General features: G+C 52.1%; 424 protein-coding genes, 4 tRNA genes, 1 other RNA gene, 10 pseudogenes and 3 other annotated features (2 of these 442 only partly in view). Of the genes and pseudogenes, 79 read left to right on the top strand and 360 right to left on the bottom strand.

What is annotated here, in order from left to right; translation table 11 throughout:
* From E6C60_RS08760 to lpdA, 4 genes are all read right to left on the bottom strand, one after another.
* Window positions 1-446, bottom strand: the beginning of a protein-coding gene (locus E6C60_RS08760; RefSeq protein ID WP_138225506.1) for a dihydrolipoamide acetyltransferase family protein. Its footprint begins 928 nt before the window's first position; 446 of the gene's 1,374 nt are visible here — the first part of the coding sequence; the start codon lies at window positions 444-446; its stop codon lies off the left edge, out of view.
* 20 nt (window positions 447-466) lie between these two features.
* Entirely contained in the window at window positions 467-1,453 is a 987-nt protein-coding gene (locus E6C60_RS08755) for an alpha-ketoacid dehydrogenase subunit beta (protein ID WP_138225505.1), read from the bottom strand.
* A 2-nt stretch (window positions 1,454-1,455) separates the two neighbouring features.
* Entirely contained in the window at window positions 1,456-2,478 is a 1,023-nt protein-coding gene (locus E6C60_RS08750; RefSeq protein ID WP_138225504.1) for a thiamine pyrophosphate-dependent dehydrogenase E1 component subunit alpha, read from the bottom strand.
* Between the two features lie 162 nt (window positions 2,479-2,640).
* Window positions 2,641-4,062, bottom strand: coding sequence for a dihydrolipoyl dehydrogenase (gene lpdA / locus E6C60_RS08745; protein ID WP_138225503.1), 1,422 nt, complete (start codon window positions 4,060-4,062; stop codon window positions 2,641-2,643).
* 146 nt (window positions 4,063-4,208) lie between these two features.
* Here lpdA and E6C60_RS08740 point away from each other — a divergent pair, with 146 nt between their 5' ends.
* Window positions 4,209-4,487 carry a DUF2627 domain-containing protein gene (locus E6C60_RS08740; protein WP_138225502.1) on the top strand — a complete coding sequence of 93 codons (279 nt, stop codon included), beginning with the start codon at window positions 4,209-4,211 and terminating at the stop codon, window positions 4,485-4,487.
* A gap of 109 nt (window positions 4,488-4,596) precedes the next feature.
* On the opposite strand, the gene E6C60_RS08735 is transcribed toward E6C60_RS08740, so the two are convergent.
* The 32 genes from E6C60_RS08735 to E6C60_RS08580 form a co-directional block, all read right to left on the bottom strand.
* Window positions 4,597-4,809: a hypothetical protein gene (locus tag E6C60_RS08735; protein ID WP_138225501.1), complete on the bottom strand. Its 213-nt coding sequence runs from the start codon at window positions 4,807-4,809 to the stop codon at window positions 4,597-4,599.
* 125 nt (window positions 4,810-4,934) lie between these two features.
* Complete coding sequence (spo0A, locus tag E6C60_RS08730; RefSeq protein WP_138225500.1) at window positions 4,935-5,744, bottom strand: sporulation transcription factor Spo0A; 810 nt, start codon at window positions 5,742-5,744, stop codon at window positions 4,935-4,937.
* 193 nt (window positions 5,745-5,937) lie between these two features.
* Complete coding sequence (gene spoIVB, locus E6C60_RS08725; protein WP_138225499.1) at window positions 5,938-7,272, bottom strand: SpoIVB peptidase; 1,335 nt, start codon at window positions 7,270-7,272, stop codon at window positions 5,938-5,940.
* A gap of 102 nt (window positions 7,273-7,374) precedes the next feature.
* On the bottom strand, window positions 7,375-9,117 hold the full coding sequence (gene recN / locus E6C60_RS08720) for a DNA repair protein RecN (protein WP_138225498.1): 1,743 nt from the start codon (window positions 9,115-9,117) through the stop codon (window positions 7,375-7,377).
* A 31-nt stretch (window positions 9,118-9,148) separates the two neighbouring features.
* Entirely contained in the window at window positions 9,149-9,598 is a 450-nt protein-coding gene (gene ahrC, locus E6C60_RS08715) for a transcriptional regulator AhrC/ArgR (RefSeq protein WP_138225497.1), read from the bottom strand.
* 27 nt (window positions 9,599-9,625) lie between these two features.
* The gene (locus tag E6C60_RS08710; protein ID WP_138225496.1) at window positions 9,626-10,108 is read right to left on the bottom strand and encodes a hypothetical protein; all 483 of its coding nucleotides are present in this window, start codon (window positions 10,106-10,108) and stop codon (window positions 9,626-9,628) included.
* A 73-nt stretch (window positions 10,109-10,181) separates the two neighbouring features.
* On the bottom strand, window positions 10,182-11,057 hold the full coding sequence (locus E6C60_RS08705) for a TlyA family RNA methyltransferase (protein WP_138225495.1): 876 nt from the start codon (window positions 11,055-11,057) through the stop codon (window positions 10,182-10,184).
* Between the two features lie 22 nt (window positions 11,058-11,079).
* Window positions 11,080-12,987 carry a 1-deoxy-D-xylulose-5-phosphate synthase gene (gene dxs, locus E6C60_RS08700; protein ID WP_138225494.1) on the bottom strand — a complete coding sequence of 636 codons (1,908 nt, stop codon included), beginning with the start codon at window positions 12,985-12,987 and terminating at the stop codon, window positions 11,080-11,082.
* Between the two features lie 83 nt (window positions 12,988-13,070).
* Complete coding sequence (locus E6C60_RS08695; RefSeq protein WP_407669155.1) at window positions 13,071-13,925, bottom strand: polyprenyl synthetase family protein; 855 nt, start codon at window positions 13,923-13,925, stop codon at window positions 13,071-13,073.
* A 43-nt stretch (window positions 13,926-13,968) separates the two neighbouring features.
* Window positions 13,969-14,223 carry an exodeoxyribonuclease VII small subunit gene (gene xseB / locus E6C60_RS08690; protein WP_138225492.1) on the bottom strand — a complete coding sequence of 85 codons (255 nt, stop codon included), beginning with the start codon at window positions 14,221-14,223 and terminating at the stop codon, window positions 13,969-13,971.
* On the bottom strand, window positions 14,213-15,583 hold the full coding sequence (xseA, locus tag E6C60_RS08685) for an exodeoxyribonuclease VII large subunit (RefSeq protein ID WP_138227698.1): 1,371 nt from the start codon (window positions 15,581-15,583) through the stop codon (window positions 14,213-14,215). Before xseA ends, xseB begins: the two co-directional genes overlap by 11 nt.
* A gap of 2 nt (window positions 15,584-15,585) precedes the next feature.
* A complete protein-coding gene (gene folD, locus E6C60_RS08680; RefSeq protein ID WP_138225491.1) occupies window positions 15,586-16,443 on the bottom strand; it encodes a bifunctional methylenetetrahydrofolate dehydrogenase/methenyltetrahydrofolate cyclohydrolase FolD in 858 nt (285 codons plus the stop codon).
* Between the two features lie 84 nt (window positions 16,444-16,527).
* Complete coding sequence (gene nusB, locus E6C60_RS08675; RefSeq protein ID WP_138225490.1) at window positions 16,528-16,995, bottom strand: transcription antitermination factor NusB; 468 nt, start codon at window positions 16,993-16,995, stop codon at window positions 16,528-16,530.
* 157 nt (window positions 16,996-17,152) lie between these two features.
* Entirely contained in the window at window positions 17,153-17,386 is a 234-nt protein-coding gene (locus tag E6C60_RS08670) for a DUF2273 domain-containing protein (RefSeq protein ID WP_138225489.1), read from the bottom strand.
* A 16-nt stretch (window positions 17,387-17,402) separates the two neighbouring features.
* Window positions 17,403-17,942, bottom strand: coding sequence for an alkaline shock response membrane anchor protein AmaP (gene amaP / locus E6C60_RS08665; protein WP_138225488.1), 540 nt, complete (start codon window positions 17,940-17,942; stop codon window positions 17,403-17,405).
* Window positions 17,943-18,007: 65 nt separating this feature from the next.
* Window positions 18,008-18,427, bottom strand: a complete 420-nt coding sequence (locus E6C60_RS08660; protein WP_138225487.1) for an Asp23/Gls24 family envelope stress response protein — start codon at window positions 18,425-18,427, stop codon at window positions 18,008-18,010.
* A 113-nt stretch (window positions 18,428-18,540) separates the two neighbouring features.
* Window positions 18,541-19,884: an acetyl-CoA carboxylase biotin carboxylase subunit gene (gene accC, locus E6C60_RS08655; protein WP_138225486.1), complete on the bottom strand. Its 1,344-nt coding sequence runs from the start codon at window positions 19,882-19,884 to the stop codon at window positions 18,541-18,543.
* 60 nt (window positions 19,885-19,944) lie between these two features.
* Window positions 19,945-20,436: an acetyl-CoA carboxylase biotin carboxyl carrier protein gene (gene accB / locus E6C60_RS08650; protein WP_138225485.1), complete on the bottom strand. Its 492-nt coding sequence runs from the start codon at window positions 20,434-20,436 to the stop codon at window positions 19,945-19,947.
* Between the two features lie 150 nt (window positions 20,437-20,586).
* Window positions 20,587-21,351, bottom strand: coding sequence for a SpoIIIAH-like family protein (locus E6C60_RS08645; RefSeq protein ID WP_138225484.1), 765 nt, complete (start codon window positions 21,349-21,351; stop codon window positions 20,587-20,589).
* A gap of 50 nt (window positions 21,352-21,401) precedes the next feature.
* Window positions 21,402-22,040, bottom strand: a complete 639-nt coding sequence (spoIIIAG, locus tag E6C60_RS08640; protein ID WP_175415253.1) for a stage III sporulation protein AG — start codon at window positions 22,038-22,040, stop codon at window positions 21,402-21,404.
* Window positions 21,997-22,770 carry a stage III sporulation protein AF gene (gene spoIIIAF, locus E6C60_RS08635; RefSeq protein ID WP_175415252.1) on the bottom strand — a complete coding sequence of 258 codons (774 nt, stop codon included), beginning with the start codon at window positions 22,768-22,770 and terminating at the stop codon, window positions 21,997-21,999. The genes spoIIIAG and spoIIIAF overlap by 44 nt, the downstream gene beginning before the upstream one ends.
* Before the next feature lie 27 nt (window positions 22,771-22,797).
* Window positions 22,798-24,015 (bottom strand): stage III sporulation protein AE, encoded by a 1,218-nt coding sequence (spoIIIAE, locus tag E6C60_RS08630; protein ID WP_138225482.1) that lies wholly within the window; start codon window positions 24,013-24,015, stop codon window positions 22,798-22,800.
* A gap of 10 nt (window positions 24,016-24,025) precedes the next feature.
* Entirely contained in the window at window positions 24,026-24,415 is a 390-nt protein-coding gene (spoIIIAD, locus tag E6C60_RS08625) for a stage III sporulation protein AD (RefSeq protein ID WP_138225481.1), read from the bottom strand.
* 13 nt (window positions 24,416-24,428) lie between these two features.
* The gene (gene spoIIIAC / locus E6C60_RS08620) at window positions 24,429-24,632 is read right to left on the bottom strand and encodes a stage III sporulation protein AC (protein WP_138225480.1); all 204 of its coding nucleotides are present in this window, start codon (window positions 24,630-24,632) and stop codon (window positions 24,429-24,431) included.
* Between the two features lie 14 nt (window positions 24,633-24,646).
* On the bottom strand, window positions 24,647-25,165 hold the full coding sequence (spoIIIAB, locus tag E6C60_RS08615) for a stage III sporulation protein SpoIIIAB (protein ID WP_138225479.1): 519 nt from the start codon (window positions 25,163-25,165) through the stop codon (window positions 24,647-24,649).
* Entirely contained in the window at window positions 25,166-26,152 is a 987-nt protein-coding gene (gene spoIIIAA / locus E6C60_RS08610; RefSeq protein ID WP_138225478.1) for a stage III sporulation protein AA, read from the bottom strand.
* A gap of 85 nt (window positions 26,153-26,237) precedes the next feature.
* Window positions 26,238-26,504 (bottom strand): YqhV family protein, encoded by a 267-nt coding sequence (locus E6C60_RS08605; protein ID WP_138225477.1) that lies wholly within the window; start codon window positions 26,502-26,504, stop codon window positions 26,238-26,240.
* A gap of 200 nt (window positions 26,505-26,704) precedes the next feature.
* Window positions 26,705-27,958 carry an aspartate kinase gene (locus tag E6C60_RS08600; RefSeq protein ID WP_138225476.1) on the bottom strand — a complete coding sequence of 418 codons (1,254 nt, stop codon included), beginning with the start codon at window positions 27,956-27,958 and terminating at the stop codon, window positions 26,705-26,707.
* Window positions 27,959-28,165: 207 nt separating this feature from the next.
* Window positions 28,166-28,723: an elongation factor P gene (efp, locus tag E6C60_RS08595; RefSeq protein ID WP_138225475.1), complete on the bottom strand. Its 558-nt coding sequence runs from the start codon at window positions 28,721-28,723 to the stop codon at window positions 28,166-28,168.
* Between the two features lie 73 nt (window positions 28,724-28,796).
* Window positions 28,797-29,867, bottom strand: coding sequence for a M24 family metallopeptidase (locus tag E6C60_RS08590; RefSeq protein WP_138225474.1), 1,071 nt, complete (start codon window positions 29,865-29,867; stop codon window positions 28,797-28,799).
* 35 nt (window positions 29,868-29,902) lie between these two features.
* Complete coding sequence (aroQ, locus tag E6C60_RS08585) at window positions 29,903-30,355, bottom strand: type II 3-dehydroquinate dehydratase (protein WP_138225473.1); 453 nt, start codon at window positions 30,353-30,355, stop codon at window positions 29,903-29,905.
* Window positions 30,356-30,427: 72 nt separating this feature from the next.
* On the bottom strand, window positions 30,428-30,931 hold the full coding sequence (locus tag E6C60_RS08580; protein ID WP_138225472.1) for a YqhR family membrane protein: 504 nt from the start codon (window positions 30,929-30,931) through the stop codon (window positions 30,428-30,430).
* Window positions 30,932-31,107: 176 nt separating this feature from the next.
* Between E6C60_RS08580 and E6C60_RS08575 the strand changes: the two genes are divergently transcribed.
* Together E6C60_RS08575 and E6C60_RS08570 are read left to right on the top strand one after the other, a co-directional pair.
* Window positions 31,108-32,100: a DUF1385 domain-containing protein gene (locus E6C60_RS08575; protein WP_138225471.1), complete on the top strand. Its 993-nt coding sequence runs from the start codon at window positions 31,108-31,110 to the stop codon at window positions 32,098-32,100.
* The gene (locus E6C60_RS08570) at window positions 32,081-32,431 is read left to right on the top strand and encodes a hypothetical protein (RefSeq protein WP_233281182.1); all 351 of its coding nucleotides are present in this window, start codon (window positions 32,081-32,083) and stop codon (window positions 32,429-32,431) included. The genes E6C60_RS08575 and E6C60_RS08570 overlap by 20 nt, the downstream gene beginning before the upstream one ends.
* A gap of 76 nt (window positions 32,432-32,507) precedes the next feature.
* On the opposite strand, the gene E6C60_RS08565 is transcribed toward E6C60_RS08570, so the two are convergent.
* The 3 genes from E6C60_RS08565 to mntR all read right to left on the bottom strand — a co-directional run bounded on the left by E6C60_RS08565 (window position 32,508) and on the right by mntR (window position 35,605).
* A complete protein-coding gene (locus E6C60_RS08565; protein WP_138225469.1) occupies window positions 32,508-33,434 on the bottom strand; it encodes a patatin-like phospholipase family protein in 927 nt (308 codons plus the stop codon).
* 77 nt (window positions 33,435-33,511) lie between these two features.
* Entirely contained in the window at window positions 33,512-35,098 is a 1,587-nt protein-coding gene (locus E6C60_RS08560) for a family 10 glycosylhydrolase (protein ID WP_138225468.1), read from the bottom strand.
* A gap of 81 nt (window positions 35,099-35,179) precedes the next feature.
* On the bottom strand, window positions 35,180-35,605 hold the full coding sequence (gene mntR / locus E6C60_RS08555) for a transcriptional regulator MntR (protein WP_138225467.1): 426 nt from the start codon (window positions 35,603-35,605) through the stop codon (window positions 35,180-35,182).
* Window positions 35,606-35,789: 184 nt separating this feature from the next.
* Here mntR and splB point away from each other — a divergent pair, with 184 nt between their 5' ends.
* Window positions 35,790-36,866 (top strand): spore photoproduct lyase, encoded by a 1,077-nt coding sequence (splB, locus tag E6C60_RS08550; protein WP_233281181.1) that lies wholly within the window; start codon window positions 35,790-35,792, stop codon window positions 36,864-36,866.
* 1 nt (window position 36,867) lies between these two features.
* Here splB and E6C60_RS08545 read toward each other — a convergent pair whose 3' ends face one another.
* The 8 genes from E6C60_RS08545 to E6C60_RS08510 all read right to left on the bottom strand — a co-directional run bounded on the left by E6C60_RS08545 (window position 36,868) and on the right by E6C60_RS08510 (window position 46,498).
* Complete coding sequence (locus tag E6C60_RS08545; protein WP_138225465.1) at window positions 36,868-37,581, bottom strand: cytochrome c biogenesis CcdA family protein; 714 nt, start codon at window positions 37,579-37,581, stop codon at window positions 36,868-36,870.
* Between the two features lie 12 nt (window positions 37,582-37,593).
* Complete coding sequence (locus E6C60_RS08540) at window positions 37,594-38,397, bottom strand: metal ABC transporter permease (RefSeq protein ID WP_175415408.1); 804 nt, start codon at window positions 38,395-38,397, stop codon at window positions 37,594-37,596.
* Window positions 38,398-38,416: 19 nt separating this feature from the next.
* Window positions 38,417-39,166 (bottom strand): metal ABC transporter ATP-binding protein, encoded by a 750-nt coding sequence (locus E6C60_RS08535; protein WP_138225463.1) that lies wholly within the window; start codon window positions 39,164-39,166, stop codon window positions 38,417-38,419.
* Between the two features lie 65 nt (window positions 39,167-39,231).
* Complete coding sequence (locus tag E6C60_RS08530; RefSeq protein ID WP_138225462.1) at window positions 39,232-40,428, bottom strand: metal ABC transporter solute-binding protein, Zn/Mn family; 1,197 nt, start codon at window positions 40,426-40,428, stop codon at window positions 39,232-39,234.
* Window positions 40,429-40,608: 180 nt separating this feature from the next.
* Window positions 40,609-42,591, bottom strand: coding sequence for a methionine--tRNA ligase (gene metG, locus E6C60_RS08525; protein WP_138225461.1), 1,983 nt, complete (start codon window positions 42,589-42,591; stop codon window positions 40,609-40,611).
* A gap of 441 nt (window positions 42,592-43,032) precedes the next feature.
* A complete protein-coding gene (yidD, locus tag E6C60_RS08520) occupies window positions 43,033-43,284 on the bottom strand; it encodes a membrane protein insertion efficiency factor YidD (RefSeq protein WP_138225460.1) in 252 nt (83 codons plus the stop codon).
* Window positions 43,281-43,703: a Fur family transcriptional regulator gene (locus tag E6C60_RS08515; protein WP_138225459.1), complete on the bottom strand. Its 423-nt coding sequence runs from the start codon at window positions 43,701-43,703 to the stop codon at window positions 43,281-43,283. The genes yidD and E6C60_RS08515 overlap by 4 nt, the downstream gene beginning before the upstream one ends.
* A gap of 98 nt (window positions 43,704-43,801) precedes the next feature.
* Window positions 43,802-46,498, bottom strand: a complete 2,697-nt coding sequence (locus E6C60_RS08510; protein ID WP_138225458.1) for a copper amine oxidase N-terminal domain-containing protein — start codon at window positions 46,496-46,498, stop codon at window positions 43,802-43,804.
* A gap of 256 nt (window positions 46,499-46,754) precedes the next feature.
* Between E6C60_RS08510 and E6C60_RS08505 the strand changes: the two genes are divergently transcribed.
* Window positions 46,755-47,474 (top strand): Crp/Fnr family transcriptional regulator, encoded by a 720-nt coding sequence (locus E6C60_RS08505; RefSeq protein WP_138225457.1) that lies wholly within the window; start codon window positions 46,755-46,757, stop codon window positions 47,472-47,474.
* Between the two features lie 53 nt (window positions 47,475-47,527).
* On the opposite strand, the gene E6C60_RS08500 is transcribed toward E6C60_RS08505, so the two are convergent.
* From E6C60_RS08500 to E6C60_RS08480, 5 genes are all read right to left on the bottom strand, one after another.
* The gene (locus E6C60_RS08500) at window positions 47,528-48,265 is read right to left on the bottom strand and encodes a hypothetical protein (RefSeq protein WP_233281180.1); all 738 of its coding nucleotides are present in this window, start codon (window positions 48,263-48,265) and stop codon (window positions 47,528-47,530) included.
* A 123-nt stretch (window positions 48,266-48,388) separates the two neighbouring features.
* Window positions 48,389-48,721, bottom strand: a complete 333-nt coding sequence (locus E6C60_RS08495; protein WP_138225456.1) for a winged helix-turn-helix transcriptional regulator — start codon at window positions 48,719-48,721, stop codon at window positions 48,389-48,391.
* 197 nt (window positions 48,722-48,918) lie between these two features.
* A complete protein-coding gene (locus E6C60_RS08490; RefSeq protein ID WP_138225455.1) occupies window positions 48,919-49,647 on the bottom strand; it encodes a ThuA domain-containing protein in 729 nt (242 codons plus the stop codon).
* Between the two features lie 41 nt (window positions 49,648-49,688).
* On the bottom strand, window positions 49,689-50,657 hold the full coding sequence (locus E6C60_RS08485) for a sugar phosphate isomerase/epimerase family protein (protein WP_138225454.1): 969 nt from the start codon (window positions 50,655-50,657) through the stop codon (window positions 49,689-49,691).
* Window positions 50,658-50,856: 199 nt separating this feature from the next.
* On the bottom strand, window positions 50,857-51,954 hold the full coding sequence (locus E6C60_RS08480) for a Gfo/Idh/MocA family protein (protein ID WP_138225453.1): 1,098 nt from the start codon (window positions 51,952-51,954) through the stop codon (window positions 50,857-50,859).
* Window positions 51,955-52,092: 138 nt separating this feature from the next.
* Between E6C60_RS08480 and E6C60_RS08475 the strand changes: the two genes are divergently transcribed.
* Entirely contained in the window at window positions 52,093-52,911 is an 819-nt protein-coding gene (locus E6C60_RS08475; protein ID WP_138225452.1) for an AraC family transcriptional regulator, read from the top strand.
* Window positions 52,912-52,994: 83 nt separating this feature from the next.
* Here the strand turns inward: E6C60_RS08475 and E6C60_RS08470 are convergent, their stop codons facing one another.
* From E6C60_RS08470 to E6C60_RS08460, 3 genes are all read right to left on the bottom strand, one after another.
* On the bottom strand, window positions 52,995-53,312 hold the full coding sequence (locus E6C60_RS08470; RefSeq protein ID WP_138225451.1) for a hypothetical protein: 318 nt from the start codon (window positions 53,310-53,312) through the stop codon (window positions 52,995-52,997).
* Window positions 53,313-53,357: 45 nt separating this feature from the next.
* Entirely contained in the window at window positions 53,358-54,059 is a 702-nt protein-coding gene (locus E6C60_RS08465) for a TerC family protein (protein WP_138225450.1), read from the bottom strand.
* A 305-nt stretch (window positions 54,060-54,364) separates the two neighbouring features.
* The gene (locus E6C60_RS08460; protein ID WP_138225449.1) at window positions 54,365-54,952 is read right to left on the bottom strand and encodes a SurA N-terminal domain-containing protein; all 588 of its coding nucleotides are present in this window, start codon (window positions 54,950-54,952) and stop codon (window positions 54,365-54,367) included.
* Between the two features lie 159 nt (window positions 54,953-55,111).
* Here E6C60_RS08460 and E6C60_RS08455 point away from each other — a divergent pair, with 159 nt between their 5' ends.
* From E6C60_RS08455 to E6C60_RS08440, 4 genes and pseudogenes are all read left to right on the top strand, one after another.
* A complete protein-coding gene (locus E6C60_RS08455) occupies window positions 55,112-55,741 on the top strand; it encodes a TVP38/TMEM64 family protein (protein ID WP_233281179.1) in 630 nt (209 codons plus the stop codon).
* Between the two features lie 96 nt (window positions 55,742-55,837).
* Window positions 55,838-56,806 (top strand): peptide-methionine (S)-S-oxide reductase MsrA, encoded by a 969-nt coding sequence (gene msrA / locus E6C60_RS08450; protein WP_138225448.1) that lies wholly within the window; start codon window positions 55,838-55,840, stop codon window positions 56,804-56,806.
* Between the two features lie 461 nt (window positions 56,807-57,267).
* Window positions 57,268-57,743: pseudogene (locus tag E6C60_RS08445) on the top strand (transposase); the annotation flags it as partial.
* Window positions 57,744-57,867: 124 nt separating this feature from the next.
* Window positions 57,868-58,050, top strand: a complete 183-nt coding sequence (locus E6C60_RS08440) for a DUF2188 domain-containing protein (RefSeq protein ID WP_138225447.1) — start codon at window positions 57,868-57,870, stop codon at window positions 58,048-58,050.
* A 98-nt stretch (window positions 58,051-58,148) separates the two neighbouring features.
* On the opposite strand, the gene E6C60_RS08435 is transcribed toward E6C60_RS08440, so the two are convergent.
* A complete protein-coding gene (locus tag E6C60_RS08435) occupies window positions 58,149-58,820 on the bottom strand; it encodes a YitT family protein (RefSeq protein ID WP_138225446.1) in 672 nt (223 codons plus the stop codon).
* Window positions 58,821-59,480: 660 nt separating this feature from the next.
* Here E6C60_RS08435 and E6C60_RS21135 point away from each other — a divergent pair.
* Window positions 59,481-59,726, top strand: a complete 246-nt coding sequence (locus E6C60_RS21135) for a YhjD family protein (protein WP_138225445.1) — start codon at window positions 59,481-59,483, stop codon at window positions 59,724-59,726.
* Window positions 59,727-59,836: 110 nt separating this feature from the next.
* Here the strand turns inward: E6C60_RS21135 and E6C60_RS08425 are convergent, their stop codons facing one another.
* The 7 genes from E6C60_RS08425 to E6C60_RS08395 form a co-directional block, all read right to left on the bottom strand.
* A complete protein-coding gene (locus E6C60_RS08425; protein ID WP_233281178.1) occupies window positions 59,837-60,754 on the bottom strand; it encodes a hypothetical protein in 918 nt (305 codons plus the stop codon).
* 14 nt (window positions 60,755-60,768) lie between these two features.
* Window positions 60,769-62,130 carry a nucleotide sugar dehydrogenase gene (locus tag E6C60_RS08420; RefSeq protein WP_138227693.1) on the bottom strand — a complete coding sequence of 454 codons (1,362 nt, stop codon included), beginning with the start codon at window positions 62,128-62,130 and terminating at the stop codon, window positions 60,769-60,771.
* Window positions 62,131-62,200: 70 nt separating this feature from the next.
* Window positions 62,201-62,998 carry a response regulator transcription factor gene (locus E6C60_RS08415; protein WP_325053197.1) on the bottom strand — a complete coding sequence of 266 codons (798 nt, stop codon included), beginning with the start codon at window positions 62,996-62,998 and terminating at the stop codon, window positions 62,201-62,203.
* A 54-nt stretch (window positions 62,999-63,052) separates the two neighbouring features.
* A complete protein-coding gene (locus E6C60_RS08410; protein WP_175415407.1) occupies window positions 63,053-64,420 on the bottom strand; it encodes a glycosyltransferase family 2 protein in 1,368 nt (455 codons plus the stop codon).
* Window positions 64,421-64,463: 43 nt separating this feature from the next.
* Entirely contained in the window at window positions 64,464-65,654 is a 1,191-nt protein-coding gene (locus E6C60_RS08405; RefSeq protein WP_138225444.1) for a HEAT repeat domain-containing protein, read from the bottom strand.
* 18 nt (window positions 65,655-65,672) lie between these two features.
* Window positions 65,673-67,928 carry a hypothetical protein gene (locus tag E6C60_RS08400; RefSeq protein WP_138225443.1) on the bottom strand — a complete coding sequence of 752 codons (2,256 nt, stop codon included), beginning with the start codon at window positions 67,926-67,928 and terminating at the stop codon, window positions 65,673-65,675.
* Window positions 67,929-68,722: 794 nt separating this feature from the next.
* The gene (locus E6C60_RS08395; protein ID WP_138225442.1) at window positions 68,723-69,742 is read right to left on the bottom strand and encodes a Gfo/Idh/MocA family protein; all 1,020 of its coding nucleotides are present in this window, start codon (window positions 69,740-69,742) and stop codon (window positions 68,723-68,725) included.
* Between the two features lie 261 nt (window positions 69,743-70,003).
* Between E6C60_RS08395 and E6C60_RS08390 the strand changes: the two genes are divergently transcribed.
* Window positions 70,004-70,489 carry a class I SAM-dependent methyltransferase gene (locus tag E6C60_RS08390; RefSeq protein ID WP_138225441.1) on the top strand — a complete coding sequence of 162 codons (486 nt, stop codon included), beginning with the start codon at window positions 70,004-70,006 and terminating at the stop codon, window positions 70,487-70,489.
* Window positions 70,490-70,567: 78 nt separating this feature from the next.
* On the top strand, window positions 70,568-70,720 hold the full coding sequence (locus E6C60_RS20900; RefSeq protein WP_175415250.1) for a hypothetical protein: 153 nt from the start codon (window positions 70,568-70,570) through the stop codon (window positions 70,718-70,720).
* 28 nt (window positions 70,721-70,748) lie between these two features.
* On the opposite strand, the pseudogene E6C60_RS08385 reads toward E6C60_RS20900, so the two are convergent.
* Window positions 70,749-71,949 (bottom strand): annotated as a pseudogene (locus E6C60_RS08385) (transposase).
* Between the two features lie 287 nt (window positions 71,950-72,236).
* Between E6C60_RS08385 and E6C60_RS08380 the strand changes: the two are divergent.
* The 3 genes from E6C60_RS08380 to E6C60_RS08370 all read left to right on the top strand — a co-directional run bounded on the left by E6C60_RS08380 (window position 72,237) and on the right by E6C60_RS08370 (window position 74,244).
* A complete protein-coding gene (locus tag E6C60_RS08380) occupies window positions 72,237-72,806 on the top strand; it encodes a hypothetical protein (RefSeq protein WP_138225440.1) in 570 nt (189 codons plus the stop codon).
* The gene (locus E6C60_RS08375) at window positions 72,757-73,224 is read left to right on the top strand and encodes a hypothetical protein (protein ID WP_138225439.1); all 468 of its coding nucleotides are present in this window, start codon (window positions 72,757-72,759) and stop codon (window positions 73,222-73,224) included. Before E6C60_RS08380 ends, E6C60_RS08375 begins: the two co-directional genes overlap by 50 nt.
* A 150-nt stretch (window positions 73,225-73,374) precedes the next feature.
* Window positions 73,375-74,244 carry a transposase gene (locus tag E6C60_RS08370; protein WP_138225438.1) on the top strand — a complete coding sequence of 290 codons (870 nt, stop codon included), beginning with the start codon at window positions 73,375-73,377 and terminating at the stop codon, window positions 74,242-74,244.
* 1,349 nt (window positions 74,245-75,593) lie between these two features.
* Here the strand turns inward: E6C60_RS08370 and E6C60_RS08365 are convergent.
* Window positions 75,594-76,482, bottom strand: a pseudogene (locus E6C60_RS08365) (transposase); the annotation flags it as partial.
* A gap of 22 nt (window positions 76,483-76,504) precedes the next feature.
* Between E6C60_RS08365 and E6C60_RS08360 the strand changes: the two are divergent.
* The gene (locus E6C60_RS08360; protein ID WP_233281177.1) at window positions 76,505-77,350 is read left to right on the top strand and encodes an IS3 family transposase; all 846 of its coding nucleotides are present in this window, start codon (window positions 76,505-76,507) and stop codon (window positions 77,348-77,350) included.
* Window positions 77,351-77,459: 109 nt separating this feature from the next.
* Here E6C60_RS08360 and E6C60_RS08355 read toward each other — a convergent pair whose 3' ends face one another.
* The 7 genes from E6C60_RS08355 to E6C60_RS08325 all read right to left on the bottom strand — a co-directional run bounded on the left by E6C60_RS08355 (window position 77,460) and on the right by E6C60_RS08325 (window position 85,546).
* Entirely contained in the window at window positions 77,460-78,548 is a 1,089-nt protein-coding gene (locus tag E6C60_RS08355; protein ID WP_138225437.1) for a Gfo/Idh/MocA family protein, read from the bottom strand.
* Between the two features lie 43 nt (window positions 78,549-78,591).
* On the bottom strand, window positions 78,592-79,680 hold the full coding sequence (locus E6C60_RS08350) for a Gfo/Idh/MocA family protein (RefSeq protein WP_138225436.1): 1,089 nt from the start codon (window positions 79,678-79,680) through the stop codon (window positions 78,592-78,594).
* A gap of 16 nt (window positions 79,681-79,696) precedes the next feature.
* Window positions 79,697-80,635 (bottom strand): helix-turn-helix domain-containing protein, encoded by a 939-nt coding sequence (locus tag E6C60_RS08345; protein ID WP_325053196.1) that lies wholly within the window; start codon window positions 80,633-80,635, stop codon window positions 79,697-79,699.
* A gap of 6 nt (window positions 80,636-80,641) precedes the next feature.
* Window positions 80,642-81,637, bottom strand: coding sequence for a Gfo/Idh/MocA family protein (locus E6C60_RS08340; protein WP_138227689.1), 996 nt, complete (start codon window positions 81,635-81,637; stop codon window positions 80,642-80,644).
* 255 nt (window positions 81,638-81,892) lie between these two features.
* Complete coding sequence (locus E6C60_RS08335; protein ID WP_138225435.1) at window positions 81,893-83,857, bottom strand: PTS fructose transporter subunit IIABC; 1,965 nt, start codon at window positions 83,855-83,857, stop codon at window positions 81,893-81,895.
* A 25-nt stretch (window positions 83,858-83,882) separates the two neighbouring features.
* A complete protein-coding gene (pfkB, locus tag E6C60_RS08330; RefSeq protein WP_138225434.1) occupies window positions 83,883-84,797 on the bottom strand; it encodes a 1-phosphofructokinase in 915 nt (304 codons plus the stop codon).
* Window positions 84,794-85,546: a DeoR/GlpR family DNA-binding transcription regulator gene (locus tag E6C60_RS08325; protein WP_138225433.1), complete on the bottom strand. Its 753-nt coding sequence runs from the start codon at window positions 85,544-85,546 to the stop codon at window positions 84,794-84,796. Before E6C60_RS08325 ends, pfkB begins: the two co-directional genes overlap by 4 nt.
* Window positions 85,547-85,760: 214 nt before the next feature.
* Here E6C60_RS08325 and E6C60_RS08320 point away from each other — a divergent pair, with 214 nt between their 5' ends.
* The 3 genes from E6C60_RS08320 (at window position 85,761) to E6C60_RS08310 (ending at window position 88,221) form a co-directional block, all read left to right on the top strand.
* Window positions 85,761-87,176, top strand: coding sequence for a PepSY-associated TM helix domain-containing protein (locus tag E6C60_RS08320; RefSeq protein WP_138227688.1), 1,416 nt, complete (start codon window positions 85,761-85,763; stop codon window positions 87,174-87,176).
* Window positions 87,177-87,202: 26 nt separating this feature from the next.
* Window positions 87,203-87,703 (top strand): FixH family protein, encoded by a 501-nt coding sequence (locus tag E6C60_RS08315; RefSeq protein ID WP_138225432.1) that lies wholly within the window; start codon window positions 87,203-87,205, stop codon window positions 87,701-87,703.
* 95 nt (window positions 87,704-87,798) lie between these two features.
* The gene (locus E6C60_RS08310; protein WP_175415248.1) at window positions 87,799-88,221 is read left to right on the top strand and encodes a YhjD family protein; all 423 of its coding nucleotides are present in this window, start codon (window positions 87,799-87,801) and stop codon (window positions 88,219-88,221) included.
* 32 nt (window positions 88,222-88,253) lie between these two features.
* Here E6C60_RS08310 and E6C60_RS08305 read toward each other — a convergent pair whose 3' ends face one another.
* From E6C60_RS08305 to E6C60_RS08290, 4 genes are all read right to left on the bottom strand, one after another.
* Window positions 88,254-89,222: a Gfo/Idh/MocA family protein gene (locus tag E6C60_RS08305; RefSeq protein WP_138225431.1), complete on the bottom strand. Its 969-nt coding sequence runs from the start codon at window positions 89,220-89,222 to the stop codon at window positions 88,254-88,256.
* Between the two features lie 88 nt (window positions 89,223-89,310).
* Window positions 89,311-89,613 (bottom strand): hypothetical protein, encoded by a 303-nt coding sequence (locus E6C60_RS08300; protein WP_138225430.1) that lies wholly within the window; start codon window positions 89,611-89,613, stop codon window positions 89,311-89,313.
* Between the two features lie 95 nt (window positions 89,614-89,708).
* A complete protein-coding gene (locus E6C60_RS08295; RefSeq protein WP_407669139.1) occupies window positions 89,709-89,996 on the bottom strand; it encodes a helix-turn-helix domain-containing protein in 288 nt (95 codons plus the stop codon).
* A 406-nt stretch (window positions 89,997-90,402) separates the two neighbouring features.
* Window positions 90,403-90,753, bottom strand: a complete 351-nt coding sequence (locus E6C60_RS08290; protein WP_138225429.1) for a hypothetical protein — start codon at window positions 90,751-90,753, stop codon at window positions 90,403-90,405.
* A gap of 248 nt (window positions 90,754-91,001) precedes the next feature.
* Between E6C60_RS08290 and E6C60_RS08285 the strand changes: the two genes are divergently transcribed.
* On the top strand, window positions 91,002-91,460 hold the full coding sequence (locus E6C60_RS08285) for a hypothetical protein (RefSeq protein WP_138225428.1): 459 nt from the start codon (window positions 91,002-91,004) through the stop codon (window positions 91,458-91,460).
* Window positions 91,461-91,478: 18 nt separating this feature from the next.
* Here the strand turns inward: E6C60_RS08285 and E6C60_RS08280 are convergent.
* A pseudogene (locus tag E6C60_RS08280) lies at window positions 91,479-92,837 on the bottom strand (transposase); the annotation flags it as partial.
* A 7-nt stretch (window positions 92,838-92,844) separates the two neighbouring features.
* Between E6C60_RS08280 and E6C60_RS08275 the strand changes: the two are divergent.
* A pseudogene (locus E6C60_RS08275) lies at window positions 92,845-93,525 on the top strand (IS256 family transposase); the annotation flags it as partial.
* 74 nt (window positions 93,526-93,599) lie between these two features.
* On the opposite strand, the gene E6C60_RS08270 reads toward E6C60_RS08275, so the two are convergent.
* The 3 genes from E6C60_RS08270 to E6C60_RS08260 form a co-directional block, all read right to left on the bottom strand.
* Window positions 93,600-94,304 (bottom strand): AAA family ATPase, encoded by a 705-nt coding sequence (locus tag E6C60_RS08270; RefSeq protein ID WP_138225427.1) that lies wholly within the window; start codon window positions 94,302-94,304, stop codon window positions 93,600-93,602.
* Between the two features lie 24 nt (window positions 94,305-94,328).
* Window positions 94,329-95,066 (bottom strand): hypothetical protein, encoded by a 738-nt coding sequence (locus E6C60_RS08265; RefSeq protein ID WP_138225426.1) that lies wholly within the window; start codon window positions 95,064-95,066, stop codon window positions 94,329-94,331.
* A 203-nt stretch (window positions 95,067-95,269) separates the two neighbouring features.
* A complete protein-coding gene (locus E6C60_RS08260; RefSeq protein WP_138225425.1) occupies window positions 95,270-96,103 on the bottom strand; it encodes a class I SAM-dependent methyltransferase in 834 nt (277 codons plus the stop codon).
* A gap of 347 nt (window positions 96,104-96,450) precedes the next feature.
* On the opposite strand from E6C60_RS08260, the gene E6C60_RS08255 reads away from it, so the two are divergent.
* Both E6C60_RS08255 and E6C60_RS08250 read left to right on the top strand, forming a co-directional pair.
* A complete protein-coding gene (locus E6C60_RS08255) occupies window positions 96,451-97,716 on the top strand; it encodes a DNA polymerase IV (RefSeq protein WP_138225424.1) in 1,266 nt (421 codons plus the stop codon).
* Complete coding sequence (locus E6C60_RS08250; RefSeq protein WP_138225423.1) at window positions 97,713-98,066, top strand: YolD-like family protein; 354 nt, start codon at window positions 97,713-97,715, stop codon at window positions 98,064-98,066. The genes E6C60_RS08255 and E6C60_RS08250 overlap by 4 nt, the downstream gene beginning before the upstream one ends.
* A 123-nt stretch (window positions 98,067-98,189) precedes the next feature.
* Here the strand turns inward: E6C60_RS08250 and E6C60_RS08245 are convergent, their stop codons facing one another.
* Window positions 98,190-99,488, bottom strand: a complete 1,299-nt coding sequence (locus E6C60_RS08245; protein ID WP_138225422.1) for an NCS2 family permease — start codon at window positions 99,486-99,488, stop codon at window positions 98,190-98,192.
* A 140-nt stretch (window positions 99,489-99,628) separates the two neighbouring features.
* On the opposite strand from E6C60_RS08245, the gene E6C60_RS08240 reads away from it, so the two are divergent.
* Window positions 99,629-100,306: an SOS response-associated peptidase gene (locus E6C60_RS08240; protein WP_138225421.1), complete on the top strand. Its 678-nt coding sequence runs from the start codon at window positions 99,629-99,631 to the stop codon at window positions 100,304-100,306.
* A 74-nt stretch (window positions 100,307-100,380) separates the two neighbouring features.
* Here the strand turns inward: E6C60_RS08240 and E6C60_RS08235 are convergent, their stop codons facing one another.
* The 4 genes from E6C60_RS08235 to E6C60_RS08220 all read right to left on the bottom strand — a co-directional run bounded on the left by E6C60_RS08235 (window position 100,381) and on the right by E6C60_RS08220 (window position 105,501).
* Window positions 100,381-100,668, bottom strand: a complete 288-nt coding sequence (locus tag E6C60_RS08235; RefSeq protein WP_138225420.1) for a stage VI sporulation protein F — start codon at window positions 100,666-100,668, stop codon at window positions 100,381-100,383.
* Between the two features lie 71 nt (window positions 100,669-100,739).
* Window positions 100,740-102,791, bottom strand: a complete 2,052-nt coding sequence (gene recG / locus E6C60_RS08230) for an ATP-dependent DNA helicase RecG (protein WP_138225419.1) — start codon at window positions 102,789-102,791, stop codon at window positions 100,740-100,742.
* Window positions 102,792-102,804: 13 nt separating this feature from the next.
* Entirely contained in the window at window positions 102,805-103,668 is an 864-nt protein-coding gene (locus tag E6C60_RS08225) for a DegV family protein (RefSeq protein ID WP_138225418.1), read from the bottom strand.
* Between the two features lie 51 nt (window positions 103,669-103,719).
* On the bottom strand, window positions 103,720-105,501 hold the full coding sequence (locus E6C60_RS08220) for a DAK2 domain-containing protein (RefSeq protein WP_138225417.1): 1,782 nt from the start codon (window positions 105,499-105,501) through the stop codon (window positions 103,720-103,722).
* Window positions 105,502-105,870: 369 nt separating this feature from the next.
* On the opposite strand from E6C60_RS08220, the gene rpmB reads away from it, so the two are divergent.
* Window positions 105,871-106,059 carry a 50S ribosomal protein L28 gene (rpmB, locus tag E6C60_RS08215; protein ID WP_046680294.1) on the top strand — a complete coding sequence of 63 codons (189 nt, stop codon included), beginning with the start codon at window positions 105,871-105,873 and terminating at the stop codon, window positions 106,057-106,059.
* 271 nt (window positions 106,060-106,330) lie between these two features.
* Here rpmB and spoVM read toward each other — a convergent pair whose 3' ends face one another.
* From spoVM to E6C60_RS08125, 18 genes and pseudogenes are all read right to left on the bottom strand, one after another.
* The gene (gene spoVM, locus E6C60_RS08210; RefSeq protein WP_095263314.1) at window positions 106,331-106,411 is read right to left on the bottom strand and encodes a stage V sporulation protein SpoVM; all 81 of its coding nucleotides are present in this window, start codon (window positions 106,409-106,411) and stop codon (window positions 106,331-106,333) included.
* Between the two features lie 162 nt (window positions 106,412-106,573).
* Window positions 106,574-107,230 (bottom strand): ribulose-phosphate 3-epimerase, encoded by a 657-nt coding sequence (gene rpe, locus E6C60_RS08205; protein WP_138225416.1) that lies wholly within the window; start codon window positions 107,228-107,230, stop codon window positions 106,574-106,576.
* Window positions 107,231-107,233: 3 nt separating this feature from the next.
* Window positions 107,234-108,139, bottom strand: coding sequence for a ribosome small subunit-dependent GTPase A (gene rsgA / locus E6C60_RS08200; RefSeq protein WP_138225415.1), 906 nt, complete (start codon window positions 108,137-108,139; stop codon window positions 107,234-107,236).
* 43 nt (window positions 108,140-108,182) lie between these two features.
* Window positions 108,183-110,420, bottom strand: a complete 2,238-nt coding sequence (gene pknB / locus E6C60_RS08195; protein ID WP_138225414.1) for a Stk1 family PASTA domain-containing Ser/Thr kinase — start codon at window positions 110,418-110,420, stop codon at window positions 108,183-108,185.
* Window positions 110,407-111,192 (bottom strand): Stp1/IreP family PP2C-type Ser/Thr phosphatase, encoded by a 786-nt coding sequence (locus tag E6C60_RS08190; protein WP_138225413.1) that lies wholly within the window; start codon window positions 111,190-111,192, stop codon window positions 110,407-110,409. The genes pknB and E6C60_RS08190 overlap by 14 nt, the downstream gene beginning before the upstream one ends.
* 7 nt (window positions 111,193-111,199) lie before the next feature.
* Complete coding sequence (gene rlmN / locus E6C60_RS08185) at window positions 111,200-112,240, bottom strand: dual-specificity RNA methyltransferase RlmN (RefSeq protein WP_138225412.1); 1,041 nt, start codon at window positions 112,238-112,240, stop codon at window positions 111,200-111,202.
* A gap of 138 nt (window positions 112,241-112,378) precedes the next feature.
* On the bottom strand, window positions 112,379-113,704 hold the full coding sequence (gene rsmB / locus E6C60_RS08180) for a 16S rRNA (cytosine(967)-C(5))-methyltransferase RsmB (protein WP_233281225.1): 1,326 nt from the start codon (window positions 113,702-113,704) through the stop codon (window positions 112,379-112,381).
* Window positions 113,705-113,742: 38 nt separating this feature from the next.
* On the bottom strand, window positions 113,743-114,681 hold the full coding sequence (gene fmt / locus E6C60_RS08175; RefSeq protein WP_138225410.1) for a methionyl-tRNA formyltransferase: 939 nt from the start codon (window positions 114,679-114,681) through the stop codon (window positions 113,743-113,745).
* Window positions 114,678-115,175 (bottom strand): peptide deformylase, encoded by a 498-nt coding sequence (def, locus tag E6C60_RS08170; RefSeq protein ID WP_138225409.1) that lies wholly within the window; start codon window positions 115,173-115,175, stop codon window positions 114,678-114,680. The genes fmt and def overlap by 4 nt, the downstream gene beginning before the upstream one ends.
* 63 nt (window positions 115,176-115,238) lie before the next feature.
* A complete protein-coding gene (gene priA / locus E6C60_RS08165) occupies window positions 115,239-117,776 on the bottom strand; it encodes a primosomal protein N' (protein ID WP_138225408.1) in 2,538 nt (845 codons plus the stop codon).
* Window positions 117,767-119,059 carry a bifunctional phosphopantothenoylcysteine decarboxylase/phosphopantothenate--cysteine ligase CoaBC gene (coaBC, locus tag E6C60_RS08160; protein WP_138225407.1) on the bottom strand — a complete coding sequence of 431 codons (1,293 nt, stop codon included), beginning with the start codon at window positions 119,057-119,059 and terminating at the stop codon, window positions 117,767-117,769. The genes priA and coaBC overlap by 10 nt, the downstream gene beginning before the upstream one ends.
* A gap of 136 nt (window positions 119,060-119,195) precedes the next feature.
* Window positions 119,196-119,396, bottom strand: a complete 201-nt coding sequence (gene rpoZ, locus E6C60_RS08155) for a DNA-directed RNA polymerase subunit omega (protein WP_138225406.1) — start codon at window positions 119,394-119,396, stop codon at window positions 119,196-119,198.
* A 48-nt stretch (window positions 119,397-119,444) separates the two neighbouring features.
* The gene (gmk, locus tag E6C60_RS08150; RefSeq protein WP_138225405.1) at window positions 119,445-120,020 is read right to left on the bottom strand and encodes a guanylate kinase; all 576 of its coding nucleotides are present in this window, start codon (window positions 120,018-120,020) and stop codon (window positions 119,445-119,447) included.
* A gap of 14 nt (window positions 120,021-120,034) precedes the next feature.
* Window positions 120,035-120,295, bottom strand: coding sequence for an extracellular matrix/biofilm regulator RemA (gene remA / locus E6C60_RS08145; RefSeq protein WP_006209218.1), 261 nt, complete (start codon window positions 120,293-120,295; stop codon window positions 120,035-120,037).
* A 54-nt stretch (window positions 120,296-120,349) separates the two neighbouring features.
* Window positions 120,350-121,234: pseudogene (locus E6C60_RS08140) on the bottom strand (YicC/YloC family endoribonuclease).
* A gap of 38 nt (window positions 121,235-121,272) precedes the next feature.
* On the bottom strand, window positions 121,273-123,141 hold the full coding sequence (locus E6C60_RS08135; RefSeq protein WP_138225404.1) for a bifunctional homocysteine S-methyltransferase/methylenetetrahydrofolate reductase: 1,869 nt from the start codon (window positions 123,139-123,141) through the stop codon (window positions 121,273-121,275).
* Between the two features lie 130 nt (window positions 123,142-123,271).
* The gene (gene dapF, locus E6C60_RS08130; RefSeq protein WP_138225403.1) at window positions 123,272-124,105 is read right to left on the bottom strand and encodes a diaminopimelate epimerase; all 834 of its coding nucleotides are present in this window, start codon (window positions 124,103-124,105) and stop codon (window positions 123,272-123,274) included.
* A 71-nt stretch (window positions 124,106-124,176) separates the two neighbouring features.
* On the bottom strand, window positions 124,177-126,981 hold the full coding sequence (locus tag E6C60_RS08125; RefSeq protein WP_138225402.1) for a calcium-translocating P-type ATPase, SERCA-type: 2,805 nt from the start codon (window positions 126,979-126,981) through the stop codon (window positions 124,177-124,179).
* 186 nt (window positions 126,982-127,167) lie between these two features.
* Between E6C60_RS08125 and E6C60_RS08120 the strand changes: the two genes are divergently transcribed.
* On the top strand, window positions 127,168-128,931 hold the full coding sequence (locus E6C60_RS08120) for an Rqc2 family fibronectin-binding protein (protein WP_138225401.1): 1,764 nt from the start codon (window positions 127,168-127,170) through the stop codon (window positions 128,929-128,931).
* Window positions 128,932-129,016: 85 nt separating this feature from the next.
* Here the strand turns inward: E6C60_RS08120 and E6C60_RS08115 are convergent, their stop codons facing one another.
* The 7 genes from E6C60_RS08115 to E6C60_RS08085 form a co-directional block, all read right to left on the bottom strand.
* A complete protein-coding gene (locus E6C60_RS08115; protein ID WP_138225400.1) occupies window positions 129,017-129,895 on the bottom strand; it encodes a PHP domain-containing protein in 879 nt (292 codons plus the stop codon).
* A gap of 126 nt (window positions 129,896-130,021) precedes the next feature.
* Window positions 130,022-130,459 (bottom strand): hypothetical protein, encoded by a 438-nt coding sequence (locus E6C60_RS08110; protein WP_138225399.1) that lies wholly within the window; start codon window positions 130,457-130,459, stop codon window positions 130,022-130,024.
* A gap of 170 nt (window positions 130,460-130,629) precedes the next feature.
* Window positions 130,630-130,893, bottom strand: coding sequence for a YlbG family protein (locus tag E6C60_RS08105; protein ID WP_138225398.1), 264 nt, complete (start codon window positions 130,891-130,893; stop codon window positions 130,630-130,632).
* A gap of 42 nt (window positions 130,894-130,935) precedes the next feature.
* Window positions 130,936-131,373, bottom strand: a complete 438-nt coding sequence (locus tag E6C60_RS08100; protein ID WP_138225397.1) for a YlbF/YmcA family competence regulator — start codon at window positions 131,371-131,373, stop codon at window positions 130,936-130,938.
* A 178-nt stretch (window positions 131,374-131,551) separates the two neighbouring features.
* Window positions 131,552-133,282, bottom strand: coding sequence for a helicase-associated domain-containing protein (locus tag E6C60_RS08095; protein ID WP_175415247.1), 1,731 nt, complete (start codon window positions 133,280-133,282; stop codon window positions 131,552-131,554).
* On the bottom strand, window positions 133,279-135,030 hold the full coding sequence (locus tag E6C60_RS08090; RefSeq protein ID WP_233281176.1) for a DNA repair helicase XPB: 1,752 nt from the start codon (window positions 135,028-135,030) through the stop codon (window positions 133,279-133,281). Before E6C60_RS08090 ends, E6C60_RS08095 begins: the two co-directional genes overlap by 4 nt.
* Before the next feature lie 105 nt (window positions 135,031-135,135).
* Complete coding sequence (locus tag E6C60_RS08085; RefSeq protein ID WP_138225395.1) at window positions 135,136-136,332, bottom strand: M20 family metallopeptidase; 1,197 nt, start codon at window positions 136,330-136,332, stop codon at window positions 135,136-135,138.
* A gap of 332 nt (window positions 136,333-136,664) precedes the next feature.
* Here E6C60_RS08085 and E6C60_RS08080 point away from each other — a divergent pair, with 332 nt between their 5' ends.
* Together E6C60_RS08080 and ftsW are read left to right on the top strand one after the other, a co-directional pair.
* A complete protein-coding gene (locus tag E6C60_RS08080) occupies window positions 136,665-137,012 on the top strand; it encodes a YugN family protein (protein ID WP_138225394.1) in 348 nt (115 codons plus the stop codon).
* A 12-nt stretch (window positions 137,013-137,024) separates the two neighbouring features.
* Window positions 137,025-138,245, top strand: coding sequence for a putative lipid II flippase FtsW (gene ftsW / locus E6C60_RS08075; RefSeq protein WP_138225393.1), 1,221 nt, complete (start codon window positions 137,025-137,027; stop codon window positions 138,243-138,245).
* Between the two features lie 43 nt (window positions 138,246-138,288).
* On the opposite strand, the gene E6C60_RS08070 is transcribed toward ftsW, so the two are convergent.
* From E6C60_RS08070 to E6C60_RS08045, 6 genes are all read right to left on the bottom strand, one after another.
* Window positions 138,289-138,675 carry an Asp23/Gls24 family envelope stress response protein gene (locus E6C60_RS08070; protein WP_138225392.1) on the bottom strand — a complete coding sequence of 129 codons (387 nt, stop codon included), beginning with the start codon at window positions 138,673-138,675 and terminating at the stop codon, window positions 138,289-138,291.
* 171 nt (window positions 138,676-138,846) lie between these two features.
* On the bottom strand, window positions 138,847-139,134 hold the full coding sequence (locus E6C60_RS08065) for an Fpa/YlaN family protein (protein WP_138225391.1): 288 nt from the start codon (window positions 139,132-139,134) through the stop codon (window positions 138,847-138,849).
* Between the two features lie 156 nt (window positions 139,135-139,290).
* Window positions 139,291-139,539, bottom strand: a complete 249-nt coding sequence (locus E6C60_RS08060) for an HPr family phosphocarrier protein (RefSeq protein WP_138225390.1) — start codon at window positions 139,537-139,539, stop codon at window positions 139,291-139,293.
* Window positions 139,540-139,631: 92 nt separating this feature from the next.
* On the bottom strand, window positions 139,632-140,747 hold the full coding sequence (locus E6C60_RS08055; protein ID WP_138225389.1) for an aminopeptidase: 1,116 nt from the start codon (window positions 140,745-140,747) through the stop codon (window positions 139,632-139,634).
* Window positions 140,748-140,873: 126 nt separating this feature from the next.
* A complete protein-coding gene (locus E6C60_RS08050) occupies window positions 140,874-141,716 on the bottom strand; it encodes a hypothetical protein (protein WP_138225388.1) in 843 nt (280 codons plus the stop codon).
* Window positions 141,717-141,977: 261 nt separating this feature from the next.
* Complete coding sequence (locus tag E6C60_RS08045) at window positions 141,978-143,972, bottom strand: sensor domain-containing diguanylate cyclase (protein ID WP_138225387.1); 1,995 nt, start codon at window positions 143,970-143,972, stop codon at window positions 141,978-141,980.
* Between the two features lie 514 nt (window positions 143,973-144,486).
* On the opposite strand from E6C60_RS08045, the gene rpsD reads away from it, so the two are divergent.
* Entirely contained in the window at window positions 144,487-145,086 is a 600-nt protein-coding gene (rpsD, locus tag E6C60_RS08040) for a 30S ribosomal protein S4 (protein ID WP_138225386.1), read from the top strand.
* A 140-nt stretch (window positions 145,087-145,226) separates the two neighbouring features.
* Here rpsD and tyrS read toward each other — a convergent pair whose 3' ends face one another.
* A complete protein-coding gene (gene tyrS, locus E6C60_RS08035) occupies window positions 145,227-146,480 on the bottom strand; it encodes a tyrosine--tRNA ligase (protein WP_138227686.1) in 1,254 nt (417 codons plus the stop codon).
* 55 nt (window positions 146,481-146,535) lie between these two features.
* Window positions 146,536-146,792, bottom strand: a binding site (T-box leader).
* A gap of 144 nt (window positions 146,793-146,936) precedes the next feature.
* Between tyrS and E6C60_RS08030 the strand changes: the two genes are divergently transcribed.
* Window positions 146,937-150,053 (top strand): transglycosylase domain-containing protein, encoded by a 3,117-nt coding sequence (locus E6C60_RS08030; protein ID WP_138225385.1) that lies wholly within the window; start codon window positions 146,937-146,939, stop codon window positions 150,051-150,053.
* Between the two features lie 188 nt (window positions 150,054-150,241).
* Here E6C60_RS08030 and acsA read toward each other — a convergent pair whose 3' ends face one another.
* Window positions 150,242-151,966 carry an acetate--CoA ligase gene (gene acsA / locus E6C60_RS08025; protein ID WP_138225384.1) on the bottom strand — a complete coding sequence of 575 codons (1,725 nt, stop codon included), beginning with the start codon at window positions 151,964-151,966 and terminating at the stop codon, window positions 150,242-150,244.
* Between the two features lie 278 nt (window positions 151,967-152,244).
* Between acsA and E6C60_RS08020 the strand changes: the two genes are divergently transcribed.
* Complete coding sequence (locus E6C60_RS08020; protein WP_138225383.1) at window positions 152,245-152,877, top strand: GNAT family N-acetyltransferase; 633 nt, start codon at window positions 152,245-152,247, stop codon at window positions 152,875-152,877.
* An 85-nt stretch (window positions 152,878-152,962) separates the two neighbouring features.
* On the opposite strand, the gene E6C60_RS08015 is transcribed toward E6C60_RS08020, so the two are convergent.
* The 4 genes from E6C60_RS08015 to E6C60_RS08000 all read right to left on the bottom strand — a co-directional run bounded on the left by E6C60_RS08015 (window position 152,963) and on the right by E6C60_RS08000 (window position 155,776).
* Window positions 152,963-153,676 carry a 5'-methylthioadenosine/adenosylhomocysteine nucleosidase gene (locus E6C60_RS08015; protein WP_138225382.1) on the bottom strand — a complete coding sequence of 238 codons (714 nt, stop codon included), beginning with the start codon at window positions 153,674-153,676 and terminating at the stop codon, window positions 152,963-152,965.
* A 97-nt stretch (window positions 153,677-153,773) separates the two neighbouring features.
* Window positions 153,774-154,784: a catabolite control protein A gene (gene ccpA, locus E6C60_RS08010; protein WP_138225381.1), complete on the bottom strand. Its 1,011-nt coding sequence runs from the start codon at window positions 154,782-154,784 to the stop codon at window positions 153,774-153,776.
* Between the two features lie 103 nt (window positions 154,785-154,887).
* Window positions 154,888-155,235, bottom strand: coding sequence for a bacillithiol system redox-active protein YtxJ (gene ytxJ, locus E6C60_RS08005; protein WP_138225380.1), 348 nt, complete (start codon window positions 155,233-155,235; stop codon window positions 154,888-154,890).
* 94 nt (window positions 155,236-155,329) lie between these two features.
* Window positions 155,330-155,776 (bottom strand): hypothetical protein, encoded by a 447-nt coding sequence (locus tag E6C60_RS08000; RefSeq protein ID WP_175415246.1) that lies wholly within the window; start codon window positions 155,774-155,776, stop codon window positions 155,330-155,332.
* A gap of 233 nt (window positions 155,777-156,009) precedes the next feature.
* Here E6C60_RS08000 and E6C60_RS07995 point away from each other — a divergent pair, with 233 nt between their 5' ends.
* Entirely contained in the window at window positions 156,010-156,534 is a 525-nt protein-coding gene (locus E6C60_RS07995; RefSeq protein ID WP_138225378.1) for a type 1 glutamine amidotransferase domain-containing protein, read from the top strand.
* Window positions 156,535-156,605: 71 nt separating this feature from the next.
* Here the strand turns inward: E6C60_RS07995 and ptsP (E6C60_RS07990) are convergent, their stop codons facing one another.
* From ptsP (E6C60_RS07990) to aroA, 4 genes are all read right to left on the bottom strand, one after another.
* A complete protein-coding gene (ptsP, locus tag E6C60_RS07990) occupies window positions 156,606-158,333 on the bottom strand; it encodes a phosphoenolpyruvate--protein phosphotransferase (protein ID WP_138225377.1) in 1,728 nt (575 codons plus the stop codon).
* Window positions 158,330-160,213 carry a glucose PTS transporter subunit IIA gene (locus E6C60_RS07985; RefSeq protein ID WP_138225376.1) on the bottom strand — a complete coding sequence of 628 codons (1,884 nt, stop codon included), beginning with the start codon at window positions 160,211-160,213 and terminating at the stop codon, window positions 158,330-158,332. Before E6C60_RS07985 ends, ptsP (E6C60_RS07990) begins: the two co-directional genes overlap by 4 nt.
* Before the next feature lie 129 nt (window positions 160,214-160,342).
* Window positions 160,343-160,765 carry a CoA-binding protein gene (locus tag E6C60_RS07980; protein WP_138225375.1) on the bottom strand — a complete coding sequence of 141 codons (423 nt, stop codon included), beginning with the start codon at window positions 160,763-160,765 and terminating at the stop codon, window positions 160,343-160,345.
* A 57-nt stretch (window positions 160,766-160,822) separates the two neighbouring features.
* Window positions 160,823-162,115: a 3-phosphoshikimate 1-carboxyvinyltransferase gene (gene aroA, locus E6C60_RS07975; RefSeq protein WP_138225374.1), complete on the bottom strand. Its 1,293-nt coding sequence runs from the start codon at window positions 162,113-162,115 to the stop codon at window positions 160,823-160,825.
* Between the two features lie 140 nt (window positions 162,116-162,255).
* Here aroA and E6C60_RS07970 point away from each other — a divergent pair, with 140 nt between their 5' ends.
* Window positions 162,256-162,567 (top strand): rhodanese-like domain-containing protein, encoded by a 312-nt coding sequence (locus E6C60_RS07970; RefSeq protein ID WP_138225373.1) that lies wholly within the window; start codon window positions 162,256-162,258, stop codon window positions 162,565-162,567.
* A 76-nt stretch (window positions 162,568-162,643) separates the two neighbouring features.
* Here E6C60_RS07970 and E6C60_RS07965 read toward each other — a convergent pair whose 3' ends face one another.
* On the bottom strand, window positions 162,644-163,159 hold the full coding sequence (locus tag E6C60_RS07965) for a shikimate kinase (RefSeq protein WP_138225372.1): 516 nt from the start codon (window positions 163,157-163,159) through the stop codon (window positions 162,644-162,646).
* 185 nt (window positions 163,160-163,344) lie between these two features.
* Here E6C60_RS07965 and E6C60_RS07960 point away from each other — a divergent pair, with 185 nt between their 5' ends.
* Entirely contained in the window at window positions 163,345-163,653 is a 309-nt protein-coding gene (locus E6C60_RS07960) for a hypothetical protein (RefSeq protein WP_138225371.1), read from the top strand.
* On the opposite strand, the gene gndA is transcribed toward E6C60_RS07960, so the two are convergent.
* Both gndA and E6C60_RS07950 read right to left on the bottom strand, forming a co-directional pair.
* Window positions 163,650-165,059, bottom strand: coding sequence for an NADP-dependent phosphogluconate dehydrogenase (gndA, locus tag E6C60_RS07955; protein ID WP_138225370.1), 1,410 nt, complete (start codon window positions 165,057-165,059; stop codon window positions 163,650-163,652). The genes E6C60_RS07960 and gndA overlap by 4 nt on opposite strands.
* A 212-nt stretch (window positions 165,060-165,271) precedes the next feature.
* Entirely contained in the window at window positions 165,272-165,868 is a 597-nt protein-coding gene (locus E6C60_RS07950) for a hypothetical protein (protein WP_138225369.1), read from the bottom strand.
* 198 nt (window positions 165,869-166,066) lie between these two features.
* On the opposite strand from E6C60_RS07950, the gene E6C60_RS07945 reads away from it, so the two are divergent.
* Both E6C60_RS07945 and E6C60_RS07940 read left to right on the top strand, forming a co-directional pair.
* Window positions 166,067-166,690: a DUF1054 domain-containing protein gene (locus E6C60_RS07945; protein WP_138225368.1), complete on the top strand. Its 624-nt coding sequence runs from the start codon at window positions 166,067-166,069 to the stop codon at window positions 166,688-166,690.
* A gap of 207 nt (window positions 166,691-166,897) precedes the next feature.
* The gene (locus tag E6C60_RS07940) at window positions 166,898-168,373 is read left to right on the top strand and encodes an aminotransferase class I/II-fold pyridoxal phosphate-dependent enzyme (RefSeq protein ID WP_138225367.1); all 1,476 of its coding nucleotides are present in this window, start codon (window positions 166,898-166,900) and stop codon (window positions 168,371-168,373) included.
* A 106-nt stretch (window positions 168,374-168,479) separates the two neighbouring features.
* On the opposite strand, the gene E6C60_RS07935 is transcribed toward E6C60_RS07940, so the two are convergent.
* Window positions 168,480-168,773, bottom strand: a complete 294-nt coding sequence (locus E6C60_RS07935; RefSeq protein ID WP_138225366.1) for a DUF1292 domain-containing protein — start codon at window positions 168,771-168,773, stop codon at window positions 168,480-168,482.
* 134 nt (window positions 168,774-168,907) lie between these two features.
* Window positions 168,908-169,462, bottom strand: coding sequence for a copper amine oxidase (locus E6C60_RS07930; RefSeq protein WP_138227685.1), 555 nt, complete (start codon window positions 169,460-169,462; stop codon window positions 168,908-168,910).
* A 193-nt stretch (window positions 169,463-169,655) separates the two neighbouring features.
* Here E6C60_RS07930 and E6C60_RS07925 point away from each other — a divergent pair, with 193 nt between their 5' ends.
* A complete protein-coding gene (locus tag E6C60_RS07925) occupies window positions 169,656-170,393 on the top strand; it encodes an MBL fold metallo-hydrolase (RefSeq protein WP_138225365.1) in 738 nt (245 codons plus the stop codon).
* 121 nt (window positions 170,394-170,514) lie between these two features.
* Here E6C60_RS07925 and E6C60_RS07920 read toward each other — a convergent pair whose 3' ends face one another.
* From E6C60_RS07920 to E6C60_RS07910, 3 genes are all read right to left on the bottom strand, one after another.
* Entirely contained in the window at window positions 170,515-170,958 is a 444-nt protein-coding gene (locus E6C60_RS07920) for a GNAT family N-acetyltransferase (RefSeq protein ID WP_138225364.1), read from the bottom strand.
* 297 nt (window positions 170,959-171,255) lie between these two features.
* Window positions 171,256-171,519 carry a hypothetical protein gene (locus E6C60_RS07915; protein WP_138225363.1) on the bottom strand — a complete coding sequence of 88 codons (264 nt, stop codon included), beginning with the start codon at window positions 171,517-171,519 and terminating at the stop codon, window positions 171,256-171,258.
* Between the two features lie 100 nt (window positions 171,520-171,619).
* A tRNA-Val gene (locus E6C60_RS07910) sits at window positions 171,620-171,691 on the bottom strand.
* Between the two features lie 109 nt (window positions 171,692-171,800).
* Here E6C60_RS07910 and E6C60_RS07905 point away from each other — a divergent pair.
* Entirely contained in the window at window positions 171,801-172,328 is a 528-nt protein-coding gene (locus E6C60_RS07905) for a L,D-transpeptidase (protein WP_138225362.1), read from the top strand.
* A gap of 128 nt (window positions 172,329-172,456) precedes the next feature.
* On the opposite strand, the gene E6C60_RS07900 is transcribed toward E6C60_RS07905, so the two are convergent.
* The 10 genes from E6C60_RS07900 to E6C60_RS07855 all read right to left on the bottom strand — a co-directional run bounded on the left by E6C60_RS07900 (window position 172,457) and on the right by E6C60_RS07855 (window position 187,890).
* Entirely contained in the window at window positions 172,457-172,840 is a 384-nt protein-coding gene (locus E6C60_RS07900) for a VOC family protein (RefSeq protein ID WP_138225361.1), read from the bottom strand.
* 154 nt (window positions 172,841-172,994) lie between these two features.
* Window positions 172,995-175,733 (bottom strand): alpha-mannosidase, encoded by a 2,739-nt coding sequence (locus E6C60_RS07895; protein WP_138225360.1) that lies wholly within the window; start codon window positions 175,731-175,733, stop codon window positions 172,995-172,997.
* A gap of 20 nt (window positions 175,734-175,753) precedes the next feature.
* Window positions 175,754-178,882: a beta-galactosidase gene (locus tag E6C60_RS07890; protein ID WP_138225359.1), complete on the bottom strand. Its 3,129-nt coding sequence runs from the start codon at window positions 178,880-178,882 to the stop codon at window positions 175,754-175,756.
* Window positions 178,879-180,198 (bottom strand): glycoside hydrolase family 125 protein, encoded by a 1,320-nt coding sequence (locus tag E6C60_RS07885; RefSeq protein WP_138225358.1) that lies wholly within the window; start codon window positions 180,196-180,198, stop codon window positions 178,879-178,881. Before E6C60_RS07885 ends, E6C60_RS07890 begins: the two co-directional genes overlap by 4 nt.
* Before the next feature lie 138 nt (window positions 180,199-180,336).
* Window positions 180,337-181,254, bottom strand: coding sequence for a carbohydrate ABC transporter permease (locus E6C60_RS07880; protein WP_138225357.1), 918 nt, complete (start codon window positions 181,252-181,254; stop codon window positions 180,337-180,339).
* Between the two features lie 47 nt (window positions 181,255-181,301).
* On the bottom strand, window positions 181,302-182,240 hold the full coding sequence (locus tag E6C60_RS07875; protein ID WP_138225356.1) for an ABC transporter permease: 939 nt from the start codon (window positions 182,238-182,240) through the stop codon (window positions 181,302-181,304).
* A gap of 84 nt (window positions 182,241-182,324) precedes the next feature.
* Entirely contained in the window at window positions 182,325-183,818 is a 1,494-nt protein-coding gene (locus E6C60_RS07870; RefSeq protein WP_138225355.1) for an ABC transporter substrate-binding protein, read from the bottom strand.
* A gap of 133 nt (window positions 183,819-183,951) precedes the next feature.
* Window positions 183,952-185,463, bottom strand: a complete 1,512-nt coding sequence (locus E6C60_RS07865) for a response regulator transcription factor (protein WP_138225354.1) — start codon at window positions 185,461-185,463, stop codon at window positions 183,952-183,954.
* Window positions 185,464-185,469: 6 nt separating this feature from the next.
* Window positions 185,470-187,278, bottom strand: a complete 1,809-nt coding sequence (locus tag E6C60_RS07860; RefSeq protein WP_138225353.1) for a cache domain-containing sensor histidine kinase — start codon at window positions 187,276-187,278, stop codon at window positions 185,470-185,472.
* Window positions 187,279-187,422: 144 nt separating this feature from the next.
* On the bottom strand, window positions 187,423-187,890 hold the full coding sequence (locus tag E6C60_RS07855; protein WP_138225352.1) for a general stress protein: 468 nt from the start codon (window positions 187,888-187,890) through the stop codon (window positions 187,423-187,425).
* A gap of 140 nt (window positions 187,891-188,030) precedes the next feature.
* Here E6C60_RS07855 and E6C60_RS07850 point away from each other — a divergent pair, with 140 nt between their 5' ends.
* On the top strand, window positions 188,031-188,369 hold the full coding sequence (locus tag E6C60_RS07850) for a L,D-transpeptidase (protein ID WP_138225351.1): 339 nt from the start codon (window positions 188,031-188,033) through the stop codon (window positions 188,367-188,369).
* Window positions 188,370-188,509: 140 nt separating this feature from the next.
* Complete coding sequence (locus tag E6C60_RS07845; RefSeq protein ID WP_138225350.1) at window positions 188,510-189,586, top strand: AI-2E family transporter; 1,077 nt, start codon at window positions 188,510-188,512, stop codon at window positions 189,584-189,586.
* Between the two features lie 96 nt (window positions 189,587-189,682).
* On the opposite strand, the gene E6C60_RS07840 is transcribed toward E6C60_RS07845, so the two are convergent.
* The 4 genes from E6C60_RS07840 to E6C60_RS07825 all read right to left on the bottom strand — a co-directional run bounded on the left by E6C60_RS07840 (window position 189,683) and on the right by E6C60_RS07825 (window position 191,875).
* Complete coding sequence (locus E6C60_RS07840; protein ID WP_138225349.1) at window positions 189,683-190,078, bottom strand: hypothetical protein; 396 nt, start codon at window positions 190,076-190,078, stop codon at window positions 189,683-189,685.
* 6 nt (window positions 190,079-190,084) lie between these two features.
* Complete coding sequence (gene ung, locus E6C60_RS07835; RefSeq protein ID WP_138225348.1) at window positions 190,085-190,777, bottom strand: uracil-DNA glycosylase; 693 nt, start codon at window positions 190,775-190,777, stop codon at window positions 190,085-190,087.
* Between the two features lie 110 nt (window positions 190,778-190,887).
* Window positions 190,888-191,406: a hypothetical protein gene (locus E6C60_RS07830; RefSeq protein WP_217496395.1), complete on the bottom strand. Its 519-nt coding sequence runs from the start codon at window positions 191,404-191,406 to the stop codon at window positions 190,888-190,890.
* Between the two features lie 91 nt (window positions 191,407-191,497).
* Entirely contained in the window at window positions 191,498-191,875 is a 378-nt protein-coding gene (locus tag E6C60_RS07825; protein ID WP_138225346.1) for a hypothetical protein, read from the bottom strand.
* 1,310 nt (window positions 191,876-193,185) lie between these two features.
* Here E6C60_RS07825 and E6C60_RS07815 point away from each other — a divergent pair.
* On the top strand, window positions 193,186-193,413 hold the full coding sequence (locus E6C60_RS07815; protein WP_138225344.1) for a DNA-binding protein: 228 nt from the start codon (window positions 193,186-193,188) through the stop codon (window positions 193,411-193,413).
* Window positions 193,414-193,851: 438 nt separating this feature from the next.
* Here the strand turns inward: E6C60_RS07815 and E6C60_RS07810 are convergent, their stop codons facing one another.
* Together E6C60_RS07810 and E6C60_RS07805 are read right to left on the bottom strand one after the other, a co-directional pair.
* Window positions 193,852-195,447: a hypothetical protein gene (locus tag E6C60_RS07810; protein WP_138225343.1), complete on the bottom strand. Its 1,596-nt coding sequence runs from the start codon at window positions 195,445-195,447 to the stop codon at window positions 193,852-193,854.
* Window positions 195,448-196,174: 727 nt separating this feature from the next.
* Window positions 196,175-197,260, bottom strand: a pseudogene (locus E6C60_RS07805) (transposase).
* A 434-nt stretch (window positions 197,261-197,694) separates the two neighbouring features.
* Between E6C60_RS07805 and E6C60_RS07800 the strand changes: the two are divergent.
* Window positions 197,695-198,003 (top strand): hypothetical protein, encoded by a 309-nt coding sequence (locus E6C60_RS07800; RefSeq protein ID WP_138225342.1) that lies wholly within the window; start codon window positions 197,695-197,697, stop codon window positions 198,001-198,003.
* Window positions 198,004-198,418: 415 nt separating this feature from the next.
* Window positions 198,419-199,225, top strand: a complete 807-nt coding sequence (locus E6C60_RS07795; RefSeq protein WP_138225341.1) for a hypothetical protein — start codon at window positions 198,419-198,421, stop codon at window positions 199,223-199,225.
* 439 nt (window positions 199,226-199,664) lie between these two features.
* On the opposite strand, the gene E6C60_RS07790 is transcribed toward E6C60_RS07795, so the two are convergent.
* Both E6C60_RS07790 and E6C60_RS07785 read right to left on the bottom strand, forming a co-directional pair.
* Window positions 199,665-200,348 carry a hypothetical protein gene (locus tag E6C60_RS07790; RefSeq protein ID WP_138225340.1) on the bottom strand — a complete coding sequence of 228 codons (684 nt, stop codon included), beginning with the start codon at window positions 200,346-200,348 and terminating at the stop codon, window positions 199,665-199,667.
* Entirely contained in the window at window positions 200,341-201,882 is a 1,542-nt protein-coding gene (locus E6C60_RS07785) for a site-specific integrase (protein ID WP_217496394.1), read from the bottom strand. The genes E6C60_RS07790 and E6C60_RS07785 overlap by 8 nt, the downstream gene beginning before the upstream one ends.
* Window positions 201,883-201,917: 35 nt before the next feature.
* Between E6C60_RS07785 and E6C60_RS07780 the strand changes: the two genes are divergently transcribed.
* Window positions 201,918-202,367 carry a hypothetical protein gene (locus tag E6C60_RS07780; protein WP_325053194.1) on the top strand — a complete coding sequence of 150 codons (450 nt, stop codon included), beginning with the start codon at window positions 201,918-201,920 and terminating at the stop codon, window positions 202,365-202,367.
* 6 nt (window positions 202,368-202,373) lie between these two features.
* Here the strand turns inward: E6C60_RS07780 and E6C60_RS07775 are convergent, their stop codons facing one another.
* The 3 genes from E6C60_RS07775 to E6C60_RS07760 form a co-directional block, all read right to left on the bottom strand.
* Complete coding sequence (locus E6C60_RS07775) at window positions 202,374-202,916, bottom strand: DUF4393 domain-containing protein (RefSeq protein ID WP_138225338.1); 543 nt, start codon at window positions 202,914-202,916, stop codon at window positions 202,374-202,376.
* Between the two features lie 16 nt (window positions 202,917-202,932).
* The gene (locus tag E6C60_RS07770) at window positions 202,933-203,184 is read right to left on the bottom strand and encodes a hypothetical protein (RefSeq protein WP_138225337.1); all 252 of its coding nucleotides are present in this window, start codon (window positions 203,182-203,184) and stop codon (window positions 202,933-202,935) included.
* Between the two features lie 395 nt (window positions 203,185-203,579).
* On the bottom strand, window positions 203,580-204,800 hold the full coding sequence (locus E6C60_RS07760) for an IS256 family transposase (protein ID WP_138224659.1): 1,221 nt from the start codon (window positions 204,798-204,800) through the stop codon (window positions 203,580-203,582).
* Window positions 204,801-205,278: 478 nt separating this feature from the next.
* Between E6C60_RS07760 and E6C60_RS07755 the strand changes: the two genes are divergently transcribed.
* Together E6C60_RS07755 and E6C60_RS21600 are read left to right on the top strand one after the other, a co-directional pair.
* Window positions 205,279-205,737, top strand: a complete 459-nt coding sequence (locus E6C60_RS07755) for a helix-turn-helix domain-containing protein (RefSeq protein WP_138225335.1) — start codon at window positions 205,279-205,281, stop codon at window positions 205,735-205,737.
* A 242-nt stretch (window positions 205,738-205,979) separates the two neighbouring features.
* Window positions 205,980-206,312, top strand: a complete 333-nt coding sequence (locus E6C60_RS21600; RefSeq protein ID WP_407669138.1) for a BRO-N domain-containing protein — start codon at window positions 205,980-205,982, stop codon at window positions 206,310-206,312.
* On the opposite strand, the gene E6C60_RS07745 is transcribed toward E6C60_RS21600, so the two are convergent.
* The 9 genes from E6C60_RS07745 to E6C60_RS07705 all read right to left on the bottom strand — a co-directional run bounded on the left by E6C60_RS07745 (window position 206,296) and on the right by E6C60_RS07705 (window position 212,359).
* Complete coding sequence (locus E6C60_RS07745) at window positions 206,296-206,493, bottom strand: type II toxin-antitoxin system HicB family antitoxin (protein ID WP_233281224.1); 198 nt, start codon at window positions 206,491-206,493, stop codon at window positions 206,296-206,298. The two genes, E6C60_RS21600 and E6C60_RS07745, sit on opposite strands and share 17 nt — an antisense overlap.
* A 253-nt stretch (window positions 206,494-206,746) precedes the next feature.
* Window positions 206,747-207,250 carry a DUF4352 domain-containing protein gene (locus tag E6C60_RS07740; protein ID WP_138225333.1) on the bottom strand — a complete coding sequence of 168 codons (504 nt, stop codon included), beginning with the start codon at window positions 207,248-207,250 and terminating at the stop codon, window positions 206,747-206,749.
* Between the two features lie 116 nt (window positions 207,251-207,366).
* A complete protein-coding gene (locus E6C60_RS07735; RefSeq protein WP_217496392.1) occupies window positions 207,367-207,906 on the bottom strand; it encodes a hypothetical protein in 540 nt (179 codons plus the stop codon).
* Window positions 207,907-208,081: 175 nt separating this feature from the next.
* Window positions 208,082-208,831 carry a helix-turn-helix domain-containing protein gene (locus E6C60_RS07730; RefSeq protein ID WP_138225331.1) on the bottom strand — a complete coding sequence of 250 codons (750 nt, stop codon included), beginning with the start codon at window positions 208,829-208,831 and terminating at the stop codon, window positions 208,082-208,084.
* On the bottom strand, window positions 208,828-209,772 hold the full coding sequence (locus E6C60_RS07725) for a tyrosine-type recombinase/integrase (RefSeq protein WP_138225330.1): 945 nt from the start codon (window positions 209,770-209,772) through the stop codon (window positions 208,828-208,830). Before E6C60_RS07725 ends, E6C60_RS07730 begins: the two co-directional genes overlap by 4 nt.
* A 146-nt stretch (window positions 209,773-209,918) precedes the next feature.
* A tRNA-Leu gene (locus E6C60_RS07720) sits at window positions 209,919-210,004 on the bottom strand.
* A gap of 75 nt (window positions 210,005-210,079) precedes the next feature.
* Window positions 210,080-210,916, bottom strand: a complete 837-nt coding sequence (locus E6C60_RS07715; RefSeq protein WP_138225329.1) for a YitT family protein — start codon at window positions 210,914-210,916, stop codon at window positions 210,080-210,082.
* Window positions 210,917-211,157: 241 nt separating this feature from the next.
* Window positions 211,158-212,018 carry a manganese catalase gene (locus E6C60_RS07710; RefSeq protein ID WP_138225328.1) on the bottom strand — a complete coding sequence of 287 codons (861 nt, stop codon included), beginning with the start codon at window positions 212,016-212,018 and terminating at the stop codon, window positions 211,158-211,160.
* A 131-nt stretch (window positions 212,019-212,149) separates the two neighbouring features.
* Complete coding sequence (locus tag E6C60_RS07705) at window positions 212,150-212,359, bottom strand: hypothetical protein (RefSeq protein WP_138225327.1); 210 nt, start codon at window positions 212,357-212,359, stop codon at window positions 212,150-212,152.
* Between the two features lie 171 nt (window positions 212,360-212,530).
* Here E6C60_RS07705 and E6C60_RS07700 point away from each other — a divergent pair, with 171 nt between their 5' ends.
* Complete coding sequence (locus E6C60_RS07700) at window positions 212,531-212,965, top strand: hypothetical protein (RefSeq protein WP_138225326.1); 435 nt, start codon at window positions 212,531-212,533, stop codon at window positions 212,963-212,965.
* A gap of 270 nt (window positions 212,966-213,235) precedes the next feature.
* On the opposite strand, the gene E6C60_RS07695 is transcribed toward E6C60_RS07700, so the two are convergent.
* Window positions 213,236-214,141, bottom strand: a complete 906-nt coding sequence (locus E6C60_RS07695; RefSeq protein WP_138225325.1) for a hypothetical protein — start codon at window positions 214,139-214,141, stop codon at window positions 213,236-213,238.
* A 170-nt stretch (window positions 214,142-214,311) separates the two neighbouring features.
* Here E6C60_RS07695 and E6C60_RS07690 point away from each other — a divergent pair, with 170 nt between their 5' ends.
* Complete coding sequence (locus E6C60_RS07690) at window positions 214,312-214,611, top strand: site-specific integrase (protein ID WP_233281175.1); 300 nt, start codon at window positions 214,312-214,314, stop codon at window positions 214,609-214,611.
* A 125-nt stretch (window positions 214,612-214,736) separates the two neighbouring features.
* Here the strand turns inward: E6C60_RS07690 and E6C60_RS07685 are convergent.
* From E6C60_RS07685 to lspA, 16 genes are all read right to left on the bottom strand, one after another.
* Window positions 214,737-214,810, bottom strand: a tRNA-Ile gene (locus E6C60_RS07685).
* A gap of 45 nt (window positions 214,811-214,855) precedes the next feature.
* A tRNA-Met gene (locus E6C60_RS07680) sits at window positions 214,856-214,932 on the bottom strand.
* A gap of 116 nt (window positions 214,933-215,048) precedes the next feature.
* Window positions 215,049-215,213: a hypothetical protein gene (locus tag E6C60_RS20895; RefSeq protein WP_175415243.1), complete on the bottom strand. Its 165-nt coding sequence runs from the start codon at window positions 215,211-215,213 to the stop codon at window positions 215,049-215,051.
* 81 nt (window positions 215,214-215,294) lie between these two features.
* On the bottom strand, window positions 215,295-216,008 hold the full coding sequence (locus E6C60_RS07675; protein WP_138225324.1) for a TetR/AcrR family transcriptional regulator: 714 nt from the start codon (window positions 216,006-216,008) through the stop codon (window positions 215,295-215,297).
* Window positions 216,009-216,809, bottom strand: a complete 801-nt coding sequence (locus E6C60_RS07670; RefSeq protein WP_138225323.1) for an ABC transporter permease subunit — start codon at window positions 216,807-216,809, stop codon at window positions 216,009-216,011.
* On the bottom strand, window positions 216,806-217,723 hold the full coding sequence (locus tag E6C60_RS07665; RefSeq protein ID WP_138225322.1) for an ABC transporter ATP-binding protein: 918 nt from the start codon (window positions 217,721-217,723) through the stop codon (window positions 216,806-216,808). The genes E6C60_RS07670 and E6C60_RS07665 overlap by 4 nt, the downstream gene beginning before the upstream one ends.
* A gap of 227 nt (window positions 217,724-217,950) precedes the next feature.
* Complete coding sequence (gene pyrE / locus E6C60_RS07660; protein ID WP_138225321.1) at window positions 217,951-218,598, bottom strand: orotate phosphoribosyltransferase; 648 nt, start codon at window positions 218,596-218,598, stop codon at window positions 217,951-217,953.
* The gene (gene pyrF, locus E6C60_RS07655) at window positions 218,595-219,332 is read right to left on the bottom strand and encodes an orotidine-5'-phosphate decarboxylase (RefSeq protein WP_138225320.1); all 738 of its coding nucleotides are present in this window, start codon (window positions 219,330-219,332) and stop codon (window positions 218,595-218,597) included. The genes pyrE and pyrF overlap by 4 nt, the downstream gene beginning before the upstream one ends.
* 17 nt (window positions 219,333-219,349) lie before the next feature.
* On the bottom strand, window positions 219,350-222,562 hold the full coding sequence (gene carB, locus E6C60_RS07650) for a carbamoyl-phosphate synthase large subunit (RefSeq protein ID WP_138225319.1): 3,213 nt from the start codon (window positions 222,560-222,562) through the stop codon (window positions 219,350-219,352).
* Between the two features lies 1 nt (window position 222,563).
* Entirely contained in the window at window positions 222,564-223,706 is a 1,143-nt protein-coding gene (gene carA / locus E6C60_RS07645) for a glutamine-hydrolyzing carbamoyl-phosphate synthase small subunit (protein ID WP_138225318.1), read from the bottom strand.
* 76 nt (window positions 223,707-223,782) lie between these two features.
* Window positions 223,783-225,066, bottom strand: a complete 1,284-nt coding sequence (locus E6C60_RS07640; protein WP_138225317.1) for a dihydroorotase — start codon at window positions 225,064-225,066, stop codon at window positions 223,783-223,785.
* Window positions 225,067-225,178: 112 nt separating this feature from the next.
* Window positions 225,179-226,090, bottom strand: a complete 912-nt coding sequence (locus E6C60_RS07635) for an aspartate carbamoyltransferase catalytic subunit (protein ID WP_407669154.1) — start codon at window positions 226,088-226,090, stop codon at window positions 225,179-225,181.
* 2 nt (window positions 226,091-226,092) lie between these two features.
* Window positions 226,093-226,653, bottom strand: a complete 561-nt coding sequence (gene pyrR / locus E6C60_RS07630; RefSeq protein ID WP_138225315.1) for a bifunctional pyr operon transcriptional regulator/uracil phosphoribosyltransferase PyrR — start codon at window positions 226,651-226,653, stop codon at window positions 226,093-226,095.
* Window positions 226,654-226,904: 251 nt separating this feature from the next.
* Entirely contained in the window at window positions 226,905-228,158 is a 1,254-nt protein-coding gene (locus E6C60_RS07625; RefSeq protein ID WP_138225314.1) for an LL-diaminopimelate aminotransferase, read from the bottom strand.
* Between the two features lie 141 nt (window positions 228,159-228,299).
* Window positions 228,300-229,274 (bottom strand): RluA family pseudouridine synthase, encoded by a 975-nt coding sequence (locus E6C60_RS07620; protein WP_138225313.1) that lies wholly within the window; start codon window positions 229,272-229,274, stop codon window positions 228,300-228,302.
* Entirely contained in the window at window positions 229,274-229,780 is a 507-nt protein-coding gene (gene lspA, locus E6C60_RS07615; protein ID WP_138225312.1) for a signal peptidase II, read from the bottom strand. Before lspA ends, E6C60_RS07620 begins: the two co-directional genes overlap by 1 nt.
* Before the next feature lie 201 nt (window positions 229,781-229,981).
* On the opposite strand from lspA, the gene E6C60_RS07610 reads away from it, so the two are divergent.
* A complete protein-coding gene (locus tag E6C60_RS07610; RefSeq protein WP_138225311.1) occupies window positions 229,982-230,716 on the top strand; it encodes a TraR/DksA C4-type zinc finger protein in 735 nt (244 codons plus the stop codon).
* A gap of 19 nt (window positions 230,717-230,735) precedes the next feature.
* On the opposite strand, the gene E6C60_RS07605 is transcribed toward E6C60_RS07610, so the two are convergent.
* From E6C60_RS07605 to E6C60_RS07420, 38 genes are all read right to left on the bottom strand, one after another.
* On the bottom strand, window positions 230,736-231,035 hold the full coding sequence (locus tag E6C60_RS07605) for a DUF5665 domain-containing protein (protein WP_243895882.1): 300 nt from the start codon (window positions 231,033-231,035) through the stop codon (window positions 230,736-230,738).
* Between the two features lie 218 nt (window positions 231,036-231,253).
* Window positions 231,254-234,340 carry an isoleucine--tRNA ligase gene (ileS, locus tag E6C60_RS07600; protein ID WP_138225309.1) on the bottom strand — a complete coding sequence of 1,029 codons (3,087 nt, stop codon included), beginning with the start codon at window positions 234,338-234,340 and terminating at the stop codon, window positions 231,254-231,256.
* An 83-nt stretch (window positions 234,341-234,423) separates the two neighbouring features.
* Window positions 234,424-234,691: a binding site (T-box leader), on the bottom strand.
* A 68-nt stretch (window positions 234,692-234,759) separates the two neighbouring features.
* On the bottom strand, window positions 234,760-235,254 hold the full coding sequence (locus tag E6C60_RS07595; protein WP_138225308.1) for a DivIVA domain-containing protein: 495 nt from the start codon (window positions 235,252-235,254) through the stop codon (window positions 234,760-234,762).
* 71 nt (window positions 235,255-235,325) lie between these two features.
* Complete coding sequence (locus tag E6C60_RS07590) at window positions 235,326-236,108, bottom strand: YlmH family RNA-binding protein (RefSeq protein WP_175415405.1); 783 nt, start codon at window positions 236,106-236,108, stop codon at window positions 235,326-235,328.
* Between the two features lie 37 nt (window positions 236,109-236,145).
* Window positions 236,146-236,394: a YggT family protein gene (locus tag E6C60_RS07585; protein ID WP_397332228.1), complete on the bottom strand. Its 249-nt coding sequence runs from the start codon at window positions 236,392-236,394 to the stop codon at window positions 236,146-236,148.
* A gap of 25 nt (window positions 236,395-236,419) precedes the next feature.
* The gene (locus tag E6C60_RS07580; RefSeq protein WP_138225305.1) at window positions 236,420-236,857 is read right to left on the bottom strand and encodes a cell division protein SepF; all 438 of its coding nucleotides are present in this window, start codon (window positions 236,855-236,857) and stop codon (window positions 236,420-236,422) included.
* Window positions 236,858-236,869: 12 nt separating this feature from the next.
* Window positions 236,870-237,550, bottom strand: coding sequence for a YggS family pyridoxal phosphate-dependent enzyme (locus E6C60_RS07575; protein WP_138225304.1), 681 nt, complete (start codon window positions 237,548-237,550; stop codon window positions 236,870-236,872).
* An 8-nt stretch (window positions 237,551-237,558) separates the two neighbouring features.
* On the bottom strand, window positions 237,559-238,407 hold the full coding sequence (gene pgeF, locus E6C60_RS07570; RefSeq protein WP_138225303.1) for a peptidoglycan editing factor PgeF: 849 nt from the start codon (window positions 238,405-238,407) through the stop codon (window positions 237,559-237,561).
* A 63-nt stretch (window positions 238,408-238,470) separates the two neighbouring features.
* Complete coding sequence (locus E6C60_RS07565) at window positions 238,471-238,785, bottom strand: YlmC/YmxH family sporulation protein (RefSeq protein WP_138225302.1); 315 nt, start codon at window positions 238,783-238,785, stop codon at window positions 238,471-238,473.
* Window positions 238,786-238,938: 153 nt separating this feature from the next.
* Window positions 238,939-239,721, bottom strand: a complete 783-nt coding sequence (gene sigG, locus E6C60_RS07560) for an RNA polymerase sporulation sigma factor SigG (RefSeq protein WP_138225301.1) — start codon at window positions 239,719-239,721, stop codon at window positions 238,939-238,941.
* Between the two features lie 78 nt (window positions 239,722-239,799).
* Window positions 239,800-240,522 (bottom strand): RNA polymerase sporulation sigma factor SigE, encoded by a 723-nt coding sequence (gene sigE, locus E6C60_RS07555; protein ID WP_138225300.1) that lies wholly within the window; start codon window positions 240,520-240,522, stop codon window positions 239,800-239,802.
* 127 nt (window positions 240,523-240,649) lie between these two features.
* Complete coding sequence (spoIIGA, locus tag E6C60_RS07550) at window positions 240,650-241,612, bottom strand: sigma-E processing peptidase SpoIIGA (protein WP_138225299.1); 963 nt, start codon at window positions 241,610-241,612, stop codon at window positions 240,650-240,652.
* A gap of 227 nt (window positions 241,613-241,839) precedes the next feature.
* The gene (gene ftsZ / locus E6C60_RS07545; protein WP_138225298.1) at window positions 241,840-242,958 is read right to left on the bottom strand and encodes a cell division protein FtsZ; all 1,119 of its coding nucleotides are present in this window, start codon (window positions 242,956-242,958) and stop codon (window positions 241,840-241,842) included.
* 57 nt (window positions 242,959-243,015) lie between these two features.
* Entirely contained in the window at window positions 243,016-244,302 is a 1,287-nt protein-coding gene (gene ftsA, locus E6C60_RS07540; protein ID WP_138225297.1) for a cell division protein FtsA, read from the bottom strand.
* 216 nt (window positions 244,303-244,518) lie between these two features.
* A complete protein-coding gene (locus tag E6C60_RS07535; protein ID WP_138225296.1) occupies window positions 244,519-245,289 on the bottom strand; it encodes a cell division protein FtsQ/DivIB in 771 nt (256 codons plus the stop codon).
* Between the two features lie 65 nt (window positions 245,290-245,354).
* A complete protein-coding gene (gene murA / locus E6C60_RS07530) occupies window positions 245,355-246,638 on the bottom strand; it encodes a UDP-N-acetylglucosamine 1-carboxyvinyltransferase (protein ID WP_138225295.1) in 1,284 nt (427 codons plus the stop codon).
* 16 nt (window positions 246,639-246,654) lie between these two features.
* Window positions 246,655-247,563, bottom strand: coding sequence for a UDP-N-acetylmuramate dehydrogenase (murB, locus tag E6C60_RS07525; RefSeq protein ID WP_138225294.1), 909 nt, complete (start codon window positions 247,561-247,563; stop codon window positions 246,655-246,657).
* Window positions 247,564-247,718: 155 nt separating this feature from the next.
* Window positions 247,719-248,828 carry an undecaprenyldiphospho-muramoylpentapeptide beta-N-acetylglucosaminyltransferase gene (gene murG / locus E6C60_RS07520; protein ID WP_138225293.1) on the bottom strand — a complete coding sequence of 370 codons (1,110 nt, stop codon included), beginning with the start codon at window positions 248,826-248,828 and terminating at the stop codon, window positions 247,719-247,721.
* A gap of 5 nt (window positions 248,829-248,833) precedes the next feature.
* Window positions 248,834-249,931, bottom strand: coding sequence for a stage V sporulation protein E (gene spoVE, locus E6C60_RS07515; RefSeq protein ID WP_138225292.1), 1,098 nt, complete (start codon window positions 249,929-249,931; stop codon window positions 248,834-248,836).
* Window positions 249,932-249,983: 52 nt separating this feature from the next.
* Window positions 249,984-251,405 (bottom strand): UDP-N-acetylmuramoyl-L-alanine--D-glutamate ligase, encoded by a 1,422-nt coding sequence (gene murD, locus E6C60_RS07510; protein ID WP_138225291.1) that lies wholly within the window; start codon window positions 251,403-251,405, stop codon window positions 249,984-249,986.
* 2 nt (window positions 251,406-251,407) lie between these two features.
* A complete protein-coding gene (gene mraY, locus E6C60_RS07505; protein WP_138225290.1) occupies window positions 251,408-252,373 on the bottom strand; it encodes a phospho-N-acetylmuramoyl-pentapeptide-transferase in 966 nt (321 codons plus the stop codon).
* A 4-nt stretch (window positions 252,374-252,377) separates the two neighbouring features.
* Complete coding sequence (locus E6C60_RS07500; protein WP_407669153.1) at window positions 252,378-253,793, bottom strand: UDP-N-acetylmuramoyl-tripeptide--D-alanyl-D-alanine ligase; 1,416 nt, start codon at window positions 253,791-253,793, stop codon at window positions 252,378-252,380.
* Window positions 253,793-255,280 (bottom strand): UDP-N-acetylmuramoyl-L-alanyl-D-glutamate--2,6-diaminopimelate ligase, encoded by a 1,488-nt coding sequence (locus E6C60_RS07495; protein ID WP_138225288.1) that lies wholly within the window; start codon window positions 255,278-255,280, stop codon window positions 253,793-253,795. The genes E6C60_RS07500 and E6C60_RS07495 overlap by 1 nt, the downstream gene beginning before the upstream one ends.
* A gap of 63 nt (window positions 255,281-255,343) precedes the next feature.
* On the bottom strand, window positions 255,344-257,290 hold the full coding sequence (locus tag E6C60_RS07490; protein WP_138225287.1) for a stage V sporulation protein D: 1,947 nt from the start codon (window positions 257,288-257,290) through the stop codon (window positions 255,344-255,346).
* A gap of 83 nt (window positions 257,291-257,373) precedes the next feature.
* Window positions 257,374-259,542 (bottom strand): penicillin-binding transpeptidase domain-containing protein, encoded by a 2,169-nt coding sequence (locus tag E6C60_RS07485; protein WP_233281174.1) that lies wholly within the window; start codon window positions 259,540-259,542, stop codon window positions 257,374-257,376.
* Between the two features lie 84 nt (window positions 259,543-259,626).
* Window positions 259,627-260,031, bottom strand: a complete 405-nt coding sequence (locus tag E6C60_RS07480) for a cell division protein FtsL (protein WP_138225285.1) — start codon at window positions 260,029-260,031, stop codon at window positions 259,627-259,629.
* Between the two features lie 33 nt (window positions 260,032-260,064).
* A complete protein-coding gene (gene rsmH, locus E6C60_RS07475; RefSeq protein WP_138225284.1) occupies window positions 260,065-261,018 on the bottom strand; it encodes a 16S rRNA (cytosine(1402)-N(4))-methyltransferase RsmH in 954 nt (317 codons plus the stop codon).
* A 63-nt stretch (window positions 261,019-261,081) separates the two neighbouring features.
* The gene (gene mraZ, locus E6C60_RS07470) at window positions 261,082-261,519 is read right to left on the bottom strand and encodes a division/cell wall cluster transcriptional repressor MraZ (RefSeq protein WP_138227683.1); all 438 of its coding nucleotides are present in this window, start codon (window positions 261,517-261,519) and stop codon (window positions 261,082-261,084) included.
* A 216-nt stretch (window positions 261,520-261,735) separates the two neighbouring features.
* The gene (locus tag E6C60_RS07465) at window positions 261,736-263,004 is read right to left on the bottom strand and encodes an adenosylhomocysteinase (protein WP_138225283.1); all 1,269 of its coding nucleotides are present in this window, start codon (window positions 263,002-263,004) and stop codon (window positions 261,736-261,738) included.
* A 28-nt stretch (window positions 263,005-263,032) separates the two neighbouring features.
* Complete coding sequence (gene bshC / locus E6C60_RS07460) at window positions 263,033-264,664, bottom strand: bacillithiol biosynthesis cysteine-adding enzyme BshC (RefSeq protein WP_138225282.1); 1,632 nt, start codon at window positions 264,662-264,664, stop codon at window positions 263,033-263,035.
* 203 nt (window positions 264,665-264,867) lie between these two features.
* Window positions 264,868-265,806, bottom strand: coding sequence for an ABC transporter ATP-binding protein (locus tag E6C60_RS07455; RefSeq protein ID WP_138225281.1), 939 nt, complete (start codon window positions 265,804-265,806; stop codon window positions 264,868-264,870).
* The gene (locus E6C60_RS07450) at window positions 265,803-266,798 is read right to left on the bottom strand and encodes an ABC transporter ATP-binding protein (protein ID WP_138225280.1); all 996 of its coding nucleotides are present in this window, start codon (window positions 266,796-266,798) and stop codon (window positions 265,803-265,805) included. Before E6C60_RS07450 ends, E6C60_RS07455 begins: the two co-directional genes overlap by 4 nt.
* A 13-nt stretch (window positions 266,799-266,811) precedes the next feature.
* Window positions 266,812-267,762, bottom strand: a complete 951-nt coding sequence (locus E6C60_RS07445; RefSeq protein WP_138225279.1) for an ABC transporter permease — start codon at window positions 267,760-267,762, stop codon at window positions 266,812-266,814.
* Window positions 267,762-268,694, bottom strand: coding sequence for an ABC transporter permease (locus E6C60_RS07440; protein WP_279591685.1), 933 nt, complete (start codon window positions 268,692-268,694; stop codon window positions 267,762-267,764). The genes E6C60_RS07445 and E6C60_RS07440 overlap by 1 nt, the downstream gene beginning before the upstream one ends.
* Window positions 268,695-268,719: 25 nt before the next feature.
* Entirely contained in the window at window positions 268,720-270,369 is a 1,650-nt protein-coding gene (locus E6C60_RS07435; RefSeq protein ID WP_138225278.1) for a peptide ABC transporter substrate-binding protein, read from the bottom strand.
* A gap of 130 nt (window positions 270,370-270,499) precedes the next feature.
* The gene (locus tag E6C60_RS07430) at window positions 270,500-270,874 is read right to left on the bottom strand and encodes a DUF3397 domain-containing protein (RefSeq protein ID WP_138225277.1); all 375 of its coding nucleotides are present in this window, start codon (window positions 270,872-270,874) and stop codon (window positions 270,500-270,502) included.
* Between the two features lie 14 nt (window positions 270,875-270,888).
* A complete protein-coding gene (locus E6C60_RS07425) occupies window positions 270,889-271,869 on the bottom strand; it encodes a ketopantoate reductase family protein (protein WP_138225276.1) in 981 nt (326 codons plus the stop codon).
* Window positions 271,870-272,042: 173 nt separating this feature from the next.
* The gene (locus E6C60_RS07420) at window positions 272,043-272,693 is read right to left on the bottom strand and encodes an RsfA family transcriptional regulator (RefSeq protein ID WP_138225275.1); all 651 of its coding nucleotides are present in this window, start codon (window positions 272,691-272,693) and stop codon (window positions 272,043-272,045) included.
* Between the two features lie 288 nt (window positions 272,694-272,981).
* On the opposite strand from E6C60_RS07420, the gene E6C60_RS07415 reads away from it, so the two are divergent.
* Together E6C60_RS07415 and E6C60_RS07410 are read left to right on the top strand one after the other, a co-directional pair.
* Window positions 272,982-273,218 (top strand): DUF2626 family protein, encoded by a 237-nt coding sequence (locus E6C60_RS07415; protein ID WP_138225274.1) that lies wholly within the window; start codon window positions 272,982-272,984, stop codon window positions 273,216-273,218.
* Window positions 273,219-273,514: 296 nt separating this feature from the next.
* Window positions 273,515-274,516: a hypothetical protein gene (locus E6C60_RS07410; protein WP_138225273.1), complete on the top strand. Its 1,002-nt coding sequence runs from the start codon at window positions 273,515-273,517 to the stop codon at window positions 274,514-274,516.
* A gap of 103 nt (window positions 274,517-274,619) precedes the next feature.
* On the opposite strand, the gene E6C60_RS07405 is transcribed toward E6C60_RS07410, so the two are convergent.
* The 14 genes from E6C60_RS07405 to E6C60_RS07345 form a co-directional block, all read right to left on the bottom strand.
* The gene (locus tag E6C60_RS07405) at window positions 274,620-275,777 is read right to left on the bottom strand and encodes a type 2 periplasmic-binding domain-containing protein (protein ID WP_138225272.1); all 1,158 of its coding nucleotides are present in this window, start codon (window positions 275,775-275,777) and stop codon (window positions 274,620-274,622) included.
* Between the two features lie 440 nt (window positions 275,778-276,217).
* Window positions 276,218-277,549: a PhoH family protein gene (locus tag E6C60_RS07400; RefSeq protein WP_138225271.1), complete on the bottom strand. Its 1,332-nt coding sequence runs from the start codon at window positions 277,547-277,549 to the stop codon at window positions 276,218-276,220.
* A 159-nt stretch (window positions 277,550-277,708) separates the two neighbouring features.
* Window positions 277,709-277,861 carry a hypothetical protein gene (locus tag E6C60_RS20890; protein ID WP_175415240.1) on the bottom strand — a complete coding sequence of 51 codons (153 nt, stop codon included), beginning with the start codon at window positions 277,859-277,861 and terminating at the stop codon, window positions 277,709-277,711.
* Between the two features lie 77 nt (window positions 277,862-277,938).
* Entirely contained in the window at window positions 277,939-279,027 is a 1,089-nt protein-coding gene (locus E6C60_RS07395; protein ID WP_138225270.1) for an LCP family protein, read from the bottom strand.
* A gap of 118 nt (window positions 279,028-279,145) precedes the next feature.
* Window positions 279,146-279,442: a YlaH-like family protein gene (locus E6C60_RS07390; protein ID WP_138227681.1), complete on the bottom strand. Its 297-nt coding sequence runs from the start codon at window positions 279,440-279,442 to the stop codon at window positions 279,146-279,148.
* 66 nt (window positions 279,443-279,508) lie between these two features.
* Window positions 279,509-281,350, bottom strand: coding sequence for a translational GTPase TypA (gene typA, locus E6C60_RS07385; protein WP_138225269.1), 1,842 nt, complete (start codon window positions 281,348-281,350; stop codon window positions 279,509-279,511).
* A 146-nt stretch (window positions 281,351-281,496) separates the two neighbouring features.
* On the bottom strand, window positions 281,497-282,006 hold the full coding sequence (locus tag E6C60_RS07380) for a LiaF transmembrane domain-containing protein (protein ID WP_138225268.1): 510 nt from the start codon (window positions 282,004-282,006) through the stop codon (window positions 281,497-281,499).
* 156 nt (window positions 282,007-282,162) lie between these two features.
* Complete coding sequence (locus E6C60_RS07375; protein WP_138225267.1) at window positions 282,163-282,825, bottom strand: TerC family protein; 663 nt, start codon at window positions 282,823-282,825, stop codon at window positions 282,163-282,165.
* A 41-nt stretch (window positions 282,826-282,866) separates the two neighbouring features.
* The gene (thiI, locus tag E6C60_RS07370; RefSeq protein ID WP_138225266.1) at window positions 282,867-284,114 is read right to left on the bottom strand and encodes a tRNA uracil 4-sulfurtransferase ThiI; all 1,248 of its coding nucleotides are present in this window, start codon (window positions 284,112-284,114) and stop codon (window positions 282,867-282,869) included.
* Window positions 284,115-285,266: a cysteine desulfurase family protein gene (locus E6C60_RS07365; protein ID WP_138225265.1), complete on the bottom strand. Its 1,152-nt coding sequence runs from the start codon at window positions 285,264-285,266 to the stop codon at window positions 284,115-284,117.
* 121 nt (window positions 285,267-285,387) lie between these two features.
* The gene (locus E6C60_RS21505) at window positions 285,388-286,182 is read right to left on the bottom strand and encodes a lytic transglycosylase domain-containing protein (protein WP_325053192.1); all 795 of its coding nucleotides are present in this window, start codon (window positions 286,180-286,182) and stop codon (window positions 285,388-285,390) included.
* Between the two features lie 141 nt (window positions 286,183-286,323).
* Window positions 286,324-286,722, bottom strand: coding sequence for a hypothetical protein (locus tag E6C60_RS07355; RefSeq protein ID WP_138225263.1), 399 nt, complete (start codon window positions 286,720-286,722; stop codon window positions 286,324-286,326).
* Between the two features lie 75 nt (window positions 286,723-286,797).
* Window positions 286,798-287,022, bottom strand: coding sequence for a DUF1540 domain-containing protein (locus E6C60_RS07350; protein ID WP_138225262.1), 225 nt, complete (start codon window positions 287,020-287,022; stop codon window positions 286,798-286,800).
* 128 nt (window positions 287,023-287,150) lie between these two features.
* On the bottom strand, window positions 287,151-287,657 hold the full coding sequence (locus tag E6C60_RS07345; RefSeq protein ID WP_138225261.1) for a YpuI family protein: 507 nt from the start codon (window positions 287,655-287,657) through the stop codon (window positions 287,151-287,153).
* 236 nt (window positions 287,658-287,893) lie between these two features.
* On the opposite strand from E6C60_RS07345, the gene E6C60_RS07340 reads away from it, so the two are divergent.
* Window positions 287,894-289,819: a S8 family peptidase gene (locus E6C60_RS07340; RefSeq protein ID WP_138225260.1), complete on the top strand. Its 1,926-nt coding sequence runs from the start codon at window positions 287,894-287,896 to the stop codon at window positions 289,817-289,819.
* A gap of 122 nt (window positions 289,820-289,941) precedes the next feature.
* On the opposite strand, the gene E6C60_RS07335 is transcribed toward E6C60_RS07340, so the two are convergent.
* The 31 genes and pseudogenes from E6C60_RS07335 to E6C60_RS07185 form a co-directional block, all read right to left on the bottom strand.
* Window positions 289,942-290,202: a hypothetical protein gene (locus tag E6C60_RS07335; RefSeq protein WP_138225259.1), complete on the bottom strand. Its 261-nt coding sequence runs from the start codon at window positions 290,200-290,202 to the stop codon at window positions 289,942-289,944.
* Between the two features lie 149 nt (window positions 290,203-290,351).
* Window positions 290,352-290,754, bottom strand: an RNA gene (gene rnpB, locus E6C60_RS07330) — RNase P RNA component class A.
* 92 nt (window positions 290,755-290,846) lie between these two features.
* A complete protein-coding gene (locus tag E6C60_RS07325; protein ID WP_138225258.1) occupies window positions 290,847-291,962 on the bottom strand; it encodes a Nif3-like dinuclear metal center hexameric protein in 1,116 nt (371 codons plus the stop codon).
* Window positions 291,938-292,696, bottom strand: a complete 759-nt coding sequence (locus E6C60_RS07320) for a tRNA (adenine(22)-N(1))-methyltransferase (RefSeq protein WP_138225257.1) — start codon at window positions 292,694-292,696, stop codon at window positions 291,938-291,940. The genes E6C60_RS07325 and E6C60_RS07320 overlap by 25 nt, the downstream gene beginning before the upstream one ends.
* 172 nt (window positions 292,697-292,868) lie before the next feature.
* Entirely contained in the window at window positions 292,869-293,999 is a 1,131-nt protein-coding gene (gene rpoD / locus E6C60_RS07315; RefSeq protein WP_138225256.1) for an RNA polymerase sigma factor RpoD, read from the bottom strand.
* 42 nt (window positions 294,000-294,041) lie between these two features.
* Window positions 294,042-295,865 carry a DNA primase gene (dnaG, locus tag E6C60_RS07310; RefSeq protein WP_138225255.1) on the bottom strand — a complete coding sequence of 608 codons (1,824 nt, stop codon included), beginning with the start codon at window positions 295,863-295,865 and terminating at the stop codon, window positions 294,042-294,044.
* Window positions 295,866-295,913: 48 nt separating this feature from the next.
* Window positions 295,914-296,381, bottom strand: coding sequence for a YaiI/YqxD family protein (locus E6C60_RS07305; protein ID WP_138225254.1), 468 nt, complete (start codon window positions 296,379-296,381; stop codon window positions 295,914-295,916).
* Window positions 296,382-296,586: 205 nt separating this feature from the next.
* Window positions 296,587-298,662 carry a glycine--tRNA ligase subunit beta gene (glyS, locus tag E6C60_RS07300; protein WP_138225253.1) on the bottom strand — a complete coding sequence of 692 codons (2,076 nt, stop codon included), beginning with the start codon at window positions 298,660-298,662 and terminating at the stop codon, window positions 296,587-296,589.
* Complete coding sequence (gene glyQ / locus E6C60_RS07295; protein ID WP_138225252.1) at window positions 298,655-299,542, bottom strand: glycine--tRNA ligase subunit alpha; 888 nt, start codon at window positions 299,540-299,542, stop codon at window positions 298,655-298,657. Before glyQ ends, glyS begins: the two co-directional genes overlap by 8 nt.
* A 326-nt stretch (window positions 299,543-299,868) precedes the next feature.
* Entirely contained in the window at window positions 299,869-300,624 is a 756-nt protein-coding gene (gene recO, locus E6C60_RS07290) for a DNA repair protein RecO (RefSeq protein WP_138225251.1), read from the bottom strand.
* A gap of 36 nt (window positions 300,625-300,660) precedes the next feature.
* Entirely contained in the window at window positions 300,661-300,801 is a 141-nt protein-coding gene (locus E6C60_RS07285; protein ID WP_138225250.1) for a YqzL family protein, read from the bottom strand.
* 139 nt (window positions 300,802-300,940) lie between these two features.
* Window positions 300,941-301,843, bottom strand: a complete 903-nt coding sequence (gene era, locus E6C60_RS07280) for a GTPase Era (protein ID WP_138225249.1) — start codon at window positions 301,841-301,843, stop codon at window positions 300,941-300,943.
* Between the two features lie 73 nt (window positions 301,844-301,916).
* Window positions 301,917-302,294: a diacylglycerol kinase gene (locus tag E6C60_RS07275; protein ID WP_138225248.1), complete on the bottom strand. Its 378-nt coding sequence runs from the start codon at window positions 302,292-302,294 to the stop codon at window positions 301,917-301,919.
* A complete protein-coding gene (ybeY, locus tag E6C60_RS07270; protein ID WP_138225247.1) occupies window positions 302,291-302,791 on the bottom strand; it encodes an rRNA maturation RNase YbeY in 501 nt (166 codons plus the stop codon). Before ybeY ends, E6C60_RS07275 begins: the two co-directional genes overlap by 4 nt.
* Before the next feature lie 28 nt (window positions 302,792-302,819).
* Window positions 302,820-305,090 carry an HD family phosphohydrolase gene (locus tag E6C60_RS07265; RefSeq protein WP_138225246.1) on the bottom strand — a complete coding sequence of 757 codons (2,271 nt, stop codon included), beginning with the start codon at window positions 305,088-305,090 and terminating at the stop codon, window positions 302,820-302,822.
* 14 nt (window positions 305,091-305,104) lie between these two features.
* On the bottom strand, window positions 305,105-306,076 hold the full coding sequence (locus E6C60_RS07260; RefSeq protein ID WP_138225245.1) for a PhoH family protein: 972 nt from the start codon (window positions 306,074-306,076) through the stop codon (window positions 305,105-305,107).
* 6 nt (window positions 306,077-306,082) lie between these two features.
* Window positions 306,083-307,276, bottom strand: a complete 1,194-nt coding sequence (gene yqfD, locus E6C60_RS07255; protein WP_138225244.1) for a sporulation protein YqfD — start codon at window positions 307,274-307,276, stop codon at window positions 306,083-306,085.
* A complete protein-coding gene (gene yqfC / locus E6C60_RS07250; protein ID WP_138225243.1) occupies window positions 307,273-307,566 on the bottom strand; it encodes a sporulation protein YqfC in 294 nt (97 codons plus the stop codon). Before yqfC ends, yqfD begins: the two co-directional genes overlap by 4 nt.
* Window positions 307,567-307,728: 162 nt before the next feature.
* Window positions 307,729-308,307, bottom strand: coding sequence for a hypothetical protein (locus E6C60_RS07245; protein ID WP_138225242.1), 579 nt, complete (start codon window positions 308,305-308,307; stop codon window positions 307,729-307,731).
* Between the two features lie 17 nt (window positions 308,308-308,324).
* Entirely contained in the window at window positions 308,325-309,335 is a 1,011-nt protein-coding gene (floA, locus tag E6C60_RS07240; protein WP_138225241.1) for a flotillin-like protein FloA, read from the bottom strand.
* Window positions 309,336-309,450: 115 nt separating this feature from the next.
* Window positions 309,451-310,812 (bottom strand): NfeD family protein, encoded by a 1,362-nt coding sequence (locus tag E6C60_RS07235; protein WP_138225240.1) that lies wholly within the window; start codon window positions 310,810-310,812, stop codon window positions 309,451-309,453.
* 216 nt (window positions 310,813-311,028) lie between these two features.
* On the bottom strand, window positions 311,029-311,472 hold the full coding sequence (locus tag E6C60_RS07230) for a GatB/YqeY domain-containing protein (protein WP_138225239.1): 444 nt from the start codon (window positions 311,470-311,472) through the stop codon (window positions 311,029-311,031).
* A 16-nt stretch (window positions 311,473-311,488) separates the two neighbouring features.
* Window positions 311,489-311,662 carry a 30S ribosomal protein S21 gene (gene rpsU, locus E6C60_RS07225; RefSeq protein WP_005547957.1) on the bottom strand — a complete coding sequence of 58 codons (174 nt, stop codon included), beginning with the start codon at window positions 311,660-311,662 and terminating at the stop codon, window positions 311,489-311,491.
* Window positions 311,663-311,819: 157 nt separating this feature from the next.
* Window positions 311,820-312,179 carry a histidine triad nucleotide-binding protein gene (locus tag E6C60_RS07220; protein WP_138225238.1) on the bottom strand — a complete coding sequence of 120 codons (360 nt, stop codon included), beginning with the start codon at window positions 312,177-312,179 and terminating at the stop codon, window positions 311,820-311,822.
* A gap of 93 nt (window positions 312,180-312,272) precedes the next feature.
* Entirely contained in the window at window positions 312,273-315,728 is a 3,456-nt protein-coding gene (locus E6C60_RS07215; protein ID WP_138225237.1) for an AAA family ATPase, read from the bottom strand.
* A complete protein-coding gene (locus E6C60_RS07210; protein ID WP_138225236.1) occupies window positions 315,725-316,903 on the bottom strand; it encodes an exonuclease SbcCD subunit D in 1,179 nt (392 codons plus the stop codon). The genes E6C60_RS07215 and E6C60_RS07210 overlap by 4 nt, the downstream gene beginning before the upstream one ends.
* A gap of 66 nt (window positions 316,904-316,969) precedes the next feature.
* On the bottom strand, window positions 316,970-319,864 hold the full coding sequence (locus tag E6C60_RS07205; protein WP_138225235.1) for a 3'-5' exonuclease: 2,895 nt from the start codon (window positions 319,862-319,864) through the stop codon (window positions 316,970-316,972).
* Window positions 319,865-319,894: 30 nt separating this feature from the next.
* Window positions 319,895-321,307, bottom strand: a complete 1,413-nt coding sequence (locus E6C60_RS07200; protein ID WP_175415239.1) for a reverse transcriptase/maturase family protein — start codon at window positions 321,305-321,307, stop codon at window positions 319,895-319,897.
* Window positions 321,308-321,897: 590 nt separating this feature from the next.
* Window positions 321,898-323,235: pseudogene (locus E6C60_RS07195) on the bottom strand (UvrD-helicase domain-containing protein); the annotation flags it as partial.
* An 8-nt stretch (window positions 323,236-323,243) separates the two neighbouring features.
* Window positions 323,244-326,735 (bottom strand): helicase-exonuclease AddAB subunit AddB, encoded by a 3,492-nt coding sequence (gene addB, locus E6C60_RS07190; RefSeq protein WP_138225233.1) that lies wholly within the window; start codon window positions 326,733-326,735, stop codon window positions 323,244-323,246.
* Between the two features lie 254 nt (window positions 326,736-326,989).
* The gene (locus tag E6C60_RS07185) at window positions 326,990-328,354 is read right to left on the bottom strand and encodes a class I SAM-dependent rRNA methyltransferase (protein WP_138225232.1); all 1,365 of its coding nucleotides are present in this window, start codon (window positions 328,352-328,354) and stop codon (window positions 326,990-326,992) included.
* Window positions 328,355-328,490: 136 nt separating this feature from the next.
* Between E6C60_RS07185 and E6C60_RS07180 the strand changes: the two genes are divergently transcribed.
* A complete protein-coding gene (locus tag E6C60_RS07180) occupies window positions 328,491-329,465 on the top strand; it encodes a Na/Pi cotransporter family protein (protein WP_138225231.1) in 975 nt (324 codons plus the stop codon).
* Window position 329,466: 1 nt separating this feature from the next.
* Here the strand turns inward: E6C60_RS07180 and E6C60_RS07175 are convergent, their stop codons facing one another.
* The 18 genes from E6C60_RS07175 to gpr all read right to left on the bottom strand — a co-directional run bounded on the left by E6C60_RS07175 (window position 329,467) and on the right by gpr (window position 348,217).
* Window positions 329,467-329,898, bottom strand: a complete 432-nt coding sequence (locus E6C60_RS07175) for an NUDIX hydrolase (RefSeq protein WP_138225230.1) — start codon at window positions 329,896-329,898, stop codon at window positions 329,467-329,469.
* 84 nt (window positions 329,899-329,982) lie between these two features.
* Window positions 329,983-331,320, bottom strand: coding sequence for a tRNA (N(6)-L-threonylcarbamoyladenosine(37)-C(2))-methylthiotransferase MtaB (gene mtaB / locus E6C60_RS07170; protein WP_138225229.1), 1,338 nt, complete (start codon window positions 331,318-331,320; stop codon window positions 329,983-329,985).
* A gap of 2 nt (window positions 331,321-331,322) precedes the next feature.
* On the bottom strand, window positions 331,323-332,090 hold the full coding sequence (locus E6C60_RS07165) for a 16S rRNA (uracil(1498)-N(3))-methyltransferase (protein ID WP_138225228.1): 768 nt from the start codon (window positions 332,088-332,090) through the stop codon (window positions 331,323-331,325).
* A gap of 109 nt (window positions 332,091-332,199) precedes the next feature.
* Window positions 332,200-332,883, bottom strand: a complete 684-nt coding sequence (locus E6C60_RS07160; RefSeq protein ID WP_138225227.1) for a site-2 protease family protein — start codon at window positions 332,881-332,883, stop codon at window positions 332,200-332,202.
* A gap of 2 nt (window positions 332,884-332,885) precedes the next feature.
* Window positions 332,886-333,860 carry a 50S ribosomal protein L11 methyltransferase gene (prmA, locus tag E6C60_RS07155; RefSeq protein WP_138225226.1) on the bottom strand — a complete coding sequence of 325 codons (975 nt, stop codon included), beginning with the start codon at window positions 333,858-333,860 and terminating at the stop codon, window positions 332,886-332,888.
* A 158-nt stretch (window positions 333,861-334,018) separates the two neighbouring features.
* Window positions 334,019-334,219 (bottom strand): YfhD family protein, encoded by a 201-nt coding sequence (locus tag E6C60_RS07150; protein ID WP_138225225.1) that lies wholly within the window; start codon window positions 334,217-334,219, stop codon window positions 334,019-334,021.
* Window positions 334,220-334,282: 63 nt separating this feature from the next.
* Entirely contained in the window at window positions 334,283-334,654 is a 372-nt protein-coding gene (locus E6C60_RS07145; RefSeq protein WP_138225224.1) for a hypothetical protein, read from the bottom strand.
* 198 nt (window positions 334,655-334,852) lie between these two features.
* The gene (gene dnaJ / locus E6C60_RS07140; protein WP_138225223.1) at window positions 334,853-335,971 is read right to left on the bottom strand and encodes a molecular chaperone DnaJ; all 1,119 of its coding nucleotides are present in this window, start codon (window positions 335,969-335,971) and stop codon (window positions 334,853-334,855) included.
* A gap of 98 nt (window positions 335,972-336,069) precedes the next feature.
* Window positions 336,070-337,914: a molecular chaperone DnaK gene (dnaK, locus tag E6C60_RS07135; RefSeq protein WP_138225222.1), complete on the bottom strand. Its 1,845-nt coding sequence runs from the start codon at window positions 337,912-337,914 to the stop codon at window positions 336,070-336,072.
* A 93-nt stretch (window positions 337,915-338,007) separates the two neighbouring features.
* Window positions 338,008-338,604, bottom strand: a complete 597-nt coding sequence (grpE, locus tag E6C60_RS07130; RefSeq protein ID WP_233281173.1) for a nucleotide exchange factor GrpE — start codon at window positions 338,602-338,604, stop codon at window positions 338,008-338,010.
* 33 nt (window positions 338,605-338,637) lie between these two features.
* Entirely contained in the window at window positions 338,638-340,146 is a 1,509-nt protein-coding gene (locus E6C60_RS07125) for a TCP-1/cpn60 chaperonin family protein (protein WP_138227678.1), read from the bottom strand.
* 69 nt (window positions 340,147-340,215) lie between these two features.
* On the bottom strand, window positions 340,216-341,250 hold the full coding sequence (hrcA, locus tag E6C60_RS07120; protein ID WP_138227677.1) for a heat-inducible transcriptional repressor HrcA: 1,035 nt from the start codon (window positions 341,248-341,250) through the stop codon (window positions 340,216-340,218).
* 246 nt (window positions 341,251-341,496) lie between these two features.
* A complete protein-coding gene (locus E6C60_RS07115; protein ID WP_138225221.1) occupies window positions 341,497-341,958 on the bottom strand; it encodes an N-acetyltransferase in 462 nt (153 codons plus the stop codon).
* Window positions 341,959-342,035: 77 nt separating this feature from the next.
* A complete protein-coding gene (gene hemW, locus E6C60_RS07110; RefSeq protein ID WP_138225220.1) occupies window positions 342,036-343,214 on the bottom strand; it encodes a radical SAM family heme chaperone HemW in 1,179 nt (392 codons plus the stop codon).
* Window positions 343,215-343,353: 139 nt separating this feature from the next.
* Window positions 343,354-345,171 (bottom strand): translation elongation factor 4, encoded by a 1,818-nt coding sequence (gene lepA, locus E6C60_RS07105; protein WP_138225219.1) that lies wholly within the window; start codon window positions 345,169-345,171, stop codon window positions 343,354-343,356.
* An 86-nt stretch (window positions 345,172-345,257) separates the two neighbouring features.
* On the bottom strand, window positions 345,258-345,644 hold the full coding sequence (locus E6C60_RS07100; protein WP_138225218.1) for a hypothetical protein: 387 nt from the start codon (window positions 345,642-345,644) through the stop codon (window positions 345,258-345,260).
* A 51-nt stretch (window positions 345,645-345,695) separates the two neighbouring features.
* Window positions 345,696-347,009, bottom strand: coding sequence for a stage II sporulation protein P (locus E6C60_RS07095; protein WP_138225217.1), 1,314 nt, complete (start codon window positions 347,007-347,009; stop codon window positions 345,696-345,698).
* Between the two features lie 206 nt (window positions 347,010-347,215).
* Window positions 347,216-348,217, bottom strand: a complete 1,002-nt coding sequence (gene gpr / locus E6C60_RS07090) for a GPR endopeptidase (RefSeq protein WP_138225216.1) — start codon at window positions 348,215-348,217, stop codon at window positions 347,216-347,218.
* A 192-nt stretch (window positions 348,218-348,409) separates the two neighbouring features.
* On the opposite strand from gpr, the gene rpsT reads away from it, so the two are divergent.
* Window positions 348,410-348,682 carry a 30S ribosomal protein S20 gene (rpsT, locus tag E6C60_RS07085; RefSeq protein ID WP_138225215.1) on the top strand — a complete coding sequence of 91 codons (273 nt, stop codon included), beginning with the start codon at window positions 348,410-348,412 and terminating at the stop codon, window positions 348,680-348,682.
* Window positions 348,683-348,793: 111 nt separating this feature from the next.
* Here the strand turns inward: rpsT and holA are convergent, their stop codons facing one another.
* From holA to E6C60_RS07055, 6 genes are all read right to left on the bottom strand, one after another.
* Window positions 348,794-349,813 (bottom strand): DNA polymerase III subunit delta, encoded by a 1,020-nt coding sequence (gene holA / locus E6C60_RS07080; protein ID WP_138227676.1) that lies wholly within the window; start codon window positions 349,811-349,813, stop codon window positions 348,794-348,796.
* A 268-nt stretch (window positions 349,814-350,081) separates the two neighbouring features.
* Window positions 350,082-351,389: a zf-HC2 domain-containing protein gene (locus E6C60_RS07075; RefSeq protein ID WP_138225214.1), complete on the bottom strand. Its 1,308-nt coding sequence runs from the start codon at window positions 351,387-351,389 to the stop codon at window positions 350,082-350,084.
* Complete coding sequence (locus tag E6C60_RS07070; RefSeq protein WP_138225213.1) at window positions 351,386-351,934, bottom strand: RNA polymerase sigma factor; 549 nt, start codon at window positions 351,932-351,934, stop codon at window positions 351,386-351,388. The genes E6C60_RS07075 and E6C60_RS07070 overlap by 4 nt, the downstream gene beginning before the upstream one ends.
* A gap of 118 nt (window positions 351,935-352,052) precedes the next feature.
* On the bottom strand, window positions 352,053-354,728 hold the full coding sequence (locus E6C60_RS07065; RefSeq protein WP_233281172.1) for a ComEC/Rec2 family competence protein: 2,676 nt from the start codon (window positions 354,726-354,728) through the stop codon (window positions 352,053-352,055).
* Between the two features lie 127 nt (window positions 354,729-354,855).
* On the bottom strand, window positions 354,856-355,374 hold the full coding sequence (locus E6C60_RS07060; RefSeq protein WP_138225211.1) for a deoxycytidylate deaminase: 519 nt from the start codon (window positions 355,372-355,374) through the stop codon (window positions 354,856-354,858).
* 53 nt (window positions 355,375-355,427) lie between these two features.
* Window positions 355,428-355,955: a ComEA family DNA-binding protein gene (locus tag E6C60_RS07055; protein ID WP_138225210.1), complete on the bottom strand. Its 528-nt coding sequence runs from the start codon at window positions 355,953-355,955 to the stop codon at window positions 355,428-355,430.
* Window positions 355,956-356,078: 123 nt separating this feature from the next.
* On the opposite strand from E6C60_RS07055, the gene comER reads away from it, so the two are divergent.
* Window positions 356,079-356,921 carry a late competence protein ComER gene (gene comER, locus E6C60_RS07050; protein ID WP_138227675.1) on the top strand — a complete coding sequence of 281 codons (843 nt, stop codon included), beginning with the start codon at window positions 356,079-356,081 and terminating at the stop codon, window positions 356,919-356,921.
* Here comER and leuS read toward each other — a convergent pair.
* The 20 genes from leuS to spoVAC all read right to left on the bottom strand — a co-directional run bounded on the left by leuS (window position 356,902) and on the right by spoVAC (window position 376,865).
* Entirely contained in the window at window positions 356,902-359,343 is a 2,442-nt protein-coding gene (gene leuS, locus E6C60_RS07045; protein WP_138225209.1) for a leucine--tRNA ligase, read from the bottom strand. The genes comER and leuS overlap by 20 nt on opposite strands.
* An 86-nt stretch (window positions 359,344-359,429) precedes the next feature.
* Window positions 359,430-359,665 (bottom strand) — a binding site (T-box leader).
* 42 nt (window positions 359,666-359,707) lie between these two features.
* Window positions 359,708-360,580: a helix-turn-helix transcriptional regulator gene (locus E6C60_RS07040; protein WP_138225208.1), complete on the bottom strand. Its 873-nt coding sequence runs from the start codon at window positions 360,578-360,580 to the stop codon at window positions 359,708-359,710.
* Between the two features lie 53 nt (window positions 360,581-360,633).
* The gene (locus E6C60_RS07035) at window positions 360,634-361,707 is read right to left on the bottom strand and encodes a Gfo/Idh/MocA family protein (protein WP_138225207.1); all 1,074 of its coding nucleotides are present in this window, start codon (window positions 361,705-361,707) and stop codon (window positions 360,634-360,636) included.
* 53 nt (window positions 361,708-361,760) lie between these two features.
* Window positions 361,761-362,927: a Gfo/Idh/MocA family protein gene (locus E6C60_RS07030; RefSeq protein WP_138225206.1), complete on the bottom strand. Its 1,167-nt coding sequence runs from the start codon at window positions 362,925-362,927 to the stop codon at window positions 361,761-361,763.
* Between the two features lie 23 nt (window positions 362,928-362,950).
* Window positions 362,951-363,799: a sugar phosphate isomerase/epimerase family protein gene (locus E6C60_RS07025; protein WP_138225205.1), complete on the bottom strand. Its 849-nt coding sequence runs from the start codon at window positions 363,797-363,799 to the stop codon at window positions 362,951-362,953.
* 282 nt (window positions 363,800-364,081) lie between these two features.
* Complete coding sequence (locus E6C60_RS07020; RefSeq protein WP_138225204.1) at window positions 364,082-364,852, bottom strand: class I SAM-dependent DNA methyltransferase; 771 nt, start codon at window positions 364,850-364,852, stop codon at window positions 364,082-364,084.
* Between the two features lie 15 nt (window positions 364,853-364,867).
* Entirely contained in the window at window positions 364,868-365,788 is a 921-nt protein-coding gene (locus E6C60_RS07015) for a CvfB family protein (RefSeq protein WP_138225203.1), read from the bottom strand.
* Complete coding sequence (gene rsfS, locus E6C60_RS07010; protein WP_138225202.1) at window positions 365,785-366,129, bottom strand: ribosome silencing factor; 345 nt, start codon at window positions 366,127-366,129, stop codon at window positions 365,785-365,787. Before rsfS ends, E6C60_RS07015 begins: the two co-directional genes overlap by 4 nt.
* The gene (gene yqeK, locus E6C60_RS07005) at window positions 366,126-366,713 is read right to left on the bottom strand and encodes a bis(5'-nucleosyl)-tetraphosphatase (symmetrical) YqeK (protein ID WP_138227674.1); all 588 of its coding nucleotides are present in this window, start codon (window positions 366,711-366,713) and stop codon (window positions 366,126-366,128) included. Before yqeK ends, rsfS begins: the two co-directional genes overlap by 4 nt.
* Window positions 366,703-367,287 (bottom strand): nicotinate-nucleotide adenylyltransferase, encoded by a 585-nt coding sequence (gene nadD, locus E6C60_RS07000; RefSeq protein ID WP_138225201.1) that lies wholly within the window; start codon window positions 367,285-367,287, stop codon window positions 366,703-366,705. Before nadD ends, yqeK begins: the two co-directional genes overlap by 11 nt.
* Before the next feature lie 26 nt (window positions 367,288-367,313).
* A complete protein-coding gene (gene yhbY, locus E6C60_RS06995; RefSeq protein ID WP_138225200.1) occupies window positions 367,314-367,604 on the bottom strand; it encodes a ribosome assembly RNA-binding protein YhbY in 291 nt (96 codons plus the stop codon).
* Window positions 367,605-367,665: 61 nt separating this feature from the next.
* On the bottom strand, window positions 367,666-368,526 hold the full coding sequence (gene aroE / locus E6C60_RS06990; protein ID WP_138225199.1) for a shikimate dehydrogenase: 861 nt from the start codon (window positions 368,524-368,526) through the stop codon (window positions 367,666-367,668).
* A gap of 48 nt (window positions 368,527-368,574) precedes the next feature.
* Complete coding sequence (yqeH, locus tag E6C60_RS06985; protein ID WP_138225198.1) at window positions 368,575-369,702, bottom strand: ribosome biogenesis GTPase YqeH; 1,128 nt, start codon at window positions 369,700-369,702, stop codon at window positions 368,575-368,577.
* Entirely contained in the window at window positions 369,699-370,226 is a 528-nt protein-coding gene (locus E6C60_RS06980) for a YqeG family HAD IIIA-type phosphatase (protein WP_138225197.1), read from the bottom strand. Before E6C60_RS06980 ends, yqeH begins: the two co-directional genes overlap by 4 nt.
* A 182-nt stretch (window positions 370,227-370,408) precedes the next feature.
* Complete coding sequence (locus tag E6C60_RS06975) at window positions 370,409-372,643, bottom strand: transglutaminase TgpA family protein (RefSeq protein ID WP_138225196.1); 2,235 nt, start codon at window positions 372,641-372,643, stop codon at window positions 370,409-370,411.
* Complete coding sequence (locus E6C60_RS06970) at window positions 372,640-373,887, bottom strand: DUF58 domain-containing protein (RefSeq protein WP_138225195.1); 1,248 nt, start codon at window positions 373,885-373,887, stop codon at window positions 372,640-372,642. The genes E6C60_RS06975 and E6C60_RS06970 overlap by 4 nt, the downstream gene beginning before the upstream one ends.
* 3 nt (window positions 373,888-373,890) lie before the next feature.
* Window positions 373,891-374,847, bottom strand: a complete 957-nt coding sequence (locus E6C60_RS06965; protein ID WP_138225194.1) for an AAA family ATPase — start codon at window positions 374,845-374,847, stop codon at window positions 373,891-373,893.
* Between the two features lie 195 nt (window positions 374,848-375,042).
* On the bottom strand, window positions 375,043-375,393 hold the full coding sequence (spoVAE, locus tag E6C60_RS06960; RefSeq protein ID WP_138225193.1) for a stage V sporulation protein AE: 351 nt from the start codon (window positions 375,391-375,393) through the stop codon (window positions 375,043-375,045).
* A 5-nt stretch (window positions 375,394-375,398) separates the two neighbouring features.
* Window positions 375,399-376,412: a stage V sporulation protein AD gene (gene spoVAD, locus E6C60_RS06955; RefSeq protein WP_138225192.1), complete on the bottom strand. Its 1,014-nt coding sequence runs from the start codon at window positions 376,410-376,412 to the stop codon at window positions 375,399-375,401.
* 3 nt (window positions 376,413-376,415) lie between these two features.
* Window positions 376,416-376,865: a stage V sporulation protein AC gene (gene spoVAC / locus E6C60_RS06950; RefSeq protein WP_138227673.1), complete on the bottom strand. Its 450-nt coding sequence runs from the start codon at window positions 376,863-376,865 to the stop codon at window positions 376,416-376,418.
* 477 nt (window positions 376,866-377,342) lie between these two features.
* Between spoVAC and E6C60_RS06945 the strand changes: the two genes are divergently transcribed.
* Complete coding sequence (locus tag E6C60_RS06945) at window positions 377,343-378,416, top strand: M42 family metallopeptidase (RefSeq protein WP_138225191.1); 1,074 nt, start codon at window positions 377,343-377,345, stop codon at window positions 378,414-378,416.
* A gap of 478 nt (window positions 378,417-378,894) precedes the next feature.
* Here the strand turns inward: E6C60_RS06945 and E6C60_RS06940 are convergent, their stop codons facing one another.
* Window positions 378,895-379,749 carry a phytanoyl-CoA dioxygenase family protein gene (locus tag E6C60_RS06940; protein ID WP_138225190.1) on the bottom strand — a complete coding sequence of 285 codons (855 nt, stop codon included), beginning with the start codon at window positions 379,747-379,749 and terminating at the stop codon, window positions 378,895-378,897.
* Window positions 379,750-379,883: 134 nt separating this feature from the next.
* On the opposite strand from E6C60_RS06940, the gene E6C60_RS21500 reads away from it, so the two are divergent.
* The 7 genes from E6C60_RS21500 to E6C60_RS06905 all read left to right on the top strand — a co-directional run bounded on the left by E6C60_RS21500 (window position 379,884) and on the right by E6C60_RS06905 (window position 388,702).
* Window positions 379,884-380,777 (top strand): AraC family transcriptional regulator, encoded by an 894-nt coding sequence (locus E6C60_RS21500; protein WP_138225189.1) that lies wholly within the window; start codon window positions 379,884-379,886, stop codon window positions 380,775-380,777.
* A 60-nt stretch (window positions 380,778-380,837) separates the two neighbouring features.
* Window positions 380,838-381,842, top strand: a complete 1,005-nt coding sequence (locus E6C60_RS06930) for a LacI family DNA-binding transcriptional regulator (protein WP_138225188.1) — start codon at window positions 380,838-380,840, stop codon at window positions 381,840-381,842.
* 166 nt (window positions 381,843-382,008) lie between these two features.
* On the top strand, window positions 382,009-383,859 hold the full coding sequence (locus tag E6C60_RS06925; RefSeq protein ID WP_175415238.1) for a cache domain-containing sensor histidine kinase: 1,851 nt from the start codon (window positions 382,009-382,011) through the stop codon (window positions 383,857-383,859).
* Window positions 383,825-385,492, top strand: a complete 1,668-nt coding sequence (locus tag E6C60_RS06920) for a response regulator (RefSeq protein ID WP_175415237.1) — start codon at window positions 383,825-383,827, stop codon at window positions 385,490-385,492. The genes E6C60_RS06925 and E6C60_RS06920 overlap by 35 nt, the downstream gene beginning before the upstream one ends.
* A 93-nt stretch (window positions 385,493-385,585) precedes the next feature.
* Window positions 385,586-386,878, top strand: coding sequence for an ABC transporter substrate-binding protein (locus E6C60_RS06915; protein ID WP_138225185.1), 1,293 nt, complete (start codon window positions 385,586-385,588; stop codon window positions 386,876-386,878).
* Window positions 386,879-386,971: 93 nt separating this feature from the next.
* On the top strand, window positions 386,972-387,853 hold the full coding sequence (locus E6C60_RS06910) for a carbohydrate ABC transporter permease (RefSeq protein ID WP_138225184.1): 882 nt from the start codon (window positions 386,972-386,974) through the stop codon (window positions 387,851-387,853).
* Between the two features lie 12 nt (window positions 387,854-387,865).
* Complete coding sequence (locus E6C60_RS06905) at window positions 387,866-388,702, top strand: carbohydrate ABC transporter permease (protein WP_217496391.1); 837 nt, start codon at window positions 387,866-387,868, stop codon at window positions 388,700-388,702.
* Window positions 388,703-388,822: 120 nt separating this feature from the next.
* Here E6C60_RS06905 and E6C60_RS06900 read toward each other — a convergent pair whose 3' ends face one another.
* The gene (locus tag E6C60_RS06900) at window positions 388,823-389,230 is read right to left on the bottom strand and encodes a rhodanese-like domain-containing protein (protein WP_175415236.1); all 408 of its coding nucleotides are present in this window, start codon (window positions 389,228-389,230) and stop codon (window positions 388,823-388,825) included.
* A 204-nt stretch (window positions 389,231-389,434) separates the two neighbouring features.
* Here E6C60_RS06900 and E6C60_RS06895 point away from each other — a divergent pair, with 204 nt between their 5' ends.
* Window positions 389,435-390,415, top strand: a complete 981-nt coding sequence (locus tag E6C60_RS06895; protein WP_138225182.1) for a zinc-binding dehydrogenase — start codon at window positions 389,435-389,437, stop codon at window positions 390,413-390,415.
* A gap of 76 nt (window positions 390,416-390,491) precedes the next feature.
* Here E6C60_RS06895 and E6C60_RS06890 read toward each other — a convergent pair whose 3' ends face one another.
* The 5 genes and pseudogenes from E6C60_RS06890 to E6C60_RS06870 form a co-directional block, all read right to left on the bottom strand.
* Window positions 390,492-391,034 carry a YdhK family protein gene (locus E6C60_RS06890; protein ID WP_138225181.1) on the bottom strand — a complete coding sequence of 181 codons (543 nt, stop codon included), beginning with the start codon at window positions 391,032-391,034 and terminating at the stop codon, window positions 390,492-390,494.
* 262 nt (window positions 391,035-391,296) lie between these two features.
* Window positions 391,297-392,268 carry a tRNA dihydrouridine synthase gene (locus tag E6C60_RS06885; protein WP_138225180.1) on the bottom strand — a complete coding sequence of 324 codons (972 nt, stop codon included), beginning with the start codon at window positions 392,266-392,268 and terminating at the stop codon, window positions 391,297-391,299.
* 121 nt (window positions 392,269-392,389) lie between these two features.
* Window positions 392,390-393,298 (bottom strand): hypothetical protein, encoded by a 909-nt coding sequence (locus E6C60_RS06880; protein WP_138225179.1) that lies wholly within the window; start codon window positions 393,296-393,298, stop codon window positions 392,390-392,392.
* 154 nt (window positions 393,299-393,452) lie between these two features.
* Window positions 393,453-393,827: pseudogene (locus tag E6C60_RS06875) on the bottom strand (sigma-70 family RNA polymerase sigma factor); the annotation flags it as partial.
* Between the two features lie 26 nt (window positions 393,828-393,853).
* A complete protein-coding gene (locus E6C60_RS06870) occupies window positions 393,854-394,258 on the bottom strand; it encodes a hypothetical protein (protein ID WP_138225178.1) in 405 nt (134 codons plus the stop codon).
* A 151-nt stretch (window positions 394,259-394,409) separates the two neighbouring features.
* On the opposite strand from E6C60_RS06870, the gene E6C60_RS06865 reads away from it, so the two are divergent.
* On the top strand, window positions 394,410-395,039 hold the full coding sequence (locus E6C60_RS06865) for a hypothetical protein (protein ID WP_138225177.1): 630 nt from the start codon (window positions 394,410-394,412) through the stop codon (window positions 395,037-395,039).
* 338 nt (window positions 395,040-395,377) lie between these two features.
* Window positions 395,378-396,133, top strand: a complete 756-nt coding sequence (locus E6C60_RS06860) for a hypothetical protein (RefSeq protein WP_138225176.1) — start codon at window positions 395,378-395,380, stop codon at window positions 396,131-396,133.
* Window positions 396,134-396,224: 91 nt separating this feature from the next.
* Here the strand turns inward: E6C60_RS06860 and E6C60_RS06855 are convergent, their stop codons facing one another.
* From E6C60_RS06855 to sigK, 3 genes are all read right to left on the bottom strand, one after another.
* Window positions 396,225-396,464 (bottom strand): hypothetical protein, encoded by a 240-nt coding sequence (locus tag E6C60_RS06855; RefSeq protein ID WP_217496390.1) that lies wholly within the window; start codon window positions 396,462-396,464, stop codon window positions 396,225-396,227.
* A 369-nt stretch (window positions 396,465-396,833) separates the two neighbouring features.
* On the bottom strand, window positions 396,834-397,055 hold the full coding sequence (locus tag E6C60_RS06850) for a hypothetical protein (protein WP_138225174.1): 222 nt from the start codon (window positions 397,053-397,055) through the stop codon (window positions 396,834-396,836).
* A 498-nt stretch (window positions 397,056-397,553) separates the two neighbouring features.
* A complete protein-coding gene (gene sigK, locus E6C60_RS06845) occupies window positions 397,554-398,255 on the bottom strand; it encodes an RNA polymerase sporulation sigma factor SigK (RefSeq protein ID WP_138225173.1) in 702 nt (233 codons plus the stop codon).
* A 279-nt stretch (window positions 398,256-398,534) separates the two neighbouring features.
* Here sigK and E6C60_RS06840 point away from each other — a divergent pair, with 279 nt between their 5' ends.
* Window positions 398,535-399,065 carry a type 1 glutamine amidotransferase domain-containing protein gene (locus E6C60_RS06840; RefSeq protein ID WP_138225172.1) on the top strand — a complete coding sequence of 177 codons (531 nt, stop codon included), beginning with the start codon at window positions 398,535-398,537 and terminating at the stop codon, window positions 399,063-399,065.
* A gap of 113 nt (window positions 399,066-399,178) precedes the next feature.
* On the opposite strand, the gene E6C60_RS06835 is transcribed toward E6C60_RS06840, so the two are convergent.
* A complete protein-coding gene (locus tag E6C60_RS06835; protein WP_138225171.1) occupies window positions 399,179-399,967 on the bottom strand; it encodes an alpha/beta hydrolase in 789 nt (262 codons plus the stop codon).
* A gap of 308 nt (window positions 399,968-400,275) precedes the next feature.
* On the opposite strand from E6C60_RS06835, the gene E6C60_RS06830 reads away from it, so the two are divergent.
* On the top strand, window positions 400,276-400,494 hold the full coding sequence (locus E6C60_RS06830) for a hypothetical protein (RefSeq protein WP_138225170.1): 219 nt from the start codon (window positions 400,276-400,278) through the stop codon (window positions 400,492-400,494).
* Window positions 400,495-400,547: 53 nt separating this feature from the next.
* Here E6C60_RS06830 and E6C60_RS06825 read toward each other — a convergent pair whose 3' ends face one another.
* From E6C60_RS06825 to araA, 5 genes are all read right to left on the bottom strand, one after another.
* Entirely contained in the window at window positions 400,548-402,251 is a 1,704-nt protein-coding gene (locus E6C60_RS06825; protein ID WP_138225169.1) for a glycoside hydrolase family 13 protein, read from the bottom strand.
* Between the two features lie 70 nt (window positions 402,252-402,321).
* Window positions 402,322-404,013: a ribulokinase gene (locus tag E6C60_RS06820; RefSeq protein WP_138225168.1), complete on the bottom strand. Its 1,692-nt coding sequence runs from the start codon at window positions 404,011-404,013 to the stop codon at window positions 402,322-402,324.
* 28 nt (window positions 404,014-404,041) lie between these two features.
* Complete coding sequence (gene araD / locus E6C60_RS06815) at window positions 404,042-404,734, bottom strand: L-ribulose-5-phosphate 4-epimerase (protein ID WP_138225167.1); 693 nt, start codon at window positions 404,732-404,734, stop codon at window positions 404,042-404,044.
* A 55-nt stretch (window positions 404,735-404,789) separates the two neighbouring features.
* Window positions 404,790-405,890: a GntR family transcriptional regulator gene (locus E6C60_RS06810; RefSeq protein WP_175415234.1), complete on the bottom strand. Its 1,101-nt coding sequence runs from the start codon at window positions 405,888-405,890 to the stop codon at window positions 404,790-404,792.
* A gap of 101 nt (window positions 405,891-405,991) precedes the next feature.
* On the bottom strand, window positions 405,992-407,479 hold the full coding sequence (gene araA, locus E6C60_RS06805; protein ID WP_138225166.1) for an L-arabinose isomerase: 1,488 nt from the start codon (window positions 407,477-407,479) through the stop codon (window positions 405,992-405,994).
* Between the two features lie 247 nt (window positions 407,480-407,726).
* Between araA and kduI the strand changes: the two genes are divergently transcribed.
* Genes kduI through kduD form a run of 3 tightly spaced genes read left to right on the top strand, consistent with a single transcriptional unit; the run spans window position 407,727 to window position 410,169 of the window.
* Window positions 407,727-408,560: a 5-dehydro-4-deoxy-D-glucuronate isomerase gene (kduI, locus tag E6C60_RS06800; protein ID WP_138225165.1), complete on the top strand. Its 834-nt coding sequence runs from the start codon at window positions 407,727-407,729 to the stop codon at window positions 408,558-408,560.
* Between the two features lie 40 nt (window positions 408,561-408,600).
* Window positions 408,601-409,362, top strand: a complete 762-nt coding sequence (locus tag E6C60_RS06795; RefSeq protein WP_138227670.1) for a DeoR/GlpR family DNA-binding transcription regulator — start codon at window positions 408,601-408,603, stop codon at window positions 409,360-409,362.
* 54 nt (window positions 409,363-409,416) lie between these two features.
* The gene (gene kduD / locus E6C60_RS06790) at window positions 409,417-410,169 is read left to right on the top strand and encodes a 2-dehydro-3-deoxy-D-gluconate 5-dehydrogenase KduD (protein ID WP_138225164.1); all 753 of its coding nucleotides are present in this window, start codon (window positions 409,417-409,419) and stop codon (window positions 410,167-410,169) included.
* 84 nt (window positions 410,170-410,253) lie between these two features.
* Here the strand turns inward: kduD and E6C60_RS06785 are convergent, their stop codons facing one another.
* The 14 genes from E6C60_RS06785 to E6C60_RS06725 all read right to left on the bottom strand — a co-directional run bounded on the left by E6C60_RS06785 (window position 410,254) and on the right by E6C60_RS06725 (window position 428,368).
* Window positions 410,254-410,898 (bottom strand): 50S ribosomal protein L25, encoded by a 645-nt coding sequence (locus E6C60_RS06785; RefSeq protein WP_138225163.1) that lies wholly within the window; start codon window positions 410,896-410,898, stop codon window positions 410,254-410,256.
* Between the two features lie 226 nt (window positions 410,899-411,124).
* Window positions 411,125-413,470: a type I pullulanase gene (gene pulA, locus E6C60_RS06780; protein WP_138225162.1), complete on the bottom strand. Its 2,346-nt coding sequence runs from the start codon at window positions 413,468-413,470 to the stop codon at window positions 411,125-411,127.
* Window positions 413,471-413,862: 392 nt separating this feature from the next.
* Window positions 413,863-415,578 (bottom strand): phosphoenolpyruvate--protein phosphotransferase, encoded by a 1,716-nt coding sequence (ptsP, locus tag E6C60_RS06775; protein WP_138225161.1) that lies wholly within the window; start codon window positions 415,576-415,578, stop codon window positions 413,863-413,865.
* A complete protein-coding gene (locus E6C60_RS06770; protein ID WP_138225160.1) occupies window positions 415,571-415,846 on the bottom strand; it encodes an HPr family phosphocarrier protein in 276 nt (91 codons plus the stop codon). The genes ptsP (E6C60_RS06775) and E6C60_RS06770 overlap by 8 nt, the downstream gene beginning before the upstream one ends.
* 57 nt (window positions 415,847-415,903) lie before the next feature.
* Entirely contained in the window at window positions 415,904-417,967 is a 2,064-nt protein-coding gene (ptsG, locus tag E6C60_RS06765) for a glucose-specific PTS transporter subunit IIBC (RefSeq protein WP_138225159.1), read from the bottom strand.
* A gap of 278 nt (window positions 417,968-418,245) precedes the next feature.
* Window positions 418,246-419,100, bottom strand: a complete 855-nt coding sequence (glcT, locus tag E6C60_RS06760; protein WP_175415232.1) for a glucose PTS transporter transcription antiterminator GlcT — start codon at window positions 419,098-419,100, stop codon at window positions 418,246-418,248.
* A gap of 36 nt (window positions 419,101-419,136) precedes the next feature.
* Entirely contained in the window at window positions 419,137-420,360 is a 1,224-nt protein-coding gene (locus E6C60_RS06755) for an aminotransferase class I/II-fold pyridoxal phosphate-dependent enzyme (RefSeq protein ID WP_138225158.1), read from the bottom strand.
* Between the two features lie 149 nt (window positions 420,361-420,509).
* Entirely contained in the window at window positions 420,510-422,051 is a 1,542-nt protein-coding gene (locus E6C60_RS06750) for a flotillin lipid rafts scaffold protein FloT (protein ID WP_138225157.1), read from the bottom strand.
* A 4-nt stretch (window positions 422,052-422,055) separates the two neighbouring features.
* Window positions 422,056-422,589 (bottom strand): NfeD family membrane protein, encoded by a 534-nt coding sequence (locus E6C60_RS06745; protein ID WP_138225156.1) that lies wholly within the window; start codon window positions 422,587-422,589, stop codon window positions 422,056-422,058.
* A 111-nt stretch (window positions 422,590-422,700) separates the two neighbouring features.
* A complete protein-coding gene (locus E6C60_RS20875) occupies window positions 422,701-423,075 on the bottom strand; it encodes a hypothetical protein (RefSeq protein ID WP_175415231.1) in 375 nt (124 codons plus the stop codon).
* Window positions 423,076-423,221: 146 nt separating this feature from the next.
* On the bottom strand, window positions 423,222-424,385 hold the full coding sequence (locus tag E6C60_RS06740) for an iron-containing alcohol dehydrogenase (RefSeq protein WP_138225155.1): 1,164 nt from the start codon (window positions 424,383-424,385) through the stop codon (window positions 423,222-423,224).
* Between the two features lie 209 nt (window positions 424,386-424,594).
* A complete protein-coding gene (locus E6C60_RS06735; RefSeq protein ID WP_138225154.1) occupies window positions 424,595-426,187 on the bottom strand; it encodes a UDP-glucose--hexose-1-phosphate uridylyltransferase in 1,593 nt (530 codons plus the stop codon).
* Between the two features lie 12 nt (window positions 426,188-426,199).
* Window positions 426,200-427,189: a UDP-glucose 4-epimerase GalE gene (gene galE, locus E6C60_RS06730; RefSeq protein ID WP_138225153.1), complete on the bottom strand. Its 990-nt coding sequence runs from the start codon at window positions 427,187-427,189 to the stop codon at window positions 426,200-426,202.
* Window positions 427,190-428,368: a galactokinase gene (locus tag E6C60_RS06725; protein ID WP_138227668.1), complete on the bottom strand. Its 1,179-nt coding sequence runs from the start codon at window positions 428,366-428,368 to the stop codon at window positions 427,190-427,192.
* Between the two features lie 181 nt (window positions 428,369-428,549).
* Here E6C60_RS06725 and E6C60_RS06720 point away from each other — a divergent pair, with 181 nt between their 5' ends.
* A complete protein-coding gene (locus E6C60_RS06720; RefSeq protein WP_138225152.1) occupies window positions 428,550-429,401 on the top strand; it encodes an AraC family transcriptional regulator in 852 nt (283 codons plus the stop codon).
* Between the two features lie 115 nt (window positions 429,402-429,516).
* Here E6C60_RS06720 and mgrA read toward each other — a convergent pair whose 3' ends face one another.
* From mgrA to E6C60_RS06705, 3 genes are all read right to left on the bottom strand, one after another.
* A complete protein-coding gene (gene mgrA, locus E6C60_RS06715) occupies window positions 429,517-430,521 on the bottom strand; it encodes an L-glyceraldehyde 3-phosphate reductase (RefSeq protein ID WP_138225151.1) in 1,005 nt (334 codons plus the stop codon).
* A gap of 108 nt (window positions 430,522-430,629) precedes the next feature.
* The gene (locus tag E6C60_RS06710; protein ID WP_138225150.1) at window positions 430,630-431,388 is read right to left on the bottom strand and encodes an NAD-dependent protein deacylase; all 759 of its coding nucleotides are present in this window, start codon (window positions 431,386-431,388) and stop codon (window positions 430,630-430,632) included.
* Between the two features lie 29 nt (window positions 431,389-431,417).
* Entirely contained in the window at window positions 431,418-432,194 is a 777-nt protein-coding gene (locus E6C60_RS06705) for an HAD family hydrolase (RefSeq protein ID WP_138225149.1), read from the bottom strand.
* A gap of 212 nt (window positions 432,195-432,406) precedes the next feature.
* On the opposite strand from E6C60_RS06705, the pseudogene E6C60_RS06700 reads away from it, so the two are divergent.
* Together E6C60_RS06700 and ilvD are read left to right on the top strand one after the other, a co-directional pair.
* Window positions 432,407-432,649: pseudogene (locus E6C60_RS06700) on the top strand (KGG domain-containing protein); the annotation flags it as partial.
* 247 nt (window positions 432,650-432,896) lie between these two features.
* Window positions 432,897-434,582: a dihydroxy-acid dehydratase gene (ilvD, locus tag E6C60_RS06695; protein WP_138225147.1), complete on the top strand. Its 1,686-nt coding sequence runs from the start codon at window positions 432,897-432,899 to the stop codon at window positions 434,580-434,582.
* Between the two features lie 255 nt (window positions 434,583-434,837).
* Here the strand turns inward: ilvD and E6C60_RS06690 are convergent, their stop codons facing one another.
* Window positions 434,838-436,208, bottom strand: a complete 1,371-nt coding sequence (locus tag E6C60_RS06690; protein WP_138225146.1) for a polysaccharide deacetylase family protein — start codon at window positions 436,206-436,208, stop codon at window positions 434,838-434,840.
* Window positions 436,209-436,344: 136 nt separating this feature from the next.
* Between E6C60_RS06690 and E6C60_RS06685 the strand changes: the two genes are divergently transcribed.
* Window positions 436,345-437,532, top strand: coding sequence for an AI-2E family transporter (locus E6C60_RS06685; protein WP_138225145.1), 1,188 nt, complete (start codon window positions 436,345-436,347; stop codon window positions 437,530-437,532).
* Window positions 437,533-437,560: 28 nt separating this feature from the next.
* Complete coding sequence (locus tag E6C60_RS06680) at window positions 437,561-438,193, top strand: HAD-IA family hydrolase (RefSeq protein ID WP_138225144.1); 633 nt, start codon at window positions 437,561-437,563, stop codon at window positions 438,191-438,193.
* 37 nt (window positions 438,194-438,230) lie between these two features.
* On the opposite strand, the gene E6C60_RS06675 is transcribed toward E6C60_RS06680, so the two are convergent.
* The 15 genes from E6C60_RS06675 to cymR form a co-directional block, all read right to left on the bottom strand.
* Entirely contained in the window at window positions 438,231-439,997 is a 1,767-nt protein-coding gene (locus E6C60_RS06675; protein WP_138225143.1) for a peptidoglycan D,D-transpeptidase FtsI family protein, read from the bottom strand.
* Window positions 439,998-440,153: 156 nt separating this feature from the next.
* Window positions 440,154-442,316 carry a methyl-accepting chemotaxis protein gene (locus E6C60_RS06670; protein ID WP_138227667.1) on the bottom strand — a complete coding sequence of 721 codons (2,163 nt, stop codon included), beginning with the start codon at window positions 442,314-442,316 and terminating at the stop codon, window positions 440,154-440,156.
* Between the two features lie 271 nt (window positions 442,317-442,587).
* Window positions 442,588-443,910 carry a peptidase U32 family protein gene (locus E6C60_RS06665; RefSeq protein WP_175415400.1) on the bottom strand — a complete coding sequence of 441 codons (1,323 nt, stop codon included), beginning with the start codon at window positions 443,908-443,910 and terminating at the stop codon, window positions 442,588-442,590.
* A gap of 58 nt (window positions 443,911-443,968) precedes the next feature.
* A complete protein-coding gene (locus E6C60_RS06660; protein ID WP_138225141.1) occupies window positions 443,969-444,901 on the bottom strand; it encodes a peptidase U32 family protein in 933 nt (310 codons plus the stop codon).
* Window positions 444,902-444,913: 12 nt separating this feature from the next.
* A complete protein-coding gene (gene mltG, locus E6C60_RS06655) occupies window positions 444,914-445,960 on the bottom strand; it encodes an endolytic transglycosylase MltG (protein WP_138225140.1) in 1,047 nt (348 codons plus the stop codon).
* A gap of 108 nt (window positions 445,961-446,068) precedes the next feature.
* Window positions 446,069-446,380, bottom strand: coding sequence for a DUF1292 domain-containing protein (locus E6C60_RS06650; protein ID WP_138225139.1), 312 nt, complete (start codon window positions 446,378-446,380; stop codon window positions 446,069-446,071).
* A complete protein-coding gene (locus tag E6C60_RS06645; protein WP_138225138.1) occupies window positions 446,373-446,681 on the bottom strand; it encodes a DUF1292 domain-containing protein in 309 nt (102 codons plus the stop codon). Before E6C60_RS06645 ends, E6C60_RS06650 begins: the two co-directional genes overlap by 8 nt.
* 17 nt (window positions 446,682-446,698) lie before the next feature.
* Window positions 446,699-447,109, bottom strand: coding sequence for a Holliday junction resolvase RuvX (ruvX, locus tag E6C60_RS06640; RefSeq protein ID WP_138225137.1), 411 nt, complete (start codon window positions 447,107-447,109; stop codon window positions 446,699-446,701).
* Between the two features lie 10 nt (window positions 447,110-447,119).
* Window positions 447,120-447,380, bottom strand: a complete 261-nt coding sequence (locus E6C60_RS06635) for an IreB family regulatory phosphoprotein (protein ID WP_138225136.1) — start codon at window positions 447,378-447,380, stop codon at window positions 447,120-447,122.
* Between the two features lie 164 nt (window positions 447,381-447,544).
* Window positions 447,545-450,169 carry an alanine--tRNA ligase gene (gene alaS, locus E6C60_RS06630; protein WP_138225135.1) on the bottom strand — a complete coding sequence of 875 codons (2,625 nt, stop codon included), beginning with the start codon at window positions 450,167-450,169 and terminating at the stop codon, window positions 447,545-447,547.
* A gap of 436 nt (window positions 450,170-450,605) precedes the next feature.
* Window positions 450,606-451,670, bottom strand: coding sequence for an AI-2E family transporter (locus E6C60_RS06625; protein WP_138225134.1), 1,065 nt, complete (start codon window positions 451,668-451,670; stop codon window positions 450,606-450,608).
* Window positions 451,671-451,820: 150 nt separating this feature from the next.
* The gene (locus E6C60_RS06620) at window positions 451,821-452,030 is read right to left on the bottom strand and encodes a hypothetical protein (protein ID WP_175415399.1); all 210 of its coding nucleotides are present in this window, start codon (window positions 452,028-452,030) and stop codon (window positions 451,821-451,823) included.
* Between the two features lie 14 nt (window positions 452,031-452,044).
* Window positions 452,045-452,566 (bottom strand): PRC-barrel domain-containing protein, encoded by a 522-nt coding sequence (locus E6C60_RS06615; protein ID WP_138225132.1) that lies wholly within the window; start codon window positions 452,564-452,566, stop codon window positions 452,045-452,047.
* A 125-nt stretch (window positions 452,567-452,691) separates the two neighbouring features.
* Window positions 452,692-453,837, bottom strand: coding sequence for a cysteine desulfurase family protein (locus tag E6C60_RS06610; protein ID WP_138225131.1), 1,146 nt, complete (start codon window positions 453,835-453,837; stop codon window positions 452,692-452,694).
* 11 nt (window positions 453,838-453,848) lie between these two features.
* Window positions 453,849-454,268: a cysteine metabolism transcriptional regulator CymR gene (gene cymR, locus E6C60_RS06605; protein WP_138225130.1), complete on the bottom strand. Its 420-nt coding sequence runs from the start codon at window positions 454,266-454,268 to the stop codon at window positions 453,849-453,851.
* Between the two features lie 278 nt (window positions 454,269-454,546).
* Between cymR and mnmA the strand changes: the two genes are divergently transcribed.
* On the top strand, window positions 454,547-455,656 hold the full coding sequence (mnmA, locus tag E6C60_RS06600) for a tRNA 2-thiouridine(34) synthase MnmA (protein ID WP_138225129.1): 1,110 nt from the start codon (window positions 454,547-454,549) through the stop codon (window positions 455,654-455,656).
* A 262-nt stretch (window positions 455,657-455,918) separates the two neighbouring features.
* Here the strand turns inward: mnmA and E6C60_RS06595 are convergent, their stop codons facing one another.
* The 3 genes from E6C60_RS06595 to E6C60_RS06585 all read right to left on the bottom strand — a co-directional run bounded on the left by E6C60_RS06595 (window position 455,919) and on the right by E6C60_RS06585 (window position 460,390).
* Window positions 455,919-456,917 (bottom strand): hypothetical protein, encoded by a 999-nt coding sequence (locus E6C60_RS06595; protein ID WP_138225128.1) that lies wholly within the window; start codon window positions 456,915-456,917, stop codon window positions 455,919-455,921.
* 93 nt (window positions 456,918-457,010) lie between these two features.
* Window positions 457,011-458,720 (bottom strand): sensor histidine kinase, encoded by a 1,710-nt coding sequence (locus E6C60_RS06590; protein ID WP_217496389.1) that lies wholly within the window; start codon window positions 458,718-458,720, stop codon window positions 457,011-457,013.
* A 92-nt stretch (window positions 458,721-458,812) separates the two neighbouring features.
* Window positions 458,813-460,390: a response regulator gene (locus E6C60_RS06585; RefSeq protein ID WP_138225126.1), complete on the bottom strand. Its 1,578-nt coding sequence runs from the start codon at window positions 460,388-460,390 to the stop codon at window positions 458,813-458,815.
* A gap of 272 nt (window positions 460,391-460,662) precedes the next feature.
* Between E6C60_RS06585 and E6C60_RS06580 the strand changes: the two genes are divergently transcribed.
* Window positions 460,663-461,373, top strand: partial view of a glycoside hydrolase family 27 protein gene (locus E6C60_RS06580; RefSeq protein WP_138225125.1) — the 5' portion only. It continues 561 nt past the right edge of the window; the window shows 711 of its 1,272 coding nt (coding positions 1-711); it begins with the start codon at window positions 460,663-460,665; its stop codon lies beyond the right edge, outside the window.

The raw sequence follows: 461,373 nt of genomic DNA, 5'->3' as shown, positions 1-461,373 counted from the left end.
CGGGTAATTCTTCCGCCCATCCCACTACCGTTTACACGGCTCAGGTCAATGCCATGCTCTGAAGCCAGGGCTTGCACGGCGGGAGAGTACCGGTTGCGCATGGAGGCATCTCCTGAAGACTTTGATGAGGCCGTAGCAGCAGGAACGCCTTCTCCTATGGCCTCAGACTGTGCCTGCGGCTGGGATGGAGCGTCTTGCGTTTGAATGAGACAGATAATTTCTCCTACACTAACCGTGCGTCCTTCCTCTGCGAGAATGTCCCCCATGACTCCGTCCAGTGTGGACGGGATCTCAGCATTCACCTTATCTGTCATCACTTCACAGATGGGCTCATATTGCTCAATGGGATCCCCCGGCTTCTTGAGCCATTTCCCGATGGTGGCAGACACTAGTGATTCGGCCAGCTGCGGCATCGCAACCTCCGTCATTTTCCCGTATTCTGACATGCTCACAACTCCCTGTAGCTTTAGTAAAGCGCCAGCTGGCGCATCGCTTCTTTAATTTTGTCTTTATTCAGCATATAAAACTTCTCCATTGGCGGGCTGATGGGCATCGCCGGAACATCCGGCGGGCATACTCGCGTGATAGGCGCATCCAGCTCATACAGGCATTCCTCTGCAATAATTGCAGCTACCTCAGCTCCAATCCCACCGGTCTTGTTATCCTCATGCACGATCATTACCTTGCCGGTCTCTTTCACAGCTTCAAGAATTCCTTCTTTATCGAGCGGCTGCAGCGTTCTTAAATCCAGCACATGTGCCGTGATGCCCTCTTCCCGTTCCAGCTCCTCCGCAGCCTGAAGCACGAAGTAGAGCGGCTGGCTGTATCCAATTACCGTAATATCCTTACCTTGGCGCAGCAGGTTCGCCTTCCCGATCGGAACGGTATAGTCATCCTCAGGCACGTCTCCGGTAATGAGCTTGTAGCATTTCTTGTTCTCAAAATAAAGCACGGGGTCCGGATCCCGAACTGCCGCCTTCAACAGCCCTTTGGCATCGTAAGCCGTAAACGGCGCTACAATCTTCAAGCCGGGCGTGCCAAAAAAGATCGACTCCGGACACTGGGAATGATACAATCCCCCGAAAATGCCGCCCCCGATCGGAGCGCGGACTACGATGGGACAGCTCCAGTCATTGTTCGAGCGGTAACGGATTTTGGCTGCTTCGCTGATAATCTGGTTCGTAGCGGGCAGCATGAAGTCAGAGTACTGCATTTCTGCAATGGGCTTCATCCCATACATGGCTGCTCCAATGGCGACGCCCGCAATGGCAGATTCAGCAAGAGGAGTGTCCATGACTCGCATTTCTCCGAACTGCTCCATTAATCCTTTCGTCGTCGTAAAAACGCCGCCTTTGACGCCGACATCCTCACCCAGCACGAATACAGCGTCATCCCGCTGCAGCTCTTCCTTCATCGCGAGCCGGATCGCATCGATATACTCCATAACAGGCATGCTTAGTTTCCTCCTTCATTCTCGGCGTAAACATGCCGCAGTGTATCTTCTGGCAGCGGAAACGGCGCCCGATCTGCAGATTCGGTAGCTTCTTTTATTTCCAGATTTAGCTGGGCAATGAGGTCCTCATCCTTCTGCTCATCCCAGATTCCGCAATCGACCAAATACTTCTTAAAGCCTGCCAGGCCATCCTTCTTCCAATGATCCTCTACCTCTTCCTTCGTCCGGTAGGCAAGATCATTATCCGAGGTGGAATGCGGTGAAAGCCGGTACATCATAGCTTCGATCAGGGTCGGTCCTTCGCCTCGAACCGCACGCTCCCGAGCCTCCTTCACCGCTGCATACACCTCCAGCGGATCATTCCCGTCTACGCGAATGCCCGGGAAGCCATATCCCAGAGCCCGATCGCTTACGCGCCCGGCAATTTGCTTGTGAAGCGGCACAGAGATGGCGTACTGATTGTTCTCGCACATGATAATGACGGGAAGCTTGTGAACCCCGGCAAAGTTACAGCCCTCATGGAAATCCCCCTGGTTGCTGGAGCCCTCACCAAAGGTGACAAAGGACACAAAATCCTTATTCTGCATCTTCGCGGCTAAAGCGAGTCCGACTGCATGCGGCACCTGCGTCGTCACCGGGCTCGAGCCGGTCACAATACGCAGCCGCTTGCTGCCAAAGTGCCCGGGCATCTGCCGTCCGCCGCTGTTCGGATCCTCAGCCTTGGCGAATGCGGAAAGCATCAGCTCTCGTGGAGTCATGCCTACAGCCATAACAAAGGCATAGTCGCGGTAATACGGGAGAAAATAATCCTTCTCGCGGTCTAGCGCAAAGGCAGCACCTACCTGGGCAGCCTCCTGGCCAATGCCGGAAACGTGAAAATTAATTTTGCCTGCCCGCTGCAGGAGCAAATTCCGCTCATCAAATTTCCTGGCCATCATCATATATCTGTACATGTCCAGCACTTGGCCATCGGATAAACCAAGCTGCTCATGTCTAGTCTTCGAAGAATTGCTTACTTCTTGCATGAAGATCCCTCCTTCATCATCCAGCCAAGTTAAAGAGATATATGGTGCCTGTACCGCGCACTATAACTTAGTATTAACACCTGGTACTAAGACTTGGCTTTAACTTATTATAATCCCTTTTTGTCTAAAAAGAAACGAAGGATTGCTCTGAGTCACCTCTAGTCAGATTCCAATGGCTCGTCCATCCAGATGCAGCATCGCCTCGCCTACGATTTCAGACAGCGTCGGATGGCTGTGGACGACATAGCCCACTTCTGTGGCTGCAGCATCGAGCACCTGTGCCAGGGCGGCTTCCCCAATGAACTCCGTAGCATGAGGTCCAATGATATGAACCCCTAGAATATCATCAGTCTCCGCATTCGCGATCACCTTGCAGAAGCCTTCGGCAGCCCCTTGAATGAGAGCCTTACCGTTGGCTGAGAACGGGATCTTACTGATCTTGAGCTTGTCATTCTGTGCCTTGGCTTCCTTCTCTGTGAGCCCGACGCTGGCTGTTTCAGGACGAGTGTACACGCATCTGGGAATCCATTCACTGCGATAAGGATGCAGCGGCTGACCAGCCAGATGCTGTACCGCCACCAGTCCTTCATGAGCCGCAGCATGGGCCAGCTGAAGCCCGCCAATGACATCGCCGATGGCATAAATATGCGGCTCTGTCGTCTGCATATGCTTGTTCACGGAAATCACGCCGTCCGTCACGGAAACATCCGTATTTTCCAGACCGATCTGATCCGCGTTTCCTTTTCTGCCAACGGATACTAGAATCGTGCTTGTCCGCATTTCGTGCTGTACTCCGTCCTTTACAATCTGGATGCAGACCTCTTCTCCCCGCACTTCGTATGTATCGGTCTGAACATATGCATCCGTCCAGATGTTCACTCCCCGCTCAGAAAGATGCTTTCTCAGCTCGCGGCTGATATCCTCATCCTCGGCTGGCAGCAGCCGGGGCGCGGCCTCCACCAGAGTAACCCGGACTCCGAAATCATTCAGCATAGAAGCCCACTCTACGCCGATCACTCCGCCTCCCACAATCAAGATAGATTCTGGCAAACGTTCCATCTGCAGGGCATGACTGCTGTCCATAATGCGCTGACCGTCCGGGACCAGACCCGGCAGCTCCCGCGGGCTGGAGCCTGTAGCGATAATGAGATGAGACGGCACGACCGTTTCCATCTCACCATCCGGCAGCTCCACCGCCACGGCTCCGCTGCGAGGCGAGAATATGGACGGTCCGATGACACGTCCCTTTCCATATATGACCTGAATTTTATTTTTGCTCATTAAATATTGAACGCCCTGATGCAGCTTCCCGACAATGTTGTCCTTGCGCTGCAGGACCTTGCTGAAGGACAGGCGAACGCCATCAGCTTCAATGCCGTAAGCTTCGCTTTGATTCATCTCTGCATACATTTCGGCACTTCTCAGAAGAGCCTTGCTCGGGATACATCCGCGATGCAGACAGGTTCCACCCAGCTTGTCCTGCTCAATCAGCACGACAGATTTCCCCAGCTGAGCCGCCCGGATCGCCGCTGTATAACCACCCGTTCCCCCGCCGAGTACAGCAACATCACATGTTATCGTCAATTGTAAGGCACCCCCGTTATGTACTTGATCCTCTTGTTATTTTACTCTCTTTTAGAATGATTACAAATGTCAGTCTCTTTCAAATAGACAGTGTGTCTGGAAACAGGTATGATAAGGAAGACTCTATGGACAAGGCAGGTAGTGATATGAAATTGCTGATCTCCCGATTTATTGCCATTCTTATTCTGGTCATTCCTGGGTTTATGGCTATGAAGGGCTTCCTCATGATGAAAGATGCTCTGTTTCTATATATCGCTGTGCACGGTGATGATACTGCGCTTCATAAGAGCTTTAATTGGCTGACCTTTGGCGGCGGACTGATCCTATTCATTCTCGGTATCGGATTTTTGGCCGGCTGGGTGCTGTTTCGCGACCGGAAGCGGAATTATGTCGGCCCCCGGTTCAAGGAGAAACGCAAGCATTAAGGTACATGGTTTTCATGCAGATCATGACCAGACTGAAGGAAACACCGGCAGCGTGAGCTTCCCGGTGTTTTTTGTGCTCTATCGACCTTATACCTTAGGATCGCTCACTTTACTCGTATAGCGCTTCTTTTAGCCTTGTGGACATCACGTCTTGCCGGGACGCCCTTAGCGCCGCTTTGCGCAGCTTATAGTTCTGCTCCTCCAATGCATCCAGCTCCTGGATCAATGTCAGTATCCATGCGGCAGCCTCCTCGGTCAGCTTTCCTTGAGTCAGCAGCTCCTGATAGCGGCCAAGCCGCGATTCATTCGTTTCCTTATTCATGTTTTCGTCCCCTCCGTTAGAATGAAATACGCCACCTCCTGTGCGGTAAGCTCCTCGCTCCCCATCTACAAGAAATGACGTATGATCCACACCTTAAGTGTGTCAGCTCACTGCCCCTAACCCTTTCAAGACACCTTATGCTCAATTCTCAGCTTGTCCGCCACCATGGCTATGAATTCGCTGTTGGTTGGCTTGGATTTGCTGATGTTAATCGTATAACCGAATAGATGGCTGATGCTGTCAATATTGCCGCGGGTCCAGGCTACTTCAATCGCGTGGCGGATAGCACGCTCGACGCGTGAAGGCGTGGTCTTGAATTTCTCTGCGATCGCTGGATACAGCGTCTTGGTGATGGCACCCAAAATTTCAATGTTGTTGTACACCATTGTAATGGCTTCACGCAAATATTGATAGCCTTTAATATGCGCTGGAACTCCGATTTCATGAATAATGGACGTAATGTTAGCATCCAGATTCTTGCCCTTGCCCATAGGAACCACATTGGCCTTGGATGTAGAGGCAGCAAAAGAAGAGGAGCCTGCCAGGCTTCCGGATACTCCAACCAGCTGGCGGATTCGACTGGCCAGTACTTCCATGTCAAAAGGCTTCAGAATATAATAAGATGCGCCCAGCTGGACAGCACGCTGCGTAATATTCTCTTGGCCGAATGCCGTCAGCATAATGACCTTCGGCTGCGGAGAAAGGTTCATCTCCCGAAGCCGCTCCAGCACGCCCAATCCGTCCAGATGAGGCATAATAATATCCAAAATAAGTACATCCGGCACCTTGCCGGTCTGCTGGATCATGCTTAGTACCTCGTCGCCGTTATACGCAATACCGCTGACCACCATATCTGGTTGTTCCGAAATATACTCCCCTAACAAATTTGTAAACTCGCGGTTATCATCAGCCAGTAACACTTCGATCTTTTGCAATTGATGCTCCTCCTTTATGATCACCTGGATTATTCATGTCCAAATTATCTTGATAAGGATTTCGACAACGGGGTTTAAATTCCTTCTGTCGAAAATTATTTTTCTTTATTTTTTTCAATTCCTGATTTATAATTAATATTTTATTTCAATTTACCCTCTAATTCGCCTGCAATCGACAAAAAATCTTAAGGCGTTAGCTCGCCTTAAGATTTTTGGGTCTGTCAGGTTTCGCCGGAAGCACTCCGGAGTCCTGAAGCATCCATTCGATAAAGCAGCCGTAGCCGGATTTCGGATCGTTGACGAATACATGCGTCACGGCACCGATGAGCTTGCCATTCTGGACAATCGGACTGCCGCTCATCCCCTGCACAATCCCGCCCGTTTTCTTAATCAGCCGCGGATCTGTAATCCGGAGCACCATCCCTTTGGTAGCCGGCGCGTCCTGCTTGGATACATGAATGATTTCTACGTTGAACCTTTCCACCTGCTGGCCCTCTACAACGGTAAGAATTTCGGCAGGTCCCACTTTCACCTCACCGGATAATCCCACCGGAATGGGTTCAGGATAAAGACTGTGTTCCGGCTTATCCTTCATCTTGCCAAAGATGCCAAACGGTGTATTTCTCTGTACATCACCCAGCACACGGCTGTCCTTCAAGAAATGCGCACGTTTCTCACCCGGCTCTCCCTCTTCGCTGCGCGAGATGGAAGTAACGTTGGACTGAAGAATCTCACCGCTTCCGACCTCAATCGGGGTCTGGGTATTCATATCGGTAATGACATGTCCCAAGGCTCCATACACCTTCTGATGAGGCGCGTAAAAGGTTAATGTCCCGACACCCGCTGCAGAATCCCGAATGTACAGGCCCAGGCGCCAGGTCTGATCCTGTTCGTCAAAAGCAGGAGACAGCTTCGTTCGCATTTCATGGCCGTCACGCTTAAAAATAATGTTCAGCGGCTTGTTGGCTTTTCCCGCCTGGTCCACAATGGCAGCCACTTTGGTGACATTATCCAGGGGCACACCGTTCATGGATGTCAGCAGATCACCCAGCTTCAAGCCGGCGCTTTCTCCCGGAGAAGCTTTCCCGCCACTGCCCCCATGAACCAGATGATGTCCGACAACGAGAATGCCGGCAGATTTGACCTTCACGCCAATCGTCTGTCCGCCGGGAACTACTTTAAGTTCGGGCATGACATCGACGTTCACGGTCTTGAGAGGAATGGTACCAAATAATTTCAGTTTAACCTGGGCGCTCCCGGCCTGCTGTGAGGTCAGCTGAATCGGATTGCGCAAAGAAACCTGCTGGGCATGATGAAAGGAGCCGTTAACCTGAACGACTTCCGGCCGATCCACAGAGGCCACCGCCTGTACAGGCATTGCCAGCTGCAGCTTTCCTTGCTGTCCGCTGAACATGGAAATATGATCCGGCAGCCTGGAGAAGGATTGAACAGGCTCAGCAGCGGCAACAAAGCAAAGAAAGAAGGCCATCAGCATTCCGAGCAGCTTTCTCTTGAGGTTGGGGTTCAATGGCTGTCACGCTCCCTTTTTCTTCTTTCGCTTGACGAAAAGGTTGGTCGCCAATTGCGTACCTTTAAGTTAACCTTGCCCCCACCCTTTTATAACTGTCAATCATTGACCCGCAGGCTGCCGGGAAGCTTTTTGCGCCTTCGCCAAATTCAGCATTTCCTGGGCATGATGAAGTGTTTTTTTAGTGATTTCCACGCCACCCAGCATCCGGGCGAGCTCTTCCACCCGTCCCTTCTCCTGCAGTGGCTCCACCTGCGTCATCGTTCTTCCTTCATCCAGTCTTTTCTCGATCAAGTATTGATGATCTGCCATGCACGCCACCTGCGGCAGATGGGTGATGGAGAATACCTGACAGCTTCTCGCCAGGATAAACAGCTTCTCGGCAATAGACTGGGCTGCGCGTCCGCTCACTCCCGTGTCTACCTCATCAAAGATCAGCACCGGAATCTGGTCATGTCTTGCAAAAATACTCTTCATAGCCAGCATGATCCGGGACATTTCGCCGCCGGAAGCAATTTTGGCCAACGGCCGCAGCGGCTCGCCGGGGTTTGGAGAGATGAGAAATTCCACGCTGTCTATTCCATGCCGGCTTAGGCGGATTTTTTGGCCACCATATTCGACGCCGCCGGAAGGATCCAGCTGCAGCTCGATCTTTACCTCCAGTGAAGTTCTCTCCATTTGAAGATCCTTTAGCTCATGCTCCACCTGAACGGCAAGGCTGGCTGCCATGTTACGGCGAGCCTTGGACAGCTCTTCTGCAGTCCCCAGCAGCTGTTGAAGCAAAATCTCCCGCTCTTCCCGCAGCTTCTCCAGATGCTCATCCTTGTTCTCCAGAAGATTACTTTCCTTCTCAATGTTCTTGTAGTATTCCAGAATCTGCTCTACATTATCCCCGTATTTCCGGCGAAGACTGGATATGGTGTTCAAGCGGTCATCAATCTCACTGAGACGATCGGGATTGAACTCAATCCCATCGCGGTAGTCACGTAGCTGGAATACTGCATCCTCCAGCTGATAGTAGGCGGATTGCAGCTGCTCCAGAATAGGCTTTAATTCCTTCTCATCGTAGCCCGCTACATCCTCCACCCGGTTCAAGGCCCGGCTAATGGACTCTAGACCGCTCGCGCCGAACAGAATATCGTAAGCACCGCTGACCGAGTCCATCATCTTCTCGCTATGTGACAGCTTCAAGCGCTCCTCACCGAGCTCTTCATCCTCACCGGTGCGAAGCTTGGCGGCAGCGATCTCTTCCAGCTGATAACGATACATATCCAGCATTTGATACGCCTTCTGGCTGGTCTCCAGCAGCTCGTTAAGCTCTTTATCCACTCGGAGATAAGAGCTGTATTGCTCCTGGTATCGCTGCTTCAGCGGACCAATGACAGAGCTTCCGTAGGTGTCCAGCAGGCTGAGATGACGATCCGGGCGCAGCAGGCTCTGATGCTCATGCTGCCCGTGAATGTTGATAAGCTGCTCTCCAACCTCCCGAAGCATGCTGAGATTCACCAGCTGGCCATTAATGCGGGATGTGCTTTTCCCTTGGGCGGTCAGCTCCCTGCGAATGAGCAAATGCTCCTCCGGATGCCCCTCAATCCCCAGCCTCTCCAAGGTTTCCCATACCGGATGCTGCGGCGTGAGGTCGAATAAGGCTTCAATTTCTGATTTGTCACAGCCGTAACGGACCAGATCTGCAGAACCCCGCCCGCCCGCCGCAAGTCCAAGCGCATCAATAATAATGGATTTTCCCGCTCCCGTTTCACCCGTCAGTACATGAAAGCCCGGAAAAAACTGTACATCCACCGATTCAACAACAGCCAAGTTGCGGATCGATAAGGTTGCTAGCATAATGAAGCACCTCCACGCTGGAATATGATAATCAGGAAATATACCCCATGATTTGCGTGACGACGGTCTCGCTGTCTTCTTCGGTCCGGCAGATCATGAGTATCGTGTCATCGCCGCATATCGTTCCCATAATATGTGACCATTCCATGTTGTCAAGCAGCACCGCGACGGAATTTGCCGTCCCTGGCAAGCATTTCATGACAACCAGGTTACCCGTTCTGTCAATATGCACAAAATTGTCTACCAAGGCCCGCTTTAGCTTCTGCACGGGATTATACCTTTGGTCCGTCGGCATGGAATATTTGTATCGTCCGTCATCCATCGGGACCTTGATCAGCAGCAGCTCCTTGATATCCCTTGATACCGTCGCCTGTGTGACCTGAAAGCCTGCGTCGCGCAGTGCTTCAACCAGCTCATCCTGCGTCTCGATCTCCTGATGAGTAATAATGTCCCGGATTTTGATATGGCGTTGTCCCTTCATGTTACCAGACCCTCCTGAGCTTGCCCCTTAATAATGATTCTTGCTCCACATTTCATCTGTCCACTCCATCGTTACTTTCCGAACCGTTCCCTGCTGATCATCGACATAGAGGAGTCCGGCACAGTCCGGGTACATCAGCAGCACCGGCATAAGCCGGTCCCTTACTGAAGCCCCGCTCCAGTCCATCGCCATTCGCTCGCGCGAGAGCTTGACCAGGTAAAGCTGCCCCTCCTCATCGGAGGCTACATAATCCACGAACAGGCGGCTATACACCTCCTGTGCCCCGATCTGAAAAGAAAGATTGATCTTTACCTTTCCGCCTATAACCTCATAACCCTCCTGCAGAAGCAGCTCAAGCGCCGGATGATCCTCAATCTGTTTGTGAATAGGCACCGTCGTAAAGACGGCCGTTTGCGGAGACGTCAGCCACCGATTCAACCGCCACAGCACGACTCCTGCTGCCATAACCGCCAAAACCACCATGAGCACCCTGTCGATGTTTTCATGCATTTTTGGTTTCACCTCAAGAGGTGTAATTCGTGAATGAAAAAGTGAACTCCTTTATTTCAACAAAAGAAACCCATCATTTCGATGAGTTTCCCGTGAATGTATGAGCCGCCTGTTTGACCGTATCCTCGATCAGCTTGCTCAGAGCCTCAGGAATATGTTCCTTCTCTTGCTCCGGTGCTTCCGTCAGCAGGCCCGGCTCATCGGCAGTCACTGCCCAATGCGCCAGAAATTCAATATTTCCTTCACCGCCGGTAATGGGCGAAAAAGTAAGTCCCTTGAGGCTGAAGCCAAGCTGTGCTGCAAATCCGAGCACCTCTTGAAGCACCTCCCGGTGAACCTTGGGATCCCGGACCACACCGGATTTGCCCACCTTCTCCCGTCCGGCCTCGAACTGGGGCTTGATCAGCGCAGCGACATCTCCCGGCTTACCAATTAACACCTTCAGGACGGGCAGGATGAGCTTAAGTGAGATAAACGATACATCAATGCTCGCAAAATCAGGACTCGGACCCTTCAGCTCTTCTGGCGTCATATAGCGAAAATTCGTCCGTTCCATCACCTGGACACGATCGTCATTGCGCAGCGACCAGTCCAGCTGATTGTACCCGACATCAATGGCATAGACGTACGAAGCTCCATGCTGAAGCGCGCAGTCTGTAAAGCCGCCGGTAGAAGATCCGATGTCCAGCATGCTTACTCCTTTTAGATCCAGTCCGAAGGTCCGAATAGCCTTCTCCAGCTTAAGTCCCCCACGGCTTACATAAGGGTGCAGTGCACCCTTTACCCGAATCTCGGCCGAGCGGGGAATTTTCATTCCCGCTTTCTCGATCCGTTCTGTTCCGGCATAGACGAGGCCGGCCATAATGGCGGCCTTCGCCTTCTCCCGGCTGTCATAAAACCCCTGCTCTACGAGCAAAAGATCAATGCGTTCTTTTTGTATGGAATCCATGCTATGCTCCTAAGCTCTGATACTAGGATGAGACACTGCGCTTGTTCCGCGCACCGACCGCAGGTGCAGTCAGTTCTCTTACCCGTGCGCATACTGCTTCGGCAGTTAAGCCTACCTCTGCCCTCTGCTGCTCGACACTGCCGTGCTCAATGAAGCGGTCCTCAATTCCCATCAGGGAAACGACAGCATCATAAGCCCCTTGCTCTGCAAAATACTCCAGCACGGCGCTGCCAAGACTGCCTGCTTGAGAAGCTTCCTCCAGCACGATCATCGCAGTGTGGGAAGTCGCCAGTTGATCCAGCATTCCCGTATCCAGCGGTTTCATAAACCGCGCGTTTACGATCTGTACCTGAACCCCTTCACGCTTCAGCATATCAGCGGCCGTCTCAGCCAGCTGCACCATAGGTCCTGCCGCCAGAATAGCACAGCCCTCTCCACTGCTCAGCTTCTCCCAAGAACCGATCGGGATCGTCCGCAGCTCTTCGTCCAGGCTTACACCCAATCCGCTCAGGCGCGGATAACGGTATGCAATCGGGCCATCATTGTATTCAAGCGCCGTATACATCATATGACGAAGCTCATTCTCATCCTTCGGCATCATCATGACAAGGTTGGGAATGTGACGCATAAATGCGATATCGTATACCCCTTGATGGGTTTCTCCGTCGGCACCGACAAAGCCGGCCCGGTCAATCGCGAACATCACATTGGCGTTATGCCGGCAAATATCATGCACAATCTGATCATACGCACGCTGCATAAAGGTAGAGTACACCGCAAACACCGGCTTCATCCCTTCCATAGCCAGGGCCGCGCACATCGTCGCTGCATGCTGCTCTGCGATACCGACATCAATCATTCGGTCCGGGAATTCCTTGCTGAAAGGAATGAGCCCCGACCCTCCCGGCATGGCCGGAGTTACAGCGACAATACGATCATCCTGCTTGCCCAGCTCCACCAGTGTCGCGCCGAACACATCCGTATATTGCGGATTACCCACGGATTTCAATACCTGTCCGGACTCAATCTTGTAAGGAGAGATCCCGTGCCATTTATGCGAATCGTTCTCTGCAGGATGGTATCCCTTGCCCTTTGTCGTAATTACATGAATGAACACCGGTCCGTCCACATTATCCGCCTGGCGCAGTGTATCCATCAGCTTGCCCAGATCATGCCCGTCTACGGGTCCCAGATAAGTAAAGCCCAGCTCTTCAAAAAGAATCCCCGGCACCATCATATACTTCAGGCTGTCCTTTACGTTCTGTGCCGTCTTGGCGAGACGATCTCCGATCGCCGGAATCCGCTTGAGCAGGCTCTCCACCTCATCCTTCGCTCGAAGGTAGTGGCGGTCTGAGCGAATCTTGCTCAAATAATTGTGCATCGCACCTACATTTGGGGCGATCGACATCTCATTATCATTCAGAATGACCATCAGCTTCTTCTTCTCATGGCCAATATGGTTCAATGCTTCAAACGCCATGCCGCCGGTTAAAGCTCCATCCCCGATTACGGCTACGACGCGGTTGCTGCCGCCCTTCAAATCACGAGCGAGCGCCATGCCCATCGCTGCAGACAGCGAGGTGCTGCTGTGGCCCGCTTCCCAAACGTCATGCTCACTCTCGGTGCGCTTGACGAAGCCGCACAGCCCCTTGTATTTACGGAGCGTGTCAAACTGGTCCTTGCGCCCAGTCAATATTTTATGAACATAAGCCTGATGGCCCACATCAAAGATCATTTTATCGGAAGGACTGTCAAAGCAATAATGCAAGGCCAGCGTGAGCTCCACCACTCCCAGATTCGATGCAAGATGTCCGCCGGTTACCGATAGCTTTTCGATTAGAAACTGGCGGATTTCGGCCGCCAGCTCGACCAGTTCCTCAACCGACAGTGTTTTTAAATGCTCCGGTTGCTGTATTGTTGGAAGCAGCACAATGAATCTCCCCGCTTTCCTTGGTTAAGTTTATAGACATTAGACATTATATCACAAAAAAACCGCTTGCATGTACATCGCGCTTAGTGGTCCCGGGACATCAGATAATCGGCAATTTCCAAAAGACGCTGAACATCCTTTAATCCCGCACCTTCAATAACTTCCTTCGCTTCCCGAGTTAGCTGCTCTACCTTCTGCTGTGAAGCCTCCAGGCCGATAAAGTACGGATACGTAACCTTCTGCTGCTTGACGTCGCTTTGTACCTTTTTGCCCAGTTTGGCTTCATCTCCGGTCAGATCCAGAATGTCATCTTGAATTTGAAAAGCCAGCCCCAGATGATGACCGAACGTTCGCAGTGCCTGCAGCGCATTCTCCTCCACACCAGCGATTCTGCCGCCAGCCAGCAGCGAGAACATGATCAGATCACTGGTCTTGTGGAGGTGAATATACTCCAGCTGCTCCAGATTCGTAAGGCCCTGCTCGCCTTCCATATCAGCCACCTGACCTCCGACCATGCCCCTCGGGCCGGCGTACTCCGAGAGCTCCTCGACAATAGCGAGCACTGCATCAGCAGGGACCCCGTGCTGCCTAGAGGCTTGAACGACACTGTAAAATGCATGGGTGAGCAGAGCGTCCCCGGCCAATATAGCCGCCGCCTCACCGAACACCTTATGATTCGTCGGCTTGCCGCGTCGAAAGTCATCATCGTCCATGGCCGGGAGATCATCATGAATTAAAGAGTATGTATGCACCATTTCAACTGCGCAGGCTACCGGAAGCGCAGCCTCCCGCTTCCCGCCGCCTGCCTCGCAGGCGGCGACCACAAGCAGCGGCCGCATCCGTTTGCCTCCCGCCATCAGGGAGTAGGACATGGATTCCTGCAAGCTTTGCGGCACACTCCACTGTGATGGCAGGAAGCTGCCCAGCTGATCATTCATCAGGCCCCCGATTTCTTGCATATACTGCTCCAGCGTCAACCGGTTATTCAAGCTCACCCGACTCCTCCATGGATGTGCCGAACGGACGGCGCTTAACCTCTCCGCCTTCCTCCACGACCATCTCGATTTTTTGTTCGACCTGCTCCAGCTTCTGGCTGCACAGCTGGGATAGCTTCATTCCCTTCTGGTACAGATCTATGGCTTTCTCCAAAGGCACGTCTCCATCCTCCAGCTGGCCGACAATCAGCTCCAGCTGCTCCATTGCTTCCTCAAAGCTCATCTCTGCTTCACTCGACATGTTCCTTCTCCTCCTTGATTCCCCAGATTTGACATTGCAAAGAGCCGTCACTGACCTTGACCTGAACCAGATCGCCGGGCTGAACCTCGCTCGTCTTCTTGATCAGCCGACTTTCGTGCTCATCATAGACCAGGCTGTAGCCGCGCGACATGACCTTCAGTGGACTGAGTGCATCCAGATGGCGGATTCTTGATAGAAGCTCCTGTCGTTTCGACCGCAAAATAAACTGCATCGCTTGCTTTAGCTGATCGCTGGCGTCATCCTTTCTCCTGCGTCCCGCCTCGGCCTGAACCTTCGGATTCAGCCGAACCAATCCCTGATTCAGAGAAGCCAAGCGCTCCCGGCTGTAGCGTGTATGTCCCTGCAGACTGCCCTGCAGCCGCACTTTGAGCAGATCCAGCCGCTCGGCATGCCGGAGCATGTAGCGGCGAGGATGCACCAGTGCCGGAGAGCGTTGCAGCGAGGACAGCTGTTCACGCCTTCTGCGAAGGGACTGCTGCAGGCTCTGCCGGAGCTGCTTCTCCCGTTCCCGCAGCCTTTCCTTCAGCTCCAGCTGATTGGGAACAGCCAGCTCGGCGGCCGCTGTCGGGGTCGCCGCCCGGAGGTCAGCCGTGAAATCCGCGATGGTGAAATCCGTCTCATGACCTACTGCAGAAATGACAGGTATTCCGGAAGCATAAATAGCTCTCGCCACCGGCTCCTCGTTAAAGGCCCACAGCTCTTCAAGCGAGCCGCCGCCCCGGCCTACGATGAGCAGCTCTGCTTCTTGCAGCCGATTCAGCACCGTAATACCCTTGACGATCGAGGCCGCAGCCCCCTTCCCCTGCACCAGCACGGGGTAAAGCACCACTTTAGCCTGTGGATAACGGCGTCGAAGTGTAATCATGATGTCCCTGACCGCAGCGCCGGTGGGCGAGGTAATAACCCCGATCGTCTGAGGGTAAGAGGGTATAGGGCGTTTGCGCTCCGCGGAGAACAGCCCTTCACTTTCAAGCTTCTTTTTTAGCTGCTCAAAGGCCAAATACAAGGATCCGATCCCGTCCGGCTGCATGTGAGTGGCGTAGAACTGATACTGTCCATCCCGTTCATACACCGTCACATTACCTCGAGCAATAACCCGGGCACCTTCCTTCGGAATAAAGGGAAGCTTCTGGTTGTGAGCCGAGAACATGATTGACTTGACACGGCTGCCCTCATCCTTGAGCGTGAAATACATGTGACCGCTGGAATGATGCGTAAAATTCGAAATCTCTCCCCGAATCCACACGTCCGAAAGCCGGGGATCTCCGTCCATTTTCATCCGGATATAGCGGTTCAAGTCCTTGACGGAAAGAACGCGCTGCGGCTCGGCCGGTTTCATCATTAGGCCAGCCCGTTCAGGCGCTTCGCCGCCAGCAGCGTGTTCTGCATCAGCATGGTGATTGTCATCGGGCCCACACCGCCGGGAACCGGAGTAATATAGCCGGCAGCCTCTTTAGCGGATTCATAATCCACATCGCCCGCCAGCTTGCCGCTGTCCAGACGGTTGATGCCTACATCAATGACAACGGCGCCCGGCTTGATGTAGGAAGCATCCACCTTGTTCGCAATACCAATGGCGACCACGAGAACGTCAGCCTGTCTTGCGATCTCCTGCATATTAGCCGTGCGGGAGTGACACATCGTTACGGTTGCATGCTCCCGCTGCAGCAGCAGGGATACGGGTTTGCCGACAATATTGGATCTCCCGATAACAACGGCGTGCTTGCCTTCAAGCGTTAAACCGGTGCGTTTGATCAATTCAATAACCCCTGCCGGCGTACAAGGAAGCAGGCTGTCCTCTCCGATGACCAGGTTACCCACGTTAACGGGATGGAAGCCATCTACGTCTTTTTCAACAGCAATCGCGTCAATCACCGCTTTCTCCTCAATATGCTTTGGCAGCGGCAGCTGCACGAGAATGCCGTGAATCTGCTTGTTCTGGTTCAGCTTGTCCACCAGCGCAAGCAGCTCCTCCTGACTGGTTGATGCCTCAAGACGGTGCACCTCGGAATAAAAGCCGAGCGTTTCGCAGGCCTTTGCTTTATTGCGGACATAAACCTGGGAAGCCTGGTCTTCGCCGACCAGTACAACAGCCAGACCGGGAGTGACACCCTTGCCTGCAAGCTCCTTGACTTCCTCCTTGATGGTCTCCCGAATTTCCTGCGACACCTGTGTTCCGCTAATTACGTTTGCACTCATTTCAAGCCTCTCCCTTGTCATTGAAATTGAAATCGTGGAATCGTAAACCTGGACTGCTGCTATTAGTTCGTTCTGGCTGCGCTGCTACTCGGCAGAGCCTTCCAGGCGTGCCGTTACCTGCTCCAGATCCTGAAGCATTTTCCCCAGTACGCCATTGACGAACTTGCCTGACTCCTCCGTGCCAAAATGCTTGGACAGCTCGATCGCTTCATTCACGGCCACCTTGCCAGGCACGTCATCACGGTAGACCATCTCATAGACAGCCAGACGCAAAATTTGACGGTCTACGCGAGACAGACGGCTAACCTGCCAGCCCTTCAAATAGTCTGTCAGCACACCATCCACGCTGTCTTTCACCTTCCAGCAGCCGTTAACAAGCTGAAGCAGGGTATCGCGGACGCTGTCTTCATCGCCGTCTATGCTGCGCTCGGTCTCATTCTCCTCGGCTGCTTCAGACAGCAGCATGGCAACGGCTTCCCCGCTCTGTACATCGTTCATTTCCATTTGATACAAGCTTTGAACTGCAATTTCCCTGATGACACGTCTTTTCATGTGTTTCCTCCTGCTTGGACCTTTTGAATCCCAGTTAATATAAAGCTTAGTATATCCCTATATGAAAAAAACCTGTGATGCACCTTTCTTTTTCGCTGTGCGAACGGACAGAGTGGTCTTCTCGCATTTGCCAAAAAGGAAGGCATATCACAGGGCTTCATTTAAACAGCCGCCACCGCTCCGTCAACCAGCGCCCCCATTCCTGCCAGCGATACAGGGGGCCTTGACGAAGATCACTTCGTTTACCGAAGGTGTAGCCGATAAATACCACAAATGCAAAGAACAGCATATCCCAAAATCCAAATGCTAAATAAATGAACCCACAGACCAGACCGCTGGCCACACCAAAGATTCGTCCTCCGTGACTCTCCCATATCGCTTTCCATGACATCCGAAGAAGCTCACCTCTATTCTACGCGGCTCTTGAAGCTGGGCGCCTGAACCACGTTTGCAATATACACGGCGACGCCGGAAACCGGTATTCCTGTTGTATCCTCCACGAAATCGTGGACCTGCTTCTGAACCTCGGTGGTCAGGGCCGGGATGGATTCCTCGCCATCTACCACAGCGCGAATCGTAATGTCCAGGCCTGCCTGGGATACCTTGATTCTTGCCTTTAGATCCCGAACTCCCCGAACACGGGAAGCAGCCTTCAGGCACAAATTCTCGATCGTTTCCACAGAAATCTGAATATCTCCATATTCAGTGCGCTGATCAATGGAATTTGTCGTTGTGCGATCACGGCGGATGGAGATATAGAAGAACCGGATACTCATCAGCAGAAGAACAGCCGCTGTAATGATACAGCTAAGAAACAGCACTTGTTCCTGGTCGAAGGTCAGATCATAGGGAATAACACCGCTCAGCAGGAGGATGGCAACGATGGATATAGCGCCGATGCTCAAGCTGTAAATAAAAAGCATAAAGCGGTCCAGGATTTTAGCCATGAACAGCACAGCCTCCTTAAAATTAGATGAAACCCTCGACAACCGTCAAGGGCTCAATAAGTAACTTATTTCACTCGCTGGATATGGTCCGGATCCTCATGCTTCTCGCTGGTTTTGGCAAAATGCACATCATGGATATGCACATTGACTTCCACCACATTCAGTCCAGTCATATTCTCAATGGAGCGCTTTACGTTGCGCTGAATTTCACTGGCTACCTCGGGCAGCCGGTGACCGTACTCTACGATCACGGATACATCAACAGCAGCTTCGCGCTGGCCCACTTCAACCGTAACTCCCTTGGAGAGGTTCTTGCGGCCGAGCAGTTCGACAATGCCGCCGGCAAAGCCGCCGCTCATTCCAGCCACGCCTTTAACCTCTACCGTAGCCAGTCCCGCAATAACCTCGATGACTTCCGGTGAGATCTGGATCTGACCGATATCCGTCCGTTCAAATTCGGTCGGCGTCTGCAATGAATCTGCCATAGTCACGACACACCTTTCAATTTCAAATTAATATCCGAGCAGATACAGCATGCACACATTAAACCTACTATATCATCTGCCACATTCCTTGACAAACCATACCCTTGGAAGACCTACACCTCGTGATCCTCCAGGAATTTGATGTCGAAGTCACCCTGAAGAAAAACCGGATGGTTCAACAGCTTCTGGTGAAAAGGAATCGTAGTATGAATACCCTCGATCTCAAACTCCACCAAAGCACGCTTCATCTTGGCGATGGCTTCTTCCCGGGTCGGAGCCCAGACAATCAGCTTGGCAATCATGGAATCGTAAAAAGGCGTAATCGTGTATCCCGGATAAGCCGCGCTGTCCACGCGAACGCCCGGGCCGCCAGGAGGAAGATAGAACTGGATTTTGCCCGGTGCCGGCATAAAGCCTTTGTCGGGATTCTCCGCATTGATCCGGCATTCCATAGACCAGCCGTTAATCACGACCTCTTCCTGCTTGAAGGACAGTGGATGCCCTTCGGACACGGAAATCATCTCTTTGATCAGGTCAACCCCGGTAATCATCTCGGTTACAGGATGCTCGACCTGAATCCTTGTATTCATCTCCATGAAATAAAACTGATCATCCGGTCCCAGCAGAAATTCCAGCGTACCGGCCCCAGAGTAATGAACAGCCTTTGCTGCACGGACCGCTGCCTTCCCCATGCGCTCCCGAACCTCTGGAGTCAGCACCGGACAAGGCGCTTCCTCTACGAGCTTCTGACGGCGGCGCTGAACGGAGCAGTCACGCTCTCCCAAATGCACGGCATTACCATGACGGTCCGCAATAATCTGAATTTCAACGTGCTTCATGCCGGTTAGAAACTTCTCCAGATAAACGCCAGCATTGCCGAATGCCTTCTGGGCTTCCTGCTGCGCAGTAGTAATCTGCTTGATCAGGGATTCCTCGTCATCCGCGATGCGGATGCCTTTGCCACCGCCGCCGGCCGTGGCCTTGATAATAACAGGGTAGCCGATATCCCGCGCGATCATAACTGCCTCGTTCAGATCCTCTACCAGGCCATCGGAGCCGGGAATAACAGGCACGCCGGCATCCTTCATTGTCTGCTTGGCCACCGCCTTGTCGCCCATTTTGGAAATGGCATCCGCCGAAGGGCCAATGAACGTAATATTGCAAGACTCGCAAATTTCAGCGAAGTCAGCGTTTTCAGCGAGAAAGCCGTAGCCGGGATGAATCGCGTCACACTCTGTCAGTGTGGCGACACTCATAATATTTGTAATGTTCAAGTAGCTGTCCTTGGACAGGGTGGGACCTATGCAGTAGGCTTCATCCGCCAGCTTGACATGAAGGGAATCATGATCCGGCTCGGAATATACAGCAACCGTGGAAATGCCCATTTCCCGGCACGCACGAATGATGCGCACCGCAATTTCGCCGCGGTTTGCAATCAGCACTTTTTGGAAAGTCATGCAGTTTACCTCCTTCGAACTTGTCGTTGTCGTGAAATGGTGTGATTCGGATGGAGGCGATTAATCCGGCTTCACCAGGAACAACGGCTGACCAAACTCGACCAGCTGACCGTTCTGAACGAGGACTTCAACGACTTCACCCTTGATCTCAGCTTCCAGCTCATTCATCAGCTTCATCGCTTCAATAATACATACGGTGGATTTAACGCCCACCTTATCGCCAGTGCTGACAAACGGCGGCGCTTCCGGAGACGGGGAGCTGTAGAACGTTCCAACCATAGGTGACACAATCTTATGTAGGGAGCTAGCTGCATCTGCGGCTGCAGACGGCTCAGCAGGAGCTGTCGCAGGAGCCTGGCTTGGAGCCTGCGAAGGTGGTTGGAAAGGCTGCGGTACTGCATAAGCCTGAGGTGCAGCCTGGTAGCTGACGACTTCAGGATTCCCCGGCTTCTTGATGGACAGGCGGGTGCCTTCATTTTCGATTTCGAGCTCTTGAATAGAAGTTTGATCCACAAGCTCGATCAATTCCTTAATCTCGCTTAACTTGAACATTCTCAACTCTCACTCCTTCACGATCTGTCAAACTCAGCTTATGACAGTGTCAATAACTTAACGTATTATATCATAAACCGAAGAAATGGAAAGAGTCCAAGTCTTTATCCCGGACTCTTTCCACAGCTTCATATCAGGAGCAAAGGAGTCTTAAGGCGTTACATATTGGACACTGATCTTATCCTGGGAAACATTCAGCTCCTTCATGACCATGCTGACAATGCCTGCAGCATTTTTGGCATCCAGCCCTTCGCTCAGAACGACAACGTTGTAACGATCGTTCTCCTCCTTCACTACAGCATTCTCAAATTGCTGCTGCAGCTTCTCCTCGATGGACCACAGAATGGATTCTTTTTCCTCCAGGCTGTTAAGGTCATTGGTCACTTTGGCGGTTTCTTCCGGCGTCGTGTTCTGATCCCCCAGCTTAGCCATCAGCTCCTCATGCAGCTGCATATTCTTGTTCGCCCGGTCCAGCTGATACGACTCCAGCTTGGCGGATGACGAGCCAGCCTGTACCTGGGCCACCTCTTCGAGAATTTCATCCTCGGATTTGGCCGTTTCCTTCCCGGTCTCATTCACAGCGGTATCCTCCTTCACAGCGGTATCCTCTGAGCCTGCTTCCGGCTGAGCGGGATTTCCGGTTTCATCGGCAGCCTCGCCATTGGCCTTGGAGGTATCTGTGTCACTGCCGACTGCCGCATCCTCAGACTTGCCGGCATCGCCGTCTACACCTTCCTCCACCACTTCATGGACGACAATTTCATCACCCTGGGCCTGCAGACCAAAATCCTGCGTCCGCTCTGCCACCGGCGGAGCCGCGGGTCCGGCGTCCTCCGTGAACAGATAATACGCTGAGAGCACAACCATCAGGCTTAACATGGATACGAGCCAAATCGTTTGTCTTTTGTTATTCATTTTGAACACTTCCTCCTTTAAAATAACACTTGGAATCACTCTGGTTTCACTTACTCCTGCTTGCGCGGCACGACTGAAATCTTATAGCTTGGTACACTGAGTCCTCTTTGAACAGCATCAACAATCAAGCTTTTGACAACCTCATTCTCAGCCCCCTTGGCCACGATCAGCACTCCGCGCACCTGCGGCTTGATCCGCTTGGTCACAATAGGGGTCTGTTCACCCGATGACTCATACGTTACAATCTCACCGTCCCGGGTATAGCTCGTTACATGCCGCTTGCCGCCTCCGGCATCGTTCTCCTCAGTCAGCTCCTGGGAATCCTTAACGTTGCGCTGTACAATAATCTCTTCTGTGGATTCCACCGTAATCATCACATCCACGGCGCCGACACCGACGATCTGCTCCAGCATGACCCGGGTCCTTGTTTCAAACTCCTGCTCAATATTCCCAAATGGACTGCCGCCTGGGTCCGGTGCAGGTGCCGCCAGCGTAGACGCGGGGTTATCTGGCGGCTCCCGCCCGATATTTTCGTGATCCAGCTTCTTGACGTTCACAAAGGAATTGAACAGCATCATGGCCACTCCCAGCAGCCCGAGAATAATAAGCCAGCGCAGGGTTTGCATTTTTTTCGCCCCGCCGTTCTCACCGCCCAGCCACTGCTCCAGCTTCTTGCTCCACTTTCCCAATACGGGCCCCCTCCTTCAGCTTATTTTCTGCCGTAACCGTGATGTTCTTCTCTTGAATGCTCCATGAAGCGCGAAGCAGCTTCTTCACCGCAGCTTCCTGCGCCTTCAGCCACGCTTCCTGTTCAGCGCCATAGGGCTGGGCAGAGACCTCTTGCTCGGAGTCATCTGGGCGCTGCTCCACTTCAATAACAACCGGGTCAATGCTAACCGGCTCTATATCTTTACGACCGCTCCCGGAAGGAGTCTGTACGTTGTTCATGTTCTCCCCGGGCGGCCTCAGCCTGACGACTACCGATGAAATCACAGGCTCAGGCTCAGATCCCCTACCGGCTTCTTGCAGCAGCAGCGACACCTCGACCGCCTCCGGCTCTTCTCCTGTCTCCGCTGCAATCTCCTTCTTCATCTCCAGGGCTGCCTGCTCGGCGGCCCATTGGAGGCTTTGCCGCTCTCGCGTCTCTTTGATGTCCTCTGCCTGTGCCAGGATCTGTGCGAGACCTGTCTGCGCCTGCTTTGAGCCCTGCTCAATCGACTCCAGCTGCTCTGCCAGCCTTACCTCGGGTGCCTCATGAAAGAGCTGGAGGATCGGCTGCAGCAGCGCCAGCAGAACCATAAGGCTCAGCACAAGACGCGCATAGCGCTGCATGGAATTTCCAGGCAGCAGCAGCTCTACCAGCGCTGCAAAGATCACAATCAGGATGACGTTTCTCAGCCATTCACTCAGCCAATCCATGACATCCCTCCCTTCCATTTCACACCGCTATCGCATCATGACCGTAATGTTGGCTGCTGATAAGAGAATCGTAATGGCCAGAAAGAACATCAGACTGACTGCGGCCAGCGCTGCAAACACATATAGCATGGTTTTGCCAATAGCCTGCAGGCATTTCACGATCGGCGTATCACCCAGTGGCTGCATGATGGCCGAGGCCAGGTTATAAATGAGTGCCAGCGCCAGGATCTTGATGCCGGGAAACGCACATAGAAACAAAATGATGATGACACCGGCGAGACCAATGGAATTCTTCACAAGCAGGGAAGCTGAAATAACGGTATCTGTCGCATCTGCAAACATTTTGCCTACGACGGGAACGAAGTTGCCTGTCACGTATTTGGCGGTTCGAATAGCGACACCGTCCGAAATCGATCCGGTCACCCCTTGTACAGAAATGACACCGAGAAAGACGGTGAGCAGGACGCCCAGAATTCCCATCCCAATCCCGCGAAGGAGATTGCCGAGCTGTGTCAGCTTGTACTTTTCTGATAGAGAGCTCACCAGATACAGCATGGCAGCGAAGAACAACAGCGGAAACACGACTGTACTGATCAAGGTGCCCACGGTATGAACCATAAAGATGATCAGGGGATGCGAGATCGACACGGTCACGACATTGCCCATAGAGGCCAGGAGCGCAAATAGCAGCGGCAGCATGGCCAGCATGAAATCGATCATCTGATCAATCGCATCCTTGGCATATCCGATGGCCACCCGGAAGCTGTTCACGGCGATGACGAGAACGACCATATAGCAGATGGTATAGGCTACCCGGCTCACTGTGCTTTTTTCAAAGGCCGTGTGCAGATTTTCCAAAATCATACTCAGAATGCTGATCATCATAATCGCGGCGAGCAGCCTGCCATTGTACAGCACCTCGTGCCAGATATATCCCATGAGGGTTGACAGCATCGTCGACAGCTCCAGCCCTTCGCCTCCGGGCAGCAGCAGATCCATCAGGGAAGGGGACTGGCCATCCGGAAAAAAACCGCCATACTCCTGCATAAGCTGGTCCCAATATTGCTCCACCGGCTCTACCGGCAGCTCCTCCGCCTGCTCCTGCACCCACTGGTCGGCTGGTGATGTCGAAGACGCTTCAGCGAAAGAAACACCCGGCAGAAAAGTCAGGAGAAGCAGAGGAATCAGCAGGATCACGAGCCGTGCCGGAAAGCCTGGCCTCGCCGGATATGACTTCAAGTTCATCCCCTCTTTCTCAAGCCGGCAGCAGCTTCAGTACCGTTTCAATAATGATGCCGATGATTGGCACCGCCAGAACCAGAATCAGCACCTTTCCGGCCATTTCAATCTTGGAGGCGATGGATTCCTGACCGGCATCCCGGACGACCTGAGCTCCCATTTCAGCAATGTAGGCAATACCGATAATTTTCAGGACTGTCTTCAGGTAGATGATCTGCACGCCGGATCTCTCTGCGAGATCCTCCAGCATGGTGATGACCGTCCCGATCTTGCCCGCCAGAAACAAAAAGATAACAACGCTTGTGGTTACTGTAAGCAGAAAAGCAAATAGCGGCTTCTGTTCTTTGATGATCAGGATCAGTATGGTGGAGATCAGTCCGATACCGACAATTTGTATCATATCCATGGCGGTCTAAGCCTTACTGAAACAAAAATATCGTTCGGATTTCCTGAAGCAGATCATCCAGCAGCCGAACCACCATAAACAAAACAACGACGAATCCAATCAATGTTACCCAGTGTGCCATATCCTCTTTTCCCATCTGCTTCAGGACGGTATGAATCATGGCAATAATAATGCCAATCCCGGCAATCTGGAAAATGGCGTTCACTTCTATGTTCATTTCCTGGCACCTCGCTAAAAGATCAAAATGACGATCAATGCACTGATGAGAAAGCCCAGGCTTTTGCTCATTTTTTCATATCTGGCCTGATCCTCTCGGGCCGCCGCCTCTTCATGCTTCAGCTGGCTGGCGGCAAGTGCAATATGCTTCATCTGGTCCTGCCGGTCGCTGGTGCCAAGCACAATGCTCAGCTGCCGGATCACTTCCCGTTCAGCCGGCTTCATGCTGGTCTGCCTCCAGTACAGCCGGAGCGAGGACTCCATGCTTTCCTGAACGGACAGACCCGCCTGCGGTCCCATTCCCCGAGCCGCCTCCAGAAATAAACCGGAGAGCGGCATCTTCATCGAGGCTCCGATTCGCTCCAGAGCCCGGGGCAGCGGGGTAAAGCCATAGCTGATTTCTGTCTCCAGCCTCTGGAGTGCCAGAATCAGCTCGCGGATCTGCCGGGGGCGGGCGGCGAATTGCCTGGCTTGATACAAGCCGGCCAGCCCGCCGGAGAGGATAACCAGAGCAGCGCCAAACCATTTAAGCACTCAGGTCACCACCCCGTGCGGCCACGATGACTTGATCTCGTTGACGCTGGCATCATACAGGCGAAAAAAGAAACCCCCTTGTGACCTGTCCAGCACGGCATAACGCTCAAACACCCGGGCCTTCATGAGAGAAGCAAGCGCCTGTCTGCCCGCTGCATCCTCCAGGGAGGAGCCGTGGGCCGTAGCGACCACGCTGATTCCGGCATGGAGTGCTTCCGAGACCGCCTCTGCATCCTCCGGCCTTCCGATCTCGTCCACCATCAGCACCTCCGGCGACATGGAGCGAATCATCATCATCATGCCTTCCGCCTTCGGGCACCCGTCCAGCACGTCAGTTCTGGGGCCCAGATCGAAGGAGGGCACCCCCTGAATACATCCGGCTATTTCAGAGCGTTCATCCACTACGCCAACTTTTTTTCCCTGACAGGCTGTGAAAGCTGAAGGTGAATAGCCGCTGCTGATTAGCCGGGCCAGATCGCGCAGGATCGTTGTCTTACCCTTCTGCGGAGACGATACCATTAGCGTATGCCTGATCCGGTTTCGATCCCGATCCAGCAAATAGGGCAGCAGCGGCTCGGCAGCGCCTCTCATTTCTTTGGCGAGCCGAAGATTGAAGCTGCTAATATCCCGGATATGCCTCACCTTCCCATCACTAAGCACAGTTCGTCCAGCCAGGCCGACACGGTGTCCGCCAGGTATGGTGATGAAGCCCTTGCGAAGCTCCTCCTCCAGCGTGTATAAAGAATGATTGCTCATCATATCCAGCAGCCTCAGCATATCCTCCCGGGTTGGCTTGTACGCCTCCTCCGGCTTGCGTGTAAAGGTTCCAGCGGGTGTTAGAAACTGAAACACTCCTTCATAGTTCAGCTCCAGCGGGCGGCCTTCCCGCAGCCGGATTTCTTCCAGCGGCTTCATGACGTCTTGAGGCATGCAACGCAGCAGAGCCTGAATATGATCCGGAAACAGATCCAGCCAGCTTGTATTCATAAGCATTTCCTCCAGTGTAATTCGTTGCTAAGTCATGTCCTATTTCATGTGTATGCCTGTACGCCCCGATTATGCACCGAATCTATCATTTTTTTAAAATCCCATATAACAGAAATGCTGCTCCGCACATGATCCAGCCGATTTTGCCCCAGGACAGCTTGTCCGCCATGCCAAACAGTCCGATCGTCGTCGTCAGGATCAGCACCAGGGGACCGACAAAGGCCAGCGCAGAATTCACAGCCAGCGCCTTATCTACCTGATTCAGGCGAAGCATCCAGATCGCTGCCAGAATTTCAACACTGCCGGAAAACAGCCGGAGGGAAGCCATACTCACCACAAACTTGTCCAGCATGTTCAACCTCCTCCATAATTTGATAACTTACCATATGCATCATAGCTTTCATTTATCTCTACTTTTTTGGAGGAGGCTATACGAAGCTGGTAGAATACAACATGAAGACAGCACAAAAAAAGCACGGATGTGCGGGGAATATATTCCGCGCACATCCGTGCTTCATATGGATCGAATTAGCTGCACTTTCTTTGAATCAATTACCGGCGAACCTGTGGCCCGCCTACAGAAGCCTGCTCTGTGGTATCCAGACCGTAAGCAGTATGCAATGCCCGAACGACACCTTCCAGATTACTGCTCTCAATGACGCAGGATACTTTAATCTCCGAGGTGCTGACCATCTTGATGCTGACATCCTGCTTGGAGATCACATCGAACATTTGAGCAGCAACACCCGGATGGCTGACCATGCCGGCGCCGACGATCGACACCTTCACGAGATTCACCTCAGAGGTCACTTCGCGGAACGGAAGCTCGCTGCGGATGCCTTCAATGACCGCAAGTGCGCGCTCCGACTCATCGCGGGAAATGGTAAAGGAGAAGTCAGCTTCTCCGTTCTGCACACCGCTCTGTACGATAATATCGACGTCAATGCCTTCCTGTGCCAGGGCACCGAACACCTTGGCAAGCACGCCGGGATAATCAGACACTCCCAAAATACTGATTCTGGCCACATTCTTATCAAAAGCGATTCCGCTGACTACTGCGCCTTGCTCCATGCTGGCTTCCTCCTTCACAACCGTACCTTCGTTATAATTAAAGCTGGATCTTACAACAAGCTTGACATCATTATGCTTCGCATATTCAACAGCCCGCGGATGAAGCACTGCCGCTCCCAGATTTGCAAGCTCCAGCATTTCATCGTATGAGATTTCCTGCAGCTTGCGCGCGCATTTCACGACACGCGGATCGGTGGAGTAGATGCCGTCAACATCTGTATAAATTTCACAAACGTCAGCATGGACAGCAGCAGCCAGTGCAACGGCGGTCGTATCGGAGCCGCCCCGGCCGAGTGTCGTAATTTCGCCTTCCTCAGTCATGCCCTGGAAGCCGGCGACAATAACGATCTTGCCCTGCTCCAGTGCCTTCTGAACGCGAATAGGGGTAATATCTGTAATGCGGGCCTTGCCGTGTACAGCTTCCGTGCGGAAGCCAGCCTGCCAGCCCGTATATGAGACCGCTTCACGCCCGAGTCTATGAATGCTCATGGCAAGAAGAGACATCGAGATCTGCTCTCCTGTCGTCATCAGCATATCCATTTCCCGTGCAGGCGGATGTTCATTTAATAACTTGGATTGGTCAATCAAATCGTCTGTCGTATCGCCCATTGCAGAAACGACGACAACCACTTGATGCCCTTCATCCTGCTTCTCAACAATTCTTCGGGCGACGCGCTGCATACGCTCCGTGTCCCCGACGGAGCTGCCCCCGAATTTCATAACATACAGTGACAACCTGCCTTCACTCCCTACTTTATCAGTATGTATCCATGGTTTCTCACTTTAAAACAGTATAATACGAAAGTGCTTGGTTCCGTCAAGCAATTTCATAGCTGTCACCAAAAGTTCGGCAGGCTGGGAAATCAGCCCATCTTCTTGCAGCTACAAAAAAAGCCGCCCTCCTGCATAACCTGCAGACAAGGGCGGCGGTGCTCACAACGATTAAGCGCGGGAAATATATTTGCCTTCACGAGTGTCTACGAGCAGGACATCATCTTCGTTAATGAAGAGAGGAACCTGTACGTTCAGGCCGGTTTCCAGCTTCGCATTCTTGGTTGCTCCAGTAGCCGTGTTCCCCTTGATGCCCGGCTCCGTCTCAACAACCTTCAGGTCCACACTGTTCGGCAGGTTAATCCCGAGAATTTCGCCCTGGTAGCTGACGATGTTCACGTTCATGTTCTCTTTCAGGAAGTTTAATTCCCATTCCAGCTGCTCGCTGGTCAGGCTGAACTGATCGTACGTTTCGTTGTCCATGAACACATGCTCTTGGCCGCTCGCATACAGGTACTGCACGCCGCGGTTCTCGATCATGGCACGGCCGATCGTCTCTCCTGCACGGAATGTTTTCTCGACCGTATTGCCATTGCGCAGGTTCTTCAGCTTGGAGCGAACGAACGCTGCCCCCTTGCCCGGTTTCACGTGCTGAAACTCAATAACGGTGAAAATATCGCCGTCAACCTCAACGGTCAGGCCTGTTTTGAAATCGTTAACTGAAATCACAAAAATCCCTCCTGGTTAAATAGGTCGTTAGCGACCTGGTTCTTCTTGATTCTGCTGCCCGGATGGACTGTGCTTAAAGCACGGTAAAATCTTTGGGCGAAGATGTTAAAATATGAATACCCGATTCCTGGATCACAATATCATCCTCGATCCGAACACCGCCGAGGCCCGGAATATAAATCCCTGGCTCTACAGTCACGACCATGCCTGGCATCAGCACATCATCACTCAGCTTGGAAAGGCGGGGCATCTCGTGAACCTCCATTCCGAGACCATGTCCCGTACTGTGTCCAAAGTACTCCCCGTATCCGTAACGCGTAATGATATCGCGGGCAAGCGCATCGGCTTCACGCCCTGTCATTCCCGCTTTGATGTGTTCGAGCGTATGCAGCTGGGCTTGTAGCACAATATCATAAATTTCCTTCAGCTTCGGATCCGGTTTGCCTACGGCAATCGTACGTGTTAAGTCCGAGCAGTAGCCGTTCAGCAGCGCCCCGAAATCAAAGGTGATCAATTCATTGGAGCCAATGATCTTGTCACTCGCAACGCCGTGAGGCAGCGCAGACCGGACTCCTGAAGCCACAATCGTGTCAAAGGAAGACGACGTCGCCCCTCTCTCCCGCATAAACATCTCCATCGAGAGATCAATTTCCGACTCCGACTTCCCGCTCTGAACGATGCCCAGCACGTACTGGAACGTCTCATCCGCCAAATCAGCAGCCTGCTGCATCACCTTCAGCTCGTCACTGTCCTTGATAATCCGAAGCTGTTCAACCATTCCGCTCACCGGAGTGAGCGTAACCGGCTTCAGCTGCTCCGCATAGGTCATGTACACGGAGTATGTAACGTGATCCTGCTCGAAGCCGAGCGAGGTCACGCTTTCTTGAGCCAGAAGCTCCTTGACCGTTTCCATCACCTTGGCACCGTGTTCAATGACTTCATACCCTGGTGCCTGCTGAGGCGCCTGGGTCATATAACGAAAATCGGTCAGCAGATAGGAGTGCTCTTTCGTGATGAGCACGTATCCGGCAGATCCGGTAAAGCCGGTCAAGTACCGGCGGTTCACCGCACTGGACACTAACAAGGCCTGCAAGCCCTTGCTGTCCATGATCTCCCGGAGCCGAGCTGCTCTGTGGTTAGCCATATTGCTTCAATCCCTTCCGAATCCTGTTCATCGTGTTAGCGCGTGCTGATGCCCCCATTCAGAATATCCAGCAGGGCGTGAAACCCAAGCTTGTAGCTGCCTGCACCAAAGCCGCAGATCTGTCCGGCACATACCGGAGCGATGACCGACGTATGGCGGAAGGCTTCCCGGGCGTGGACGTTCGATAGATGAACCTCAACCGTTGGAATGCTGACCGAGCTGATCGCATCCCGGATGGCATAGCTGTAATGGGTAAAGGCTCCCGGATTCAGCAGGATGCCGTCAGCCTGTCCCATTGCTTCATGAATACGGTCAATCAGCGCGCCCTCATGATTGGATTGAAAGAACGTTACGGAAACCGAGTTACGTTCTCCTTCCTCCACTAAAGCTTCTTCAATGCTCTGCAGTGACGTGCTGCCGTAGACGCCGGGCTCCCGTATGCCGAGCAGGTTCAAATTGGGTCCGTTCATGACCCAGATGGACTTCATAAGGCTTCCCACCTTTTCGTCAAATAACCAAAAGCTATTTTACCATAGGGGAAGTCAACTTGAGAAGTTTTTTTAGCTCCGGCTCAGTACCCCTTTGCCGTCTCGCAGCTTTTCATCCGTGTACTCGACCGCTGTCGTATAGCCGATAAACAGCCCCCACAGCAGAAACAGGCACATCTCTGAAATATTCGTATCCCAGGTCAAGAGCTTGACCGGCGCACTCCATTGCAGCAACCGATTCAGAACTATGAACAGAAGGACCCACCAGACAATCCCATAAGCAATGCCGGGCCAGGGTCCCTTTGCCTTCAGAAACAAGAGCACATACAGCAGGGAAGCTGCAACTGACAATACGATAAAGGAGAGCCACCCAGCCAGCTGACCCGCCGTGGATTCGAGAAAGCTGTGCTTAAAGAAGGGCTCCAGCAGAAAGCCCGGAAGGACGGACGTAAAGTTAAAGGCATAGAAGAACCAGCGGATGCCTCCCCAAATGAGTCCCGCGTAAAAGCCTAGCTCAAGCGCAAAGGTAAAGCGGTTCGTGTGAATAGAAGCAGATCTGCTCTGTAATGGATGCATGGAATAAAACACTCTCCTTGATCGTTATACGCCCTTACAAAAGCGGCAAAAGTTTGAATCCTAGTATGCTCCTGAACGTGCTGCCTTAATCAAACTAGAATTTAACTCCAACATTCGATACAATAAGGATATGTATTTAAGCATTTCAAGTATTTTGAGACAGGAAGGTGAATTGTTTGTCCCAAAAGCCCGCTCCGGTCAGCTATGGTGGCCAAGCCGTGATCGAAGGTGTTATGTTCGGCGGCAGGCACGTCAATGTAACTGCTGTACGGAGAAAAAACAACGAAATTAAGTTTCTCGAAGTGCCAAGGGAAGATAAATCCCTGATCCTCAGGCTGCGTAAAATTCCACTGCTTCGCGGAATTATTAGCCTCATAGATTCAAGCATCAAAGGCTCAAAGCATCTTAATTTCTCTGCAGATGCCTACGCCGATGACTCTCTGGATCCCGAAGAACGGGAGAAGCAGAAGGAGAAAGAGGATTCTGGCTGGAGCCTCAGCATGATTATTGGAGTAGCGGCGGTCAGCGTACTATCCTTTGTATTCGGCAAGCTCTTGTTCACGCTCGTCCCTGTGTTTGTAGAGGATTTTCTGTTCGGTGATATTATTGACAACTACATTATCCGCAATCTGATCGAAGGCGGCATCAAGCTCCTACTTCTTCTCATCTATCTCTGGGCGATCTCGCAAACCCCGGTCATTAAGCGGCTGTTTCAATATCATGGAGCAGAGCACAAGGTCATCAGTGCCTTTGAAGCCGGTGAAGAGCTGACGGTGAAGAATGTCCAGAAGTACACCCGTCTCCATTATCGCTGTGGCAGCAGCTTCATGATGCTGACAATTGTGCTTGGCGTCGTCGTATATTCCATCGTGCCATGGGATAACCTGACCGAAAGAGTCATTCAGCGCATTGTGCTGCTGCCCGTCGTCCTGGGCATTTCCTTCGAATTTTTGAAGCTTACCAACTCGCTCCGAGAGGTTCCGGTGCTTCGGTACTTGGGATATCCCGGCTTGTGGCTTCAATTGCTGACGACGAAAGAACCGACCGACGATCAGGTCGAGGTTTCCATCGCTTCATTTAACCGGATGCGGGAGCTGGATGCCCAATTCGAACGGGCCGCAACGGCGAAGCCGGCAGCGGGAAGTGTACTTGACCCTGCGAAAGGATGATGAATCCATGTACAGGCTGAGAACGCAGAAGATCATTCTGGGCATCTTTATTACACTGGCGGCGGTAGGTCTGCTTCTAAATCTGCAGCATTATTATATTCCGCTGATCATTGTCGCTGTCGTATTTCTGCTTTACAAGTTTCCGCCTGGTACCCGGCGCCGCCCCAAGGTCAAGCCTTCACGCAAAACTCAGGCCAAGATCAAGGCAGCAAGGACAGCCGGCATGAAGGCAGAGCCCTCTCAATCATCCCGAAAGAAGCGGTATCCGTTCCAAGTTATTGAAGGCAGCAAGGGAAAAAGTGATGACGAGGACATGCCAAAGTATCATTAATCTCGCATACACGCCAAAAGGGCTGCTTCGCAAAGGAAATCACCTTTGCGAAGCAGCCCTTTTAAATTCAAAGTCCTTATTGCGGGATCCATTCCTTAAAAAACTGCGTCCCTGCCATCAATCCTGATTGATATAACGCCTCGCTTTCAGCTTCCGACAAATCAAAATGGGTTGTGCCAATACCGAGGGTCGGGATCTTAATCGTCCGGTTTCGGTTCTCCTTCTCAATATACCGTTCATCATGCGCAGACAGCATCGTATCAAACATGGCACTCAGCATACTGAATGGTCCTGTGATTTTATGCGGCTCTTCTGCATGCTTGCCGACCATTTGAAAGCCCACGACAGGGGGAGGCTTTGAAAGTCCTGTTCCTTTTCGCTTGCGGTCAAAGAGCCATAACGGAAAATTGCTAAGCAGCCCGCCATCGACAATGTACACAAATTGCTCATTAAAGGCCTTTCCTCTAGCCGGCTCCCCAATAAGCCTCAGAATGACCGGATCAAAGAAGTAAGGAATGCTGCAGCTCATCCGTACGGCCTTCGCTACAGGAAACGTGGCCGGATTGATCCCGTAGTTTCGCAAGTCATCCGGAAGGACGAGCAGCTTTCCGTTCGTAATATCCGAAGCCACAATGTAGAGCTTGCCTGCAGGAATATCTGAAAAGGTGACGATGCCCTTGGCAAGCAGCAGACTGCGTACCCATTGCTCCAGTGCTTCTCCGGAGTATAACCCTTTTTTCAGCAAGACCCGAAGAGCAGGTCCAACGAAGGCCGTATCAAAGAACGGCGCCCGCACCAGGAGCCGTTCAAAAGGCATGTTCTTAATGATGTGTTTCATCTCATCAGCGGTATAGCCTGCTGCCAGCACGGACGCTACAATGGAGCCTGATGAGGTCCCAGCTACCCGTTTAAAGGTGATACCTTGCAGCTCCGCCGCCTTTACGGCTCCAGCCAGTGATATGCCTTTGACGCCGCCACCCTCAAATACGGCATTAATATCCATAATAAAACCCCCGCCTCACATGGTCTATTGACTATGTATGAGAACGGGGGAGTATTCATGTCTTACAACGTGCTGATTTAGGATTGATAATATAATTTCAATTGATCCAGCAGCCCGAGCGGATTGCCGAGCAAGTGCTTGGCTCTGAAGAACAGGCTCCCTTGGATATCCTTATATTTGTCATTGTAGCGAAGCTGGTTAATAATTTCAGTGGCTGTCTGCCAATTCTTATCCTGGGCCGGATCGCCGACCTTGTATGCCGCATGTCCGATCAGGAGATCGACTCCGGTTCCGGAAACCTCCTTCACCCACCAGTCCACCAGCTTATCGTAATCCGCAGCGGTATAATTCATGCTCCAGTAGATTTGCGGGGCGATATAATCGATCCAGCCATTCTGAATCCAGGTCCGTGTGTCGGCATACATGCTGTCATAGGCTGTAACCCCTGCTTTGGTCGGAGATCCTGTTCGGTCTGCGGTATCATTGCGCCACACGCCGAAAGGACTGACCCCGTAGTACACCTGTGGCTTCACCCGCTTGATGCTTTCTCCCAGCTCTTCAATAAAGGTATTCACATTGCCGCGCCGCCAATCTGCAACGGTACGATATGAGCCTGTATTGTACAGCGCATAGGAGCTGGAGTCAGGGATCGACGTATTAGACGGATAAAAATAATCATCCAGATGAATTCCATCTACATCATAACCGTCCACCACTTCGATAATCGTATCTATAATATGCTGTCTCGCTGCAGGGTTGCCGGGATCGATCATCAGCTGGCTGTTCACCTTCAGAATCCAGTCCGGATGAGCGACAGCAACATGATTGGCAGCGAGGCCGCTTGTGGATAGCTCGGTATGCGCTCGAAACGGGTTGAACCAGGCGTGAAATTCCATTCCCCGCTTCTGCGTCTCCTGAATCATAAATGCAGTAGGATCGTAGCCGGGATCCTTGCCCTGAGTTCCGGTCAGTGCCTTCGACCAAGGAACCAGTGCCGAGGAGTACAGTGCGTCACCTGCAGGCCGAAGCTGCACAAACACCGCATTGAATCCAGCCGCCTGCAGCTTGTCCAGCATTTGGATGAAGTCCTGCTGCTGCTGCGCTGCGGTCGTCTTCGTGGCAGGCCAGTCCAGATTATAAATACTGGACACCCAGGCTCCCCGAAGCTCCTTCTCTACCGGCTGCGGTACTACCGGCGGGATTCCCGGCTCCTCGGGAATGATCCAGCCGCTGGTCATATCAATGATCTTCTGCTGCTGATTCCACTTCACAGTCAGCCCCAGCTTCTCGCTGATGAACCTTAGCGGCACCATCACTCGGCCGTTCTGGATTTGAACCGATGCACTCAGTGCCTCCGGCACTCCATTAACAATGGCCGTTGGAGATCCCGATTTCAGGCTGATGCTTATGTTCTGCTGCGAAATCACAGCCGTTTTCGTGCTTTGGTTCCATGCAATGGATGCGCCCAGCCCTTCGCTGATGACGCGAGTCGGCACCATCGTCACATTTACTTTAGAAAGGATGTACGGCGGTACATCGCTGTACAGCCTCTGACCGTCAAGCAGAATCTGGATGTCGGGGCTTTGCGCCTTCGCAGCGGGAACCACCGACGGGAGACACAACAGGGTCAACAGCAGCACCAGCAGCCATCTTCGTAACTTCATTCTTTAGAACCTCCAGTTTCTAGGTTTCGCAGGCAACCTTTCATGAAAAAAGCATCTGTCAACTGCGGACAGATGCCCTTTCTACGATTCGCTAACCAATTCCTGATGAATATTCCGCAGCTCCTTGAGACGTTGTTCATCCCGATTAAAATATTCTACCAGGGTCTCTATACAAGTTATGGAGTCCCAGCTCAGATGATGCTCAATTCCTTCTACATCCGCGTAAATATTCTCTTCCTGTACGCCAATGATGCCCAGGAACTGCTCCAGCAGCTGATGGCGGGCCATCAAGCGCTTCCCCATCTTCTTGCCCTTGCTGGTCAAGACGAGGCCGCGATACTTCTCATAGATCAAATATTCATCCTTATCAAGCTTCTGAATCATCTTCGTGACGGATGAGGGGTGAACCTCCAAGCCTTCGGCAATATCCGAAACGCGCGCATAACCCTTCTCTTCAATCAGCTTGTAGATGCGCTCCAAATAATCCTCCATGCTGGGTGTAGGCATCTTCATTTCCCTCTTTTCTCATATCTTCCAAAACGTCCGGCAACGGTGTACCTGCACCGTTAATGATACATGTTCTCAATAGCACTTGGCAAGTCCTGCCGGGATCGCCTGTTTGTAATTGTCAGGTGTCAAGACGAGAGCCAAGGTCCATACTATGCTTAGCTTACAGAAAGAAGGTGCAGCCGTGGCCGAGACGACATTGACAGCTCCACCCGTCAAACGCATTCCCAAGCCGACCAAGCCGTTCATCCCCGACCTTGTTTATTTTGAACCGGATGCGCTGGAATATCCCAAGGGTCAGAAAATTATGGAGTTCGTCAAAGCACGCAACATTGAATACCGCATGACAACCTCTCACAACCGGATAACCAATCTTCCCGGGGAGACGGAGCAGGAAAAGTACCGGATGGCCAAAAGAACCCTCGTCGTCGGCCTGCGAAAAACGCTGAAGTTTGACCAGTCCAAGCCGTCGGCAGACTATGCGATTCCCATTTCCACCGGCTGCATGGGCCATTGCCATTATTGTTATTTACAGACGACGCTGGGCTCCAAGCCCTACATCCGAGTTTATGTTAACACAGAGGATATTCTGGGCGCTGCGAAAGGCTATATTGACGAAAAAACACCGGAAATCACAACCTTTGAAGCCGCCTGTACCTCTGATCCCGTCGGGATTGAGCATATTACCGGTACGCTGCAGGAACTGATCACATTTATGGCCGGACAGGAGCATGGGCGACTTCGGTTTGTAACAAAGTTTCACCATGTCGGTCCTTTGCTAAATCTGAATCACAACGGTCATACCCGAATCCGGTTCAGTGTCAATGCGGATTATGTGATTCGCCAGTTTGAGCCTGCCACCTCGCGCTTTGAGGAACGAATTGAGGCTGCATCCAAAATCGCCCATGCCGGCTATCCGTTAGGCTTCATCATCGCTCCCATCATTTGGTATGACGGCTGGGAGGAAGGCTATGCAGAGCTGCTAAAGCGCCTCTCGGATTCACTGCCGCCCGAAGCAACCAAGGACCTGAGCTTTGAGATGATTCAGCACCGTTTTACCAAGACGGCCAAAAACGTGATTCAGCAGCGTTACCCCAAAACCAAGCTGGAGATGGATATTGAAAAAAGAAAGCAGAAATGGGGACGCTGGGGCCAATACAAATATGTATACCCTGATGAACAGCAAACCGCCCTGCGACAATTTATCACAGAGCGGATCTTTGACCATTTTCCAGAGGCAAGGATTGATTACTTTACGTAATTTAGAAACGAAGCCATTCCGGCGTTATGCTTTGAAGCCAGATCGTAATTCTAAACATTTGATTGCTAAACAGCAAGATCCCCATAAGAATCATTAGCGCACCGCCGACCTTCATCAGCACACTGGAATATTTGAGAATCCAGCGCGTGGATCCGATGAAGAATGCCAGGATAAAGAAGGGAACTGCAAATCCGAGAGAGTATGACGTGATCAGCGGGAACCATGTGCCGGGATCGGTGGCCGCGAGGGCAATAATAGCCATCAGGATCGGGCCTACGCAAGGGGACCACCCTGCAGCAAACCCAATTCCGAACAAGAAGGTGCCTATGTATCCCGCCGGCTTGGATTTGAAATCGAACTTGCGGTCCTTCATGAGAAACCGGGGCTGAAACAAGCCAACCAGCATCAGACCCATCAAGATAATAAGCAGCGCCGAGAGCTGCCGGATCAAGTCCTGATACTCGATAAAGAATTCTCCAAACAGTCCCGCTCCCCAGCCGAGCGTATAATATACGGAGGAGAACCCAAGGATAAACGCCAGCGTGTGACTCATGGTGCGCATGCGAACGTCCTTGCGGTTCTGCTCCGTTTTTAATTCATTGACCGACATGCCGGTAATGATCGAAAGATAAGAAGGATACAGCGGGAGACAGCAGGGCGAAATAAACGATGCGAAGCCGGCTGCAAATGCGATTCCTATATTCATATCAGCCATAAGTACTCCCCCTTAAGATGAAAAGCCTTTTTTGCCAACCAGCGCCAGCGTCAGGAACGAAATCAGCAGCAGCACAATCGTGGCTCCGGGCGCCAGATTGAACACGCCGGCCAGCATGAGACCTCCGACCACCGCAATCTCCGACAGAATGACTGACAGTACAATGGCAGAGCGGAAGCTTCTGGCCAGCAGCAGGCTGGCCGCAACCGGGATTGTCAGCAGTGCAGATACGAGCAGCGCCCCCACAATCTTGATGGCCGTGCTCACCACGAGCGCCGTCAACACTGTAATGATCATATTGATCCATTTTACCGGCAGGCCGCTGACGCTGGCTGCATCCTCTTCAAAACTGAGCAGGAACAATTCCTTGAAAAAGAGCGATATCACCGTAATCACGACGACCGTTACGCCCCCCACCAGATACAGATCGTTGACATCCAGTGTATAAATACTGCCGAACAGATAGCTCATAACATCCGTATTGTAGCCCATGCCCAAAGTGAAGAACAGCGAGGCAAGCGCGACCCCCCCGGACATAATAATCGCAATAGACAGCTCTGCATAGCTCTTGTACGCTTTGCGGAGCTTCTCTATTGCGAAGGATGCAGCTACGGCGAACACAAGCCCTGCCGCCAGAGGATAGACCTCAATCAGAAATCCAAGTGCGACGCCCGCAATCGTTACATGCGAAAGCGTATCGCCAATCATGGACAATCGCCTCAGCACGAGGAAAATACCGATTAACGGCGCGGTAACGCCGATGAGCAGCCCGCCAAGCATGGCGCGCTGAAAGAAATCACTTGATAAAATATCCAGCAAGACGTAATTCTCCTTCCTAAACGAGCGAATGCGTCAGATCCTGCTCCACGCAGTCCTGGGCATCATGGGAGTGACGAACATAAAACTGAATTTTGCCGTTCTGAGACACCGGCTTTTCTCCCAGCTCATCGCGAACCATATCCAGATCATGCGTCACCATGAGAAAAGTCATATCGTGATGCTCATGCATATGGGTAATCAGCTCAAAAAAACTGGCCTGAGTCTCGGCGTCAATCCCGATCGTTGGCTCATCGAGAACGAGCAGATCCGGCCGATTGATCAAGGCCCGCGCCAGAAACACACGCTGCTGCTGTCCCCCGGAAAGCTCGCCAATGCGTTTGCCGGCAATGTCCTCAATACGCATCACTTCCATGGCATCACTGCACTGCTGATGCTGCTTCCGGGTAATCCGGCGGAACATATTCTTGCGGTTGTAGAGGCCCGAGAGGACCACTTCCCGAACCGTTGCCGGAAACAACGGGTTAAAGCTGTTCTTCTGCGGTACATAGCCGATCCGTTCCCAATCACGGAAGCGGCGGATCGGCTCTCCAAATAATTCAATACTTCCATGCGCTGACGGCAGTAAACCTACAATCAGGCGAAGCAGCGTCGTCTTCCCGGCTCCATTCGAGCCGACAATGCCGACGAAATCCCGTTCCTTAACGGTAAAATTAAGCCCCTCCAGCACCTGCTGCTGACGGTAAGAGAATGAAATATCTTTAAGCTGTATAATCGGCTGATGACAATCCAGCGCGTCCGGGAGCATACCTTGGCCGCCTTTCTGTAAAATATGAAGCCGGGTGATATGAATATATCCCCGGCCATCTCTTCTTATTGTAATGCCTTCTTCAAATTTTGCAAATTGTTTTCCATCAATGAAAAGTAATTCTCTCCACTGGCTTCCTGCTCCTTGGTTAAGCCCTCCACCGGATTCAGCACCAGCGTCTCAACCCCGGTCTCCGCAGCCAGCGTTTTGGCCAGCTGATCCGATACCAGCTCTTCAAAGAAAATGTAGCGAATATTGTTCTCCCGCACCGTATTGGCCAGCTTGACAATATCCTGCGCCCGCGGCTCGGCATCCGGAGACAGTCCCATAATTGCATGCTGCTCCAGGGAGTAGTCCCGCGTCAAATACCCGAACGCTTGATGAGATACCACAATCTGACGGTTCTCAAAGGCGGCAAGCTCCTGCTCAAACTTCTGATCCAGTGCAGCAAGCTGCTCCTTCAAGACTTCATATCGTTCCTTATAACCGTCAGCATGATCCGGATCTGCTTCTGCCAGGCTCTTGTAAATATTCTCGGCCATGATCTGTGCAGACTTCGGACTTACCCAAGTATGGGGGTCCACATATTTGGCATCCACAGCCGGCTGCTTCTCTTCCGCTGCAGCCTCGCCGCTATGGTCGTGATCATGTCCCTCTTCCGCTGCCGCCTCGCCGCTATGGTCGTGATCATGCTCCTCTTCCGCTGCCGCCTCGCCGCTATGGTCGTGATCATGTCCCTCTTCCGCTGCAGCCTCACCGCTGTGGTCGTGATCATGTCCCTCTTCCGCTGCGGCCTCACCGCTGTGGTCGTGATCACGTCCCTCTTCCGCTGCAGCCTCGCCGCCGTGGTCGTGGCCGTGCTGATGCCCGTCATCCTCGTTCGTATAGATTAGATCGATGCCTTGGCTAACCTCAACCGGCTTAACCTGGCTGTCTTGATCCAAGCCTTTGAGAAATCCCGGCACCCAGCCCTCCATGCCTGCTCCGTTGTACAGGAACAGCTGTGCTTTAGAGGTTTGAATAATATCCTGGCTCCGCGGCGTCCAATCATGAGCCTCTACACCGGTAGGAAGCAGATTGATGACATTCGCATCCTCTCCCCCGATGGTCCGTGCAAATTCATAAATAGGATAAAATGTCGTAATGACATTAATCTTCTCTTCCGAAATAGCTGCCTTCTGACTACCCGTGTCATTGCCGCAGCCCGTTACCACCATTACCAGTGACAATAACAAAGCCCCATATGCTGTCTTCCATTTCATGCTTCCGTCTCCACTCCAATCCCGTTGTTCAAATCGTAATAATTACTAGTTAGAGATTATAAGAGTAGTTGTTCCTCTTGTCAACCACATCGTTATCGTTACTAATAAACCTGAACAAAAAAAGTGTGAGGACGGCAGCCGACTCCGGCACGCCGTCCTCACTAGTAACCTCTGTAGCACTTATTTCACGATCGCACCGTTTGGCATGGAATCCGGCACCGCAGCCAGCGTCAGCTGATTCCCGTGGGAGGCTGCCAAGATCATGCCCTGAGACATTTCTCCACGAAGCTTGACTGGCTTCAGGTTTGTGACACAGATGACTTTTTTGCCGACCAGCTCCTCCGGGCTATAGTGCTTCGCAATGCCCGATACGACCTGACGCTGCTCGAAGCCCAGATCCAGCTGCAGCTTCAGCAGCTTATCCGCCTTTTTCACCGGCTCACAGGAGATCACCTGCGCCACTCTCAGCTCTACCTTCGCAAAATCCTCAATCCCGATCTCTTCCTTCAGCTCCACTTCTTCCTCAGCCTCTGCAGCTTTGCCCTCTGCTGGCTGCTCCGTGATCGCTGCAGGCTTGGCGCCGCCAGTCATCGCCTCAGCAATAAAGGCTACCTCCTGCTCGACGTCCAGACGCGGGAAGATCGGTTCCCCTTTCTGGAGCTTCGTGCCGCCAGGGATGCTGCCGATCTCACGTCCGCTGTCCCAATGCGTTAACGGTCCAGCCTCGATGCCCAGCTGTTCCCAAATCTTCTGCGGCGTACGAGTCATGAACGGCTGAAGCAGAATGGAAGCAATACGCAGTGACTCTACCAAGTGGCTCATCACGGAGGCAAGCTCCTGTCGTTTGCTCTCATCCTTCGCGAGGGTCCATGGCTGGGTCTCATCAATGTATTTGTTGCTGCGGCTGACGAACTGCCCGATGGCGCTGAGTGCTACTGAAAACTCCAGCTTCTCCATCGCTTCTTCTACCTTGCTGTAGACGCCTTCTGCCGCTTCCTCCATCGCCTCATCAAAAGCGGTCACACCGCGCTCGAAGGAAGGAACCTCTCCGTCAAAATATTTATCGACCATCGCCACCGTACGATTGAGCAAATTCCCCAGATCATTCGCCAAATCAGAGTTCACGCGCTCTACAAAGCTCTCTGGCGTAAACGTGCCGTCCGCTCCGAATGGAACCTCGCGCAGCAAATAGTACCGCAGTGCATCCAGGCCGTAGCGGTCGATCATCGTAACCGGGTCCACCACATTGCCCTTGGATTTGGACATTTTTCCGTCCTTCATCAGGAGCCAGCCATGTGCAAATACCTTTTTCGGCAGCGGCAGGTCCAGGGCCATCAGAATGATCGGCCAGTAAATCGTGTGAAACCGGACAATTTCCTTGCTCATGAGATGAACATCGGCAGGCCAGTATCTGTCATATAAGGAGGTATCCTCGGAGCCGTAGCCCAGAGCCGTCACATAGTTCAGGAGTGCATCGATCCAGACGTAAACGACATGCTTGGGATCACTCTTGACCTTTACCCCCCACTCGTAGGTTGTACGAGAGACGGCGAGATCTTCCAGGCCGGGCTTGATGAAATTGTTAATCATCTCATTTTTGCGGGAAACAGGCTGAATGAAATCCGGATGCTCCTCATAGTATTGCAGCAGCCGGTCTACGTACTTGCTCATCCGGAAGAAATAGCTCTCCTCCTTCACCAGCTCCACGGGACGGCCGCAGTCCGGACATTTTCCATCCACCAGCTGACGCTCCAGGAAGAACGATTCACAGGGTGTACAGTACCAGCCTTCATAATCACCTTTATAAATATCACCTTGAGCCAGCAGGCGTTCGAAAACGTCCTGAACGACCTTGGTGTGACGAGCCTCTGTCGTCCGAATAAAATCTTCATTGGAAATATCAAGCTTTTTCCACAGATCCTGAATGCCTGCCACGATATCATCGACAAATTGCTGCGGCGTTTTGCCGGCTTCCTGAGCCTTGCGCTCGATCTTTTGACCATGCTCATCCGTGCCTGTCAAATAACGCACATCATAGCCTCTCAAGCGTTTGTAGCGCGCAATCGCGTCACCTGCTACCGTCGTGTAGGCATGCCCGATGTGAAGCTTGTCACTGGGATAGTAAATTGGCGTTGTCAAATAGAAGGTTTTCTGTTCTGCCATTGAGATCTCCATCCTTTAATTGAAATATGTTATTTATGGTGCAGGCCGCAGCGGCGTGCCTTGACAAGGTTTAGGCAATAAGGACCGCCCTAAGGACACAAAAAACTCCCGTCCCCATGGGACGAGAGTCAGCTCACGTGTTACCACCCAAATTCCCCGGACTCCTTACAGAGTCAGGCTTATCCGCCTGCAGCAGGCCGCCATTAACGCTGGATCACGCTATTGTCTCACCCTGCCGGATGGAATAACCACCGGAAGAAGCTCGACAACAGTTCCTCCAAGACCATCTTCCGCCAGGACCCCGCTGACCGGTTCCCACCTATCCCGGCTCTCTGTGCAGCATGCACTGTCGTACTCATCTCTTCATAGGAAAAATATTCAACTCTGCTTACTTAATACACCCAATATAATCAACGATCAGACGTAATGTCAAGAATATACTCAAGGAGAGCTCTGGCTTTCCTTTCGAGGCGGCACCAGATCTACGCCACCGGGATGAAAGGGATGGCATCTTCCGATCCGCTTCGCCGCAAGGACAGAGCCCTTCAGCGCACCGTGTACCTCAATAGCTTCAAGTGCATACTGTGAGCAGGTTGGATAGAAGCGGCAGGTTGCAGGCTTCAGCGGGGAAATGACCTTCCGGTACAGATGGATCGGCGCTTGAACGACCCGGATCGGCCATCGTTTGCTCACGCTTCTCCCTCTCCGCAGTCCTTACAATAACCAAAGACTTCAAATTTATGCCTGACGACCTGGAAGTCATCCGGTGCATCAGTAAGCGGCATAGGACAAAAGGTGATCGGATACGTCTTCTGGCACTGAAGACAGATCAGATGATGGTGATGATGCTTCTCACTGCAGCGAGACCGAAACTTCACGCCTTCCTCAAAGGCAACCTGTTCCAGCGCACCCAGCTCCGACAGCACGCGCAGATTCCGATACACCGTATCAAAGCTCAGGCCACTGTACTTCTGGCCCATATAGTCATAGACATCCTTCGCGGTTAAATAACCGTTATGCTCTCCAAACAATTTGGCGAGCGTTCTGCGCTGATCGGTGATGCGTAGTCCATGTCCGGACATCGTGCCGATGATCTCTTCTGTCGTCAGCATACGCAACAGCCTCCTGTTGTTTGATTCAAATTCATCCTTTAATAATGCCTGAAAATTCAACCCGCGTCAACGAAGGAGCACTGCGCACGCTGAGGATATTAATTTCTCTTCTGTGGCATCGGCGTCACCAAAATATTAACCGGAAGGCTGCTTCCCGGCGCCGCCGTAAACCAGATTTCGACCGGCTGCTCGTACTCTCCGGTACGGAACAGCACACTGCTGTCATGCGGCGCTGATAGCCAGGACGTAGACGGCACATTGACCATGCTGCCATTAACCATGACCGAGCCCATATATTTGCCGCCGCGTGGATTAAATGAAATGAGCGTATTTGGCGCAACACGGTTCAGCTTAATGTGGTAGACCATCCCGAAATTGCCGGAATTGGAGATGGGATAGCCGGTAATACCGTCGTATCCGGTCAGGAATGGATCCAGATTCTTGTCGCCAATGGCAATGCGCGCTTCGCTCTGGCCGATCAGCTCACGGCTCTCCAGAATGCGTGTGGAATTCGCATAGGTGCCGCGGTTGTGAATACCGTCTGCTGCCAGCAGCGGAAGGAACGGGAACTTGCTCAGCGCATCTTCCTTCTCCTCAATCATAATGACATCATAACGAATCGGAGAATCGGTAAAAAGATCTGCAAACAAGGAGACGACCTGCTGATCCTTGATCGGCAGCGCGTTGATCTCGGTCAAGATCAGGCGGCTTTCTCCCGGCTGCAGAATCGACGTTTGATTGCTGCTTCCTGACTGCATGGATTGAAAATACCGCTCTACCGACAGCTTTCCTGTCGCATTCGGATATTCGCTCGGTCCGCCGAACCCGACATGCTGCGTATTGAGCGAAGCCGGGGTGCTGTTCAGGTTTGTTGCAACTACGTACATTTTCATTACTTTTCCGCTCGCATTTTTGTGGTGAATCATAAATCGGGTCGCTCCAACGCCGACTTCACGGTACACCACGCCTTCCCGGGTCACCGTCTCCGGGCTGTTGCTGCGGATCAAGGTCCGGGATTCAAAGCTGCTCTCCAGCGGAAGCACCGGCAAGGAAGGAACCCTTGCGCCGTCGATAAAGAACTTCTCCCCCACGGCCGCATATAGCTGATAGAACTCCTCGCGGGTATACAAGGTTTCTCCTGTAATGACGATGGTTTTCTCGTACGTATCAACAGCTCCGTGCCGATCGGTTACCTTCAGGCGAACCTTGACCGGACCCGGGGTAAAAAAGGCCTTGGCATTGTTATCCCACTCCCGGCTCACAATCGCGTTCTCTTCATCGGTGCTTTGATCTGTATACGTGATAAGCTCGCCCATGCGATATTCTTCTTTGTTCGTCGTAAATAGCGCAGCAGGCGGTTCGTTCGGCACGAGCACCTCAATATTTAACGTGTAGGGATCGCTCCATTCGCCGCTGGAGTCCTGAACGGAGTAAGATACAGTATGAATACCCGGCTCGTAAAAGACATCCTCTCTGCCATCCCAATACTCGCTGACGATGGGCAGTCCGGAAGGCGAATAGGCGCTGGTCTTGTAATTCACCACCGTTTGTCCGACATATACCTTCGGGTTCGTAACCGTAAACGAAGCGATGGGCTTCGTGCTGAGACTCAGAATGACTCGCTTGTTCTGTTGATCCACCTGATAAGGTATATTTAAAGCCTGGGTAATCGAGGTCAAAGGAACCATAAATGTTCCACTGTCCTGATAAGCGGGTCCCTTCATGGTCGTACGGACCCCATTGACGGTATATACACTGCTGTTGGTCTTAAAGCGAATTTCATCACTGCCCCGCATAATGACGGTTTCCTTCGTACTGCTGTCATACCTCAGGCTGAACCCCACCCGGTCTACCAAGGAGCGGACAGCAACATAAGAGACCCCCTGCTTGACGGCCATCGGCTTGGCAGCCGTATAGGATGTACCATTATGGTACATCTGGGCACTGTTCATCAAAAGAACCAGACCCGGTACCGTTTCTACCGGCGGTGTGGACGGATTGGCCGGCTCCCCTCCCGAAGCTCCCTCGCCCGGATTGACCGGCGCTGAGCCGGAAAGGCTGGATAGATCCAGGATCACCTTTTTTTCCGGCTGATTGACGACATAGCGGATTCCAAGAGCCTGGGTTATAGACGTGAGGGGAACCATAAAGGTGCCCTTATAGGTATACGCCGGACCCTTCATCGAACGGGCTTCGCCATTGACTTTGTATACCGTGCTGTTCATCGTAAAGCGCAGCTCATTTCCATCCTTGTAAATAATCGTTTCTTTTGTCGCATTATCATAGCGGAGCATCAGGCCCGCTCGCTCTACAATCGCCCGGATCGATATGTAAGAGACCCCGCTCTTGACCGCCATGGGCTGTGCCGCTGTATAGAGCTTGCTGTTATGGTACATTTCCGCACGATTCATAAGAAGCACCAGCTCATTGGTTTCCTTGTTTAAGGAAGCCGCTGGACCCGAAGAAGACGTTGGCGGCATATCATTGGCTGAATTTTCCTCTGGAACAACCTTAATCTCCGGTGTCTGTGATGGCTGCACTGCGTCTGCTTCAGGAGAAGACTCTAACGTTTCTGCCTGTTCCACGTTCGGCTCTGGCTGAGCAGAATTGGCAGCTTCCGGCGCTCCCTCGCCGATCCTCGGATTGTTGTTATCTGCTTCCTGTAAGGCAGCCGGCTGCTCAAGGACGGCGGAAGGCTGCTGCAGGGCAGCAGAAGACTGCGCACTGACAGGCACCACAGTAGATACCTGGGCAGCAGCCAATACGGTAATCATAGATATTTTTTTAAGGCTCATGCTTGCTTATTCACTCCTATATGATCTCTATTTATTTCATTCTGAAGGGGTAACGCACAGTCTATTAAACGCCAATCCGGGTTAAAAGTTTCTGCCTCCATTCTAAATATTCTTACATAAACCACCGAATGAGCCTAAAAATCGACATTTTCGCCCGTTCGTTCACCAGATTGTCAATACTTGCTATTGTTAATGCTCGTTTACGTGAATATTTTCACTTACAATGATTACATAGCTATAAACGGGAGGAATTCTTATGACCCAGATGCGTTTGAAGCATGCTGATCATGGAAATACGCACTGCTTGACAGAGGTAAATAAAAGCCGCCTGGAGGCAGCCATGAATCTCCGCAGCTTTCCGGCAGGCGCGGCGCTGTTTTGGGAGGGGGATAGAGCTGAGCAGCTGTTCTATGTTATGCAGGGCCGGATCAAGCTCACGAAATCAACCGATGAAGGCAAAGAGCTGGTGCTATACATGTATCAGGCCGGTGATCTTCTGGGTCACGCAGACCTGACAGCGCACTCCAGACATAGCTTCTCTGCTGAAACGCTGGAGAACAGCATCATTGGTGTCATCGACATATCAAGCGTGGAGACCTTAATTACGCAGCACGGTGATTTCGCGCTTCAATTTATGACATGGATGGGCGCAGAACACCGTATTACTCAAACTAAACTGAGAGACCTCATGCTGTACGGAAAGACGGGCGCCCTAAGCTCCACACTGATCCGGCTGGCCAACACCTGCGGAGAGGTGCAGGACAACGGCTGGATTACGATTTCTCGAACCATGACTCACTCGGATCTGGCCAGTCTGATCGGTGCTACCCGGGAAAGCGTGAACCGCATGCTCCGCGATTGGAAACGACAAGATATCCTGGATATGAATCATGGACATCTTGTCATCAAAGAGCTTTCCCGTTTGCAGCAGATCTGTCACTGTGAGCAATGTCCCATGGACATTTGCCGGCTTTAAGCTGCTTTCTAAGCAGCCGTGCCAGGAGTATCCCTCTAACAAAACATTGTAGGTTATGTAAAACTCGCATTCATATAGGTCCGTTCGCCCTGCGGGACCTTCAAATACGGCTTAATGCCTGCAAAGCCGCCGGCAGACAGGTGTACCCCTGTCATCCACAGCCCAGCCAGCCTGCGCCCGCCGGCATCCATCACCAAGGTCGGAGCAGGGATTTTCTCCTGATAGATCGGTACGCCAGCCGATAAGGATTTCACTTTGTATTCCTTCCCCACCTCTTGAAGCGGCTGCGGGCTCAGATAAGTCGGGGCCAGGTAAGCTGATACAGTATCCAGCTCCTCGGCCGTATAGAACGCCTCACCTCCCAGAAACGGATGCAGCAGCGCTATCTTTTCATACTGTGACCAGATTACCATCTGCAATAGCCGCCCGGTTGCCCGGCCCTCCAGTCCTCCGAAAGCAGTCTCTTGTTCCTGAGGGTCTGCTGAAGGCAATATGGACTCGGATTGCCCCTTCTCCCCTTCCAGCGGCTCCATACCGACACATTTCCAGCCTTTCGGGCTCTGAATCCATTTCTGTAAAATGACCTGATTGTTCAGCTGCTCAGAGAACACATCCTTCTCCGTCTTCCTCGTCAACCCCGTGGCAGCACACCATAGAGACTCTGGCAGGTATAGATGAAGCAGGTGCAGTGTCTTGTCAAAAATGCGTTGCAGCACGACTGCGGCCTGCTCCAGCTCGGCAGCTTCCTTCTTGCAGTAACGAATGTGCGGCAGATTTGCAAATGGATTCATCTTGACTCGCCTCCTTAGCTTCGATTCATTATATTAGCAGCCGCTTCCGAAGGTGAGTGAGCCTGGGTGTAAAGAAACAGCCCTGACATTACAGCAGATGTAATTCAGGGCCTTCTCTTGGCTTCATGTATTCATTTCGACACGGACCCATTGCTCAGCCCAGGCCCCTACCTCCGCCATAACCGGCTTCAGCGCTCTTCCTTTATCCGTCAGCTCGTATTCGATCCGCACCGGGGTTTCCGGATACACATGCCGGACCAGAATGCCTTCGCTCTCCAGATCCTTCATCCGTTCGGATAGCATTTTATCGCTCATGGCAGGAATTAAATTTGAAATATCCTTAAATCGTTTCGGTCCGCTCATGAGAGACTGAATAATCAGTCCGTTCCAGCGTTTACCCAGCAAGGCAAAGGCGCATTCAAAACGGGGACACAAACCGGTTGTTACATCATCCATGTTATTCCACCTCTTCACAGAGTCACAAACCTTGCAATCCTTGATAGCTTACGATAAGTTAGTGAATTATATTCTAGCACATTTTTAGGAAACTGAAAACCTTTCCCTGTATATTCTTATGAAAATTTGGCTGTGACCTTCATTCCCTGAAACAAATACGGCTGCCCCGAAGGCAGCCGTACCCTTAAATGCTATGACTAGACGAGAACTCCGAGCGGACGCATCGGCTGGCTGTTTCCGAAGACCGGCTTCAGCGCATAGCTGTTCATAGCCGACCAATAAATACCGTTTGTAATGACCTTTAAAATTTCAGGATTGTAGTAAGTCGGATACGTTTCATGCCCCGGACGGAAATAAAAAATATTCCCTTGGCCGCGCTTGAAGGTGCAGCCGCTGCGGAACACTTCTCCTCCGGCGAAATTGCTGACAAAGATCAGCTCCTCCGGCGCCGGAATATCGAAGAATTCCCCGTACATTTCTTCATGCTCCAGGATGATTTGGCTGTTCACGCCGGAACAAATGGGATGAGATGGATTCACAGTCCACAAAATCTCCTGCTCCCCCGCTTCACGCCATTTCAAATCGCAGCTGGTCCCCATCAGTGCCTTAAACGGCTTGGAAAAATGTCCAGAATGCAGCACGATCAGGCCCATCCCGTTCCGAACCCGCTCGACCACCTTGCTGACTACCGCATCATCGACACGGTCATGAGCCATATGGCCCCACCACAGCAGCACATCGGTCAGGTTCAGCACTTCATCACTTAAGCCGTGCTCCGGCTCATTTAGCGTCGCTGTCCGGATATGAAAATCCGGATTCTGGAGGCCGTCGGCAAGCGCTTTGTGAATGCCTTCAGGATATACCGCTTTGACTTCATCGTGAATATTCTCATGTACAAATTCGTTCCAGATCGTTACGTTTAGCATGCTGCCAAATCCCCCTATATTCCAAATCCGCTAGATCGCGGTTAGACCCACCACATCTCGCCCAGCGGTTCCTCAATCAGCACCTGCTGAAGATTAGATACCGCCTTGGAGAAGCCTTCTTCAATGGACATCAGGCCATCTTCATGCTCAATGCTGACCACATAATCATAGCCCACCAGACGCAGAGCGCTCATCATATCTGCCCAAACCTTGACATCATGACCGTAGCCAACACTGCGGAACTGCCATGCACGGTCCATCATATTGGCATAGGACTGCATGTCTGTCAGGCCATGCTTGTTCACATTCACCGGATCAATCGTCGTATCCTTCGCATGGAAGTGATGAATGGCGTTCTCGCGGCCCAGAATATGAATCGCCTGCACCGGATCAATGCCCTGCCACCACATATGGCTCGGATCCAGGTTAGCTCCAATGACTTCACCTGTCGCTTCGCGAAGGCGCAGCAGTGTACCTGGAGTGTGCACCGAGAAGCCGCCGTGCAGCTCCAAGCCGATCTTCACATTGCGGTCCGCTGCGAATTGGCCCCACTCTGTCCAGTACGGAATCACCTTATTCTCCCATTGCCATTTCAGAATCTCCTGATAATCATTCGGCCATGGAGCTACCGGCCAGTTCGGATATTTCGCGTCCTCATGGTCACCCGGACAACCAGAGAACGTGTTCACAACAGGTACCTCCAGCTTCTGAGCCAGCTCCACCGTTTTGACAAAATCGTCATGAAAGCCCTTAGCGATATCCTTCTGCGGATGCAGCGGATTGCCGTGGCAGCTCAGCGCACTGATCATCAGGCCACGGGACTCCACCGCTTGCTTGAATGCCTTGAGTGCGGCTTCATTCTCCAGCAGCTCTGCCGGATTGCAATGCGAATTGCCAGGATATCCTCCCGTTCCAATCTCTACGGCCTTCAAGCCCTTCGAAGCTACATAATCCAGGGCGTCCTCCAGCTTGCGCCCGCCCAGCAGCACCATAAATACTCCCAGCTTCATACTGAAACCTCCTGATTCGTAATTTAGTACGTACGTTGATTCATACACTAGTTCGTCATGTTCTAAAACATTTAGCCGTACTCCGCAAAATAACTTAGGTACAGTTTGACCACTTTGTGCAGCATCATTCCATGCTGCAGTCCGGATCTCACTTATTGTAGCATTCTTCCAGCACACAATAAACGAATCCTTCCTTGCCTCAGCCCTTTAGCTGTGCAGTGAAGGAAGGCAGCGGTTCCTTGCGGTAGGTGCTCTGCAGGACAATATGACGCGCTTCCAGAGAGGACTGCTGAAACGACTGCATAATTTCCAGGACGTGATAGGCCAGACGGGCACTGGCACGGTGATCCCGCTGCTCCCGAATGCTCTGAACCATATCATTCACGCCGAGCCCTCTTTCATTTCTCCCGCACTCAAAAGCAGGCGGAAGTGTCTCCCATGCCTCAGAGCCGTGACGGCGGATGCGTACATCGCCATCAAAAAAGTTCGGGTCCGACAGGCTAAGCGTTCCGCTCGTGCCATAAATTTCGATCCATGGCAGCTCAGAGCCAGCCGGGATGTCAAAGCTTGTAATCATACTGACGATGGCTCCGCTTTCGAAATCAATCGTCCCCGCCAGATGCGTCGGTGTATGAACCGGAATTGCCTGACCGCTGTTAGGCCCGGAGCCGACAAAGCGATCCGGAATTTGAATGCCCGTTGAGGCGCTGACCCTGCTTGCTGGTCCCAGCAGCTCTACAAGCGCTGTTAAATAGTAAGGACCCATATCCATCATCGGTCCACCGCCGGCGGCGTAGAAAAATTCCGGATTGTGATGCCAGGTCTCCGGTCCCGCACCCAGATTGAACGCACACGCTGCGACCGGCCTTCCGATCAAGCCCTGCTCCATGGCCGCCCTGGCGGTCTGTATCGCAGACCCCAGAAAAGTATCCGGTGCGCAGCCGGCACGGAGTCCTTTCTTGCCAGCTGTCTCCAGGACGAGTCGCCCTTCCTCCAGGGTGACCGCGAGAGGCTTTTCACTATATACATGCTTGCCTGCTTCCAGCGCAGCCACATCGACACTGGCGTGGCTTGCAGGAATGGTCAAATTAATGATGAGCTCAATGTCCGGGTGAGCCAGCATCTCCTCCACGGTGAACACATGTGGAATATTATACTCTTGAGCACGCTCTTTGGCCCTGTCCACCACAAGGTCGGCACAGGCTACAACCTCCACCCAGTCACTGTTCTTCAGATTCTGAAAATAAATGCCGCTGATATTACCGCAGCCGATAATGCCTGTTCTCATTCTAGCCACTCGTTGTCACCCCTCAAAGACCTTTGCTGAACCATCTAGAAACATGGTATTCGGAATTGTTTTCATTTAAAATGAATTATATGATTAAAACATGAACAATCTGGTCATTATTTTCAAATCCATAAAGGAGTTCTTTACATGCAGGAAGTTTTGTCGACCCGAGTGCTCTCCACGAACTTTTCATTTCATCGCAAGCCGTTTGTCATGACCATGCCGGACGGCTTTGAGCATTACTTACTTCGCCTTCAGACCGACGGCCGCTGCCGGGCGGTCATTGACGGCAAGCTGTCCCTGCTCCAGCCCGGCGACCTGCTGCTGTACAAGCCGGGGCAGCCTTACGAGCTGCGCATTGAGGACGAGCTGAACCCGCAGGGGGATTCCCTGGTGGAGAGCGGAGACTACAACATTTTTTTTAAAGGCGACTGGGTAGACGACTGGTATCAAGCCCGCAAACGGCCAACACGAATGCGGATCCCGCTGGACGATCGATACCTGGGCTTGTTCCGACAGCTCGTGCTGGAGCAGCGCCGGCTTTCAAATACATATCCGGAAATCTCCGTGTACATGCTTCGCATTCTCTGTCTGGAGATCGACCGCCTGCTGTCCGAGCAGCCGTCCACTACGCCTAAAGCTTACCTCGCTCACCGCATGAAAAATTACATTGAAGAGAACGCCTCCTCCATGTTCAAGCTGGAGGATGTCGCTTCCCATGTGGATATCAGCGTGTCCCGGGCGGTCCATTTATTCAAGGAAGCGTTTGGCACGACCATCATGCAATATACTCTGGAGGTTCGTCTGGATATGGCGCGGGAACGGATCATTTTCAGTCCCATGTCCCTGGAGGATGTAGCCGAAACGTCCGGCTTTGCCAGCTACACTTATTTTCACCGGGTTTTCCGTTCCCGATTCGGCGTTTCTCCAAAACAGTTCCGGCAAGATCACATGCCTTCCAGCTAAAGCACATACAAAGGGCCCGGCCGCAAGATATTGCTCTTGCAGCCGGGCCCTTTGACCTCATGGTATGAAATAAGAATGTCCAATCAGCTCTTGTCGAGCCGGTCCCTTAGCATGATTGCTTCCGCAACGACGGCAGCGAGATCATCATTGCCGAACAATGACAGCACGCCCATCACCGTGGAATCCGGAATTTCTCCCGCTTCCTCCTTCGGCACCGTCAGCGCCAGCCCGCGGCTCAAGCGCTCATTACCCGCCTGATCGGGGTACGCCTTTTCGTACAAACTGAGAGGATCCAGTCCCTGATTCACACACCACTGGGCAAATACGAGAATCATCATATCCTCGTCCTGCCTGTAGCTGTCCACGATGCGGTCCTCCATCGTTTTGTCTGCAGACGACATCGTCAGCCCTCCTTATTTAACCCGGTACAGCATGCTGCAGCGCAGCTATTCGCTCATATTAATATGAACAGGATTTTGCTTTGCCTTTTCTTCCATCTTCTTCTTCATCCATGTGCCGAAGCCAATCACAGCGACTACGACAATGGCTTCAAAAGCGTACTTGACGATAGAATTGGCGAACCAGTCGTGAATGATGGGCTCTTCCACCAGCATCTTGGTCGCGGTCCAAGCCAGAATCGCCGCACCGAACGTAATCACGAGCGGGAATCTGTCGGTCAGCTTGAGAATAATTGTACTTCCCCATACCATGATAGGAATCGAGATCGCAAGGCCGATAATAACCAGCGTGAAATCCTCACCTGCTGCACCGGCCACCGCCAGCACATTGTCCAGGCCCATCATGGCATCAGCAATAATAATGGTACGAATCGCTGCCCACATCTGACTGCCTGCTGAAATCTCGTGATCCTTGTTGTCTACCAGCAGCTTGTAAGCAATCCAGAGAAGAGCCAGGCCGCCGATCAGTCTCAAGCCCGGGATCATGAGGAGCTTCACTACGAGCAGCGTAGCGACCACACGAATAAGAATCGCGCCTACCGTACCCCATAAAATAACTTTCTTCTGGTCCTCTTTCTGTACATTACGGGCCGCAAGTCCGATCACGATTGCGTTATCGCCCGCCAGAACCAGGTCAATCACAATAATGGACAGCAGGGCCGCCCAAAATTCTGGTGACATAAACTCCATCTTGTTTCCGCCTTCCCCTTATAAATTTGTCCCCGATGTTCTCCTGATCACATAAAAAATCGCCGCACCTGAAAACAGGTAACGGCGTTTATTCCATGGGAACATAAACAGACCTTTACCTTGGATGACACAGGCAAAGGTCTCGCTAACAACATCTTCACGTTGCCAATAGAGCCGGGGACCGAAATAACGAATCCCGTAATGACGACTTTACTGCGCTGTAGCTACTCCCCTTTGGGAACTATTCGGTTGGTGACATTATATCACACGCTTTTCCGATTGCCTAACTTTTTTTACCCTCTTGCTCAGGGGTTTAAATCATAAGTGATCTTCTTTTTTATGTCCTGCAGCAGTCTATTCTTGTATTCTCCAAAGCTCAGCTCTTTACCCAATGCACCCTCGGCCTCCAGCTTCTCCATCCATTTGACCTGCAGCATCGTCGCGGAAACCTCCTCCTGCAACTCACTGCTGCTCCAAAACGCTTCGGGACTAAGCCCGGAATCTCGCTGACGCTGCACCAAAGCCATCCCGTACGGATCCTTTAAGAGGGCTTCTTCATCCCGTTCCTCCACCCTGCTTCTCAATGCTGTAATGGCAGCAAGCAGCTCCTCCTCGCTCACGACACAGCCCGCCGCTGCAGCTTCCAGGCTTACATGCTTATTCAGGATGAGTTCATTCAGAATTTCGCGGTCATCCGGCTGTCTCTCATGGATTCCATGTAATGTGTACGTGGTCTCAGCGAAAGTCTTGTAACGTTTCAGCTCTTCATGGGTGATGGTAATGTCACCTGCCCGGGCAGCGATATCCCCGTTCTCTTGGACACTGCCCCAAACCCATATCAGCAGCGGTACAATCAGCACAGCAAGCCCGGCATTCCGCCAATGCTTATTCAATGGATTAGCCTCCTTGCACGTTGATAAGATAAGTTCATTGGAAAATATGCCATAAAACAGTTATTCAACATGGCCCGCTGTATTCCTTTTTTTTGGGGGATTCGCAGCAGAGTAAGAAAGTTTAGCATAGCCCTGGTATAATGATCCTGTCTTGATTATATGCTGGCAGCGAAAGGAATGGATATGAAAAACTGGTGGACTCCGGCCGCTTACGTGTTGGCCCTGCTCGTTATGTACTACTACAGACAAGATCTTCTGGGCTGGCTGCAAGGCGAGACCTCGCTCGGCCCTGTTCTATTGCTCAGTACACTGCTTGCGGTGTTTCCGATTCTTCCTTATAAAGCAGTGATTGGCGTGCTCGGCTATGCCTTTGGAACGATTGGAGGGGCTGCGGTTGCCTGGTTTGGGACGACAGCGGCAGCGGTTCTCATCTACGCTGCAGCTTCACTTTATACAAGCATGGGAGAACGGCTGCTATCCCGCTATCCACAGCTGCAAACGTTAACAGATCTAACCCGCCGCAACCCTTTTAAAGTCATTCTGTTGTACCGCATGCTTCCGGTCGTGCCCCAGATGGCTGTGAATATATATGCCGGAGCGGCAGGCATTCCGTTCTGGACGTATCTAGCGGCATCGGCACTGGGCAAAATTCCCGTGTTGTTTCTGTATGCGTACCTGGGCAGCCTGTTTGTGGAACAGCCTTGGACGGCGGCAGCGGTGCTTGCTCTGTTTTTAATGATCGTTCTCCCCGCTGCCTGGTGGCTCTGGCGCCATAAGTTTAAACAGTAATCCCGGGCGAAGCAGCGCGTCCATTTTATATCAAGGTTCAAATGCTTTATAATAGAACCTGCAGTACCGAATTTACCCTGACTATGGAGGGATCCTATGAATCAATCACAATCAAAGAAGACAGAGCTTGCTACCTTCGCTGGAGGATGCTTCTGGTGCATGGTTTCTCCGTTTGATGAAATGCCCGGCATTGAAAAGGTAGTTTCCGGATATACCGGCGGACATAAAGCAAACCCGACTTACGAGGAAGTATGCTCAGAGACTACGGGTCACTACGAGGCTGTGCAGATTACGTTTCAGCCGGATATTTTTCCCTATGAGAAGCTGCTGACCCTGTTCTGGCAGCAAATCGACCCTACCGATCCTGGCGGCCAGTTTCATGACCGCGGGGAATCCTATCGGACCGCTGTGTTCTATCACACGGAGCAGCAGCGTGAGCTCGCTGAGCAATCAAAGCAGGAGCTTGCAGCAAGCGGAAGATTTGATAAGCCAATCGTGACAGAGGTGCTTCCTGCTGCTCCTTTTTATGAGGCCGAGGAATATCATCAAGGCTACTACAAGAAGAATCCCGGTCACTACAAACGGTACCGTAAAGGCTCGGGGCGGGAAGATTTCATCCAGGCCAACTGGAAGGCCAAGCCGGATCAGGAAGAGCTCAAGCGCCGATTGACCCCCATTCAATATGAGGTGACGCAGAATAATGCCACAGAGCGCCCTTTCCAGAATGAATTCTGGAACCACGAAGGAGAAGGCATTTATGTAGATATTGTTTCCGGCGAACCGCTGTTCAGCTCCCGAGACAAATACGATGCTGGCTGCGGCTGGCCCAGCTTTACTCGCCCGATCCGTGAGTATCATATTCAGGAGAAAACAGATCTCAGTCATATGATGATCCGCACGGAGGTCCGCAGCAAGGAAGGCGACTCCCATCTCGGCCATGTGTTTAATGACGGTCCGGGACCGGACGGCCTGCGTTACTGCATCAACTCGGCCGCGCTCCGTTTTATCCCGAAAGAAGATATGGAGCAGGAAGGCTACGGCGAGTTTTTACAGCTGTTTTCGTAAGCAGACGCTCTTTTAACCATGTAAGGAATCTGTGTCATAAAAAATGCCCCCCAACCACTGCGGCACGTGCTGCTGCAGTTGGTTTGAGGCCACTGAAGAAGTCCTGACTGAATCGAAGAAGGTACTGCACCCGAAATAATTAAGGGAGCAGTACCTTTTTTTGTTGTAAAATAAGGTTAACGCAAAAGATGGTGCATCCGCCAACGAAGGCGTGGTCGCTCCAGGAAGAGGGGGCTTCCGATCGCTGTTGTCCCCAGATTTCTTGTTCATACCGCTTGGCGGATGAAATCCGGGGACAAAGGCGAGCGCTCCGCTTCTCCAGCCTCCCTCTTCCCTCCGCTCCTTCGTCATCCACTGCAAAACCGTTAAGATAGAAGGGATGGAAGCCCTTTGTTCCAGAGTCAACCTTCGTTTTCATTCAGCCCGTACACGTCCTTGTATGACCTGATCGTGCCTAAAGACAAAAAAGCATCGCGGCTGGCGTAACTGTAAATACCGTGATTGGCGACACGGCGTATTCGGAGAAAGACAACCTGATCGCAAGGGGGACGCAAGAAGGAAGACGGGCAAGAACCAAGCCGACACCTACGACTTTGATGTAGAGCAGTGCAAGAGGTATCCCTTGAAAGAGTGATGTTACAAGGAGGGCGCCAAGAGCAAGATGTACTCCGTCACCATTAAATCCGGGGTGCACGCCGAACAAATGGCGTTTCAGGAAAGTGAGGCTTTCAAAGAAAAAGCCAAAAAGCGCTACAAAATTGAAGCGAAGAACAGCGAACTCAAGCACAGACACGGGTATGATGTGGCCACATCCTCGGGTCTATCCGGCATGCATATGCAAGGAGCAATGGCTATATTCGTGGTGAATCTGAAACGAATCTTTCATGGACGAGGTGTCGCACTTAGCTTGACAATCCGTCATATTAAATTCTGTTGAAACTTAATTATGGTAGTTCTTCAGTGGCCTCAGTTGGTTTGGGGGCTTTTTCAGATTAAAGACTTGGCAGCGGGGTTAAGAAGGAGGTAGTACGGCTAAATCAGATGACAGGAGGGATGGCTCTATGCCATGGTCCAAAGAGGATTACCCGCAATCCATGAAAAATCTAGAACCCCGGGTTCGAAACAAAGCCATCGAAATTGCTAACGCTCTGCTGGAGGAGCAGCATTATGAGGAAGGCCGTGCCATCGCGATTGCTACTGCGAAAGCTGAGGAATGGGCCGAGAACCATCCGGAGGAGAAGTAGTTTATTGCTAGGGCTAACGCACTGACATCTCTTTCACAGCAACCACAACCTAAATAGAAGCTCGCCCTGACACGGGCGAGCTTCTTGTATTTCAGCCATTATCCTTTAACGGCAGGCCGGGGACTGCGGGCCATATTGCCGACGGGTACCCGGACAGGCTTGACGGTCTTGCGGTAGCTGGTCGTAAACGTAATAATCTGTCCTGCAATCGACACGGCTAAAATCGTATACAGCGTCTCAGCCATTGGCAGATAGAACAATGACAGCAGCAGCACCACGGCATCCATCAGAAAGAATACCGTACCAATCTTCAGGCCGCTCCACTCACTGATAAGCACAGAAATGGCGTCGTCCCCTCCGGTTGCTCCACCAAAGCGAAGCACGATCCCAGCACCTAAACCGGTAGCCACTCCGGATAAAATAGCTGCAAGCAGTAAGTTATGGCTTAAATCAATCACAATCGGAGAATAGTTCTCCATCATCGCATAGAATAACGTGAACATGGCGACCGAAATGACGGTATTAATAATGAATTTGCGGCCTTTCATGAACCAGGCGAGAATCAATATTGGAATATCCAGCAGCAGCATGCTGACCGCCGGCGGCACATCCAGTATATATTTCCCCAGCAAAGCCAGCCCTACAAATCCACCCTCCGATAAATGATTCTGAAAATTAATGTGATAATACGCAAACGCAAGCAGTAACGTTCCTAGCAGCATTGCCGACATGGTGTAAAGCGTTGATAATCGTTCTTGTTTGTTCCTCATACAGGCTCCCTCTAGTCGTAGTGAATTGGTAAAACCAAGACCCATTCTCTACGTCAGGCAGCCTGGAGGAGTTCATCCTTCGCATCAGACTTCCATCCTTTCGCTAGAGACGGTCTATGTCTTCCGACATCATGACGTTTCAGCGAAAGGAGCTAAGTGTATGAGAGATCATAACGTTTCCAAATCGTCCTTTGGGGGTTCGTCCTTCGGGGACTCATGGTATCCTGATCCTTTCTGTCTAATTTATATTCTGCCTATATTATAACACACTTACCTTGTTAGCTAAACAGCAAATTGGAATTATATGTATTCCCCTCCTCCCGCTTCAAAAAAGAAGCCTCCCGTCCCCATCCAAGCGCCGTGCTTTTCACAAATATATATGATGAGATTTACAGAGTATTCCAGGCACTTCTTTCCGCCAGCCTGAATTTCCTGAAATTCTTGCTTGCCATATAGAATCCTTCTCTTTATGATTGGTAATTATAAGAACATGTGTTTCTATTTTATAAGGACGTGAAATCTATGAGCACACGGCGCCTGTCTTCCCCTCCCCCGCCCACTGAGAGGGACCAGCAGCTGATTACCCTTTGCACCATCTATATGGTGATTCAGCGAACTCTCCGGCGAAATATGTCAATCCTCCGTACCCTACCGTTAAAAATGTCAGAGCTGTACCTTCGCGATTTCGGCGCGCTGGATGATACTATGCGTGAGCAGCTGTTTAGCATCCGCGAGGAGCTCAGGCTGCGCGGCATCCGCATGCTGAAGCATCAGCGAACGGAAGGAGGCGTCAGAGTTCAATACCAATGCCGTGGTCACCAGGGCGAGCTCGTGGTGGCTTGGGACGATATGCAGCAGGAGCTGTCATCGCTGTTCTCCTTTTCTCCTGCACCACCACAGACCTGACCGCAAAAACATCCGCACAAGCTTCATCGCCATTGACGACAAAAGCCTTACGGATGCTTTAATACAGCGGCCTCCATAGGACCAAGGCGGGCAGATAGGGACTGTCCGTCTTATTCCAGGGGTCCTGTCCCCTTCCATTTATGATGCCAGGCTTCGAAATGGTGCACGGCCAGACCGGCATAAGAGCGGTGAGCCCTCCCCAGGAAAGAGGCTCGCTGCGCTTCCAGCTCCATCTGAGATAAGGTCTGGTCGTGGAACGTCAGATGATCGCCCTCATCGGTATCGGCCAGCTCCATGCCGATCCAGACCGAGGTTCCGAGCTGTTCTCCCTGCTCCAGCTCCTGGCGGGCCAGCTCGTACATCTGCTCGCCCTGATCCCGGTAGGACATCACCGCGATGGCGGCCGTCCGCTGCTGGAGCCAGAGACAGAAATTGTCCGTGTCATCCAGGGCCGGAATGTCGTCCAGCCAGAACGGCACGGCCACACTGAGCGGAATCCCCGAGGCTGCCGCATCGGCAGCCCAGGCCTCCATATTCCCCGCCCACTCCAGCACAACCTGATCTCGCTCCCGCTCCCACCGTTTTAGCACATAAGGCTCTATATCCAGCTGAATTCCCTGAAACCGTTCCTCCGGCTGGGATTGGGCATTATACTGTGCAAGCCAGGATAGCATCTGGCTTACTTCTCCCCGATGCTCTTCATACGCCCATTCCGGCTGACCATCCAGTGCATGGACGGCGATGCCTGCAGCGTACGCTCCTGCTGCAAAGCGGCGGTAATCCTCCTTTCGAACCTCCGACTGGATCTGTACAAAGATGACCTTCACTCCCTCCTGCGCACAGAAGGAAATGATCTCATCGCCCTTTTGCGCAATCCCTGCAGCGTCCCACAGCCAAGTGGCCTTGTCCTGCTGCACATGGTCCGAACGCTGCAGTAGAGACCACAGCAGCAACGCAGCCACGACCAGGAGCACCGCCGCAAGAGAGCCTGGCACGCCGCGCCGCCGCATCCACGCTAGTCTTTTCATAAAGGAGGCTGCAGCTACACCAGAAGCGCTTCGCCCGGCTCCTTCACATGCTGCACGGAGTGGCCCAGCTTATGGATATGCGGTCCGGCGTAAGCACGGAACGCATTGCGCGTATCCAGGATGGGCACATGCATCGCAGCCAGCAGACTGTAATCCAGGGAGCTATGATTCGTGATCAGCACCATGCAGTCATATTGGCTGAAGCGGTTCACATCATAGTCAACGCTGCTTACCGTAACCCCCTGCTTATCCTTGAAGCTGCGGGCGTGAGGATCGTAGTAATCTACGCGGGCGCCATTTTCCTTAAACAGCTCGTAGATTTCCAGTCCCGGTGATTCCCGAAGATCGCTGATGTCCGGCTTGTAGGACATGCCGAGAATGAGAATGCTAGAGCGTTTAATCGACTTGGCGTACTCGTTGAGAATCGCCGCTGTTTTGTTAATGACATAGTAAGGCATATTGTCATTCGTGGACTGGGCCAGCTCAATGAATTTGCTGTAGAAGCGGAAGCCCTTGGCTTTCCAGGACAGATACATGGGATCCAGCGGAATACAGTGACCCCCAATACCTGGTCCGGGATAAAAAGGCATAAACCCGAACGGCTTTGTAGCCGCAGCGTCGATCACCTCCCACACATCAATGCCCATCCGGTCACACATCATGGCCATCTCGTTCACGAAAGCAATGTTTACGCTGCGAAATGTATTTTCCAGCAGCTTTGACATTTCCGCCACCTTAGGCGAGCTCACCGGCACTACGGTATCTACATATTGACTATACAGCGCTTGCCCCAGGCTCAGGCAGGCTGCCGTCGTACCCCCAATCACCTTCGGTGTATTCCTTGTATTAAAGCGGATATTGGACGGGTCTACGCGCTCCGGTGAGAAGCATAGAAAGAAATCCTTACCAGCCGTATAGCCCAGCTTCTCAATCTCGGACTGGATCAGCTCCTCTGTCGTTCCCGGATAGGTCGTGCTCTCCAGGGTAATAAGAAGGCGCGGCTTCATAAACCGCTTCAGCTGATTGACAACCATCGTAATGTATGAGGTATCGGGGTCCTGATTCTCGCTAAGGGGAGTCGGGACGCAGATGCTGACTGCATCAATGACGGCCATCATACTGTAGTCTGTTGTCGGCTTGAAGCGGCCGGAGGACATAACCTCCGCCAGATCTGCATCCGCAATGTCCGAGATGTAAGACTCCCCGCGGTAAATAGCGTCGATTTTGGCGGGGTCCAGGTCGATGCCCACGACCGTAAAGCCCTGCTTCACCATTTCTACAGCCAAAGGCAGACCTACATACCCCAGTCCGACCACTCCCAATACCGCTTTTTTCTCTTGAATGGCCTGCAATAATGTTTCATAATCCTGGTTCATCGTCATCTACCTTTCGTTTTTGAATTTATCCTTCTATGACAGCGCGCCAGAAAGCGCATCCCGCTCCAGCTTAGTGCAAGCAACGCCGAATGCGCGCATCCAGCTCGATCGGAGAGAAGGGCTTGGTCACATAGTCGTCCACCCCATGCTGAAAGCATTGACTGATGGTCTGTTCAACACGTTTTTCAGTCAAAATGACGATCTTGGGCGGAGCATCCACCTCCAGCTGATGAATATGATGGATGAATGGCAGCCCATCAATGCCGGATAAATTCAGCTCCGTCAGCACCAGATCCGGCTTCCATTGGGGAATGAGCTCCAGCGCCTTCAGCCCGTCATGAGCCTCCAGCGTATGATAGCCCTGCAGCTCCAGGCGGATCTGCAGAAATTCCCTGACCGCATCATCATGATCGACGATCAGAATTTTACTGGCTCCGGATGGACTGTGCTCTGTAAAAATCTGAATGTCCGAGGTGATGCTCAGGCGCACTGACTCTGCCATGCTGTTCAGCATGTGAACAGCAGGAATATCTGTGAGGGCAGTCAGCGCCATGCGGGGATCTGCATCTGGCTTGATGCGCAGCAAGTGCTGCTTCAGCAGCAGTGCCTGATAGTGGGCAGCAGAAAGTGTAAGTCCAGGCAGCAGCAGCGCCACAATGCCGGATTCCCGATCCCTGTAGACGCGGCCTGCACCCGGAATGGACTGGATAAACGCCTCCACATATCCCGGCGTCCCGGACATTCCTCCGGCACAGTGCAGAAACAAGAGACCGCAGCTATGATTCGGCGCCTTCGGCACCTCCTCCTGGAGCAAATCAAGCAGGCTGCCTTGCTGTTCCTTCGTTAACGTTGCGGTATGCGACATCATTTCCTCCACCCTTCACCATTATTTTTTTATCCCCATCACGGCCTGGACACGGCATTACGCCGCTGTATTCTTGTCCTTCCAGCTCTGGCGGGTCATGGTTCCCCACGTATTATTATTTTGCAAGTACTGGATATGTCCTTGAATTCTCCATAAGCCGCCCAGCTGGTGATAGCCGAGGAACTTCAGAGCGGAGAACAGCAGCATTTTGGAAAGATCTGAAAGCTTGGGGTAACGGCGGAACGCCATTTCCTCCAGCAGCAAAGCGCCCACACTCAGCAAATATCCGCTCAGCACGTTAACCAGCCCGAACACCAACAGCACATGCCAGTGGGTCATATCCATCATGACGTAGCCGATCAGCGCGAGAAGCCCGGTAATTTTGAAATAGGGATTGAGCGCTTCGAAAATAACATTGTACGGCATGGTCAGCAGACCCATAATTTTATAGCGCGGATTGAACACCATATCCTTGTTTTCAATCATATTTTTCAGATTGCCGCGACCCCAGCGCTTGCGTTGATTGGACAAAATATGATAGCTGTCCGGCGCCTGGGTCCAGCACACCGCCTCCGGACAGAACGCAATCCGATATTTCAGCTTGTTCTCCAGCATATAGCGGTGAAGCTTGATAATGATGTTCATGTCCTCGCCGGGATAGCCGCCGCGATAGCCTCCTACCGCAATGACGTAATCTTTTCGGAACAAGCCGAAGGCTCCAGAGACGATAATCAGTCCGTTCATTCGGCTCCAGCCGATTCGGCCGCCAAGAAAGGCCTTCAGGTACTCGATGGATTGAAACATCGGCCACATTTGACGCGGCAGCGACACCTCTTTGACCGTCCCGTTCTCAATCGTGCAGCCGTTGGCAATCCGTACATCTCCGCCAATCGCGACGGTTTCCTCCGGATTTTCCATATACATTCTTGCCATCCGAATCAGCGCGTCCTTCTCCAACAGAGAATCTGCATCAATCGACGAAATGAGCGGGTATTGCGACAGGTTAATGCCCGCATTGAGAGAGTCGGCCTTGCCGCCGTTCTCCTTGTCGATCACCAGAAGGTGCGGGTATTTGTCGTTATGGTACACCCCGCGGATGGATTGGGTGGGAATGGTGCCCCGAAACTCCGGATTGACAAGCCGCACCAGCTCATACTCTTCGATGAGCACCTCCAGGGTACGGTCAGCAGACCCGTCATTAATGACAATGACTTCGTAGGACGGATAGTTCAGTGTCATGAGGCAGCGCACATTCTCGATAATCGTCAACTCCTCGTTATAGGAAGGGACGAGCAGCGAAACCGGCGGCACCAGCTCGGAGCCGGACAGCGTATTATATTGGGAAAATGCAGCCCGCCGGTAAATATTCCGAATGTGTCCGAAAGAGAACAGCATGATTGCAAAATACAGCGCATTGACCAGCATGACATAGTACACAGCCATCGTGCCATAGGTCAGCAGCATGTCTCTAAGCAGAATAATCGCCTCCTACGCCGGCCATCTGCACGGCTGCTTTTTTCGAAGATATGCCGAAGTAGCTTTCGTAAACGAGCTTGATCTTGTTAAAGGCAACAATCTGATCCACGGCCTGAGTCGACCGCTCTGATCCCATGACCTGCTCAATCCGGGACAGTGCAATCTCGCGGGCAGCACCCGCTCCCAGCGCCGCCTGACACAGCGCCTCAAACCCCTGCTCTCCGAGCAGAGACAGGCTCTCAGCGCTGTTATGCCGCACATGCCAGCTGTCGTCGGCCAGTGCGGCCTGGAGCAGCGGAATGCTGCCGGCGGCGTGGATGCGCCCGAGGGCTTTGGCGGTCACAGCTCGAACCTCCCATTCCTTATCGCTCATCAGCTGGGAAATGGTATCGTCCTTCAGGACCGGGTTGGAGGCCAGATACAGCTTGACTGCCTCCGCCCGCACGTCCTCTTGCCCGTTAAAGGCCAGACGTCCCAGCGCAGGAACTACGGCAGGCACAGCCTGTCCCCACATTGCAGCCAGCGCGGCCTTGAGTATTCCAAGCTCCTCCTCCTGCAGCAGCCTGCGAAGCAGCCCGGCAGATTCCAGCCGGGTCTCCAGCAACATATCTGCTGCCAGATGCTGCACCGGCTTCCCGGATGCCAGCAGCTGCTTCAGCATTGCCCGGATGAACTCATACTGGTCAGCGCTCTTCGCAATCGCCCTGGCCACAATGATGCTCTCCGGGCCGTACCTCATTGTCTGAAGCAGCTCCAGCATCTCCGGTACGGCTTCGGCGGCACGCATGCCGCCCAGGCGGTATGCTGCTTCCACTCTTTTTCCGGGAAACAGGCTGGACAGCATTCTTTTTTCTGCCTCTACAAAGCCGGCTTCCTGACACAGCGAAACCAGCTTGCTGCGGCTCTCTCCCTTAAGTCGTTCAATCCATTGTATCAATTTATCCTCGACAACTCTTCGTTCCAGCGGCTCCAGCCTTCCTTGCGGCAGCGCCAGCTGTACATCATCATGCAGGTGAGACTGGAGGTAGATGAAATAATCGCGGTGCTTCTCTTTGAAGGCCTCCATCTGCTTCTGCTCCGCCTGGTGCCGGAGCTTCATGGTGAACAGCAGGATGATCCCGGCTGCAATCAGACCGCTGCATACATAAATAAATCCATATGCCAGCTCCATATTGGAAAACATAGCTGACCTCTCCTCTCTTTATTCCGGATTGGCGTTCGGATAAATATCGGGCACACTCGTAAAGTAAGCCTGCATCGCAGCATAGCTCTGCTTCAGCCGCTCACTGTACTTTACGTCAACCCCTTCCCAGCCCTTCCACACATACGGTGACACGCTCTTCACATCCAGCACTTCGCCGCTGCTGTCCTTTGGCTTTGCTGCCTTTCCTGCTCCGCGATCCTGCAGCCACGGAATGAGCGTAATGCCCTCAACAGCTGACGTCCGAAAGGCTCTGCGGCTTTCCATTGGAGAATAATCAATAGCCTGGTGGGAGCTGGGATCGGCGAAGCCGAGCAGCATCCACGGAATGCGCAGCTCCAGCACCTGCTCCTTATACTGCCAGGCGGCCAGAGAGTCAAAGTCGGGATTGTCGGGATTGCTGCTACCGCGCTTTAAATCTCCAACGACTTCGTCTACGAAGGGATGCGCAAAGCGGGTATCCGGCGGTGACATCATCAGGCTGATACCGAGCTTCCAGGGGTCGAAGGAAAGCGGCTCTTTAGCCTTCACGTCTTCCTCCGGCAGCATCCAGTAGCCTTCTTTACCGTACAGCCGCTTGTGAAAGTTGTAGGACGGAGCAATCTTTACCTGGGAATCCTCGTCCCCGGCAAGCTGAATCAGCGTTTCCAGCTTGCCGCCGATCAGGCTTCTTCCGTCCAGCTCCTTCACGGGGATGTCACCGCCCGCCTGGGTATCAGCTCCGATCCACAGAGTATGCTGCAGAGGATCGAAGCTGCGATCAAGCTCTAGTCCAACGTACAGATACGCTTCATCATGCGTCACCTTCATTCGCTGGACGCCTGAGGAGGGACTCATCCATTCCACAGCCTCCCCCTCGCCCAGCTGATCCCAATCGTCCAGGCTGCCGTCAACGTGCAGCAGTGACGCTTTTCCCGGCTCCATGGCAAGCACACCGAACATTTTTTCATTCGTGAGCACATTCAGCCAGTAAGCCCGGCGATCAGCCGGCAGTTCAAGCGGCATCGTATTCCACGTCTTCTTGAACCATTCATCCTGCCACATGAACAGAATGGCGCCCGCATAGCCTTCCTCGTAAATATCCCGGGTTAACGAGACGTTAATCTCGCCCTGCTCCTGCTCGTTATGGCCGCCTTGGTCCCGTCCGCCGGGGCCGTGGTGAGACAGCCCCTTGGAGGATGGCACGCCATACTCCGTAATCATAACGGGCAGTTCCTTGATTTCCTGCTTCAGCCTTCTCAGATAAGCCCGGTACGTATTAAATCCGCCTTCTCCGTCCTCGATCGTTTGGAGCGTCTTGTCCGTGCGGAAGAAATCAGGATAGTAAGGGTACACATGAAAGGCTGCGAAATATCCGGCCTCCCAGTTCACCGGCTCGACATGCCGCGCGTCTACAGACACCATGTCCTCTTCAAAAAGAGGCTCGCCAGGATGCTCCAAAACGTCCGTCGTGACCCAATTCGTAAATGCCATCGGATGCTGCCAGCCATATTTGATCTCCTGGGCAGCGGTATGATCCACGATCCCCGCCAGCCAGCTCTCAAAAGGACTGGCCTCCTCGGTTGCTGCGAAGTAGTCCCCCTGGTACAGCGGAACGTCGCTATGCTTTTCGTTCGTGTTCTTGACCATGGCCGGATCCCATTCCGTTCCAATATGCCAGGCCATCAGATACGGTCCCGCGTTATCGGTGTATGTACCGCTGGCAGCGCCGGGGCTTGGCTCAATGGTAATGTCGCCATACACGGCTCCTACCGCCTTCCCAATTTCCTGCTTAAAGGCCTGATGGATATGCTCGGCATAGGCGTCCTGCTCCTCAATCAGCTGCTCCTCCGGGGACCAGATCCCCTGCATAAAGTACAGCGGATCCTCGGGCCGTTCCTCATTGTACTTCACCAGGGCAGAATAAAAGAGGGGCTGATGGATCGTGTAGACCCGGATCACATTGGCCCCCATCTCGTCGATTTGCTGAAACCACCTCAGATAGTCCTCCTCGGTCGCCGGAAGCTCTCCCGGAAAATAGCCGGGAACCGTCGCCCCCAGATTCACGCCCTTGACAAACATGTCATGCCAGCCCGGCTCCTCATTCTCCCGATATTGAACAAAGCGCGGCCCTGAGGCTTTGAATTTCATCGATATCCCGCTGCCGCTTTCATACACCGCCATCTCCGGCCGGGAGAAGCCGAGGATCGCGGCGGCCCCGCCAAACAGGGCCAGCAGGGCTGCACCCGCCAGAAGCCATCTTTTTTTTCGCTTCATCACGTTCTCCTTCTCACTCCTTGAGATTGTCGCCATTGTCGAAACAGGACCGATTTCCCGCCTCCTCTCCTTACACAGGTCATTCTAGCTTTGGAGTTCCTCCTGCGCCATGCACCATATTTACCAACTTTTAACATGGGTACATTGGTTGCTTCCCGCTCTATTCGAGACCATATACCCTTCCTTGGCAGGTCCACAGCTTGCACAGAACAGCATTCCTCCCCTCCAACCAGCAGACCGAATCCATGCAAGTCTGCGCAGCAATTAGCGATGAACGATCCTGAAGCAGCTTCGTTTCATTGTCATTCAACATAGGCAAGGATTCATGAAATTCAATATGTTTTCTGAAATCTTGCGGTAACTGAACGGTTAAACGCGTATAAAGAGCTAAAGTTTCTCTATTTTTTACATAGTTATCCATAGTTATTACAAAATTGAAACCAAAGTAGCAGAGGAAATGACCGGGAACCCAAGCAACTGCACGCTTTGTCAAAAAAAGTCATCGACCTAAAATAAGAAAAGAGTCCCGCAGCAGGACCCTCTCTGTTCTTTCATATTCTGTTTGCACTATTAATCAGGTGAAAATAACTATCTTTATGTTACTTTCCACCTGCCCGCCGCTTGCCGAAGTGAACCCGACATGCAACACTCCCCCGCTGATCTCCCGCACTTCAGCACGGCCCTGCAAGAAAAAGGAAGAAGGGACCACCCCAGGCGCTTGGCCATACAGAGTGATCCCTTCCTAATAACTTCTTTGTCATTCAAGAACAGCCTGGCTAGGGCAGGATGTCCGGTTACAGCTTCACGATCGAGCCGGTTTCCTGGGATTTGAATGCACCCAGAATCACGTTCAGGGAACGCAGACCCTCTTCACCAGAGATGCTCGGCGGCGTTTGAGTCACGATGCAGCGGACAAACTCATCAATGACACCGCTTGGCACTTGCTTCTCATTCGTTGCCATCTCTCCGACCTTGTAGGTTTCCACGGTACCATTCGTCAGCTCTACAATAACCTCGTCGCCTTGAACCGTACCAATCTTGATTACGCCATGCTCACACCAAAGCACCGTACCGTTGTCTCCGCCCTTGTAGTGCGTCCAGCTCGCCATCAGCGTGCCAATCGCTCCGCTCTTCATGCGGACAATGCAGGTGGCGTTATCGTCTACATCGGTATCCTTCTTGTCAATCGTGCTGATAAAGCCCGCCACTTCCACCACTTCGTCATTCAGCAGGTAGCGGATAAAGTCTGATTTATGCACGCCGAGGTCGCCCATGGCTCCCATCAGCGCTTCTTCCTTGCGGAAGAACCAGCTGTCGCGACCGTCCAGGCTCCATGACTCTGGCCCAGGATGTCCGAAGGATGTGCGGAACGTCAGCACTCTGCCCAATCGACCGGATTCCAGAATTTCTTTGGCTTTCACATGCGGAGGCATCAGGCGCTGGTTATGACCTACCATCAGATACACCTGGTTCTTCGCGGCCGCCTCGATCATCTGTTGGCCTTCCTCTGCATTGACAGCCATCGGCTTCTCAACAAGAACGTGCAGGCCAGCATTGGCAGCTGCAATGCTCATTGGAGCATGAAGATAGTTCGGCGAGCATACACTGACCGCGTCCAGCTTCTCATTCTTGAGCAGCTCTTCATAATCTGTGTATGCCGTTCCGCCATACTGTGCAGCCATTTCCTCGGCTCTTTCCTTCACAGGATCTGCAAAAGCCACCAGTTCTACGTCTCCATTCGCGGCGTACTCCGGAATATGTCTGCGCTGGGCAATCGCACCGCATCCAAATACTGCTACTTTAATTTTGCTCATCGTATTAGGATTCTCCTTTATCTGCTGTATTTAAAGTTCATGTCCTGCCTTATCGGATTCTATCATACACAAATAGCAAGGCTGAAGAACATATCCTAAATGCTTGAAACATGAACAATCTGCTTGAGTTTTGAAATCGCCCTATACCTCCATTTCTAAAGATTTATTTCAAATTACCCTAGAAGAGGCATAAAGCATTTGCTTTTACAATGGGTCTAGCTTGATCCATAGCTATCATTAACCGATATTGGAGGCTTGAACATGACATTTTCCGAACAATGGCTGCTGGCCAAAACCTTTTTGCAAACCCCGTTACAGATTGGAAGCATCACCCCCAGCTCAACCCATCTGGCTAAGGTGATGACCGCTGCCGCCCCTTGGCCGCAAATATCCAGCGTCGCTGAGCTGCGAGCACATCTTGAGCATCATTTCCCCCAGCTTCCCGTCTACGAGGATGCCCTTGAGCTTCAGCAAACGATCCGGCGGGAAGGCTTGCCGCATGTGGATTGTGTCATAAGCGGCCTGCCCTTCTTTAACTTTACCGAGTCCCTGAGAAGCTCGCTCCTTGATGGGATCCATAAATCCCTGGCGCCCGGAGGATATTTTATCGCCTTTCAATATTCCCTGCAGATGAAGAAGATATTAGAGTCCAAATTCGAGCTGATTTCGATTCGCCTGGCTCCCTTTAACGTCCCTCCAGCCTTTGTTTATGTTTGCAGAAAAAAGGAGTCTGTACATCTACAGTGAGGACCGCATGTTTAATTCAGCGGCAGGCATATACTATAATTCACATATACCTAAATAAAAAAAAGGCAGGAATCAAATATGAACCGCATCCCCGTCGTATTAATTGCCGATGACGATCCCGAGATCAGAGACGTGCTTCACATTTATTTGAGCATTTTGCATAATTTTATTTTCAACGCAAAGACAGCAGGCTTCACTCGGATCAAAGCGGATCCGGTGGCTTCATTCTAAAAATGGACAGACCTGCAGAGTTTGCTGTTCACATTTTTAAAGCTGCTGTTTTGTTCTTCTTACCTGCTACAGTAAGCGCAGAGACTAGCAGCACAATCGCATTGAGACACTGGTAAGTCGTCACTTTTGAATCCCCCGAACATGCAATCTGTCTGCGGTAAGGTGGGTTTTCATTCTGGAGTTACATTGTTCCACGATGGTCCGTTCGTTGTAAAGTTCCTTCCAACGCTTGGTATCTCGGTGTGGACTGCTGTACCGTCTCAGGTCGTCTTTTACATCGATCTTTACGACCATACCGTAATTGGAAGAGGAGCAAGCAGTCATCCCGAGCGGACAATCGACTTTACCGGTGGCATGTGGGCAGCGAAATTTTAAAACATCGCCACTAGCACCCCAATATGTCATTGCAAACCCCATGGAGCAGCATGGAGTTCCGTTTGTCGATATGCCAGCAGGGGGTTCTTTTTCTCCCCGTGGATTAAGAGGCACAATCGCTTGCGCCTTCACGTTCCGTGCAGCTTCGTACACCTTCTTTTGGTCGTAGCCCGCATCAAGCATAAAGAATTTCACGTCGTTTTCGGCCGTTACGGTATTGATTAATCTGGAGCCATCTCCCCGTCATTGACATCGGCAGGCGTGACTTCAAGAGCAAGCGGAAGTTCACTTTGCGTATCCACAGCCAAATGGAGCTTGTAACCGAACCAAGTGACCTTGTTGCCAAATGAGTCGAACTTCGCTCCCCAGTTGGCATGGCCCGTTTGCTCGCTCTTACTTTCAGGGTTCTTTTTCTCGTAAGCTTGAATCGCAGCGCTGTCGATCGCGACGTGACTGCCATCAATGACGCCTTCTTGCCTACAACGATTTACCAAGTCGTCGAACAGCTGTTTAGCCAGGTTTTTCTTCGTCAGATCTGCAAAAACTCGGCTAAGTGTGGCGATAGATGGTGCATCACGGTCGAGCGGAAGTCCGCATTGATAGCGAAACCGAAGATCGGTGCCCAGCCGATGATGCAGGCCGGTAAAGGTCTGAATACGTTCAAGAGGAGCAGCCAAAAGTGCACGTAAAATGCCTTCTCTGCAATGGCCACCAGAACATCGGGGTGAACGACTTCTCAGTTCTTTCGCGTACGGACGAAGATCTAAGACATTGAAAAAGATAGGCAATCGATCTTTCGAATGAATTTTTATCAGATCTTCAAAGGAAAACAGACTTTCTTGGAGAATATACAAAGTGACTTCCTCCATTCTTGGGGTTTTTGGTTTGGTCACCGAAAAACTTCGCCAAGTTGGGGTGAAGTCCCTTTTTTATGTCTGGAAATCCTTTTGGTTCAAGGGCTCAGATTAATGCAAAATGCTCGAATAAATCTAAGTGCTATATATAGATGATTTATGAAAATGATATTTTTACAATAAAAAACCAATTTTTCCGTAACTTTTAAAAGAACTCTGCGTCTAATATTTAAATGGGTATTTATGCCAAATAAATATCCATACAATTCTATTAGGAGGGGTTTTTTATGAAGTTCAAAGTTCTAAGTTCATTTTTATCGGCATCAATGTTTTTAAGTGTAATCCCTGTTTTTTCAGAGACAACAACATTTGCAGAAGAGACACCAGAGAAGGTTGAATCTGTAAACATTCAGGCCTTAGAGGCTTATCACGAATTTAAAGTCACGCCAGACAAAATGATATATAGTGAAGAAATGGCTGCAATCAAACCTGCATCAGAAGAAGAGATACAAGCCAGAATAGATAGGCTCGCGGAAGAATTCAATTCAAAACTTTCAGCAAAGGATCAACAAAAAGGCCAAGACTTATATAGATCTTATACTAAGATATATGGAAATTCGATCAAATCACAATCTGTAGTAGATTACGATAAGTTCTATAATGAATTGAGAAAGGCAAATTATATAGAAACCATATTAGATCTTAATGAAGGACTGACAGAGTTTCAAATTGCTAAGATTGGAATTACACATGCTAATAAAGCTAGAGACCTAGCATTAAATAAATATCCTGCTTCGAATTCATGTCATGCTAAGAGACGGCTATCGGCATTTTGGTTGGAACTACTTATCCACTAGAGATGTGGGTGCTATTCCTACCCGTATAGCTACGAATAATCACGAATGGGGATTAACCCTATTAAATCCTGTTTTGAATTACTATGATCAGAGAGTAGCTTATCACACAAACAAAGGTTCCTCAGCTATTGCATTCAATGCATTCAATGATACAACAATCTGGATTCCATTTTTAAAGCAAAATTTGATGTTTTTATGTGAGGATAGTTATAGTTTCTTTAAGGGATTTTTTTCTGTTGCAAATATAATGGATTTTCATAACAATGTATATGGTAGAGCCTATGCCTCCACCCACCCGACTAGCTTAGATTCAGCCTACAACGCTGCAAGAGTAAATCTAGATATTGTCTTAAGCGAAGCCTCAGTAAAAGACTTTAACTACCAACTGGTTTACAACAATAACTGGTACAATTATTAAGTAAATAGTAATCTTAAGAGTACCTTTGAGGGTACTCTTTCTTTACTGTACTTGCTCAAAATCAATTCCATGAAATGTAAACAGAGACATACTTAACTCTCAAGCGTAAAATAGAAGTACCACCAACTACCTACGCAGGAGAGAAAAGATATGTCTCATACGAATACGTTATCACAGCATGGCCATTGGAACAACTATTTTAAGCAGTGGAAGCTCCCCCTTTATTTCACTAAACCAGCGCTTCGTCACATTCATCATTTTGTGGATGGCATGCTTTCAGCGGGGTTCACTGGAACCTTGACCGACATTCATCGGGAAAGTTTACACGAACGAGACCGCAGAACGTTGAGCCATTTTTTGTCTCACGGCAAAGGGAACAGGTCTTTTCTCCAGCGTATTACTCAACGTGTTGCTTTTCAAGAAATCAACAAGACTGCTAGGCAAGACCAGAGTCCCATTTTTGTCATCCTGGACGATACCTTGTGTGAGAAAACGAAGCCTTCGTCACAGGCTGTGGACACCATACAAGGAGCTTCGTTCCAGTATTCTCATCTTAAAGGCGGAAATGTTTATGGCCATACGGTGGTTCAAGCGCTACTTCGTACAGGCGATAAGGTATATCCATTTGCTTTGGAACGTTACGATCCTGAAGGAAAGAGCAAAATTGATCTGGCCTGCGACATCATCCAATCTGTTCCGACGTCGAATCAGCCGACCTACGTGCTGATGGATTCTTGGTATCCGTCGTCTTCGGTGCTTCAATGCAGCGTAAAACAGGGCTTTCATGTCATTAGTGGTTTAAAAACCAATCGCATCTTCTATCCTCAAGGTATTCGGCAGTCGCTCAAAAATTTTGCTTCCTATATCTCGAAATCGGATACTGATCTAGTGACCATCGGCTCCTCCGCTTATCGTGTGTATCGTTATGAAGGGAAGTTAAACTTAATAGAGAATGCTGTGCTGCTACTATGTTGGGAAGAAAGTGATGAACTGGATCCTAAACGAATGAAGGCATTTTAAGCACGGATGTCGCACTGACAAACGAAGAAATTCTAGGCTATTACAGCAAGCGCTGGACCATTGAAACCTATTTCCGAACCGCAAAGTTCAACTGTCGATGGATCGCTACCAAGTTCGTTCCACCGAAGCGATGGATCGTTATCTGACGTTACTCATGTTCGCTTCGATGTGCTGCATCTATGCTGGGCAGACGAGTTTAATCCATGGCATACAACGCTATCGCTCACAAAAAAGGCAGAGCATAATAGAGTATATTTACTACCAAACTCAAGCCGGGGCTACCTTAGCTCAAATTAAAACGGAGCTCAGAGCTGCATAGGGATCCTGTCGGATCTTTAAACTTACAAATTATTGAAGTTGTTATTGGCAAGTACAGTTTCTTTATTGATTATGTATAATGGTTATATAAGGAGGTGTGAGATTGAAAAGTGTATTGAAAGTTTGGATTATTATTACTTTCTTGATCTCAATTTTTAGTATTGCAATTTTCTGGCCAAGATATGTGGACAATGAATTTCCTTTATTTTCTGATATTATGATGATATTGGTGTTTTTACCGAGTTTCTTTATTTTGTTTTTTTCAATTTTTTCGTTTATAATTAATCAGTGGTTCATAAAAAAAACAGGTTTAAAGTTATGCACAAGTGCAGTATTGTATTCTATGTCATATTACTCGTTATATGTCATTTTTGATGATATCTGGAGTGTTAATATGAGATTCATGCTAATTTCTCTAACTTCATTGGCTGGTCTCATTCATTACATGATCACATATGGATTGATGTTTAAAGGCATCAAAAATAGCTAATCAGATGTACCTCTTCCGTTAAGATAGAGGATTGGATTTGCTATATGGTATTGTGACAACTTTCTCTTGTAAAAACTATAATCATCTTGCCCAACTAAGAACAGATGGCCGAGACCTATGAAAAGACGATTAAAGTATTTACCAGTTTAAACTCCTATATAATAATCTCACCTGCTGCAGGACTAGCATCAATGCTAACGATATCACCTTGAACCAATTCAGTGATTACATCCATAGAAGCTCGTGTTGTTTTTCGAATAAGAATTCGACTCCACACCTCCATCAATAATAAAATATTGACCTATTAAGGCTAAAGCAATGTCATTAAGCTAAGTAGAACAAAAATAGAGATCTGAGACGGCATAGGAAAAATTCCTGTGCCGTTTGTTTTTTGTGATATCAAGAAAAAGTGTACAGCACAAAGCTAGTATGAGCATTTTGCATAATTTTATTTTCAACGCAAAGACAGCAGGCTTCACTCGGATCAAAGCGGATCCGGTGGCTTCATTCTAAAAATGGACAGACCTGCAGAGTTTGCTGTTCACATTTTTAAAGCTGCTGTTTTGTTCTTCTTACCTGCTACAGTAAGCGCAGAGACTAGCAGCACAATCGCATTGAGACACTGGTAAGTCGTCACTTTTGAATCCCCCGAACATGCAATCTGTCTGCGGTAAGGTGGGTTTTCATTCTGGAGTTACATTGTTCCACGATGGTCCGTTCGTTGTAAAGTTCCTTCCAACGCTTGGTATCTCGGTGTGGACTGCTGTACCGTCTCAGGTCGTCTTTTACATCGATCTTTACGACCATACCGTAATTGGAAGAGGAGCAAGCAGTCATCCCGAGCGGACAATCGACTTTACCGGTGGCATGTGGGCAGCGAAATTTTAAAACATCGCCACTAGCACCCCAATATGTCATTGCAAACCCCATGGAGCAGCATGGAGTTCCGTTTGTCGATATGCCAGCAGGGGGTTCTTTTTCTCCCCGTGGATTAAGAGGCACAATCGCTTGCGCCTTCACGTTCCGTGCAGCTTCGTACACCTTCTTTTGGTCGTAGCCCGCATCAAGCATAAAGAATTTCACGTCGTTTTCGGCCGTTACGGTATTGATTAATCTGGAGCCATCTCCCCGTCATTGACATCGGCAGGCGTGACTTCAAGAGCAAGCGGAAGTTCACTTTGCGTATCCACAGCCAAATGGAGCTTGTAACCGAACCAAGTGACCTTGTTGCCAAATGAGTCGAACTTCGCTCCCCAGTTGGCATGGCCCGTTTGCTCGCTCTTACTTTCAGGGTTCTTTTTCTCGTAAGCTTGAATCGCAGCGCTGTCGATCGCGACGTGACTGCCATCAATGACGCCTTCTTGCCTACAACGATTTACCAAGTCGTCGAACAGCTGTTTAGCCAGGTTTTTCTTCGTCAGATCTGCAAAACCATTTGGGGGCTAAATAGGTATGACGGGATACCTCTGCTCATTGCTTAACGTATCTCGTTCGGGGTATTACAGCTACTTACAAGCTGCAGATTCACGCTTAGAGCGGATTCGTTCGGATGCTGAGGCTGGGGAGCTGATTAAGAAGGCTTTCGAACGAAGGGGTTACAAAAAGGGCTCACGCTCCATTAAGATGATTCTTGAGCACGAGTTTGGTGTCATCTATAACCTAAAGAAAATCCGTAGACTGATGAAGAAATTTAACATCGTATGTACGCACAGAAAACCCAACCCTTATAAACGCATGACCAAAGCTACGCTGGAACACCGAACCTTACCGAATCCCCTACAGAGGGACTTCAAGAAGGGCATACCAGGTCTGGCCCTGCTTACGGATATCACGTACCTTCCATACGGCCGCTCCGAGATGGCCTATTTGTCGACCATACTGGATGCCTCAACGGGTGAGATCCTCTCTCACAACATATCCAATCGGCTGACATTAGACATCGCCACGGATACTGTTGACGTTCTCAAGAAACAGAAACGTCTAAAGCTTCAAAAGAATGCTTTCATCCACTCGGATCAAGGCAGCCATTATACCAGTCCCATCTATCAGGAGTTGCTAAAAAAGAATGGGTTAGGCCAGTCAATGTCCAGACGCGGGAACTGTTGGGACAATGTTCCCCAAGAATCGTTCTTCGGCCACATGAAGGACCATGTCGATCATCGTAGTTGCCGTTCCCTTCAAGAGCTAAAGCAAGAAATGAATCGTTACATCCGCTATTACAACAACCACAGATATCAATGGGGATTAAAAAAGATGACCCCTGTTCAATACAGGAATCATCTATTGTCCGCCTCGTAAATCTTCAATACCACTCTTTCTTTAAGTGTCCTTGGCATGGGGTCCAGATTACGCAGACCTGAGTCTTTGATCTTTTGGATTTCTTAGCTCAATCTATGCTGCCGTCGCCTTAGACCGTTGGGGCTGCCGGATACAGATCGAAGTCCTTGAGCGTTTCTCCTGTGCGTGCCGCCTGGAATATCGCGTCAATCAAATGAAGCACCCGAAGCACCTCTTCATTCTTGACAATCGGCTCGGCCTTGCCTTCAATCACCTCTGCAAAGTTATCGAAGAAGCTGCACGGCATATGAAACGCCTCCGGCAGTGTACCGGTAATGGTCGCCTCTTCCGATGGCGGCGCCATCGTCTTGGTCAGGCCCACCCCGGCCTGAATCGGCTTCGGCTCCACATGGGCCATGTCCGGATTACGCGTAACTGTCCGGCCCTGCAGAGACCAGTCCTCGATCACGCCAGTGCCCTCGGTGCCCTTGACATACCAGCGAGGGAGTGTAATAAAATTGGTCGTTCCCACTTCGACAACCGCGGAAATCCCATTCTCGAACTCCAGCATCGCTTCAAAACCATCGTCGACACCATTGCCAAGAATAAAGCTCAAACGGCTGCTCAAACGGAGAATCCGGCTGTCGATCATATATAGAAGCTGGTCTAGCAAATGGACGCCCCAGTCCAGCAGCATGCCACCGCCAAACTCCTCCAAATGCCTCCAGTCACCCGGGATACCGTTCGCACCGTGAACACGGGATTCAATACGGAACAGCTCTCCAATCGTGTTCTCGCGGTACATCTGCGTTACCACCCGAAAATCCTCGTCCCAGCGACGATTCTGATGCACCATAAGGGTCCGGCCTGCCTCTTTGGCGGCAGTCACCATAATGTGGAAATCTTCAACCGACAGCGTCACCGGCTTCTCACAGATGACATGCTTGCCGGCCTGGAAGGCTTGCACCGCCAGCTCCTTGTGCACATCATTCGGGGTTGCGATCAGTATGACCTCCACCGCCGCATCCTGCAGCACCGCTTCATAGGAATCGTAGGCTGGGTAGCCATCCTCCCGCGAAGCCTCGCGGCGTCCTTCCAGCAGATCGAAGGTGCCCGTCACTTCCAGCTTCGGGTGTCCCTGAATCAGCTTCGCATGATAGCTCCCCATGCCTCCGTATCCCACAATAACGACAGCGTGCTTGCTCGCAGTCATATACATACAGCTCCTTTAATTCATCTATGGTGCGCAGCGCGCAACCAAGTTAGTCTTGGTTCATATATACCGCTTTGCCCGTACGGGACGATTCGTAAATGGCCTCCAGAATTTCGGATACTACGCAGGCCTGCTCTGGTGTAACGACCGGCTCAAGATCCTGATCTACCGCCTCGATCCACTTTCTCATTTCCACATCGGCGTCACCTTCGGCAGTTCCGGCGTAGAATGCAACTCCGCCTGCCTTCAGGTCCACTTCATTCGTGTAGAGACGGCTATACTTCTCGCCATTAATACGCAGGCCGCCCTTCATGTCTGCACCCGCTTCCGTACCGCTCAGGCTGCATTTCGCTTCATCCACCTCGAGAGTATTCAGCGCCCAGCTCGCTTCCAGCGTAACGGTCGCGCCGTTCTCCATCACAATCATACCAAATGCGGAGTCCTCAACGTTAAACTTCTCCGGGTCCCATGGGCCCCAGGCATTGGCGGCATTTTCTTTTTTGCCCAGTTCATGATACTTCGTACCCAGAACCACCTTCGGCTTGTAGTTATCCATCATCCACAGCGTCAGGTCCAGTGCATGGGTGCCGATGTCAATCAACGGGCCTCCACCTTGCTTCTCCTCATCGAGGAACACACCCCAGGTTGGTACGGCGCGGCGGCGGACCGCATGAGCTTTGGCATAATAAATAAGACCCAGCTCGCCCTCTTCACACATCTTCTTCAGGTACAGGCTGTCCGGTCTGTAACGGTTGTTGTAGCCCACGGTCAGCTTCTTGCCGGTACGCTTGGCTGCTTCGACCATTCTGCGTGCATCCGCTGCGGTTTTGGCCATCGGCTTCTCGCACATCACATGCTTGCCGGCCTCCAGAGAAGCAATGGAAATTTCCGCATGGGAATCATTCGGCGTCAGCACATGAATAATGTCCAGGCTGGCATCCTTCAGCAGTTCCTGATAGTCGCTGTAAACCTTGGCTGAAGCAGTACCATACTTCGCAGCAGCTTCCTCGGCCCGGCTCTCCACGATGTCGCAAAAAGCAACCAGCTCGACTTGATCCAGCTTGCTAAGACTCGGCAGGTGCTTGCCGTTGGCGATTCCGCCGCATCCAATAATACCAATACGATATACTTTACTCATCTTAATCTACCTCGCTTTATAGGGATTGGGCTTGCTGACGCCGGTAAGCGCCGGGAGTCATCCCGAAGCGCTTCCGAAACACGGCATGCAAATACGTTGCGTTTGTGAACCCGGCCAGGACCGCAATTTGTTCGATCGGCATCTGGCCTTCTTGCAGCCGCTGGCATACTTCCTCCAGCCGAATCTCCTCCAGCACCTTGCTGAATGAGCGGCTTGGATCTATCTGCCTGAACACACGCTGCAGCTGCCGTGGACTGATGTTCAGCTTCTCGGCGACATTGTCCAGCGTCAGGCTGGCGGCATAATTAGCTTTCATGTAATGGACTGCATATTCATAACGATGGGACAGCATGTCCCTCACGGGAGCCTCCACCCGAATGCCCTCGGTATCATAAGCCCGCACAGTACGGAGCAGAATGCTGATTACCTGCTGCTTGATGGAGGTGTAATACCCGGTCGGCTTGCTGTCGCACACCCGGTAGGCCTCCAGGAAGCAGGGCATGGCAAAATCGGTATCATAAGCTGGCTTCAAGGGCAGCTCCTTCAGCTTCTGGATACACTCCTCCGCTTCTGCCGCTTCCCAGGGATCTTCATTCGGCGAGGGCCGGGCCGTAATCGCCACATGCAGGCAGAGCTCATTCATGCCTTCCCTTTCGTCCGACTCCTGGTAGTGCATTACGCCGGGACCTGTCAGGTACATCATGCCTTCGGATAACGGATACATCCGATCCTCCAGAATGACCTTTCCTTTGCCCCGCGGGACGTAGTGGAATTCGAATTCGGCATGGTTATGAAAATCAATGATTCTGCCCGGAGGAAAGGCTGTCAAATGAAACCGCAGCACATGGATTTCATATTGTCCCCACTGAATACGGATATCCAGCCTCTCCAGCATATCCTGCTTCTCAAACATCACGCCAAAGGGAAAGCCTCCTGCCGGCTTCTGCGTCTCCACGAAGCCCTAAGACTTCAGCTCGCCAGGCGCAACCGTGCGCCGTTCGCGGACCGATCGGTTGGAGGCTTCCATCAGCGCTGTCAGCTCTACCGCTGTTCTTACATTATCCGTCGCTTCTGTGTCGTTCTGCACATGTCCAACCCATTGGTGGAATGCACTTTCCCTATTGTCCGGAATAGCGACTTCCTTCCACTCCCTGTACTCGCTGTTCAGCTGGCTCCGCAGCAGCAGCCGGGCTTCCGGCGTACCGTACATCAGGGTGCCCTCTGTTCCATGCACTTCAATCGCGAACGGAGAATGGCTGTTTACAAAGCCGGCCTCTACGACTCCAACCGCTCCCGAAGCAGTCTGAAGGGTGACGACAGCATTATCCTCGACCTCCCGGCCGGTGACATAACCAAAGGACGCATTCACTCCCGTAATATCCTGGCCGAGAAACAGCCGGGTCAAATACATCGGGTGACAGCCCAGATCGATCAAAGCACCGCCGCCGCACTGCTCTGCGGAGTAGAAATGCTCCGGCAGCCATCCTGCCGTGGCTCCATTATGGGACAGGCGCGTTCTGACATACGTGATCTTGCCCAGCAGTCCCTGGTTCAAAATATCCTGCACCGCCAGTGTATACCCATCATTCAGGCGCGGAAGCGACACGGTCAGCTTCACACCCTGACGTTCACATTCAGAGACAATTTCATGAACCTCGGCGAGCGTCGGCGCGATGACCTTCTCTGTAAAAATATGCTTGCCCGCCCGGGCTGCCGCCAGCATCACCTCACGGTGCATATTCGTAGGCGCATCCACAATCACGCCTTCAATGTCTTCCAAAGCCAGCAGCTCTTCCAAATGCTCGTAAAAGGGAACGCCCAGCTGCTCTGCAGCTTGGCGGCCGCGACTCGGCTCTTCATCCCATACCGCTGCAATTTCAGTATCCGGGTGCTCCTGCGCCTGCTTGGTGTAATCCCAGGCATGCACGTGCCAATAGCTGATTTTTCCGATTTTCATCGTCAATGACGTAACCTCCATCACTATAATTTCCTGACAACCACTACCTAAAGGTATCACATCATTCACCGTTTTTTAAGTAGAACTATGCGACATCGACTATACAATATTACGACATGAATGAATGTTATACATGAAACGGAGCAAAAAAACAGTGAAAGCCTTTCACTCCTCATTTTTCTGAGCCTCAGTCCTTAATAGCAAGAAGGCCGCCCCAGCACCTCGTGCCGGAACAGCCTCTCTATAGTTATAGGATTACTTTGCCTCAATCGGCTTTTTCCACAGACTCAGCACCAATGCAGAGATTACCGAGCCGATGACAACCGCCAGCAGGAACAGCAGCGCATGGTTCGCGAGCGCAGCGACGAAAATGCCGCCATGTGGTGCCGGAACATTAATGCTCCACAGCTGGGTCAGGCCGCCGGCAACCGCCGAGCCGAGTATGCAGGAGGTGAGCACCCGCAGCGGATCTGCCGCCGCAAATGGGATAGCACCTTCGGTAATGAAGGATAAGCCCATCACGTAGTTGGTCACCCCGGACTTGCGCTCCTGCTCGGTATATTTCTTTTTGAAAAAAGTGGTTGACAGCGCGATCGCCAGAGGAGGGACCATGCCGCCCGCCATCACCGCCGCCATCCAGGCGCCGTCTGTATTGCCGCTCGAGGTAAAGACCCCGATCGCAAAGGTATATGCCGCTTTGTTAAATGGCCCACCCATGTCAATCGCCATCATGCCGCCCAGCACCAGACCCAGGATAATCGCGTTACCGGTGCCCAGATTGTTCAGAAAATCAATCAGTCCCGTGTTGATCCAGCTGAAGAACGGTCCAAATAGATAGTACATGATCGTGCCCGTAATCAGCAGTCCCAGCACAGGATACAGTAGGATCGGCTTCAAGCCCTCCAGCGCTTTTGGCAGCCCCTTCAGACCCCGGCGCAGGAAGAGCACGACATAACCGGCCAGAAAGCCTGCCGCCAAACCGCCGAGAAATCCGGAGTTGGCATTCAGGGCCAGGAAACCGCCGACCATACCCGGCATCAGAGCAGGACGATCACCAATACTGAGCGCGATAAATCCGGCGAGCACAGGAATGAGGAAGTGAAAGGCTCCTCCGCCGCCGCCGATGGTTTGCAGGAGCTGGACAATGGGATGCTCTGTGCCAGCCAGCTGCTCGAACAGGAAGGAAATGGCGAGCAGAATGCCCCCGCCAACCACGAAAGGAAGCATATGAGAGATGCCGTTCATCAGATCCTTATAGATCTTACTGCCGATGCCTCTGCCGCCGCCCTTCACGTTTTCCTGCTGCGCATCCGAGCCAGAACGGGAAGCCCCTGCAGCTACGCCTTCGCTGCGATAAATCGGTGCATCACCAGCGACAGCCTTGGTGATCAGCTCCTCGGATTTCCGGATGCCGTCACTGACAGGTCGCTGAAGCACAGGCTTGCCATTGAAGCGGGCCATATCTACATTCTTGTCAGCAGCGACAATAACCCCGGCCGCCCGGTGGATTTCCTCCTCCGTCAGAACCTGATTGGCCCCTTCCGAGCCGTTCGTTTCTACCCGAATGTCAACGCCCATTCTTTGAGCGGTCTTCTTCAGTGCATCCTCTGCCATAAAGGTATGAGCTATGCCGGTCGGACAGGCGGTAACCGCTACAACGAACGGCTTCTCCCCACTGCTGGACGCTGCAGCCGGTGAAGGGTCATGCTGCTGCGCCGCCTTCACCGGCTTGGCAGCTTCTTTTCTGCGCTTCTGCTCTTCTTCCTCGTCTTGTCTCACATCAAACAAGGCGGTGACCTTCTCCGGGGTTTCCGTATCCATCAGCTTCTGGATGAAATCGGCATCAATCAGCAGACGGGACAGCGCCGCAAGCGTCTTCATATGCATGCTGCCAGCGCCTTCAGGTGCCGCGATCATAAAGAACAGATACGCCGGCTCGCCATCCAGCGATTCAAAATCCACACCCTTGCGGCTCTTGGCAAACACGACGGTCGGCTCCTTGACGGCCGAGGTTTTGGCGTGCGGCATCCCGATACCTCCGCCAATGCCCGTGCTGGATTCACCCTCACGCTTCCAGATCATTTCCTTAAACAGCACGGGATCATGGATCCGGCCGCTAGCGGCAAGACTATTAATCATTTCATCTATAGCAGCGTCCTTGGTCACGGCCTGCAAATCCATGATCATCGTTTCCTTGATCATCAAATCTGTAATTCTCATTGTCGTCACTCCTTAAGGATTATGATTACAGCTCTTGAAGCTGTACTTTGGCATATAGTTGCTGAATGTGCTCCTGATCAGCCAGGTCATCTGCAAATGCCGTAGCACTGCCGCAGGCCGTACCCATCTTGAACGCTTCCACCGCATTTCCTGTTCGCGCATACGTGCCCACAAAGCCGCCGATCATGGAATCTCCGGCACCGACGGAATTTTTCACCTGTCCGGGAGGGACGCTGGCATGGTACACCTGCTCTTCACGAAGCAGCAGCGCTCCTTCTCCAGCCATAGATATCAACACATGCTGTGCGCCCAGGCCAAGCAGCCGTCTTCCATAGCTAATCAGCTCATCTCGGGTACGAATCTCGGTCTGAAACAGCTCTGCGAGCTCGTGATGGTTTGGCTTGATGACCAGCGGCCTGGAGGGCAGCGCCTCAAGCAGTGCCGCGCCCGTCGTATCGATGACGAATTCTGCGCCCTGCTCCTTGCAAATCTGGATGCATCGGTTGTAATACCCCTCGCCCAGCGAAGGAGGAACGCTGCCGGACAGAACTACAATGTCTCCCTGCCGGAGGCTGGCTGCCAGCCTTGTCAACAGCTCTTCTGCTTCAGCAGGCTCAATGACCGGCCCCTGACTGTTAATCTCTGTTTCTGCGCCGTGCTTCAGCTTGATGTTGATCCGGGTATCCTTACGAATATGAATGAAATTGGACTCCATACGATGCTCCTTCAGCCGTTCCTCTATAAATTGTCCGGTGAATCCGCCTACAAAGCCCATAGCGACATTGTCCGCTTCAAGCTCATTCAAAATTCGGGACACGTTAATCCCCTTGCCGCCGGGATATTTCATATCCCGCTTCATTCGGTTCAACCCGCCAAGTGCAAGCTCCTCCAGCTCTACCACATAGTCAATAGAAGGGTTTAGCGTGATTGTATATATCATTGTGATCCCTCGATTATTTTAGTTTTGTTGGCGAAGGACTCGCGCCAGGCCTCTGGCATCCGGTCCGTAATCAGTGCCGCCTCCTGCACCTCCAGCACCTTGGCAAAAGACACCTCTCCAAACTTGCTGGCATCGGCCAGCACATAGCTTGCACTCGACAGCTGATGTGCCCGGCGTTTAATCAGCGCCTCCTCCGGATCGGGCGTCGTGTATCCCATTTGAACATCGGCCCCGTTCGTGCCCAGAAAGCAGCGGTCAAAGCGAAAATGCTCCATGTTTTGAAGCGCAATGCTGCCAATGACTGCCCGGGTCCTTGTTTTCATTTTTCCCCCGAGTAAATAACTGTCGATCTGCTGGTCAGCCAAAGCCTCGATATGGGACAGACCGTTGGTAACCACCGTGACCCCGCGCGCGGAGATCAACGGAATCATCGCCAGCGTCGTCGTTCCGGCATCAATGTAAATATATTCCCCATCCTTCACTTGCATCGCCGCAAGGGAAGCAATCTTACTCTTCTCATGAATGTTTCTGGATGATTTCTCCTCCAGACCCTGCTCCGGAAGCTTATGTCCTGGAAGAGAAGCTCCACCATGAATCCGCTTCAGCAGCCCGCGCTCCTCCAGATCCACCAAATCGCGGCGAATCGTAGATTCCGAAGCCTCCAGCAAAGTGACAAGCTCTTGGAGCTTTACGACTCCGCTCTCTTGTAAGCGCTGTATTATTATTCGATATCGTTCTTCGGTCAGCATCTTTCATCGCCTCCACTGTTATTCTACCACAAATTCATTCAAAAACAATCACAAATATTCATTTTCATTCAAAAGCATCCGCTCATAACGCGGACATAAAATCCTGCACGATTAACTCTAAAGAGCTATAGCTTCCTTTCAAGAGCTCCCTTATCATGGATCATTGTAACTACGATGTGTACGAACTTATAAAGGAGCTAACCCCATGAAACGAATGGAATATAACAACCCGTCCTCCTCCTCTTCACCTGCTTCTAAAACCGTTGCCTCTTCCGCTGCCAAGCGGACGCCTTATTTGTACCAGGCGGTCTGGAGATGGCATTTTTACGCCGGCATTCTTATCGCTCCGTTTCTCGTCATTCTCGCATTTAGCGGAGCTGTATACTTGTTCAAGCCCCAGATTGAAGGCTATCTATACAGGGACCTGCTTCAGATTCAGCAGCCTGCGTCCCCAAGGCTTTCTGCGGATGAGCTGCTGGACTACGTGAAGCGGGAGTATCCCGGCACCGCCATAACCTCGTTCACCTTTTCTGATGACAGCAAAGCCGCTGTCAAGATGAGCGCAATCCGCAGCGGTACGATGTCCACGATGTATGCCAATCCATACACAGCCGAGATTACCGGCATTCTGGACAATGACAAGACCTTCACCAGCTACTTCAAAAAACTGCACAGCCAGCTTCTCATCGGCGGCACCTGGGCAAACCGGCTGGTCGAGCTCGCCGCCTGCTGGGCCGTAATCCTGGTCATTACCGGTTTGTATTTATGGTGGCCGCGAAGCAAATCAGCCGTGTGGGGCACCCTTCTTCCGAGACTGAGCAAGCCGGGAAGCCGCAGGTTTTGGCGTGATCTTCACGCTGTGCCCGCCTTTTGGCTCTCGATATGTATGCTGATCCTGATAGCAACCGGCCTTCCCTGGTCCGGCGTGCTGGGCGGTCAAATCAGCAAGCTTGCGAATGCGACTCATACCAGCTATCCTCCCTATGCCTTCAGCTTTATGGGGAAGCCGGAATCGGTCACAGTTACAAAAGAGATTGCCGAGCATGTTCCCTGGGCCACAGAGAACTTGCCCGTTCCTGCATCAGCGGCGGGCCGCTACCTTCCGCTGGCGTTACAGGAGGTGCGTGACATCGCAGACAAGCAGCGTATCGAGCTGCCGTATACGATTTCTCTCCCTCAAGGCGAGACTGGTGTCTATACGATATCCTCTGCCCACACCAGGCCCGTGCATAATGCCACCCTGCATATAGATCAATACAGTGGTGCGGTGCTGACGGATGTTCGGTTTGCGGATTACGGAATTCTGGGCAAGGCCATTACGCTCGGCATCGCCTTGCATGAGGGCCGGTTGTTCGGCTGGGTGAACCAGCTGCTCGGCCTTATAACCTGCATCGGAATTGTACTGATTGCTGTCAGCTCTTACGTCATGTGGCGTAAACGCAAGCCGCAGGGCAGGCTTGGGGCACCGGGCAGGCCGGAGGACCGCCGAACAACCCGGGTCCTGCTGCTGATCATGATGCTTCTGGGCCTCCTGATGCCGCTCGTCGGACTTTCTCTGATCATCGTCCTGCTTCTGGATCTGCTCATCATTCGGCGCATTCCTTCATTAAAGCACTGGTTCTCAGCTTAAACGAATAACTTAAAAAGGAGATTTCTATGAAATTGTCATTATTGCCTCATCCCTCGCTGTGGTTCAAGACCGCTGCGCTTCCCTTGCTGCTTATCCTGCTGCTAAGCGGATGCACCGTCAGCCCCTCTGCGGGTGCGGGCGGCCTGCTTCCACATCTCAATGCAGACCTGCAGCTGCCGGCGGAGCTGGTTCAGGGCCAGGACCATTCTTTTGAAGTAAAGGTTGAAGCCGGGGGCGCCCCCCTGCCAGGTGCTCTGGTCACCTTTGAGTTCTGGCTAGAGGACGAGCCGGACTCGATCCTTTCCATTCCAGCAGTTTCCGCCGATGCCGGACGATATACCGTTTCCTTTAATCCGGACCGTGATGGCTTGTATCAGGTACGCTCCCGAATATCCTCCGGTTCGCTGGAGTCTACCCTGACGCAGCGCTTTGCGATCGGGGAAGCCGCAGTCACCCGGCTGATTCAGCTGGAGCAGGATACTGCCGCCCCCGTAATAGAAAACTCTGCTGGCGGCCATCATCATTAGGCTGTGATTAGGCAGAATTCCCACTTGCATAGAGAACCTATGTTCGGTATATAATATGTACAAATCGTGCAGAACGGACAGGAGGGGATAAGGAGATGAAGCAGTCACCGCTGCAGACGCAGGAAGAGCTGCTGCTGGTCAAGGAATCTGCTGTCTTGCCTGTCTTGCTGGACGTTCTGGAACGGGATCTTGCCGGCATGGAGGGCTCTGGCCTGACCAAGCTGTACGTGCAGCGCGTGAAGGAGATTCAGAGCTCGATCATGACACGCTTGAGCCTGCTCAAGCACGAGAGCCGCTCCCGCAGCATTGCAATTATTCACACTCGACGGCGGGAGCACTCCCTTCACGTTTCTTATCTTTGCCGGGGATACCGTCATCAGATGGAGCTGCAGTGGGACTTCGTCAAGGCCGATCTCGAACGGCGCCTGGCAGGAGTGCTCCTCATCAATTTGGAGGAGGACTCCCGCGAACCTGTACACAACACACCTGCTGCTGAAAGGCTCAATAAACCAACATAGCGCAGCCTTCCCGAAGGAAGCTGCGCTGCAGGTTATAGCTTTATCGAATTGCCGGTGTGAGCCGAGCGTAGAGCCGCATCGGTGATGGCCATGGTTTTCAAGGCGTCTTCATACGAAGACAAGATCCGCGAAGCATCGCCTGTTCGTACGGCATGAATAAAGGCATCATTCTCACGTTCGTACGGATTGCCTGTGTTAGGATACTCCACCCACTCTCCCAGCTCTCGCACTCGAAGCTGATTGTGCTGCAGCTCCAGGCTGCCCTGCTCCGTATAGATCGTCAGGCCCACACGCTCTGTCTCCGGCAGGATACAGGTGTTGGAGATTGTCGCAACCGCGCCGCTGCGCAGCTTCATGGTTACAGTGCCTACATCATGCACCGTTACATCCTCATACTGCTCCTGTATCGCCCGCTGGGCAAACGCAGCATACACTTCGTCCACCTCTCCCATGAGGCAGCGCAGCAGATCCACAATATGTGTCGTCTGCTCTATGAACTGTCCTCCCGAGCCATCCTGCTTTCTCCACCAATATACCTGCGGCATATCGCCCATCCAGTAGCCCAGCGCCATGCCGGCTTTCCGGTGCCGAAGCAGCTCCGCTGCCCGTGCTGCTGCATCCGTGTACCGGAAATGATATCCCACAGAAGTGATTAATCCTGTCTGGCTTACCTCGTGCGCAATCTGGCGCGGCGTTTCCAGCTCTGCAGCGAGCGGCTTCTCAACCAGGAACGGAATACCACGGCGGATGAGCTGATGCTCAATGTCCCCATGGGCAAACGGCGGCACACAAATATATACGGCATCCGGCTTTACAGCATCGAGCATCTGCTCTACATGATCATAAGCTGCGGCGGATGCATATCGGCCGGCGGCTTTCTCCGCTTTCTCCATACTGGTGCCTACGAACGCCGCTACCTCCACCCCGTCCATCCGGGTCAAAATATCTCCGTGTGTTTTACTAAACCAGCCGGTACCAATGATTGCTGTTTTTAAAGTCATAGCTGCCTCCTTTAGCTGCTGTCGATGATTGCGTCACATTTAAACATTTCTCTCCCTCATTATATAGCCCCATCCATTTCATAGACTATTAAAAGTTGTATTTATCAGGATTCCACAAATAGTCCATATAATTATATCTTCCAATAGGCTCAAAGGACTTTAAATCCTCATCAAACTCAAAAACCATAATTTCGCCTTTTAAGCCGGAATTCAGGCTTGTATCCACCACAGCGATTCTGTTCTCAGCCAGCTGCACGACGGCCTCACTTCCCTCATGCCCCTGAACCGTATAATTCGAATGACTCGGAGCTGACGGGTACGGCTTAAATGCAATCACAATCAGACACAATAAAATCCCTTTTAAAACTCTCGAGCTGCTTTTGTGCTCCATCGTCCTGCCTCCCATTCCCCTTTTTCAAAGCTTATATATGTATAACACTGCTCCTCTAGGGAAGTTTGGTTTTTTGTGGCTGGATGGATTGAAGTTTACCAGGACGATCGCTGAAGCTGGTCAAAAAAATGAGCCGTCCGTCTCATCATTTCCGAAGGGAGCTGTTTGGAGTGACTCCACTGTTTAGGAGACTGGCCATACATGCGCTTGAATTCCCGGCTAAACTGCGAGGAACTGACATACCCTACCTCCATAGCAGCATCGTTGACATTCATCCCTCCAGCCATCTTCATAGCCGCATGGTTTAGACGCATAGACTTCACAAACTGGATGGGCGACCTCGTATGAGGTAGATTTATCTCTCCAGCTGCAGGGTTGAGCACACTTGTTGGATAACCTCCAGTTTTATCTGCATCAGGATCTCCACCTTGAGCCCCCCTTTACTCTCTTACATTAATTACAACGTATTTCAGAAAAAAAGTTATGTCTTTTTTGGAAATTATCATCTTCAACAGATGACCCTTTGCGGCAATCGGTACGAGATCTCGTCCATGGCTCGGGACAAGATCTTGTATGGGTAAAACAAAAAAAAGCCGCTAATAGCGACTTTCAAAGGGACCAAGTTCTTGTCCCCCGACAACAAGCCGCAATCGCGGCTTCATCTTCTCTACCTTCCTCTTCTTCTCTTCTCAATTCTCGAAATTGCGCCTGGTACATCATGTTCACTTTTACAATACATTTAATTTAACCGGAACATGTTCTTGTCGCTTGAATTATTATGTTTTGTTTTTACCTTAATTTGTAGAATTCGCTTAAGTTATCTTGTGTAAGATATACCTCTTTGCCGTTTTCATTAACAATATAAATCTTGTCAGGGGGATCATTAAGACTCTTTCCAGTAATAAATAACTGGTGGCCTCCTTCAATTTTATACTTTCTTATATATATGCCTGATCCGATATCCTCAAAAGAATATTTCTTTAAATCATCCCAATTCAATGCCACGCCCTTTTCCGATAAGCTACTCCATTCATCTAATGGAATAGTTCCATTTGTTTCTGCATCTTTCACATTCTGGCATGCTGAACAAATAATTAGAACAAAAAATAATGTGATTGAAAACTTAAAGTTTTTAAACATCAATACACCTCTTTTTCGAATTTTATATAAAAATCGGGGAAGTATATGATACCATAATTTAGTAATTAATACTAATATTAATTAATCATTAAATTCTATTATTATTTAATATATATTAGGATATTTATTAATTTATTGTGGTAATTTTGTAGAGATAATAGTAATATATGTATATAAAATTACAAAAAATAGAATTTAAGGAGGTAAAAGGGGATCTGGGTTTTTATAAATCATTAGGAGGATTCAGAATGAAAAAATTGTTGTCTTTTTTCACAATGGTAATAATGGTCTTTTTGCTTACAACACCTGTACTTGCAAGCAATGATACAAACGAAAGTAACACACAAAGTGTTTCAAGCAATCAATTAGAATTAACGAATGACCCTTTAGCATCTTTTAACCCCGATCCAAAAAAATGGCTAGAATGGTTTAACAGCTTGCCGGAGGAAGTACAGTTAACTGTAAATTATAGACCTCCAGGTTTTACAAATAAATCAACTACAGGAATCAATGAAATCCCAATTTCTGAAACACAATACAGTCAAAGTTCCACTGCAGCGAAAGAAGATTCGAAAAAGTCTACAGGGTTGCAATTAATGGAAACAATGGTCACTGGTGGATACGAACATCCTTACAATCCTAGTGCATGGGCATCATTAACTGACAAGGCCAATTGCTATGCCTACATGTTAAACATATCTACTTAGGGCTTGCTGAACGATTCTTTATCCAATCTTCAGAGCTAGGCGTCCACGAGACTGCATCGTGAAAATGAGGAAAAAAAGAACGCGGAGCCTACGCTCCAAGTTCATCACCGGAAGCTGTAGCGTAATCACCGATTCACTTGTCTTTGCAAGGCGTGCGCGAATACAGCCAAGCCCATACTTGCGCTTGCCTTCTCCAAACTTGCCTTCAATCGCGTTTCGTTCGCCGGTGTCCTGTTTGAGAACTTGCTTTTCTTCGCTTGTCGGTCCATTTTTCGGCTTGCGCCCCAATGCTGGTCCACGGAGTCGGATTCCATGTTGCTTGCAGAAGCTCCGGTTTTCGCGCGTGCGATAGATTTGATCGGCTTGGACGACAGCCGGATAGAATCCCATACGCTTGCGGTACTTCTCGATCACGTCAATAAGCGTCGTGCTCTCGTTGAAGTTATCCCAGGACAGCCGATCCAGGAACGCATAGCCTTTGGTCATGCTTACTGCGATCTTGGCTCCGAACTCGACGCGTGCCTTGGCTTTCCCTCGCACAATCGGCCGGATATGCGGCTGATGAATGCTGACGATCCGATCTTCCATCTGGTGAGAACGTGCATTGTACATGTGTAACTGCTGACAGTAAAGTTCATGAATGACCAGCAAGTCTCGGTAGGCTTTGCGGCTAAGCAGCGTGAGCTCCTGCACCTCGGCTTGTTCGGCGATGATGGCAAGGTTCCGTCCAACGTAACCGAGCTGAAGTCTGATGGCTTTGCGAATCACTTTCGGTCCCGGCCTGCGTTGCTTGGAGACGGCAAGAAATGGTTTGCGCGCCTTTTCCCGGTACGTACGTGGTTTCGCCGTTTGTCCGATGAACGGTTCATGCAACGTATCGATGATCGCTTCGAGCTTCTCCCGCGCTTCATTCAGCAGGTTCAGATCTGTGGGATATGCTACATCCGCTGACGCGCAAGTGGCATCTACCAGCATGGTCCCTTGATTTTGCAAAGCTGTCGCTTCTGATGCTGTCGATACCAGATGCGCTTCAGAAACAGACGTTGTCGCTTCAGGACTCTCTGGCATTGCGGCCGTCTGGGGTGGTCCTGCTTTTGACGATTCATCCGACGCCTCCACAAACATCGTTTGCTGTTCGGCTTGAACGGCAGGGACTTCCTTCTTCGAGCGCTTTACTTTTCCTTGACCACCGCCGCTTGCGTCATTGCTGTCATCATCGTCTTTTGTTTCCTTCGCGCCCGTGGAGGCGACGAGCTCGTTCAGTTCAGCCAGCACTTCCGTCAAGCGCTTTCGGAAATGCGTCATTATGGAATGATGGAACGGCTGCTTCATCGCGAATCCGGGCAGACCGATGAAGTATTGCATATAGGGATTTTCATGGGGCATTGTCAACAAGGCTGCTTACATGGTCATTGGCATTGATTTGGATGGAAACAAAGACGTCCTTGGCATGTGGATTGGTGAGAATGAGTCTGCAAAGTTCTGGCTCAGTGTGCTCAATGAATTGAAGAATCGCGGTGTTCAGGACATTCTCATTACTTGTGTAGATAACCTTACGGGCTTCTCACAAGCGATTTCAGCATGCTATCCCAGTACGGAAATCCAAAAATGTATCATCCACCCAATCCGCAACTCCAACCGTTATGTATCCTACAAAGATCTCAAGAAGGTGACCTCGGATTTAAAGCCCATCTACAAGGCCACAACAGAGGGGTTGGCTCTGCTAGAATTGGATCGGTTTGAGGAGATCTGGGGCGCCAAATATCCACTCATTGTCCGTTCCTGGCGCAACAATTGGGAAGAACTTGCCACGTTCTTTAAGTACCCGCCTGAGCTTCGCAAGCTTATTTATACGACCAATATGATTGAGAGCTACCACCGCCAACTCCGTAAAGTGACGAAAGGGAAAAGCATCTTCCCTACGGATGAATCTCTTCTCAAAATGCTCTATTTAGTGACGGTCGATGTTACTCGCAAGTGGACAGGTCGTGTCCAAAACTGGGGCCAGATCCTGCTTCAACGATCCGTGTTTTATCCTGAACGGATTGGCCAGCACTTGCCTTAAAGAGCCACCTTCTCTTAACAGGGGGTACTCTTGATTTGGAGTTTACACAAACATATTGACAGACCCTTGAAATCCTACATGTTTGAAATTAACATATTTTCAAAAGCTTCATCTGGATTATCTGTGTTATTTATATGTAACCACTCTTTGAAGTCTCCCTCATAAGTTATTCTTCCTTTGTTAAGGATGATTAGATGAGAATCCAAGTACATTAAATCTTGAAGCTGATGTGTAGATACAATACAAGTCTTCCCCTCTTTTATAAGGCTTCCAATTAATTCATATATCCTTTTTCTGGATGCGGGATCTACACCGCTTGTAGGCTCGTCAAAAATATACAATGAACGGTCTATCATTATTAAAATATGGATAAAAAACCACTTTCTCTCACCGATAGACATCTTTCCAATTCTTAACTCCCACAAATGCTCAAATAATTCCTTTTCACGTTGTGACATTTTTTTTGTGTAGTAACCCAATTCTTTTTCTATTGGTTTATCATCAATTCGCCTAACAAAATTCGCAAAATCTTTTCCTTTAATGACAGGCGAAAAAAAGAGACTCTGGGTCACATATAGAATATCTTGCATATGAGGTAGATTTATCTCTCCAGCTGCAGGGTTGAGCACACTTGTTATACAATCAAACATCGTAGTTTTACCCGAACCATTTACTCCAACGATTGCGTTTAATTTATTTGTATGCAATGAAAAAGACACACCCTGTAACACAAAATCTTTTGCTCTTGGATATTTAAATTTTAGATTTTTAATATTCATGACATCTCCTCCTTTCGATGGATTCTATCTTTGTAGAACGGATATTAAATTTAATTTTTTTGAAGATATGTAACCTACGATACCAAAAAATAAAAATGAGATAGATAGTGGGACATATAAAACTTCATGCTGGAACCATCCAAATAACACACCCATATTTAACGAGATTTCATAAATAAATGTGAATGGATTGAAAAACTCTAAAAACCCGATATGTTTCAGATCGACATTAATAGCAATTAAAAAAACTGGATACATGAGAATATTTAATAGGGTAGAAACGCTGGACACCTGAACAGGTAAAAGCGCTATACCAAACGCAGCAAATGCTAAAGGCATGGATATAAAGACTGTAATCAGCATTAATATCAATAATTTAAATGAGAAGATATCATAAATAAGGGTCAGGATCGTTGTGAAAATCACTAAACTTAAAATAGCAAAAGCCACTTGTGTCAGGACTATCCCGAAAATGATAGGGTATTTACTGCCTGCTATTAAAGTATACGTCTTCAATAAACCACTTTCTTTAAGCCTTGCTGATTGTAATCCAATTCCATTTAAAAACGTACTAATGATAATAAATGCCCAAAACCAAAACATATATTTCAACATATCCAAATTACTGCTTGTAGAATCCAATACTCCCCTTTGCATAACTAATGCTATAAAAAGAGGGAAAATCACCGTCCACACAAACGCCACCTTTTCAAAAAGCAACATTTTTAAATTCAGTAAAGAAAAGCCAAATGTTCTTCTCACACTATTCTACTCCCTCGCAAACAATTTTGATCTCTATATTGGATTTCATCCAAGACAGATTGAATTTATCAAGTCATCTAAGGAACCAATCCTTTGTTCAACTACCCGACAACATCTGCTGAATAATGAAGCTTTGTTTCCTCGTCCGCTCCTCCGTACGTTTAGAAAAACACGCCGCGAGCGTAAGGTGGTAAAAATGAAGATCAACCCTCTTCGATAGAAAGCCCTCCAACAGCTCTAACCCCTTCAACAGCGAGTAAATACATTTCATGCTCCATCGCCAGCTCGCGGACCCATTCCCGGTAATCTTGCTCCGCTGCCGAGCGTTCTGCCTCTGTTAAATATCGATCCTCTACTAGCTGATGCCCCCGGCTCGCAGCAACCTCCGCCCAAATTCCCGCTGCGGTTTCAAAACCTTCCCATCCTCTAACGCTTTTTTCCGATTGATTCGTTACGCTCACCTGAGTTAATGCATTTTGCTTAAAATAAACTTCCAGCTGATCTGCAATGGCATTGTCCATTCCAACATCGCTCCGCCAATCTAAAAACCTGCGATAGAAATGCACCATGGATGCAGGAAACTCCGGTTCTGTGCGGAGCTTTTCATGATTATAATCAAGCACCAACACCTTTCCTCCCAGCTTTACTGCCCGAATCATTCGCTGTAGCGCTAACTCGGGCTGATCCAGCCATTGAAGTACACGGGAGGCATTAACAACATCGAAGGCTGCCTCATAACCCATCTGATATATATCCCTCACCTCAAACGACAGCTGCGGAATATGCCGGTACCGTTCCTTTGCTTCTATAATTAATGCTTCGCTGCTGTCTATACCAACGACTTTGCCGCCAGGGCCAACCAGTTCTGCAATGCCGTAGGTTATCGCTCCGCTTCCGCAACCAACGTCCAGTATGTGCATGCCTGGCTTGACTAATTCGCTCAACCGTTTGTTTGAGTGGTGTATGGACCTGCTGTTCAAGATCCGGTTAGTACTTTGCGGCATCTTCGCTCTGTTTAATGCCTGTTGGTTCATCATGAGTCGCCTCCTTATGATCTTCTCTTAATTAATTTCAAATTATTTCCATAAACTCTCTCTCATATTTAGTTACAGGGTCAAAACTTTTGGTGCTGACACAAAATTGCAAAAGGTAATGTTTGCTAGCCATTTGAAGTCCTTACCAATTTTTTCATATAGCTTAACTTAAAATTCTTCCAAAGACAATGACAGACCTAACAGAACTATATTTACCACTTGAATAAAGAACGTATGTTCGGTGTATAATATATTAAACGATCCTCGAGCACACATACAAAGGCCGGCAGGATGCCGGCGAATCGCTGATCCTTTACATAAGAGTCTGAAGGAAGGGAAGGAATGAGAACATGCGTAAACGTCAGCAGCGTGTTATTTTTCTGGCCGACTGCCAATCCTTTTATGCTTCTGTGGAGAAGGCCTCCCATCCCGCTTACCGCACCAAGCCGCTGGTCGTCTCCGGCGATCCCTCCCGGCGCAGCGGCATCATTCTGGCCGCCTGCCCCCTTGCGAAGGCTTATGGCGTAACGACTGCCGAGCCGCTGTGGCAGGCTCAGCAGAAATGCCCGGAGGTCATTGTCACCCGGCCGCGCATGAGCGCCTATATCCGCGTGTCGCTCGCCATTATGAGCATCCTGGAATCCTACTCGGATCTGGTGGAGCCGTTCAGCATTGACGAGCAGTTTGTCGATGTGACAGCAAGCCTCTCACACTTTAACTGCACGCCTGCGGAGCTGGCACGCCATATCCAGATGCGCGTCCGGGAAGAAACCGGTATTTATACCCGCATTGGCATTGGACGCAACAAGATCCTGGCCAAGATGGCCTGCGACAACTTCGCGAAGAAGAATGAGTCCGGCATTTATGAGCTGGATGAGCAGCATCTGGATGCCCTCTGGGCTCGTCCCGTGAACAGTATGTTCGGCATCGGCTCCCGCACGATGCGCCATCTGGCCCGCCTTGGAATCCATACCATCGGGGAGCTGGCACAGACGCCTCTGGGTGAGCTCAAGCGGAAAATGAAGCGCCATATGAAAAAAAACTGCGATATCTGGTGTGAGGTGCTGTGGCGGACCGCAAACGGCATGGACGACTCCCCTGTCACCCCGGACGCTTTTGACGGACAAAAGGGTATCGGGCGGCAGACCACGCTTCCGGTGGATTACCATGCCCGGGAAGATATTGACGTGGTGCTGAACGAGCTGTCCATGCTGATTTGTGAACGCGCCCGGGCCAAGGGCTATATGGGAACCGTGGTGCATGCCGGCGCGCAGGGTGCGGATTTTGACCGCCCTGTCGGCTTTTCCCGGCAGCTGAAGCTGCCGGAGCCGAGCCAAATTTCCCGGGAGGTATATGACGCGGCCAAGAAGCTGTTCGATACCCACTGGGACGGCGGACCCGTTCGAAAAATCTGGATTTCCCTCGGAGAGCTCCAAAGCGATGAAGTATACCAGCCCTCCCTGTTCGGCAACCGCGACAGACTGAGGCATCTGGAGCTGACGATGGACGGGATCCGCCATTTGTTCGGGCCTGCCTCGGTGTACTTTGGGTCTTCCCTGAGAAACACCAGTCAGCTTAAATTTCTAAACGCCAAGATTGGAGGACATTACAAATGAAGAAGCTCGAAGGCAACGGATTGTGGCAATCCAGCCGGATGATGCTGTTCGAGCATCGGGATGCCATTTTATCCAAGCAGGAGCAGAAGCAGCGGCAGACCCGCCCGATCCTTGACGAACAGGAGACCGAGCGCATTGCGGAGAAGCTGAGTCAAGCCTACCACAGCGGTGCGACCGTACAGATCCAAGTATACGGAGAATATGGCAATCAACAGGTGGAGGGCAGCATCTCCCGTATTGATGCTCAGCTGCAGCGGCTGCGCATCCAGCATATGTGGATTACCCTGGCAGACATTGTCGAGGCAGCCATTGTCAGTCCTGCCGAAGACATTGAGGGGCTGGTCCCGTGACCGTTTCAGACTTTAGCCAGCCCCGGCAGCAGATGGAATAGCAGCTACTAGCACACAAGGGGCGGCTCTCCTGGATCTGAAGATCCGGGAAAGCGGCCCCTTGTGCCAGTGGAAGGCTTAGACTTAATGCGGCACGAACAGCAGCTGCAGCACGAATAATACAGCAAAAATATACAGCAGCGGATGAACCGCCTTCGCTTTGCCGCTCACAAGCTTCATTAGCGGATAGGAAATGAAGCCGAGCGCAATACCGGTCGCAATACTTGAGGTCAGCGGCATTGTCAGAATGACAATGAACGCAGGAAAAGCTTCATCGAATTCCTTCCAGTGAATACTGCTTACATTCCCCACCATCAGGCAGCCCACGATAATCAGGGAAGGGGCCGTGATCGCCGACAGACCGGACACCGCTCCGATTACCGGACCGAAGAATGCCGCAACTCCGAACAGCGCTGCCACCACGACAGCAGTCAGGCCGGTTCGTCCGCCAGCGCCTACTCCTGCGGCAGATTCAATGTAGGCCGTCGTCGGACTCGTACCTACCATGGAGCCGGCCACCGTGGCCACGGAATCTGCGAGCATAGCACGTTCTGCACGGGGCAGCTTGTTATCCTTCATCAGCCCGGCTTGCTGGGCTACACCGACAACCGTTCCGGTCGTATCAAACAGCGTTACCAGCAGGAACGAGAAGACCACAGCATACAGGCTGTGCGTGATCACATCCCCTGCCGCGGCGATCGGATTCCACACGAGCAGTCCTTCCGGAAGCGAAGGAACGGACAGGACACCGTCAAATTTCAGCATCCCGGCAAAATAGGCAATAACACCGGTCAGGATCATGCCGATGAACAGCGCCCCTTTCACGTTGCGGGCCAAGAGAATCAGCGTAATCGCGAGTCCGGTCAGCGCCAGGACAGCAGAAGGCTGATGAAGATCTCCGAGTGCCACCAGATTCTCCGGGTGGGCTGTAATTACGCCGCTCATCCGCAGGCCGATAAAAGCGATGAACAATCCGATGCCTGCCGTGATTGCATGCTTCAGATTGGGAGGAATAATGTGAATCAGGCGGCTGCGCAGGGGCGTCAACGACAAGAGCAGAAACAGAATGCCTGCAATAAACACTGCAGAGAACGCCTCACTGTACGTCAGGCTCCCGTGTCCCTGTACGACCGAATATGTAAAATAAGCGTTCAAGCCCATACCTGGTGCGACTGCAATCGGATATTTGGCGACCAGGCCCATCATCAGGGTTCCGATGATCGCCGAGATGACCGTGGCCGTGAAGCTCTGCTGAAATGGCACCCCCGCATCCGACAGGATGAGCGGATTCACCACCATAATATAAGCCATTGTAAAGAAGGTTGTTGCGCCAGCCACCACTTCGGTCTTGACCGAGGTGCCTTGGGCTTTTAAATCAAACACTGGATTGCCCCCGTTCTCTTGTTGTCATCATATCTGTAAAAAACACACCTAATCATTATAGGTGACATCCCTATTTTCGCCAAGACACAAATCCATGTATACTTCTCTATATATCGTATCCCGGAAAGGAGTGTACATGCATGTGCGGTCGATTTACACTTACGGCATCATGGGAAGAGCTTCTGGATTACTATATGATCGGCGAGCAAACACAGCCAGCCTTTCATATTCCGCAGTACAATATTGCCCCGACCCAAATGGTGGCAGCCGTCATCCATGACGGACAACGGCGCCGGATCGGCCAGCTGCGCTGGGGATTGGTTCCTTCCTGGGCCAAGGACAGCTCCGGTGCAGCCCGGATGATCAATGCGCGAAGCGAGACTGTGGACGTCAAACCGGCTTACAAGCTTCCCTTTCAGAGAAAGCGATGCCTGATTCCTGCGGACAGCTTTTACGAGTGGAAGCAACAGGATAAGCAGAAACTGCCCTACCGGATTGGCAAAAAAGACCACTCACTCTTCAGCATTGCCGGTCTGTATGACATCTGGACCGCTCCAGACGGCAGCAAGATCAGCTCCTGCACCGTGATCACGACCTCTCCCAATGCTCTGATGGAGTCCATTCATGACCGGATGCCTGTCATTCTTCAGCGTGAGCACGAGGAACGTTGGCTGGACCGCTCTGCTTCAGCCGAGGAGCTGAAGCTGCTGTGTACCCCTTACACCCATGAGGATCTGCAGGCCGTTCGTGTCAGCACAGCTGTGAATGCAGTACGCAACAATAGCCCGGCGTGCATTCAGCCTCTGGCGGAGGAATAACAAAGCTCTGGCATCCGCAAGGGAGCCAGAGCTTTGTTCAATGCCTGCCGTCTTTAGGCCCTCCCAAGACAAGCCTAGCGGAACATGCCCCACAGCTTAATCAAATGAAAGGTGTTCTTGGGGTCAATCCGCTGAGCCAGCACAAACTGTACAATCTGCTGCTCCTGAACTGACGTCAGATTCTCGCCGAGAATGGCCGAGCATTGACGGACAACCTGCTGAACCTTCGCACTGTTCTGCAAATCCTGCTTGGTCAGAGGGTTTACGATGCCCTTAACTCGTTCCTTGACGGGCGGGTTCTTCATCTTCTGCTTGACCCGTTCCACGAGCTGGGGATGAATACCGAATTGCTGGTAACTCACAGCTTGCACCTCCCGTATTTTCCCAATCAAGATGAGTATATGACAAGAGCTCGTCCATTGTGCGCACAACCTTAGTCGATCAGATCCCCTTGGAACACCTGCTCCTTCCGAAGATGCTCCCGAAGCAGTGAATACGAGGGGGATGTCCAGAAGGAAGCATCGCTGACCAGCGCAGCGGCATCCTCCCTGGCCTGTTCGACCACCTCATAGTCGGCTACCATATCGGCAAGCCGGAATTCCGGCAGGCCGCTCTGCTTCGTGCCGAAGAAATCGCCAGGACCCCGAAGGTCCAGATCCCGACGTGCGACCTCAAAGCCATCCTCCGTGTCGGTCATGACCTCCATTCGCTCCCGTCCGACCTCACTCTTGGGGTCTGCTACCAGGATACAGAACGATGCATGAGCACCCCGGCCCACCCGGCCGCGGAGCTGATGCAGCTGAGACAATCCGAAACGATCCGCATCCATGATGACCATTAACGTCGCATTGGGCACGTCGACGCCCACCTCGACAACGGTAGTCGAGATGAGCAGCTGCAGATCATTGCTGTAGAAATCCCGCATGACCTCATCCTTTTCTCCCGAGGTCATTCTTCCGTGCAGCAGCCCTACCTTAAACTGGGGAAAAGCTTGCTGCATCTGCACATGCAGATCAATAGCATTCTGCACATCCAGCTTGTCGGATTCCTCAATCAGCGGACAGATCAGATATGCCTGACGCCCCTGGTCCACTTCCCGGCGAATAAATCCAAGCACCCGGTCCATCATGTCATGCTTGACCCAGTGCGTCGTAATCGGAATTCTGCCCTTGGGCCGCTCTGACAGCGTAGAGACATCCATATCCCCGAAGGCAGTAATAGCCATCGTGCGCGGAATCGGCGTCGCGGTCATCGTCAGTACATCCGGATTGTAGCCTTTGCGGCGCAGCACACTTCTCTGGTTAACCCCGAAGCGATGCTGCTCGTCAGTAACGACCAGGCCCAGCTGCCGGAAGAATACCTCCTCCTGAATCAGTGCATGGGTGCCGACAACAATATCTGTGAGTCCCATCTGAAGGGATGCCAGTACATCCTTCCGCTTCTTGCCGGTCACACTGCCGGTTAACAGAGCCACCGTCACACCAAACGGCTGGAACATACGCTGAAGCGAGCGCATATGCTGTTCTGCCAATATTTCAGTCGGCACCATCAGTGCCCCCTGATTGCCGGAACGAACCGTGGTATAGAGAGCAATCGCCGCGACAACGGTTTTGCCAGAGCCGACATCCCCTTGCAGCAGACGATTCATGCAATAAGGCGAGCGCATGTCATGCAGAATTTCAAGCTCAACCTTCTTCTGCGCATCTGTCAATTCAAACGGCAGACTGCGAACGAATTCGCGAATCGTAGTATTATCGGCTGTGTGTACGACGCCATCCATTTTGCCATGATTGAGGGCACGGTAGGCCTGCATCTTCAGCTGAAACAAAAACAGCTCCTCATAGACCATTCGGCGCCGGGCCTGCTGCCCTTCGCCCGTATCCGAGGGCTGATGAATCCCGGCGATTGCCTGCTTGCGCGGCATCAGGCGGTATTTCTGAATCAGATGAGGCGGCAGGATTTCCGGGATCATCTCCCCGTACTGCTGCAGCGCTTGATTCATCGTTTTGCGGATCCAGGCTTGCGTAATTTTGCCGCCGATAGAATACACGGGCTGCAGCGTACCGCTGCGGCTGATGCCTTTGTCCGGGAAATCCGATTCCGACACCGTCAGCTGAAGCCGCCGCTGATCCCACTTGCCGGTCAATACAATTTCACGGCCTGCGGTCAGCTGCTCCTTCAGAAAATGCCGGTTAAACCACGTTGCGCTGAACATCCAGTTCTCTGCCAGCATTTTGCAGGTGAGACGCGATTTGCCGCCATACCTTTGAAGAACAGGAGCACCGGCAATTTTCGCCTGTATCGTTACCCGCTCTCCATCCTTGACCTCGCTCAGTGAACGAAGCCGGTAATCCTCATACCGGAATGGATAATATTCCAGCAATTCTTTGACCGTAGAGACGCCAAAGGCGTGAAGCTCCCCTTCCTTCAGGGCGCTCACGCCGTTGATCTTTCTCACGGATATTTGGTCCAGATCGAGACTCATCCTTTTCCCCCAATCAAGCCGGCCAGATATACGCGGCGATGGTTCCGGGACCGACATGCGTGCCGACAACCGCTCCAATATCAGAGAACAACGTCTCCTCAATCGTGAACACAGATGAGAGCTGCTCCAGAAAGTCCTGAACCGAAGCAGGATCTGCCGTGGTCCCCACCGCTACCTTAATCTTTGTAACACCGGATAAATCCTGCTGAAACAGCTGGATCATCCGCGCCGTTGCTTTTTTGCGTCCTCTTACCTTGTCAACAGAGTAAATAACACCCTCCGCATCAATAGATAGAATCGGCTTGATATTCAGCAAGGTCCCTACCACTGCCGAGGCTTTGCCGATCCGGCCGCCTTTTTGCAAATATTCCAGTGTATCCACCAGGAAGTACAATGCCCGCTTGCTCCGCAGCTCCTCCGTGGAAGCTACAATCTCCTCCAGAGACTTTCCTTCCGCGGCCAGCTTCGCGGCATGCACAACGAACATACCAAAGCCGTATGAAGCAGATTTCGAATCCCATACCTGAACTCGTTCCTCATGATCGCCTTCCATGAGATCTGTGGCAAGGCGGGCTGCCTGATAGGTACCGCTAAGCGCCGAGGACAGATGCATGGACAGGATATAGCAGCCAGGGTGCTGCTCAAAAATACGCTCATACGCCGCTACAAAATCCGCCGGTGACGGCTGTGACGTTGTCGGCAGCTGCGGGGATTCTACCAACCTCTTGTAGAACTGGGATGCCGTAATTTCTGTTCCGTCCGAATAGGATTCATTTCCAAACAATACCCTCAGCGGAACGACGACAATGCCATGCTGCTCAATCAGTGCTGCGGGTATATCCGAGGTGCTGTCCGTGACAATCACGGTTCTACTCATGTAAAACCCCTCCCGAAAATGATCCTCTGCTCTAGAACCGTAACGAAACCGTTACGCTTCCACAGAGAACAAATATGCATAAATGGGCTGTCCACCGTAGTGGATCTCAACCTCAGCATCCGGATACTCCTCTTCGAGCCAGCGGGCAATGCCTTCAGTAATCTCCTCTGTTGCGTCCTCACCAGTCAGCAGGGTAATGATCTCGTCTCCGGATTGAAGCATCTTGCCAAGCAGCTGCTGACAGGCCGTCTTCAGGTCTGCAGCGGCAGCAACAATCTTGGAGTTCTGGATGCCGATATATTCACCAGCCTTGATCTCCAGCTCGTCAATCGTTGTATCCCGCACCGCATAAGTAACTTGTCCGGATTGGACGCGCGATACCGCCTCCAGCATGCTCTCCGTATTACTTTCGGTGCTCTCTTCTTCCTGGAATTCAAAAGCAGCCGCAATCCCCTGCGGAATCGTCTTGCTCGGAATGACAGTGACGCTGCGCTCACCCTCCAGCAGCTCCCGTGCCTGCTGGGCAGCCAGCACAATGTTAGAATTGTTCGGCAGAATAAAGATATGCTGTGCCGAAATGGTGGCAATGGCATTGACGAAATCCTCTGTGCTCGGATTCATCGTCTGTCCGCCGGACAGCACGACATCCACACCAAGGCTCTTGAAAATGCTCGATATTCCTTCGCCTGAGGATACGGCGATAAATCCGAAAGGCGCAAGCTCGTCTGCCGGCGGGGCTGCCGGATCCTCTGGTGATTTCTTCTCGGCCGGAATATCCGCGAACAGCTCTGGCATCGGCGCAATATCCATGCCTGTAGTCAAGAGATCGCGGTGCTGCTCCCGCATATTCAGAATATGAATCTGTGTGATTTCTCCGTAACGCAGCGCAAGGTTCAGCACCTCACCGGGCGCTTTGGAGTGCACATGCACTTTAATCGTCTCGTCATCTGCAATGACAATAATCGAATCTCCGTTGACGGCCAGTGACTGCCGGAATCGGTCCTCATGGAATTCTGCAGCCGGAGCTCCGCCGAGCTGACGGTTAATGAAAAATTCCATATCGTACAGAAACTCAATGTCTTCGGTTGAAATTTTGGACTGCGCTGACGAAGGGGCAGGCGCAGGAGTTACAGCTGGCTGTGACGTCAGCGCCGGGCTGGCTGAAATTTTGGGCATAACCGGCTCTGAGCCTGGTGTCTTCGCCTCCGCCGACGCCCCTTCATTCAAGGCCTTCAAGAAGCCCTCGTAGATGTACACGAGGCCCTGACCGCCAGAGTCCACAACGCCAACCTGCTTCAATACGGGCAGCAGCTCCGGTGTCTGGGCGAGCGCTTCCTTCGCCTTGGCAAGCACCTGCTCCATCACCTCAATAATATCACTGCTGCGGCGTGAGAAATAAACGGCATGCTTGGCCGCTTCCTTCGCCACGGTGAGAATCGTGCCCTCTACCGGCTTGACAACAGCCTTGTAAGCAGCCTCTACACCGGTTTGCAGCGCAGCTGCAAACTGGGTGCTGTTCAGCTCATCAAACGGGGCGGCATAGCGGCTGAAGCCGCGGAACAGCTGGGACAGGATCACCCCGGAGTTGCCGCGTGCACCCATGAGCAGGCCCTTGGAAAGGACGCCTGCACTCTGACCAATCGACGCCGAATATTTCTGCTTCAGCTCATTGACGCCGGCCGTCATCGTTAAGTTCATATTGGTTCCCGTATCACCGTCTGGCACCGGAAACACGTTCAGGGCGTTAACATGCTCCGCATGCAGCTGGAGCTGTTCCGCTCCGGCGAGCACCATCGCGGTAAATTCTGTTCCATTCAAAGAACGCTTGCTCAATGAGAATTCCCCTTCCTGGCATCATACAAAAAACGCTTCAATTGTAAGTGTAATTTCATTATTATTTCGTGAGCGCCCTCTTCGCGCTGCCTGTGCTCCAGCCTTTGTCAGAGACAACGCTGTCAGAAAACTCCAAAGGCAGCAAGCCGCCAGACAAACGATGGCGGTTAAGGCTCATATCCATGCATAACCCTGCATGTAAAATCAATCCATAAGATACCATTCCAAACTATTATGGACTAAACAACATTGTACTATAAGAGCCATGATAAATAAATGTTTTTAGGATAGTTGACGCCGCATTTTTTACTGTGATATTATATTTAAGTATTGTTTTATACAGGGTTATGAAACAAGGAGGTGTAATCTATGTCTCGCAAATGCTATGTAACTGGTAAGAAACCAAGCAGCGGCAACCACGTTTCTCACGCCAACAACCACAACAAACGTTCTTGGGGTGTCAACGTTCAGAAGGTTCGTATTCTCGTAGACGGCAAGCCAAAACGCGTATACGTGAGCACTCGTGCTCTGAAATCCGGTAAAGTAACTCGCGTATAATTGTTTAAGGAAAACTTCTTTCACCTTTCGCTTGCAGATGCTGTGACGGGGCAAGGAAGTTTTTCTTGCGTTGTACATACAATTTCATCCGTAATCAAAAAGCACCCTTTCATGCAGCAGGTGCTTTTTTTGTGTCTGTATAATGATCTGACTCGGTCGTAACACGGGCCAGGCAGCCAAGGTCATACTTGGCCATCCGCTTCATTGCTATCCATGCTGCTTCCCCCGTGCTGCCGTCCCGTGCGGAGGTATGTCTCGCCGATCCAAGCTGTCAGCCCTTATGAAATGTGTTTAATATGGCCTTTACGAAACCTCCCAAAAACTTCGGCAGCTTGAACGTGTAGAATTTCATGTCTCACCCTCCCCATGATTCTCATATCCCATTGTTATGTTATGCTCCGCCGATGCGGATGTGAACCACAACAAAAAAGGCTACATGAGAACCCAGCTCATGTAACCATATTTATGCGGCCATCCAGTGACCTATGCATTTTCAGTTCAAAGTCAGGCCTGATCAGCCTTGTACACTTTCCCGAATTCTGCGAATAGCAGCAGCCCGGTCGCTGGCTCCATATACGGCACTGCCAGCTACCAGCACATCAGCGCCGGCAGAGGTCACAAGCGGCGCCGTTTCCGCTGTAATTCCGCCATCTACTTCAATGTGGATGGAAGGATTCGGCCCTTGGGAGATCCAGCTGCGCAGCTGCTCTATTTTGCGAACGGTCTGATGGATGAACTGTTGACCTCCAAATCCAGGATTCACGGTCATGACCAGCACCAGATCGAGATCGGCCAGCACCTCCTGTATTACGGCAGCCGGTGTCCCGGGATTGATGGCAACCCCTGCCTTCACACCATGCTCTTTAATCAGGTGGACGACCCGGTGCAGATGAGGACACGCTTCGGCGTGAACTGTAATGTAATCAGCTCCTGCCTTGGCGAAGTCCGCAATATAATTCTCGGGACGCTCAATCATAAGATGTACGTCCAGCGGCAGCTTAGTGTGGGGCCGTATGGCCTGCACAATCGGTGCGCCCAGTGTCAAATTGGGCACAAAATGCCCGTCCATGACATCGACATGGATCCAGTCCGCTCCGGCAGCGCCGACCTCTGCAATTTCCTCACCCAGCTTCGCAAAATCCGCAGACAAAATGGATGGTGCTATAATCATTGGCTAATACCTCCGCTTCTTGTCTTTCATCTCTTCCAGAAACTCCAGGTAGTGACGGTACCGGCTATCTGCAATGTCACCGCTTTCCTTGGCGACAAGCACCCGGCAGCCCGGCTCATGCGTATGGCTGCAGCCCCGGAACTTGCATTGTGACGCATAAGAAGCAAATTCCCGGAAGCACACGGACAGCTCTTCGACGCCCAGCTCCAGAAAGTCCAGCTGGCTGAAGCCCGGAGTGTCGGCAACAAAACCGCCGTTGTCCAGCTCTATCAGCTCCACATGCCGGGTGGTGTGCCGTCCTCTGCCCAGGCGCATACTGATTTCGCTCGTCTCAAGCGTTAATCCCGGCTTGATGGCATTCAGCAGTGAGGATTTCCCGACACCGGACTGACCGGAGAATACACTGATCTCTCCCGCCAGCCGCTCCTTGACCTTCTCCGTGCCGATGCCTTCTATGGAGCTGGTAATAAACACCTCATAGCCGACTGATTCATAAAGCTCCTGAACTCTGGCTGCCGTTGCATCTCCCTGACCCGCCAAGTCCTGCTTTGTGATCAGAATAATGGCATCCAGTCCCGCATGCTCAATATGTACAAGGAACTTGTCCAGAAGCAGCAGATTCATATCCGGCTCCTTGACGGAGAACAGCAGAACGGCAAGGCCTGCATTGGCTACCGGAGGACGGATTAATTGGGAAGACCGTGGAAGAATTTCATCCACGGTCCCCTCTCCATTCTCCGTGAGTGAGTACATGACACGATCCCCGACAAGGGGGGATTCGCCTCTCTTTTTGAAGATGCCGCGGGCTCGGCATTGAATCGCCGTCTCCTCACCGGACACCTTGCCGTCTCGAAGGGGCTTGACATAATAGTACCCGCTAAGCGCCTTGACAATCAGGCCTTCCTGCATGCACACGCCTCACTTTCTGGATAAAATAGTGAAATGGTCTCTTTTAATCGTCATCTTCATCTTCATCTTCATCTTTGGGATCTTTTTTCTTATCTTCGTTCTTATCTTTATCTTTACCCTTGGCTTCACCCGGCGTTTCTGTATTGCCGTTTCCTTCGGCACCTGTACCGCCGGTACCTTCAGCACTTCCATCGCCGTTCTCGGGCTCTGTAACGGCCGGAACCTCCGGCACGATCGGCAGCGGCGGCTCCACCTCAGGCTCAGGAACCGTGCCGTTCTTGGCGTCATTATAGGCTACGACATACGTATCCAGCGAGCGTCCGTCCCGGTAAATGGTTACCGTCCCATCCTTGCCGGGAGCAAGCACCAGCTCCACCGGAATAATCTCGGTCGCATTGACATCCCGCTCGATCGCTTCCGCACTATCTCCCCGGGCGTCTGAATATACGATCCGGATGCGGCTGGATTCTCCTAAAGCTGACGGCGCAACCGGCACCTTGAAGGTATAGTTCAGCGCATCGGAAGGATACCCAGAACTAACGACAATATTCTGCTCTGTACCCGGTGTAGCCATCGCCCCGGCGTCCCAAGGCCATTGAGACAGCACCGTTCCGCGTTCTGCCGTAAAGCTTGGCTCATCCTTTACGGTGCCCACCTTGAGCCCGAGCCGCTTGATCTCGTTCTCCGCTTCACTGCGGGTCATCGTCGTCAGATCCGTCATTTCCACTTCCGCTTTCCCCTTGCTGACAACAAGCATCACATTGGCTTCATCCGGATCAAATTCAACACCACTATCCGGTGACTGGGAAAGGATCTCACCTGCCGCTGCGCTGTCACTGTTCTCTTCGCGGACAGTGATTGCGTCCTTATCCACCTTCTGCTCTGCCAACAGCTCCATCGCTTCATCCAGCGTTCTTCCAGACAGGCTAGGCATCACACTGAGCGGCTTCTCTTCACCTACCGTGAGCTGGACGCTTGCGCCTTCCTTCACCACTGTACCTTCTGCCCGGCTCTGCTTCAACACGATTCCGGCTTCTACACCTTCTTTATACTCCCGAAGCACTTCCGGATTTACGACAAGTCCCGCCTCTTCCAGCGTCCGGACCGCCTCCGCCTCCGCCATCGTAATTACACCCGGAACGGTCACATCCTTGACCTCCAGCATTTGATTCACAAAGAGGACGAGCCCTGCAATAATAGCCAGGAACAAAAGACTTAATCCCACGATCAGGGCAGGCTTCTTCTTGCTCTGCTTGCCACTCTTACGCTCACTGACCATTTCCTTGCGCACTCCGTCATCCTCCACATCCCCTGACGATGCATTAGGCGCCGGGGGGCCGGTGTAATTCTCCGGTCCGGGATAAGCCTCGGCTGCCCCTGCCGGCTGCATGCTCTTCAGCGCAGGCATTACAATCGTCTGATCGGCATCATCATGAAATTGAATCTTTGGTTCATTGCGTCTTGCCGGAAGCAGGCATGTTTCCAGATCCTGCAGCATCTCTTCCGCAGACTGATAACGCTCCTGAGGGTTTTTTCGCATGGACTTGAGGATGACATTCTCCACGCTTTGCGGGATTAAAGCATTAACCTCTTTGGGCTCCTCAAATTCCTCTTGCAGATGCTTCAGCGCTACACTGATCGGACTCTCACCCAGAAACGGAAGACGGCCGGTCAGCATTTGGTATAAAACGATGCCCAGAGAGTACAAATCCGACTTCTCTCCTGTCGCAACCCCTTTCGCATGCTCGGGCGAGAAGTAATGCACCGAGCCGACTACCGAGCCGGTCTGCGTAATCGTCGTAGAGGTTACAGCCCGGGCAATCCCGAAATCCGTTACCTTCACCCGGCCGTTGCGGCCGATCAATATATTATGGGGCTTGATATCCCGATGAATGATCTGGTTCTGGTGCGCATGCTCTAGTGCGTCGCAGATCTGCGACGCAATGCGTACAGCCTCGTCCACTTGAAGCGGAGCCCGCTCTTTAATAATCTCATTTAAATTATTGCCGTCGATACATTCCATTACGATGTAATGCACATCGTCCTCTTGGCCCACATCATAAATGCTTACCACATTTGGATGTGACAATGACGCCGCAGACTGGGCCTCCCGCCGAAAACGGCGGATAAACTCCTCATCATGCACAAACTGCTGGCGCAGCACCTTGATCGCTACATGACGATTAAGCAGGATATCCTGGGCTTTGTAGACCAAAGCCATGCCACCCCCGCCAATCCGCTCAATCACCTTGTAACGACCAGCCAATTCATGTCCGATCATGAATTCCACCCCTTTGTTCGTTGCCGGCCGCTTCCTCCTGATGCTGAAGCAAAGCGACTGTAATATTGTCGTCGCCTCCGGCCAGAAGAGCCAGCTGAAGCAAACGGTCCGCCTTATCCTCCAAAGGAAGCTCCGCCGAGCCGATGACCTGGGCCATTCGCTCCCGGTTCACGAGATTACTCAGCCCGTCACTGCACAAAAGCAGCACGTCGCCGGCACCCAGCTCTACCGACCGCAGCTCCACCTCGACCTCAGAGTCGGTACCCAGCGCCCGAATGAGGACATTTTTGCGCGGATGCGAAGCCAGCTCTTCTTCAGTAATTTGACCATTCTTAAACAATTCATTGACCAGCGTATGATCCTCCGTCAGCAGGCTGACCTGATTGCCGGAAATCTTGTACGCCCTGCTGTCTCCGATGTGACCAATATAGCCCCGATGCTCCCGAAGAAGAACGGCCACGATGGTGGTTCCCATATTGTGCAGCCGTTCATTGCCGGAAGCTTCGCGGTAAATCACCTCATTGGCATGGAGAATAGCTTGTGTCAGCACTGCGCCTAATGCCTCTCCATCCAAATCAGCTGCCAGCTTCTTGAAATCCTCCGCCACGGTCTGTACCGCAAGCCTGCTGGCAGTGTCTCCTGCAAGGTGTCCCCCCATACCGTCGGCAACAATGCCGAGTGTATAGCCATGTCCGAGCTGCAGCACGAGGACCGAATCCTCATTGATCTGGCGCACCCGTCCGACATGACTCACATGAACCGTATTGATCAAATTTCGCTCACCCCAACTCCATATGCTTGGCTCGAAGCTGCCCGCAGGCCGCCGCAATATCATGGCCTTGCTCACGGCGAATTGTCACATTAACACCCTTGTCTGCCAGCGCCCGCTGAAATTTAAAAATATCATTCCGCGAGGTTCGCACATACTTGCGCTCCGGCACGTGATTGACAGGGATCAGATTGACGTGGCAGTTCATGTCCTTAATGACATCCGCCAGCTCCTCGGCGTGCTCAACCTGGTCATTCATGCCGCCAATCAGCGCATACTCGAACGTAATCCGGCGGCCTGTCTTGGCTTGATAATAACGCAGTGATTCAATGACATCCTCGAACGGGAAGCGCCGATTAACCGGCATCAGCTTGGAGCGGAGCTTGTCGTTAGGCGCATGGATCGAAATCGCCAGGTTGATCTGCGTGTTCTCCTCTGCAAACTGATAAATATTCGGAACAATACCGCTCGTAGACACCGTAATATGGCGCTGTCCGATATTCAGTCCCTTCTCGTGGATCATCGTGCGCAGAAATTTCATGGTTGCATCATAGTTCTCAAACGGCTCGCCGGAGCCCATGATGACGATGCTGCTCACCCGTTCCCCTTTAGGATCAAGCATCTTCTGGGCCTGAACCACCTGGGCCACGATCTCGCCGGCAGTCAGGTTCCGCTTCAGTCCGCCCAGCGTAGAGGCGCAGAAGGTGCAACCGATCCGGCAGCCTACCTGGGTCGTCACACAGATGCTGTTGCCGTAATTATGCTTCATAATTACAGTCTCAATAGCATGATCATCATGCAATCCGAACAGGAATTTAATCGTTCCGTCCTTCGATTCAAAGCGCGTAATCTCATTCAAGGTTACAAAGCTGAACTGCTCGGTCAGCTTGCGGCGCAGCTCCTTGGACAAATTGCTCATCTCATCAAAGGAATTGACCCGCTTCACATACAGCCACTCATAAATCTGGCCTCCGCGAAAAGCCGCCTCTCCATTCTCTACAGCCCACTGCTGTAGCTCCTCTAACGATAAATCATATATAAAAGGGTTCATTTCACCACACCTGTCTATTTCATTTATACTCAGTTCTTTATTCATTCTTACTATTTTACCATAAATAAAACAGCCCGTAAAAGAGAAAACCCGCCAGAAGCGGCGGGCCGAAACCAGAATTCCCTATAAAAAGAGGCGTTAGCGCACTCTTCTCAGCCTTGCAATATAGAAGCCGTCACTGTGAAAATGCTGCGGCAGAATCTGAACGCCGCCGCCTCGGGAAAGAGCCTGCTCCCGAACCCGTTCCTGAAAGCCGTCGGGATCCTTCTCTACCTCAAACTCCGGACGGGAGGCCAGAAAGCCTTCCACGACGCCTTCATTCTCCCGCTCCTCCATCGTACAGGTGCTGTAAACCAGCAGCCCGCCGGGCTTGACCAGCTTCGCCGCCGCCTGGATCAGCTCCTGCTGAAGCTCGGCAATCGCGCCTACGTCCTCAGCCGTCTTGGTCCACTTCAAATCCGGCTTGCGCCGAATGACACCCAGACCCGAGCAGGGAGCATCCAGCAGCACACGATCAAATGCAGCCTCTTCATGAGCCTTTGGCAGATCCAGTGCATTCCCGGTCACCGGAACAATACTCGCCAGACCCAGACGCTCCGCCTGGGCTGCGATCAGCTTCTGCTTATGGGCATGGAGGTCATTCGCAAGGATCTCCCCCTGATCCTTCATCAGCTCGCCCATATGGGTGGTTTTGCCTCCCGGAGCTGCACAGCAGTCCAGAACCGTCATCCCCGGCTGGGGCTCTACCATCTCCGCGACGAGCATTGAGCTTTCGTCTTGAATAGAGATCATGCCCTCCCGGTACCACTCCGTAAAGGCCATATTGCCGCCGCTGCGGACGATAATGCCGTAAGGGCTGAGACTCGACGGAACAGCGTCCAGGCCCGCAGCCTCCATCTCTGCCAGCAGCTGCTCCCGGCTCACCATGGTTGTATTCACTCTGACGCTGACGGAAGGCGGCTCGTTATTCACGCGGCAGATCGACTCCGCGGCTGCCTCTCCGTACTGCTCTATCCAGCGCTCAACCAGCCACAGCGGGTGGGAGTGCTGCAGGGAAATGCGCTGTGCAAAGGGCAACTGCTCTGGCACAACCAGCTCTTCTTTTTGCCGGAGCACACTACGCAGCACCCCGTTCACCATCCCGGAGATGCCCTGGTGTCCCCGCTTCTTGCTAATGTTCACCGCTTCGCTGACAACAGCATGCTCTGGAATCCGATCCAGATACATGATCTGATACAGACTAAGACGCAGCAGGCTGCGCACCCAGGGCTGCAGCTTGGCCGTCCCCTTCTTGACGAAGCGGTCCAGGAAATAATCCAGCGTGTTCAGGCGTGAGATCGTTCCATACACCAGCTCTGTCGCGAGACCGGTATCTCCTTTATCCAGGGAGGACTGCGTTAAGGCGCTGTTCAGCAGCAGATTACTGTACGCCTGCTCCTGCTCCACCTGGGTCAGGACATCCATCGCCAGCTCTCTTGCGCTGGTCTTTCTGCTATGCCGGGTCACCGCAGCACCGTGCCTGGCACAAGGCTTGTCCCACGGATGAACTGGGCTGCCTCCATTGCTTTTTTGCCGCTCGGCTGAACGGTTTCCAGACTAAGCACACCCCTGCCTGTCTGAACCTGGATGCCGCGGTCGTCAAGCTTCAGCACTGTGCCGGGCTCTACATCCCCAGCTCTGCCTTCTTCCGCTTCAACGCGGGCACTCCAGACCTTGAATACCGCTTCATCCCATAAAGTAAAAGCGCCCGAAAAGGGAACCAGACCCCGAATTTGATTAAAAATATCAAGCGCAGACCGGCTCCAGTCAATCTTCTCATCCTCGCGCTTCAGATTAGGAGCATAGGTCGCGTCTTCTTCGTTCTGCGGCTCTGCCTGAACCTTTCCGGCCGAAAGCGACGGAAGCTGTTCCTTCAACAGCTCTGCGCCAGCCTGGCTCAGCTTCTCAAACAGGGTGCCAGCAGTATCCTGCTCCAGTATTTGAACCTCTCTCTTGGCGATCATATCCCCGGTGTCCAGTCCTTCGGCCATGTACATCAGCGTAATGCCCGTCACCGTCTCCCCGTTGATAATACAGCGCTGAATCGGCGCGCCGCCCCGGTATTTCGGCAGCAAAGAGCCGTGCACGTTCAGACAGCCCAGACGCGGCAGCTCCAGCACCTCCTTGGGCAGGATCTGTCCATAGGCTGCTGTTATAATCATGTCCGGCTCGTACCGGGCTAATTCAGCTACGGCCTCCGGACTGCGCAGGCGCTGCGGCTGGAGCACGGGAATTCCGTGCGCCAGCGCCGCCTCCTTTACAGGGGTGGGCGTCAGCACCTTTTTCCTCCCCTGAGGTCGATCCGGCTGGGTGACGACCGCCACTACGGAATAGCCTTCCGCCAGCAGCATATTCAGGCTCGGAACAGCAAAGGCCGGGGTACCCATAAAAACAATCTTCATCGATTCTCCAGCTCCCTCCGGGGAGGCTGATTGGGATCGAATTCATAAACGCGCTCGGCAATATCCGTAAAGAGGACGCCATTCAAATGATCGATCTCATGCTGGAAAGCGCGGGAAAGCAAACCTGTTGCTGTCACGATCAGCTCCTTGCCTTCGCGGTCCAGTCCCTTAACCTTTACCTGCTCCGCCCGGCGAACATCTCCGTTCCAGCCGGGGATGCTGAGACAGCCTTCAGGTCCGAGCTGTTCTCCGTCACGCTCCAGAATTTCGGGATTGATCATCTTGATCAGCCCGTGCTCGTCACCGGCATCAACCACGATCAGCCGCTTCAAAATACCTACCTGCGGAGCAGCCAGGCCGACCCCGTCGGCATCATACATCGTATCTGCCATATCGTCCAGCAGCTTCTGAACGTTCGGGGTAATTTTGGTCACCTCTTTGGCGACCTTGTGCAGCACTTCATCCGGTTCTTTAACAATAATGCGAATGGCCATAACGACACCTTCCTCATGCTTTCTATAATTGTTGAATTCTTATATAGCAATGTATATGCAATATCACATTAACATTTGCGGATCCACATCAATACTGATCTGCAGGGTTTGATCGCGCGCAGCCTCCTGCAGCTCCTCCGCCACCTGGCGTACAAGCGATACGGCGTCCATGTTTCCACGCCATTTTATCATACATTGGAACCGGTATCTATTCTTGAGCCGGGGGATCGGGGATGCGACAGGCCCCAGCACATCCAGCGCTTCTGCTGAAAAGCGATCCAGGCTGCCAAACCAGCCGCGGCGGTCTGCCTTGTTCTTCAGATCACCGGCATAATTCTCCGCCGCCCGGACCAGCACCGTCAGCTGCTCATGGGATAAGGTGACGAGAATGAGCCGGCAGTATGGCGGATAGTGCAGCGCTTTGCGATGCTTCAGCTCATCTTTGACAAACGACAGGTAGTCATGGCCGCTGGCATGAATAATGGAATAATGGTCTGGCGTATAGGATTGAATAAACACCTCTCCCGGGAGGTGATGACGTCCCGCCCGGCCTGCTACCTGCGTCAGCAGCTGAAAGGTTTTTTCGGCCGCCCGGAAATCCGGAAGATTCAATGCCGAATCTGCCGTAATGACCCCGACCAGGGTGACATCCGGAAAATCCAGACCCTTCGCCACCATTTGGGTGCCTAGCAGCACATCCCCTTTTTTCTCCCGAAACTGCTTCAGCAGCTTCTCGTGAGAGCCCTTCTCGGTCGTGGTGTCCACGTCCATCCGAATGACGCGGATCCCGGGGAACAGCTTCGCAAGCTCTTCTTCTACCCGCTGGGTGCCTGTACCGAAATAACGGATATGCTCGCTGCCACAGTCAGGGCAGACCTCCGGCGCCGGGGCGGCATAGCCGCAATAGTGACAGCGGAGATTGTTGGCCTTCTGGTGATAGGTCAGTGAAATATCACACTCCCCGCACTGCGCAACATATCCGCAGCTGCGGCACATCACGAAGGTGGAGTAGCCGCGCCGGTTCAGCAGCAGCACACTCTGCTCCTGCCGTTCCAGCCGGGCGGCGAGCGCCTCATGCAGGGAGCGGCTGAACATGGAGCGGTTGCCATCCTTGAGCTCCTCCCGCATATCGACAATGCGGACCTCTGGCAGTCGGTTCCCCAGCGCGCGGGTGGGCATCTCCAGCAGCTCCGGCTCGAAATCCTCCTGGGACTTCGATCTCGCCGCGAAATAGCTTTCCAATGAAGGCGTAGCCGATCCCAGAATGACGGCAGCACCGGCCTGGGACGCCCGGCGAATCGCAACATCTCTGGCATGGTATTTGGGAGTTTCCTCCTGTTTATAAGAGGTTTCATGCTCTTCATCCATAATAATCAGTCCCAGGGATTGAAAAGGAGCAAAAACTGCCGAGCGGGCGCCAACGACGACCGAAGCGTGTCCTTCATTGATTTTGCGCCATTCATCATAACGTTCTCCCTGGGAGAGACGGCTGTGCATTACAGCCACCCGATCTCCGAACCGTCCCTTGAAGCGCTCCACCATTTGCGGGGTCAGTGAAATTTCAGGAACGAGCACGATTGCCTGCCGCTCCTGCTCTAGACAGCGCTGAATGGTCTGCAAATAGATTTCGGTCTTCCCGCTGCCTGTGACCCCGTGCAGCAGAAACACGCCATGATCTCTTGACTCCAGCTTCCTTACAATGCGGGAGTATACATGCTCCTGCTCAGCGGTCAGCGTAAGCGGCTCTGTAGGCTTGAAGCTTCTGCCTTTATAAGGGTCACGCTGCACTTCCATATCCTGTATGTTAATAAAGCCTTTGTCTGCCAGAGCCTTCACCGTTCCGGCGGTCACACCGACAGCTGTCAGCACCTCCTGCAGAGATAGAGGAAGAAAGGCCTCCATGTCCACAACATAGGAGAGGACCTCCTTCTGACGCTGCGCTTTGGAAGAAAAGCTCTCCAGAGCCTGCCTCGCTTCCGCAAGGCCGATGCTGAGAGAGACTGCCTTCATCGTTTTTTTCTGCAGCTTGTCCTTGATCTGCTGATATTCACGCAGCAGCCCCTGAGCCAGCAAGGCCTTGAGACTGGCCGAATCCTCGGGAAAAGCACGGTTCAGCTGCTCCAGCGACACCTCACCCCGCTGCTTGACGAAATCCAGCATACGCTGCTCCCCTTCCGTCTGCGGAGCCGCTGCGAATAGCACGCCATGCTGATGCTGCTCCTGCACCGAGCTCTCACCGGGATCGGCGAGAGCTACATACCGCTCCGCCTTTCCTTTCAGGGCCGTCGGCAGCATGGATTGCAGAACGGTAATCTGCCTGCAGGCATAGCGCTCCTTCATCCACACACTCAGCTCCACGAGCTCCCGGGACAATGGAGGGGAGAAGTCGAGCACCTCCCCAATCTCCTTGATCCGGGACGTCTCCACCTCCGATCTCAGATGCAGCGAGACCACGAACCCTTGAAGCGTCCGATTGCCAAACGGCACCCCGACCCGGCTGCCAACATCCACCCAAGGGCTCAGCCGCTTGGGGATCAAATAGTCAAAGGGCCGGTCTGTATCCTTGGACGGCACATCAACAATCACCTTGGCTACTTCCATGATTCCGCCTCCTTGACTGGAATCCTTTCCGCCGCAAGCAGAAGCAGCTGCACCGCAACCTCCTCCTTGGTCATGAATGGCAGGTCACGGACCAGTCCGTCCGCATTATAGATCTGCACCTTATTGCTATCGGCACCAAAGCCTGCCCCGGCTACGGTCACATCATTAGCAACGATAAGATCACACTGCTTGCGCCGCAGCTTGTCCAGTGCATGAGCTTCCACATGATCTGTTTCCGCCGCAAAGCCGATGAGCAGCTGGGAGGTCTTGCGTTGGCCCAGCGTTTCCAGAATATCGTCGGTCTTCACGAGTGTCAGGCTGAGCGTATCCCCATTCTTCTTAATCTTTACGGGGGCCTCCTGCTCCGGCCGGTAATCGGCCACGGCCGCAGCCTTGATGACAATGTCACTGTCCGTAAATTCCGACATGACCCTGTCGTACATGTCCTTCGCCGATTCCACGCGCTGCACGGTGACTCCCTCCGGCAGCGGCGCGTCAGTACGGGCAGCTATGAGTACAACCTCAGCCCCCATGTCACGAGCCGCTTTGGCGATAGCAAACCCCATTTTGCCGGAGGAGTCATTCGTAATATAGCGGACGGGATCGATCCGCTCTACCGTGCCGCCTGCCGTGACCAGCACTTTTTTGCCGGACAGGACGCCGCGGCCTGCTCTGACAGCCTCATGCCCCTGACCCTTGGCCACTCTTCTCTCAACAGCCCCGCTCTGTTGATCATCACGCTCCTCGAAAAAGCGCTCCACTACCTGTACGATGCTTTCGGGCTCCTCCATCCTGCCCTTCCCGACATAGCCGCAGGCCAGCAGCCCTTCGCCCGGCTCAATCATTCCCACGCCGCGGGATACCAGGGTATTCATGTTCGCGACGACCGCAGGGTGGGTGTACATATGCACGTTCATCGCGGGAGACACCATGATTGGCGCCGTCGTTGCCAGCAGAGTTGTTGTCAGCATATCATCACCTAGGCCAAGGGCCATTTTGGCGATGCTGTTAGCTGTGGCAGGCGCGATGAGCACCAGATCCGCTTTATCCGCAAGATCGATATGGGAGACGACCGAAGGATCTCTCTCATCAAACGTATCGCTGTAGACCGGGTTTTTGGAAAGCGACTGCAGGGTCAGCTCGGTAATGAACTGCTTGGCTGACTCTGTCATGATGACATGCACGTCCGCCCCCTTCTGAACCAGCTTGCTGCACAAGGCCGCCGCCTTGTACGCGGCAATGCCTCCCGTCACCCCAAGCACAATGACCTTACCTTTTAACATGCTGCACCCTCCCAGGCTTGTATTGAAACAACAAAGAAGCAACTGACATGCCGCCAAAGCTGCTTCTTCTCAAAAAAATAACAACCTTGCGGTTGTCACATTTTTGGATCATACCTATAAAGCTGTTGGGGAAGAATTAATCTTCGCCCTTCTCCACCCGAACCAGGTCTCCGTAAATTTCTTCAAGCGCCACACCAACATACTTGTGGGATTTCGGATTACTCAGCTCGGTAGTCTGTCCTTCACGAAGCTGGCGGGCACGGCGGGAAGCCGCGACAACGAGCGAGTATTTGCTGTCTACTTTGTTCATCATTTCATCAATGGAAGGATAAAGCATCGTTCCAACACCCCTGTTCTCTTGATTTCTATAAGCTGGCCGGACTGGCTAGGCTCTCACCTTACAATGCTCGGCAATAATGATAGATTCTATTCTCTTGCAGGCCTGATTGATCTCGTCATTCACTACGGCATAGTCATAGTGACGGATCAGGTCCAGCTCATCTACAGCGACAGACATGCGGTGATCGATGACGGCCTGGCTCTCGGTACCACGGCCGACAATCCGATCCTTCAGCTCATCCAGTGAAGGCGGAGTCAGGAAAATAAAGATGCCGTCAGGGAACTTCTCCTTCACCTTCAGCGCACCCTGAACCTCAATCTCAAGAATAATATCCTTGCCCTTCGCGAGGGTTTCTTCTACGAAATCACGCGGTGTACCGTAATAGTTGCCCACGTATTCCGCATATTCCAGAAGCTGGTCATGCTCAATCATAGAGAGAAACTGCTCCCGGTCCTTGAAAAAATAGTTCGTGCCATCCACCTCACCCAGCCTCGGCTGGCGTGTGGTGGCAGACACTGAATAGATCAATTCCGGCATGCGGGTGCGCAACGCGCTGCATACCGTACCCTTACCTACGCCGGACGGACCGGACAGTACAATTAACAATCCCTTTGTAGACATAATACTCCCCATCTTTATTCGTCGTTGTCATCATCTTTACTGGACAATCGGTGGGCCACCGTCTCCGGCTGTACGGCTGACAGGATGACATGATCGCTGTCCGTAATAATAACGGCTCTCGTACGGCGGCCGTATGTAGCATCAATCAGCATGTGGCGGTCTCTGGCTTCCTGAATAATTCTCTTGATCGGCGCGGACTCCGGACTCACGATAGAAATAATACGGTTGGCTGATACAATGTTTCCGAAGCCGATATTAATCAATTTGATGGCCATAATGCGATTGCTCCCCCTAACACTTGACTGCATTCTCCGGACAGGCCGGACTGGTTATTCTATATTGGCGGCTTGTTCGCGTATCTTCTCCAGCTCCGCCTTCAGTTCGACCACGTGCTGGGTCATAGCAAGGTGATTGGCCTTGGATCCGATCGTGTTCACTTCCCTGTTCATTTCCTGAATCAGAAAATCCAGCTTTCTGCCGATGGGACCGGCAGCTTGAAGAAGCTGCTCCGCCTGATCCAGGTGACTTCTCAGCCGGGTCAATTCCTCTTCTACGTTGGACTTCTCCGCAAACAGCGCCAATTCCATCCCGAAAGCAGCGGTTGGAAAAGCAGGCTCATCCTGTGTCAGGCTCTACAGGCGCTGCCGCAGACGGCCGCGATACTCCTCGGTTACCCGCGGAGCCAGAGCCTCCAGCTCGGAATGCAGGGCAGATATGCGATCCAGCCTGAGAAGGATATCCTCGGCGAGAAAGGCGCCTTCCTGACTTCTCATGGCGAGCAGCTCATCCAGCGCCAGGTTCAGGCCTTCACACAGCAGGTCGCGCCATTGCTCACGCTTCTCCTCGCTCGGCTGCTCAACGCCTGTCATCAGTACATCCGGCAGCGACAGCAGATCCTGCACAGTCAGCTTGCCTTCAGCGCCGTATGTACCCAGCTCTTCTGCCGCCTTCAGATAGGACTGCACCATGGCATGATTAAGCGCCGCCGTGGCCTGACCGGCGTCGCTCACTTTATTCATGTAAACATCAATCCGGCCGCGGTGTATACGGGACTGAATAACTCTCTTCAGCGCATCCTCGTGACAGGACCACTCCCGCGGCATCCGGTACAGCACCTCGCAGTACCGGTGATTGACAGATTTAACTTCGATCGTAATTCTGTATCCTTCAAACGCTACGGCCGACTGGCCGAATCCGGTCATGCTCAATGACATCGGAATCACATCCATTGATCTATTGTAATAGATAATCTTTAATGAGACAAGGGGGATAACGAACGCCCGGATAACTCCCAGACATATTGCGTAAGCTGCACGGTCATATCATAGAACATAAACGGGGTCATCAGATAAATGCCATTGAAATGCTCGACAGCCGTTGTCAGCAGCTCCATCGCAATCTGGACTCCCATCGCCCGGCCTTCCTCGCCCTCCAGGCCGGCCATCCGGCTCCGTACCTGCTCCGACAGCTGGATTCCCGGCACCTCATTGTGCAGGTACTCGGCATTCCGTCCGCTCGCAAGCGGCATCACTCCCACAAAAATCGGAATATCCAGATGCTTCGTCGCTTCCTTCATTCTTACAATTAATTCCGCATCATATACCGGCTGCGTCATAATGTAGTCTGCACCACTCGCAATTTTCTTCTCCAGACGCTGCACGGCCTTATCGAGATGCTTCACATTGGGATTGAAGGCCGCTCCGACAACAAAGCCGGCTTTCTGCTTCAACGGCTTGCCGGAGAAGGCAACCCCTTCATTGAGCTGCTTAATCATCCGGATGATCTCGAAGGAGGTCAGGTCATAGACAGAGCTTGCTCCTGGAAGATCGCCGAATTTGGCAGGATCTCCCGTCACGGCCAGCACATGATCAATGCCCAGTGCATCAAAGCCCATCATATGGGACTGGGTGCCGATCAGGTTGCGGTCCCGGCACGCGATATGAATCAGCGGTCGGAGTCCGACCTGCGACTGCACCAGGTGACCCAGCGCCATATTGCTCATCCGGGTCACAGCAAGCGAATTATCAGCCAGTGTCAGGGCATCCGCACCCGCACGCTTCAGCGCTTCCGCTCCCTTCATAAACTTGCTGATGTCCAGATCACGCGGCGGATCCAGCTCCACAATGACCGTATGACGTTCCCGAACCAGGTCAACAAGGGTCGGCTCGCCGCCCGGCTGCTTGGAAGCCGGCTCCTGCTTCTCTTGAATGACGATTCGCTCTTCCGCTTCCTCCAATACAGGCAGAGGCATCGGCTGATATCCTTGCAGCGCCGCTGATATTTGCGCAATATGCTCCGGTGTTGTACCGCAGCAGCCGCCAATCAGCCGGGCTCCCATGTCCGCAAACCGAAGCGCCATCTGCCCGAAATATTCAGGACTTGCGCCGTAGCGGTATTCCCCGTCCACATAATCCGCAATACCCGCGTTCGGATATACAGAGGCAGGCAGGCTTCGAACATGCTGCAGCGTTTCCAGTGCCCGGGCAAGACCGTTCGGTCCCGTCCGGCAGTTAAAGCCGAATACATCCGCACCGGCTTGCTTCACAATTCGAAAAGCGTCGGCCATCGTGTAGCCGTCCAGTGTCCGGGCAATGTCCTCGACCGCAAACTGGGCGATGACCGGCAGCTCGCTGTTTTTTCGGACCAGCGACAAGGCGATCAGCATTTCCTCTACATCATAAAAGGTTTCCAGCAGCAGGCCGTCTACTCCTTCCGTAAGCTGAGCATGAATCTGCTGCTCGAAATGCCGCTTCAGCTCCTCGGAAGAGATGTTGTTACGCTTGCCGCCGCGAATCGACCCTACAGCTCCGACAACATATCCCTGCGGTCCAGCCGCTTCCCGGGCAATGCGGACCCCGGCACGGTTAATCTCCTCGACCTTGCCCTCCAGCCCGTATTTGGACAGCTTGTCATAGTTGGCGGAGAACGTGTTGCTCTCCAGCACGTCCGATCCGGCCTTCATGTACTGCTTGTGCACATCCCTGATGACCTCCGGGGCTGTTAAATTCAGCTCCTCGTAGGAAATGCCGACCGGAAAGCCCTTTTGGTACAAAAAGGTTCCCATTGCCCCATCTCCGATCAGGACTTGATCGGCCATCGCTTTACGCAAATCCGGTTTCATTCCGTACGCTCCCCCCGCCAAACAATATTTTCAAATAAATGTATCATACTTGATATTCAAAGATAAAGAGACCAACATACGGTAAAGAGACAAAAAGAGGACCGTCGCCGGCCCTCTCCTGAATGTTAAACTAGTCGACATTCCCTTCAAATACAAACGCTGCAGGTCCTGTCATAAATACATGGTTGCTGTCCTCATCCCACTCAATGAACAGGTCGCCGCCCTTCAGGGATACCGTAGCTGCGCGGTCACTGGTCCCATTCAATACGGAGGAAACCAGTGTGGCGCAGGCTCCGGTCCCGCAGGCCAGTGTTGGACCGGCTCCGCGCTCCCAGACACGCATATCGATATAATCGCGGCGCTGAACGGTTGCAAACTCGACATTGATCTTCTTCGGGAACAGCGGGTGCGTCTCCAGCAGCGGCCCCCAGGTGCTCAGGTCGAAGCCGACCGCATCATCCACATAAATAACGCAATGCGGATTGCCCATGGATACCGCTGTAAAGCGGAACGCCTGACCGCCGACCTCGACCGGATGATGAATGACCGGATTGGCGTCTACTGTTGTCGGAACCTGAAGACCCTCCAGCACCGGCGCTCCCATATCGACGCGAACCGTCTTCACCTTGCCGTCTTCCAGCTGCAGCGTAAGCGGCTGCACACCGGCACCCAGCGTCTCGATCGTGATCTCTTCCTGCGAGATGTAGCCCTTGTCATACACATACTTGGCTACACAACGGATGGCATTGCCACACTGCTCGGCTTCGCTGCCGTCCGAGTTCATAATGCGCATCTTAAAATCTGCCACCTCGGAAGGCAGTATATATACAAGCCCGTCGGCTCCAATTCCAAAAAAACGGCTGCACAGCTCAATCGCACGCTCTGAAGCATCCGCAGGCAGTTCCTGTTCTCCATAAACTACAATAAAATCATTTCCAAGGCCATGCATCTTCGTAAATTCCATGTCTGTTATTTCTCCCTTCTACGGCTGCTTGTTCTCAGCATACCGCAGAAGGGACAGATGTGAAATTTACTTTATGCTGAAAGGTTTGCACTTTTCACCATGCTTCTGCGGCTCCGGTTCTTCCGGCCGCCCCAGACGCTGCCTGCTCCCATCAGGAAGGTCGGAATCCCTGCAGCCACAAGCGTGACCGCCCACTCCCGAAGGCCGAGAGGCACTGTCTTGAAGATCGGCTGCAGCATTTCAATATACATAACGCCGAGCAGCAGCAGGACGGAGGAGAGAACGGCAAGAACGAGATATTTGTTCTGCAGCGGGTTTCGGTGAAAGATGGAGCGCGAGCTCCGGCAATCAAATACATGAATGAGCTGCGCCATAACCAGGGTGGCGAAGGCCACCGACTGGGCTTTCGCCAGCTGTCCCGGAGAGTCAGGGGCATGGCTCAACGTGAGCCAGAAGGCGCCCAGTGTGCACAAGCCGATCAGAATACCTCGGCTGATAATCTTCCAGCCCAGCCGCCGGGCGAAGATGTTCTCCTTCGCGCCGCGCGGCTTGTGCTCCATCAGATCCTTCTCCGGCTGATCCACCCCGAGCGCCATGGCCGGCAGACCATCGGTCACGAGATTGACCCACAGAATCTGAATCGGCACCAGCGGCAGCGGCAGACCCATCATCATCGCAAAGAACATCGTCAGAATTTCGCCCACATTGGATGCCAGCAAGTATCTTATAAACTTACGGATGTTCTCATAGATGCTCCGCCCTTCCTCAATAGCGGCCACGATCGTCGAGAAGTTGTCGTCACTGAGCACCAGCGCCGACGCCTCCTTGGTCACATCCGTTCCGGTAATGCCCATGGAAATGCCAATGTCTGCCGCCTTGATCGCCGGAGCGTCGTTGACGCCGTCCCCGGTCATGGCTACCACATGTCCCTTGCGCTGCAGCGACTTAACAATCCGCAGCTTGTGCTCCGGCGAGACCCGCGCATAGACGTAGGTGTGGTCCACCTTCGCATCGAGCTCCTGATCGTCCATTCTTGACAGCTCTTGTCCCGTCATGGACAAGCCGCCGCGCGGGATGATCCCCAGCTGGGCAGCAATCGCTTCTGCTGTCGTCCGATGATCTCCCGTGATCATGACGGTCTTGATCCCGGCCCGGCGGCAGACAGCAATCGCATCTCGAACCTCTCGCCTTGGCGGATCGATCATGCCTGTCAGTCCGGCAAACACAAGCTGGCATTCCGCTTCCTTCTCGGTATCCGGCTTGTCATAAGACCGGAGATCCCGGTAAGCGAGGCCCAGCACGCGCAGCGCATCGCCAGCCATACCTTCGTTGGCTGCCAGCACCTTTTGCTTCAGGGTTCCGGTCAGCGGCACGACATTGCCATCCCACAATATATACGCACAGGCATCCAGCAGGACATCCGGCGCCCCCTTGGTGTAGATGAGCCTTCCGCCCTGATGACTGACCAGAACCGACATCAGCTTCCGCTCCGAATCGAAAGGAAATTCCCGTTCCCGCTGATACAGCCCGGAAAGAGTCGAGCTGCTCATGCCCATTTTGCTGGCGAGCGCCAGCAGCGCTCCCTCGGTTGGATCCCCCTTCAGCTCCCAGGTGGAATCGCTCTTTGCACCGCTGCCTCCGGCGTCTTTGGCTGCTTTCTTTTTCCCCCTGCTGTCTTCCGGCTTCACTTCCTGAATTTCAGCATTGTTGCACAATACGCTAATTTGAAGCAGCCGCCGCAGCGCCGGCTCCTTACTCAGCTCCACTGGCTTCGCGGCCTTCAGAATCTGTCCCTGCGGCTCATAGCCCTGGCCGGTGACCTCCATCATCCCGCCGCCGGTCCAGACACGGGTCACAGTCATTTTGTTCTGGGTGAGCGTGCCTGTCTTGTCAGAGCAGATGACGGAGGCGCAGCCGAGGGTTTCGACCGAAGGCAGCTTCCGCACGATCGCCTTGCGCTTGATCATCCGCTGGACCCCTAGCGCCAGCGCGATCGTTACAATGGCTGGCAGCCCTTCCGGGATGGCAGCTACCGCCAGGCTGACCCCTGCCAGGAACATGCCGGCAGCCGGCTGTCCGTGCAAAATACCGGCCACGACCACCATAACCGTCAATGCCAGTGAAACACCAATCAATATTTTCCCCAGCTGCTCCAGGCGATGCTGCAGCGGAGTTGCCTGGGACTCGGTGCTCTGAATAAGATCGGCAATCTTCCCCATTTCGGTGTTCATGCCCGTGCAGATGACGATTCCTTTGGCGGTTCCGCGCGTGACCATTGTGCCCATGTAGCCGGTGTTTTTGCGGTCACCTAAAGGAACATCCTCCCCTTCAATCGGCTCGGCATGCTTATTCACCGGCAGGGATTCCCCGGTCAGCGCCGACTCCTCGACACTGCAGCTGCTGCTTTCCAGCCACCGGACGTCTGCAGGAATGCGGTCGCCGCTCTCCACCAGGATCATATCCCCGGGCACCAGCAGCTTTGCCGCAATATGCACGACTTTTCCGTCTCGGATCACCTTCGCTCCCGGCGCGGACAGCTGCTTCAAGGCGCGCAGCGAACGCTCCGCCCGGAATTCCTGCACAAACCCAAGGACGGCATTGATCATAATGATTGCGACAATCGTTACCGCATCCAAGTACTCCCCGAGCATTCCCGACACGAGAGTGGCTCCTAGCAGCACCAGCACCATAAAATCCTTGAACTGGTTCAGAAACAGCGTGAACGGAGAGATTTTCACTCCCTCCGACAGCTCGTTAAAGCCGCTTTCCTTCCGCCGCTGCTCTACTTCCTCCTCGGTAAGGCCCTGCTGCGGATGAACCTGCATCATCTGCTGCAGCTCGCTCGTATCCATCTGGTGCCATTGCTTTTGTTCCATGCTTCCTTTCCCTCCCGGTTGTTACACATTTCCGGCGGACGACAGCTTTTCCACCTTTCTTCTGAAATGTATTCGGACAGGTCTGCAATTATCACCCGCCATTAGCTCTTAAGTTTTGGCCGGAAATTTTGTATCATAGAGAAGAACGCCGCCGGTGATGGCGACTTCAGAAGAGGAGAATACACTATGGCATTGGACGGTATCGTAACCCGGGCGATTGTGCAGGAGCTTCAAGGCTGCATCGGCGCCCGGATCAATAAAATATATCAGCCCGGGGAGAGAGACATCGTGCTGCACCTCCGGACACAACGCGGAAACGCCAAGCTTCTGCTGTCGGCGAACCCCACTTACCCGCGGGTGCATCTGACTCAGGAAACCTTTGTGAACCCGGTGGAGGCGCCCATGTTCTGCATGCTGATGCGCAAGCACTGTGAGAGCGGCACGATCGAGGAGATCAGTCAGATTGGCATGGAGCGCATCATCCACATCAAGATCAGGCAGCGCGATGAGCTGGGGGATGTGTCCAGCAAGGTCATTATCGTGGAGCTGATGGGAAGGCACAGCAATATTATATTGGCAGATCCGGCCTCGGGAAATATTCTGGACGGCATCCATCATGTAACCCCCGCGATCAGCAGCTACCGGATCATCATGCCCGGCTTCAGCTACACCGAGCCGCCGCAGCAGCATAAGCACCATCCCCTAGAGATCGGAGCAGACGCCTTTGCCTCTGCTTTCCGCGAGGCCCAGGAGGAGAATGTCACCTCCTGGATCGTTCAAGCCTTCAGTGGTTTCAGCCCGCTGGCCGCGCAGGAGGTTGTGCATCGTGCCGGCTTGCCGGCAGACGCCAAGCTGAATCGTGAGGACGGACAGGCTGAAGCGCTGTGGAACGCTTTTTCCGGGCTTGCAGCGTCCATTTCTCAGCACGACTACACCCCGGTTACCGGAGACAACGACAAGGGCAAGACGGTGTTCTCGGTCATTCCTCTAACCTTCCTGCCGGGAGCACTTCAGGAGTATGACAGCATCAGCAGCTGTCTGGAGGATTATTACGGGGAGAAAGCCCAGCGGGACGCGGTAAAGCAGAAGGTCAGCGACCTGCTGCGGTTTTTGCAGAATGAGCGGACGAAGAATATCAAGAAGCTGGATTATTTGAAAAAGGATCTGGAGGAAGCGCAGGATGCCGATCATTACCGGATTTCCGGAGAGCTTCTGTTTGCGAATCTGCATCAGCTGAGTAAGGGAGACAAGAAGGCTGAGCTGGTCAACTTCTACGATGAGGAGCAGAAGACAATCATGATTCCTCTGGACCCGCTGCTCTCTCCCTCAGACAATGCCCAGCGCTACTTCAAGAAATATAACAAGTACAAAAACAGCCTGGCGGTCATCGAGGAGCAAAGTGATAAAACCCATCAGGAAATCGCTTATCTTAACAGCCTGCTGCAGCAGCTGGCTCACGCCTCTCTCAACGACATTGACGAAATCCGGGAGGAGCTCATTCAGCAAGGTTATCTGAGAGACCGCGGACGCAAGGTCAAGAAGAAGAAAAAGAATGATAAGCCGACCCTGCACGTCTACACCTCCTCCGAGGGCATCGAGCTGTATGTCGGCAAAAACAATCTGCAGAACGAATATGTAACGAACCGGCTGGCGTCTTCCAACGACACCTGGCTGCACACAAAGGATATTCCGGGCTCGCATGTGGTCATCCGAAGCGACTCCTTCAGTGAGGACACACTGCAGGAAGCGGCTCAGCTGGCGGCTTACCACAGCCAGGCCAAAGAATCCAGCAGTGTTCCGGTCGATTATACTCTGATTCGGCACGTCCGCAAGCCCAATGGCTCCAAGCCGGGCTTCGTCATTTATGACCACCAGAAGACGCTGTTCGTAACGCCGGATGAGAAGCTGATCCGCAGCCTTCCGGTCACGATCAAGAATCAGCGAAGCTGAGCAGCCTTCCCACCAGTCTTGATACCAACCCTCAAAAAAAGCTGTGCCTGCACCGGGTATCCCCCGAAATCAGGCACAGCTTTTTTTACTGGAATGAGGCTCCGCCTCGACGGCACACAGCTTGAAGCTGATTAAGCACCGATACAGGAACCGTCTTAGAACCGAGGTCTCCGTGAAAGACAACCCCCTGGCGCTCCCCATGATAATCCGAGCCTCCCGTCAGAATGAGTCCTCTCTCCTCCCCCATCCGGCGGTACCGTTCTTCTTCCTGAGCACCATGGTCCGCATGATACACCTCGATCCCGTCAAACCCTCCTTCGGCAAGCAAAGCTTGAACAAGGGCGTCCTCCCCGTACAAGCCAGGATGCGCCAGCACGGCTGCTCCGCCTGCTTCCGTAATCCATGCACAGGCCTCTGCCGGTGTAATTCTAGGCTGGGGTGCATAGCCCGGCTTGCCCTGAGCCAGATAACGGTCAAAGGCGTCCCGCAGATCCTGTGCGTATCCTTTGGCCACTAATACATCCGCGATATGCGGCCGGCCAATGCTCTCATCAGGCTTCAGTTCACGGCCCAAGCCGGAAATGACCTCCTCCATCGTGATGCTCATGCCGAGGCTGTTCAGCCGGCGGATGATCATGTGGTTCCGCGCTTCGCGGGTATCCCTCAGCCGGCGAAGCCGCTCTCCCAGGAGCTCGTCGCGATGATTTATATAATAACCGAGCACGTGAATATCCTTGCCGCCGGCCTGGGTACTAATTTCTACGCCGGGAACGACAAGGATTCCGGTGGGCGCGGCCTCCAGCGCCTCCTGCACGCCTGCTACCGTATCGTGATCGGTAATGGCCACGGCGGCAAGACCCTTTTTCCTCGCGAGAGAAACTTGTTCTGACGGGCTGTTCATCCCATCCGAAGCGGTCGTGTGACTATGTAGATCACATGCTCCTTGGCGATCATGATGCTGCATCTCTCTTCACTCCCTTATGGTTCATTTATAGCATCAAATCGTGCGTTTTATCCAGCTTCATTGTACCGGACAAGCATCCCCAAGCACAAAAAAAGAGCATTCGCGCGGCTTCAGGCACGTCTGCTCTTATTTGCGTTTGCGGCTGTTCTTGACCAGGGTCATCCGGCGGGAATGACGCAGCCAGGAATAATACGACTTCAGATCCCGAAGCTCAATCGTTTCGGACATCCGGCCGAGAAAGGTAACGATAATCATCTGGTGCAGCGGATTTCCAATCAAATCCCGTTCATGCTCCAGCTCCGAGAATTCAGCCACCATGACAAGATCCTCATCGATCAAATAGACATCCTGCTCGTTCTTGTAATACGGCGTAATCCGGTTCTGCTTCAGGCATTCCCACATCCAGGCCCCGATCTCCTCCTGCTGTGCTCCTTCGGCCTTCAGCCGTTCCTCGTACCGCTGCCGTGCATGATGCGTGATGACAATATCCGCTATTTTCTTATCATTCAATGTGATATAGAAGGGCTCGTACGTACTCCAGCGCTCCGTGCCTTTATCTCTCATCCATGATCATCTCCCACCATATGGGTCTTTCTATCTATGTATATATACCCAACATATTACAACATTCCTCATATCCGCACAAGAAGATAAACTTTTTTAGATATGAATATATGTTTCAGGATTCAAAAAAAGCGGCCGTATCGGCCGCTTCACCCTGCTCACCTGCTTGCTTAGACCCCGTAAAACTGCGTTTTATCCGGTGTCTTGCTGCTATATTCCTTCTTGATCTCATTCCGGTACGAGCGCTCAATCTTGCGCACATAGGACAGCCGCCGAACGTTACGTGCCGTCTCCTCCGCACGGTCTGCATTGACGTACATGACGACATACTGCATGCGGCGGGAAATATAATGAACGCTCCCATACTTCTCCAGATTTCTAGCTGCTTTAATATCACTCACCCATATAATAAAGCCTGTTCGTTCCGCCAGCATGAATACCCATCGCCTCGCTCTCTTCAACTATTGTGCCGCTATTTATCCGCACTGACAGCCGCCACCGCTGCCACAGCCCTTCTTCGGCAGCGGATCGTTGCTCGGAACCTTGATGCTGTCTGATACGGAAAAGGCAATGGTCTCCGACATGCTGTGCAGCAGCTCATCCAGATTCTTCTCTGCCAGCTTAAATCGAGCAACCTCCTCAATTCCCTCCAGCTTCGCCTCCACCGCGCTGACCTGCTCCTTCGCTTCATGATAATTCGGATGGAAGTGCCCGAAGCGCTCCGTTTCCTCAAAAAGCTCCTTCTTCGCCTGAAGCTCCCTCACCAGTGCCTTCACATCCGGATGATTCTCCACAGCCTGCTTCCAATATAGATAGTCCGCCACTTCCACGGACGCATTAATCATATCACCCAATTGATAGGCGTAGGTGAGCACCTCGGCCATATCGACCGTGTTTAATTCCGATACGCTCATGAACTCATCCCACTTCTGTTATAGATTTACCGGCTTCAAGTAAAGCCGGCTCCTATTATCATAGCATATCAGGCGCTTCTTAAGAAGGGGAAATGCACCGCAGCCCAAAGATTCAAGCACCGCTGAAAAGCCGCTTGGCAGCCTGCTTCATCCTCAAGAGATGTATCGTTCTGCTGCATTACTCGCATGAGAGGGGCAGTAAAATACGCAATCTCGGCCAGTCCTCCGCCCCAAGCACGACACGCCGGGGCGCAGCCGATTCCTGTTCGTATAGCAGGCCCGTCATTTTCCACGGCGCAGGCTCGTGCTGCAGCGGTATGAACCGGACCACGCTTTCTGCTGCCCCTAGCTCCAGCGCCATACGCCAGCCCAGCGCCGTCTCCATAAGCTTCTCCGCCGTGGATCTATGGTATGACCGCAGCTCGCGGGTCCAGGAACGGGGGATGTCTTTGAGACCCGGAAAGAGGGCATCGGCATAAGGAACATTGAAATCCGGCTCCAATCTCTCCACAAGGTGGTCGTGGTGAATGAGGCCCTTCTGCAGAGCAAAACCGCGGGTATGTAAATTCTTCGTGATCCCAGCTTGCTCCGGCGCTGCACTCTGCCCTGCAGCTTCTGAACAGTGCAGCTTCTCTCGGTCTGCACTGGATTCAGGGGATGCCGCGACGTCTGATTGTCCCCATAGCTGCACAGCATCCGCCACTGACTCTGGAATGCCCGATAAGGAATAGCGCATAAGACCGTTCAGCATCTCCCCGGCAGAATAGCCTTGACGCGCTGCAGCCTGCAGAGATTCCCGGGTCAGCCGGTATGTGGTGATCCGGTCCTCCGACAGCCGTTCGGCGCAGCGCGCGACATCCCAATGCACAGACAACGGCGCATCGGGCAGCACAAGAATGTCCCCATCCGGCTGAACATACAGACATGGCTGGATGGAAAGCGAGCTTTCGTCGATCGGGCCTCGGGGCGGCGACAGTAAAGCGTGACCAGGCAGCCGCAAGGAAAGCCATGGTCTTCCCTGCTCGCATTGCCCTATATCCGCCCAGCCGGCTGCGGCCATAAAATTCATCCACGCCTGGGCTCCGGCTGTAACCGACTCCATGGCTGCAGGCTTAGCCTGGAAGCCCGCAATGGACGCCACCAGCACATCTCCCTTTATCCAGGCATGAGGTGAGAGCTTTCTACAACAAAGCAGCCTTCTGAAATGCTGAAGAGGCACGGATGGTGCACCGTACCGATTCAGCACCTGCTGAAAAATCAGGGCATGCATACTTTCCTCCGGCAAGGCGAGCCAGGCGCGAACGGCTTTAGAATCCAGTCTGAGGCTTCCCGCCTGTTCCCGCACAAGGCCGAGTGTGAGCAGCAAATCGAGCAGCACCGCGGCCACAGGCGGATACAAGTCTGGATGCTGATCAGACACGCCAAGGGCATAAACATGCTCCGGCTGCAAGCCCGTCTTCAGTCTGTTCAGCTTTTGCAGCTGCCTTTTGTGAATCGTACCCCTGGCGGTCAGCTCGAGACCTCCCTCCTGGTGCAGAAAGAGCAGCGCCTGCAGCACGTCCCGGGGGAGTCCCGGAGCAGCCTCCTGCTTCAAGGCAGGCTCTGCAGCCGCATAAATTTCAGGGGGCAGCTCATAGAACTGCTCCTGAAGCGCTGCAAGATGATTTTCGGGGATGTAGAACCAGCGCTCTCCCCATGCTTTTGGAGCCGATTGAAGCTCGCCGCTACGCACGAGCCCAGTTACAGCAGCCAGCACCTCCGCTCCGCTAAGCGGCGGCACGGACAAGGCCGACAGCTCGGCATCATCAAACGGCTGTCCGGCAAAGCACTGCCACACCCGGGTAAGCACCTGAGTCTCAGCTTCTTGCAGCACGGGTCTTGTTGTATGGGGAAGTTCATCTCGGTTCATATGAGCCCCCCCTCCTCTCGAGCGTTCCATTGCACATCCGCACCGCAGAGAGCATCCCCGTTCTGCGTTACGTATTCATATCCTTGTTCGATCAGAAACATTCGCCGGCGAATTGCAAACTCTTCTTCCCGGCTGTCCTTCGTCACCAGATGGTAGAAGGAGGCGCGGGCGCCGTTTTTTTTGGGACGCAAAATTCTCCCCAGTCGCTGCGCCTCCTCCTGCCGTGAGCCGTAGCTGCCAGACACCTCCAAAGCGACCGAGGCATCCGGCAGGTCCACCGCAAAATTCGCCACCTTGGATACGGCCAGTACCGGTATAGAGCCCTCTCGAAAGGCGTCATACAGCCGTTCTCGTTCCGCCCGATTCGTGCTCCCGGTGATCAAGGGAACGTTCAGCGCCTCTGCCATGCTCTGAAGCTGCTTCACATATTGACCGATAATTAACATCTGCTCCCCGGCATGACGGGATAGCAGTCTCTTCGCTGCAGCTGTCTTGGCCGGATTTTCGGAGGCCAGCCTGTACTGCTCTCTTTTTCCAGCCCTATAGTAGGCAGGCTTGAGAGAATCCGGCAGCGACACCTTCAGCTCTACGCAATCCGCCGAAGCAATCCAGCCCTTCTCCTCCAGCCTTTTCCAGGGCATTACATATCGCTTGGGGCCGATGAGCGAAAAGACATCCTGCTCTCTTCCATCCTCACGAATCAGCGTAGCAGTCAATCCAAGGCGGCGTGTAGCCTGAATGTCGGCAGCAGCGCGGAATACCGGAGCCGGAAGCAAATGCACCTCGTCATAAATAATCAATCCCCAGCTGCGCTCGCTGAACAGATTGACAGGCTGAGGCGCCTCTGCTCCCTTGCGGTGCGTCAGCATGTGATAAGTCGCCACCGTAACCGGCCCTACCTTTTTCCGCTGTCCGGTGTACTCGCCAATCTCCTCCTGCTGAAGCGTTGTCCGGGTCACCAGCTCGTTGATCCACTGGGCTACCGATGTAGAGCTGGAGGTCAGAATTAGCGTCTCGCACTGCAGCTCCATCATGGCACCAAGACCGATCACGGTCTTTCCGGCGCCGCAGGGCAGCACCAACACCCCGCTGCCCCCTGTACCGCCGCCGTTCATAAAGGCACTGACTGCAGCACGCTGATATTCCCGCAGCTGAAAGCCTTCTCCCGTGCAGGAGGGGGACCATTCCAGTCCGAGATGCTGTCCGTCCTCATACCCGGCAAGGTCCAGTACAGGATAGCCGGCGCGAGTCAGCTCCTGCTTCAGCATCCCGCGACGGTGCGATGGAATTTCCACACTCAGTCCGGCTGCGAACACAGCCCCTGCTTCTTTCAGGCATGGCAAGGCACTTATCGCCTCTTCCGTCTGGATATCCTCCAGCGACAGAAGCAGCCAGCTTGTCTTCTGTGGATGACAGGTCAGCCTCAGCTTGCCGAATCTCGACATCAGCTCCTGGATTTCCCCCTGTACGGCGGACGGCACTTCCCAGCGGGAAAGCGGGACCAGGCTCGAAATGACCGCAGCGGGACACCATCCGGCGGCGGCAGCATTCCACAGCGATAGCGGCGTGATCTGGTAGGTATGAAAAGAAGCCGGGCTCTTCACCAGCTCGCAATAGTGCGACAGTGTGGACTGCGCTTTCTCAAAATCCGGGTGGCCCACCTCCAGCAAAATAGTGCGGTTGCGCTGCACGATACAAGGTCCGGTCTGTGAGGCCGTTTTGTTCGTATTCATAGAATCGCTATGCATGGACGAAGTCTCCTTTCACAAAAAAAGAAGCTCAAGCTCAAATACTCACGAGCTTGAACTTCCCCTAAGCTTAGAATGACCTGATCTCCACGCTTTCATGCATGCTTAATTGGCGCTGCCTTCGGTTCCTTCATGTTCATCCTGATAGGCTTCTGTCATCTGGATGAGCAGCTTCAGGCCCAGAAGCATGGCATCCTCATCAAAATCAAACCTTGGATGATGATGCGGATAGACCGCTCCTTTCGCTTCATTGCCTGCACCGACAAACATAAAGCAGCCTGGAATCTGCTGCAAATAATAAGCGAAATCCTCCGCCGGCATAATCGGCGGTGTCAGCAGCACCTGCTCTCCCCCAAACACCTGAGGAGCGGTCTTAAAGAAGCGCTGGGTTTCCAGCTCATCATTAATAACTGCCGGGTACCCGATGAGGTAGTCAATAACTGCGGTTGTATCGCTGCTGTCAGCAACAGCATGGGCAATTCTCTCAATACGGCTTCGAATAAGCAGGCGAGTCTCCTCATCAAAGGTCCGCACTGTCCCCGTAATCCGGCAGCGGTCAGCGACAACATTTTGCGCCGAGCCGCCCTGGATGGTGCCTATCGTCACGACTGCAGGCTGCAAGGGGTCCACGGACCGGCTCACAATGCTCTGCAGCTGGGTGACGAGCGTTGCCCCGGCCAGCACGGCATCTGCAGTCACATGTGGCATCCCTCCGTGGCCGCCCCGGCCCACCATATCAATGAAGAATTCATCCGCAGCGGCCATAAGCGGACCTGCGGCGCTTGAGGCCATGCCGACCGGCAGCGGCGTCCACAAGTGCAGGCCATAAATCACATCGGCTCCCTTTAGTGCACCGGCCTCGATCATGCCCAGCGCACCGCCGGGGCATACTTCTTCTGCCGGCTGGAACAGAAACCGTATCTCTCCGCGAACCTGGTCCTCCATCGATTTAAAATAAGCTGCAGCCGCCAGCAGCATGGACGTATGCCCATCATGGCCGCAGGCATGCATAACCCCCTCCACAGCGGATTTATATTGACATTCCTTTTCATCCTGGATGGGAAGAGCGTCCATATCCGCGCGCAGCACGATGGTGCGGCCGGGCCTGCCACCCTTCAGCACAGCCATCACACCATGTCCGCCCATCCCGGTGCGGGGCTCATAGCCCAGCGCTTCCAGGACAGAAGCTACGAATTGTGCCGTTTTCTCCTCCTGATAGGATACCTCGGGAAACCTATGTAAATATCGGCGCCATTCCACCATCCGCGGAAACAGCGCTTCAGCCTGTTCAGTTCTGATCATTGACAACCACCCTTTCCCCAAGTGTGCTTTTTCGTCCGGCCATTCAGGCCTTCAACGCCTTGCTGTGCATAGAGGAATTGCCTAACGCTGCCGCCCTTAAGTTCATGAACCCTGGGGCCGCATCTTTCTTTGTTAACCATTGTAGCAGAAACCGGGAAGGCCATGCACTTTAAATTGAAGTCGATTCACGGCTCCCCTGGTGACTTTCAGACCTTCGTTTAAGCAGAAAGAAAGACATTTTCGCGCGGCTGGCAGGCTTGCACAAGTGCCGGAAACATACTATCATATTTAAAGACCTTTGTAGGGACTAATTAAGGGGGTTTACAGACGCCATGATTTTCAAAGATACGGGCCTCGACGGCTTGAAGAGTGATTTGGCCTACATGGATGAGAGCGCAGAGAAAGTCGGCTTTATCCGCTGGCAGTGGGAATACTACCGTGCTACATATGATTTCAAAATTGAGGACAGAAAGAACGAAACGGACTACTATCTCCGCATTAATACGCGCGCGATTGAAGGCAAGCTGGAGAAGCCGGATACCGTGCTTCAAATTGAAGCCGTTTACCTGGGCAAGGCTACCTTCCCGCACGGTCTGGAATATGATTCCGCACCTCCTTCAGCCGTGCTGAACATTGCGAACGGAAAGCTGCAGCAGCTCAAGACGCTTCTGGAAGCGTAACGCGATTATTGTATGACTACGCCCAAACCGCAGCCAAAGAGAGGGACGCCGGATTTTCAGCTGTTGATCCTTACCTTGCTGCTGGTGGGATTCGGTTTAATCATGGTGTTCAGCTCCAGCGCAAGCCTTGCTGTCGTTAGCGAAAGGTTCAGCTATGACGCCCTGTATTTTACAAAGCGCCAGCTTGTATTTGCAGCTCTGGGCACCTTCGTCATGCTGATTGCCATGAACATTTCTTACAAGAAATATCGGATATTATTTTTTCCTATGTTCTTTCTGACGCTGATTCTGCTTATACTGGTCATCGTGATCGGCCGCACGACGAACGGTGCATCCAGCTGGTTTAATCTCGGAAATTTAGGGATCCAGCCTACAGAGCTCGCCAAGATTGCCACAATCGGATATTTAGCTGCTCTCATTACCAAGAAGGGGGAGCGCATCCGGCAGTGGAAGGGCGGTTTTTTTCCCGTACTGATTATTGTCGGGGTTGTGGCCGGCTTGATTATGCTGCAGCCGGATCTGGGCTCCACTTTTATTCTGGTCGCCACCTGCGGACTTATTATTTATGCCGGAGGCGCGAGCCTGAAGCATATTACAGCCTGTATTTCGCTGGTTGCTCTGGGACTTGCGCTGACAATCGGGGTTGGCTCTTTGATCAATGCCATCTCGGGCGGACAATCCCAAGCGGACGGCAACTACAAGGTGGGCCGGATTGAAGCATTTCTGAATCCGTTTCAGGACCAATCCGGGGTCGGCTACAATCTGGTGCAGTCCCTGATTGCCATTGGCCAGGGCGGCGTAACGGGAGCCGGCTACGGCGAAGGCGTCCAGAAGCTGCACTACCTGCCTAACCCGTACAACGACTTTATTTTTTCAGTCATCGGGGAAGAGTTCGGCTTTATCGGAACGTCCTTGTTTCTCCTTCTGTACCTGTATTTCATCTGGAGAGGCATTATCGTCTCTCTTCGCTGTCCGGACCCGTTCGGGACATTGACGGGGATCGGTATTATGGGACTCATTGCGATTCAGGCCTTTGTCAATATTGGCGGAGTCACCAACACCATTCCTATTACGGGAGTCACGCTTCCGTTCGTCAGCTATGGCGGCTCTTCCCTGCTCGTGATGATGCTTTCTATCGGCATTGTACTCAGCATTTCCAGGGAAAGCACGCGTCCCGCGAAGGAAGAGCATGTCAAATCTGTACTCAAAAAAGACTACCGGTCTTCCCGGTAGTCTTTTCTTCGTTGCTTCGTTGCGGTATTTCTGCAGTAGTGATTTACTTGGTACGACCTGAATAATCCTCGATCTCATCGTCCTTGAAGGCAACGCCTTCCACCTTGACGTTCACTTCCACCACACGCAGACCCGTCATACTCTCAACTGCTTCCCGAACATTTTGCTGAAGCATCCGGCACACTTCATGGATCGGTGTCTCGTAGAGGACAATAATGCGCAGATCAATGGCCGCCTCAAGCTGGCCAACTTCTACCGTTACCCCCTTCTGCACGTTCTTGCCGCTCAGCCGTTTGGCCCAGCCCTCGGATAGGCCGCCCGACATGGCAGCAATCCCCGGTGTTTCCAAAGCCGCCATCCCGGCGATTTTAGAGACAACGTCATCTGATATCCGAATCAATCCATTATCCAGTTGAAGCTGTTCAGCCATGCCAAAATCCCCCTTCACCTCATTATTCGTTATTGTAAATCCTAACAGGCCTAAAAAGCAAATCTAACCTGGAAAATATATGATCAACGCCCAGTCATCAAGCGCAAAAAAACGCATGCCGGTCTCCTTCCCGAGCATGCGCTTCTATGTATCGCCTGTCACGAGGACAGGCTATTCAGCTTGATTCAAGGCTTCATAGAGAAGAGCCAGATTGCGCTCGAGCTTGCTGATCAGCTGCTTGCCTGTTACTTCCGGCAATAGGCCTGCTCTGACCGCAAAATCAACCTCTTTCGAGAATCCGTACATCTGGGTATCCAGCACTTCCTCATAGAGAGGGCAATAACGGGTTGCCAGATTCTCCATCTGCACTTCAATGAGCTTTTGAATTTTATCCGCATCTTCATGAAGAAGACTGATCGCTTTAAGATTCAGCTGTTCCTGTAAATCCGATGAAGTCATGATTTGTCCCCCCTATGTCAAAATCACAGCTCGGTACTATCCCTAATATTAGACGAAAAGTCTTGACAATACAAGGACCAGTTCCTTCAGAACAGGCACACTTCACAAAAAAAACATCCCTCCTGGAATCCAGGAAGGATGTCTTTTCGCCGGAGCTTAGTCAGCCACTACGGTAACATTCAGCCCATGCTTGGTAAACACATCAATCATTGCTTGCTTCGCTTCTTCGGCATCCGAGCCATGAACATGAAGCTCGTAGCTCTTGTGACTGACCAATGTCGTAAATAACCCCAAAATGCTCTTGACGTCAATGTACTTATTCTCGGTCTGCAGAACAATGGATGAAGAAAATTGACCTGCGGTTTGAGCAATTTCGACAACGCTTGCATTGTTGTTATTGGACATAGGAATCCCTCCATATCTATAGGGTGGAATCAATGGATTTATTGCTTCTTCATGATACATTGAATCCGTTTTCTTTTGCAACCCATTTTATGCTATTTTAGATTTTCGGGATTCAGGCTCTCCAGCTCCGGAATTACAAACAAGCCGTCTTTCCGGATCAAGACATCGTCGAAGTAAATTTCTCCGCCGCCATACTCCGGACGCTGGATCAGCACCAGATCCCAGTGGATGGACGAGCGGTTGCCGTTATCGGTCACCTCGTAGGCTTGACCTGGCGTGAAGTGCAGGCTGCCGGCAATTTTTTCATCAAACAAAATATCCTTCATCGGATGCAAAATATACGGGTTAAAGCCGATCGCGAATTCCCCGATGTAGCGTGCGCCTTCATCGCTGTCCAGAATCTCGTTCAAGCGCGCCGTATCGCTGCCGGTAGCCTCTACAATCTTCCCTTGCTCAAAACGGAAGGTGATATTCTCAAAGGTGACTCCGTTATACAGCGTTGGCGTATTGTATGCAATCGTTCCATTCACGGAATCACGAACCGGCGATGTGTACACCTCGCCGTCCGGAATGTTCTTCTGGCCGGAGCATTTCTCTGCACCGATATTTTTGATCGAGAAGGAAATATCTGTTCCCGGTCCGGTAATACGCACCTTGTCCGTCCGGCGCATAAGCTCAGCGAGCGGGTCCTGGGCACGGTCCATTTTGGAATAGTCCAGGTTGCACACATCAAAGTAAAAGTCCTCAAACGCTTCCGTACTTGTATTGGCAAGCTGAGCCATGCTCGCGTTCGGATAGCGCAGCACCACCCACTTCGTCCGCTTGACACGCTCTTCGCTATGTACGGGGTGGGAGTAAATGGAGTTATAGAGCTTCATATTCTGCTCAGGCACATCCGCAAGGTCGTTGACATTCTCGCCGGCACGGATCCCGATATAGCAGTCCATCTGCTTCATCCGGGCAAGGTCAAGCTCGGACCAGATCGACAGCTGCTCCTTGGTGGCATGCTTCAGCATAGCCCGCTGTACCGTTTTGTCTGTCAGCTGTACGAAAGGACGTCCTCCTTTGCGGCCTACCTCTTCGACAATCGCATTGAGCAGATCCCGCTCCGAGCCAATCATCTCAATCAGTACATTTTCCCCGGGCTGCATATCGACCGAATAGCCCACCAGATTTTCTGCTAGTTTCTGAATTCTTGGATCACGCATGCTTGATTCCTCCTAAGGTGTAAGTAGCTACGCATCGTCTTGTTCAAATTATATTGAACAATGTTCAATCATTTTGTTATTGTATCACGTTCCTTCTGCTCCGTCAGCCGCTTGCCTGAAATATATTTAGCGGACTGCTGTAAAAGAGAAGCTCACCTCAGACCTCAGCATTTCATCATGTTTCCGTCCTGCTTGATCCTGATAGGTCACTCGCCGCTCTGACAGGAGCTTGACGGGCAGTCCCGTCGAATTTCGCACCGTCACATAGTAAACCGAATTTACTGTGCTTTGGTCCAGCAGCGCCTCCAGCATCCGGCGCTCCTTCTCCCAGATGCCCAGCAGCTTCTTCCGGCCAGCCTCGTCCCCGGTATACAGCTCACCGGCCGGCTCTTCCAGCTCATTCTTCAACTGCTCCATCTGCTGCTGCAAGAGCTCTCGGCAGCGGGTATATGCTGCTTGGGGGTCCAACTCTACCCGCAGCACCCGCGTCCCTCGCGCCGCTCCCAGCTCCTCAGACACATGCTTGTCGGCGCTGCCGATCCAGCTCAGCTCCTGCAGCGGGTTGTAGCCACTCAGCCATGTGCTGTCAGCATATCCTTCCTGCAGCGCCTTCCACGTGCCGCTCTTGTACTCCAGCTTGGCCTGAAACCCGTCTGCGGGATCGCCTGACTGCGCAAAACGCCGAGGACGTTTCTTGTCGCGTCCCTTGTTTACTGTCATACTGAGCAGCGTATGGCTCCTCAGCTCTCCCGTATAATGAAGCTCAGCGCTGTACACGCCGGTATCCAGGCTCTGAACGGCGCTCCGGCCTTCAAAGTGAAGCTGCTCCAATCCCGCCAAGCCCGCCAGCGTCGTTTGCAGCAGCCCCTCCGGGTCAGAGCCTTGAGGGGTACAGCCATGCAGACTCAGGCTGCTGCCTAGAAACAGAAGCAGGCTAATCAAGAGGCCGATACGGTGAATCTTCATCATGAATCAGTCCTTTTTCAAGATGATGTATGATTCATAGGCTGTGTTGCCTCTTCCTTCTTTATGCAATTCATCGTGCAGCCGCTCCTTGCCCTAACCTGCCAGAGCAGGCGGCATGAAGTCAACAAAGAGAAATAACCAGCCAAGTGTAACCTCCTTGGCTGGTTATTTCTCTTTGTACACGTTCTTTTCATGTGATCGAGGCTATGCTTCAAATAGAATGATCTACTTGGGGACAGCCCCTCCCGATTAAGATTAGATTCATTAATCTCCGGACGATTCGGTCTCTTCGATCATAATCTGGTTCCGGCCGCTGTTCTTGGCTTGATAGAGCGCCATGTCAGCCCGGTAAAAGAGGGATTCTACGCTGATCCGCTCCTGTGTCCAGTTCCACTCCGAAATCCCGCAGGATACCGTTACCAAAGGATCCGTTTCCTGCTCCACGCGCTGGCGGATACGTTCCCCCACTTGAAACGCCTGGTCAATGCCCAGACCTGGGAGGTACACCGCCAGCTCTTCGCCGCCCCATCTGGCAGCTATATCGCTTTGGCGAATCGAGGATTTAATGACATTGCTGACCTGCTTGAGAATCTTATCGCCCTTCTGATGGCCGAAGGTGTCATTCACCCGCTTGAAATGGTCAATATCCACCAGAATCAGGGACCCGCAGAAATCGCGGCTTTGGCATTTCTGGATGGCTTCATCCAGATAATGGCGAGCATACAGCTCAGTCAGCATATCCCGGTTCGCCATCCTCCGTACCTCGGCATGCAGCGAGGCGTTTCCTACAGCCAGACCGATATGGCTGGAGAGCGTTTGGAGCAGCCGGTAGTTATCGTAAGAGAAATAGTGCTTCTTCCGGTGCGACATCAGGATAACCCCGCGGATCCCCCCGTTGACCATCAACGGGGTTGCGATCATGGAGCTGGACCCGGTCGTCTCCATCAGCTTCGACTCCGCCGGACGCTCCGCCGCATAATCCGCCAGAATGAACGGCTCCTTACTCTGGTAGACATGCCCGCCGATGCCGTATTCCTTCGGGAACACTTCCTTGGCCAGCCATGGGGCATTACAGGAGGCCACCTCCAGTGCGCCCAGTTCCTCATTCATCACGAGAATGCAGCAATAGTGCGCACCCAGAATCTTTCGCAGCTCCTGATTGGCAAACTGGTAAATATCGGCCAGGTGCAGGCTTTTGCTAAGCCGCTGGGTCAGCTCGTTAATCATCCGCAGCTCGTGTATCATAACGTTGGACTGCTCATACAGCTTGGCGTTCTCAAAAGCCGTGCCCGCGGCATCCGCCATCATTTCCAGCAGCTCTACATCCAGCTCCTCCATAAGCGGCCCCGTCGCCTTCAAATGAAGCACACCGTAAACCCCCTGCTTCCCGCCGACCGGAACACCGATCTCTACGCGGGCTTCTTCTCCTGAGCCCCGGTGCAGCGTTGTGACGGTGCCTTCCATAAAGGTCCTTACATAAATCTCTTCCTGCCAGTGATGCAGCAGCAGCGGCTTCACTAATGGATGGTTGCTCTCGTGGTCCTGAGACATAAACAGCTCCAGACCTACCTCCGGATAAAGACCGAGAATGCTCTCCATTACCTCTGTCAGCACCTTGTCCACATCGATGCGTGAATGCATCCTCTTGATATATTGAAACAAAATGGAGCGTTGGCGGGCCTCCTTAGCGGCCTGAACGTATACCTTCTCCAAATCGTTGACAAAGATGGATTGAAATCCCCGGTAAAAACAGGAACGCAAAAGGAGTCCAGCCGCCTCCGTGAGCACCAGAACGCGCTCATCCAGCTTGTCCTCCAGCGACACTCTCACCAGAGCTCCGAACAGCTCGCCCCGTGTCCTGGACTGAAGCGGAACAGCACATACCGTTCTGCCGCCCATCACGGCGTCACTAACCGCCGCCGCCGGCTGCCCGGTACGCAGCACTCTCTGCAGAGTCTCGTCATCGCCGGCCAGGAAATAGTCCTGCAAGGCAGAATCCCCCGCAAGCCAGACGCCCTCGGAATTCAGCACTGCCCATTCTCCACCGACTTGCGACAGCAGGCTGGAGGCTTCGCTCTTCCATTCCAGAAAGCTCTCCTCCATAATCGGTTGAAGATACGGCTGGTCATAGATCGTAATATCCAGATCGTGATGCCTGGTTCCGGCACTTCTGCTGATCAGCCCGCAGGATGCTGCCCCGTCTGGCAGAGCAGTCGTCCCGCAGGAGGCTGAAGATGCCTTCCGTTGTTCTTCTGACATATCGGGCGCTCCTTTGCACCATTATAAGGTCTGCCTAAAGACCCACATGTGCTTCATGAAATAAAACGTGCAATCACCCCTGCATGCCTATCCATTCATTTCCAGTTCGTAGCGATAAGCAAGCAATACAGGCGCCTTCTTATGTAATTTGATTATTTGAACAAAGTTCTCGTATAACAATATTATATTACTCTTTTTTACCTAGTATTGCATTACATTTTAGTTATTTCATACATGTTTTTTAGGTCTGTAGTCCTATCGACAAAATTAGACAAAGTTCCGGGTTACGTTATTCTTGACTTTACACCCCTATTTCATATAATATTTATTGTTGAAAAAGAATGCAATGCATTCATTTGAATTTGGGCGGATGATTGTGTCACCCTCACGAATTTGTTGCTGACGGGACAGCGGCTGAACTTTCCTGTCAGATCTGTCAATATAGACAGCGATGAACAAATACGGCGCAAATAGAGCCCTAAATGAAACCTAATTACAAAGGAGTCTATATTACATGGCACGTTACACCGGTCCTAAATTTAAATTGAGCCGTCGCGTGGGTATTTCCCTCAGCGGTACTGGCAAAGAATTGAAGCGTCCTTTCCCTCCGGGTCAGCATGGTCCTAACCAACGGAGAAAGATGAGCAACTACGGTATGCAGCTTCAAGAAAAGCAAAAGCTTCGTCACATGTACGGCTTGGGCGAGAAGCAATTCCGCACACTGTTTGACAAAGCACAGCACATGAAAGGTATTGCCGGTGAGAACTTCATGTTCCTGCTCGAGAGCCGTCTGGACAACCTCGTATACCGTTTGGGTCTGAGCAATTCCCGTGCAGGTGCTCGTCAGCTGGTTGCTCATGGTCATGTTACTGTAAACGGCAAGAAAGTGGACATCGCTTCCTACTCCGTTTCCACTGGCGACGTGATCGGCCTTCGTGAGAAAAGCCGCGGCTTGTCCGCAATCAAGGATGCAATGGCTAACCGTGTGCATCTGCCAGCTTACCTGGAGTTTGATGAGAACGCAATGGAAGGCAAGTACATCCGTCTGCCAGAGCGCTCCGAGCTGTCCCAGGACATCGATGAGAAGCAAATCGTCGAATTCTACAACCGCTAATATAAGAATCCCCAGGTGGAAACACCGGGGGATTTTTTTTATAACATATGCCTCGCTCTGTATGCAGAAAGGCCGGCAGGTTGAAGGTGATGTTCAGCTTCGTCTGCCGGCCTGCTGCTCTGTCTTTCTGTCTTTCTGTATTAAGAAAGCTTTAACTTCGCAAATTTGCGCTTACCCACTTGAAGAATATCTCCATCTGCCGGCTTGATGCTTCCGTTAAAGTCACTTTGCTTCTCTTCGTTCCATTTAACTGCGCCTTGCTGAATGCTGCGCTTGGCTTCTCCATTCGATGCTGCAAACCCTACTAAGGTCAGCAGCCGGATTAGCCGAATTTCTCCGTCCACGAGCTCCTCGGACGGAATCGCAAACTCCTCGATGTCCTCCGGCAGGGCGCGCTGCTGGAACACGGTCACGAAATGCTGCTGCGCAGCATCCGCCGCGTCCTGACCATGGTACATCCGTACAAAGGTATGACCAAGCTGCATCTTCCCATCTCTCGGATGCACAGTTCCCTTCTCCAATCCTTCAGTCAATGCGGTCAGCTCTTCATTGCTGATATCTGTCGCCAGACTATAGTATTTCAGCATCAGCTCATCCGGAATCGACATGGATTTGCCATACATTTCATTAGGCTCTTCATCAATACCGATGTAGTTGCCCAGGCTCTTGCTCATCTTCTGAACGCCGTCCAGCCCTTCAATCAGCGGAAGCGTCACAATCGCCTGCTGCTCCACGCCATACTCCTTCTGCAATGTTCTGCCCATCAACAGATTGAATTTCTGGTCCGTGCCGCCAAGCTCCACATCACTTTTCAGCTCTACCGAATCCATGCCCTGCATGAGCGGGTAGAAAAATTCATGAATGCTGATCGGCTGTCCACTATGATATCTTTTCTCAAAATCATCCCGCTCCAGCATGCGCGCAACCGTGACCTTGGAGGATAGCTCAACGACATCCCCGAACGACATGCGTCCCAGCCAGTGAGAGTTAAAGTATACCTTGGTAAGCTCCGGCAGCAGCACCTTGTAGATTTGCTTCTGATACGTCTCAGCATTCCGGATCACATCCTCCTCCGTCAGCTGCTTCCGGGTTTCCGATTTACCGGTAGGGTCACCGATCCGGCCGGTAAAATCACCGATGATCAGCTGCACCTCATGCCCCAGCTCCTGGAACTGGCGCAGCTTCTGCAGAACGACCGTATGTCCAAGATGCAGATCCGGCGCCGATGGATCCATACCCAGCTTGATCCGCAGCGGCTCGTTGCTGACGACGGATCTCATCACCTTTTGTCTCATGTCCTCCTCAGGGACAATTTCAACGGCTCCCCTTGCGATGACATCCAGCTGACGCTCTACCTCCTGCTGCTGAACCTCTGTTAGCTCTTCCCATTTCATAGCCACTTCGTGCACATCCTTCCTGTATTTAGACGCAAAAAAGCTCCTTCTCATCCCAAGGGACGAGAAGGAGCACTCGCGTTACCACCCTAATTAAAACCCGCGCCGCATGAGGCAGGGGCTTTCACTTCATTAACATAACGGAATACAATACCCGGTACCGGACTACTGGTGACACTCTGAAGTGGATCACGTTCCTCCGGACAGCTCTGGACAGTAATTCAAAGGGGACGATTCTTCCGGTTCGCACCAACCACCGGATCTCTGGGAGATCTCATTCGCCCTTCTACTGGGGTCCTTCGAAGCTTTTATTGATATGAACTTAGCCATATTTATAGCATAAGCCGTCAATGCAAGTCAAACTTTTCATGACCAAATCGACAGGTTCCAGCCTGCATGATTCAAATCCTGCAATTTATGCTATAATAGGTGCGTTAAAAGGAGGAGTAAACATTCATGGTTGAGGAGAAAAAACAGAAGCCTGAGAAAGATCGTCCTCCCAAACGATCCATTGGACGCAGAATCGGGAGCGTGATCGGCTGGCTTTTTGTCGTAGGTCTCATGGGCATGCTGTTTGCGGGAGGGGCTGTGTTCGGCTACGTAACCTCCATTGTCAAGGATGATCCTGTCAGATCCCGGGACCTGATTGAGCAGCAAATGGGACTCAACGCCATCACCGGCTTCGCCTATTTTGGAGACGGCTCACCCATTGGCCAGCTTCGGACTGAAGAAGACCGGCGGCCGGTGGAGTTTGAAGAAATACCGCAAATTGTGATTGATGCCGTAGTAGCTATAGAAGACAACCGCTTCTTCACCCATGAAGGTGTGGACCTGAAAGGTACGACCCGCGCGGTAAAGCAGCGCCTGCTGAATGAGCCGGTGCAGACCGGAGGCAGCACGCTCACGCAGCAGCTGGCCAGACAGGTATTCTTGAGCAGGGACCGCACCGCCAACCGGAAGGTTAAGGAAATTTTGCTTGCCTTGCGCCTGGAGCGGTATATGACCAAGAACGAAATTATTACGGCTTATTTGAACAAGGTTCCGTACGGCAACGGCTCGAACGGCTATAATGTGTTCGGAATCAAGGCAGCAGCAAAAGGGATTTTTAACATGAATGATCTCAGCAAGCTGAATATCGCTCAGGCTGCCTATTTGGCCGGTCTGCCCCAGCTCCCGTCCGCCTATTCCGCTTTCGATGGAACCGGGCAGTTTAATGAGGACGCCTTTAACCGCGCCCTGAAGCGTCAGGGGCTGGTGCTGGAGCGTATGCTGGAGGAGGGCGTCATTACAGCGCAGCAATACGAGGAAGCACAGCAGTTTGATATTAAAGCCTCGCTTGCTCCCCGGCTGCAGAAGGCTTATGTCACCTATCCTTATCTGATGATGGAGGTTGAGCGCAAGGCATCCGATGTCATCATGAGCATGAACTACCCCGATGTTGATCTCAGCCAGGTCAGCTCAGATCAGCTGAATCAGATGATGGACGAAGCCCGGGAGCAGCTCAGCACGGGCGGCTACCGTGTCTATACGACCATTGACCGCACCCTGTACGGAGCCCTGCGGAAGATCGCGGATAACGATGACAACTTCTATCCGGACGATGAGGAGAAGGGTCAGGAGTTGACTGCGGCTATGGTTATCGACAATGATACGGGCGCCATCCTCAGCATGATTGAAGGCCGTGATTTTCAAACGGAGCAGACGAATCTGGCCACACAAATGCGGCGGCAGCCCGGCTCCGCCATGAAGCCGATTGCGGCGTATTTGCCGGCTCTGGAATCCGGTCAAGTTCAGCCCGCTAGCATAGTGGATGACTCTCCGATTATCCTGAAGGATGGCAGCAAGGGCTTTCATATTCCGATGAACGTATATGATAAATATAAAGGACTGATGACTGCACGCGAAGCCCTCAATGACTCCACCAATACTGTGGCGCTGAAGCTTTTTAATGAAGCCATTGGAATTGATAAGGCATGGGACTTTGCGAAAAAGCTCGGTATTACGACACTGACTGACAAAGATAACGCCGCGGCTACCGGAGTACTCGGCGGGCTGCAGTATGGTGTAACGGTAGAAGAACTGACGAATGCCTACAGCTCGATCGGCAATCAGGGAAAATTCAACGATGCCTACATGATCAGCAAGATCCTGGATTCCCGCGGCAATATTGTATATCAGCACGAAGTGAAGCCCGTGAAGGTATATTCAGAGCAGACCGCCTATCTTATGACAGATATGATGCGAACGGTCATTACTGAAGGGTCTGGCAGTACGGTTCTTAAAAATTACAAGCATTTCAACAGTATTCCCATTGCCGGCAAAACGGGCTCTAGCCAAAACTATGCCGACAGCTGGTTCGTTGGCTTCTCGCCCGACATTACAGTCGGCGTATGGGTTGGCTATGATCTGCAGGTGAATACATTGGACCAACCGCAGCGGACTCATGCTCAAAATATCTGGTCCCAAATTATGAATGAGAGCATCAATCTTAAACCGAAGCTGTTTGAGAACAAGGAATTCAAGCAGCCGGAGGGCATTGTTACCCAGACCGTGTCTTTCTACAGCGGCAAGCTTCCTTCGGCTCTGACCGACCGCTATGTCACGGATCTGTTCAATGCCAAGTTTGTGCCGAAAGAGCAGGATGATGCTGTGGAGCAAGCTAAATTCATCACCTACCGGGGCGCCAATTATATCGCCAGAGAAGGAACACCTGACGATTTCCTTAGCACCCGTACCGTCATCCGGCGCGAGAAGCCGATCAGCGAGCTGGTTCAGGAGCTGGAGAACGCCTTGGAGGTCATGACTGGCGATCATCCGCCATTATCCTATTACATTCCGGAGGATGCAAGCAAGGATATGCCGACCAAGGTGGATCCTCGGGTAGATGACGGCAGCGCGCCAACTCCGGCGAAGAATGCTCGATATTCTACAAGCAACGGCCAGGCTGTGATTAGCTTTACACCAAGCGGATCACCGGACGTAGTCGGGTATCGGCTGTACCGTTCTTCTAACGGAGGTGCTTTTCTACAGACCGGTCAGGTTGTGTCTAGTGACGGACCGAATTATATCGTGTCCTCGTCCGGATCGAACGTTCAGTACTATGTTGTTGCAGTGGATGTAGCAGGCAGAACGTCGGTTCCAAGTGATGCCGTCGGTCCATCATACACACCACCGGCTCCGGAACCGGTCACTCCGGATCCGCCGCAGCAGCCTCAGAATCCAGACTATGATAACAGCGCTCCGGAGGATGGCGTGACCGAGGAGCCTGAGGGTCCTCAGGAGCCTCAGGGCCCTTCCTCGATACCTTCTGAGCCAAGAAAACTGTCCGTTCAAGCGACGTCTAACGGCTTCAGAGCCACCTGGGCGGCGAACCCGGCTGATGAACAGGTGCAGCGTTATCAGGTATATTTCAGCCCGAATAGCAATGGCGTCTTCCAGATGATTGGCTCAAGCCAAGGCACGGAATTTACACTGCGTGTCGATGAACCGATCAACGGTACCTTCCGGGTGACCGCCATCAATGAACAGGGAGAATCCTCAGCTTCTGCGACAGTTAAGTTCGAGAAGCCTTAATGAGGAAACTCCCTTGAGTGAGTGAAATTATGAAGCCATAACATAAAGACATGGTAGAGTCTGGGAGGTTAGCCCAGCACCGCCATGTCTTTATTTTGGTCTATTTGCGCTTTCTTCAGCACCGGGATCACCCTCCCGAGCACTGCCATGCCTGTTATAGTATTACTACTCTCTTGCTAGTCTGTACATTAATCTTCGATCGTGGACAGATCGCCGGTCGGGAGATCCAGCTCCCATGCCTTCAATACCCGCCGCATAATCTTGCCGGAACGGGTCTTCGGCAGCTTATCCTTGAATTCGATCTCTCTCGGTGCAGCATGTGCCGACAGCCCTTCCTTGACGAAGCGATAAATGTCATCCTTGAGCTCCTGGGATGGCTCATAGCCTTCACGCAGCGAGATGAACGCTTTAATAATCTCGCCCCGGGTCACATCCGGCTTCCCGATGACGCCGGCCTCGGCCACCGCCGGGTGCTCTACCAGCTTGCTCTCCACTTCAAAGGGACCAATGCGTTCTCCGGACGAGTTAATAACATCATCAATCCGGCCTTGAAACCAGAAGTAGCCCTCTTCATCCATATACGCCGAATCTCCGGAAATGTACCAACCCGGGATTCGGAAATACTCCTCATACTTCGCCGGATTGTTCCAGATCTGCCGCATCATAGATGGCCAAGGAGTCTGAATGGCCAGATTGCCCATCGTGTTCGGCGGAACCTCCCGGCCCTGATCATCCAGTATCGCAGCCTTGACACCTGGAATCGGACGTCCCATAGAGCCAGGCTTAATGGCCATCCCCGGATAATTGCAAATGAGCTGCCCACCGGTCTCGGTCATCCACCAGGTATCGTGAATCCGCTGTCCATACGCCTTATGTCCCCAGCGGACAACCTCCGGATTGAGCGGCTCTCCCACCGACAAGACATGGCGCAGATGACTCAGGTCATATTCGCTGATCATATCTGAGCCGGCTCCCATCAGCATTCGGAAGGCCGTCGGTGCACTGTACCATACCGTTACCTTGTTCTTAGCCAAGGTGTTGTACCAATCCTGGGGACTGAAGCGTCCGCCGCGGATCACATTGGTCACGCCATTTAACCAAGGTGCAAAAATCCCGTAAGAAGTGCCTGTAACCCATCCAGGGTCAGCGGTGCACCAGTACACATCATCCTCCCGCAGATCCAGAACAACCTTGCCGGTATAATAATGCTGAATCATAGCATTCTGTACGTGATATACTCCCTTCGGCTTGCCCGTTGAGCCGGAGGTATAATGCATAATCATGCCGTCTTCCCGATCCAGCCATTCAATCTGAAGGTCGGTTGAGGCCTGCTCCATCTCCTTCTGATAGTTTAGCAGCCCTTCACCCTCTGGAATGTCCTCTCCCACCAGAATCAGATGCTTGAGCAGCGGCAGCTCCTCCCGCTTGACTCGTGGCAGCAAGGCTGGTGTTGTGATCAACGCAACCGCTCCACTGTCCTCCAGGCGGTCCTTGACAGCGGTCTCCATAAAGGCCTCAAACAGCGGACCTACCACAGCCCCTACCTTCAGCGTGCCCAGCAGACTAACATAAAGCTCCGGACTGCGCGGCATAAAAATAAACACGCGGTCTCCCTTGCCAATACCGTATTTACGCAGCACATTGCCGAACTTGTCGGATTGCTCCTTCATCTGTGCGAAGGTGACGGCTTCTTCTCTGCTGCTATCGCTGTACAGGAGCGCAGTTTTGTCCCCAAGGCCTTCTGCTACATGGCGGTCTATGGCTTCATAAGCCATGTTCACCTTCCCGGTATCATACCAGGTGAAATGGCTCTCAATTTCTTTCCACGAAAATCGCTCTACAGCCTGTTCATAGTGACTCAGATTGGAATGGGTAACCTCACTAGCTAGTACTTCCTTGTGCGTGTGATTCATGTTGCATCCTCCTCATCGTTAAATCATAATAGCAATGACTTACTTTCAAGTGGACAGCGCTTACAAAACACCAAGCAAGCGCGGATTACACAAAGCATTGAACAGCATCATTTCCGTACCCATGGCTTGATTAGAACTGCCGTGGAAGTCAATATGTTTATTTGTGAAGGTTTTATGTCGAGGAAAATTATATCATACCTGTCGTTTTCGTGTCATTGCTTTTCATTTTTTTATTTTTTTGCTATAAGTAGGGTAGGTACCCGAAAGGAGCGTACTAGATGGAGCATCCCAAGCTGTTCAAGTCTCATCTCTTGTATCCGGAAGATCGCCGTATAAAGGTGGAGGGTCCGATTCCTGCACAGGCTCTGGCCGATTTGAGCATGCATCCTCACCTGGATGCCTTCCGCCGCCCTGCCGATCAGCATGAAGCGCTGATTGAGATCGCCGGACTTCCCGAAGGCCGGATTATTGCAGCTATTGATAACGATACCATTGTAGGATATGTAACCTTCCACTATCCGGACGAGCTGGAACGCTGGTCACAAGGCAATATGGAAGATCTGATAGAATTAGGAGCCATCGAGGTGGCGGATGATTACCGCAGCCTGGGTCTCGGCCAGCACCTGATCAAGACCGCCTTCGAGGACGGCCAGCTGGAAGCCTATATAGTGTTTACGACGGAATACTATTGGCACTGGGACCTGCAGGGCAGCGGACTGAACGTCTGGGATTACCGCAAAATGATGGAGCGCCTCATGAAGGTGGTTGATATGGAGTGGTATGCCACTGACGATCCCGAAATTTGCTCCCATCCGGCTAATTGTCTCATGGTTCGCATTGGCAGCAAGGTTCCACTCTCGTCGAAGGAGCAGTTTGACCGCATTCGTTTTCAGCAGCGCATTATGTATTGAAGCTTGATCCCCCACAAACATCATAAAGCCTCCTCGACCCGAATGTACCTGGGCGAAGGAGGCTTTTTCATAGCGTCTTGTATGTTTACTGCACCGTACCCAGCTGACTCAGCATGCGGCTCACAATCCTGTGAGAACGCCGGGAGGAAGCCACTGTAAATTCGGCAAAATTCACATGGGCCGAGCCATCTGCCTTATCCGACATGGAGCGAATCACAACAAACGGCACCCCGTTCATATAACAGGCCTGGGCCACAGCCGAGCCTTCCATCTCTGCGCAAGCGCCCTGAAGCTCGCCATAGAGCAGCTCAACCGTCTCTCGGCTTGCAATGAACTGATCCCCCGAGAGCACGCGGCCAATCTTGTAGCTGACATCCTCCAGCGTCTGGCACGCGGCCTCTGCCAAGGACACCAGCTCCTTGTCTGCTGGAAAATCAGAAACCTCCTGATACGGGATGACTCCTCTCTGGAAGCCTAGCGGTGTCACATCCATATCATGCTGCATGCAGGAGGAAGAAATAACGATATCGCCAATATTAAGCTCCGGGTCCAGGGCTCCGGCCACGCCTGTAAAGAGGATCTGAGAGACCCCGAAGCTGTCAATCAGCACCTGGGTCGTAATCGCAGCATTGACTTTACCGACGCCGGATTTGCAGACCACGACCTCTTTCCCCTGTAAAGCACCCTTCACATATGTAATTCCTGCCTTCACAACTCTCTGACTGCACTCCATCTCATTAAGCAGCAATTCAATCTCTTCATCCATCGCGCCAATCAGGCCGACTGTATGGCTCTTCATCTACTTACAGCTCCTTCACAACGAATTATAGTTATCCAATCGAAAAAGCCCCGGAAAGGGGCTCTCTCGCTATATTGATTGCACTTCATGCTTAGTCTTAGTCGTTCACGTGACTCACGGACAAACGCAGAATCGTCTCATGCGGCAAAATGACGCGCGGATTCTCTACATTCTCCTTCTTCATCAGCTTCGTCAGCAGCCGCATAGCTACCGCGCCCAGGTCGTACATCGGCTGAGCCACTGTGGTCAGCTGAGGACGAACCATGGAGGCCATTCGAATGTTGTCTACGCTCATAATCGAGAAGTCATCCGGTACCTTGAGCCCTTCATCCTGGATGCTGTGGATCGCACCAATGCCCATCTCGTCTGTAGCAGCGAAGATCGCAGTTGGCTTCTTCTTCAAGCCCAGGAAATACTTCATGGCTTCCACACCGGACTCATACCGGTAATTGCCGATTCGTACCAGGTCCTCCTGATACTCGATACCAGCTGCCTCAAGCGCCTTCTTATATCCCTGGAAGCGGGCATAGCCGTTCGCCGGATCCTGCAAGGTACCGCTGATCATTGCAACCTCGCGATGACCATGACGAATCAGTGTGCTGACCGCATCAAAGGCCGCCTGCTCATGATCGATATCAACCGAAGGATACGAGCCCTTCTCGTCACTGGTTGCGCAGAGCACGATGGGAACAGCAGAGGTCTGGAACGCCTGGATATGCTCATCTGTAACCGTTCCGCCCATGAAGAGCAGTCCATCCACCTGCTTCTCCAGCAGTGTATTAATAACACGGATTTCCTTCTCTTTCCGCTTGTCCGCATTACACAGAATAATATTATAGTGATACATATTGGCGATATCTTCAATCCCGCGGGCAATCTCGGCAAAGATCGAGTTCGAGATGTCCGGAATGACCACACCTACCGTGGTGGTCTTCTTGCTGGCAAGGCCTCTTGCCACCGCATTCGGACGATATCCCAATCTCTCTATTGCTTCATAAACCTTCTTCCGGGTCTGTGGCTTCACATTGGGGTTGTTGTTCACAACCCTCGACACTGTGGCCATGGATACGCCTGCTTCGCGCGCCACATCATAAATGGTTACCGTCAAATTCCTTCTCTCCATTGCCAATAAATTTTCAAAAAAACGTTCGCCTAATAATTACATTTATGATACGACAAAATACGGCTTTGTGCAATGTCAAGCCCTTACATTACAGGCTCTTCAGCTTGCTGTCCAGCTCGCCTGCCGTGATTTGATAGTGCGATGTATGCCATACCGGCTGGCCGTCTTGAACCACAATCACCTGCGGCGATTCATGTCTCACGCCCAGTCTCTCCGCCGCTTCATTCGACACCGCCCGGTCAGCAATCACATCAATCATCATGTATTCAAAGCCTTCCTGAGGCTCCCCTTTCAAATAGGCCAGAACCTGATCGTAAGCAGCTGCACTGATCGGGCAGCGGGTACTGTGCTTGAACAGAAGCAGCGCCCGGTCGGAGGTACGCTCTATCGCAGCCTGCAGTTGATCTCTTGAAGTCATTTTTGTCATCGTCGCCATCGGATATACCTTCCCTCCATATTTTGAAGTTCCTACTCTATATCCTAACAAAACGATCGTGAAAAATCCAACAAACTCGACACCATGCGACAAATCAGCTCGCGTAAATATCTGAAGACGGCTGAATCGACTTCAGAAAGACCGTCATAGCCTCCAGGCGTTCGTTGATGTCTGCCATCCAGTCACCATCGCCCTCGCTTTTGGCGAATCGGTATAGGTCCAGAAGCATATTAATATGTTCCCCGATCAGATCCTTGCATTTCTCGGGCAGCTGGAAGCTGTCTTCCAGAGGTCCTGAGAGAATCTCTTTCAGCAGGGCAGCCGGCTCATAAAGGTCCGTCAGCGAGATTTCACCGCCGCTTTGCCCTGCTTTCACTGAGGTCACGTAATTGACAACCTCCTGCTTGATGCACGGCAAGAGCTCATAGACTCCGCAATCCTCGCAAACATTCACGGGAACGTGAGTAATACTTTCTTTTTTGGAGAAAAACAGTGTTCTCAGGTTTAATTCCATCATTTGTCCACAAGTACATTTCTTCAACAATGGGGCCACCTCTGATTCCGTCATGAATGTCGTTACCGGGTCCTTATTCTCATAGTACTATTCTACTATCATAACAAAAATCCTTTCAGAATCCTTGAATAAATCAAATTATGCTTTATTTACCATCCCTGATTTTAAGGGTCCGATTTAGTTTGTTATACTTATAGAGTCTGTTAAAGAATGAGACGTTGAATCTAAAACCCTGAGATCTTGAAAGGAGACCTGCTGTAATGAGATTGACCGGTAAAAAAGTGATTGCACTGCTCGATGAAGAATTTGAAGATCTGGAGTTGTGGTATCCCGTGTACAGAGTTCGGGAGGAAGGTGCAGAGGTGCATCTTGCCGGATTGGAGAAAGGAAAGACCTATATCGGCAAATACGGTGTGCCGGCAACGGCAGAATACGCTTTTGACGAGCTCGACAGCAAGGATTATGACGGCATTCTGGTGCCAGGCGGATGGGCGCCGGACAAGCTTCGCCGCTATGATCAGGTGCTTCAGCTGGTACGCCAGATGGATACCGACCGCAAGCCGATCGGTCAGATCTGCCACGCTGGCTGGGTGCTGATCTCCGCCAAAATATTACAGGGGGTTACTGTAACGTCGACTCCCGGTATTCGCGATGATATGGAGAACGCCGGAGCAACGTGGGTGGATGAGCCGGTCATCACGGACGGACATATCGTTTCTGCGCGCCGGCCAGCCGACCTGCCTCCATACGGCCAAGCCTTCTGCGATGCGCTGGCCAAAGTCTGAGTGCACTTCAGCCGCAACAGGCCTGTCCCGAGAAATTCGGGACAGGCCTGTTGCTTGTATGCCTATGAAATTTATGAAGGCTGAGCCAGCGCAAACCGGCTGAGGCGATCCTCGATATCTGTACTGGAGCTCAGCGTAAAGCAGGCTTTGGCTTCCTGCTGAGCTGATGCGGCAGCCGTATTCAGGATGCGGTGCTTCACCCGAAGCAGGGACAGCGGAGACATACTGAGCTGATTGACACCCAGCTCCAGCCATAACGGAATGGCCCGTTCATCCCCAGCCAGCTCTCCGCAGACGCTGACCGGAATACCCGCTTCCTTCGCCGCGTCCACTGTTGTGCGCAGCATGCGCAGCACAGCCGGATGAAACGGCTGGTACATGGATGCAATCTGCTCATTCATCCGGTCCACAGCCAGTACGTACTGCACCAGATCATTGGTGCCAATGCTGAAGAAATCGCATTCCTTGGCCAGCATATCGGCAATCATGGCCGCCGCCGGCACCTCGATCATAATGCCCGCCTCAATATCCCGATCATACGGAATGCCTCTTCCGTCTAGCTCTTCCATGCACTGCTTCAGCACGGCATTGGCCTGCTTCAGCTCATCCACGGAGGAAATCATAGGATACAGAATTTTCATCTGGCCATGCTTGCTTGCCCGCAGGATGGCTCTTAATTGGGTGTGCAGCAGCTCTGTCCGGTCCAGCGTGATCCGGATTCCGCGGTAGCCCAGAACCGGGTTCTCTTCCTCTGCCAGTGGAAAATATTCCAGCTGCTTGTCTCCCCCAATATCGAGGGTCCGGATGACGACCGGTGCCCCTGCCATTCTCTCGGCGGCCTGGCGATAAATCTGAAACTGCTCCTCTTCGGTCGGAAAATCCTGCCGGTCCATATACAGAAACTCCGTCCGGAACAGACCTACGCCGTCCGCACCATGATGCAGGGCCGTGTCCAGCTCCTTCAGCGAGTTCATGTTGGCTGCCAGCCGGAAGCTGAAGCCATCCTTGGTGACCGCATCCACCGAGGAGAGCAGCTGAAGCTGCTCTTTCTTTTGCAGCTGCTGTTCACGCAGGCTTCGATAGTGCTCAATGACCTCGGTGTCCGGATTCACGTACAGGCATCCCTTTTCTCCATCCAGTGCAAGGTAGTCTCCGGTCTGAATCGGCTTCTCGAGCCGATTCTCCACACCCGAAACGAGCGGAATCCCGATGGCCCGCGCCATAATAGCGGAATGCGAGGTCTTCCCTCCTGCCATCGTTACGATTCCGAGCACGTGAGATGGATTCAAATGCGCCAGCTGCGATGGAGACAGCTCCTTCGCTACGAGAATATAGGGCTGGGTATCAGAGGGAAGCGTGACCTCTGGCGCCCCCAGCAAATGCTTGAGCAGACGATTGCCGACGTCCTTGATGTCCATGGCCCGCTCTTTCATATATTCATCATCCAGGAGATCAAACATCGTGACAAAGTGGTCAATGGCTTCCTTGACTGCGACTTCTGCCGCCTTGTACTGACGTTCGATCAAGCCCTGAATTTCATTCATAAATACCGGATCTTCCAGAATCGCCAGATGCGCATCAAAAATATGCGATTCCTCATCGCCGACCATTTCCTTAAACTCATTCTTGATATATTCGATTTCGTTCTTGGACGTCCGGATGCCCTCATACAGCCGTTCAAACTCTCTCGCCAAATCAACAGCGTCCTTCTGGGACTCCGGCAGATCGAGCTCCCAGTGCGGAAGCACAAAGGCCTTCCCGAACGCAACACCAGCTGCTGCGCCAATACCTTGAATCATTTCTCTCTACCCCCAGGATTGCTTTCATTTAACACCACCGATAGTACCGAGGTCTGCCCTTTCTTCACTGATTTGAAGGGTGCATAGCTCCAGGACTTGACCTTGTCGGGGTTCGTAATGACCATAGGTGTCGCCAGCGATGCGGCGTGCGTCTTGAGATAGCCCAGGTCAAACCTCACCAGCAGCTGGCCGGGCTCAACCTCGTCGCCCTCCTTCACTACAGCCTGGAACGGTCCCTTCAGCTGCGAAGTGTCAATGCCGATATGAATGAGCACCTCCAGCCCCTCCGGTGTGGCGATGCCCACTGCATGCATCGTTGGGTACACATGCATCACGGTTCCGAAGACGGGCGACACCAGCTCTCCCTTATCCGGGATAAACGCGACGCCGTTGCCCACGAGCTTGGCGGCAAATATATCGTCCGGAACGTCTTCAATCGGCAGCATCCGGCCCTGGACCGGCGCGCTGAACAGCACGCGCGGCAGATCCCGCTGCATCAGCTTGTTAATCTCTTCCCGAATCAGCTCGGAGTACGTACCGAAGACGACCTGCACATTGCCTCCGCCAAGCTTAATCAATCCGGCAGAGCCGAGCAGCTTCAGCGCATTGGCATCAATCTGGCGGTCATTGTACACCGTCAGCCGCAGGCGCGTCATGCAGGACTCCACCTGGACGATGTTGTCCTTGCCGCCCAGCGCCTCCAGAATAAGCGGAGCCTGATACGGAATGTTGCCGGCCCAGCCCTCCAGAGCGGACCCTTCCTCCCGGCCCGGCGTTGGAATGCCGAAGGTGCGGATCGCCCAACGGAACAGGAAGTAATACACCAGTCCATATGCCAGGCCGATCGGAATGAGCATCCAGGCATTTTGCGACAGGTGGAAGTTAATGACGAAATCAATAAAGCCTGCAGAGTAGGAGAAGCCGTGGTGGATGTTCAGCATATAGGTAAGCACCATGGCAAAGCCTGCCATCAGCGCATGCACGATATACAGATACGGTGAAGCAAAGAGAAAAGCGAATTCAATCTGCTCCGATACCCCGGTCAAAAAGCATACCAGTGCAGAGCGCATGAACGTCTTTTTCACCTTGGGCTTCAGATCCTCTCGCGCTTCCTGAATGATGGCAAAAGCTATTGCCGGCAGAGCAAACATCATAATCGGAAACAGCCCGGCCATAAAGTCACCCGCCGTCGGATCGCCGGCAAAAAACCGGGGCAAATCCCCTTGCACCACCGTCCCGTCCGGCGTCTCATACGTGCCTAACTGAAACCAGTACACATTGTTGAGGAGATGATGAAGCCCGAATGCGGCGAGCACCCGGTATAAAATACCGTACAGAAACAAGCCGAAGCCGCCCAGATGCACGGTCAGCTCATAAAATGACTCCATGCCTCCCTGTATCCTTGGCGCCAGCCCGACCATCCCCCAGGCAAACAGTGCCGAGAACAGTCCCATAATGAGAAGAACAAACCGCGACCCTCCAAAAAACTGAATCGCCTCCGGCAGCTTGATATGCTTAAACCGGTTATACACCAGGCTGGATACTAATCCAAAAATAATTCCGATCAGCGTCGAGGGCTGAATCTCCCCATCTCCTGCTGTGCCCGTCACCTGATCATAAATAAACATGCCTGCCAGCGCTGCCAGTCCTGCGGGACCGCCCTGATTGGACAATCCCCAAGCGACGCCAATAGCAAACAAATACGGCATGTAATAAAACACGCCATGGCCGGCCGCGGTAGCAATCGTGCCCAGGGATTCCGCACCCCAGGCTGCCCACGGCAGGCTTCCGAACGACAGCAGGAGAGCTGCCGCGGGCAGCGCCATGGTGGGAAGCATAACCGCCCGCCCCAGCTGCTGTAAAGAGCCCAACCAATTCAAGGCAAGCCCTCCTTTCTAACTTAGATGGTAAGCGCTGCTCCGGCTTTTGTCAAAAGGGTTTGCTGCAGGCAAAAAGAAGACAGGTCCTACGTCTGCATAGGACCTGTCTTCTCTCGCGCCAGGCAGCGCTTATGACCTTCCCCCGGTGATGGCATCCTCGACCTTGATGCAGCGGTCCATAATGACCGTCATCCCGTTCTCCTGCGCGATCCGGGCTGCTTCTTCGCTCCAGATGCCCTGCTGAAGCCACAGCACCTTGGCGCCGATCGCTGCCGCTTCCTGAGCCACTTCAGCGCAGTACTCACTTCTGCGAAACACGTTGACGATGTCTACGGGCTCCTTAATGTCTGCCAGAGAAGGATAGCAGGTTTCTCCGAGGATGTGCTCCGCGCCGGGATTCACCGGAATGATCCGGTACCCCCGGCTTTGCATGGCCATCGACACCAGATGCGAGGTTCGATCCGGCTTGTCAGACAAGCCAACAACAGCGATGCTGCCCGCATTAGCAAGTATATTGCCAATCTCTTCCCGGGCTGGATTCTGAAATGCCACGTGTCATCCCGCCTTTCTTGCGCTCAGGCTGAGGCCTTCGCGTCCGTCGTTACGTTATTATTCTACCCATTCTACATTTGCGCCAAGCGCCTTGAGATGGTCGAAATACTGGGGATACGATTTGGCCACATGATGTGCATCCTTGATTCTCAGCGGCTGGCTTGCACGGAGGCCGACCACGGTCAGTGCCATAATGACGCGATGATCATAATGCGCATTGATCTCCACTCCGCCTTCCACGCCCTCCGGCCGGCCATGGACGATGATTTCCGACTGCCGTTCTTCGACACGGGCACCGGCTTTGGTAAGCTCGGCCAAATAATCCGTGATGCGGTCACATTCTTTGTAGCGAAGATTCTCTACATTGTAGAAACGGGACGTCCCTTCAGCAAAAACAGCTGCCGCCACCATAGCCAGCACGGCATCCGTTGCGGTATCGCCGTCAAACTCCAAGCCTTGAAGCCGGCCATTGCCCTGTACGCGTACATCGTTATTCTCATGCGTCAGCGGAACCTGCATAGCCTTCAGCACATCAATAATGGCGCGCTCTCCCTGCTTGCTGTCCGGCGACAGATTGCGAATCGTCACATCCGACTGAGTGACCGCGGCGGCCGCCAGCACGGCGGCCGAACCCGGGTAGTCGCCCTGCACAGTATACGTCTTCGCCTGGTACGCTTGTCCGCCAGGTACACGGAACTTGCTGTAATCCTCACTCGCTTGAATCACAATTCCTGCCTGCTCCAGCACCTCCAGCGTCTGGCCGATGACTACCTTGGACTTCAGATCACCGGTCACGGTAATCTCGCTATCGCCCTCAAGCAGCGGAGTCAGGAACAGCAAGGAGCTTAAATACTGCGAGCTGACCTCGCCAGACACCGTAATCGAACCGCCCTGCGGCTTGCCGCCGCGGATGGTCATCGGCAGCCGGCCCCCGTGATGCTCAACCTCAACCCCCAGCTGACCTAAAGCGTCAATCAGGTCATCATGAGGACGCTTGCCCAAAGAATCCGGATACGTATTCACAAAATGTACTTCTTCGGTCAGTGCCGCAATTCCCATCAAGAAGCGAAGAACTGCTCCTGCGTTACCTACATTCAGCTCCTTCACGTTCTTGGGATGCTTGCCGAAGCCGGTAATGACCGCTTTCTCTTCATCCTCTTCAAGAACAGCCCCCAGATCCTGAATACAGCGTCTCATCGCGTCGCTGTCCTCACTGCGGGCCGGGTAATAAATGGTGCTTGTTCCTTCTGCCAGTGCGGCTACGAGCAGATAGCGGGTCGTATAGTTTTTGGAGGACAAGGCTCCAATAGAACCGCTCAATGCAGCGGTCGGTCTCACAATAACGTCCATGTTATGTAATCTCTCCTTTTGACAATAATAGTACAGGTTATAAAGGTGGCACAAGACAGGAAATTGACAGGCAAAACGCAGCTTCGGTATCATAGAACAAGCAAATAACAGACCCATTAGAGAAAAGAGGTTCTTTGAATATGAGTTCTATTCCCCAGATTACTCCCTCCGAGCTGCGCAGCCGCTTGGACAATGGAGAGAAGCTTTACATGATTGATGTCCGCGAGGACGATGAAGTAGCACAGGGCATGATTCCCGGTGCGAAGCATATTCCCATGGGTGAAATCCCGGACCGAATCCAGGAAATTCCGGCTGATCAGGAAGTGATCTTCATCTGCCGCAGCGGCGGCCGCAGCCAGCGCGTATGCGATTACCTGAGCCAGCAAGGACTGGACAAGCTGGTTAATATGCAGGGCGGCATGCTGGAGTGGAACGCCGACGACAACGAATAGGGCGCGGCTACCCCAATGAATTACGCAAGGCAGGAATCTCTGGATTCCTGTCTTTTGTTATACGCTCGTATGCATCTTAAACGCGGTAATGCATTAAAATCTGCCGGCCTGCCTCTTCAGCGGAAATCCCAGTCGTATCCACCGTCACATCCGCAAACCGGTAGCAGTCTTTCCGCTCTTCCAGGATCGTTCTAACCTTTAGCTCCAAGTCTCCTCCCGCCAGCAATGGCCTTCCCTGATCTTCCCGCACGCGTTCCACAATGCTCTCCGCCCCGGCGGTCAATGCTGCAACCCAGCCCTGGCGCTTCATCAATTCACAGTTGCTCTCTGAAAGCACAGCCCCGCCTCCGGTTGCAATGACCCGCTTGCTGCAGGACAGCACCTTCGCAAGGACGGCCGACTCCAGATCCCGAAATGCCGGCTCTCCATCCTCAGCGAATAGATCAGGAATACGCTTCCCGGCGGCCACTTCAATCTCATGATCCAGATCGACAAACTCATAACCCAGCTGTTCCGCGATCCAGCGGCCTGCGGTGCTTTTGCCAGTGCCCATCATCCCGATCAGGACGATGCTGATGTTACGCTGCTCCATAGGCTCCCCCCATCTGTTAGTCTAGCAGTTTCAAGTTTTTCATTATCATACCATAGGGCCAAAAGACTGGACAATGACCTCCGCATCTAGTTTTATACCGAGCAGGAAGTCTATCTTTCCTCGTATTGTCATATACCTAATAGCAGTAGCACTAGATTCGCTCAGAGTCAGGAGTGATTAAGAGTATGAATGAACCAGAATCTGCAGGTCCACTGGGACCGTCGAGGCGACTGAACCTTATTCAGAAGCCCACACATCCTCTATGCCGCGAAGACATCATGTGGGTGCTGCATTATGCGCATAAAAAAGTGACTTCGCTCGATCCTGCAGCGCAGGAGCTTACGAAGTCACAGTTACTGCAAAGCTATTCAGGCTATTGCCGGGCGGTCCTGCTGCTCATGGACAGCCGCGGAGCGATCCACACCTGCAGTGAGGAAATCCGCGCCTGTCTGGCTGACATCCTGAACGGCCTTAGCACTGAAAGCTGGTCTTAGTCCATCCAGTTGAAGTGGAATACGCCTTCCTTGTCCACACGCTTGAACGTGTGAGCGCCGAAGTAATCCCGCTGCGCCTGAAGCAGGTTCGCAGGCAGGTTCGCAGAGCGGTAGCTGTCGTAGTACGCCAGCGCACTGGAGAAGCCCGGCACCGGAATACCCATGGATACAGCAGATGCTACCACTTTACGCCAAGCGCTTTGGTAGTTCTCGATGATGTCCTTGAAGAACGGATCCAGCAGCAGGTTGTTCAGCTGTGGGTCGTTATTGTAGGCATCTGTGATGTTCTGAAGGAAACGGGAACGGATGATGCAGCCGCCGCGCCAGATTTTGGCCAGCTCGCCGTATTGCAGATCCCAGTTGTACTCGTCCGAAGCCGCACGCAGCTGGGCAAAGCCCTGTGCGTAGGATACGATCTTGGAGGCAAACAGAGCTTTGCGGACATTTTCCACAAATTCAGCTTTGTCTCCGGAGAACTTCTCGGCCTGAGGACCGCTCAGAATCTGGCTCGCCTGAACACGCTCTTCTTTCATCGCGGACAGGAAGCGGGAGAATACAGACTCCGTGATCATGGACAAAGGCACGCCCAGGTCCAGGGAGCTCTGGCTTGTCCATTTGCCGGTGCCCTTCTGTCCGGCCGTATCCAGAATGAGGTCAACCATCGGCTTGCCGGTTTCCTCATCATATTTGGAGAAAATGTCAGCGGTGATCTCGATCAGGTAGCTGTCGAGCTCGCCCTTGTTCCATTCCGTGAAGATTTCATGAAGCTCCGGAGCTTCCATGCCCAGTACATCCTTCAGCAGCTGGTAAGCTTCGCAGATCAGCTGCATATCGCCGTACTCGATGCCGTTGTGGACCATCTTCACATAATGTCCTGCGCCGTCCGGCCCGATATATGTACAGCAAGGCTCGTCGTTTACTTTTGCAGAAATAGCCGTAAGGATCGGCTCTACCAGCTCATAAGCGCTCTTCTGTCCGCCTGGCATGATGGAAGGCCCCTTCAGTGCTCCTTCTTCGCCGCCGGATACGCCGGCTCCGATATAACGGAAGCCCTTCGCTTCCAGCTCCTTGTTGCGGCGAACGGTATCCGGGAAGTAGGCGTTGCCGCCGTCGATAATAATATCGCCCTGATCCAGGTGAGGCAGCAGCTGCTCAATTGTAGCGTCAGTAGCTTGTCCTGCCTGTACCATAATAAGAATACGGCGCGGAGTTTCCAGCGACTCCACAAATTCCTCCACAGAGAAGGTCCCTGTCAGGTTCTTGCCTTCCGCTTCCTTCAGCAGGTCCTCCGTCTTTTGCGGGGAACGGTTATATACGGAAACCGTGAAGCCTCTGCTCTCAATATTAAGAGCCAAATTCTTGCCCATTACAGCAAGGCCAATGACACCAATCTGTTGCTTTGCCATTTGTTGGTTCTCCATCCTTTGCTCTAAATTTGTAGTCTCACAGTGCCGATTCATACACCGTTTTGTTTACAACACTCTTATATTAACGTTTTTCTGCGGAGAAGTGAACCCCTGCTGCCAAAGGCCGCGCGAAAACACCCCTGGTGACCGGAGGTGTTTTTCGTGTATTCATATTTGATGGATCATACGCATAGGCTTAACGCAGTTCAGAATTACCATTCCAGCCGGAACAGCTCCAAAGCAAGCTCCTCCAGCTTTTGCCTGCAGTCTGCCGCCGCTTTAGCATCCCCGGATTGAAGGGCATTATACAGCTTCTCAAGCTCGTCGTCCGTCTCCAGTCTGCAGAGCAGCAGCCGCTGCTCACCTTCCCTGGACTCGAACATCCGGATCATCTCCTGCTCCGTCATGGGAGTGCCTTTTTGATACAAGACTCGCTGGCGGTAGCCGGAGATCTCGACCAGGCGGATGACTTCTCCGAATAAAATATTCTCAATGAGGATTTGCCGATCCTTGAATCGCTTCACAACGGCGTGGCCGCGAGTGTTCTCAATCAGCTTCTCCATCCACTCCGACAGCTTGGGGTCCTTGATCATGTAATCCCCGACCAGCTTAAAGCCGCTTCCTGTCCGCTGGAATTTCAGCTTCACGAGCTTCCTTCCGGTGCGGATCGAAATGACAAACTGGGCTTCATTCTCACTCCAGTAAAGCGAATACCCCTCCTGAATCAAATCCTTGATCAGCTCCTGGATATGCCGGCGTTCAAACCGGAGCTCCAGATTGCAATACTCTACTTCCTCGCTCTTATTCACGGCACTCCCTCCTTGGTACTCCTGCGCTTTGTCCATTTGCGGGTGCGGCCCTTATCATGTCTTACGATTTTGACGAAAGTCTTATCTATATCTTATACTTCATCTTATGTAACGGTACCTTGGTTTATTGACTATTTTTGAGCCGTTCTTAGAGGACTTCAACGTTTCACCACTAATATACAGGAAGGCTGTTGACGTATGAGCTTTACCGGATTTGATGCAAAAGATTTTGATGTATTTACTGTTCCCGGCCTGGAGGCCCGGATGGATGCGCTAATTGAAAACGTGCGCCCGAAGCTTGAAGCCCTTGGCGCAGAGCTCGCGCCTTTCGTATCGGCAATCTGCGGGGAGGAAATGTTCGTTCATGTGGCGAAGCATGCCCGGCGCACTGTCAATCCCCCTGTGGACACCTGGGTGGCCTGGGCGGCAGGGAAGCGGGGATATAAGGCGCTGCCGCATTTTGAAGTGGGCATGTTCGAGTCCCACGTGTTTGTCATTTTCGCGATTATTTACGAGAGCCCGAACAAAACGGTGTTTGCCGGGCACCTGGAGCAGCAGCTGCCGGAGATCCGCAAGCAGCTGCCACAGAGCTTTTACTGGTCCACCGATCATATGAAGCCTGAAGGCACCCCGCATGAGCAAATGGACAGCGAGGCATTCGCCGAGCTCATCCGGAAGCTGAAGCAGGTGAAGAAGGCGGAGGTGATGTGCGGGCTGCGCATCCCTCGGGAGGAGGCCTCCCGAATGAACGGCGAGGAGCTGTCCGGTGTGATTCAGAACACCTTCGAAACGTTACTGCCGCTGTACAGGCTGTCTTTCTAAATGTAGACATGCCGGGCTTGCATCCTTGCGAGCCCGGCTTTTGATTGATATTCAAGGCAGACGCCAATACTGTTACTGGGGGACAAGGACTGCAGCGAGCTCGGTCGGGGCACCACGCCTCCAAAAGCTTTGCTTGCATTCCCCCCCTATTTTGCTATACTCAATTTTGTTTAAATCTCTAGATACAGAAAGGTTGTGACAGCTTCCATGGACCATAGCGTAACACCGCTCTTTACCGCACTGAAGGAGCATGCGGGAAACAATCCGGTTCAGTTTCACATTCCAGGACATAAGAAGGGCCTGGGAACCGATCAAGAATTTCGGGCGTTTATCGGCGATAATGCCCTTTCCATAGATTTAATTAATATCGCTCCCCTCGATGATCTTCATCAGCCGACAGGCGTCATCGAGCAGGCGCAGAAGCTTGCCGCCGATGCATTTGGCGCAGACTACACCTTTTTCAGTGTCCAGGGCACGAGCGGTGCCATCATGACGATGATTATGTCCGTCTGCTCTCCCGGGGACAAAATTATCGTGCCGCGCAATGTGCATAAATCGGTGCTGTCCGCGATCATTTTCAGCGGGGCCAAGCCGGTGTTTGTGTCTCCGGCACAGGATCATAATGTGGGCATTGACCACGGCATTACGATCAGCTCGGTCCGCAAGGCTCTGAAGCGTCATCCTGACGCCAAAGCGGTGCTCGTCATCAACCCGACGTATTTCGGTGTCAGCGCGGATCTCAAGGAGATTGTGGATCTGGCGCACAGCTATCATATTCCCGTGCTGGTTGATGAAGCCCACGGGGTGCTTATTCATTTTCACGAGGACCTGCCGATGTCTGCCATGCAGGCCGGCGCCGATATGGCGGCAACCAGTGTCCACAAGCTGGGCGGCTCCATGACGCAGAGCTCCGTGCTGAATGTAAATACCAAGAACGGGTACATTAATCCGTTCCGGGTTCAGACCATTATCAGTATGCTGACGACGACCTCAACCTCGTACATTCTGCTGGCTTCCCTGGATACCTCCAGACGCAACCTGGCGCTGCACGGACGAGAGATGGCTTCCAGAGCGATTGAGATGGCCCAGCATGCCCGCCGCTCCATCAATGAGATTGAAGGTCTTTACTGCTTCGGAGACGATATTCTGGGCGGAGAGGCCACCTACAGCCTTGATCCTACCAAGGTCACGATCCATGTCCGCCATCTGGGAATTACCGGCTATGAAACAGAGAACTGGCTCAGGGAGAAATACAACATTGAGGTGGAGCTCAGTGATATGTACAATATCCTGTGCCTGATTACGCCGGGTGACACGCCGAATACGGTAGAGACGCTCATTACGGCTTTGAAAGAGCTGTCTCAGGAGCATCACAATCGGAATGAAATTAACGAGCTGATCGTCAAGGTGCCGGAGATTCCCCAGCTCTCACTCATTCCGCGCGACGCCTTCTACGGGGATACCGAGGTCATTCCGTTTAAAGAATCTGCTGGCCGGATTATTGCCGAATTCATTTATGTGTATCCGCCGGGAATCCCGATCCTCCTCCCTGGAGAGGTCATTTCCCAGGACAACATCGATTACATCACAGATCACGTTGATGTCGGGCTGCCGGTAAAAGGTCCGGAGGATCGCAGCATTCAGAACGTCAAGGTCATTATTGAGGCCGATGCAATCTTCTAATTGACACTCATCTTTGCCGGATGCAGGCGCGACGCCTTGCACGTAATACAAACAAACAGCGGTGCTCAGGATCATCTCCCGAGCACCGCTGTTTAGTTTGCAAGCCCTATTCCTGAGCGGCAACGAGCTCGTTATAAGCCTCTTCTACCGCGTTCCATTCGTCTTCATCTTCAATGTTATAGAGAACCATTTCCTCGTCCTCTTCTTCCATACGCAGGATCACGCCGTCTGCTCCCGGATTGTTGCGCTCCAGCAGAAGAGCGTACAGCTTCTCGCCCACGTCGAACGTTTCCACCAGAACCATTTCCATTTCCTTGCCCTGTTCATCGGTCAAGGTCAGTACGAATTCCTCGGCGTCTTGGTCATGATCATGGTCATGTCCATGTGTGTGATCACTCATTGAATGTTAAACCTCACTTCAATTAAATTATCAATCCTTGGTATGGTAACACGGAAGCCGGGACCAGGTCAATTTCAGGCAGAGCCCCGCTTGATCACTGCGAGGTCCATCGGGTGAACCTACAATGATCGGGCTTATTTCAGCACAGTAATGATTTTTTCGGCAACCTTTTCATAGCCCGAGCTTCCCGTCAGCTTGACATAGAAGCCTACCGAATATTTGCCGACGGTATCGAAATCGTACGTAAAGTCATAGGTTCGAAACCAGAAATTATCCTTGCCCTGCAGGTTGCTCTGAGACTGAATATCCTTGATGCTGCCTGAAGGATCTTCAATCGCTACCTTGACGGACTCCACATCATCATGCACGGAATCCACCTGGCTGAACACGTTAAACTTTAATTTGCCCCGGTTCACGTTCCCGAATGCCGTATCTCCCTTGAACAGAAAGATATGTACATTCGGCTTCACGACCTGTACCTTGCCGGCACTTTTATCCCAGTCTGAGGCTGCATTCATATCCCGCAGCGGCACATAAATCTTATTATCAATCAGATAGGCACCATCTTTCAGCTCCCGACCGTTCATCAACACCCGGATCTTGTCCTGAATCGAATCTGCAAACAACAGCGTGCTTCCGCTCATTAACGTGATGACCAGAGCTGCGGCTGTGATTTTTTTCCAACCCAGCTTTACCCTCATGTCCATTAATCCCCTCCATTGATTCTCGCTGATACATGTGTATACTACACGACAAAAAGTAAAGTTGCGGAGAACCACATAATTTATGTGTATTTTCCCGGGAATGGTGCAGAAGACGCTGATTAGGTACAATATCAGTATGTCCAATCGCATGAAATGGATAAGAAGGAGGAGGATTCCATTGACCTTGAAATTGCAAATGCTAGGTACCGGCAGCGCTTTTTCCCGAAAGTATTTCAACAATAATGCATTGATCTTTGATGAGAACTTTACACTCATGGTCGACTGCGGCGTCACCGCACCTACGGCCCTCCATCAGCTGGGACGCTCCTGGGACTCTATTGATGCCGTGCTAATCACGCACACCCACGCCGATCATGTAGGAGGACTGGAGGAGCTCGCGTTCCAGATGAAAATGAGATACCAGCGTAAAATCCCGCTGTACCTTGCAGAGCCTCTGGCAGGCCCGCTGTGGGAACACACCCTGAAAGGCGGTCTGTACCAGGAAAAATATATTGAATCGCTGGAGGATGTGTTCACCGTCATTCCGCTGCCGGTAGGGACCCCTGCCGATCTCTCGCCCGGCATCACCGTGGAGCTGATTCATACCCGGCATATCCCCGGAAGGGACAGCTATTCCTTGTATCTCAATGGCCGCGTCTTTTACAGTGCCGATATGACCTTTGATCCCCAGCTGCTGCACCAGCTGGTCACGGAGCGCCGCTGCGATACGATTCTGCACGAGTGTCAGCTGGAGGGAGAAGGACAGGTGCATACCACGCTTTCCGAGCTGCTGAGCCTGCCGGAGGAGCTGCAGTCCAACATCCATCTCATGCATTATGCCGACAACATGGAGCAGTTCCGCAACTCCACCGGCCCGATGAAGTTTCTGGAGCAGCACCGCGTGTATGAGCTGTAGCGGCTGACTGGCTACAATCCACTAAGGCAAGAAAAGCCTGCCCTCCTCGTTAGGAGGGCAGGCTTTTCTTCGGTTTCACGTCAGGCTCCTGATGCAGCACGCATGCAGTCTTGACAAGACCCTATAGCTCCTTCACCATGCGTACATGCGGAATTCCGGCATCATCGAAAGGCTCGGTAGAGGTGGTAGTATAGCCCAGCTTGGCATAGAAGCCTTCCGCTTGACACTGGGCATCCAGTACGGAGGATTCCAGCTTCAGCTCCCGCGCTGCATTTTCCATAGCCAGCACGAGCACCCGGCCGAGCCCCTGGGTACGGAATTTCTGCCGTACAGCAATTCGCTGCATTTTGGCTGCATCCTTGTTGTAACGAATGACGCGTCCGGCTGCGGCAAACTCCCCGTCATATTTAATCAGGATATGCTGGGCTTCAGCCTCCAGGTTGTCGTATTCATCAATCTCCAGGTCCTCAGGAACCTTCTGCTCCTCCACGAACACTTCCTTGCGGATTGTGAGCGCAGCCCTGAGCTCTTCCTCTGTCGATACATTAATGATTTCTGCTGCCATGTTCTGCACCTCTTTCACGCCCTGCTTGTTCTATTAGCGGTCATTATAAATGTCTGTGTATACAGCTGAACCATTATACAAAACAATTGATTTTCTGTATAGTGAAAGGAACAGCTTCATTGAAGGAGGAGATATTTATGGGTCTTGGAGGCACGATTCTGGCTGCGGTTGTCATCGCCGTGATCCTGATTGTTCCGATGTTTTACACCATCAAAAAAGGCTACTCCCGGAAATGGGACGAAGAATAGCTTCACCATTCCTCGTCCTTTCTCATTCGTACAGAGTGCCTTCATATCATTATCGTCCCTGCAGCGCGCTTGACGGCTTCAGCGTCGGCTCCTGAATCAGCCGCTCCCCTCTCCCGCCGGACGGGTACACGTCCTCACGTACCGAACGCTCATACACATCCTTATGCACCGGTGACGACGGAGCCTCCAGCAGCGGCAGCGTGTCCGCCCTGCTTGGAATATTGCACCCGGCCAGAAGCAGCATGCAGCCCAGCGCTATGACTGTACCGGCTTTGCGAGCCGACAAGCTGTCGTCTTTATTCTTCAACATCATCCCTCCTGCTCACGCTACCTGCTAAGGCTAGCATTGACTAGTAAAGGGAATTTTATAAACAAAAAAAACCTTGATTTCTCAAGGTTTCCTTCTCTTCATATAGGACGGACGGGGATCGAACCCGTGACCCCTACCCTGTCAAGATAGTGCTCTCCCGCTGAGCTACCGTCCTTCAATAAAATATATAATAGCATGTTCGCTATCTATAAAGCAATATATTTTTTTGAGGGCACCATTCATTTCTTCACGCATATACTGGAGGGCGAAAGAGGTGAGTGCTCATGCTACGGCTATGGTATTACAGTCTGATCTGGGCTCTGCTCCTGGCTGCAGGAGTACCCGGTGTTTCCAGCGGCTTCGCTGCAGCAGAGGCTGCAGAAGCGTCTGCTGCTCCGAAGCTAAGCAGTACTTATGCGCTGCACGAGCAGTTCATCCTGATCGAGAAATCGACCAACACACTGACGTACTTCGAAAAGGGAAAGGCGGTGAAAAGCTTTAAGGTCGCCACTGGAAAGAAGCCATCCTTCACCCCAGAGGGCTTGTTCTTGATTCACGAGAAGGTGAAGAACCGCCCCTACTACAAAGAGAAGATCAAGGGTGGAGCCCCTGACAATCCGCTCGGTGCGCGCTGGCTCGGCCTGAATGTCAAAATAAACGGCAAGCTCAGCTACGCCTACGCCATCCACGGCACGAACAGTCCCTCCTCCATCGGCACATATTCATCCGCAGGCTGTATTCGAATGCATAATGAAGATGTCATCTGGCTGTATGACACGGTGAAGATGAATACTCCTGTACTTATAAGATAAATACTTTCCCATCTTCGGAAATCGGAAAAGACTGCAGCAGCGGAGCACGACATGATCGCCTTGTACTCCAGCTGCTGACCGTCCTGCTCCTATAGAAGCCGCAAAGAAACGCGTCGCTGGCGCGCTGCCTATGAGCCGTAAGGCGCACCAAACTCCAGAATGTTCCGATCGGGATCCAGCACATAAATCTGAGCAAAGCCGGCCACACTGTCCGGCCGAGCTTCATAAGGGATGCCCTGCTCCTCCAGCCATGCTTTTGTGTCAGAGTGACTCTTGACCCAGAATGCAAAATGGCCGTCTACCGTATCAATCCCCCGCTCCCTTAATGTATCTCCGCCTGGATGCTCCAGCAAATGCAGCTGCTGATCTCCGACCGCATACCAGACTCCAGTGGAATTAAAGGGAGGCCGGGGAATCTCCTGCAGCATCAGCTTCTCTGAATAAAAGGCCCTGGCGATGTCCAAGCTTCGGACGGCCAGGCTGACATGATGTAATCCGTTGAAATGAATCATTTCTTGTCCTCCATGGATCATTGTATTCCTTTTCATTATAGCGAATTACAGGGGCGCTGTCCTTGTCCAGTGAGGGTGCAGTTACGTCCCCTTCATCCCACATAAAGAGGGCCGCCTCTCGGAGAATGCATTCTCCTGAAAGGCAGCCCTGTTTTTACTTCGAAGAAGCCTGAACACCAACCGTCACAATCTCATACGGCTTAACCGTCAGCTGCAGCGGCTGTGTGCTGCTGAAGACCTGCTGCTCTTCCTGCTTCTGCTCCAAAATCGTCGTTTTGTACGCAGCAGCTTCTGCAAGCGCGGTGCCAAGCTCCAGCTCTGCGGCTTCGCCGCCCAGGTTGAACCAGCGAAGCATCCAATCCCCGGAATCCCGGTTCATCTTCAAGGAAGAGAACGCCAGCTGCGGATGCTCCCAGGTAAACATGGAATAGCTGGCTGGCAGCTTTCCTTCATGGACCCCGGTCTGAACCGCTGCCCATGGCACCTGGAACTGGTAAGCCTGCGCAAAAGCACCGTCCTGAATGCCGCTGCCCTGATGTGGAATGACCTCCAGATGGACGGTGGACTCCCCGATGCATTGAGCTTCCGGCGTCGGGAAGTAGCCCCAGTCGCCCAGCTCGCCTACGGCGCGAAGCAGCGTAACGGCAATCGTATTGCGGCCGTCCCGCAGCACTTCATATTCGTTAAGGCCCAGGTTCGCTACCGTCAGGCCGGCACTCTCACCGCTGACATCCACGAAGGCCTGCTGATGTGCTGTATTGCTTGGATTCTCCCACTCTGCTGCCGGCTCGTTGCTGCGCTCCGCCACCTCAAACATAGAGTCCGCCCGGTGAACCGCAGTCTGCAGATCTGTCGGGAACCACACACGCAAGCGATGATCCTTACTCTGATTATTGAAGGTAACCGACATTTGCACGCCTTTAGCGTCACGCTCCAGTGTAATCACCGTCTTCAGCTTCAGCGTAATGGTCTCACTTGCACGCTGTGCTTTCCGCTCCGGATAATAGATGAGCTCAATCTGCTCCTGCAGCAGCTTGTCATCCGCCGATACCGGTATATCCCACTCATGCATCACTTGAAGGGAAGCACGGAACGGACTATCCTCAACGACCGTAATTTGTGCTTCAAGCCCTTTTGTACTCAGAGCTTCTTCCCCTTCCGGCTGCTTGAACATATATTCGTTACCAATGTCGCCTGTGTTCTCAAATATCCCTTGATCACGGTATACCTGTCCACTCAGCTTATCGGTCAGGGTAAAGGAGCCGTCTGCATTCAGCTCGACCTTCAAGGCATCATTCTCCATGATCCGGTCGCTGCGGAATAGCGAGCTGTCATGAGACGAGGCGGCTGCGCCTTTGACCAGCGCCAGCGTTTGATAGCCCAGTGCCGGTACATTGGCGGCGTAAAGGGTAACCTTCACCCGGCGGCACATATACGGCTGACGGAAGCGGTCATCCGGCAGATCATAGCCGAATTGCAGCCCCAGATCCTCCAGCGTAAAGAGAACCGGCCGTCCTTGCTCGTCCACAACCGTCATCCCGGAAAGATCTACCTGCTTCATGCGCTCTGCGGTTTCCTTCAAAGAATAGCCATCGCGGAAATAGAGCCGCTCGGCATCCAGCGTTACCGTCACGGTACCGGTTCTCTTCCAGCCTGTGGTGTTAAAGACGACGAATGGCACCGCGCCCTCACCCCATTGGGAGAATGCCGAGGTATCAATGACGTTCGCGATCGCGGCCTTGCTGTCGTCCGCGATATTCTCCGCTACATGGCGGCTCTTCTCGAAGCGGGTCACCATCTCGCGGTGCACCTCATCGACACTGCAGCCGCAAATGCTGTCATGCGGATGATTCTGCATCAGTGTCTTCCACGCATAGGTAAACAGATGATGCGGATATTCTTGTCCTGCCAGGCTTGCCATAGAAGCGAGCGGCTCCGCTACCTTCTCCAGCATGCTCTGTCCGGTCTGGTTCATCTGCTTCAGATATACCCGGGCGGAGGCTGTATTTACCAAGGTCCCCCAGCCGTCGGTACGCTGGCTGCGCAGCTCGCCTTCTACGGTGGACAGCTCTTGGCCCAGATGCTGCCGCAGCTCATCCAGATACTGATCAAAGGTAGAGTGTACAAATTCCGTATCATGATACAGCTTGCCCGCCGTCTGGATCGCTTCCGGCAGATCGGTCTGGATCGGCTGATGGTCACAGCCGTTCATGTATAGCAGCTGACCCGTCGATGCATATTTCTCCGCATCTGCCAGCTTTCTTTCCCAGTAAGCCTTCGCTTCCTCTTCATCTGCCGGCACCTCATTACCGTTGCTGTACCAGTTGGCAAACAGAATTCCGAGTACCTTCGAGCCGTCCGGACCCTGCCAGGTCAGCTCGGAGAAGGAGGATTCATAGCCGCCGTCCGATACGGTATTATTGAATCCGGTAGGCTTGACGCCGCGCCCGAAGAACGCGTTGTCGATGCCGGACTGCACCATCAGCTGCGGCGTTTGGCCGGCTAAGCCGAAGGTATCTGGAAAGTATCCGATTTTGGACACTGTACCGTATTTAGCCGCATCCTCATGGCCAATCTGCATATTCCGCACGTTCGCTTCACTGCTTGTCAGAAATGCATCCTGCAAAATATACCATGGACCGATCTGAATGCGGCCGTCATGAATGAGCTGATCCAGCTGCTCTTTTTTCTCCGGCCGCACCTGCAGGTAGTCATCCAGAATAATCGTCTGGCCGTCCAGGAAAAAGTACCGGTATTCCGGTTCCTTTTCCATGGTCTCCAGCAGGGTATCCATCAGCTCGATCAGACGAACGTGATGCTTCTCATAAGGCAAGTACCACTCTCTGTCCCAGTGGGTATGCGAAATAATATGTGCTTTTCTGGACTGCGTCATTGTGAATTCATCCCCCTTGGTTAGCCTTTAACGACCGCAACATGAACTTCTGCCGGGCGGTACACGGATATCAGGCTTCCGTCCTGATCCACGGCAAACAATACGCTGCGATCGGTTTCCAGATTGAAGAAATAGGTGCAGCCTGTTCGGGGATCGCGAACCTCCACCGGAACATCAAACGACTGCTCTGAGCTGAACACATACAGCGAGCCCTCGGCAAAACGCAGCACGGTTCCATATACACCGGCCATCTGACCGCCATGAATCCACTCCAGCTCGGACTTGGCGCAAGCCTGCTTCAGCATATAGCTGTACAGAGCCGCCACCGGCTCTATGCGATCATTCAGCTCCACAGGCAGCGGACACCAGATCAGGCGACCGGTCCCCATCTGAACACTGTGCAGACCCGTAAGCCCCTGATCAAGCTTACCCCCACTGCGGACTTCCTTGCTGACCTGAGCGATTTTGCGGCTGCCGTAGGACACCGGGTAAACGGTGTTTCCAATTTCAAGAGCTTCCTCGCGGCGGACATTCACCATTTTAGCTTGGCCCAGCTCATTCTCAAGGCGACCGACCTGACGCCAGTAAGCATCGAGGCTAAGCGGTCCTGTCAGGAGAAGTACAGCTCCGGTCTCTTCCACGATCGACACCAGCTCTGCAAAGGCCTGGTCATCCAGGTTATGAGCGCTCGGCAGCAGGATCCATTTGACCGGCTGCTTCCGCAGCGAGCTGAGATCATATTCGCCCACGGCGCGGAAAGGCATGTTCAGCTCATAAGCCAGAACGCGCGTAGCCGTGGTGGTTGCCTCTATGGCCAGCTTCCGGTTGGAGAAATCATTGGAGTATGGGAAGACGACAGCGCCCTCCTCCAGCTCGCGACCCTTGAACAGATCCCGGATGCCATTCATAAAGACTCCGAAGTCATAGGATACATCGGCCTCCGGCTTCTCCGTTCCGTCCGCGCGAACCGCCCCAATGTGGGATTCATTCGCATTATCCATATAGAAATTCGTATTCCAGATCCATTGCACCGCTCCGGCACCGCCGGTTGAGAAGGCATAGGCATATTTACGCTCCAGTATGTTTCGCAGCTCTGCCTCACTGCGCTTTGCGCGGCCTTCCGGAGTCTCCACATACATGATGCCGGTTTCCTGAATGAGATTCGGCTTATCCGGCGTTTTGGCGAAGATCCCATCCCACACCAGATTATCGTTCAGCCACCAGGAATGCACGGTTGTATAGTCGGCGGCTTCGGCGTAGAAGAACGGAGATGGACGCTGGGCGCCCAGCGCCTCATCCTGTCCTACCGTGACCAGATGATCCGGACACTCGTCCTTGATCGCATCATACAGCTCCTTGGCCCAGCGGTTGTGCATGTCCATCGAAAAGAGTGCGTAATCCAGCCAGCGTGTTCCCTTCTTGGCCTGATGCATATCCTGAACGTCGAAATTAATCTCCTCCGCCTCCGGCGGAACCACATTGTCGAAATCCGGCAGCTGCACCGGAGTCATATTCCAGCGCTCCTGCAGCACCTCAATCTCACCATGACGCTCGCGCAGCCATTCAATGTAAGCCTGGCGCTCAAATTCATCTCTGGCCGAACGCGGACCATCCGAGAAGATGCGCGGCGGATCAAACATGGACGGCTCGTTGATCAGATCCCAGTCTACATGCTTGGTGTTCTTGTGACGCGATACAATCGAGCGGATAAAGCGCTTCTGAGCCTCAACGCTTCGGGGATCCAGGTAAGGATTCTTGCCCTCCCACGTTTCCGGGGTAAAGGAGAAGAACGTAAAGGTCACCTGCAGATCATGCTTTTTCGCAGTCAGGAAGAAGGCGTCAATGGAACGCATGACCTCCTCGGACGCGTGTCCATCCACCTGCATAACATTGCGGTAAGCCGTCCACAAGCCGGTACGGATCCAGTTGATGCCGGCTCGCTTCATCTGGGCCATATCGCGGTCCCACACATCCGTATTAGGCAGGAACAAATATTTACGCGCCACATCTGATGTCATGTAGGTCATCCCCACCACCGGCAGCGGCCGTCCGTCTTTGATAAAGTAGTCCCGGTCACAGGTGATCGGCGTGCCCTCTGACAGCAGCTCTGCATCCAAGCGCCAGAAGCCCTGACGGAGTGTCCGCGTTTCACCGTGAGGACCGGCGGCGCTGCAAATGACGCGGTAGGCGCCCGGTATCAGCTCCATCGGAACAGGAATACGGATAAAGTCCATCTGGCCGCTCACTTCGACGGTCAGCTCATGCTGCCATACTTGAGATGACTGCTCTGTATGCTGAACCGTGATCCGGAACGTCCAGGATTCCTTTTCACCTGCCGTCAGACGCTTGGACAGCCGCTGCGTTTGCAGCGTCAGCTGTGCCCGCTCTCCAGCTTCGAAGGAAGCGTAGTTCGGCTTGATCCACAGCTCGGTAATGCCTCGCGCTGCATAGTCACACCAGGAGCCCAGCGCCTTCAGACCTTCTTCTCCCCATAAACCGCGGCCCGCCGGCTGATTTACAAAAATCCAGCGGCTGCCGATAAAAGGACCGCCCGTATTCTCCCACAGCACGACCGGTGCCGATACCTCTCTGCCATTGTCCATGATTCCCTTAACTAGCGGGTAAATCCGGGTATCCATCGGTCCAGCCGAGCCCATCTGCTCCGGCAAATCACTGCATTTCGTGACATGCGGGACGAGATTCCAGGTCGGCTCTACCGGAAGCCACGCGTCACTGCCGCTAAAAACAGAAATATCCTGATGGCTGATCAAGCGCGAGACACGCGCACTGTCAACCGGCAGGGTTTCATGAATGTGAAGCTGCTGATGATAAGCGGTTTGCTCCGGCTCACAGACCCAGCTCTCACGCTCTTGCCGGACCGGAATTTTGAACGGTGCGCCGCCGATGGATAGCAGCCCGCCGCCATTTTTCAAATATGCAAGAATGGCAGGCCAGGCCTGCTTCGGGAAATAAGGCGCATGCAGATTGACGAAGCAGCTGCCTTCCCCGGCAGAGGCCAGGGCCTCTGACAGCGTGGAAGCGTCCTGCACCGAGCCCAGCGCCTGCAAGCCTTCCGCTGCAGCAGGAAGACTGCTGTCAGCGGCGGCAGGAAACGCGGGATCATACAAAAAGATCACGTTATTCTTCATAGAATCCCATCCTTCATCGCTTTGTACACGAGCTGGGAGAACAGGCTGTTCGACCAGGCAAACCATTTTCGTGTAAATACAGCCGGATCATCGACATGGAAGCCCTCATGCATGTACCCGGTATCTGCGTCTGTAGCCTCCAGCATGGAGATCATCTCCAGTCTTTCCTCGTCGGTCGATGCCGTTATGCCCTGCATGGAGAGTGCCATATGCCATACATAATCCGGCGGCGTGTGCGGACTTCCGATGCCTCTGGCCACTTTACCCTCGAAGTAGAACGGGTTCTCCTTGCTCAGCGCGAACCGTCTCGTGTTCTGGTAGATCGGATCATCAGCACTCACATAGCCCAGGTAAGGAATAGACATGAGACCTGGCGTCCCGGCATCATCCATCAGGGAGTAGTTGCCGAAGCCATCCGTTTCGTAAGCATAGATCGGACCGAATTCCGGATGACGATAAATGCCGTAGAGCTTGATGCCGTGGTCAATCTCCGCTTCCAGCTGCTTCAGATCTGCCAGCAGCGCCATATCGCGGAAGATCCATTCTGCAAATTCCTGCATATGGCGCAGCGCAACGACAGCAAACATATTGCCTGGAATGTTGTAATGGAAGTCGCAGGCATCATCACTGGAGCGGAAGCCGGACCAGACCATGCCCGTATAGTTCACCGGCATGCCGAGACCGCCATTGCGGATGGAATCCTCCGGAATGCCGTTGTTGCGCATAAAGCGGTACGGGGACTGCTCGAAATGATGCTGCTCTACCTTGAACAGCTCGATCACCTTTAGCATCGCCTGCTTGAAGCCGGCATCGAACACATCGGTCAGGCCCGTTTCCTTCCAGTACAGATATGCCAGACGAATCGAGAAGCATAAGGAGTCAATTTCAAATTTACGCTCCCAGACCCAAGGAGACATTTCTGTAACATCTGTCGTATTCCAGTGCCAGTCATTGGCTGATTCGTTAAAAGCATTCGCATAAGGATCAATCATAATGTAATTCATGTGCCGCTTGATCAGTCCGCTCAGAATGCGCTGAAGATCAGGGTCATTCTTCGCAAACGGAATGTAGTGCACGACCTGTTCTACCGAATCCCGCAGCCACATGGCCGGAATATCACCGGTAATCACGAAGGTTGTTCCGTCCTCCATCAGCTTTGTCGTCGTCTCCAGCGTATTAGGAAAAGTGTTCTTGAACAGCTGCAGCAGCTTCGGACGGTGAGAAAGCTTGTCCTCTGCTTCCTTTAGCACATCCTGGATGGACTGGGGAAGCTCCAGTGTCGGCATCGGTATTTTGGGAAGTCTGAATTGTTCCATGCTATAGATTCGCTCCTTTGACGGCTTGAAATTAGAATTAGGCAGCATCTGTTTCTTCATTCGTTTATTCGAAAGACCTTCGGTCAAGCATCGGCCTGATCGAAGGTTTATTGGCCTCCATTACTTATCCATATTGAATTATTCCTTTACAGCACCAATAGTCAGACCTTGAATGAAGTAACGCTGGAAGAACGGATAAGCCAGCACAATCGGTCCGGTTGCCAGCACGACCATTGCCATCCGGGACGTATCCTGCGGCAAGGACTGCAGGGCTGCCATGCTCAATGAAGAGTTCTGGGAATTTTGCAAAATAAACTGCATGCTTGTCTCAATCCGCATCAGCATGGATTGCAGTGGAACCAGATCCGGATCATCGATGTACAGCAAAGCGTTGAACCAGTCGTTCCAGTAGCCCAGGGTGCTGAACAGGCCGATTGTGGCAAGGCCCGGCAGCGACAGCGGGATCACCAGCTTGTAGAAAATTTTGAACTCACTCGCTCCGTCAATCTTGCCGGACTCAATAATAGCATCCGGGACACTAGTGCTGTAGAACGTCCTGAGGATCATAATGTAGAACGCATTGACCGCCAGCGGCCAGATGAGCGCCCAGATGGAATCCTTCAGGCCCAGCAGCTGCGTCGCTACGATGTAGGTCGGAACGAGACCACCGTTAAAGAGCATCGTGAAGAAGGCGAAGAAGGAGAAGAAGTTGCGGTATCTGAAGCTTTTTCTAGATACAGCGTAAGAGTACAGTGCGATCACGAACAAGCTGATCAATGTACCCACAACCGTTACAAAGATGGTGACACCGTAAGAGCGCAGCAGTGCGTCTCCGGTCTGAAATACATATTTATAGGCTTCCAGGCTCCATTGCTCCGGAATGATCTGATAGCCGTTGGTGGCAAGAGATTTCTCATCGGTAAATGAGATAATAAGAACGAACAGGAATGGGAACACACACAGAAAGGCAAAGATGCCGGCAATCAGGTTTGCTCCGATATTCCATCCCTTCGACAGCTGGTGAAAATCCTGTGGTTTAGCGTTGCTTTTAGACACGGCGCGAACCTCCCTTGAATTAAACTCGGAACATGCATGGGTAAAGCCTAGAACAAAGCGTTATCTTTATCGTACTTGCGGACAATATAGTTAGATGTAATGACCAGGACGAAGCCGACAACGGACTGATACAAGCCAGCAGCGGTCGTCATGCCGATTTCACCGGTTGTTTTAAGTCCGCGATATACGTAAGTGTCAATAACATTGGTAACGGAATACAATGTTCCGGAATCCCGCGGTACCTGGTAGAACAGACCGAAGTCAGCGTAGAAAATTCTGCCGATTGCAAGCAGTGTCAGAATGGTCATGAGCGGCTTCAGCATCGGAAGCGTAATCGCTTTGATCTGCTGCCACTTGTTAGCACCGTCAATCATAGCAGCCTCATACAGCGATTTATCAATGCCCATGATCGCCGCCAGATAAACGACACTGTTATAGCCGATCGCTTTCCAGAGACTGACGAGAGTTAGGATGATCGGCCAATATTTGGCTTCGGAGTACCACTGAATCGGCTCGGCTCCGAACCAGCCAAGAATTTGGTTCAGCATCCCTTTGTCATAGCTCAGGAAGCTGAATACGAAGTAGCCGACGATAACCCAGGACAAGAAGTAAGGCAGAAACATACCGGTCTGGTACACTTTCGCCAATCGCTTATTCACGATTTCAGAAAGTACGATCGCCAGGGCTACGGAGAGCACCAGGCCCAGCACAATAAAGACAAAATTGTACAACACCGTGTTTCTTGTGATGATATATGCATCATTCGTACTAAACAGGAACTTGAAATTATCAAACCCTACCCATTCGCTATTGAATATGCTGGCCAGAAACCCGTCCCGGCTAAAGCGATATTCCTTGAAGGCAATAATCGTTCCGAACATGGGCAGGTATGAGAAAAAGAGAAACCAGATCGCACCCGGCAGCACCATCAACAGCATTGCCTTGTTGGTCATAATATTTTTTAAAAAACGCCCAATCGCTCCCATGCTTGCGTCCTCCTCTGTATGAAAGAATAGGAGGGGCGGTTTATACAACCGCCGCCCCTCCTATACTAGTGTTGTCTTCAATAATTACTTGCTCGCTTTCCACTCGTCGATTTGCTTTTGAGCTTCAGCGATGACTTTGTCCATACCTGCGGACTTCAGTCTTTCGTTTGCTTTTGGAATGAATTCTTCCGGACTTACTGTACCCGTCATCAACGGGGACCAGAACTCTTCCTTCACGTTGTTCAGTGCAGCCAGCTCAGTGGACACATTCGAAGGATCGAAGTTGAAGCCGAGAAGCGGGCTTGCTGTACCAGCGTCATTGAACTTTTTAAACTCTTCCCACTTGTTCTCAGGGTCTGCAGGGTTCAGGTATGTCAGCATGATGTTACCCAGAGCAAAGGTAGGCATATCGTAGTTCTTGGATTCTGGCAGGTTCTCCATCACGTTCTCGCTCACTTTCTTGTAGTGAACGCCTTCGATGCCGGAGTCAACCATGTTACGCAGTGCTACGTCCGTGTTAAGCAGGTTCAGGAACTTCATGGCCTCTTCCGGATGCTCGGAGTTGGCAGAGATGGCCTGCAGAGATCCCATGACGGACCAGTTGTAGATGGTTGCTTCGCTCGCAGGGGTGGATACTACAGGGTATCCATAGCCTTGGCTCCACAGGTTGTCTGCAAATGGCTGGGAAGTTGCACGGTCCATGAACCAGTTGCCGGATGTGAACAGATCCTGGGTAGACGTTGTTGTTGCAGCTTCAGGCGAGATGTAACCAGCCTTGTAGTACTTGTTCATCGTTTGCAGATCTTCCATCAGGTCCGGCTGATCCAGCACGTTGATGACCTTCAGCTCTGGATCGTTCATGTCCACAGCCATTGGCAGATTCTGAATAATGTAGTCGTATGGCAGCGTGTTCAGCGGAGAGTAGTCCTTGCCTACCGCAAATGGAACAACATTAGGCTCGTTTTCCTTCACAGCTTTCAGCAGCGGCTCCATATCTTCCAGCTTTTCCAAGCCTTCAATGCTCAGGTTGTGCTTGTCAAGGAGCGTTTTGTTAAAGCGCCATACCTCTTGGGCAGGAAGCTCTTTGTTTGCAGGAATACCGTAGTTATGTCCATCGACCTTGGAGCCTTCCAGGAACGCTGGGTCCAGCACTTCCTTGATGCCTTGGCCATGGTCTTCAATGAGCTGATCCAGCTCCATGAATGCGCCTTTTCTTGCATTTTGAACGTAGTCAAATGCCCAAGAGCTTGTGAACAGGATGTCCATTGGCTCACCGGAAGCCGCCATAACCTGCATTTTTTGCGTATAGTCACCATAGTCGATCATCTTGATGTCAACGGTAACGCCAATTTTCTCGGCCGTGTACTTATTGATTTCCTCTTCCACCATATCAATGTCCTTCTGTGGAGCACCGATGGTGTACCAGATCAGTTCAGTCGCTTCAGCGGGCTTCTCGGACTCGTTGCCTGCGCTTTCATTTCCAGCTTCATTGTTGCTTCCTCCGCAAGCGGAAAGCAGCATGGATGCGGACAGCATTACTGTCAGTGGCAACAGCCATTTCTTTTTTGTTTTGCTCATGTTTTACGTCCTCCCTTTTATGTCTCTCATTGCTTGCTACACCTATAAGGTTACCGGATGAAAACATTTTCATATAGGCGAAAAATTAAAGGTATTATGGTGAAAATAAAGAAAAACTGCTCTGAACCTTACATCAGAGCAGTCCTCGAAAGTCACCGGGTGACATGCCAGCGAACTTTTTGAATTGTTTATAAAAATATCCTGTTTCCCAATATCCTACCTGTTTTGATATATCCTGCACCTTAAGAGGCGTCGTTCTAAGCAGCTCCTTGGCCTTCTCGATGCGATATCGGTTAATGTATTCAGCGAAGGTTTCACCGGTTTCTTTATGAAACAGATGCCCCAGATAGACGGGATGGATATGATACTGCGCACCCAGCAGCTTCAGGGAGAGGTCCTCGTGATACGCCTCATGGATATGCTGCAGAATCTGCTGGATGACAGGGCTTTTCACATCACTGTTCAGTGCGTCTACCAGATCGCTGACTGCAGCCTTGATGACCGAAATCAACTCATCGATCGCTCCCGCAGCTACAATCCCGTTTAACGTTCTTTTCAAAAAATCCGGGGCTGCGCTGTACTGAATATCACTCAGCTCCATTTTGAACCTGACGATCAGCTCCACCGCTGCACTATGCAGTATACCCGGAACGATCCCCGGCGTATTCCGCAGCGACGCAAAGTCATGATCGATCTGCCGGAACAGCTCCTCCTTGTTCCGGGCCGCAATCGCCTTCGCATAGTCAGGCCAGTGCAGCTGAAACGCCTTGGCGGTCTCTTCCTTCCGCTGCTGAATATCTACATAGTCCACATAAGAAGGCTGCTGCAGCACAAGAAAATATTCCTGCGCCTCCTTGGCGTGCAAATAGCTGTCCGTTCTGCCTTCACCTAAGTCCTCCACGCTTCCCAAAGAGATCGAGATCACTTCATCATAGCAGCGCTCCCTGATTTGCCGCAGCTGGCGGATCGCCCGCGGCTTCTCCAGCTCCGGGTCCTGCATCGTGAAGATGACAACAAAATCTCCATCATCATCGACAAAATAAAGCACCTGCTCCTGCTGCTCCGCCAGCTCTCTGAGCACCCGCTCCAGCCTGACGCTTTGTCCCCGTAGCACCGATACCAGCACATAAGGCTCATCAAGAGACAGCCCCAGCAGAGCGGCGCGTTCCGCCAGCTCTTCTTCACGGATTTTGCCGGTGAGCCAGCGATACAAAATATTGCTTTTGAGCACAGACATATCATATTCATCCAGCAAGTAGCTGGCCTTCACCGCATTTAGCTTGCTGATCGTAGCTGACAGCGTCTCCTCCAGCTCCTCCAGGTTGATCGGCTTCAAGAGATAATTCTCAATCCCCAGCCGCATTGCTTCCTTCAGGTAGTCGAAATCGTCAAAGCCGCTCAAGATAATCACCTTGAGGTTCGGATGAACGGCTCGGGCCTCCGCAATGAGCTGCAGTCCGGTCATGACCGGCATGGAAATGTCCGTAATGAGCAGATCCGCCGGCACCTCCTTCAGCTTCTCGAGCGCCTGCCTGCCGTTTCCGGCATGTCCCACGATCTCCAGGTTAAAGCCCTGCCAATCCACAGCATCATACAATCCCTCAATGATAAACGGCTCGTCATCCACAATGAACACTTTATACATGCAGCTTCACTCCTTTGCCGTGACCGGAAACATGAGCTTCACGGTGGTCCCTTCATCCTCAGTGCTGTCTATTTCCATTCTGCTCTGCGGGCCATAGGTCAGTCTCAGGCGCTCGCTGACGCTCCGCAGCCCGAACGACTCACCCGGCGCTTCCACCGTGGAAAGACGCAGCTGCAGCGATTCCAGCTCCTGAGGACTCATGCCCTTCCCGTTATCTCTTACCGTTACCTCGACCTGATCCTCGTGACATTCCGCCAATATTTCAATGCGGTTATCCTCCCGTTCCGGAAGAATGCCGTGGACGATATAATTCTCGATCAGCGGCTGAAGAGACATCTTGATCATCGGCATCTCTTTCAGCTCTTCATCCACATGTAATTTATAAATAAACTTGTCTTTATAGCGGATCCGAAACAGCTCCAGATACAGCCTGCAGGCTTCCAGCTCATCCTTGAGCGTGTAATTCTCTTTCTTCTGCACCATGTTCTTGAACAGGACCGACAAGCTGTAGATCATATCTCCGACATCTCTCGCTCCACGGGACAGCGCCCTCATCCGGATGACCTCCAGCGTATTGTAAAGAAAGTGAGGATTGATTCTGGCCTGCAGCGCCGACAGCTCGGCATTCTTCTCATTAATTTCGGCTTTATAAACCTTATCGATATATTGAACAAGCTCATCTAACATCTCATTAAAGCTATGGGCGATCTGCCCCAGCTGATCTTCCTTGGTATCCTGTATTCGGGCTACAAAATCTCCCGTCTCTACCTTGCGCATAAACCGGATTATGTTATTCGTTCTTTTGGAATAGTTCACAATCAGGAGAGCGGGCAGGCTGATTGCAATCAGGATCCCAATGGAGGCGACCAGCACAATCGTATCCCGAATCCCCTGATAGCCTTCGGCCATTTCAGCCACGGGGGCTACCCCAACGACGGTGAAGCCGCCCTGGTTGTTGGACAGAGTGACCGTATAGGACTCCTCTTCCAGCTGGACGGTTGCTTCTGAATTAACCAGCCGGTCCGCATAGGGATAGCGTTCCCCATTGTACCGGCCGGAGGAATCATACATTACCTTGCCGTCAGCCGACAGCATCATGACATATCCCTTAATCCCTGGCGCATAGCTCTCCAGCAAACGATCCAAATCCTCTGCCTGGTAATAGACAAGCAGCTGTCCCAGGTTCTTATAGGTTCTCATATCATTGATCGGCATGCGAATGGAATACACCGGCGTCTCCTGATCCTTGACCAGGTTCCTCACCCATTCATTCGGTACCGAGACACTCGGACTCTCCAGCGCCATCGCATCCGGAATGTAGGAGCGGCTCTGATTCGCCTGGTACAGCTTGGACATTCCGCCCTGGGTGTACACATACATATACTGCTTCTCTGCACTATAGAGCATTAAATTACGAATGCCGGGATCATCGTCCAGCGCCTGCCGGAAGTAGTGAAGCACGCTTTCGCTGTTCCCGATCGGAGACTGGGTCATCCGGTCAATCCGCTTGGCCATATATTCATCGAAATCATTAATTAAAAAGTAAGAGGTATCCTGTCCCAAGGATGCACTCCGATACAGATCATTCGTATAGGATTGCACATTTATGTACTTCTGGTGCACGTAACGCTCCACCCGCTCTACCGCTTCCCGCTGATTCCCCAGCTCGTTGCGAATGACGGACTCAGACATCAGATTAAACATCAGGTAGGACAAGGTGACAATCGTCGTTACCGCAATGACCACGAACAGCAGCAGCATCTTGGTAAACATATTATTTTTCACATACGTGCGATACACGCTGCCGGCAGACATCGGTCCGTCCTCCTTAGCATGAGTTTGTTACAATTCGTACCCCATATCATACCACGAATTTCCCCGCTGTCCCGCTGTTATTATCAGGAAAAAATAAAAGATGTCCTTCTCAGAAGGACATCTGCCAGAGCCAAGCGTCTAGTCTTAGCGATTTACTACACTGTTGCGGTTGAATATTTCGCTGACTCTTCGGCGATATGCGGGCTCACAGGCAAGCAGTACGAGAACCTGATCCTGCTCAATCTGCTTCTCATACCAGCTTGCTTCATCTTCCGGTATGCCCATTCCGGCCAAAGCCTTGGCGAGCGAGTCCTCACCGCCTCCGATGCCGGCCCCTGCAGCACGTTCGGCAGCAGGACCTGACACCGCCGCCGGCTCCGGCAGCACTTGAAAGCCTGCAGCAACCTCGCGGAGGATACCAATCACCATTTTTGATGAATCCCCGGTCTGAGGCGGCTGGGTGCCTGTAAGCTGGCTCAGCTTCTCCAGCATTTTGACACGCCTTGAAACGACCGAGATGTCTTCGGCCTGAATTCCCGCTTCCTTCAGCTGCCGAACCGTGTTGTACAGATCCGCCTCGGAGTCAAACACCCCTGCCATCAGTATATTCATGCCCCTATCATCTCCCTGAGTCTGAGTTAACAAGTATTAACCATAAGCGGCGGCACGCCAAACGCACAGCTGGGAATACCGGAGTGGCATTCTCCAGATTAAGTATTACTGCATAAGATGAAGTTAAGGGAGGGAGCAAAATGCCCAAATACCGCATCATTGTCGATCTATCCGACTTCGCGCTGTACCTGCTGGACGGAGACATCGTCATCCGGCAATTTCCGGTGGCGATCGGGAAGCTGGCAACGCAAACACCGCCCGGCGAGTATACCATCGTCAATAAGCAGCCCAATCCGGGAGGTCCTTACGGCTCGTATTGGCTTGGGCTTTCCAAGCCGCACTATGGCATTCACGGTACGGACGATCCAGGCTCGATCGGCAGAGCCGTGTCGGCAGGCTGCGTCCGGATGTATAACGAAGACGTTAACACCTTGGCTGCGCTTGTTCCTATCCACACCCAGGTTACAATTCGGCCGTAAGCTAGCGGTTGGCAAAGGCAAAGAATGGACCCGGGACAGATGTTGTCCAGGTCTGGCAATATGGTTAATGAGAACTGTCAAGTGAGACGAGCCGCTTGATGCGGCGGCTCCAGATTACATACCCGGGAGGGATTTTCGCAATGCTTCAGAACAAGTATTTCCGCACCTGTCTTGGCATTATCGCCTTTTTACTTATTGTATATCTGCTTACGAAGATCAGCTTCCTGTTTCGGCCCTTTGTCGATATCTTCAATCTTCTGCTTGTACCTATTGCACTGGCCGGCTTCTTCTATTATTTACTGCGGCCGGTCGTCGACTATTTAGAGAAGCGGAAGATCAAGCGGGCACTTGCCGTACTGATGATCTATTTCGTCTTCGCAGCCCTGTTCGCCCTCTTTATTGTCACCGTTTGGCCGACGCTGCGCGAGCAGATTGAGAATTTCATCTCCAATGCACCAAATCTCGTACAGGATGTCCAGAAGCAAATGGATGAGCTGAAGAAGAACTCCATCATCGGCCAGTACATTCCTTCCGAGTCGGAGCTGTACAATCGAGTGTCTGAGTATGCCAATCAGGCTGTGGACTGGGTTACCAACTCCATGAGCAATGTCATCTCCGCCGTGTCGAATTTCTTCATTATCGTTGCGACCGTGCCGATCATTCTCTACTATATGCTGAAGGAAAGCGGCAAGCTGCCTCCGAAAATCCTTGGCATGCTGCCCCGCCGCTACCGGCGTGAGGGCCATGAGGTGCTCGGCGAAATGGATAACGCCCTCAGCAGCTTTATTATCGGCAAGGTTATCCTGAACCTGGTGCTCAGTGTTCTAATTTATATCGGCTTTCTGATCATCGGCCTGCCGTACTCTTTGCTGCTGACACTGATCTCCTTCGTGCTGAACTTCATACCTTATGTGGGAGCGATCCTGGCAACGATCCCCGTCGTGATCGTCGGCTTCATTGAATCCCCCGGCACGGCGATCTGGTCTGTGGTTGTCATTATTGCCGCCCAGCAAATCCAGGATAACATCCTGACGCCAGTCATTTATGGCAAGCAGCTGGATATCCATCCCTTGACAACCGTCGTGCTCATTCTGGTGGGAGGAAACTTCTACGGTATGCTCGGCGTACTGCTGGCTATTCCTGCTTATATGGTGATCAAGATTCTAATTGTGCGTATTTACGAGCTATTCCTTGCCGAGAAAGTCGAAAACGCCTGACCTATCCCAAAAAACACCCTGATCTCAACGCCAAGCAGCGGCAGCGCTCTTGGCCTGAGAATCAGGGTGTTTCATTTTCAGTGGCTTACGCAAAGATTAAGCCTTGCCACGAAGAGACCGCACAACGAAGCAGTGTTCGTCCTTACGAAGGCGAAGCCCATTCGATAACGTGACCGTATCCCGGTCGTGGGCAGTCAGCGTCTCCTGGTAGGCTGTTAACGTATCTCCCTTCCACACCATAACACTGGAGCGGAAATATACGGCATTATCAAACTGGATGGAATGCTGGATGATATATCCGATTCCGTTCAAGGCAGGAGCATGATCGCTTGGCTCTACCTTGGCTACTAAATGAAAGGGAATGCTGACTTCCCCGGGAGAAAGAATCATCCGCTCCTGGACGGTATCCCAGGATTTCAGCACGCCTTCAGTCAAGGTCTTATCCTTATCCCGCTGCTGTACTGCAATGCGTCGGCCCACCCAATGCTTCAAAGACAATCACCCCCGATGATGTGTTTCGTCCGGAAGCTCCGGCAGCTTCCAGTCGATAATCTCCATGTCGTGCTCCTTCAAGAAAGCATTGGCTTTCGAGAACGGCCGGCTGCCCAAGAACCCTCTATGCGCTGCCAAGGGGCTTGGATGCGTCGATTCCAGCACCAAATGGCGCGTCCGGTCGATGAAGGAGCCTTTTTTCTGTGCGTAGCTGCCCCATAGCATAAATACCAGCGGCTCCTGCCGCTCATTCAGCTTGTGAAACACGGCATCCGTAAAGCTCTCCCATCCTAACCCTTTATGGGAATTCGGCTGTCCTTCCCTAACCGTCAATACCGCATTCAGCAGCACCACACCTTGCTTCGCCCAGTGCATCAGCGACCCATGATGAGGAGCAGGCACCCCCAGATCCTGATTCAGCTCTTTATAAATATTATGTAATGATGGCGGAATCCGGATGCCCGCACGAACCGAGAAGCTTAAGCCTTCAGCCTGCCCTGCTCCGTGATACGGATCCTGACCCAGAATGACTACCCGGGCATCCCGGCAGGCCGTCTCTTTCAGAGCTCGAAAAATATCTTCTTTCGGCGGATACACTGTGTGTTCCTTGTATTCTACAGCCAGCTTCATACGCAGCTCTTGAAAATATGGCTTGCTGATCTCGTCCTTTAGCTGCTCGTCCCAGTCGTTGTTAAACAAAGTCCAGCGTCCTCCCCGTCATTTGCTGCTGTCAAAGGTTTGTATACCGATACTACAACGTTTTGGCATAAAAATAAACCGGCTTTTTTCCTAATTTCAGGGAAAACCGGTTATTTCGATGCTTCGCTTCCACGCTCTATACGGCGAACTGTGGTCAAATCCGGATCATAAGAGTCGCCAGGCGCCCGGCTTTCGATCTCAGCTATAACATACTCTCCTACCATAAAGCGCTCATGCTCCCGGACTGGCAGCCAGAAGCCGTCTACAAGGATCTGCCCGGTCTCAGAAGAAATGTCTTCAATCTTTCCTTGTACGATAAAGTGACTGTCCCCTTTCGCACACCCTGCGAGCATCATAGCGACCGCCAGCACCATGAGGCTGGTTGAAAGCCTAGTCATAACATTGTTTTGTATTTCTTCCAGCTTGCTGTCGTTTTCTTGAAGTATAACAACTTCTTTCTGAAGCGCTTTATAGACAGAATATACGGATGTACCGATCAAGATCATAATAATGCCAGCAATCGGGAGAAGAAGACGCAAAATGGCTATGTTGTAATAATACATTTCGGGGGTGTCCGATCTCGTTGTTTGAGGAATAAAGAGCAGTAAGCCGCTGATTATTAGTATCATTCCAACTACAATAATGCTGGCACAAAACCGTTTCACATGGGGTTGAGTACAATCTCATCAACTCCTTATGTTATTAAGAAGATTTGCGCTTTCACTCACTCCGGATAAGCATCGAGCGCACGGGTGAGTTTCCAATCTTATTATCATTTGTTATCATGCGAAGGGAGTTCTCATTAATCCTATTCGGCAATGGTCCCATCAACGGCACTTTTTGTAGCTTTCTTCCTAATATTGCGTCTTTTATAAACGCAATGAAACCAAAATAGTTGCGCTGCATAACAATCCCATCAAGGTGCTCAAGCAGCCGCTGCGGCATGCCAAATCCTCTGAGCAGCCATGGCATTACTTCTGCGTCAGGGCGACGCGTCCGCCTTTCAGAAGATCTCCAACGGATGGAGAGGGAAGTAATTTGCTTGCCACGCAAACTAGAAAGCTGTTCATGGCAGCTAGGCGCTAACGAGAATGCCACCGGCCTCCTCCGTGAGTTTTTCCCGCAGGGACACGATTTCTCTTCTGACCTTTTTTTATTCGTTCCTATAACTTAATCTATTTCAAATGAGTCTTATAGTAATGAAAGTCAAAAGGTGAGTAGCATTGAATTTTACGGAAAGGTTGTGAAATTTTGAACATTGCGGGAAGCAAATTATTATACCTACTTGGACTTGCAAGTATAATCAGTTTGCTTTCGACCATTTTCTTTATGATTTTCCAAAGCGATTTTGAACTGTCGACTGAATACTTCAGTGATGTAATCCAATTCACGACGATCGGCTACACTTCGCTTATCTACATCTTAGTGCCCCTATTCTTTTATTTGTATAGGGATGCCAGAGTAATAAATCTAATCATCATCGCTGCTGCAGTATTAATTGTGCTCGCAGTTATCGAACAGATCATGGTAAGTCTAGATATCCATTCAGTCGGGTCGTACCGTATCTCTTCTGCATATTTATCGTATGGATTGTTTATAACGGGGATGATGATTTATAAGAAGCTCAATCCTTCTAAAAATGCTATGTCCGTCTTTGCAGCACTATATCCGATCAGCCTTATCGCTTTTTTGTTTATTATCTGATGCATATGACCCGTTTGACCATATTCCAGATATACCGACCTGTACTATCAAACCAACCAGTATTAGTATCTCGCTCCATGACTTGAGTCCTGTCTTCCTTCTTGCAGCGAATTTGTTCAGAACCAGAACCGTCCAAGAAGATTGCATTAAAGCAGCCCTCTGCAATAAACTGTAAGCGTACAACTTTTGTGCCACATAAGCACTTCCATTCTTCTTGATTGTACAAATTGATCCAAGCAGACTCGAAAAGATTGCTTTGATTTGAGCCCGCTGGCAGACTGAGGTAATGTCTAGCTGGATCAAGCAGCACCTTAACATTCCCACACGATTTGGCAAAAACACAACATTAACCGAAGTGTTCAGATACGTCACTCTGCGGACAAATCGTAGTCCGAGTTAATTACAAATATTGGTTAATCGACAGGCCTGATTTGATATAATAAATTTATAGTGGGAGGTGAACAAGATGCAATGAACGAGAAAAGAAGAAAGACGAGATGGATGAACCGGTCAGGAGCCTGCAACGGGCTTCCAGAAGGGCTCGTGCATATAAGGTGTCATTCTTCTTTACTCGACCATATCTCAGGGAGCTGATCAAATGAACGTCCACAAGATGAATAAAGCAACGATGATTCTCATCGTTGCTTCTATGATCATCAGCCTTACAACAATAGCCATACTCATTGTAAAATGGTGATATCAAAATGACTTACAATTTCGCATCCAAAGAAGAATTGGCTGACTGGATCTCTAATGAACTTGTCAGCACTGCCGAAGCCATCGAGATCCTTGAGAGCACACGCCAGAACCTTCACTCGTTTGTAAAACGCGGAAAGCTTACGCCAGTTAAAGAAACCAACCGTGAACGATTATTCTGGCGATCTGACGTCCTCGCTCGCAAAGAAGAAGCTGCCGTTTATAACCGGAAATAACCCGCCTCAATGGCGGGTTTTTTATCTCAGAGATATCTTTCATTCCGGATCGGGCAAACACTACTATCGCAAAAATCCGTTCCCAACGGCAAAAAGGCTGATGAAAAACCAATCCTGAATTAATGCAGTTGATTAGCTGTAATTCGGTTTCAATCAGAACGATTTCATACGCTTGTTGATAGTTCTCAAGCATGTGTTCTCCTAATCTTTCTACTATGTTTCATAGTGATAGTTTTGGGAGATTACATAATCTATTTTACAGACTCCGTCCAAACAAACTAAGCTTCGCAACGTGTGCAATACATCCCTTTCGGATGACCTCTTGATCGAATCCACAGCATGGACAGCATTGACTGTCGCTCAGTAGTAAAGCTTTTATATGTAGTTTATCTCGTCAAGCACTGATTTCGGTTTTGAACCCATTTTAATTTACAGATTTTAAATGAAATCAGGACCATGGTAAATGAAATCAATTAATCTGAGACCTTTTCTAACAGCGGTCTTAATTGATGAGTTTTGCTCATTTTTCAAAGCATATAGTAACCCAGGAATGTCACCTATTTCACGACAACACTCCGCAAGTGTCCGAATCCAATATATTCTCCTAGAAGGTTCTATTTCTCCCACGTTCATTATAGCTGTAATTGCGGTACTGATATCGATCTCCTCATTGACAGTCTGTTCAATAATAGTATTAGTTTCTGCGCTATCTCTTCCTTTGTTTTGTTCAAAGAATTCGTGTAATCTCGATTGTCTATCGTCAATCTTCTCCGCTAGTGCTAACATATCATCTAATAACACTGATCCCTCCATGAGTGGTTCATTATTGTTAATTGATACTACTCCCTCATAAAGTTCAACAATCTTTTTCCTGAAGTAACCATTGCTAAACTTCTCAACTCTTTTCAGATAAGCTATTAGCTCTTTTAAGTCCTCTGTTTTCTTTACCAAAAACCAATAAGGCAATGACGTCCCTTGAACACCAAGACTTGCAGAAATAAACGGCCAAGTCTGTTGGGCAGGTATCCCTAACTTATTTTCTCCAATATTTAATTTATCCAGACCCACCCCAAAGATGTCTAAAATAAAGTCTGGATGTGGAAGATCAACTACCTTATTCTTTAACCTACCATTAGCAATTCCCACATCTGCAAACCATTGGTCATTAATTTGGTTGAATTCTCTTCGCAAAAACTGTGGGGATACCGACAATGCGGCGGGATTTTGCTGATCTATCCTAACTGGAAATGCTTCACCACTGCCTGCAGCTCGAAGTAATGTTGTTGGAACTGCTCTGTTTAGCGCATCCAAAAGAAGCACTATATCACTTGCTGTGGGCGTTACGCTTACTCTTTCAAATGCATCAATCCACTCTGGTTTTACATCATTTAATTCCGGTAGAATAAGGAACGCTGAGCTGATAAGGACGCTCTTTTCTTGGGGTACATTCGAAGCATTTACTTGATTAGCCAACTCCTCAATTAACGTAGCTCTATCTTTGGTAATATCGTGTGGTTTCGGAATAAAACTCAGGTAAGGTTTGATTCTAGAAGACTTTGATAAAAGGAATAAAAATTCTGAAACATCATTAGCAAGTATTACTACAACTTCCCTTGAAGGGCCAAATCCTGCATGAAATCCTCCTGCTCGGGATTTCGCAAGAATTCGAAATTTTGAGGTCTTATCTATTAACTCCTTCAAATGCTTTTCTGGATCAAGGACACCCTTGACTAAAAAACTATTTTTCGCATTTTCTTTTTTTAGCAACGTGATAAACTCATCGAATATCTGAGAGGCTGACTTAAATTTACCATCACTAGTTAACAGTCCTTTAAAACCGTAATTCTGCGTCATACAGGCATTTATTGCCTGCTCAGCAGCTGCGCCTATTAATCCTACTTCAGACGCATACAATGCATTTGTTTCTCTAATGCCGCTTCTCAACGGTAAGGACAAGCCAATTAAGGCTAGATTTAGGCTACTTACACTAGCTTCTAGTAATCTTATGCTGTCTTTACATAAAAAAATAGGCATTTTGATACTCCTGACATTAACAGTATATGTAATCTGTGCATCCAATTACCTATAATATACCAGATAATAAACTGAGTAACTATGTTTTTTCCTCTACAAGGAACGTATTCTACAATCCGAATGAGATGTCATAACTTACCACCTGATCAGTATAACCTTGTACATTATAATTACATAGAGGTTTTTATATGTTTATTGATCCGATGTTACTCGCAACCGCGCAATCACCGTTCTCGGACTCGCGCTATATATTCGAACTTAAAGTATCTCTATAAATCAACGTGTACATTATTAAAAAAACAATCCCAATCCTTTTGTACCATGTATAATTAGCTAAACTTAAATTTGCACATAAATATCATACTGTACAAAATATCCGAATTGAGTAGCCTTGAATCCTTACTTCTACAACAGAAAAATGCTTTTATAACCCAATCAATCTCCAATCAAATTTCTGAAGCTTCAGGTTTCATAAATGGTGACTATTATGATAGCAGAACTAAGATAGAGACAATAGTGAAGGCCTTGTACGGCAAAAAGGCACTTGCTCATGGAGCAATAGTGAAATAAGTCTAGTGAATCGATATGAAGCGCTTATTTTAATTGAGCATTTTGCATAATTCCTTTTTTGACCTCAAGACAGTATGATCTAATAGCGCTCAACTTTGTTAGAGCACTCCGATTCTAAAAAAGGGCAGACCTGCAGAATTTTTGACTTTGCTCATTTTTAAGCTGCTGTTTGGTTCTTTTTACAAGCTGCAGAAAGTGCAGAGACAAGCAGTACAATCGCGTTTAGATACTGGTGAGTCGTCACTTTCTGAATCCTCCAGACATGCATCTCGTCTGCCGTACGTAAGATAGGTTTTCATTCTGGAGTTACATCGCTCTACGCTGGTGCGTTCGTTCCTTCCAGCGCTTTGTATCCCGATGCGGGCTGCAATATCACCGGAGGTCATCCTTTGCATCTACTTTAACTACCATGCCGTAGTTAGAAGATGAGCAGGCGGTCATACCCAGGGGACAATCCACCTTGCCGGTGGCGTGAGGGCATCGGAACTTCAAATAATCGCCATCGGCGCCCCAATACGTCATCGCAAATCCCATCGAACACCGAGGTGTTCCGTTGGTTGTCATCCCGACAGGAGGCTCTTTCTCGCCTCGGGGATTGAGAGGAATAATGGCTTGCGCCATCACGTTTCGGGCGGCTTCATAGACCTTCATTTGGTCGTACCACGCATCAAGGATGAAGAATTTCGTGCGTTTATCGACAGCGAATTTCTCGATCAGACCGGGAGCCATTTCCCCGTCGTTCACATGTGCGGGCGTGACTTCGAGAGCTAATGGAAGCTCGCTTTTCTTCTTAGGCTGTTTTTTTCGTAAGCATGGATAGCGGCGCTATCGATCGCAACGTGACTTCCGTCGATGATGCCGTCTTGCCTACAACGTTTGACCAAGTCTTCAGACAGCTGCTTAGCCAGATCTTCTTCGTCAGTTCGGCAAAAACTCGGCTTAATGTAGCGATAGACTGAGCTTCGCGATCAAGCGGAAGTCCACATCGACAACGAAATCGAAGATCGGTATCCAATCGATGATGCAAATCGGTAAATGTCTGAATGTGCTCGAGAGGAGCAGCGAGAAGTGCACGCAAAATGCCTTCTCTACAATGCCCATTAGCCCCTCGGGGTGAACGACTTATCAGCTCTTTAGCGTACGGACGAAGATCCAAAGTTCTAAAAAATATAGGCAATCGATCTTTTGAATGCATTTTTAACAGATCTTCAAAGGAAAATAGACTTTCTTGGAGAATATACAATTACAAGTGACTTCACTTCCTTGGCTCGTTTTCTGGTTTGGTCACTTGAAAACTTCTCCAAGTTGGGGTGAAGTCCTTTTTTTATGTTTGAAACTCCTTGTTTATCAAGGGCTCAGATTAATGCAAAATGCTCAATTAAATAAATTCCAAGTGGTTTTAAAAAACCGATAAGGAGCTCTATTGCAGCGAACGAACGGTAGTAGCAACGGCTCCAAGTAGGACAGGCAGGGCGACTAGTCTGGCTTGGGTCTGCAGATGGGCTGCCTAGTTTATTAAAAAATAGTTTTTTAAAAAAACGTAACCTTTTGTGTTTGGAATTGTTTATTAATATGAATATCCATCCTTAAAGAAGGAGAACACAATTAACTAGGGAAGGTGAGACTTTCGCAGACCAAATTTTCACGAAAAATTATGAAATGAGAGGATGTATCTTGATGTTTAATGCGAAAAGATTACTTTCGTTCTTGTTGGCATTTGCTCTAGTTTTTTCGGCTATGGGAGTCGTTTCAGCCGATGTTTCACCTGAGGAAAAACACTTACAGACAGCAATCACAGAAGGGCGATCTACCACCCCAATTTCAGAGCTAAGTGAAGAAGAAGCCAATCGAGTAATCGAGAAGCTCAATGAAACTGCTGAGGTAATCGAAGTTGAGGTTACTAGACCAAGTACGACACCTGGAGCAAGTCAACATACGGGTTTTACAAAGTTAATGGTGCAACCGGCCATGTTTCCGTACACTTAGAAGTATGGGTTGAAGGTGGTGACATAGCTACCTTAATCAACAGGGTCAGGGGCTATGCAGCTTTTGCGACAAATGTTGAAGGCGTACGAGAAGATATTAATTACGTTCCTTTCCCACCAAATAAGGTGGTGTATGTTACAGAAGAATCAGATATACGTATAGATTTTGATACTGATCTGGTATTGTGGGAGGGTTATGCGACTGTTTCTTTATTAGGTGGATGGTCTGACGCAGATATTTTCTTCGATAACGAAAGGTACTTATAACCCATTTTGTTACTACTTAAAGTAATGAGATCATGACGCGTGAACAAAAGTGTATTATTGGCGTGCAGCGCACAAGACTGCACGCCCATTTTTATTCGGCCATTCGTTGACCTGGTTTGATAAATCCTATTTAAGGGAGTTTTATTAAAATGAAGATTCTTTCTAAAATCGATAGGCAGGCATCTAACGATCAATATGATGTTGCTTCTTTGCATCAAGATACGATTAAACAGGAAGTGCATTCTGTCAGAGACAATAAAATAGTAACCCGAACAATTGTTGATGGTGATATAGAGTTCACGGAATCAGTATTCGACCCAAAGGTAATAGCAGATGTTATCGTTGAAAACATAAACATTCAATTATCATTATATCAATTTTATGTCTATTACAGTGGAGTTAAGAATAAAGAAGCGCATAAAAAGGAGAAATTAGTTTATGAGCTTCGTTATCCTAATGAGGGAAGCAAGGTAAGTAATGAGTTATTATCTAGTTTGCTTACTGTCTTTGATTCCTTGAATGTGGTTTACAAAAAAAATATGATGATTATTGCTGCGATGCTATCCGATATAGATACAAAAATAAAAATCTATGATCTATATAAAAAATTATATGAGAAATCTCTGTTGAATCCATTTATTGTAGCATTTACAAACGAAATGAAAGTAGGGGAAATGGAAATCATGGGGAGTGCTGTCTTTCAATATGAGCCTTTCCTCGACGATATAGAATCGATTATTTTGAATCAGAAAGAAATAATGTTCATTGATTATATTGAGCAACAATTGAACCTATCCGATTATTTCATGTTTTATTGCTATGGTTGGAATGAGGATGAAGTTGCGGCCAGTGTATTACTGAAAAAGCTAGCCAAATATTTTAAAAGAATATTTTTAACTTCAAAGCCTGATCCATTCTCTTCGGAGCTTCTCATGATATATGCGGAACGTAAGTGATACTTTAAGTGGTATGGAAGCGGTTATTATGTAGAGTAATAGGCTCCCAGCACCAGTTCAGAGGGATACAAAATGGTCAGTGATGCGATAGCTAAATTGAAACAGGCTCGACAAGCTCCAGAAGCTCGATAATAGGCGTGCCTCTTTTAGTAGGTAGATGCAAAGAGAGGGATATGGCCAGTCGTTCTCTTATCACCGGGATCCGGTGTAGAACGCGATATGTATCTAGGGATTATCTTCAAATCTTGTGCCCATGGAATATGTTATTGTCACTATTTGTGCCCCGTACGAATCCGTGTTTACCGTATATCCTGATGGTAGCTATACTAAGCAAGGCAAAGCAGGTAATCTCTTTCACCTCTAATTTTTCTAAGTCCACAAGAAAGAGAAACCCAGACGTCTTGGCACAAGACGCTGGGTTTCTCGACTATCTGAGGATCTAACGGTCCTTTTTGAATATATTACTGAACCTGGTTTCCATTTTAGATAGACTTGTATTTTTTTCGAAGGGATTAGATCCTTCCGTTTCAAAAAGGGTTTCTAAATTTTCCAAGCTCGCATGTTTCCTGTTGTTTTTATCAAACTGTAGTAGATTGTCTTTTACCTGGTTTTGTGACTGCAGGTGAGAAAAGGCACTTGAAACCATCTGCTGATTGTATAATTGTTCATAATGTTTCACCTGTGCTTGCAACAGCCGTATTTCATCGTTTTTCATTTTTAGCTCGGCACTGTGATCTACTCTTCGATTCAGTTCCTCTTTCAGATTCTTAACCGTATTATAAAGCTCGTAGAATGCCGTTTCGATGAAATAAAGCTCGCTGATTATTTTGTTCTTATCATTTTTATAAAGGTCAAAAATTTGTTCAATATTCGGAAAGTAAACATCATCACGTTCGGATATTCCAATTGACCTTGGAACAGGATTATTTAATTCTTCTATCGTTTCAGGAATACGTCTGCTCCACGTATTCCTTCCGATGCCGGTTTCCTTCTCCAATAAAAGGTAAGTTAGTTTTCGTCCTTTATATTTCTTTTTAATGTCCAACGCCATTTCCTTGAGTTGTTCGTCAGTATAATTGGAAGGTCTGCCTTTTCCAGCCTGTCCTTCTTGTTCTTTAGTCATACCTGTCTTCCTCCATCAAGATCGAATCAATAATTGCTTTCTGATTCATGTATTTTACCAGTTTCATTGAATTTGTCTTTGAAATTTCGGCAGAAGCAGGATGGTTCGATAGGAGTGACGAATTGCACTGTTCTTTCAATATTAAGTGTACTTCATTCATTCGCTGATTAAGGACACCGGAATAGTCCTGCAGCCATTCAATCCCGTGTTCGTAGTTATCAATATCCGGTTTAAAAACGTAGTTGCTGCACACCCTACAGTCTTCGACACACGAGGAGGGGAATATTTCTTTCTTTTCCTTACAATAACCGTAGTCTACTTTTAACATTTTCAATGTGTCCTGGTCATTGTAAATTTTTCCTCTATCATATGCATCCCGTTTCCATCCAATAAATCCTTCAGGCATAGTGTCTGAAACCTTACGTTCCAGCATCTTTTGAGCCAATATATAGACATACGATTGAGAAAAATGTTCGGCATGTGGATAATAATTATCCTGTGTGGCAATAACATCATGTCCTGCCATTCTTGCGATGGAAAGCATGTTAAAGCCTTGCAGAAACATATTGATAATTGCGAAGTGTCTGGTATCTCCAGGCTTAATTTTCTCAAGGTTTGTCTCTGAATACATACCCCCAACGACCTCGTTATAAAACTCCTGCAGTAACACACCAAAATTGTATAGTGTCATTCGATTGAATGCTTGACGTTTTGGTCTTTTCCGGAACAGCTGATAAAAATCTCTGGGAAAAAGGTAGTCATCCTCAATACCAAATTCGATTAGCTTCATTTTGTAGAAAGAAATTAATTGGTAGGTTTTAGTGTCTATCTGGATTGAATCATACTGAATAACTCTATCCGGAGAATCACTTTCATTTTTGATTCTGGGAACTTTAAGCCACATGGATCCTTCAGTTGTATGTTCAAGGCAGTCTATATTCATTAACAGTAGCTCTGTTGGTCTCTGAGGCAAGATATTCGTGATAAGCCACCAAAACATAATGGGCATAAATTTTAGGGTCTGTTCTATTGGCTTGGTCTGAAAAAAATCATTTACAATATCATTGAAAACCAGTACATCGTGGAAGTGCGGCAAATCCCTATTCCCATATGTTGCGAAAGGAACGGTATCGCAGATCCTTTGTAATTCCTCTCCTTGTTCGCAGGGAAAAAAGCTGATGAAGTTCTTCAAGACATTCGAAAGGGAATAGGCGCGTGGTTCTGACAAAGATACAAACTTGTCTTTCACCATATTCGTTTGTTTCAAACCATTGGATAATCTTATGGTTTTTTTAAGCAACTGGACTTCATCATAACACTTATGCGCGCTTACCCCGGATGATCTCCGTAAGGTGATGAAGGCTTTGACAGCTTCATTTAGGTCACGATATATGTCGAGATCGAATACAAGTTGAAAATCATTTGCCTTTATCTTGCACGGCATAATCCATATATGATCATTGAAAGAGTCTGCCACAATATACCCATTTTCTTTTAGGGCTGAAAAAGTGTTCAGATATAATTTGTTTTCCATTTTATCGTAATGTATTTGTTCGATCACGCATACCATTGAATTCCGCCCATTTCGGCGTTGTTCCGTACGTTGAAGGCGCCGGCGAAGCGCTATTTACGCAGATTCAAGCGCGCAAAATGGAGGGCGTCGTCGGTAAGCGGAAGGACAGCGCATATGAAACGGGTCGCCGATCCGACAAGTGGCGCAAGGTTATTAATTGGACGTATGCCGACGTCTTCATTACGGGATACCGCAAAGAGGAGTTCGGATGGTTGGCGGCTGTGCCGGCGCTTGATAACGCAAAAATGCGCCCAGCCGGTATAATCGAACTATGCACGAATCCTACGCATAAGAAGGCGTTCTATAACGTTGTGAAGCCGTTAGTAACCGGTGAAGACCGCAATTTTGTGTACGTTGTGCCGCGTATAAGAGTGCGTGTGAAGATACGTAATTGGACGCGGTCCGGGATGCTGCGGAGTCCGGTGTTTACGGAGTTTATTGTATAGAACAGATTAATCCTCGTGTGTAACACAAGCACTCATAAATTCTTTACCTGTTGTGGACAACTCATAGTATCCCGTCTGTATTTTTATATCAGAAAATTCACCTTGCATTGAGTCTACCATTTTTTGAAATTCTTCTTTCTCGTCCTTATAAGATTCTTTGAGTATTTCGATGACACTCTCATGTCTCGTAATATATTTATCGGGGTGGATTCGAAATAACCCTAACGTGACAAGGTTATCAAGATACAAATCTATTTTTTCCGGGTACAGAAGATCAGTTCTATATTCTAATGCAGTTAAGTGTTTTTCTGACTGAGTATACCGTGTATCATTGTCACGGTAGGCCCTGAAGTAAATGAAAGGAAAGTCAACCATCTTTTTCTGGAACAAAAGGTTAACTATTTTTGCTTCGTCCACTGACAAGCTAGTTATTATATGAATGAAGCTTGGATGCGCAGAATTACATGTATCTGTAGAAGATGCACTAGCTAAGAGATTTAAAAATAACTCAGAAATAGTTTCATTTGATGTATAAGTGAGAGCATCCATAATTGGAATTCCAATTTCAGGAGGTATAGTGGCTATTTTTTTCTTTGTCGATATTCTTTACCTTCTCTTTGTATCGTTCTAAATTATTCGTAAAAACGATTTTAGATTTTTCATTAAGTATCTTAGCCGGAAGGAGAATTGTGTTGCACAAGTCGAGTACGGTTTCTAATGCCAAACCCACTTGTTTAACACCAGGCTGGGCCAAGTCGGTGTATATCTCTTTAATCAAACCTGTTCCACTGACTTTGCTAAAAAAGTCCCCTAACACATAATCAACTCCTATTATCTCTTGTAATTAAAACGTACAACTTTCGCAAAAATATCGCTCGCCACCGACTCTTACACTATTCTCTGTTTTATCCTCAATACGCCCGCTACCGATCAGTTCGTCCGCAATGAAAACGACGATTGGCGCCTGGTCCATTTGCGCGGTATACAGATGGATATCGGAGGTTAGCGGCTTCATAAAACGACCCATTTCGATTCACCTCGCGTTCGTTACCGAGATCTTACCATATTGCGTTGAAGTTGTCCGCAACAAAAACCGCTAACCCGGATGATGGGAGAGCGGTTTTTTACTATATTTCACCGGACAGGGGTCTGTCAATAAGTTTGTGTAAACTCTAAATCAAGAGTTCCCCTGTTTAGAGAAGAAGATGCTCTTTAAGGCAGATGCTGGCCAATCCGTTCAGGATAAAAGACGGATAATTGAAGCAGGATCTGACCCCAGTTTTGGACTCGGCCTGTCCACTTGCGGGTGACATCGACCGTCACCAGATAGAGCATTTTGAGCAGCGATTCGTCCGTAGGAAAGATGCTTTTCCCTTTCGTTACTTTACGGAGTTGGCGGTGGTAGCTCTCAATCATATTGGTCGTATAAATAAGCTTGCGAAGCTCAGGCGGGTACTTAAAGAACGTGGCAAGTTCTTCCCAGTTGTTGCGCCAGGAACGGACAATGAGTGGATATTTGGCGCCCCAGATCTCCTCAAACCGATCCAATTCCAGCAGAGCCATCTCCTCTGTTGTGGCCTTGTAGATGGGCTTTAAATCCGAGGTCACCTTCTTGAGATCTTTGTAGGATACATAACGGGTGGAGTTGCGGATCTGGTGGATGATACATTTTTGGATTTCCGTGCTGGGATAGCATGCTGAAATCGCTTGTGAGAAGCCCGTAAGGTTATCTACACAAGTAATGAGAATGTCCTGAACACCGCGATTTTTCAATTCATTGAGCACACTGAGCCAGAACTTTGCAGACTCATTCTCACCAATCCACATGCCCAGGACGTCTTTGTTTCCATCCAAATCAATGCCAATGACCATGTAAGCAGCCTTGTTGACAATAGCCCCATCCTGTTTCACCTTGAAATGAATGGCGTCCAGAAACACCACAGCATACACGCTCTGTAGGGGGCGATTCTGCCACTCTTTCACGAGAGGGATAATCTTATTGGTCACGTTGGAGATGAAGGTCGGAGAGACATCGAGGCCGTACAGCTGCTGCAGATGGTCCTGAATCTCACGAGTGCTGATGCCTTTAGCATAGAGGGCGATAATTTGGTCCTCAATGCCTGTCACATTGGACTGATGTTTCTTGACCACTAACGGCTCAAACTCACCTTCACGGTCTCGAGGTACCAAAATTTGCTGCTCACCATATTCACTGGTGATCTTCTTTTTGCTCTTGCCGTTTCGGCTGTTTGTTGTCTGCTTGCTCTTCACGACATGCTTCTCGTAACCCAAATGCTGGTCCATTTCGGCCTCCAGCATTTCCTGAAGTGTTTCTGCAAACAGATCTTTCAAGGCGTTTTGTGCATCCTGCGCGGTCACCAGATTATTCTCCTTAATGAAGGCCCGCAGCTGTTGTTTATCCCAAAGTCTCATGTGTTCTCCCAACCTTTCTACTATGTTTCATTTTAATAGTTTTGGGAGTTTACACAATCTATTTTACAGACTCCCGGACAGGATTTTTCGACGTTTATTGAAATGTTCAGACACGATGTCATTCACTAACTTGGACTGATCGCCTCTTGGCTTACCTTTCGTTAACTCTCCTATTTCTTTGTATACATCTTTATGAAACCATATTGTCTTTCTTGCATGCGTATCCTCAAGTTTTTTACTCTCTGTGTATACGTCATTTGTTATCCCTGATTGAATGGGACCTCCTACTCTTATAGATTTTTCTAGAAGTATTTCTCTTAAACCCCTTTGTCTCATACCTAATCCGACATGTGTGCGTGACATCTAATTAATCACTCCCCCTACAATATGATCACGTTAAATTTTAGCACACGTCTATATTATTTCAAATATTTTTTATTGACCTCGTTTATACCATGTGTTATAATCGCTATTTTCGTTGACACTGCGTTTGTGTTTCGTTTCATTCGAGTACACGCTGAATCACCACCGCGAGATCAGCCGCAAGGAAAAGCAAGAAGCAGCGGTCAGGCTACGTAATAGCGGTAAGAGTTACCGGCAGATTGGCGAGATGATTGGCGTGGGTAAGACGACGGTTGAGCGGTGGGTAGCGGAGCATAATGCAACTGTCCCAAACGGGACACCTGCAGTAACCGCAGACACAGCGGACGGCAAGACGTATCCAGCCGAACAGTCACCGCAACACGCGTTAGACGACCGCGCACTCCGTATCCGGGCGCATGTGGAATCCGGATTGACTCACGAACAGGCAGCGCAGATCGAAGGCGTATCGTTGCGCACCGTCTACAATGACCTGGCGCGAGTTGACGAGATACTGGCGGATATGCCGGATTTAGGCGAAGCGCCTACGTTTTTAGAGTGCCGGAGATGGATGTAGCGGAATATGCGCAGGTTGAAGCGCAGCCGGAACGTCAGTTAGATCGTCAGAAAGCGAGTGGTGGGCGGTTTGATGTACGTTTTGGCACTTAATAGGTTTAATTATGTAGTGATGTTAGACAGCGCCCGATAAACCGGGAATATGCGTTGATCAGCACGTCTTTCGCTTTCTGCGCCTCCTTTAACTCGCGTCCCAACTCCGTGTATGCCTTGCCGACGATTTCGCGCATGTTGCGTTCCTTCGTGCGGAGGAAGTCGGCTGTGTTTACGTACGGAACAGCGCAAGTAAGAACGGTAACAATCGCAGGGGAGCCATGGTTTGTTGCGAGGGACGTATGCGCAGCTTTAAGCATGACTAACGCTTCACAATCAATATCAAGGTTAGATGCGGATGAAAAGAATACTATCATTTTAAATGAGGGAAATCGTGGCAATCCAAATTACGTTGCGGTAAACGAACCCGGTCTATACTCGTTAATCCTCGGCAGCCGCAAACCGGAGGCACGCGCATTCAAGCGCTGGATCACGCATGAAGTTATTCCGTCAATCCGGCGCAATCTCACAATTCGACCATAACGACGCTTTGATTTTCGCCGACAACAACATTCTTAACGTCAGATGGGCGCGGAATAGTATCTCCGTCCTCTTTCATACCGGTTATATTTAGCGCAAGACAATCTTTTGCCATGCGTAGCGCTTCGGCGTCATCGTCACTACAGGTATACGCGCCTGATAGATCTGGAAATTCTACTGAAATGCCGTCCTCTGCGTATGTAAATATTGCGGGTTACTTCATCCGCTGTCACCACTTTCCTATTTTGTAAGCTAATTTTAAACGTTAACATTCGGTTACTGCAAGCGTACACTTTAGCGAATTTCATCGTGGTAATAGCGCTCCTTTATCACAGAGGTATAATGCCCCTTTGGACGAGTTAGAAGCGCTAATTCAAGGGTAATATTCGTTATAGTGTACTGAATACGTATAGAGCCAGGCCCACCCCTAGCTATGTTTACAATCCGATATTTACTTTCGTATAGCCTGCGCCATCGCCGTACATCGCGCCAAGCACATCCGTATTCACCAGCGCCTGCAGTCCGCTCGCATCCTCCGGCACCTTAAACGTTATGCGCCCTTCCGCTTCGATTCCGGGATTGAGCGTACCTTCCGCCAGGTAATCCGTATCGTAATCATATGTGCGACCGCTGTCGTCGCGTAGCTTCATTGTGCCGGTATATAACGTCTTAGCTTCGTCGGACTCGTTTACCGCGCGCACATTCACCGTTACAAGTTGCCCGTCGCGTTCTGCGCCTGTTACCTTATATGAGAATGCGCCGTCGATAAGCGTTTCGTTAAGCGCGTACGTTTTCGGCAATGCCGGCGGGACGCTCGTCCGATCCGTATTGTTATTACTAATCCACGTCATAATTACCGTAACGATCGCGATACCAAGCAGAATATATCCGAGGACTGCGAAATCCTTCTTCGTAAATTTAACGTCATTATTCTCGTCCATAATACGCCTCCATCGCGTTAGTATAAAAAGAAAAAGCGCACACCAGCGAAGTTACATTATCCAATTAGTATATAGATTGAGCGCCCGACCACTACGAGCCGGGCGCTTAGATCTGCCTATTTATTTTCTCCAATAAGTTTAAATTCTCCGCTTTGCTTTGTTCCAATCTCATAGTTCTTAACTGTGACACTAACGTAAGTGTTATCGTCCCAAAGTGGTAAGTTTTCAGTGCTGGCATATCTCTCAATAACCGCGTCTATTATGGCATCAGATTTCGCTCTAACCTCACGATCAGTTAATTCATATGCGCCTTTACCTTCGTAAACATATGCCATATCCGGTTGGTTATCAACGTCAATTACTACGTTATTTAGATTTCCGTTTTCTCCTACATTGAAATATACTTTCTCAACTATAAAATCATCTGTCACTACTGCACCTTCAATAGAGTGAGATATAGTATTCATTAAGACCACGTTTCTAATTAATTCAAAAGCCTCTCTCATGCTCTCCTGGTCTTTTTTTAAGCTCGTATTTTCAGCCTTATATGTTTCATTCTGTTTAGTTAATGCAGCCAAATCTTCGTTTAAGGTTTCAATCTTGGCTGATACACCATACCAAACCACGACCAACCCTATAATAGATACTATAACCAAGACTAACGAGACTAGCGGTAACACTCGCTTATCGTTCTTTGGCTGCATAACCTGCTGTTGTTGACTTAGCGATTCTACCTCAACATTATCCAACATAATAACCACCCTTCATAAACAAAAATATGGTTATATTTTACTATGCAAAGGTACAATTTACCAAGCACTTTATTTTTCTTTATCCGGAGCATTTCCGCTTGAACTGTTCCGCGGTCCACTCCGCCACTGCCTCCGCATAGCAATCGTAGAAGACGCCCACCGGCGAATATACGCTTTCCTTCGGCAACCCTGTCCGCAGATCAACGGCCTTCTGGAAATAACGATCCGCGGCTAATCCTATAGCCTCCGGCTCTAATTGACCGCTAAACCTACGCGTCAGCATCGCGTATATATCGGCAAAGTATTGGTCGTATAGAGTCGCGGTATCGTTCAGCGGCAGTTTTCGTAATGCTTTCGATAGCGATTTAAGAATATCGGCAGTGGCGCTCTTATTCATTTTTTTCTTAGAGTCATTAATATTTAAATCATTAATTACTTGTGTCGAATTATCCGCGTCCGGCTTAGCCATGTCGGGAAAATCCGTAAGAGGAAAGTCAGGACCTGGCTCATCAATGATCGGCCGCTCATATACGATTGTTTCCATCCCTTCAATCTTCTTCGTATCTTCATTACGTTTCTGACTACGCTCGACATATCCGCATTCTTCAAGCTGCTTAAGTGCGGAATACACGGCGTCCCTTCCGTCTTTCGACCGTTTAACGAGATCCGTAACATATACCTGCCAGTTTGACGGCTTAGACAACAGATACGCAAGTAACCCTTTCGACTTCCACGTTAAACGCTCGTCCGATAAGAACCACGGATCTATGATTGCGTAGCCGCTATCACGCTTCTGGACGCGGACGATGCCGCCTGATGGCTTCGTCATGTTATCGCACCTCTCCGCTTAGTTTTAGCGGTCAGCTTCTGTACCGGACTCGCCTTCGAATGCTGCGCTTTGAGATCGTCGTTAACGAGCGCAATATACCGCCTTGTCATATCCATAGTCGCATGGCCGAGCGCTCGCTGTGTCGCAAAGGCATTCGCGCCATTCCGTAAGAACTCTAGCGCAAATACATGACGCAGATCATACGGACGGATATGCTTTCCGATTTGTTTACCGTATAACTCCAAGCGGTCGCCCCAGGTATGGCGATTTAATTTCCGTCCTTCATACGTACAGAATATCGGAACATCATCCGCCCATTCTTCCGCTCTGACCGATATAAGTTTGCGAATAGATTTGATTGTGATGTCGCAAATAGGTAAAGTACGCGCGATTCTACTCTTCGCTACCTTTGACGGAACGTAGATTTCTTGCGCGGAATAATTGAAGTCTTGCGGCAACAAGGACAATGCCTCCGACGGCCGTATGCCGGTGTCCAGCGTCAAAAGGATTAACGTGTAATCTCGCAAGCCTGCGAATGTCTTCTGGTCTGGCGCGTCCAGCAGCGACTTTAAAACGTCTGTTTCGACTGCTACCGCCCGATTCTCTATCTTGCGTTTCTTTAGATTGGCGAGTGGATTTGCGGAGATATACCCTTGTCCTACGCAGTATTTAAAGAATGCGCGAAGATAGGTTAAACGGCTGTTAAACGTGGCCGGCTTAATATCATCGGACATATGCGTAAATACAGCTTCCTTAAGCGCCTCCATCGAATCCCAGGCGTTAGGATACCGCTTGAATAGTAAATTGACGGTTCGATCGTAATCGTGCGCCGTCTGTTCGCTGATTCCGTCTAACTGCTTATGGCGCTGGAACTCCGATAGGACCTCGCGCCAATGCGGACAGGCGGATTCTTCCGGTTCTATAATCCGTAATCTGGACAAAACAAAAACGCCTCCTTATTCGGAGACGTCTTCGAGTACCTTGCGCGAGTCCTGCGTACCTGCGGAATGTTCCGTTACAGATACGAAGGACCTCACCGCTATTCCGCCCAATTTTCCGTTGATGTGAGCGCATTTTTCCGCTTGTATGCCGAGGACGGGGGTCGAACCCGTACGGTAGTCACCTACCGCAGGATTTTAAGTCCTGTGCGTCTGCCAATTCCGCCACCCCGGCATGATATATCGTCTTGGCGACAAGAACGATAATAACATGCTTGGCAGCTCATTGTCAACGACAAATGATTGGCAGCTATTTAGAAATATCAATAAAGCCTTCCCCGAACACATCCCGCACGTCATGAATACTGACGAAGGCATTCTTGTCCTCGGCGCGGACAATTTTTTTCAGCATGGCGATTTCCTGCTTGCTGATGACGATATACAGCACATCCTTGGGCTGGCCTGTATAATAGCCATATCCCCTCAGTACGGTCACTCCCCGATCCAGCAATTCCATCACCCGAACGGCAATCCGGTCATGATGGCTGGATATAATTGTGACCGCTTTTTTCGGATTCAAGCCCTCAATAATAAATTCCATAGCTTTCGTTCCGATGTACAAAAGGACCACGGTGAACATCACCTTTTCCACACCAATAACAAATACTGAAATTGCCGCCACAATCAGGTCAAAAAACAGCAACGCATAGCTCACATTCCAGTCCCAATACTTCGTCGCCAGCCGCGCCAAAATCGTCGTGCCGGCCGTCGTACCGCCTACCCGGATGATCAGCCCGATCCCGACACCTGCCAGCAGGCCCGCAAAAATAGCGTTAATAACCGGCTCACTTGAAGCTATCCGCCAATGCTCCGTCAAATGGAGAAACAGCGCATTAAAGCCCACCGCAATGATCGTGTACACGGTAGTTGTTTTATCCAGCAGCTTGTAACCGACCAGCAGCAAGATCCCATTCAACACGATGCTAACCACCGCAGGTGACCAGCCCAGCAAATAGTAAAGGATAATCGAGATCCCGGTCACTCCGCCCTCCCCAAAATCATTCGGGATGACGAATACATTCACAGCCAGCGCGAACAAAAATCCGCCGATGATCAGCATCAGCATATCGTATAGTCTTTTTTTCATCCTCTTTCATTCCTCCACCTGGCGATAAATCACCATAAAAAAAGCGATTAAAGGAATAAACATCCCTTTAATCGCTCAAAGTGCATCGCTGCAGTCTTTAGCTCTTTTAACAATCTCCATTATAGTAATCGTGCTCCAGTTTGTAAACAACAAAAAGACACTGCGATATCCGCAGCATCTATGGTATATGCTCTAAAGTAAAAACCATCAGGATCTCTATGTATGGCCGGGCACGAAATGTCTAAGCCATTGGGGGCTGATGGGGTCCCGGATTCTGATCCCTCAACACGTGAGGAGGCGTATCAAAAACATATGGCGGTGCTGGTGGAAGCTGTGGTGCAGGCGCAAGCGGCTCCGGATGTGCAACGTATTGGAATGTTCCTCCATCCGGTGCCGTACCCTGAGCCCATGGCCCGCAGGCGCTGGCGTCTCCCCGGGAGAAGTTATACAGCACATGGGACACCGCTTGAATCTCGCATTCCTTCGGGAAGGTAGACGGAACAATTACCCCTTCCTTCTCCTCCAGCTCCCGAATTGCAGCAATCCACTGATTCTGATGCATGGTGTCTCTCGCCAGAAGCCAAGACAGCATATCACGCACGCCACGGTCATTCGTCATCTGGTACAATCGGGATACCTGAAGACGCCCCTGGGACTCGGCCGTTAGATTCATGCGGAAATCAGCTAACAAATTCCCGCTCGCGGCAATGTATTTACCATTCCAGGGGTAACCGTTGCTGTCAGACGGCGCCGCACCCAGACCCGTAACGATCGCATGCTGTGGATTACTCCCCCCGATAATGGCAGCCACCACCGGATCTCCCATCGCCTGCTCCAGCGTTTCCATGGGTGCATTCTCCAGCAGCCGGGCGATCATGGTAGCAAGCATCTCAACATGAGCCAGCTCTTCCGTCGCGGTATCCATCAGCAAATCCTTATACTTGCCGTCCCCACGCACGTTCCAGCCCTGAAATAAATACTGCATCGCCACCGTGATTTCTCCAAATTGACCTCCCAATACCTCCTGCAGCCTTCTCGCAAATACCGGATCCGGGCAGTCTGGCTTAGCATGATATTGCAGCTCTTTAATATGAAAGAACAAGGATCGTCACCTCTTTGTAGAGTTATACCTGACTGTATGTGGCGAATGTCGTCGGTATGATACCTTTACTGCAAAATAACAATCCAAAACCATCAACTCCTTGTACCCGAAACAAGGTCCAAGCCTTACATTCAAGAAGCGCGGTTCGTGCCTTTCTTACGACGCATAGCCAAAATGTTCTCTGTTCGAAACACCCTTGGAGCACCTGACTTCAAGCAATCTGCCCGTACCAGATGGCCCCTAACGCCAAGCACTTCGATCTCCCGCTGCGTGATCGCTCCCAGCCGGTCTATATAAATAATTTCAACAATATCTCCAATGTACTTGCGTATATTATTCATGAACAGCCCCTCCTCATCCAATAAAAGAGAACACTTGTTTGTGTTATATACTTATTATACCCGAACACTAGTTCTCTAATCAATGGCTAAATATCGATGTGACGGTGCACTAAGGAAGTATATGGAACTTTATCAACGCGCCTACGTAGTCCTTTTTACGAGGTGATTGAGATGTTTTCCATGGTTCTGGGATTAACACTGTTGTATGTTGGAATTCAAATATTTCGCCATCCTGATGCTGATCTTCTTCGCTGGTTCTCCCAAATTCCGGAGGAAGTAGTTCGAAGCAAAGAAGAATTGCTAAAAGAACGAATCGGTGCTCTGCTCACCATTTTTTTAGGCATTGTGATGTCACTGTCAGGAGCGCTTTCTTTTTTCGATTCTTCCAGTCTCGGGCTATTTATCTTTAGTTTCATATTGGGCTTGATTACAGTAATATTTGGCATTTATGCGGTCAGAAATCCGGAATGGGGCTGGCTGCAAATGCTCGGATTGGATACAGAAAACGACGATTTGCATCGTTGGTTTATCCGAATCATTGCTAAAGGCGTTGTGATATTTGGGCTCCTGTGTATGCTGCTAAGCGCCCAGTTTCTTTTTGCATAAAATATGTTCACGCTGAATGTCATCCTTCATAGGAATCAAATCTTTTTCGAAATGAGGTGTAGCTGCTTGAAGAAGATCGAATATTTATTGCATTTGTGTATTGGAGGCACTGTACTTTTCGGAGGAATTTTTGTGTCAAGATATTTTATAAAGAAAGAATTTAGTGGAATTGAGCTAGGTCTAGCCAGTATCTTGCTTCTTGCTATCCTATTTATTAGATATTGGAAAAAGATGAGGAGATAAACAGCGGCGCCTACGGTCAGTAACGATTCAACAATCCGAATTAAACAAGATAGGTTCAAGCACCCAATCCTTTTCTCCCCATGTATATGTATTTCTAACTACATTAATTAGATAATTTTCATTCACAAAAAAATCTATAACACGTCTACTTACCAAAGTATTTCTATATACATAATCTGAGCTTTTGAATTCATAAGTAAAATTAAAATCCAATACTTCCTTAATATCATTAGGGTTATAGTAATATGGCGGAAAACGATGGCCACCAAGTTTGCATTCCGTGCAACGTCTATCTTGGTTCAAGATATAAGGATCTGATAAAAAATCATCTGGAATGCACTGTTTAGGCAGAACGTTCGTAGGCATTATTTGATAACCCCGTATTTTCGCCTCTTTTCTGCCTTTATGTAAAACTTGAATTAGGTTATAGCCTGTTAGATCAGACTCGCGCAATAAATTTGCTAAATTCTCTGATACGACAAAAAAATGATTAACAAACATTATAGGATTTTTCATCAACTTGTTTACATCTATAGTTATATTCTGATCTTCCATGTACTTCTTGCGATTGCATAAATCACAGAATTTTTCAAGTTTAATTTTAGGTGTTTGGAGATATAAGTCTGCTTTATTTCCAATAGACCGGATGCTGAAGATAGGGGACCTTTTGAATTCTTCTTCTTCATAAAAGATAGAAAAGCCAAAAGAGTCATTAGTGATATAGGGAACAACTCCATTTAGATCCTTAATAAATCCCCCAATTGTATGACTGTCATACGTCATTTTAATTAGATAAGAATAATGATGACTATCTCCAACAGTAAGATCCAAAAATTCCGTTACAGTTGCTCCATGATCCTTTATAACTTTTTCTACTTTGTGCTTGTCCTCAGTAGAATATACTATAGCACTCGTTACAGCGAAAAGATTCAAAATTATTAACCTCCTTTCAAATTGTTATGATACTATTGAGGTTGTACAACCTCATTAGTATCATATACGTATTCTTGGTTTAGGTACAACTTGCCGATGTCTTGCAAATTCAGCAAGGAACTCCCACACGGGATCACCAGTCTGCTCAAACAGAGTTCTGTAGCATTAATATGAGCATCTATTATTGTTATCCGACTGGCGGGCCGATAAAACCAAAACGTATTACTGAAGGAATGGATGTACTCGTTAGAAAGGCCGGTGTTAAAAAAATTCGCTTCCACGACCTCGGTCATACACACGCTTCATTTTTACTGAAAATAGGTATCAACCCTAAAGTAGCTGCCGAACGATTAGGAATGACTCCTGCAATGTTTAAAGAACGGTATTCGCATCTGCTGCCGACAATGCAGGATGAAGCAGTCGATCGAATCGAAGCTGAGCTCAATAAATTTGCCGGAACAAGCAATTAAAATGATCCCGTTAGCAAATCCGTTAGCAAATCAAAAATTCCGATCAAAAGCTACTCATCTACAACCAACCTAACAACCCCCATAAACAGCAAAAAACCCTTGCAGCGCAAGGGTTTTTCAATAAGTGGGCCCTGAGGGACTCGAACCCCCGACCAGTCGGTTATGAGCCGACCGCTCTAACCAACTGAGCTAAGGGCCCTGATCATATACCAAATCCTATAAGTACATTGTCAAGTAAGAACATTGGTTGCGGGGGCAGGATTTGAACCTGCGGCCTTCGGGTTATGAGCCCGACGAGCTACCGAGCTGCTCCACCCCGCGTCAATAAAAAATCAAACAGCGACAATAAATAATATACATGATCTCGCAGCAGCAAGTCAAGTCTGAAATTCTGGAATTCACAGTGTGGCCTCGGGTTATCTTTGCCAGTTATGAATTTAAGGAAGATATCGGACTCCATATTTGCCCTTTCGAGAGCGGTACACTTCAACGGCCCGAGGATCGCCATAGCCAAACAGCCAGGCATCCTGCTCCAACCGCTTGGCGAAGCAGCCTGCCTGGAATTTGGTGGTATACAGCTTGCCATAATAAACCCAGTTCATTGGTATCATCTCCCTTTGAGCATGTCTAACGCAGTGTCGTTAGTATGCCCAAAGAGCCCGATTACATGCTGCTCACCCTGATCATTCTTCAGCTTCACAAGCTTCCATAGATCGTAATTTATCATCCGGAGACTTTACCGCAGAAGCCTCTTTTCTGTCATCCCTATCGGGATCATCAGCGGTACCGGTAAGCTCCGGTTCAGCAGCAGAAGCTGCAGAACTCCGGGAGTCCGGCTCAAGAAAGCCGTAATAAAGAATGCGCATCATTTGCTCCCCCACAGCATTAGGGCTTCCCAATCCTTCATACCAGGGTACTCGTGCAGAGTATTCTTTGATGAAGCTAAGAAAGGCCACGAGAATATGGGGAGAAATATCCTTACGGATCTGCCCTTTTTGCTGACCTTTAAAAATCAGAAGCTGCAGCTCAGGAAGCACCTTTTGTTGATGAAAAGACAGCATTTTGTCCATCTGCTCCGGAAATTTTGTCAGATCCGATACGAATGGCTCACTGACGGCCGGAGAGAAGCGTTCCTGCTCTTGATACAGCCTCGTAAATGCTTCCAGAGGGTCCTTCGCCTCATCCAGCAGCTCCTGAAGCTGAGCCCAGGACTCTGCTATCATTAAATCCACAACCTGATCCAGGAGGCCTTCTTTACTCTGAAAATGATTATATACCGTCATCTTCGACACCGGTACAGCTTCAGCAATCTCCTCCATGCTTGTCTGCATGATGCCTTGGGATAGAAATAGAGACTTGCCGGCCTCCAGCATCGCTTTTCGTTTCGCAGTGGTCATCTACGGAATATCCTTTCTCTGCAGCAGCGCAACACCCACGACCAGCCCGGCAGCATACAGGCCTAACGGCACCAGCCACCCTGCCGCGCCCAGTCCCCCGCCGCTGACGATATCTGTTGCATCCACCAGCTGATACGGAGAGAGCAGTGCGATCAGCTCCATCCATTCGCTACTCCCGGACAGCATATCCAGGAAAAAAGCCAGTACAGCCACCCCGCACGCAATCCCCACAGCCGTCCGATCGGAAGCAAACCACGAGGTCAGCATATACCCAATCCCCATAAAGCACAGCACGAGCAAGTAGCCCGACCACAGCAGCAAAAGCACTTGGTCCCATGAAAGCTCCCCCGATGCCTTGCTGTAAAGAAGCGCCAGCAAAACGCCGCTGCCTGCAATATACACCAGGCTCATATAAATCCAGTGCGCTGCCGCTTTGGACCAGAATATACCCGAACGACGGTATGGAAGCGTGAACAGGTATTCACCTGTGCCGCGATCCTTCTCCTTGGCAATGCTCCCCGCAGCCCAGGCAGCAGCAAATGAAGATAAAATCACGATGAAATATGGAAACACCTGTGTCGCCAAATACCCCTGCAGCGTGCGGAAGCTTTCGACATCCAGACCAAAGGCCTGAACCAATCCCGGCGGCATGCTTCCCAGCAGTCGCTCCATTTCGGGATTATCCACGAATGCATCTGCCTTAGCCAGCAGCAGCAGAATGAAGACGACCGTTACCCCAAGACACGTAAAAAAAGCACGTCGATTCTGCCGCAGCTCATGAGAAACAATGTTCCAGCTCACGCTTCTTCCCCCTCTTCATTACGTGCCCTGTAATCGTCCATGAACAGCTCCTCCAGCGTCGGCCGGCGAATTTCCAGATCCTGCACCGGCAATCCCGACAACGCGGCAAGCAGCGAAGACAGCTTCGGTCCTGATGCCTCCAGCGTATGATATATGCCGTCAAACTGTATTTGAGCATCCAGCTCCTTTAGCGGCAAGGTCTCCCTCTGATCTCCCGGGGTATCAAATTGCACGGAGACTCGGTGTGTACGACCAGAAGACAGCTCTTCAAGCCGATTGACCCGCAGCAGCTGTCCTTCCTTAATAAAAGCAACCCGCTCACAAAGCTTCTCCACCTCAGATAACACATGCGTCGAGAAAAAAATAGTCATGCCCTCCTGACGGTTCAGCTCTGACAGCAATTGAAACAGCTCTCGCTGGATCAGCGGATCCAATCCAGAGGTTGGCTCATCCAGAATAAGCAGCTCGGGCTGATGCAGCAGGGATAGGATGATACCGAGCTTCTTCCGATTACCCAATGAGTAAGATTTCATTTTCAAATCCGGATTCCACTGCAGCCGTTCTGCGTAATTCATGGCTGGTGTATCCTTGAGCCTCCGCCCGTAAGCCCGGGCAGTGAGCTCCAGCGCCTGCTTTCCCGTCATTTGGGGATAGAGCATTACTTCAGACGGCAGATAGCCTATACGCTTGCGCAGCTCCGGCTTTTCTCGATCCTGAGCCTCTCCCAGCACCTGCAGGGATCCGGATGTCGGATGAATCAGCTGCATGAGCATACGGATGGTTGTAGACTTTCCAGCTCCGTTGGGGCCAATAAACCCGAAGATTTCCCCTTGCCGCACCTCCATATTCAGTCCCGTAACCCCGATCCGTTGTCCATATTGCTTGCTGAGGCCTACCGCTTCAATGGCGAGCATAACCACACCTCTTTTATACTTTTATTTCACTTATAGTCTAATTATATGTTAATACAAAGCTATAATTCAATATATTTTATACTTATGATCATAGTAATATAAAAATCACGAGTCATCATTGCCACTCCTCCACCTACATCCACGCAAAAAAAGACCGAAGCTCAAAGCCGCCCCTCAGGCAGCCGTCTTCGGTCTTTGTCATATAGCTCCAGTTAAGTAAAAATGCGCTACTGCTTCTGGCCGTAGGCAGCCGGATTGGCTCTAAAGGATTGCAGCAGCTCCAGATCTTCCTTCTGAATTACACCCTTTTCGAGAGCTACTTCGGTCAACGCCGTGTAGTTAGAAAGACTTTGCAGCGGCACACCCGCTTCCTCAAACGCCTTCTCGGCCTTGTCCAGCTGATAGCTGAAAATCGCCAGGACGCTTTGAACCTGTGCACCGGCCTCCTCTACAGCCTTCGCCGCTTTAATAGAGCTTCCCCCGGTGGAGATTAGATCCTCAATTACGATGGCCTTCTGACCCGGCTTGATCTGTCCTTCGATCAGATTCTCCTTGCCATGGCCCTTGGCCTTATCGCGGATATAGGCCATAGGCAGATTCAGCTTCTGGGCAACCCAGGCAGCATGAGGGATGCCAGCTGTTGCCGTGCCTGCAATGACGTCCGTGTCCGGGAACTGCTCCCGAATGATCGCCGCAAAGCTCTCCGCTATAAAGTCCCGAACTTGTGGATGAGACATGGTCAGCCGGTTATCGCAATAAATCGGAGATTGAATGCCGGATGTCCAGGTGAAGGGCTGATGCGGACGCAGGGCGACAGCTTCGATCTCCAGCAAATACGATGCGATTTGCTGAGGTACTCCGTTCAAGGTATTCATGTCAACATCATCTCCTCTATAATTTGCTCTGCAGCTTCCCTCGGATTCTGTGCAGCTGTAATCGGACGTCCCACCACCAGATAATGGCTGCCGCGGGCAATCGCTTGTCCAGGGGTAAGCACGCGGGACTGATCGCCAATACCGCTGCCGGCAGGACGGATACCTGGGGTCACGGTCTGAAACTGCGGACCGCACGCCGCTGCAATAGCTGTCACTTCGAGAGAAGAAGCTACCACACCGTGAAGGCCTGCCTGCTGCGCCATTTGAGCATAACGAACAACCGCATCCTCTACAGTTCCGGAAACGCCAATCTCCTCATTCATCATCTGCTGACTCGTGCTGGTGAGCTGAGTGACCGCTATGATGGAGGGCATGACAAGGCCCGGGGTTTCCGCAACGGCTGCTTCGGCCCCGTCCTTGGCTGCTTCCATCATCTGCACGCCCCCGGCTGCGTGCACATTAAACATGTCCACACCCAGACGCGTTACGCTATGCGAGCCGCCCTTTACAGTGTTGGGAATATCATGCATCTTCACGTCCAGAAAAACACGGTAACCCCTAGCTTTCAACGCCCGGACAAAATCAGGTCCCGCCGCATAAAAAAGCTGCATACCTACCTTCATATAGCACGGGATGCCTTCCAGCTGACGGATCAAATCAGATGCTTGGGAAGCATCCGGATAATCCAGGGCCACCATCAGGCGGCCCGCCATGGATTCATAACCGGTATTCATGAAATTCCTCCCTCTTTTTACTGTAGAACCGGCATCGCTTCCGAAGTGAAGTTAATTGTCTCCAGCATCGTCAGCAGCTCACGTACAGTATCCAGAGAGGTCATGCATACGACTCCGTTCTCAACCGCTTCACGGCGGATTCGGAATCCGTCACGCTCCGGAGTCTTGCCTTTGGTCAAGGTGTTGAAGACAAAGTTCGCTTCACCCGTTCGGATCATATCCAAAATGTTCGGGGCACCCTCAGACAGCTTGTTGATCGTCGTTACATCCAGCCCTGCTTCCTGCAGCGCCTTCGCAGTACCGCCTGTCGCGAGAATTTTGTAGCCCAGCTTGTGGAAGCCCTTCAGCAGTTCAGTCGCCTCCGCTTTATCCTTGTCGGCAATCGTCGCTACAATGGCTCCTGTGGAAGGAATCTTCATGCCTGCACCGATCAGACCTTTGTAAAGTGCTTTGGCATATTTCACGTCACGGCCCATAACCTCACCCGTGGATTTCATTTCCGGACCCAGGGTTGGCTCAACACGGCGCAGCTTCGCGAAGGAGAATACCGGTACCTTTACCGATACATACTCGCTCTCTGGCCACATGCCTTCCTGATAGCCCAGATCCTTCAGCTTGCTTCCCAGAATCGCCTGGGTTGCGAGATTCGCCATCGGGATTCCCGTCACCTTGCTCAGGAATGGAACCGTCCGGGAAGAACGAGGATTTACCTCAATCACGTACACCTCATCCTTGTAGATGACAAACTGGATGTTGACGAGTCCGTAGGTTTGCAGTTCCTTCGCAATCTTGATCGTAATCTCCGTAATCTTGTCCTTCAGCTGCTGGCTCAGATACTGCGGCGGGTATACAGCGATGGAGTCGCCGGAGTGAACCCCTGCCCGTTCCACATGCTCCATGATACCCGGAATCAGAACGGTCTCTCCGTCACAGATCGCATCCACTTCCACTTCTTTGCCCAGCATGTAGCGGTCAATCAATACCGGATGCTCCGGATTAATCTTCACAGCCTGCTCCATATATCCCAGCAGCTCGCTGTCGGAGTAGACGATTTCCATCGCGCGTCCGCCAAGAACGTAGGACGGTCTTACCAGTACCGGATAGCCCAGCGACTGCGCAGTGCCTACCGCTTCATCCACCGAGGTCACGGTGCTGCCCTGCGGCTGTGCAATGTTCAGACGGGAGAGCAGCGCTTCGAACTTCTTGCGGTTCTCCGCCTCATCAATGCTGGCAAGACTCGTACCCAGAATGTTAACGCCTGCTTTTGCGAGCGGCGCAGCCAGGTTGATCGCCGTTTGACCCCCGAACTGGACAATAACGCCGATTGGCTTCTCCTGCTCGATCACATTCATGACATCCTCGAAGAACAGCGGCTCAAAGTACAGTCTGTCAGATGTACTGAAGTCCGTCGATACGGTCTCCGGGTTGTTGTTAATAATCACCGCTTCATAGCCGGCTTTTTGAATAGCCCATACGGCATGGACGGTCGAGTAGTCGAACTCGATGCCCTGTCCGATACGGATCGGTCCTGATCCCAGCACGACAATCTTCTCTTTGGCAGAGCCGATCACTTCATTTTCGGTTTCATACGTAGAGTAGTAGTACGGCGTGGACGCTTCAAACTCGGCCGCACAGGTGTCTACCATTTTGTATACCGGACGAAGTCCGTGCTCATGACGCAGGAAGCGAATGGACTCTTCCGTTGTGTGGGAGGACGCCCCGCCTTCTGTGCGAAGCTCGGCGATTGCGCGGTCGGTAAAGCCCATGCGCTTGGCTTCGTACAGTGTTTCATAAGTCAGCGATGCTTCGCTGCGGATGTGCTCCTCATACTTGATAATGCCCTCCAGCTTGTCAAGGAACCACCAGTCGATATGGGTAAGGTCCTGAATTTGCTGCAGTCCGTAGCCGCGGCGGAACGCCTCGGCAACCAGGAACATCCGCTCATCATCCGGCTTGATCAGGCGCTGCTGCAGAACTTCCTCGCTCAGAGAAGCAGCCTCCTTCAGATGAATGCGGTGCACGCCGATTTCAAGGGAACGAACCGCTTTGTGCATCGACTCTTCAAACGTCCGGCCAATCGCCATAACCTCGCCGGTGGCCTTCATTTGCGTGCCCAGCTTACGGTTGGCCGAAGTGAACTTGTCGAACGGCCAGCGTGGAATTTTGCTGACGATGTAATCCAGGGTTGGCTCAAAGCAAGCGTAGGTTTGGCCTGTAACCGGATTGACAAGCTCATCCAGCGTGTAGCCCATCGCAATCTTCGCTGCCATTTTGGCAATCGGGTAGCCTGTTGCCTTGGATGCAAGCGCAGAAGAGCGGCTTACCCGCGGATTTACCTCGATAACATAGTATTGATAGCTGTTTGGATCCAGCGCAAACTGCACATTACATCCGCCTTCAATATTGAGGGCACGAATAATTTTCAGGGATGCCGATCTCAGCATCTGGTATTCACGGTCGGACAGCGTCTGGCTCGGTGCCACAACGATACTGTCCCCGGTGTGTACGCCTACAGGGTCAAAGTTCTCCATGTTACAAACGACGATACAGTTATCGTTCGCGTCCCGCATAACCTCGTACTCTACTTCTTTCATGCCGGCGATGCTCTTCTCGACGAGACACTGGTTGATCGGGCTGTAGCGGATGCCGGAGGATACAGTCTCACGCAGCTCCTCCTCATTCGCACAAATACCGCCGCCGGTGCCGCCCAGGGTGTATGCCGGACGCACAATCAGCGGGTAGCCGATTTCATCGGCGAAATCCAGCGCTTCCTGCAGAGTAGTTACGATCGTGCTCTCTGGAACCGGCTGCTCCAGCTCATGCATAAGTGCACGGAACAGATCACGGTCCTCCGCCTTCTCAATAGAGTTCAGCTGGGTTCCGAGCAGCTTCACGTTCTCCTGCTCCAGAATGCCGGCACGAGCAAGCTCTACCGCCATGTTCAGGCCCGTCTGGCCGCCAAGCGTCGGAAGCAGTCCATCCGGACGCTCCTGGCGGATAATCTGTGTTACAAAATCCAGCGTAATGGGCTCAATGTATACTTTGTCAGCCATATTGGTATCGGTCATGATGGTGGCCGGGTTGCTGTTAATCAGGACAACCTCGACGCCTTCTTCCTTCAAGGCCTCGCAAGCCTGGGTACCGGCATAGTCAAATTCTGCAGCCTGACCGATAACGATCGGGCCAGAGCCGATAACCAGAATTTTTTTGAGTTGTTCGTTTTTAGGCATATTAGCGAGCTCCTTTCACGGCTGCAGCGAGTTCCGCCTGGCGCGGCTTGCGAATTTCATTGGTTTTATGCTGACGAATCATTTCCAGGAAATCATCGAAGAGGTAGCTGCTGTCATGAGGACCTGGCGCAGCTTCCGGATGATACTGTACGGAGAATGCCGGATACTTCTTATGCTTCAGGCCTTCTACGGTTTTGTCATTGTTGTTGATATGAGTTACTTCAAGATCAGTGCTTGCCACAGAATCCTCTTTCACTGTGTAGCCATGGTTCTGCGAAGTGATGTAGCAGCGGTCTGTCGCCAGTTCTTTCACCGGATGGTTGCCGCCGCGATGGCCGAACTTCAGCTTCTCGGTGTCTGCACCGGAAGCCAGCGCGAATAGCTGGTGACCCAGGCAGATGCCGAAGATCGGGTATTCTCCGAGCAATTCCTTAATCATATCCACGGCATATGGAACATCTTTCGGGTCCCCAGGACCGTTGGACAGCTGGATGCCGTCCGGATGAAGGCGGCGGATTTCATCAGCCGTGGTATCATGCGGAACCACGATCACGTCACAGCCGCGGGCAGTCAGCTCACGCAGAATGCCGCTTTTTGCGCCGAAGTCAACCAGAACGATCCGTTCTTTTTGACCCGGGCTGGTGAACATTTGCGGAGTTGAAGTACGCGCAACCTGGTTGCGCAGCTGTGGAATCGACGTGTCTGCCATCATCTCCATCAGCTCTTCGACTGATTTGCTTGACGTGGTCAGAATTCCCTTCATCGTACCATGGTGGCGGATAATTCGGGTCAGCATACGGGTGTCAATGCCGCTGATGCCGGGGATACCATACTCTTTAAGCAGGCTGTCCACGCTGTATTCTGCACGCCAGTTGCTTGGAACAGGCTCATGCCGGCGGACGACAAAGCCGTGTACAAAAGGACGGATGCTTTCAAAGTCATCCCGTGTAATCCCGTAGTTGCCAATCAAAGGATACGTCATGGTCACGATCTGACCGCAGTAGGACGGGTCGGAAAGCACCTCCTGATATCCGGTAATCCCTGTGTTAAATACGACTTCGCCAGTCATTTCAGCATCTGCGCCGAAGGATTTGCCGTTGAACAGCGTTCCATCCTCCAGTAACAATCTAGCCTGTGCCTGCATTCCATTCACTCCTGTCATCTATATGTTAAATAATTTATAATGTCAAACGCCTAAATGTGACTGAGCTGGACTCTTTTTATGAGTATTTCAGCTCTCCATCCACCCAAGTCATTACCGGCCAGCCCTTGAGCTTCCAGCCTGTAAACGGGGTGTTGCGGCCCTTGGTTGCAAAGGCTGCAGGGTCAACCGCCTGCTCCAGATCCAGATCAATCATCGTGATGTCTGCAGGTGCCCCCGGCTTCAGCACTCCGCTGTTCAAGCCGAATACGCGTGCAGGATCACTGGTCATTCGCTGAATGAGAAACTCCAGGGTCCATTGACCGGTTTCGACGAACTTGGTGTACAGCAGCGGAAACGCGGTTTCAAACCCGACGATTCCAAATGGAGCCAGCTCCATCCCTTTCGCCTTCTCCTCTTCACTATGAGGAGCATGGTCGGTCACAATCATGTCAATGGTACCGTCCAGCAGGCCCTCAATGCATGCCTGTACATCCCGCGGCGATCTCAGCGGCGGGTTCATCTTCCAGTTGGCGTCCAGCCCGGGAATGTCCTCATCGGACAACACCAGATGATGCGGACATACCTCTGCGGTTACCTTGATTCCAATAGCCTTGGCCTGGCGGATCAGGCGAACCGACTGCTCTGTGCTGACATGGCACACATGGTAGTGTACTCCTGTCGCTTCTGCGAGCAAAATATCACGGCCGACATGAATCGCTTCCGATTCGTTCGGAATTCCTTTCAGTCCGTGGCGCTCTGCAAAAGCCCCTTCGGTCACACATGCACCCTTGACGAGCGAGTCGTCTTCGCAGTGTGCGATAACCGGCATGCCCAGAGACACCGCCTTTTTCATCGCGTTCTTCATCATCTGTGCGTTCTGCACACCCACGCCGTCATCCGTAAAGCCGATCGCTCCCGCTTCCTTCAACGCTTCAAAATCGGTAAGCTCCCGGCCCAGCTCGTTGACTGTAATGGCGGCGTAAGGCAGCACCTTGGCAAGCCCAGCTTGCTTCGCCTTCTCCAGAATGAGGGATACCGTCTCCGCCGTATCCGTAACCGGCTTGGTGTTCGGCATGCAGGCAATTGTCGTAAAGCCGCCTTTCACAGCGGAACGACTGCCGCTTTCAATCGTTTCCTTATGCTCAAAGCCCGGCTCTCTCAAGTGAACATGCATATCAATGAATCCCGGGGCTACCAGCCTTCCTGCTGCATCCACGATTTCAGCCTGCTCACCCTGCTGGGGAAGCTCTTGATCGCCGTTCATCATGGCTTGAATTTGTCCGTTCTCGATTACAATGTGCTGGAGCTGAAGCTGTCCCTCTTCGTTGATCACCTTGGCGTTCTTAATTATTTGTAGCACGTTTAGGTTCCCCTCCGCTGGAGAAGCGCGACCGCTTCTTGTATATTGTATAATAATAATTCAGTTTTGTGTATATTTATTAATTTTGTCCCTGAAAAAAATATTCCTGCTGCTAATCCCTCATCGCCCGTTCCATGACCGCCATGCGTACTGGCACGCCGTGTGCCATCTGTCTGAAGATGTAAGAGCGGTCACATTCAACAACGGCATCGTCGATTTCCACGTTCCGGTTAACTGGAGCCGGATGCATAATAATGGTATGTCCCAATAAGGAGGCTGCCCGTTCCTCGGTTAGACCGTATTGCTCGCGGTATTCCTCACTGGACTGAAACAATCCGCCGCTATGCCGCTCCAGCTGCACTCGCAGCATCATGACGACATCCGCCTTCAAGGCTTCTTCCATACTTACATAAGGAGCATGCTCGGCAAGCTCCGGAGCCGACATCACGGACGGGGCGCAGAACTGCACCTTCGCTCCGAGCTTCTGTAGTGCCCAGAGATTGGATCTGGCGACCCGGCTATGCTTAATATCTCCGATAATGGACACCGTCAAGCCCTGCAGCTCGCCAAACACTTTGCGCATCGTGTATAAATCCAGCAGCGCCTGCGTCGGATGCTCGTTGTTTCCGTCTCCCGCATTAATCAGTGGAATCCTCACTCGCTGCGCCAGCTCCTGCAGCACGCCGGACGGCTTCAGTCTGACCACACCTGCATCCACGCCCATGGACTCCAGCGTGCGTACTGTATCGTAAATGGATTCACCCTTCTCGACACTGGAGGCCGCTGCGGTGAAGTTCATCACCTGAACACCCAGCCTCTTCTGCGCCATTTCAAAAGAAAATCTCGTTCTTGTACTGTTCTCAAAAAACATGTTGACAGCAAACTTTTTGTTCAGAATCGGCACCAGCTTCTCGCTTTGCTGCTCCCAATATGAGGCCCGGTCAAGAATCGCCAGAATGTCCTCGCGGCTCAGATGCTTTAATCCCAGCAGGCTGCGCTCCTGGATCGCGGTTGCGGTACTCATCATTATCGTTCCTCTCTCTGTGAGATGGTGACCTCGTCCTTGCCGTCATACTCCTGAAGCGCTGCCGTAATTTCTTCGTGCTTGGAGGTCGGCACATTCTTGCCGATGTAGTCCGGCCGGATCGGCAGCTCGCGGTGACCGCGATCTGCAAGAACAGCCAATTGAATCATCCGCGGCCGCCCGCAGTCCATCAGCGCGTCCAGCGCGGCCCGGATCGTGCGGCCGGTATAGAGCACGTCATCGAACAGAATGACTTTTTTGTCGTGGACATTAATCTTCTCTTCCGATGATGACATCAGCACTTCCTCACACGGCTTCGGTGTCGTTCCGTCCCGGTCATCCCGATAAGAGGTTACATCAATCTCACCCCAAGGTATCGGCGTACCTTCAATCTCTTCAATTCGTTCTGCAATCCGCTTGGCCAAAAATACACCTCGGGTCCGAATACCGATCAGAACGCAGTCTTCAATGCCCTTGTTCTTCTCCAGGATCTCATGCGCAATTCTTGTCAGGGCGCGGCGGATTGCCGTTTCATCCATAATCACATGCTGCTCACTGCTCATGGGTTACCCTCCTTCTAGCTTGATTAGCGCCTGGTGTCAGTGTCCGCGGATACAAAAAACTCCTTGCCGCAAAGGCAAGGAGTATATGATATACACGTAGAGATTCCGATAAGTCTCTTGTTGTCCGCAGACAAATAGAGCTTACCCTGTAATGAACCTCGGTTCACGTTACCTTGCCAGCCTCACGGGACTGATTTAAAGGTGCTATTCGATTACTTGAAGTATGACAGGTCTCACAAGGAATGTCAATGTTAAAATTCAAACTCCACATCACTCAGACGCTTCTGGATTTCCTCAATGACCCGCTTCTCATCTTCAATGCCGTTCGCAATGAAGGTCACGGAGAAACGCACGAAGCTTCCAGCATCATCCCAAGGCACCGTGGAGATCAGCTTCTCGCGAATCAGGTACTGGGAGAAATCCTCACCGGAGGCAAAGCGGGCGCCGCCCTTGATGCCTTTCGGTGCTTCAACATACAGGAAGAAGGAGCCCTTCGGCTTCTCCGCCTTGAACCCAAGCCCATTCAAAGCATCTACCAGCATATTGTGGCGGCGGGAATATTTCTCGGCGATTTTCTCGGTAATCTCCGGATGGTCCAGCCCCCACGCTGCCGCCTTTTGAATGGCGATAAATTGCCCTGAATCGTTGTTATCCTTCACATCACCAAAAGCCTTCACAATAAGCGGGTTCCCAGCGACGAATCCGATCCGCCAGCCGGTCATGTTGTAGGATTTGGACAGGGAGTGAAGCTCGATCCCTACATCCTTCGCTCCCGGAACAGACAGAAAGCTCAGTGGCTTCAAGCCGTCATAGGTCAGTGCTGCGTAAGGTGCGTCATGAACGACAACGACATTGAACTTACGGGCCCACGCCACTACCTCTGTGAAGAACTCAACGGTAGCGCTGGCACCGGTTGGGTTATTGGGATAGTTCAGGTACAGCAGCTTCGCGCGCTTCGCAATCTCTTCAGGAATTGCAGTCAGGTCCGGAAGGAAGCCGTTCTCCTTCTTCAGCTCTACCGTGTAAACCTCTCCGCCCAAGTACTTCGTATGTGTTCCGAGTACCGGATAGCCCGGCACCGTCATAATTGTGACATCGCCCGGATTAATAAAAGCTGAAGGAAGCATCGCCAGAGCGGGCTTGGAGCCGATGGAGTGCAGCACCTCGGTCTCCGCATCCAATCCTTCCACATTAAACACTCGGCTCAGGTAACGAACGGCAGCTTCTTTGAATTCAGGAATCCCGTTGTCGGCATACCCCCGGTTCTCTGGCTTCGCCGCTTCTTCAGCCAGCTTGCTGATAATGCCGCGGTCTGCCATCTCATCCGGCTCACCAACGCCCATATCGATCAGTTCTACGTCCGGGAAAGCTTTTTTGGCGGCTGCCTTGGCACGCTTGATCTTCTCGAATTTATAGATGGATGTGTCTTTTCCGTAATTTGCTCCGCCAATGCGGTCAGCGAAGTTATTCTGGATATATGTTTCCTGATATTGTTCAATATTCATAATTTGCATTCATCTCCTAGATTATCATTTGTTCCATTCCTTCATATTGAAGCAAAACCGCAGAATGAGCCATGTATAAATCATCAAATGATTTGTACTTTTGCGGACAAGAAAATAAAGGCATTACGCAGAAAAAAACTGCTAGCGGCTCCGGAGTGCCGTTAACAGTTCTTCCATATCACGGGGCAGCGGAGCCGTAAACTCCATATATTGCCCTGATCGGGGATGCAGGAAGCCAAGCACCGCAGCATGCAGAGCCTGTCCGTTCATCTTAATGCCCTTGCTTCGCCCGTATACGGGATCACCGACCAATGGATGTCCGATATATTTCATATGCACACGAATCTGATGTGTCCGGCCCGTTTCGAGCTTGAGCTCCACCAGATTGTAGTCACCAAGCCGCTCCACCACAGAGAAGTGGGTTACAGCATGCTTGCTGTTCTTATCTGTAACTACATACAGCTTCCGGTCTTGCGAATCTCTGCCAATCGGAGCATCAATCGTGCCCTGATCATGGCTGATATTGCCGTGGACTACAGCAAGATAGCGCCGGGTCACACTGTGCTCCTTCAGCTGTGCAGCCAGTGAAGCATGTGCCTGATCATTCTTCGCCGCCATAATGAGGCCGGAGGTGTCCTTGTCAATACGGTGAACAATTCCGGGTCTCAGCTCTCCATTGATGCCTGATAAATCCTGACAGTGATACATCAGGGCATTGACCAATGTGCCCGACGGATGTCCCGCTGCCGGGTGCACAACCATGCCGCGCGGCTTGTTCACCACGATGACATCTGAATCCTCATAGCTGACCTCCAGCTTGATATTCTCCGGCACAATTTCAACCGGCTGCACCTCAGGCACCGTAAGCACCACATGATCGTCTGCTGCCAGCTTATAGTTGGATTTCACCGGCTTGCCGTTGACGAGTATATGGGCATCCGTAATCCACAGCTGAATTTGTGAACGAGATGCCGTGCCTGTCAGCTCCTCGGCAAGAAATTTATCTAATCGCAGCTTGGCCTGCTTCTCCGACATCTGCCACTCCTGCACGCGCTCCTCCAGCTCATCAGCGGGCTGTCTGCTCTCATCTGTAATATATTGGTTATGCTCCATCATTAGGATTGTCCTTCTTGATTTGTGCTCGAAGAAGACGATTGCTGGGCTTCCTGCTCCCGCTTGCCCTCCATAAATGTATCGAGGAGAATCAGCCCTACACCGATTACAATACAGGAGTCCGCAATGTTAAAGATTGGGAAGGTGTATGATCCGAAATTGAATTGAAGGAAATCAACAACCTCACCCATAACAAGCCGGTCGATAAAATTGCCAAGCGCACCGCCCAGCACCAAAGAAAGAGCTACGGGCAGCAGCCTGCGCCCTTCGGATTTCACTTTTTGCATATACCAGATAATTCCGATCACAACCAGCGAGGTAACCACGATAAAGAACCACAGCTGATTCTGCAAAATACCAAACGCAGCGCCGCGATTTCGGCTGGACGTAATTAAGAAAAAGTCGCCAATGACGGGAATTTGCTCTCCCAGCGCCAGACGGCTAGCGATCAAATATTTCGTTCCCTGATCGATAAGGAACACAATTAAGGCAATCAAATAATACATCACAGCAGCTTGTCACTCCGATCTTCTCTCGTCACTCTAAAACTCTGCCTTCACCGGGCAGAACTCGTCTTATTGTAGCACAGCGTATTTGAAACCGTCCATTCCTGCCCAAGTAAACGTACATTTTCCGCCTGTAAAAACCTCGCTCTCCGTGCAACCTATAAGCAAATACACCGCCTTAGGGCTTGAAGGGAGAGTGTAGCTATGCCGCATCTCAGCAATGCCCAGCTTCAGGAGCTTCGCAGCCAGCTTCTAGAACGCAAGCAAGAGCTGGAGCGATTGAACGCCAGCCATAATCATGGTCTTAGCATTTCGGAAAGGGATACTACCGGAGAGCTGTCCCATATCGATAACCATCCCGGGGATTTGGCTACAGAGCTCTATGAGCGTGAAAAGGACCTTGGCCTTCAAGATCGTGCCGAGCTGGAGCTCGAGCGCGTCATGACTTCCCTTGAGCACATGGAGGACGGCACATACGGGATCTGTGTCATTTGCAGGCAGCCGATTCCGTTTCAGCGTCTGCAGGCCGTTCCAGACACCCAGTATTGCAAAGAAGATTCTCCCCGCGATATGCCATCACAGCGCCGTCCAGTCGAAGAGCAGGTGCTTTATCCGCCTTTTGGAAGATCCAGTCTCGATGAGCACGAATACTCCGGATTTGACGGTGAGGATACACTGCAAACTCTCGAGAGTATGGGCAGCTCCAATACACCGGCGATGGCAGAAGATCGCGAGGTGCACAGCTATAACGATATGGATTATGAAGAAAATGATGATCTTGGCGGATTTGTCGAGCTCTACGAGAACTTTGTTGCGACCAATATAGACGGCACCGAAACCTTTGTGGTACGCGGACCTCATTACGACAGCTATATAGAACAAGGTGAAGGAAGCTACCTGCTGGATCCCGGCAGCCGGGAAGACGCTGACTATGAATGACAAGCCTGTCCTGCCTGCTCTATCGCAGCTCCAGCTGGCGCTGAACAATCTGTACAATATCTGCTATATAATCCCCGACAATTGGAAGATTTAAGGCACCCAGTGCCTGAAGCAGATAAATAATCGTCGCCGCAAAAAAAGTAAATCCAATCGCAATCCCGATTCCCCGGGCTGTACCGGCAAGCAGGTTTAAGCCTACCAGCTTCCAGGGGCGGTGCAGCAGCTGCGTATATTCCTGAATCCGGGATTTCTCCAGCTGCTGCGCCATGCTTACGGTCAGCTGGTACATCCGGCTGACCTTTTCTTCTTCCGTGTTCAGGGACGCCTCATGCGCCGGAGCTGCACCGGTTTCTGTCCTTTCCGCCACGACCTGTTCCCCCTTGTTGCTTTCATATCCTACCTATTATGTGACAGGAGCCGCATTGGCATTCTTCAAGGCTTCTTCCACCAAAAAAAGAGCTGTTCTGCAGCCGGAGATATCTCGTCTCCGGCTGTCAAGAACAGCTCCTTCATTAGGGTGATCACCTTCACCAGCAGTTAGGCCATGTGAATGCCTACGCTTTTACCGCCGAGCTCTACCCGCTCCATCTCGGCTTCAGTACCAAAGGACACGCCCGTAACAAGGACATTTTCCTGCAATACGTCCTGGAATGCCGTAATGGCAGCCTGCAGCACCGGATCGCATTCCAGCGTCAGCTTCACACGCTTCTCAATGGGCAGATCAAGCTTCTTGCGTGTATCCTGAATTGCACGCACAACCTCACGCACCCAGCCCTCCTGCTCCAGCTCTGGCGTAATATCGGTGTTGAGCGCTACCGTCAGGCCATAGCCGGAAGCAGATGCAAAGCCTTCCTTCGCCTGCTTCTCCACCAGCAGCTCCTCTGCAGTCAGATTCAGCTCCTGCCCATCCGGTGACGTCACGTTCACTCCGCCGTTCTGCACAACGGTCCGCGTTTCGTCCGGATTCATTCCTTTCAGGAAGCCCTGCAGAAAGCCGACATTCTTGCCATACTTCTTGCCGGCAGCCTTGAGGTTCAGCTTCAGCGTGAAATCAACAAAGCCGCTGTCGCTGTTTTCAACCACAATGCTCTTCACATTGATCTCGTCCTTAATGATGGCCTCGTAATCCGCCAGATGGAACTCGCGGTCCATGGAAATGATCAGCTCCGAGAGAGGCTGACGCGTCTTGATTGCCGTCTCGTTACGCACATTCCGGGCTAATTCTACGATTTGGCGAGCCGATTCCATATCCTGCTCCAGCGTCTTGTCAATCATAGACTCATCGGCTGCAGGGAAGTCGGCCAGATGGACACTTTCGCCGCCGCCCAGGTTCACGAAGATATCCTCGGCAAGCATTGGCGTAAACGGCGCCATGACTTTGGACAAGGTTACAAGAACATAAGTCAGGGTGCCGTAAGCAGCCAGCTTATCCTCACCCAGGCCGCTGCCCCAGAAACGATCGCGCGAACGACGGATATACCAGTTACTCAGCTCATCCACATAAGCCTCAATCGCTTTGGCAGCATTCAGGAAGTCATTGACCGCCAAGCCTTTATCCACGGTTTGGATCAGGCTGTTCAACCGGGACAGAATCCATCGGTCCAGCTTGTGGTCCGAGCCCTTGAACTCATGCTCTGCCGGGTTATATCCATCGATGCCTGCATACAAGGTCAGGAATGCATGTGTATTCACCAGTGTATCAATGACCTTGGACTTGGCTTCACCGACGATGCCTCTGGAGAACCGCTTGCTGTTCCAAGGTGCACTGTCGGCTAGCAGTGCCCAGCGGAAAGCGTCCGTACCGTATTCGTCAATGATCTCCCATGGGTCAATGACATTTCCTTTGGATTTGGACATTTTCTGTCCGTTCTCATCCAGGATATGCCCGGTCGCCATCACCGCCTTGTACGGGGCTTTGCCCGTGAACAGCGTGGATACCGCCAGCAGGCTGTAGAACCAGCCACGAGTCTGATCAATCCCTTCGCAGATCATGTCTGCCGGGTACTGATTCTGGAACAGGCTGTCTTCCTTGAACGGATAATGATATTGGGCAAACGGCATGGAGCCGGAATCAAACCAGACATCAATAACCTCTGACGTACGCTCCATCACTTCTTCACAGTGAGGACACTTTACCTTGACCGCATCCACGTAAGGCTTGTGCAGCTCCAGATCCTCCGGCACGTCTCCAACGGCTTGCTCTCGAAGCTCGGAGAGACTATGAGGAACGAACTGATGCTTGCCGGACGGGCAAACCCATACATTCAGCGGAGTTCCCCAGTAACGGTTCCGGCTGATGTTCCAGTCCACCAGATCCTCCAGAAATTTACCAAAGCGTCCGTCACGCACATGACCAGGGTACCAGGTTACTGAATTGTTGTTCTCAATCAGCTGATCCTTGACTGCGGTGGTCTCGATAAACCAGCTTTCCATCGCATAGTACAATAGCGGAGATTTACAGCGCCAGCAGAACGGATAGCTGTGCTCGTACTTTTCCTTGCTGTAGAGCAGGCCCTGCTCGGACAGAGCTTTTACAATGTCAAGATCGCAGTCCTTCACGAAACGGCCCGCGAAATCCGTCACCTCTTCGGTGTAACGGCCCTGCGCATTGACCACGTTAACAAAGCTGATACCATGCTCCCGACAAGTACGGTAATCATCCTCCCCGTGCGCCGGTGCCATATGCACAATACCGGTTCCGCTTGCATCCGTCACGAAGGAGGCGCCTACGATGATATTGCCTTTTTCCGGCTTGACGTACGTAAATGGAGGGGTATAGCTCTTGCCCACCAGCTCAGACCCTTTCACGGTCGAGAGCACCGTGTAATCGCCCTTCATCACTGCTTCCACCAAATTCTTCGCAACGATGTAAATACCGTCTTCCTGCTCGACACGGGCATAATCCATATCCGGGTTCACGGCCAGGGCAACGTGGGAAGGCAGTGTCCAAGGCGTCGTCGTCCAGGCCAGCACATATTCGCCGCTGTCCTGAAGCTTGAACTTCGCAGTCGCGCTGAGGTCCTTCACATCCTCGTATCCTTGTGCGACTTCGTGAGAGCTTAGAGTCGTCTGGCAGTCCGGACAATACGGGCTGACCCGGTGTCCCCGGTACAAGAGGCCCTTGTCATGAATGGTAGCCAGGATGTTCCATACACTCTCAATGTATTCATTCTGCAGGGTGATGTAAGGATCGTCGAGATCCGTCCAGTATCCGATCGCTTCGGTCAGCTCCCGCCATTTGTGCTCATATTCAAACACGCTTGCCTTACATTTCTTGATGAAATCCTCGACGCCGTAATTCTCGATTTCATGCTTGCCGGAAATTCCCAGCTGCTTCTGAACCCCTAGCTCCACCGGCAGGCCATGCGTATCCCAGCCCGCTTTGCGGATCACCTTGTAGCCCTTCATCGTTTGATAGCGGCCGACAAAATCCTTGATGACCCGGCCCAGCACATGCCCGATATGGGGGGCTCCGTTGGCCGTCGGAGGACCTTCATAGAAGACGTAATGCGGCTTGCCTTCACGGTTCGTGATGGATTTCTTGAAGATGTCTTCCTTATTCCATTTCTCCAGAATCCGGAGCTCCCGGCTCCTCGCTCTTTCCTTCACATCCACTTTGTTCATACGTGTCGTTCTTCCTTTCCTTGTGCAGGTTAAATTTCCATGTTTATTCCAGCAGAAATCCACAAAAAGAGGCCCCCGCCCCTGTAAGGGACGAGAACCTTTCGCTCGCGTGACCACCCTAATTCCGTAGCTGCATTGACTGCACAACGGCACCTTAAGTCCATGCTCAAGGGCATGGTACCGATGTAACGTTCGGTCATACGGCTGCTGCCTACCCACAAGCTCTTACACTGCTTCGGCACAGCTTCTCCGGGAGGATCTTCCTTTAAGGTCTGAACATTGGCTTTCAGCGCGCGGCCAACTCTCTGGAGATCAGATGTCCCAAAGTACTTATCCCATCAACGAATTCACACTATACATTCCTAGTTATGATAATAGTTATAGTCCCTTTACATCCAAATGTCAACTCTGGCGTATTCCTAGTAAGCTTCCCGGGTTTCCAGGCTTGGCTCACGCTTCTCCAGCGATTCCCACCCGTCATGCTTCAGAAGCTCCAGCTGAGCCTCCACCAACGAGCGGAAGCGTGTACGGTAGATGGACGCCTGCTTCTTGAGCTCCTCTACCTCCAGCGCGATCTTCCGTGACTTCCCGAGGGCGTCATTGATAATCCGGTCGGCATTCTTCTCCGATTCCTTCACGATGAGCTCCGCTTCCTTCTTAGCATTAATCTTGACCTCATCGGCCGCTTCCTGAGCAACAATGATCGTCTTGGACAGCGTCTCTTCGATATTCATAAAATGATCCAGCCGCTCCTGCATAGCCATCAGCTGGTTCTTCATTTCCTTGTTCTCGCGGATCACACTCTCGTAATCCTTAATGACCTGGTCCAGAAACTCATTGACCTCATCCTCGTCATAACCGCGGAGCCGGCGGGAAAACTCCTTATTATGTATATCCAGCGGCGTTAATGACATGATGTCCACCTCCTATAAATGTGAGCTTGCTCTTGGTTTTCGACAAAAAAACGGCAATTCCTTCAAACGGCTCAAGTATATTTGCCGACCTTGACGCGGTATCGCCCTTTTTTCGTCAGCCCACCGGTTTCAAGCACCTTAAACCTTCCCAATCCCTGGATCGAAACCATGTCGCCGTCACTAAGGATCGCAGAAGGGTCTTCCTCCACCTTCCAGTTGACCCGGCATCGTCCTGCCTTGATGGGGTCGAGAATCTTGGCGCGGCTCATGCGGTGAACGTCACTGCTAATGCCGTCTAGCCGAAGTGACGCCACTGTCAGGTCCATTTCCTGCAGCTTCGTCTCCTTCACGCGGAGCTTCTCCACAGACAGAATCTCTGTCATCACATGAACCCGGTGAACCTGGCTTAAATTCAGGTGCAGATAAGATGAAATATCAGCGCTTACGACAGCATGACAGCCATCTTCCAAGACATGAATATCTCCGATCTTGGACCGCTTGATGCCAAGCCCCAGAATAGAGCCCATGTAATCACCATGCTCCAGCGCCAGAAACTTCTGGTCCCCTGAGGTCACAGACAGCACCTGCAGCCCCCAATCCTCTCCGGCAGGATCCCGGTAATCCGGGGCCACCCAGCCGCGCGTTCTCTCCGCATCCGGATGCCCCCCCTCAAAAAAAACATGGACATCAGGATGGCGATGGGCCAGGCTCTCCAAAATATAGCGCTGGCGCGGATCCAGAAAATCCGTCAGCTTCACCTCGTGATATTGGCCGGCATGCTCTACCCATTCCCAGGCCTTGTCCACGAAATCACGCTCATCCCGGTGAAAATGGTTGTATATATCTGGCTGCATCATCTTATCCCGTGTCCCTTCTTAACCTTCATAACGTTTAGCTTAGATAGCCAATAATGGCGTATACACCGTTCTGGGCCAGCCGCAAGACGAACAGGGCCACAATCGGAGAAATATCCAGCATTCCGCCAATCGGCGGAATAAATCTGCGGAAAGGCGCCAGGTATGGCTCTACCAGCTTGCCCAGCAGCTCACCAATAAAGCTCTCCCTCACGTTCGGCAGCCATGACATAAGAACATAGACCAGAATCATATAGAAATAAATTTGAAATAACACATCTACCAAGCTTACAAGACCTGTCAAGCAACACTCACCTCATTCTGTTATATTCGTGCTCCTCACCAAGAATTTCCGAGATGGAGCCCTGAATTTCTACGGTGTCCGGGGTGCAGAGAAAAATATTACCACCAAGCTTGGAAATCCCGCCTCCCAGAGCATAAACCGTTCCGCTTAGAAAATCTATGATTCTCAAGGCCTGATCATTCCGTACGCGCTGGAGATTGACCACGACCGAGCGGTAGGATTTCAGCTGATCTGCAATTTCCTGCGCCTCCTCATAGGAGCGGGGCTCGATTAATACAACCTTCACATTTTTCTGAGAATGTATACTCACCACATTGCCGCCTTTAAGGTTTCTACGGTTGTCCACCGGAGGCTGCTCCTCCGGCTCGTCCAGCACTTCACGCTCCACAACCTCTTCTTCCTCCTGCAAGCCGAGGAAATTCATAAACCGGTTCATCACACCCATGAAGCATTCCTCCTACTTTCCCACTAAAATAGAGCCCAGACGCACCCAAGTCGCTCCTTCTTCAATGGCGACCTCGAAATCATTAGACATTCCCATCGAAAGCTCCGTCATTGGCTCCGGCGTCAGCGCCTGTCTGTTCAACTCGTCTCTTAGCTGTCTCAATCCGCGGAATACCGGTCTTGTATCCTCTGCAGACGATTCATAAGGAGCCATGGTCATTAAACCCTGAACCTGAATATGCTTCATGCCGCTCAATGCTTTAAGAAAGTCAGCGGCCTGTTCCGGCTTCAGTCCGTATTTGGTGGACTCGCCTGAAATATTGACCTGAACCAAAGCGGATACGGTCAGGTCCAGCTGCTCGGCCCGCCGGTCGAGCTCCTTGGCCAGGGAAAGCCTGTCCAGCGAATGAATATATGAAAACTTGCCGATGACATCCTTCACCTTATTGCTCTGAAGATGGCCGATAAAATGCCAAATCCCCCGCTCTCCCAAAGCACGCCATTTCTCCTCAGCAGTCTGCCAGCGGTTCTCGCCAATGTGAACGATGCCTTCTTGAAGCACCTCTTCGGTCATCGCTGTCGAGACATATTTCGTCACGGCGATCACCTTCACCTCATTCCGCGATCTTCCGCTTCGCCGGCAGGCCTCGCTGATCCGCTGCTCTACCAGGTCTACGCGCTCTTTCAAACCCAAGGGAAAGCTCACCTCTTTCTGATTCCCATCCAGCTAGCCATGCGTCCTGTAACGCCGCCGTCCTTCCGGTATGAGAAAAACAAGTCATTGCGGCAGCTCGTGCACCATGTAGTACATTCGATATGATCCGCCAATATTCCTGCTTTTATCATAATGTGTCTGTTTATTTCTTTCAAGTTTAGCATCGTCTTACCGCCGCCTTTTTCCTCAAAAAAAGGTTCCCTCGGGCGTTCCTGTCGCTCTCGCGAAAGCTGCAGCCCGGCAATCCGGTCCATGACCACCTGATCCACCTCGTAGCAGCACATCCCGATCGAGGGCCCAATGGCGCACCGGATGTCAGCCGAGCGGCTGCCGTAATGCTCATTCATCCGCTCAACCATGGCTTCAGCGATACCGGATACGGTCCCTTTCCAGCCGGCATGAGCCAGACCCACAACACCGCGTACCGGGTCCAGGAAATACAAGGGCACACAGTCGGCATAAAAAGAAGTCAGCAGCACCCCCGGAACGTCTGTCAGCAGGCCATCACTATCCTGAATGGCTGTATGGCGGCCGGTGCTGCCCGCTCCGCGATCCATCTCCCCAATGACGGCAATCCTGCGTCCATGCACCTGCTCGGCGCAGGTCCAGTCCTGCAGGGTAAAGCCGAGGTGTTCTGCCAGCATACGGCGGTTATGGATGACGGTATCATGATCATCCCCGACGTGAAACGCCAAATTCAATGTATCGTACGGAGCCGTTCCAAGACCACCCCTGCGGCCGGTAAAGCCGGCAGTTATGCCGCCTTCTTCTTGATCCCAGGAAGAAAGCGTAAAGTGCAGCGGCGTCTTTGGCTCCTGCTGTTTGAATGCATCCATTTCTCCACTCACCTCAACATCAGTGTACCAGAAAATGAGCTGCGCTACATCGCAGCTCAGCTCTCAATACATTTTTCGATCCCGGCGCTGTGTCTCCGGTGTCTCCAGATAGGTCTCTGCACTCGGCTCTTCCACGGTCTTGCGGACTTCTTCCATCTTGACCAGCACGACATCGGACCCGATCTTGACGATATTGCGCCAAGGTATAATAAGGTCGCTTCCCCCGCCAAACAGCCCCATAAATTTACCGTAGCTGGGGACGACAATGGCGTCAATGCGCCCCTGCCTTAAATCAAGCTCCAGATCGCTGACCTGACCAAGCCGCCTGCCATCCACAATATTGATAACGTCCTTTGTCTGAAAATCAGAAATCTTCATATCCTTTTCCCCACCATCTGGTTCTCGTATTGTCGTACTGCTACCACTATATGACGTCAGGGCAGGAAATAAGCTTCTTTCAGACATAAAAAACGATCCCGTTTACCGGGATCGCAGCTGTTATAGAGGACCTATTGCATGTCAAATGGGCTATTAAGTTTTAACGTGCTTTTGCATCTGCTTGATGGCGGACTTTTCAAGACGGGACACCTGGGCCTGTGAAATGCCGATTTCGTCGGCGACCTCCATTTGGGTTTTGCCTTCGTAGAAGCGCATTGACAGGATCATTTTCTCCCGTTGTCCCAGCTTGTGCATCGCCTCGCGCAGTGCAATCTCTTCAATCCAGGTAATATCCTTATTCTTGTCATCACTGATCTGATCCATCACGTAGATGGGGTCTCCGCCGTCATGATAAATGGGTTCGAACAGTGAAACCGGGTCCTGGATGGCGTCCAGCGCGAACACCACATCCTCCTTCGGAACATTAAGCGCCTCCGAGATTTCAAAAATCGTCGGTTCCCGTGAATTCACATTGGTCAGCTGATCCCGAATCTGCAGCGCCTTATACGCAATGTCGCGCAGTGAACGGGAGACGCGGATCGGATTATTGTCCCTCAGGTAGCGCCGGATTTCGCCAATGATCATCGGGACGGCATACGTTGAAAACTTGACATTTTGGGAAAGATCGAAATTATCAATGGCTTTCATCAGGCCGATACAGCCTACCTGGAACAGATCATCGACAAATTCACCGCGATTGTTAAAGCGCTGAATGACACTGAGCACGAGCCGCAGGTTGCCATTCACTAATTTCTCTCTGGCTGACCGGTCATGATTCTGCTGAAGCTCGTGGAACAGATGCCTCATTTCTGCATTGGTCAGAACCGGCAGTTTGGCCGTATCCACACCGCAAATCTCAACTTTGTTTCGAGTCATGCTGACTAAACCTCCCAAGGAGAAACATTACTGTACATTATCTCCTGAGGGGCTCATTTTATTCCTTTCCTTTTCCATCTAAACCATCTTGTTGAATTCCTTACGCAGCCGCTTAATGATCCTTTTCTCCAATCGAGATATGTATGACTGGGAAATGCCGAGCAGATCCGCGACGTCCTTCTGCGTCTTCTCTTCTCCATCCTGCAGGCCAAAGCGCAGCTCCATAATAAGCCGTTCCCGGTCGCTCAGCTTATCCAGCGCCTTCTGCAGCAGCTTGCGGTCTACCTGCTCCTCAATGTTGCGGTAAATGGTATCATTCTCCGTGCCGAGCACATCAGAGAGAAGCAGCTCATTGCCGTCCCAGTCGATGTTCAGCGGCTCGTCAAAAGATACCTCGCTTCGCGTTTTGTTATTGCGTCTGAGATACATCAGGATCTCGTTCTCAATACAGCGTGAGGCATAGGTCGCCAGCTTGATCTTCTTCTCCGGATCGAACGTATTCACCGCCTTGATCAAGCCGATCGCTCCGATTGACACCAGATCCTCAATGTTAATGCCGGTGTTCTCGAATTTACGCGCGATGTACACGACCAGCCGGAGGTTGCGTTCGATCAGCATCGCCCGGATGGCGGCGTCCCCGGTGGGCAGCTTCTTGAGGAGGTATTCCTCTTCCTCCCGGGTCAAAGGGGGCGGCAGGGCCTCACTGCCTCCAATGTAGTAGACCTCCTGGCTTTTGAGGCCGAGCAAGAACAGAACACGGTAATACTGCAGCTGCAGCGCTAATCTCCATTTGACGGGCATTTTTTTGTCCTCCTAAAAGCATTTCTTCGAAGAAGAAATGCTGACTTCGTAAGCATAAACCTGGCATTTCTTCGAAGGAGAAATGCTAACTTCGTAAGCATAAACCTGGCATTTCTTCGTTTTCTTTTTACATGGCGCTAGAAGTCGCGCTCTTGGGCTTCTCGCTCCGGATTTCCTCCACCGGGCTGGATGCCAGCTCCGGGTGAATAATCGCCCGGTACGCGCCGTCACTGGATAAGGCTCCGCCATCAAGCCCGATCAGCAGTCTCGTGCTTTCATGCACTTCGCCGTTCATTACAATCCGGGCGCGGTCCGGCTTCATCGCCAGCATAAAGGCCGCTCCGCGGTTAATTCCGCGATAAGGAACCAGCCGGAGGCGGTCCTGCAGCTCCCCTGCAGCCTCGCCCAGCTCCAGGATAAGTTTGTCCGGTTCAGACAGTCTCGCTCTCCAGGAGGACGGTATGCTTTCTTCCCACAGCGAAGCCTCCATGACCATGACGGGCATACGGGTAAGCGGATCACTCAGCTGATTGCCTGTATCCAGCAGCCCCGTGCAGGACACCGTAACGTCCCCCATGACTACGGTAACCTCTCCTAGCAGCGTTTCCCGCTGCTCCACCTGGCGCCTGCTTGTCTGAACCGCACGAAACAAGGTAATCGCCGCAAAAAAACCGATCGCAATAAACCAAAAGCTGATTTTTAACTCAAAGGTAAGCCCTCCCGAGGCCGTATACCATATTCCGCTGAACAATTCACCCGAGCTCTGCAGCAAATAATGAAAGCCCACGATTCCGCCCGCAGCAGCGAAGTTGACCATATAGAACGTGCCCAGATTGCGCAGGTAGCTTTGCAGGCTGACGAAGCCGAAAGCGATCCATAGCATGGCCAGAGAGAGCACGAACTTGATCACAAAGGTAAACAAAAAGCTGAACGGCGGCAGAAACATCATCAGAACATACATGGCGCCCGTGAATGCCGACAGCAGCAGTCGCCAGCGCTTGGGCTTGATTTTGCGCATCCAGGCAGTCAAAGCTAGCAGCAATCCATCAATAATCAGGTTCACTAGAAAGATCAGGTCAATATACACCATTTGGGGCCTTCACCCGCTTAGCCGGAATTTTCGGTCATCAAGGATGGGGTATGGGAGATATGAACAGTATAAAGAAGATGTCTCTTCAAAGTCTGTCTAAACATGGGGGCTGTGTTCCGACTTTTTTTGTCGAATGAAGGGTGTGACAGAAAAAAAAACCGGCCCGAGGGCCGGTCTTTATTCTATCCAGCAGGGTTCCGCAGCGCATAGATCTCTGCGTTCCTGTATTAGTCGTTGTTACGGGATCGATTCCGAAGGAAGGTTGGAATATCCAGCTGATCATTGCTTACCTGATTGCCAAAAGGCCGGAGATTCACATTCCCTTTGTCTGAGGACTGGGACTGCTGCTCACTTTGAGGAGCCGGACGGCGCATTTGAGGCGGAGTCGCAGGCTTCGTTTCAAAGCCAGTGGCAATAACGGTCACCTTGATTTCTTCCTTCATATTCTCATCAATGATGGCACCGAAGATCATATTGACCTCCGGGTCGGAGGCTGAGGTTACGATCTCGGCCGCTTCATTGACCTCATACAGGGATAGATTCGATCCCCCGGTAATATTCATGATCACGCCTCTGGCTCCTTCAATCGAGGTTTCCAGGAGCGGGCTCATAATGGCTTTACGTGCTGCCTCTGCTGCCCGATTCTCGCCTGTTGCCATTCCAATGCCCATCAATGCAGAGCCGCGCTCTGTCATAATGGTCTTGACGTCAGCAAAGTCAAGGTTGATCAATCCCGGAACCGCGATCAGGTCGGAAATGCCTTGTACCGCCTGGCGAAGCACGTTATCGGCTTCCCGGAATGCTTCCAGCATCGGCGTCTTTTTATCGACAATTTCCAATAGCCGGTCGTTCGGAATGACAATCAGGGTGTCTACCTTTTCCTTGAGAGACTCGATGCCTACCTCCGCATGGGAGGAACGCTTGCGGCCTTCAAAGGTAAACGGGCGAGTGACTACACCCACCGTCAATGCTCCGCACTCTTTGGCGATTTCAGCAATCACCGGGGCTGCGCCGGTACCGGTTCCGCCGCCCATGCCCGCTGTAACAAACACCATATCTGCGCCCTTGAGCGTGTTCATAATCAGATCGCGGGATTCTTCTGCCGCCTTCTTGCCGACATCCGGATTCGCGCCGGCGCCCAAGCCGCGTGTAAGCTTGTCCCCGATCTGCAGTTTATGTTCGGATTTTGCAAGGTGAAGGGCTTGAGCGTCTGTATTTACGGTAATAAATTCGACGCCCTGTACGCCGTTCTCAATCATGCGGTTCACAGCATTGCTGCCGCCGCCGCCTACCCCGATGACCTTGATCTGGGCCAGGCTTTCCATTTCGAAATCAAATTCCAACATCTATTCCATCTCCCCCTCAATGTGCGTGGATGGCACGTCCACTGCCAAATGAACCCGCTAAATAAATTCGCTGAACATATTTTTTATTCGTTCAATAAATCCCGGCTTCTGGCTGCTTTCTTCCTGAGCTGCTGCGGCAGGATTTTGCTTGGCGCGGTTCACCGGTTTTTTGCTGTTGCTGTTTCCTGCGGAGGTGCTGCCTCCTGTAGTGCGCACCCGCATGCTGCGGATTGCGCTGTGAAGGATGCCGACACCACTGCAGTATCCTGGATCGCGAACGCCGATATAATCCGGTGAGGATATACGGACGGACGCAGCCAGTTCGTTCTGTGCCACCTGCAGCACACCAGGCATAGACATAGTACCACCCGTAAGTATATAACCTCCGGGAAGCTCATTGTAACCCAGGCGCTTTACTTCCTGACGGATCATCTGGAAAATTTCCTGAACCCGCGGCTCCACAATGGCTGCCAAATCCTCCTGGGTAAACTCCTTGTCCACATTGCTGCCGATCCGGGTTACCTTAAAGGTTACGTCTGAAGCGGCGCTCTCGAGCCACGCACAGCCGTATTTCAGCTTGACCTTCTCCGCTTGGTCGGTCAAGGTACGCAGACCGTAAGCAATGTCATTCGTTACGAAATCGCCGCCAATGGGAAGCGTGGAGGTGGCTGCAATACTGCCGCCTTCAAACACTGCAATACTGGTAGAGCCTGCGCCGACATCAACAAGCACGGAGCCCATGGTCTTCTCATCCTTCGACAGCGCCAGCTGGCCTGATCCCAGGGGAACCAGAACGAGGTCCTTGACCTTCAGGTCGGATTTCTCCACACAACGCAAAAGATTATGTATGGCCGTCTTGGCACCCGTAATAATGATAGCTTCCACCTCTAGCCGGACGCCGATCATTCCGCGGGGATCTGAAATACCTTCTAAGCCGTCAACTACAAACTGCTTTGCTACCACATCGATAATTTCACGATCCGGAGGAAGAGCAACCACCTCGGCTGCCTTCAGCACCCGGTCGATATCCTCTTCTCCAATCTCGCGATCCTCGTTCGATACCGCCACGACGCCGTGACTCGATTGAAGCCCGATATGATTCCCGGAAATGCCGACGTACACTTCGGATATTTGAATGCCGACCATACGCTCCGCATGATCCACAGCTTCGCGGATCGAGTGTACGGTCTGATCGATATCTACAATTGCACCTTTTCGAATTCCCTCCGAGTCGGCAGATCCAACTCCAATAATATTAAAGGTTCCATTATTAATTTCCCCAATAATAGCACGAACTTTGGATGTACCGATGTCCAAACTAACAATGATGTCATTGTTGCTCAAGCCCCTGGCACCTCCTGTTTTTCATCTGGTTTCATAAATTCATCATTAAATAAATACTATTTCATAATAACACTTCTCTACTTATTCCACACGCTCAGTGCTATCCCTCTTTTTTCTACAATTTTTTTAATGCCAACATCTGCTAGAGCAGGGCCGAAAAGTCAGAGAAAAAAAAGGGAAAACGGCATGCGCTGTCTATGATTGTACCACTCTTTGCTACTCCTGAGTAGTGGGCTCTGCGGCCTCGTCCTGCTCGCCTTCAGGCTGAAACGGCTCGTACGAATCCGCCTCCAGCATGGTGATGTAGCCAGGCTGCTGCATTTCGATGACCTGGTTCAAATATTCCACCTTGTTTCCCAGCAATGAAACGGCTGTAATCACTTCGAATTTAGAGCGGGTATACAGCTTGATCCGGTCGGGGAACGAAGGCGTCGGGGACGGGGTGATTTCGGAAATATCAGCGGTCAGGCTGTTCGGGATCTTCGCCAGCACCTCACTGAGCTGAGCCTTCAAGGGATCCTCTGGATCCCAATGGGTTAGGATCGGCTTTTCGACTGCGATCCCGCTGGCCGATACCGGAACCGATGTCCCGGTCGCCAAAATAGCCTGGAGCGCCCCATCCTCTGCAATTTCAAACGCGACCGTCGGGTGCTCGGCGACCGTAATCTCGATGACACCCGGAAACCGCTTGTCCACCTTCGCAGCCTGAATGGTTCCGTCCGCTTCCAGGGCCTGCTGAACCTGGTCTGAATCCACTCCGAAGAACTGGATTCCTTCTTTCAGCCCCGCCTGCTCCAAGAGCAGCTTGTCCGGCTGAAAGGTATTTCCTTGAATGGATATGTCCGAAACCTTGCTCAGCGGAGACCGAAAAAAAAGCACGGCCAACAGCGCAGCAAACAGAAGCATCAGGACAAGAATGATTTTTTTCGCAGCCTTGGGTGCTTTGGGCCTAGCCTCTTTCAGCGCAGGAATGTGGTTGTTCTGCATATCCTCTCTCCCTGTAAAAGACCCGGTCATTCCCTTTGTTCCTGCGAAGAGAATGACCGAGCTGATCAATTTGCTAAATCCAGCGGCTTGGTCACGGGTGAGTGCCGCATCATTCTGGCTCCCAGCCCTTGAAACATCTTCTCGATCCTGTCATATCCCCGGTCAATATGATGCACCTGCTCCACAATGGTAGTGCCTTGAGCCGCCAGCCCTGCAATAACGAGGGCAGCTCCTGCACGAAGATCAGTGGCTTCTACAGTCGCACCGTAGATTCGCTGTACCCCCCGAATGAAAGCACAGTTCAGGTCGGTCGTGATGTCCGCTCCCATGCGGCACAGCTCCTCTACATGCTTGAACCTTCCTTCAAACACCGTTTCCTTCATGATGCTAAAGCCATCAGCCAAGGAAAGGAGCACCATGACCTGAGACTGCAGATCGGTTGGAAAAGAGGGATACGGAGAGGTTACGATCCGCTCCACCGCTTTGGGCCGGGCCATACAGCTTACGGTCATTATATCATTGCAGATGCTGGTTTGAACACCTGCGCGCTTGAGCACATGAATCAATGAGCTCAGGTGGGAAGGATTGCAGTGAGTCAGGGTAACCTGGCCCCGGGTGGCGGCCGCAGCGATCATCACCGTCCCTGCAACGATGCGGTCGGGAATGATTTCGTACTGACACGGCTGCAGCTTCTCGACGCCGTGAATCGTGATCGTATCGGTTCCTGCGCCGATAATATTTGCACCCATGCTGTTCAGGAAATTTTGCAGATCCTGAATCTCCGGCTCGCGGGCCGCATTGCTCAGCACGGTCGTTCCCGACGCCGTGGCGGCAGCCATCATGATGTTCTCCGTCGCGCCGACACTGGCGAAATCCAGATGAATGTCTGCGCCGACAAGCCGGGATGCCTTGCAATGAATCTTCTGGTCGCTTTCGTCAATCTCTGCTCCGAGCGCCTGCAGCCCCCGGAGATGAAGATCGATTTTGCGTTCTCCGATGGCACAGCCGCCGGGCTGGTAGATCGTTACTTCTCCGAACCTTGCCAGCAGAGGACCCATCAAGAAGATGGAGGATCTCATCTGCTTCATTAAATCTTCCGGCACATGAAACGAATTGGCGGATGCTGTATCCACAGTGACACTTTCCAGCTCATGCTTGCACTTGGACCCCAGTCGGCCGAGAATGTTGAGCATGACCTCGATGTCCAGCAGATGCGGGACATTGCTCAGCTTAAACTGTCCTTCTGCAAGAAGGCAGGCTGCGAGTATCGGTAAAGCGGCATTTTTTGCTCCATGGATACGTATAGTTCCTGATAGAGGACTTCCGCCCTCAATCACCAATTTGTCCAATGTATCACCTCCGAGTTTACCGCTCCCCCATGACGTAGACTTCGGGAACCAAGGTGACTCCGTTGTTCTCGGATATGGTGTCCTGAACCATCTTCATAAGGGCGAGCACGTCCTCTGCTGTCGCTTGGCCGGTATTCTCGATGAAATTGGCATGCTGCCTGGATATTTCCGCACCGCCGATCCGGTGTCCCTTTAAGCCGGCCGCCTCAATCAGTCGGGCTGCATGATCCCCCGGCGGGTTACGGAACACGCTGCCGGCGGTTGCAGACTGCAGGGGCTGTGTACGCCGGCGCCGGTCCTTGTAAGAGGCCATCGCTGCGGAAATCTCCTTTCTGTCTCCCCGGCACAGTTGAAATTCCGCGCGGGCGACGATACCTTTACGCTGATGCAGGATAGAGTGGCGATAACTGAACTCCATATCCTTTGCAGCGTACGTAACCAATTCCCCAGTTTCCAGCACAATGTCAGCGGACTTGAATATACGTGACACATCAGATCCGTGAGCGCCGGCATTCATGTATACGGCCCCTCCGACCGACCCCGGAATGCCTCCGGCGAATTCCAGTCCGGTCAAGCTTTCCTTCCCGGCCAGCACACTCAGCTTGACGAACGACAGGCCTCCGCCGGCGGTAACGATCTCTCCATCAAAGGATACCTCGTCAAACCCTTCCCCCAGCTTGATCACCGCACCGCGGATGCCCTTGTCGGACACGAGCATGTTAGAGCCTCGGCCCAGCTGAGTCCATGGAATCCGGGCCTCGTGCAGAGCCTGCAGCAGCTCGGAGAGCTGCTCCTTGGTTTCCGGAATAATGAGAGCATCAGCAGGTCCGCCGATCTTCCAGGTCGTGTACTTGGACAAAGGCTCGTTCCAGAGGACCGCTCCGACATGTTTTGTAGATAATAATGATTTTAATTGCTGCTGCATGCTGATTTCCTCCTTGATCAAACCGAAAAAGCCGTTTCCCTGCCGAAGTAGAGAGGGCCGTGTTCGGGTCATACCGGCCGCTGTTGGATGATTGTCACGATTTATAGAGTATCTTATGTAAGGCTCTACAGGTGTGTGACAGCCGCCCAGCCGTTTTACATTCTCGTCGTTAATCGATGTATTTCTTTCAGGATTACCGCCGCTGAATCCGGTTTTCCAAGACGTTTGGACTCTCTGGACATGGAGGCCTGAAGGGCCGGGTCCTGAACAATATCGGTAATGTCTTTCCACAGCCGTTCCTCAGTAAGCTCCTTCTCCAGAATCATCCGGCACGCCCCCGCCTCCTCCAGCTCCCTGGCATTGGCTTCCTGATGATTGTTCGTCACATTGGGCGATGGAATGAGAATGGACGGAATGCCCAGTGAAGTGATTTCCGCGAGAAAGGAAGCTCCGGCGCGGTTAACAATCAGCGACGCTGCGGCCAGCACCTCCGGCATGTTGTTGATATAAGGAACAATATGCAGCCGGTTTGGCATCGTCCCCAGCATCTGCAGGACGGCTTCGCGGGTTTTTTCGAAATAAATGTCTCCGGTGACGTACACAAAATGAACATCCTCAAGCTGCTCCAGCCTGCTGGCCATGCCAATCATCGCCTGGTTGATTACACTGGCTCCCCGGCTGCCTCCGGTAATCAGAACGACCTTGCTGTTCATCGGAATCCCGAGAGACGCGAAGCCGCGTTCCCGATTCGCCGATTGCACACTGGTTGCCCGGGGGTTGCCGGTATACACGACGCGCTTTCCTTTTCGGAACGCTCCTTCAGAGCCCTTGAAGCTGACGGCCACGGTATCAGCATATCGGCTGAGGAACTGGTTGGTCAGTCCTGGAATGGCATTCTGTTCATGAATCATCGTCGGTATACCGAGCTTCGCTGCCGCATAAACGACCGGTCCGCATACATACCCGCCGGTACCGATGACGACATCGGGCTTGAATTCAGTCAGCAGCTTCTTGCTCCGGGTTACTCCTTTAAAAAAACGCATAATCGTTTTGACATTATCCATAGACAGCTTTCTCCGAAAGCCTGTAATATCAATGCTTTCAAAGGGAAGTCCCTCCTGCGGGACGAGTCTGGCTTCCAGTCCTTTTTCACTGCCGATATATAAAAAAGCGTTGTTTGCGCTTTCCGCCTCACATTGTCTGGCAATGGCCACGGCGGGGTAAATATGCCCCCCTGTTCCGCCGCCGGTTAATACAACACGCATACCGTTCACCTCGCATAACGGGAAATATTTAATAAAATGCCGAGCGCAGTCAGCATCAGCGTCAGAGAGCTTCCTCCGTAGCTGATCAGCGGCAGCGTAATACCGGTAACCGGCATCAGCCCGATGACGACGCCGATGTTAATGATGACCTGGATCGCAACCATGCCGATGATCCCTGCAGCCAGCAGGCTACCAAAGCTGTTATTGACGGTCATCGCCGTCCGCATGCCTCTCCAGATCAGAATCATAAAGAGCAGAAGGACGATGACCCCGCCGATAAATCCCAGCTCTTCGGCCAGAATAGCAAAAATAAAGTCGGTCTGGGGCTCAGGAACATAGCTGTACTTCTGCCGGCTCATCCCCAGTCCCAGCCCGCCGAGCCCGCCGGGGCCTATGGCATACAGGGATTGAATAATCTGATAGCCCGTTCCCAAGGGGTCAGACCAAGGATCGAGAAAGCCGGTAATACGCTTCAGGCGATACGGCGCCGCCAGAATCAGGCCGACGAAGCCCGCTGCGCCGCCAAGCGCGAGAAAGCCCAAATGCTTCATCTGGGCACCTGCCGCAAATACAATCATCAGCGCGGCGGCCAGCATCACAGCGCCTGTACCCAGATCCGGCTGCAGCATAATAAGGCCAAAGGCCAGACCGATCAAGCCGAGCGGCGGCAGCAGCCCCTTGGTAAAGGAGCTGATCTGATAATCGTCCCGCGAGAGCCATTTGGACAGAAACAAAATCATGCCGAGCTTCATAAACTCCGAGGGCTGAATGCCGAAGGAGCTGATCCCGAGCCAGCTGCGCGCGCCGCCGCGGACAACACCGACCCCTGGAATCAGTACGATGACCAGCATCACGAAGCAGAGGAGCAGGCCGAGCTTCGCGTACTTTTTCCACACCTTAAAATCGGTATGGGCAGTTACATACATGGCACCCAGGCCCAGCACAGCGAACAATAGCTGCCGTTTCACGAAATAAAAGGAATCCCCGTAATCATGAAAAGCCAGGACAGAGCCTGCACTATACACCATGACCATTCCGATGGTCAGCAGGGCTAGAATACTGATCAGGAGCCATAAATCTGGCGCCGGGAGCTTTTTGTTCATGAAAGAGGCCACCTTTAGCAGGGTAAGTAGGGGCTTATCCACACCCCCCTACTTACAGATTATGCACCGCCTCTTTAAAAATGCGTCCGCGTGTCTCGAAGGAGTTAAACATGTCCCAGCTCGCACAAGCCGGCGACAAAAGAACAACATCTCCCGGCTCTGCCAGCTCGGCTGCCTGTTTCACCGCTGACGCCAGCACTGCGGCGGCATCCTCTCCATTATTCACCAGGACAATGTCCTTTAGTCCGGCCTGCTCTGCGGCATGGGCCAGCTTCTCTTTGGTCTCGCCAAGCAGCACGGCTGCCTTGACACCCCCTTCAAAGAACGGGACAAGCTCCAGATAATCTGATCCCCGGTCCAGACCGCCGGCAATCAGCACGATTGGCTGCTCAAAGGAGGTCAAGGCCATGGAGGTGGCCTTGGCATTGGTGGCCTTGGAATTATTGTAGTAGGCTACGCCATGATGCTCTTTTACAAATTCCAGTCGATGCTCTACCCCTTTAAAGTCTGTCAGCGGGCCGGCAAGCATGGATACAGGCACACCGGCAGCGATTGCAATTGCAGCCGCTGCCAGCGCATTCTCCACATTAAACCGGCCGGGCAGGCCGATTTGGTGGACGGGAAGAATGTCATGAGTGATGCCCTGCTCATCCGTATAGACAATACGGCGTTCCTGCTTGTCCTCAAGCTCTGGTAGATACGGAGGCATGACGTACACACCCGTTTGAAGCTGCTCCTGCATCGAGAACGGCAGAATTGAACTTTGGATATAAGGCACAAGACTCCGGCATACCGGATCATCCCAATTCAGGACTGCGGTATCGTCCGGAGTTTGATTGGCGAACAGCTTGGATTTGGAGGCAATGTAATCGTCCAGATCCCCATGGTAATCCAGATGGGTTTCAGTAATATTCAGCAGGCAAGCGACACGGGGATGAAAGTCTTCTGTCCCCTTGAGCTGGAAGCTGCTAAGCTCTACCACCATCCAGTGATCTTCTTGCGCCGCTTGCGCCGCTTCACAGAGCGGCGTGCCGATATTACCGGCTACAATCGGCTTCATCCCGGCTGCGGCAAGAAGCTTGCCCACCCAGGTGGTCGTCGTTGTCTTGCCATTGGAGCCGGTAATCCCGATCATCGGTGCCCGGCACAAATGCTGGGCCACCTCTACCTCAGTCACGACCGGAATCCCCAGCTCGCCCGCCTTCACGATCGGCGCGGCGCGATAGGGGATACCGGGATTCTTGACCAGCAGCTCCACACCGGGATGCACCAGATTGTCGGGGTGTCCGCCACAGATAACCTTGATGCCGGCGGCTTCCAGCTCTGCGGCTTCCGGGCATTCCTCCCGCGGCTTCTGATCATTCACCGTTACGGCTGCACCTGCGGCGTGCAGCACTTTGGCCACCTGCAGCCCGCTTTTGGCAAGCCCTAACACGATGACTTCCTTACCGCGGTACTCTTCCGGATGTTTCATCTCTACAACCCCTCGTTAATATAAAGTCCGATGCCTGCTAATACAATGCCGACAGCCCAGAAGGTGATCACAACGCGCCACTCCGACCAGCCGGACAGCTCGTAATGGTGATGGATCGGGCTCATCTTGAAGACACGCTTACCGCGGGTCTTGAAGGAGATTACCTGAATAACGACCGAGAGCATTTCAATGACGAACACACCGCCGATAATGAGAAATAACAGCTCGCTTTTGGTCACAATAGCAATGGAGCCGATAGCGCCGCCAATGCCCAATGAGCCTGTGTCGCCCATAAATACCTTGGCGGGATGGGCATTGAACACGAGAAATCCGAGCACCGCACCGATCATGGCTGCGGCACAGAACGCGGCGGCAAACGATGTAGATTGTATTGCCACCAAAGCGTAAGCCCCGAAGGCGATCGCACTCACGCCGGAAAGCAGACCATCCAGTCCATCCGTGAAATTGACCGCATTGCTGATCGCCAGCATCATCAGCACGATGAAGGGATAGTAGAACCAGGGTCCGAAATCAAACGACCACGCTGTCCCCGGTACCTCAATCGCCGTGCTATGACCGTTATTCAACAGCAGCCAGCACATGATTCCTGCGAACAGAAGCTGTCCGAACAGCTTCTGGCGTGCAGTCAGGCCCAGGGAGCGTTTGAAAACGATCTTGATATAGTCATCCAGAAACCCGATAAGGCCAAAGCCCAGCGTGCCGACCAGCAGCACGTAGAAGCTGTTATCCACAGGGGCGAATTTCAGAAAGGTCAGAGTGAACGCCAGCAGAATCACCACACCGCCCATCGTAGGCGTACCGGCTTTTTTCAAATGGCTTTGAGGACCATCATCCCGAACCTGCTGACCGAACTTCATGCGACGAAGCAGCGGAATCAGCAGCGGAGCGGAAATAACAGCGAGTATGAAGGATACACCCATTGTCAGCAATAAGAGTTGAAAGTCCACCGTATCACCCCCTCACATCATTTTCGTTCTGCGGAAGCTGCTTGAGCGCATCCACGACTTCTTCGAGCTTCATGCCCCGGGAGGCCTTGACCAGCACAATATCCTGTGAGCCTACAGACTCCGCGAGCGCTTCAATCAGAGCCGCTTTATCCGTAAAGGCGCTGATCTGTGCTTGGGATAACCGGGTTTGGGCCGCTTCCGCGATGTGCAGGGCAAGCGGTCCGTATGTATAAAGATGATCGATATGCTCTACCGCGATATAATGTCCGATCTCTGCATGGTACTCCTGCTCCTGATCCCCCAGCTCCAGCATGTCCCCGAGCACGGCAATCCGCCGTCTATAGCCATTCATGCCTGCCAATACATCCAGTGCTGCCTTGACAGACAGCGGACTGGCATTGTAAGCATCATTCAGCACGGTTACCCCGTGTGTGGTTTGAATGGCTTCAATGCGCATGCTTGTCAGCTTGAGGGAAGCAAAGCCTTCACGCATATCCTCTCTGCTGACGCCAAAATGAGACGCTACTGCCATGGCAGCCAGCGCATTAATGACATTGTGCTTGCCTAGCAGCGGAAGACTGAAGCTTTCGCCTTCATACAAGGTGGAGGTGAATATTACCCCCTTCTCATGGAACATCAGGCCAGCGGGTGAATTATCATTGCTTGGCTCTGTCCCAAACTTAAAGACCGAATATTGCTCTGGCTGCCGGGTTTCAGGCTCAGCAAGCACTTCATGCAGTAAAGGCTCATCCCCGTGAAAAACAAGGAGGCCGCCTTCTTGAAGGCCGCTTAATATTTCTGCCTTGGCGCGGGCTATCTCTTTTCTAGAGCCAAGCTGCAGCAAATGGGACTCCCCGATATTCGTAATGACCGCCACATCCGGGCGGGCAAGCTTCGAGAGCAGCTCAATTTCATGCCGCCCGCTCATGCCCATTTCCAGAACGACAATCTCTGTATCCGCCGGCATCCCCAGTACAGTCAGTGGAAGTCCGATCTGATTGTTGAAATTGCCTTGCGTTTTGTGCACGTTATAACGGGTCCCGAGCAAGGAGGTTACCATATCCTTAACGGTCGTTTTCCCGTTACTGCCTGTGATGCCCACGACCTTAACGCCGGTCTCTCTTAGGTATGCAGCCGCCAGAGACTGCAGCGCCAAAAGCGTGTCCTCCACTAGAACAACCGGCCCTTCAGGCGGGGTGCCGTGGTTTGTCTGCCACAGCACCGCCGAGGCTCCCTGCTGCAATGCCGCCTCTGCATAATCATGGCCGTCAAACCGTTCCCCGGCCAGCGGCACGTACAGACAGCCCTGCGGCAGGGTCCGGGAATCGGTAGACACCCCTTGAATGCTGATGGAATGATTCTCACTGTGTATAAGCACACCGCCGCACATGGCTGCGATGTGTTTCAAATTGGTATGGATCACAATTGTCTGCCCCTTATCGCTTCTTTTGCAACGATACGGTCATCAAAGTCCAGGACTTGATTCCGTATCAGTTGGTAGGTTTCATGGCCTTTCCCCGCAATCAATACTACATCTCCCGGGCTTGCCATTTCAATAGCCTTTTTAATCGCGTCCCGCCGATCCTCAATCAGCTCATACCTTTCCTGCGGAATGCCTTCTGCTTTCAGGCCGGCTTCGATATCTTGAAGGATCTGTGCGGGATTCTCCGACCTTGGATTATCCGATGTGATAATGATCTGGTCGCTCCACTGAGCGGCAATCCGTCCCATAACAGGACGCTTGCTGCGATCCCGGTCGCCGCCGCAGCCGAATACGGTCAGAATCCGCTGCTGCGCAATTTCCTTCATCGTTCTTAGCACATTGTCCAGGCCATCCGGGGTATGCGCATAGTCCACAATAACCGCGAATGGCTGCCCCTCCGTCACCGGCTCCACCCGGCCTTCAACGCCTTGCATCTTCATAAGACTGGCCGCGATGCTCTCAAGCGGCACTCCTTCCAGCAAGGCAGCCGCAATGGCAGCCAGTGCATTATACACATTGAATCGGCCGACCATCTTCAGCTGGACATCCACCTGTCCGCGAAACGTCTCGGCGCGGAAAAAGGTGCCTTGAGCGCTCACGGAAATATTAACGGCGCGAACATCAGCTTCCCGATCAATGCCATACGTGATGACCTCTGCTGACGTCAGCTTGGCATACACCTCCGACGATGGATCATCGACATTCATCACCGCATACTTGCGTCGTTTCGGGTCCTTGGAAAAAGCATTGCCCAGCCGGGAGAAAAACAATCCCTTCGCCGCTCGGTATTGCTCCAGAGAAGCATGATAATCGAGATGATCCTGCGTCAGGTTCGTGAATACCGCGGTGCGAAAATCAGTTCCTTTGACCCGGCCCTGCTCCAGTGCGTGCGAGGATACTTCCATCACACATAGCTGGACGCCGCTCTGCGCCATTTCACTCAAGGAGCGCTGCAGCTCCAGAGCACCCGGTGTCGTCCGGGATACCGGGTATGAGACTCCGCCAAAAGACATTCGAAGCGTACCGATCATTCCGGTCTCGACGCCGTGGTCATTCATAATCTGGTGAATGAGACAGGTCGTGGTCGTCTTTCCGTTCGTACCGGTGACTCCGATCAGGGTCATTCCGTGGCTTGGCTGCTGGTAGAAAGCATCTGCCAGCGCGGCCAGAGCAAATCGGCAGTCCTTGACGACAACCTGCGTAACCGGTATATCCAGCTGCCGGTTTACCAGCAGGGCGACAGCGCCCCGCTCCAACGCTTCCGCGGCATAATTGTGACCGTCCTTCTCGTAGCCCGGCAGACAGATAAATAGATCTCCCGCTTTCACCTGCCGCGAATCACAGGACAGGCCTGTAATTTCCGTATCCCCATCACCGGCAATCGCCGCCGCCGCAAGCACATCCATCAGCTCTTTCAGCTTCATCGTCATCCCCCTATACGCGGTGACTCTGGTTCCGCCATTCTAAATCCATGAAAAAGAGAGTCCCTAATGACTATGCTCCTCTTCGCCGGATGCATTCCCCATATATATTCGAATGGTTGAACCTCGCTCCACCCGGCTGCCCGCTTTGGGAGCCTGGTTGATGACGACGTTGCCTGTGCCTGACTTGGCCAGGTTGAAATTCATATTCAGATCCTCATACAGATCCTGAATGGTGGCTCCTACCAGATTCGGCACGGTAACTACCGGAGTTTCGCCGTATTTGTATTCCCTTGCCAGCTGATCACTACGCTTGGGCACCTTTAGGTAGTGCAGCGAATCCTCCAGAATATTCTGGACAATAGGTGCCGCGACGACGCCCCCGAACTGAATGCCCTTCGGATTGTCCACAGCAGCGTACACGACGATCTCCGGATCGTCAGCCGGCGCAAACCCGATAAAAGAAACAATATGCTCGGTAGTGGAGTAGCGGCCGTTAATGACCTTCTGGGCGGTTCCTGTCTTGCCTCCGACACGATAGCCGTCGATAAATGCCGGGCGGCCGGTCCCTTTCGCTACAACGCTCTCCAGCGCTTCGCGAATCTGCTTAGAGGTTTCTTCCGAAATGACCTGCCGGACGGGCGCAGATTCAATTTCATCCACAACCTCACCGGTTTCCGGATGAATCCAGGCCTTGGCGACATGCGGGGTATACAGCTTGCCCCCATTGATCGCAGCCGAGACGGCAGCCACCTGCTGGATGGGAGTTACAGACACCCCCTGTCCGAACGAGGTCGTTGCCAGCTCCACGGGACCAACCCGGTCCAGCTTGAACAGAATCCCGTTCTCTTCGCCGATCAGGTCAATGCCGGTTTTGGTACCGAAGCCAAAGTCGCGGATGTAATCGAACAACGTTTCTTTACCCAATTTTTGACCCAATGCGACAAAGCCGGGGTTGCAGGAGTTCTGGACGACCTCCATAAAGGTCTGGCTGCCATGGCCACCCCGCTTCCAGCAGCGCAGTCTGGCACCGCCAACCTCAACGAACCCCGGGTCAAAAAACATGTCGTTCTTCAGATCAACCTTTCCCTCTTCCAGCGCTGCAGCAAGCGTAATAATCTTAAAGGTAGAGCCCGGCTCATATGTCATCCAGATCGGCAGGTTCCGGTTATACACACTCGAATCCGCCTCACGGTAATGGGCCGGTGAATATCCCGGACGGCTGGCCATCGCAAGAATTTCGCCGTTTTTGGGATTCATGGCGATGGCCCAGCTGGCGTTTGCCTGGTATTTCACCATGGCCTGATCCAGCTCCCGTTCCATAATCGACTGCAGAGACTTATCCAGCGTTAATTCCAGATGAAGTCCGTCCTTCGGCTCGACATATTTCTCCGAGGAACCCGGCATCAGCCGTCCTCCCGCATCCGATAAATACGAGATGCTGCCGTTCAGGCCGCTCAGCTGGTCATCGAATTTTTTTTCGGTGCCGGTCAGGCCCTGATTGTCAATGCCGGTAAAGCCAAGAATATGTGCCGCCAGCCCTCCATAAGGATAGTAGCGCATATTATCCTCGGCTACGACGATGCCCGGCAGCTCCAGATCACGAATTTCCTGAGCCAGCTCCATCGTGATCTTTCGCCCGCCGGGCTTCAGCCGCTCGACCATTGAACCCTTTTTGGTAATCACTTTATACACCTGATCCTTGGTCATACCCAGCTTGGCTGCCAGCAGCTCTGCCGTCTTGTCCGGCTCTTTAATCTGGACCGGAATAGCCATAATGGTGGGTGTACTGATATTCGTAACGAGCGCCTCTCCGTTCCGATCGAGAATATTGCCCCGTTCGGCGGTATAGGGAATATTACGGCGCCACAGCTCCTCCGCCTTGGCCGACAGCTCTGCGCCTTCACCCAGCTGGACATAGGCAAGCCGGATGACCAGGGCAGCAAACATCATTACAAGAAATAACAGGCTCCAGAACAATCGCTTTCGTCTAGATACTGCAGAAAATTTCAAAGCTCATTCCCTCCCCGTTCACCTGTTTACTCATAGAAAGCTCTATCTGATGAGTATTCGGTACAAACGGGGGATAGAACAAGCTACTCCTCGTCCTTCTCTCCGGACTCCTGCCCGGCTTCAGCTTCGGGCTCCCCTTCAGGAGACTCTCCCTGCAACGATTCCGAGGACGATTTCAGCGTAAGGTAAACCACCCGGCCGTCCTTCTCCTTCGTGACCTTCTGATCGGCAATATAGCCTTCACCCTGCACATTGACCTTCACCTTCATCAGGTTCAGAATTTCCATAGCATCACGAAGTGACTCCCCCCGCATATCCGGGATTTCCATCTGGGCTGCATCCTCGGTCAGGAGGTAAATCCGCTGGCCGGCAGACAACGCCGTGCCCGGCGCGGGAACCTGCTTGACCAGGCTGCTTCCACTGCCGAGCACCTCATACACAAAGCCTTCAGCCAGCAGCTTGGTCTTGATATCCTTCATGCTCATGTCGGAAAGCTCCGGTGCAACCCGTGTATCCGGCTGCAGCGCCGCTGCTTTGGCGGCTGTCGTATCCTCGGCAGCCTCCTCCGTCTTGGGAACACCCCAGTATTTCAAAGTCTGGGATACAATCTTCTGAAACAGCGGCGCTGCTACTGCGCCGCCCCCGAGCTGATCATTCGGCTCATCCACAATGACGAGCACAGCGATTCGGGGATCATCGACAGGAGCATACCCCGTGAAGGAAGCCACCAGCCTTGTGTTATCACTGTAATCACCCTTAACGGCCGTTCCGGTCTTTCCTGCAACACGGTAGCCCTCGATAAAGGCGTTATAGCCTGTGCCCTGCTCCTGATCGGCAACAACTTGCTCCAGGTAACCTCCGGTCTTGCGTGCGGTTTCCGGTGTGATGACTTGACGCACCAGCTCCGGCTGAATAACCTGAACCTCACCGGTATTAGGGTCCTGAATTTCCTTGACGATTTGCGGCTTCAGCAGCTTGCCCCCGTTAGCCACAGCAGATATGGCTGCAATCTGCTGAATCGGGGTAACCGAGACGGCATAGCCATAAGGCACCGTGGATATGTCAATGTCCCGGCTCATGTTCAGAATGCCCAGACTTTCGCCCGGAAGCTCGATGCCCGTCTTGCCGCTAAACCCGAACAAATTAATGTAATTCGTCAGCCGTTCCTTGCCGAGCATTTCATAGCCCAGCTTGACGAAGGCAACGTTACTGGAGCGCTTGACGCCCTCCAAATAAGTGATCGTTCCCCAGCCGTTGCGCTGGATATCCCAGTGCGTCCGTCCTCCGGACCGAATCGATCCGGATTTATAATAGGCATTGGGGTCAAACAAATTCTCCTGAATGGCACTGGCCAGCGTCACAATCTTAAAGGTCGAGCCCGGCTCATAAGTGGAGCGGATCGCATGATTATAATAATTGCTGTAATCCGATGCTACTTCCCAGTAAGTATTGGGATCAAAGGTAGGCAGATTCGCCATCCCGAGAATTTCCATGGTGTTCGGATCTGCCGCGATGACGGTCATGCTGACGGGCTCATATTGTTCATAAACCTCCCGCATGGCTTCCTCGATATAATGCTGAATGGTATCGTCAATGGTCAGCTTTATATTGCTGCCATTCTTGGCCGGCTGATACACATCGTCCGCAGACGGCAGCTTGACGCCTTTCTTATCGCTTTTATATCTGGCAAATCCGTCCACGCCCTTGAGCTGCTCATCGAACATGAGCTCAAAGCCGTCCCGTGCCTGTCCCTGCCGATCGGTATAGCCCAGAATATGGGCTGCCAGTGAATGACGGGGATAAAAGCGCTTGTTCTCCGCAATCAGGTTAATTCCGGAATCCGGAACCTTTCCTTCCGACTGCAGCTGCAGCTCCAGCTCGTCCATCAGGCCCTGAATTTCTTCCCGCTTTTCTTCGCCAATCTTCCAGCCTTCATTTCGTACCTCGCGGTTGATCAGGTAATTCCCCTTATCGTCCTTGGCTGTGACCAGCTTGACCAGCTCATCCTTGTTCTTGCTAAGCAGCCGGTTCAGCCCATCAACCACCTCGTCCTGCAGCCCGTTGGCTTGAATTACCCTCGGATTGACCACTACGGTATAAGCCGGTGCATCCATAGCAAGGATATCGCCGTCCCGGTCCGAGATCGTGCCCCTTGAAGCTGTGAGCGTCTGCTCCCGTTCCCAGTTCTGCATCGCTCTTTCCCGCCAGGAGTCCGTATCGACGACCTGCAGCCAGAATACACGGACTATCAAAACAGCAAAAAAGAGGGTGATGAATCCCCCTATTAGCAGTGAACGCATTTTAATTTTTTTGATCATCGGTTCAACCTCACTATCCTAGTTTCCCGACGCCTTGCCTGCAGTACCTGCAGCATTGCTATGGCCCGGTAAGTGAATGGCCTCGCTCTGCTCAGCCTGGATATATCCAAGCTCCTTCGCCTTTTGAACAATTCCCATCTCCAGTGTCTGCTTCTTGACCTGCAGGACATCCATGCTCTTGCCTGCTTCATGGATCTGATAGTCCGACTTCTGGATCTGCCGGTTGAGCTCGTACATCTTGACGTGGCCCATTCCGATCCAGCCCATCACCGCGACTACAAACATGACAGACAGCAGATAGAGCAGTTTTTCTTTCTGGGGCAGCTGGGAACGGCGTCTGATTACCGTTGTTTTCTCAACATATCCATTGTGGCGTTCCTTCTGTCTCTCCTGAACGGCCAGGTTTCCGCGGGTATAGGCCATGGCTGAATTCTCCTTGTTTGTTATTGGGTCAATCTACAATTTCTCGGCTATGCGCAGCTTCGCGGAGCGGGAACGCGGATTCATGGCGATCTCCTCATCCCTTGGAATGATCGGCTTCCGATTCACCAGCTTCAGCTGTCCTTCTCCCCCGCCGCATACGCACATTGGAAAATCAGGGGGACAGGTGCATTTGGCAACATAGCTGTTAAAAATTTGCTTGCAAATCCGGTCCTCCAGCGAGTGGAAGGTAATGACCGAAACTCTGCCGCCTGGAGCAAGGCATTTCACGGCCTGATGCAGCGCATCCTCAAATGCCCCCAATTCGTCATTCACGGCAATGCGCAGTGCCTGAAAGCTTCGCTTCGCAGGGTGGCCTCCCGTACGTCTTGCAGCAGCAGGAATCCCTTCTTTGATGAGCTCCACCAGCTGCCCTGTCGTTTCAACACGCTGATTGGCTCTTTTCTCACAGATGACCTTGGCGATCCGCCTGGAAAACTTCTCTTCCCCATACTGATACAGAATTCTGGCAATTTCCTGCTCCGGCCATTCATTGATAATCTCCGCTGCCGTAAGGCCCGCTGACTGATCCATTCTCATATCCAGCGGTGCGTCATGGTTGTAGCTGAACCCCCGTTCTCCTTCGTCGAACTGAGGCGAAGAAACACCGAGATCGAACAATATTCCGTGAACGCGCGACACGCCGTCAGCATCCGGCTCCACCTGCTCTTGCAGCACCTGTTCAAGATCTCTGAAGTTGGTTTTGACAAGCGTCACTTTATGCTCTTCCTGGCCTAGAACCTCCTTGGCGTTATCTAGCGCCCAATCATCCTGATCCAGTGCAATCAGACGACCCTGATCACCAAGCTGGGAAGCAATTAAAGCACTGTGGCCGGCTCCTCCCAGCGTACAGTCCACGTAAATCCCTTCCTGCTGGATGCGCAGCCCCTCTGTCGCTTCTTCTTTTAGTACCGTGATGTGATGAAACAAGCTGCAGCCCTCCATAATGTGCAATTCATCCTGAACATTGTCTTATGTACGGATTGTCTTTCTCTATAAGTCAAAATTAAAATCAACCAGCTTCTCGGCAATATCATTAAACGCTTCTTCTGACTGCTGGTAGTATTCATTCCATTTGTCCTTGCTCCATACCTCGACCCGGCTGGATACGCCGATCACGACACACTCTTTATCCAGCTTGGCGAACTCGCGGAGATTGGTCGGTAAATTTACCCTTCCCTGTTTGTCCCATTCGCATTCCGCTGCACCGGAGAAAAAGAACCGTGAAAAGGCCCGGGCATCGGATTTCATCAGCGGCAGTGATTTGAGCTTCTGTTCCATGACAGCCCATTCTTCATGAGGATAGACAAAGAGGCATTGATCCAGCCCTCTGGTAACAACAAAAGAGCTGCCTAACAGTTCCCGGAATTTGGCAGGGATCGTTAATCTGCCTTTATCATCGATGTTATGCTGATACTCCCCCATAAACATCCGGTCACTCACCCCTTACCCCATTTCCCCCACTTTACACCACTTTCCACCACATTAGAATAATAGATTCTTCGTTTTTAATCAAATTCCTTCTGGTTTTTAACCATTTTTTCAGGATTACCGGAAATTCCCCAAATTGAAAAAAGCTCTGCCGCCCCTTTGCAGGAGAGACAGAGCTTCTCGAAGACTTGGCCAAACCCTTATAAATCTGTGATTTTAGTGCTCAGCCCAGCTGTCCAGGTATGATTTCTGAACCTCGCTAAGCTGATCAATTCCCATTCCAAGACTCTCCAGCTTATAGCGCGCTACCTGCTCGTCGAGCTCGTAAGGCACGTTCACGACCCGGCTTCCTATGCTGTTGTGCAGATCGTTGACATATTTCAGAGAAAGCGCCTGAAGCGCAAAGGTCATATCCATAATTTCTGCCGGGTGGCCGTCTCCCGCTGCCAGGTTGACAAGGCGTCCCTCGGCAAGCAGGTAAATCTTGCGTCCATCCTTCAGCTGATATTCCTCAATGTTGCGGCGTACCGTCCGTACAGATTGGGAGCGGGCTTGCAGCTCCGGCTTGTTAACCTCTACATCAAAGTGACCCGCATTGGACAAAATCGCGCCGTCCTTCATCACATCATAGTGCTCACCCGTGATGACATCCCGGTTGCCCGTGACCGTGACGAAGAAGTCACCCTCGCGTGCCGCTTCATGCATCGGCATAACCCGGAAGCCATCCATGTACGCTTCCACGGCCTTGATTGCATCGATTTCGGTGACAATGACATTCGCTCCAAGGCCCTTGGCCCGCATCGCCACGCCTTTACCGCACCAGCCGTAGCCCACGACGACCACAGTCTTGCCCGCTACAACCAGATTCGTTGTCCGGTTAATGCCATCCCACACGGACTGTCCTGTGCCGTAACGGTTATCGAACAAATATTTACAGTACGCATCATTAACGGCAACCATCGGGAACTTCAAGGCGCCTTCCTTCTCCAAGGCTTTCAGGCGCAGAATGCCTGTAGTCGTCTCCTCGGCACCGCCGCGCACAGTTTCCAGCAGCTCTGGACGCTCTGCATGCAGGATCGTTACCAGATCTCCGCCATCGTCGATAATCAGATCCGGCTTGGTTTCAAGTGCCCGGATCATCAGCTCTTTATATTCTTTCGGCTCCGGATTATATTTTGCAAACACGGTAACGCCGTCCTCTACCAGCGCTGCACATACATCGTCCTGTGTTGACAGCGGATTACTGCCCGTAATGGTTACGTCCGCGCCGCCAGCCTGAATAACCTTCGCAAGGTAAGCTGTTTTGGCTTCCAGATGAAGAGATATGGCCACCTTCAGTCCCTTAAAGGGCTGCTCTGCTTCAAACTGCTTACGAACCTTGTTCAGCACAGGCATATGCGCCTCAACCCAGTCAATCTTCAGATGTCCTTCCGGTGCCAGACCCAGATCCGTAATAATACTGTTCTCTACTGATTTGGAACTCAAATGTAACGCCTCCCATGAATCATATAATTTAAAGATAAACCGCCCGGTGCTGTCCGGTATCATCATAAGTCAAGCTCAGCAGCTGATCAATAAGCCCCATTCCGTAACGGTTCAAATAATAAAACACATTATATACGCGCTCCTGCGGACGTCCAAGCGGCATCAGCTCGGTTTCAAGGCAATCCCACTGTCTCAAGGCTGCACGATGCTGCTGCTCCAGCGCGAGCCTGGAGCGGTCCAGCAGGTAGTCCATTTGTTCCAGAATTTTGCCGTGGTTCACTTCACCCAGGCGCATCAGACCTGGCTGCAGCCGCCCCAAATCCTGAAGCAGCGGCTCATACAAAGCGGTAAAAGCCGCCTTCGTCTCCTGAAACCGATCACTCAGCCCGACCTCATCCTGCTCCTCCAGCCAGCGGCTTCGCTGCTCGCCCAGTCCCTGCACAATATCCTGGAAGCTCACGTTGTATTTATCCATCCATTTGGGCAGCGTCGGGCTGACAAGGCTGAATGACATTCGCGGCAGGATCAGCGGCATCTGAAGCTCCAGCTCCTGAAAAGCATGCCGCGTGATGGCCCAGTACGAGATCTCCCCTTGGCCCAGCACCGTACCAAGCACCGGGAGAACAGCATCCTGCATTAAGGGCCGTGTAAGAACATTATTGCTGAAGCGCTCCGGATATGCACGCAATTCATCCAGCAGCTCCTCCTCCGAGAAGGAGACCAGCCCCTTGCGGTCTGTAAACCGGCCTTCCTCCTTGAACAGCAGGAGCCGCTTGTCCTCATGCACATAAAACAGATTAGCTCCATCAGGGTGCACCTCGGCCTGAACCTCATACGAAAGGCTCTCGAGCTCTCCTGCTGCTCTCTTATACGCGTCAGTCAATGCATCACTGCGGGTAATCAGCTGTTCAAAGACCGGCTTCTCCAGAGCTCTCAGGCCCCGGTCTGCAGAATCCATCAGAACCAGCCCATGCTTCCCGAACAGCTCTCCCATCAGCTGGGCAAAGGCTCCGCTTAATTCTTCATGCTTCGACGCCCGCTGCAGCACATCCAGCACGTCCTTCTTAAACGGACTATCCTCCAGCAGCTGCTGAATCTCTTTTAATGCTTCATCCCATTGAGTCCGGCTCACCGGAGTGTAGCTTACAGAGGTGCGGGATGCCCCTTCGCTATCCATGCGGATTCTGGAAGGGCCCTGATCTCTAGCCGGCAGGTAGGTATGATTTACCTCATCCCAGTCATGGTCCTCCCCGGCAATCCAGAATACGGGAATTACCGGTCGGCCCAGCATAGCCTCTGCCTTCCTCGCTGCCTGAATGATAGTAATGGCCTTATAGATGACGAGCATGGGGCCTGTGAACAGACCGCTCTGCTGCCCCCCGGCAATGACCAGAGCATCCTCCTTCTCCAGCAGTTCCAGAGATTTATGTACCTCGACATGTGTATTATGGACATAATCATTGTAGCTGCGCAAACAGCCTGCCAGCGCCGAGCGGCTGATATATCTGCCGTAGCTCTGACTCAGCCAGTCTGCCCGCTGCTTCCATGCCGCAGGTTCCCAGGGACTGCCGCCGTAAAATGGACTCACCTGATCGTAATGATGTATATAGTCATACGAAAGCCGGGAGCCGCCGGACAAAGGCTCCGGAATGATATTCATGAAAGCTCCTCCTATTCTCGCGGGTGCTCAAGTTAACTTACTTTATTAAAGCCTTTCTTGATTGTACCGAATGTGAGGCTTCTCCGTCAAAGGAAAAGAAAACAGCAGGGCACAGCCCGGCACCGGATCAAAAAAAAACCGTTCCTTCTACAAATGGATCCTGCCGGCCACTTGCAAAAGAAACGGTTATGTTGTCACACAGCTCAAGCATACGGCTTGCTCACCCAGTGCCCCGGTGACACCTCAACCAGCTCCGTGTCCTGCTCTTCCAGCAGCACGGTTCCGTCCTCGCCCTTCACCGCCGAGATCGGTCCCTGACCGCTGTCCTCCATCGTCAAGCGCTGCTTGCTGCTTTCAATTTCCGGATCAGGGACCGGGATGGCAGACAGCAGGGTCTGCGTGTACGGATGAATGGGATTTCCATAAAGCTCCTCGCTTTCAGCCAGCTCAACCATTTTGCCCAAATACATGACAGCGACTCGGTCACTGATATGCTTGACCATAGACAGGTCATGGGCGATGAAGAGGTACGTCAGTCCCAGCCGCTCCTGAAGGTCCTTGAGCAAATTTACAACCTGTGCCTGGATGGATACATCCAGCGCAGATATGGGCTCGTCACAGATGATGAACTTCGGATTAACCGCCAGAGAGCGGGCAATGCCGATCCGCTGCCGCTGACCGCCTGAGAATTCATGGGGATACCGCGTGGCATGATCGCTGTTCAGTCCGACCATATCCAGCAGCTCCTCGACCCGCTTCTTCCGCTCTGCGCGGCTGCCGGCCATCCCGTGAATGTCCAGCGCTTCGCCGATAATATCCGTGACCGTGAATCTGGGATTCAAGGACGCATAGGGGTCTTGAAAGATCATCTGCATATCGCGCCGCATGACCTTCATCTTGCGGGGTGACAGCTTGTAAATATCGGTGCCCTGAAAAAACACACTCCCCGCTGTCGGCTCATACAGCCGCAGAATGGTGCGGCCTGCCGTCGATTTGCCGCAGCCTGACTCACCGACCATGCCAAGCGTCTCTCCCTCATGGATTGTAAAGTTAAGGTCATCTACAGCTTTCAGAACCTTGCCTCCGCCCACTTGAAAATACTTTTTCAGCCCTTGCACCTGGAGCAGGACGTTCTCCTTCATGACGGCTCCGCCTCCTGTGCCATCGGATGCAGATTCCAGCACCGGGCCATATGCGTATGACTGAACACGGTTGCACCCGGATCAATCCGGGCGCAGATTCTCATAGCCTCCTCACAACGGGCTGTAAAGGAGCAGCCCACCGGCGGCTTAATGAGATCCGGAGGTGTACCCATAATCGGAATCAGCGGCTCATCCTTTGGCTGATCCAGGCGGGGCATGGAACGCAGAAGACCCTTGGTGTACGGATGCTGAGGGTTTTTGAAAATTTCCCATTTGTTCCCCGTCTCCACAACCTCACCGGCATACATGACAATCACACGATCACACATCCCGGCCACGACGCCGAGATCATGAGTAATAAGGATGATCGACGTCCCCAAACGACGCTGCATGTCCTTCATCACATCCATAATCTGCGCCTGGATAGTAACATCCAGCGCGGTCGTGGGCTCATCAGCGATCAGCAAAGACGGGCTGCAGGCGAGTGCGATGGCAATCATGGCCCGCTGCCGCATACCGCCGGAGAACTCATGAGGATATTGATGAAAACGCTCCTCGGCATGCTTGATGCCGACCAGCTTCAGCATCTCCACGGCTCTGCTTTTGGCAGCGGAAGAGGACAGGCCCTGATGCTTCTCCAGCCCTTCTGTGATCTGGCGTCCGATCTTGAGCGTCGGATTCAAAGAAGTCATCGGGTCCTGAAATATCATGCCGATATCCTTGCCGCGGATGGCTTCCATCTGCTTGTTGCTTTTTTGCAGCAGGTTCTCGCCCTTGAACAGAATCTCCCCTCGCTTGATCCGCGACGGCGGTGAGGGAATCAGACGCATAATGCTTTGGGCGGTCACGCTTTTACCGCTGCCGGACTCCCCTACGATGGCGACAGTCTCGCCTTTATGGACCTCAAAACTCACGCCGCGGACCGCCTTCACCTCTCCGCCCCTGACCTCAAAAGAAACATTCAGGTCCTTGACCTGTAAAATCGGGTCCATTTTCATCACACTCCTACTTTTTCAGCTTCGGATCCAGCGCATCCCGCAGCCCGTCCCCGAAAATATTGAAGGCGAGCATCGTCAAGCTGATGAACAGCGCCGGAAACAGCATCCGCCAGGGATAATACATCCAGCCCGATAACGCATCATTGATCATCGAGCCCCAGGACGCAACGGGTGCCTGCACACCCAATCCAAGGAAGCTTAAAAACGATTCCGCAAAAATCGCATTCGGCACCGACAGGGTCAGCGTCACGATAATGGGACCCATGGCGTTCGGAATGAGATGGCGAAACAGCAGCCGTGACGTGCCGGCGCCCATGGACCGGGAGGCAAGGACATATTCGCGGCTCTTTAGCTGCATAATTTCCCCGCGCACGATCCAGGACATATTAATCCAGCCTGTAATGGTCAGTGCCAGAATGATCGTGCCCAAGCTCGGCTCGAAGACGACGAGCAGCAGAATCGTAACCAGCAAGTAAGGGATGGAGTATAAAATCTCGGCGAATTTGTTCATGATTTCATCTACACGGCCTCCGAAATACCCCATCAACCCGCCGTAGATCACGCCGATTACAAGATCGATCGCCGCCGCTGCCAGCCCTACCGTCAAGGAGATTCGCGCGCCCATCCAGGTGCGAACGAAGACGTCTCGTCCGAGATCATCTGTCCCGAACCAGTGCTCTGCGGAAGGGGGCAGATTCGTGCTCATCAGATCATTCGTTTCGTAATCATAGACCGAGATCATCGGTCCAATGACCGCCATGATCAGGATCAGCAGCATGATGAGCATACCTGCCATGGCGAGTCGGTTTTTTTTCAAGCGTTCCCAGGAATCCCGCCAGGCGGAAAGGCTCTCGCGCTGAATGACCTCCGATTGCTTCTCATCCGGACCGATCTTCTGAAAGTCCTCCGCCTTCAGGGCTTCGTCAAAGCTGTGTGTCGCATTACTATTGACTGCCATCAGGAGCCCCCTTTCCCGCTGCTCAGCTTAATCCGGGGATCAATCAGGCCATACGCGATATCCGTCATAAACCGGGCCAGCATAAGCAGAATGCCATAGAAAATGGTAATGCCCATAATGACCGTATAATCCCGGTTGGTAATGCTGTCGACGAATTGCTTGCCAATGCCGCCGATCCCGAAAATCTGCTCGATGACCACCGAGCCTGTAATCACGTTGGCCGTCATCGGTCCCACATACGTCACCACCGGCAGAATACCGTTCCGGATCACGTGACGAAGCATGATAGCCAGCCCGTTCAGCCCCTTGGCCCTGGCCGTCTTGATGTAATCCGAGTGCAGCACCTCCAGCATGCTGGAGCGCGTCAGGCGGGCGATAAAGGCCACGGGCTGGGCGGAAAGCGCAATGACCGGCAGCACGTAATCGAGAGGGCCGTCAAAGCCCATAACGTTAAACAGTCCAGCTTTTTCCGCGAGAACATATTGCAGCAGCGATGCCAGCACGAAGCTGGGAACGGCAATGCCCAGCACCGAGAGAATCATCGCCGTGTTATCAATAAGCCTCCGGTGATAGAGGGCAGCCAGCATGCCCAGCAGTACGCCGACGAGGACAGAGAGGACAATCGCAGCCAGCCCCAGCCGCAGGGATGGGCCAAACGTATCGACAATGATCTCTGTCACACTTTGGTTCTGCTGCTTCATGGACAAGCCGAAATCTCCGGCGGCGATGTTGCTTAAGTATTTTGTATATTGCTGAAAGACCGGCTTGTCCAGATCATACTGCTCCATCAGCCTTGCCAGGATTTCAGGGGAAGGCTTCTTCTCCCCCATAAACGGGTCTCCCGGTATAGCCTTCATCAGAAAAAAAGTGGCGGAGATCAGAATGAACAACGAAACCAGCATATACAAAAACTTGCTCCCTACGTATTTCAATTCTGTACCCTCCTTGACATCAGCATCACTCTACATAGGCGCGTGTAAAATCAATATCACCCTTGAAGTCAATGCCGATGCCCTTCATCCAGGGCTTGATCAAGGAGACGCTGGAGTAATAGTAGATTGGCATCACGATCTGCTGCTCCTGGACCAATATTTTTTCAGCCTGAGCCATCAAGTCCATACGCTGGGTATGATCATCCGTGGCATAAGCATCCTCTACCAGCTGATCATAGACTGCGTTCGAGAAGCCGGTATCATTGTTGCCGCTGCCTGTTTTCCAGATATCAATATAGGTCATGGGGTCATTGTAATCTGCGCCCCACCCTGCCCGGGCGATCTGGTAGTTGAGATCGGTCCGGTTCTTGAGAAACACACCCCACTCCTGATTCTGAACCGAGACGTTGACGCCGAGATTTTTCTTCCACATATCGACGATCGCAAGGGCGATTTTCTTGTGATTATCATCGGAGTTATAGATCAGGGTGACCGCGGGCAGCTCCGTATAGCCCTTCTCCTTCATGCCCTGCTCTAACAGCTGTTTGGCCTCTTCTATATTTTCTTCAAAATAGTTCTCCGAGACCTCTGTGCGGAACTCCTCCTCCTTCCCCTTGATCCCCGGCGGAACGAAGCCATAGGCCGGAAGCTGTCCGCCCTGCGTGATCTTGTCCACAATGGCCTGCCGGTCAATGGCCATGGAGAACGCTTTTCGGATATTCACATTATCAAAAGGCTCCTGAGTCGTATTGAACACATAAAAATAGGTGGACGAAATCCCCTTGATGTTCAGCTCGTCCGGCATCTGCTCCTTGACCGCCGCCAGCTGATCTGTCGGGATATTGCCTACGGGATGACCGGCATAATCCAGCTCATTGTTGCGGTAGCTGGACAGCTCGGTGGCCGAGCTGTTGACGATGCTCATCTGCACTTTTTCAAGCTTGATGTTATCCTGATCCCAATACTGGTCATTCTTTACCATCTCAATCTTCTGTCCCTTGGTCATGGAAGCCAGCTTGAACGGTCCGTTGCCAATCAGCGTCTCGGGCTGGGTAGCCCATTTCTCATTGTCCTTGACAGAGGCGTGAAGCGGGAAGTAGGTCTGAAACGACATCAGGCTTAGAAAATACGGCGTCGGGTTCTCCAGTGTAACCTCCAGCGTATAATCATCGGTCGCCTTGACGCCGACGTCTTCGGCTTGATCAAGCTCTCCCAGATTGTAGGCTTCGGCATTTTTGATATAGTACAGCTGGTAAGCATACGGAGGAGCAGGCGCAAAGGAAGGATCCAGCACCCGTTTCCAGGCATATTCGAAATCCTTCGCCGTGACAGGATCACCGTTGCTCCATTTGGCATCCTGTCGCAGGGAAAATACATACGTCAAGCCGTCCTCTGAGATCGTCCAAGACTCCGCAGTACCGGGAACTTCTTCACCGTCCGGCCCTTTGCGTGTCAGTCCCTCAAAAATGGCATTAATGATCGTATTAGAGTTATTGTCCTGCGCTTGTCCGGGGTCCAGCGTTGGCGGCTCGGATGCAATATTCATCCGGAATACCTGCTCCCGGGGCTTGTCGCCTGCAGCCTCCTCCTGATTGCCTGCTCCGCAGGCGCCAAGCAGGGATCCACAAGCAAGCAGGGCTGTCATGAGCAGCAGGTGATACGTGCGCTTTTTCATCTTATACGCTCCTTTTTCTAATTCCTGATCGTTCAAGCTGAAGCTGAAGTTCATCAAAAAAAGCCCTGCAGGATGCTCCCTGCAGGACTTGCTTGAGATGATGCCGGGATGACATAAGCCTATCTTCCCCTCACATCACCTGGAATATGTATTGAACCACGCCAATAAATATAAACAATATGTAGCTGATGCTCATCGTCACAAACGCCAGTCTCCAGACGACACGGAACAGGCGCCGGCCATCCACCCTGCCCTTCCAGCGGTTCTGCGCTCCGCCAATAATCCCGGCTGTAATAAGCAGCAGCAGCAGCGTCAGGTAGAATCCCCATCTGGATTCAAACAAAATGTTAAACAGCGCAGACACAGATATTAATAGGAATAGGGTCGTAACGTCCATAGAGACTCGAATCGCCTGCTTCTTATCCCGGGTTCGGTAGTAGGCGATTCCATAAGCAAGTCCGCCGGGTATAAACGGCACCGCACTCATTGCGATGAGAATGTTCATGACGCATGCCTCCTTTAATGGTGTAAGCCTTCGATCAGCCGCCAAATGAGACGATGGGCCGCAGCCTGTACCCCGCATCCCTCAGCCAGATGCACAATGCTTCCGTTAATAGCAGCAATTTCCGTTTCCTTCCCCTCCTCCACATCCCTCAGCATGGAGGAGGTGTTGCCCGAGGTGGCGCGGCAGACACCGAGAATGCGCTCCCATAAATCCTCGTCATAGGAGATTCCACAGGCGCGGTACACCGCCGTCCCCTCCTCATACAGCAATCTCATGAAGGCAATCCGTTCGTCTGAGGCCAGCAGCTCTCCATTTGTGACACGCCAAAGTGCAGTTAACGGATTAATGACGGCATTGATCAGCAGCTTCCGGTACATGAATTTATCCAATGAATTCGACAGAAAGGTCTTAAATCCTGCTTGATGCATCAGATTCTTCAGCTCCAGCTCCCCGTTACCGCTATGATTCCCAGGTGCCCCTTGTAATGCAGGCTCCTGTGGATGCAAAGCCTTCATCAGGCCCAGATGCGTTTCCCCAGAGCCCGCATGCACGACCTCTGCGAGCCCCGCTCTGCTAGCCCCTTCTGTCGTCACTGCCGTGTACACCTGCCAGGCAGGGAGAAGCTTGTTCAGCCGTTGAACATGTCCCGTACCATTCTGCAGACAGACCAGGCGGTGTCCTTGATAGGGCACAAAGAGCTGTTCCGCAGTCTCCTTAACAGCTCCCTGCTTCACAGTCAGCAGGGTAAAGTCTGCATCTTGCGGCCCTCCCCGCCCATGATACTCATCAATAGAGCTTACTGTAAGCCGCTCCTGATCTGCGGCCTGGATGGCTACCTGTCCCTCCAGATTCCGGATTACGATTCCGCTGTGCTGAATGACTTCCTTCTGCTCCCGAGTCCGGCACCACAGCGTCACCCGCGCTCCCGCATATGCCAGCCGGCCTGCGAACAGCAGGCCTAGCGAGCCTGCTCCGACAATATGTATACTCAGCATTACTGCACTCCGCCTATCTTTAGGTTTTTGCTGTATAGTATATATGAAATGGCACACCCCTGCCCATGCAGGCACGAAATTTTCTGTACAATAAAACAAGGAAACAACGGCTCAGGCTCAACTCCTGTGCCGCTATTTCCTTGCTGGCTGGATCTGCATATCACTGCGGGGCGCTATTCGATCCGCTCCAGATTGCCGTTGGCATCCATCTTGAATCGAGTCTTCAGCTCTTCCTCTTCCTCGCTCAAAAAAGCGAGTCTTCTGGCCCGGTCCATAATCTGAATTAATGCCTTGTAATCATCATTCACGACATGATAATCCGTCTTGACCAGGCTAACCTCCTGGGACAGACGCGCATTTTCACTCCGCAAGCGGGCAAGCTCCTCTTCCTTCTCCCGAAGTGTACGCTCCAGCGCGCGATGCTGCTTTCCGCTTTCCTGCAGCCCGCCCTTCCATTGCCGCAGAAAACGGATGACCGCATCAATGGACAGTGATTCCTCGCTGGCCGTTTCTCCTTTGTAGCCCTCTGGCGCAAAATCTGCCTCAGTCAGGCCTGCCACCTGAGCTCCGCCTGCCGCCGGCTGCTTCTTGTAATAGCTTCGCTTTTGCCGCTGGGATTTCGCGATGGCGATGGCTTCCTCATACTTTTTACGGACACAGCTATTCCACCGGAACCCGCAGGCTGCCGATGTCCGGCCAATCCGTTCGCCAACCTCCTCAAACGCTGCCAGCTGTGTGCTTCCTTCCCGAATATGCCGTAAAGTCACCTCGGCCAATATTAAATCGTCTTCCTCGCTCCATGCATCCTGTCTCACTGCCGACATATTATAAACCCTCCTAACAACATCCTAAAGTAACCGTCTTCACGTCCGCTTCCTGCGGCTGATGAATAGGGTATAAAAGCTGGTTTATTCATTCCTATGCTTCTCATAGAGTTCATAGAATCTATTTGATACTAAATTGTATTTCCACTTTGGGGACAGAACATACGCCAGCAGGCTTTTTTAAAAAAATGAACAAGCCGCTGCACTTAGGCGTTTACACGTTTTTGCCATGGCGGTATAATGTACATAGCAATAAGGGTCCTTACATATGAGAGGAGGATATGAATCGTGGCACGCATGTTCCGAGTGCTCGGCTTTTTTACGTTAACAATCGGTTTAATGGCATTTGCCGGCGAATTGGTTGAAATGGCTCTGCTCTTCTTCCTGCAGACGGCCTTCTTTGTAATTCTGGGATATCTTAAATTCACGGAGAGAACGTATATTACGCTCTTCTGGGCTTATATGCTCGTAACCTTCACGGGTTTCAGCTATTGGACGATCTTCCATATGGGTATGCCGCTTTAAGATCCCGGCGTAAACAAAGTAAGAAAGCGATCAGGCATTGCCGGTCGCTTTTTTTACTTTGTCATCGACTTAGGCTAATCGTGGATGAAGAAGCCGCTGTACAAGCATTTCTATTTGCGTCGAGATCATCATATGCTGGTTAAATAGTGGAGAACTTCCGAAATGGCGTTTATTCTCTCAAGGGGGTAATTGAGGTGTACATACGTTTCTTGAAGCCTTGCTTCCTAATATGCTGCTGCCTGGCCTTGATATTCTCCCCGGCTGGCTCTTCTCCCATCGCAGCATCCCCCCTTCCGATGACCGTGGACTCTGAAGAAGCGCGACAGCTGCTGCAGGACAGCCTGTCCATCGTTGAGATCGATAAAGAAATACAGCGTATCGAGCTCCGGCAGCAGGAGCTGCGGCAGGATCAGACATCACTGGAGAAGCAGATCCGTCAGCTGGAGCAGGATATCGACGTCAGGCGCGAGCAGGCCGGGCAAATCCTGAGAGAGTATTATATGGGTGAGCGCAGCAAGCTGTACACGCTGCTTTTGTCGGCCAGCAGCATTTCGGGATTTTTTAGAATTATGGAATTTTATGAGCTGGTGATCCAGAATGATCGTCAGGTGCTGGGGGATTATGAAAGGCAGTACAAGGCGCTGAGTCAGGCCCAGAGAGAGTCCAGTCTTAACGCCATACAGCTGGAAGAGGTGAAGGACAGCCTGATCCGGCAGCGCTCGCGCATTGTTTTGCTGGAGGAGCAGGTGAACAGCACCCTTGAAGGAAGCAGCAATCCGGAGGCCATGACCCGGCTTATGGAGGAGTTTACGATGTATTGGGAGAATGTCGGCTTGTACGAGGTCAAGCGGCATTTCCGGGCCCTTGCGGATGCCATGCAGCAGCTACCGGATTTCATCCAGAGCGGGGAGAGCATTCTAAAGACCAATGGCCGCACTTATACCATCGATTTGCACGAGGAGCAGCTGAACCGCTTCCTGCGCGCTCAGAACGAGGTGTTTGAGGCGTTTGCGTTTCAGTTTGATGGCGGAAAGGTCATCGCGGCAGGAGAAAGCGGCAGTCTGTCACTGCGGATTGAAGGGCAGTATTCCATCGTCAACGAACCGGAGAATGCAATTATGTTCGAGGTGGAGAAGCTTGTATTTAATGAGCTGGAGCTGCCGGATACGACCCGTCAAGAGCTTCAGAAGGAATTTGATATGAACTTCTATCCCAAGATGCTGGTCTCGTTCCTGAAGGCGACAGAGGTGACCAGCGATGACCAGCGGCTGCTGGTCAAGCTGCTGCTGGATCTCTAATTCAAAAAGAGGATGCCTCACCGGTTAAAGCCCCGGGGGTGCATCCTCTTGCTGTATCTGCTGTCTTTACCGAAAAAGCGCCGGGCACTCCTTCTTGCTAAGCTCATTCGGAAAGCAGCTGCTGGATACTGGATTCATAGACCGGGAAGCCTTCCGGCTCACCAAAGGTTAGCTGTGCGGATGCCCCCTGCTGCAAATAAGTGTCCAGGGACTCAAACGCGAGCGGCGCAGGCAGCGGAGTAATCGCGCTGTCATCCATCACAGTTCCGGAGGATAATAAGGAATAACGCCCGGTCACGCTCAGCCATTCATCACTTCGGGCAGCGGCTTGGGTCATTGCCCCAACCCACGTAAGAGCGGTGCTGGAGGTCTCCCGTCCTCCTGTTAATGCAAAGCTTCGCGACTGGATAACTGGTGCGAAGCCGGAGTTGTCCGGAGCAAGCAGCATAACCTCGTAGCCTTCTGGCCAATCCTGGTTCACGTCAGAGGCGGCGGCGATGCGCAAAGGGGCCAGCTCCGCTGAACCCTCAGCTATCCGCTTCTGATACTCTTCCGTGCTTTCCTGGAGCAGCAGCTTACTAAAGGACGGTATATCCAGCTTCGCTGTCTCCTCTTCTCCTGGCTGCTCGGGATTGCCTCCGGCCGCAAATACGGCGGCAGCAAAGGCGTAGGGATCCGCTGGGTCGATGGAGAACAGCGGGCTGCGCTGCTCCCGATACGCTGCAGGCTCCGGCGGCTCCTTCCCTGCTTCATATACCATAACGTAAGGATCAGCATCCAGTGGAATGCCCCACTGATAGCCGTTCCACTGTAGCAAGGGCAGCAGCCCGGCAGGAAGAGCGGATTCCGGGATTCCGGATGGCACCGCCTCCAGAGGAAACAGCAGGCCTTTGATGGCCAGCGGCTTAATATAATGACTGTCCAGCAGCAGTATATCCGGTCCTTCACCCAGCCGGAGACGCTCTGTCATGCTGCCTTCATCCCAGTCTTCCATATTCTCAATGTTGACCTCAATGGAGTTCAGCTCCATAAACTGCTCATTCCACTGGTTCAGCTGGGTCAGCTCCTTCTCCCCCATGCTGACACCGACCGTAATGGGCCCGGGATCGGGCTTTTCGAGCCCCGGCGACGGATCCGCCGGGAGTAGAGCTTCACCGGGAAGCTCCCGCACACCACTAGGAGTGATATCGAAGCTTGGTGATAAGCTGGTTAATGACAACAGCAGCACTGCGAACAAGAAACCGTATTTTCGGCGCCTCACGGCTTGAATCACTCCCTTTTTCAGATTTCTGCCCTTATATTACCAGACTTGCATCATGCTTGTCCTACCTTTTTCTGTTAATTGTCACTTCATCACGCCACCTTATCCAGAAAATAAAGAGGCTGTCCCTCAAGATCTAGGGCCTCCCTGACCAGCGATAAGCTTGAGAGTGCTGTGCGCAGAGAACAACCGAGGGTTTAGACGTTTTCTGCTTCGAGGCCTGTCTAAAGTGAGCCTTGAGGTCGGATGGCTTTCGCTTCCCCATAACCTGTTGAAGAAGGCGGCAATAGACCACAATAAAGACATGGCGGTGCTGGGATCACCTCCCTGACTCCACCATGTCTTTATGTTTTGCTTCTGATCTCACTCAAGTGAGCTGCCTCGTTAAACAAGAATCTACTTGGGGGACAGATTCTTTAATCATTTCCCGGAAAATATAGTTAGAGCAAATCTGCAGCAAGCTGAGCCAGCTTGGACCGTTCCCCTTTTGTCAGGGTAATATGGCCGCTAAGCCCTTCTTTCTTGAAGGTATCGACGACGTAGCTCAGGCCGTTGCTGACGGCATCCAGATACGGATGGTCAATCTGCTCCGGATCACCCATCAGAATGACCTTGCTGCCTTCACCCGCCCGTGAAATAATCGTCTTCACCTCATGACGGGTCAAATTCTGGGCTTCGTCGATAATAATGAACTGGGACGGGATCGAGCGTCCCCGGATATAGGTCAGGGCCTCTACCTGGATACTGCCCAGCCCCATTAAGATCTTATCGATGTCCCCAGACTTTTTGGTATCGAACAGAAACTCCAGGTTATCATAGATTGGCTGCATCCAGGGCCGAAGCTTCTCATCCTTCTCCCCGGGTAAATAGCCAATGTCCTTTCCCATCGGAACGACGGGACGGGCGATAAGCAGCTTCTTATACTTATGGTCATCCTCCACCTTGCACAGCCCAGCAGCCAGCGCGAGCAGCGTCTTGCCGGTGCCGGCTTTGCCGGTAATGGTCACGAGCGGGATGTCATCATGAAGCAGGAGCTCCAGCGCCATCCGCTGCTGAACATTTCGTGCAGATATGCCCCATACTGGGTCATTGCTCAAGTAGAGCGGCTCCAGGCGGGCTGCTTCCGCATCTACCTTCAGCAGGGCTGACTTGCCGCTTCCCATCTCATCCTTTAGAATGACAAATTCATGCGGATTTAAGCTGTAGCTCAGTCCCAGCTGGGAAATCGGCAGGTAACGGTAGCTGTAGAACTCATCAATCACAGATGGATGCACCTTTAATGTGCAATGCCCACCGTACAGCTCGCTGGGATCTGCGGTCCGGTCAGATAAATAATCCTCTGCGGTCAGGCCCAGGACATCGGCTTTGATGCGGACCAGCACATCTTTACTAACCAGCACCACCGAGCGTGGCGCGGCCTTCTCATCCTCTTCCAATTTATAATTCAAGGCAACGGCCAGAATGCGGTTATCATTCGTAGCCTCGCTGAACATCTCCTGAACCTTAACAAAGCTGCGATGATTCAGCTCTACCTTCAAACTTCCTCCATGTTGAAGCGGTACGCCGTCGTGAAGCTGTCCCTGCTGCCTAAGACTATCGAGAAGGCGGGATACAGAGCGTGCGTTACGGCCGAGCTCATCCGCATTTCGCTTTTTGGAATCGATCTCCTCCAGAACAACGGCCGGGATAATGACCTCATGCTCTTCAAAAGCGAAGATCGCTTTGGGATCGTGCAGTAGAACATTAGTATCCAGTACAAATATTTTCTTCATCGATATCCCCTCCACAGCTTCTTCATAACAAGATAGGAACCCTTTTGAATGCGGCTGAATTAAGCTGAATTAAAGCTGCTGAATCTAAAAAGCAATCACCTCCTCTCCATGACTATGAATCTCCCAATCCAACAAAAAAAGTCTGATGATCATAGATCATCAGACTTCAAGCTCATAGCAAAACAACATAGCGCACGGCTTCAGCAGAGCCTGCTGAAGTACACAGCCGCACACCGGTGAAAAGACAGGCTCTTCACAGGCCGACTGCCGGACCATCTCAATAACTGCTTTAGACATCACAGTGTGGGACATCCGCGTACGCCTCCTGTAGTTTGGATGTGGATATGCTTTATTGTATTATACAACCTCTGAAAACTTGACTGCAAATCTTAAGATCCGGAAGCGGAATTCTCTGCAGCTTCCTCCGATGCCTTGCTGTGCTTGCCGGCCAGCTCGTCCTGCAGAGCCTGCTTGGCAGCCTGCAGCTCATCCCCGTTAATGTACACGAACGGACTGCGCCACTGTCCCGTAATCGGCACAAACCGGACATCCTTCTTATTGATATCATAGTAGGTCTTCATGATGTTTTTCATCTGGTCGTTCTCCAGATCCGTCGTCATATTACCACCTACAGCATCCAGCACCTTATACGCCTTGACCGCACCCCCGAACGATTTCATCTGGTCAATCAGGGAATGCAGCACCTCGCTCTGACGGGCATTCCGGTCAAAGTCATTGGATTCCTTAGTCTTGACCTCACAGTTCATCGACTTGCGGTAGCGGACATAATCCAGCGCTTCCTTGCCATCCAGGCTTTGCGGGCCGGCTTTCAGATTGATATGGGTGCCATCCTGGGAGTCTTTGTGACACATATTGTACTGCACGTTAACATCCACGCCTCCAAGAGCGTCCACAACATCCCGGAAGCCCTGGAAATCCAGCACGGTTACATAGTCAATCGGAATATCAAAATATTGACCCAGCATGTCCTTCATTCTTTCTTCCGCCGGAGCCTCTCCCTGCTTCTCCAAATTTCTAAAGGTTGTATAAAATGAGTTCAGCTTCCGGTCCGAGCGGTAGCCTTTCAGCTGGAGTGAAGTGTCCCGCGGCAGTGATACAAGGGTGGCCGTGTTCGTCTCAGGATTCATCGCAGCGACCATGACAACGTCGGTCAAGTAGGTTTGATGCTCCGGCCTGTAATCTGTTCCCAGAATGAGCATCGTCAGCGGCTTGACACTCGCCGACTTCTCCGGTGGGACCGGATTATTATTGCCTGTACTCAGGATCGTGTCCTCTGCCTTCAGGTACAGCGACCCTACATAGGCTGCTCCGCCGAGAATGACCAGAATGCATACGATCAAGAACCATCTGGCCAACGTCGCAATGGGACTGCGCTTTTTCCTGGACGATGCTTTCTTCTTCTGCCCCGCTGCATTGGAACGGGCTCTTGGTGGAAGATTGGGTTGACCTGTACTCATAACTAAACACCTTTTCTTTCCATTAAGATCATTGAGGCGTATAACCATTCACCTTCTTAGTTATAAACGCCTCACAGGTAAAAAAGTTGCCGGCATATGCCGGCAAACGGTCGTGGAACTATGGAGTTTTGGGCTGACCTTCGTTCTTCTTTCTCTGACGATCCTCTACGAAATAACGGATGCGTACCATGAGCATCAAGCCGACGGCAACGAGCAGGCACTGAATAATCGGCAGCTTGTCAATTTGAAAAATCAACAGCATGCCGCAGCCTAATGCCATCAGCAGATACAGCAGCACCTCTTTCAGAAGAGGCATCTTCTGCTTGACGCGAAACACTTTATTATACACATAAGCGACAAGCGCAAAAATAATGATATAGGAAATCAGCGGATGCTCTGCAAACCAGACCTGCACGGTGATCATTCACTCCTTTATCCAGAGACCTGAAGCGGCCAAGCCGCAGAGAGCAGGCACGTGGTGCTACAGGTTGGCTTGAGCCATTTTGCGGTGCTTCTCAGCACGTTCCCGCTCACTCTTGTTCAGAATTTTCTTGCGGAGACGGACAGACTTTGGCGTAATTTCGCAATACTCGTCATCATTCAGGTATTCCAGCGCCTGCTCCAGCGAGAAGATCCGCGGCGTCTTCATCTTCACCGTGTCATCCTTCGTCGCCGAGCGTACATTCGTCAGCTGCTTCTCTTTACAGATGTTGACGACAATGTCGTTGTCACGAGTATGCTCACCAACGATCATGCCCTCATACACCTCGGTGCCCGGCTCCAGGAACAGAGTTCCGCGGTCTTCAACACCAATCATGCCGTAGAATGTCGTGTTGCCATTCTCTGTAGAGATCAGCACGCCCTGATGACGTCCGCCCACTTGGCCGCCATGCAGCGGTCCATAGCTGTCGAAAGCATGGTTCATCACGCCATAGCCACGGGTCAGAGTCAGGAAATGCGTCCGGTAGCCGATCAGGCCACGGGCCGGGATCAGGAATTCCAGGCGAACCTGGCCGCTGCCGCTGTTGATCATGTTCACCATTTCGGCTTTGCGAGTTCCCAGGCTTTCCATGACAGCACCCATGCTGTCCTCAGGTACATCAATAATCAGGCGTTCAATCGGCTCCATCTTCGCGCCGTCGATCTCTTTCACAATGACCTCTGGCTTGGATACCTGCAGCTCGTAGCCTTCACGGCGCATGTTCTCAATCAGAATGCCCAGATGAAGCTCACCGCGTCCGGATACGACATACGCGTCCGGGCTGTCGGTCTCCTCGACCCTCAAGCTGACATCGGTTTCCAGCTCTTTAAAGAGACGGTCACGCAGCTTACGGGAGGTTACCCACTTGCCTTCACGGCCTGCAAACGGGCTGTTGTTCACGAGGAACGTCATTTGCAAAGTCGGCTCGTCAATCTTCAAGACCGGCAGCGCTTCCGGGTGCTGTGGATCTGCAATCGTCTCTCCGATATTAATATCCTTAATGCCGGCGATGGCAACAATATCGCCTGCGCCGGCTTCTGCAACCTCCACCCGCTTCAGGCCCTGGAAGCCGAACAGCTTCTCGATTCTTGCCGTCTTGCTGGAGCCGTCACGCATAATGACCGTTACGGATTGTCCCTGCTTGATTACACCGCGGTTCACGCGACCTACGGCAATCCGTCCCAGGTATTCGTTATAGTCCATCAGGGTTACCAGGAACTGCAGCGGCTCTTCTACGCTTTCCGTCGGGGACGGAATATGGTCTACAATCGTTTCGTACAGTGCAAGCATGTTATCATCCTGCTGCGCTGCATCCAGGCTGGAGGTTCCGTTCAGCGCCGAAGCGTAAACGACCGGGAACTCCAGCTGATCGTCATTCGCGCCAAGCTCGATGAACAGATCCAGAACCTCGTCAATAACCTCAGCCGGACGGGCAGCCGGACGGTCAATCTTGTTCACCACGACGATCGGTGTCAGATTGTGCGCCAGCGCCTTGCCGAGAACGAATTTCGTCTGCGGCATGCAGCCTTCGTAAGCGTCTACCACGAGCAGGACGCCGTCAACCATTTTCATAATACGCTCTACTTCGCCGCCGAAATCCGCGTGGCCTGGAGTGTCTACGATATTAATGAGAAAGTCTTTATACGTAATAGCCGTATTCTTGGCCAGGATGGTAATACCGCGTTCCCGCTCCAGGTCATTGGAATCCATAGCTCGTTCCTGCAGAGTTTCGTGCTGCTGAAAAATACCGGACTGCTGCAGCAGCTGATCTACCAGGGTAGTTTTGCCATGGTCAACGTGGGCGATGATGGCAATATTGCGAATTTGGTCTCTCGATTGCATAAATTTATCTCAAATCCTCTCTTTTCGTATGGGCCACAAAGAAAGCGCCGGACATTAGATCCATCCCGACGCGCCTCAACAATACATCTTATTCTATCGTTTAAGTCCTTCAAAAATCAAGTCTTTTCAGAAAACTTCCACCGTGATTACCAGCCCCGGCTCCACCGGCTGTTCTTTTTGCGGCTGCGACCGTAGATCATCCACACCCCAGCTATAATCAAACCGAGAGCCACCACATAAATGACACTCGTGCCCCACCATGTAAATACGAGCAGCAGCAGGGATAAAGCAATCAGCCCGGAAGATACGAGAAAGGCTCCTCGGGATCGTGGAGATTCAAAAAAATCGTATTCGTAAATGCCGACGCCTACTCCCAGAATCAGAATCGGCCACAGGGCGTTCAGCAGATGCCAGCCCCCGAGGCTGCAGATCAGAAACAGCACGCCATACACCGTTAAAATGCCGGCAGGGATTAACAGCTCTGCAGACCTTCTTCTTGTAAAGTACCACAGATGCAGCAATACTCCGGGAACAAGCAGCAGCAGCGGCCACAGGTTACGGCCCAGGAATGCAAAGAAGCCCAGCTTTCCGAGGAGAATAAACAAGCCTGCTGCGATAATGAACAAGCCCAGTGCCAAATCCTTTTTGGAGGACATTCCATCACCCTCTCTTGTCTGATGTATCTTCTCATTGTGAAGCTCTAGTCAAAGCGAATGATGCCATGCTCTTAATATTATCGGAAAACGACAAAAAAAACCATAACCGCAACGATGCGGTCATGGTCTTCCTTCCTGGTATACCGGGTTCTTGAGCTAGGCTTTCTTGTGCCGCAGGCCGTGCATTCCTCCCGCGGCAATGACAGCACAGGCAAGCAGTAAGGGCACCAGAGCATGAATCGCGGGCAGCCAGTACAGGATCAGCACGCCGGTTTTGGAATCATTCAGCAGCATCTCCCCGGCTGTATAAGCGAGGACTCCGGCACCCAAGTACAGCAACAGTGGAAACCGGGCCAGCAGACTGGAGATGATGCCACTGCCCCACACGACAATGGGAATGCTGAGCACAATGCCAATGACCATCAGGGCCAGATCGCCCTTGGCTAGCCCCGCAATGGCAATAACATTGTCCAGGCTCATTACAAAGTCGGCCGCAAGTATCGTGTAGACGGCTCCCCACATGGAGGCCGGCTCGCGCAGGTCACCATGCTCCTGCTGCTGATCCTTGATCAGCTTGAACGCAATCCAGAGCAGCAGCAGCGCACCGGCAGCCTGCAAATACGGAATGTTAAGGAGCAGAACTGCCACAAAGGTGAGCAGGCATCGCAGAATGACAGCACCGGCTGTACCGATCCATATCGCCTGCCGCCGCTCCTGCTCCGGCAGATCCCGGCTGGCCATCGCAATGACCAGAGCATTATCTCCACTAAGCACCAGATTGATCATTAAGATTTGTCCGAGCAGCAGCATTGTATCCATGTTGCACCTCCCTCATAACTGATATGAGGGACTTGTCTCTTCTAGAACCACTCCTCCCGGATCACGGATTCCTTCCCTTGCGTATGCGTGGACGCCCATTGGTCCGGAGTGATGACCAGGGTTTCCGTCTGCTCTACGGCCTGCTCCAGCTTGTCAGACAGGCCCGGGAGCGTCGCTTCCACCTTCTGTACGATACGCAGGTTGGGATTGGTGGTCGGTGATTTCGGGATAAACAGCGTGCAGCAGTCCTCAAAGGGCTGAATGGACGTGTCATAGGTTCCGATTTCCTTGGACAGCGCTATAATCTCATGCTTGTCGGCCGTAATGAGCGGCCGCAGCAGCGGCAGCTCGGTCGCCCGGCCGATAACGTTCATACTGGGCAGTGTCTGACTGGCCACTTGACCCAGGCTCTCGCCTGTAACCAGGGCAAGTGCACCTTCCCGTTCCGCAAGCCTTGTGGCAATGCGCAGCATGGCCCGGCGCATAAACGTAATAATGAGGTTATCCTGTCCAATGCCGGTGAACGAGGTCTGCACCTCGGTGAACGGCACGAGATGCAGCTTCAACGTGCCAGAGTACTGAGATAGAATGCCTGCCAGCTCAATGACCTTTTCCTTGGCCTGCTGGCTTGTGAATGGATAGCTGTAGAAATGGACGCATTCCACCTCCAGCCCTCTTCGCATGGCGGAGTAGGCGGCCACCGGACTGTCGATGCCCCCTGACAGCAGCAGCATCGCCTTGCCGTTTGTGCCCAGTGGAAAGCCCCCTGCGCCCTGAATGGACTCATGGAACAAATAGGTGCGATCCTCTCTGATTTCGACCCGCAGCTCCAGCTCCGGCTCCTTCACATTGACGCTGAGCTGCGGAAAGGCACGAAGCAGCGGCGAGCCGACAAGATGATTCATGTCCTGGGAGGAATGCGGGAAGGCCTTCCATACCCGCCTGGCGTTTACCTTGAAGGTTGTTGAAGGCGCAAGGCTAGTCTCGCTCATAAATTGGAGCGCGCTGGACACGATGGACTCCAGCTCAGATGGACAAACCTTAACCGGACTGATGGAGACAATGCCGAACACTTTTTTCAGATCAGCCAGCACCGGCTCAAAGGGGTGACCGTTCAACCGGACATATAAACGTCCGTATTCCTTCAGGATATTCACGTCCGGATATGGCTTCAGCAAGGCCCGTACATGCTGCAGGATGCTTTTCTCAAACCGGTTCCGGTTCTTGCCCTTTAAGGTGAACTCTCCAAAGCGGAGGAGAAGCATATCATAGGTTGGTTTCACCGTCATTTACCCCTTTCTGCCCGTCATTGGGGCCAGCTGTGCTACAGCGCTCTTGAGCGCAGCTCCCAGCTCTCGAACCTCAGCCTCTGTATGCTCCCAGCCCAGACTGATCCGGATGCCGCTTGCCGCTTCATCCGCATTTCGTCCCATTTCTATCAGCGTCCGGCTCGGCTCGCTGCTCTTGGAGGAGCAGGCCGACTTGGTGGAAACTAAGAAGCCTCCCTCCTCCAAGGTATGGACCAGCACCTCTGGCTTGAGCCCCGGATAGGAAAAATGAATAATATGCGGAGCCCCATGCTCACTGCTGTTCAGCATCAGCTCCGGCATGTCCGCAATATGGTGCACCAGGATGTCTCTGAGCCGTCTCGCCCGTTCGTAGAACTCCGCTTGCCGCTCTGCCGAGAGTCTCATCGCTTTCGCGACTGCCGCTGCGGCAGCCACATTCTCCGTGCCCCCGCGATACCCGCCTTCCTGCGATCCTCCTGCGATAAGCGGATAAAGCTGGACGCCCTGCTTGACATACATAATTCCGGCTCCTTTGGGACCCTTGAATTTATGAGCAGACAGCGTGTACAGATCTGCCTGCCAGTTCTGTAGAGAGACAGGCAGCTTGCCAAAGCCCTGCACACCATCCACATGGAACAGTACGCGGCTGTTCTTCTCCTTGATCCGTCGTCCGATGTCTTCCAGCGGCTGCACCGCTCCGGTTTCATTGTTCACATGCATGATGCTGACGAGCACGGTATCCTTACGGACGTGCTCCGCCAGCGCTGCAGGATCGACAGTTCCGTCACCAGCGACAGGCATCCAGGTTACTTCCCATCCCAGCTCCTCCAATTGCCGAAACGCTTGATATACGGAGGGGTGCTCCGTTACAGCTGTGATCAGATGCCGGCCTCGGGACTGATAATGCATCGCAGCTCCCTTAATTGCCATATTGTTGCCCTCTGTGGCTCCGGAAGTGAAGACGATCTCGGACGGCAAGGCTGACAGGGCCGCGGCGCACACCTCTCTTGCTTTTTTCAGAAGCTTGGCTGCATCCTCTCCAGCCCGGTGCAGTGCAGATGGATTGCCATAATAAAGGCTCATGATGTCCGTCAAGGTCTGAATAACCTCCGGATAAGGCGGCGTAGTTGCCGCATGGTCGAAATAATGCACAGTGAATCCTCCTTTAACCTCACAAACGAAAAAAGATCAAACGAACGGCTGAGCGGCCTTTAAGCCTGCAACAACCTTCCCCGTTTGACCTGGTATGAATTTGTGGTATCTGTGTGATGGCTCACGAAACCTCATATTTGGTACGAGACTGCAAGACTTTATAAATATAGGACTGTGTTTCGGCAGGCAATAGCTCCAATCGGTTCAGCAGCTCCTCATCGGACGTAATTCCAAGCCTGGATACCCGTCCCGGGCCGGCATTATAAGCGGCCAGCGCCATGCCGGTTTCCCCGTTGAAACGGTCCAGCTGATACGCTAAATATTTGGTCCCACCGTCAATATTCTGTGCCGGATCAAAGGAATCCTGAACTCCCAGCCCGCGGGCAGTCGCATCCATTAGCTGCATCAGCCCCTTGGCGCCTGCAGAGGAAACGGCCTGAGGATTAAAGGATGATTCCGTATCAATCACGGCTTTGATCAGATCTGCCGGCACTCCATACCGCTGCGCAGCAGCCTGAATCAGCCCATCATAGGATGCGGATGTCCCGGTTGTATGCTCTTTAGCAGCTGTCACGCCGGAATTATATGGTAATGACGCCTGTTGAATTCCGCTAGCACTTTGCGCAATAGCAGACACCTCACTGTCAGTATTCAGCTGCTGCCACAATAGTCCATCCTTCCAGATGACTCCGGGAGCGAGCTGAACCGGCTGTTCCGGCATGGGCATACTGGAGGCATCCATGGATTGGCTCAGTACGGCAGCGAACTCCGCAGTCTGTCCACTCTGCCTCGGGAGCATGGTGTTCTGCGTCTGTAAGCTAGATTTGTCTGCATTATGGGCGCTGAAGGAATACACGACCGTCTTATCACTTTGAAGCGGGATCACGTGCATAGCTTGTATCACATCTTTCTTCAAGGTCTGGTTCCATTTTACATCCTTTTGTCACCGGGAACCAGAGGTCAATGACAAAAAATATAAAAAGTGTTGATTTCAGCACAACAGGCCGTTTTGCATGGACTGCAAAAGACGGCCTGTGGTTGACTTTTTTGCGATGAGTTACCGGGCGAACGGAATTAATACAAAGTAGCTTACCGTCGCGATCAGACCGAGGCCAATCCCCCAGGCGCCCAGTGTCCGGCTGCCTTGGGCAAAAGAATAATAGCCGGTTACCGCGGCAATGGGACCCAGAATAACGGACCACATAAACAGGGCGAAGATCCCGATGACGAGCCCCACATAGCCGACGGCTTTGCCGGTGTTCACATCCTTGGCTGCTGTGTAGCCACTTTGCTCACTGCGATCCTCTTGGGTAGTATTCATGCTGTACGGCGGCATAATTTCTGTGCCGTATTCTTCCTGATGCTCACGCCGCGGATAATCGGTGCGGCTGCGCTGCGATTCCACGACCTTAAACTGAGTTTCTTTGCGCCGACTGCGGCTGTCGTGCTTTTTCATGAATGAGACCTCCCTGAAGTCATGCTTGCTTCCATGGTCTGTTATCTCTGTACCTGAACGAGAGGGGCTCTTTGCTTACTCTTTTGGCCTGAAGGTTAAGCAGCAGGTGGACGACGAGGTGTCAGCAACAACCCGGTGGTTGTCCACAAACGCCTCACCGGCAAATTCATCATTTAGATGTACATCGGAATGCTTGTCAATTTCAATCATGATCATGTCGGCCTGACAGACATTTTGTTCTCCCCAATAATTGCAGTTACTCACACTGCATTTCACATATGGCTTGGCTCCATTGGCCATTTGTCATCACCTCATCAACATTTTCTCCTTTCCACGAAAGGCGTATACACCCTGCGGCATGTTAGATGGTGTTAAACCATACAAAAAAAGAGATGCCACTATCGGCATCCCCTGTTCACAGTATAAGGTTAAGCGTGTTTACGTTCAGATTGAAGACGGCGTTCTGTAAGGTAGTCGCTTTCGTAATAAGCCAGATCGTCACGCAGCTCTTCATAGGTTCGGGTAATGTTCAAAATGACATCTCTTACCGGACGAACCGGCTTCTTGCGGAAACGAATCGCGTCCTGACCTGTGTAAGCATAGCGTCCATCCTCGGAATAGCTCTCGTTCTTCGGGTAGAAGAAGACGTTTACACAGCGGTGGTACACGTTATACAACGCCTTGTGTGCGAAATCCTCATCGAAGTTCGAACGGCGCTGCACAACACCCAGCTTCTCGTAAGAAACCTCAGAGAACGCAAGCAGATGGCGGAGATCGGAAAGAAATCCCTTGTAAAATTGAACAGTCTCTTCATCCTGGTCTGCGGCTAGCTGAGACAGGGTGTGTTCATTTAGAAATGGCTCGATCATGCTTATGGCGGATTTCAGTTTTTCCCTTGTCTCCGCACACAGATTCTGAAGATTGTCAGCTGGCATTACGGTTGCTCCCCCTTAATGTTACTGGCCGGTTGAGAGTAGAATTCTGCGGCCAATGTCATGTACTATCCTATCATAAATATGTCCATTTTTAAAATGCTTTCACGCCTAAATGTTGTCACTTGCTCAGCATGCTTATCCTTGTAGTAACCGCCTTCCGCCGCTCTGACGCATAAAATTGCGTCTCAATCGTTACGCTAAAGGAAAAATGATGCCTGCGAGGTGACCTAAAGACCATGAAATCAAGCCGGATCTGGAGCTATGTAATGGCCGCTTCACTGCTGGGCCTGTCCCTCTTTTTTCTGCTTAGTCCTGATCCCGAACCTTCACAATCACAGCCGCACATGGAAAAAGCAGCGCAGCATGAGGAGGCCTCTCCTGCACAGGAAAAGACGATAAAGCTGTCTGCCCTGGATGGCGATCTGGAGGTGACCGACCGGCTTAGCCGGATGGATACGAAGCAGCACCTCCAGTCGATGCTGAGCCATACACAGCTGGAAACTCCCCGGGCTGTGCGCGCCTTCCTGTCGGAGCATCAGCGCTCTCACCGCCGCTACGAAAGCCTGATCTGGGTTAACCTGAACAGCGGCCATTCCGAGGAGGTGCTGCGTGACGGCTCCAGCCTCAAGCAAAGCAGCACCTCTTATCTCAAGTATATGAAGGAGGCCCGGCAGCAGCTGAAGCTGAACAAAGCCTATCAGTCCCCTTTATTTACTTCGGGACAAGACAGCTTTTACATTACAGCAGAGCCTTCTACAGATGGGTCCTTCGGAGCCATTGCCACGGTCAATCATATTGTCATGTCCCAGGTCAAGGATCATCAGCGTAAGAACCTGCGCCTGATTCCTTATCCGAAGGAGGGGATGTACAAAGTGGAATCCGTTCATAGTGATACCCTCCGGGACTTGACCGTAAAGACCGGTCATGACAACGAGAAGGCAAGCCATTATTACGAGAATGAAATTGTAGTTTCCTTCCGGGAGGACCTGGATCAGGGAGACATGCAGCAAATGATGAAGGATATTTCGGGGAAATCTCCTCGAAAGCTAGGATACGCTTATGTATTTCAGTCTGCAAATATGACCTATCCTCAGCTGAAATCCTATTTCACAGAGAAGTGGACTCCGCTTTATGCCGAGCCCCATTATCTGTACCTGACCAACACGACGTCCAGTGCAGCGCCGAGCCAGAGAACCGAGAACAGCAATCTCCCGAATGACCTTCTCTTCTCCCAGTACCAGTGGAATCTCCCGGCCATCCAAACCCAGCAGGGCTGGGAGCTGTCCAAGGGAAGCGAGGATGTTGTCATTGCTGTGATCGACACGGGCGTTGACCTCCAGCATACCGATTTGAACGGGCGTCTCGTGGACGGCTATAACGTCGTTAACCCGGATCAATCTCCGAATGATGATGTCGGTCATGGCACACATGTAGCCGGCATCATCGGCGCCTTGATCAACAATGGCGAAGGCGTCGCCGGCATGAGCTGGTATAACAAGATCATGCCGATCAAAGCGCTGGACAGCAGCGGCTCGGGTACGACCTACGCAGTGGCTGAGGGGATAATCTGGGCCGTCGACCATGGTGCGAAAGTGATTAATATGAGCCTCGGCAACTATGCCGATTCTCAGTTTCTGCATGACGCCATCAAGTATGCTTATGACCGTGACTGCCTGCTCGTCGCGGCATCCGGCAATGACAATACAGAGCGCCCCGGCTTCCCTGCGGCATATCCCGAGGTGCTCGCGGTAGCAGCAACCAATCCGGATATGACGAGGGCTGAATATTCCAATTACGGCGACTACATTGACGTGACCGCGCCGGGTACGAACATTGCAAGCACCTATCCCGATAACCAGTATGCCGCCCTCTCCGGCACCTCCATGGCCAGTCCGCATGTGGCAGCCATAGCGGGCCTGATCCGATCGCTAAATCCGGAGCTGACGAACCGGGAGGTCATGGACCTGATGATTTCCCAGGCTCATGATCTGGGCGATCCCGGCAAAGACATATATTTTGGAAATGGTCAGGTTGATGTATTTCGATCCCTTCAGGCTGCGGACAGCAGTGAAGTGCCGCTGCAGCTATGGCCGCATCATGTCCTGAACCGGATGCAGGAAGAGATCAAGCGGCTGAACGGCTCTGTCAAGCGAACGGAATAACCCGTGCACACAGCAGCAGATGCCGTGATAAGATGATATGGCAGGTAGCCGCAATCTCCATCTGGAAGCAGCCTGGACCCCGCTCCTGTTATGGAGGGTTCCAGGCTGCTTTGTGTACATCTTTATCTCTTGCTGCGGGACTTGGATTTGCGTGACTTCCGGGAAGCTTTACCGGACACTGCTGCAGCGGCAACAGCCTCTCCTTCTGTATACGTATAAATATGCTGTTCTACAGGGACACAGTGAACTTTGTCAATAACCTGGATCGGGTGAATGACCGGTACAATCTGCGGGACATAATGGTCTCTGACGATGACAATCGGTTCACACACAATGGGAGATACCGGAGGACATACCGGCGGGCATGGTCTTGCCAGTGACATGCGGTTCAACTCCTTTCGATTGATGATACCAGCATATGCACGCAGGACAAAAGGGTATGGACACCTGTCCTTTACCAGCACGAAAAAGCGCTTGATCCTCCATGCAAGGATCAAGCGCTTCGTACATACATCAATCAGGCCGTTGCAGTTAGAAAAGTTTGCCGTAAGCCGGGTTCTGTGCTCTTCGTGGTCATAACGGGAACTACCCTGCCACCATAAGCGACAATCATCTATCTAGGCCGGTCATTACTGAACGGCTCCAGCGACCAACCTGAACGCGCCTCGGGCTAAGGCTGCCTTCTCGAAGAAGGCTGCGCTCCATTAGGTCTTGCTCCAGGTGGGGTTTACCAGGAATGAAGTCACCAGCATTCCTCGGGGTCTCTTACACCTCGGTTCCATCCTTGCCTGTGCCGCTGACGCGGCCATCGGCGGTCCATTTCTGTGGCACTATCCTTCAGCTCGCGCTGACTGGACGTTATCCAGCACCCTGCCCTGTGGAGCCCGGACTTTCCTCTCGCGGTTCTCACCGCCAGCGATTGTCTGTCAAACTTTTCGGACAACACTACATAGTATACAGCCTGGATGTGAGGGTTACAACCCTTAAAATCTCCCAATGTTTGCGGGAGTCAAACGCCATATCCAGATTACATGAAGCGGAACGGCTCGGTATTGATCCTGGACGCAGTTACCTTCGTGGCGGCGCCCTGCTGCTTCAGCTTCTCACTCAGCCAGAGGGCGACCTTCTCCTTCATAATCTTCTCTGCATTATGTCCGGGGTCAATGAGGCACAGACCGGCCGCGAGCGCGTCCAGGGCTGTATGGTAGTCCACATCGCCGGTGACGAGCACATCGGCGCCCTTGAACATCGCCGCATGCATAAACTTGCCGCCGGACCCGCCAATTACAGCCGCCTTCCGGATCACCCTGCCCGGTTTCCCCACAACTCTGACATGAGGAACGTCTAACTGCTGCTTCACCACCTCGGCAAAATCCTCCAGGGTCATTTCCTGCCGCAGCTTTCCGGTACGGCCAAGGCCTAATGTGCGGCCCTTCAGCTCCAGCGGGTACAGATCATAAGCAACCTCCTCGTATGGGTGGTGCTTTAGCAAGGCCTGAACCACTTTTTTACGGATTCCGTCAGGAACAATGGTCTCCACTCTGACCTCGTCGACCCGCTCCAGCTTTCCCGGAGCTCCGATGAACGGAGAGCTGTCGGCTAAAGGCATAAAGGTACCAAAGCCCTCTGTATTGAAGCTGCAGTGGCTGTACTCACCAAGATGACCGGCGCCGGCGTTCAGGACAGCATCCAGCACCTCCTGATGATGGCTCTTGGGGACAAAGGTTACCAGCTTGTACAGCGTTTCCGTATGCACCTCATGAATACTGACCGGATTTTGGATACCGAGCGCCTCGGCCATCCAGTCGTTCATCCCGCCTTCGGTAATGTCCAGATTCGTGTGGCTGATGTACACGGCAATATCATGCTTGATCAGCTTTTCGTAGATCCGCCCCATAGGGGTATCTGTCTGCAGGCCCTTCAACGGTCTGTAAATGATGGCATGATGCGCAATGATCAGATCTACACCCGCTGCCACAGCCTCATCCACCACTTCCTCTGTCACATCCAGAGCGATGAGAACCTGAGAGATTTCCTTATTTAGACTTCCCAGCTGCAGCCCAATCCGGTCATCGGGCTCGGCTGCAGATTTCGGAGCCAGCTGCTCCATATGCTGAATTACGGTTTGTCCTTTCGCAAGCATGACAGCACCTCCTTGATCATGTGAATATGGTCCTTCAGCTCCTTAGCCTTGACCTCGGCTGTAGGTAACTGAGACTGCTCCACCATCGCCAGCACCCCTTCTGTCTTGCGCAGCTCCGAGCTCCATTTCTCAGCAAACACCGCGGTTGGTTGCTTGATCAAAATAGGCCCGAAGCGCAGCAGCCAATCGGCTGACAAGAGAATGCCGCAGTCCAGCGTATATTCCTGATACAGCATCCCGTTAGAGGACTCTGATCCTTCCTCAGGTACAGCCGTCAGCACTTCGTAAATTTTGCCATCTTCTTCAAGAATGCACTCATCCACCAGTACCCAGCCATGTGCCAGCAGCCATTTTCGCAAAATGTCCTCACCCACGTTCGGCTGCAGCACGAGACGGCTGACACCCGTCAGCTTGTCCCGGCCGTTGTTCAGAATGGCCGCAATCAGGCTTCCGCCCATACCTGCAATCGTGATGACATCGGCTTCGCCAGGCTCAAGAACCTGAAGCCCGTCTCCTTTTCGAACAGATATGGAGCCGGCAAGGCCTTCCTGACGCACCTGTCTTTGAGCCGCCTCATAGGGACCCTGATTAACCTCGCCCGCAATAGCGGAGAGGCACACACCTGCCTGAACGGCTGCCGATGGCAGCAGGGCATGATCCGAACCGATATCGGCCATTCTGGAGCCTGGCGGAATCCGGTTCAGTATAGCTTGTAAACGATTTGAAAGTTTCATCGTGGACTCCCTTTGCAATATGGTTTGCAATCATCCATGAAAAGAGCTAAAATTAATTCAAGTAAATCAAGGAATTAATTCCAAAAGAAGCAAGAAAAAACTTCTCATACAACTCACCCCAGGATGAAAAAAAGACCTGCTGCAACAATGCAGAAGGCCTCAAAGAACAGCGTTACTCGAGAAAATCCTTCAGACGCTTACTGCGGCTGGGATGACGAAGCTTGCGCAGTGCCTTCGCTTCAATCTGACGAATGCGCTCCCGCGTAACGCCAAACACCTTGCCCACTTCCTCCAGCGTCCGGGTACGGCCGTCATCCAGCCCGAAGCGAAGACGCAGCACGTTCTCTTCCCGCTCGGTCAACGTATCCAAGACATCCTCCAGCTGCTCCTTTAATAACTCATAAGCCGCCGCGTCGGCTGGTGCCAGCGCTTCCTGATCCTCGATGAAGTCTCCCAGGTGGGAATCGTCCTCTTCACCAATCGGCGTTTCCAAAGACACCGGCTCCTGCGCGATCTTCATAATCTCCCGAACCTTCTCGACGCTCAATTCCATCTCAGCCGCAATCTCCTCCGGAGACGGCTCACGGCCCAGCTCCTGCAGCAGCTGTCTCGAGACACGAATCAGCTTATTAATCGTTTCCACCATATGAACAGGAATACGAATGGTACGAGCCTGGTCGGCAATCGCCCGGGTAATCGCCTGACGAATCCACCAGGTTGCGTACGTACTGAATTTAAAGCCTTTTTCGTAATCGAATTTCTCAACGGCTTTAATCAAGCCCATATTGCCCTCCTGAATCAGATCCAGGAACAGCATGCCACGTCCTACATACCGCTTGGCGATACTGACTACGAGGCGAAGGTTAGCTTCGGCCAGACGGCGCTTGGCTTCCTCGTCTCCTTGATTAATGCGCTTCGCCAGCTCCACCTCATCATCTGCGGATAGCAGCGGTACCCGGCCGATCTCCTTGAGGTACATCCGCACGGGATCGTTGATTTTGATGCCAGGTGGCAGCGACAGATCCTCGTCAAACCCGAAATCCTCAGTATGGTTATCTTCCGCGTCATCAGACTGGCGGCGCTCCCGGTCATCGTCATTTTCATTAACCACTTCAATCCCCAGGTCGCCGAGCTGCTCGTAGAATTCCTCCATCTGTTCCGGGTCCTGATCAAATGGAGACAGCTTCTCCATAATATCTTTATAGCTAAGTACGGATCTCTTTTTACCCTGTTCAATCAATTGGTCCTTGACTTGATCCAGCGTAAATTCCGTTTCTAGTTCAGTATGCTGATCCTTCGCCATTCTTTCGACTCCCTCCTCCCTAGAAACAATCAAGCATAGCCGTCACTGTCTCTCTAGGGCAATAATCTCACTTGCTATTTGGGCGGCTCGCAAAAAATCACCGGACCGTTCCGCTTTCATCATTTCTTCTTTCTTCTCGGCGATCTGTTTCTGCTTCGGATATTTGAGAACCTCGCGGATGCAGTCATCCAGCACCTGAACATTCCACTCCTGCGGATTTTCCATCATCGAAATCGAGCTTACCGTTTTCTCTAATCGGTCGTCATGAAGTGAAGACATAAACCGGCTGGGATCCGGCGGCTTGTTCTGCGCGTAATAAGCATATAGATAAGCAGCAATCGCCGCATGATCTTCAATGTTAAAAGCTTCGCCGAGATGCTCGCCCACATACCTGGCCGCTTCCTCATCCTGCAGCATTAAGGAGAGCAGCCTCCGTTCCGCGGCATGATAGGCTGGCAGCAGCGCCGGTGCGGCGATCTGCCCTTTTTTATGCCTACCATTATTCCACCTTTTGTCCGGATTATCCCCATGCTCGTTCATTTTTTGCATGGATTGGCGCAGCAAATTGCAATCCTGCTTCAAGCTTTCATAAGACAGCTGAAGCTCGGTAGCCAATTCCCGCAAATATACCTCCCTCTCTGTTGAGGAGCTGAGCTCCGCAATGACCGGGAGCGCTTCACGGGTATAAGCGATTTTGCCCTGTTCTTCTAGCAGTATATGGTTTTTTTTCAGATATATAAGCTTGAATTTCGTGGAGGCCGCTGCGTTCTCCAGCACATGGCGGTAACGATCCCCGCCGTACTTCCGGTAATAATCATCCGGGTCCAGTCCATCACCCAGCAGAGCAATCCTGACCTTCAGCCCGGCGTTCTCCAGCATAGGCAGCACCTTCATCGCCGCATTGAGTCCTGCCCGGTCTCCGTCATACGAAACAATGACTTCTTCAGCCATCGATTTCATCACCGAAATCTGCTGCTCTGTCAGGGAAGTGCCCATTGTAGCGACGACGTTCTGAAACCCCGCTTCCCAGGTCGAGATGACATCTCCATATCCCTCGCACAGAATAATCTGACGCTGCTTGCGGACAGACGTCTTGGCCTGATGTAAATTGTACAGCGTACGGCTCTTGTTAAACAGCAGGCTCTCGGGAGAGTTCAGGTACTTCGGCTGACCCTCTCCAAGGATCCGCCCCGCAAAAGCAATCACCCGTCCGTTGCGGTCATGAATCGGAAACATAATCCGGTTGCGGAACTTGTCTACATAGCCGTCACGGTCCTGACGGGCAGAGAGCAGTCCGCCCTTCTCCATTTCCAGCAGGTCAAATTCCCGTTTCCCCAGAAACTGAACCAGCGTATCCCAGCGGTCAGGTGCAAAGCCGAGTCCGAATTGGTCAATCAGCTTGTCGTTAAAGCCCCGGGATCGAAGGTATGCCATGGCTTCTTGACCGTGCTGTGTATTCTTGAGCAAAAAATGATACAGCTTCGAGCACAGCTCGTACGCCTCATACAGCCTTTCCTTCTCCGGATTTACAGGTACCGCATGTGATGGAGAGCCCTGCCCCTCCGGCAGTGCAATATCGCTTTCCTCCGCCATAATCCGAACGGCTTCCGGAAAGGAATAGCCTTCTATCTCCATTCTGAACTTAATGGAATTCCCGCCCTTTCCGCAGCCATAGCAGTAAAAAATCTGCCGATCCGGCGTCACGGTAAAGGATGGCGTCTTCTCCGAATGAAAGGGACATAAGCCCTTCATGTATTTCCCTTGCTTGGACAACTGCACATATTTGCTTACCGTATCGACAATATCATTCCTGGCCAGTACCGACTCAATTACATCATCCGGAATACCGCCCTGTCCGGTAACCATTTGCAATCACCTTCATCTCTTTTAGCACGTAAATAATATTCGCTGTGCTTATACATTCTCCTGCAATGCCTTTAAAAGTTTTGTCAGTTTATGTTGAAAAATTTTTCGATCCTCTTCGGTCAGCCTGCGAGGCCCCTTGCCATAGTGTCCGGATTTTCTCGCTTTTGCCTTCTGATACCGCGTATCCAGCAGGAAATCAATATCCTGATCGCTGTATGTTCTCCCGCGAAAGGAGATCACATAACAGGACTTAGATAATGCCAGGGCGGCAAGCCCGTAATCCTGGGTCACGACCACATCACCGCGGCAGATATGATTGGCAATATAAAGATCGGCGCTCTGATCGCTGCGGTCTACCTGGATGACCGTGATGCCTTCTCCCGGCTCCTGCCGATGATCAAAGGAAGAGACCAGCAGCACGGGAAGTCCATGCTGCCGCGCGGTTTCGGCAATCTCCTTCTTTACGGGACAGGCGTCCCCGTCCACAACGATGCTTCTGGTTTCAGATATGCTCATTAGTCCTCACCAAGCCTCTATTCATCGTCCATGCTGCAATATATTATATACGTCTTGGCCAGATAAAAATCCTTCTTCCCGAGAGAGCCGACTGATTCTTCCAGAATCTATGGTCTCCCCTGAATAACGACAAGCGGCCGCCCCTTTAGCAGGACCCCGCTTATCGCCACGCATTATTGAAGATCTGTTCAAGATCGCCTGATGGCTACCAGACCAGCTTCGTAAAGTCTGCGAATTGCTTCACATCGCTGTCAATGCCGGAGAGCAGTGCCAGACGATTCGTTTTGACAGCCTCATCCTCTGCCATAACCATAACATGATCAAAAAATCCGGTGATCGGCTTTTCCAGCCCGCCCAGCAGCTTCAATGCAGCTTCACCGTCAGATTGCTGGATCGCATCCAGATACTGCTCTCTGACGCTCTGCCAGGCCTCGTACAGCTCGCTTTCCTGGGTCTCTGCGAACAGCTCTGGATTTACTGCAAATTTGCCTGCCTTGGCAGCCAGATTGCTGACCCGGTTGAAGGATTCCACTGTAGATTTGAAGCTGCTGTTCTCCTGTACCTCTGTCATCAGCGCCTGACCGCGGGAAACGGCGGAGACGACCCCATCAAAGCCTGCCGAAATGACCGCATCCACGACATCATAGCGCTGATCCTCAGACAGCAGCTTTTTGACACGAAGGCCGAAGAAGTCCGTTAGATCCTTGAGGATTTCCTTCTCGGAGCGCTTCAGATCATGACGCTCTGCGTGCACGGCCAGCGCAATATCGAACACCTCCGACAGGGAGAGTGAAAGCTTGTGCTCCAGCACGATCTGCACAATACCCTGGGCCTGGCGGCGAAGTGCGTAAGGGTCCTGCGAGCCTGTCGGGATAATGCCGATGGAGAAGCAGCCCGCAATGGTATCCATTTTGTCAGCGATGCTGACTACAGCTCCAATCATGCTGGCCGGTGCCTGATCGCCTGCAAAGCGAGGCTGATAATGCTGGAACACCGCTTTGGCTACAGCCTCCTGCTCCCCGGCCTTGCGGGCATAATCCTCGCCCATCACGCCCTGCAGCTCTGGAAACTCATACACCATTTGTGTCACGAGATCGAACTTGCAAATATCAGCAGCGCGGCTGACCTGGTCGCAGGAATCTGCTGTCAATGACAGCCTGGATGCCAGCTGATCAGCAATACGGCGAATCCGTCTGACCTTATCGCCAATCGTTCCCAGCTCCTCATGGAAGACGATGCTTTCCAGCTTGGAGAGCGCATCCTTGATGTTCAGCTTCTGATCTTCTTCGTAGAAAAACTTAGCATCGGACAGACGTGCACGCAGCACCTTCTCGTTCCCTTTGGCGATGACATCCAGCGAACGGCTGTCGCCGCTGCGAACGGTGACGAAATAAGGCAGCAGGCTGCCTTCCTGATCCAGCACCGGGAAATAGCGCTGATGCTCTCTCATGGAGGTAATCAGCACATCCTGCGGAATGTTCAGGAAGGAAGGGTCAAAGCTTCCGTACAGCACCGTCGGCGTTTCAACCAGAAACAGCACTTCCTCCAGCAAATCCTCCTTCACAGCAATGTTCCAGCCCTTTTCGTCCGCCAGTGCCTCAATTTGCTCGGTAATCATCTGCTTGCGCTCTTCTACATCGACAATGACATGCTCCGCCCGAAGGACGTCGATATATTGTGATGCCTCGCTGATGACCGCTTCCTTCCCAAGGAAACGATGACCGCGGGTCGTATTTCCTGCCTTCACTCCGGTTATTTCAAGCTCAATGATGTCTGAGCCGTACAGGGCAGCCATCCATTTGATAGGACGGACAAACTTGAATTCATGCGTGCCCCACTTCATATTTTTGGGGAAGGTCATGGAGGTTAGAATGCCGAGCAGGCCCTCTGGCAGCAGCTCCGCCGTCTCCACACCGATGCTGTTCTTGGTTACGTAAATGTATTCCACACCCCCAAGCTCTTTGAATGTGAAGCTGTCCGGATCCACGCCTTGGCTGCGGGCGAAGCCGAGTGCTGCCTTGCTCCACGCTCCCTGATCATCCAGGGCGATCTTCTTGGAAGGACCTTTGACCTCCTCGCTCATATCGCTCTGACGGTCCTGTGCCTCGTGAATAATCACAGCAAGACGCCTTGGTGTGGCATAGGCGGTGACTTCAGTGAAGCCGATGCGGGAAGCCTCCAGCCATTTCTGCGTCTTGTCCTTCAGTTGGTCCATAGCACTGCGCAGGAAGCGGGCAGGCACCTCTTCAAGCCCAATTTCAAACAGAATATTTCTAGGCATGGTCAGCCCCTCCTTTCTTGATTAACGGGAACCCGAGCTTCTCGCGCTCCTCGAGATACGTAGCCGCCACCTGACGGGCCAAGTTACGGACTCGCATAATATATCCGGTACGCTCCGTCACACTGATCGCCCCGCGTGCATCCAGCAGATTGAACGTATGGGAGCATTTCAGCACATAGTCATATGCAGGAAATACGAGCTGCTGACTCATCGCCTTGTTGGCCTCTTCCTCATACATGTTAAAGAGAGTGAACAGCATTTTTACGTCAGACACTTCAAAAGTATATTTGGAATGCTCGAATTCCGGCTGATGGAAGACATCGCCATACGTAATGCCATGAACCCATTCCAGCTCGAATACATTCTCTTTGTCCTGAATATAAGAGGCAAGGCGCTCCAGGCCATATGTAATCTCGACCGCTACCGGATTGGCATCAATGCCGCCTACCTGCTGGAAATAGGTAAACTGCGTAATTTCCATACCATCCAGCCATACCTCCCAGCCCAGTCCCCAGGCTCCCAGAGTTGGGGCTTCCCAGTTGTCTTCAACAAAGCGGATGTCGTGGTCCAGCGGATTGATGCCCAGCCGCTCCAGGCTCTCCAGGTACAGCTCTTGAATATTGTCCGGAGACGGCTTGATAATAACCTGAAACTGGTGATGCTGATACAGCCGGTTCGGATTCTCGCCATAGCGGCCATCGGCCGGGCGGCGTGAAGGCTCTACATAGGCAACATTCCAGGGCTCGGGTCCGATTGAGCGCAGGTATGTCATGGGATTCATCGTCCCTGCACCCTTTTCCGTGTCATACGGCTGTACGATAATGCAGTTCTGCTCTGCCCAAAATTGCTGCAGCGTCAAAATCATTTGCTGAAAATTCATTCTCCACACTCCTTGTCTCATTGGATACGTCTCACTCATTTCTAGCCTCTGCACAACAAAAAGCTCCCGCCCTACGTCTGTTGTACAGACATAGGGACGAGAGCATCAGCTTCCCGCGGTTCCACCCTACTTGGTTCCTGCATGAGGAACCCACTTTATCCCTTCAAGATGCTCCCGGAATGCCATTTCATGAAGACGATTCTGCCGGACTTTCACTGCCACCGGCTCGCTGAAGAGGATCGTGATCCACTACTTTTCCGATCAACGCATACACTACTGTGTGAAACTAAAAATATAACATATGATAACCAATTTTAATGATTTCGTCAAATATCATATTTGTCCATCTGGTCCAGAAAGCCTCTGGATTTCAATTTGAGCCCCAGCTGAATATCCATAAACGCGCGCATGGCCTCTTTGAGCTCAGCCTTAGTCTCCTCCTTGATGTCTATGCTGCCCAGCCTGCGAAGATCCAGCTGCGCAAACAGGCGAAGCACTCGGAGCGTTCTTGGCGCAATCGGCATGGCGGGAGGATCCAGATGCTTGCAATAGCGGCAGATGACTCCGCCAAGAGTAGGACTGAGCAGCAAATCCTCGTCCTTTCTTTCGTTCCCGCAGGATATGCACACCGAGAGCTCGGGGCCGTATCCTGCGGCCTGCAGTATTTTCATCTCATACAGATTCAATATGACCTGTGGATCCTTATCCTCCTCCAGCGCCGACAAGCAGGCCTTCAGCTGATGGAACCAGAACGCCCCGGTCTCATCATCCTGCAGCACCCGGTCAAGCAGCTCGCAGGCGTAGGAGGAGTATGCTGCCTTGATGAGATCGGCACGCAGCTTGTGATGGGACTCAATCAGCTCCCCGGCGTTCAAGGTCGCAAGGCCTGTACCATTTCGAAAATATACATATTCACCGTACGTAAACAGCTGGGTCAAGGCAGCATGGCGGCTCTTCACTTTTTTTGCGCCGCGGACTAAAACCCCTACCTTACCCGCGACTTCGGTGCAAAGCGTAATAATTTTGTTCCCCTCGCCGTAATCCATGCTGCGGATGACGATGCCTTCCGCCCTGTGTAGCATGCCTGATCACCTAACCATTCCTGACGCAGCCAGAAATTATTCATGCTCCTCAAGCCCATCTGCCTCTTCACCTGAAAGAGCGTCCTCCGGCTCTTCCGGTATGCCGGTCTCCTTATACAACAGATAAGCATCGACATCTCCTGTCATTGCAAAATACTTCCACGAAAAATCTCGCATTCGTATTCATCCTTTCCTCGGAAATGACGTCTCCCATCTACGAGGTTAGGATGTGCGCTGGACATCGTTTTATGATTAACAGTTGTTGGCAGGCTGCTCTATGATGAGTGAGGCTTCGGCAGAGGAGATGAACGCATCATTATTGTCCGCGGTGAAATCCGAGATCCCGGAGCACCCGATCCTGGTTGCGCCAATCTTTTTTAACCTTAACCCACAGCTCCAGGAATATCTTTGAGCCGAGCAGCTTTTGAATGTCCTGACGGGCCTGCTTGCCGACTTCCTTCAGCAGCGACCCCTGTTTACCGATAATAATCCCCTTCTGCGAATCCCTCTCCACAAAAATGACTGCCGAGATGTGAACGGTCCCATTGCTCTCTACCTTCATATCTTCGATTGTCACCGCAATAGAGTGCGGAACCTCTTCCCTTGTCATATGCAGAATTTTCTCGCGAATCAGCTCGGCACAGACGAACTGCTCCGGATGGTCGGTTATCTGATCCTCAGGATAATACTGCGGTCCCGGCGGAAGATATTTCTGAAGCTGATCCAGCAGCGTGTTCACGTTGTTTCCCTGCATGGCGGAGATCGGAATAATCTCGGCAAAATCATGCAGCTTGCGATACTCTTCGATAAGCGGCAAAAGCGCCTCCGGCTCAATCTTGTCGATCTTGTTCATAACCAGAATGACAGGCGTCTTTACCTTCTTCAGCTGCTCGGCGATAAACCTGTCACCGCCGCCAAAGCCCTCTGAGGCATCAATCAGAAACAGAACCGCCTCTACCTCTCCCAGCGTACCCAGCGCCGTCTGGTTCATGAAATCACCCAGCTTGGACTGACGCTTGTGAATACCCGGCGTGTCCAGAAAGACAATCTGAGAGCTGTTGGTTGTGTATACCCCGTGAATCTTGTTCCGGGTAGTCTGCGGCTTGTCGGACATAATGGCAATTTTCTGCCCAATAACCTGGTTCATCAAGGTCGATTTCCCCACATTGGGCCTGCCGATTATGGCCACGAAGCCGGATTTAAACTGACTTTTATTCATAACTTCCTCCAGTAAAAAAACATTGTTGTTCAGGTCATCCGCGCAAAGCCCGGGTCCGCCGCCGACTCCATCATTACCAGGATGAGAGCCAGTCTGTGACAGGAATATAGAAAATAATGCAACCTGTCACCACGGCGAAGCCTGCCGTGACCAGCACCGCACCCGCCGCTGCATCCTTGGCCCGCTTCGCCAAAGGATGTGCCTCTGGAGAGACCAGATCCACCACAGCTTCCACCGCCGTATTTAACAGCTCGGCGGCCATGACCAGGCTCACTGCCAGCACCAGAAACAGCCACTGCACGGTCCCTACATTCAGCAAGGCCGCAGCAAGAAATACAATCGCTGCGGCGGCCAAATGGATTTTCATATGGGTCTCTGTTCTGATGGTTTGAAGAATACCCTCCAATGCATAGCGAAAGCTGGCTTTCAGGGAATACCTCGCCGGCTTCACTGCCGCGCCAGGCCGACCTTCTCCAGCACGGCCTCCTGCTTCGACATCATTTCCGCCTCACTGGCCTCATCCTGATGGTCATAGCCCAGCAGATGAAGAAATCCGTGCACGAACAGGAATCCGAGCTCGCGCTCCAGCGAGTGGCCGTATTCTTCGCTCTGCAGCTTGGCCTGGGGGACAGAGATGATAATATCGCCGAGCGAATCAGGAATCATCTGCTGCTCGTTCTCTTCATCCAGCTCGTAGATGATATGCAGCTCCTCATCGGTTTCCTCGTGCATGGCGAAGGACAATACGTCAGTAGGACGGTCAATGCCGCGGTATTCCTTGTTCAGCGCATGGATCTGCTCATTGTCTACAAAGGTCAGATCAACCTCCCCATCACTCACGCCCTCAGACAGCCCCGCCTGCTCCAAAATGCTCTCTAGCAGCGCAATCAGCTCATCATTGATGTCAAACTCATCCTGCTCATTATTCCAAACCAGCTGCAAGCTCATTCTCTGCAACGCTCCTTCACCTTGATGATCATTCCTGCTCCGCAGCCGGCTTGCCGGACTGTGCCTCGGCCGATTCCGGCTTGCTCTTCTTCATTTCCTCAGGATACTCAATCCTGGAATGGAAAATTCCCATGACGGTGGCCTTCAGCGTCTTCGCAATCACATCCAGCTCTTTCATCGTCAGATCACATTCATTAAACTGATTGTCATCCACACGGCCCTTGATGATCTTCTCGATCATCGTCTCCACCTGCTCCACCGTAGGCTTCCGCAAAGAACGCACCGCAGCCTCGACGCTGTCGGCGATACCGACAATCGCGGCTTCCTTCGACTGCGCCTTCGGACCGGGATATCTGAAATCATCCTCAGTGAAATCCGGCTCGGTCCCCTGCTCCTGTGCCTGCTTCAACGCCTTGTGGTAGAAAAAATGCAGGAAGCTGGTTCCGTGATGCTGCTCTGCAATGTCGCGGATCGGCTTGGGCAGATTGTAATCCTTCTGCATTTCCACGCCATCCCGGGCATGGGCGACAATAATAGATTTGCTGAGCTTAGGCTCCAGCGAATCATGGGGATTCTCCATGTTGCTCTGATTCTCAATAAAATACATCGGGCGCTTTGTCTTGCCGACATCGTGGTAGTAAGACCCCACCCGGCACAGCAGCCCGTCTGCGCCAATGGCCTCTGCCGCAGCCTCGGACAAATTGCCCACCATTACGCTGTGGTGATAGGTTCCCGGCGTTTCGGTCAGAAGCTTGCGCAGCAGCGGATGATTCGGATTGGACAGCTCCACCAGCTTTAGAGCGGACAAGATTCCGAAAGTCACTTCAAAAAATGGCATGAGGCCAATCACCAGCACAGCCGTTAAAATTCCGCTCGCCACAGCAAATGCAAGGGCGTACATGCTCTCGCTCCGGCTCCAGTCCGAATCGTGGACAAGCAGCAGGATAAGCACGGACAGCGCACCGAACAGAGATACCATAATACCGCCCTTCAGAAGAGCTGAGCGCTGACTGGCGCGGTGGATTGCGAACAACGCCACACAGGATGTGATGACCGCAAAAAAGCCAAACCGAAAATCAAACATCTGACTCTTGTCCACATTCAAAATTACACTGGACAGAATGCTGAATATAATGACGCTGAAATACGCAAGTCTCATATCCATCAGTAGCGTAACCAGAATGACCCCGATCGCTACTGGGGCCAGATAGCCGACATATACCCGTTCCTCGCTTTGCAGAAATCCGGCCAGATGCATACATATCAACGTAATGACATAGATCAGAACAAGCATCAAAATTTGTGAGTTGTTGTATTTGAATATATTAACATCAGACTGGCGGATGAACATGAGCAGACCCAGTGATAACAGGATGCTGAATAGCAGCAGGCCTACCTCCGGCCAGTAGGTAACCTCGTCCTTGAGCAGCCCGTTCTTACCCAGCAGGTCATACAGCTCCGGCGTAATCAGCTGCCCCTTCTGTACGAGGATATCTCCTTGCTTGATATAGACAGGAGGCGTATTCTCACGAGCCTCGACCTTGGCCTCCTTCGTGGCGACCTCATTGTAGAACTTATTCGCCGTAATCACGAGGCGGGCAAGCTCCTGCACAACCTCTCTGGAGGTTCTGTCGCTGAGCGAGCTCGTGCTGACCAGCTCCGCTACTTTTGCTCTCGCTGTTTGCGCATCGACAATTTCATTCATCAGCCGGGACACAATGTCTCTGGCTACCGTCTTCATCTTCGATATTTCTTCAGGCTCCAGCCTCGGAATCTTGATGAACGTTTCCTCGGGCACCCGATAGGCCTGCTGCTCGATCACAGTCTTCATCTCATCCAGCAGCTCATCCGGGTACCCTTCCGAGCCCTGGTTGCTGGAAATAAAGCTGTCTACAAAATCATCCACCCGCTGCGGAATTTCCTCGCGGTAGATAGAAATTTTATCTTGAACCGAGACCTCGTCCTGATTCAGCCGATCAATCCGCTCGAACAGTTGCTGCACAAGAATATCGTTACGAAGCGGGATATACGTATAGATCGGCTGAACCCTCTCCGCCGCTTCCTCCTGTGCCTTCAGCGTGGCCTTGCTGTCTTCAATCTGAGCCGGCGCCGGGATGCTCTTCTCGCTTCGCGTCCCGACCTGGATATCATATCGCTCCGGCAGCAGCTTGAGTGACAGACTGATATAAATCAGGAGTGCCAGCAGCAAAAATAGAATATAGCGTGTTGCCACGCTATATTTCCAGCCGTTATGACGATTAGACATGGACTTGTCCGTCGATGGTTTATTAGGAGCCATAGCGACAATCCCCTTTAAACTTGGTTTTCTGCAGCTTGATCATAGGCAACGATAATTTTTTGAACTAAAGAGTGCCGTACCACGTCCTGCTCCGCAAAATACACAAAGCCGATATCCTCAATCTCCGAAAGGATGATCTTGGCTTCCACAAGTCCTGATTTCTTGCCCCGGGGCAGGTCAATCTGGGTAACGTCACCCGTAATGACCATCTTCGAGCCGAAGCCAAGCCGCGTCAGAAACATTTTCATCTGCTCCGGTGTTGTGTTCTGGGCTTCATCCAAAATAATAAAAGAATCGTCCAGCGTCCGGCCGCGCATGTAGGCAAGCGGTGCAATCTCAATCAGACCTCTCTCCAGCGCCTTCGCTGTCTGATCCGGTCCCATCACATCATACAGTGCGTCATAAAGCGGCCTTAGGTAAGGATCTACCTTCTCCTGCAGGTCTCCTGGCAGAAAGCCCAGGCTTTCACCTGCTTCAACGGCAGGGCGGGTCAGCACAATACGCTTTACTGTCCCCTCCTTCAGCGCGGAAACCGCAAGCACAACGGCAAGATAGGTCTTGCCTGTACCGGCAGGGCCTACACCGAAGACGATGTCCTTCTTCTTGATCGTGGTGACATAATGCTTCTGGCCGATCGTCTTGACGCGAATAGGCTTGCCGCGGAACGTCGTTGTGATCTCGCCTTTATAAAGATCCAGCAGCTGGTCCGCACGCAAATCCATGGCAAGCTCAACGGCATACAGGACATCTCTCTCTGTCAGAATGTATCCGTTGCGGACGAGCTGCAGCAATACCTCAAACAGCTGCTGCAGGCTTTCCACATGAGCAGGCTCACCGGAAATCGTAATAACAGCCTCCCGTGAAGCGATTCTGGCAGGAATCCTGGATTCAATCATTTTTAGAAATGCATCCTGCGGCCCGAACAACGAAAGTCCTTCAGACGCGCTGTGCAAATGAATCTGAGTGCTGGTCGTTTGCTGTGACAAATAGCCTCAATCTCCTTGGTTATATACTATGGGAAGTTCTTTCGCGATGACCTCTTCCACCTCGAAAAGCACTTTCATATAAACTTTACCATTCTCTTTCTGATCATGCAAAATTTTTTGGCTCACCAAGCGGCTATCCGGCCCATATTTTGCCAAAATATCCCGAAACGCGCTGGCCAGCCCTTCCTTCTTGGCCTCCTGCTCCGTCACAGTCTCCGTATTCTGAGAAACCTCCATCTCTTTCTCTGTCATCCAACCCAGCGGAAGCGGATGATTGCGCCAGGTCAACGGATCGTAAAGCGTCAATACCCTGCTGGCTTCAAAAGGCATCTCGCCGTAGCCCCATAGCTGCACCGCCCGGTTGCCCAGCACCAGATAGGATCTTTTTTTGAATTCCCCGGTCAGCACATGACTTTTCTTCTCAAGGGGAACTTCAATTTCATATTCATGCCATACCAGGCCCTTAACCTCTCCCTTGGCGACCACCTGCTGCTGATTCTCTTCATCGCCGAGCAGCCCGGAGATCAGAATATCTCCTTTCTTGACGCGGCTGTTGACCGCTACCTGAGGCAGTCCTTTTTCTGCATAAATTGACGTAACCACAGCATCGGCCGTGCTGACCAGATGACGGGGGCTTTGCAGCGGAGACTTCTTGGGTACCGAGGCCTCCACCACCTGAATTGTAATGCTCGTCCCGTCTCTTTCAACCCCGACCCAGGAGGTACCGGGCAGCTGAGCCGCCAGACTGGCTGAGAGCTTGTCCATGGACTTCAACCGGAAGATCCACTGATATGTGTACAGTCCCTCCTGCTTCGCAGCCTGCAGCACATCCTCTGTAGCCACCTTTTCATTCCCTTCCACCCGGATGCTCCAAACCATAGAAGACATAAGCAGCAAGAGCGCGAAGAACACCACGATGCCAGCCGCAAAAATTTTGCGCCGCAGCAGGCGAGCTGCCCGAAACGGCAGCCCATGGCGTTCCAGGATGCGTGTTCGACAGCCTGTCCCTTTCAAAATCGGACGCAGCTCTTTAAAGTCAGAAAGCAGCAGCTTGAACGATGCCGACGCTGAGCCGGTGGGCTTCATCTCCCAGACCGGAATGCCCGCTTCGGTAATGGCATTAATAAAGGCAGACAGCTGCTCCCCCCGCACACTTACTTTCAAATATCCGCGGATTTGTATCATAGTCGGAATATTCAAGGCTTTTCCCCTCTTTCTATGTACTGAATACGCTCTACCCTTCCTTGCAGGGTAACCTCTGTGCTTTGGATCGACCGAATGGACAGCTCCGTTCCTGTGATCTCTAAAGCACCCTGTGCCAAGGACAGGACAAGCTTATCGGATGAAAAGTGAATGACGCCTTTATGATTCTCGATATGAAGCTCATGATTGCCTATCAGGGTCAACCGCGGCAAGTCATACAGCAGATCCTGCGGCAAATCAAGAATTTCCTGGGTCCATCTCTGCAGCTTGCGGCTGATGCGGGACATAGGATGCCCTTCCCCCTTCCTGTACGTTACACCTTATGCCCGCTCAGCCCTGATTATGCTACCGGACGCGGTTCCGCTCCTATCACCACGAACAAAAGCCGCTTGAGAAGTAGCTTCTCAAGCGGCTTGTTCATAACCTGTCGATATGTTTAGACTTATGGATTACCGGCGGCGGCCCAAGGGCCTCTTGGCCCGCGGAGGACCGAGAATTTCGGACCAGATCACGCCCTGCGTGGCGCGCTCTTGCAGCTGAGACTTGCTCAGACCACGTTCCTCCTGCATGCTGTCTTCCTCTTTCAAGGGCGACGGCCGCCGTGAAGCCGTTTGATCCAGCTCGGCGAATACGCCCTCAAGATCTCTCTGCATTTGGCGTTTTCTGTCGTCCAAGCCTTCGCTGACCTTCTGCGGGGACAGCTCCCTTGCAGCAGATTCCATTCTGGAAGCGGAATCCTCATACGGATTACGGTACTCCTGCTGCTCATGGTATGGAGATACATACTCCTCTTCCCGGGTCTCCCGCCGAGATCTGCTGTCGTTCGTACTCTCGGCAACCTTCCCCGGCCCGGCATGCTGATCCGCTGGCTCCGCCCTCTTGGAAGGCTGACGCTCATTGCGGCGTTCATTGCCAAAGGTTGGCATGCGGGTCGGCTTGTCATCACTCTTGCCAGACCTGCCGAGAAAGCTGAAGAGGAAATACCCTGCAATGGCAACGAGGTATAATTTATCCAGGATCCATTCCATCAGGGCTCGCCTTCTTCCTACTTGTTATTGTTGGGGTCATTCTGAGAGTCAGAGCTTTCGCCGGTCTTACCGAGCTGGCTCCGCATTTGCGTGTCGGCTTCAATGTTCTTCAGGTTCATGTAATCCATCACGCCCAGCTGTCCGCTGCGAAGCGCTTCAGACATAGCCAGCGGCACCTCGGACTCGGATTCGACCACGCGGGCTCTCATTTCGACAACCTTCGCCTTCATCTCCTGCTCCTGTGCAACCGCCATCGCCCGGCGTTCCTCAGCCTTGGCCTGGGCAATCCGCTTGTCGGCCTCTGCCTGCTCTGTCTGCAGGAAAGCACCAATATTCTTGCCTACATCCACGTCTGCAATATCAATAGAAAGAATCTCGAATGCCGTACCGGCATCCAGGCCCTTCGACAGAACCGTACGGGAGATCAGATCCGGATTCTCCAGAACGTCCTTATGGGTCGAAGAAGAACCGACAGTCGTTACGATACCTTCACCGACACGGGCAATGATGGTTTCTTCGCCCGCACCACCGACGAGGCGGTCGATATTGGCGCGCACCGTTACCCGAGCTTTTACCTTCACTTCAATACCATCTTTTGCGACTGCCGCGACAATCGGAGTCTCAATGACTCGCGGATTAACGCTCATTTGCACGGCCTGCAGTACATCGCGGCCGGCCAAGTCAATGGCAGCTGCCCGTTCAAACTCCAGCGGAATGTTCGCGCGCTGGGCTGCGATCAAGGCATTAACCACCCGGTCCACATTACCGCCGGCAAGATAATGACTCTCCAGCTGATTGATATTAAGGCCAAGTCCCGCCTTGGTTGCTTTAATCTGAGGGTTCACAATTCGGCTCGGTGTTACCCGGCGAAGCCGCATAGCCACGAGGGTAATGATGCTGATCCGCACACCGGATGCAATCGCCGAGATCCAAAGCATGAGCGGGAAGAAGCTGAAGAACACGCTCAGTAAAATAATCGCGACCACGCCGATAAAGATAACAGGGATGAAAGAATCGCTCCAATTCAAAGTGCATCTGCCTCCATACGTTATATTTGTTTGTTGATGGTTACCATTTTACCAAATTACAGCAGGTTATCAACCGCACCTCGTCAGGTTCCCCATAAACCTGGCACTAGATCGATTACTCTGGAACCTGCTCCACGACAATCCGGGTACCGTCTGTTTTTAGAACACGGATGCTGCTGCCGGAAGGAATAAAGCCGCCGGCCGTAACTACGTCCATCCGTTGTCCGCCGATATCCGCGGTTCCGGAAGGGCGAAGCGGGGTGAGCGTAATCCCTGTCAGCCCTATCAATATATCCCGTTCCTGAACGGGAATATACCCGTTCTCCCGGGACAGGCTGTCGCTCAAAATAAACTTGTTCCAGATGCCGCGCTCCTTGAACACGAGTGCAACCACCACAATAGCAATCAGCGCACATACCGCTGCAATGCCTAAAGACCATGCGACATGAGTCGTTGTGTAGGCAGCCTGCACCACCCCGAATATAAGGCTGATCGAGCCAATGACGCCCAGTATGCCGAAGCTTGGCACGAACAGCTCCATGGCCAGCAGCGCAATTCCGATGACGAAGAGCAGCCACGTCTCCATCCCGGCAAAGCCGGCAACCGAATTTCCGAAGAAATAGAGCACGAAGCCGGTAATGCCCAGAACGCCCGGGATTCCAAAGCCAGGCACGATCAGTTCAATCAAAACGCCTGCAATGCCCATAAATAAGAGCAGCGTCATGACGAAGGGGTTCGTCAGAAAGCTCGCCAGCTTCTCGGAAAAGGTCAGCTCCATTTCGAACACTTCATTGCCGGAGAACCCCATGAACTCTATAACCTCATTCACAGTTCCGGCCATGGTATCGGAGTAGCCCACCTTCAATGCTTCCTCTGCCGACAGCGCAACAATGTCTCCAGCCTCCACAGTTCTTCCCAGCTCGGTTAATTCAACCGCCACCTTGGGATCCGCCATACCGGCAGCGATCTGCTCATTTCTCCCGCTGGATTCGGCAGCACTGACCATCTGGGCCTTCCACCAGGATACAAGCTTGGCATCTTCTACAGGATTCCCCATACCGTCTACCATGGATGCCGAGCCGATCATGCTGCCAGGAGCCATGGCTATTTTATCCGCGTTGAGCGCAATATAGCTGCCGGCAGAAGCCGCATCTCCCCGGATAAATGCAACCGTGGGAATATCCGTCTCTTGAAGCAGCGTACCGATCTCGCCCGCCGTGTCCACCCTGCCTCCCGGTGTGTCAATCTCCAGAACAATCAAGCCAGCATTCATCTCTTTAGCTTCTTGAAATGCCCGCTCCAGAAAGCTGCCGAGCCCCTGCTCGATCTGCTGCTTCACCGGAATGACATAAACAGCGCCGCTCTGGGCTGCAGCTTTGGTAGTCGCTGGACTCAGAAGCATGACACCGAAGACCAGGCTCCATAGCAATGACATTGCCAGCAGGCCTAAGCGCCGTTTTAGCACAGTCATTCTCATTAACTCCCCCTCCTCGTCAAATTTGCTTGCCTCTTCCTTATTAACCTATATTGTGAACGGACACTTATGTTTATGTATAAGTCTCCAGGCACATTATACCTTACATACGTATGAACGCTCTTGAGGGTTTCACAAAATGCCCGATCAGGTCTCCGGGCTTACCTCTCTCAAAAAGAAAAAACATCCCTTGAATATTCAAGGGATGTTTACCTTATGTTATGACAGAAATTGCTGAACCACTTGATTCACTAGTTTTCCATCCGCGCGCCCTTTTACTTTAGGCATCAGGGCGCTCATCACTTTACCCATCTCGGCTTTTGAAGAAGCACCGGTTTCCTGGATGGTCTGCTGTACAATGACTTTAATTTCTTCTTCAGTAAGCTGATCCGGAAGGTAGGCGGTGAGGAGTTCAATTTCTGCTTTAGCATCGGCTGCAAGATCGTCACGACCCGCTTGTTCAAATTCCTGGAGGGCATCTTTGCGCTGTTTGATTTCACGACTTAAAATATCAAGCACTTCGTTGTCATCCAAACTTCTTTTCAAATCTATTTCAAGATTTTTAATCGTTGAACGAACCATTCGAATAGTGGAGAGCTTGAACTTGTCCTTGCTCTTCATCGCTTGCTTCATATCTTCGTTCAATCGTTCGCTAAGATTCATGCTAAGTTATATCCTCCTAAAACTTTCTCTTACGAGCAGCCTCGGACTTTTTCTTGCGCTTTACGCTTGGCTTTTCATAATGCTTGCGTTTCTTCACTTCAGCCAAGACGCCATCTTTCGCGATGGAACGCTTGAAGCGACGAAGTGCAGCATCAATTGTCTCGTTTTTGCGAACTTTCGTTTCAGACACCAGTTTTCCCTCCCTCCGACCAGACCGTCCAAGAGCAATAACACGGTTCATCATTCTTCATTATAAAGTAAACTTAAATATGGTGTCAACCTCATTGCCCTTTTTTTAAGCAAAATCTGCAGACGGTTCATTTTCTCTAACCGGACTGCAGGAAAAGCTAGGCGTGAGAGGAAGAGCCTGCTACTAATGCACCCAGCCGGGTGCCTCCCAGCAGATGGTAGTGAAGATGGTGCACGGTCTGCTCTCCATCCCGGCCGCAATTGTTAATAAGACGGTAGCCGGAAGCATCCACACCCAGCTCCTTCGCAGCCTGCTGCGCCGCCTGGTGAATATCGGCGATCAGCGGCAGATCCTCCTCCAGCACCTCGTTCATGGACGAAATATGCTTTTTAGGGATGATGAGCACATGCACCGGCGCTGCTGGCTGAATATCATGAAACACCAGCACCCGGTCGTTCTCCAGCACTTTTTTGGAAGGAATGTCACCGTTCACTATTTTACAAAACAGGCAGTCCATACAACCCTTGCCTCCTCCAAAGAATATGATCTATTCATCATACAAAAATCGAGGGAGCTCGTCCACTGATGACACGGATCGCTTTGCACGCTGCTACATCGTTTCAAGCATAATCTGAGAGCCGCCGCCGACATGTCCTGCCGGGCGAATGACCAGCTTGCGGGGAAGCCTCGCCCTCAGCTCAGGCACATGGCTGATGATTCCGACCGTCAGCTTGTCACTATGCAGCCGTTCCAGCGAGGTAATGACCGTATCCAGCAGCTCCGGGTCCAGGGTGCCGAACCCTTCATCCAGGAAGAAAAACTGCAGCGGATACTGCCCTCTGAGCTGAATTTGGGCGGACAGCGCAAGCGCGAGCGACAATGAGGTCAGGAAGGTTTCCCCGCCGGAGAGTGTGGATACCGGTCTGCGGATTCCACCGTTGGCATCATCTCGAATGACGAATCCTCCGCCGGAATCCACCTCAAGGGCATACCGCTGATTCGTCAGGCTGCGCAGCCGCTGTGAAGCAGACTGGCTGACCTGCATAAGCTGCTCTTCAGCAATATACTCTACAAATGCATTCCCTCTCAGCGAGGCTTGCAGCTTGGCAAGCCTTTCTCCCTCCTCCTGATGAAGGACCCGGCTCTCCTCCAGCTCCATAAAGCGGCTGTGGCGCCTCTTTAAATCCTCCAGGTCACGCTCGGCACGGGCATGCTGCTGCAGCGCTGCTTCATCACCCTGCCGGCTCTCCTGAAGATCACGGCAGCACTGCTCCCAATCTTCTTCCTGGAACCTCGTGCCGCCGAGCTTCAATGTCACATCACTCAGCCGCAGATTCCATTCCTTCTGGGCATCCCGGTGCTGCTGCAGCGCCTCACGAGAGCGCTCCATGTCCTCGGCAGGCATACCGGCTGCAGCCAGATCTTCCTCTGTTTCAAAGGGTGATTCCGACAGCGCCTGCTTCCAGCGCTCCTGTGCACCCCCGGCATGCTCTCCGGCAGATTCCGCAGCCTGTCCGGCGACAGCCGCCTGCTTGGCGGCATGTCCCTTCACCTCCGCAGCTTGTTTACTTTGATCAGCCGTGCGGGCAGCCGACTCTCTCAAGCTGCTCAGCCGCTGCTTGCAGCCTTGAAGCAGCTCCTCAGCGGAGTGGTCACCGACCCAGCTTGCCAAGCGCTCCTCCTTCTCCTTCAGGAGCTCCTGCTTGCCCTGCCGCTGAGCTTCCCACTGGATCAGCTGCTTTTCTAATTCCCGAAGCTTTCCTTCCAGATCCTGGATAACCTTCTGCTTCTCCTCAAGGAACGGAACACTTCGCTCCAACCCTTCCCGCACAGCTTCAGCCTGAGCGTCCTTCTCCCGCAGAGCAGCCAGCTCGGCTTCCACGGTATCGAAGTTGACCCTGGAAACACCCGTAGACCAGGCTTCTCTTAAAGCTATTAGACTGTCCTTGGCGAAGGCTAGACGCGCCTCCACCTGCTGCAGCTGTGATGCACTGTGCTCCAATGCAGTTTCTTTGCGGGCCAGCTCCTGAGATAAAGACTGCAGCTGGTTCTGGAGATCAACACTCTTTAAGCGGCAAAGCTGCAGCTGCTCTTCCAGCTGTAATGTCAGCTTGTGAAGATGTGCCGCGGATTTCTGCAACTGGGACAGCTGCGGTGCGTCGGGATGGATATCTGATCCTGCGGCCGCCTCTGCCAGAGCAGCTTGAATTTCCGCAGCCTGGTAGAGGGCTGTTTCCCCCTCCGGGCTGGAATGGGCAAGCTGCCCATGGCGAACCTCTTCACTAAGATCAGGAAGAGCGACTCCCTCATGCTGAAGCTGTCGCAGCTTGAGCCGCAGCTCCTGCAGTTCCTCCTGCAAGGCCGCAAGCTGCAGTGCCTGCTCTGTCCCCTCATGCTTATCTAACTCCTCCAGGGCTGGCTGCGGGTGCTCCAGGCTGCCGCATACCGGGCATGGCTTGCCGTCCGACAGCGCAGCTGCCAGAGACCGTGACAGGTCATGCAGCTCCTGAAGCCTGACATTCTCCTGAAGCTGACGGTACAGAGCAGATACCTGATTGGAGGTTCTCTCTACGAGCTCAATGACGTCAGTGCCTGAGCTTCGCAGCGCCTGAGCCTGAGCAGCCAGCACCTGTATGTCCTGTTGAGCCAAAGAGGCCGCTTTCTGGGTATCATTAACGGCTTGCTCTGCCTGGCGGCAGCGCTCAGCCTGCGCTGCGGCTTCAGCTTCCTGCTGCTTCAGCTGCTCTTCCGCCGCAAGGATGGCCTGCTTCCGGTTCATCGCCCCGGACAGCGCCTCGCGGTCCGACAGACGAACCTCCAGCAGCTTCAGCTTCTCCTGCAGCTCTTCTCTCCGTTTCAGACCCTTATCCAGCAGCTGCCGCTCTTTGTCCAGCTGCTCACTGCCTGCAGTGTAGGAGCGCTGAGCCCCCTCTGCCTGAGAGCTCAGCCGGGTAAGCTCTGCCGAAAGCAGTCGCCGCTCTTGCTGCAGCGCTACGGCCTGCTCCAGCTGCTCCAGCCTGGATATCAGCCCCGGTTCCTCAGCCGACAGCTCCTGCTTGGCGTTATGCTCAGCTTCCTGCAGCCGGTTCGCTTCTTGATCTGCTGCTTCCGCGGCCGCCTTCAGCTTCTGAGCTGTCAGTAACAGCTCCTCATAGCGTTGTACAGCAGCCCGCATATCTCTCAAAGAGGGAAGCAGCTGCCTAGCGGATGCAGACAGCGTAAGCCGCTGCTCCAAGCTGTTCATTTCCTGCTCCCGCTCGGACAGCTCATTCAGCCGGGCTTGAAGCCGGCGGCGCTCGGTATCAAGCTCCCGAGCCCTGGACAGCTCTTCGTACTTCTTCTCGACTGCTGTTAGCACAGCGCGGCTTTCCTTGGCTGCAGACACGGCCTCCTTCAGGCTGCGCTCCGCCTTGGCAACGTCGTCCTTTCCCGCGCTTCCCAGACCTTGCTGTTCAGCTTCCACGGCACGCAGCGACCCGGCATTCTCCTTCACCCTGCGGCTCAGCTTCTGCGCCAGAACATCACCGTAGCGCTCCAAATGAAATAGGCGCTGCAGCATTTGCCTGCGCTCACTGCCCTTCAGTGACAGAAACTCAGCAAATTTACCTTGAGGGAGCACAACTGCTCGGGTGAAATCGTCCATTTTCAGTCCGATTTTCTCTTCCACACATCGCGTGACATCTGCCAGCTTGTCTGCGATTACACACTCCTCATCCTGCTGCACCTCAACAAATCGGCTGAGTGTATTGCTTACAGACAGCTCGTTCATCCGCTTGAAACGGCGCTCCACCCGATAACGCTCCGGGCCGCTTGATGAGGACAGCTCGAAGGTAAAGGATACGTAGAGCGTATCCTCCGAATGGTTCATAATGCCCTGGGTCCCGTTCTGCGCCCGCTCAACCTTGCCATACATAGCCAGGGTAATGGCATCCAGCAGCGTGGACTTCCCGCTGCCCGTAGGACCAAAAATACCGAACAGACCGGTTTCGCACAGCTGTGTAAAATCAATTTCCTGCGGCTCCCGGTAGCTCTGCAGACCTGAGACCTTTAACGATACCGGCTTCATTCCGTCACCTCCGTCACGGGGGCTTCTTCCTCATCGACCAGCTCCAGAAACAGCTGAACCAAGCTGTCATCAGGCTCGGCACCACCGGTCTGCCTTTGATAAAATTTACGGAACAGCTCCGGCAGCGGCAGGCTGGTCCGTGCAGCCTCCAGTTCCAGCGCCGCCATTTCCGGGTACACAGGCCGAATATGCACAATGCCCTCCCGGCTCTTGCGGAGCCGTTGAATGTCGGAGAGTCCCATCGCTTCCGTCAGGTGGACCTCCAGATCGATAAATGCGGACGGATCCCGTTCTTCATCCAGCCAGCGGTACACCTCCTCCAGCCCGCCCCGGGCTTTCCAGCGGACCAGCGGCCGGCCACAGCTCAGAAACAGCTCTTCTACGACCGGAACCCCTCCGGGAGACGCCTCGATCAGCGTTACCGATTTGGCCTGCCCGGCTTCCGAAAAGCTATAGGCGAGCGGAGAACCGCTATATCGGATGATGCCATCTCCTTTGACCGCCTGCGGACGATGAAGGTGACCCAGTGCCGTATAACAGGCACCCGTGCTCAAAGCGGAAGGATCAACCGTATAAGCGCCGCCCACCTGAATAGGGCGCTCCGAGTCCGTCTCCAGCCCCCCCAGCACGTAGATATGGCTCATCGCCAAATTCACCGTCTGAGGCGAGAAATGACTACCCATTCTCCTCATGAGGCTGCCGACCCTTTCACTATAGGCTCGGCGCAGCTCATCCTCTTCCCCGCCGATCGCCAGCAGCTCGTTCAGCCGGGACTCCGAAGGATAAGGCAGGGCGGCGATGACCGCCGTTTCGCCGGTACGAGCAGCCTGAACCTGAACCGGTTCAGCACTTGGCAGCCCTACTAAAGTAATCCCTCTCCGCTGCACCAGAGGCGTTACCGAAGCTACCCGCTCCGGCTGATCGTGGTTCCCTGCAACCGCAACCAGCTGCCGTCCTCCCTCACTCAGCCGGGCCGCTGCTTCGTAGAACAGCTGCTCGGCTGCAGCCGGAGGGTTCACGGAATCGTAGACGTCACCCGCCATCAGAATCAGGTCCGCCTGCTGGTCCTTTGCGAGCTGCACCAGCTCGTCAATGAACTGCTCCTGCTCTGCGAGCCGGCTTCTTCCCTCCAGCGACCGGCCCAAATGCCAGTCGCCGGTATGCAGTATCCGCATATCTAGCACTCCTCCCCCATTAAACACTTTACATCTATCGCACAGAACTGAATGCATTCCTCTCGGCTAGAGCTGAACCGCCTGTCCTGCATCAAAAAAGTACAGCCATTTCTCCTGAATCGGTTCGCCCAGAATTTCCTCCAGCGCCTTGGCGTACAGCTCCAGCTGGAATCTGTACTGCTCCTTCAGAGCTTCGATCCCGCCCCGCTGCTCAAGGACCTTGTCTGTTTTGTAATCCAGCAGGATAAGACGCTCATCCTGCCGGAACAGGCAGTCCACAACCCCTTGAATCAGGACACATTCTTCCTGAAGCAGCTCCTGTACGTGAAGAGCATCCTTGACAGGCCCTGATGCCGGATCCGGGAGCAGATACGCCTCCGTCGCGGGGAGCGCATAAGAAAACGGCATCTCCCGCCACACCTGGCTGGCCTGAAGCAGCATTTCTCCTGCCGAAGAGGCAAGCATGTCCACAATATCCTGCGGTTGAACTGCCTCCGCCTGCTCCCGGGTAATCAGCTCCTTGTCTGTGAGCTGATTCAGCAGCTCTTCCACGGCAGCTGAATCCAGTCCGGCTACCAGCGGGACATGCTGCATGACAGTATGGTACACCGTCCCCCGCTCGGTAGGCGTCAATTTGTAATCCTCCATGAATTTAGGACGTCTCAAGCTTAAGGTAAAGCTTCCGGCCTGATTTCCGTTAGAGCCTTCCTGCTGCAGCGCTTCCTCCGCCCATTCCCGCGGTGGATGCTCCTGCATCGCCAGCTGCTTCTTCATTTCGGTTACTGACGTTTTGGCGGCAATGCCGGACGCCGCCAGATATGGATACTTCCAGCTAATCCGGCGATACAGCTCCTCTCTCATCTCTTGAGGACTCTGGCCGCTCTCCCATGGAATGTCCTGTACCGGCTCCAGTCTGTTCAGAGCCGCCTCAATCCCTTCCCGGCGCTCCTGCTCTGCACTGCCCGGACCCTCTGCTGCATGACTCTGGTGCCGGGGTGCGCCGGTCATAAGATACTCATCCGATTTCACGGTGATCATCCAGGAGTCAGCACCTGGAAACAGGTCGGCATGCCCCGTTTCCGGCAGCTCCGCCGCCTCCCTCAGTATAGCTGCCGACGGATGCCGAAGAATTGCAGGTCCAATCCAATCCATGTAGCTGCGGCCTCTGGCCAGCATATAATCCGGCAGAAGCATGCCATGGACGCTGTCCACCTGAGACCAGTCCTTGATTTTGTTCAGCAGCTTCTTCACGGTACCGATCAGTATGAGCTTCTCTTTCGGGCGCGTCAGCGCCACATAGAGCACGCGCATCTCTTCAGCCAGCAGCTCTAAATGCGATCGGCGCCGGATGGCCAGATTAGGCAGCGTAGGATATGAAACCCGAAGCTTGCCATCCACATACTTCGGCCCGAAGCCCAGCTCCTTGTGCATCAGGAAGGCGGCATTCAAATCCTGCTGATTAAAGTTCTTGGAAAGCCCGGCCACGAAAACGACCGGAAACTCCAGCCCTTTGCTTTTATGAATGGTCATGAATCGAACTGCGTTACCCTGGCCTTCATCCTTGCTGCCAGCCCCTAAATCTCCGCCGTTATCGCGCATCCGAGAAATAAAGGTCAGAAAGCGGAACAGCCCTCTGGAGGAGGTATCCTGCTCATACTGCACCGCCCGGTCATAGAGCGCCGTCAGGTTACTCTGGCGCTGGCTTCCTCCCGGGAGTCCTCCCAGCCAGTCAAGATACCCGGTTTCACTGTAAATTCTCCAGATTAAATCACTCAAGCTGCCATGCCGCGCATCCAGCCTCCAGCTTTCCAGCCGATCCCGGAAAGAGATCAGCTTGGCAGCGAGTCCGGCCGACAGCTCCGGCTGCGGTGCCGGTTGTCCCGGACCTGGCTTCACGCCTTCCGCCGGCTGCGCACCGGACAAGCTCTGGCCAGCCGCCGCTTCAGCCGTACCGGACAGCTCCAGCCCAAGATTCCAGCGCCCTGCCGCAAGCCCTGCTGTGCCTCCCGGCGCTGCCTCCATCGTCGCCTGCTCTAAGGCTGCGCTCAACGCATCATAATAAGAGCCGGCTGCAAAGAGTCGCACCTGGGCCAGCTCTTCCTCTGTCAAGCCTACGATGGGTGAGCGAAGCACCGAAGCCAGCGGTATATCCTGCCGGGGATTGTCGATCACCCGCAGCAGCGACAGCATAATTTCGACCTCGACGGCCTGAAAATACCCCCGATTCTGCTCTCCTGAAGCCGGGATGCCCTCCTGAACCAGCTCCTCCATCATGAGCGGCGCCCACACGCTTGCAGAACGGAGCAGAATGACGATATCCCCGTACTCTACAGGTCTCATCGCTTTTTTCACTTTGTCAAATACTAGCAGCGGCTTTCCGGTGTCTCCCATCATCTCCCGGATGCGCACAGCGATGGCTCGCGCTTCCAGCTGCGCGGTTTCCATCTCCTGACGCTCACTTTCTTCCGCAGGCATGCCTTCACCGGCATCACTCCCCGCAGCATCCTCTAATCCTATAGAGGAGCCCGAAGAGTCCGCATTCTCCCTGTCAATCAGGAGCAGCTCAGGCGTATGCATCCCAAAGGGAGACGCGGCATTCTCTGCTTCTTTTTCCACTGCGGGAAAAGCAGCGCCACAGACGAGCTCGGCACGGGAATCATATTGAATCTCCGCCACCGATTCGTTCATAATCTGCCTGAACAGCATATTGACTGCATCCACAACCTCCATCCGGCTGCGGAAATTTCGAGCCAGATCAATGCGGGCTCCCTGTCTTAATTCAGCTTCATCCGCCTCGTTTACCGAAGCATAGGTTTTGTATTTATCCAGAAATAGTCCCGGCTCTGCAAGCCGGAATCGATAGTAGGTAAGCCCCTCGCGCCTGATTTCATCTCGGAAACAGGTTTCAAAGAACTCCCCTCCGAACCGCACGTACTTGTCTCCAAGTATACGGCTCTCCACTTGTCATGTTGACCAGATATCCAGTGACGTTTAACGCGCAGCATCAGACCAGCCGGGGTCCAGATCCGGGTCAGCAGCAAGATATGGTGAATGAGTCCGGGGAAATCCTCCCCTATGAAAATACAAGACTCTTCTCTCCCCATTCCTGCTCTGAACCGGGACCCCCCAGGATCTTCCTTCTTTAAGCTTCTCCTTCACCCGGGAGGTGCTGGACTGATATTTATGAGCCAATGTCGCCAAGCAGCTATACTCCATTACATAGCTCAGCTGCTGCAGGTACGTGCTCACGTTGACCGCCATTTGGTAAAAATGGTACAGCCCGAGCAATCGCACATTGTACCATGCCACAATCTGAGCGTCCGGACGATGAAGAAGTGCTGGAGCATGAAGCATCCTCCAGGATTTATCGTCTATATTCTTTACCAGCTTGTGTTTGGAGACAAAGCGCCGGACGGTATCCTGCGGCATATAAAGCTCTATGGTTCCACGGTCTGTGCTGTATGCATTTTTGAAGCCTGTTTGAGAGTTCCAGCCATTCTTCAGCCTTAGAATATGCCCTAGAAAACAAACGCCGTCCGAGGCATGAGCCACCTGCGTTACTCCGCCTGGAAGCTTCAGCTCTCGGGAGATGAACGCCTTCATCTCTGCTGCAAGCGCTGTGCAGGACTCCTTGCTGCCCCACACAGCAGTGACGAAGGTATCCCCGTACCGGATGCAGTGGATGCGGCCCGGACCCGGGCTTGGATTGGAGCTGATCCATTGGTCAAACGGATGCCAATAAATATTGGCAAGCACGGAGCTGAGCGCACCGCCCAGCGGGGTACCGCTATAGGTCCTGCCATGCTTCCAATCCTCCAGGTACCCGGCTCTCAATAGCTTCCAGATTAGCCGGATGAACTTCGCATCGTCGATTTTGTCCTGCAGCAGCGAGATCAGCTTGTGGCGGGAGAAGTCTGTGCAGTAACCCCGGATCTCCCCTTGAATGAGCCACGGTGCATCCTTAAAATGCAGCTTCGCTTCCTGCAGTGCCGTATGGCAGCTGCGGTTCGGTCTGAAGCCATGGCTGGAATCCTCAAATAGAGGCTCATATATTGCGGTCAGCAGCAGCCTGCAAATTTCCACAATCAGCCGGTCCGCATAGGAAGAGGTGACTAGAAACTCCGGTTTGCTGTTCTTGTTGGCACCCCCAGCTCGATTTACCGGCTGCGGCTGATACGATTCATCTCTCATTCTTTCGATGATCCCGTTAATGTCTTCTATGCGGGGCGGGACAGCTCCGTTACCCCCGCGGCCTGCGACCTGGTCCTCCTTCGCATGAAGGAGATCATAGGCTCGCACATAGAAATCGGGATTATAGAAATGACGATACAATCGTTTATATACATAGTCAGGCTTTTCACTGGATATTTTGGTCAATAGGTATAAAGCTTCGCCAGAATTCATGGAGCCTTGCGCTCCTTTCCGCAAAATGTTATACCGACAAGCTGCCTTCCTTCGCCATGTAACAGGCTTTCCCTGTCGCGGACTACTACGAAGGCTCCGTTGCCTTATGGGATATTCCATCCTCTGCAGGATATAGCCGTCTCTGGCATTCCCACTTAGGCAATCCCCATTTAGTCACATCGGTCCAAGCTTGATAAGTTGCCGGATGATCCTTTCGTCCGTTCCACCTGTTCAGGTGTGCGCCAGCGCTTGAGTAGCTCTCGGGTATTTCCTCGAATTATAGCATTTATGAATTCGAAGTGCAGGGCAGCGGCTTGGTTTTTCGCTGTCCATAGCGCTGGGGCAGGCAGCTAACATTCCTTCCGGGAAGCATGGCCCCGCTGAGACTAGACTTGAAGCAGTATAGCTTTCATCCTCATACTTATCTTAATGTCTCGCCGCTCAGTCGTGACGGGTTAGCTCGTCAACTTGCGACTTTCCCAACATGCTACACTCCCCTTCCGGTTTCCCTTCCGGATGAGTTGGGTGACATGGCCTTCATACCCTCGAAGACCCCCCGGCTTAACGGGGAAAACCGATGCCCCTTATGGGCGCACAATGCTCTGCTTTACATCACCGACCATAAATCGGTTGCCAGGCCCCTCTCTTGAAATCAGGCGAACGATTTCCTCCTGAACGCTGTTCGTATCCTGATATTCATCCAGCAGCACCTCGTCGAACTGGCTCTGATATTCCAGCGCCGCGTCGGAGGGCTGGGTATGCCCGGGTGTGGAAGCCTCGTGTCTGAGAATTTGCAGACAATAATGCTCCAAATCGTTGAAATCCACCGTGCTCTTGGACGCCTTGGCGTGCCTGTACCGCTCCGCAAAAGCAATGACGGTATCCACGAGCTCCTCCATCACTGGCGCCGAAGCATGCAGCTCCTCCAGAAACTGCTCTGCCGTGCGGCCGAACAAGGAGGTTTTGAGCTCTGTCACGATCTTTTTAACAAGGTCTCTCAGATTCTTGACCCGCTCCTGCAGCTCCGGCAGCACCTCGCTCTTCTTGACCGCCTTCAGCTTCCCGAACACTCCCTGCTGAAACACCGCATACAGCTCTTCCCACGGAGTGCTGTGCAGCGCATCGGACAAAGCATGAACCAGCTGCAGATCATCTTCCAGCGTACTCATATACGCTGCCGGACCACCGGGCGCTGATGCCGCCTCCTTGGCTTGTTCCAGCAAGCTCGCCGCTCCGGCGAGGGCCAGCCTGGCATCCGCCAGGATGCTTTTCACCCAAGGCGTCGCTCCCAGCGCCGCTGTGTCCTTCAGGGAGAACGCTGCAGCTGTATCCCGCAGCCACTCATCCGGCCACGGATGGCTCCGCGAGAAATCATACAGACGCTGAACCAGCTGATAGAGGGCGTCATCGCTTCGCTCTCCACTGAACCAGTCAGCCAGCCGGAGAAACTCTCCCCCGTGCTCGGCATCGCCGTATTTCTCCTCAAACAGCTCCTCCAGTACGTCCTGACGGAGTAAATCCGCCTCATGCTCGTTCAGAATCCGAAAGCCCGGATCTAGCGGTATGAGCTGATAATAACGGCGGATCACCTCCATACAGAAGGAATGCAGCGTAGTAATGGACGCCCGCCCCAGCATGGCCAGCTGGCGGCGAAGATGCTCACGATCCGGAGCCTTCTCCAGCTCCCGCTCCAGCGCCTCGCGGATCCGCTGCCGCATTTCGGCCGCAGCGGCCTTCGTAAACGTTGCTACGAGAAGACGATCTACGCTGAAGCCGGCCTCCTCGTTGATGACTTTTTTAATAATGCGTTCAACCAGTACTGCCGTCTTGCCGGAGCCTGCTGCAGCGGCAACCAGAATGTCATTCCCGCTCCTCATAATCGCCTGCCACTGATCATCGCTCCACATGCTGCCTTCCGGCTTGCTCATCACTGCATTCACTGTGCATCTGCTCCCTTCTCATGGCCCAGCCATTCCCAGATTTGATCCTTGCCCGGCTTCTTCAGCAGCTGATATTGATTGCCTTCCATGCTTTCATCAAACTGACAAACCGGCCGGTAAGAGCAGTACGTGCAAGCCGTTTCCTGCTGAATCCGGTAAGGCTCAATCTTCACTTCGCCGCCTGTAATCCTTGAGCCAATGCTGACGATATTTTGCCGGACTGTCCTCAGCAGGCTTTGCCATTGCTCTGGATCCGCGACAGCAGCGCTGCTATAGAAGCTTCCATCGGCTTTGACGGCGACCGGGATGATGGAGGAGTGACCCTTCTCCAGTCCTGCATCCATGAGCGAGACCGCCTCCCGGTCAGCCAGCAGCAGCCCCTTCATCTTGAAACGCTTCAAAAGCTCCTCGGCCGCCTGATCTGCAGTCAGCCCGTTGGGAGACTGCAGAACCGGATCATGGACGTGGAAATACAGTGTCCCGGCGGGCAGTGCGCTCTCACCCAGCCAATCCTCGGCAAAAGTAAGAAGAACATCGAGGTAGGTGAGCATCTGCAGAGAAAGGCCGTAATACACCTCGTGCAGCTTCAGGTCCTTCTGGCTGGATTTATAGTCAATCACCCGCAGCAGCAGTCCGTTCTCACTGCGCGCCATATCGACACGGTCAATTCGGCCAATAATTTCCATTTCGACGCCTCCCGGCAGCTCAAAACGAAGCGGAGGAATGTCCTTGCCCGGTCCGAAATCCAGCTCCAGCCCGACCGGTTCAAAGCTCCCCCGTCTGGATTGCTCGCCCAGAATGATGGAGGCCCGCCCCACAATGCTCTTCAGCTTTCGGGAAATATAGCCGTAGCGCTTGGAGCTGAGCAGAATTTCGCCCTGCAGCTTCGGTGCCAGACGGTCAACGGTCGCTTCTGCTTCCCGCAGACATTCCTCCGGACTCAGATCGCCCCAGCTTCGCTTCTGCTCCCGAAACCGGGAAGCCATATCGCTGAGCGCCGCATGAAAGAGCTGGCCAATATCAGGCGCCTGAAGTCGGTATGTCTGCCTCTCGGCAAGCTTCAAGCCGTGAGAAGCAAAGTGGGAAAATGGACAAGCCACAAACCGCTCCATGCGGGAGACGCTTGAACGAATACGGCTGCCATACAGTCTGCGGCTCGTTTCGGCCTCTAGCTGGGCGGTCTCATTCCTGTAGGAGAGCGAGGAGAGCTGCTGGTCCAGCTGGCTGCGCCAGGCCGGACTTCTCGCATACCAGTTATATACCTCCCACCAGAGCGGCGGGAGCGGCTCCCCGTGTTTCCAGTCCCGCAGCCGTGCGGTCAGGAAGGCAAGAGATCGCATCTCTCCTGCTACGAAGTCGGACTGCTCCTGCGATGACATTCCGCCATGCGGTCTTAACGGCAGCACGGCCTCCTTCAATGGGAACATGCCCTTGATATGCCGGATCAGCTCGGATGGCAGCAGGGTCTTTCCTTCCTGATCAGCAGATGGATAGCTGATCCACAGCTGCCGGCTGGCCGTTGTCAGCGCCGAGTAAATAACAAATCGCTCATCCAGCAGCCGGCGTGAAATATTGGGTGCAAGCTCCATCCCGGATGCCTCCAGCGTCACCCGCTCCTGCTCGGACAAAATGCCGTCATCCTGGAACTGCGCCGGGATCACACCATCGTTCACACCCAGCAGAAACACATATTTGACATCTCCGGTCCGCGTCCGGTCCATCGTGCCCACGAGCACTTGATCTAAAGCCGGCGGCACGAGGGCCAGCTCCAGCTCCGACAGACCGGTATCCAGGATGCCGGCAAAGGCCTCGGCGCTAAATCTTTCGCCCCCCATCATCTCCACAATCTGATCCAGCACCTCCAGCACTGCGCTCCATACCTGGCGATGCTCCCGGGCAGCTTCCGGCCTTCCCTCATTCAGTGCGGCGCGGCTCATCAGCTCCAGCTTCTCGGGAATCATGGCCTCCTCCAGCAGGCGGAATACCGCTGTACATTTGTCCTTCGCGGTGGCGCCCTGCTTCAGCCTCTTGTCAAAAGCTTGCAGAGGAACGGTAACGGCCAATCGGCACTGCTCAATGAGCTGCAGACCTTCCTCCCGGTGCGACCGTCCTTCATCCTCCAACGAAAGGCTCGGCATGCCTCGCCACGGCTTTCCGTCCGTCCACCGCGTGCCATGAATACCGCTGGCCAGAACGTGATTCTCCAGCCGGTCCATATCCTCGCGTGACAGGCTGCCATCCAAAGGCAGCAGCAAATCCGTCTTTATGCAGCGGAACACATCCTCGTACCGCCATCGCCGCACCGCAACCTCCAGCGCGGAACGGATAAACTCTACGAGCGGATGATGCAGCTCATTTCGCTTCTGATCCAGGAAATAAGGAATGCCGTAATCACGGAACAAGGGACCGATGAGAAATTGATAATCTCCCGGATTGCGGGTCAGAACAGCCATTTCCCGATAGCGGGCACCTTGCCGTGCAAGCCGGAGCATTTCCCGGAGCGCCCCTTCCACTTCGGCCCGGCGGTTCCCCGCAGCATAGAGCTTGATGCCCTCTGGCGGGCTGCTTCCGCTCCACTTTAGCCTGCGGTCAAAGCCCCGTTCCAGATGCGCCAGCGCGGGGCTGTCCTTGAAGCGGGGGAGTTGCTCTGCGTCCAGCACCGTATGCTCCACGTCCAGCCCTGCCTCGCCCGCCGCTCCCCGCAGCTTGCTGTACGTTACCGCCGTCGGATGAAACAGATCCAGCTCATGAGGAGTCATTCCTTCCGGGTAAGGCTTGTCCAGCGTCAAGGCGATGGTCACCGAGCGGGCATGGTTCATCAGCTCCCGCAGTACAATATATTCCTGGGGAGTAAATCCGTTAAAGCCGTCAATCCACAGGTCAGCGTCCCGGATATAGGAGGATTCCCGGACACAGTCTGCAAGTGCAGCCAGCGTATCCTCATCGTCCTTGTACAGCGGAGCCATCTCTTGCTCGAAATCCCGATACACCGCCAAAATATCCTCCAGCTTGCGCCTTAGCAGCGGCGGGCTGGTACTTGTGGACGCCATCTGCTCCAGCTGCTCCTGCACACAGGAGGCATCTACGCAGTAGCGCTTCATCTCGGTATACAGCTGGCTGAGCTTGCCAACAAAGCCGAGCTGCTCCCCGGAGGCGCCGAACAGGTTGAGCTCATCCTTGCGCCTTTGGATAATTTTGTACAAGAGCATGCGTTTGCCCTCTTCACCGATCACCACTTTCGCCGCTCCGCCAGTTTCCTGCATGACCCGATACGCCAGGCGGCGGAAGCTAAGCACCTGCGCCCGAAGCGAGCCCCGAACGCCCGGAGCAGTCACGAGCGCATGCTCTGCATCAAATGAGCCCTGCTCGGGCACGAGCAGAATCAAGGGGTTGCCCTGCGGAGCTTCAGCAAGGCGGCTGGCTATTTCCTTTCTCATCCGGGTGCTCTTGCCGCTCCCGGAACGGCCGATCAAAAAACGAACTGACACAGGCAAGCCTCCCATTCTATACTGTCTGTTTTCCTCGTAAAATACTGTCTATCATTATAGCATACATGCCTCTATCAAGAACATGTGTTTGGATAACACTGGCAGCTTTGAAATGATAGGAAGTCTTGGGGGACCGTATGCATAACAGTATCGCAAGGAAGCCCAAAAAGCCGAAAGGGACTGCTCCCTACCGGCCTGAACGCAGGTCTTATCTATGCATTGAAATTGCTGAGCAATTATACGTGACAGCGAGACTACTTGCTGCGAACCTCAAAGACGGCAAATTTCAGGTAATGCCCTTCCTCCACGCCGAGAATTTGCGGGTGGTCCTTGCCGGCGGCGCGCCATTCCACCAGACGCAGCTGCTTGCCCGCATCCTGCGCGGCTTCGTGGATCGTCTCCAGAAACAGCTCCGGCTTCATATGATAGGAGCAGCTTGCCGTCACCAGATAGCCTCCCTCGTTCACCAGCTTCATCCCGTGAAGATTGATATCCTTATAGCCGCGGCAGGCCCCTTTAACCGCTCCGCGCGTCTTGGCGAATGCAGGCGGGTCCAGAATGACCACATCCCACGTTCGTCCTCCCCCGGCCGTCAGCGGCTTCGAGGTATCCACCTTGCTTCCTTTTGCAGCCCGCTCATGGCGTTCTTCGGTCCCCTTTACCTGATTCCGCAAGTATTGAAAGGCATCATCCACGACGAATTCCACGCGGTCCTCAAAGCCGTTCAACTCTACATTTTCACGGGCGCTCTGGATGGCATGCTCGGAAATATCAAGGCAGGTCACCTTCTTGGCCCCGTACTGACAAGCATTCAGCGTGAAGCTCCCGGTATGTGAGAAGCACTCCAGCACCGTTGCTCCGTCCCAATACGGAAACGTCACTTCTTTTCCACTTCTGTTTACGGGCACTAGCGTCTCTTGTCCATCTATGTCTCGACTCTGAAGCTGAATGCCGCTCCGCTCTCCCCAGCCTGTCATCAGCGGTGCGATCGAAGCCCGGTTCTCACGCTGATCAAAGAAATATCCCGTCTTCTGACCTTCCTCAATGTCGACCTTGATCTGAAGTCCGTTCTCCAGGACGGTGACATAACGCGGACATTCCCCGTACAATGCGCCCTTACGCTGCTCCAGCCCCTCCAGCTCCCGCACGGATACATCGCTGCGCTCATAGATACCCTTTGGCTGCATAACCTCGATCAGTGCCTCTGTAATGGCTTCCCGGCAGCGATCCATTCCGAGTGTCAGCAGCTGTACCACCAGCACCTGATCAAAACGGTCCACAATAAGACCCGGCAGATAATCCGCTTCTCCATACACCAAGCGGTACGCATGATCTCCCTTCAGGAAGCGCTCCCGATGCTTCAGACAGTCCTGAAAGCGGGAAATGAAAAACTGCTTGTCCATAGCCTCCAGCGGCTGGTACGACAAGAGGCGTACGGTAATTTGCGAGCTCGGGTTGTAATACCCGCTACCCAGGAATCGTCCCTGGTGGTTCAGCACCTGTACGACGTCACCGGCGGACGGAGACCCTTCTACCGAGGCAATTTCACTTTTAAATATCCACGGATGTCCCTGCTCCAGCCTTTTTTTTCGATTACGATCCAAGATCACGCTTGGCATGCTTGACTCACTCCCTGATTTCCTGAATTCATAGTCATTCCTTGAGCTAGAAGACCGCACCGGACAAACCCTGCATGTCTCCCCGCCATTGTTCATATATTCTCAGTACTTACTCTAAAAAAAGGAGAGCTCTCTGTTGCTTCATTCCCTGTGGTTCCCCATGCTGTATGGGCTCGCGCTGTTCTTGTTCGGCATGAAGGTGATGGAGGCCGCCTTGCAGCGCTGGGCCGGCCCGCGCCTTCACCAGTGGCTCCATTATGCCGCAGCCACGCCGCTCAAAGGCATGCTGACCAGCGCCGGGCTGACGGCTTTGCTGCAGAGCAGCACCGCTGTCACCGTGATTACGATTGGCTTCGCCAATGCCGGCCTGCTTGGTCAGGCCGGCATTCTCGGCATCATTCTCGGCACGAACATCGGCACAACGCTGACCACAGAGCTGATCAGCCTGAACATTGGTGCGGCTGCCTTCCCCCTGCTCCTGCTCTCCCTGCTCATTTGGGCAGGAAGCATCATCTGGAACGAGATGGTTCTATCACGCAGCTCTTCTCCCTGGCTCGGTCGCCTGGAGCAGCTGCAATTTCTGTGCCTGGCCGTTGCCGGCTTCGCCATGGTACTGCTTGGCATTACGGTTATGCAGTCCATCGGCAAGCCGCTTCAGGAGATGGGCGTCTTCGCCTGGTTTCTGGAGCAGGCAGAGCGAAGCAGCGGCTGGGGGATTCTGGCCGGCGCCATGCTGACTGCACTGATGCATAGCAGCGCCGCCGTTGTGGCTATGACCATGAGCCTTTGCCTCAGTGGGGCATTGCCGCCTGAGATTGGTGTTGCCATGGTGCTCGGCTCCAATGTCGGCACCTGCGTGACCGCGATCCTAGCTGCAGCAGGAAGCACTCCGGCCGGCAGGTTCGTTGCCGGCTCCCATCTTGCCTTAAATATCGGGGGCGTTATATTGTTCGCTCCCTTGCTGCCGCTGCTGACACAGGTCTCCGGTCAGCTTGCAGGCGACCCGGCGGGGCAGATTGCCCATGCCCAGACGATCTTCAACGTGGTCTGCTCCCTGCTCGCTCTGCCGCTTTGCTATCTTCCGGTCTGGAAGAAAGCAGCAGCCTCTTGACCTATACCTCGATGTTCAGAAGGGACAAGGCTCTCCGCAGAATAGGATCATTGTTCCTGTAGCCGTTGCTCTGCTGCCTGCTCCAGGCCTGCAGCGGCTCGTACCATTCCACACCGTTGATCTCTTCCAGCTGGGGCTTCAGCGCCCCTCCCGAAGCCTCTACCAGATAATAGTGGACTTCTTTATCCACCCGGCCATACTGGGGATGATTATACGTATAAGCAATAATATCGACCGGCGACACGATTCTCCCCGAAATTCCGGTTTCCTCCAAAATTTCGCGCAAAGCCGTCTCCTCTACGGTTTCTCCTGCTTCCATTTTGCCCTTGGGCAAAGATATTTTGCTGTAGCGGTCCTGAATAAGCTGAATTTGCAGATAGCCGTCTACTTGGCGATACACCACGCCTCCCGCAGAAATTTCCTTCCGGTTCATGTCTGATTCCTCCTTCATGTGCAACAAGGATTCCACTTCCTATTCGGAAATGAAATCCTTGTGATCAGGCTGTTGCTTACTAGGCTACAAGGCTGCTGCCAGTCCGTTCTCGTGGACGCTGATCAGCTCACCCTGGCACTCATTAACACCGGCTTGAGTAATTTGAACCCGGCACAGTTTCCCTTCCAGCTCTGGTCCACCGTCGAACACGAGCTGCAGGTAATTGTCGCTGTAGCCCTGCATCTTGCCGCCCGGTCCGCCCTTGTATTCACGCTCTGGAATCACCTCAACAATGCGGCCGACAAACTGCTCGGCATAGGCCAGCTGCAGCTGCTCGGACAGATCAATGAGCTCGTGGACTCGGGCGTTCTTCACCTCGTCCTCCACCTGATCCTCCATCCGCGCCGCCGGCGTACCGGTACGCTTGGAATACGGGAAGACGTGCATTTCCGAGAATCCGATCTCCTTCATGAGATTGTAGCCGTTGCGGAACATCTCATCTGTCTCGCCAGGGAAGCCGACAATCACATCAGTCGTAATAGCCAGCTCTGGCATCGCTTCGCGAATGAGCTTCATTTTGGTCAGGAACTCTTCGGTCGTGTACTTTCTCCGCATCCGTTTCAAGACGGTATCGTCTCCGGCCTGCAGCGGAATGTGCAGATGGCGGCACATTTTGGTGGAACGCTTCAGCACGTCCAGCACCGCATCGTCAATCTGGCTCGCTTCAATGGAGCTGATCCGGATGCGTTCCAGCCCCTCCACCTTGTCGAGATCCCACAGCAGGTCAGACAGGCGGTAGTTGTCGAGATCATCACCGTAGCCGCCCGTATGAATGCCGGTCAATACAATCTCTTTATAGCCGGCATTCACCAGCTGCTTCGCCTGCTTAATAATGCTGTCCGCATCACGGCTGCGCGACAAGCCGCGGGACCATGGAATAATGCAGAACGTACAGAAGTTGTTGCACCCATCCTGGATTTTGAGGAACGCACGGGTCCGGTCAGCGAAGTCCGGCACATCCATCTCCTCAAACACCCGGGTCTTCATAATATTGCGCACGGCGTTGATCGGCTGGCGGGTCTGCTCGATTTCATGCACAAACTGCATGATCTTGTCGCGATCCTGGTTGCCGATGACAAGGTCTACACCAGGAATGTCGAGAATTTCAGCCGGCGAGGTCTGGGCATAGCAGCCCGTAACCGCGACAATGGCATCCGGATTGCGACGGACCGCACGCCGGATCATTTGCCGGCTTTTCTTATCACCGGTATTCGTAACATGGCAAGTATTGATCAAATAAACATCAGCGGTTTGTTCGAAGTCCACTTGCTCGTAGCCTTCATTTTTGAAAAGCTGCCAGATGGCTTCGGTATCGTAAAAATTGACTTTGCAACCCAACGTATAAAACGCTACGGATGGCATATTCAAACTCCCCCCATTTCACCAAATTCATACAGCGCACAGGCCAGTGCGGTCATCCCCGCGGTCTCCGTGCGTAAAATCCGCCGGCCAAGGCCAACGGTCGACGCTCCCGCCCCCTCGGCCTCCCGGCATTCCTCTTCCGTAAAGCCGCCCTCGGGACCGACCACGATCAGCAGGCTGACAGGCTCATCCCCGATCAGCCTCTGCTCTGCAAAAGGCCGGAGCACGTCCCGCAGCTGCAGGCCCTCCTCCTTCTCATAGCAGAAGCAGACCAGGCTGTAGCTGGAGAACGCTTGAAGCAGCTTCTTCCAGCCCACAGGCTGCTCTACTCCGGGAACCCTGTTCCGATGAGCCTGCTCCGCAGCCTCCTTCGCAATCTTGCCCCAGCGCTCCAGGCGCTTCTGCTCTTTCTTGGCATCGTACTGAACGATGGTCCGGCTGGACAGAAAAGGCAGAAATGACACGGCCCCGAGCTCGGTGCATTTCTGGATCACCAGCTCCATTTTGTCGCCTTTAGGCAGGCTCTGGGCAATGGTCACCTTCAGTCGAGGCTCGCGGGTCATCGCCAGCTCCTCTACTACCCTTGCTCTTACACCGTCCTGCTCCAGGCTCTCGATGGCAACGCGCGCTTCACGGGAAATCCCGTCACTGACAATCAGGACATCCCCCGGCTTGCCTCTCATCACTTTTGAAATATGTCTCGCATCCTCACCCGTAATCCATACCTGCTCTTGCTGGAACTGCGCGGGTGAAATGAAATATCGCTGCATCGTAAACCTACCTTTATGGATTCATATTCAGGTCCATTGCTTCAGGCCAAAACGCCAAACTTCATCATACCTCTTTTGCCCCGTCATGACCAGTGAAATCTATGAGATTTTAGCCGCCGAACAACGCTGTAAACAGATTCAGGAAGAACACAGACAAGCTGTACGCTGTCTCATACATCGGGCGGATCGTGTAGTTTTGAAACCCGGGAATCAGAATAATTAATAAAAAGACCAGAATCGACCATTGCTCCACGCTTTGCAGCTTTGCCCCCACCCGCCGCGGAACAAGCTCTACCAGGATCCGGTATCCATCCAGCGGAGGAAGCGGAATCAGGTTAAACAGAAACAGAAAGAAATTCAGCACAATAAAGGTGTCAAAAAAGATATGCACCGCATCCACTGCCCGTTCATTGCTCATTGCATCAATGGCACCAAGCTGATACAGTGCTCCGTAGATCAAGCAGCCGGCGATGGCGAGCAGCAGATTACTGAGCGGCCCTGCCGCCGATACGATGACGCTATCCCGGCGCGGGTTCGAGAAGTTCGCCCGGTTTACCGGAACCGGTCTGGCCCAGCCGAAGCCGGCAATCAGCAGCAGGAAGATGCCAAGAAAGTCGAAATGCACCGCCGGGTTCAGTGTCACCCTCCCCAACAGCTTGGCGGTAGGGTCACCCAGTTTATTAGCGAAGTAAGCGTGAGAAAATTCATGCACCGTAAATGCAATGATCAGGGCAATCAGGAAAAAGGGCAGCCTTTCCAGCGGATAAAACAGCAGTTGATCGAGAAATTCCATCGCTACCTCTTCCTCGCTACGAACGCAACCCAGTCATCCTCGCGGTTCATATCCGCAATGTCAAACCCGGCCTGAATCAGCGCTTTCTCTACAATTTCAACCTTGTTCTTGTAAATTCCGGAGGCGATGTAGATCCCGCCCGGCTTCAGTGCTGCGTAGACATCGTCCACGAATAACAGAATCACCTCTGCCAAAATGTTCGCAACCACAACCTCCACCGGAGGCTTTACCGCAAAGCCCTCTGCCATTTCGCTGCGCTGAAGTACAGAGAGCAGATCGCTTTCCACGACCGTAATCTGGTCGTGCATTTTGTTCAGCTGCGAATTCTCCTTCGCGCTGGATACCGCAACAGGATCCAGATCCAGGGCCAGGACGTTCCTGGCGCCCAAATGCACAGCACCGATTGCCAGAATTCCGGAGCCAGTGCCCACGTCGATGACGGATTCTCCGCCTTGAATGACCTGCTCCAGTGTACGCAGGCACAGTGCGGTGGTCGGATGCGCTCCCGTTCCAAAGGCCATGCCGGGATCCAGCTCAATAATGCGCTCCTGCAGGGCTGGCGTATACTCTTCCCAAGTGGGCTTGATCACCAGGCGCTCTGACACAGCGATGGGCTTGAAATACTGCTTCCAGGCTGTAGCCCATTCATCCTCATGGACGCTCCGGTGTTCAAAGGCCGCCGGCCCGGCATCAATACCGAACTGCGCCAGCTCATGGATCCGCGGCTCCAGCTCCTGCTGAACCGTTTCCAGACTGACGTCCTGTGAGAAATACCCTTTAATCACAGCTTGTCCTTCCGGGATATTATTAAACGGAATGACCTCATCATACCATTGCCCAAAGGTGGTATCCCGCTTGCGTTTGGTAACGGCAGACTCTTCAATCGAGACCCCTCCCGCTCCCGCTTCATGCATAAAATTCGAAATCATCTCCACGGCCTGCTCCGTGGTATGTATAGTCAATTCGTGCCACAGCATATTTAACAGAGTCCTCCTCATATTTACATAAATTATATTGTACTATATGAAGGACCCTGTGCACAAAGGCAGCTTTACCCGCATGAATCCATAAGCAGCAACAGCAAAAGGCTGCTCCGCCAGGAACAGCCTCTTGCTGTCGAAGACAATGTGTTGCTTTACTTCAAGCCGTGCTCGTGATGATCAAACATTTCTTTAACCTGGCGTTTGTCTGCTGCCTCACTTCGACGAATCGCTTCCACATCATCCCGGTCCGCTTCCAGCGCCGAAAACTCTACATCCTCATATTTTGCCGATTGCAATGCAATTCTCTTCTGTGTCTGGTCTGCGATTCTTCCCAGCTTGACCCTTCTCATCATGCCATGCCTCCTGTGCCTGGAATATAAGTGTGATTCTTGGTGATCCACAGCAGCTTTCCGCAGCTATACGTAGCCGCCGGCATCCTCAACGATTTTGAGTGCCTGATGATGGACGCCCTCATCGACCACAACTGTAAGTAAAATATCCCGGCCGCGAAGCCCATCCTGCTCGCCGGCGCTCATGCCGCTCTCGGAAGGTCCTGCTGCACCCAGGATGCCGGCAGACAAATTGCTCAGTGCCGCATCCGGGGTATACGCGTTCAGGCCGGACAGCCCGCCGCCGATCGCATTCGTCATGCCGCCCATCTCTTCACCGGGCTCTGTGCTGAACCGGTCGATTGACAGATCAGCGACACGCAGAGCGTGCAGCTTCGCCGCGGCTCCTTGGGCCTGTTCCGGGGTATTAAAGTACGCCAGAATGTTTTTTTCAGCCATGAGTATTCACCTGCTTGTTCTATGATTGTTCCTTTCTAGATTGTGTAAACGGGTCTTCAATTATTCGATGAGGAAGAGCATTTCTCTCCCTTGTTCAGCACCAAAAGAGCCGTTCCCTGCAGCCAGGCTGCCTTGGAAACGGCTCTTCTCAAGAATCAATGATAGGACTTTGACTTCCATCCCGGCCACTAAATGGCCTTAGTCCCCTCTAAACGCTCTCTTCACACGGTCAAAAAAAGACTGCTCATGCTCATGGGTCTGCTCCCCGTCAAGCGAAGCAAATTGACGCAGCAGCTCCTTCTGGTCGTCACTGAGCTTGCTTGGCGTTACGACCACGACCTTGACATGCTGATCGCCCTGGCCCATGCCGCGCAAACGCGGAACTCCCTTGCCCTTCAGGCGGAAATACGTGCCGGTCTGGGTTCCGGCTGGAATTTTCAGCTTGACCTTTTCCGTTAAGGTAGGAATTTCCATCTCGTCTCCCAGTGCCGCCTGCGCAAAGGTGAGCGGAATCTCGCAGTAGATGTCGTCGCCCTCACGCTCGAAGAAATCATGCGGCTTGACGCGGATTACGATGTACAGGTCTCCGGCAGGTCCGCCGCGCAAACCGCCCTCCCCTTCACCGCTCATCCGCAGCTGAGCGCCATCATCTACACCGGCCGGAATACGCACGTGAATCTTGCGCTGCTTCTTCAGCTTGCCGCTGCCGCTGCAGGTGCTGCATTTTTCCTTGATGATCTGGCCGCTGCCGCTACAGTTCGAGCAGGCACGGCGGTTCACCATCCGCCCGAACGGCGTATTCTGAACCACCTCCTGCTGACCCGAGCCATGACACACGCCGCAGGTCTGCGGCTTCGTACCCGGCTTCGCGCCGGAGCCATGACAGGTATCACAGGACTCGGTACGCGGAATGGTAATGTCGCTTTCTTTACCAAACACCGCTTCCTTGAATTCAACCGTCATCGTATATTGAAGATCATTCCCCCGCTGCGGAGCATTGGGATCACGACGGCCGTTACCGCCGAAGAACATATCGAATATATCTCCGAAGCCGCCAAAGTCGCCGGAGAAGCCGCCCCCGCCCATTCCCTGGTTCGGATCGATATGGCCGTATTGGTCATAGCGTGCGCGATGCTGATCATTGCTCAGCACGTCATACGCTTCTTTAACTTCCTTGAATTTGGTCTCGGCGTCATCTGCCTTGTTCACGTCCGGATGGTACTGGCGCGCCAGCTTCCGGTACGCTTTCTTGATTTCATCCTCCGAGGCATCCTTCCCAACGCCAAGCACCTCGTAATAATCTCGCTTTTCAGCCACGGTTCCACCCCCACTCACGGTTTGTACTGCTGGACATAAGGAAAGTCAAAGTGCGGGACTCGCGCTTTGACTTTCCCAATAGACTCAATTGATCCAGCTTACCCTTTGTTCTTGTCTTCGTCAACAACCTCGTAGTCGGCATCAACAACATGATCCTTCTTCGCAGATCCGGCTCCTTCTTCACCTGGTGCCGCATTGCCCTGCTCCTGAGCTGCCTGCTCATACAGCTTCACGGACAGCTGCTGTACAATTTGAGTCAACTCCTCGGAAGCAGCATTAATTTCTTCCAGATTGTCGGATTCCAGTGCCTTCTTCACTTTCTCCTTCGCCTCATTGGCTTTGTCAATCTCGGAAGCATCGACCTTGTCTCCAAGATCCTTCAGTGTCTTCTCGGTAGTATATACGAGCTGATCCGCACTATTGCGGGCTTCAACAAGCTCTTTACGCTTCTTGTCTTCCTCCGCATGGAGCTCAGCGTCCTTCATCATTTTCTCCACTTCCTCATCGCTCAGGCCACTGGAGGAAGTAATCGTGATCTTCTGGCTCTTGCCGGTGCCTTTGTCAGTGGCAGACACGTTTACAATCCCGTTGGCATCAATATCGAAGCTAACCTCGATTTGCGGTACGCCGCGCGGAGCCGGAGGAATGTCACCCAGCATGAAGCGTCCCAGCGTCTTGTTGCCCGCTGCCATTTCCCGCTCACCCTGCAGGACGTGAATCTCAACGCTAGGCTGATTGTCAGCATAGGTGGAGAACACTTGGGATTTGCTTGTTGGGATGGTCGTGTTGCGCTCGATCATTTTGGTAAATACGCCGCCGGCTGTTTCGATGCCAAGGGACAATGGCGTTACGTCGAGCAGAACCACGTCTTTCACGTCGCCAGTCAGTACGCCAGCCTGTACGGCAGCACCCAGGGCTACAACCTCGTCCGGATTCACGCCTTTGTGAGGCTCTTGACCCGTCAGCTTCTTGATCGCTTCCTGCACAGCCGGGATCCGTGTAGATCCGCCGACAAGCACGACCTTATTGATGTCACTTGCGCTCAATCCGGCATCGCTCAGCGCCTGGCGTGTAGGTCCCAGGGTACGCTCTACGAGAGAAGCGGACAGCTCTTCAAATTTGGCACGAGTCAGGTTGATCTCCAAGTGCTGCGGTACCCCGTCAGCTACTGTAATGAACGGAAGGGAGATTGTCGTAGTCAGGACACCGGACAGCTCTTTCTTCGCCTTCTCGGCCGCATCCTTAAGACGCTGCACAGCCGCTTTGTCCTTGCTCAGATCAATGCCTTGCTCTTTCTTGAATTCAGCTACGAGGTAGTCAATGATCACCTGGTCGAAATCGTCACCGCCGAGCTGGTTGTCCCCGCTGGTCGCTTTAACTTCGAAGAAGCCGTCGCCAAGCTCCAGGATCGAGACGTCAAAAGTACCGCCGCCCAGGTCATAGACGAGAATCGTCTGGTCTTCTGATTTCTCCATACCGTAAGCCAAAGCTGCTGCTGTCGGCTCGTTGACAATACGCAGCACTTCCAGGCCTGCGATCTTGCCGGCATCCTTCGTAGCCTGACGCTGGCTGTCATTAAAGTATGCAGGAACTGTAATAACGGCTTGAGTCACCGTTTGACCCAGGTAGGCTTCTGCATCGGACTTCAGCTTCTGCAGGATAATTGCAGAGATCTCCTGAGGCGTAAATTCCTTGCCGTCAATGCTTTCCTTGTGGTTTGTACCCATATGGCGCTTGATCGAAATGATCGTGCGATCCGGATTCGTGATTGCCTGGCGCTTCGCAGTGTCTCCGACGATGCGCTCTCCGTCTTTTTTGAAGCCTACAACGGAAGGTGTTGTACGCGCACCCTCAGGGTTAGGAATAACAACGGCTTCGCCGCCCTCCATTACTGCTACGCAGGAGTTAGTGGTACCCAGGTCAATTCCGATAACTTTACTCATGTAAAAAATCCTCCTTATCATTTGGCGCACATTGGTGTGCGGATGTTCTATGTGTTTTGTATGGATACAACCGGCGGGTCTGGCAAGCCTGATCTAGCCGCTGACCTTAACCATCGCCGGGCGGAGCACCTTGTCTTTCAGCATGTAACCCTTTTGAATCTCTTCGACAACGACACCCTCTTCATGCTCCTCGCTCTCCACCTGCATAATCGCTTGATGGAATTCAGGATTAAATGGCTGTCCGACACTGTTCATCGGCTGCAGTCCTTCTGCATTCAGAATGCCCTCCAGCTGGCGGAAAATCATATTGACGCCCTTAACCAGAGAATCCGATTCCGGATCGACCGTGGAAGCCGCCATCGCCCGCTCGAAGTTGTCAATGACCGGCAGCAGCTCTGTAATCAGCTTGGAGGAAGCATATTTGGCCAGCTCCTCCTTCTCCTTCTGGGTTCTTCTGCGGAAGTTGTCAAAATCCGCTTGGGTACGAAGCACCCGCTGCTGCTGCTCTGACAGCTCGGCCTTCAGCTGCTCGATTTCCTGCTGCCGAGGGTCCTTCGCCTCTTCTGCCCCAGCCTGTTCTACCTGCGGCTCTGCGCCCTCTTGAGCTTCCGCATGTAATGTGTCTCCCTGCTGGGCAGGCTCTTCCTGCATGGTTTCTTCTTGAACGTTTATTTCCTGATCCTTATTCAAGATGAACTCCACCTCCTTATTATATTCACATTGCTAATATGGTTCGTTATCACTGCCTGCTGCATCCCGCATCTTAATCACATGGTGAATACGCAGCACGGCGGCCGCCACTTCTCCAGCAGCGCGCAGGCCATGGAGCTTTACCGGGGCAGGATCGAGAATACCGAGCTCTTCATAATGAATGACCGCTCCGGTATCACAATCCATTCCCATGGCATCACATCCGCTGTTGATCTGGGCGGCCCTTACCTCCTCCATCTTCTCCAGCGGATTATAACCTGCATTGAGGAGAATCTGGGACATCGGCTTTCGCAAAGCCGCAGAGACCGCCTCAATGCCGAATGCCTCCATCCCCTTCTGAGTTTCGCGGCAGCGCTCCAGCTCATAAGAGACCGCGAGCTCGCTTGTCCCTCCGCCCGGCAGAACACCGCCGCGCACAGCAGCCTGCAGTGCGGAAGCCGCATCACCGGCGATGCGCGCAGCTTCGCCGACGACCTCGGAGGTGCTGGCACCGACAATCACTGTCACCGCCTTGCTTCCGTTCTGCCCGGCATTGGCATGAATGCGGACACGCGCCAGAGATTCGTCATAAGAGACGAGAGGCGTGCTGCCCAGCACCGGCATCAGCATCTGCGCTTCCTTGTGCAGTGCAGCCCTGCGGATCGGAACTGCACCGGTCATGCTGCATACCTGCTTCAGGTCAGCGCGGGATACTCTCGGCACGACCATGATTCCATAGTCCAGGCAGAACTGCTCTGCGTCGGGATGAATGCCCTTCTCCAGCACAATCAGCTTGACAGACATATCACGTAAACGCTCCAGATCGGAGGCAAATACCTGTTTCAGATCCATGTACCGGGCAAAGCCGGCTTCGGTCGTCATCACCTCTTCATCCAGCTGGTCCGGCTCCAGTGCATCCATCAGCACCAGCACCTTCGCATCCTTATAGGAGAGGTGATCCCTTGTCATCAGGGGCTTCTGCCGGAGCAGCATCCCTTCAAACACCTCATGCTCGGCATTCTCGAGCGCTGTGATGTCGTCTGCAAGATGATAGGAAGGATCGCGGAGACGCTCCATTCCAGATTTACGGGCAGCTTCCATAATGAGCCGAACAATATCTTGCCGCTCTCGGCCAGCTACATAGACGGTCCGGGCAAGCAGCGGATCTTCCAGGCCTTCAATGCTGCGGATCCGTTCAGACAGCAGCTTCAGCGCCATCTCAATGCCCTGCCGGATGCCTTCTACCACTTTGGAGGCAGGAACGCCCTTTATAATTCGGGCGACCCCCTCCTGCACCAGCGCGCCGGCCAGGACGGTAGCCGTTGTGGTTCCGTCGCCAATCTTCTCCTGCTGGGCTCTTGCAACCTGGATCAGCAGCCGGGCTGCCGGATGGCTCACATCCATCTTATCCAGTATAGTCACGCCATCGTTCGTTATAACGACTTCGCCGCGCGGCCCGACCAGCATCACATCAAGCCCCTTGGGGCCCAGGGTCCCCTCCACCGCGGAGGTGACAGCCCTGATTGCATTACTGTTGTTCATCAGCGTCGAATGCCGGTCATCACCGTCTCCGGGAGACTGATTAGCTTGGCTCACAGCGTTACACTCCCCTTACTTGTACCAATGGGTTAACAGCCGGGTCATATCCCCGGACAACACATTCAAGATGCCCATCACGCGGGCGTATTCCATTCGGGTCGGACCCAAAATCCCGATCGTGCCAATGGCCTTGCCGTCAGCGGAATAGGTTGCTGTAATCAGGCTGCAGCTTTCGAACGCTGCATGATTGTTCTCTGTGCCAATCCGAACCTGGAGGCCCGTCTCGCCGGAGGCCGGCGCCATCATCTTCATGAGCGTCGGTGTCTGCTCCAGCAGCTCAAAAATGGTTCTCACCTTGTCTACATCCCGGAATTCCGGCTGGCTCAGCATGTTCGTCGTTCCGCTGAGATATACCTTGTGCTCCTGCTCTCCGTTGCTCAGCGCAATGTCCAGCATCTTCATGAGCTCTTCGTAATGATCGATATGCCGCTGCATCTCCTGACCAATTTCTGTATACAGCCGGGACTTGAGCTTGTAGAGCGGAACGTGAGACAGCTTGCTGTTCAAGAGATTCACCACCTGCTCCATATCCGAGAGGGACACGCCAGGCGGAATACTAACCGTCTTGTTCTCCACATGGCCCGTGCTGGTCACAATAATCGCGACAGCGGTATCCTCATTCAGCGGCAGCAGCTGGAAATGGCGCAGAGACGTATGAAAAACTTCCGGTCCCAGCAGGATGGAAGTGTAGTTCGTCATTTGGGACAAAATCCCCGCTGCATGCTGGATCATTTGCTCCATAGCATTCAGCTTCTCAGCGAAAAAGGCTTTCATTACCTTCAGCTCGGAAGGCTGGAGTGAAAACGACGATGTCAAATGATCCACATAATAGCGGTAGCCCTTATGCGAAGGAATGCGGCCTGCTGAGGTATGGGGCTGCTCCAGAAAGCCAAGCTCCTCCAGATCAGCCATTTCATTGCGGATGGTCGCCGGGCTGTAGCCCACGTCACCGCGCTTGGAAATGCTTCGGGAGCCAACCGGCTCGGCCGAGCGGATATAGTCATCGACGATCGCGCTTAATATCATTCGCTGCCGATCTGTTAACATCATGTTCCCTCCTTGCTGACTGAGACTTGATCTTGTCGTTAGCACTCATCAGCTTCGAGTGCTAACCGATATAACAAAAATACCAAACCAACCGGAGCATTGTCAAGTCAGATCCTCAATCCAAAATGCTTATTTTATCCCCCTGCCGGAGGCGTTCTGGAACGAGATAAGGGGCTGCCTGGAGACCTTGTCTCCAAACAGCCCCTCACCGCATTCTTGCTCTGAAGCCTTACATGACTTGCTGCATTAATTCAGTACTTTCAAGACTGCAATTTCGTCACAGGCATGCTGCTTGCTGCAATGGATGCAGTCCGTCCATACCTTTTCAGGAAAAATTTCTTTATCAACAATGGAAAATCCATTCTTCAGGAAAAAAGATACCTCATAGGTTAACGCCATCACCTTGGGAAGCTCGCGTTCCCGAGCCTCTTCAATCAGCCGGTCCACAAGCATGGATCCGATCCCCTGACCTTTGTGGCCCTCGGAAATGCCTAGCGAACGAATCTCGACCAGATCGCTGCCCAGCTGGCATAATGAACCGCAGCCGATCACATGGCCCTGTGACTCAGCGACTACAAATTCATGAATTTGTCGTTCCAGCACTTTTCTCGACCGGGGAAGCATGATGCCTCTCTCGGCGTAACCCTGAATCATCTGATACAGCGGCTCCACATCTTCTAATGTGGCTTTTCTGCATACGGCTGACATTCTACCGTCTCTCCTTTACGCGCTCCGTCATATATGTATGAATAAATATACAACAGGACGTATACAAGTTCAATAGATTAATTCCCGGTTATACTGCCGATAAATTCGCCAAAAACATCGTTTCCGAATAAAATCCCCTTGTGACTCAGCTTATAGCCTTCATGACTCTTATCCAGCAAGCCTGCATGAACCAGCTTGTTCAGCGGACGCGCAAACACCTCTTCAAGGGTCATACCGAACTGCTCCTGGAACCGGCTTGCAGAAATTCCATCCAGTACACGCAGGCCTACCATCAGAAAGTCCTCCATCGCCTCCTCCTGGGGAATATCCAGCGTGCTCAGATACGGCAGCCCTTGCTGCACCGCCTCAATATAAGGGTTTACCCCCTTTACATTAATGTGACGCCGGCGCCCGATGTAACCGTGGGCTCCAGCACCCAGGCCGTAGTAATCCTCATTTCGCCAATACGCCATATTATGCCGGCTTTCAAAGCCCGGTTTCGAAAAATTACTAATTTCGTATTGCTTGTATCCGGCTTCAGCCATCCGGTTCATGAGCAGCAGGTACATGTTCAGCTCATCCTCCTCGTCCGGAAGCGGCAGCTGATTTTTTTGGTACATGGTATGAAAGAGCGTATTCTCCTCCACCTTCAGACTGTAAATGGAGTAATGCGGCAGGCCTAGAGCAAGCGCCTTGCTCACGCTTTCCGAGAGCATCTCTACTGTTTGATTCGGCAGGCCGAACATCAGGTCAATGGACATATTGTGAAAGCCCGCTGCCCGTGCATTTTCGAGGCTTCGATAGACGTCGTCTGTATTATGGATCCGGCCGATGCCGCTCAGCAGCTCATTTTGAAACGCCTGCACTCCGAAGCTTACCCGGTTCACGCCGCCCTCCCGCATCACCGACAGCTTCTCAAGATCTGTTGTGCCGGGATTGGCTTCCATGGAAAATTCAATATGCTCGTCCCACTCCGGAAAATGCTTCTTCACCGATTTCAAAAAAAAGTCCATTTCATCCGGCTTCAGCACGGTCGGTGTGCCTCCCCCTACAAAAATACTTTTGATGACGCCGGGCGGATGAGCCTTCACCGTCATTTCCATTTCTCTGTCCAATGCCCGTAAATAATCCATCACCGGCTGGTCCTTTAGAACGTAAGAATTAAAGTCACAGTAAAAGCATTTATTCGTGCAAAACGGAATGTGAATATACACGACCTCAGTGAGAGGCCCCTGTTTCCGTTGAATGTTACTCATCGTAGTTATTACCTCCCTGGCGGCACGCAGTCCGCGGCTGTGCTTGCTTATCTCCAGCGTGAGTCACGCAGTTCTATTCATAGAACGAAAAAGAAAGCCGTATACTATCGGCTTTCCCTCTCGCTCTTGCATCATCGGTTTAGTTATCGTCAATCTTCAGCACCGCCATAAAGGCCTCCTGAGGCACCTCGACGCTGCCGACCTGCTTCATGCGCTTCTTGCCTTCCTTCTGCTTCTCCAGCAGCTTTCTCTTCCGGGAAATATCACCGCCATAGCACTTGGCAAGGACGTTCTTGCGCATCGCCTTTACGGTCTCCCGGGCTACAACCTTCGTCCCGACAGAAGCCTGAATCGGCACCTCGAACATCTGGCGCGGAATCAGCTCCCGCAGCTTCTCACAGATCAACCGGCCGCGGTGGTAGGCGCGGTCGCGGTGTACGATGAAGGACAACGCATCCACCTGCTCGCCATTCAGCAAAATATCCATTTTGACAAGGTTGGAGGTGCGGTAGCCTGACAATTCATAATCAAAGGACGCATAGCCCTTCGTGCTGGATTTCAGCTGGTCAAAGAAATCATACACAATTTCAGACAGCGGAATTTGGTACGTAATGGTTACCCGGGTCGTATCCAGATATTCCATGTTCACGAATTCACCGCGCTTGCCCTGACACAGCTCCATAATGGCGCCTACATAATCATTGGGCACAATAATCGCCGCTTTGACATAAGGCTCCTCTACAAAATCAATCTTGCCAATCTCCGGATAGTGAGACGGGTTATCAATCTGCATCTGCTCACCGTTAGTCAGTGTAATACGGTAAATTACGCTCGGTGCAGTGGTAATGAGCGGAATATTGAATTCCCGCTCGATCCGCTCCTGGATGATCTCCATATGGAGCAGACCCAGGAAGCCGCAGCGGAAGCCGAAGCCCAGTGCGCTCGACGTCTCCGGCTCAAAGCTCAGTGATGCATCATTCAGCTGCAGCTTCTCCAGCGCCTCACGCAGATCGTTATAATCGGAGGTCTCGATCGGATACAGTCCGCAGAATACCATCGGATTGATCTTCCGGTAGCCGGGAAGCGCCTGAACGGTCGGTCGTTTGGCGTCGGTGACCGTGTCGCCGACACGGGTGTCGCCCACAGACTTAATGCCCGCCACGATAAATCCAACGTCTCCGACATTCAGCTCGTCCACAATGGACATGCGGGGCTTGAACGCGCCTACCTCAATAACCTCAAATGTCTTCCCGGTCGCCATCATCTTGATCTTGGAGCCGGATTTAATGCTGCCGTCAATGACACGCACATACACAATGACCCCCTTGTAAGGATCATAGTGCGAGTCAAAGATTAACGCTTTCAAGGGCTCGCTGGCATCGCCCGACGGTGCCGGAACCTTCTGGACCACCTGCTCCAGAATTTCCTTGATGCCGATGCCTGCCTTCGCAGAAGCCAATACGGCGTCGCTGGCGTCGAGGCCGATGACGTCCTCCACTTCCTGCTTCACCCGCTCCGGGTCCGCGCTGGGCAGGTCGATCTTGTTGATCACCGGCAAAATTTCGAGATTGTTATCCAGCGCCAGGTATACGTTCGCCAGCGTCTGTGCCTCGATGCCTTGAGCCGCGTCCACCACCAGCAGTGCTCCCTCGCAAGCCGCGAGGCTTCGGGAGACTTCATAGGTGAAGTCGACGTGTCCCGGGGTGTCGATAAGATTCAAGATATATTCCTCACCGTCATCACCCCGGTAATTCAGGCGTACGGCCTGCAGCTTGATCGTAATGCCGCGCTCGCGCTCCAGATCCATCTGATCCAGAACCTGCTCCTGCATTTCCCGGGAGGAAAGTGCGCCGGTAAATTCCAAAATCCGGTCGGCCAGCGTTGATTTTCCATGGTCTATATGTGCAATGATACAAAAATTACGAATTTTTCGTTGTCTTGCTACTACGTCTGTCATGCCTTACCCCCAACAACCACAGATGTTTGAATCAACTTATTATAACAGTTGAAGGGGTGCTCAGCAATGCTGTGTCATCTTCATTTTCAATCCGTGATGGATCCGAACAAAGAGACGACCCACCGAATGCTCTGATTGGAGAGCCGCTGCAGAAGTCCTCCAGTTTTGTCGGCCAGCACATCTGCAGGCGGACTGGAAGCTTCCGGAAGCAGGATGTCCCGCGGCACCGGCTCAAATTTCGGCCTCGCCGGCTCGGGTGCTTTGCCGTAGCCGGCCTCTTGTTCCGGCCCAGCGATGTTTCCCTGCAGGCTTGGTGCCGGCTGCTCGACCGCCGGATATCCCTGCATCTGCGCCGGCAGACCCGCCGCCGTATCCTGCACGGCTCTGCCCTCACCTCCAAGCTGCAGTCCGATCAATATGCCGACTCCCGCCCAGAGCAGGAACGCAGCCAGCTTTTTTCCTGATTTCGACAATGCTGCTCAGCTCCTTCCTCATGGTATACATCTGCTTGGCCACGATCTTCCTTATGGCTGCTTGGCGCTGCCATCCTTTGAGGCGTTTACCTTCTCAGCCTGCTGCTCTTCCCAAATGACCTCGGCCAGCATATCAGCCAGCACCTCGGACGTGCGCTGCAGCTCTTCTTTCGTATTATCAATCCCGCCGATCTCTACCAGAATGCTGTTCGGTGAGAGAGACTGGTTGTACTCCCCGTTGCCCTGATCTGCGGATTTTCCCCAGATGCCTCGTGAAATTCCCGGATAGCTTTTCTCCAGCTTTTGATTGATCCGGTTCGCGAGCTCTTCATTTTTGCGCCAGTTTTGATTGCCATGACCGATGATAAAATAAACCTGTGCGTAGCTGACACCATTAATTTTTGTCGTCGTTTTGCCGTGACGCTGGGAGTCGCGGTGAATATCTATCAGATACGTAAGCTCCTCATTCTCCGCCATAGCTGTCTTGACCGTCTGCCTGGAGTATTTATAGGAATAATTCCAGTTATAATCCGGCACCGTGCTCTGATAATCGCTTTGATCGTGCACCGTCCCGATGCCTTTGGATTCCAGCCGCTTGGCTACCATACTGCCTACCAGCATGATGTTTTTGGACGGAGAGGTCGAGCCAGGATTGCTGCTCTGCTTGGATAATAGCGGGTTGAACGCCTCCTGGGGGTGGGAATGGTAGATCAGCACCGTTTTCTTCAGCTCCTGGGAAGGCGCTTTGGGATCCTGCGGTGATGGAGATGGCGAGGAGCCTCCGCTGTTTTGGCCTTCCCCTGCAGAGCCGCTGCCTTCGGCAGGCTTGTCCGGGGTTTCGTTGGCGTCAGGGTCGCCGGGATTCCCAGGGCTGCTGCCTGGGCTTTCTTCAGGAGGCTCCTCCGAATCCAGCACCTCGGGCCGGTAATCAGCCGGGGCCTCGCCCTGTTCATTGCCAGAGCCGCTTCGCAGCGGTACCGGCTGGTTGCTCTTCATCCCCGGAATCTCACTCGCGATCAGGCTCTTGGGATCCCGCGGATTCACATTCGTCAGAAATTCAAATACGAACGGCGCCACCTTCTCGCTGGAGAGCGCCGAAGCTTCCTGCTCCGGTGCAAGCTGCGGCATCTCCATCCCGATCATATCCATGAAGAAACGGCTGGAGAGGGAAGCGGCAAGTCCCTTCATCGTCGATACCGGTGAAGTATTCAGGCCCTTCTCAGCCATCCCTCCGAGACCTAGCAGCAGGAAAAATAGCAGCGAGCCCAGCATTAGCAGCGCCAGCGTCCGGCCCATGCTCAAGCCTTCCATCAATTTTCTCTTTAATCGGGCCATATTCCAGATTCGGAATTTACGGTTGTTCATCCTATTGCCTCCTCTGTCATCCGCGGAAGAGCCGGTCCCGCCAGCCTGTCCGCCCTTCTCTTATACTCCCAATCTATGAGAGCCGCGGATTCGATAGAACCGGAAGACAATCATATTCTTCTATGTTTTAATAGAACACCAAAAAACCGCCTTCACCCTGCCTGTTCGGCAGCATAAAGGCGGTCTCTATATAAATTAAGAACAGCTTAGTGGGTATACGCCCCGGCGTTGCCCGGATCTACCGCTTCATGCAGCGCCGCATTGAGACCCGTTGCTACAATATTGGCAATATCCTCAATGAATTCATCAATTTCCTTCGGCGTTACAATCAGATCATGACCCAGCGGCTCCAGCACCTCTTTCACGAGTGCCAGCCGCTCCTGCTCCGGAATGTCATGCAGCATTCCCATAATATGACCGCTTTGCTTCGTTTCCTGGGCAAAATGGGATTTCATCATCTCAATCGCATTATTAACGATGGTAGAGGCATAGCACACCGTTGGTACGCCGATCGCGATGCAGGGCACCCCCAGAATTTCCTTCGTGAGCCCGCGCCGCTTGTTACCGATGCCCGAGCCGGGATGAATGCCGATGTCCGCAATCTGTATCGTGGTGTTGACTCTCTCCAGCGAACGGGAGGCCAGCGCGTCTATGGCAACAATCGCATCTGGACGCGTCCGCTCCACGATGCCCTGAACAATTTCGCTGGATTCAATGCCAGTCAAGCCGAGCACGCCCGGTGCGACCGCACTGATCTGGCGGTAGCCCGGTGCGACCCGATCTGGCATCAGCTCGAAATAATGTCGCGTGACCATTACATTTTCCACAACGAGAGGACCTAGAGAGTCCGGGGTTACATTCCAGTTCCCCAAGCCCACAATGAGCACCGAGGATTTGGGGCCAAGGCCAATATGCTGCATAAACTGCTCAAACTCTCTGGCGAACACAGCCGCCACCTGCTCCTGCAGCCCGGTATCTCCCTTGCGGAGCTCCGGTACCTCCAGCGTAATATAATGTCCCTTCACACGTCCGATGCGCTCTGCTCCTGCTTCATTCTGGACATCCAGCCGGGTGATGCGAATGCCATCCTCCTGCTGGATATTCTCTACGACTCCCGGTATTTGCACAGGCTCCTGACCTGCTAGCATTTCCCTTGATTCTACGGCAAGATCGGTCCTGACTGAATACCGCTGCAGATCAAGCTCCATGTCTGAATCACTCTCCTCTTTTTATTGAGGCTAGTGTGCGGGAGTTCCGTCCAGATTATGCGTGACTCCCTGTTTTTGAAAGTCATAACTTCTGCTCGTACATCCTATTGCTTTTTGTCCCCCCCCGTGCTAAACTATTTTAAGTTGTGAACCATTTCGCGCTATTGAAATGCCTTACAGGAGGTGAATGTAATGCCAAACATTAAATCCGCGGTTAAACGCGTTAAGACAACTGAGAAACGCAACGCTCTCAACGTATCCCAGAAATCCGCTCTGCGCACAGCTGTTAAGAATGCTGACGTGGCGCTGGCCGGTACGGAGGTTGAAGCTGCGAAAGCTGCTTTCCAAGCCGCTTCCCAGAAGCTGGATAAAGCTGTTACTAAGGGTCTGATTCACAAAAATGCGGCGAACCGCAAAAAGTCCCGTCTGGCTAAAAGACTGAACGCACTTTCTTCCCAAGCGTAAGAATGCGATTCATTTATACGTAAATGAAAAACCCTGACAAGCCCTCGGCTGATCAGGGTTTTTAGTATGCTTGCATTCCGGCGTGACTCGCCTCTGGTGTCCACTGTGGACTCAGGCACCCAGCCGCAGCAGAAACAGCTCCAGCCCCAGCACCTTATCCATAGCCCCGGATTTCATCTTATAGTCCAGCTCTCCCAGCTCGTTTAGAATACTCTCCAGCCTGGCGGCCTGAAACTTGCGGGCCTGCTCACCGGCAATCTTGACGGCATAGGGATGCAGACCGAGCTGGGATGCGATTTGCTGCTGGGAATAGCTTTGCCTCGACAAGGTCTTGACCTGCAGAATAATCCGAAACTGTCTCGTAATGAGTGCCGCAATCTTGATGGGCTCCTCCCGCTGCTTCAACAGCTCGTAAAAGATCGAAAGCGCCTGATTCAGCCGCAGATTCGCAATATCCTCCACAAGAGCAAATACACTTTGCTCTGTGCTGCGGGCCACCAGCTGATGAACGACAGCGCCGGTGATAACACCTCCCCGGCCGGCAAACAGACACAGCTTGTCCACTTCACCAGCAAGTGTCTGAAGACCGGTGCCTGCATTTCGGACCAGCATCTCCGCAGCGCCGGACTCAAAGCGGCATTCCTCCTTGGCCGCCTGCTTCTCAATCCATTTCAGCAGATCCTCACCGCCAAGCGGCGTAAAGGCGAGCGCCGTGCCTGACTTTTTTACCGCCTTGACAATTTTCTTGCGTTCATCCAGCTTTTCCTGCGGCACCAGAAACACAATAACACTGTACTCCGCTGGAGCATCCAGATACGTCAGCAGCGTTTCCGGACGATGCTCGACCTTGGCGCTTTCTTTCCCCGCGGTAAACAGCGACGCATCCCTCACGATGATCAGCTTCCGCGGCACCATAAACGGCACCGTCTCCGCTTCCTCGACTACCGCCTGAATCGGGGATTCTCCCAGATCCATATGAATAAGCGCAAAATCCCGGTCCTCTTTACTCACCAGCTGCGCTTCCAGAAATGATAGAAACTCATTCATTTGATATTTCTCACTGCCATACAGCAGATAGACGGGAGAAACCTCCCCCTGCTTGACGGCTTTAGCCGCCGCTTTGGCATCCACCTTGCAATCCACCCCTTTTTGTTCTTTGTACACTATACCAGAAAAGACAGAGACCGCAAAGGAGCCCTGCGCCTTCATGGCACAGAGCTCCTTTGTCCCAGACACATCTATATAAACGAACAGCGAGGCGTGCTCTAGAAACCGCCCGCTGTCGGTCATACGACGAGGTGAGATTGTACATTTGCTTTAATATCATTCTATTCCGAGTCTCGTAAAATGTGCATACTTTTGAAAAAAAAGCTTCCGTGATACGGAGTAATACGGATTGTTACGGCGTTCCCTTCTGTCCCTCACGCTGAGAAGGCTTCTCTGCCGGCGCCTTGGTTTCCGGTGCCGTTTCGGATTCAGGCCTCGGCTCTTTAACAGCCGGGAGACTGTCGAGCGAGAACACTCGCTTCTTCTCGGTCCCCTCCGCCGTAATATAGTACACAAAGGATTTTCCGTCCTCAGACCATTGTCCGCTAATCCATTCCCCCGGCACAATCAGCTCCTGCACCTTGACCGGAGCCGACTCGGCACCCGCTGCCGGAACACTGTATATAACCAAACGGTCGCCTTCCAGCAGCACCCGGTACCTTCCATCTGGTGACAGCCATTGCACCGGCATCATACTAATGCCGTATTTGGGGTTCGCGGGCGGGACCATCTCCTCCGCGATCATATCCTCTTCTACCGGAGGCAGCGGCTCCTCATCCATGGTTCCCAGCATTTCGCGCTCCTGTGGCGGGGCCGTTTCGGATAAGGACTGATCTGAAAGTCCCTGCGATAAAGCGGGGTCCTCTGGCATGTCTTGCTCCTCTGGATTGCTAAGCGGACTGCTCTCTGCAGAGCCGGAGCTGCCGGTTCCCTCAGGGCTGGACGCTTGGGAGTCTGCTGCCGGCGGCTGGCTATTAGCCCCGGCTCCGTTGCCTGCGGAGCCCGTACGCTCTGCATCCATCGGCGGCTGGCTCTGCGGCGCACGCTGCGATTCACTCTGCTGCGGAAGCTCTTCCTGAGCAGGGCTCTCGTCAGGCTCCTCATCAGACTTCAGCTTCTGAGAGAACATCTCAGCTTCCATCGCAGAAGCCTCCGTCCCGCCCTCTTCGGGGCTGTTCTGATTCTCAGCCGGCATACTTCCGGAGCTCTCACTAACCGCCTCCGGCACGCTTGAAGCGTAAGGAATGTCTGCATCTGAAAGCTGCTTCGGCTCGTAGCTCAGCACCGACGCCGTAAGTACGAGCAGAGCTGCTGCCGCTCCGACAGCGGTACGGCCTGCCATGGAGCTCCACCAGGAGCTCCGAGCTGCACGGCGAGGCGGCTGAAGCACCTCTGCCGGCTTTCCGGCCGCTTCGGCGAGCGTGTGACCTCTTGCTTGATCTATTGCATCCAGCTGAGGCAGTATGGAATCCACCAGACTGAACGGAGGCGTGACCGCAGGCAAATCCTCAAGCTCGCGGGATAGCAGCTTCAGCATCTGAAACTCCTCCGCGCAGCCGGGACAGACCGCGATATGACGGTATAGTGCTGCCGTCTCCTCCGGTGTCAGATCCTGGTCGAGATGGCGCTGCATGTCTTCCCTCACCTGCTGGCAATTCATCCTGATACACCACCTTTCTGATGCTCCTGAAGCATGTTCTGCAGCTGCTGTCTCGCCCTGAACAGATACGATTTCACCGTGTTTAGCGGCAGATTCAGACAGTCTGCGATTTCACTATAAGATAAGTCCTGTAAATAACGAAGGACGATGACCGTTCGATGGTGATCGGGAAGCTGGTTGATGGCCTCCTGAATGTCCTGGGCCAAATATCCCGACATTACTTCCCGCTCCACATTGTGGCGGTCCTCGAACACCAGATCATGCTCATCCATCGACACCGTAGGCTTGGCGCGGCGGAACTTGTCAATACAAATATTCGTAACAATCCGCTGTACCCAGGTCTTGAACTGAGCCTTCTCTTCATAGGAATTGATCTTGGTGTATACCCGAATGAGCGCTTCCTGGGAAGCATCCAGTGCATCCTGCTCGTTCTTCAAAATATAGTAAGCTGTGCGGTACACATGTTGTTCTATTTCTCGCAATAGGGTGATTAGAGCGTCGCGATCGCCCGATTGAGCGGCTCTGATGAGTCCCTGCTCCACCACAGTGGATCCCCCTCTCCCTGCATAAATACAGACGTATCCTCTCTACAAATTGTTGCAGCATATTGTGCGTTTTTTTTGAGGAAACATCATCTAACTATACCAAAAATAATAAGGTCCGTCACCAGACACTTGAATCCTCTGGCGCCAGGCGTGTCCTTACATGAATGGCTCCGTCCCGCTTGATCCTCATCTGGATTTCTCCCTGCTGATCCGTCCGGTAGAGCGCGGCCTGAAACTGCGCCAGCCGGCTGACAACGTCTGGATGCGGATGGTTGTACCGGTTGTTCACACCGGCAGAAACGACAGCAGCACGCGGCATCCAGGCACTCAGCCAGGCTGACGAGGTTGACGTCTTGCTGCCATGATGCCCGGCTTTCAGCACATCCACCTTCACAGGCTTATTGCTGTCATCCTGCAGCCATCCCTCTCGATCCAGCATCGCCAGCTCCGCTGCCTCATCCGCATCACCGGTAAACAAAAAGCGCGCCCCGTTCATGTCCATGACAAATACCACTGAATGGTGGTTTTGATCCTTGACCTGCTTCAGCTTCTCCTCCATCCCGTCTGCTGCAGGATTCAGAAACTGGATCCTCGTATCACGATCCAGCTGCACTTCGGTATCCCGAACCTTTAATATCGGAATGCCGCGGGCTACCGCTGTTCCTAGCAGCGCAGCTTCATTGGGTGAATGCGAGAAGGTCCCGTTGAACCAGAAGGATTTGACCGGAATGTTCTCCAGCACCGCCTGCAGACCGCCGGCATGATCCTGATCATTGTGAGTAAGAATGACCATATCCAGCGCCTGAACCCCTTCCTTCTTGAGCAGCGGCACAACAACCTTGCTCCCGACCTCAAAGGGGTCCTTGCGAATTTTCCAGGTCTCCTTCTGTCCGAAGCTGATCGTGCCGCCGCCGTCTACCAAAATGTATTTTCCCTGCGGCGTACGAATAAGCATGCAGTCTCCCTGTCCGACGTCCAGAAAGCGCACCATCCCCACACCTTGCTGCGACGGCCCCTGATACCCGCAGTATAGCAGCACGAGCCAGGCCGCGCTGACTGAGAGTAGCGCCGGAACAGCCGCGGCCTCCAGTGTCAGCGCCAGCCTATACCACCCCCGCCTCCGCAGGACCATCGCCACAGATTGGATGATAGGATGCACAGCCCAAGAGCTGGACCCCGATGCTTTCGCTTCAACAGCTTCATAACGAGGAGAAATTCCCGCCAGCGGCACGGTTTCATCCTGTTGAAGCAGGGAGCGGGGATTTTTTTTGAGCTTATTGGCAAGCTGAAGCAGCAGAAACAGCAGTACATAATAAGCCATGATCCAGCCTAGCGTCGGAGATGGCCAGATCGTCTGAAAGAGCAGAGACTCGTTCAATGCTTCAACGATCTTGAAGGTGATGCCATTCAGCAGCTTGATCCAGGAAGCCAGCCATTCCCCACCGCGGCTCCACAGCAGCCCCAGCAGCACGCATATCATCCCGGCAGGAAGTACAACAAGACTGATCACAGGGACCAGAAGCAAATTGGCCGGCAGGGACAGCAGGGAAAACTGATTGAAATAGTAAATCGTCAGCGGAAAAGAAATGAGCTGCGCCGCGGTTGTGACCGCAGCTGCGCCTGCCAGCCATTTGGGCAGCCAGGACAGGAGCGGCATGAGCCGGGGCACGAATAGTATCAAGCCGGCCGTGACCAGAAAGGACAGCTGAAAGCTGATGTTCATCAGGAAGTACGGATTGTACCACAGCATGATCAGCGCGGCAGCACTGAGAATGTGCAGGCCGTCCTTCAGTATTTTTTTTCGCGCGGCATAAAAGCCAATCATCCCCATCATCCCTGCCCGCACTACGGAGGGACTTGCTCCCGTGAGCAGGACGTAGAGCGGCAGTGCTAGAATGATAGCATTCAGGGAAGCCTCCCTCGTCATGGAAAGCCTGGAGAACAGGAACAGCAGACAGCCTGCAAATACCGCCACGTGCATTCCCGAGATCGCCAGGATATGGGTCAGGCCCAGCCGGGAAAATTCCGCGAATGTATCCGGATCCAGATCGCCCCGCTCCCCAATGATGAGCCCCTTCATATAACCGCCGTGAAAAGATCCGAAAAGGGAATCGATATGCTGCCCGAGATAAGCTCTGATCTCGTTATTCCCCCGCAGCACCCAGTCGAGAGACCAGCCGCTCAGCAGCTGGACATCGAAAGCCGCCGCTCCTTCCGCTTTAACGATCCAGTGGATTTCCTGATAGTACAGATACTGCCGGTAATCAAAGCCTCCAAAGTTCCGGGCTGCTCCCGGCTTCTCCAGACTCCCGGTAAAGCTCAAGGAATCACCGCGCCGCCAGGACGCAGCAATGTCCTGCTCCTCCTCCGAGACCAGCTTCACCTGCACACTCACCTTCTCTTGCAGTGAGGTATGCGTATCCAGCCGTTCTAGCCGCAGCGTAAACCGGGCCCGGTCCCCGTCAATCTCCACTGGAGTGAGCACTTTACCGCTTAAAGAAGCAGACGCCGGAATGAGTGCACCGTCTTCCTCAGAAGCGCTGTATGTAAGCAAGGGATCCAGCCCGCTTATGTTGCGGCTGTCATTCCACTCCCAGCTCGCGGCAGACAGCACTATACTCAGCAGCAGAATGCCGCTCAAGATCACAGAGGATTGACCGAACAGCACGGGAATGACAAGCAGCATGGCCAGACCCCCGAGAATCATGACCTGCTGCATACCTGCAGACATCGCAGCACAGCTGCTGCCGGCTACCCAGCAAATGGCAAACCACAGCAAAGGGCGCTGCAGCATAAGCGCACCTCCTTTCAGCGTCATTAAAAAAGAACCCTTGGCAGCTTGAGCCAAAGGTTCTTCCTTTGCAGAGATTGTATGTCAGCGCCAGGCGCAGTTCATCTGCTCCCGAAGCGCTTTATAGATGTTAATTCTGAATCGTCATCAGCGTCTCCTGCGGCGGCTGGTAATCCTCCAGCAGACGGAACTGAATGCCTTTTTGTGCCATCATAACACTGACCTTTAGGCTGTCCTTCGGATAAGCCCGGTGAAAGACCACTTCGGTAATTCCGCTGTTTGCCAGCATATTGGCACACGTCCAGCACGGCTCGTCCGTCACATACACCGTGCTGCCCTCGCGGTCAATCCGGTCTGTAAACAGCAGCAGATTCTGTTCAGCATGGATGGTGCGGATACATCGCTGCTTCTTCACCATCTCCTCTTTACCGGCAGCAGTAACCAGCTCATAATCCTCTACAATCATGCAGCCCGCCTCCGAGCAGTCCGGCACGCCCATCGGGGCGCCGTTATAGGCGGTTCCCAGCAGCTTCTTCCCCTGGACCAGCACCGCTCCGACATGCCTTCGATGGCACTGAGAGCGGGTGGAGACCATAAATGCAATATCCATAAAATACGTATCCCAGTCTTTACGACGATCCTGGCTCATCTGTATGCTCACCTGTCTCTATATATTAAAGTTGATTTTATTGTAGCACAGGGTTAAAGCGTGATGTAAGACTGCATTTTCTCCAGCATTTTGGGCCCGATGCCCTTGACCTCCATCAACTCGGCTGCACTTTTGAAGGGTCCATTTGAGCTGCGATAATCGATGATCGCCTGCCCCTTCGCCTCCCCGATGCCCGGAAGCTCCATTAAGGCGTTCAGATCCGCCGTGTTAATGTTGATTTTGCCGGCTGCAGCATCTCCTGAACGGGCTGCTTCCGGCTCCTGAGATGGCTTCACCTCTATGCTGGCCTCAACATTTCCCGCAGTCGGCTGCGCCTTCCCGCCTGACACCTCTGCCGGGGAGCTGTTCCCAGCGGATTCCTGCTTGAGTGTAAGGGCAGCCGGTTCCTCATGCTTCTCAGCGCCGGATGGAGCGGGGGCAGAAGCCTCCAGGACCTCCTGCACCTGATCATTCAGCGGCTTCCAGCCTTCCGGTACCGCATCCCCTTCCCCGCCGTACAGAATCAAACCGCAGCCCAGGAGCGTAAGGATGACACTTGCAGCCATGTGGCTCTTTCTCATTTCTTCATTCCTTTCTGAACTTCATCAATTTATCGGCATGGTCCAACCCTGGCTCTGCATACGTTATCTGTAATACACAGCACTTCTGTGCTGTAATGACGTGAAAGGAGGGAAATCCATATGTTGAAAGTCGGTTTTATCGGGGCAGGAAGCATGGGCAGTCTATTAATTACCTCCCTCATCCGCTATGGAGCCCTTCAGCCGGAGCAGGTCTACATCAGCACTCGTACACCGGAGAGAGCCAAGCAGCTGCTGCTGCAATATCCGGAAATCCGGCTGTGTGAACGAAATAGTGACCTCGCCTCGCAGGTTCAGCTTCTGTTTCTGTGTGTAAAGCCGGGGGAGTTCAAGACGGTGATTGATGACATCGCGGACGCCCTGGCCTCCGAGCACATGATCGTTTCCATTACAAGTCCGGTCCAAATTTCTCATCTGGAGTCTGCACTGCCCTGCAAAATCGCCAAAATCATTCCCAGCCTGACGAATCAGACCGGCGGCGGTGCCACACTGTGCATGTATGGCTCCAGAATCAAAGAAAAAGACAGGCTGCTTTTGGAAAGCCTCCTGTCTTGTATTAGCAGGCCCATCCAGGTACTGGAATCGCACACAAGGATTACATCCGATTTTTCCAGCTGCGGGCCTGCTTTTTTAGGTTATTTTCTGGAAAAATGGATTACCGCCGCCATCGAGCTGACCGGAGCCGACCGTCCCTCTCTTAACCGCCTTGCCGGTGAGATGCTGCTAGGCACCGGCAAGCTGCTGACCGAGGAAGGCTTTACCCCGGAGCAGCTTCAAAAGCGGATCGCTGTCCCGGGAGGCATTACCGCCCAGGCGCTGTCCCTGTTCGAGGAGCGGCTGGATGGCCTCTTCCATGAGCTCATCACCACGACGCATGACAAGTATGAGGAAGAGCTGGAGAAGCTGGGTACGGTATTCGGCACCGCGCTTAACCGGCCACGATATTGACCAGCTTGCCCGGTACGGCAATCACCTTGCGTACACTCTTTCCTTCCAGCGCCTGCTTGACATTTGGAAGGGAGAGGCTATGTTCTTTCATGGCGTCCTGATCCAAATCCTTGGATATTCTGGCACGATCCACGATTTTGCCATTCACTTGCACTACAATTTCTACTTCCGCATCTACCGTAAAGGCCTCATCATACTCCGGCCAAGGCTCGTAAGTGATCGTGCCGGCATATCCCAGACGGCTCCACAGCTCCTCTGCCAAATGCGGCGCCAGCGGAGACAGCAGCTTCACGAAGCCTTCCATCGCTTTACGGGGCAGCTCTTCCGTCTTGTAGCCTTCATTGATGAAGATCATCAGCTGGCTGACCGCGGTATTAAAGCGAAGGTGCTCAAAGTCCTCGGTCACCTTCTTGACCGTCTTGTGCCAGCTCCGCTTGAACTCATCCGACCCTTCACCGTCCACCAGCTTGGTGCTCAGCTCGCCATTCTCTCCGACAAACAAGCGCCAGACACGGGAGAGGAAACGATGAATGCCTTCGGCGCCGTTCGTATTCCAAGGCTTCGTAGCCTCCAAGGGTCCCATGAACATCTCATATACACGCAGCGTGTCCGCTCCGTACTCGTTGACAATGTCATCAGGGTTGATGACGTTGCCGCGTGATTTGCTCATCTTCTCGTTGTTCGTGCCAAGAATCATACCTTGATTGACCAGCTTCTGGAAAGGCTCCTTCGTGTCTACAACACCCAGATCATACAGCACCTTGTGCCAGAAACGGGCATACAGCAGGTGAAGCACCGCATGCTCTACCCCGCCGATGTACAAATCGACCGGCAGCCAGGCCTTCTGCTTCTCCTTGGAGCAAATTTCATCGTCGTTGTTCGGATCAATGTAGCGCAGGTAATACCAGCTGCTGCCTGCCCATTGCGGCATCGTATTGGTCTCCCGGCGGGCCTTCATGCCGCTCTCCGGGTCTACCGTCTCTACCCACTCCGTTACGTTAGCAAGCGGGGATTCTCCAGTGCCTGACGGCTTGATCTGATCGACGTCCGGCAGCAGCAGGGGCAGCTGGTCCTCCGGCACCGTCTTCATTGATCCGTCCTCCAGATGAAGAATCGGAATCGGCTCTCCCCAATACCGCTGACGGCTGAACAGCCAGTCGCGAAGACGATAAGTAATCTTCTTGCGTCCCTTTCCGTTCTCCTCCAGCCAGGCGGACATTTTCTCAATAGCCTCTTCGTTCTGGAGCCCATTCAGGAACTCGGAATTGGTATGCTCGCCCGCTCCGGTGTAAGCTTCCTCCTCCACGTTACCGCCCTTTACAACCTCGATAATATCCAGGCCAAATTTCTTCGCAAATTCCCAGTCACGGCTGTCATGTCCCGGAACGGCCATAATGGCACCGGTGCCATAGCCTGCCAGCACATAATCTGCAATCCAGATCGGCAGGCGCGCCCCGTTTGCGGGATTCACCGCATAAGCGCCTGTAAACACACCGCTCTTGTCTTTGGCAAGGTCTGTACGCTCCAGGTCGCTCTTGTGAGCCGCCTGCTCCTGATATTGCCGGACCGCTTCCTTCTGCGCTGCCGTTGTAATGTCCTCCACCATCTCATGCTCCGGAGCAACGACGCAGTAGCTGGCTCCAAACAAGGTGTCGGGACGGGTGGTGAATACAGTCAGCTGCCGGTCATGACCTTCGATATCAAACACGACCTCAGCACCTGTGGACTTACCGATCCAGTTACGCTGCATATCCTTAATGCTCTCGGACCAGTCCAGTTCCTCCAGATCCTCCAGCAGCCGCTCGGCGTAATCCGTAATCTTCAGAATCCACTGCCGCATCGGCTTGCGGATGACCGGATGTCCTCCCCGCTCAGACTTGCCATCAATGACCTCTTCGTTCGCCAATACTGTGCCGAGTGCAGGACACCAGTTCACAGGTACCTCGGCTACATAAGCAAGGCCTCTCTTGTACAGCTGAATAAAGATCCACTGGGTCCATTTATAGTATTCCGGATCGGTGGTGCTAATCTCGCGGTCCCAATCGTAGGAGAAGCCGAGAGATTTGATCTGTCTGCGGAAATTGTTAATATTCGCAATTGTAAAATCACGCGGGTGCTTGCCTGTATCCATCGCATACTGCTCTGCAGGGAGGCCAAAAGCGTCCCAGCCCATGGGATGAAGCACATTATAGCCGCGCATCCGCTTGAAGCGGGAAACGATGTCTGTTGCCGTGTATCCTTCCGGATGGCCTACGTGAAGCCCGGCGCCGGAAGGATAAGGGAACATATCCAGCGCATAAAACTTCGGCTTGCTGTCATCCTCTTCCGTCTTGAATGTCTTGTTCTGATCCCAGAACTCCTGCCATTTCGGCTCGATCGCCTGGGGCTGATAGCCATGGCCCGTCTGTTGATTGTCACTCATCTTTGCCAGCTCCTTCTCTACGTTCACACTAACCTGTGAGATCAAGGGATTGTAGCCAAAAAAACCTCCCGTCTCCAGCGTATAACGCTAGGGACGAGAGGTTGTTTCCCGTGGTACCACCCTAGTTAGTGTAAGGCATGCTTTGCCTTAGACTCACTTTGCACCTCTAACGCAGGTGAGACGACGATAATTATCGGCTAGCTTACGCCGAATAGTCACCGTTACTCCGAGGTGAGTTCACTTCTGCTGTCAACCGGCTTGCACCTGACGCCGGCTCTCTGAGTGACAGGGATGAAATGATAGTCCTCATCATCGCATTGCTTTTTTTAAATTGAATGTCGATATTATAACCGAATATTCCCTGCTAAGTCAATGTAGAAATGCGGCTGCTGCGATACTCTTCCGGGCTGGCGCCTACCATTTCCTTGAACATGCGGCTGAAATGGGCCAGATGGTTAAAGCCTGCCGCCCGTCCCGCCTCCGTGACGGTCATGTCCGGATGCAGCCACAGCAGGATCTTGGCCTGGTTAATGCGCCGGCTGTACACATATTTCAGTACCGTTGTCCCCGTCACCTCTTTAAAGATGGCAGACAGATACGGCTTGGAAAGGTGAACTGCCCTGGCGATCTCGTCCAAGGTAAGCGGTTCATCATAATGCTGCTCTACAAACGTGATCACATGCTGGACATGCCGCTCCTTCTCGGAGTGAGAAGCCTGCTCCACCACCGTTTCCGTACAGAGCTCGGCCACGAACAGAAGCAGCTCCGCAAGGCGCAGTCCCTTCCGATCTGCAGCCCACGCTCCTTCCAGACAGGAAAGACGCTGCATTTCCTTCAGCAGAACCTCGAATTCCTCCCGCTCTGCCCCTGCAAGTCTCAGCCGATAATTACTGAGCTGCTGAAACGGCCGCAATGCAGCAGAGGACAGCTCCTTGCTCAGCCACTGATCCAGAATGTCCGGTTCAAAATGAATGATGCTACGGACATATTGATCACCCTTCTCAAGGTGAGGACAATGCAGCGTCAGACCGTTCATGAGCAGCAGGTCACCTGGCTTCAGCGCATAGAACCGGTCCCCGATCAGATACGTGCAGGCTCCCTCATGAAAATAAAACATTTCATATTTAGTGTGAGAGTGGAATATACCGCTTGGAATGCGGCGATCGTTCATGTATGTAAATTCATAGGGCTGCCCCTGCCGGGCAGGCTCACCGTGAATCTGGAATCCCGCTTTCATAAAGCTTCTGCCCCTTTACGCACCATGGATTCCTTACATTATAAACGAAAGCGCTAAGGAATACGAACCGCCTGCTGCTGGGCGATAACACAGAGCTCCCCGGCTTTAAGTGCATGCTCCTGCGTCATCGCCTTCTCCGTGCGCTCCAGGCAATCCAGAATCAGCTCCCCGAAAAAAGGATACCCGACCTTGCCACTCAGCTCCAGATGATGCTCTCCGGTTCCATTGACAAGATAGAGATGATCGCCTTGGGAACTGCGGGCAATGTCAATATATTTACGAAGCTCAATATACCCTTCGGTCCCGAGAATGATCGTTCTGCCATCTCCCCAGGTACCCAGCCCGTTCGGCGTAAACCAGTCTACCCGGAAATAGTTCGTTGCCCCGTTGTCTCCGATGAGGGTTGCATCCCCGAAATCCTCCAGCTCCGGATATTCCGGGTGTCCATAATTCGCCACCTTGCTGCTGACAACCTCTGCATTCTTGCAGCCGGCAAAGAACAGAAACTGCTCGATCTGATGGGAGCCAATATCGCATAAAATGCCGCCATACTGTGCCCGCTTGAAAAACCAGTCCGGACGGTTTCCTGCATCCAGCCGGTGCGGTCCTGTCCCCATGACTTGAATGACCCGCCCGATGGCGCCGTCCTGAATGAGATGGCCTGCATGAATTGCACTTTCTACATGCAGCCGCTCACTGTAGTAGACCATATATTTTCGTCCGGTCTCCGCCGCCTTGATTCTTGCCGCTTCCACCTGCTCCAGGGAGGTGAACGGCGTTTTGTCCGTAAAGTAGTCCTTTCCGTGGGACATCACCTGCAGGCCAAGCTCACAGCGAAGGGATGGAATCGCTGCCGCTGCAACCAGCTGCACCTCCTTGTCCTGCAGGATTTCCATCGCAGAGGACGCCACCGACACCTGAGGATACGCCTTGCAAAAGGCCTCTACCTTGGCAGGATCGGGATCATACACCCATTTCAGTACAGCGCCGGCCTCGACAAGACCGTTACACATCCCATAAATATGCCCGTGATCCAGCGACATAGCTCCAAATACGAATTCACCCGGCTTTACCACCGGCTTGGGCTTGCCCGAAGGGGCATAGTTCATCCCATTGCTCCGATCCATATTTCATCCTCCTTTATTTGCTCTATCCATCATCAGGATCTAAAGCTTCTGAACTAGATGAAAGAGTTGGACATATCTACCTCTGGTCCGGTGTCCCGCACCGTCTTCTCGTAGGTGGAGTGCTGAATACGCTCCTGCAGCTTCTCTAAATAAAGCTCCTCGTCCAGCGGCAGCTCCACCCAATCATCCAGCCAGGTAGACAAATGCATCGCATTCGAGAGCGTCAAGCCCTTAATTCCTTCTTCTCCCGGTGCAATTAATGGTGCATTGCTGTTAATAGCGTCGCTGAAATTTTGCAAAATCCCTTCATGCTGAGCGTTGCTGCCCGTAATCGGCACCTCACACTTCCAGCTTTCCGGCTGACCGAATTTGCCTTTAAAGTCCCGGTTAAACTCCGGCTCACTAACCCGCAGCCTCCAGAAACTCAGCTTCTCATCCTCAATGACGATTTTGCCGCGCGTTCCGGTCACCTCCAGCCGGTTCGTTCCCGGCGCTTCCCCCGTCGTTGTGATGAACACCGCTGTGGCACCATTCTCATATTCAGCATATGCCGTCACATCATCCTCCACCTCGATGTTACGGTATTTACCGAATGAGCAAAAAGCCCGGACTCGTACAGGCATCATCCCCGTAACCCATTGCCACAGGTCCAGCTGATGCGGAGACTGGTTCACCAGCACACCGCCGCCTTCCCCTGCCCAGGTTGCGCGCCAGCCTCCGGAATCATAATAGCTTTGAGAGCGATACCATGAGGTAACAATATAATTGATGCGCCGAACCTCTCCAAGCTCGCCGGATTGAATCATCTCCCGCAGCTTTTGATACAGTGGATTACAGCGCTGATTGTACATAATGGAGAATACTTTCCCGCTCTTGGCCGCCGCTTCATTCATTTCCCGCACCTGCTTCGTATACACACCAGCCGGCTTTTCAATCAGCACATGCAGGCCATGCTTGAACGCTGTCATCGCTTCCTGCGGATGACCGTAATGCGGGGTTGCAATGACCACGGCATCCACTTCGCCGGAGGACATCATAGCCTCGGCATCACTCCAGATCGTAACCTCTGGCGGCAGCTCCGCCCGCGCCATCTCTTGCTTAGCCGGCTGAAGATCACAGATCGCTGCCAGGCAAGCTCCTTTGATCTTTCCTTGTGCCAGGGACTGGGCATGGCTGTATCCCATACCCAGTCCAATTACGCCTACTCTTACCTTTTCCATATGCTTTCCCTCCATATTTAATTTTAGCGCGCCCATTCTTTCATGAGTCTAACAAATGATTGCAGCATATCCTTCGAGCCGAGCACACCGCTAAAGTCTTCTACGCCAAAATATCCCTCATAGCCGACCGCCTTCAGATCTGCAAGCACCTGCGGCCAGGACGCAACGCCCTCCGCCAGCGGCGCCCATTCCGGTCTCCATTCTGTACGGCCATCCGCTGCTTGCTCACTCACAAGCCATGCATTCTTGACATGGACATGTGCAAGATAAGGGCCGAGCAGCTCCAGGCCCATTCGGTAGTTCTCATATCCCTCGTGCACCATGTTGCCAGGATCGTACAGCACGCCGATATGCTTGGAGTCAAACCGGGAAACCAGACGATGTGCCAGCGATGCGCTCGGAGCAATCGTCTTCTGGTGCGTCTCTACGAGGGCCTTCACCCCGTATTCTGCAGCCAGCTCCTCGACCTGAGCCAAATACGCTACGCCTTGTTCAAAAAGTGTGTTGTAATTGGTGCTTCGGTCATATCCCGGCACCCCGGCGCGGATGAAGGAAGCGCCAAGCAGCTTTGCTGCCTGCATGACCTTGCGTGTGCTTTCTATGTCACCACATTTTAAATAGGGAACGACGGCAAGGGATTGGATCTGCTGCTCCTCGGCGGCCCGCTTGAATCTGAGCCAGTCCTCCTGCCCCCCCTCCGGGTCCATGGAGCACCGGTTATGCTTCCAGAAAGAGGGCTGCTCATGCTTCGCCTCTGGTGGAATGCCCTTGAATCTCCATTCTATACCGTGGATTCCAGCTTCCTTCGCCGCAGCGGCCAGCTCCTCCGGCGTCAGATCTGGAACGGATACTGTAAATACTGAAAACTTCATATTGATAACTCCTCCCGGGAATAAATTCTTAGGTTGTGTTTGTGTCCTGGACTGTAATCGCTTACGATACCTTACGGCTACAGTCTACCACAGCACCTGAGACGCTTCCTACGGATTACAGAGAGTACCTTAATCTCAGTCAAACAGAGCAGGCAATTCGGGATTTACAGGCAAACGGGAAGGGTCTCTTTGTCCGGAAAGCCGCCGTGGTCTGACAAGATGAGAGAATGCAAAAAAAAGCTGTTCCCCTCAGGATTTCACAATCCGCAGGAAACAGCTCCTTTATTTTACAGCGACATAAAATAATCTTCGGGCGTCTTCTGTCGCTTCCACCCATTCAAAATCCGCGTAGCATTTCACGTCGCGGAAGCCGGCCTTCGTCAGCTCCACCTTCATCCATTCGGGGTCGTACCCCCGCTGAATGTGGGTTTCCTCAAAGCGCCGGTATATGGTGACGTCATTCTCATCTCTTGCAAAAATCGATAGATGATGCTCAATCTCACACCGGGGTGCGTCGAGCTCACAGGTCCAGATGTAGGATACGTCTGGCTCATCCAGCACAAAGGGCTGCTCTTCATCGTACCGGATCAAGGTCAGCGGGTGGTGAACATCAAATAGAAATGTTCCGCCCTCCTTTAATCCGCTGTATGTACGGGCAAACGCAGCCTGAATATCCTCTTTCTCCAGCAGGTAGTTCAAGCAATCGCAAAAGGAGATGACGGAATCCACCGGCTCCGGCAGCTCCCACTCCCGCATATCCTGCTGAACCCAGCGGACACTGCCGTCCCGGTAAAGCCGGCTTCCGTTCGGTGTTTCCTCCAGCTTCCGCCGGGCGATCGAGAGCATGTCTGCTGACAGATCAATCCCGGTCACCTCAAAGCCGGATTTCACAAGCGGGATCGTAATGGTGCCCGTTCCGCAGCCCAGCTCTGCCACGCTCTTCGGCATGCCATGCTTCTCCCAGGCTGTCCTGGCGAATCGCAGCCACTGCGGATAGGGCATATCCTCCATCAATTGATCATAGACATAGGCAAACTTGCGGTATGACAACATGCTGACACCACTTTCCTAACGCTTATCGTGATTATGGTCATCTCCGGCCGGGGCGTCTTCCCGCGTTGCAAGATAGGTCCAGCTTTCCTTCTGCGTAATCAGGCCGTCCTTCATCAGCTTGCCCAGGGCACGCTTGAAGGCGGATTTACTGATGCCGAAGCGCTGCTTGATAATGTCCGGTGGAGTAGCATCCGAGTAAGGCATTGCGCCGCCCGGGCGCTCCTTCAGGAAAGCGAGAAGGCGATCCGCATCATCGGTTCGTCCCACTTCCTTACGCGGCACCATCGACAGGTTGACCCGTCCGTCCTCGCGGATATGGCTTACACGGACCTTGACCTCTTCTCCGAGACGCAGCAATCGCGTACGCTCCGAGGAATGAACCATGCCAATCGCCCCGAAGCCAAGCACGCCTCCGTCGATGATGACGAAGGTGCCCATTTGCAGCGGCTTGTACACACGGGCATTGAACCACTCGTTCAGCCAGGAGTCAGGCGCATGGAACGCCAGCGGGGCCAGCTCCTGTTCTCCGGCAAGCCTTGCTCTGAGACGCCCCTGCTTGTCGTGCTCCATCATGACATACACATGGTCCCCGATCTGCGGATGCAGCTCCTTCAGCTCAGGCAGCTCACGGATGGGCAGCAGCAGCTGTCTTCCGAGCCCCATTTCGAGGAAGCAGCCCAGACGTGGATGCACGTCTGCCACCATCAGCAGCGCGGTTTCACCGAGCGTCAGATAAGGCTTTTTCATCGTAGCTGCAATCCGGTCCTCGGTATCGAAGAAAATAAACACTTCCACCGTGTCGCCCGGCTTGATTTCAGACGTCAGCTCCGAATAATGAAGCAGCACATCCCGGTCGCCGCCATCCAGAAAAAATCCGTACGGTGACACCTCCCGGGATACTTCGAGCTTAGTCATTGTTCCGGCAATCAAACTCATACGTTCTCCACCACTTTAGCGTCTGACCAAAGGCGCTCAATGTTGTAATATTCGCGCTCGTCCCGGTGGAAGATGTGAACCACAACATCCCCCAGGTCCATCAGGACCCAGCGTGCTGCATCCATGCCCTCCAGCTTGACAGAAACGCCGGCATCATGGACTCTTTTGCGGATTTCGGTCGCAATGGCCTGCACCTGGGTGTCCGAGTTCCCGTGGCAGATCACAAAATAATCAGCAACCAGCGAGATGCCCTTCAAATCCAGCGCGACAAGATTCATCGCTTTTTTATCCTCTGCGGCCGCAACGGCCATATTTAACAATTCATTCGGTGTTATGGTCATGAATTCCCCTCCATTATTGGCATTTGCTTCATTAAATCATTTCGGGCCTGTACGGTCAGCACGTAAATGGCTTTATTCTTCTCTACCAAGTGGCTGATCGTCGTTCCCAGCCCGGCGGCAAGCGCCTCTTCCAGGCTATGGTTGGCCAGTTTGCGTAATTTATTCACTCCCGGAAAATCCCTTCCGGGCTCAATATAGTCAGCCAGACAAACCACTTTCTCCAGCAGGCTCATGCCCTCACGCCCGGAGGTGTGATAGCGGATCGCATCCAGAATGTCCAGATCCTCAATTCCATATTCCTGCTGCGCTACAAACGCACCGACCTCGGCGTGCCATAGCTGCTTATCCTCCTGCAGCAGGCCGGGATTCAGATGATTCTCTCTCAGCACCTGCTCCAGCCGATCTGTGGGCCAATATTTGGCAACATCATGCAAAATGGAGGCGAGCTCGGCTTTCACCGGGTCTGCGCCGTACTGCTCTGCCAGCTTCACCGCTGTTTCCATGACGCCGAGGGTGTGCTGCCAGCGCTTTGCAGGCATTTGAGACGACACCGCTTCCATTAGCTGCTCCCGGTTATACACGATAGATCCCGCTCCTTGTAATATAATCATAGACCGGTTCAGGCACCATATAACGTATGGATTTCCCGGCCGCCATTCTTTCACGAATGACCGTGGACGATATGTCCATCATGGGCATGTCGCAGAGATGGACACGCTGGCTAAGGAATTCAGGAAGCAGCTCCAGCTCCAGCCTGGATCCGGGACGGTTGACACCAATAAAGCTCAGCAGGCCGGACAGCTCTTCAATACGATGCCATTTCGGGAGATAGTTAACCATATCGGCTCCGATAATGAAATACAGCTCACTGTTCGGCTGCTGCTGCTTGAGCGCGGAGATCGTATCGATGGTGTAGGACACTCCTTCACGCCGGATTTCAAGATCCAGGGCCTTGAAATCCGGATGAGAGGAAATGGCCAGACAGGTCATTTCATATCTCATCTCTGCCGTCACTCCGGCCAGCACCTTATGCGGCGGCGTATGGCTCGGCATAAACCACACCTCGTCCAGTCCATAGGCCTCTCTGGCGGACTCTGCCGCCATCAGATGACCCATGTGAATGGGATCAAATGTCCCTCCCATGATCCCTGCCTTCATCAGCTTCGCCTCCTCTTATTGTAGGGTCAAGGAAGCTCGATGGTCTTATGGTCCTTGGATTCCTTGTACAGCACAATCGTTTTGCCGATAACCTGTACGATGTCTGCATCGGTTCCTTCGGCAAGCTCCGCTGCGATATCACGCGGCTCCTCCATGCAGTTATTCAGCACCGACACCTTTAGCAGCTCTCTCTTCTCGATCGCTTCGTTGATGTGACGGATCAAGTGCTCATTGCTGCCTCCCTTGCCTACCTGAAATACCGGATCCAAATGGTGGGCGAGTGCCCGTAAATGTCTTTTTTGCTTTCCAGTCAACATGCTATCTCATTACTCCCTTATCCATTTCAAATGTGATGCTATTCTTGGCTGCTGCCAGCTCTCAGAAGCTGCCCAGTACAGCCTGCCTCATAACTTCTACCGGTGCGGGCAACCCCGTCCAGTACTCCAGAGCATACGCCCCCTGATAAACAAACATCCCGAGCCCGCTGTGGACCTTACAGCCCTTGGCTTCACTGACTTCCAGCAGCTTCGTCTTCAGCGGATTGTAGATGAGGTCGCTGACCACGATTCCTTCTGGAATCCAGTCGGCACGAATCGGCAGCTCATCTACATGCGGATGCATTCCGACAGAGGTCGTGTTGATGATGACTTCTGCAGAAGCCATCACTGTCTCCGACTCTGCCTCTCCGTACCCTTGGGCCGCGCTGCCAAGCCCGGCATCCTCAGCCAGCTGCACCGCTCTTGAAGCCGTACGGTTGATGATAGATATCCGGGCCGGTGATTCCAGAGAGAGCGCATGGACGATACCCCGCGCAGCTCCGCCCGCCCCCAATACGACGACATGCTTGCCGCTGAGGTGTGGAACAGCCTCCTCCTTCAGAGATCTCACATACCCGATACCATCGGTATTGTAGCCCTTCAGGCGGCCCTGATCATTCACGATGGTGTTGACCGCCCCGATCATTCTTGCGCTCTCATCAATCTCATCCAAGTACTTCATGACCTCAACCTTGTGCGGAATCGTCACATTCACTCCGCGAAAGCCGAGCGTCCGGATCGCCTCCATGGTCTGCTGCAGCTGCTCCGGCTTCACATGAAGCGGCACATAGTGACCCGCTGTCCCCAATGCCGCTAATGCCGCATTATGCATCGCCGGCGATTTGGAATGGGCGATCGGGTCCCCCAATACCCCCAGCAGTAAAGCCCCGCTGTATTGTTCCAGCTGTTCGCTCCCCGTCATTTCCCTTCTCCCCATTTCGTTAGCTTGAGCTTGTCCGTAAAGCCCTGCTTAAATCATAGACGGGCGTGTCAGTACTCTCACGCCTTTCGGCGCATGCACAGCAGTTAAAGCACCTTGATCCCCATTCACTTTGATCCAGCCCAGGCCCGAGATAAAGATATCCCAATTGGAGCCCTTCGGTATTCTCAGCTCATGACGCGTCCAGTCTGGCATGTGCTCCAGAGATTTCTTGGAGGGTGGTGAGAGCAGCTCGCCCGCATGATCTGCGTAAAGTGCATCTGCCCGCTCCAGCTTCGTACGGTGAATCTTCAAGCTTCCGCTGATAAAGGCAGTAAACGACTGGTGTGCTCCCTGAATGAAATCAAACCGGCACATTCCGCCGAAGAACAAGGTCTGTCCTTCATCCAGCTGATAGACCAGCGGCTTGAGCGGATTCTCTGGCATCACCACGCCCAAGTCCTCCCGAACCACCAACTCACTGAATCTCCATGGGTAAACGATTCCCGGAGTATCAATAATCGCACGTCCGTCATCCAGCGGAATATGAACCATATCCAGGGTCGTACCGGGATAACGGGAGGTGGTGAGCTCTTCATCGAGATCACTGTAATCGCGGATCAAACGATTGATCAGGGTCGATTTGCCGACATTGGTCGCGCCAACTACATATACGTCCCGGTCTCCCCGCGTTTCAGCGATCGTTTCCAGAAGCCGGTCAAAGCCCTGGTTCTTCTTGGCACTGCAGAGTACAATCTCGCTTGTCCGCAGCCCATGCTCCTTGCACTGTCGTTGCACCCAGTTGCGCAGCTTGTTCCAATTCGTCACTTTGGGCAGCAGGTCAATCTTGTTCACAGCCAGAATAACAGGGTTGTTGCCTACAAAGCGCTGCAAGCCCGATATCAGGCTGCCTTCAAAATCAAAAATATCCACGATATGAATGACAAGCGCCTCTTGATTACCGATTTGTCCCAGAAGCCGCAGAAATTCATCCTGGTCCACAGCGACCGCGGCCGCTTCGTTGTAGTTCTTAATTCGGAAGCAGCGCTGGCAAATGACCGGCTCCCGGCCGGCTGCCTTCTCTGGCAAATACCCCGGCTTGTCCTGTGATTCATGCTGAAGTGCAGCACCGCACCCCCTGCATTTCTTGATGTCTTGTCCGCCTGCCGGCTCAATCATTCCTTGTCCTCCTCTTTCCATAATCCCAGTCTGCGCAAACGGGTTAGCGCAATGCGCTCTACACGGCGATTGAAATAACGCGTAACCCATCCCTCATCATGCAGCGCAATCGGCAGCACCAAAATGGTGAATAAGCCCAGCCGGTTTCCGCCGTACACGTCTGTCAGCATCTGATCTCCGACCACGATCGTTTGATCCGCTGTCAGATTCATCATCTTCATCGCTTTACGGAAGGGCAGATTACTCGGCTTGCGGGCTTCATGCACATATTGAATATCCAGCGGAGTGGCAAATTTCGATACGCGCTCCAGCTGGTTATTGGATACGATAATTAATTGAAATCCGATTTCCTTCACCTTTTTGAACCATTCCAGCAGCTCCGGTGTCGCGAGAGGCGCCTTGGCTCCCACCAGGGTATTATCCAAATCCGTAATAATTCCTCGGTAGCCCTGCTCGTATAGCCCCTCCAGATCAATATCGAATACGGTACTGACTCTTTCCTTGGGAATAAGCATCTTAAACAATGGATTCACCTCAATTTCATAGGAAAAACTATACCATATTCCAGAAGCTTAGTCTAAATAAACAGCTCCTGGATTTAGGATAGCCCCATTCATGAATTTGCATCAGTTTTTTTGGGTTAAAGGCCCCGTCCTTCATGAAAAAGCCGCCCGCCGTTCCGTAAAAGGAAGGCGAACGGCAGCAATCATACGGTCTTTGCCTTTTTTATACCCTTTTTCAGCCGAACTGCATCTTCCTGAACAGCCCGCCACGCCTCCGGCTCCACCTGAACCGGGCTGTACCTCGCATGCTCAAAGCGGCGAAGCAGCGGCTCAAGCAGCGGCGTCAGCGCCGGCTGCTGCTCCCTCCACCGGAGCACGGATTCCCGGAGCGTTTCATTATGTCCCTGCTGCAGGCCCTTCCTGCGGACAGACCGGAGCCAGCGCTCCGTCTCTGCCACTACCTTATCCGCTGGAGTGAGCGGCTTGCCAGTCGACAGCCGGGCTCTCAGGAAACGGAAGCTCCAGCGTCTTCTCCAAATAACATAACCGAGCCACAGCAGCAGAACGATGCCAGCGGCAGTTCCAAGCAGCGCAGTCAAGCTGCCAGAGTCCTCTGAAGCCGAGGCTGCAGGAGCAGCAGCCTGCTCCTCTTCCTCCTCTTCTTCTGCAGGCGTCTCCTCTTCCGGCTCCTCTTCAGCAACAGGCTCTTGGGGCTCTGCCCCTGCCAGAATCGGCATCGTGAAGCCTGGCGTCGCTTCGACCGGAATCCAGCCGTATTCCCCGAAATAAATCTCCGCCCAGGAGTGGGCATCGGCATTGGTTACCGTATAGCTGCCCGAGGCTGTTCTGGTGCCATCCGGCGACATATACTGCTCATTCGGGACGTTGCCGGGAGCGTAGCCCTTCACCCATCGGGCGGGAATATCCAGAGAACGGGCCATCATGACCATCGAGGTGGAGAAATAATCACAATAGCCTTCCTGGATCTCAAACAAGAAGCTGTCTACAAAATCATCGCTGCGTTTGTTAGACAGATCCGGAGCATTCGTATAGGAGAATTCACTGCTTTGCAAATATTGCTGCAGCAGCAATACCTTCTCATACGGGGTGTCTCCGTTCTGTGTCACTTCCTCGGCCAGCCCGCGGACCCGGTCCGGGAAATCGGAAGGGATCTGGTAATAGCTCACATCCATCGGAGCATTAGCATACAGCTCATCTGCGGATTTCTCCTTCAGCTCCTCCCACGAAATCATCGGAATCTCCGAGGTAACGGTATACTGCTTCGGATAGGCGGGCTGTCTGGACTCGGATGTGAAATGAAGCTCAGCGCCCTCCCTCTTCCAGCGGAGCTCACTGTCTTGTGGCAGCTCCACCTCATCGACGCGGGACATGGAGTACGCTCCGAACAGAACCGGATAAACCTCATCATTCAGCATCGTTACGCTCTGCTCCACCGTTGTGGACGGCACGCTGCCCTGTCCTTCTGATGGAAGCTGCTGACCGGGATCAATCGACTGGCTCCCGCGAGTTCTCTGTCTGTTAGTCCAGCCTGTACCGGAGTAGGTAGAGCGGGTCTCGCCGCGCCAATAGCTTCGCTCCTCCGAGGCAATCGACATAACCGGAGAATAGTCGAAGTTAAAGCCGCCTCCCAGGTTGTTATCCTCCCGCCCATAGCCGGAGGTGCTCTCTCCCCCCGGATTCAGCAGGGTTCCAAGGCCCCCGAGGCCGCCAGAACCGCTGGAAAGAGGCATACCTCTCCATTCTCTCCAGGCCGTATAAGGGTCTGTTAACGAGGGCTGAACCGTCGGCATATTAACGCCGGCAAATATAATCAGCGAGAAGATGACCAGAATGTTACCCAATATTTTCAGCGGATTTCTTCGCAGAAGTGCCCAGCCCTGCGGAAAACGGCGGCGAAACCGGTTGAAATGCTCGGTCACCAGCCAAGCCATCCCGATACCGGCAACCCAAGCCGTTTCCTTCCACAGCTCCGTGGCGGTGAAGGAATCCAGAATACCAAAGGCCACAATATTCAGGCCGACGACCAGTAAAACCTTGCGCTTGCTGTTCACCCATACCGCTATAAAGTTAAAGATCGCCCAGGCCGCAAGCGCAAACCATATATAAGGAAGCACATGCTGGTACTGATCATCTCGGAAGATCTCACCCAGTCGGTCAGGGACCGGAATACTGTAGCTGGACAGCGTCTGGAAGACGGCATACACAATAAGTGCCAGCTGCAGCGGTACCCGAATGATTCGCTTGAGGAATACCATCGCCTCAATGACGGCTGTAATAGCTAACGCTGTCATGATGCCAGCGGTAGTCTCTTCAAACAGCAGCGGCTCCGTGAAAGACACCCATTGCTGCAGCAGCAGCCAAATCCATAAGAGCTTGAGGATATGGAGCAGCCAGGAGGAATGATGCTTATGTGTCATGATGCCCTCCCTCCTAACGCAAGCGGCAGCTCTTCCAGAGAAGAGACTGTGTATAGCAGCAGTCCTCGGGATTGCAGATAAGAAGTGTAATCTCCGGGCTCTGCAGACTTCTCTGCAGCTGCAATCTTCAACAAACACGGATTCATGCCACGGTTCTCCGCCCATCGGATACATGACACCGCTTCTTCTCCTACTTCCGGAGTAATGATCAGCAGCAGGCAGCCTTTGGGAAGCTCACGCCCTGACCTTTCCAGCGAGGACAGCAGGCTCTCCTTCCGGTCAGCATCTACATCGACCAGATGCTGCAGCATGGACATCCGCTCCCCTTGGGACGTGCTGGGCATAAACAGCTTGTTCTCCTTGCCTGCGGTAAACAATCCGATGCCGGCCTGCTCCCGAGCGCCGGATTCCAGCAAAGATGCTGCCGCAGACACCGCCGTTTCAAACTGTGCGGTGCTGCGGTACCCCTGGGCTTTGCAGTCCAGGAGGATCAGGGTCTGCGGAAAAGATTCATGCTCAAACTCCTTCGATTTCCAGGAGCCGGTCTTCGCTGTAGCGTTCCAGTGAATCCGGGAAATCCGGTCACCGTACACATAATCACGAACTCCATTAATTTGTGTTGTTTCCCGCCGGGAGGCTGCGGTGGTTGTCTGAGCCCCGCCGCCGCGAACATTGCGAAGCTGACGCTGCCATCCCAATAGCGGAATCGTTCTCGGGAGTACGCGGAAGGAGGTGTTCAGCTCGAAGCCTCCGCGATGCTCCATCAGTCCGAAGATATCCTCACTAACGCACTCTGTACGCTGAAAGGTATAGTGGCCACGCTCCAGAGCAGGTGTCTGGAACAGCAGTTCTCCCGTGCCGCGCAGGTTCGGGATTACACTTTCCTCAAAGGACCAGGAATCCCCGTTATGCCGCTTTAGTACCTCCCGCACAATCAAATACGGCATGGGCAGCAGGCCCGGAACGGTAACCTGAATGCTGACCTGAACCTGCTCCCCGGCATGAAGCACACCCTCCTGCTGGTCTGACGCCGTTACCGTTCGAGCCGCTTTGACCCGGTTGACTCCCCCCATGCCAAAGCCGATCAGATAGATGGCCAGCAGGCTGACCATGGAGAAGAGCATAAGCGAGGTTTTGCCGCCTTGAAAAAGAACATATAGCAGCACCATGCACCAAACAGTAAGGATCGCTGCGAGATTTCCCGGCTTGATGCCTTTCATGGACATGGATCGTTGATGGCGCATGGCCTATCTCCCCATCTGAACCGGCACTTTGACCTGCCGCAGAATAAATTCCAGTACGGACAGCGTCGTCGTCTTATCCAGCCGGGCTTCCGGACGCAGCATGATCCGGTGGGACAGCACATATGGCGCAAGAATTTTCACATCATCGGGTAGCACATAATCTCTCTCCTGCAAAAAAGCGTAGGCCTTCACGGCATTCATGAAGGAGATCGTCGCCCGAGGGCTCGCCCCCAGCAGAACTGCCGGATGCTCCCGCGTCGATCTGGTAATGCCGAGCAGGTAGTCCGCAACCGGCTCTCCAAGAAACACATCCTGGATTTCGCGCTGTATGGAAGCGATGGTCTCCATGGAGGTGACCGGCTGCAGCTTGTCCGTCATCTGACCGTGACGGGAGCGGAAGAGCAGCTCCTTCTCGGTATTGGCATCGGGATACCCCAGGCTAAGCTTCAGCATGAAGCGGTCCAGCTGGGCCTCCGGCAGCATGTAGGTGCCTTCGAAGTCAATCGGATTCTGTGTCGCACAAAGCATAAAGGGATGCGGCAGCTCATGCGTCTCGCCATCCACCGTTACACTTCGCTCCTCCATGACCTCCAGCAGCGCAGACTGCGTCTTCGTGGTCGCCCGGTTGATTTCGTCAGCCAGCAAAATATGAGTCATGACAGGACCCGGACGGAAGTAAAACTGCTCGTCCCGGGGATGAAACACAGAAACTCCGGTAATATCACTCGGCAAAATGTCGGGGTTACATTGAATCCGGCGGTAATCCCCCTGCATCGTTCGGGCAAGAGCCTTGATCAGCTGGGTTTTCCCGGTTCCCGGTACATCCTCTATCAATACGTGTCCGCCGGCAAGCATGGCGGTAAGCAGCAGCTGAATTTCAAACTCCTTACCGAGCAGGCACGATTCCAGGTTGGATCGCACGGATGAGATGATGCGGATCGATTCTTGGCTTACGGGCATGTATGATAAACCTCCTGTTAGGGAATAAATAGTTGATTTACAACTATTGTACATGATCCCGGGCGCAGAGTACATTCGCCCCCTTGGACCCGCCCTTTTTTTCTGCCGTAGCCCCTCCTACAAACAACAAGAAGCACGGCAGTGACCGGAGAATGCCTCCGATTCCGCCATGCTTCTATTGGAATAGTTATGGACTTAGCCCTTTGGCCGGACAAACAGCGCCGCCAGAAACGAGAATATAATGGCTGACGAAATACCGGCACTCGTCACCTCGAAAATACCCGTGACAACACCAATCCAGCCATCCCGCTCCAGCTCGGTGAGCGCCCCATGAACCAGAGCGTTTCCGAAGCTTGTAATAGGAACTGAGGCTCCCGCCCCCGCGAATTTAACCAAAGGATCGTACAGTCCAAAGGCTTCAACAACCGCACCCGACACCACCAGGGTACTCATCGTATGGGCGGGGGTCAGCTTGGCTCCGTCCATGAGCAGCTGTCCAATGACACAAATCAGGCCCCCGATCAGAAATGCCCAGAGAAACTGCATGGTCTTTAACCTCCCATCTCCAGTGATACGGCATGTGCAATGCAGGGGATGCTTTCTCCCTGCTGATATGAAATCGGCGACAGCAGTGCTCCCGTGGCGACAACCAGCACCTTCTGCAGCTTCCCGCTGTTCATTTGCTTCAAAATATGACCGTAGGTCACAACAGCAGAGCAACCGCAGCCACTTCCGCCCGCCAGGGCGTATTTCTGCTTGTCGCGGTCGTAAATCATGAGGCCGCAGTCCATGAAGTTCGTTTGATCCATGGCGATGCCCTCCTGCAGCAGCAGCTCCCGGGTAATAGGATGCCCGACGGAAGCCAGGTCTCCTGTGACGATCAAATCGTAATAATCCGGGGTGCGCCCGGTGTCCTTCAGGTGCGCCGAGATCGTGTCGGCCGCTGCCGGGGCCATGGCCGTGCCCATGTTAAAAGGGTCCTTGACACCCAGGTCCATGACCTTGCCAATGGTGGCATGTGTAACGCGCGGTCCCTTCCCTTGGTTCGTGACGACAGAGCACCCTGCACCTGTTACGGTGTACTGGGCGTACGGCGGCTTCTGCGAGCCGTATTCCGTCGGATACCGGAACTGCTTCTCTACGGTACAGTTATGGCTGGCGGTCCCTGCCATCGCATACCGGGCTGCGCCGGAATCCACCAGAAGCGAGGCCACCGCCAGACTCTCCATGGAGGTTGAGCAGGCCCCGAACACGCCGAGATAAGGAACGCCCATCTGGCGGGCAGCAAAGGAGCTGCTAATAATCTGATTCATCAGATCTCCCCCGACATAGAACTGCAGCTGCTCCTCCTGAATCCCCGCAAGCTCCAGTGCTTTTCGGGCCGCATCCTCCAGAAGGCGGCGTTCGCCCTTCTCCCAGGTTTTTTCATTAATTTCAAGGTTGTCGTAGATGAAGTCAAAATCCTCGGCAAGCGGTCCCTCGCCCTCTTCCGGGCCGACAATGGAGGAGGACCCAATAATGACAGGCCGATGCTCATACTCCCAGGTTTGTCCGTTAACCTTCATACGTCACTGGCCTCCTCCGGCACCCAGCAGGGCATATATAATTCCGATCACAAAAGCAGCCACCGTACCGAACACAATGACCGAGCCCGCGAGCTTGAACATGCTGGCTCCTACCCCCAGCACCAGCCCCTCTGCTCGATGCTCAAGCGCGGCAGAGCACATGGAGTTGGCAAAGCCGGTGACCGGAACAGCCGTCCCCGCCCCTGCCCATTGAGCAATCTTGTCGTACACCCCGAAGGAGGTCAAAATGACAGAGATCAGGATCATGACCGCTACGGTCGGGTTAGAGGCTTCTTTCGTGCTCATATCAAAAAACGTCATAAAAAACTGCTGAATGGCTTGTCCGATAATGCAGATGAAGCCGCCGACAACAAAGGCCTTCAGGCAGTTTTTCATAATCTGACCCGGCGGCTGATGCTTCTGAGCGACCGCTTTGTATTCCTCTGCACTCATGGAGCTGACCTTGGAGCCGGTATTAGAGCTGGACTTGGAGTCTGGCAATGTAAAAGCACCTCCGCTGTGAATTCAAACCTAAATCTGTGCCGGTTATATTCCGGCGCTGTTAATAACATTATGGATTGTAAAGACTTGCTTTATGTTTGGGTAAATCATCCATGCCGCGGCGGCATCGCTGCAGCCGCCGCGGATAAGGACATTATAAGAGAAGCACGATGACCAGCAGCACAAACAGCAGCAGGATCATAAGCCTGCTCTGCCAAAGCCGCCGGCATGGATCACGCTCCCAAGGCCGGCATCTCATTGCTCTCCCTCCCTGTGCCCTAGAGGATATGAAATTAAGATATGGTATTCAGTGCTGCATGGATATGTACCTGACTGCAAGGAGAGCTATGTGCGTGGACTTTTGTGCCGGAACAGCGCATACTAAAGAGTGCAATATTAAAATTTACAGCGAACAAAGGAGTTTATAGCATGAAACAATCAACCCTGGATCTGCTCCGCACCTTAACAGAATTTCCGGCTGCTCCCGGCTTTGAGCGTGACCTCCGTGCCTTGGTCAAGGAGAAGCTGTCCCCGTACACTGACGAATTTGTCCAGGACCGGCTTGGCAGCATCTTTGGCGTGCTGCGCGGCAAGAAGAAGGGTCCAAAGGTCATGGTTGCCGGACATATGGATGAGGTCGGGTTTATGGTTACTGGCATTACAGAAGCGGGTATGGTGAAATTCCAGCCGCTGGGCGGCTGGTGGAGCCAGACTGTACTGGCCCAGCGCCTGCAGATTATAACCAAGCAGGGGCCGGTCGTCGGGGTTGTCGGCTCTGTACCGACTCATCTGCTGGATGATGCCCAGCGCAGCAAGCCTGTGGACATGAAGAGTATGTATATTGATATTGGCGCTGATAACAAGAGTGAGGCGGAAGCCTTCGGAATTACACCGGGACAGCAGATTCTTCCGATCTGTGATTTCACACCACTGGCCAACCCTAAAAAAATCATGGCCAAGGCCTGGGACAACCGGTACGGCGTTGGGCTTGCCATTGAGCTGGTTGAGGCTCTTCATGGCGAAGAGCTTCCAAATACACTGTATGCCGGAGCCACTGTTCAGGAAGAGCTGGGCCTGCGGGGTGCACGGACCTCAGCGAACCTGATTCAGCCTGACGTCTTCTTTGGGCTGGATGCCAGCGCGGCCAATGATATGACCGGTGACAAGAGCCAGTTTGGTCAACTGGGCCAGGGTGCCCTGCTGCGTATTTTTGATCCTACCATGCTGACACATCGCGGGATGGTAGAGTATGTACAGGACACAGCAGACACTCACCGGATCAAGTACCAGTACTTCGTATCTCCCGGCGGAACGGATGCGGGCCAGGTCCATCTCAGCGGCATCGGTGTTCCTTCTACCATTATTGGCATCTGCTCCCGCTACATTCACACCTCCTCCTCCATCATCCATACCGATGACTACGAGGCGGCCAAGGAACTGCTGATCAAGCTCGTTAAAGGATTAGACGAGACGACGCTGAACACCATTCTCGAACGCTCCTGACCATATAAAAGGCTGGGCACCTGATTCATCGGCGCCCAGCCTTTTGATTTATATTTTGGCATAAAAAAAGAGCCTCCTGACGGTCTGAGAGGGGGTGTTTCTCACCGACAGGCAGGCCAGGACGAAAATCAACAATAGAAAGCTGCAGAGCAGACACGCCTGAGACTGGGGAATTGCGGGTTTAGCCCTGCAACAAATGAGTCCCACCATTTAACCGCTGAATAAACCAGCAATTCACCATTGACTGTCGGCAGCCTGCTCCAGCATCTTCTGTGTTAGTATCATTAACACAGATTCGGGTAGATGGGAGTGGCCCTCACTTATCTTTCGTCCTTGATGATCATTATATGCAGAGATCCAGCAAATATCAACGCATTCATGTTATTTAATTTAACATAATACTTTTAAAAGTCAGATTATTTGACACATACATAACACAAACCTAGCGAAAGAAGACCGCAGCTGAAGGATTGGATCATCAATTTCCCTTTGAAGCATCGAACATGACCGGCCATGCGTCACCCTCAAACCGCTCGCCTTCTCGGCCCTGCATCATCTGGGCGTTAAAATGGTGATCCCCTTTCGGGCTGTAACGGTAGGTGGTGTCTCCGGTCATCATATGCACCGCCATGGATTTACGCGGCGAGGAGGAATTATTGGCTCCGCTCCCGTGAATCGTGAGCGCGTGATGGAAGCTGACCTGACCCGCTTTCATGATCATCGGCACCGGAGCAAACCTCTCGTTCTCCGGAATCTCCATCTCCTCTTCCTGCTTCTCCATATTCTGCTCAAAAAAATCATTAATGTTCAGCATGCCCCACTTGTGGCTGCGAGGAACCATCTGCAGGCTTCCATTCGATAAGTCTGTATCTTGAAACGCAACCCAGGCCGTGATAAGCGTCGGCTCACTGCAGCACTGCCAGTATACATAATCCTGATGCCAGCCTACATTCACGGACTCTTTTCCCGTTCCCCGGCCCGGCTTGTACAGCAGCTGATCATGGAACAGCCGGATCTGATCCGCCTTCATCAACCGACCGGCGATGGACCCGATGACAGGATCGGTAGCGAGCTTGCGCAGCGTCAGGTCAGCCCAATGGCTGTTGTCTGTCTTGCGCAGTGCCCCGGGACGGTCACGCCCCTCAATCCAATTCGACGCCGGCTCCCTTCCGGTTTCATATTCCCCACGATACAAACGGTCCTGGTGCTCCATCATTTCTTTCAATTCTTCATCCGAGAAAATAACCGGTGACAGCCAGTACCCGTTCTCTTCAAAAAAAGAAATATCCTGTTCCTTTGGCAGTACATCCTCCAGCACGTTCCGTGTGTTCATAAGATCACGCTCCTGTCGTTACTTGGTTTGTTTTTTAAATCTAGGTCTATCATATTGAACAATGACCGACTTGTATTTAGAATAGAGACGTGTAAATTTAAACTTGCTGATCATGTGATGAAGGAGAAGGGGGAATGAATGTGAAGGGGCCTACCTTACAGCATCCCAAGCCGGCGGTCCGCCAGATGCTGCAGAGTGATACAGAATACCGTCTGGAGCTGCCGTACGGCACTGAAAGCCTCATTTACTATATTGGCATCAATCACAAGCAGAACTGGCATACGGCTGTGCATTCTCATGATCATTACGAGCTGTGCTATGTAGTCCGTGGAAGCAGCTCTTACATTATCGACAACACGCTGTATCGGATGGACCACGGTGAGTTTTTGATCACCAAGCCGGGAGAAGCACACTATGGTCTTGCCGAAGAGCAGTCGCCCTTTACTCTTTATTATTTAGGATTTAAGCCGTCCCTGCTCCCCGCGCTCCAGCGCGAGCTGATTCATCTTGGGCCTGGCCGGGTCGCAAAGGATGCCACCGGCAGCATGAGAGCTCTCTTTGAGCAATTGTTTACGGAAATGAAAGAGCCGCAGCTGCTCGATCGAGAAATGGCCGGCGCCCTGCTGCAGCAGCTGCTAATTATCCTGCTGCGTTTATGCCGGAATCCGGACCCGGCGACCGGCATTTCTCAGCCGGGTCCCCTGCACCCTGCAGTCATTCAAACGCTTGACTACCTGCATGCGGAAATACGCTATGACCACTCCCCTGAGGAGCTTGCTACACAGTTTAATATTAGCCGCTCCCACTTATCCCGGGAGTTCCGGCAGGCAGCCGGTATGCCGCTGGCCTCTTATATCCGGCTGCTCTGCCTGGACAAAGCAAGGCATGAGCTGCTGCACTCTACCAAGCCGGTGACGGAAATTGCGGAGGAGCTGTGTTTTTCGTCCATTCATACGTTCAGTATTTTTTTCAAGCGGTTTACCGGTTTGTCCCCTTCAGAGTTTCGAAGAAAACAGGGGTCTACGTAGTGCCGCTGCTATATCGCCATGACATGAAAGCATCATCATTAAAGCTTGACGGAGGTTGTTATGCGCAGCAAAATCACAATTCAAAACATTGCAGACCATTTAGGCCTGTCCAAATATGCAGTGTCCCGGGCGCTTTCCGGCAAATCGGGGGTCAGCCCCCAGACTCGGGATCTTATTATTCAGACCGCAGAGCACATGGGCTACCGGACGGCTTCGATGCGGACGCCGGTTCCCGCCAGGCCTGCCACAGATCAGGCTCTGCCTGCTGGCGGAACCGTACTGGTGCTGTTTCCGAACCTGAGGCACCAGAACGATGAATCACCGTACTGGGGTCCGCTGTTTGAAGGGCTGTCTGCAGCTCTGCAGGCGAAATCAATCCGGGTGTTGACCTTGACCGATGTAAGCGGTGATTCTCTGGACTCCCTGCTCCACCCGAAAGCGATCACGGGAGTCATCACGATTGGCAACATCTCCACCTCCGCGCTGCGGGAGGTTCAGCGCTTTCACCTTCCTCTGGTTATGGTAGATCATGTGGATCCGCACATTTCGTGTGATCATATCTTTACAGACAATTGGTCCGCGATGGAGACCCTCGTGAGAGGCATGACAGAAAGAGGCTACACCTCATTTCAATTCATCGGCTTCTCCTCTGAAGCGCAGAGCTACCGGGAACGCTGGCTAAGCTTTCGCACGACAGTGGAGGAGCTGGGGCTGAAGCAGGAACAGATCCCGGAGCTGCTCTCCGCAGATTTGTCATCATTCCCTCAGCTGCTGGAGGAGGTATTCCGTCAGCACGAACTGCCCGAGGTGCTCGTATGCGTGAATGATTTCTACGCTGCTTATACCCTGGATGCACTGCGCAGCCTCTCCATGGAGGGACTGGAGGAATGCGTCTTTACCGGCTTTGATCAAACTCACGCTTTTCCGGCTTTGAAGGCAACCGTCCGGGTGGATCAGGAAACCCTCGGCCAGAGAGCCGTTGACCAGCTGCTATGGCGTATCCAGCATCCGGCGGCACAGCCGGAGAAGCGCCTGATTCAAGGACAGGTCATCTTCAGATCCTGATCCGCTGGCAGAAAGGGAGCACAGACCTCATGACGACGCAGCTGCCTGCTGGTATAGAGCAGCTGCGAATGACTTTGGCCTGTTATTCCGCTTATCCTTGATTACGCTTACAATTAAGTGGATGCTGTCTTCATCAGGCTGCTTGAAGAAAGTGAGGCTCTCCCTAATGAGATTATATAAAAAAGCCCTGCAGCTCCGGCAATGGTTTAGCAATCGGAAAATACGGACCAAAATTATGCTGGTCTATCTTCCCCTGCTGCTGCTCCCGCTCCTGATCGTCGGTTATACTGCCAATACGATCTACTCCAGTGCCATCATCAGCAAGTCAACCCAGAGCTTTACGCAAAATTCAGCATTGACGATCAGTCGAATTGACGGCATGCTTCGCAATACCGCCAGCGCCGCCAACATGCTGGCCTTAAACCTGAACCGGGTGCTGGAGGAGGGGCGGAAATCGGGCCAGAATGAGCTGGGACGTTACAACGCGATTAACACGCAGCTAAGCCTCGCGCTGCTCGTATTTCCAGATGTAGACTCCATCGTATTTATTGATGCCGGAGGCAAGGTGTATGGGACCCATCCGGAGCTGGAGCATCGCAGCCTCAGCATCCAGAGCCAGGATGCATACCGCAGCGTCATGAAGACGAACGGCGTTAACTTCTGGCTGCCCATGCAGCGCCGGGAATATTTGACGACCGATCCGGATGCCGCCCTGCTTACCCTGGGCAAGAAAATTATTAACATTCAGACCGGCGATTCTCTCGGTCTGCTCTTTCTTCTCATTCGCGAGGAGCAGCTGTCCGAGGTGCTGCAGAAGCTGAACGCCGAGCCGTCTGGACGCTATTTCATCTCGGATGGACAGGGCAAGGTAATTTCTGCTTCAGATCCGCAGCTTCTGCTCACCGTAATCCCGGAGGACGAAATCCGCTCCTGGGTAAGCTCAACTCCCCAGGGGGCCAGCACACGAATGATAGAGGGTGAGCGCTCTCTGCTCGCCGCCAGCAGCTTTCCGGAGCTGGGATGGAAGCTGGTCAGCATCACGCCCCTGCAAGCTCTGACCAATGGACTGGAGCAGCTGCAATGGACACTGCTGGCGGTCGCGGCACTCTGCAGCCTCTTCGCCCTCCTCGGAGCTGGCTTCCTGTCCAAAATCATTGCCAGGCCGATCGTGGAGCTGGCCCGCAGCATGAAAGGATTTCAGGAGGGGCATCTGGATGTCCAGCTGGAGGTCAAGTCACGCGATGAGCTTGGCTACTTTGTCCTCGGCTTTAATCAAATGCGGCGCCGGATCAAGGAGCTTCTGCGCAATGTGATGCAGGAGCAGAAGAAAAAGCGTGAAGTGGAGCTGGCACTGATTCAGGCCCAGATCAAGCCGCATTTTTTGTACAATACTCTGGATGTGATTTATGCCCTTTCCCAGATGAACCGGATGAGAGAGGTGCAGTATACAACCAAGGCGCTGGCGGACTTCTACCGTGCTGCGCTGAGTCAGGGCCGGGAGGTCATTACGCTGGAGGAGGAAATCCGCATTGTTCGGGATTACCTGGCTATTCAGCATGTGCGCTACCGGGACGTATTCACTTATGAGATCGAGATCAGTCCGGAATGCTATCAGGTTCCGATTCTGAAGCTGACTATCCAGCCGCTGGTTGAGAATGCCATATATCATGGACTTAAAGAAAAGGAAGGCGGCGGACACCTTCATATCCGGTGTGATCTGAATGGAGACGTCATCCAGATCGACGTAGAGGATAATGGCAAAGGCATGCCGGCAGACCAAGCAGAGCGGCTTCTGTATCCTGCCGCCGCCGCTTCTCCTCCCGCTGCAGGCAAGGGGTCCTCCTACGGACTGAGAAATGTCAATGATCGCATTCGGCTGTTCTTCGGACCGGCGTACGGCCTGCAAATTCAAAGCCAGCCAGACTCGGGAACCACGGTCCGCATCTCACTGCCCCAAGCATGGAATCCTGTCACAGAAGGGAATGAACCGTTTGATCAAGCTGATGGTCGTGGATGATGAACAGATTTTTCGAGATTATTTGTGCACCTTGCTGCCCTGGGAGGACTATGGGATGACGATTGCCGCGGTTGCCAAGAACGGCCAGGACGCCTTGACCCAGGCGGAGTCCTCCATGCCGGACATTGCTCTGATCGATATCAGCATGCCGTTTATGGATGGCCTGCAGCTCAGCGAGGCACTGAAGCAGCGCAGTCCCCACGTCGCTATTGTCCTCGTAACAGGGCATAATGAATTCGAATATGCGAGAAGAGCACTGAAGCTGGGCGTGCAGGATTATATCCTGAAGCCCTTTTCCAAAGAAGAGCTGCTGCTGACACTCCTGCACATTCAAGAGGATATTCTCAAGGTCCAGGAGGATAAAGAGACGCATCAGTCCAGCCGGCGCATGCGGCGCGAGGTGGATCTGAACCGGCTCGTTAGCGGTGAGCTCGCAGACCCTGAGGCCCGGCTGAGTGAGATCCTGCGGGAGCAGGGTGCCGTCCCTGAGAGCGGCCGCTTCCTGACGGCCTGCATCGAGATTGACAATATGAACGCCCGATGGCGCCAGATCAGTGACCGGGAGCTGTGGAAGTTCGCGGTGATGAATATTTTGAGCGAGACGATGGCGTTCTCCGGCAATCATATCGTCTTTAACGGACCGGAAGGGCGAATCGTATGTATCTTTGAAGTCGGCAGCGGTGACGGAGGACTAGGCTCTCTTGGTCTCTCCTTCCCTGCCCCGCCGCCGGCAGACTATGTCGAGGGCTGTGAGAAGCTGAAGTTTCTCATCCGCAAGTATTTGAAATTTACAGTTACGATCGGCGTGGGCAGGCTGCACCAAGGACCTGCCGAGATTTCCCTTTCCTACAAAGAGGCGCTGCTCGCGCTGCAGCATAAATTTGTGCTGGGGTATGACCAGGTTATCAATTACAGCACCCATGCCGCGGTCGCCGGCAAGTCCCCGGTCGGCTTGCTGACGCCGAGCATGCACGAGGCGCTGCTGGTCAGTATGCGTGCGGGAAACTGGGAGGAGGTTCAGGATCAGCTGGAGGGGATTTTTGAGAAGCTGGAGTCGGCGCAGATGACGATCGATTACGTGTTTGTCATTTGCATGAGCCTGGTCTCCTTGTGCCTGTCCTGCGTCTCCGAGAATGGACATCCCATTGAGGACTGCTTCGGTGAAGATTTTTACCCATACAGCGACATCGTAACGAAGCCCAATATGGAAGAAGCCAAGCTATGGATCATCGGCCTGTTTCACAAGGCGAACCAGTATATGCAGCTGCACCGCAAGACCAAATCGGGCAAAATTGCCGAAGCCGCCAAGCTTTTTATTGATCAGCATTACACCGACCCGGACCTGAAGGTAGAGCATATTGCAGCCAGTGTGTACATTAACTCCAGCTATCTGCGGGCACTGTTTAAGAAAACGCATGGTATGACGGTGACGGATTATATTTTGCAAAAACGAATGCAGCATGCCGCCTCTCTCCTGACAAGCGACCGGGCACTCCGGCTGTCTGACATTGCAGAGGAAATCGGATACCATGATCCCGCTTATTTCAGCAGAACCTTTAAGAAATACTTCGGCTATTCACCGAGCGAATATGAAAATCTGCCGCATTCGAAATCCTCCTACATGCGCGAATAATCCAAATTGCAAGCGTTTAGTGCATTAATTCAGCGGCCGGGGCCCGGTATACTAAAGGCATAAACAGATCACAGTCTATGGGAGGTCTTGGTCATGAAAAAAAGCTTGGCCGTACTTTTAAGCTCCGTTCTCGTATTCGGATTAACTGCCTGCGGCAGTGACTCCAAGGAAAGCGCCGGTACGCCGGAGGCGGGCGGACAGGAGCAGACAACCACACTTCGCATCTACGCCCAATACTCGGATGAAGACACCAAGGGATATTACGATTATGCTGCTGCCGAGCTGGCCAAGGAGATGCCTAACGTCAAGCTGGAGCTGGAGGTTCAGGCCCAGGACGATGGACAGAAGCTGAAGTCCTATGCAGCCACAGGCAATCTTCCGGACATTTTCAATGCCGGTCAGGATCAGATCAATCTGTTCCGCAAATCCAACAATATCCTTCAGCTTGATGACTATGCGGAGAAGATGAAATTCAAGGACAACATGCAGCCGAGCGCCATGAACACGCTGTACGCGGATGACGAGCATATTTATGCCTTCCCTTATGCGGGCAACGAGTTCGTGCTCATTTATTACAACAAGGAGCTGTTTGAGCAAAACGGCGTGGCGATCCCGACTACAAAAGCGGAGCTGCTGACAGCCATCGAGGCCTTCCAGGCTAAAGGCATTACGCCGATGTCGATTTTTGCCAAGGAGAAGTGGATCACTACGGCACTGTATGATATTTTTGCAACTCGCTATGATCCAAGAGGGATTAAAGGTCTTGACAGCGGGGAGACGAAGCCAAGCGACGAAGCCTATGGAAAGGCAGCCCAGGATGTGATCGACCTCGTCGCTGCAGGACTGCTGCCGAAGGGCGCAACGAACCTGAATTATGATCAGGCCGCAGCACTGTTTCATGAGGGTAAGGCAGCCATGTTCGTCAACGGACAATGGGAGATTGAGGCTTCCACCAAGGCTCTTGGCGACAAGGCCGGCTACCTGTACTACCCGGCGCCGGATCAGGCCATGTATGAGCAGAACAAGCTGGCCTTCAGCGGCGGCGGAAGCCCGGGCGGCTTCGCTGTCTCGGCCAACACGAAGCATAAGGATCTTGCCGCCGAGGTTGCGAGCTTTATGGCACTGAAATATGCGGAGTTCAAGTACACCCAGAAGGGCAGCCCGATTGTAGCCACCAAGGTTGACATGGAGCCGGCCAAGGCGTTTGACCCGATGATGGTTACGCTGTCCGAGGACATTCCCAACATTACAAGCACAACCGCGTTTGCCTGGGGCCTCTCCAATGCCAAGTTCAAGGCAGCGATTGAGGATGCCAGCCAGAGCCTGCTGATGGATGGTTATTCGGCACAGCAATTTGTGTCTGACCTCGAAAGCGCTCTGAAATAATTACAGTCGACCTGAAGCATGTACACACCGGTCAGGTGAGAAGGCCGGTGTGTATTTTTTTCGCCAGATTGAACGCCAGAGGAGTGAGCCTGCATGAATAAATTTCTCGGAAACAAGACCGCCATCCTGCTCTTCATCTCTCCCGCCCTGCTACTGTTTACGGTGCTCGTCTTTTGGCCGATCCTGCAGGTGTTTTACCGGAGCCTGTTTGAATGGGATGGCCTCACGGAAGGAACCTTCATCTTTCTGGACAACTACAAGCGGATGTTTGAGGACAGCCTCTTCTATACCTCGCTGTACAACGGCCTGATCTTTGCACTTATTCTAACCGTGCTGCAGATCAGCATCGGCACCGTGCTGGCGCTGACCATCTCGGATGGCCTGATCAAGGGCCGCAAGCTGCTGCGGATCAGCTTTTTTATTCCGGTTGTTCTGTCGATCACGGTCGTCTGTCAGCTTTGGCTCGCTATTTACAACGGAGAGTATGGACTGATAAACAAAATATTTGAAGCCCTCGGTCTGTCCTACCGCCAGGACTGGCTTAGCAACAGCAAAACGGCCATTTTTGCCATCGCCATGGTGAACGCCTGGCAGTATATGGGCTATCATTTCGCCCTGCTGCTGGCCGCCGCACGCTCCATTCCAGAGCAATATATGGAGGCAGCCAAGATTGACGGTGCCGAACGCTGGACCGCACACTGGAAAATTACGATTCCGCTGATGGCGGAGACGTATAAATTTTGTCTGGTCCTCGCGATTACCGGTGGTTTGAATGCGTTTGCAAATATGTACATTATGACCGGGGGAGGCCCTGGCACCAGTACCTATACCTTGACCTATATGATGTACCGTTCAGCATTCCGCGTTGGCGAGTTCGGCTACGGCAGCGCGTCGGCTGCGTTTCTCGTCATTGAATGCCTGATTGTGACCTTTGCTATCAACCGGCTCGTTGCCCGGGAACGGATTGTGTACTAGGAGGATGAACATATGTGGATGAACTTCAGGCGTAAACAACCGTTACTGCAAATTTTTCTCTGGCTGTATGCCCTCATTTCACTGTATCCCTTGATCTGGATGGTGTTTTATTCCTTCAAGGACAACAATGAGATCTTTGTGACGAATCCGTTCGGCTTCCCCCGGACGCTGCGGTTTGAAAATTACGTGTCTGCCATGACCGAGTTCAATGTTCCGCGCTATTTCCTGAACAGTGTGTGGGTATCTGTCATCACCGTCATCGGAACCATTGCTGTCGCCCTGCTGTTTGCTTATGCCGTCGCCCGAATGCGATTTCGCGGCAAAACGCTGGCTCAAATGTATATCGTGATCGGCATGTTTGTGCCGGTTCAGGTCATTATGATCCCACTCGCGATCCTCGTGCGTGATTTTCATCTGACCAATACGTATGGATCGATTATTCTGCCTTATATTGCGTTTAATGTTTCCTTCTCTACTCTCGTATTTTATGGTTTCTTCCGCAGTATTCCCTTTGATCTGGAAGAGGCGGCATGCATTGACGGCGCAAATATATACCAGACCTTTTCCCGGATTATGATACCCGTTGTCAAGCCGGCGATTGCCACGATGGTGATCTTTGTCTTTCTGGCAGCATGGAACGAGTTCCCGATTGCACTGATGCTCATTTCCGATGAGGATCTTAAGACGCTCCCGCTCGGCTTGCTATTCTTTCAAGGACAGTTCACTACCGACTGGGGCGCGATGGGAGCAGCCATGACCGTCGCTTCTCTTCCAACGGTGCTGGTCTACATTCTGTTTAGCGAACAGGTCGAGAAAGCCATGACGGTCGGCTCTGCTGTCAAGGGTTAAACAACGGCTGAAGCCAGGACAGGATGCGTATATCAGGCATAGACACCCATAAACCGTAGACCTGTCGCTTCACTGCGGCTGTGTCTACGGTTTATTCGTGGATGCCTGCTTCCGGCTGATTTATGAGATGCATGCGCCCATGCCAGCTCGGCGCTGCTCCTGACTCCGACCGGCAGCATGCTCCCTGCATACAAAGGCTGCCAGCTCGGTATAGCCCGACTTCTTCAATATTCTTGCTGCTTTCCTGATATGATAAGCTGAAGAAGAGACGATCACAAGCTGCTCTCCTGGCACCAGCTCATTCATGCTGACGTAAGGGAGCCTGCCGATGTAAATGTTAATCGCCCCTGGTAGATGTCCCTTCTCGAAGTCGGTTGCGTCTCGAATATCTAAGATCTGTATTTGCCGACTTTCCTTGATGTGAAGCAGCTGCTCCTCGCCCAGAAATCTCAGCCCTTTCACAGGCCCCAAGCGATGCTGGAGCAGGAAAAGCACGAGGCCGAGCAGTAAAAATGCTTGCCAGAACACTAGATCTCCTCCCTTCGTCTGTATTCGTATTTTGTGTATGCTATGGATCACGCCCTATTTTATACCCTGCAGGGTATAAAATCAACTATACGAGGATGGGCACTTCCAAGTGCCTTCTTCCGGGAAGCTTTCATCTTCTTTATAATAAGTGTGCTTCGTTATATCTTCATTCTAATCTTATTTTTTGCCGAAGGAGGACATGCAATGAAAGCTTTGCTGCTACAAGGACCCGGAGAGGTCAGTCAGATGAGAGTTGGAGAAGCGGTTAAACCATCTCCCCAGCCAGGTGAAGTACTGGTTCGTATTATGGCTACCGCGCTAAATCCCGTCGATTATAAAACAGGAAATCAAGGCAATCCGCACTGGAGCTATCCGCATATTCTTGGACTGGATTCTGCCGGCATCGTGGAGGAGATCGGGGCCGGCGTGAACCATATTTCGGTTGGCGATCGGGTCGTTTGTCACCTTGATCTAACTCAAAAGGGCGGATATGCTGAATACGGCGTTACCTCAGCACATACGGTTTCTGTCATTCCGGAAGGCATTTCATTTCAGGATGCGGCCGCACTTCCTTGTGCCGGCTATACCGCTTACCAGGCGTTGTTCCACAAAATGCATGTGTCTTCAGGACAGAATATCCTGATCCATGCCGGAGCCGGCGGTGTCGGCGGCTTTGCTATTCAGCTGGCTAAAGCAGCCGGGCTAACCGTGCTAACGACCGCTTCTGCGCCCAAGCATGAGTATGTACAGTCGCTCGGAGCCGATTACGCCATCGACTATCAGCAGGAGGATTTCGTTCAGCGGACGCTGGAAATTACAGACGGCCTTGGCGTTCATTATGTCCTTGATACGGTCGGCCGTGACAATGCCACCCGCTCCTTAAAGGCGCTCGCCTTCAATGGACAGATATCCTTTATTGCCGGACCGCCTTCAATCAATGAGGCGATCTCGTTTGCTCATCCCTTATCCTTCCATTCTATTGCGCTCGGCAGCGTTCATGCTTCCGGCAATCTCGCCGAGCAGCGCAAGCTTGCCCAGATGGGAGATCATATGCTTTCCATGCTGCAAGAGGGCAAGATCACCTCTACCCTCTCCAGCACCATTACCCTGGACGAGGTCCCTGCTGCTCTAACCGACATCGCGACAAGGCATGTCACAGGCAAGATCGTAGCGATGCTGGGGTAACGGCGAAGCTGACAAGAGTCCTGCCATGTAAGCAGGGCTCTTTCTCAGCTTGACCGAATAGTTGATGAGCTGTCTTTTATAATGGAGATAGTTCATTTTCTGTGACCCATTGATGGTTCTTAACCATGGCCCCACCTGTAGTCGGCAGGAAATCAATCATATACACCGTCGTCGAGTGAGCAGAATCCACCGTTGCTTTGGCACCCTTCATTCCAGGCATATGGTCGGCCGTTAAAACTACCGTTGTTCCCGCCTTCAAAGGATCTGAACCTGCATCTTGAATCTCTTCATGAATCACCCATTTGTGGTTCGTTACCTCGTCTCCTCCTGCCACAGGAGTGTAAGACACAGTATAAACAACCGTCTCATATGCACCTGCCACCGTCGCTTTGGCCCCCTTCATCCCGGGCATATGCTCGTCCCGGATCATCACTTGACTGCCTGCTTGAAACATTGGATTTGCTGCTTCTTTTAACCCTTCAGGAACTTCGCCAGTCGTTGAATGACTAGCATGATCTTCGTGCTGCGTGGACCCTGCCGGGTGCGAAGTCTCTTCCCCACATCCGACTAGAGCCACCATCAGCACCGAAGTAAAGAAGCATGTCTTGAGCCATTTCATCTTTATTATCCTCACTCCTTTTTTCTGTATAGCATACCCCCTTATGGTATATCATATGGAGTGAGAATATACCAGCAGGAATGTAAGGTTGGATTACGATTATCTCTTAAGATCGGGTCGTTTGATATTCGACGAGGATATAAAAAATGCCCTTCCAATGTTACATTGGACAGAGCATTCATATCGTTTGTTCATCTCCTATCTTCCTTGTCGCTACGTACAACGGGCTCGTCGTCAACCGGCAAGGTGTGCACCCTTGCAATTATTCAACATAATCATTTGTAAAGCTGCGTAACACTTGACGCACTTCATCTGTTGACTTCGTTTGCATGAGCTCATCTTTCAACGCATCTGCCTTATCAAATCCATGAATATATATTTTGAAGAAACGAAGTAAATGAACAAATGGTCTCGGCTCTAGTTCTGTTGCATATTGATCATATAAATCAATGTGGTATTTTAATAGCTCTATTTTTTCGTCCCTGCTATGCTCTCTAGGCGTCTTCTCAAAAGCAAATGGATCTTTAAATATACCTCTACCGATCATAACTCCATCAAATCCGTATTGTTCTGCCAGCATCAAGCCTGTTTTTCGATCAGCTATGTCTCCATTAATCGTTAATAATGTATGGGGTGCAATCTGATCACGAAGCTGTTTAATTTCAGGAATCAGCTCCCAATGAGCAGGCACCTTGCTCATTTCTTTCTTGGTTCGTAGATGAATAGAAAGATTTGCAATATCTTGTCGCAAAATATGGGATAACCACTCACGCCACTCCTCCACATGAGTATAGCCAAGTCTAGTTTTTACACTTACAGGTAATCCACCTGCTTTAGTAGCTTGTATAATATCTGCTGCAAGCTCAGGCTGTAAGATCAGCCCGCTGCCCTTAGCTTTAGCTGCGACGTTATGAGCAGGACAACCCATATTAATATCAATGCCTTTAAATCCGAGCTTCGCTAAACCTATACTCATTTCCCTAAAATGATCAGGGTTATTTCCCCAAATATGTGCTACCATAGGCTGTTCTTCTTCTGTGAAATATAATCTCCCACGCTCACTATATATAGCATCTGGATTACAGTAGCCTTCAGTACTTGTAAACTCAGTGAAAAAAACATCAGGTCTACCCGCTCGACTCACAACCTGACGAAACACCACATTCGTGACATCTTCCATAGGAGCAAGTACAAAAAACGGTTTAGGTAACTCTTTCCAAAAATTTTCAATCAACGCTCATTCCATTCCTCTCATCTGCATACGATCACCGCTAGAACAAACAACATTATAACATATTTCATCATGCCATTATTAAGTTTGCCGGCAACTTATGACCTGGGTCTGGTACTATCCATCAGCTAACCTGAACAAGATTTCGTTCATCAAACTGATTCAGGACTGACTTCGCGTTTCGAGTTGTTCCTTCCGTGATGTTGTGGTTGTCGTCGTAGGTATATGTTTCGGTACCCAGCACCGAGTCCTGCTTGGACAATCGGCGGCCCAGTTCATCATAGCTATAGGCTATATTGGAGAGGTCCGGAAACACCTTGGATGTCAGGCTGCCCAGCTTGTTATATTGATATGTGGTCTGAAGCTGCTGCTCATCAACGGATTGGGTCACATTTTGCAGACGGTGCAGTCCGTTTGCAGTAAAGCTGGTTACGCTTCCGTTTCCATCGGTGGTTTGGGTAGCAAACGGATCGCCGTTCACTTCATACGCTGTATCATGGCTAATGGTACTTCCGGTAATGCCATCCTCCCGCTTCGTTTCTGTTACCCGTCCGATGGCGTCGGTTGTCGTCGTGATTTTCTCACCGTAGTCTGTGGTGGTAGTTGCTTGTCCCATCATAGCATTATAAGCAAACCCCAGTACTCTTCCTTCGGCTGACGTCTCGGATTTCAGGTCTCCATTGGCATGATATTCATAATAGGTTTTGTGTCCTTCGCCATCCTGGGTGTAATCCAGCTCGCCAAGGTCATTGTAATGATTGGTTTCTATAGGATAGAAGCCGTCTTCTTGCTGAAGCTGAATCTGATACGGCCTGCCTATTGCGTCATAGATCTGCTTCGTCTGACGTCCTTCCTCATCACTATGCTGCATAATCATCTGATCAATCGTATCGTACGTATAGCTGTAAGTACTGGAGCTTGAAGCTGCTTCATTCTGTAATCTTGGATGTGTAATTTTAGTCAAACGGCCTACAGGATCATACTCATAGCTTTGACCCGCATCTTCTGGTGCTCCCTCCGCATTTTTTTCCAATGCTCGGGAATAACCCTGTCCCTAGAGTTTTTTCAAAGCATCTATTGATCCATTCTAAACGGCCCCCCCACCCCCGTTAAATGCCTGAACACAAAAAAGCAGAGGTTTCCCTCTGCTTCACGTTGGCACAGCCGACTCTAAATTCCATACTCCATCATCGCTTCGCCTTATAAAACTCATGATACAGCTTCATGAGCGCCCGCTTCTCAATCCGCGAAACATAGCTCCGCGAGATCCCCAGCTCCTTCGCAATCTCCCGCTGAGTGCGCTCCTCTCCGCCATGCTCCAATCCAAATCGCCCAATGACCACTTCCTTCTCCCGGTCGTCCAGGATATCGAGGTTGCGGTAAATTTTGCTTTTCTCGATCTTTAACTGCACTTTATCCACGATATCGTCCGCTTCGGTTCCTAGAATATCGATCAACGTGATTTCATTGCCTTCTTTATCTGTGCCGATCGGATCGTGCAGGGATACGTCCTTACGCGTTTTTTTCAAGCTACGAAGATGCATAAGTATTTCAATTCTAATGTCAAAAGGGGTGCTGGTCAAGAGGCTTATCCACGCTGGATAAGCGCCCTTTCGAGTTCTACAAATTCGCCTTCCGATAACGAAAAGAAGCTCAATCCTTCATATGTCGTAAAGCGCGGTATTATCTTTTGTACTTCTTTCTTGGACAGTCCAACTTTAGACCTGAAAGTTTCTTTAATTGGAAGGCATATCGGAAAACGTCCCCGTGGATTATACAATCGTTTACCTTCGTCCCAGGTTCCGGTCACTTGGTTTACTGCAACGATAGCTTGGTATTCTGTTACATAGATAAACATTTTTGCGTTCAATGGGATGTCGTATTTCGTATCGTAATCAGCGGGAAATCCAACGCGACGGTCAGCAAGATCGTCTTCCATATAACCCGGCCACACCAACTTAATTCCAAACATACCGTCTTGTTTTTTCACCATACAAGCACCCCTTATATTAGATTTACCACCCATTTAATACTAAATCATTTTTACCGTTTTTTCAACAGTATTTTCACTGATAAATTTCCTTGATTTAATTTTTACAGGATAGTAAAATGAATTTATCAAATTAACCGGAGGGTGATTTCAGTTGAATAATTACGAATCTGTACTCTTGGAAGTGCTTGGTCGCGTTCAAAAGCTCGAAAGTCGCGTTGAATTTTTAGAACGGAACCAAGCCATCCAAGTACCCGTTGCTCCTTCAAACGCAACTAATGCAGAGGAACAAGAGGACGAGCAGGACGAAGAAAACCGTATTACACGCTCGGCAGCTCGGCAATTTGTAATGGATAAAGTGAACAAGACTTACGGGTTCCTTGAAGCGATCAAAGGAAATCGAGCGGCTGGCGCAGACATTATCATTAAAGGTAAATCTGGAAATGTTCAAGACAAGAACCTGAAAGCAAAGTTTTATTACAGTAAGAGCCACTTGGACTTCCCTTCGGGTTGGCACACCGTAAAGGACGGCGATTTGAAACGTGACGACATTGACCTGCATATCTTCGTAGTCATGTTCAACACCGAATATCACACGTTCATGTTCACGCAAGACCACCTTCGCCAATTCGTGGAGCATAAGCGTCTCGGCAGCCACAACCAATATTACTTCTACTTCCATGTACTGCCCAATAAGATTACCGAAGAACGCGACGGTGAACGTGACGTTTCCGCAAACTATGAGCAATGGATCATCTTCGGTGAAATTATCAAAAATAAGTAATTACAGAAGCTATGGATTAACTACTGCGGTTTTCATCGTAATTGGGGAGTCAACAACAGACACTAGTCGCAATTCGTTTCCACTTGCTATAATTTCATTGGTTAAAAGAAGAAAGCGGTAACTTCCTTCCCCATTTTACCTAACGTTTCTGGCGTCCCTTTTAGGGGGATGGCGTCCTAGTGATGAGGCGTATTTTTTATAGGCTTAATACCATTGAACTAACTTGCAGGATAGTTTTTCAACATCGATGAAGAATATGTGGGGTCGACTGACTAATTCATACACTGAGAGAGTCATGAACTACTGGTGGATTACAAAATTAACGATGGAGGAAACATATGCGATTAAACAAGTTGGAAGTAATGCAGGATAAGCAGGTTTACTATTTCGTTAAGTTTACTAAACCAGAGTTCGTTCAAGACCTATTAGACGGTAATCTATATATGCAACCGTTGAAAAACTTCATCGAACAAGAGGAACGCGAACAGGTACGTGGACAAGGTGATAGACTAGAAGGGGCAGCAGTGGGTCAAGTGGAAAACCTAAGTATTGTTGATAACCGTACTGGTGAAGTTGTAGCGGAGTTAGGCAAGAAAGATATTATTCTTCGCCATCCTGATGCTGGGTACATTCCGGTGTTCTGCTTTACAGCTTTCACGAAAGATGATTTTGAAATTGTCCAAGCGGACGAGGAATATGCTTACGTAAAACTAAGCCTTCCCGAAGAAGACAAGCAGAAGATTATCGAAAATTTCGGGAAAAGCGCCGTCATCCTGCCGAACGATTTTCCTCATCTTGTGGCTGCAACAATTCAAGATGAACATTATGGTCAAATAACAGCCGTTCGATACGTTGATTATTCTGCCGGGATTATGTACCAAGAACAACTTGAACAATTTATAGATGGCCACATTGGTTTGGCATTTTGGAAGGATGTATTTTTTAAGTTTCAAAGGGAGTTTCGACTTGCCTTTTCCACTATGCCGACCGATAAAGCGAAAAAGTATGCAATTGGAGATGTTCTGAAAGACAGTCAAGTTCTTGATATAAACAATTTTTTTGACGAAGCTATTCACCGAATGCCACTGAAATAGAAAGCGCAGTTTGGTTCATTCCGCTAAAGTGAAACGATAGTTCGATTGCCGCTTTTTCAAGAGACGGGTTATAGTGACCTAATATCATCATTTAACACAACACAGCCTTTCCATAATTAGAATACGACCCGCCAATCATCGGCGGGTTAGTTGCGTTCTTTCTGCTATTGTGGAATTTCACGACGTTGCCGCCCATAACTTCATTCTTTAACGATTCCAGTTCCGCATCAAGTTCAGCGTCAAACAGCTTTTCAAGCGGTTCGGAAACATTGTGAACCTTCTGAACAACTTCTGATTTATTGACGTTGATTCCCTGCATAACAAGATACATTTCAATGGCTTTATGGTCGCCGCGCTTGGCCTTCTTCGCAAGTGCGCCTAGAACATCGGGTAAGTTTTCGGATTGGATTTCAAGCGCCCGTTCCCGTACTGCAAATTAAACTTGTCGCTTGTCGCGGATTCTTCGCAAGTGTCTTTCCGAGATTCCCCGCTTATTAGCGATTTCGCGGTAAGATTGTTGCGGTGACTTACGTGCAAGCAGCTCGACCACCCTGATTTCCGTTACATGTAGACCTTTCATATATGGGCGCGGGTCGATTTATTCGGCTGCTAGTTGGTTGTTCTTTCTCACATCTTTATTCATCTTTTATCTCCCCTGACTCGTTGCATTTGACGATGCGTATTTACTTTCTCGAGCGCGTTACCCGTTCTTATAACGCCTTTCAAACGCTTCGATTTCTCGGTTTACCTTTTCCAGTTCAAGTTCTAATAAACGAATTTCCTTGGCAGTTCGTTCGCGTTCTTTGGGCGTCATTGCTTCCAGCTTCACAACGGATTCACGACGTAGTTTTTCCTGACGGATTGCTCGCATTTTAGCTGCTTCTTCTGACGATTCGAAAGCGTTTCTTTCCACGTAATTCATAGCCAAGTATATTTCGAATCCATAAAGAGCAACGCTGATTTCACTTAAAAGAGGGTCGATGTCTTCACTTCAATACGAATCCGTCGAGATTTTCTTTTCTCCAATTCAAATACTGCTGCTTCTCGTCTTCCTTCTCAAAACTAATAATCGCCATAAATAGCGCCCCTTCCGTAACTAGGCTGTTTATTTAGCGCAGGATTTCAGTTTGTTCTCGTTAATGACCTTCCAAACGTAATTCGTGTACGTTTTCAACTCTCGGGCTATTTCCACCTGTTTCATACCCATACTATGTAAGCGTAAAATCTGTTCCTTCTTCGTCATCTTCTCGTAAAGCATCTTAATCCCTCCACTTGAACGTCCTATCATGATTATAATACGAATTGGAATATTGCGTAAGTAAACGCCCCCCCCCCCCCCCCGTTAAATGCCTGAACACAAAAAAGCAGAGGTTTCCCTCTGCTTCACGTTGGCACAGCCGACTCTAAATTCCATACTCCATCATCGCTTCGCCTTATAAAACTCATGATACAGCTTCATGAGCGCCCGCTTCTCAATCCGCGAAACATAGCTCCGCGAAATCCCCAACTCCTTCGCAATCTCTCGCTGGGTGCGCTCCTCTCCGCCATGCTCCAATCCAAATCGCCCAATGACCACTTCCTTCTCCCGGTCGTCCAGGATATCGAGGTTGCGGTAAATTTTGCTTTTCTCGATCTTTAACTGCACTTTATCCACGATATCGTCCGCTTCGGTTCCTAGAATATCGATCAACGTGATTTCATTGCCTTCTTTATCTGTGCCGATCGGATCATGCAGGGATACGTCCTTACGCGTTTTTTTCAAGCTACGAAGATGCATAAGTATTTCATTCTCAATACAACGAGCGGCGAATGTTGCAAGCTTCGTTCCCTTGCCCGTTCGGAAGCTTTCGATCGCTTTGATTAGGCCGATGGTGCCGATGGAGATCAGGTCTTCCAGGTCTTCGCCGGTGTTGTCAAATTTCTTCACAATATGAGCCACCAACCGAAGGTTGTGCTCAATCAGCTTATTACGCGAAGCTGCGTCACCTTCAGCCATTAGCTGTAGATGCTTCGCTTCCTCTTCTTCGGTCAGGGGCTGGGGAAACGCGTTGTTTTTCACATACGACACTAACAGGCTTAGCTCTTTGATGAACAGTGCAATAGCGGTAAACAGTCCAGGCACAGGGGACACCTCCTGAAGAATACAATGCAACCGGCCTCTTGCCGCGCTCGGTTTCCAGTCTGTTCATTGTATGTGGGCAGGAGCCCAGTCGTGCCTGTACGTGAAAAAGTTCCTATTCTTACGGCACTGCATCACGCCTGCTGAGCCGTGCAGCAACGGTTTTTCCTCAGCGGATGGGCCGCTCTTGCTTGAATCTCCTTCCCAGCGGGTAAAAAAAGCATGTACGCGCCTTTCTTGGTGCACACTGTACAGTATGATTTCAGGAAGGAGTGACCGATCATGACTGAAGCAAAGAAGATTGCATTTTTGCTGGCTAACGATTTTGAAGACTCGGAAATGAAAAACCCATATGAGGCTATGATCAAAAATGGCCACGATAACGTAATTATCAGCTTGAAGGAAAATGAGGAGCTAACAGGCAAGCAGGGCTCGGTATCCTACCAATCCCACCTGGCTGTTAAAGACGCGCAGGCATCCGATTATGCTGCGGTCATTATTCCGGGCGGTAAATCTCCATCCCATCTGATGGACGACAAGGATATTCAAGCCTTTGTTCAGGAGGCGGATCAGAAAGGGCTGACGATCTCGGCCATCTGCCATGGTCCGCAGATCCTGGCGGCAGCCGGCCTGCTGAAAGGCCGTACGCTGACGTCCTATCCCGGTATTCAGGACGAAGTTCGCGAAGCCGGCGGTCAATTCGTGGATCAAGAAGTGGTAACGGACGGTAATTTGATTACGTCCCGTACTCCGGAGGACGAGCCAGCCTTTATTCAAGCTACCCTGGATGCTTTGGGCTCAAACGCTTGGTAAAGTCTGCCACAGTACGTAATATTGTAATCACAAACGCCGGAGGACGAGGTTCATCGTCTATCCGGCGTTTGTGATGTTTCTTCATCCTTACAGGTGAAATTCAGCTCACAAGTCTAAAGAACCTCAATTCTTCGCAGCCACTCCGCACATAAGCCGGTCCACTGCGCAACCTGCGGGTCCTCCTCGGACAGTCCGAGTCCATGACGACCATGAGGAAACACATGGAGCTCAAACGGAATCTGCTGAGCAGAGAGAGCGCTTGCATACATGAGACTATTTTCCACCGGAACAGCAGCGTCATCAGCAGTATGCCACAAAAAGGTTGGAGGTACGTTTGAAGTTACCTGCAGCTCGCCCGACATTTTACGAATCATCTCTTCCGATGGCTGCTCCCCGAGCAGATTGGTGACCGAGCCTTCATGCCGATGCTGTGTGAAGGAGATCACGGGATAGCACAGCACGGCGAAGTCCGGTCGAGCGCTCACGCGGTCAACCGGGTCTTCTGCATCCGGCTGTCCTTCTTCTGCCTGAATACATACGGTAGCAGCCAGATGCCCGCCTGCCGAAAAGCCTAGTACGCCAATCCGGGCCGGATCAATGTTCCATTCTGCAGCGCGGTGCCGGATCTGCTTGACGGCATGCATACCGTCCATCTGCGGATACGGATATCTGGTCGGCTTCACGCGGTAGTGAACCACAAAAGCAGATAAGCCCAGGCTGTTCAGCCACTCCGCGATGGGGTCCCCCTCATGCTCGGCCCGGCGGAAGTAACCGCCTCCAGGAAACACCACGACAGCAGCATGGGGTGAAGCGGACTCCACGACATGTGGAACAATATATGGCTCGAATGAACCCTCTTCCTCCAGCTCAATCCCCGGAATATTTTTTTCCCACAATTTCATTCTTGATTCCCTTCCTTCTCTCTTGATGTATAGCATGAACGAACAGGCGCTATGGCAAGCCTTTGACATGATCTTCGCTGATTATAGATCATTCGTCAACCCGCAATTGTGCAAAATACAGCGGATCGGCTGCTCTTGGCACCTCTCCTTGTTCGGATGCTGATTCAGGAATCCCGTTACGGTTTATTCGTTACTTATACCACAAAAAGCACAGCCCCATCTGATATTAGGCATCTCCAAAGCCCACTATACATGCTTGACGTTTCAACGGGCAATCCTAGATAGGCCAAGAAGAAAGGATGAGTGACATGGCTAACAAAAATCCCGATTATGACGGCCGCTTTCCTGGAGTAGATCCCATTCCGGAGCCGGACCGCCCTGACCACGGAGCTACAGATATGATTGACGATGTCATCGGCGGCATTCTCGAGAATAAAGACAAGGAAGAGATGAAGCGAGAGAACAGTCACGGCAATGAAACAGTGGATCGCAGACCGGGACATTTACCGGACGAGGACGAAGCCTAAAGAAGGATGACCGAGATGGTTTAGCCACTCTCGGTCATCCTTTTTCACATGTTCTAGCGGAACGCGCGAGTCTCCCCCTCAACAATTACAGCCTCAAACGGCTTCAGCTTGAGGAGCCCTCGTTCCTCCACTGCCGGCAGTCCTTCATAGTTTCCCAGCACCGCCACAGCTTGACCGGAATCTCTCTTCCACCCTTCAGGCCAACGTGTCGTAACCTCGTGATCTGCAAAGTTCAGCAGCACCAGCCATGTTTTTTCCTTATACGTTCGCGTGTAGCACATGATATGCTCCTCATCTTCCAGCAGCATATTGAAATTTCCGTAGGCCAGCACGGGCTGCTCCTTGCGCAAGGCAATTAGCCGGCGATAGTAATGGAACAGAGAATCCGGGCGTTTCATGCTCTCCTCACTGTTAATATCTTTGTAATTGTCATTCACCGGGATCCAGGGCGTACCGCTCGTAAACCCGGCCTGCGCTTCAGCACTCCACTGCATCGGCGTACGGGCGCTGTCCCGGCTGCGGGCCTGAATCATGTCCAGGACCTCTTGCTCTGAAGCCCCCTCCTCCTCCACCATCCTCTTGTAGAAGCCAAGGGTATTCTTATCCCGATAATCCTGAATGGAGGAGAATTTCACATTGGTCATGCCCAGCTCTTCCCCTTGATACATAAAGGGAGTTCCGGGTATAGTATGCAAAAAAGTCGCCAGCATCTTGCCCGACAGCTCCCGCAGCTCCCCATCTGCGCCATAGCGCGGAAGCATCCGCGGGTGATCGTGGTTGCTCAGATACGTGCCATACCACCCTTTTCCAAACACCTCTTTGGACCACCGGTTGACAATATCCTTCAGCTCCTGAAGCCTCCAGCTCCGCACCTTCCACGGGTTTCCGCGCTCCACATCCATGCCGATCATCTCCATCAGCAGCACCATGCTAAGCTCTTTCCGTTCTGGAGCGGAGTAGCGCACCGCTTCCTCCATAGAAATGCTCGGCGCCTCACCCACGGTTACGATGTTCTCATAGCGGGAGAATACCTCTGTATGCAGCTCCTGCAAATAATCGTGGACCTTTGGTCCATTCTTGAAATAGCGCTGACCTCGCGGATGGGGATCCTCCGCCGGAGCATCGGGAAATCCAGGTTCTTTAGACAAAATATTGATCGCATCCAGCCGGAAGCCGTCAATTCCCTTGTCCAGCCAATACCTGATCATTTCATACATCTCATGCCGCATGGGAGCATGCTCCCAGTTCAGATCCGGCTGAGTCACATCGAAAATTCGCAAATAATACTGGCCGGTCTGCTCATCCAGCTTCCATGCTGACTCCTCGGAAAATGACATCCAGTTATTCGGCTCGGCCCCGGCCACTCCATCTTTCCAGATGTAATAGCTGCGTCGCGGATGCTCCCGGCTGGAAGAGGCCTGCTGAAACCAGGCATGCTGATCCGAGGTATGATTTATAACGAGGTCCATAAACAGCTTCATCCCCCGGGCATGCACCTCTCGCAGCAGCTCCTCGAAATCCTCCATTGTACCAAACGGCTCATTGATTTCATAATAATCACTGACGTCGTAGCCGTAATCCTCCATCGGCGACTTGCAGACAGGACCCAGCCACAGCATCGTAACGCCGAGACCCTGTAAATAATCCAGCTTTTCCAGAATACCGCGCAGATCGCCGTGCCCATCCCCGTCCGAATCCTTGAAGCTGATGGGATAAATCTGATAGACCACTCCTTCTTTCCAAAAAGCCCGCTCCATCAAAGACGCACCTCCGAATAGATTGTGTTATCTATCCTTAACCATTTCTCGGCTGCGTCAGACGTGCATTCTACATGGAAAGGGCGCTTCTTGCCGAAGCCTCTGCTTTCAGCTTTTTCAATGTTTTCATCACGGGGTTGCCGCCGCGGCCAAAGTAGTCGTGGAGTTTGCTGTATTCCTGATACAGCTGCTCATAAGCGGCCGCATGCTCCGGAATCGGCCTGTAGGTTTCTTCCTTCACTCGCGCCATGCTGACAGCAGCTTCTGTGATGGTAGCATACCCGCCGTTTGCAGCTCCTGCAGCCACAGCGGCGAACATCGCCGCGCCCAGCGCCGGTGTTTGCTTAGAGTCCGCAATGAAAATTTCACGCTGCGTCACGTCCGCATAAATCTGCATCAGCAGGCGGTTCTTCTGAGGAAGCCCGCCGCAGGCATACAGGGCATCCACGGGTACCCCGCCATGGTTAAAAGCATCGACGATCTTTCGCGTGCCAAAGGCGGTTGCCTCCAGCAAAGCCCGGTATATTTCCTCTGGCTTGGTCTGCAGCGTCAAGCCGAGCAGGAGGCCGGTAAGGTCTGTATCCACGAGCACGGATCGGTTACCGTTCCACCAATCCAGTGCCAGCAGTCCACTTTGACCCGGAGACAATCTGGAGGCTTCACGCTCCAGCCACGCATGCACGCTTAGGCCTTCTTCAGCAGCTGCAGCCTTCACCTCACCCGAAAGACACTCCTCCACAAACCATTCAAAAATATCTCCAACAGCCGACTGCCCTGCCTCATATCCGTACAATCCGGGTATGATGCCATCTTCAACGACTCCGCACATGCCCTCAATATGCTTTTCGTCACGGCCCAGCAGCATATGGCAGATCGAGGTTCCCATCGCCATAACCAGCTTGCCCGGCGTGACGACACCGACCGCCGGAACCGCAGCATGTGCATCCACGTTGCCGGAAGCGACGGCAATGCCTTCGTGCAGCCCCATCATGTCTGCCATCTCTTGAGACAGCCCTCCGGTCCTTGCTCCGAGCGGTACTACTTCTCCACGAAGCTTCGTATCCATCAGGTTCTCAAGGCGCGGATCCAGCGCTCTGAAGAAGGCTTTGTCCGGGTACCCCTCCTGCTTGTGCCAGATGGCTTTGTACCCGGCGGTACAGCTGTTGCGGACCATGTTCCCCGTCATTCGGGCAACCACCCAGTCCGTCGCCTCTAAGAATAAGTCCGCTGATTCATAAATGTCCGGCGCTTCATTCAGAATTTGCCATGCCTTGGCAATCATCCATTCCGACGATATTTTTCCGCCATATCGAGGAAGGAAATCCTCCGTGCGCTCCATGGCTATCCGGTTAATTGCGTCTGCCTCCGGCTGTGCCGCATGATGCTTCCACAGCTTGACCCAGCTGTGCGGCTGGTGGGCATATTCATTTTTGAAGCACAGCGGCGTTAAGTCTGCATCGACGGGCAGCATAGTGCACGCCGTAAAATCAATTCCGATCCCGATCACGAGCTCTGGATCAACACCAGACTCCTGCATGACAGCCGGTACGGAGCGCCGAAGCACCTCCAGGTAATCATCCGGGTGCTGTAATGCCCAGTCATGCTCTAATGCAACCTTGGAGCCGGGCAGTGACTCGTCAATGACATGGTGAGGGTATGGCGTAACATGGTCACACACCTCTCTCCCGCTCGACAGCTCCACCAGAACGGCACGGCCGGACTGGGTTCCGTAATCTACGCCAATCGTATATTTTGTACTCATAGATGTCCCTCCCGCTATAATAGAATGTTTAACTCCCCTGTCCATAGTACGCGTTAATCCCGTGTTTACGGAGATAATGGCGATCCAGCAGCTGCTGTGCCATCGGTGCAGCCCCCGGATTCAGCTGAAGCATAGCCGCTGCCATCTTGGCACATTCCTCCAGCACCACCGCATGATGCACCGCATCCAGCGCATCCTTTCCCCATACAAAGGGCGCATGGGCATGCACCAGAACCCCAGGAACAACGGCAGGATCCAGCTGCTGAAAGGTTTCCACGATGACATTTCCGGTTTCCAGCTCATAGTCTCCATCAATTTCTGCCTGCGTCATGGGACGAGTTACCGGAATTTCGCCGTAAAAATAATCCGCATGGGTCGTACCATATGCCGGCAGGGGACGTCCTGCCTGGGCCCAGCTGGTCGCCCCTGGTGAATGCGTATGCACGACTCCGCCAATGTCTGTAAACTCACGGTACAGCACCCTATGGGTAGGTGTATCCGAGGAAGGCTTCAGCTCTCCCTCCACAACCTGTCCCTCCAGGTTTACCACGACCATGTCCGACGCCTTCAGCTGATCATAAGGCACGCCGCTGGGCTTGATTACAAACAGGCCGCTGTCCCGGTCGATTCCGCTGACATTCCCCCATGTAAATGTAACCAGTCCATGCCGAGGCAGCTCCAGATTCGCCTGGAGCACCTGCTCCTTTAGAGCTTCGAGCATGCTCATTCCACCTCTCTGACGTTTATATATCGCTTTCACGTTTATCCTGTAACTATCAGGTGCTCTCGACTGCTTGAACTGACGATCTCTCCACCAGCTGCGGCTCAAACACCATATCTTCACCTGCTGCGCCTTCTTCAATCATTGCAATGATCTGCCGCGCTGCCAGATCTCCCATTTCGCTCTTGGGATGAGTCAGTGTCGTCAGCTTCACACCGGTCGCCTCTGCAAGCGACGAATCATCAAAGCCGATCATGGAAATATCCTCAGGAACTCGGAGTCCACATGCCGCAACAGCCTGAATTAAACGCACAGCAAGCTCGTCGTTGTAGCATACGAACGCACTGGGCCGCCGGCTCTCATCAAGTGTCGTCAGCAGCCTGATTGCTTCCATATAGGGCTGCTGCTCCTTCTGCTCCGTACTGTAGGTGATGACCAGCTCCGGTGTAGCATGTACTCCCGCTTCACGGTGTGCCTTCAAGAAGCCCTTCAATCGGTTCACGCCCTGTCGGTCGTCTGTCTTGAAGAAGCCGGCCAGGCGGCGATGCCCCCGTTCCAGTAAATGACGGGCCGCCTTGTAGCCGCCCCGCTCATCATCCACTCTCAGGCATGGGCACTCCAGCTCCGGGTATTTCTCATTGATCATAAGAAACGGAATGCCCCTCTCCTGCAGCGACAAGAAATAGGCCAAATTGAGATTCCCTTCTGCACTCTTGGTCGGCTCAATAATGAGGCCGCTGAGCGGCTCCCCCGTCATCAGCGCCAGGCTCTCCATTTCCTTCGCTTTGTTGTTATCCGTGCTGGATAACAAGAGACGATACCCGTGATCCCGAAGCCGGGCTTCAGCCCCTCTTACAATATGCGGAAAAATATAATCCGAGATGTATGTCGTCACAATGCCTACGGCTTTGACCCGTTCTGAATACGCCCGATGAGGGTGGCGGGCAAAGGTTCCCTTGCCCTGGATTCTTTCCAGCCAGCCCTCCTTCTCCAGCTCACTGAAAGCCTGCCTGACGGTCTGCCGACTCATTTGAAATTGCTGTGATATTTCATGCTCTGACGGAAACTGGGTTCCCGGAAGCAGCTTTCCACTTTCGAGCCAGGATAAAAGCTCCTGCTTCAGCTGCATATATTTAGGTAATTTACGTTCGTTCAATGAATTCACCTCAGGGCTGCTTGATCTCTTTATCTATTGCTTTGGTCATTGTATCACAGCCCGGGGAACCAAAGGGATATGCGGATTCAAGCAAGCGTGTGTTAACGCAGACGATACGCGGCTTCACTGAAGCGAAGCTCGTTCTTGAACCGCGGAATCGAGGTGTGCTGATCAATCAAGACGGCTTCAATGCCAGCCATCTCAGCCCAGTCGGACAAATTTTCTGCCGTTACAGCATAGGACAAGACCGTGTGATGGGCTCCACCAGCCAGAATCCATGCTTCTGCGGATTCACGCAGAGACGGCTGCGGCTTCCAGAGTACACGGGCAACAGGAAGGCTCGGCATCTCCTGCTCCACCTTGACGCCGTCAACCTGGTTTACCAGCAGACGGAAGCGATGTCCCAAATCTACAAGGGATGCGTTGACCGCGCTTCCACTGCAGCCGTTAAAGACGAGACGAGCGGGCGCCTCCTTGCCGCCGATTCCCAGCGGATGCACTTGAATGGAAGGCTGTTCTGCAGCGATACTGGGGCAGACCTCCAGCATGTGTGCGCCCAGCACCAGATGATTGCCCGGTTCAAAATGGTACGTGTAATCCTCCATAAAGGAGGTCTGCTTGTTCCCCGCAAGCACCTTTAGTACCCGGGTCAGCGCCGCTGTCTTCCAATCCCCTTCGCCGCCAAAGCCGTAGCCGGCCTCCATCAGGCGCTGAACAGCCAATCCCGGCAGCTGCTTCAGCCCATGCAGATCCTCAAAGGTCGTTGTAAACGCCCCAAAGCCGCCCTCCTCCAAAAACTGCTTCAAGGCAATCTCGATGCGCGCCTGATAAGCGATGGAATCCCGGACAGGCCCCTGATTCAAGCCTGCAGCAGCAATGGAATACTGATCTTCATAGAGCTCCAGCAGCTCCTTGACCTCGGCATCGCTGACCTGGTTCATGATCTGGGCCAGATCTCCGATTCCATAGCCGTTAACCGACCAGCCCAGCTGAATCTGTGCCTGAACCTTGTCGCCGTCCGTAACCGCAACCTCCCGCATGTTGTCTCCAAAGCGGGCAACCTTCAGGCGGCGGCTTTCGCTATAGGCAGCAGCTGTTCTCATCCAGCCGGCAATGCTGCTTCGCACATCGGCATCTTCCCAATGACCGACCACGATCTTGCGCGCAATGCCGAGGCGGGCTCCGATATGACCATATTCACGGTCGCCATGAGCGGACTGATTCAGGTTCATGAAGTCCATGTCGATAGTATCCCACGGAATGTCGCGGTTAAATTGGGTGTGAAAGTGAAGCAGCGGCTTGTGCAGCTGGGACAAGCCTGCAATCCACATCTTTGCCGGTGAGAAGGTGTGCATCCACGTAATAATTCCGGCACAGCTGTCATCACTGTTGGCATCCAGCATCAAATTGTAAATCTCATCCGGGGTCTTAACGACCGGCTTGAATACCACGGGATACGTAAAGGACGGATCCCGATCCAGCTCTGCTGCAATGATGCGTGAGTGCTCTGCCGCCTGCTCCAGCGTTTCTGGCCCGTATAAATGCTGGCTTCCGGTTACGAACCAGAAGGAACGCGATTGTAATTTCATCCGTAACGCCTCCAATATCATTAGCGTAATTTTGAAGTTAACTTGTACATACATTTATGCAATATTGATGTTTTAATATAACTTGTACGTACAAGTTGTACCTTTATTCTAGCTACATTCATCCTCTCTGACAAGGAGTAAAATATATTACTTGGTGTAGACTTGCAATATGAACTCAAATGGAGTAATTTGTACATATATGAACCTGTTTGTTCATCATTAATTGATCATAAAGGAGAAATGAATCATGGAGAGACGTTTTGCTTCGCACCCGAATGAGGTTAAGCAATTTGATACTGACCGACTGCGCAAGGAGTTTCACATCCCTACCCTGTTTACACCCGATCAGCTAGAGCTTGTGCTGACCCATGAGGATCGCCTGATTATCGGCGGCGCTCACCCTGTACAAGGTGAAGTGAAGCTGGATACAGACATGAAGGAGCTGGGCGTGGAATACTTCCTGGAGCGCCGCGAGATTGGTATTATTAACGTAGGCGGCACCGGTACCGTTACGGCGGACGGAGAAGAATTCACACTGAACCACAAAGAATGCCTGTATATCGGTATGGGCACTAAAGACGTTATTTTTAAGAGCAGCGATGCTTCTCAGCCGGCCAAATTCTATCTGAACTCTGCTCCGGCGCATAAGGCATTCCCGGCAGCCAAGGCTACGCTGGAAGAAGCAGACTCCAGTGCACTGGGTGACATTAAGAACTCGAACGACCGCGTCATCTACCGCTTTATTCACCAGAAGGGCATCGACAGCGCTCAGCTCGTCATGGGCATGACCCTGCTGAAGGAAGGCAATATGTGGAACACAATGCCAGCCCATACTCACCCGCGCCGGATGGAAGCTTACATGTACTTCGACCTTCCAGAGGATGCAGCTGTTATCCACCTGATGGGACAGCCTTCCGAAACCCGTCACATCGTGATGCGCAACGAGCAGGCCGTTATTTCCCCGAGCTGGTCTATCCACAGCGGCGTAGGTACAAGCAACTATACATTTGTATGGGGAATGGCAGGAGACAACAAGCGTTATGACGATATGGACCCTGTATCCATGAAGGAATTAAGATAAGACCCCGGCGCAATTCATTAAGGAAGAGTGGATTATGTACATGAACCCGATTAGACGATATGAAAAAATTATGGAGCTGCTGCTCACCCGCAAGGAAATTACCGTCTCCGAGCTGAGCGATCAGCTGGAGGTTTCCGGGAAAACCGTTCGGGAGGACCTGACCCGTCTGGAAGAACAGGGCCTGCTGCTTCGCGTACATGGCGGAGCGGTCCTGGCCCAGAGCGACCAATTCGGCATCCTCCCGGCCAAAGAGCCGCTGACCAAGCATGGCGAGGAAAAGGCAGCCATTGCCGAGATGGCGCTGGCCCGGATTCAACAAGGCGACATTATCGCGCTGGACGGGGGAAGCACTACGCTGGCGATTGCCAAGCGGCTGCCCAATGAGCCGCTGACGGTCGTGACCAATGATGTTTACATTATCAGCGAGCTTGCCGCCAAGGATGCGATCCGCCTGGTCGTCCCTGGAGGCTACCGGGTGCGCAATATGCTGGCAGGCCCGGACTCTGCTGCATATATCAGCCAGCTTAATATCCAGAAGGCTTTCATATCGGCAACAGGTGTTCATCCCGAGCATGGCCTTACGATTTATACCGGCGATTTGATCGATTTCAAGCAAGCGCTGGTCAGTACGGCACAGGAGGTGTACGCGGTGGTGCATCACCAAAAGTTTGGACAGACGGCTCTGCGTACCTTTGCCCGCCTGAACGAAATTACCGCTGTGCTAACCGACCGGGAATTGCCTTCCGACATCGGACAGGTGTATGAGCAGGCTGGAGTCACGATTCTCAAGCCGAACGAATGAATAAGCACGTATTCCTGATTTCTACAGAATTATAACGAAGGAGAGCTGAAGCACGTGAGTGTATTTGATTTGAGCGGCAAAACCGCAATTGTTACCGGAGCAGCCCGCGGATTAGGCCAAGGGATCGCTGTTGCATTGGCAGAAGCGGGAGCAGATGTAGTCTGCGTATCCTACAATAGCAGCGAGAACACAATGAGCAGTATTCGCTCTTTAGGAAGAAGCACCTCCGGCATTGAAGTGGACCTCAGCGACCGCGACAAGCTGCAGGGAGCCTTCGATCAGGCGCTGGAGCTGACAGGACATGTAGATATTCTTGTGAACAACGCTGGTGTAATCCGCCGGACTCCGGCTAAGGATCACAGCATGCAGGACTTCCTGGATGTCATTGACCTGAACCTGAACTCTGCCTTTTTCCTGTCCCAGATTGCGGGACGCCATATGATTGAACGCGGCAGCGGCAAAATCATCAACATCTGCTCCATGCTCTCTTATCAGGGCGGCATCAATGTTCCTGGCTATACAGCGAGCAAGCATGGCATTGCTGGTATTACCAAGGCATTGGCGAACGAGTGGGCCTCCAGCGGCATCCAGGTTAACGGAATCGCTCCTGGTTATATCGAAACCGATAATACGGAGCAAATCCGCAATGATCCTGACCGTCTGCGCTCCATTACAGATCGCATTCCAGCGGGACGCTGGGGAACTCCGAAGGATATCGGGGCTCCAGCGGTCTTCCTGGCCTCTGCAGCAGCAGATTATGTCAACGGACATGTGCTGTGCGTTGACGGCGGATGGATGGCACGCTAGACGAAATCAATGACAAAGAGCAGCCCGGCCCTTGGAACTTTAATTCCAGGCCGGGCTGCTCTTTTATGATTGTATCTGGCGGAGCTACTCCTGTGGTTCTTCCTCCGCGCTGTCGCTGCCAGCTTCCGCGTCCTCTTCGCCGGTCTCTTCCTGCGGCTCAGTGTCCTCAACCAGACGAGGAACGATCACGGAGGCCAGAACCTCCTCATCCTCGGCATGGAGTGTGATCTTCTCCGGAATCTGAAGATCTCCCACCGTCAGCTTATCTCCGACATCCAGTGCAGAAATGTCTGCCTCAATGGAGCTGGGAAGATCGCCCGGCAAGCCTTCTACCTCAAGCTCGGTCACCTGCGTTTGCAAGGTCCCGCCATTCTTGGTACCTACTGCTTCACCCTGATAGCTGACCGGGATCGTGACCCGAACCGGCTTATTCATGGAAATATGGAGAAAGTCTACATGAACCACCTTGCCGGCGCGCTGCTGTACATCCTTGATCAGCACGGGCAGAGATTCAGAGCCCTGAATATTTAGCTTGAAGGATTCTGAACGACCTTTATAAAACAGCTTGGCCGCCTCTTTCAAATCGACGGTTACAGGAATACTTTCTATGCCTGCTCCATATACAACTGCCGGAACACCGCCGTTCTCCCGAATGGTACGCCGGGAGGCGCGTGTAAATTCATTTCGAACCTCAGCTTCCAGTTGAACACTGCTTCTTTTTGACGTCATCTTTAACATCCTCCTTATACGAAACAAGCTTATGTATCCATTACCCCTTCTCCTTGGTAGGTAATCATTTTTGAGGTAAGCGTTTCATCTCAGAGATGCAGGGTAATGATATGTACCCCTCTCTTAAATATATAAAAATGCCGCTTTGCAGGTGCAGCTGCAAAGCGGCATTTTTATGTCCGAATTCTCTGGTAAACGTTGAAGATACATGAATATGGAAGGGCTTCTAGGATGCCCTGCCGCCGAGATTATGGGGGCGAATATCAACACCATCGCTGTGAATGTGAATACGGATGGTCTTCTCCCCCTCCGGAACGGTAATAAAGCGGTCCTGCTCCCATTCCCGGGCTTCCCATTCGTTCAGTCTGAGGATACAGCCAATCTTCTTCACGTCAGCCGCAGTATAGAACACGGCTCCTGCATCCCCGTCTTCCCGAGGAGTCAGTGAAACCTCGCCGTCCTGAACTCCCGTGCCCCAGACCCACAAATTCCAGCCGGCGTAATCCCCATCCTCCCGGTCGTATTTCACGTGAACCTCGGTCAGATCCGACTTCAGCCGCTCCGGATCCTCATACAACACCATACAAGACAGACCTTGTACGGTCACTTCAGCACCGTCTGCCGTGGAGAGCACTTCTGTACCGGCCTCCCGCTCATTAACGACAACATTCCAGCCATATAGAGTCGGCGGCAGCTCCACACTGACAGCCTCCACGCCGCCATTGAACACAGCTACGATCTGCTTCCATTCGTCATTTCCGGCGTGGCTGTGGAGACGGTAGGCTACGACGCGGTCACTGCAGCGGATGATTTCCATATGCTTCTCAATCTCTTCTCTGCGATTCAGCCGAAAAGCCGGATGCTGGCGCCGCAGCCTAATGAGTCCCTGATAATATCGAAAGACCTCTGTAAACCGCTCTTTATGACTCCATGAAATTGCGTTAATGGCATCCCCGCTGCGATAGCTGTTATGATCGCCATATTTCGTGCGAAGCAGCTCATCTCCCGCATGGATCAACGGAATTCCCTGCGAGAGCAGCACCATGCTGTTGGCAAGCAGGCTGCGCTTCACCGCCTCGGATGCAAGAGCCTCTCCCTCTACCACGTCTGCATAAGGTGTGGCAGCAGCAATCTTTGGCATGAGCGGACTTCCGTCGTGCGGCCGGCCGTCTTGCAGCGGGATAAACCCGGCTTCATCCCATTTCCCCATCGTTACCAGCACCTTATCCCACAGGTTGAGGTTATCATGCACGGTTACATAGTTGACGGTTTCTGACGCCTCCAGCGCGAAATCATGGATAGAGCCCATAAGACCCTCCGCGACGGCGCCTTCATACCAGGCTTCACCGGTAGCAAAGCCTTTGCCGCCGCCGTCATTATCCCCCTTGATCGCATGCCGGAAATCGTCATTAAACACGGCAAACCCTTTGCCTCGTTGTGTTCCTTTGACCGTCTGGTTCGCCAGCGGGCTGCCGCCTCCAGTCCATGGCTCGCCATAGATCAGGAGATCGGGAGCCACCTCCCGGCGGAGCTCCTCTACAATCTGAACCATGGTCTCGGTATCTATCAACGCCATCAGATCAAAGCGGAAACCGTCCAGATGATATTCCTCGGCCCAGTAGCGGAGAGAATCCTTGATGAATTTCCGAACCATCGGCCGCTCTGTAGCCAGCTCGTTGCCGACGCCGGAGCCGTTAGAAAGCGTCCCGTCATGATTCTGGCGGTAGAAGTACCCCGGTGCAACAGGCTCAAAGGGACCTTCCTCGACAGAATACGTATGATTGTAGACCACATCCATAATAACCCGGATACCATGCTGGTGAAGAGCCTGAATCATTTCCTTGCATTCCACGATCCGGGTCTCTGGCCTTCGCGGATCCGTGGCGTAAGAGCCTTCGGGCACATTATAATGCTGGGGGTCATATCCCCAGTTATATTCGCCTTCCGGGTCCCAATTGGAGGAGATCAGCTCGTCAACGGTCTTGAAGTCAAAAATCGGCAGCAAATGCACATGGGTCACACCCAGCTCCACCAGATGATCAATGCCCAGCTTGTTCCCGGCCTCATCGCGCAGGCCTGTTTCTGTAAATGCCTTGAACTTTCCTTTATAGGTCATGCCGGAATCCGGCGAAATTGAAAAATCTCTCACATGAAGCTCGTAGAGCACAGCGTCCGTAGGTGAGGCCAGCGGCGGTCTGGTATCGCTCTCCCAGCCATCCGGGCTGCACTGCGCAGGGTCCACGATGGCTCCGCGGCGACCGTTCGCACTGACAGCTCTGGCGTAGGGATCCACAGCCTCATGAAGCTGCCCGTCCTGCTGCCGGATCCGGTACATATAATACCAGCCGGCCCAATCGCCGCTCACGTTGGTTTCCCAAACACCGTTACCCTTTATGAGCATCGGATGCTCGCTGCCCCCGGACTGCGATAGGAGTGACTCTCCCCCCTCGACGCCGTCATTTTTATACAGCATCAACGATACTTGAGCAGCCGATGGAGCCCACAATCTGAATGTGCTGGATGCAGCACTGTAGATGAGGCCAAACCTCTGATCAGTAATCTCTTGGATCATGTCCCTATTCATCATCATCACCGTCACTTTAAATGTAGATTCTAAGCTCTAGTATGGGCGCCTGATTGATAAGACAGACCTGCGGACTCAAAAAATAGGATATATATTTATGCTATGCCGTAGGCGCTAGGCAAGTTCGGGCCTATGTCTTTTATCGGAAAATTCCGCATCATCCATAAGACTTCTGCATAGCCTGCCAACAGCTCAGTCCTATTTAGACAGCTTGCAGATTACTCTCATTTTAGCATAAAAGCCCCCTTCATATTTTTATATTTTTGAAAAAGTATGTAAAAAAGAGGTATCCCTCGCTCTATGAAAGAGCAAAGAATACCTTAAATGTAGTTTGTAGAAGTCAACCTTGAAAAATTGAAAAAGGAAAATGCGCCTATGCCTTATTGGGAAACGGTGCTCTCTACCAGCTCTACGACCTCTTCTGCCGTACGCAGCTCCAGCGCTTTAGACGCCAGCTCCTGCATCTGGGCCTCAGACAGCCGTGAAATCTGACTGCGGGCCGGCAAAATCGAGGTTGCGCTCATGCTGAACTCATCGAGCCCCAGACCGAGCAGCAGCGGAATGGCTACCGGATCTCCGGCCATCTCCCCGCACATGCCCGCCCAGCGGCCTTCTTTGTGTGCAGCGTCAATGACCATCTTCACCAGACGCAGAATCGCCGGGTTATACGGCTGATACAGGTAAGAGACCCGCTCATTCATCCGGTCTGCCGCCATCGTATACTGAATCAGGTCATTGGTGCCTATGCTGAAGAAGTCCACCTCTTTGGCGAACTGATCCGCCATAACAGCCGTTGATGGAATTTCCACCATAATGCCCAGCTGGATGCGATCTGACACCGCAATGCCCTCTGCAGCAAGCTTGGCCTTCTCGTCCTCCAGCAGTCCCTTCGCTTCCCGGAATTCACCTAACGTCGCAATCATCGGAAACATAATCCGCAAATCCCCGTGGACGCTGGCACGAAGCAAAGCACGCAGCTGGGTTCGGAACAGATCCTGACGATCCAGGCACAAGCGAACGGCCCGGAAGCCCAGGAATGGATTCATTTCCTTGGGAAGATCCAGATATGGCAGCTCCTTGTCGCCGCCAATGTCCAAGGTCCGGACGACAACCGGCTTGCCCTGCATTTTTTCCAGAACAGATTTGTAGGCATTGTACTGCACTTCTTCAGAAGGCAGCTTATCCCGTCCCATATACAGAAATTCTGTGCGGTACAATCCTACGCCCTCGCCGCCGTTCTCCAGCACTCCGGTCACGTCATTCGGCGTACCGATATTTGCTGCCAGCTCGACGTGCACACCATCCTGGGTAATGGTCGGCTCTCCGCGAAGCTTACTCCACTCCTCCAGCTGCTTGGCATACTGTTCTTGCTTGTCACGGTATTGGGCTACAGTATCTTCATCTGGATTAATGAACACGAGCCCTTCCAGTCCGTCAACGATGATCAAATCGCCGCTTTCGGCACTGGACAGTATCGACTGAGTTCCAACAACAGCTGGAATTTCCAGAGAGCGTGCCATAATCGCGGAATGCGAGGTGCGTCCCCCGATATTGGTGGTAAACCCTTTAACAAAATTACGGTTTAGCTGCGCTGTGTCCGAAGGCGTCAAATCCTCGGCAATGACGATGACCTCCTCGGAAATTTCCGAAGGGCTCACATAATTCAGTCCCAGCAGATGCTTCAGCACGCGCTTGGTGACATCCCGCATGTCTGCTGCTCTCTCCTGAAGATAAGCACTTTTCATATTTTGAAACATCTCGATAAATTGATTCGCTGTCTCATTCAGAGCATATTCGGCAGCTACCGACTCTTCCCGAATCTTATCCTTGACGGGATTAATCAGCTCCGGGTCGTCCAGGATCAGAAGGTGAGATTCGAAAATCTCCGCCTTCTTCTCTCCCAGCTCCTGCAGCGTGCGGCTCTTGATGTCCTCCAGCTCCGCTCTGGAGCGGCTCAGCGCATCGTCCAGCCGGGCGGCTTCACGGTCAGCATCCTCAACCTGAGTATGCTTGACCGTGTAGTCCGGGTGCTCCAGAATAAATGCTTTTGCAATGGCGATGCCGGCCGAGGCCGCAATACCCTTGATGTTAGTCATTGAGCTCTCCCAGCCCCTCGTTCACCATCACTTCAGCCAGTGCGTTCAGCGCGTCCTCGGCACTAGGCCCTTCGGAGATCAGAGTCAGGCTGTCACCCTGCTCCAAACCCAGGGATAGCACGCCCAGGATCGATTTCAAGGTTACTTTTTTGCCGCTTGCTTCTGCAAAGGATTCTGTGTCCTTAAATTTGTTCGCCGTGTTCACCAGTGCTGTAGCCGGACGTGCGTGGATGCCATCCTCGTCTGTAATTCTGAATGTTTTTTGCATGCTGATCATCCTCTTTCCTTATTTTATGGTTGTTGTATAGAATGTACTTACCCAAAATTATTGAATCGTGATAATATTCTCTTCTCCGGCGGTGACGTTCCCCGTCTTGTTGAGCTTCACCTTGGATCCTTCCGGCAGATTCGAGAAAATCACTGGCGAAATGATCGAAGGCGCGTGCTCCTTCACATAGTCCAGGTCTACCTCCATAATCGGCTGGCCTGCAGCCACCAGATCGCCCTCCTGAACAAGCACTTTAAAGCCCTGTCCCTTCAGCTTCACGGTATTGACGCCGATATGCACCAGCACTTCCTTGCCGCCATCAGACATAATGCCAATGGCATGCTTGCTTGGGAATACATTGAACACCTTGCCGTAGACCGGAGATGCAATGGTTCCATCATGCGGCAGAACGGCAAAGCCATCGCCTGACATGCGCTGAGAGAATACCGGATCAGGCACATTGGAAATATCCATCAGCTCGCCGTTAACCGGAGACACAATATCCTCCAGAATAACCGCATCGCCATCCAATGCCGCCTGCTGCTCCGCTTCGGCCGGCTTGACGTCCCCTGTTGCTGCTTGAGGTGCTTCAGCCGGCGTAATCCCGGACATGATGTCCTGGATCTGCGACTTGATCGTATCAGAGCGTGTACCGAAGATCGCTTGTACATTGTTACCCACTTCGAGTACCCCGGAAGCGCCCAGCTGCTTCAAGCGTTCTTTATCAACATTACCCTTCTCCTTCACCTCTACACGAAGACGGGTAATGCAGGCATCCAGGTGAGCAATATTGCTCTGGCCGCCCAGTGCCGACAGAATGCTGCCCGGCAAATCGTCCTTGCTTCCAGACCTTGCGCTCGCGCCGTCTTTGGCCTCTGACGGCTCCTCCCGACCCGGTGTCCGCAGCTTGAACTTGCGGATCGCGAACCGGAACCCGAAGTAATAAATGACCGCCAGGATCAGACCGACAATGATGACGTTCCACCATGGCGTCCGGTTTGGAATGACACCGAAGATAACGTAGTCAATCAATCCGCCGGAGAAGGTCATGCCGATTTTAGTGCCCAGAATGTGCATCGTCATGAACGACAGACCGGCAAACAGCACGTGAACCACGAACAGCAGCGGTGCCACGAACAGAAAGGAGAATTCCAGCGGCTCTGTAATCCCCGTCAGGAAGGACGTCAAGGCTGCAGAGCCCATGATGCCGGCCACATATTTTTTATGCTCCGGTCTTGCTTCATGATAGATCGCCAGTGCTGCCGCAGGAAGTCCGAACATCATGAACGGGAATTTCCCGGTCATGAAGGTACCCGCTGTGAATTCTACACCGTCCCGCAGCTGGGCCATGAAGATATTCTGATCACCGCGAACCAGCTGCCCGGCGCTATTCACATATTCTCCAAACTCAAACCAGAAGGGAGAGTAGAAAATATGGTGCAGCCCGAAAGGAATCAATCCCCGCTCAACCACCCCGAATACAAAAGCAGACAGTGTGCGGTTCTGCTCCAGCATGAAATGCGATGCAGCATTCAGCCCGATCTGAATCGGTGGCCAGATGACGGTCATGAGCAAGCCCAGCAGCACCGCTGTGGCAGCCGTCATTATGGGAACAAACCGCTTGCCGGCAAAGAAGCCGAGGTACGAGGGCAGCTCAATCCTGAAAAAGCGATTGTACATGCTGGCCGCCAGGATCCCGACCAATATCCCGCCGAACACCCCGGTTGCCAGCGTCGGGATGCCCAGCACACTGGCGTAAGCGTAATCTGTGCCGACCATGGCCGGAGTTACGCCGATGACGGTCCCCATCGTCACATTCAGCACGAGGTAGCCGATAATTGCCGCAAGTCCGGCAACTCCGTCTCCACCAGCCAGGCCGACTGCTACACCGACCGCGAACAGAAGCGGCAGGTTTGTAAACACGATTTGCCCGGCATTCATCATGACCGTTGCAATGGCCTGAACCCAGGCCGTATCCAGCCAGGAGGCATACTGCAGGAAATCCTCGTTGACCAGCATATTCCCCAGACCCAGCAGCAAGCCCGCAGCCGGCAGGATCGCTACAGGCAGCATGAGAGCTTTACCTACTCTCTGTAAAACGCCAAACAGACGCTTAAACATCGTCCATCTCCTTTCTTGATTTCACCTCTCAAGGTGAATCATTAGCAACATACCAACAAAAAAAGGCATAAGCATACAGCAGGACCACTGAGCTGTTTCTCCCCGTAGGTTACCCTGAAAGGGCTGGAAACAACCAAAGAATCCTGTTATATACTCATGCCTGATCGAATCAGTTACACGTTAGATACTGTTGCTTTTCATAAAGACAGAACGTATTGTATCACCCTGATTAGCAGCTTGCAAGAGGTGTAATCCCTGCTCTTGAAAATCTTCATGCATTATTCATGATCTTCCTTCCGCTGGGCAAGCCGCTGTAAGTGAATCGTCAGATAACCCGCTTCGGCCGGATAGACCTTCTTCCCCAGCCGGACCTCCATCATCTTGCTTAATGTCCAGCCTAAGGCGTACATTTCAGGGTATTCCCGCTTCAGCAGCTCATCCAGCCTTCCCTCCTGAGGCTCGGCCTCTCCCCGGCGGATCCGTTCGATAGCGAACCGGAGATGGGTAATCAGGCGGGAATAATCAAGCGAATCCTTGGGAATGACGTATTCCAGCTTGTCCTCTACAATATGCACAAGATCCGATACCAGCCTGGAATGCTTGCGCACCTCGGAAATATGCTGATTCGTCAATGCGCTGTGAAAGTGCAAGGCGATAAAGCCAGCCTCCTCCTCTCCCAAATCCACATCCAGTCGCTGTTTGAGCTTACGCACCGCATATTCTGCCATCCGGAATTCCTCCGGATACAGCTCTTTAGTCTCGTACAAAAAAGGATTATGAATATACAGGCCCTGAGCCTGGCGCTTGATCGCAAATGCAATATGATCGGTTAACGCGACATGAATATGCTCATTCAGCGTTTCCCCGGCCGCGTTCGCCGCATAATGAATGATCTCATTCATGGCTTCGATCAGCTGCTCATCGACTTGAGGCACCAGCTGCTTATACTGCTCCTGCTCCTCCGGCTTCGTTAAGATGAACATTTTCTCTACGAGCGTCAAGGGAATGGCGTCCTTCGGTTTACGGTTAAAGCCGATGCCCTTTCCGATCACGACCACCTCATCATGCCAGGGATGCTTCGCGATAATTACATTATTGTTTAATACCTTGGATACTTGTATGCTGCCCACCATTGCACCTCAATTTACACATTCATATCCTCTATCATATCAAACATCTGCTTCTTGTAGCAAAAAAGCCCCGATGCGGGCAGCCGCTTCCGTCAGTACTTCAGCCTCTTGCACAAGGGCAATGCGTACATACCCTTCCCCCTGCTGCCCAAAAGCAATGCCCGGTACGACAGCCACCCCTGTAGAGAGCAGCAGCTTCCGTGCGAATTGACGGGAATCCCCTGCGTTATGGTCCTGACGAAAGGCTTCCGGCAGCTTGGCCCATATAAACATGGTTGCCTTCGGCTTCTTCACCGTCCAGCCCGCTGCCTCCAGTGCCGCTGTGAACACATCTCTCCGCTTCTCATACAGCAGCGCCGTTTCCCGTTCTGTTCCCGAAGCCATGGCGTGCTCCAGTGCCGCTGCTGCAGCCAGCTGGACAGGAAGAAATACGCCGTAGTCAATATTGCTCTTCAAATCTCTCAGGGCTCCGACTGCTTCTGCATTGCCGGCCAGAAAAGCAATCCGGCAGCCCGCCATATGAAAGCTCTTGGAGAAGGAATGAAATTCCACGGCAATTTCCGAGGCCCCGGGAACCTGAAGGATGCTGACCGGCCGATAATCATCAAAGCCCATTTCCGAATACGCAGCATCATGAACGATGAGCACATTGTGCTTCTTCGCCAGCGCAACCAGCTCGGTAAAAAATGTGAGATCTGCTTGAACCGCAATCGGATTTCCTGGGAAATTGAGCAGCAGAAATTTGGTTCGCTGCCAGATCTGCTCCGGGATCTTGGTTAAATCAGGCATGAAGCCATTCTCTTCCCGAAGTGGCAGCAGCCAGGGCTCGACCCCGGCGAGCTGAAGCGCCCCCGCATAAATGGGATAACCGGGATCCGGCACCATCGCCAAATCTCCCGGGTTGCACACAGCTTGAGCGAAATGGGCAAGTCCATCCTGCGAACCCATCAGCGCCAGAATCTCTGTCTCCGGATTGGTGTCCACCCCGAAGCGATGCTTGAGCCAGGCTGAAGCGGCCTTTCGAAAGGCCGGTGTACCTTGTGAAGACGGGTATGTATATTGATCCTCCTGAAGCACGCTGCGGCTGAGCAGCTCCCGGATTTCCAAGGATGGCGCCCGATCCGGACTTCCGATGCTCAGATCTATCACTTCTCTTCCTCTCTGGGCTGCTTCCTGCTTCCAAGCCTGTATCTCGGCAAATATCGAGCTGCCCATCGCGGCCAGTTTGTCAGAGCGCCATACAGGCGCTGCCGGCTGTTTCATATGGTATCCCTCCTGTTAAGACCATTATACCTTGCTAGGTCCATGGCGTCCTCTTCCTGAAGTGCAGAACATTGGCATAAAAAAAGCATAGCCTCGTCAGAAAGTCTTCTCTGACACGGCTATGCCGATATTGCTGAAGCCAAGAGCCGTTAGATGGTCTCCAGCTCCTTCTCTTCCTTCGCTGCACTGGTCTCCAGCAGGACCTTTGCCGGCTCAAGCTTCGCCGGCTCCGCAGCAGCAGGGGACGACTTCTTCGTCAATCCCTGGATCAACGCCTCGACGTCGATGCCTGACACACTTTTCAGCATTTCCGGAGCGGTGGACATCAGCTCCGTCACATAGTTGCTGACCCGGGCTGCACCTTCACCTTTACCGGTGTCCACAACCGTCAGCTTATCAATGGACGAGATTGGCTCTGCAATCTTGCCGGCGAGCTCTGGCAGCATCTTCACAATAATGTCGAGTACAGCCGCTTCACCGAACTTCGAGAAGGCTTCCGCCAGCTTCTCCTTCGCTTCTGCTTCCGCCAAGCCGCGAAGACGAATGACCTCCGCATCAGCCGAGCCCTTCGCCCGCTCGGCATCAGCGATAGCCATACCGTCCAGACGCTTCTGCTCCGCCGAAGCCTTTGCCTGGGTTTCAATGGAGTACTGAACCGCATCCGCCTCGCGCATCCGGCGGGCCTTCTCCGCCTCAGCCGCCTGCACTACCGCATAACGATCTGCATCGGCCTTCTTCTTGACCTCTGCATCATACTGCTTCTCTCGAACCATAATTTCCTTCTCTTGAATATCAATCTCCCGCTCTTTCCGAACGAGCTCGACCTTCATTTGTTCTTCAACAACGGTCTGCTTCGCACGGGCTTCTTGAATATGATAAGCCTGATCGGCCTCGGCCTTTGCTGTATCCTGATCGCGCTTGAACGCAGCCACCTTCAGCTCCTTCTCCTTGGAAGCTTCCGCAATGTTCGTATCCCGCACCAGCTCTGCCTTCTGTCCTTCCTCTTCCGCACGTGCCTTCTGAATTCTGGCATCCCGAACGGCTTCGGCTTCGGCAATCTCAGCATCGCGCTTTACGGTAGCGATCCGCGGCTTACCGAGCGCTTCCAGATAGCCGTGCTTGTCTCGGACATCCTTGATCGTGAAGGAAACGATTTGCAGGCCCATTTTCTTCAAATCACGTGCGGCTACGCCCTGCACTTCCTGCGCAAATTTATCCCGGTTCCGATATACCTCTTCTACCGTCATGGAGCCCAGGATCGCGCGCAGATGACCCTCGAGCACTTCTTGTGCTTCTCCCTTCAGCGCTTCAATCGGCTTGCCCATAAACTGCTCTGCCGCTGTCGCCACGTCTTCAATCGAGCTGCCGACTTTGATAATCGCGACGCCGTCAGCCATAACCGGTACCCCTTGCTCCGTGTACACTTCCGGCGTCATAACATCCAGCTTATGAGACAGGAGCGATACAAACTCCGAGCGTTGAAAGATCGGAAGGATAAATGCACCGCCGCCGCGGACAATCTTGATTCTCCGGCCGGATTCATCCGACGAAATGTTCTTGCTCCCGAGAAACGAGCCCGTCACGATCATTGCTTCGTCCGGACTTACGGTCTTGTAGCGGGCCCAGAACGCAAGACCCAATACGACAATGACCCCAATGACAACCGACGGAATAATTAAAAATTCTGGCATGCTGTTACACCTCTCCCTTGACTTCTTCTAGTTCAGACACTCGGAGGACGCCATCCACCACATCAATCACGACGACCCGCACCCCTGCAGGAACCGGCCGCTGATCAAAGCTTGAGGCAATATGGAGGGTATTGCTGGCACCGACCCGTACCATGACCTCACCGTAGCCGATGGCTGGAAGGGGAATCATCACTTCACCGATTCGTCCTGCCAGCTCCTGTACGGAGAAGCCGGTCGAGTTCTCACTGTTCTCCATGGGACGGACATAGCCGAAATAGACTACGACTGAGACAGCGGCTGAGATCAGCAGCGACAGCATAATGACGAAGAGCAGGCTGAATTCCGTGTATGTAGTCAGCATGATGCCCGACCCGCCGAACACAGTTACCGCCGCTGCAATGACCATAGGATTCAAAACATCCAAGGACAAAAAATCAAGCGCCCCATCCAATGCCCCACTGAGAACATCCCCCAGCAGAACGCTTACAATGGCGAACAACACGCCGCCTGTCAAGCATCCCCAAAACAGTGCCTCCATATTGACTGCCTCCCCGAGTTGAACCTTACTGTATAGATAACTCTTTTTACGAAGAAAAGTTAACATCGTTTCAAAAATTTGTATTCGAATTGCGCAAAAAGGGGCTGTCCCTCATGATCTAGGGTCTTGCGGGATGGCCTCGTTTGTTGTTACGAGATGCTCCGCGTACGAAACGTCCCCCCCCTCGCTGCTGCCCCCAAAAACAGGTAACACAAAGAAACCGCCCTTTGGCAGAATGGAAGTGTCTAGCAACCATTTAAAAAGGAGCGGTTTCATTTGTACATTCAATATACCATGGATCAACTTTATCTGCTCATGGATGTAGAAGACGACATTCCATTCAATCCCCTTGTTAATGTAGTCCATGAAGCGGTCCATCGCCTTGATGACCGAATCTTCCAGGCTGCATATCCTGGTGGAGGTCGGATGGCTTTGACTCGCCCATAACCTGTTGAAGAAGGCGGCAATAGACCACAATAAAGACATGGCGGTGCCGGGATCACCTCCCTGACTCCGCCATGTCTTTATTTTGCTTCAGATCTCATTCAAGTGAGCTGCCTCGTTAAACAAGAATCTACTTTTGGAACAGCTCCGTATGGGACAGCCCCGTATGCTCCATAAGCTCATTAAGCTTACAGTGACATGTTGTAAATCTCAATCACGTCCTGACGTTCCAGCTTGCGGAAGTTGCCGAACGGTCCAAAGCGGACAGACTTATCTGCCATAACCTCGATGTCCTTGTCATCAATATCGTAATCGGCCAGAGAGCTCGGCGCCCCGATTGAGGTCCAGAAGGACCGAAGAGCCTCAATGCCTTCAAGGCCAATCTCTTTGTCGCTCTTGCCTGCAGGATCTACACCCATGACCTGAACAGCCAGCTGCTTGAAGCGTTCTGGCTGAACGTCGATATTGTACTTCATCCAGTTCGGGAACAGGATAGCCAGGCCTCCGCCATGCGGTATGTCATACACGGCTGAAACGGCATGCTCGATATTATGAGTCGCCCAGTCGCCGCGCAGCCCCATGCTGATCATGCCATTGAGCGCCATTGTACTGCAGTACATGATCGTTTCACGCAGCTCGAAATTGTTGAGGTCCTCCACCAGCTTCGGCGCTGTTTCCATAACCGTACGCAAAATGGTTTCACAGAACCCGTCCTGCACCGGCGTGTTGGAATCGAGATGGAAGTAATGCTCCAGCACATGCGACATAATATCTACAATGCCGTATACCGTCTGATCCTTTGGCAGGGAGAAGGTATGCTCTGGATCTAATATAGAAAATGCAGGGTAAGCGTAGAGGCTGCCCCAGCCCATTTTTTCCTGTGTAGCCTCGTTTGTAATGACAGAGCCGCCGTTCATTTCAGAGCCCGTAGCCGCCATTGTCAGCACCGTGCCTAACGGCAGTCCGGCCTCCGGCGCAGCCTTGCGCTCTACAAAATCCCACATGTCACCTTCATACTTGGCACCAACAGCAATTGCCTTGGCACAGTCCAGTACACTGCCGCCGCCAACCGCTAGAATCAGCTCAATACTGTTCTCCCGGCAAAGCTCAACGCCGCGGTGAACCGTGGACAAGCGGGGATTGGGCTCCACGCCGGCAAGCTCCGTTACCTCTGCGCCTGCTTCCTTCAGCAGAGACAGGGTCTGGTCATACAGTCCACTGCGTTTAATGCTTCCTCCGCCATAAACCAGCAGCACCTTCTTGCCGTACTTCGAAACTTCGGCTGGTAAAGAGCTCAGCTTGCCCTTTCCAAAAATCAAGGTCGTAGGATTATAAAATTCAAAAGGACCCATCTGATCACCCTCCAGTTATATGTAATCCAAATTTCTTTGGTTTCAGCCACTCATTATACTACCCCCGCGAACGGATTTCAAAACGGTCCCTTGCGGCCTGGATGTATATACCAATCCTTGGGGTGCAAAAAGAAAGGACATAGCCGCCCGGAATCTCTCCCAGAGCTGCTATGTCCTGTGTTTACAGCGTAGTGGTGCTTATGCCTTAATTATAAGCCGGATCGTTGAAATCCCATGTGATCCAGGAATTGATGGAAGCCCTGACGCCCGGCTTCCGTATGCTTGTACACGCCGGCCTGTTCCAAAATTTCTGTGAAAATCTCCCCGACGGCTTCCCGGATGACGTGCTGCGCCTCTTCCTTGGAGAGCCCATCAGCATGCTCTTGCTTCAGCTGCTCAATCCATGGAAGATGTACCTGAAGCGGATTGGAGTCCTCCTGCGCAGTAGCGTAAAGCGCCGTGTCGCCAGCCAGAATATCTCCCACCTGGTCCAGCTCGCTCTTGAGCCTTCCCGGCAGGATTGCCAAGCCCATGACCTCAATGAGCCCGATATTTTCTTTCTTGATATGATGCATTTCCCGGTGTGGATGGAAAATCCCTTCCGGATGCTGCTCGTTCGTCCGGTTGTTGCGGAGCACGAGATCCAGCTCATAGCCGCCATCTGCACTTCGGCGGGCGATCGGAGTCACTGTATTATGAGGTACCCGCTCCCCTTCCGCATCGCTCCATGCTTCAATGTCAAGTGCTGAATCGCTGTAGCCTTTCCAGGCTTCATAAATCTCGTTCGCGCATTCCAGCAGAGCTTCTGGGTCTTCTGCCGTCAGTCTCAGAACCGACATCGGCCAGTTCACAATGCCGGCAGTAACACCTTTATGACTGGTGTGTTCATAGACTGCAAGGACCTCAGCCTTCTGAATCGGGAACGTATGGCGACCTCCCTGAAAATGATCATGCGTCAGGATGGAGCCGCCCACGATGGGCAGATCTGCATTGGAGCCCAGGAAATAATGCGGGTACGCTTCCACAAAGCCTAAGAGACGACGCAGCGTGTCCTTGGTCAGCTTCATCGGCACATGGTCATGATGCAGCACGATGCAATGCTCGTTGTAATAAACATAGGGAGAATATTGAAACAGCCATTTCTCCTGATTCAGCTCCAGCGGAATGACGCGGAGATTCTGGCGGGCCGGATGATTAACCCGTCCGGCATAACCGACATTTTCGCGGCATAGCTGGCATTTAGGATACACTGGAGGCGGGAGCAGCTTGGCCATGGCAATTTCCTTCGGGCTTTTTTCCGGCTTGGACAGGTTAATTGTAATTTCAATATCACCATAAGAGCTGTTATACCGCCAGAATTCATTCTTTGCCACGCGGTCCATCCGGATATAGTTGCTGTCGATGCACAGCTTGTAGAAATAATCCGTAGCCGCTTCAATGCCCTGCTCTTCCTTCAGCTGCATGAATCGGCCTGTGACCTCGGAGGGCCTGGCCATCAGCAAGCCCATGATTTTGGCATCCATCAGATCACGGTAGGTGTCGCTGTTGTCGGGAATGAGACCCTTGGAGGCGGCTGCATCAATGAGTATATCGACCATTGGCTGCGGGCTGTCCGGTACCGGCTGAGTGATCTCCTCCAGCAGCGGCTCTGTATAGCCCAGCAGATCCAGCAGAAGGTTCCGGCTGTAATCCGTATCACTGTCCTGAATAAGCTGCTGGCGCAGCGCAAACTGCACCAGCTGTTCTATCGCATGCAGCACCTGATAGGGCTCGGGTGCTGCCTGATTCAATTCCTGTTCCATGCTGCGGCCTCCTTAGTTGCTCTCATAACCGTTCGGATGACTGACATGCCATCTCCATGCATCCTGAATAATATCCTCCAGCTTCACACGGGCTGGCTGCCATCCTAGAACAGTACGTGCTTTGTCTGAGGAAGCCACCAGAACTGCGGGATCTCCCGCGCGCCGCGCTTCCATCACGACCGGAATCTCGCGGCCGGTGACGGCTTTGGAGGTTTCAATGACTTCTTTGACGGAGAAGCCCTGACCGTTGCCCAGATTGAACACATTGCTGTCCTCGCCGCGGCGCAGGTACTCCACGGCCCGAAGATGCGCATCCGCCAGATCGCTGACATGAATATAGTCTCTGACACAGGTGCCGTCCGGTGTAGCATAATCGTCTCCGAATACGGAAATATGCGGACGCTGCTGCAGCGCAGTTTGCAGCACCAACGGGATCAAGTGACTCTCCGGACGGTGGTCTTCTCCGATTTTGCCGCTGGCATGAGAGCCGGCTGCATTGAAGTAGCGCAGTGATACATATTTGATGCCGAGCACCTGATCAAACCAGGCCATCATTCTCTCCATCATCAGCTTGGTCTCGCCGTACACGTTGGTCGGCTGCGTGCGGTCTTTTTCTTCGATAGGCACTTTTTCCGGTTCGCCGTAAGTGGCCGCTGTGGAGCTGAAGACAATCTTCCGCACCCCTGCCTCATTCATGGCTTCCAACAGGCACAGCGTTCCATAGACGTTATTGTCGTAGTATTTCACAGGGTCCTTCATGCTCTCACCAACGAGAGAGTTGGCTGCAAAGTGAATGACCGCATCAATCTCATTTTCGGCAAACAGCGTCTTCAGCAGCTCCTTGTTACGCAGGTCTCCCTGATACAGCTTGCCACCCAGCAGCGCTTCCTTGTGCCCGGTTTCCAGACTGTCGATCACAACAACCTCTTCGCCGCGCTCCAGCAGCTCCGCAACCGTATGCGAGCCGATGTATCCGGCTCCTCCCGTTACCAAAATTGCCATTTACAGCACCCCTTTCAGTTCGTGTACACCTTGGCCAACACCGCATACATAGAAATCCGGTTTCAGTCCGGTTCTCTTCTCGTAACCGACAGCGACCTCGGCAATGACCTGCTCCACATGATCCTCGTGCACCAGCGCGACCGTGCAGCCGCCGAAGCCGGCTCCCGTCATCCGGGCGCCCAGAGTGCCCTCCTGCCGCTGGAACTCCTCGACCATGACATCCAGCTCATCTCCGGTCACTTCATACAGATGGCGCAGTGAAGCATGGGAGTCGTTCATGAAGCTGCCGAACGCCTGAAGGTTATTCTCTTTCAATGCTGCTACTGAATCCAGCACGCGCTGGTTCTCTTCGACCACATGCTGAGCCCGCTTGCGCACGGTTTCATCCTCAATGACACCCTGCAGCTCCTGGAACTGCTCCGGTGTAAGCTGCGCCAGGTAATTCAATTCCGGTCTTGTGCCTTGAAGCTGCTCCAGCGCGGAATCACATTCGCTGCGCCGCTCATTGTATTTGGAATCCACCAGGCCGCGGCGCTTGTTCGTGTTCGCGATAACAATCTTATAGCTGCCTGTTTCAAAAGGCACCAGATCATATTCCAGCGTGTCGCACATCAGCAGAATCGCATGATTGCTGCGGCCGTTCGCAACAGCAAACTGATCCATGATACCGGAGTTCACACCGACGAACTGATTCTCGGCGCGTTGGGACAGCTTCGCAATTTCTACAGGATCCCGATCACAGCCCTCCATGGACATAAACGCATAGGCAGTCACTACCTCGATGGAAGCTGAGGAAGATAAGCCCGCACCGTTCGGGATATCGCCGTGATACAAGAGCTCATAGCCTTTAGTAAGAGAGCAGCCCAGCTTCTCCAGCTCGACGATGACGCCAACCGGATAATCTGTCCATTCCCCAGTCTTGCCCCCATAGCTCTCCTCCGGTCCCGCTGCTGCTTCGTATGGCAGGTTCGTCGAGGCAAATGCAACCTGATTGTCCTTGCGCTCGCGAATCAAGAGCGTGGTGCCGAATTCCAGCGCCGCAGGCAGTACATAACCGCCATTATAATCAAGATGCTCGCCAATCAGATTGACGCGTCCCGGTGCGTTAAACATCCGCAGAGGAGCATCACTGGTACCGTACTTACTATGAAATGTGGATACTAATGATTCCAGGTTCATTATGTTCACTCCATCCTATTTTCTAAATCCATCTGTCTTGACTCCAGTATAGAAGAAAGCTCTTTTTCGATTAATGCAATCTTGTGTGCTACATATGGATATATGTGACTTCTCATAGTAAAATACAAGAGTTAGAACAACAGGATGCTACAACCTGATGACCCCTGAAGGCAGGTGCTGTATGTCAAACGAAGAAACATATTCGGTTTCCTCCAGTCCCGTGTTACCATTGCATGACCGTCTTATTGTGCTTTTTTCGGGGGTGAGCCAGACGACTCCCCTTCATGCCCTTGGTCCCAAATTGTATGATTATTACCTGCTGCATCTTGTGGAGGCTGGTAAAGGCACCTTCCAGACGGAGCATGCTCTATATGAGCTGGGCCCCGGCGATGCGTTTCTCATTCATCCCGGTCAATTGGTCAGCTATGTATCTGACGCGGAGGAGCCCTGGCGTTACCGCTGGGTCGCCTTTAAGGGTCAGGAGGCGGAGGGCCTGGTCAAAGCTGCAGGCATGCTGCCGGACACACCGGTCGTATTTAACCCCGGTTCTCACAGGCCCGCCCGATATATAAGGCTGATTCAGGAGTGCTTCAGCCGCAAGCAGGATCAGGCACATATTGCCGCCTCCGGCTACTTCCAGCTGCTCTGGGCCGAGCTGATGACTCATACCCGGCGACATGTGCTGCCCTCTGCAGCGGAAACGCAGATCCAGCGAACAGTCAAGCAAATGATTACCGTCATGACCTCCCAGTACGCGCATCCTGTATCCATTGAGCAGATGTGCGCCAGCCTGGGGTATAACCGCGCTTATTTATCGCGCATATTCAAGAAGGAGACCGGCCTCCCTCCGGTTACGTATCTGCTCAAGCTGCGAATGGACCGGGCCAAGCGGCTGCTGCGGGAGCGTCCGGACCTGTCGGTGGAGCAGGTGTCCGCCTCTGTAGGCCTGCCCGACAGCCTTTACTTCTCCCGTCAGTTCAAGCGCTTCTGCGGTATGTCTCCCACCGCCTACCGACGGGAGAATTCTGGCTGATGCTCCCACTAAGTCATGGCAAAGCCCGCTTTCCTCGGCAGAAAGCGGGCTTCTGGCTGATGCCGCCCTGACAGCTCAAGGACTACGGAGCACCATTTCCGGCTGCGGTGAGGCATCAGGCCTCCGGTTCTTTTTTCAGAATGGACTCAATCCGGTCCAGCTCCTCTTTAGAGAACTCCAGATTACTGAGAGCCCCCACATTGTCCTCAATCTGGCTAACCTTGCTCGCCCCGATCAGGGCTGAGGTAACCCGGCCTCCACGCAGCACCCAAGCGAGAGCGAATTGAGCCAGGCTCTGGCCCCGGGCGGCAGCCATCTGATTCAAGGCGCGGATTTTGCGGAGCACCTCTGGTGTAATATTGCTTTCATGCAGAAACTGGGAAGCGCTGGCTGCCCGGGAGTCGTTCGGAACTCCATTCAAATATTTGTTGGTCAGCAGTCCCTGGCCGAGCGGCGTAAATGCAATGCTTCCTGCGCCCTGTTCGTCCAGCACATCAAGCAGGCCCTGCTCCACCCAGCGGTTCAGCATGGAATAGCTCGGCTGATGAATAAGCAGCGGTGTACCCAGCCTTCTTAAAATTTCAGCCGCTTCTTTGGTCTTCTCTGGCGTGTAGTTGGAAATACCGACGTACAGCGCTTTACCGGAACGAACGATATGATCCAGCGCCATCATCGTCTCCTCCAGCGGTGTATCGGGATCCATCCGGTGTGAGTAGAAAATGTCCACGTAGTCAAGACCCATCCGCTTCAGGCTCTGATCGAGGCTGGACACCAGATATTTCCGCGAGCCCCAGTCTCCGTAAGGTCCGGGCCACATGTAATAGCCGGCCTTAGAGGAGATAATCATCTCGTCACGGTAGGCCTTCAGGTCCTTCGCGAGCACCTGTCCGAAGGTTTCCTCGGCGGAGCCCGCCGGCGGACCGTAGTTGTTGGCGAGATCAAAGTGCGTGATTCCAAGGTCGAAAGAGCGGGTCACCATGCTCCGCGCATTTTCGAAGGAGTCAATCCCTCCAAAGTTATGCCACAAGCCGAGGGAAATAGCCGGCAGCTTCAAGCCGGATCGCCCGCAGCGATTATATATCATACCTTCATAGCGGTCTTCACTCGCTACATATGTCATTGGTCATCCCTGCCTCTCCATTTGGAAATATGCTTTGGTCATACAATTCATACTATATGATTAACCCAAACTGCGGCCGCTTGCGTCGCTGCACCGTAAATTCCAGGCTTACACGCTGCTGCGCAGCATTCCGTTCACCTTGTCCATCACTTCACCGATGCGCTCGGTAATCAGCAGGCCTGCCCTGTGATCATACGGTGTCGGGTCCCCGTTTAAAATGGCAGTCCGGCTTCCCTGATAGTAGTTGATTAATCCCGCTGCCGGGTGAACGGTCAGAGAAGTTCCTCCGACAATCAGCAGATCCGCTATTGAAATTTCATGGATTGCCCGCTTTAACAGCTGATGATCCAGCTCCTCCTCATACAGCACCACATCCGGCTTGATCATTCCGCCGCAATCGGCGCAGCGGGGCACTAGCTCTTTGATTTCCATCACCTGCTGAAGTGAATAAAAGCGGTTGCAGTCCATGCAATAATTGCGGTGCACCGAGCCATGCAGCTCCAGTACCTCGCCGCAGCCTGCGGTCTGGTGGAGGCCGTCGATGTTTTGGGTAATTACCGCCTTCAGCTTGCCCTCCTGCTCCAGGCGCGAGAGCAGCTGGTGGCAGCCGTTTGGACGCGCCGCCGGGTGCAGCATTTTGCTGCGGTAGAAATCATAGAATATGTCCGGCTTCTCCATAAAAAAGCTATGGCTGAGCATAATTTCCGGCGGATAGGGAGAATGATGCTCACTTTGATACAATCCCGCCGCCGAGCGGAAATCAGGAATTCCGCTTTCCGTAGAGGTTCCGGCTCCGCCAAAAAAGACGATGTAATCGCTTGCTTCGATCCAGGTCGCGAGCATTTCTATTTTTTCATTGCTTTCCACCTGCGCACCTCCCGTAGAACGTCTGGCCATCAGGCCTTTAATCTAATTTCATTATAATCGCTGATAATCAGATCGGCATCCACGAGATGTTGCGCATCCCCATGATCAGCATCTCCTTCGTAAAGACCGATCGCCAGCGCACAGCCTGCCTGCTTCGCCATCTGCATGTCGCCGTTACTGTCTCCAATGACCGCGACCTCTTCCGGCTGAAGACCAAGCTGCCTGCAGGCCGCAAGCGCCATATCCGGGCCGGGCTTGCCCTGCTTGACCTGATCACGGCCAATAATGACCGGGAAATTCTCCAAAAGGCCCATCCAGGCCAAATGTTCCTTCGCTGCAGCCGTCGTATCGGAGGTGACAACGGCCAACGGAAGCTTGAGTGTCCGGCACTGCTTCAGCAGCTCATTCAGCCCGGGCATGGGAAAAGCCGGCCTGGTCTGCCTTACCTGAACCATGGCATTTTTCTCCATCTGCCGGACTTGCAGCAGCGCTTCATTCCACGGCATTCCTGCCGCATACAGCTGCCAGGCTAACAGCCCGATCGTTTCCTCGGCCGTAGCCATCGCGAGCGGACCTTTCCGGTCATAGGAATACAGCTGCCCTAAGGAATCCTGCAGCGTACCGAGCACCTTGTCTCTCGAACCGGTAAACCCTTTACCGATCAGCTCCAGCCGCTCCTCCAAAGCCTGCAGCATGTAGCTTGCCCAGCCGCCCCATAAAGACATGAAATGCAGCAACGTGCCGTCCTTGTCAAACAGCAGCCCGCTGCAGATCATACGACGCTCTTGGATCTCAAGCACCGGCACAGCCTTCCCCTCCTTTTCTTCTCCATCTTACACTTTCTGTTTACTTCTGCAAGTTTCCTTTCGAGCAGCAGACTCTGTTCAAAAAACAGACAAAAAAACCCCTCTTATTTTCCATTCTTTAGTTTATTTTTCTGTTTCATGACAACTAGGGTGTGGTAAGTAAGTCGTGCGGTAACCAATAAAAGGATGATGGAGAAGGAGGAACAACCAAGATGGCCAAGAAAAATAACGGACAAAAAATGACCCGCGAAGAAGCTGGACGCTTAGGCGGTGAAGCAACAGCGAAGAAGCATAACCGTGAATTTTATCAGGAAATCGGCAAAAAAGGCGGACAAGCTACCTCCAAAAATCACAGTCGCGAGTTCTACCAGGAAATCGGGCAAAAAGGCGGCGAGGCAACTTCCCGCAATCATGACCGTGAATTTTACCAGGAAATCGGCCGCAAGGGCGGAAAAAAATAGCCATAGATGGAAGTTTACAAGAGCGTGCTCCTCACGAATGAAGGAGACGCTCTTTTTCTCATATAATAAGGAAGCAACCCCTGCCCGCGCTGGAATGACAGGTAGAAAAACATGACTTTTTATGATAGACTCTGTTAAATGATATCAATTATCGTTTGTCACCCGGCTGCTTTGCCGGTAAGCCGCGCTAAAGCGCGTGACCATCATACATTTTAATAGGACATGGGGGGAACAAGGCATCATGAAAGCTAAAAAAATGCGTTCAGACATGATCAAAAAAGGCTTTGACCGGGCCCCGCACCGCAGTCTTCTGCGTGCCGCCGGCGTGAAAGAGGAAGATTTCGGTAAACCGTTCATCGCGGTCTGCAACTCTTATATCGATATTGTACCGGGCCATGTGCATCTGCAGGAATTCGGCAAAATCGTTAAAGAAGCCATCCGCGAAGCGGGCGGAGTTCCGTTTGAGTTTAACACCATCGGTGTTGACGACGGAATCGCCATGGGACATATCGGTATGCGCTACTCTCTGCCAAGCCGGGAAATCATTGCCGATTCCCTGGAAACCGTCGTTTCCGCACACTGGTTTGACGGCATGGTATGTATTCCCAACTGTGACAAAATCACGCCAGGCATGCTGATGGGAACGCTTCGCGTTAACATCCCGACCATCGTCGTCAGCGGCGGTCCGATGAAAGCCGGCGTAGACAGTAAGGGACGCAAGCTCTCCCTGACCTCCGTATTTGAGGGCGTAGGCGCTCACCAGGTCGGCAAGATTAACGACGAAGAGCTGCTGGAGCTGGAGCAGTACGGCTGCCCGACCTGCGGATCTTGCTCGGGCATGTTCACAGCGAACTCTATGAACTGTCTCTCCGAGGCACTTGGCCTTGCCCTGCCAGGTAACGGAACCATTCTCGCGGTAGCTGAAGAGCGTAAGGAATTTGTAAGACAATCCGCACGCCAGCTGATGAATCTGATCGAGATGGACCTGAAGCCGCGCGACATCGTAACCCGCGAAGCGATCGATAATGCTTTTGCGCTGGATATGGCGATGGGCGGCTCCACCAACACAGTACTGCACACACTGGCTCTGGCGCATGAAGCCGGCATCGATTACCCGCTGGAGCGTATCAATGAAGTAGCTAACCGGGTACCGCATATTTCAAAGCTGGCCCCGGCCTCTGACTATTTCATCGAGGATGTCCATCTGGCAGGCGGCGTTAGCGCTGTACTGAACGAGCTCCTGAAGAAGCCGGACGCCTTGTTCGGCGACTGCATTACTGTGTCGGGCAAGACGCTGGCCGAGAACGTTGCAGGCTGTGAGATTCAGGACAAGAACGTAATTCACCCGATTGATCAGCCCTACTCCGAGCGCGGCGGCCTCGCTGTGCTTTACGGCAATCTGGCTCCGGAAGGCTCCATCATTAAAGTCGGCGCCGTTGACCCTTCCGTCGGCGGATACCATCGCGGTCCTGCCATTTGCTTTGATTCCCAGGAGGAAGCGCTGGAAGGCATCGCAAACGGCAAAGTTTCGGAAGGTATGGTCGTTGTCATCCGCTACGAAGGTCCTAAAGGCGGACCGGGTATGCCGGAAATGCTGGCTCCAACCTCGCAGATTGCAGGTATGGGACTGGGTGCCAAGGTCGGCCTGATCACGGACGGCCGCTTCTCGGGCGCATCCCGCGGCATCAGCATCGGACATATTTCTCCGGAGGCTGCTGAAGGCGGACCGATCGCTTTTGTTGAGAACGGAGATATTATCGAGCTGGATCTGGAGAAGCGCACCATTCAGCTGGAGGTTAGTGACGAGGAGATGGCGAAGCGCCGTGCCGACTGGAAGGGCTTTGAGCCGAAGGTCAAGACCGGCTACCTGGCTCGCTACTCCAAGCTCGTAACCAACGCCAGCAGCGGCGGTATCATGAAGATCTAACAATAATAAGAAGAAGCTGTCCCATAATAGATTCTTATTTAACGAGGCAGCCCATTTAAGTGAAAGAGGAAGTAACTTATAAAGACATGGTGGAGTCAGGGAGATTAGCCCGGCACCGCCATGTCTTTATTTGGTTTGTATTCAATAAATCTTTGGAGTGGCAGCAGCGTACGCGGAGCATCTCGCAACAACAAACGAGGCTATCCCGCAAGATCCTGGATCTTTAGGGACAGCCCCTGGGTGCATAAATTTTATTTAGGAGGACAGCTCCTTCGCGGTACTGCCCACAGACAGCTCACCAAGACCGGTCTCGACAGAAGATCTTCGGGAACGAAGTTCCCGTGGGGCATAACGGCTGATCAGGACCTCCACCGGCATCATCAGCATCCGCGGCTCCATGCGCCGGCTGCCTTCCTTGAGCCGCGATTGACCCTTGGGATGAATGACAGACAGGAGCAGCTTCAGATACACCCGGGTAGAGCTGGCAAACAGCCCGGAGGGCAAATCCTGAAGATGAAATCCGAATTGCTCCGGTCCTCGGGTAATCATCGTGACCCCGTACAGACCTTTCACGTTTCGATATTCAGGCTTGTCGAGCACCCGCTGTGCAATGGTTGGCAGGTCCTTCTGAACCGCACGGATCATTTGAATCGCAATCTGCATCTCGTTCCGGGCATGTCTGCCGATATCAAACAGCTTCTGATTATCGAAATGAAGCTCCAGCACCTCATCCCCCTTCACAAGTCGTAAGCCATCCTGTGTTACCATGTCCTGTCCTTGGTAGGAGGTCAAGCGATAATGCAGCATAGGGTCCGACGGATTCGCCGTTTTCAGGCGAAATACAACATGAAACAGCTTCTCCCATAGCAGCCACACTGCTACAGCCATTCGTTTCGGTAAGGACAGCTTCATTGAAGACGACATCCTCTCATGAGTAATCATTTCGTCGATCCGAACGCTTCTCAGGCCTTCACGCTCTGCTTCTGACAGCACCCGGTCCAGTGCCAGCAGCATCTGCTCCGGCGCCTGTACATCTGCACCCATCGTATTTCCGCAATCGTGAAGGAGCATCACTTCCCCTGCTCTCAGCTTGCGCCGCATTCTGTGGGTCAGCTTGTCAGCACCGACGCTGCTTCTCCAGTCTCCGTACATCGAGGACCAGAGAATGATACGGTAACCGCTGTTTTTGGCAAAATCAAATAGATTCACAATGCCCCAGGGAGGACGGTAATACACCGGCCGCTCACCCGTAATGCCGAAAATGATATCATCCGTGCGCTTGAGCTGCATGCGGACCGTCTTGGGCCTCATGAGCCAGTTGGATTTGTGAACATAGTTATGAATACCAATCAGATGTCCCTCATCATGAATGCGCTTGATAATTTCTGGATGGGACTCTGCATGAGAGCCGACCACAAAAAAGGTGGCCTTCATATTGTAGCGCTTCAGCAAATCCAGAAGCTGAGGTGTATATACCGGATCAGGTCCATCGTCAAAGGTCAAGGCAAACTCGCCTTCCACCGTCCCTCTCCGAAATACACGATAACCGAAAAAACGGGTGATAATCCCGGGAATGAAGGCATAAAAAGAAGAAATGTAAAACAACCAGAGCAGCACTGTCTGCATGCCAATTTCCCCGCTTTTCTGTTTACTTTGGCATTACACTCCTGTTATTTTATCATAGGCCAAAAAGAAATAGGCGTTTTTTTAACAATTCATGTACAATGAAGTCATTATGTTGAAAGGAGCGTTTGACTAAACTATGCTTCCCTTGTACAAAAAATACTGGAGGACTTTTTTTGATATCGGAATGATTGTCCTCACTGTATATCTGGTCATGTTTGTGTTCAGCAAACTGTACCAAATTGCGGCTCCCGTTTTTTTATCCTTCCTTGTGTTCTGGATGATCGAGCCGATTGCACGTTTTTTTCACCGCCGCGGCATGAAGAAAACCTTCGCTTCCGCCCTCGCGGTTCTCATCTTCCTGCTGATTATTGTCGCTCTGCTATTCGGCGCCGGCGCGATCATCGTCTCGCAATTGATGCAGCTTGAGAAGAATTTACCGCTCTATACCTCCATGCTGCAGGAACAGTTCGCAGCCCTGCTGAGCTTCCTTCAGGTCAAGCTGGCGGCACTGCCTCCGGATGTGACCGAGAGCTTGAACAGCTATTTTCAGGATATTACCAACTTTGCAAAAAATGCTGCCCAAGGACTGTTTTTATACATCATCGGCTTTATGGGCTCTTTCACGACCTTTATTGCTAACTTCGGGATTGCCATTATACTGGCGTACTTTCTTAGCACGGAGATCGGAAGCTGGCGCAAAATCGCCAGTGACAAAACGCCGCGAACGATCAAAAATGCCATTCTGTTTCTTAAAAATCACGTCTTCGGAGCCATCGGCGCTTATTTGAAGGCGCAGCTGAAGCTGATCAGCATTACATTTGTGATGGCTTACATAGGCCTGCTTATCTTAGGGACTGGCAATGCGCTGTCTATTGCCCTCATCAGTGCCGTGTTTGATTTTCTCCCATTGCTTGGCGTCCCGGTCATATTCATCCCCTGGATCCTTTATCTGTTTCTCGTGGGCAAGGCCAGCCTTGCGGTGGGCCTGATTGTACTGCTGGTCATCATTATGGTAACCCGTCAGCTGCTGGAGCCCAAGATTGCCGGTCAATCGATCGGGGTCACCTCCGCCTTCCTGATGCTGTCCTTTATGATCATCTCTCTGTCCATCTTCGGCATTGCCGGCTTGATCATGACACCCATCTTGATTATTTTGCTAAAAGAGCTGCTGGAGCAAGGATATTTGCAGCGCTGGATCCATCTGCCTAAGGAGGAGTTTGAGGTTTCTCCATTTGCGATGCAGAAGGAAGACTCTGCCGTACATAGCTCCGCTGGAGCAAAGCAGCCCTCAGAATCCCCATCCTCAGACCATACTCCGTTGTGATCTCATTACCAAGGAGGGCGGGCGCATCATGAAGCCATACTGGATATTCGACTTTGACGGCACACTTGTGCAATCCAAGGATCTGGCGGTACAAATATTTAACGAGCTGTCTCAAAAACATGGCGGCAGACTCATCAAAGACGAAGAAATAGCTACACTTGCTGCGATGTCTATACCAGACCGACTAAAAGCCTTGAAAGTCCCGATGTACAAACTACCGGCGCTCCTTGTTGAAGGGCGGATCGAGTATAAGAAGGCCCTTCTTTCTCTAGAGCCTGTGGCTGGAATTCAGCATGCTTTGCACCAACTGAAAGCAAAGGGCTGCAAGCTGGGCATTATATCTTCTAATTCGGTAGAGAACATCAGGCTTTTTATCGATCACCATGGACTCCAGGATTTTGACTTTATTCATTCCGCCTCTAATCTGTTCGGGAAGCATAAAGCCATTATCCGTTTAGCCAAAAAGCACAGCCTTCACGTAAGCGACATCCTGTATATTGGCGATGAGCTGCGAGATATCGAAGCCTGCCATCAAATCAACGTAGCGGTGGTCGCTGCAGCCTGGGGATGGGACTCCCCGGAGCTGCTGGAGTCCGCCGCGCCGGACTTCCTTTGCCATTCACCCTTGGAATTATCCACATTAATGTCACAGAGAACCTGATCTCCTGGCTGCAGCCATCGCTATTGCCTCTTCGCGTTTACTTGCTGGCTGACAGCATATTCATCACTTTGCCGAACAACTCTGTAGCCCGGTGGCGCGAGCCGGGCTTCTGGTTCTTCAGCAGTACACTAACTGCGTATCGCGGAGCCTCGATCGGCCCGTACCCGGTAAACCATTGATGGTTCGCAGCGGCTCCATGATGCAATACCTCCGCAGTGCCGGACTTGCCGGCCAGTCTCCAGGCGGCACCCTGCTTCAATGCCGAGCCGGTCCCCTTCTGCACGACCTTTTCCATCCATGTCAGCAAGATAGACGTCGTCTTCGGCGACAGGCTCTTCTCGGGTCGCAGTCGCTGCACCGGCCAAAGCTGTAGCTCTTGTCCATTATCGTAGGACACCCGGTTTACCATTCGAGGGCGAAAGCCTTGTCCTTGGTTCAGCAAAGTAACGATCATATTGGAGGCCTGCAGCGGTGTCATCATGACATCTCTTTGACCGATTGCCGTCTGCACCCTAACCCCCTCATCCTCAGCCGCTTCAAGGTCTGCGAAGACGCTGCCGCTTTCTTCATGATCCAGAGGCCTTATCTCCGGAACACCCAGGACATTGGAGGCTTGCCAGCCCAGTACGCGCCCCACACCCAGCTGCTGTGCAGCGAGCTGAAATTGTGCTGGAGACAGCCGCTGTCCCAGCTCGGCGAACACGACATTACATGACTGGGCGAACGCATCTTCAAGCGTCAGCCTGCCATGACCGTGTTTTTTCCAGCAGGAAAGGCCGTACCTGCCATATTCTCCGCTGCAATGAAACACTTCTTTCGGGGTACTGATCCCTGCTTCCAAGGCGGCAGCAGCCGTTACAATTTTAAAAATAGAGCCCGGCGCTGCTCCCTGCAGCGCTTTATTTTCCCACTGTCCCTCTGCGGGGTGAATCCGCTCGGGATTGTAGAAGGGGCTTGAAACCATGGCTACCACATCTCCGTTATGTACATCCTGAACGACAATTGCACCTTCTGAAGCACCGGCTTCAGACATCAAGTGCTCAACTTCTTTTTGAATGGAGAGATCTATGGTCGTCGTGAACCGGAGTGGATAATACGGGTTGAGATTCGCCTTCACCATAGGTGTAAGCTCTGGAATGACCTGATTATGTCCGTCTACGCTAAAGTAGACTACGGTGGGCGATAAGCTGTTCAGGAGAGGATCCAAGGCTTTCTCCAAGCCGCTGCCGCCCGTGATGCCATCGTATTGACCATAACGCTGGGTTTCCTTCCGCTGCCCCGATATATATCCAAGCCACTGCATTCCGCTTTCCTTATCCTCGTATCTTCGCTCATACGGGTACACCTTTAGCTGCGTCAGCCCCAAAGCAGAGAGCGCATCTCGCTGCTCGGGTCTCAAGGCCACTGGAATTCGACCTTCTCCGTGCCACAGCACCGGCTCCTTTAAACTGGACCAGATCTCAGCCAGCTGATCAGGCTTCGTGTCCAGAATGACTGCCACGTCCTTCAGCGTGGCGGGTTGAAATACATTCCAATCCGTCACTGGAAAGAGGACAGCGGTCCAGATCAGCTTCCCGGTTAGCGGAACTCCGTGACGATCGTGAAAATGTCCTCTTCCGCTGTCCAGCACCACGCCTCTCTCATGCTGAAGCCTTGCGGCTTCCATCAGGGTATGCTGCGTAGCTGGAACCGGATGACCCTTCAGCCAGATTTGGATAAAGGCCAGACGGCCGATGAACAGCACAAGCACGCAGGCCACCAGAAGCCATCCGTAGTACATCCGGCGGCGTGAAATCTCTCGCATTGTAAGTCCCTCCTGAAGCATGACATCATCATATTTATGATTTCCACAGTGGCCTTGAAACACACCTGCCTGTGGATATTCATCTTACAATGACGACAAAAAAAGCCCGTCCGCAAGTGGCTGCACATCTTGCGGACGGACCTGTTATTGATAGTTCTAGAGGGTGAAGCGGGAAAGTGTCTCTTTCAGCTCATTGGACACATTCTCAAGCTTCTCCGACAGATCGACCAGCTGATTGCTGACGCTCTGCTGCTCGCTGCTCAAGGAAGCAACCTCCTCGGAGGTCGCCGAGGATTCCTCGGCTACGGCGCTGACGTTCCCCATCGCCTCAGACAGCACGACCTGAGATTGGTTCAAGCCATCAATCGAATCCGTGACAGAATCCAGACGTGCGATAAAGTCTACCATCTGCTGCTGCACAGACTCAAAAATCTCATTCGTTTCCTTCACCGAATCCATTTGAGCCTTAAACAGCGGGTTGGCGTCAAGAAGCACCTGAACCGTTTCATTCATTTCTTTCATAATCTTCTCGGTAATCTGACTGACCATATCAATGGACTGCCTGGACTGATCGGCAAGCTGGCGGATTTCATCCGCGACGACCATGAAGCCGCGTCCTGCCGCTCCAGCGCGGGCTGCTTCAATGGTTGCATTCAGGGAGAGAATATTCGTCTGCTTCGTAATATTCTGCAGAACCTCCAGCACCTTCACGACGGAAGACGTCGTTTCTTTCAGTCCATCCACCTTCTTCATCATGGAACGGGTCATGTCTTCTGTTTCATGCGTCCGGTTCAGCAGATCATTGAGATGCTTCGTTCCACGTTCGCTAGAGCTTTCCACATGGCGTGCCGCCTTGCTCATCTCTTCGTTTGCGGTGACCACCACATGCATCTGATCGGAAATATTGCTCGTCAAGTCGCTGCCGCGCTCGGCCTCCACTGCGAGGCTGCTTGCGCCGTTCGCAATCTCCTCCGTAGCTACTGCAATTTCTTTCGCTGACAGCGCCGTTTTCTTGGATGCATCGCTCAATGCTGCAGCCGTGCTCAGCACATCCTGCGCGGTACTGCTGGTCTGGCGGACCAGACCGGTAATTTGGCCCATCATCTCGTTAAAGCTGGCTGACAGCTGGCCGATTTCGTCTTTCGACTGATGATCTGTGCGTACATTGAGGTTGCCCTTCGCGCCTTCTCTCATCAGCATGCTGAGCTTGCCCAGCGGCCTTGCAATCATATGAACCATCCACATGCCAATCAGAATCGCAATGATAATAACGATCACAACCGCCAGATTCGTAATGAACAGAATCCGCTTGGCATCCTTGGTCAGGAGCTCTGTTGGAATCGCGCCGACCACGGTCCAGCCGTTAACATTCAAATCGTCATAAACGGCGAGAATATCATTGCCGTTAGGGTCTTCTTCTACCGTACTGCCGGAACGTCCTTCCCGGTTCTCACTGCTCATAAAGGTCCACTTCGAATCTTCGCCCAGCTCCGAGGTTTCATTGGATGAGACTACCTTTAGTTCCGGGTTCAGTAACTGGATTCTGCCGCCATCCCCAAGGTCAATGCCCTTTAGCTGTTTGTTGAGGACGTCTGCATGCAGCTCAATGACAAAGATATACACTTGGCTGAAGTCATGCATGGATCCTAAAGAGCGGGCCATGGAGAAATACGGAGAATCGGTTTCCGTCCTTGTCGGCAGCCACATCGTTTTCTTCTCTTTCAACAGCTCCTCAACCCAAGGCTCAGCCGTAATCTGCTCCGTAGATCTGGACATAATTCCAGCAGAGAAAATTTTATTTTTCTTTGGCGGAATAATGTAAATAGCCTTAATATTGGAGTCCGCCGTAATTTCATTGTTCAGCTTCTCCCGAATCTTCTTTTCCAGCGCAAACATATCATAATCAGAGCCGCCTGCAGTATACTCGGTCAGCATAGCCTGCAATTCACTGTCGTATGAGCTCAGATTCTGATAGTTGGACAAAATAATATCCAGCTTATCTGAGGTCTGAATGATGGTCTGCTGGTTTGCATCCGCTGCATTGCTCTGAATAATGTTCTTGGCCATGGTGTAGGAGATCTGTCCTAACGTCACCACAAATAACACAATCGTAATAAAGAAAATCAAAAACAACCGGATACCTACCGATTTCGCAGGGTTCCATTCAAAGCCTTGCTTCTTTCCGCTCACTCCGGACATCATGCCGGAAGCCTGGGACTTTCCCACACCTTCTGCCTTGGTGTTCTTTGCTGCTGCTTTGCGTTCTTTTGCTTTTTTCTCTTTCTTGGGCTTCATCTTCTTCTGATCTGATTCGTCCATTGTATCACCCACCACATGTCGTATTGTCACAGCAAAGCCGGATTGAATATCCTCTTCAGGCTTCCAATCCCGAATCACGAATGACTTCCTTACTAGTTATTTCGACAGAAAGGCACAGAAATCTTTGGGTATGAGGGTTAAAATAATCCAAAAGACCCAGTTTCAAATCTAAAAAAAAGGAACCCGCCATCCTAAAAGGACTTTGGGTTCACATAAACATGTAAGCTTTGAAGGTTTTCATTAGAAATAAAGAAGCGATATCATGAAGCCGCTATTTTCGCTTCCGCATCATATCAAATGGCTTGACGGGATGATCTACCTTCATGCGGATCCGCTGCAGCGGATGCCTTGCGGCATCCAGCGCTTGTCCTGCTTCATCCTTCAGCTGTCCAACCGTTTGCTTGAAAAAAGTGCCTTCCGGCCCGAAAAATTCAATATGCTGTCCCGGCTTGAAATGGTTTCGCTGCTGAATCACAGCCTCACCGGTTGTGACATCATAGTCCATGACGAGGCCCGCAAAGTCATAAGGCGCTGCCTTCTCCTCCGGTTCATAAATATGGTCCTCATGATCCGGCGTATCGTAGAAAAAGCCGGTGTTCAGCGGCCGGTTTGCAGCCTTGTTTAACTCTTCCAGCCATTCCGGCTTCAATACATAGTTCTCAGGATCTTCCATATAAGCATCAATGGCCTGCCGATACACATTCACGACCGTTGCCACATAATGTATCGATTTCATGCGTCCCTCGATCTTGAAGCTGTCAATTCCCGCCTCAATCAAATCCGGAATATGCTCCAGCATGCACAGATCCTTGGAACCCATTGTAAAAGCATGATCCTCTTTCTGAAAGAGCGGGATTGAAGTAATGCCTGGCTTAAAGGCTGCAGGGGCCGAAGCTGGCGGCTGCAGCCCTGACGGCAACGAGGATGCCGCTTCGTCCCGTCCATCCTCAAACAGATCGTACTTCCAGCGGCAGGACTGGCAGCAGCCTCCCCGATTGGAATCACGGTCCGTGAAATGGTTAGAGAGGACGCAGCGTCCCGAATACGACGAGCACATGGCACCGTGCACAAACGCTTCAATTTCAATATCGACGTGATTTTTAATCTCGGCAATTTCTTGCAGGCTGGTCTCTCGTCCCAATACGACGCGCGGCAGTCCCTCTTCCTTCCAGAACTGCACTGCTTGCCAATTCAAGGTAGACTGCTGTGTGCTCAAATGCACCTCCAGGCCAGGGACAACACGCTGCGCAATCTCGATAATTGCAGGATCTGCCGCAATGATTGCAGCAATTCCTGCCTCATACAGATTGCGAAGATAGTCCTCAATGCCCTCAATATCCTCGTTATGGGCGTAAATATTAGCAGCCACGAATACCTTGGCGCCATATTTTCGGGCGAACTCTACGCCTTCCTTCATTTCCTCAAACGTAAAGTTGTCCGCATTCGAGCGCAGACCATACTTCTGTCCACCAATATATACAGCATCCGCCCCGTAGTGGACGGCAAATTTCAGCTTCTCCAGATTACCCGCCGGTGCCAGCAGCTCCGGCTTATCCAGGCGGTGGCGTTGTCCCTTATACACAGGCTGTGCCATAGCTTCCAAGATGCTCACTCCTTGCTTGATGTGTTTCAATGTCTTTGATAGACACCTGTTAATATACCTGCTCTTTATAGAAGAACCCGAATGACAGCTCACGCTCTGGATCCTGCACGCGGCGAATGTCCTCCATCCACTGCTCCTGATACTCATATTGCTCCGGATTTGCCATATAAGCGTCAATGGCCTTGCGATACGTTCGCAGCACGATTTCATTATAGGTGCAAGGCTTCAGCAGCGTCTCCACCTTCAAGCTGTGAATCCCGGCCTGCAGCAGCAGATGCAGATCCTCCAGAATACAAATATCATCCGAGCTCATGATATGGGTGCCGTTCACGTCTTCATAAATCGGAAACTTCTCTTCCGCCCGTTCTGCTTCCACAAGAAACAAACCCCGGTCTTTCCCCAGGCTGCCTTCAGTTATGGGACGTCCTTGATGAGCCATATAGCTCTTTACGAGGCTTCGCTTGGAATGATAAATATTGGTCATCCCGTGCACCTGAACCTGTGCTTCTATCTCCAGAAGCGGCTTCATTTCCGTAATCTCATCCATGTTGAGCTCCCGGGCAAGAATGATCCGTGATGCTCCTCTCCGGCCCCAGTAGTTCGCTGTGGAGAAGTTGGTAGAGGTCATTTCAGCATTCCAGTAAAGCGCAATGCCCGGTGCGTGAGCCTTCACCGCCTGCAGCACGGAAGGATCATTAAATTCTACAGCATCGACGCCAATGCGTCCCAGCTCTTTTACATATTGTGACATGACCTCAAGCCGATCGTTCGGCATCAGATTGTTCAAGCTTACGTACAGGCGGGCTCCCTGTTCATGGGCAAGCTCTGCAGCCTCCCGAATTTCATTCAGCTCCATACTGCCGGGGAGACGCATGCCGTAGAGATCCTCTCCCACCAGCACCGCATTTGCACCTGCAGCCAGGTATGCCTGCACTTCATGTATCGATCCCGCCGGAGCCAGCAGCTCTGGTGAATAATTCATATGGATGTCCTCCTACTGACCTTGTGCCATATTGTTGCTGATCTCAATATTTTTCAGATGCTCTTGATAAGTCTTGGCAAATAAATGCTCCTGCGTACCGTCCTTCTTCGTCACATAGAACAGATACTCTGACGCTTCAGGCTTCAGCACTGCCTCAATCGAGGCCAGACTCGGGCTGGAGATGGGACCGGGCGGCAGACCCGGATTGCGATACGTATTGTACGGACTCTCCACCTCTAAATCCTTAAACAGCAGCCTCGCTTTGGGCTTGTCCAGCAAATATTGAACCGTGGCATCGATCTCCAGCTTCATGCCTTGCTCCAGCCGGTTATAAATCACTCCTGCTACCAATGCCCGCTCCTGATCGGCCACAACCTCTCGTTCCACGAGGGAAGCGATCGTGAGCAGCTCGTGGATACTGAGCCCTTTTTCCTCTAATAAAGACTCCCAATTCGGGATATCCTCCAATCGCTTCTCCGTTTGGCTCAGCATACCCTGAATAACACTTAGAGCAGTGAGTCCTTCCTTCGGCAGCTCATAGGTTGCAGGGAAGAGATACCCCTCCAGCTGGTGACGCAGCTCAGCCTCTGCCGGTATGCCTTCTACAAGGGAGGAATCCCAGCCGTTGACGGAATCCATAAGCTCCAGCAGCTCCTGCTCCTCAAGGCCCGTAGCTTCAGCAATGGTTTGGGCGGTCTGCCGCACGGTATAGCCCTCCGGGATTGTAAATTTCACCATTTCCTTGGGCTTGACCTCTCCATTGTTCAGCATCGTAATCAGCTCTTGATAGGTCGTTCCCGGAGAAGCCTCGTAGGTGCCCGCCATAAAGCGGCTGCCTTCTTCATTCAGTCTCAAATACCCTTTGAACAAAAGATCATTCTTAATGAGTCCGTTTTCCTCCAGCAGCTCTGCAATCCGGGACGTGCCCGTTCCGGGCTCAATCGTAAATTCTACCGGCTGTCCGCCGCCCTCAACAGGCTGAATTCCATTCCACACATACCATCCTGCCCCTCCAGCAATTAGAAGCAGCAAGAACAGTGTGATGCCCAGTTTCTTCATGAAGCACTCTCCTCCATACCAAAAAGGGCGGACTGCTCCGCCCTTTCCTTAGCTGTTTGAAGCTGGGACATGCCGCGCCGCAGAGGCTAAGCATGACCCGCTCACTTCTTAGTACTCGTCTTCTTCCGGGAAGGTCAGCTCGTCGTACAGCTCCGAGATATTCTCCCATTCCTCGTCATCATCAATGGTTGCCAGCTCTAGACTGCCATCGCCAGCCTTCACGATTCGCAGCACTTCGTATTCTTCATCTTTACGGTCTGGCTGAACCAGAATAGCATAGCCTACCCCGTCCACCTCAAACTCTGCTGCGATGTCGAACACTTCTGTCTGACCGCTCTCATCCTGCAGCTCGACGCTCTCACCAAAAGCTTCTCTCAGCGATTGTGTCCAAACGACCTGCTCCGGAGAATAATTAGTCATCTAACTGGCTCCCGTCCATTTGCTCTACGAGCGTATTGAAGGTTTCTTCCACAATGCTCCATTCCTCGTCATCCTCAATCATATACAGCTTCAGATCGTCCCCGTCTTCCTCGTAGCGGAAGGCATACACCTCATCGCTATCCTCGTCGGCACCTTCCACCGGGACAACCATCATATATTTGGCATCGGAGTCATCCACTTCAAACTTCATGATGACTTCAAACTCTTCCTCATTGCCCTCTTCATCAGGGATATAAATAATTTCCGGTTCATCTTGCATGTTCATTTGTTCATTGGCCATTGTTATCACCCTCACCTTTACCTTTTAGAGTCCAAGTAGTTTTGCAAAATTAAACTTGCAGCCATCTTGTCTATGACTTGCTTGCGTTTTTTGCGGCTGACATCGGCTTCCAGCAGCGTCCGCTCAGCAGATACCGTGGAGAGCCGCTCATCCCAAAGGTGAACGGGCAAGCACAGGGATTCCCGCAGCAGGACTGCGAACTCCATGCAGATTTCACCCCGAGGACCGATGCTGCCATTCATATTCTTGGGCAGCCCGACCACAATTTCACTTACCTCATGCTCTTTTACCAAGGCAGTGATGCGATCCAACCCGGTGTCTTCTCCGCGCCGTTCAATGACTTCGAGCCCTTGTGCTGTCCATCCGAACACATCGCTGAGCGCCACACCGATTCGACGGTCCCCGTAATCCAATCCCATGATCTTCATCCTTGCACTCCTAACGGTGACTGGCTAGGTAGAACCGGACCAGCTCTTCAATCAATTCGTCTCGCTCTTTCTTGCCGATCAGGCTTCTGGCATTGTTGTGCCGCGGTATATAAGCGGGGTCCCCGGAAAGCAAATAACCGACAATCTGATTGATCGGGTTATAATCCTTCTCGGTCAATGCGTCATATACCGACAGCATAATATCCCGGGCGGAAGCCTCCTGCTCATCACCTTTTACATTGAACTTGACTGTCTTATCCATTGAGTCCATGCGTGACACCTACCTTCTTCAAAGAACATGTTGCAGACCATCTTCGTTGAAAAAATATTTACCAGCTTGATCTAGTTCTATCATAACACACACGCCGTCGCCTTTGGAAATGCAGGAGCAAAATTTCAGCGGATTATTCCCGCTGGGATGCAGCAGGCGCCGCATTAAGCGCCCGCTACCAGCTCCTCCGCCCGCTTCAGGGCTGCCTGCAGCTTGGAAGCATCCTTGCCTCCAGCCTGGGCCATATCCGGACGGCCGCCGCCCCCGCCGCCGCAAACCGCAGCTACCTCTTTCACCAATTTGCCCGCATGAAGCCCTTTCTCTACAAGCTCTTTCGGCACGGATACGACAAAGTTCACCTTATCGCCCATAACTGCACCAAGCACAACGACCGTCTCGCTCAGCTTGCTCTTCAGCTCATCCGCTACCGTACGCAAGGCATCCATGCTTCCAGCCTGCACTTCAGCGGCCAGCAGCTTGGTGTTTCCCGCTGTGATAACCTTGTCGCTCAGCTGTCCGGCTTCGATCGCGCTCAGTTTGCCCTGCAGGGATTCATTCTCACGGGAAAGCTCCTTCAGCTGCTGCTGCAGAGCCTCCACCCGCTTCGGCACATCCTGGAGGCTACTCTTCAAAATAGCTGCGGACTGCTTCAGGATATCGACCTGGGATTCCGCAAAATGGTAGGCCGAGCGACCGGTGACAGCCTCAATCCGGCGAACACCCGAGCCAATTCCGCTTTCACCGATCAGCTTGAATATGCCAATTTCAGAGGTGTTCTGGACGTGACAGCCTCCGCATAGCTCCAGACTGTAATCGCCAACCTGAACGACGCGGACCACTTCACCGTACTTCTCGCCGAAGAGGGCCATCGCTCCCATCGCTTTGGCCTCGTCGATGGATTTGTTCTCGATCACTACCGCAGTGCCCTTCCAGATTTGCTCGTTCACGCGGCGCTCGATATCCGCGAGCTCCTCCGGCGTAATGCTGCCAAAGTGAGAAAAGTCAAAACGCAGACGCTGCGGCTCTACAAGAGATCCGGCCTGATTGACATGATCGCCCAGCACTTCCTTCAGCGCTTTATGCAGCAGGTGCGTTGCCGTATGATTCTTCACAATGTCGCGGCGCTTGTCGGAATCCACCTGTGCTTGCACAGCGCCATGAACCTTCAGCTCGCCCGCTTCCACGGTGACCAGATGGACATGCTGACCATGCGGTGCCTTGAACAATCCTTCCACCCGCGCGCGGACGCCTTCGCCTTCCAGAACCCCCTGGTCGCTGACCTGACCGCCGCTCTCGGCATAAAATGGCGTGGCATCCAGAATGACCTGACAGGACTGGCCTTCACCAACCTGCTCCACAAAGCCTTCCTCTGTAACTAGGGCGATGACATTAGCAGCACAAACGGTGTCATTATATCCAATAAATTCACTTTTAACCGTGTAATCGGACAGCACACCGCCCTGCACCTTCATGCTCTCGGTCTCTTGACGGGCACTGCGCGCACGATCGCGCTGTTCCTGCATCGCGGCATCAAAGCCCTCACGGTCTACTGTCAGGCCATGCTCCAGTGCATAATCCTCCGTCAAATCGAACGGGAAGCCATACGTATCATACAGCTTGAACGCATCACTGCCACTGATTTGAGCTTGTCCCTGCTGCTTAGCACGTGCACTGATGTCCGCGAGAATACCTAGTCCGTCTGATAGTGTTCTGTGGAACTGCTCCTCTTCCGTTGCAATGACCTTCTCGATGAACTCGCGCTTCTCCACAACCTCCGGATAATACACGCCCATAATGTCTCCCACAACCGCCGTCAGGCTATACAGGAATGGCTTGTCCAGGCCGATCACCTTGCCGTAGCGAACCGCACGGCGCAGCAGGCGCCGAATCACGTAGCCTCGTCCTTCATTGGAAGGCAGCACCCCGTCACCGACCGCAAACGCCACCGTCCGGATATGATCGGCAATCACCTTGAACGCAACATCGGTTTCTGTGCTGTGGTTGTACTTGACGCCTGCCAGCGCGGCGGTCTGCTGAATAATCGGCTGGAACAGATCAGTATCGAAGTTGGAATCTACATTCTGAAGAATGGAGGCAAAGCGCTCCAGGCCCGCCCCGGTATCAATGTTCTTATTCGGAAGCGGTGTATAGCTGCCATCTTTGTTATGGTTGAACTGGGAGAAGACGAGGTTCCAAACCTCCAGATACCTTTCATTTTCCCCACCCGGGTACAGCTCAGGATCGGAAGCGTCATTTCCGTAAGCTTCGCCGCGGTCATAGAAAATTTCCGTACACGGACCGCAAGGCCCCTCGCCAATATCCCAGAAATTGTCCTCCAGCTTCACAATGCGGCTGGCTGGCAGCCCGATTTTCTCATTCCACAGCTTGTAGGCTTCCTCATCCTCCGGGTAGACCGTAACCGACAGCTTCTCGGGATCAAAGCCGATCCATTTGCGATCCGTCAGAAACTCCCACGCCCATGTAATGACCTCTTCCTTAAAATAATCGCCGATCGAGAAGTTGCCCAGCATTTCAAAAAACGTGTGGTGACGGCGCGTTTTGCCGACATTCTCAATGTCATTGGTCCGGATGCATTTCTGCGAATTCGCAATCCGCGGATTGTCCGGCTTCTCACGCCCGTCAAAGTAGGATTTCAGCGGAGCCATACCGGCGTTAATCCACAGCAGCGACGGGTCGTTGTGCGGTACCAGGGAGGCACTGGGCTCAACCTTATGTCCTTTCTCTGCAAAAAACTCCAGCCATTTGGAGCGGATTTCACTTGCTTTCATGTTCTTCATCCTCCGTTTATTTAGGTTATTAAGGAATAATGGGATATGCCGGGTTTTGAGCATAAAAAAAGCCCCTGAATAGAATCAGGGACGATGTTTATCGCGGTACCACCCTGGTTATCTCCTTGCCTTCCAGCACTTCTTGTCCTTAAGAAGCAAAGCTTCGGACAGGCTAAAAGAGATCGCCTTGTTGCGGCATTAGATAACGGCTGCCAGCCGGTGAGGTTAGGCTCACACTCGGAAATCTGCTTTCGATCAGCGATGCTTTGAAGCTCTTGCACCCAACGCTGCAGCACGCAGCAGGAGCTTCTTCTCTGGTAAAGCATCCGTCAGATCTACTTCTTTCCCTCATCGATTTAGGTCATATGGACTTAATATTTTCAAGTATATCCATGCCCTCTGCTTCTGTCAATGAAGGGCAATCCCTTTTATAGGGTCAGGTTTTCCGGCGAACGGCATAGGCGAAAAAATGCTGTAGCAGCACCTTCATGACCGCAAAGACCGGTACCGCCAAAATCAGTCCCACCATGCCGGCAAGCTGGCCGCCGACGAGAAGCGCAAAGATAATTAACAGCGGATGCATATGAAGCTTTTTGCCGACAACCTGCGGAGAAATCACATTGCCCTCCAGCATCTGACACACAACATTCACCAGGGCCGCCAGCAGCAGCAGCTTCAGTGAAATGGTTGACGCCATCAGCAGGGCCGGAGCCGCACCGAAGAACGGGCCGACGTACGGAACAATGTTAAACAGGGCCACAATGCTGGCAAACAGCAGCGCGTACGGCATTCCGATAAGCATATAGCCGATATATGCCAGCACTCCGATGATCAGGCAGACGATAAACTGCCCCCGAACATAGTTGCCCAGCGCTGTATCAATCTCCCGCAGCATGGTTACAATCGACTTTCTGCGGCTCCGGGGCAAATAAGAAACTGCCGTTCGTTGGAACACTTCGAAATCCTTCAAGATGTAAAAGATCAGAAAAGGTACCACCAGAATGTTAAACAGCACACCGATCGTCGTGCCGATATTGTCCATAAACTGCGAAATACTGCCAGCGACACGGGTTTCCATATGGTACAACCAGCTGTTCATACCCGTGCGAACACCGGGCGGCAGTATTTTGCTGTCTAGGCTGCTCATCAGGCTCTGGGCATGCATCGTAAATTCGGGAAGATGCTCATTGAGCTCCTCCAGCTGACGGATCAGCATCGGAATCATGTTGATGATGATAACGGCCAGGCAGGTCAGAAATACGGCATAAATGAGCAGCACTGCTATGCTTCGAGGCATCTTGCGCTCCGAGAGCAGACAGACGATGGGATTTAACACATAGGATATGATCATGGCAATTAAAAACGGCGCCAGCACGGCCTTTAAGAATCGGTATACGTCCATCAGCATCGGCCGCAGCAGCCATACGAAATATAAAATAATCAGGGAAAGCAGCACCCAGATCAGCAGCCTGAACCATTTGCTTGCACCCAGCTGATCCACAAGACATCCTCTCCTTCCACAGCTTTCAGAAGCCACCTGCCTTGTAAGTATATGTACGAGCCCTGCAAATTATAAAAAAAGAATCACACCCTGTGAGCGCTCATGCGCCATAAGGGTGTGATTCCCGTCATGATTCTATGTAAATCTGCGTCAGTTAGAAGCCTGCATGGGAGGAAAATCCTGCGGATATTCCTCGCCAAAGAACAGATCATCCAGCGAACTGAGCGTTCCATCCTCTTCCACCTGATATACAGACATTTTCTCACCATTGACAGTTAATTCAATAAAGCATCCCCAGCAGTAAAATTGGTGCGAGCCAATCTTACCAATATCCTTGGAATTGCAATTTGGACATTTCAACATCCTAACCTCACCTATCCATTCACAGAATTAATGGCTTTCTCCAGTCGCTGTTCGCTGAGCGGGGGCACCATAACGGCACTTTCTCCAATACTCATCTCCGGGGTGCAAGGCAGCCATCTGCGGCCTTCAATCAAGTCCGATACAAATCCGTCTGAAATTTCGAGTCCTAGTACTTTATTGCCCTGTTCCTGCTCAAAATAAACATCCGAAATGCGTCCGAGCAGCATCCCGTCCTCTGTCAGCACCTGCATCTCTTTCAATTTCCGCCGCCCCAGCAGATAGGTATAGGGTATTTGGTCAGCATCCGTCTTCTCGATCACTTCTTCACTCCGGATCATGACGGCATCCTCTCCATAAGCCTCAATGTTGTCCCATGATACGGTTTTCACATGTGAGGAAAAGAGAGCCTTGCCTTCCAGCTCAAAACCGGTAATATTCCATTGTTCATCTAATATAAAATCGTGGATTTTCCCAATCTCCTTGCCGTTCTCCACGTCGAATACAGCGAGTCCAATCATTTCCTGAAGCTTCATAAGACTTGGATACCTCCTCATCCCTTTACGAATTCGCACGATGATAGCGATGGCCGCTGCTCGTGCTAAGGATGAAATGGACTACTGACACCTCCTGACCCATTTCAAGAGAGAATCCTTGAGGGTTATTTACGCAGCCGTTTCAGGAAGGTTCCAATTTTTTGTGATGTGTACTCCATTTCTTGAGTAGTATTACCCAAACCAAAACTAAAGCGAATCGCGGAGCGATAAACATTTTCAGGAAGGTTCATTGCCAGCAGAACATGTGAAATTTCAAGGGAGCCTGACGTGCAGGCGGAGCCGCTCGCCGCAGCTATGCCTGCCATATCCAGATTCATCAGCATCGTTTCTGTAGGGATGCCCGGGAAGCTGATATTCAGAATATGCGGCATGTAGTGCTCCTCGCTGCCATTGATGATGAACGCTTCTTCGCCGATTTCGGCGCGAAGTCCGGTTAGCAGCGTGCTGCGCAGTTCTTCTGCATGACCCCGGCGTTCGGAAAGGGATGGCACGGCAAGCTCCAGAGCCTTGGCGAAGCCGGCTATGCCCGCCATATTCTCGGTGCCTGCCCGGCGCTTCTTCTCCTGCAGGCCGCCGTGCTGACGCGGTGCCAGGGAAGTTCCTCGGCGATGGACCAGCGCACCGATTCCCTGCGGCCCGTTCACCTTATGTGCGGAGAAGCTCCATAAATTCACCGGCAGCTCCCGGCACGAGATCTCCTCCATCCCCAGCGCCTGAACAGCGTCCGTGTGCATGACAATGCCGCGGCTGCGCGCCAGCTCCCCAATCTCGGCGATAGGCTGAAGCGTGCCCACTTCATTGTTGCCATACATAATCGTAATCAGCGCTGTGTCATCTTGAATGCTTGCTTCTACATCACTTACAGATAACCGTCCTGTATTGTCCACCGGCAGATAAGTTACCTCCCAGCCCTGCCGCTCCAGCTCATGACAGGTGTGGAGCACCGCATGGTGCTCCACAGACGATGTGATGATATGCTTGCCGCGGGCATGATCTGCCGCCAACGTTCCCAGAATAGCCAGGTTGTCGCTCTCTGTACCGCCAGATGTAAAGATCAGCTCATCCGGATCACAGCCGAGCAAGGCTGCAATCCGGTCACGGGAGCCATTCACGATCTTTTTGGCTTCGCGGCCGAAGCCGTGAACGCTGGAAGCATTCCCGAAGTGCCCGGTCATGACGGACATCATCGCCGCTGCGGCCTCCGGGTGCATTGGAGAGGAAGCCGCGTGATCCAAGTAAATTTTGTTCATCCCTGCACCGCCTATATATAGAACATATAATTGTCCGAAGCGGACTGTTCCTGATAGTGAATCATGTTGTCCAGCGTTGTGGAGTCAAGCACCTCGGCAATGCTGTCCCGAATGCGCAGCCACAAATCCCGCTTAGCCGGGTCATCCTCTTCCGTAAAATCGACCGGGGAAATCGGTCCCTCCAGCACGCGGATAATGTCACCGGCCGTTATGCTTTCCGGCTCCCGGGACAAAATATAGCCGCCGTAGGCACCGCGGATGCTCTTGACGAGCCCGGCATTGCGCAGCGGAGCAATGAGCTGCTCCAGATAATGCTCAGACAGCTGATTTTTCTCGGCAATGCTCTTCAGCGAGGTTGGCCCTTCTCCGAACTTGGCCGCCAGCTCCATCATAATCGTCAATCCATATCTGCCTTTTGTTGATATCTTCATTAAGGGGACACCTCTCTACAATGGTTGTTATATGTTTATTTCTTCCTTGATTTCATCGGAAAATGGAAAAGATTTCACACCCTCATTAACATAACCTCTTTATTCCGATCAAATACCTCTGTATATGGTAACATACCATTGCCGTTTGTGGGGAATTTTCAGGAGCTGTTCATCAAATTGTTCACCTGGAGTGGACAAATCATGTCCGTGTAGAGCTGGACAGGTTGTGATAGAATACAGGTATGGGCACAATTCAAATTAGAAAATGGTGATCAACAATGACAGAACAAGCAACCCGCAAGCGGATCGTCGTCGGTATGTCCGGTGGTGTCGATTCTTCCGTGACCGCGCTGCTTCTGAAGCAGCAGGGCTATGAAGTGATCGGTATCTTCATGAAGAACTGGGACGATACTGATGAATTCGGCTATTGTACCGCAGAAGCGGACGCCGAGGACGTACGCCGTGTCTGTGAGCAGCTGGATATCCCGTATTACACCATCAATTTCGAAAAGGAATATTACGATAAAGTATTTTCCTATTTTCTGGATGAATATAAGGCAGGCAGAACCCCGAACCCGGATGTCATGTGCAATCGTGAAATCAAGTTTGGCGAGTTTCTGAACAAGGCTATCGATTTGGGTGCGGATTATGTGGCCACCGGCCACTATGCGCGTGTTGTGGAGAACGACGGAGTGTATTCTCTTCTCCGCGGCGTGGACAGCAATAAAGATCAGACCTACTTCCTGAACGCGCTCAATCAAGAACAGCTGTCCAAAGCGATGTTTCCAATCGGTCATTTGCCGAAGCCGGAGGTTCGCCGCCTCGCAGAGGAAGCAGGACTGTACACGGCCAAGAAGAAAGACAGCACAGGCGTCTGCTTTATTGGCGAGCGCAACTTCAAAGAATTTCTGGGACAATACTTGCCGGCGCAGGGCGGAGATATGGTCGATATTGTGACAGGGGACGTGAAGGGACGGCATGACGGGCTGATGTATTATACGCTAGGTCAGCGCCAGGGCCTCGGCATCGGCGGCTCCGGCTCCGGAGAACCATGGTTCGTGGCCGACAAGAACCTTCAGGATAACATCCTGTACGTCGTTCAAGGTGACCACCCAAGCCTGTATTCTACAGGCCTTGTTGCCTCCGGCCTGAACTGGATTGCAGGGGAAGCGGCTGTGCCCGCCGCGTCATTCACCTGCACCGCCAAATTCCGTTATCGTCAGCCGGACCAGGAGGTTACCGTCACCCGCCGGGAAGACGGGACTGCCCATGTGGCCTTTGCCTCTCCGCAGAAAGCGATCACGCCGGGGCAGGCCGTCGTCTTTTATGACGGAGAAACCTGCTTGGGCGGCGGAACCATTGAATTGTCAGAGAAAATCTCGTATTAACACAAAAGCACGGCCCGCAGATGAACTGCTGGGCCGTGCTTTTGTGTTAAGGATCATTTATTCATGCATCATCTGGGCGTTTTGGTACAAGAGGCAGAATAGATCATCCTTGTCTTTGGGCATATCATTCCCTCCGAAACAACACAGCGTCATAAGCGTCTGATATTACCGATGCAAAAAATCCGCACGATGCTCCCAGCCTTGCCGGGGTTACATTGTACGGATTCTTCACTCCAACTTTAAGAGAAACGCAATTTAGACCTTAGTAATTATTTTTCTGTTGGGTGGAGCCGTTAATGCTGATTGTGCCCTTGGTGTTCTTAACCCCATAAGTACCGGTTTGGATTGTGGCTCCCGTCATCGTAATATTCGCTGTTCCGCCAGATGGGTTTAACTGGAACAGTTTAGCGCCCGGAACCTGAATATCTACATCACTGATCGTGATGTTTTTAGTTGATGTGTTATTATTGTTCAACCAAGTAAATACGGCGAGATTGTAATAGTTGTTCGGACTTTTCCCGACCACCTTGAGGCCTGTAATGGTAGCAGTCACATTCTGATTGTCGTCATCATTCCATCCAAACTGGATGGGTGCGCCATTACGAAGCATGTGGATTTCAACATTTTCAATCGTCATATTGCGGTACAATTTAATGGAATCGTCGCCGGTTTTAATGAAACTGTTCTTGATCGAAGAACCATTAGATCCAATAAAACCGTCACTATTGTTCTGATCTCCACCACGATCATCAATCAGGCTTACACGGTCTGCGTGGATCACTGTTGCAGATCCATACCCTGAAATATGATATCCTCTAGGATTCAGGGTCTTCAGATTTTTGACGTTCAGTGTCGCATTTGACATTAGAGCAATGGCATTATGCTCCCACGGATTCAGTCCGCGATTCTGAGTGTACTTTTGCTCCGGTGTACCATAAATGACCGAGGTGTTCTGGTTTTCCCCCTCAATTGTAGCATTGCCATAGAATTTAAAGGCGCCAGTAACCGTAACATTGCTTTTGATCACTACCTTCTTAACGGTAGTGGGCACGTCGTAATAAAAACCTTGGATGCTTCCTGTTCCTGTGAATGTCAACGTGCCTGTGGATGAATTCCAGGTTAATCCGCCCGAATAATTCAGTCCTCCCGGACCCGTAGCCGCATGAACATTTCCTGTAGCGCTCAACATGGATGCGCTGATCATAGAGAACACGAGGAACAATACGAGTGAATACCGGCTGTTTTTTAACAAAAACATCATTTCACCTCATCCTGTATAATTGAATGCGTTTTCACCGCGGCTGAAAACAACTTCATTATAACCCTCTTCCAAAATCAATATAAAGAGGAAAGATTATGTTTTGGAGGAAAATTGGTTGCTGCTTATAGAATCCTCATCCTTATAGATTGGTAATTTGAGAGTGACTCTGGCTCCATCTGCATAAGATGCATCCACCTCAAGTCCATAAGTATCGCCGTAAGTGAGGCATATCCGTTCGTGCACATTAACCATTCCAAACCCATTGAGGTGCTCTTGATCTTGCTGGAAGGACGTATTCAAACTAGCAGGCTTGAATCCAGGTCCCGTATCTGTTACTTGAATAAAGTATGTATCCCCTTCAGCATAAACTTTAATTGTAATCTGCCCTTCAGGAATACTAGATTCCAATATGCCATGAATTACAGCATTCTCAATAATAGGCTGGAGCGTTAGCTTCGGCAGCATACAGGACAGAAGCGATTCAGGCACGTCTATTGATAAATTGAATGAATGCTCAAACCGGATATTTTGAATTTCTATATAAGCCTCAACATGTTTTAATTCATCCTTGAGACTCACCATATCCCTGCCCTTATTAAGTCCAAGCTTGTAATAGGTTGTCAGCTGCTTCACGGTATGTGATATTTCAGAAACACCATGCTCAGCAGCCATAATATTAATGACATCAAGAGTATTATACAAAAAATGCGGATTAATCTGAGCTTGAAGCGTTCTCAGTTCAGCATGCTTTAGAGCTTTACCAGCTTCGAATTTATCTTTCATCAACCTCTGGATCTGCTCAATCATATAATTATAATTGTCGATCAACTCTCCGACCTCATCCCTGCCGTGATATCCCTGTATGGAGAGAAACCGCCCCTCTGGCAACCCTTTCATTCGCTGGATAAGCTTAGTAATACGCAACGTAGTAAGATTTGCAGTATATAAGGCCATTACATAGCCGATGACAGCAATGATGAGCATAGACCACAGCATTTGTTGGTTAAGCGCTGTGATATTCTTGAGGACACTGTTCATAGGAACAATGGTTGTCAAGTTCCAGGGTGTACCGCGAATACTAGCCTGGTTAACAAGCATCTGCTGATTATCATAAGTGTATGGTTCCCAAGACTGTTCGGGTTCAATTTTGCCGAGAAAGGAGGCCGCTTTGTCGATATCTGGTGTCAAAATCCCGGCTCTTAGTAGGATATGCCCTGGTGAATGCTCCAAGAAAACCTGGCTATCTTGATGAATAATGCTATTTTCAAGTATAGAGAGGACCATCTCCTCTTCTATTTTAATTTTGATAATGCCAACCTGACGGTTTAAATTGTTCAAGTCCCAGATTTTTCTGCTCACACTCAGGTACTTAACTCCGTTTTTAACATTTTGTTCGTTAAACCAGTAGGTGTTTAGTCCTTCACGCTCCATGATCTGGTACCAGTTTTCCTGCCGAGCACTGTAATATGTAAACGTATTTACATTATCAGACGTTTGCTCAAAAGCATCCTTCATATAGAGCTCAAGCCGAAGAGAGAACCGATTCGATTCGTATTCTTGAAGAGTATTCTCAATATAAAAATAATCCGCAATTTGTTGATACAATGTGGAATACTCATTTTTAGACAGAATCGTGTTAATCCCTTTATTAAGACTGACAGAGTTTAATGTCTGATCCATATACTCTGTAATGTGATGCACCCCATTAACGGCCTCATCAAATGCCTGATCTGCATTTACAATAGTCTGATTTCTTAAGATTTCAGCAGCTTGATTGTATGAAATGACCGTGTAGATTCCCAAAGGTAGTACTAGAAACAAAGTAAAGCTAATAACCAGCTTGGTCCTTAGCTTTAGATTATTGGTTATTGACCTGATCCACTGGAGTACATACATCATGACCGCGCACGCTTCTGGTATTCCGAAGGGGTCACCCCTTCCGATTTTTTGAATACTTTCGTGAAATATTTAGGATCGTTGTAACCCACTCGCTCGGCCACTTCATGCATTAGCAGTTCCTCCTGAAGAAGCGCTTTAGCCAGCTTTATTCGAGCGTTCGTAATATAGTGATTGATTGTAACTCCTGTTTTTCTTTTAAAGGCTTGGCAAATATAAGAAGGTGTCAAATAAAGCTCATGCGCCATTGTGCTGACACCCAGATTAGCATCTGAAATACGATGATTGATGATATTCAATACTGCGTCTGCCGTTTCATTAGATCCTGGCTCCTTGATTTTACCGAAAATCCAAGCGGTTAGACGCTCAACATAGTGTTTAAAATGATACATAGTAGGAAATTCAGCAACCATTTCCCACAAGTATTGATGCTCCGTATCCATGTCCTCTTCATGAAACTGTTTCAGATTCAACTGGTTACTATTGATATACTCTTGTATTTCAACCAATAACATGTAGAAAAACTGGCGAACCTGGGTCACTTGCTCCACTTCAGCTTCTCTAAGTACCTCAAAAAGCTGCTGAAAAAAAAGCTCTGTCTGCTCTGGCTGGTTTTGTTTGATGGAGGAGATAATGCTCTCGATCAACTCTTCGATGTTCAGGTTTGCCAGAGACCGCTCCCTTTCACCGCGCTTTTCTTGACCCGTTACACAGGCTTCCCCCAGGAAAAAGCTTTTACCCAAACCCTTTTGTGCTGCTGCAAAGGATTGCGGGAGGTTCTTGCAATCGGCAACCCGTGTGCCGACGCTTATAAACACGGAGGTCCCATGTGCTGATGCTTGCGTTAAGAGACGCCGACACATATCCTTTATATCCTCCATACTTATCGCAGAAGCCGCTGTGCAATGTACAACAATAACATCACCCTCTACAGCCGATGGAGCGAATATCATCTTTACATGGGCCATGAGAATTACAGCTTCTTGCGTAAGTATGCTCAATACTGCATGCGTATTGTTAGCCATTACTGATAAATGCTTCGCGGCCTGGAGCTGCTTGATCAAGATCGTTACACAGGGTACATCACCGGGAAACTGCAGCTTATTCAGAGCGCTGCTTAAAGAATGTCCATTGGCAGTCTCGTTACATAGATCGTTCACAGTTTTTCTCTGCAGAAGATTCAGATCCAGCTCATTCCGTTCTTGAATAATAGACTGTGCTGTCCTGGAGAGTAACGACTTAATTTCTTCTCGATCAATAGGCTTTTCAATAAAATCGATAGCCTGTAGTTGGATAGCTGATTTCAACAGCGGCTTCTCTGAGTAAGCGCTTAAAAAAATAAGCTTGGATTGTATGTTGTTCTCTCTAATTCGCTTTGCCATGTCAATCCCGTTCATCTTGGGCATCATAATATCACTTAATATAAGATCAGGCTTAAACGTCATGGCCAGCTCAAGAGCCTGCAATCCATCCGGCGCAGTTAATACCGAGGTAACTCCAATGTCACTCCATGGAATATAACGCAGCAAAAAATCTCTAGTTCTTCTTTCATCATCCACAATTAATGCTTTGATCATGCCTGCCTCCCACTGCTACTGGATTGGCCTTATTCAGGGTAGCAATATTATATATAAAAAAATCATAACAGTAAACTAACTCTTTAATAAAACATACTTAATACATACTTAATACATATTTTTAACGTTTAAGAATAAATATACCTCTCAAGTTCAGAGCAATATTTTACTTTTCTGAATAGCAGCATTTTAGTCTTGAACCCTTCACCTACTCCATGTGATCATAAGATTATTAACGCTGCAAATGTAGCGATGATGAAAGGATGTTAACCATGACAGCTACAGTGGAAATCGCAAGCTCCCCGCCAATGGGTTGGAACAGCTGGGATTGTTACGGGGCTTCCGTAACGGAAGAAGAGGTCCTAGGCAATGCAGCATATATGTCAGAGCATATGAAATCTTACGGATGGGAGTATGTTGTTGTTGATATTCAATGGTACGAACCGGATGCAAACTCTTCCATATATCGGCCATTTGTACCGCTTGCTATGGATGATTATGCGCGTTTAATACCGGCCATCAATCGCTTTCCATCCGCTGAGCAAGGACGAGGCTTTGGGCCATTAGCTGATCAAATACATGGCATGGGACTCAAATTCGGAATACATATTATGCGCGGAATACCTAGACAAGCTGTTCACGCTAACACTCCGATCTTGGGAACATCACGGACGGCGCGGGACATCGCCTCTACTACGTCCATATGCTCATGGAATACGGATATGTATGGCATCGACGCCACAAAAGAAGGAGCACAAGCTTATTACAATTCAATATTTGAATTGTATGCCTCCTGGGGTGTTGATTTTGTCAAGGTTGATGATATTTCGTTCCCGTACTCGGAAGGTGAGATTGAATTAATCCGTAACGCTATTGATCATTGTGGTCGGAATATGGTTCTAAGCTTATCTTGCGGCCCAGCTCCGCTGGAGAAAGCTGAGCACCTTAAAACACATGCCAATATGTGGAGAATGACTGCGGAC

The sequence above is a fragment of the Paenibacillus algicola genome (assembly GCF_005577435.1).
GTDB lineage: Bacteria > Bacillota > Bacilli > Paenibacillales > Paenibacillaceae > Paenibacillus_AQ > Paenibacillus_AQ algicola.
This window is presented reverse-complemented; position numbering and strand designations above follow the sequence as displayed.

Bases quoted from the DNA above. Each gene is read 5' to 3' on its own strand.
- E6C60_RS08255 (WP_138225424.1), top strand. From the start codon at position 96,451: ATGCGTAAACGTCAGCAGCGTGTTATTTTTCTGGCCGACTGCCAATCC.
- E6C60_RS08535 (WP_138225463.1), bottom strand. From the start codon at position 39,166: ATGCTCCCGGACGCGCTGGATTGTCATCAGCCGATTATACAGCTTAAA.
- E6C60_RS08300 (WP_138225430.1), bottom strand. From the start codon at position 89,613: ATGGAGCACAAAAGCAGCTCGAGAGTTTTAAAAGGGATTTTATTGTGT.
- cymR (WP_138225130.1), bottom strand. From the start codon at position 454,268: ATGAAGATATCAACAAAAGGCAGATATGGATTGACGATTATGATGGAG.
- gndA (WP_138225370.1), bottom strand. From the start codon at position 165,059: ATGGCAAAGCAACAGATTGGTGTCATTGGCCTTGCTGTAATGGGCAAG.
- E6C60_RS08260 (WP_138225425.1), bottom strand. From the start codon at position 96,103: ATGATGAACCAACAGGCATTAAACAGAGCGAAGATGCCGCAAAGTACT.
- E6C60_RS07855 (WP_138225352.1), bottom strand. From the start codon at position 187,890: ATGAATATACTGATGGCAGGGGTGTTTGACTCCGAGGCGGATCTGTAC.
- E6C60_RS06910 (WP_138225184.1), top strand. From the start codon at position 386,972: ATGAATAAATTTCTCGGAAACAAGACCGCCATCCTGCTCTTCATCTCT.
- E6C60_RS08285 (WP_138225428.1), top strand. From the start codon at position 91,002: ATGAAAAAATTGTTGTCTTTTTTCACAATGGTAATAATGGTCTTTTTG.
- E6C60_RS07125 (WP_138227678.1), bottom strand. From the start codon at position 340,146: ATGAACAACAGTAATGCAATCAGGGCTGTCACCTCCGCGGTGGAGGGG.
- E6C60_RS07705 (WP_138225327.1), bottom strand. From the start codon at position 212,359: ATGAATAATATACGCAAGTACATTGGAGATATTGTTGAAATTATTTAT.
- E6C60_RS20900 (WP_175415250.1), top strand. From the start codon at position 70,568: ATGAACCGCATCCCCGTCGTATTAATTGCCGATGACGATCCCGAGATC.
- spoIIGA (WP_138225299.1), bottom strand. From the start codon at position 241,612: ATGGTGTATATTGACCTGATCTTTCTAGTGAACCTGATTATTGATGGA.
- E6C60_RS07285 (WP_138225250.1), bottom strand. From the start codon at position 300,801: ATGCGAGATTTTTCGTGGAAGTATTTTGCAATGACAGGAGATGTCGAT.
- E6C60_RS07935 (WP_138225366.1), bottom strand. From the start codon at position 168,773: ATGAGTGATCACACACATGGACATGACCATGATCATGACCAAGACGCC.
- rpsT (WP_138225215.1), top strand. From the start codon at position 348,410: ATGCCAAACATTAAATCCGCGGTTAAACGCGTTAAGACAACTGAGAAA.
- ftsW (WP_138225393.1), top strand. From the start codon at position 137,025: ATGACTACGCCCAAACCGCAGCCAAAGAGAGGGACGCCGGATTTTCAG.
- E6C60_RS08440 (WP_138225447.1), top strand. From the start codon at position 57,868: ATGCCATGGTCCAAAGAGGATTACCCGCAATCCATGAAAAATCTAGAA.
- E6C60_RS08135 (WP_138225404.1), bottom strand. From the start codon at position 123,141: ATGAAACCGGATTTGCGTAAAGCGATGGCCGATCAAGTCCTGATCGGA.
- typA (WP_138225269.1), bottom strand. From the start codon at position 281,350: ATGCAATCGAGAGACCAAATTCGCAATATTGCCATCATCGCCCACGTT.
- E6C60_RS07425 (WP_138225276.1), bottom strand. From the start codon at position 271,869: ATGCTGAGTATACATATTGTCGGAGCAGGCTCGCTAGGCCTGCTGTTC.
- E6C60_RS07340 (WP_138225260.1), top strand. From the start codon at position 287,894: ATGAAATCAAGCCGGATCTGGAGCTATGTAATGGCCGCTTCACTGCTG.
- ilvD (WP_138225147.1), top strand. From the start codon at position 432,897: ATGAAAGCTAAAAAAATGCGTTCAGACATGATCAAAAAAGGCTTTGAC.
- murG (WP_138225293.1), bottom strand. From the start codon at position 248,828: ATGCGTGTTGTATTAACCGGCGGCGGAACAGGGGGGCATATTTACCCC.
- E6C60_RS08340 (WP_138227689.1), bottom strand. From the start codon at position 81,637: ATGAAAATCGGAAAAATCAGCTATTGGCACGTGCATGCCTGGGATTAC.
- E6C60_RS07025 (WP_138225205.1), bottom strand. From the start codon at position 363,799: ATGAAGTTTTCAGTATTTACAGTATCCGTTCCAGATCTGACGCCGGAG.
- E6C60_RS07410 (WP_138225273.1), top strand. From the start codon at position 273,515: ATGACCGTGGACTCTGAAGAAGCGCGACAGCTGCTGCAGGACAGCCTG.
- E6C60_RS07800 (WP_138225342.1), top strand. From the start codon at position 197,695: ATGTTTAATGCGAAAAGATTACTTTCGTTCTTGTTGGCATTTGCTCTA.
- E6C60_RS08500 (WP_233281180.1), bottom strand. From the start codon at position 48,265: ATGAATCCATTTGCAAATCTGCCGCACATTCGTTACTGCAAGAAGGAA.
- E6C60_RS08510 (WP_138225458.1), bottom strand. From the start codon at position 46,498: ATGAGCCTTAAAAAAATATCTATGATTACCGTATTGGCTGCTGCCCAG.
- E6C60_RS06670 (WP_138227667.1), bottom strand. From the start codon at position 442,316: ATGGACGAATCAGATCAGAAGAAGATGAAGCCCAAGAAAGAGAAAAAA.
- E6C60_RS08475 (WP_138225452.1), top strand. From the start codon at position 52,093: ATGCAGGAAGTTTTGTCGACCCGAGTGCTCTCCACGAACTTTTCATTT.
- E6C60_RS08305 (WP_138225431.1), bottom strand. From the start codon at position 89,222: ATGACTTTAAAAACAGCAATCATTGGTACCGGCTGGTTTAGTAAAACA.
- E6C60_RS08710 (WP_138225496.1), bottom strand. From the start codon at position 10,108: ATGCATGAAAACATCGACAGGGTGCTCATGGTGGTTTTGGCGGTTATG.
- E6C60_RS06930 (WP_138225188.1), top strand. From the start codon at position 380,838: ATGCGCAGCAAAATCACAATTCAAAACATTGCAGACCATTTAGGCCTG.
- ileS (WP_138225309.1), bottom strand. From the start codon at position 234,340: ATGAACAAAGTGGATGTGAAGGAAAGAGCGAGGAGCCGGGAGCTCCGG.
- E6C60_RS06840 (WP_138225172.1), top strand. From the start codon at position 398,535: ATGACTGAAGCAAAGAAGATTGCATTTTTGCTGGCTAACGATTTTGAA.
- E6C60_RS06905 (WP_217496391.1), top strand. From the start codon at position 387,866: ATGTGGATGAACTTCAGGCGTAAACAACCGTTACTGCAAATTTTTCTC.
- E6C60_RS08090 (WP_233281176.1), bottom strand. From the start codon at position 135,030: ATGCATAGCGATTCTATGAATACGAACAAAACGGCCTCACAGACCGGA.
- accC (WP_138225486.1), bottom strand. From the start codon at position 19,884: ATGACTTTCCAAAAAGTGCTGATTGCAAACCGCGGCGAAATTGCGGTG.
- dapF (WP_138225403.1), bottom strand. From the start codon at position 124,105: ATGGAATTTACGAAGATGCATGGCCTTGGAAATGATTTTATTGTAGTT.
- E6C60_RS07675 (WP_138225324.1), bottom strand. From the start codon at position 216,008: ATGACCACTGCGAAACGAAAAGCGATGCTGGAGGCCGGCAAGTCTCTA.
- pfkB (WP_138225434.1), bottom strand. From the start codon at position 84,797: ATGATATATACAATCACGCTAAACCCTTCTATTGACTATGTGGTAGAG.
- E6C60_RS06690 (WP_138225146.1), bottom strand. From the start codon at position 436,208: ATGCAGACAGTGCTGCTCTGGTTGTTTTACATTTCTTCTTTTTATGCC.
- ptsP (WP_138225377.1), bottom strand. From the start codon at position 158,333: ATGATTCAAGGTATTGGCGCAGCAGCTGGTGTTGCGTTCGGGAAGGCC.
- E6C60_RS07335 (WP_138225259.1), bottom strand. From the start codon at position 290,202: ATGTCACTGGCAAGACCATGCCCGCCGGTATGTCCTCCGGTATCTCCC.
- E6C60_RS07165 (WP_138225228.1), bottom strand. From the start codon at position 332,090: ATGCAGCGATATTTCATTTCACCCGCGCAGTTCCAGCAAGAGCAGGTA.
- E6C60_RS07305 (WP_138225254.1), bottom strand. From the start codon at position 296,381: ATGAGCATATCTGAAACCAGAAGCATCGTTGTGGACGGGGACGCCTGT.
- carB (WP_138225319.1), bottom strand. From the start codon at position 222,562: ATGCCTAAAAACGAACAACTCAAAAAAATTCTGGTTATCGGCTCTGGC.
- metG (WP_138225461.1), bottom strand. From the start codon at position 42,591: ATGGCAGAACAGAAAACCTTCTATTTGACAACGCCAATTTACTATCCC.
- E6C60_RS08580 (WP_138225472.1), bottom strand. From the start codon at position 30,931: ATGCATCCATTACAGAGCAGATCTGCTTCTATTCACACGAACCGCTTT.
- ybeY (WP_138225247.1), bottom strand. From the start codon at position 302,791: ATGAGCTTGCAGCTGGTTTGGAATAATGAGCAGGATGAGTTTGACATC.
- E6C60_RS08420 (WP_138227693.1), bottom strand. From the start codon at position 62,130: ATGAACCAGGATTATGAAACATTATTGCAGGCCATTCAAGAGAAAAAA.
- fmt (WP_138225410.1), bottom strand. From the start codon at position 114,681: ATGAAGATTGTTTTTATGGGTACCCCGGCCTTTGCTGTTCCGAGCCTG.
- glyS (WP_138225253.1), bottom strand. From the start codon at position 298,662: ATGCCTAGAAATATTCTGTTTGAAATTGGGCTTGAAGAGGTGCCTGCC.
- spoIIIAD (WP_138225481.1), bottom strand. From the start codon at position 24,415: ATGGATATGATACAAATTGTCGGTATCGGACTGATCTCCACCATACTG.
- E6C60_RS07185 (WP_138225232.1), bottom strand. From the start codon at position 328,354: ATGCCAAGCGTGATCTTGGATCGTAATCGAAAAAAAAGGCTGGAGCAG.
- E6C60_RS07450 (WP_138225280.1), bottom strand. From the start codon at position 266,798: ATGGACCCGATTTTACAGGTCAAGGACCTGAATGTTTCTTTTGAGGTC.
- E6C60_RS07635 (WP_407669154.1), bottom strand. From the start codon at position 226,090: ATGAGTACCGCAACCGCGATCCAGGAGCGCAGCCTGCTGGGATTAAAG.
- E6C60_RS07995 (WP_138225378.1), top strand. From the start codon at position 156,010: ATGAGATTGACCGGTAAAAAAGTGATTGCACTGCTCGATGAAGAATTT.
- E6C60_RS08545 (WP_138225465.1), bottom strand. From the start codon at position 37,581: ATGGCTGATATGAATATAGGAATCGCATTTGCAGCCGGCTTCGCATCG.
- mraZ (WP_138227683.1), bottom strand. From the start codon at position 261,519: ATGTTTATGGGGGAGTATCAGCATAACATCGATGATAAAGGCAGATTA.
- E6C60_RS07210 (WP_138225236.1), bottom strand. From the start codon at position 316,903: ATGCGGATACTGCATACCGGCGACTGGCATTTGGGCCGGTCGCTGGAG.
- ftsZ (WP_138225298.1), bottom strand. From the start codon at position 242,958: ATGTTGGAATTTGATTTCGAAATGGAAAGCCTGGCCCAGATCAAGGTC.
- thiI (WP_138225266.1), bottom strand. From the start codon at position 284,114: ATGACGGTGAAACCAACCTATGATATGCTTCTCCTCCGCTTTGGAGAG.
- E6C60_RS08055 (WP_138225389.1), bottom strand. From the start codon at position 140,747: ATGCGTGATCCAAGAATTCAGAAACTAGCAGAAAATCTGGTGGGCTAT.
- E6C60_RS07215 (WP_138225237.1), bottom strand. From the start codon at position 315,728: ATGAAGCCGGTATCGTTAAAGGTCTCAGGTCTGCAGAGCTACCGGGAG.
- E6C60_RS07940 (WP_138225367.1), top strand. From the start codon at position 166,898: ATGGACCATAGCGTAACACCGCTCTTTACCGCACTGAAGGAGCATGCG.
- E6C60_RS07610 (WP_138225311.1), top strand. From the start codon at position 229,982: ATGCCGCATCTCAGCAATGCCCAGCTTCAGGAGCTTCGCAGCCAGCTT.
- aroA (WP_138225374.1), bottom strand. From the start codon at position 162,115: ATGGACGTTATTGTGAGACCGACCGCTGCATTGAGCGGTTCTATTGGA.
- E6C60_RS08515 (WP_138225459.1), bottom strand. From the start codon at position 43,703: ATGCTGACGACAGAAGAGATCATCGGCACGATGTCCGGACATGGACTA.
- E6C60_RS06755 (WP_138225158.1), bottom strand. From the start codon at position 420,360: ATGAAACAGCCGGCAGCGCCTGTATGGCGCTCTGACAAACTGGCCGCG.
- E6C60_RS08110 (WP_138225399.1), bottom strand. From the start codon at position 130,459: ATGAGAGATAAAGGCACGGAGCGCTGGAGTACGTACGAGCCCTTCTAT.
- spoVE (WP_138225292.1), bottom strand. From the start codon at position 249,931: ATGAACAAAAAGCTCCCGGCGCCAGATTTATGGCTCCTGATCAGTATT.
- spoVAC (WP_138227673.1), bottom strand. From the start codon at position 376,865: ATGAGTGCAGAGGAATACAAAGCGGTCGCTCAGAAGCATCAGCCGCCG.
- acsA (WP_138225384.1), bottom strand. From the start codon at position 151,966: ATGAATCACACGCACAAGGAAGTACTAGCTAGTGAGGTTACCCATTCC.
- E6C60_RS08325 (WP_138225433.1), bottom strand. From the start codon at position 85,546: ATGCTGACCGAAGAACGATATCGAATAATAATACAGCGCTTACAAGAG.
- E6C60_RS08415 (WP_325053197.1), bottom strand. From the start codon at position 62,998: ATGATGTCGCATACCGCAACGTTAACGAAGGAACAGCAAGGCAGCCTG.
- E6C60_RS07445 (WP_138225279.1), bottom strand. From the start codon at position 267,762: ATGGCAGTCAATAGTAATGCGACACACAGCTTTGACGAAGCCCTGAAG.
- hrcA (WP_138227677.1), bottom strand. From the start codon at position 341,250: ATGTTAACAGATCGGCAGCGAATGATATTAAGCGCGATCGTCGATGAC.
- msrA (WP_138225448.1), top strand. From the start codon at position 55,838: ATGAATCAATCACAATCAAAGAAGACAGAGCTTGCTACCTTCGCTGGA.
- E6C60_RS07220 (WP_138225238.1), bottom strand. From the start codon at position 312,179: ATGGACTGCCTGTTTTGTAAAATAGTGAACGGTGACATTCCTTCCAAA.
- glyQ (WP_138225252.1), bottom strand. From the start codon at position 299,542: ATGAATTTTCAGCAAATGATTTTGACGCTGCAGCAATTTTGGGCAGAG.
- rsgA (WP_138225415.1), bottom strand. From the start codon at position 108,139: ATGCAGGAAGGCCTGATTGTCAAGGCGCTTAGCGGGTACTATTATGTC.
- tyrS (WP_138227686.1), bottom strand. From the start codon at position 146,480: ATGAAATGGGAAGAGCTAACAGAGGTTCAGCAGCAGGAGGTAGAGCGT.
- E6C60_RS08050 (WP_138225388.1), bottom strand. From the start codon at position 141,716: ATGATGAAGATTCACCGTATCGGCCTCTTGATTAGCCTGCTTCTGTTT.
- E6C60_RS07430 (WP_138225277.1), bottom strand. From the start codon at position 270,874: ATGAACATTCTCATCGCAATGAGTGCGGTGCCGTTTATACCCGGCGGA.
- E6C60_RS06770 (WP_138225160.1), bottom strand. From the start codon at position 415,846: ATGCAAAAAACATTCAGAATTACAGACGAGGATGGCATCCACGCACGT.
- E6C60_RS08740 (WP_138225502.1), top strand. From the start codon at position 4,209: ATGAAATTGCTGATCTCCCGATTTATTGCCATTCTTATTCTGGTCATT.
- E6C60_RS06665 (WP_175415400.1), bottom strand. From the start codon at position 443,910: ATGGCACAGCCTGTGTATAAGGGACAACGCCACCGCCTGGATAAGCCG.
- E6C60_RS06745 (WP_138225156.1), bottom strand. From the start codon at position 422,589: ATGGAGGCACTGTTTTGGGGATGCTTGACAGGCGGCGTGTTGTTCGCC.
- E6C60_RS07200 (WP_175415239.1), bottom strand. From the start codon at position 321,307: ATGAATTCTGGCGAAGCTTTATACCTATTGACCAAAATATCCAGTGAA.
- E6C60_RS08125 (WP_138225402.1), bottom strand. From the start codon at position 126,981: ATGGAACAAAAGCAATGGCACCAGATGGATACGAGCGAGCTGCAGCAG.
- E6C60_RS08375 (WP_138225439.1), top strand. From the start codon at position 72,757: ATGCTAAGAGACGGCTATCGGCATTTTGGTTGGAACTACTTATCCACT.
- murB (WP_138225294.1), bottom strand. From the start codon at position 247,563: ATGCAGCAGCAATTAAAATCATTATTATCTACAAAACATGTCGGAGCG.
- accB (WP_138225485.1), bottom strand. From the start codon at position 20,436: ATGTTCAAGTTAAGCGAGATTAAGGAATTGATCGAGCTTGTGGATCAA.
- xseA (WP_138227698.1), bottom strand. From the start codon at position 15,583: ATGAAACCGGCCGAGCCGCAGCGCGTTCTTTCCGTCAAGGACTTGAAC.
- pyrF (WP_138225320.1), bottom strand. From the start codon at position 219,332: ATGAATACCGGTTATGAATCCATGGCGGGCCGCCTGATGGTGGCCCTG.
- E6C60_RS08015 (WP_138225382.1), bottom strand. From the start codon at position 153,676: ATGAAGAGCCATACAGTCGGCCTGATTGGCGCGATGGATGAAGAGATT.
- E6C60_RS08060 (WP_138225390.1), bottom strand. From the start codon at position 139,539: ATGTCCAATAACAACAATGCAAGCGTTGTCGAAATTGCTCAAACCGCA.
- sigE (WP_138225300.1), bottom strand. From the start codon at position 240,522: ATGCCCGTCAAATGGAGATTAGCGCTGCAGCTGCAGTATTACCGTGTT.
- priA (WP_138225408.1), bottom strand. From the start codon at position 117,776: ATGGAAGTAGCCAAGGTGATTGTTGATGTGCCGTCCAAGGATACAGAC.
- E6C60_RS08645 (WP_138225484.1), bottom strand. From the start codon at position 21,351: ATGAATAACAAAAGACAAACGATTTGGCTCGTATCCATGTTAAGCCTG.
- lepA (WP_138225219.1), bottom strand. From the start codon at position 345,171: ATGACAGACGTAGTAGCAAGACAACGAAAAATTCGTAATTTTTGTATC.
- E6C60_RS07480 (WP_138225285.1), bottom strand. From the start codon at position 260,031: ATGGCCTATACCCGCGGAAACCTGGCCGTTCAGGAGAGACAGAAGGAA.
- E6C60_RS07945 (WP_138225368.1), top strand. From the start codon at position 166,067: ATGAGCTTTACCGGATTTGATGCAAAAGATTTTGATGTATTTACTGTT.
- pyrR (WP_138225315.1), bottom strand. From the start codon at position 226,653: ATGAGCAGTGAGCAGCATGTGATTATGGATGAAACGGCAATCCGCCGC.
- E6C60_RS07870 (WP_138225355.1), bottom strand. From the start codon at position 183,818: ATGAGCAAAACAAAAAAGAAATGGCTGTTGCCACTGACAGTAATGCTG.
- E6C60_RS07265 (WP_138225246.1), bottom strand. From the start codon at position 305,090: ATGGCTCCTAATAAACCATCGACGGACAAGTCCATGTCTAATCGTCAT.
- spoVAE (WP_138225193.1), bottom strand. From the start codon at position 375,393: ATGCAGTTTCTCTGGGCATTTCTGATCGGGGGCCTGATTTGTGTCATT.
- E6C60_RS06740 (WP_138225155.1), bottom strand. From the start codon at position 424,385: ATGGGTCCTTTTGAATTTTATAATCCTACGACCTTGATTTTTGGAAAG.
- E6C60_RS08400 (WP_138225443.1), bottom strand. From the start codon at position 67,928: ATGAAGCGAAAAAAAAGATGGCTTCTGGCGGGTGCAGCCCTGCTGGCC.
- E6C60_RS06925 (WP_175415238.1), top strand. From the start codon at position 382,009: ATGAGATTATATAAAAAAGCCCTGCAGCTCCGGCAATGGTTTAGCAAT.
- E6C60_RS06860 (WP_138225176.1), top strand. From the start codon at position 395,378: ATGCGATTAAACAAGTTGGAAGTAATGCAGGATAAGCAGGTTTACTAT.
- recN (WP_138225498.1), bottom strand. From the start codon at position 9,117: ATGCTAGCAACCTTATCGATCCGCAACTTGGCTGTTGTTGAATCGGTG.
- aroQ (WP_138225473.1), bottom strand. From the start codon at position 30,355: ATGAAGTCCATCTGGGTCATGAACGGACCCAATTTGAACCTGCTCGGC.
- pyrE (WP_138225321.1), bottom strand. From the start codon at position 218,598: ATGAATACCTTGAACGGAGTACCTCAGCAAATCGCATCGTATTTGCTG.
- E6C60_RS07435 (WP_138225278.1), bottom strand. From the start codon at position 270,369: ATGAAAAAGCGCACGTATCACCTGCTGCTCATGACAGCCCTGCTTGCT.
- E6C60_RS07885 (WP_138225358.1), bottom strand. From the start codon at position 180,198: ATGGAACAATTCAGACTTCCCAAAATACCGATGCCGACACTGGAGCTT.
- E6C60_RS20890 (WP_175415240.1), bottom strand. From the start codon at position 277,861: ATGTCCCACACTGTGATGTCTAAAGCAGTTATTGAGATGGTCCGGCAG.
- E6C60_RS06750 (WP_138225157.1), bottom strand. From the start codon at position 422,051: ATGCCAGAATTTTTAATTATTCCGTCGGTTGTCATTGGGGTCATTGTC.
- mltG (WP_138225140.1), bottom strand. From the start codon at position 445,960: ATGAAGAAACTGGGCATCACACTGTTCTTGCTGCTTCTAATTGCTGGA.
- E6C60_RS07055 (WP_138225210.1), bottom strand. From the start codon at position 355,955: ATGAGAAAGAGCCACATGGCTGCAAGTGTCATCCTTACGCTCCTGGGC.
- mtaB (WP_138225229.1), bottom strand. From the start codon at position 331,320: ATGCCATCCGTAGCGTTTTATACGTTGGGTTGCAAAGTCAATTTTTAC.
- alaS (WP_138225135.1), bottom strand. From the start codon at position 450,169: ATGAAAGCAAGTGAAATCCGCTCCAAATGGCTGGAGTTTTTTGCAGAG.
- E6C60_RS07730 (WP_138225331.1), bottom strand. From the start codon at position 208,831: ATGACGAAGCCATCAGGCGGCATCGTCCGCGTCCAGAAGCGTGATAGC.
- E6C60_RS06635 (WP_138225136.1), bottom strand. From the start codon at position 447,380: ATGGACTCAATGGATAAGACAGTCAAGTTCAATGTAAAAGGTGATGAG.
- E6C60_RS06945 (WP_138225191.1), top strand. From the start codon at position 377,343: ATGAAACAATCAACCCTGGATCTGCTCCGCACCTTAACAGAATTTCCG.
- E6C60_RS06835 (WP_138225171.1), bottom strand. From the start codon at position 399,967: ATGAAATTGTGGGAAAAAAATATTCCGGGGATTGAGCTGGAGGAAGAG.
- E6C60_RS07865 (WP_138225354.1), bottom strand. From the start codon at position 185,463: ATGTATAAAGTGTTCATTGTGGATGACGAGCCGTTTATCATTGAGGGA.
- E6C60_RS08360 (WP_233281177.1), top strand. From the start codon at position 76,505: ATGACGGGATACCTCTGCTCATTGCTTAACGTATCTCGTTCGGGGTAT.
- E6C60_RS08390 (WP_138225441.1), top strand. From the start codon at position 70,004: ATGACATTTTCCGAACAATGGCTGCTGGCCAAAACCTTTTTGCAAACC.
- E6C60_RS07380 (WP_138225268.1), bottom strand. From the start codon at position 282,006: ATGTCCTCCAAAAAGGATTTGGCACTGGGCTTGTTCATTATCGCAGCA.
- E6C60_RS07420 (WP_138225275.1), bottom strand. From the start codon at position 272,693: ATGTCGGCAGTGAGACAGGATGCATGGAGCGAGGAAGACGATTTAATA.
- yqfC (WP_138225243.1), bottom strand. From the start codon at position 307,566: ATGTCCCGCATCAGCCGCAAGCTGCAGAGATGGACCCAGGAAATTCTT.
- rlmN (WP_138225412.1), bottom strand. From the start codon at position 112,240: ATGAACCCTTTTATATATGATTTATCGTTAGAGGAGCTACAGCAGTGG.
- E6C60_RS08670 (WP_138225489.1), bottom strand. From the start codon at position 17,386: ATGTCATGGAAAGCGATATGGGAGAGTCACGGAGGACGAATCTTTGGT.
- E6C60_RS08315 (WP_138225432.1), top strand. From the start codon at position 87,203: ATGAAATTGTCATTATTGCCTCATCCCTCGCTGTGGTTCAAGACCGCT.
- E6C60_RS06870 (WP_138225178.1), bottom strand. From the start codon at position 394,258: ATGGTGAAAAAACAAGACGGTATGTTTGGAATTAAGTTGGTGTGGCCG.
- E6C60_RS06830 (WP_138225170.1), top strand. From the start codon at position 400,276: ATGGCTAACAAAAATCCCGATTATGACGGCCGCTTTCCTGGAGTAGAT.
- E6C60_RS07395 (WP_138225270.1), bottom strand. From the start codon at position 279,027: ATGAGTACAGGTCAACCCAATCTTCCACCAAGAGCCCGTTCCAATGCA.
- E6C60_RS08335 (WP_138225435.1), bottom strand. From the start codon at position 83,857: ATGAGAATTACAGATTTGATGATCAAGGAAACGATGATCATGGATTTG.
- rpsD (WP_138225386.1), top strand. From the start codon at position 144,487: ATGGCACGTTACACCGGTCCTAAATTTAAATTGAGCCGTCGCGTGGGT.
- E6C60_RS07455 (WP_138225281.1), bottom strand. From the start codon at position 265,806: ATGAAGGAGAACGTCCTGCTCCAGGTGCAAGGGCTGAAAAAGTATTTT.
- E6C60_RS07775 (WP_138225338.1), bottom strand. From the start codon at position 202,916: ATGGATGCTCTCACTTATACATCAAATGAAACTATTTCTGAGTTATTT.
- spoIIIAE (WP_138225482.1), bottom strand. From the start codon at position 24,015: ATGAACTTGAAGTCATATCCGGCGAGGCCAGGCTTTCCGGCACGGCTC.
- E6C60_RS08020 (WP_138225383.1), top strand. From the start codon at position 152,245: ATGGAGCATCCCAAGCTGTTCAAGTCTCATCTCTTGTATCCGGAAGAT.
- E6C60_RS07965 (WP_138225372.1), bottom strand. From the start codon at position 163,159: ATGGAGCAGCGTAACATCAGCATCGTCCTGATCGGGATGATGGGCACT.
- E6C60_RS08250 (WP_138225423.1), top strand. From the start codon at position 97,713: ATGAAGAAGCTCGAAGGCAACGGATTGTGGCAATCCAGCCGGATGATG.
- spoIIIAA (WP_138225478.1), bottom strand. From the start codon at position 26,152: ATGAATACAAGCTGGCTGGATCTGTTTCCGGATCATATTCAGGCTCTG.
- E6C60_RS20875 (WP_175415231.1), bottom strand. From the start codon at position 423,075: ATGTCTTTATTGTGGTCTATTGCCGCCTTCTTCAACAGGTTATGGGCG.
- E6C60_RS07095 (WP_138225217.1), bottom strand. From the start codon at position 347,009: ATGAACAACCGTAAATTCCGAATCTGGAATATGGCCCGATTAAAGAGA.
- recO (WP_138225251.1), bottom strand. From the start codon at position 300,624: ATGCTACACAGGGCGGAAGGCATCGTCATCCGCAGCATGGATTACGGC.
- E6C60_RS07785 (WP_217496394.1), bottom strand. From the start codon at position 201,882: ATGGAAAACAAATTATATCTGAACACTTTTTCAGCCCTAAAAGAAAAT.
- E6C60_RS07235 (WP_138225240.1), bottom strand. From the start codon at position 310,812: ATGAGAATGACTGTGCTAAAACGGCGCTTAGGCCTGCTGGCAATGTCA.
- aroE (WP_138225199.1), bottom strand. From the start codon at position 368,526: ATGACGGGGAGCGAACAGCTGGAACAATACAGCGGGGCTTTACTGCTG.
- E6C60_RS06940 (WP_138225190.1), bottom strand. From the start codon at position 379,749: ATGAACACACGGAACGTGCTGGAGGATGTACTGCCAAAGGAACAGGAT.
- E6C60_RS06735 (WP_138225154.1), bottom strand. From the start codon at position 426,187: ATGGAACAGGAATTGAATCAGGCAGCACCCGAGCCCTATCAGGTGCTG.
- def (WP_138225409.1), bottom strand. From the start codon at position 115,175: ATGGCCATTCGCATTATTGTTAAAGAACCGGATGAAGTGCTGCACAAG.
- E6C60_RS06825 (WP_138225169.1), bottom strand. From the start codon at position 402,251: ATGGAGCGGGCTTTTTGGAAAGAAGGAGTGGTCTATCAGATTTATCCC.
- E6C60_RS08225 (WP_138225418.1), bottom strand. From the start codon at position 103,668: ATGAGTAGAACCGTGATTGTCACGGACAGCACCTCGGATATACCCGCA.
- E6C60_RS07790 (WP_138225340.1), bottom strand. From the start codon at position 200,348: ATGACTAAAGAACAAGAAGGACAGGCTGGAAAAGGCAGACCTTCCAAT.
- E6C60_RS08590 (WP_138225474.1), bottom strand. From the start codon at position 29,867: ATGGCTAACCACAGAGCAGCTCGGCTCCGGGAGATCATGGACAGCAAG.
- coaBC (WP_138225407.1), bottom strand. From the start codon at position 119,059: ATGTTAAAAGGTAAGGTCATTGTGCTTGGGGTGACGGGAGGCATTGCC.
- leuS (WP_138225209.1), bottom strand. From the start codon at position 359,343: ATGAGTGACAATCAACAGACGGGCCATGGCTATCAGCCCCAGGCGATC.
- E6C60_RS07030 (WP_138225206.1), bottom strand. From the start codon at position 362,927: ATGGAAAAGGTAAGAGTAGGCGTAATTGGACTGGGTATGGGATACAGC.
- E6C60_RS06975 (WP_138225196.1), bottom strand. From the start codon at position 372,643: ATGACACATAAGCATCATTCCTCCTGGCTGCTCCATATCCTCAAGCTC.
- ruvX (WP_138225137.1), bottom strand. From the start codon at position 447,109: ATGAAGATCATGGGATTGGATTACGGGGACCGTCGAATCGGTGTGGCG.
- E6C60_RS08120 (WP_138225401.1), top strand. From the start codon at position 127,168: ATGGCATTGGACGGTATCGTAACCCGGGCGATTGTGCAGGAGCTTCAA.
- E6C60_RS06915 (WP_138225185.1), top strand. From the start codon at position 385,586: ATGAAAAAAAGCTTGGCCGTACTTTTAAGCTCCGTTCTCGTATTCGGA.
- E6C60_RS08065 (WP_138225391.1), bottom strand. From the start codon at position 139,134: ATGACTTCATCGGATTTACAGGAACAGCTGAATCTTAAAGCGATCAGT.
- E6C60_RS07040 (WP_138225208.1), bottom strand. From the start codon at position 360,580: ATGAAAGCGGGATTCCAGATTCACGGTGAGCCTGCCCGGCAGGGGCAG.
- E6C60_RS07325 (WP_138225258.1), bottom strand. From the start codon at position 291,962: ATGCTTGCGAAAGGACAAACCGTAATTCAGCATATGGAGCAGCTGGCT.
- E6C60_RS07020 (WP_138225204.1), bottom strand. From the start codon at position 364,852: ATGTTGTCATACCGCAAGTTTGCCTATGTCTATGATCAATTGATGGAG.
- E6C60_RS08560 (WP_138225468.1), bottom strand. From the start codon at position 35,098: ATGAAGTTACGAAGATGGCTGCTGGTGCTGCTGTTGACCCTGTTGTGT.
- E6C60_RS08405 (WP_138225444.1), bottom strand. From the start codon at position 65,654: ATGTTTTCCAATATGGAGCTGGCATATGGATTTATTTATGTATGCAGC.
- E6C60_RS08310 (WP_175415248.1), top strand. From the start codon at position 87,799: ATGAAGCAGTCACCGCTGCAGACGCAGGAAGAGCTGCTGCTGGTCAAG.
- era (WP_138225249.1), bottom strand. From the start codon at position 301,843: ATGAATAAAAGTCAGTTTAAATCCGGCTTCGTGGCCATAATCGGCAGG.
- E6C60_RS07150 (WP_138225225.1), bottom strand. From the start codon at position 334,219: ATGATGAGAAGGGTCAAGCTGGGAAGAATCGCAGACCAGACACAGAAG.
- E6C60_RS08455 (WP_233281179.1), top strand. From the start codon at position 55,112: ATGCTGGCAGCGAAAGGAATGGATATGAAAAACTGGTGGACTCCGGCC.
- E6C60_RS07715 (WP_138225329.1), bottom strand. From the start codon at position 210,916: ATGAAAAAAAGACTATACGATATGCTGATGCTGATCATCGGCGGATTT.
- E6C60_RS07860 (WP_138225353.1), bottom strand. From the start codon at position 187,278: ATGTCTGCCGGCAGCGTGTATCGCACGTATGTGAAAAATAATATGTTT.
- E6C60_RS08395 (WP_138225442.1), bottom strand. From the start codon at position 69,742: ATGAGCAAAATTAAAGTAGCAGTATTTGGATGCGGTGCGATTGCCCAG.
- E6C60_RS07700 (WP_138225326.1), top strand. From the start codon at position 212,531: ATGTTTTCCATGGTTCTGGGATTAACACTGTTGTATGTTGGAATTCAA.
- E6C60_RS07905 (WP_138225362.1), top strand. From the start codon at position 171,801: ATGCTACGGCTATGGTATTACAGTCTGATCTGGGCTCTGCTCCTGGCT.
- E6C60_RS06615 (WP_138225132.1), bottom strand. From the start codon at position 452,566: ATGAAGCTTCAGGAAATGATTGGACTCGCTGTATTCGACGTGGAGAAC.
- E6C60_RS08750 (WP_138225504.1), bottom strand. From the start codon at position 2,478: ATGCAAGAAGTAAGCAATTCTTCGAAGACTAGACATGAGCAGCTTGGT.
- gpr (WP_138225216.1), bottom strand. From the start codon at position 348,217: ATGGAGCTTGATCTGCAGCGGTATTCAGTCAGGACCGATCTTGCCGTA.
- mgrA (WP_138225151.1), bottom strand. From the start codon at position 430,521: ATGACATATGTAGCGAGTGAAGACCGCTATGAAGGTATGATATATAAT.
- E6C60_RS08085 (WP_138225395.1), bottom strand. From the start codon at position 136,332: ATGATCAGAACTGAACAGGCTGAAGCGCTGTTTCCGCGGATGGTGGAA.
- E6C60_RS07920 (WP_138225364.1), bottom strand. From the start codon at position 170,958: ATGGCAGCAGAAATCATTAATGTATCGACAGAGGAAGAGCTCAGGGCT.
- E6C60_RS08370 (WP_138225438.1), top strand. From the start codon at position 73,375: ATGTCTCATACGAATACGTTATCACAGCATGGCCATTGGAACAACTAT.
- E6C60_RS21500 (WP_138225189.1), top strand. From the start codon at position 379,884: ATGAATGTGAAGGGGCCTACCTTACAGCATCCCAAGCCGGCGGTCCGC.
- E6C60_RS06895 (WP_138225182.1), top strand. From the start codon at position 389,435: ATGAAAGCTTTGCTGCTACAAGGACCCGGAGAGGTCAGTCAGATGAGA.
- E6C60_RS06660 (WP_138225141.1), bottom strand. From the start codon at position 444,901: ATGAATTATTCACCAGAGCTGCTGGCTCCGGCGGGATCGATACATGAA.
- carA (WP_138225318.1), bottom strand. From the start codon at position 223,706: ATGCAGGCACAGGCTAGATTGTTACTGGAGGATGGAACGCTGTTCAAC.
- gmk (WP_138225405.1), bottom strand. From the start codon at position 120,020: ATGTCTACAAAGGGATTGTTAATTGTACTGTCCGGTCCGTCCGGCGTA.
- E6C60_RS08045 (WP_138225387.1), bottom strand. From the start codon at position 143,972: ATGTCAGAAGAACAACGGAAGGCATCTTCAGCCTCCTGCGGGACGACT.
- spoIIIAC (WP_138225480.1), bottom strand. From the start codon at position 24,632: ATGAACATAGAAGTGAACGCCATTTTCCAGATTGCCGGGATTGGCATT.
- E6C60_RS08115 (WP_138225400.1), bottom strand. From the start codon at position 129,895: ATGCAGCATCATGATCGCCAAGGAGCATGTGATCTACATAGTCACACG.
- E6C60_RS06785 (WP_138225163.1), bottom strand. From the start codon at position 410,898: ATGACGTCAAAAAGAAGCAGTGTTCAACTGGAAGCTGAGGTTCGAAAT.
- glcT (WP_175415232.1), bottom strand. From the start codon at position 419,100: ATGGTGGGCAGCATACAAGTATCCAAGGTATTAAACAATAATGTAATT.
- mnmA (WP_138225129.1), top strand. From the start codon at position 454,547: ATGACAGAACAAGCAACCCGCAAGCGGATCGTCGTCGGTATGTCCGGT.
- E6C60_RS07810 (WP_138225343.1), bottom strand. From the start codon at position 195,447: ATGCCTATTTTTTTATGTAAAGACAGCATAAGATTACTAGAAGCTAGT.
- E6C60_RS06685 (WP_138225145.1), top strand. From the start codon at position 436,345: ATGCTTCCCTTGTACAAAAAATACTGGAGGACTTTTTTTGATATCGGA.
- E6C60_RS07970 (WP_138225373.1), top strand. From the start codon at position 162,256: ATGAGTTCTATTCCCCAGATTACTCCCTCCGAGCTGCGCAGCCGCTTG.
- E6C60_RS07915 (WP_138225363.1), bottom strand. From the start codon at position 171,519: ATGATGTTGAAGAATAAAGACGACAGCTTGTCGGCTCGCAAAGCCGGT.
- E6C60_RS08495 (WP_138225456.1), bottom strand. From the start codon at position 48,721: ATGGATGATGTAACAACCGGTTTGTGTCCCCGTTTTGAATGCGCCTTT.
- nadD (WP_138225201.1), bottom strand. From the start codon at position 367,287: ATGAAGGCAGGGATCATGGGAGGGACATTTGATCCCATTCACATGGGT.
- E6C60_RS07815 (WP_138225344.1), top strand. From the start codon at position 193,186: ATGACTTACAATTTCGCATCCAAAGAAGAATTGGCTGACTGGATCTCT.
- E6C60_RS07900 (WP_138225361.1), bottom strand. From the start codon at position 172,840: ATGATTCATTTCAACGGATTACATCATGTCAGCCTGGCCGTCCGAAGC.
- rsmB (WP_233281225.1), bottom strand. From the start codon at position 113,704: ATGGATGTCCTGACCCAGGTGGAGCAGGAGCAGGCGTACAGTAATCTG.
- E6C60_RS07060 (WP_138225211.1), bottom strand. From the start codon at position 355,374: ATGAGCCAGGATCGTCGTAAAGACTGGGATACGTATTTTATGGATATT.
- murD (WP_138225291.1), bottom strand. From the start codon at position 251,405: ATGAAACATCCGGAAGAGTACCGCGGTAAGGAAGTCATCGTGTTAGGG.
- rpe (WP_138225416.1), bottom strand. From the start codon at position 107,230: ATGATTATAGCACCATCCATTTTGTCTGCGGATTTTGCGAAGCTGGGT.
- E6C60_RS08100 (WP_138225397.1), bottom strand. From the start codon at position 131,373: ATGAGCGTATCGGAATTAAACACGGTCGATATGGCCGAGGTGCTCACC.
- E6C60_RS07580 (WP_138225305.1), bottom strand. From the start codon at position 236,857: ATGGGTGTGATGAACCGGTTTATGAATTTCCTCGGCTTGCAGGAGGAA.
- E6C60_RS07145 (WP_138225224.1), bottom strand. From the start codon at position 334,654: ATGGCTGAAAAAAACATTCTGGCGTACTTTAATACCCCGGAACAGGCC.
- mntR (WP_138225467.1), bottom strand. From the start codon at position 35,605: ATGCCTACACCCAGCATGGAGGATTATTTGGAGCGCATCTACAAGCTG.
- ptsG (WP_138225159.1), bottom strand. From the start codon at position 417,967: ATGTTTAAGCGTCTGTTTGGCGTTTTACAGAGAGTAGGTAAAGCTCTC.
- araA (WP_138225166.1), bottom strand. From the start codon at position 407,479: ATGAAATTACAATCGCGTTCCTTCTGGTTCGTAACCGGAAGCCAGCAT.
- E6C60_RS08505 (WP_138225457.1), top strand. From the start codon at position 46,755: ATGACCCAGATGCGTTTGAAGCATGCTGATCATGGAAATACGCACTGC.
- E6C60_RS08350 (WP_138225436.1), bottom strand. From the start codon at position 79,680: ATGAGTAAAGTATATCGTATTGGTATTATTGGATGCGGCGGAATCGCC.
- E6C60_RS08410 (WP_175415407.1), bottom strand. From the start codon at position 64,420: ATGCTGGTCAATGCGCTGTATTTTGCAATCATGCTGTTCTCTTTCGGA.
- E6C60_RS07535 (WP_138225296.1), bottom strand. From the start codon at position 245,289: ATGCAGAACAACCACATTCCTGCGCTGAAAGAGGCTAGGCCCAAAGCA.
- E6C60_RS08530 (WP_138225462.1), bottom strand. From the start codon at position 40,428: ATGAAATGGAAGACAGCATATGGGGCTTTGTTATTGTCACTGGTAATG.
- E6C60_RS08080 (WP_138225394.1), top strand. From the start codon at position 136,665: ATGATTTTCAAAGATACGGGCCTCGACGGCTTGAAGAGTGATTTGGCC.
- E6C60_RS07115 (WP_138225221.1), bottom strand. From the start codon at position 341,958: ATGTCAGCCGTATGCAGAAAAGCCACATTAGAAGATGTGGAGCCGCTG.
- E6C60_RS08355 (WP_138225437.1), bottom strand. From the start codon at position 78,548: ATGTATATGACTGCGAGCAAGCACGCTGTCGTTATTGTGGGATACGGA.
- E6C60_RS06855 (WP_217496390.1), bottom strand. From the start codon at position 396,464: ATGTATCTTGTTATGCAGGGAATCAACGTCAATAAATCAGAAGTTGTT.
- E6C60_RS07620 (WP_138225313.1), bottom strand. From the start codon at position 229,274: ATGATGGAGCATAACCAATATATTACAGATGAGAGCAGACAGCCCGCT.
- yhbY (WP_138225200.1), bottom strand. From the start codon at position 367,604: ATGTTGACTGGAAAGCAAAAAAGACATTTACGGGCACTCGCCCACCAT.
- E6C60_RS07595 (WP_138225308.1), bottom strand. From the start codon at position 235,254: ATGTCATTAACGCCGCTGGATATACATAATAAGGAGTTTTCCCGCCGG.
- ptsP (WP_138225161.1), bottom strand. From the start codon at position 415,578: ATGACTAACATCAAGGGTATTGCGGCCTCGGCCGGCATCGCCATTGCA.
- dnaK (WP_138225222.1), bottom strand. From the start codon at position 337,914: ATGAGTAAAGTTATCGGAATTGACCTGGGTACCACTAACTCCTGCGTA.
- E6C60_RS08565 (WP_138225469.1), bottom strand. From the start codon at position 33,434: ATGGATATTAATGCCGTATTTGAGGGTGGCGGCGTCAAAGGCATATCA.
- pulA (WP_138225162.1), bottom strand. From the start codon at position 413,470: ATGATCCAAGAGATTACTGATCAGAGGTTTGGCCTCATCTACAGTGCT.
- E6C60_RS21135 (WP_138225445.1), top strand. From the start codon at position 59,481: ATGTCAGAGCTGTACCTTCGCGATTTCGGCGCGCTGGATGATACTATG.
- E6C60_RS08485 (WP_138225454.1), bottom strand. From the start codon at position 50,657: ATGAAGCTGGGAGTATTTATGGTGCTGCTGGGCGGGCGCAAGCTGGAG.
- E6C60_RS07875 (WP_138225356.1), bottom strand. From the start codon at position 182,240: ATGGGAGCGATTGGGCGTTTTTTAAAAAATATTATGACCAACAAGGCA.
- E6C60_RS07565 (WP_138225302.1), bottom strand. From the start codon at position 238,785: ATGAAGATTTCTGATTTTCAGACAAAGGACGTTATCAATATTGTGGAT.
- E6C60_RS06970 (WP_138225195.1), bottom strand. From the start codon at position 373,887: ATGCGCCATCAACGATCCATGTCCATGAAAGGCATCAAGCCGGGAAAT.
- dnaG (WP_138225255.1), bottom strand. From the start codon at position 295,865: ATGGTTACCGGACAGGGCGGTATTCCGGATGATGTAATTGAGTCGGTA.
- E6C60_RS08290 (WP_138225429.1), bottom strand. From the start codon at position 90,753: ATGTTTAAAAACTTTAAGTTTTCAATCACATTATTTTTTGTTCTAATT.
- xseB (WP_138225492.1), bottom strand. From the start codon at position 14,223: ATGTCGAGTGAAGCAGAGATGAGCTTTGAGGAAGCAATGGAGCAGCTG.
- E6C60_RS06850 (WP_138225174.1), bottom strand. From the start codon at position 397,055: ATGAATTACGTGGAAAGAAACGCTTTCGAATCGTCAGAAGAAGCAGCT.
- E6C60_RS07760 (WP_138224659.1), bottom strand. From the start codon at position 204,800: ATGAGACTTTGGGATAAACAACAGCTGCGGGCCTTCATTAAGGAGAAT.
- E6C60_RS08435 (WP_138225446.1), bottom strand. From the start codon at position 58,820: ATGAGGAACAAACAAGAACGATTATCAACGCTTTACACCATGTCGGCA.
- E6C60_RS08380 (WP_138225440.1), top strand. From the start codon at position 72,237: ATGAAGTTCAAAGTTCTAAGTTCATTTTTATCGGCATCAATGTTTTTA.
- spoVAD (WP_138225192.1), bottom strand. From the start codon at position 376,412: ATGAAGGTTAACGGACAAACCTGGGAGTATGAGCATCGGCCTGTCATT.
- E6C60_RS07355 (WP_138225263.1), bottom strand. From the start codon at position 286,722: ATGAAAAAGCACGACAGCCGCAGTCGGCGCAAAGAAACTCAGTTTAAG.
- araD (WP_138225167.1), bottom strand. From the start codon at position 404,734: ATGCTCGAAGCTCTAAAGGAGCAGGTGCTCCAGGCGAATCTGGAGCTG.
- E6C60_RS07830 (WP_217496395.1), bottom strand. From the start codon at position 191,406: ATGATACTAATAATCAGCGGCTTACTGCTCTTTATTCCTCAAACAACG.
- E6C60_RS08755 (WP_138225505.1), bottom strand. From the start codon at position 1,453: ATGCCTGTTATGGAGTATATCGATGCGATCCGGCTCGCGATGAAGGAA.
- E6C60_RS07320 (WP_138225257.1), bottom strand. From the start codon at position 292,696: ATGAAACTTTCAAATCGTTTACAAGCTATACTGAACCGGATTCCGCCA.
- rpmB (WP_046680294.1), top strand. From the start codon at position 105,871: ATGTCTCGCAAATGCTATGTAACTGGTAAGAAACCAAGCAGCGGCAAC.
- E6C60_RS06645 (WP_138225138.1), bottom strand. From the start codon at position 446,681: ATGGCCAATGAACAAATGAACATGCAAGATGAACCGGAAATTATTTAT.
- hemW (WP_138225220.1), bottom strand. From the start codon at position 343,214: ATGAGTAACATTCAACGGAAACAGGGGCCTCTCACTGAGGTCGTGTAT.
- E6C60_RS07495 (WP_138225288.1), bottom strand. From the start codon at position 255,280: ATGAAGCTGAAAGAGCTGATGGATGTGCTTGCGGCGGCGGCGATTGCC.
- ahrC (WP_138225497.1), bottom strand. From the start codon at position 9,598: ATGAAGGGACAACGCCATATCAAAATCCGGGACATTATTACTCATCAG.
- E6C60_RS08095 (WP_175415247.1), bottom strand. From the start codon at position 133,282: ATGAACCGAGATGAACTTCCCCATACAACAAGACCCGTGCTGCAAGAA.
- E6C60_RS07795 (WP_138225341.1), top strand. From the start codon at position 198,419: ATGAAGATTCTTTCTAAAATCGATAGGCAGGCATCTAACGATCAATAT.
- E6C60_RS06890 (WP_138225181.1), bottom strand. From the start codon at position 391,034: ATGAAATGGCTCAAGACATGCTTCTTTACTTCGGTGCTGATGGTGGCT.
- E6C60_RS07375 (WP_138225267.1), bottom strand. From the start codon at position 282,825: ATGGATACAATGCTGCTGCTCGGACAAATCTTAATGATCAATCTGGTG.
- E6C60_RS07850 (WP_138225351.1), top strand. From the start codon at position 188,031: ATGCCCAAATACCGCATCATTGTCGATCTATCCGACTTCGCGCTGTAC.
- prmA (WP_138225226.1), bottom strand. From the start codon at position 333,860: ATGCTGTGGCACGAATTGACTATACATACCACGGAGCAGGCCGTGGAG.
- E6C60_RS07065 (WP_233281172.1), bottom strand. From the start codon at position 354,728: ATGCTGCAGCGCCCTTTGCTGTGGTTTGCCATTTGCTGGGTAGCCGGC.
- E6C60_RS07960 (WP_138225371.1), top strand. From the start codon at position 163,345: ATGAATGAACCAGAATCTGCAGGTCCACTGGGACCGTCGAGGCGACTG.
- E6C60_RS08660 (WP_138225487.1), bottom strand. From the start codon at position 18,427: ATGGCAGATTCATTGCAGACGCCGACCGAATTTGAACGGACGGATATC.
- E6C60_RS08695 (WP_407669155.1), bottom strand. From the start codon at position 13,925: ATGAATGATCAGCTGGGCAGCTTCCTGCCATCACAGTGGAGTGTGCCG.
- E6C60_RS07035 (WP_138225207.1), bottom strand. From the start codon at position 361,707: ATGGATCGGAGCAATGGGATGAACTATGCCCCTTCGGGCAAGCCCAAG.
- yqeH (WP_138225198.1), bottom strand. From the start codon at position 369,702: ATGATTGAGCCGGCAGGCGGACAAGACATCAAGAAATGCAGGGGGTGC.
- E6C60_RS07895 (WP_138225360.1), bottom strand. From the start codon at position 175,733: ATGACGCAGTCCAGAAAAGCACATATTATTTCGCATACCCACTGGGAC.
- E6C60_RS06720 (WP_138225152.1), top strand. From the start codon at position 428,550: ATGTCAAACGAAGAAACATATTCGGTTTCCTCCAGTCCCGTGTTACCA.
- galE (WP_138225153.1), bottom strand. From the start codon at position 427,189: ATGGCAATTTTGGTAACGGGAGGAGCCGGATACATCGGCTCGCATACG.
- E6C60_RS06585 (WP_138225126.1), bottom strand. From the start codon at position 460,390: ATGATCAAAGCATTAATTGTGGATGATGAAAGAAGAACTAGAGATTTT.
- E6C60_RS06595 (WP_138225128.1), bottom strand. From the start codon at position 456,917: ATGATGTTTTTGTTAAAAAACAGCCGGTATTCACTCGTATTGTTCCTC.
- kduI (WP_138225165.1), top strand. From the start codon at position 407,727: ATGGAGAGACGTTTTGCTTCGCACCCGAATGAGGTTAAGCAATTTGAT.
- spoVM (WP_095263314.1), bottom strand. From the start codon at position 106,411: ATGAAATTCTACACGTTCAAGCTGCCGAAGTTTTTGGGAGGTTTCGTA.
- E6C60_RS08735 (WP_138225501.1), bottom strand. From the start codon at position 4,809: ATGAATAAGGAAACGAATGAATCGCGGCTTGGCCGCTATCAGGAGCTG.
- ytxJ (WP_138225380.1), bottom strand. From the start codon at position 155,235: ATGGCGACGATGACAAAAATGACTTCAAGAGATCAACTGCAGGCTGCG.
- E6C60_RS08105 (WP_138225398.1), bottom strand. From the start codon at position 130,893: ATGCTGGCGGAACGAACAGGCTTTATTATATGGGTGAGTGATATTAAA.
- E6C60_RS06965 (WP_138225194.1), bottom strand. From the start codon at position 374,847: ATGCCCGTAAGCCAAGAATCGATCCGCATCATCTCATCCGTGCGATCC.
- E6C60_RS08705 (WP_138225495.1), bottom strand. From the start codon at position 11,057: ATGGATTCCATACAAAAAGAACGCATTGATCTTTTGCTCGTAGAGCAG.
- E6C60_RS07345 (WP_138225261.1), bottom strand. From the start codon at position 287,657: ATGCCAGCTGACAATCTTCAGAATCTGTGTGCGGAGACAAGGGAAAAA.
- nusB (WP_138225490.1), bottom strand. From the start codon at position 16,995: ATGAAAAGACGTGTCATCAGGGAAATTGCAGTTCAAAGCTTGTATCAA.
- E6C60_RS07160 (WP_138225227.1), bottom strand. From the start codon at position 332,883: ATGGAATTTCTCGATCAACTGCTGTTTTATCCGCTGGAAAGGCTGCCC.
- sigG (WP_138225301.1), bottom strand. From the start codon at position 239,721: ATGACTCGAAACAAAGTTGAGATTTGCGGTGTGGATACGGCCAAACTG.
- E6C60_RS07175 (WP_138225230.1), bottom strand. From the start codon at position 329,898: ATGAACCGGAAGGAAATTTCTGCGGGAGGCGTGGTGTATCGCCAAGTA.
- E6C60_RS08240 (WP_138225421.1), top strand. From the start codon at position 99,629: ATGTGCGGTCGATTTACACTTACGGCATCATGGGAAGAGCTTCTGGAT.
- E6C60_RS08425 (WP_233281178.1), bottom strand. From the start codon at position 60,754: ATGAAAAGACTAGCGTGGATGCGGCGGCGCGGCGTGCCAGGCTCTCTT.
- E6C60_RS06795 (WP_138227670.1), top strand. From the start codon at position 408,601: ATGAACCCGATTAGACGATATGAAAAAATTATGGAGCTGCTGCTCACC.
- E6C60_RS06820 (WP_138225168.1), bottom strand. From the start codon at position 404,013: ATGAGTACAAAATATACGATTGGCGTAGATTACGGAACCCAGTCCGGC.
- E6C60_RS08320 (WP_138227688.1), top strand. From the start codon at position 85,761: ATGGAATATAACAACCCGTCCTCCTCCTCTTCACCTGCTTCTAAAACC.
- bshC (WP_138225282.1), bottom strand. From the start codon at position 264,664: ATGAATATCATTCCGGAGCCTTTGTCCGGCGGCTCCCGGCTTTCGTAT.
- E6C60_RS07015 (WP_138225203.1), bottom strand. From the start codon at position 365,788: ATGAGTTTGATTGCCGGAACAATGACTAAGCTCGAAGTATCCCGGGAG.
- E6C60_RS08270 (WP_138225427.1), bottom strand. From the start codon at position 94,304: ATGAATATTAAAAATCTAAAATTTAAATATCCAAGAGCAAAAGATTTT.
- rpoD (WP_138225256.1), bottom strand. From the start codon at position 293,999: ATGGCGAAGGATCAGCATACTGAACTAGAAACGGAATTTACGCTGGAT.
- remA (WP_006209218.1), bottom strand. From the start codon at position 120,295: ATGGCCATCAAATTGATTAATATCGGCTTCGGAAACATTGTATCAGCC.
- E6C60_RS07690 (WP_233281175.1), top strand. From the start codon at position 214,312: ATGAGCATCTATTATTGTTATCCGACTGGCGGGCCGATAAAACCAAAA.
- E6C60_RS07625 (WP_138225314.1), bottom strand. From the start codon at position 228,158: ATGAATATTGAACAATATCAGGAAACATATATCCAGAATAACTTCGCT.
- rsfS (WP_138225202.1), bottom strand. From the start codon at position 366,129: ATGACCATAACACCGAATGAATTGTTAAATATGGCCGTTGCGGCCGCA.
- E6C60_RS07665 (WP_138225322.1), bottom strand. From the start codon at position 217,723: ATGCTCGCCATTGAAGCGGTAGGCCTCAGCAAGCAATATGGACAACGG.
- E6C60_RS08070 (WP_138225392.1), bottom strand. From the start codon at position 138,675: ATGGCTGAACAGCTTCAACTGGATAATGGATTGATTCGGATATCAGAT.
- rpoZ (WP_138225406.1), bottom strand. From the start codon at position 119,396: ATGCTTTATCCTTCCATTGATGAAATGATGAACAAAGTAGACAGCAAA.
- E6C60_RS07845 (WP_138225350.1), top strand. From the start codon at position 188,510: ATGCTTCAGAACAAGTATTTCCGCACCTGTCTTGGCATTATCGCCTTT.
- pgeF (WP_138225303.1), bottom strand. From the start codon at position 238,407: ATGGATGCATTCAAACAGCAGGAGCCAAAGACGCCGCTGCACTTTACG.
- E6C60_RS06725 (WP_138227668.1), bottom strand. From the start codon at position 428,368: ATGAACCTGGAATCATTAGTATCCACATTTCATAGTAAGTACGGTACC.
- amaP (WP_138225488.1), bottom strand. From the start codon at position 17,942: ATGGCTAAAATCCTGGACCGCTTTATGCTTTTTATTTACAGCTTGAGC.
- E6C60_RS08465 (WP_138225450.1), bottom strand. From the start codon at position 54,059: ATGGAGTTTATGTCACCAGAATTTTGGGCGGCCCTGCTGTCCATTATT.
- E6C60_RS08490 (WP_138225455.1), bottom strand. From the start codon at position 49,647: ATGCTAAACGTAACGATCTGGAACGAATTTGTACATGAGAATATTCAC.
- E6C60_RS07245 (WP_138225242.1), bottom strand. From the start codon at position 308,307: ATGGAATGGATCCTGGATAAATTATACCTCGTTGCCATTGCAGGGTAT.
- E6C60_RS07400 (WP_138225271.1), bottom strand. From the start codon at position 277,549: ATGAAGAAAATATTTGTACTGGATACTAATGTTCTACTGCACGATCCC.
- E6C60_RS07230 (WP_138225239.1), bottom strand. From the start codon at position 311,472: ATGAATCTTAGCGAACGATTGAACGAAGATATGAAGCAAGCGATGAAG.
- spoIIIAF (WP_175415252.1), bottom strand. From the start codon at position 22,770: ATGGATTGGCTGAGTGAATGGCTGAGAAACGTCATCCTGATTGTGATC.
- E6C60_RS07740 (WP_138225333.1), bottom strand. From the start codon at position 207,250: ATGGACGAGAATAATGACGTTAAATTTACGAAGAAGGATTTCGCAGTC.
- E6C60_RS07350 (WP_138225262.1), bottom strand. From the start codon at position 287,022: ATGGCCAATGGAGCCAAGCCATATGTGAAATGCAGTGTGAGTAACTGC.
- E6C60_RS08470 (WP_138225451.1), bottom strand. From the start codon at position 53,312: ATGTCGTCTGCAGACAAAACGATGGAGGACCGCATCGTGGACAGCTAC.
- E6C60_RS07590 (WP_175415405.1), bottom strand. From the start codon at position 236,108: ATGCAGCCAGATATATACAACCATTTTCACCGGGATGAGCGTGATTTC.
- recG (WP_138225419.1), bottom strand. From the start codon at position 102,791: ATGAGTCTCGATCTGGACCAAATATCCGTGAGAAAGATCAACGGCGTG.
- E6C60_RS06920 (WP_175415237.1), top strand. From the start codon at position 383,825: ATGAACCGTTTGATCAAGCTGATGGTCGTGGATGATGAACAGATTTTT.
- E6C60_RS08605 (WP_138225477.1), bottom strand. From the start codon at position 26,504: ATGCTGGACAAGTTTGTGGTGAGTATGGCTTCCCTCCGGCTGTTTTCC.
- E6C60_RS06680 (WP_138225144.1), top strand. From the start codon at position 437,561: ATGAAGCCATACTGGATATTCGACTTTGACGGCACACTTGTGCAATCC.
- pknB (WP_138225414.1), bottom strand. From the start codon at position 110,420: ATGATCGGACATGAATTGGCTGGTCGTTACAAGGTGATTGAGCGGATT.
- E6C60_RS20895 (WP_175415243.1), bottom strand. From the start codon at position 215,213: ATGAACTGGGTTTATTATGGCAAGCTGTATACCACCAAATTCCAGGCA.
- E6C60_RS06675 (WP_138225143.1), bottom strand. From the start codon at position 439,997: ATGCGAGAGATTTCACGCCGCCGGATGTACTACGGATGGCTTCTGGTG.
- E6C60_RS07890 (WP_138225359.1), bottom strand. From the start codon at position 178,882: ATGAAGAATAACGTGATCTTTTTGTATGATCCCGCGTTTCCTGCCGCC.
- E6C60_RS06610 (WP_138225131.1), bottom strand. From the start codon at position 453,837: ATGAACAAAATTTACTTGGATCACGCGGCTTCCTCTCCAATGCACCCG.
- E6C60_RS08030 (WP_138225385.1), top strand. From the start codon at position 146,937: ATGGTTGAGGAGAAAAAACAGAAGCCTGAGAAAGATCGTCCTCCCAAA.
- E6C60_RS07075 (WP_138225214.1), bottom strand. From the start codon at position 351,389: ATGAATTGCCAGCAGGTGAGGGAAGACATGCAGCGCCATCTCGACCAG.
- folD (WP_138225491.1), bottom strand. From the start codon at position 16,443: ATGAGTGCAAACGTAATTAGCGGAACACAGGTGTCGCAGGAAATTCGG.
- E6C60_RS06650 (WP_138225139.1), bottom strand. From the start codon at position 446,380: ATGACTAATTATTCTCCGGAGCAGGTCGTTTGGACACAATCGCTGAGA.